The organism is Viridibacillus sp. FSL R5-0888 (genome assembly GCF_038009105.1).
Lineage (GTDB): Bacteria > Bacillota > Bacilli > Bacillales_A > Planococcaceae > Viridibacillus > Viridibacillus arenosi.
The window spans coordinates 980,418-1,441,790 of sequence record NZ_JBBPAU010000001.1 but is presented as its reverse complement, the minus strand read 5'-3'; the positions used below and the strand labels follow the sequence as shown (position 1 = coordinate 1,441,790).

At 36.2% G+C, this 461,373-nt stretch carries 453 protein-coding genes, 1 tRNA gene, 1 other RNA gene, 1 pseudogene, 4 riboswitches and 6 other annotated features (2 of these 466 running past the window's edge); of the genes and pseudogenes, 63 read left to right on the top strand and 393 right to left on the bottom strand.

Features of this window, described 5'->3' with window-relative positions; all coding sequences use genetic code 11:
- A protein-coding gene (locus tag MKY02_RS07130) for a sigma 54-interacting transcriptional regulator (RefSeq protein ID WP_340710864.1) crosses the window boundary here: on the bottom strand, positions 1 to 456 show its beginning. Its footprint begins 1,593 nt before the window's first position; only the first 456 of its 2,049 coding nucleotides appear in the window; its start codon is at positions 454 to 456; its stop codon lies off the left edge, out of view.
- 136 nt (positions 457 to 592) lie between these two features.
- On the opposite strand from MKY02_RS07130, the gene MKY02_RS07125 reads away from it, so the two are divergent.
- The gene (locus MKY02_RS07125; protein WP_038184901.1) at positions 593 to 844 is read left to right on the top strand and encodes a DUF2627 domain-containing protein; all 252 of its coding nucleotides are present in this window, start codon (positions 593 to 595) and stop codon (positions 842 to 844) included.
- Here the strand turns inward: MKY02_RS07125 and MKY02_RS07120 are convergent.
- The 14 genes from MKY02_RS07120 to MKY02_RS07055 all read right to left on the bottom strand — a co-directional run bounded on the left by MKY02_RS07120 (position 841) and on the right by MKY02_RS07055 (position 16,867).
- Complete coding sequence (locus MKY02_RS07120) at positions 841 to 1,572, bottom strand: glycerophosphodiester phosphodiesterase (protein ID WP_038184904.1); 732 nt, start codon at positions 1,570 to 1,572, stop codon at positions 841 to 843. The genes MKY02_RS07125 and MKY02_RS07120 overlap by 4 nt on opposite strands.
- On the bottom strand, positions 1,565 to 3,139 hold the full coding sequence (locus tag MKY02_RS07115; RefSeq protein WP_038184906.1) for a DUF342 domain-containing protein: 1,575 nt from the start codon (positions 3,137 to 3,139) through the stop codon (positions 1,565 to 1,567). The genes MKY02_RS07120 and MKY02_RS07115 overlap by 8 nt, the downstream gene beginning before the upstream one ends.
- 1,272 nt (positions 3,140 to 4,411) lie before the next feature.
- A complete protein-coding gene (gene spo0A / locus MKY02_RS07110) occupies positions 4,412 to 5,203 on the bottom strand; it encodes a sporulation transcription factor Spo0A (RefSeq protein WP_038184908.1) in 792 nt (263 codons plus the stop codon).
- Between the two features lie 355 nt (positions 5,204 to 5,558).
- The gene (locus MKY02_RS07105) at positions 5,559 to 6,515 is read right to left on the bottom strand and encodes a SpoIVB peptidase S55 domain-containing protein (RefSeq protein WP_038184923.1); all 957 of its coding nucleotides are present in this window, start codon (positions 6,513 to 6,515) and stop codon (positions 5,559 to 5,561) included.
- A 178-nt stretch (positions 6,516 to 6,693) separates the two neighbouring features.
- Positions 6,694 to 8,394: a DNA repair protein RecN gene (recN, locus tag MKY02_RS07100; RefSeq protein ID WP_038184927.1), complete on the bottom strand. Its 1,701-nt coding sequence runs from the start codon at positions 8,392 to 8,394 to the stop codon at positions 6,694 to 6,696.
- A gap of 16 nt (positions 8,395 to 8,410) precedes the next feature.
- Positions 8,411 to 8,860 carry a transcriptional regulator AhrC/ArgR gene (gene ahrC, locus MKY02_RS07095; protein WP_038184930.1) on the bottom strand — a complete coding sequence of 150 codons (450 nt, stop codon included), beginning with the start codon at positions 8,858 to 8,860 and terminating at the stop codon, positions 8,411 to 8,413.
- A 102-nt stretch (positions 8,861 to 8,962) separates the two neighbouring features.
- Positions 8,963 to 9,784, bottom strand: a complete 822-nt coding sequence (locus tag MKY02_RS07090; RefSeq protein WP_076034692.1) for a TlyA family RNA methyltransferase — start codon at positions 9,782 to 9,784, stop codon at positions 8,963 to 8,965.
- A complete protein-coding gene (gene dxs / locus MKY02_RS07085) occupies positions 9,784 to 11,691 on the bottom strand; it encodes a 1-deoxy-D-xylulose-5-phosphate synthase (protein WP_038184937.1) in 1,908 nt (635 codons plus the stop codon). The genes MKY02_RS07090 and dxs overlap by 1 nt, the downstream gene beginning before the upstream one ends.
- A gap of 91 nt (positions 11,692 to 11,782) precedes the next feature.
- Complete coding sequence (locus MKY02_RS07080; protein WP_340708836.1) at positions 11,783 to 12,667, bottom strand: polyprenyl synthetase family protein; 885 nt, start codon at positions 12,665 to 12,667, stop codon at positions 11,783 to 11,785.
- Complete coding sequence (locus MKY02_RS07075; protein ID WP_038184943.1) at positions 12,664 to 12,906, bottom strand: exodeoxyribonuclease VII small subunit; 243 nt, start codon at positions 12,904 to 12,906, stop codon at positions 12,664 to 12,666. The genes MKY02_RS07080 and MKY02_RS07075 overlap by 4 nt, the downstream gene beginning before the upstream one ends.
- On the bottom strand, positions 12,906 to 14,264 hold the full coding sequence (gene xseA / locus MKY02_RS07070) for an exodeoxyribonuclease VII large subunit (RefSeq protein WP_076065744.1): 1,359 nt from the start codon (positions 14,262 to 14,264) through the stop codon (positions 12,906 to 12,908). The genes MKY02_RS07075 and xseA overlap by 1 nt, the downstream gene beginning before the upstream one ends.
- Positions 14,265 to 14,353: 89 nt before the next feature.
- Positions 14,354 to 15,235, bottom strand: coding sequence for a bifunctional methylenetetrahydrofolate dehydrogenase/methenyltetrahydrofolate cyclohydrolase FolD (folD, locus tag MKY02_RS07065; RefSeq protein WP_340708834.1), 882 nt, complete (start codon positions 15,233 to 15,235; stop codon positions 14,354 to 14,356).
- Between the two features lie 35 nt (positions 15,236 to 15,270).
- On the bottom strand, positions 15,271 to 15,648 hold the full coding sequence (nusB, locus tag MKY02_RS07060; RefSeq protein WP_038184952.1) for a transcription antitermination factor NusB: 378 nt from the start codon (positions 15,646 to 15,648) through the stop codon (positions 15,271 to 15,273).
- Between the two features lie 280 nt (positions 15,649 to 15,928).
- Complete coding sequence (locus tag MKY02_RS07055; protein WP_038184957.1) at positions 15,929 to 16,867, bottom strand: Gfo/Idh/MocA family protein; 939 nt, start codon at positions 16,865 to 16,867, stop codon at positions 15,929 to 15,931.
- 261 nt (positions 16,868 to 17,128) lie between these two features.
- On the opposite strand from MKY02_RS07055, the gene MKY02_RS07050 reads away from it, so the two are divergent.
- On the top strand, positions 17,129 to 17,398 hold the full coding sequence (locus MKY02_RS07050) for an alpha/beta-type small acid-soluble spore protein (RefSeq protein WP_038184960.1): 270 nt from the start codon (positions 17,129 to 17,131) through the stop codon (positions 17,396 to 17,398).
- 560 nt (positions 17,399 to 17,958) lie between these two features.
- Complete coding sequence (locus MKY02_RS07045; RefSeq protein WP_038184963.1) at positions 17,959 to 18,153, top strand: hypothetical protein; 195 nt, start codon at positions 17,959 to 17,961, stop codon at positions 18,151 to 18,153.
- Between the two features lie 274 nt (positions 18,154 to 18,427).
- Here MKY02_RS07045 and MKY02_RS07040 read toward each other — a convergent pair whose 3' ends face one another.
- The 7 genes from MKY02_RS07040 to MKY02_RS07010 form a co-directional block, all read right to left on the bottom strand.
- On the bottom strand, positions 18,428 to 18,985 hold the full coding sequence (locus tag MKY02_RS07040) for a helicase (RefSeq protein ID WP_340710861.1): 558 nt from the start codon (positions 18,983 to 18,985) through the stop codon (positions 18,428 to 18,430).
- A gap of 287 nt (positions 18,986 to 19,272) precedes the next feature.
- A complete protein-coding gene (locus tag MKY02_RS07035; protein WP_340710859.1) occupies positions 19,273 to 19,980 on the bottom strand; it encodes a DNA alkylation repair protein in 708 nt (235 codons plus the stop codon).
- A gap of 590 nt (positions 19,981 to 20,570) precedes the next feature.
- Positions 20,571 to 21,038: an NUDIX domain-containing protein gene (locus MKY02_RS07030; protein WP_038184974.1), complete on the bottom strand. Its 468-nt coding sequence runs from the start codon at positions 21,036 to 21,038 to the stop codon at positions 20,571 to 20,573.
- A gap of 268 nt (positions 21,039 to 21,306) precedes the next feature.
- The gene (locus tag MKY02_RS07025) at positions 21,307 to 21,798 is read right to left on the bottom strand and encodes a DUF2716 domain-containing protein (protein ID WP_038184976.1); all 492 of its coding nucleotides are present in this window, start codon (positions 21,796 to 21,798) and stop codon (positions 21,307 to 21,309) included.
- Between the two features lie 154 nt (positions 21,799 to 21,952).
- The gene (locus tag MKY02_RS07020; protein WP_038184979.1) at positions 21,953 to 22,336 is read right to left on the bottom strand and encodes a VOC family protein; all 384 of its coding nucleotides are present in this window, start codon (positions 22,334 to 22,336) and stop codon (positions 21,953 to 21,955) included.
- Positions 22,337 to 23,288: 952 nt separating this feature from the next.
- On the bottom strand, positions 23,289 to 24,278 hold the full coding sequence (locus tag MKY02_RS07015) for a DUF4179 domain-containing protein (RefSeq protein ID WP_340710855.1): 990 nt from the start codon (positions 24,276 to 24,278) through the stop codon (positions 23,289 to 23,291).
- Positions 24,275 to 24,814 carry a sigma-70 family RNA polymerase sigma factor gene (locus MKY02_RS07010; RefSeq protein WP_340710853.1) on the bottom strand — a complete coding sequence of 180 codons (540 nt, stop codon included), beginning with the start codon at positions 24,812 to 24,814 and terminating at the stop codon, positions 24,275 to 24,277. Before MKY02_RS07010 ends, MKY02_RS07015 begins: the two co-directional genes overlap by 4 nt.
- A gap of 681 nt (positions 24,815 to 25,495) precedes the next feature.
- Between MKY02_RS07010 and MKY02_RS07005 the strand changes: the two genes are divergently transcribed.
- The gene (locus MKY02_RS07005) at positions 25,496 to 25,942 is read left to right on the top strand and encodes a helix-turn-helix domain-containing protein (protein ID WP_340710851.1); all 447 of its coding nucleotides are present in this window, start codon (positions 25,496 to 25,498) and stop codon (positions 25,940 to 25,942) included.
- Between the two features lie 192 nt (positions 25,943 to 26,134).
- Here the strand turns inward: MKY02_RS07005 and MKY02_RS07000 are convergent, their stop codons facing one another.
- From MKY02_RS07000 to MKY02_RS06920, 17 genes and pseudogenes are all read right to left on the bottom strand, one after another.
- Positions 26,135 to 26,338, bottom strand: a complete 204-nt coding sequence (locus MKY02_RS07000) for a hypothetical protein (protein WP_038183349.1) — start codon at positions 26,336 to 26,338, stop codon at positions 26,135 to 26,137.
- A gap of 72 nt (positions 26,339 to 26,410) precedes the next feature.
- Positions 26,411 to 26,590: a hypothetical protein gene (locus tag MKY02_RS06995; protein ID WP_038183346.1), complete on the bottom strand. Its 180-nt coding sequence runs from the start codon at positions 26,588 to 26,590 to the stop codon at positions 26,411 to 26,413.
- 308 nt (positions 26,591 to 26,898) lie between these two features.
- A complete protein-coding gene (locus MKY02_RS06990; protein WP_038185063.1) occupies positions 26,899 to 27,399 on the bottom strand; it encodes an NUDIX hydrolase in 501 nt (166 codons plus the stop codon).
- A gap of 162 nt (positions 27,400 to 27,561) precedes the next feature.
- On the bottom strand, positions 27,562 to 27,900 hold the full coding sequence (locus tag MKY02_RS06985; RefSeq protein ID WP_076034697.1) for a hypothetical protein: 339 nt from the start codon (positions 27,898 to 27,900) through the stop codon (positions 27,562 to 27,564).
- A 170-nt stretch (positions 27,901 to 28,070) separates the two neighbouring features.
- Positions 28,071 to 28,610, bottom strand: coding sequence for a hypothetical protein (locus MKY02_RS06980; protein ID WP_053418064.1), 540 nt, complete (start codon positions 28,608 to 28,610; stop codon positions 28,071 to 28,073).
- A gap of 149 nt (positions 28,611 to 28,759) precedes the next feature.
- A complete protein-coding gene (locus MKY02_RS06975; protein ID WP_340710848.1) occupies positions 28,760 to 29,275 on the bottom strand; it encodes a GNAT family N-acetyltransferase in 516 nt (171 codons plus the stop codon).
- Positions 29,262 to 29,849 carry a hypothetical protein gene (locus MKY02_RS06970; RefSeq protein ID WP_038179205.1) on the bottom strand — a complete coding sequence of 196 codons (588 nt, stop codon included), beginning with the start codon at positions 29,847 to 29,849 and terminating at the stop codon, positions 29,262 to 29,264. The genes MKY02_RS06975 and MKY02_RS06970 overlap by 14 nt, the downstream gene beginning before the upstream one ends.
- A 420-nt stretch (positions 29,850 to 30,269) precedes the next feature.
- Positions 30,270 to 30,926, bottom strand: a complete 657-nt coding sequence (locus MKY02_RS06965; protein ID WP_340710846.1) for an MBL fold metallo-hydrolase — start codon at positions 30,924 to 30,926, stop codon at positions 30,270 to 30,272.
- Between the two features lie 673 nt (positions 30,927 to 31,599).
- On the bottom strand, positions 31,600 to 31,812 hold the full coding sequence (locus MKY02_RS06960) for a hypothetical protein (RefSeq protein ID WP_038186626.1): 213 nt from the start codon (positions 31,810 to 31,812) through the stop codon (positions 31,600 to 31,602).
- 42 nt (positions 31,813 to 31,854) lie between these two features.
- A complete protein-coding gene (locus MKY02_RS06955; RefSeq protein WP_038186627.1) occupies positions 31,855 to 32,058 on the bottom strand; it encodes a helix-turn-helix transcriptional regulator in 204 nt (67 codons plus the stop codon).
- Positions 32,059 to 32,070: 12 nt separating this feature from the next.
- On the bottom strand, positions 32,071 to 32,469 hold the full coding sequence (locus tag MKY02_RS06950) for a hypothetical protein (protein ID WP_340710844.1): 399 nt from the start codon (positions 32,467 to 32,469) through the stop codon (positions 32,071 to 32,073).
- A gap of 397 nt (positions 32,470 to 32,866) precedes the next feature.
- Positions 32,867 to 33,721 (bottom strand): alpha/beta fold hydrolase, encoded by an 855-nt coding sequence (locus MKY02_RS06945; protein ID WP_340708831.1) that lies wholly within the window; start codon positions 33,719 to 33,721, stop codon positions 32,867 to 32,869.
- A gap of 365 nt (positions 33,722 to 34,086) precedes the next feature.
- On the bottom strand, positions 34,087 to 35,109 hold the full coding sequence (locus MKY02_RS06940) for a sensor histidine kinase (protein ID WP_340710841.1): 1,023 nt from the start codon (positions 35,107 to 35,109) through the stop codon (positions 34,087 to 34,089).
- The gene (locus MKY02_RS06935) at positions 35,106 to 35,783 is read right to left on the bottom strand and encodes a response regulator transcription factor (protein ID WP_340710840.1); all 678 of its coding nucleotides are present in this window, start codon (positions 35,781 to 35,783) and stop codon (positions 35,106 to 35,108) included. Before MKY02_RS06935 ends, MKY02_RS06940 begins: the two co-directional genes overlap by 4 nt.
- Before the next feature lie 10 nt (positions 35,784 to 35,793).
- Positions 35,794 to 37,860, bottom strand: a complete 2,067-nt coding sequence (locus MKY02_RS06930; RefSeq protein ID WP_340710838.1) for an ABC transporter permease — start codon at positions 37,858 to 37,860, stop codon at positions 35,794 to 35,796.
- Entirely contained in the window at positions 37,850 to 38,632 is a 783-nt protein-coding gene (locus MKY02_RS06925) for an ABC transporter ATP-binding protein (protein ID WP_038186643.1), read from the bottom strand. The genes MKY02_RS06930 and MKY02_RS06925 overlap by 11 nt, the downstream gene beginning before the upstream one ends.
- 156 nt (positions 38,633 to 38,788) lie before the next feature.
- Positions 38,789 to 38,887 (bottom strand): annotated as a pseudogene (locus MKY02_RS06920) (HD domain-containing protein); the annotation flags it as partial.
- A gap of 357 nt (positions 38,888 to 39,244) precedes the next feature.
- On the opposite strand from MKY02_RS06920, the gene MKY02_RS06915 reads away from it, so the two are divergent.
- Positions 39,245 to 39,424, top strand: coding sequence for a small acid-soluble spore protein H (locus MKY02_RS06915; RefSeq protein ID WP_038185119.1), 180 nt, complete (start codon positions 39,245 to 39,247; stop codon positions 39,422 to 39,424).
- 186 nt (positions 39,425 to 39,610) lie between these two features.
- Here the strand turns inward: MKY02_RS06915 and MKY02_RS06910 are convergent, their stop codons facing one another.
- Positions 39,611 to 39,925: a hypothetical protein gene (locus MKY02_RS06910; RefSeq protein ID WP_038186647.1), complete on the bottom strand. Its 315-nt coding sequence runs from the start codon at positions 39,923 to 39,925 to the stop codon at positions 39,611 to 39,613.
- A gap of 270 nt (positions 39,926 to 40,195) precedes the next feature.
- Positions 40,196 to 40,471 carry a hypothetical protein gene (locus MKY02_RS06905; RefSeq protein WP_051448755.1) on the bottom strand — a complete coding sequence of 92 codons (276 nt, stop codon included), beginning with the start codon at positions 40,469 to 40,471 and terminating at the stop codon, positions 40,196 to 40,198.
- A 359-nt stretch (positions 40,472 to 40,830) separates the two neighbouring features.
- Here MKY02_RS06905 and MKY02_RS06900 point away from each other — a divergent pair, with 359 nt between their 5' ends.
- Entirely contained in the window at positions 40,831 to 42,393 is a 1,563-nt protein-coding gene (locus tag MKY02_RS06900) for an alkaline phosphatase family protein (protein WP_038186649.1), read from the top strand.
- Between the two features lie 609 nt (positions 42,394 to 43,002).
- On the top strand, positions 43,003 to 43,311 hold the full coding sequence (locus MKY02_RS06895; protein WP_143691000.1) for a hypothetical protein: 309 nt from the start codon (positions 43,003 to 43,005) through the stop codon (positions 43,309 to 43,311).
- 101 nt (positions 43,312 to 43,412) lie between these two features.
- Here MKY02_RS06895 and MKY02_RS06890 read toward each other — a convergent pair whose 3' ends face one another.
- From MKY02_RS06890 to MKY02_RS06870, 5 genes are all read right to left on the bottom strand, one after another.
- Positions 43,413 to 44,108: an ABC transporter ATP-binding protein gene (locus MKY02_RS06890; protein WP_083669533.1), complete on the bottom strand. Its 696-nt coding sequence runs from the start codon at positions 44,106 to 44,108 to the stop codon at positions 43,413 to 43,415.
- Positions 44,105 to 44,920 (bottom strand): ABC transporter permease, encoded by an 816-nt coding sequence (locus tag MKY02_RS06885; RefSeq protein WP_235175752.1) that lies wholly within the window; start codon positions 44,918 to 44,920, stop codon positions 44,105 to 44,107. Before MKY02_RS06885 ends, MKY02_RS06890 begins: the two co-directional genes overlap by 4 nt.
- The gene (locus tag MKY02_RS06880) at positions 44,917 to 45,372 is read right to left on the bottom strand and encodes a nitrous oxide reductase accessory protein NosL (RefSeq protein WP_038186652.1); all 456 of its coding nucleotides are present in this window, start codon (positions 45,370 to 45,372) and stop codon (positions 44,917 to 44,919) included. The genes MKY02_RS06885 and MKY02_RS06880 overlap by 4 nt, the downstream gene beginning before the upstream one ends.
- Positions 45,369 to 46,658, bottom strand: a complete 1,290-nt coding sequence (locus tag MKY02_RS06875) for a right-handed parallel beta-helix repeat-containing protein (RefSeq protein WP_076064868.1) — start codon at positions 46,656 to 46,658, stop codon at positions 45,369 to 45,371. The genes MKY02_RS06880 and MKY02_RS06875 overlap by 4 nt, the downstream gene beginning before the upstream one ends.
- Positions 46,659 to 46,719: 61 nt before the next feature.
- Positions 46,720 to 47,373: a nitrous oxide reductase accessory protein NosL gene (locus MKY02_RS06870; RefSeq protein ID WP_038186657.1), complete on the bottom strand. Its 654-nt coding sequence runs from the start codon at positions 47,371 to 47,373 to the stop codon at positions 46,720 to 46,722.
- Positions 47,374 to 47,918: 545 nt separating this feature from the next.
- Between MKY02_RS06870 and MKY02_RS06865 the strand changes: the two genes are divergently transcribed.
- Positions 47,919 to 48,662, top strand: a complete 744-nt coding sequence (locus tag MKY02_RS06865) for an alpha/beta fold hydrolase (RefSeq protein WP_246832401.1) — start codon at positions 47,919 to 47,921, stop codon at positions 48,660 to 48,662.
- A gap of 254 nt (positions 48,663 to 48,916) precedes the next feature.
- Here MKY02_RS06865 and MKY02_RS06860 read toward each other — a convergent pair whose 3' ends face one another.
- The 21 genes from MKY02_RS06860 to MKY02_RS06760 all read right to left on the bottom strand — a co-directional run bounded on the left by MKY02_RS06860 (position 48,917) and on the right by MKY02_RS06760 (position 71,296).
- Positions 48,917 to 49,264 (bottom strand): VOC family protein, encoded by a 348-nt coding sequence (locus tag MKY02_RS06860; protein WP_038186661.1) that lies wholly within the window; start codon positions 49,262 to 49,264, stop codon positions 48,917 to 48,919.
- 251 nt (positions 49,265 to 49,515) lie between these two features.
- Positions 49,516 to 50,547 (bottom strand): alpha/beta fold hydrolase, encoded by a 1,032-nt coding sequence (locus MKY02_RS06855; RefSeq protein WP_340710831.1) that lies wholly within the window; start codon positions 50,545 to 50,547, stop codon positions 49,516 to 49,518.
- A 470-nt stretch (positions 50,548 to 51,017) separates the two neighbouring features.
- On the bottom strand, positions 51,018 to 51,692 hold the full coding sequence (locus MKY02_RS06850; protein WP_038186664.1) for a response regulator transcription factor: 675 nt from the start codon (positions 51,690 to 51,692) through the stop codon (positions 51,018 to 51,020).
- Positions 51,689 to 52,873 carry a sensor histidine kinase gene (locus MKY02_RS06845; protein WP_076064872.1) on the bottom strand — a complete coding sequence of 395 codons (1,185 nt, stop codon included), beginning with the start codon at positions 52,871 to 52,873 and terminating at the stop codon, positions 51,689 to 51,691. Before MKY02_RS06845 ends, MKY02_RS06850 begins: the two co-directional genes overlap by 4 nt.
- 278 nt (positions 52,874 to 53,151) lie before the next feature.
- Entirely contained in the window at positions 53,152 to 53,934 is a 783-nt protein-coding gene (locus MKY02_RS06840) for a GNAT family N-acetyltransferase (protein ID WP_210402654.1), read from the bottom strand.
- A 173-nt stretch (positions 53,935 to 54,107) separates the two neighbouring features.
- Positions 54,108 to 55,238: a DNA polymerase III subunit beta gene (dnaN, locus tag MKY02_RS06835; protein WP_038186668.1), complete on the bottom strand. Its 1,131-nt coding sequence runs from the start codon at positions 55,236 to 55,238 to the stop codon at positions 54,108 to 54,110.
- 358 nt (positions 55,239 to 55,596) lie between these two features.
- The gene (locus MKY02_RS06830; RefSeq protein WP_340710827.1) at positions 55,597 to 56,289 is read right to left on the bottom strand and encodes an AIM24 family protein; all 693 of its coding nucleotides are present in this window, start codon (positions 56,287 to 56,289) and stop codon (positions 55,597 to 55,599) included.
- Between the two features lie 470 nt (positions 56,290 to 56,759).
- Entirely contained in the window at positions 56,760 to 62,582 is a 5,823-nt protein-coding gene (locus MKY02_RS06825) for an NPCBM/NEW2 domain-containing protein (RefSeq protein WP_340710826.1), read from the bottom strand.
- Between the two features lie 147 nt (positions 62,583 to 62,729).
- A riboswitch (cyclic di-GMP riboswitch) is annotated at positions 62,730 to 62,814 on the bottom strand.
- A 555-nt stretch (positions 62,815 to 63,369) separates the two neighbouring features.
- On the bottom strand, positions 63,370 to 63,777 hold the full coding sequence (locus MKY02_RS06820; RefSeq protein ID WP_038186672.1) for an Asp23/Gls24 family envelope stress response protein: 408 nt from the start codon (positions 63,775 to 63,777) through the stop codon (positions 63,370 to 63,372).
- Between the two features lie 16 nt (positions 63,778 to 63,793).
- Positions 63,794 to 65,149: an acetyl-CoA carboxylase biotin carboxylase subunit gene (gene accC / locus MKY02_RS06815; RefSeq protein WP_038186680.1), complete on the bottom strand. Its 1,356-nt coding sequence runs from the start codon at positions 65,147 to 65,149 to the stop codon at positions 63,794 to 63,796.
- Between the two features lie 15 nt (positions 65,150 to 65,164).
- A complete protein-coding gene (gene accB / locus MKY02_RS06810) occupies positions 65,165 to 65,656 on the bottom strand; it encodes an acetyl-CoA carboxylase biotin carboxyl carrier protein (RefSeq protein ID WP_038186691.1) in 492 nt (163 codons plus the stop codon).
- Positions 65,657 to 65,775: 119 nt separating this feature from the next.
- On the bottom strand, positions 65,776 to 66,324 hold the full coding sequence (locus MKY02_RS06805; protein ID WP_038186693.1) for a SpoIIIAH-like family protein: 549 nt from the start codon (positions 66,322 to 66,324) through the stop codon (positions 65,776 to 65,778).
- Complete coding sequence (locus MKY02_RS06800) at positions 66,321 to 66,758, bottom strand: hypothetical protein (protein ID WP_038186695.1); 438 nt, start codon at positions 66,756 to 66,758, stop codon at positions 66,321 to 66,323. The genes MKY02_RS06805 and MKY02_RS06800 overlap by 4 nt, the downstream gene beginning before the upstream one ends.
- A 91-nt stretch (positions 66,759 to 66,849) precedes the next feature.
- Entirely contained in the window at positions 66,850 to 66,999 is a 150-nt protein-coding gene (locus tag MKY02_RS06795; RefSeq protein WP_155981195.1) for a hypothetical protein, read from the bottom strand.
- Positions 67,000 to 67,009: 10 nt separating this feature from the next.
- On the bottom strand, positions 67,010 to 67,918 hold the full coding sequence (locus tag MKY02_RS06790; RefSeq protein WP_051448759.1) for a stage III sporulation protein AE: 909 nt from the start codon (positions 67,916 to 67,918) through the stop codon (positions 67,010 to 67,012).
- Between the two features lie 87 nt (positions 67,919 to 68,005).
- The gene (locus MKY02_RS06785; protein WP_038186698.1) at positions 68,006 to 68,380 is read right to left on the bottom strand and encodes a hypothetical protein; all 375 of its coding nucleotides are present in this window, start codon (positions 68,378 to 68,380) and stop codon (positions 68,006 to 68,008) included.
- Positions 68,381 to 68,384: 4 nt separating this feature from the next.
- Positions 68,385 to 68,627, bottom strand: a complete 243-nt coding sequence (locus MKY02_RS06780) for a SpoIIIAC/SpoIIIAD family protein (RefSeq protein ID WP_051448760.1) — start codon at positions 68,625 to 68,627, stop codon at positions 68,385 to 68,387.
- Between the two features lie 104 nt (positions 68,628 to 68,731).
- A complete protein-coding gene (gene efp, locus MKY02_RS06775; protein ID WP_038186701.1) occupies positions 68,732 to 69,289 on the bottom strand; it encodes an elongation factor P in 558 nt (185 codons plus the stop codon).
- 21 nt (positions 69,290 to 69,310) lie between these two features.
- Positions 69,311 to 70,372 (bottom strand): M24 family metallopeptidase, encoded by a 1,062-nt coding sequence (locus MKY02_RS06770; protein ID WP_038186704.1) that lies wholly within the window; start codon positions 70,370 to 70,372, stop codon positions 69,311 to 69,313.
- Between the two features lie 18 nt (positions 70,373 to 70,390).
- Complete coding sequence (gene aroQ / locus MKY02_RS06765) at positions 70,391 to 70,819, bottom strand: type II 3-dehydroquinate dehydratase (RefSeq protein WP_340710825.1); 429 nt, start codon at positions 70,817 to 70,819, stop codon at positions 70,391 to 70,393.
- A gap of 27 nt (positions 70,820 to 70,846) precedes the next feature.
- Positions 70,847 to 71,296 carry a hypothetical protein gene (locus MKY02_RS06760; RefSeq protein WP_038186708.1) on the bottom strand — a complete coding sequence of 150 codons (450 nt, stop codon included), beginning with the start codon at positions 71,294 to 71,296 and terminating at the stop codon, positions 70,847 to 70,849.
- A gap of 181 nt (positions 71,297 to 71,477) precedes the next feature.
- Between MKY02_RS06760 and MKY02_RS06755 the strand changes: the two genes are divergently transcribed.
- A complete protein-coding gene (locus tag MKY02_RS06755) occupies positions 71,478 to 72,356 on the top strand; it encodes a DUF1385 domain-containing protein (RefSeq protein ID WP_051448794.1) in 879 nt (292 codons plus the stop codon).
- Between the two features lie 112 nt (positions 72,357 to 72,468).
- Complete coding sequence (locus tag MKY02_RS06750; RefSeq protein ID WP_076035199.1) at positions 72,469 to 72,864, top strand: DUF3139 domain-containing protein; 396 nt, start codon at positions 72,469 to 72,471, stop codon at positions 72,862 to 72,864.
- A 27-nt stretch (positions 72,865 to 72,891) separates the two neighbouring features.
- Here the strand turns inward: MKY02_RS06750 and MKY02_RS06745 are convergent, their stop codons facing one another.
- From MKY02_RS06745 to MKY02_RS06720, 6 genes are all read right to left on the bottom strand, one after another.
- The gene (locus MKY02_RS06745) at positions 72,892 to 73,242 is read right to left on the bottom strand and encodes a hypothetical protein (protein ID WP_038186717.1); all 351 of its coding nucleotides are present in this window, start codon (positions 73,240 to 73,242) and stop codon (positions 72,892 to 72,894) included.
- A 71-nt stretch (positions 73,243 to 73,313) separates the two neighbouring features.
- On the bottom strand, positions 73,314 to 73,883 hold the full coding sequence (locus MKY02_RS06740; protein WP_340710823.1) for an HAD-IA family hydrolase: 570 nt from the start codon (positions 73,881 to 73,883) through the stop codon (positions 73,314 to 73,316).
- Positions 73,884 to 74,213: 330 nt separating this feature from the next.
- The gene (locus MKY02_RS06735) at positions 74,214 to 74,939 is read right to left on the bottom strand and encodes a GNAT family N-acetyltransferase (RefSeq protein ID WP_340710822.1); all 726 of its coding nucleotides are present in this window, start codon (positions 74,937 to 74,939) and stop codon (positions 74,214 to 74,216) included.
- A gap of 274 nt (positions 74,940 to 75,213) precedes the next feature.
- A complete protein-coding gene (locus tag MKY02_RS06730; RefSeq protein WP_038188196.1) occupies positions 75,214 to 75,729 on the bottom strand; it encodes a DinB family protein in 516 nt (171 codons plus the stop codon).
- A gap of 383 nt (positions 75,730 to 76,112) precedes the next feature.
- Positions 76,113 to 78,686, bottom strand: a complete 2,574-nt coding sequence (locus MKY02_RS06725; RefSeq protein ID WP_445329605.1) for a vitamin B12-dependent ribonucleotide reductase — start codon at positions 78,684 to 78,686, stop codon at positions 76,113 to 76,115.
- 175 nt (positions 78,687 to 78,861) lie between these two features.
- Positions 78,862 to 79,695, bottom strand: a complete 834-nt coding sequence (locus tag MKY02_RS06720; RefSeq protein WP_038186729.1) for a lipoate--protein ligase family protein — start codon at positions 79,693 to 79,695, stop codon at positions 78,862 to 78,864.
- A gap of 104 nt (positions 79,696 to 79,799) precedes the next feature.
- On the opposite strand from MKY02_RS06720, the gene MKY02_RS06715 reads away from it, so the two are divergent.
- On the top strand, positions 79,800 to 80,180 hold the full coding sequence (locus MKY02_RS06715; protein WP_038186732.1) for a rhodanese-like domain-containing protein: 381 nt from the start codon (positions 79,800 to 79,802) through the stop codon (positions 80,178 to 80,180).
- 111 nt (positions 80,181 to 80,291) lie between these two features.
- Positions 80,292 to 81,557, top strand: coding sequence for an ATP-binding protein (locus tag MKY02_RS06710; RefSeq protein ID WP_038186735.1), 1,266 nt, complete (start codon positions 80,292 to 80,294; stop codon positions 81,555 to 81,557).
- Positions 81,558 to 81,656: 99 nt separating this feature from the next.
- On the opposite strand, the gene MKY02_RS06705 is transcribed toward MKY02_RS06710, so the two are convergent.
- From MKY02_RS06705 to comGA, 12 genes are all read right to left on the bottom strand, one after another.
- Positions 81,657 to 82,130 (bottom strand): ASCH domain-containing protein, encoded by a 474-nt coding sequence (locus MKY02_RS06705; RefSeq protein WP_081730116.1) that lies wholly within the window; start codon positions 82,128 to 82,130, stop codon positions 81,657 to 81,659.
- A gap of 163 nt (positions 82,131 to 82,293) precedes the next feature.
- Positions 82,294 to 82,578 (bottom strand): hypothetical protein, encoded by a 285-nt coding sequence (locus MKY02_RS06700; protein WP_038186737.1) that lies wholly within the window; start codon positions 82,576 to 82,578, stop codon positions 82,294 to 82,296.
- Between the two features lie 186 nt (positions 82,579 to 82,764).
- Positions 82,765 to 84,237, bottom strand: coding sequence for an aminomethyl-transferring glycine dehydrogenase subunit GcvPB (gene gcvPB, locus MKY02_RS06695; RefSeq protein WP_038186740.1), 1,473 nt, complete (start codon positions 84,235 to 84,237; stop codon positions 82,765 to 82,767).
- Positions 84,230 to 85,576 carry an aminomethyl-transferring glycine dehydrogenase subunit GcvPA gene (gene gcvPA / locus MKY02_RS06690; protein WP_038186743.1) on the bottom strand — a complete coding sequence of 449 codons (1,347 nt, stop codon included), beginning with the start codon at positions 85,574 to 85,576 and terminating at the stop codon, positions 84,230 to 84,232. The genes gcvPB and gcvPA overlap by 8 nt, the downstream gene beginning before the upstream one ends.
- Positions 85,577 to 85,602: 26 nt before the next feature.
- On the bottom strand, positions 85,603 to 86,706 hold the full coding sequence (gene gcvT, locus MKY02_RS06685) for a glycine cleavage system aminomethyltransferase GcvT (protein WP_076064878.1): 1,104 nt from the start codon (positions 86,704 to 86,706) through the stop codon (positions 85,603 to 85,605).
- 64 nt (positions 86,707 to 86,770) lie between these two features.
- Positions 86,771 to 86,848: riboswitch (glycine riboswitch) on the bottom strand.
- A 3-nt stretch (positions 86,849 to 86,851) separates the two neighbouring features.
- A riboswitch (glycine riboswitch) is annotated at positions 86,852 to 86,945 on the bottom strand.
- A 148-nt stretch (positions 86,946 to 87,093) separates the two neighbouring features.
- Complete coding sequence (locus MKY02_RS06680) at positions 87,094 to 87,606, bottom strand: shikimate kinase (protein ID WP_038186762.1); 513 nt, start codon at positions 87,604 to 87,606, stop codon at positions 87,094 to 87,096.
- 200 nt (positions 87,607 to 87,806) lie between these two features.
- Positions 87,807 to 88,265: a competence type IV pilus minor pilin ComGF gene (gene comGF / locus MKY02_RS06675; RefSeq protein WP_038186764.1), complete on the bottom strand. Its 459-nt coding sequence runs from the start codon at positions 88,263 to 88,265 to the stop codon at positions 87,807 to 87,809.
- Positions 88,250 to 88,552, bottom strand: coding sequence for a hypothetical protein (locus MKY02_RS06670; protein WP_340710817.1), 303 nt, complete (start codon positions 88,550 to 88,552; stop codon positions 88,250 to 88,252). Before MKY02_RS06670 ends, comGF begins: the two co-directional genes overlap by 16 nt.
- Entirely contained in the window at positions 88,542 to 89,012 is a 471-nt protein-coding gene (locus tag MKY02_RS06665) for a prepilin-type N-terminal cleavage/methylation domain-containing protein (RefSeq protein WP_038186769.1), read from the bottom strand. The genes MKY02_RS06670 and MKY02_RS06665 overlap by 11 nt, the downstream gene beginning before the upstream one ends.
- On the bottom strand, positions 89,005 to 89,316 hold the full coding sequence (gene comGC / locus MKY02_RS06660; protein ID WP_076035195.1) for a competence type IV pilus major pilin ComGC: 312 nt from the start codon (positions 89,314 to 89,316) through the stop codon (positions 89,005 to 89,007). Before comGC ends, MKY02_RS06665 begins: the two co-directional genes overlap by 8 nt.
- Before the next feature lie 15 nt (positions 89,317 to 89,331).
- On the bottom strand, positions 89,332 to 90,399 hold the full coding sequence (gene comGB, locus MKY02_RS06655) for a competence type IV pilus assembly protein ComGB (RefSeq protein ID WP_076064880.1): 1,068 nt from the start codon (positions 90,397 to 90,399) through the stop codon (positions 89,332 to 89,334).
- Positions 90,368 to 91,399: a competence type IV pilus ATPase ComGA gene (gene comGA, locus MKY02_RS06650; RefSeq protein WP_038186802.1), complete on the bottom strand. Its 1,032-nt coding sequence runs from the start codon at positions 91,397 to 91,399 to the stop codon at positions 90,368 to 90,370. Before comGA ends, comGB begins: the two co-directional genes overlap by 32 nt.
- Positions 91,400 to 91,704: 305 nt before the next feature.
- Here comGA and MKY02_RS06645 point away from each other — a divergent pair, with 305 nt between their 5' ends.
- The 3 genes from MKY02_RS06645 (at position 91,705) to MKY02_RS06635 (ending at position 93,874) form a co-directional block, all read left to right on the top strand.
- On the top strand, positions 91,705 to 92,400 hold the full coding sequence (locus MKY02_RS06645) for a helix-turn-helix transcriptional regulator (protein WP_038186805.1): 696 nt from the start codon (positions 91,705 to 91,707) through the stop codon (positions 92,398 to 92,400).
- Between the two features lie 114 nt (positions 92,401 to 92,514).
- Positions 92,515 to 92,757: a DUF2626 domain-containing protein gene (locus tag MKY02_RS06640; protein ID WP_038186806.1), complete on the top strand. Its 243-nt coding sequence runs from the start codon at positions 92,515 to 92,517 to the stop codon at positions 92,755 to 92,757.
- A gap of 769 nt (positions 92,758 to 93,526) precedes the next feature.
- Complete coding sequence (locus MKY02_RS06635; RefSeq protein ID WP_076035193.1) at positions 93,527 to 93,874, top strand: DUF6176 family protein; 348 nt, start codon at positions 93,527 to 93,529, stop codon at positions 93,872 to 93,874.
- 90 nt (positions 93,875 to 93,964) lie between these two features.
- Here the strand turns inward: MKY02_RS06635 and MKY02_RS06630 are convergent, their stop codons facing one another.
- Entirely contained in the window at positions 93,965 to 94,606 is a 642-nt protein-coding gene (locus MKY02_RS06630; RefSeq protein WP_076035192.1) for an MBL fold metallo-hydrolase, read from the bottom strand.
- Between the two features lie 177 nt (positions 94,607 to 94,783).
- On the opposite strand from MKY02_RS06630, the gene MKY02_RS06625 reads away from it, so the two are divergent.
- Complete coding sequence (locus MKY02_RS06625; protein ID WP_038186813.1) at positions 94,784 to 94,963, top strand: DUF2759 domain-containing protein; 180 nt, start codon at positions 94,784 to 94,786, stop codon at positions 94,961 to 94,963.
- Positions 94,964 to 95,018: 55 nt separating this feature from the next.
- Here MKY02_RS06625 and MKY02_RS06620 read toward each other — a convergent pair whose 3' ends face one another.
- From MKY02_RS06620 to rpmG, 5 genes are all read right to left on the bottom strand, one after another.
- Positions 95,019 to 96,113, bottom strand: coding sequence for a YqgU-like beta propeller domain-containing protein (locus tag MKY02_RS06620; protein WP_076035191.1), 1,095 nt, complete (start codon positions 96,111 to 96,113; stop codon positions 95,019 to 95,021).
- 129 nt (positions 96,114 to 96,242) lie between these two features.
- The gene (locus MKY02_RS06615; RefSeq protein WP_038186820.1) at positions 96,243 to 98,141 is read right to left on the bottom strand and encodes an LTA synthase family protein; all 1,899 of its coding nucleotides are present in this window, start codon (positions 98,139 to 98,141) and stop codon (positions 96,243 to 96,245) included.
- A gap of 229 nt (positions 98,142 to 98,370) precedes the next feature.
- The gene (locus MKY02_RS06610; protein ID WP_038186823.1) at positions 98,371 to 98,580 is read right to left on the bottom strand and encodes a YqgQ family protein; all 210 of its coding nucleotides are present in this window, start codon (positions 98,578 to 98,580) and stop codon (positions 98,371 to 98,373) included.
- Positions 98,564 to 99,169, bottom strand: a complete 606-nt coding sequence (locus tag MKY02_RS06605; protein WP_038186824.1) for a 5-formyltetrahydrofolate cyclo-ligase — start codon at positions 99,167 to 99,169, stop codon at positions 98,564 to 98,566. Before MKY02_RS06605 ends, MKY02_RS06610 begins: the two co-directional genes overlap by 17 nt.
- Positions 99,170 to 99,236: 67 nt before the next feature.
- The gene (rpmG, locus tag MKY02_RS06600; RefSeq protein ID WP_038186828.1) at positions 99,237 to 99,386 is read right to left on the bottom strand and encodes a 50S ribosomal protein L33; all 150 of its coding nucleotides are present in this window, start codon (positions 99,384 to 99,386) and stop codon (positions 99,237 to 99,239) included.
- A gap of 227 nt (positions 99,387 to 99,613) precedes the next feature.
- On the opposite strand from rpmG, the gene MKY02_RS06595 reads away from it, so the two are divergent.
- Positions 99,614 to 99,988 (top strand): hypothetical protein, encoded by a 375-nt coding sequence (locus MKY02_RS06595; protein WP_038186831.1) that lies wholly within the window; start codon positions 99,614 to 99,616, stop codon positions 99,986 to 99,988.
- Positions 99,985 to 100,464, top strand: coding sequence for an endolytic transglycosylase MltG (locus MKY02_RS06590; RefSeq protein ID WP_340710816.1), 480 nt, complete (start codon positions 99,985 to 99,987; stop codon positions 100,462 to 100,464). Before MKY02_RS06595 ends, MKY02_RS06590 begins: the two co-directional genes overlap by 4 nt.
- Before the next feature lie 191 nt (positions 100,465 to 100,655).
- Here the strand turns inward: MKY02_RS06590 and phoU are convergent, their stop codons facing one another.
- From phoU to MKY02_RS06545, 9 genes are all read right to left on the bottom strand, one after another.
- Positions 100,656 to 101,315, bottom strand: a complete 660-nt coding sequence (gene phoU / locus MKY02_RS06585; protein WP_038186833.1) for a phosphate signaling complex protein PhoU — start codon at positions 101,313 to 101,315, stop codon at positions 100,656 to 100,658.
- Between the two features lie 14 nt (positions 101,316 to 101,329).
- Positions 101,330 to 102,157 carry a phosphate ABC transporter ATP-binding protein PstB gene (gene pstB / locus MKY02_RS06580; protein ID WP_038186836.1) on the bottom strand — a complete coding sequence of 276 codons (828 nt, stop codon included), beginning with the start codon at positions 102,155 to 102,157 and terminating at the stop codon, positions 101,330 to 101,332.
- A gap of 19 nt (positions 102,158 to 102,176) precedes the next feature.
- A complete protein-coding gene (pstA, locus tag MKY02_RS06575; RefSeq protein ID WP_076035212.1) occupies positions 102,177 to 103,055 on the bottom strand; it encodes a phosphate ABC transporter permease PstA in 879 nt (292 codons plus the stop codon).
- A gap of 2 nt (positions 103,056 to 103,057) precedes the next feature.
- On the bottom strand, positions 103,058 to 104,005 hold the full coding sequence (gene pstC, locus MKY02_RS06570) for a phosphate ABC transporter permease subunit PstC (protein WP_038186840.1): 948 nt from the start codon (positions 104,003 to 104,005) through the stop codon (positions 103,058 to 103,060).
- A gap of 66 nt (positions 104,006 to 104,071) precedes the next feature.
- Positions 104,072 to 105,046 carry a PstS family phosphate ABC transporter substrate-binding protein gene (locus tag MKY02_RS06565; RefSeq protein ID WP_038186843.1) on the bottom strand — a complete coding sequence of 325 codons (975 nt, stop codon included), beginning with the start codon at positions 105,044 to 105,046 and terminating at the stop codon, positions 104,072 to 104,074.
- A 218-nt stretch (positions 105,047 to 105,264) separates the two neighbouring features.
- Positions 105,265 to 107,472, bottom strand: a complete 2,208-nt coding sequence (locus MKY02_RS06560) for a peptidoglycan D,D-transpeptidase FtsI family protein (RefSeq protein WP_038186846.1) — start codon at positions 107,470 to 107,472, stop codon at positions 105,265 to 105,267.
- Positions 107,473 to 107,728: 256 nt separating this feature from the next.
- On the bottom strand, positions 107,729 to 108,337 hold the full coding sequence (locus tag MKY02_RS06555) for a superoxide dismutase (protein ID WP_038186848.1): 609 nt from the start codon (positions 108,335 to 108,337) through the stop codon (positions 107,729 to 107,731).
- Between the two features lie 139 nt (positions 108,338 to 108,476).
- Positions 108,477 to 108,956: a DUF456 domain-containing protein gene (locus MKY02_RS06550; RefSeq protein WP_038186850.1), complete on the bottom strand. Its 480-nt coding sequence runs from the start codon at positions 108,954 to 108,956 to the stop codon at positions 108,477 to 108,479.
- 11 nt (positions 108,957 to 108,967) lie between these two features.
- Entirely contained in the window at positions 108,968 to 110,575 is a 1,608-nt protein-coding gene (locus tag MKY02_RS06545; RefSeq protein ID WP_179078250.1) for a Na/Pi cotransporter family protein, read from the bottom strand.
- Between the two features lie 218 nt (positions 110,576 to 110,793).
- Between MKY02_RS06545 and MKY02_RS06540 the strand changes: the two genes are divergently transcribed.
- The 4 genes from MKY02_RS06540 to MKY02_RS06525 all read left to right on the top strand — a co-directional run bounded on the left by MKY02_RS06540 (position 110,794) and on the right by MKY02_RS06525 (position 113,518).
- Entirely contained in the window at positions 110,794 to 111,309 is a 516-nt protein-coding gene (locus MKY02_RS06540; protein ID WP_340708819.1) for a DUF1189 family protein, read from the top strand.
- Between the two features lie 60 nt (positions 111,310 to 111,369).
- On the top strand, positions 111,370 to 111,714 hold the full coding sequence (locus MKY02_RS06535) for a hypothetical protein (protein WP_038186858.1): 345 nt from the start codon (positions 111,370 to 111,372) through the stop codon (positions 111,712 to 111,714).
- A gap of 97 nt (positions 111,715 to 111,811) precedes the next feature.
- Entirely contained in the window at positions 111,812 to 112,927 is a 1,116-nt protein-coding gene (gene ispG, locus MKY02_RS06530; protein ID WP_038186861.1) for a flavodoxin-dependent (E)-4-hydroxy-3-methylbut-2-enyl-diphosphate synthase, read from the top strand.
- A gap of 18 nt (positions 112,928 to 112,945) precedes the next feature.
- Positions 112,946 to 113,518, top strand: a complete 573-nt coding sequence (locus MKY02_RS06525) for a 5' nucleotidase, NT5C type (protein ID WP_038186864.1) — start codon at positions 112,946 to 112,948, stop codon at positions 113,516 to 113,518.
- A 51-nt stretch (positions 113,519 to 113,569) separates the two neighbouring features.
- Here the strand turns inward: MKY02_RS06525 and MKY02_RS06520 are convergent, their stop codons facing one another.
- Positions 113,570 to 114,049, bottom strand: coding sequence for a hypothetical protein (locus MKY02_RS06520; RefSeq protein ID WP_038186867.1), 480 nt, complete (start codon positions 114,047 to 114,049; stop codon positions 113,570 to 113,572).
- A 248-nt stretch (positions 114,050 to 114,297) separates the two neighbouring features.
- On the opposite strand from MKY02_RS06520, the gene MKY02_RS06515 reads away from it, so the two are divergent.
- Positions 114,298 to 115,494, top strand: a complete 1,197-nt coding sequence (locus tag MKY02_RS06515) for an FtsW/RodA/SpoVE family cell cycle protein (RefSeq protein ID WP_076035189.1) — start codon at positions 114,298 to 114,300, stop codon at positions 115,492 to 115,494.
- Positions 115,495 to 115,699: 205 nt separating this feature from the next.
- On the opposite strand, the gene MKY02_RS06510 is transcribed toward MKY02_RS06515, so the two are convergent.
- From MKY02_RS06510 to MKY02_RS06460, 11 genes are all read right to left on the bottom strand, one after another.
- Positions 115,700 to 116,779: a toxic anion resistance protein gene (locus MKY02_RS06510; RefSeq protein ID WP_038186874.1), complete on the bottom strand. Its 1,080-nt coding sequence runs from the start codon at positions 116,777 to 116,779 to the stop codon at positions 115,700 to 115,702.
- A 22-nt stretch (positions 116,780 to 116,801) separates the two neighbouring features.
- The gene (locus tag MKY02_RS06505; protein ID WP_340710814.1) at positions 116,802 to 118,424 is read right to left on the bottom strand and encodes a YceG family protein; all 1,623 of its coding nucleotides are present in this window, start codon (positions 118,422 to 118,424) and stop codon (positions 116,802 to 116,804) included.
- A gap of 55 nt (positions 118,425 to 118,479) precedes the next feature.
- The gene (locus MKY02_RS06500; protein ID WP_076064887.1) at positions 118,480 to 119,292 is read right to left on the bottom strand and encodes an HAD family hydrolase; all 813 of its coding nucleotides are present in this window, start codon (positions 119,290 to 119,292) and stop codon (positions 118,480 to 118,482) included.
- 10 nt (positions 119,293 to 119,302) lie between these two features.
- Positions 119,303 to 120,412 carry a cysteine protease StiP family protein gene (locus tag MKY02_RS06495; protein WP_076035187.1) on the bottom strand — a complete coding sequence of 370 codons (1,110 nt, stop codon included), beginning with the start codon at positions 120,410 to 120,412 and terminating at the stop codon, positions 119,303 to 119,305.
- The gene (locus MKY02_RS06490; protein WP_246832402.1) at positions 120,409 to 121,776 is read right to left on the bottom strand and encodes a phosphoribosyltransferase family protein; all 1,368 of its coding nucleotides are present in this window, start codon (positions 121,774 to 121,776) and stop codon (positions 120,409 to 120,411) included. The genes MKY02_RS06495 and MKY02_RS06490 overlap by 4 nt, the downstream gene beginning before the upstream one ends.
- Position 121,777: 1 nt before the next feature.
- On the bottom strand, positions 121,778 to 122,944 hold the full coding sequence (locus MKY02_RS06485; protein ID WP_076064889.1) for an HpcH/HpaI aldolase/citrate lyase family protein: 1,167 nt from the start codon (positions 122,942 to 122,944) through the stop codon (positions 121,778 to 121,780).
- 102 nt (positions 122,945 to 123,046) lie between these two features.
- On the bottom strand, positions 123,047 to 123,799 hold the full coding sequence (locus MKY02_RS06480) for a TerC family protein (RefSeq protein ID WP_038186886.1): 753 nt from the start codon (positions 123,797 to 123,799) through the stop codon (positions 123,047 to 123,049).
- 50 nt (positions 123,800 to 123,849) lie between these two features.
- A complete protein-coding gene (locus MKY02_RS06475) occupies positions 123,850 to 124,425 on the bottom strand; it encodes a TerD family protein (RefSeq protein ID WP_038186902.1) in 576 nt (191 codons plus the stop codon).
- A 35-nt stretch (positions 124,426 to 124,460) separates the two neighbouring features.
- Positions 124,461 to 125,045, bottom strand: coding sequence for a TerD family protein (locus tag MKY02_RS06470; protein WP_038186915.1), 585 nt, complete (start codon positions 125,043 to 125,045; stop codon positions 124,461 to 124,463).
- 32 nt (positions 125,046 to 125,077) lie between these two features.
- Positions 125,078 to 125,692 carry a TerD family protein gene (locus MKY02_RS06465; RefSeq protein WP_038186918.1) on the bottom strand — a complete coding sequence of 205 codons (615 nt, stop codon included), beginning with the start codon at positions 125,690 to 125,692 and terminating at the stop codon, positions 125,078 to 125,080.
- Positions 125,693 to 126,077: 385 nt separating this feature from the next.
- The gene (locus tag MKY02_RS06460; protein WP_143691223.1) at positions 126,078 to 127,313 is read right to left on the bottom strand and encodes a transglutaminase domain-containing protein; all 1,236 of its coding nucleotides are present in this window, start codon (positions 127,311 to 127,313) and stop codon (positions 126,078 to 126,080) included.
- 459 nt (positions 127,314 to 127,772) lie between these two features.
- On the opposite strand from MKY02_RS06460, the gene MKY02_RS06455 reads away from it, so the two are divergent.
- Positions 127,773 to 128,555, top strand: coding sequence for a TrmB family transcriptional regulator (locus tag MKY02_RS06455; protein ID WP_143690996.1), 783 nt, complete (start codon positions 127,773 to 127,775; stop codon positions 128,553 to 128,555).
- A 43-nt stretch (positions 128,556 to 128,598) separates the two neighbouring features.
- On the opposite strand, the gene MKY02_RS06450 is transcribed toward MKY02_RS06455, so the two are convergent.
- Complete coding sequence (locus MKY02_RS06450) at positions 128,599 to 129,369, bottom strand: sulfite exporter TauE/SafE family protein (protein ID WP_038186921.1); 771 nt, start codon at positions 129,367 to 129,369, stop codon at positions 128,599 to 128,601.
- Between the two features lie 145 nt (positions 129,370 to 129,514).
- Between MKY02_RS06450 and MKY02_RS21995 the strand changes: the two genes are divergently transcribed.
- Positions 129,515 to 129,748, top strand: coding sequence for a DUF5316 family protein (locus tag MKY02_RS21995; protein WP_445329604.1), 234 nt, complete (start codon positions 129,515 to 129,517; stop codon positions 129,746 to 129,748).
- Between the two features lie 35 nt (positions 129,749 to 129,783).
- Here the strand turns inward: MKY02_RS21995 and MKY02_RS06445 are convergent, their stop codons facing one another.
- The 3 genes from MKY02_RS06445 to MKY02_RS06435 all read right to left on the bottom strand — a co-directional run bounded on the left by MKY02_RS06445 (position 129,784) and on the right by MKY02_RS06435 (position 131,681).
- A complete protein-coding gene (locus MKY02_RS06445) occupies positions 129,784 to 130,686 on the bottom strand; it encodes a TetR/AcrR family transcriptional regulator (RefSeq protein WP_340710813.1) in 903 nt (300 codons plus the stop codon).
- A 205-nt stretch (positions 130,687 to 130,891) separates the two neighbouring features.
- A complete protein-coding gene (locus tag MKY02_RS06440) occupies positions 130,892 to 131,203 on the bottom strand; it encodes a hypothetical protein (protein ID WP_038186929.1) in 312 nt (103 codons plus the stop codon).
- A 106-nt stretch (positions 131,204 to 131,309) separates the two neighbouring features.
- On the bottom strand, positions 131,310 to 131,681 hold the full coding sequence (locus MKY02_RS06435) for a hypothetical protein (protein WP_038186932.1): 372 nt from the start codon (positions 131,679 to 131,681) through the stop codon (positions 131,310 to 131,312).
- A 158-nt stretch (positions 131,682 to 131,839) separates the two neighbouring features.
- Here MKY02_RS06435 and MKY02_RS06430 point away from each other — a divergent pair, with 158 nt between their 5' ends.
- Positions 131,840 to 132,100, top strand: coding sequence for an excalibur calcium-binding domain-containing protein (locus MKY02_RS06430; RefSeq protein WP_038186935.1), 261 nt, complete (start codon positions 131,840 to 131,842; stop codon positions 132,098 to 132,100).
- Positions 132,101 to 132,151: 51 nt separating this feature from the next.
- On the opposite strand, the gene MKY02_RS06425 is transcribed toward MKY02_RS06430, so the two are convergent.
- From MKY02_RS06425 to MKY02_RS06415, 3 genes are read right to left on the bottom strand one after another with little or no spacing between them, the layout of a single operon-like run.
- Positions 132,152 to 132,592 carry a Fur family transcriptional regulator gene (locus tag MKY02_RS06425; protein WP_076035183.1) on the bottom strand — a complete coding sequence of 147 codons (441 nt, stop codon included), beginning with the start codon at positions 132,590 to 132,592 and terminating at the stop codon, positions 132,152 to 132,154.
- A gap of 21 nt (positions 132,593 to 132,613) precedes the next feature.
- Entirely contained in the window at positions 132,614 to 133,456 is an 843-nt protein-coding gene (locus MKY02_RS06420; protein WP_038186941.1) for a metal ABC transporter permease, read from the bottom strand.
- Positions 133,453 to 134,226, bottom strand: a complete 774-nt coding sequence (locus MKY02_RS06415; protein ID WP_340710812.1) for a metal ABC transporter ATP-binding protein — start codon at positions 134,224 to 134,226, stop codon at positions 133,453 to 133,455. The genes MKY02_RS06420 and MKY02_RS06415 overlap by 4 nt, the downstream gene beginning before the upstream one ends.
- A 103-nt stretch (positions 134,227 to 134,329) precedes the next feature.
- Here MKY02_RS06415 and MKY02_RS06410 point away from each other — a divergent pair, with 103 nt between their 5' ends.
- Positions 134,330 to 134,569, top strand: coding sequence for a hypothetical protein (locus MKY02_RS06410; RefSeq protein WP_038186948.1), 240 nt, complete (start codon positions 134,330 to 134,332; stop codon positions 134,567 to 134,569).
- A gap of 76 nt (positions 134,570 to 134,645) precedes the next feature.
- Here MKY02_RS06410 and MKY02_RS06405 read toward each other — a convergent pair whose 3' ends face one another.
- Together MKY02_RS06405 and MKY02_RS06400 are read right to left on the bottom strand one after the other, a co-directional pair.
- Positions 134,646 to 135,536 carry a deoxyribonuclease IV gene (locus MKY02_RS06405; RefSeq protein WP_038186952.1) on the bottom strand — a complete coding sequence of 297 codons (891 nt, stop codon included), beginning with the start codon at positions 135,534 to 135,536 and terminating at the stop codon, positions 134,646 to 134,648.
- 18 nt (positions 135,537 to 135,554) lie between these two features.
- Complete coding sequence (locus tag MKY02_RS06400) at positions 135,555 to 136,853, bottom strand: DEAD/DEAH box helicase (protein WP_038186954.1); 1,299 nt, start codon at positions 136,851 to 136,853, stop codon at positions 135,555 to 135,557.
- A 175-nt stretch (positions 136,854 to 137,028) separates the two neighbouring features.
- On the opposite strand from MKY02_RS06400, the gene vrrA reads away from it, so the two are divergent.
- Together vrrA and MKY02_RS06390 are read left to right on the top strand one after the other, a co-directional pair.
- The gene (gene vrrA / locus MKY02_RS06395) at positions 137,029 to 137,694 is read left to right on the top strand and encodes a VrrA/YqfQ family protein (protein ID WP_051448766.1); all 666 of its coding nucleotides are present in this window, start codon (positions 137,029 to 137,031) and stop codon (positions 137,692 to 137,694) included.
- 78 nt (positions 137,695 to 137,772) lie between these two features.
- Positions 137,773 to 138,753, top strand: a complete 981-nt coding sequence (locus tag MKY02_RS06390) for a 4-hydroxy-3-methylbut-2-enyl diphosphate reductase (protein ID WP_038186957.1) — start codon at positions 137,773 to 137,775, stop codon at positions 138,751 to 138,753.
- Positions 138,754 to 139,297: 544 nt separating this feature from the next.
- On the opposite strand, the gene MKY02_RS06385 is transcribed toward MKY02_RS06390, so the two are convergent.
- The 9 genes from MKY02_RS06385 to MKY02_RS06345 all read right to left on the bottom strand — a co-directional run bounded on the left by MKY02_RS06385 (position 139,298) and on the right by MKY02_RS06345 (position 148,310).
- Positions 139,298 to 140,419: a Nif3-like dinuclear metal center hexameric protein gene (locus tag MKY02_RS06385; RefSeq protein ID WP_038186960.1), complete on the bottom strand. Its 1,122-nt coding sequence runs from the start codon at positions 140,417 to 140,419 to the stop codon at positions 139,298 to 139,300.
- Positions 140,416 to 141,114, bottom strand: coding sequence for a tRNA (adenine(22)-N(1))-methyltransferase (locus MKY02_RS06380; RefSeq protein WP_038186962.1), 699 nt, complete (start codon positions 141,112 to 141,114; stop codon positions 140,416 to 140,418). The genes MKY02_RS06385 and MKY02_RS06380 overlap by 4 nt, the downstream gene beginning before the upstream one ends.
- Before the next feature lie 108 nt (positions 141,115 to 141,222).
- Complete coding sequence (gene cccA / locus MKY02_RS06375; RefSeq protein ID WP_038186963.1) at positions 141,223 to 141,594, bottom strand: cytochrome c550; 372 nt, start codon at positions 141,592 to 141,594, stop codon at positions 141,223 to 141,225.
- 146 nt (positions 141,595 to 141,740) lie between these two features.
- Positions 141,741 to 142,880, bottom strand: coding sequence for an acyl-CoA dehydrogenase family protein (locus MKY02_RS06370; RefSeq protein WP_038186966.1), 1,140 nt, complete (start codon positions 142,878 to 142,880; stop codon positions 141,741 to 141,743).
- Positions 142,881 to 142,981: 101 nt separating this feature from the next.
- The gene (locus tag MKY02_RS06365) at positions 142,982 to 143,545 is read right to left on the bottom strand and encodes a hypothetical protein (protein ID WP_038186970.1); all 564 of its coding nucleotides are present in this window, start codon (positions 143,543 to 143,545) and stop codon (positions 142,982 to 142,984) included.
- A gap of 91 nt (positions 143,546 to 143,636) precedes the next feature.
- Entirely contained in the window at positions 143,637 to 144,770 is a 1,134-nt protein-coding gene (gene rpoD, locus MKY02_RS06360) for an RNA polymerase sigma factor RpoD (RefSeq protein WP_038186973.1), read from the bottom strand.
- Positions 144,771 to 144,802: 32 nt separating this feature from the next.
- Complete coding sequence (dnaG, locus tag MKY02_RS06355; RefSeq protein ID WP_340710811.1) at positions 144,803 to 146,617, bottom strand: DNA primase; 1,815 nt, start codon at positions 146,615 to 146,617, stop codon at positions 144,803 to 144,805.
- A gap of 225 nt (positions 146,618 to 146,842) precedes the next feature.
- Positions 146,843 to 147,658, bottom strand: coding sequence for a pyruvate, water dikinase regulatory protein (locus tag MKY02_RS06350; RefSeq protein WP_038186979.1), 816 nt, complete (start codon positions 147,656 to 147,658; stop codon positions 146,843 to 146,845).
- A 13-nt stretch (positions 147,659 to 147,671) separates the two neighbouring features.
- On the bottom strand, positions 147,672 to 148,310 hold the full coding sequence (locus tag MKY02_RS06345) for a helix-turn-helix transcriptional regulator (protein ID WP_038186982.1): 639 nt from the start codon (positions 148,308 to 148,310) through the stop codon (positions 147,672 to 147,674).
- A 326-nt stretch (positions 148,311 to 148,636) separates the two neighbouring features.
- On the opposite strand from MKY02_RS06345, the gene MKY02_RS06340 reads away from it, so the two are divergent.
- Positions 148,637 to 150,019, top strand: a complete 1,383-nt coding sequence (locus MKY02_RS06340) for a glycine--tRNA ligase (RefSeq protein ID WP_038186984.1) — start codon at positions 148,637 to 148,639, stop codon at positions 150,017 to 150,019.
- Between the two features lie 317 nt (positions 150,020 to 150,336).
- Here the strand turns inward: MKY02_RS06340 and MKY02_RS06335 are convergent, their stop codons facing one another.
- From MKY02_RS06335 to MKY02_RS06305, 7 genes are read right to left on the bottom strand one after another with little or no spacing between them, the layout of a single operon-like run.
- Entirely contained in the window at positions 150,337 to 151,641 is a 1,305-nt protein-coding gene (locus tag MKY02_RS06335; RefSeq protein WP_038186986.1) for an MFS transporter, read from the bottom strand.
- Between the two features lie 16 nt (positions 151,642 to 151,657).
- Entirely contained in the window at positions 151,658 to 152,842 is a 1,185-nt protein-coding gene (locus MKY02_RS06330) for an acetyl-CoA C-acetyltransferase (RefSeq protein ID WP_412104692.1), read from the bottom strand.
- Between the two features lie 28 nt (positions 152,843 to 152,870).
- Positions 152,871 to 153,614 (bottom strand): 3-hydroxybutyrate dehydrogenase, encoded by a 744-nt coding sequence (locus MKY02_RS06325; RefSeq protein WP_051448767.1) that lies wholly within the window; start codon positions 153,612 to 153,614, stop codon positions 152,871 to 152,873.
- Positions 153,614 to 154,576 carry a 3-hydroxyacyl-CoA dehydrogenase family protein gene (locus MKY02_RS06320; RefSeq protein WP_076034384.1) on the bottom strand — a complete coding sequence of 321 codons (963 nt, stop codon included), beginning with the start codon at positions 154,574 to 154,576 and terminating at the stop codon, positions 153,614 to 153,616. Before MKY02_RS06320 ends, MKY02_RS06325 begins: the two co-directional genes overlap by 1 nt.
- Before the next feature lie 17 nt (positions 154,577 to 154,593).
- Positions 154,594 to 155,901 (bottom strand): GntP family permease, encoded by a 1,308-nt coding sequence (locus MKY02_RS06315; RefSeq protein WP_038187007.1) that lies wholly within the window; start codon positions 155,899 to 155,901, stop codon positions 154,594 to 154,596.
- A gap of 11 nt (positions 155,902 to 155,912) precedes the next feature.
- A complete protein-coding gene (locus MKY02_RS06310) occupies positions 155,913 to 156,560 on the bottom strand; it encodes a CoA-transferase (protein WP_038187011.1) in 648 nt (215 codons plus the stop codon).
- Positions 156,547 to 157,233: a CoA transferase subunit A gene (locus MKY02_RS06305; protein ID WP_412104693.1), complete on the bottom strand. Its 687-nt coding sequence runs from the start codon at positions 157,231 to 157,233 to the stop codon at positions 156,547 to 156,549. Before MKY02_RS06305 ends, MKY02_RS06310 begins: the two co-directional genes overlap by 14 nt.
- Before the next feature lie 122 nt (positions 157,234 to 157,355).
- Between MKY02_RS06305 and MKY02_RS06300 the strand changes: the two genes are divergently transcribed.
- The gene (locus tag MKY02_RS06300) at positions 157,356 to 157,997 is read left to right on the top strand and encodes a TetR/AcrR family transcriptional regulator (protein WP_038187028.1); all 642 of its coding nucleotides are present in this window, start codon (positions 157,356 to 157,358) and stop codon (positions 157,995 to 157,997) included.
- Between the two features lie 144 nt (positions 157,998 to 158,141).
- Here MKY02_RS06300 and recO read toward each other — a convergent pair whose 3' ends face one another.
- The 39 genes from recO to gpr form a co-directional block, all read right to left on the bottom strand.
- Entirely contained in the window at positions 158,142 to 158,960 is an 819-nt protein-coding gene (recO, locus tag MKY02_RS06295; RefSeq protein WP_038187060.1) for a DNA repair protein RecO, read from the bottom strand.
- A gap of 19 nt (positions 158,961 to 158,979) precedes the next feature.
- Positions 158,980 to 159,891 (bottom strand): GTPase Era, encoded by a 912-nt coding sequence (gene era, locus MKY02_RS06290; RefSeq protein WP_038187062.1) that lies wholly within the window; start codon positions 159,889 to 159,891, stop codon positions 158,980 to 158,982.
- Positions 159,878 to 160,285, bottom strand: a complete 408-nt coding sequence (locus MKY02_RS06285; RefSeq protein WP_038187064.1) for a cytidine deaminase — start codon at positions 160,283 to 160,285, stop codon at positions 159,878 to 159,880. The genes era and MKY02_RS06285 overlap by 14 nt, the downstream gene beginning before the upstream one ends.
- 23 nt (positions 160,286 to 160,308) lie before the next feature.
- Positions 160,309 to 160,662, bottom strand: coding sequence for a diacylglycerol kinase family protein (locus tag MKY02_RS06280; RefSeq protein WP_038188237.1), 354 nt, complete (start codon positions 160,660 to 160,662; stop codon positions 160,309 to 160,311).
- Positions 160,649 to 161,137 carry an rRNA maturation RNase YbeY gene (gene ybeY, locus MKY02_RS06275; RefSeq protein WP_038187067.1) on the bottom strand — a complete coding sequence of 163 codons (489 nt, stop codon included), beginning with the start codon at positions 161,135 to 161,137 and terminating at the stop codon, positions 160,649 to 160,651. Before ybeY ends, MKY02_RS06280 begins: the two co-directional genes overlap by 14 nt.
- Positions 161,138 to 161,154: 17 nt before the next feature.
- A complete protein-coding gene (locus MKY02_RS06270; protein ID WP_038187069.1) occupies positions 161,155 to 163,284 on the bottom strand; it encodes an HD family phosphohydrolase in 2,130 nt (709 codons plus the stop codon).
- A gap of 191 nt (positions 163,285 to 163,475) precedes the next feature.
- On the bottom strand, positions 163,476 to 164,432 hold the full coding sequence (locus tag MKY02_RS06265; RefSeq protein WP_038187073.1) for a PhoH family protein: 957 nt from the start codon (positions 164,430 to 164,432) through the stop codon (positions 163,476 to 163,478).
- Between the two features lie 2 nt (positions 164,433 to 164,434).
- Complete coding sequence (locus MKY02_RS06260) at positions 164,435 to 165,559, bottom strand: sporulation protein YqfD (protein WP_038187076.1); 1,125 nt, start codon at positions 165,557 to 165,559, stop codon at positions 164,435 to 164,437.
- A 1-nt stretch (position 165,560) separates the two neighbouring features.
- Complete coding sequence (locus MKY02_RS06255; protein WP_038187079.1) at positions 165,561 to 165,803, bottom strand: hypothetical protein; 243 nt, start codon at positions 165,801 to 165,803, stop codon at positions 165,561 to 165,563.
- 50 nt (positions 165,804 to 165,853) lie between these two features.
- Positions 165,854 to 166,333: a hypothetical protein gene (locus tag MKY02_RS06250; RefSeq protein WP_038187082.1), complete on the bottom strand. Its 480-nt coding sequence runs from the start codon at positions 166,331 to 166,333 to the stop codon at positions 165,854 to 165,856.
- Between the two features lie 34 nt (positions 166,334 to 166,367).
- A complete protein-coding gene (gene floA, locus MKY02_RS06245; protein ID WP_038187085.1) occupies positions 166,368 to 167,372 on the bottom strand; it encodes a flotillin-like protein FloA in 1,005 nt (334 codons plus the stop codon).
- Positions 167,373 to 167,392: 20 nt separating this feature from the next.
- Positions 167,393 to 168,706 (bottom strand): NfeD family protein, encoded by a 1,314-nt coding sequence (locus tag MKY02_RS06240; RefSeq protein WP_076034382.1) that lies wholly within the window; start codon positions 168,704 to 168,706, stop codon positions 167,393 to 167,395.
- Between the two features lie 119 nt (positions 168,707 to 168,825).
- Positions 168,826 to 170,817, bottom strand: a complete 1,992-nt coding sequence (locus tag MKY02_RS06235) for an ABC1 kinase family protein (protein ID WP_076034381.1) — start codon at positions 170,815 to 170,817, stop codon at positions 168,826 to 168,828.
- A gap of 145 nt (positions 170,818 to 170,962) precedes the next feature.
- A complete protein-coding gene (locus MKY02_RS06230; protein WP_076034380.1) occupies positions 170,963 to 173,020 on the bottom strand; it encodes a bifunctional aldolase/short-chain dehydrogenase in 2,058 nt (685 codons plus the stop codon).
- The gene (locus tag MKY02_RS06225) at positions 172,989 to 174,671 is read right to left on the bottom strand and encodes a ribulokinase (RefSeq protein WP_076034379.1); all 1,683 of its coding nucleotides are present in this window, start codon (positions 174,669 to 174,671) and stop codon (positions 172,989 to 172,991) included. Before MKY02_RS06225 ends, MKY02_RS06230 begins: the two co-directional genes overlap by 32 nt.
- A gap of 14 nt (positions 174,672 to 174,685) precedes the next feature.
- Entirely contained in the window at positions 174,686 to 176,470 is a 1,785-nt protein-coding gene (locus MKY02_RS06220) for an L-fucose isomerase (RefSeq protein ID WP_445329603.1), read from the bottom strand.
- 12 nt (positions 176,471 to 176,482) lie between these two features.
- Positions 176,483 to 177,916, bottom strand: a complete 1,434-nt coding sequence (locus MKY02_RS06215; protein WP_038187105.1) for a rhamnulokinase — start codon at positions 177,914 to 177,916, stop codon at positions 176,483 to 176,485.
- A gap of 12 nt (positions 177,917 to 177,928) precedes the next feature.
- Complete coding sequence (locus tag MKY02_RS06210) at positions 177,929 to 178,573, bottom strand: class II aldolase/adducin family protein (protein ID WP_340710810.1); 645 nt, start codon at positions 178,571 to 178,573, stop codon at positions 177,929 to 177,931.
- Positions 178,570 to 179,544, bottom strand: coding sequence for a Gfo/Idh/MocA family protein (locus MKY02_RS06205; protein ID WP_340710808.1), 975 nt, complete (start codon positions 179,542 to 179,544; stop codon positions 178,570 to 178,572). The genes MKY02_RS06210 and MKY02_RS06205 overlap by 4 nt, the downstream gene beginning before the upstream one ends.
- Positions 179,545 to 179,658: 114 nt before the next feature.
- Positions 179,659 to 180,645: an ABC transporter substrate-binding protein gene (locus MKY02_RS06200; protein WP_038187120.1), complete on the bottom strand. Its 987-nt coding sequence runs from the start codon at positions 180,643 to 180,645 to the stop codon at positions 179,659 to 179,661.
- 55 nt (positions 180,646 to 180,700) lie between these two features.
- Entirely contained in the window at positions 180,701 to 181,699 is a 999-nt protein-coding gene (locus tag MKY02_RS06195; protein WP_076034374.1) for an ABC transporter permease, read from the bottom strand.
- Between the two features lie 11 nt (positions 181,700 to 181,710).
- The gene (locus MKY02_RS06190; RefSeq protein WP_076034373.1) at positions 181,711 to 183,210 is read right to left on the bottom strand and encodes a sugar ABC transporter ATP-binding protein; all 1,500 of its coding nucleotides are present in this window, start codon (positions 183,208 to 183,210) and stop codon (positions 181,711 to 181,713) included.
- A gap of 109 nt (positions 183,211 to 183,319) precedes the next feature.
- The gene (locus tag MKY02_RS06185; RefSeq protein WP_038187125.1) at positions 183,320 to 184,081 is read right to left on the bottom strand and encodes a DeoR/GlpR family DNA-binding transcription regulator; all 762 of its coding nucleotides are present in this window, start codon (positions 184,079 to 184,081) and stop codon (positions 183,320 to 183,322) included.
- A gap of 11 nt (positions 184,082 to 184,092) precedes the next feature.
- A complete protein-coding gene (locus MKY02_RS06180; protein ID WP_038187128.1) occupies positions 184,093 to 184,521 on the bottom strand; it encodes an RbsD/FucU family protein in 429 nt (142 codons plus the stop codon).
- 455 nt (positions 184,522 to 184,976) lie between these two features.
- Positions 184,977 to 185,150, bottom strand: a complete 174-nt coding sequence (gene rpsU, locus MKY02_RS06175; RefSeq protein WP_004227078.1) for a 30S ribosomal protein S21 — start codon at positions 185,148 to 185,150, stop codon at positions 184,977 to 184,979.
- 121 nt (positions 185,151 to 185,271) lie between these two features.
- Positions 185,272 to 185,940 (bottom strand): deoxyribose-phosphate aldolase, encoded by a 669-nt coding sequence (gene deoC, locus MKY02_RS06170; RefSeq protein WP_038187143.1) that lies wholly within the window; start codon positions 185,938 to 185,940, stop codon positions 185,272 to 185,274.
- 271 nt (positions 185,941 to 186,211) lie between these two features.
- Positions 186,212 to 187,015, bottom strand: coding sequence for an SDR family NAD(P)-dependent oxidoreductase (locus MKY02_RS06165; protein WP_076034372.1), 804 nt, complete (start codon positions 187,013 to 187,015; stop codon positions 186,212 to 186,214).
- A 230-nt stretch (positions 187,016 to 187,245) separates the two neighbouring features.
- Entirely contained in the window at positions 187,246 to 188,583 is a 1,338-nt protein-coding gene (gene mtaB / locus MKY02_RS06160) for a tRNA (N(6)-L-threonylcarbamoyladenosine(37)-C(2))-methylthiotransferase MtaB (protein WP_038187149.1), read from the bottom strand.
- Between the two features lie 15 nt (positions 188,584 to 188,598).
- Positions 188,599 to 189,336 carry a 16S rRNA (uracil(1498)-N(3))-methyltransferase gene (locus MKY02_RS06155; protein WP_076034371.1) on the bottom strand — a complete coding sequence of 246 codons (738 nt, stop codon included), beginning with the start codon at positions 189,334 to 189,336 and terminating at the stop codon, positions 188,599 to 188,601.
- 12 nt (positions 189,337 to 189,348) lie between these two features.
- Positions 189,349 to 190,293, bottom strand: a complete 945-nt coding sequence (gene prmA / locus MKY02_RS06150) for a 50S ribosomal protein L11 methyltransferase (protein WP_038187155.1) — start codon at positions 190,291 to 190,293, stop codon at positions 189,349 to 189,351.
- A gap of 15 nt (positions 190,294 to 190,308) precedes the next feature.
- The gene (gene dnaJ / locus MKY02_RS06145; protein WP_038187156.1) at positions 190,309 to 191,427 is read right to left on the bottom strand and encodes a molecular chaperone DnaJ; all 1,119 of its coding nucleotides are present in this window, start codon (positions 191,425 to 191,427) and stop codon (positions 190,309 to 190,311) included.
- Positions 191,428 to 191,602: 175 nt separating this feature from the next.
- Positions 191,603 to 193,435 carry a molecular chaperone DnaK gene (gene dnaK, locus MKY02_RS06140; protein WP_038187159.1) on the bottom strand — a complete coding sequence of 611 codons (1,833 nt, stop codon included), beginning with the start codon at positions 193,433 to 193,435 and terminating at the stop codon, positions 191,603 to 191,605.
- Positions 193,436 to 193,479: 44 nt separating this feature from the next.
- Entirely contained in the window at positions 193,480 to 194,070 is a 591-nt protein-coding gene (grpE, locus tag MKY02_RS06135) for a nucleotide exchange factor GrpE (protein WP_038187160.1), read from the bottom strand.
- Between the two features lie 26 nt (positions 194,071 to 194,096).
- Positions 194,097 to 195,122, bottom strand: coding sequence for a heat-inducible transcriptional repressor HrcA (gene hrcA, locus MKY02_RS06130; protein ID WP_038187163.1), 1,026 nt, complete (start codon positions 195,120 to 195,122; stop codon positions 194,097 to 194,099).
- 95 nt (positions 195,123 to 195,217) lie between these two features.
- Positions 195,218 to 196,354, bottom strand: a complete 1,137-nt coding sequence (hemW, locus tag MKY02_RS06125; protein ID WP_076034369.1) for a radical SAM family heme chaperone HemW — start codon at positions 196,352 to 196,354, stop codon at positions 195,218 to 195,220.
- Positions 196,355 to 196,521: 167 nt separating this feature from the next.
- Complete coding sequence (locus MKY02_RS06120) at positions 196,522 to 196,665, bottom strand: hypothetical protein (protein WP_168170701.1); 144 nt, start codon at positions 196,663 to 196,665, stop codon at positions 196,522 to 196,524.
- 350 nt (positions 196,666 to 197,015) lie between these two features.
- Positions 197,016 to 198,851 carry a translation elongation factor 4 gene (gene lepA / locus MKY02_RS06115; protein WP_038187170.1) on the bottom strand — a complete coding sequence of 612 codons (1,836 nt, stop codon included), beginning with the start codon at positions 198,849 to 198,851 and terminating at the stop codon, positions 197,016 to 197,018.
- Between the two features lie 62 nt (positions 198,852 to 198,913).
- Positions 198,914 to 199,738, bottom strand: a complete 825-nt coding sequence (gene spoIIP, locus MKY02_RS06110) for a stage II sporulation protein P (RefSeq protein ID WP_038187173.1) — start codon at positions 199,736 to 199,738, stop codon at positions 198,914 to 198,916.
- Between the two features lie 55 nt (positions 199,739 to 199,793).
- Complete coding sequence (gene gpr / locus MKY02_RS06105; RefSeq protein WP_038187175.1) at positions 199,794 to 200,810, bottom strand: GPR endopeptidase; 1,017 nt, start codon at positions 200,808 to 200,810, stop codon at positions 199,794 to 199,796.
- A 164-nt stretch (positions 200,811 to 200,974) separates the two neighbouring features.
- Here gpr and rpsT point away from each other — a divergent pair, with 164 nt between their 5' ends.
- Both rpsT and MKY02_RS06095 read left to right on the top strand, forming a co-directional pair.
- Entirely contained in the window at positions 200,975 to 201,223 is a 249-nt protein-coding gene (rpsT, locus tag MKY02_RS06100) for a 30S ribosomal protein S20 (protein ID WP_038187177.1), read from the top strand.
- A gap of 358 nt (positions 201,224 to 201,581) precedes the next feature.
- Positions 201,582 to 201,773 carry a hypothetical protein gene (locus MKY02_RS06095; RefSeq protein WP_038187180.1) on the top strand — a complete coding sequence of 64 codons (192 nt, stop codon included), beginning with the start codon at positions 201,582 to 201,584 and terminating at the stop codon, positions 201,771 to 201,773.
- Positions 201,774 to 202,239: 466 nt separating this feature from the next.
- Here the strand turns inward: MKY02_RS06095 and holA are convergent, their stop codons facing one another.
- Positions 202,240 to 203,250 (bottom strand): DNA polymerase III subunit delta, encoded by a 1,011-nt coding sequence (holA, locus tag MKY02_RS06090; protein ID WP_038187182.1) that lies wholly within the window; start codon positions 203,248 to 203,250, stop codon positions 202,240 to 202,242.
- Positions 203,251 to 203,413: 163 nt separating this feature from the next.
- On the opposite strand from holA, the gene MKY02_RS06085 reads away from it, so the two are divergent.
- Positions 203,414 to 203,548 carry a YqzM family protein gene (locus tag MKY02_RS06085; protein WP_038187184.1) on the top strand — a complete coding sequence of 45 codons (135 nt, stop codon included), beginning with the start codon at positions 203,414 to 203,416 and terminating at the stop codon, positions 203,546 to 203,548.
- A gap of 21 nt (positions 203,549 to 203,569) precedes the next feature.
- Here the strand turns inward: MKY02_RS06085 and MKY02_RS06080 are convergent, their stop codons facing one another.
- The 12 genes from MKY02_RS06080 to MKY02_RS06025 all read right to left on the bottom strand — a co-directional run bounded on the left by MKY02_RS06080 (position 203,570) and on the right by MKY02_RS06025 (position 213,150).
- Positions 203,570 to 205,750: a DNA internalization-related competence protein ComEC/Rec2 gene (locus tag MKY02_RS06080; protein WP_340710806.1), complete on the bottom strand. Its 2,181-nt coding sequence runs from the start codon at positions 205,748 to 205,750 to the stop codon at positions 203,570 to 203,572.
- 119 nt (positions 205,751 to 205,869) lie between these two features.
- Complete coding sequence (locus MKY02_RS06075) at positions 205,870 to 206,451, bottom strand: ComE operon protein 2 (protein WP_038187191.1); 582 nt, start codon at positions 206,449 to 206,451, stop codon at positions 205,870 to 205,872.
- Positions 206,452 to 206,522: 71 nt separating this feature from the next.
- Positions 206,523 to 207,056, bottom strand: a complete 534-nt coding sequence (locus MKY02_RS06070; RefSeq protein WP_246832116.1) for a helix-hairpin-helix domain-containing protein — start codon at positions 207,054 to 207,056, stop codon at positions 206,523 to 206,525.
- A gap of 232 nt (positions 207,057 to 207,288) precedes the next feature.
- A complete protein-coding gene (locus tag MKY02_RS06065) occupies positions 207,289 to 208,026 on the bottom strand; it encodes a class I SAM-dependent DNA methyltransferase (protein WP_340710805.1) in 738 nt (245 codons plus the stop codon).
- A complete protein-coding gene (rsfS, locus tag MKY02_RS06060; RefSeq protein ID WP_038187197.1) occupies positions 208,023 to 208,367 on the bottom strand; it encodes a ribosome silencing factor in 345 nt (114 codons plus the stop codon). Before rsfS ends, MKY02_RS06065 begins: the two co-directional genes overlap by 4 nt.
- Complete coding sequence (gene yqeK, locus MKY02_RS06055) at positions 208,364 to 208,942, bottom strand: bis(5'-nucleosyl)-tetraphosphatase (symmetrical) YqeK (protein ID WP_038187200.1); 579 nt, start codon at positions 208,940 to 208,942, stop codon at positions 208,364 to 208,366. The genes rsfS and yqeK overlap by 4 nt, the downstream gene beginning before the upstream one ends.
- On the bottom strand, positions 208,929 to 209,501 hold the full coding sequence (locus MKY02_RS06050; RefSeq protein ID WP_038187203.1) for a nicotinate-nucleotide adenylyltransferase: 573 nt from the start codon (positions 209,499 to 209,501) through the stop codon (positions 208,929 to 208,931). The genes yqeK and MKY02_RS06050 overlap by 14 nt, the downstream gene beginning before the upstream one ends.
- A gap of 12 nt (positions 209,502 to 209,513) precedes the next feature.
- Positions 209,514 to 209,813: a ribosome assembly RNA-binding protein YhbY gene (gene yhbY / locus MKY02_RS06045; RefSeq protein ID WP_038187215.1), complete on the bottom strand. Its 300-nt coding sequence runs from the start codon at positions 209,811 to 209,813 to the stop codon at positions 209,514 to 209,516.
- Positions 209,800 to 210,645 carry a shikimate dehydrogenase gene (aroE, locus tag MKY02_RS06040; RefSeq protein ID WP_340710804.1) on the bottom strand — a complete coding sequence of 282 codons (846 nt, stop codon included), beginning with the start codon at positions 210,643 to 210,645 and terminating at the stop codon, positions 209,800 to 209,802. The genes yhbY and aroE overlap by 14 nt, the downstream gene beginning before the upstream one ends.
- 12 nt (positions 210,646 to 210,657) lie before the next feature.
- Positions 210,658 to 211,761 (bottom strand): ribosome biogenesis GTPase YqeH, encoded by a 1,104-nt coding sequence (gene yqeH / locus MKY02_RS06035; RefSeq protein WP_038187220.1) that lies wholly within the window; start codon positions 211,759 to 211,761, stop codon positions 210,658 to 210,660.
- Between the two features lie 4 nt (positions 211,762 to 211,765).
- On the bottom strand, positions 211,766 to 212,281 hold the full coding sequence (locus MKY02_RS06030) for a YqeG family HAD IIIA-type phosphatase (RefSeq protein WP_038187223.1): 516 nt from the start codon (positions 212,279 to 212,281) through the stop codon (positions 211,766 to 211,768).
- A gap of 86 nt (positions 212,282 to 212,367) precedes the next feature.
- Positions 212,368 to 213,150, bottom strand: a complete 783-nt coding sequence (locus MKY02_RS06025; protein WP_340711680.1) for a phosphatidylserine decarboxylase — start codon at positions 213,148 to 213,150, stop codon at positions 212,368 to 212,370.
- Between the two features lie 91 nt (positions 213,151 to 213,241).
- On the opposite strand from MKY02_RS06025, the gene pssA reads away from it, so the two are divergent.
- Both pssA and sigK read left to right on the top strand, forming a co-directional pair.
- The gene (gene pssA / locus MKY02_RS06020) at positions 213,242 to 213,781 is read left to right on the top strand and encodes a CDP-diacylglycerol--serine O-phosphatidyltransferase (RefSeq protein WP_179078245.1); all 540 of its coding nucleotides are present in this window, start codon (positions 213,242 to 213,244) and stop codon (positions 213,779 to 213,781) included.
- Between the two features lie 108 nt (positions 213,782 to 213,889).
- Complete coding sequence (gene sigK / locus MKY02_RS06015; protein WP_038187226.1) at positions 213,890 to 214,594, top strand: RNA polymerase sporulation sigma factor SigK; 705 nt, start codon at positions 213,890 to 213,892, stop codon at positions 214,592 to 214,594.
- 239 nt (positions 214,595 to 214,833) lie between these two features.
- On the opposite strand, the gene mtnN is transcribed toward sigK, so the two are convergent.
- The 18 genes from mtnN to cymR all read right to left on the bottom strand — a co-directional run bounded on the left by mtnN (position 214,834) and on the right by cymR (position 232,348).
- The gene (mtnN, locus tag MKY02_RS06010) at positions 214,834 to 215,526 is read right to left on the bottom strand and encodes a 5'-methylthioadenosine/S-adenosylhomocysteine nucleosidase (protein WP_076034366.1); all 693 of its coding nucleotides are present in this window, start codon (positions 215,524 to 215,526) and stop codon (positions 214,834 to 214,836) included.
- 101 nt (positions 215,527 to 215,627) lie between these two features.
- Entirely contained in the window at positions 215,628 to 216,416 is a 789-nt protein-coding gene (locus MKY02_RS06005; RefSeq protein WP_076034365.1) for a YrrS family protein, read from the bottom strand.
- Between the two features lie 108 nt (positions 216,417 to 216,524).
- The gene (greA, locus tag MKY02_RS06000) at positions 216,525 to 217,001 is read right to left on the bottom strand and encodes a transcription elongation factor GreA (RefSeq protein WP_038187233.1); all 477 of its coding nucleotides are present in this window, start codon (positions 216,999 to 217,001) and stop codon (positions 216,525 to 216,527) included.
- Positions 217,002 to 217,111: 110 nt separating this feature from the next.
- Positions 217,112 to 217,750 (bottom strand): uridine kinase, encoded by a 639-nt coding sequence (udk, locus tag MKY02_RS05995; RefSeq protein WP_038187236.1) that lies wholly within the window; start codon positions 217,748 to 217,750, stop codon positions 217,112 to 217,114.
- On the bottom strand, positions 217,750 to 219,024 hold the full coding sequence (locus tag MKY02_RS05990) for a peptidase U32 family protein (protein ID WP_038187239.1): 1,275 nt from the start codon (positions 219,022 to 219,024) through the stop codon (positions 217,750 to 217,752). The genes udk and MKY02_RS05990 overlap by 1 nt, the downstream gene beginning before the upstream one ends.
- A 17-nt stretch (positions 219,025 to 219,041) precedes the next feature.
- A complete protein-coding gene (locus MKY02_RS05985) occupies positions 219,042 to 219,971 on the bottom strand; it encodes a peptidase U32 family protein (protein ID WP_038187242.1) in 930 nt (309 codons plus the stop codon).
- Between the two features lie 6 nt (positions 219,972 to 219,977).
- Complete coding sequence (locus MKY02_RS05980; RefSeq protein WP_038187244.1) at positions 219,978 to 220,610, bottom strand: O-methyltransferase; 633 nt, start codon at positions 220,608 to 220,610, stop codon at positions 219,978 to 219,980.
- A gap of 89 nt (positions 220,611 to 220,699) precedes the next feature.
- Positions 220,700 to 221,818 (bottom strand): endolytic transglycosylase MltG, encoded by a 1,119-nt coding sequence (gene mltG, locus MKY02_RS05975; protein ID WP_179078244.1) that lies wholly within the window; start codon positions 221,816 to 221,818, stop codon positions 220,700 to 220,702.
- 89 nt (positions 221,819 to 221,907) lie between these two features.
- A complete protein-coding gene (locus MKY02_RS05970) occupies positions 221,908 to 222,201 on the bottom strand; it encodes a DUF1292 domain-containing protein (RefSeq protein ID WP_038187247.1) in 294 nt (97 codons plus the stop codon).
- A 28-nt stretch (positions 222,202 to 222,229) separates the two neighbouring features.
- Entirely contained in the window at positions 222,230 to 222,526 is a 297-nt protein-coding gene (locus MKY02_RS05965) for a DUF1292 domain-containing protein (RefSeq protein ID WP_038187264.1), read from the bottom strand.
- 18 nt (positions 222,527 to 222,544) lie between these two features.
- Positions 222,545 to 222,958, bottom strand: coding sequence for a Holliday junction resolvase RuvX (ruvX, locus tag MKY02_RS05960; RefSeq protein WP_038187267.1), 414 nt, complete (start codon positions 222,956 to 222,958; stop codon positions 222,545 to 222,547).
- A 2-nt stretch (positions 222,959 to 222,960) separates the two neighbouring features.
- Positions 222,961 to 223,227 (bottom strand): IreB family regulatory phosphoprotein, encoded by a 267-nt coding sequence (locus MKY02_RS05955; RefSeq protein ID WP_038187270.1) that lies wholly within the window; start codon positions 223,225 to 223,227, stop codon positions 222,961 to 222,963.
- A gap of 79 nt (positions 223,228 to 223,306) precedes the next feature.
- On the bottom strand, positions 223,307 to 225,934 hold the full coding sequence (gene alaS, locus MKY02_RS05950) for an alanine--tRNA ligase (protein WP_076064904.1): 2,628 nt from the start codon (positions 225,932 to 225,934) through the stop codon (positions 223,307 to 223,309).
- A 44-nt stretch (positions 225,935 to 225,978) separates the two neighbouring features.
- Positions 225,979 to 226,193 (bottom strand) — a binding site (T-box leader).
- Between the two features lie 91 nt (positions 226,194 to 226,284).
- The gene (recD2, locus tag MKY02_RS05945) at positions 226,285 to 228,756 is read right to left on the bottom strand and encodes an SF1B family DNA helicase RecD2 (protein WP_340710803.1); all 2,472 of its coding nucleotides are present in this window, start codon (positions 228,754 to 228,756) and stop codon (positions 226,285 to 226,287) included.
- Between the two features lie 16 nt (positions 228,757 to 228,772).
- The gene (locus tag MKY02_RS05940; RefSeq protein WP_038187277.1) at positions 228,773 to 229,432 is read right to left on the bottom strand and encodes a tetratricopeptide repeat protein; all 660 of its coding nucleotides are present in this window, start codon (positions 229,430 to 229,432) and stop codon (positions 228,773 to 228,775) included.
- Between the two features lie 14 nt (positions 229,433 to 229,446).
- Positions 229,447 to 230,568 carry a tRNA 2-thiouridine(34) synthase MnmA gene (gene mnmA, locus MKY02_RS05935; protein WP_038187280.1) on the bottom strand — a complete coding sequence of 374 codons (1,122 nt, stop codon included), beginning with the start codon at positions 230,566 to 230,568 and terminating at the stop codon, positions 229,447 to 229,449.
- A gap of 19 nt (positions 230,569 to 230,587) precedes the next feature.
- A complete protein-coding gene (locus MKY02_RS05930; RefSeq protein ID WP_038187282.1) occupies positions 230,588 to 231,730 on the bottom strand; it encodes a cysteine desulfurase family protein in 1,143 nt (380 codons plus the stop codon).
- 198 nt (positions 231,731 to 231,928) lie between these two features.
- Complete coding sequence (cymR, locus tag MKY02_RS05925) at positions 231,929 to 232,348, bottom strand: cysteine metabolism transcriptional regulator CymR (protein ID WP_038187285.1); 420 nt, start codon at positions 232,346 to 232,348, stop codon at positions 231,929 to 231,931.
- A gap of 136 nt (positions 232,349 to 232,484) precedes the next feature.
- Here cymR and MKY02_RS05920 point away from each other — a divergent pair, with 136 nt between their 5' ends.
- Positions 232,485 to 233,765, top strand: a complete 1,281-nt coding sequence (locus tag MKY02_RS05920; protein ID WP_038187289.1) for a replication-associated recombination protein A — start codon at positions 232,485 to 232,487, stop codon at positions 233,763 to 233,765.
- A 236-nt stretch (positions 233,766 to 234,001) separates the two neighbouring features.
- Complete coding sequence (locus MKY02_RS05915) at positions 234,002 to 234,619, top strand: kinase (RefSeq protein ID WP_038187292.1); 618 nt, start codon at positions 234,002 to 234,004, stop codon at positions 234,617 to 234,619.
- A gap of 100 nt (positions 234,620 to 234,719) precedes the next feature.
- Here MKY02_RS05915 and MKY02_RS05910 read toward each other — a convergent pair whose 3' ends face one another.
- The 20 genes from MKY02_RS05910 to hisS form a co-directional block, all read right to left on the bottom strand.
- Positions 234,720 to 235,958 carry an ABC transporter permease gene (locus MKY02_RS05910; protein ID WP_076034362.1) on the bottom strand — a complete coding sequence of 413 codons (1,239 nt, stop codon included), beginning with the start codon at positions 235,956 to 235,958 and terminating at the stop codon, positions 234,720 to 234,722.
- On the bottom strand, positions 235,951 to 236,850 hold the full coding sequence (locus MKY02_RS05905) for an ABC transporter ATP-binding protein (protein WP_038187298.1): 900 nt from the start codon (positions 236,848 to 236,850) through the stop codon (positions 235,951 to 235,953). The genes MKY02_RS05910 and MKY02_RS05905 overlap by 8 nt, the downstream gene beginning before the upstream one ends.
- 60 nt (positions 236,851 to 236,910) lie before the next feature.
- The gene (locus tag MKY02_RS05900) at positions 236,911 to 237,441 is read right to left on the bottom strand and encodes a DUF2812 domain-containing protein (RefSeq protein WP_340710802.1); all 531 of its coding nucleotides are present in this window, start codon (positions 237,439 to 237,441) and stop codon (positions 236,911 to 236,913) included.
- On the bottom strand, positions 237,442 to 237,762 hold the full coding sequence (locus MKY02_RS05895) for a PadR family transcriptional regulator (protein WP_038187299.1): 321 nt from the start codon (positions 237,760 to 237,762) through the stop codon (positions 237,442 to 237,444).
- 339 nt (positions 237,763 to 238,101) lie between these two features.
- On the bottom strand, positions 238,102 to 238,863 hold the full coding sequence (locus tag MKY02_RS05890; RefSeq protein WP_038187302.1) for a tRNA threonylcarbamoyladenosine dehydratase: 762 nt from the start codon (positions 238,861 to 238,863) through the stop codon (positions 238,102 to 238,104).
- Positions 238,864 to 239,087: 224 nt separating this feature from the next.
- Positions 239,088 to 240,074 (bottom strand): N-acetylglucosamine kinase, encoded by a 987-nt coding sequence (locus tag MKY02_RS05885; protein ID WP_076064908.1) that lies wholly within the window; start codon positions 240,072 to 240,074, stop codon positions 239,088 to 239,090.
- Between the two features lie 87 nt (positions 240,075 to 240,161).
- Positions 240,162 to 241,259 carry a DUF871 domain-containing protein gene (locus MKY02_RS05880; protein WP_076034439.1) on the bottom strand — a complete coding sequence of 366 codons (1,098 nt, stop codon included), beginning with the start codon at positions 241,257 to 241,259 and terminating at the stop codon, positions 240,162 to 240,164.
- 24 nt (positions 241,260 to 241,283) lie between these two features.
- The gene (locus MKY02_RS05875) at positions 241,284 to 242,615 is read right to left on the bottom strand and encodes a PTS sugar transporter subunit IIC (RefSeq protein ID WP_076034359.1); all 1,332 of its coding nucleotides are present in this window, start codon (positions 242,613 to 242,615) and stop codon (positions 241,284 to 241,286) included.
- A gap of 58 nt (positions 242,616 to 242,673) precedes the next feature.
- The gene (locus MKY02_RS05870) at positions 242,674 to 242,994 is read right to left on the bottom strand and encodes a PTS lactose/cellobiose transporter subunit IIA (protein WP_038187314.1); all 321 of its coding nucleotides are present in this window, start codon (positions 242,992 to 242,994) and stop codon (positions 242,674 to 242,676) included.
- 18 nt (positions 242,995 to 243,012) lie between these two features.
- On the bottom strand, positions 243,013 to 243,324 hold the full coding sequence (locus tag MKY02_RS05865) for a PTS sugar transporter subunit IIB (RefSeq protein ID WP_038187317.1): 312 nt from the start codon (positions 243,322 to 243,324) through the stop codon (positions 243,013 to 243,015).
- Between the two features lie 219 nt (positions 243,325 to 243,543).
- The gene (locus MKY02_RS05860) at positions 243,544 to 244,716 is read right to left on the bottom strand and encodes a GNAT family N-acetyltransferase (protein ID WP_246832115.1); all 1,173 of its coding nucleotides are present in this window, start codon (positions 244,714 to 244,716) and stop codon (positions 243,544 to 243,546) included.
- A gap of 164 nt (positions 244,717 to 244,880) precedes the next feature.
- On the bottom strand, positions 244,881 to 246,599 hold the full coding sequence (gene ptsP, locus MKY02_RS05855) for a phosphoenolpyruvate--protein phosphotransferase (protein WP_340710800.1): 1,719 nt from the start codon (positions 246,597 to 246,599) through the stop codon (positions 244,881 to 244,883).
- Positions 246,593 to 246,862: a phosphocarrier protein HPr gene (locus MKY02_RS05850; protein ID WP_038187323.1), complete on the bottom strand. Its 270-nt coding sequence runs from the start codon at positions 246,860 to 246,862 to the stop codon at positions 246,593 to 246,595. The genes ptsP and MKY02_RS05850 overlap by 7 nt, the downstream gene beginning before the upstream one ends.
- Positions 246,863 to 246,885: 23 nt before the next feature.
- A complete protein-coding gene (locus tag MKY02_RS05845) occupies positions 246,886 to 247,605 on the bottom strand; it encodes a sugar isomerase domain-containing protein (protein WP_038187325.1) in 720 nt (239 codons plus the stop codon).
- Positions 247,606 to 247,609: 4 nt separating this feature from the next.
- Positions 247,610 to 248,332: a GntR family transcriptional regulator gene (locus MKY02_RS05840; RefSeq protein ID WP_038187327.1), complete on the bottom strand. Its 723-nt coding sequence runs from the start codon at positions 248,330 to 248,332 to the stop codon at positions 247,610 to 247,612.
- A 35-nt stretch (positions 248,333 to 248,367) separates the two neighbouring features.
- Positions 248,368 to 249,537 carry an N-acetylglucosamine-6-phosphate deacetylase gene (gene nagA / locus MKY02_RS05835; RefSeq protein WP_076034357.1) on the bottom strand — a complete coding sequence of 390 codons (1,170 nt, stop codon included), beginning with the start codon at positions 249,535 to 249,537 and terminating at the stop codon, positions 248,368 to 248,370.
- Between the two features lie 618 nt (positions 249,538 to 250,155).
- The gene (locus tag MKY02_RS05830) at positions 250,156 to 250,875 is read right to left on the bottom strand and encodes a glucosamine-6-phosphate deaminase (RefSeq protein WP_281489739.1); all 720 of its coding nucleotides are present in this window, start codon (positions 250,873 to 250,875) and stop codon (positions 250,156 to 250,158) included.
- A 295-nt stretch (positions 250,876 to 251,170) separates the two neighbouring features.
- Positions 251,171 to 251,352, bottom strand: a non-coding RNA gene (gene ssrS, locus MKY02_RS05825) — 6S RNA.
- 44 nt (positions 251,353 to 251,396) lie between these two features.
- Positions 251,397 to 253,175 carry an aspartate--tRNA ligase gene (gene aspS, locus MKY02_RS05820; RefSeq protein ID WP_038187331.1) on the bottom strand — a complete coding sequence of 593 codons (1,779 nt, stop codon included), beginning with the start codon at positions 253,173 to 253,175 and terminating at the stop codon, positions 251,397 to 251,399.
- A gap of 15 nt (positions 253,176 to 253,190) precedes the next feature.
- Positions 253,191 to 254,465 carry a histidine--tRNA ligase gene (hisS, locus tag MKY02_RS05815; protein WP_076064912.1) on the bottom strand — a complete coding sequence of 425 codons (1,275 nt, stop codon included), beginning with the start codon at positions 254,463 to 254,465 and terminating at the stop codon, positions 253,191 to 253,193.
- A gap of 107 nt (positions 254,466 to 254,572) precedes the next feature.
- Positions 254,573 to 254,809: a binding site (T-box leader), on the bottom strand.
- A gap of 118 nt (positions 254,810 to 254,927) precedes the next feature.
- On the opposite strand from hisS, the gene MKY02_RS05810 reads away from it, so the two are divergent.
- A complete protein-coding gene (locus MKY02_RS05810) occupies positions 254,928 to 256,637 on the top strand; it encodes an SH3 domain-containing protein (protein WP_340710797.1) in 1,710 nt (569 codons plus the stop codon).
- 229 nt (positions 256,638 to 256,866) lie between these two features.
- On the opposite strand, the gene dtd is transcribed toward MKY02_RS05810, so the two are convergent.
- From dtd to MKY02_RS05780, 6 genes are all read right to left on the bottom strand, one after another.
- The gene (dtd, locus tag MKY02_RS05805) at positions 256,867 to 257,307 is read right to left on the bottom strand and encodes a D-aminoacyl-tRNA deacylase (protein WP_340710796.1); all 441 of its coding nucleotides are present in this window, start codon (positions 257,305 to 257,307) and stop codon (positions 256,867 to 256,869) included.
- Positions 257,308 to 257,323: 16 nt separating this feature from the next.
- A complete protein-coding gene (locus tag MKY02_RS05800; protein WP_038187341.1) occupies positions 257,324 to 259,519 on the bottom strand; it encodes a RelA/SpoT family protein in 2,196 nt (731 codons plus the stop codon).
- Between the two features lie 164 nt (positions 259,520 to 259,683).
- A complete protein-coding gene (locus tag MKY02_RS05795) occupies positions 259,684 to 260,196 on the bottom strand; it encodes an adenine phosphoribosyltransferase (RefSeq protein WP_038187343.1) in 513 nt (170 codons plus the stop codon).
- Positions 260,196 to 262,541, bottom strand: coding sequence for a single-stranded-DNA-specific exonuclease RecJ (gene recJ, locus MKY02_RS05790; RefSeq protein ID WP_076064914.1), 2,346 nt, complete (start codon positions 262,539 to 262,541; stop codon positions 260,196 to 260,198). Before recJ ends, MKY02_RS05795 begins: the two co-directional genes overlap by 1 nt.
- Before the next feature lie 238 nt (positions 262,542 to 262,779).
- Entirely contained in the window at positions 262,780 to 265,050 is a 2,271-nt protein-coding gene (gene secDF, locus MKY02_RS05785) for a protein translocase subunit SecDF (protein WP_038187351.1), read from the bottom strand.
- 290 nt (positions 265,051 to 265,340) lie between these two features.
- A complete protein-coding gene (locus tag MKY02_RS05780; protein ID WP_038187354.1) occupies positions 265,341 to 265,658 on the bottom strand; it encodes a post-transcriptional regulator in 318 nt (105 codons plus the stop codon).
- A 94-nt stretch (positions 265,659 to 265,752) separates the two neighbouring features.
- Between MKY02_RS05780 and MKY02_RS05775 the strand changes: the two genes are divergently transcribed.
- Positions 265,753 to 267,270, top strand: coding sequence for a putative polysaccharide biosynthesis protein (locus MKY02_RS05775; protein ID WP_038187356.1), 1,518 nt, complete (start codon positions 265,753 to 265,755; stop codon positions 267,268 to 267,270).
- Here MKY02_RS05775 and MKY02_RS05770 read toward each other — a convergent pair.
- The 8 genes from MKY02_RS05770 to MKY02_RS05735 form a co-directional block, all read right to left on the bottom strand.
- Positions 267,265 to 267,906: a DUF421 domain-containing protein gene (locus MKY02_RS05770; RefSeq protein ID WP_038187359.1), complete on the bottom strand. Its 642-nt coding sequence runs from the start codon at positions 267,904 to 267,906 to the stop codon at positions 267,265 to 267,267. The genes MKY02_RS05775 and MKY02_RS05770 overlap by 6 nt on opposite strands.
- Before the next feature lie 236 nt (positions 267,907 to 268,142).
- Complete coding sequence (yajC, locus tag MKY02_RS05765) at positions 268,143 to 268,412, bottom strand: preprotein translocase subunit YajC (RefSeq protein ID WP_038187362.1); 270 nt, start codon at positions 268,410 to 268,412, stop codon at positions 268,143 to 268,145.
- A 44-nt stretch (positions 268,413 to 268,456) separates the two neighbouring features.
- On the bottom strand, positions 268,457 to 269,599 hold the full coding sequence (gene tgt, locus MKY02_RS05760; protein WP_038187365.1) for a tRNA guanosine(34) transglycosylase Tgt: 1,143 nt from the start codon (positions 269,597 to 269,599) through the stop codon (positions 268,457 to 268,459).
- 3 nt (positions 269,600 to 269,602) lie between these two features.
- Positions 269,603 to 270,655, bottom strand: coding sequence for a tRNA preQ1(34) S-adenosylmethionine ribosyltransferase-isomerase QueA (gene queA, locus MKY02_RS05755; RefSeq protein WP_038187368.1), 1,053 nt, complete (start codon positions 270,653 to 270,655; stop codon positions 269,603 to 269,605).
- Positions 270,656 to 270,673: 18 nt separating this feature from the next.
- Positions 270,674 to 271,678, bottom strand: coding sequence for a Holliday junction branch migration DNA helicase RuvB (gene ruvB, locus MKY02_RS05750; RefSeq protein WP_038187371.1), 1,005 nt, complete (start codon positions 271,676 to 271,678; stop codon positions 270,674 to 270,676).
- Positions 271,679 to 271,696: 18 nt separating this feature from the next.
- Positions 271,697 to 272,317 (bottom strand): Holliday junction branch migration protein RuvA, encoded by a 621-nt coding sequence (ruvA, locus tag MKY02_RS05745; RefSeq protein ID WP_038187374.1) that lies wholly within the window; start codon positions 272,315 to 272,317, stop codon positions 271,697 to 271,699.
- 163 nt (positions 272,318 to 272,480) lie between these two features.
- The gene (locus tag MKY02_RS05740; RefSeq protein ID WP_083669536.1) at positions 272,481 to 273,344 is read right to left on the bottom strand and encodes a phosphotransferase; all 864 of its coding nucleotides are present in this window, start codon (positions 273,342 to 273,344) and stop codon (positions 272,481 to 272,483) included.
- A gap of 1 nt (position 273,345) precedes the next feature.
- A complete protein-coding gene (locus MKY02_RS05735) occupies positions 273,346 to 274,698 on the bottom strand; it encodes a LysM peptidoglycan-binding domain-containing protein (protein ID WP_340710794.1) in 1,353 nt (450 codons plus the stop codon).
- A 137-nt stretch (positions 274,699 to 274,835) separates the two neighbouring features.
- Here MKY02_RS05735 and MKY02_RS05730 point away from each other — a divergent pair, with 137 nt between their 5' ends.
- Positions 274,836 to 275,369 carry a transcription repressor NadR gene (locus MKY02_RS05730; RefSeq protein ID WP_076064916.1) on the top strand — a complete coding sequence of 178 codons (534 nt, stop codon included), beginning with the start codon at positions 274,836 to 274,838 and terminating at the stop codon, positions 275,367 to 275,369.
- 55 nt (positions 275,370 to 275,424) lie between these two features.
- Here the strand turns inward: MKY02_RS05730 and pheA are convergent, their stop codons facing one another.
- From pheA to MKY02_RS05600, 26 genes are all read right to left on the bottom strand, one after another.
- Complete coding sequence (pheA, locus tag MKY02_RS05725; protein ID WP_038187381.1) at positions 275,425 to 276,300, bottom strand: prephenate dehydratase; 876 nt, start codon at positions 276,298 to 276,300, stop codon at positions 275,425 to 275,427.
- A 15-nt stretch (positions 276,301 to 276,315) separates the two neighbouring features.
- Positions 276,316 to 276,771 carry an ACT domain-containing protein gene (locus tag MKY02_RS05720; RefSeq protein WP_038187384.1) on the bottom strand — a complete coding sequence of 152 codons (456 nt, stop codon included), beginning with the start codon at positions 276,769 to 276,771 and terminating at the stop codon, positions 276,316 to 276,318.
- A gap of 19 nt (positions 276,772 to 276,790) precedes the next feature.
- Positions 276,791 to 278,080, bottom strand: a complete 1,290-nt coding sequence (gene obgE, locus MKY02_RS05715) for a GTPase ObgE (protein ID WP_038187386.1) — start codon at positions 278,078 to 278,080, stop codon at positions 276,791 to 276,793.
- Complete coding sequence (locus MKY02_RS05710) at positions 278,081 to 278,617, bottom strand: Spo0B domain-containing protein (RefSeq protein ID WP_038187388.1); 537 nt, start codon at positions 278,615 to 278,617, stop codon at positions 278,081 to 278,083.
- 349 nt (positions 278,618 to 278,966) lie between these two features.
- The gene (gene rpmA, locus MKY02_RS05705; protein WP_038188306.1) at positions 278,967 to 279,260 is read right to left on the bottom strand and encodes a 50S ribosomal protein L27; all 294 of its coding nucleotides are present in this window, start codon (positions 279,258 to 279,260) and stop codon (positions 278,967 to 278,969) included.
- A 15-nt stretch (positions 279,261 to 279,275) separates the two neighbouring features.
- Entirely contained in the window at positions 279,276 to 279,614 is a 339-nt protein-coding gene (locus MKY02_RS05700; protein ID WP_038187401.1) for a ribosomal-processing cysteine protease Prp, read from the bottom strand.
- A gap of 15 nt (positions 279,615 to 279,629) precedes the next feature.
- Complete coding sequence (gene rplU / locus MKY02_RS05695) at positions 279,630 to 279,938, bottom strand: 50S ribosomal protein L21 (protein WP_038187403.1); 309 nt, start codon at positions 279,936 to 279,938, stop codon at positions 279,630 to 279,632.
- Between the two features lie 13 nt (positions 279,939 to 279,951).
- Positions 279,952 to 280,028, bottom strand: a sequence feature (ribosomal protein L21 leader region).
- Positions 280,029 to 280,073: 45 nt separating this feature from the next.
- Entirely contained in the window at positions 280,074 to 280,706 is a 633-nt protein-coding gene (locus tag MKY02_RS05690) for a site-2 protease family protein (protein WP_051448773.1), read from the bottom strand.
- Positions 280,703 to 281,245 (bottom strand): peptidoglycan DD-metalloendopeptidase family protein, encoded by a 543-nt coding sequence (locus MKY02_RS05685; RefSeq protein ID WP_038187405.1) that lies wholly within the window; start codon positions 281,243 to 281,245, stop codon positions 280,703 to 280,705. Before MKY02_RS05685 ends, MKY02_RS05690 begins: the two co-directional genes overlap by 4 nt.
- A gap of 281 nt (positions 281,246 to 281,526) precedes the next feature.
- Positions 281,527 to 282,324, bottom strand: coding sequence for a septum site-determining protein MinD (minD, locus tag MKY02_RS05680; protein WP_038187406.1), 798 nt, complete (start codon positions 282,322 to 282,324; stop codon positions 281,527 to 281,529).
- A gap of 1 nt (position 282,325) precedes the next feature.
- Positions 282,326 to 282,997: a septum site-determining protein MinC gene (gene minC, locus MKY02_RS05675; RefSeq protein WP_038187409.1), complete on the bottom strand. Its 672-nt coding sequence runs from the start codon at positions 282,995 to 282,997 to the stop codon at positions 282,326 to 282,328.
- A gap of 20 nt (positions 282,998 to 283,017) precedes the next feature.
- Positions 283,018 to 283,545 carry a rod shape-determining protein MreD gene (gene mreD / locus MKY02_RS05670; protein WP_038188313.1) on the bottom strand — a complete coding sequence of 176 codons (528 nt, stop codon included), beginning with the start codon at positions 283,543 to 283,545 and terminating at the stop codon, positions 283,018 to 283,020.
- Entirely contained in the window at positions 283,545 to 284,462 is a 918-nt protein-coding gene (gene mreC, locus MKY02_RS05665; protein ID WP_038187412.1) for a rod shape-determining protein MreC, read from the bottom strand. The genes mreD and mreC overlap by 1 nt, the downstream gene beginning before the upstream one ends.
- 13 nt (positions 284,463 to 284,475) lie before the next feature.
- Positions 284,476 to 285,495, bottom strand: a complete 1,020-nt coding sequence (locus MKY02_RS05660) for a rod shape-determining protein (RefSeq protein WP_038187415.1) — start codon at positions 285,493 to 285,495, stop codon at positions 284,476 to 284,478.
- Positions 285,496 to 285,589: 94 nt separating this feature from the next.
- On the bottom strand, positions 285,590 to 286,288 hold the full coding sequence (gene radC / locus MKY02_RS05655) for a RadC family protein (RefSeq protein ID WP_076034349.1): 699 nt from the start codon (positions 286,286 to 286,288) through the stop codon (positions 285,590 to 285,592).
- On the bottom strand, positions 286,278 to 286,889 hold the full coding sequence (locus MKY02_RS05650; protein WP_051448774.1) for a Maf family protein: 612 nt from the start codon (positions 286,887 to 286,889) through the stop codon (positions 286,278 to 286,280). Before MKY02_RS05650 ends, radC begins: the two co-directional genes overlap by 11 nt.
- An 86-nt stretch (positions 286,890 to 286,975) precedes the next feature.
- Positions 286,976 to 287,602 (bottom strand): hypothetical protein, encoded by a 627-nt coding sequence (locus MKY02_RS05645; protein ID WP_051448775.1) that lies wholly within the window; start codon positions 287,600 to 287,602, stop codon positions 286,976 to 286,978.
- 83 nt (positions 287,603 to 287,685) lie between these two features.
- The gene (locus MKY02_RS05640) at positions 287,686 to 288,441 is read right to left on the bottom strand and encodes a prepilin peptidase (protein WP_340710788.1); all 756 of its coding nucleotides are present in this window, start codon (positions 288,439 to 288,441) and stop codon (positions 287,686 to 287,688) included.
- Between the two features lie 21 nt (positions 288,442 to 288,462).
- Positions 288,463 to 289,173, bottom strand: a complete 711-nt coding sequence (locus MKY02_RS05635; protein WP_076034348.1) for a hypothetical protein — start codon at positions 289,171 to 289,173, stop codon at positions 288,463 to 288,465.
- Positions 289,170 to 289,757, bottom strand: coding sequence for a PilN domain-containing protein (locus tag MKY02_RS05630; RefSeq protein ID WP_340710785.1), 588 nt, complete (start codon positions 289,755 to 289,757; stop codon positions 289,170 to 289,172). The genes MKY02_RS05635 and MKY02_RS05630 overlap by 4 nt, the downstream gene beginning before the upstream one ends.
- 3 nt (positions 289,758 to 289,760) lie before the next feature.
- Positions 289,761 to 290,735, bottom strand: coding sequence for a type IV pilus biogenesis protein PilM (pilM, locus tag MKY02_RS05625; RefSeq protein ID WP_340710783.1), 975 nt, complete (start codon positions 290,733 to 290,735; stop codon positions 289,761 to 289,763).
- A 128-nt stretch (positions 290,736 to 290,863) separates the two neighbouring features.
- The gene (locus MKY02_RS05620) at positions 290,864 to 291,289 is read right to left on the bottom strand and encodes a prepilin-type N-terminal cleavage/methylation domain-containing protein (RefSeq protein WP_143691510.1); all 426 of its coding nucleotides are present in this window, start codon (positions 291,287 to 291,289) and stop codon (positions 290,864 to 290,866) included.
- Positions 291,290 to 291,391: 102 nt separating this feature from the next.
- Complete coding sequence (locus MKY02_RS05615; protein ID WP_340710782.1) at positions 291,392 to 292,597, bottom strand: type II secretion system F family protein; 1,206 nt, start codon at positions 292,595 to 292,597, stop codon at positions 291,392 to 291,394.
- The gene (locus MKY02_RS05610) at positions 292,594 to 293,637 is read right to left on the bottom strand and encodes a type IV pilus twitching motility protein PilT (RefSeq protein WP_076064917.1); all 1,044 of its coding nucleotides are present in this window, start codon (positions 293,635 to 293,637) and stop codon (positions 292,594 to 292,596) included. The genes MKY02_RS05615 and MKY02_RS05610 overlap by 4 nt, the downstream gene beginning before the upstream one ends.
- Before the next feature lie 11 nt (positions 293,638 to 293,648).
- Positions 293,649 to 295,313: a GspE/PulE family protein gene (locus MKY02_RS05605; protein WP_038188330.1), complete on the bottom strand. Its 1,665-nt coding sequence runs from the start codon at positions 295,311 to 295,313 to the stop codon at positions 293,649 to 293,651.
- Positions 295,314 to 295,336: 23 nt separating this feature from the next.
- Positions 295,337 to 296,653, bottom strand: coding sequence for a VanW family protein (locus tag MKY02_RS05600; RefSeq protein WP_076034346.1), 1,317 nt, complete (start codon positions 296,651 to 296,653; stop codon positions 295,337 to 295,339).
- A 310-nt stretch (positions 296,654 to 296,963) separates the two neighbouring features.
- Here MKY02_RS05600 and MKY02_RS05595 point away from each other — a divergent pair, with 310 nt between their 5' ends.
- Genes MKY02_RS05595 through MKY02_RS05585 form a run of 3 tightly spaced genes read left to right on the top strand, consistent with a single transcriptional unit; the run spans position 296,964 to position 299,277 of the window.
- Entirely contained in the window at positions 296,964 to 297,389 is a 426-nt protein-coding gene (locus MKY02_RS05595) for a type IV pilus modification PilV family protein (protein WP_076064918.1), read from the top strand.
- A gap of 8 nt (positions 297,390 to 297,397) precedes the next feature.
- The gene (locus tag MKY02_RS05590) at positions 297,398 to 297,817 is read left to right on the top strand and encodes a type II secretion system protein (protein ID WP_162148718.1); all 420 of its coding nucleotides are present in this window, start codon (positions 297,398 to 297,400) and stop codon (positions 297,815 to 297,817) included.
- Positions 297,817 to 299,277: a DUF7305 domain-containing protein gene (locus MKY02_RS05585; RefSeq protein ID WP_038187452.1), complete on the top strand. Its 1,461-nt coding sequence runs from the start codon at positions 297,817 to 297,819 to the stop codon at positions 299,275 to 299,277. The genes MKY02_RS05590 and MKY02_RS05585 overlap by 1 nt, the downstream gene beginning before the upstream one ends.
- A gap of 287 nt (positions 299,278 to 299,564) precedes the next feature.
- Here the strand turns inward: MKY02_RS05585 and MKY02_RS05580 are convergent, their stop codons facing one another.
- The 5 genes from MKY02_RS05580 to MKY02_RS05560 all read right to left on the bottom strand — a co-directional run bounded on the left by MKY02_RS05580 (position 299,565) and on the right by MKY02_RS05560 (position 307,514).
- Positions 299,565 to 299,981: a hypothetical protein gene (locus MKY02_RS05580; protein ID WP_340710779.1), complete on the bottom strand. Its 417-nt coding sequence runs from the start codon at positions 299,979 to 299,981 to the stop codon at positions 299,565 to 299,567.
- Between the two features lie 274 nt (positions 299,982 to 300,255).
- Positions 300,256 to 301,965 (bottom strand): sensor domain-containing diguanylate cyclase, encoded by a 1,710-nt coding sequence (locus tag MKY02_RS05575; RefSeq protein WP_038187457.1) that lies wholly within the window; start codon positions 301,963 to 301,965, stop codon positions 300,256 to 300,258.
- A gap of 87 nt (positions 301,966 to 302,052) precedes the next feature.
- Positions 302,053 to 303,306 carry a bifunctional folylpolyglutamate synthase/dihydrofolate synthase gene (locus tag MKY02_RS05570; RefSeq protein ID WP_038187459.1) on the bottom strand — a complete coding sequence of 418 codons (1,254 nt, stop codon included), beginning with the start codon at positions 303,304 to 303,306 and terminating at the stop codon, positions 302,053 to 302,055.
- Between the two features lie 13 nt (positions 303,307 to 303,319).
- Positions 303,320 to 304,615, bottom strand: coding sequence for a bifunctional folylpolyglutamate synthase/dihydrofolate synthase (locus MKY02_RS05565; RefSeq protein WP_038187462.1), 1,296 nt, complete (start codon positions 304,613 to 304,615; stop codon positions 303,320 to 303,322).
- Between the two features lie 271 nt (positions 304,616 to 304,886).
- A complete protein-coding gene (locus MKY02_RS05560) occupies positions 304,887 to 307,514 on the bottom strand; it encodes a valine--tRNA ligase (RefSeq protein WP_340711679.1) in 2,628 nt (875 codons plus the stop codon).
- Between the two features lie 102 nt (positions 307,515 to 307,616).
- Positions 307,617 to 307,844: a binding site (T-box leader), on the bottom strand.
- Between the two features lie 70 nt (positions 307,845 to 307,914).
- Here MKY02_RS05560 and MKY02_RS05555 point away from each other — a divergent pair.
- On the top strand, positions 307,915 to 308,109 hold the full coding sequence (locus MKY02_RS05555) for a hypothetical protein (RefSeq protein ID WP_076034340.1): 195 nt from the start codon (positions 307,915 to 307,917) through the stop codon (positions 308,107 to 308,109).
- Here MKY02_RS05555 and MKY02_RS05550 read toward each other — a convergent pair.
- From MKY02_RS05550 to MKY02_RS05490, 13 genes are all read right to left on the bottom strand, one after another.
- Complete coding sequence (locus tag MKY02_RS05550) at positions 308,086 to 308,655, bottom strand: hypothetical protein (protein ID WP_051448777.1); 570 nt, start codon at positions 308,653 to 308,655, stop codon at positions 308,086 to 308,088. The genes MKY02_RS05555 and MKY02_RS05550 overlap by 24 nt on opposite strands.
- A gap of 234 nt (positions 308,656 to 308,889) precedes the next feature.
- A complete protein-coding gene (gene hemL, locus MKY02_RS05545; RefSeq protein WP_038187469.1) occupies positions 308,890 to 310,182 on the bottom strand; it encodes a glutamate-1-semialdehyde 2,1-aminomutase in 1,293 nt (430 codons plus the stop codon).
- A gap of 3 nt (positions 310,183 to 310,185) precedes the next feature.
- Entirely contained in the window at positions 310,186 to 311,169 is a 984-nt protein-coding gene (hemB, locus tag MKY02_RS05540; protein ID WP_038187470.1) for a porphobilinogen synthase, read from the bottom strand.
- Entirely contained in the window at positions 311,166 to 311,930 is a 765-nt protein-coding gene (locus tag MKY02_RS05535; protein WP_038187472.1) for a uroporphyrinogen-III synthase, read from the bottom strand. The genes hemB and MKY02_RS05535 overlap by 4 nt, the downstream gene beginning before the upstream one ends.
- Positions 311,920 to 312,852 carry a hydroxymethylbilane synthase gene (gene hemC, locus MKY02_RS05530; RefSeq protein ID WP_038187475.1) on the bottom strand — a complete coding sequence of 311 codons (933 nt, stop codon included), beginning with the start codon at positions 312,850 to 312,852 and terminating at the stop codon, positions 311,920 to 311,922. Before hemC ends, MKY02_RS05535 begins: the two co-directional genes overlap by 11 nt.
- An 18-nt stretch (positions 312,853 to 312,870) precedes the next feature.
- Positions 312,871 to 313,701, bottom strand: coding sequence for a cytochrome c biogenesis protein CcsA (gene ccsA, locus MKY02_RS05525; RefSeq protein WP_038187478.1), 831 nt, complete (start codon positions 313,699 to 313,701; stop codon positions 312,871 to 312,873).
- Between the two features lie 99 nt (positions 313,702 to 313,800).
- Complete coding sequence (hemA, locus tag MKY02_RS05520; protein ID WP_038187481.1) at positions 313,801 to 315,165, bottom strand: glutamyl-tRNA reductase; 1,365 nt, start codon at positions 315,163 to 315,165, stop codon at positions 313,801 to 313,803.
- Between the two features lie 266 nt (positions 315,166 to 315,431).
- The gene (gene yihA, locus MKY02_RS05515; RefSeq protein WP_038187485.1) at positions 315,432 to 316,013 is read right to left on the bottom strand and encodes a ribosome biogenesis GTP-binding protein YihA/YsxC; all 582 of its coding nucleotides are present in this window, start codon (positions 316,011 to 316,013) and stop codon (positions 315,432 to 315,434) included.
- Complete coding sequence (lon, locus tag MKY02_RS05510) at positions 316,010 to 318,337, bottom strand: endopeptidase La (protein ID WP_038187488.1); 2,328 nt, start codon at positions 318,335 to 318,337, stop codon at positions 316,010 to 316,012. The genes yihA and lon overlap by 4 nt, the downstream gene beginning before the upstream one ends.
- A 187-nt stretch (positions 318,338 to 318,524) precedes the next feature.
- Positions 318,525 to 319,793, bottom strand: coding sequence for an ATP-dependent protease ATP-binding subunit ClpX (clpX, locus tag MKY02_RS05505; protein ID WP_038187490.1), 1,269 nt, complete (start codon positions 319,791 to 319,793; stop codon positions 318,525 to 318,527).
- A 196-nt stretch (positions 319,794 to 319,989) separates the two neighbouring features.
- Positions 319,990 to 321,276, bottom strand: coding sequence for a trigger factor (gene tig, locus MKY02_RS05500; RefSeq protein WP_038187494.1), 1,287 nt, complete (start codon positions 321,274 to 321,276; stop codon positions 319,990 to 319,992).
- A 105-nt stretch (positions 321,277 to 321,381) separates the two neighbouring features.
- Positions 321,382 to 322,377: a tetratricopeptide repeat protein gene (locus MKY02_RS05495; RefSeq protein WP_038187496.1), complete on the bottom strand. Its 996-nt coding sequence runs from the start codon at positions 322,375 to 322,377 to the stop codon at positions 321,382 to 321,384.
- Between the two features lie 244 nt (positions 322,378 to 322,621).
- Positions 322,622 to 323,509, bottom strand: coding sequence for a LysR family transcriptional regulator (locus MKY02_RS05490; RefSeq protein WP_038187499.1), 888 nt, complete (start codon positions 323,507 to 323,509; stop codon positions 322,622 to 322,624).
- A 132-nt stretch (positions 323,510 to 323,641) separates the two neighbouring features.
- On the opposite strand from MKY02_RS05490, the gene hutG reads away from it, so the two are divergent.
- Positions 323,642 to 324,610: a formimidoylglutamase gene (gene hutG, locus MKY02_RS05485; protein ID WP_076064922.1), complete on the top strand. Its 969-nt coding sequence runs from the start codon at positions 323,642 to 323,644 to the stop codon at positions 324,608 to 324,610.
- Positions 324,604 to 325,785 carry a sodium/glutamate symporter gene (gene gltS, locus MKY02_RS05480; RefSeq protein ID WP_038187517.1) on the top strand — a complete coding sequence of 394 codons (1,182 nt, stop codon included), beginning with the start codon at positions 324,604 to 324,606 and terminating at the stop codon, positions 325,783 to 325,785. Before hutG ends, gltS begins: the two co-directional genes overlap by 7 nt.
- Before the next feature lie 224 nt (positions 325,786 to 326,009).
- Here the strand turns inward: gltS and MKY02_RS05475 are convergent, their stop codons facing one another.
- From MKY02_RS05475 to MKY02_RS05445, 7 genes are all read right to left on the bottom strand, one after another.
- A complete protein-coding gene (locus MKY02_RS05475; RefSeq protein WP_038187520.1) occupies positions 326,010 to 326,654 on the bottom strand; it encodes a cupin domain-containing protein in 645 nt (214 codons plus the stop codon).
- Between the two features lie 133 nt (positions 326,655 to 326,787).
- Entirely contained in the window at positions 326,788 to 328,803 is a 2,016-nt protein-coding gene (locus MKY02_RS05470) for a catalase (RefSeq protein ID WP_076064973.1), read from the bottom strand.
- A gap of 148 nt (positions 328,804 to 328,951) precedes the next feature.
- Positions 328,952 to 330,415, bottom strand: a complete 1,464-nt coding sequence (gene dacB, locus MKY02_RS05465) for a D-alanyl-D-alanine carboxypeptidase/D-alanyl-D-alanine endopeptidase (RefSeq protein ID WP_076034336.1) — start codon at positions 330,413 to 330,415, stop codon at positions 328,952 to 328,954.
- Positions 330,416 to 330,535: 120 nt separating this feature from the next.
- Entirely contained in the window at positions 330,536 to 330,856 is a 321-nt protein-coding gene (locus tag MKY02_RS05460) for a hypothetical protein (protein ID WP_038187526.1), read from the bottom strand.
- Between the two features lie 84 nt (positions 330,857 to 330,940).
- A complete protein-coding gene (locus MKY02_RS05455; RefSeq protein ID WP_038187529.1) occupies positions 330,941 to 331,303 on the bottom strand; it encodes a hypothetical protein in 363 nt (120 codons plus the stop codon).
- 73 nt (positions 331,304 to 331,376) lie between these two features.
- Complete coding sequence (locus tag MKY02_RS05450) at positions 331,377 to 332,066, bottom strand: N-acetylmuramoyl-L-alanine amidase (RefSeq protein WP_076034335.1); 690 nt, start codon at positions 332,064 to 332,066, stop codon at positions 331,377 to 331,379.
- Between the two features lie 996 nt (positions 332,067 to 333,062).
- Positions 333,063 to 333,686 carry a hypothetical protein gene (locus tag MKY02_RS05445; RefSeq protein ID WP_038187535.1) on the bottom strand — a complete coding sequence of 208 codons (624 nt, stop codon included), beginning with the start codon at positions 333,684 to 333,686 and terminating at the stop codon, positions 333,063 to 333,065.
- A gap of 279 nt (positions 333,687 to 333,965) precedes the next feature.
- Here MKY02_RS05445 and MKY02_RS05440 point away from each other — a divergent pair, with 279 nt between their 5' ends.
- From MKY02_RS05440 to MKY02_RS05430, 3 genes are all read left to right on the top strand, one after another.
- Positions 333,966 to 334,325, top strand: coding sequence for a helix-turn-helix domain-containing protein (locus tag MKY02_RS05440; RefSeq protein WP_051448778.1), 360 nt, complete (start codon positions 333,966 to 333,968; stop codon positions 334,323 to 334,325).
- Between the two features lie 9 nt (positions 334,326 to 334,334).
- On the top strand, positions 334,335 to 334,790 hold the full coding sequence (locus MKY02_RS05435) for an ImmA/IrrE family metallo-endopeptidase (protein WP_038187538.1): 456 nt from the start codon (positions 334,335 to 334,337) through the stop codon (positions 334,788 to 334,790).
- Between the two features lie 639 nt (positions 334,791 to 335,429).
- On the top strand, positions 335,430 to 335,642 hold the full coding sequence (locus MKY02_RS05430) for a hypothetical protein (protein ID WP_038187541.1): 213 nt from the start codon (positions 335,430 to 335,432) through the stop codon (positions 335,640 to 335,642).
- A gap of 177 nt (positions 335,643 to 335,819) precedes the next feature.
- Here the strand turns inward: MKY02_RS05430 and MKY02_RS05425 are convergent, their stop codons facing one another.
- The 5 genes from MKY02_RS05425 to MKY02_RS05405 form a co-directional block, all read right to left on the bottom strand.
- Positions 335,820 to 336,869: a DUF418 domain-containing protein gene (locus MKY02_RS05425; RefSeq protein ID WP_076064923.1), complete on the bottom strand. Its 1,050-nt coding sequence runs from the start codon at positions 336,867 to 336,869 to the stop codon at positions 335,820 to 335,822.
- A 260-nt stretch (positions 336,870 to 337,129) separates the two neighbouring features.
- Complete coding sequence (locus tag MKY02_RS05420) at positions 337,130 to 337,867, bottom strand: response regulator transcription factor (protein WP_340710772.1); 738 nt, start codon at positions 337,865 to 337,867, stop codon at positions 337,130 to 337,132.
- Positions 337,851 to 339,644 (bottom strand): sensor histidine kinase, encoded by a 1,794-nt coding sequence (locus tag MKY02_RS05415; protein WP_076064924.1) that lies wholly within the window; start codon positions 339,642 to 339,644, stop codon positions 337,851 to 337,853. Before MKY02_RS05415 ends, MKY02_RS05420 begins: the two co-directional genes overlap by 17 nt.
- On the bottom strand, positions 339,634 to 340,689 hold the full coding sequence (locus tag MKY02_RS05410) for an autoinducer 2 ABC transporter substrate-binding protein (protein ID WP_038187548.1): 1,056 nt from the start codon (positions 340,687 to 340,689) through the stop codon (positions 339,634 to 339,636). The genes MKY02_RS05415 and MKY02_RS05410 overlap by 11 nt, the downstream gene beginning before the upstream one ends.
- Positions 340,690 to 340,697: 8 nt before the next feature.
- Positions 340,698 to 341,579 (bottom strand): helix-turn-helix domain-containing protein, encoded by an 882-nt coding sequence (locus MKY02_RS05405; RefSeq protein WP_038187552.1) that lies wholly within the window; start codon positions 341,577 to 341,579, stop codon positions 340,698 to 340,700.
- 118 nt (positions 341,580 to 341,697) lie between these two features.
- Between MKY02_RS05405 and MKY02_RS05400 the strand changes: the two genes are divergently transcribed.
- Positions 341,698 to 343,188 carry an L-fucose/L-arabinose isomerase family protein gene (locus MKY02_RS05400; protein WP_038187555.1) on the top strand — a complete coding sequence of 497 codons (1,491 nt, stop codon included), beginning with the start codon at positions 341,698 to 341,700 and terminating at the stop codon, positions 343,186 to 343,188.
- A 128-nt stretch (positions 343,189 to 343,316) separates the two neighbouring features.
- On the opposite strand, the gene rhaA is transcribed toward MKY02_RS05400, so the two are convergent.
- From rhaA to MKY02_RS05350, 10 genes are all read right to left on the bottom strand, one after another.
- On the bottom strand, positions 343,317 to 344,594 hold the full coding sequence (rhaA, locus tag MKY02_RS05395) for an L-rhamnose isomerase (protein WP_038187559.1): 1,278 nt from the start codon (positions 344,592 to 344,594) through the stop codon (positions 343,317 to 343,319).
- 26 nt (positions 344,595 to 344,620) lie between these two features.
- Positions 344,621 to 344,935, bottom strand: a complete 315-nt coding sequence (rhaM, locus tag MKY02_RS05390; RefSeq protein ID WP_038187562.1) for an L-rhamnose mutarotase — start codon at positions 344,933 to 344,935, stop codon at positions 344,621 to 344,623.
- Positions 344,932 to 346,392, bottom strand: coding sequence for a rhamnulokinase (rhaB, locus tag MKY02_RS05385; RefSeq protein ID WP_076034329.1), 1,461 nt, complete (start codon positions 346,390 to 346,392; stop codon positions 344,932 to 344,934). Before rhaB ends, rhaM begins: the two co-directional genes overlap by 4 nt.
- A gap of 27 nt (positions 346,393 to 346,419) precedes the next feature.
- Positions 346,420 to 348,483: a bifunctional aldolase/short-chain dehydrogenase gene (locus tag MKY02_RS05380; protein WP_340710766.1), complete on the bottom strand. Its 2,064-nt coding sequence runs from the start codon at positions 348,481 to 348,483 to the stop codon at positions 346,420 to 346,422.
- 76 nt (positions 348,484 to 348,559) lie between these two features.
- Positions 348,560 to 349,615, bottom strand: coding sequence for a rhamnose ABC transporter substrate-binding protein (rhaS, locus tag MKY02_RS05375; RefSeq protein WP_340710764.1), 1,056 nt, complete (start codon positions 349,613 to 349,615; stop codon positions 348,560 to 348,562).
- Positions 349,616 to 349,661: 46 nt separating this feature from the next.
- Complete coding sequence (locus tag MKY02_RS05370) at positions 349,662 to 350,663, bottom strand: ABC transporter permease (protein WP_235175759.1); 1,002 nt, start codon at positions 350,661 to 350,663, stop codon at positions 349,662 to 349,664.
- A 3-nt stretch (positions 350,664 to 350,666) separates the two neighbouring features.
- Positions 350,667 to 351,701, bottom strand: coding sequence for an ABC transporter permease (locus MKY02_RS05365; protein WP_235175760.1), 1,035 nt, complete (start codon positions 351,699 to 351,701; stop codon positions 350,667 to 350,669).
- On the bottom strand, positions 351,686 to 353,212 hold the full coding sequence (locus MKY02_RS05360; RefSeq protein ID WP_038187572.1) for a sugar ABC transporter ATP-binding protein: 1,527 nt from the start codon (positions 353,210 to 353,212) through the stop codon (positions 351,686 to 351,688). Before MKY02_RS05360 ends, MKY02_RS05365 begins: the two co-directional genes overlap by 16 nt.
- A gap of 247 nt (positions 353,213 to 353,459) precedes the next feature.
- A complete protein-coding gene (gene pepF, locus MKY02_RS05355) occupies positions 353,460 to 355,256 on the bottom strand; it encodes an oligoendopeptidase F (protein WP_340710759.1) in 1,797 nt (598 codons plus the stop codon).
- Positions 355,257 to 355,442: 186 nt separating this feature from the next.
- Entirely contained in the window at positions 355,443 to 356,636 is a 1,194-nt protein-coding gene (locus tag MKY02_RS05350; protein ID WP_340708787.1) for a NupC/NupG family nucleoside CNT transporter, read from the bottom strand.
- Between the two features lie 1,057 nt (positions 356,637 to 357,693).
- Between MKY02_RS05350 and MKY02_RS05345 the strand changes: the two genes are divergently transcribed.
- Entirely contained in the window at positions 357,694 to 358,524 is an 831-nt protein-coding gene (locus MKY02_RS05345; protein ID WP_340708786.1) for a formate/nitrite transporter family protein, read from the top strand.
- Positions 358,525 to 358,719: 195 nt separating this feature from the next.
- Here MKY02_RS05345 and MKY02_RS05340 read toward each other — a convergent pair whose 3' ends face one another.
- From MKY02_RS05340 to MKY02_RS05265, 16 genes are all read right to left on the bottom strand, one after another.
- Complete coding sequence (locus MKY02_RS05340) at positions 358,720 to 358,923, bottom strand: cold-shock protein (RefSeq protein ID WP_038187584.1); 204 nt, start codon at positions 358,921 to 358,923, stop codon at positions 358,720 to 358,722.
- Between the two features lie 554 nt (positions 358,924 to 359,477).
- A complete protein-coding gene (locus MKY02_RS05335; RefSeq protein ID WP_038187588.1) occupies positions 359,478 to 359,855 on the bottom strand; it encodes an SET domain-containing protein in 378 nt (125 codons plus the stop codon).
- Positions 359,856 to 360,339: 484 nt separating this feature from the next.
- Complete coding sequence (locus tag MKY02_RS05330; RefSeq protein WP_340710757.1) at positions 360,340 to 361,755, bottom strand: metallophosphoesterase family protein; 1,416 nt, start codon at positions 361,753 to 361,755, stop codon at positions 360,340 to 360,342.
- A 193-nt stretch (positions 361,756 to 361,948) separates the two neighbouring features.
- Complete coding sequence (locus MKY02_RS05325; RefSeq protein ID WP_143690991.1) at positions 361,949 to 362,185, bottom strand: hypothetical protein; 237 nt, start codon at positions 362,183 to 362,185, stop codon at positions 361,949 to 361,951.
- A 115-nt stretch (positions 362,186 to 362,300) separates the two neighbouring features.
- The gene (locus MKY02_RS05320) at positions 362,301 to 362,570 is read right to left on the bottom strand and encodes a hypothetical protein (RefSeq protein WP_038187594.1); all 270 of its coding nucleotides are present in this window, start codon (positions 362,568 to 362,570) and stop codon (positions 362,301 to 362,303) included.
- 320 nt (positions 362,571 to 362,890) lie between these two features.
- Positions 362,891 to 362,964 (bottom strand) — tRNA-Arg (locus MKY02_RS05315).
- A gap of 71 nt (positions 362,965 to 363,035) precedes the next feature.
- A complete protein-coding gene (locus MKY02_RS05310) occupies positions 363,036 to 363,545 on the bottom strand; it encodes a metallophosphoesterase (RefSeq protein WP_038187597.1) in 510 nt (169 codons plus the stop codon).
- 6 nt (positions 363,546 to 363,551) lie between these two features.
- Positions 363,552 to 364,154: an XTP/dITP diphosphatase gene (locus tag MKY02_RS05305; protein ID WP_038187600.1), complete on the bottom strand. Its 603-nt coding sequence runs from the start codon at positions 364,152 to 364,154 to the stop codon at positions 363,552 to 363,554.
- The gene (gene rph, locus MKY02_RS05300) at positions 364,151 to 364,912 is read right to left on the bottom strand and encodes a ribonuclease PH (protein WP_038187601.1); all 762 of its coding nucleotides are present in this window, start codon (positions 364,910 to 364,912) and stop codon (positions 364,151 to 364,153) included. The genes MKY02_RS05305 and rph overlap by 4 nt, the downstream gene beginning before the upstream one ends.
- An 89-nt stretch (positions 364,913 to 365,001) precedes the next feature.
- The gene (gene racE / locus MKY02_RS05295) at positions 365,002 to 365,802 is read right to left on the bottom strand and encodes a glutamate racemase (RefSeq protein WP_038187605.1); all 801 of its coding nucleotides are present in this window, start codon (positions 365,800 to 365,802) and stop codon (positions 365,002 to 365,004) included.
- A gap of 10 nt (positions 365,803 to 365,812) precedes the next feature.
- Complete coding sequence (locus tag MKY02_RS05290) at positions 365,813 to 366,271, bottom strand: MarR family winged helix-turn-helix transcriptional regulator (RefSeq protein ID WP_076034324.1); 459 nt, start codon at positions 366,269 to 366,271, stop codon at positions 365,813 to 365,815.
- A 75-nt stretch (positions 366,272 to 366,346) separates the two neighbouring features.
- The gene (locus MKY02_RS05285; protein WP_038187611.1) at positions 366,347 to 366,568 is read right to left on the bottom strand and encodes a helix-turn-helix domain-containing protein; all 222 of its coding nucleotides are present in this window, start codon (positions 366,566 to 366,568) and stop codon (positions 366,347 to 366,349) included.
- 75 nt (positions 366,569 to 366,643) lie between these two features.
- The gene (locus tag MKY02_RS05280; RefSeq protein WP_076034323.1) at positions 366,644 to 367,087 is read right to left on the bottom strand and encodes an acyl-CoA thioesterase; all 444 of its coding nucleotides are present in this window, start codon (positions 367,085 to 367,087) and stop codon (positions 366,644 to 366,646) included.
- A 165-nt stretch (positions 367,088 to 367,252) separates the two neighbouring features.
- The gene (gene sdhB, locus MKY02_RS05275; protein ID WP_038187616.1) at positions 367,253 to 368,029 is read right to left on the bottom strand and encodes a succinate dehydrogenase iron-sulfur subunit; all 777 of its coding nucleotides are present in this window, start codon (positions 368,027 to 368,029) and stop codon (positions 367,253 to 367,255) included.
- Positions 368,030 to 368,031: 2 nt separating this feature from the next.
- Positions 368,032 to 369,789, bottom strand: a complete 1,758-nt coding sequence (gene sdhA, locus MKY02_RS05270) for a succinate dehydrogenase flavoprotein subunit (protein ID WP_038187619.1) — start codon at positions 369,787 to 369,789, stop codon at positions 368,032 to 368,034.
- Positions 369,790 to 369,851: 62 nt separating this feature from the next.
- Complete coding sequence (locus MKY02_RS05265) at positions 369,852 to 370,460, bottom strand: succinate dehydrogenase cytochrome b558 subunit (RefSeq protein WP_038187621.1); 609 nt, start codon at positions 370,458 to 370,460, stop codon at positions 369,852 to 369,854.
- A gap of 272 nt (positions 370,461 to 370,732) precedes the next feature.
- On the opposite strand from MKY02_RS05265, the gene MKY02_RS05260 reads away from it, so the two are divergent.
- Positions 370,733 to 371,146 (top strand): YslB family protein, encoded by a 414-nt coding sequence (locus tag MKY02_RS05260; RefSeq protein WP_076034322.1) that lies wholly within the window; start codon positions 370,733 to 370,735, stop codon positions 371,144 to 371,146.
- A gap of 60 nt (positions 371,147 to 371,206) precedes the next feature.
- Here the strand turns inward: MKY02_RS05260 and MKY02_RS05255 are convergent, their stop codons facing one another.
- The 14 genes from MKY02_RS05255 to zapA all read right to left on the bottom strand — a co-directional run bounded on the left by MKY02_RS05255 (position 371,207) and on the right by zapA (position 388,773).
- Positions 371,207 to 372,439 (bottom strand): aspartate kinase, encoded by a 1,233-nt coding sequence (locus MKY02_RS05255; RefSeq protein ID WP_076034321.1) that lies wholly within the window; start codon positions 372,437 to 372,439, stop codon positions 371,207 to 371,209.
- Between the two features lie 124 nt (positions 372,440 to 372,563).
- Positions 372,564 to 372,745: riboswitch (Lysine riboswitch) on the bottom strand.
- A gap of 59 nt (positions 372,746 to 372,804) precedes the next feature.
- The gene (gene uvrC, locus MKY02_RS05250) at positions 372,805 to 374,580 is read right to left on the bottom strand and encodes an excinuclease ABC subunit UvrC (protein ID WP_038187631.1); all 1,776 of its coding nucleotides are present in this window, start codon (positions 374,578 to 374,580) and stop codon (positions 372,805 to 372,807) included.
- Positions 374,581 to 374,803: 223 nt separating this feature from the next.
- A complete protein-coding gene (gene trxA, locus MKY02_RS05245; protein ID WP_038187634.1) occupies positions 374,804 to 375,118 on the bottom strand; it encodes a thioredoxin in 315 nt (104 codons plus the stop codon).
- 193 nt (positions 375,119 to 375,311) lie between these two features.
- Entirely contained in the window at positions 375,312 to 376,289 is a 978-nt protein-coding gene (locus MKY02_RS05240; protein WP_038187636.1) for an electron transfer flavoprotein subunit alpha/FixB family protein, read from the bottom strand.
- 32 nt (positions 376,290 to 376,321) lie between these two features.
- A complete protein-coding gene (locus MKY02_RS05235) occupies positions 376,322 to 377,095 on the bottom strand; it encodes an electron transfer flavoprotein subunit beta/FixA family protein (protein WP_038187638.1) in 774 nt (257 codons plus the stop codon).
- Between the two features lie 24 nt (positions 377,096 to 377,119).
- On the bottom strand, positions 377,120 to 377,893 hold the full coding sequence (locus tag MKY02_RS05230) for an enoyl-CoA hydratase (RefSeq protein ID WP_076034319.1): 774 nt from the start codon (positions 377,891 to 377,893) through the stop codon (positions 377,120 to 377,122).
- Between the two features lie 104 nt (positions 377,894 to 377,997).
- Positions 377,998 to 378,579, bottom strand: a complete 582-nt coding sequence (locus MKY02_RS05225; protein WP_038187642.1) for a TetR/AcrR family transcriptional regulator — start codon at positions 378,577 to 378,579, stop codon at positions 377,998 to 378,000.
- A gap of 103 nt (positions 378,580 to 378,682) precedes the next feature.
- Entirely contained in the window at positions 378,683 to 380,371 is a 1,689-nt protein-coding gene (locus MKY02_RS05220) for an AMP-binding protein (protein WP_076034318.1), read from the bottom strand.
- Positions 380,372 to 380,630: 259 nt separating this feature from the next.
- A complete protein-coding gene (locus tag MKY02_RS05215; RefSeq protein ID WP_340710752.1) occupies positions 380,631 to 382,913 on the bottom strand; it encodes an SH3 domain-containing protein in 2,283 nt (760 codons plus the stop codon).
- Positions 382,914 to 383,363: 450 nt separating this feature from the next.
- Positions 383,364 to 383,777: a DUF350 domain-containing protein gene (locus MKY02_RS05210; RefSeq protein ID WP_038187645.1), complete on the bottom strand. Its 414-nt coding sequence runs from the start codon at positions 383,775 to 383,777 to the stop codon at positions 383,364 to 383,366.
- 56 nt (positions 383,778 to 383,833) lie between these two features.
- Complete coding sequence (locus MKY02_RS05205; RefSeq protein ID WP_038187648.1) at positions 383,834 to 386,197, bottom strand: endonuclease MutS2; 2,364 nt, start codon at positions 386,195 to 386,197, stop codon at positions 383,834 to 383,836.
- A gap of 16 nt (positions 386,198 to 386,213) precedes the next feature.
- Entirely contained in the window at positions 386,214 to 387,920 is a 1,707-nt protein-coding gene (polX, locus tag MKY02_RS05200; protein WP_340710750.1) for a DNA polymerase/3'-5' exonuclease PolX, read from the bottom strand.
- Positions 387,921 to 387,967: 47 nt separating this feature from the next.
- The gene (locus MKY02_RS05195) at positions 387,968 to 388,507 is read right to left on the bottom strand and encodes a CvpA family protein (RefSeq protein ID WP_038187655.1); all 540 of its coding nucleotides are present in this window, start codon (positions 388,505 to 388,507) and stop codon (positions 387,968 to 387,970) included.
- A 5-nt stretch (positions 388,508 to 388,512) separates the two neighbouring features.
- Positions 388,513 to 388,773 carry a cell division protein ZapA gene (gene zapA / locus MKY02_RS05190; protein ID WP_038187658.1) on the bottom strand — a complete coding sequence of 87 codons (261 nt, stop codon included), beginning with the start codon at positions 388,771 to 388,773 and terminating at the stop codon, positions 388,513 to 388,515.
- 84 nt (positions 388,774 to 388,857) lie between these two features.
- On the opposite strand from zapA, the gene rnhC reads away from it, so the two are divergent.
- On the top strand, positions 388,858 to 389,793 hold the full coding sequence (gene rnhC, locus MKY02_RS05185; RefSeq protein WP_076034316.1) for a ribonuclease HIII: 936 nt from the start codon (positions 388,858 to 388,860) through the stop codon (positions 389,791 to 389,793).
- A 50-nt stretch (positions 389,794 to 389,843) separates the two neighbouring features.
- Here rnhC and MKY02_RS05180 read toward each other — a convergent pair whose 3' ends face one another.
- The 7 genes from MKY02_RS05180 to MKY02_RS05150 all read right to left on the bottom strand — a co-directional run bounded on the left by MKY02_RS05180 (position 389,844) and on the right by MKY02_RS05150 (position 397,458).
- Complete coding sequence (locus MKY02_RS05180) at positions 389,844 to 390,626, bottom strand: ABC transporter permease (protein ID WP_076034315.1); 783 nt, start codon at positions 390,624 to 390,626, stop codon at positions 389,844 to 389,846.
- A complete protein-coding gene (locus MKY02_RS05175) occupies positions 390,623 to 391,507 on the bottom strand; it encodes an ABC transporter ATP-binding protein (protein WP_038187665.1) in 885 nt (294 codons plus the stop codon). Before MKY02_RS05175 ends, MKY02_RS05180 begins: the two co-directional genes overlap by 4 nt.
- A complete protein-coding gene (locus MKY02_RS05170) occupies positions 391,504 to 391,692 on the bottom strand; it encodes a PLD nuclease N-terminal domain-containing protein (RefSeq protein ID WP_038187668.1) in 189 nt (62 codons plus the stop codon). Before MKY02_RS05170 ends, MKY02_RS05175 begins: the two co-directional genes overlap by 4 nt.
- 126 nt (positions 391,693 to 391,818) lie before the next feature.
- Positions 391,819 to 394,224: a phenylalanine--tRNA ligase subunit beta gene (gene pheT, locus MKY02_RS05165; RefSeq protein WP_038187672.1), complete on the bottom strand. Its 2,406-nt coding sequence runs from the start codon at positions 394,222 to 394,224 to the stop codon at positions 391,819 to 391,821.
- Positions 394,225 to 394,236: 12 nt separating this feature from the next.
- Complete coding sequence (gene pheS / locus MKY02_RS05160; protein WP_340711678.1) at positions 394,237 to 395,274, bottom strand: phenylalanine--tRNA ligase subunit alpha; 1,038 nt, start codon at positions 395,272 to 395,274, stop codon at positions 394,237 to 394,239.
- 119 nt (positions 395,275 to 395,393) lie between these two features.
- Positions 395,394 to 395,624, bottom strand: a binding site (T-box leader).
- Between the two features lie 62 nt (positions 395,625 to 395,686).
- Positions 395,687 to 396,457 carry a TrmH family RNA methyltransferase gene (locus MKY02_RS05155; RefSeq protein ID WP_038187674.1) on the bottom strand — a complete coding sequence of 257 codons (771 nt, stop codon included), beginning with the start codon at positions 396,455 to 396,457 and terminating at the stop codon, positions 395,687 to 395,689.
- Between the two features lie 23 nt (positions 396,458 to 396,480).
- Entirely contained in the window at positions 396,481 to 397,458 is a 978-nt protein-coding gene (locus MKY02_RS05150) for a zinc-binding dehydrogenase (RefSeq protein ID WP_038187679.1), read from the bottom strand.
- Between the two features lie 137 nt (positions 397,459 to 397,595).
- On the opposite strand from MKY02_RS05150, the gene sspI reads away from it, so the two are divergent.
- Positions 397,596 to 397,802, top strand: a complete 207-nt coding sequence (sspI, locus tag MKY02_RS05145) for a small acid-soluble spore protein SspI (protein WP_038187682.1) — start codon at positions 397,596 to 397,598, stop codon at positions 397,800 to 397,802.
- A gap of 224 nt (positions 397,803 to 398,026) precedes the next feature.
- Here the strand turns inward: sspI and MKY02_RS05140 are convergent, their stop codons facing one another.
- Positions 398,027 to 399,169 carry a C40 family peptidase gene (locus MKY02_RS05140; RefSeq protein ID WP_038187685.1) on the bottom strand — a complete coding sequence of 381 codons (1,143 nt, stop codon included), beginning with the start codon at positions 399,167 to 399,169 and terminating at the stop codon, positions 398,027 to 398,029.
- Between the two features lie 304 nt (positions 399,170 to 399,473).
- Between MKY02_RS05140 and MKY02_RS05135 the strand changes: the two genes are divergently transcribed.
- Both MKY02_RS05135 and MKY02_RS05130 read left to right on the top strand, forming a co-directional pair.
- Positions 399,474 to 400,859: an FAD-binding oxidoreductase gene (locus tag MKY02_RS05135; RefSeq protein WP_038187688.1), complete on the top strand. Its 1,386-nt coding sequence runs from the start codon at positions 399,474 to 399,476 to the stop codon at positions 400,857 to 400,859.
- 231 nt (positions 400,860 to 401,090) lie between these two features.
- Positions 401,091 to 402,065: a bile acid:sodium symporter family protein gene (locus MKY02_RS05130; protein WP_038187691.1), complete on the top strand. Its 975-nt coding sequence runs from the start codon at positions 401,091 to 401,093 to the stop codon at positions 402,063 to 402,065.
- Between the two features lie 132 nt (positions 402,066 to 402,197).
- Here the strand turns inward: MKY02_RS05130 and MKY02_RS05125 are convergent, their stop codons facing one another.
- The 7 genes from MKY02_RS05125 to MKY02_RS05095 form a co-directional block, all read right to left on the bottom strand.
- On the bottom strand, positions 402,198 to 404,504 hold the full coding sequence (locus tag MKY02_RS05125) for a glycoside hydrolase (RefSeq protein WP_340710747.1): 2,307 nt from the start codon (positions 404,502 to 404,504) through the stop codon (positions 402,198 to 402,200).
- Between the two features lie 37 nt (positions 404,505 to 404,541).
- Positions 404,542 to 405,786, bottom strand: coding sequence for a sensor histidine kinase (locus MKY02_RS05120; RefSeq protein ID WP_200866442.1), 1,245 nt, complete (start codon positions 405,784 to 405,786; stop codon positions 404,542 to 404,544).
- 118 nt (positions 405,787 to 405,904) lie between these two features.
- A complete protein-coding gene (locus MKY02_RS05115; protein WP_038187705.1) occupies positions 405,905 to 406,552 on the bottom strand; it encodes a response regulator transcription factor in 648 nt (215 codons plus the stop codon).
- A 102-nt stretch (positions 406,553 to 406,654) separates the two neighbouring features.
- On the bottom strand, positions 406,655 to 407,491 hold the full coding sequence (locus tag MKY02_RS05110; protein WP_038187706.1) for a metallophosphoesterase: 837 nt from the start codon (positions 407,489 to 407,491) through the stop codon (positions 406,655 to 406,657).
- Positions 407,492 to 407,794: 303 nt separating this feature from the next.
- On the bottom strand, positions 407,795 to 408,760 hold the full coding sequence (gene argF, locus MKY02_RS05105; protein WP_038187708.1) for an ornithine carbamoyltransferase: 966 nt from the start codon (positions 408,758 to 408,760) through the stop codon (positions 407,795 to 407,797).
- 138 nt (positions 408,761 to 408,898) lie between these two features.
- Entirely contained in the window at positions 408,899 to 409,987 is a 1,089-nt protein-coding gene (locus tag MKY02_RS05100) for a M42 family metallopeptidase (protein WP_340710744.1), read from the bottom strand.
- 71 nt (positions 409,988 to 410,058) lie between these two features.
- On the bottom strand, positions 410,059 to 410,544 hold the full coding sequence (locus MKY02_RS05095) for a dUTP diphosphatase (RefSeq protein ID WP_038187711.1): 486 nt from the start codon (positions 410,542 to 410,544) through the stop codon (positions 410,059 to 410,061).
- Positions 410,545 to 410,628: 84 nt separating this feature from the next.
- Between MKY02_RS05095 and MKY02_RS05090 the strand changes: the two genes are divergently transcribed.
- Entirely contained in the window at positions 410,629 to 411,006 is a 378-nt protein-coding gene (locus MKY02_RS05090; protein ID WP_038187713.1) for a hypothetical protein, read from the top strand.
- A gap of 299 nt (positions 411,007 to 411,305) precedes the next feature.
- On the opposite strand, the gene MKY02_RS05085 is transcribed toward MKY02_RS05090, so the two are convergent.
- The 4 genes from MKY02_RS05085 to hmpA form a co-directional block, all read right to left on the bottom strand.
- Positions 411,306 to 411,566 carry a DUF1294 domain-containing protein gene (locus MKY02_RS05085; RefSeq protein ID WP_038187719.1) on the bottom strand — a complete coding sequence of 87 codons (261 nt, stop codon included), beginning with the start codon at positions 411,564 to 411,566 and terminating at the stop codon, positions 411,306 to 411,308.
- Between the two features lie 109 nt (positions 411,567 to 411,675).
- Entirely contained in the window at positions 411,676 to 413,136 is a 1,461-nt protein-coding gene (locus MKY02_RS05080) for a DUF5776 domain-containing protein (RefSeq protein ID WP_340708771.1), read from the bottom strand.
- A 261-nt stretch (positions 413,137 to 413,397) separates the two neighbouring features.
- Entirely contained in the window at positions 413,398 to 414,849 is a 1,452-nt protein-coding gene (locus MKY02_RS05075; protein ID WP_340711677.1) for a DUF5776 domain-containing protein, read from the bottom strand.
- A 297-nt stretch (positions 414,850 to 415,146) separates the two neighbouring features.
- Positions 415,147 to 416,331, bottom strand: a complete 1,185-nt coding sequence (gene hmpA, locus MKY02_RS05070; protein WP_340710743.1) for an NO-inducible flavohemoprotein — start codon at positions 416,329 to 416,331, stop codon at positions 415,147 to 415,149.
- A 168-nt stretch (positions 416,332 to 416,499) separates the two neighbouring features.
- Between hmpA and MKY02_RS05065 the strand changes: the two genes are divergently transcribed.
- Positions 416,500 to 416,943: an RrF2 family transcriptional regulator gene (locus tag MKY02_RS05065; RefSeq protein WP_038187725.1), complete on the top strand. Its 444-nt coding sequence runs from the start codon at positions 416,500 to 416,502 to the stop codon at positions 416,941 to 416,943.
- A gap of 163 nt (positions 416,944 to 417,106) precedes the next feature.
- Here the strand turns inward: MKY02_RS05065 and rplT are convergent, their stop codons facing one another.
- The 18 genes from rplT to citZ form a co-directional block, all read right to left on the bottom strand.
- Positions 417,107 to 417,466, bottom strand: a complete 360-nt coding sequence (gene rplT, locus MKY02_RS05060; RefSeq protein ID WP_038187728.1) for a 50S ribosomal protein L20 — start codon at positions 417,464 to 417,466, stop codon at positions 417,107 to 417,109.
- Positions 417,467 to 417,520: 54 nt separating this feature from the next.
- Positions 417,521 to 417,721, bottom strand: a complete 201-nt coding sequence (rpmI, locus tag MKY02_RS05055) for a 50S ribosomal protein L35 (protein WP_038187730.1) — start codon at positions 417,719 to 417,721, stop codon at positions 417,521 to 417,523.
- Positions 417,722 to 417,758: 37 nt separating this feature from the next.
- Positions 417,759 to 418,265, bottom strand: a complete 507-nt coding sequence (infC, locus tag MKY02_RS05050; RefSeq protein ID WP_038187731.1) for a translation initiation factor IF-3 — start codon at positions 418,263 to 418,265, stop codon at positions 417,759 to 417,761.
- A 369-nt stretch (positions 418,266 to 418,634) separates the two neighbouring features.
- Positions 418,635 to 419,825 (bottom strand): iron-containing alcohol dehydrogenase, encoded by a 1,191-nt coding sequence (locus MKY02_RS05045; RefSeq protein ID WP_038187732.1) that lies wholly within the window; start codon positions 419,823 to 419,825, stop codon positions 418,635 to 418,637.
- A gap of 251 nt (positions 419,826 to 420,076) precedes the next feature.
- Positions 420,077 to 422,011 (bottom strand): threonine--tRNA ligase, encoded by a 1,935-nt coding sequence (gene thrS / locus MKY02_RS05040; protein WP_038187733.1) that lies wholly within the window; start codon positions 422,009 to 422,011, stop codon positions 420,077 to 420,079.
- A gap of 292 nt (positions 422,012 to 422,303) precedes the next feature.
- Positions 422,304 to 422,547 (bottom strand) — a binding site (T-box leader).
- A 75-nt stretch (positions 422,548 to 422,622) separates the two neighbouring features.
- The gene (dnaI, locus tag MKY02_RS05035) at positions 422,623 to 423,567 is read right to left on the bottom strand and encodes a primosomal protein DnaI (RefSeq protein ID WP_038187734.1); all 945 of its coding nucleotides are present in this window, start codon (positions 423,565 to 423,567) and stop codon (positions 422,623 to 422,625) included.
- Positions 423,554 to 424,981: a replication initiation and membrane attachment family protein gene (locus tag MKY02_RS05030; RefSeq protein ID WP_038187735.1), complete on the bottom strand. Its 1,428-nt coding sequence runs from the start codon at positions 424,979 to 424,981 to the stop codon at positions 423,554 to 423,556. Before MKY02_RS05030 ends, dnaI begins: the two co-directional genes overlap by 14 nt.
- Before the next feature lie 23 nt (positions 424,982 to 425,004).
- On the bottom strand, positions 425,005 to 425,472 hold the full coding sequence (gene nrdR / locus MKY02_RS05025; protein ID WP_038187738.1) for a transcriptional regulator NrdR: 468 nt from the start codon (positions 425,470 to 425,472) through the stop codon (positions 425,005 to 425,007).
- 243 nt (positions 425,473 to 425,715) lie between these two features.
- Positions 425,716 to 426,738: a glyceraldehyde-3-phosphate dehydrogenase gene (locus MKY02_RS05020; RefSeq protein WP_038187741.1), complete on the bottom strand. Its 1,023-nt coding sequence runs from the start codon at positions 426,736 to 426,738 to the stop codon at positions 425,716 to 425,718.
- Positions 426,739 to 426,871: 133 nt separating this feature from the next.
- The gene (gene coaE / locus MKY02_RS05015) at positions 426,872 to 427,468 is read right to left on the bottom strand and encodes a dephospho-CoA kinase (RefSeq protein ID WP_038187743.1); all 597 of its coding nucleotides are present in this window, start codon (positions 427,466 to 427,468) and stop codon (positions 426,872 to 426,874) included.
- 13 nt (positions 427,469 to 427,481) lie between these two features.
- A complete protein-coding gene (mutM, locus tag MKY02_RS05010; RefSeq protein WP_038187746.1) occupies positions 427,482 to 428,354 on the bottom strand; it encodes a bifunctional DNA-formamidopyrimidine glycosylase/DNA-(apurinic or apyrimidinic site) lyase in 873 nt (290 codons plus the stop codon).
- 12 nt (positions 428,355 to 428,366) lie between these two features.
- On the bottom strand, positions 428,367 to 430,994 hold the full coding sequence (polA, locus tag MKY02_RS05005) for a DNA polymerase I (protein WP_038187748.1): 2,628 nt from the start codon (positions 430,992 to 430,994) through the stop codon (positions 428,367 to 428,369).
- Positions 430,995 to 431,320: 326 nt separating this feature from the next.
- Positions 431,321 to 432,865 (bottom strand): two-component system histidine kinase PnpS, encoded by a 1,545-nt coding sequence (gene pnpS / locus MKY02_RS05000; protein ID WP_038188370.1) that lies wholly within the window; start codon positions 432,863 to 432,865, stop codon positions 431,321 to 431,323.
- Entirely contained in the window at positions 432,865 to 433,578 is a 714-nt protein-coding gene (locus MKY02_RS04995; RefSeq protein ID WP_038187751.1) for a response regulator transcription factor, read from the bottom strand. The genes pnpS and MKY02_RS04995 overlap by 1 nt, the downstream gene beginning before the upstream one ends.
- 49 nt (positions 433,579 to 433,627) lie before the next feature.
- The gene (locus MKY02_RS04990) at positions 433,628 to 434,104 is read right to left on the bottom strand and encodes a MaoC/PaaZ C-terminal domain-containing protein (RefSeq protein ID WP_038187755.1); all 477 of its coding nucleotides are present in this window, start codon (positions 434,102 to 434,104) and stop codon (positions 433,628 to 433,630) included.
- A gap of 151 nt (positions 434,105 to 434,255) precedes the next feature.
- Positions 434,256 to 435,194 (bottom strand): malate dehydrogenase, encoded by a 939-nt coding sequence (gene mdh, locus MKY02_RS04985; protein WP_038187758.1) that lies wholly within the window; start codon positions 435,192 to 435,194, stop codon positions 434,256 to 434,258.
- Positions 435,195 to 435,275: 81 nt separating this feature from the next.
- Positions 435,276 to 436,541, bottom strand: coding sequence for an NADP-dependent isocitrate dehydrogenase (gene icd / locus MKY02_RS04980; protein WP_038187765.1), 1,266 nt, complete (start codon positions 436,539 to 436,541; stop codon positions 435,276 to 435,278).
- A gap of 81 nt (positions 436,542 to 436,622) precedes the next feature.
- Positions 436,623 to 437,738 (bottom strand): citrate synthase, encoded by a 1,116-nt coding sequence (citZ, locus tag MKY02_RS04975; RefSeq protein WP_038187768.1) that lies wholly within the window; start codon positions 437,736 to 437,738, stop codon positions 436,623 to 436,625.
- 249 nt (positions 437,739 to 437,987) lie between these two features.
- On the opposite strand from citZ, the gene MKY02_RS04970 reads away from it, so the two are divergent.
- Positions 437,988 to 438,962, top strand: coding sequence for an AI-2E family transporter (locus tag MKY02_RS04970; RefSeq protein ID WP_051448783.1), 975 nt, complete (start codon positions 437,988 to 437,990; stop codon positions 438,960 to 438,962).
- On the opposite strand, the gene MKY02_RS04965 is transcribed toward MKY02_RS04970, so the two are convergent.
- From MKY02_RS04965 to MKY02_RS04930, 8 genes are all read right to left on the bottom strand, one after another.
- Positions 438,943 to 439,332 (bottom strand): FxsA family protein, encoded by a 390-nt coding sequence (locus tag MKY02_RS04965; RefSeq protein ID WP_445329602.1) that lies wholly within the window; start codon positions 439,330 to 439,332, stop codon positions 438,943 to 438,945. The two genes, MKY02_RS04970 and MKY02_RS04965, sit on opposite strands and share 20 nt — an antisense overlap.
- A 63-nt stretch (positions 439,333 to 439,395) precedes the next feature.
- Complete coding sequence (gene pyk / locus MKY02_RS04960; protein ID WP_038187774.1) at positions 439,396 to 441,156, bottom strand: pyruvate kinase; 1,761 nt, start codon at positions 441,154 to 441,156, stop codon at positions 439,396 to 439,398.
- A gap of 22 nt (positions 441,157 to 441,178) precedes the next feature.
- Positions 441,179 to 442,135: a 6-phosphofructokinase gene (gene pfkA, locus MKY02_RS04955; protein ID WP_038187784.1), complete on the bottom strand. Its 957-nt coding sequence runs from the start codon at positions 442,133 to 442,135 to the stop codon at positions 441,179 to 441,181.
- Between the two features lie 144 nt (positions 442,136 to 442,279).
- A complete protein-coding gene (gene accA / locus MKY02_RS04950; protein WP_038187785.1) occupies positions 442,280 to 443,233 on the bottom strand; it encodes an acetyl-CoA carboxylase carboxyl transferase subunit alpha in 954 nt (317 codons plus the stop codon).
- A gap of 2 nt (positions 443,234 to 443,235) precedes the next feature.
- Positions 443,236 to 444,099 carry an acetyl-CoA carboxylase, carboxyltransferase subunit beta gene (accD, locus tag MKY02_RS04945; RefSeq protein ID WP_038187786.1) on the bottom strand — a complete coding sequence of 288 codons (864 nt, stop codon included), beginning with the start codon at positions 444,097 to 444,099 and terminating at the stop codon, positions 443,236 to 443,238.
- Positions 444,096 to 444,749 (bottom strand): FadR/GntR family transcriptional regulator, encoded by a 654-nt coding sequence (locus MKY02_RS04940; protein ID WP_038187787.1) that lies wholly within the window; start codon positions 444,747 to 444,749, stop codon positions 444,096 to 444,098. The genes accD and MKY02_RS04940 overlap by 4 nt, the downstream gene beginning before the upstream one ends.
- 137 nt (positions 444,750 to 444,886) lie before the next feature.
- Positions 444,887 to 447,979: a DNA polymerase III subunit alpha gene (gene dnaE, locus MKY02_RS04935; RefSeq protein WP_340710736.1), complete on the bottom strand. Its 3,093-nt coding sequence runs from the start codon at positions 447,977 to 447,979 to the stop codon at positions 444,887 to 444,889.
- Between the two features lie 22 nt (positions 447,980 to 448,001).
- Entirely contained in the window at positions 448,002 to 448,943 is a 942-nt protein-coding gene (locus tag MKY02_RS04930; protein ID WP_340710734.1) for a DHH family phosphoesterase, read from the bottom strand.
- Positions 448,944 to 449,147: 204 nt separating this feature from the next.
- Here MKY02_RS04930 and MKY02_RS04925 point away from each other — a divergent pair, with 204 nt between their 5' ends.
- Positions 449,148 to 449,465, top strand: a complete 318-nt coding sequence (locus MKY02_RS04925; protein ID WP_038187789.1) for a YtpI family protein — start codon at positions 449,148 to 449,150, stop codon at positions 449,463 to 449,465.
- A gap of 43 nt (positions 449,466 to 449,508) precedes the next feature.
- Here MKY02_RS04925 and MKY02_RS04920 read toward each other — a convergent pair whose 3' ends face one another.
- Both MKY02_RS04920 and MKY02_RS04915 read right to left on the bottom strand, forming a co-directional pair.
- Positions 449,509 to 450,819 (bottom strand): DRTGG domain-containing protein, encoded by a 1,311-nt coding sequence (locus MKY02_RS04920; protein ID WP_038187790.1) that lies wholly within the window; start codon positions 450,817 to 450,819, stop codon positions 449,509 to 449,511.
- A gap of 104 nt (positions 450,820 to 450,923) precedes the next feature.
- Positions 450,924 to 451,604, bottom strand: a complete 681-nt coding sequence (locus tag MKY02_RS04915) for a metal-dependent hydrolase (RefSeq protein ID WP_038187791.1) — start codon at positions 451,602 to 451,604, stop codon at positions 450,924 to 450,926.
- 143 nt (positions 451,605 to 451,747) lie between these two features.
- Between MKY02_RS04915 and MKY02_RS04910 the strand changes: the two genes are divergently transcribed.
- Positions 451,748 to 452,836 carry a M24 family metallopeptidase gene (locus MKY02_RS04910; protein ID WP_038187794.1) on the top strand — a complete coding sequence of 363 codons (1,089 nt, stop codon included), beginning with the start codon at positions 451,748 to 451,750 and terminating at the stop codon, positions 452,834 to 452,836.
- Positions 452,837 to 452,921: 85 nt separating this feature from the next.
- Here MKY02_RS04910 and ald read toward each other — a convergent pair whose 3' ends face one another.
- Positions 452,922 to 454,037 carry an alanine dehydrogenase gene (ald, locus tag MKY02_RS04905; protein ID WP_076034308.1) on the bottom strand — a complete coding sequence of 372 codons (1,116 nt, stop codon included), beginning with the start codon at positions 454,035 to 454,037 and terminating at the stop codon, positions 452,922 to 452,924.
- Between the two features lie 295 nt (positions 454,038 to 454,332).
- Here ald and MKY02_RS04900 point away from each other — a divergent pair, with 295 nt between their 5' ends.
- The gene (locus tag MKY02_RS04900; protein ID WP_038187813.1) at positions 454,333 to 454,788 is read left to right on the top strand and encodes a universal stress protein; all 456 of its coding nucleotides are present in this window, start codon (positions 454,333 to 454,335) and stop codon (positions 454,786 to 454,788) included.
- 52 nt (positions 454,789 to 454,840) lie between these two features.
- On the opposite strand, the gene MKY02_RS04895 is transcribed toward MKY02_RS04900, so the two are convergent.
- The 8 genes from MKY02_RS04895 to thiI all read right to left on the bottom strand — a co-directional run.
- On the bottom strand, positions 454,841 to 455,776 hold the full coding sequence (locus tag MKY02_RS04895; RefSeq protein WP_038187824.1) for a class I SAM-dependent methyltransferase: 936 nt from the start codon (positions 455,774 to 455,776) through the stop codon (positions 454,841 to 454,843).
- A gap of 74 nt (positions 455,777 to 455,850) precedes the next feature.
- Entirely contained in the window at positions 455,851 to 456,357 is a 507-nt protein-coding gene (gene tpx / locus MKY02_RS04890) for a thiol peroxidase (protein WP_038187829.1), read from the bottom strand.
- 24 nt (positions 456,358 to 456,381) lie between these two features.
- On the bottom strand, positions 456,382 to 457,008 hold the full coding sequence (locus MKY02_RS04885; RefSeq protein WP_076034307.1) for an RDD family protein: 627 nt from the start codon (positions 457,006 to 457,008) through the stop codon (positions 456,382 to 456,384).
- 13 nt (positions 457,009 to 457,021) lie between these two features.
- On the bottom strand, positions 457,022 to 458,044 hold the full coding sequence (gene sppA, locus MKY02_RS04880; protein ID WP_038187834.1) for a signal peptide peptidase SppA: 1,023 nt from the start codon (positions 458,042 to 458,044) through the stop codon (positions 457,022 to 457,024).
- A 74-nt stretch (positions 458,045 to 458,118) separates the two neighbouring features.
- Complete coding sequence (rarD, locus tag MKY02_RS04875) at positions 458,119 to 459,015, bottom strand: EamA family transporter RarD (protein WP_340710732.1); 897 nt, start codon at positions 459,013 to 459,015, stop codon at positions 458,119 to 458,121.
- 142 nt (positions 459,016 to 459,157) lie between these two features.
- A complete protein-coding gene (gene mbcS, locus MKY02_RS04870; protein ID WP_076064937.1) occupies positions 459,158 to 460,735 on the bottom strand; it encodes an acyl-CoA synthetase MbcS in 1,578 nt (525 codons plus the stop codon).
- Positions 460,736 to 460,910: 175 nt separating this feature from the next.
- Entirely contained in the window at positions 460,911 to 461,111 is a 201-nt protein-coding gene (locus MKY02_RS04865; RefSeq protein ID WP_038187843.1) for an alpha/beta-type small acid-soluble spore protein, read from the bottom strand.
- A gap of 80 nt (positions 461,112 to 461,191) precedes the next feature.
- On the bottom strand, positions 461,192 to 461,373 hold the final stretch of the coding sequence (gene thiI, locus MKY02_RS04860; RefSeq protein WP_038187845.1) for a tRNA uracil 4-sulfurtransferase ThiI. 1,021 nt of this gene lie beyond the right edge of the window; 182 of the gene's 1,203 nt are visible here — the last part of the coding sequence; its start codon lies off the right edge, out of view; it ends in the stop codon at positions 461,192 to 461,194.

Genomic DNA, 461,373 nt, shown 5'->3' with positions numbered 1-461,373 from the left:
AACCTCTGTCATTCGCGCAGCACTTCTATTAAAGAAGATAACCTGACCTTGAGGGTCGATGCCAATCATGCCTTCTTCTATTGAATTGAAGATGATTTGCTGTTTATATGCTGCATGTTGTGTTTTATTTATGTAAAAATCTTTTTCATTCAACAATTGAACAATTAAGTAAGCAATTGCCCCTGGGATAAGTACTGTACGTTTCGGCAATGCCAATAGTAATTCTTCAAATACAGAAGACTCTCCTGTGACATCCACCACCATATCAATTTCATCAGTTAAAACAGCTCGCCAATCCTGTCCCGTAGCAATGCCAGCTGCCTTAGCTAATTCAAGCCCAGGTGCATCTTTACGTATATCTACAATTGCTACTGTACTCAGTTGCTCAGACTTGGTTAATAGTTGCAATATAGCTGTACCTCCAGCACCTGCACCTATAATTAGAATTCTTTGCAAGGAACTTCACTTCCCTTCACAATATTGTGCAATTTATTGCATATTTCAATGTAGGTTCATCATATCTGAACTTTCTTTCCTTGACAACGCTTCCCCAACAGGTAAAAATGAGTATAGATTAGAGGAGTGAAAGTATATGGCACGTTTTGCAGCGTTTATCGTATTACTTATACCTGGTTTAATGGCTGCAGGTGGAATAAAATTAATGCGCGACACATTATTTGCTAAGCTTGTGGATCCAATACCATTTCTTTGGTTACAATTCATTATCGGTATTGCCCTTTTCGTCATTGGATTTGGTTTTTTTGCAGGTTTTCTATTGCATCGAGATCGCAAAAAAGGGAAAGTTTCAGCTAAATTTGCAAATCAAAAGAACGCTGACCGTTAATGGTCAGCGTCCTTTTTTTGTATACGTCTAACTCTTCCAGGAAAATCTGTAATCCAGCCAACTACGGCTTTATGTGGATTTTTGAGATACTCTTCATCACCAGTAATGTTATAGAACCGACACTTCTTTTTAGCTATTACACATGCATCCAAATATTCAGATTTATAATACCATGTTTTGTTAGCATGAATAGCATCGATATATGGAAGGTTTTTTAACTGATGCCAATTGAGCTTTCTCGTGGCAATAAGTGCAGTTTCAATATGTTTGTTTATTTTCTTAGCTTGTTCCAACACTTCCAAGAAAAAAGATGAATAATGTACATTTGGTAAGTGGGCGCATTTATTTATAACAATTTCTAATACAAAAGGATTGTCAATAAAGGATTCCTTCAATTCGATATTCAATGCGATAGGATTTTTCTCTACCCAAGCTATTAGCTCATCCAGTGTCAGCATTTCTTGACCCGAGTATCTACGAGTAAATGGTCTACCTACGCGTAATCTTTTTATTTCTGCTAATGAAACATTTGTTACTAACCTGCGTCTTCCTGTAACGCGACGTAAATCTAAATCGTGTGTCACAACAGGAACATCATCCCTAGTAATTTGCAAATCTAACTCAATACCATCTGCATTTAGTTCAACGGCCTTTTTGAATGCATTGAGTGTATTTTCCATCTCACAAGCAGAGGCGCCTCGATGTGCAAAAACTAAGGGTCTAGGCATTGATTTCGCCTTGCTCCAATTTAAAATTACCACAAGTCTGCGTATTTAATGTCGTGGATTTTTTACCAAGTTGAATATATGTTCCTGGATAAGCTTCCTTCGTAATTTGAATCTTTTCCGTTCCCATACTTTTTAATGATTGCAAAATTGTTTGCACCTCTTTATCAATCTTAGTTAATTCATTTTCTTTTTCTAATAACGATACTTTTGAATCCTCAAATGCCTTTCGCTGAGCACCATTCATCTTATCGACGAAATCTAATAATGGCGTAATGCGAGCTTTAATATTTACAATATCAGCTTCTAAAGATTTCATCTCTTCGGCTTTTTCTTTCACTATTTGCATGCTCTCTTTTCGATCAGGCATTGTAATAACTAATTCCGTTTTGCGCTCTAAGCGATTTCCAGAAATCGCAGTAGTAATAGTACTTGTTGCTTCTGCACGTCCACCAATAATTTTCCCCTTGTACTCATTAACTAGTATACTACTCGCTTTTAAATTGGATCCAAGTGCGTATGACCCAATTTGAATGTCGCCTTTTGCAGTCAACGTACTTTCATTTGTATGTTTAACAAAGATATTCCCACCTGCGCGTACGACCGACTCACCGTTACCAAAGATACCCCCACGAATGTAAACATCACCATTTAGAGATTCGATTAATTTCGGACTCGTAACTCCTTCGGGACCATCAATCGAAATATCACCTGTTGCTACTACTGAATAGCCCGCAAGTACCGTACCTCTAATACTAATGGATCCATCGAAATTTAGATTTCCTGTTCCGACTCCAACATCATTTGGAACAGGTAGATGTTTTTGAACTGACAAGAATCCATCTGAATCATCCAAAACTCCACCCTCAGTTGCATAGATGGTTACTTTTCCGTCTTCATCAACTTTTTCATACACAGTTTTCTGATCATATTTTATTGGCGAGTCTTTACCAGGTAAAGCAGGAATACTTTCACCAAATACATTTTTCCCTGGCTCGCCTGAATCTGCTGGTATTTTCTCTCCCAACCATTCATGGGCTTCTATTTCAGTGATAAAATTCATATCAAAATAATCCGCTTTACCATCATCACGAATTAATGGTTTTCTCTCTGCCTGTTCTATATATGTAATTTTTGCGTTTTTCCCTGGTTTAGCTGGCGTTCCTATTGCAACTACAGTCGGTTTTCCTGTTAATACAGTATCTAGAGTCAAATCTACAAAACCATGCACTATTCCTATATTATTAGCAAATTCTTTGATTTGTTCCTGCATTTTAGTACCATCTGTAAACACAGTTTTCGGATCTTCGTGGACATACATGGTTGCTGTCATGCGATCACGAGAAGTCACAATTTCTATAGGTGGTAGCCAAATACCAATTTCCTCAAATTGCTCTGTCACTGTGGCAGTCACTTTTCTTAAAATAGCAAAGCTCGACAGTTTAATACGTGGATATTTTTTCAAAATACTGTCGAATTCCTTTAGCGGGAATCCTTCCCCTATGGTCTTTAAATATACTTTTTCATTTTCTTCTTTTAAAACAATATAATCATTTTCAAAAATCAGCACATTTTCTCCCCATCCTTCAAATCGATAATAAATGTCTATACTTATTATCGATTTCAAATTGTTTTTTTACAGAATAAAGCAAAAAAAACCGCTTTCAAAACTAAGCTTGATAGCATAATAATCATTTTATAGGTATACGTTCGTTAGAATCGTTTTAATATACTAGATAAATAGACCCTATCCTGGTTTTTATTATATCAGGAAAATAAATAGACTCTCTATACATTTATAATATATCCAAAAGAAAGTTGCGAAGGTAGACCAGTAGATAATTAGGGAAATAGATATACATAGTGTAATAGTACCATGTTTTTAGAATATTCGCTTATCATTTTACAAATTATTAATATATCTACAATTACTTTTCAATTCAATAGAAGTGACTACAATCGTAATGTCGCTTCAATTAATTGTTCCGATTATATATTGAGATTAGACTGTAAAGACTTAGCAGTTGTAACACCAGAATTAGTTCCAGCGTTGGAAGATTGCTATAACTTATACAAACAGTCAGAGTTTAAAAAGGTAGTTTTCGAAATTAATAACAGTGTAGTTGTTAAAAAGCAACTAAGTCGTAATACTTGTAAAGTCGGCCTTAACAAGGCTGAATTTGTCCAAGGTTAAATCGCAAGTCAGTATTAACTGAACATAGTGCTTTTCGCACTGAACAAATATTGTATTTCGCAATCGGTTACATGATTTTCGTCCTAATTCTTCTACCATTTACTCCAACTGCAAATCGCTCATTTATGCCCTCTATAAGCGCCTGCACTGAAATGAGTGAAAGTACTCCATTTAACCGGGAACTCACTTACATATACACTGTGAAGTCTTTTAAATCGTGTTCCTCTCATCTTTGTTAATTGCCATTCTTAGGATTTATTTTAAATTTGATTTTTTATTAAAATCAATGTATCCCAGCATCATAAAACAGCATTCGCCAACACTCACTCCTATATCAGAAATTAAACTGATTTCCATTTATCTTCGAGACGCATTAAATTTTGTCAGATTTAGTGATACGAATATATTTATTTTCAGTCATAATCAATTTGCAGCCGAAATAAGTCCACCTATAACTCAAATTGATCATACGAAAAAGACACCTCCAAGATAATTGTGTTCGAGCACAATAAACTTAGAGGTGTCTCTTTTCATTGAAAATTCCCATATTATATATTGTTCATAACCCCCTGATTATTGCTCACATTTCCTGTAAACATACTACTTAAAATATGAGCAATCTGTGGAGTTATCAATGTCCTAACCCTTTCAGCTAGCAACCGTTTCAATACGAATTTTATCGGCAATCATGGCGATGAATTCGCTATTTGTTGGTTTGCTCTTTAAGTGATGGACAGTATAACCGAACATTTTCGAAATAGATTCATAGTTTCCTCGGTTCCAAGCGACTTCAATGGCATGACGAATTGCACGTTCAACACGTGATGATGTTGTATCGAATTTTTTCGCTATATCTGGATATAAAATCTTAGTAATCGAACCAAGTAACTCGACATCCATATATACCATTTGAATAGCTTCTCTTAAGTATGCGTACCCTTTAATATGAGCTGGCACACCAATTTCTTTTATAATACCTGTAATCGTTGCATCAAGTTGACGTTGATCCATTTGTTGTGGCTGTGACCCTTGCAGAACGCTTACACGTTTTGTTTTTTCTGTTTTATGACCTGCACATTGTAAAACTTTTGAAACAAGGCGATCGAATTCAAAAGGTTTTAACATGAAATAAGATGCCCCTAAGTCCACTGCTTGTTTCATAACATCTTCTTGTCCAAATGCCGTTAACATTATCACTTGAACATCATTATAAATTTCGTTTTCATGCATAACTTCCAAAACCGCTAAACCATCCAGGTGAGGCATGATAATATCTAATAATAGAACATCTGGTACTTGTTCCTCTAACATTTTCAAACAAAGTTTGCCGTTAGGGGCAGTTCCGATTACTTCAATCTCTGGGCTATTTTGTAGATACATCTCTAATGTACGAACTAGTTCCCGATTATCATCTGCAATTGCAACTTTTACTTTTCGCATTATTATTTCCTCCTTTGTGCTTGCGCTTCCGTTAAACACGATCAAAACCGACAAGATGAATTAAAGTAAACTCGTTTTTGATACAAAGTGGATAATTCGACTTTTTTGCATGAATACCTTTTATTCTTAAAAAAATAAGTATGTAGACATAGAGATACTATGTATTTCGACAGTATTCATTCATTCTAAACAATTTGTCGATTATTTGTCACTTTTATTGTAACAAAAGTAACAGAGAAAAAGAATGCTTTTTATCACATATTCTTTTCAATCTGAAAATTCCTCAAGAAAATGCTGCACCAGCTTCCCCGGTGCAGCGTAATTTTAATGGATTTATAAAAGCAAATCCCTTTCTTTAAGATGGTTGCCTTTTCAACATCTCAGTTAGAGGAATCGCTGCTCCCTTTTCAGGACTTTCGATATACATATGTGTAACAGCTCCTACAAATCGTCCGTTTTGTATAATCGGACTTCCGCTCATACCTTGTAAAATGCCTCCGGTTTTCTTTTTCAACTGCGCATCTGTCACTTCAAATTGCATTGTCTTGTCATCAACTTTGGTAATTTTGACATCAAATGCCTCTACTTTTTTCCCTTCAATAGTCGTTAGCAATTGTGCTTTTCCGACTTTTATTTCAGAAGGTTGCATGATTTCCATAGGTTTAGGTAAACCTTGTTCTAAAGTATTCGACCATTTTCCAAATATACCGTACACATTATTTTCGGCTATACTTCCTAACTGTCCAGCATTATGTTCAATTGATGAAATTTTATAACCTGGTTCTCCAGGTACACTCTTTTTTATTTGTTCGATGGATGCATAGAAAATTGATCCGGACGAAAATTTAGGCGGTGCTGAAACAACCGAGTCGATAATTTGATGACCTAATGCTCCATATTCCTTTGTTTCTGGGTCAATAAAGGTTAATGTACCAATACCGTCAGTTTGATCTCTAAAGAAAGATAACATCGGTTCAAGCTCTTCCTTCATGATCTTAATGTGTTGTGTTTTTTGCTGACGCTTTAGCTTCACATCCATTAATTTACCTGAAGAACTGATAAATAGGGATTTAACTTCTTCAAGCGTTTTAACTTGTTGAGAATTAATTGCTTGAATAGTATCTCCAGCCTTCAACCAAGTACCGTTTTTCAGGAGCACATCATTTGTTAAATAGACATTTTGAAGCTGAAGTTCTACACCTATTGAATGTCCCATCGGAATTAAGCTTTTGGCAGAAACACCAAATGGTAGTAGCAAAATGGCAAATAATAATGCGACAAACTGCATGACATAACGCATTTGATTTTTCATTTTTCACCTCCTCATCGTCCTTTTACTATGGCTTTGTTTTAGCATGTTATGTACGGTAAATATTTGAGTTGAATTGGATGATTGGAGAAGGTGGAAGGTTTTACATTGAAGTTTTTTTCAAAACAATACATACGTAAAAAACTGCCCGTCCAATTGGTTGGGACAGACAGTTTTCTAATTATATGGTCATTGCTTTTTTGCGACCGTTAGCTATTTCTACCAATTCTTTTGCATGTTGGAATGTTAAGTCCGTCACTTCTGCGCCAGACATCATTCTGCTAATTTCATCGATTCGCGCATTATCGAAAATTTCAGTGAGTGACGTAACTGTTCGATGTGCTTCTTCTTGTTTCTTAATATAATAATGATGATCTGCCATTGCTGCAACTTGTGGTAAGTGTGAAATACAAAGCACTTGAGAATGCATCGAAATAGCTGAAATTTTTTCAGCAATTGCCTGAGCCACACGTCCACTGACACCTGTATCTACTTCATCAAAAATAATTGATGTAATACCATTTGTTGAAGAAAAGATGGTTTTTAATGCCAGCATCATACGAGATAATTCCCCGCCTGAAGCAATTTTCGTTAATGGTTTCGGTGGTTCACCAACATTGGTTGCAATATAGAATACAATGCGATCCAACCCATTATGATCAAATTGATCGGCAGCTATAGGTTCAAAATGCACACTAAAGTCTGCTTTTTCCATATATAACGCTCGAAGTTGTTGCATAATGGCATCGCTTAGCTTACGACCGGCTTTTTTTCGAACTGCAGTTAATTTCTCTGCTGTTTGTAGTAATTTTTCTTTCAGTACATTTAATTGTTGTTCGTTTTTTTGCATATTTTCGTCGCGATTGATTAGAGATTCCAGTTCTTCTCCAATTTTTTCACGATATGTTAGTATGTCCTCAAGTGTAGCACCATATTTACGCTTCATCGATTGGATTAGAGCTAAACGTTGCTCTACTTCATTCAAACGCTCTGGGTTAAATTCAAGGTCATCTAATATGTTTTTGATTTGAAATGCTGCTTCTTGTAAAGAATAAAAGGCAGCTGATACATTATCTGAATGCTCTCTAAAATCTTGATCTAATGTTGCAACTTCTTCTAAATCGGTCATAGCTTGACCAATCCAATCAAGTCCTCTAGATTCACCCAGAATGGCTTCGTGTGCCGTGTTGGATCGTTCATAGATCTTGTTGAAGTTCATCAACCTGCGACGTTCCTCAGCTAGTTCCTCTTCTTCTCCTGCTCGAAATTGGCAAGCGTCAATTTCTTTAATTTGAAATGAAAAAAGATCAATTTTTTGGGCTACTTGCTGTTCACCAAGAGAAATTGCAGCAAGTTCCTTTTTCAATTCACGATAAGCAGAGTATTCCTTACTATAACGTTCTTTCAATGGATCAATGTCTTCACCTGCAAACTGATCCAACAAGGAGATATGTCTCTTATCATCCATTAACTCTTGGCTCTCATGCTGGCCGTGAACATCGATTAATGTTGCACCTATTTCACGCAAAAGAGAAAGTGGAACAAGTTTCCCGTTAACACGACAAACGCTTTTTCCATTGTCATTTAAATCACGGCGTAAAATAACCATTCCCTCTTCAATTTCAATCCCAGCTTCTGCACATTTTTGATAAGCAGAGTGGTTTTCAGAAGAAATCGCAAAGAGTCCTTCAAGTTCGGCTTTTTTTGCACCGTGACGGATGAATTCCTGAGAACCTCGACCACCAGCTAATAGCTGTACCGCATCAATAATAATTGATTTCCCGGCACCTGTTTCACCTGTTAAAACCGTTAAACCTTCAACAAAACCTACTGTTAAGTCTTCAATAATTGCAAAATTTTTAATCGATAGTTCTCGTAACAAGACAACTCACCTCGGATTACAACATTTCAAGTAAGCGATTTTTCACTGATTCGCGTTGAGAATCTTCACGACATAAAATCATAATCGTGTCGTCTCCACAAATAGTACCTAATATTTCAGTCCAATCTAAATGGTCAAGTAATGATCCAATTGCATGTGCATTTCCCGGTAAAGTCTTCATCACTAAGAAGTGACTAGCACCATCAATGCTCACAAACGCATCTGCTAAAGCACGATGCAGTTTTTGAATTGGATTGAAGCGTTGATCTGCTGGCAAACTGTACTTATAACGACCATCTTGAAGAGGTACTTTGATTAAATGTAATTCTTTAATATCTCTAGAGATTGTCGCTTGCGTTACATGATATCCTGCTTCTTTTAGTAAATCGACCAAATCATCCTGTGTTTCAATATCATTATTAGCGATCATGTCGCGTATTCGAATATGGCGTTGGCTTTTATTCAATTTTTTTCACCTCTATGAATAATTATGCTCTTCTTTTTTATAACCGTAACATCGATTATGTAAAATCACAAGAAAAAAAACGACCCAAAAGAATGGGCCGCGTCATTTAAGTTGTTGATGTGCCTCACTCACCAAGGTATTGAAGTCTGTAAATGATTGCAGCTCTTCTCCTTGGTGTGGGTTGTACAGATGGAATAGAAACTCAATATTCCCTTCTCCGCCTGTAATTGGAGAATAGGAAGCATCTTTTACCACAAATCCAACTGATTCAGCGAATGTTGCAATAGATTCTAATACTTCTAAATGTATTTTCGGTTCACGAACGACACCTTTTTTCCCAACTTTGTCTTTCCCTGCTTCAAACTGAGGTTTCACTAGTGCAATAACATCTCCACCAGGTACTAACAACGTTTTTAATACAGGTAAAATCAGTTTTAGAGAAATGAAGGATACGTCAATTGTTGCAAATTCAGGTAAACCTTCTGCCAAGTCAGGTGCTGTGACATAACGGAAATTTGTACGTTCCATAACAGTTACACGTTCGTCTTGACGGATTTTCCATGCAAGCTGATTGTAGCCTACATCTAGTGCGTAGCAATGCTTCGCACCATTTTGTAGGGCACAGTCAGTAAATCCACCAGTAGATGAACCGATATCTAACATTAATTTATCTTGTACAGCAACATCAAAAATATCTAATGCTTTTTCTAGTTTTAAGCCTCCACGACTTACGTAGCGTAGCTGTGATCCTTTAATAGTAAGCTCAGAGTCCATCGGTATTTTCTCACCCGGTTTATCTAGGCGTACTTCATTTGAATACACTTGCCCTGCCATGATTGTACGTTTTGCCTTTTCGCGTGTTTCACACAGTCCTCTTTCAACAAGAAGAATATCGACACGCTCTTTTTGAATTTTTGTTGTCATTATGCTTTTAAACCTGCTTGCTCTTTATTGTCTTTATTTACTAATTCTTGAATACGTAATACAGTTTCTTCTGCAGTTAAGTTAATTTCTTGAAGTAACATATCAACACTACCATGTTCAATGAACATATCAGGTATACCGATTCGATCAATTTGAATTGTAGAATAATGATTGTCATTCGCAAATTCTAACACTGCGCTACCAAAGCCGCCTTGCAATACGCCTTCTTCAATTGTAAGGATTGGCTTTTTACTTTGCATTAAACGATGTAACATTGCCTCATCCATTGGTTTAATAAAGCGTGCATTGACGATTTCAACTTGTATGCCTTGATCTGCTAATACTTCAGCTGCTTCTTGTGCCATTGGAATAGTGGTACCGAATGTTAATATTGTTGCATCTTTACCTTCACGAAGTACTTCCCAACTACCGATTGGAAGAGCTTTAAGCTCAGTGTCCATAGGTACTCCTAAGCCATTACCTCGCGGGTAACGAAGAGCGATCGGGCCTTCATTATAGTCAATAGCTGTTTTCACCATGTGTTGGCCTTCATTTTCGTCTTTTGGCATCATAATTACTATATTCGGCATATGACGTAAAAAGGCAATATCAAAGACACCTTGATGCGTTTCGCCATCAGCACCTACTAAACCAGCACGGTCAATTCCGATAAACACATTCAAGTTTTGACGACAAATATCATGTAATACTTGGTCATAAGCACGTTGAAGGAATGTAGAGTATATCGCTAAAAACGGCTTCGTGCCATCTGCTGCCATACCTGCAGCCATAGTAGCTGCATGTTGCTCAGCGATACCAACATCAAACATACGATTAGGGAATTCACTAGCAAAACCTTCTAATTTTGAACCAACCGGCATGGCAGGTGTAATTGCTACGATTCGTTCATCGACACGAGCTAATTTACGAACAGTTTCAGCAATTAAGCTAGACCACCCTGGAGCAGTTGTTTTTGGTTTTACAAGATCGCCAGTTTCCATTTTATAAGGTCCGGTACCATGCCAAGTTCCAACTGTATCGTTTTCAGCTGGCAAGTAGCCTTTCCCTTTTTTCGTAATAACATGGATTAAAACAGGACCTTGCATTCTTTTTGCGTTTTGTAATGTTTCTTCTAATGTCTCAAAGTTATGACCGTCAATTGGACCAAGGTAAGTGAAACCTAGTTCCTCAAAGAATACACCTGACACGAGTAAATATTTCAAGCTATCTTTTACACGTTCTGCTGTGGAAGCTAATTTACCACCAACTGCAGGGATCTTTTTCAATAGCTGTTCTAATTCATCTTTTGCTTTGTTGTAATTATTTGCCGTACGTAAGCGACCTAAGACATTATGCAATGCACCTACATTTGGGGCAATTGACATTTCATTATCATTTAAAATAACGATCATGTTTGTTTTCTCATGACCAATATGATTTAGTGCCTCTAATGCCATACCGCCTGTTAAAGCACCGTCACCAATAATAGGTACAACAAAGTTTTTATCGCCTTTAATATCTCTTGCTGCTGCCATACCCATCGCTGCTGACAGCGAGGTTGAGCTATGTCCTGTTTCCCAAACATCATGTTCACTTTCAATGCGTTTTGGGAATCCACATAACCCTTTATATTGACGTAGCGTATCGAATTGATCTGCACGGCCTGTTAAAATCTTGTGGACATATGCTTGATGTCCTACATCCCAAATAAACTTATCTTGAGGACTATTAAACGCTCGATGCAAAGCAATAGTTAACTCAACTACACCAAGATTCGGTCCAATATGACCACCTGTTACAGATAGCTTTTGGATTAAAAACTTTCGAACATCTTCACTTAAATCTTGAAGTTGTTTCGTATTTAATTCTTTCAAAAAGGATGGACTAGATATTTTGTTTAAATCCATCGCCATCACACACCTTTTCATTAAAATATTCATCGTACAATGTTTCACCCATTATAACAGTGTTAATCAATTGTACAAACTAAAACGGCCATTACTTGTTACGATGAACAATATAATCAGCTAAGTCTTTTAGTAGACTGCTTTCTGAGGGCAGTTTTTCAAGCGCTTTTATCGCAAGGTAGTAATGATCTTGCAACTTTTCTTTAGCGCCTACTAATGTAAGGAGTGCGGGGTAAGTGCTCTTATCGCTGGCAACGTCTTTACCGGCTGTTTTCCCTAATTGTTCTGTTGTACCTTCAATGTCTAAAATATCGTCCTGAATTTGGAATGCAAGACCGATATGATGCGCATATTCCACTAAGATTGCACGTTCTGCTTCTGTGGCATTTGCAATAATGGCACCTGACTCAATACTAAAACGAAGAAGCGCTCCTGTTTTATTGACATGAACGTTTTCTAGTTCTGATAATGTTAACTGTTTTGTTTCGCCTTCGATATCTAGGATCTGTCCTCCAACCATACCTTCAGCTCCAGCCGCTTCACTTAATTTATCTACTAATAATAAACGTGATACCGGTGGAATTTGTTGCATGCGAGCAAGGATACCAAATGCAAGTGTATTAAGTGCATCTCCTGCAAGTGTGGCAAATGCATCTCCGTACACTTTATGATTAGTTAGTTTGCCTCTGCGGTAATCATCATTGTCCATGCTTGGTAGATCGTCATGAATCAATGAATAAGTATGAATCATTTCAATGACAGCAGCTACCGTAAATCCATCATCATTGCGAACATTGAAATGGTCCATAACTGCAAGCACAAATAGTGGTCTTACTCTTTTACCGCCTGCGTTTAATGAATACAACATAGATTCTTTTAATACTGCTGGGGCTTCAATATTCTCAACGAGTTCTTGCATACGTTTTTCGACTGTCGGAATATTGTTTGCCATAAATTCTTTTAGAAGCTCAGTCATTTACCTTGTCCCTCTTCCCCTGTTGGATTAAAAGGCTTTTCGTTGCCATTGTCATCCATAATCGAGATCAGTTGCTGCTCTGCATTTTGTAATTGATCGTGGCAAAACTGGGATAATTTCATCCCTTTTTTATATAAATCTATAGCATCTTCTAAAGGTACTTCCCCTTGTTCAAGTTGATGAACGATTTCTTCTAGTTCTTCAATTGATTTTGCAAAGGATTGTTTCTTTTCAGCCATTATTCTTCTCCCCTCGCTTTCATTGTTATGGACGTAATTTCAGCATTCGCCTGACCATCTGGAAAATGAATAGTCAAATTTTGTTTCTCTTCTACTTGTTGTATTGATTTTATTACTTTTCCTTCTTGATAAACGATGCTATATCCACGGCTCATGATTGTTAAAGGATTTAATGCTTCTAAAGTACGAATGATGGACCTGAATGCATCTTGGTGCTTATTGATTGATTGCACAACACTTTTATCAAGTTGCGTACTTAATCTCGCAACGTGTTGCTGTTTATATCTCACTTCTTGAAGAGGCGTATTCATTTGTACACGATTTGCTAATTGTTGCAATACCGCCTGCTTGTCTTTGATATAATTAGTCATTTGTGTTTGTAACTGTTCATCTGTACGACTTAACTTCTCGACAAATGGACGAAATAGACGGTCTGGATATGCAATCGGATAGGATTTCTGTAACCCCTCTAATTGACTTCTTTCATGTCGAATACGCGATTGTGTCAGTTGAAATATTTGCGACCTACGCGTCAATAAATGCTTCATTAAATCTTCGCTATTCGGTACAGCCTTTTTCGCAGCGGCTGTAGGAGTCGCTGCCCGCCAGTCCGAAACATGGTCTGCTATCGTAGTATCTGTCTCATGTCCGACACCACTAATAACAGGTATGTCACTTTCAAAAATAGCTCTGGCAACAATTTCTTCATTGAACGCCCAAAGGTCCTCAATGGAACCTCCACCACGTCCGACAATTAAAACATCAATTTCGTCCATACTGTTTGCTTGCTGTATTGCTTTTACAATACTAGGCGCTGCTTGTTCTCCTTGCACGAGTGCAGGGAAAATCAAAACATCTGCAAGAGCGTAATGCTGCGTAATAGTTGTACAGATATCTCTTATGGCTGCTCCAGTTGGTGCTGTAACAACACCAATTTTACGAGGGAATGTTGGTATCGCTTTTTTATATCTTTCATCAAACAATCCTTCTTTTAAAAGTTTTGCTTGTAATTGTTCAAAGGCGATATGTAAACTACCTACACCGTCCGGTTCCATTGCTACTGCATATAACTGATAACGTCCACTACCTTCATAGACGTTAATATCTCCACGAATAAAAACCTTCATGCCATTTTCAGGAACAAATTTCAGACGACTAGCACTCTTCGCAAACATGACTGCTGCAATTTGTGTTTTTTCATCTTTCAATGTGAAATAAATATGGCCAGAACCCGTATGTTTTTTGACATTTGAAAGCTCTCCTTTTACAAATACATCACGTAAATGAGGATCAGCATCAAACTTCTTTTTAATATATTTTGTTAATGCTTGGACAGATAAATAAGGTGTACTTGTCAAAAGCCTCAGACTCCTTATCCGAACGTTTTATAAGAAATTTAATTTCATAAAAAAAGCTGTCTTTCATCAGAAAAACAGCTTCTGCGTTACTATTTTACCTGTTTTGAGCTCATTTGTCTTGAGGAAACCTTCTTTTTCGCTGATTGCAATGTATTGAATAGCAACATTGTAATCGTCATTGGGCCAACACCTTTAGGTACAGGAGTGATTGCTGATACTTTATCAATAACTGAATCAAAATCAACATCGCCGCAAAGTTTATTGTTTTCGTCGCGGTTAATACCTACATCAATTATAACAGCGCCTTCTTTTACATGCTCAGCACCGATCATTTTCGCACGGCCTGTTGCTACTACTAAAATATCAGCTTGTGTTGTCATGGCAGCTAAATTAGGAGTTTTAGAGTGACAATAAGTCACTGTAGCGTCTTTTTGTAATAGTAGTTGTCCCATTGGAACACCTACAATATGGCTACGTCCAATGATGACAGCATGTTTACCTGCTACATCAATATTCGCATATTCTAATAACTTCATCACACCAAAAGGCGTACAAGGTAAATATGTTGGTTGACCTAGCATCATTTTTCCTACGCTTTCTGGATGGAAGCCATCTACATCCTTCTCAGGAGAGATAGCCGCGATGACGTTTTGTTCATCAATGTGTTTTGGAAGTGGTAATTGAACTAAAATGCCGTCAATTGCAGAATCAGCATTTAGTTTGTCAATTTCGCTTAATAATGTTTCTTCTGAAATATCTGCTGATAACTCGATAAGTTGTGAGTAAATACCCATTTGTTCGCATGATTTCTGTTTGTTAGAAACATATGTTTTAGAAGCAGGATTGTCCCCTACTAATATAACTGCTAGTCCTGGTGTAATACCGTGTTCTTGTAAATCATTCACTTCATGTTGAATAGATTGTCGAATCAAATCTCCGATTTCTTTACCATTAATTAGCTTACCTGACATTATTAGTAACACTCCCAAATTTAACTTAGAATTTATTATTTTGCGTATTTTGATAATACGCCGTTTACGAAGCGGCTAGATTTCTCATCACCATATGTTTTACTCAACTCAATTGCTTCGTTTAAAACAACATTCTTAGGTGTTTCTGGTGTATATAAAATTTCATAAACCGCTAAACGTAAAATTGTACGTTCAATTTTCGCTAAGCGAGGTAATGACCAATTTTCTAATTTCTCAACTAATGACTTATCGATTTCTTCCATGTGTAAAACAGTACCTTGTACTATTTGCTCGAAGAATGGTGAACTCTCCTCACCTACAATATGTTCAATTGCTTCTGTAACTGTTAATTCTGTATTTTCTAGTTGAAAAAGTACTTGTATCGCTTTTTCACGCGCTTCTCGTCGCTTCATTTATATAGTTCTCCTTTATACTACTACATTGGGGAGATTCTGACATATTCCCTAAGTAAAACGGGATAAAATGTACAAAATAAACCCGAAATGTAAAGTGTTTCATTAAATATGCATGTAGCATTATCTTATCACATTTTTCGATTCAATTCATCGATTCCTTTAACTTTTAAATAGTCAGAAAAAGCACCACCTCATATGAAGTGATGCTTTTCTTAGTATTGTTTCATAAAATCGTCAATAAAAATATTGAATATTTATTTACTTTTTAATCTCGTCCCTATTTTAACAACTGATCAATCCACTCTTGTACTTTCAAACCTTCTTCAAACGATACAATAAGAGACTCCCTACCAATGATCGAATTATGACACGCGTCCATTAGGCTTTCCGGCTGAGATTCTGGAACAATTACCACTTCTTCCTGATCCGTTTCACTAACCCATAGTTCTGACCAATTGCGGAGCGTTATCACTTTTTTTGTTCCAAAAACCTTATACTCTAGACGTTCTTCTTGCCCAATCCCGGACAAGCTATTCAATACAATTGGTATTCCACTATCTGTTTTAGCCAAAGCAGTCACACCTGTTTCGCATAAATCCTCATTTGCTGGATATGTCGTCTCGTGAGAAGTAATCGAAAAATCACCAAATAGATGATGCGTAAGTTGAAAATAATGTGGAAATATCTCTCTTATGAAACCTCCTTGTTCTCTAGAGGCAATCCACGGATTTTGTTGCCATTTCCTTGGCCAATGTGGGAAGTATGTATGTAATTCAATACGAACAATATCGCCAAGTGATGCTGTATTTATCGCTTCTTTAAGACTATGTATAGCCTGACTGTACATTAATGGGAAATGCATTGCTGTTTTGACATTTGCTTCTGCAGCTGCATTTACCATTCTCACGCTATCTTGTGCATCGTGAGCAAGAGGCTTTTCGGAAAGAATATTCAAACCACGTTTAGCTATTTGTTCTGCCAAAGGAGCATGACTTACTGGGGGCGTCCCGATATAAACCCAGTTTGGATCTAATTGTAAAAGCTCATCTAATGTTTCTGCAACTGGAAGCTGATATTTTGTTGAAACTTCTTCTAGTCTTGTTTTATTTTCATCGAATACAGACACGATTTCACAATTAGGATGCGCCAAAATTTGATTAATAATTCGCTCTCCTACAACTCCAGTACCAATTAATGCAAAAGTAGTTTTTGACATAACGCACTCTCCTTCTTAGGTATTTGTATATTTTTTTCTTCCTATTAAAGACATTATTTTCAAAGTAAAAACAATGTCTATGTAAATAGTTAATCATATTGATAGGATAATGCATAGTCATTGGAACAATTTGATAAAATTGGATAGTTAAAATGTAGCGCTCAAATCCCTTTTCATTCCCAACGTTTCTAAATCAACACAGAATTGCACGAGTAATGTTTCACTAACGGGAAAGACTACATTACAAAGGAGTGAAGAAAAGTGGCGAAAAAGAAAATATTAGTACCTGACGCTCGCGAAGAATTAGACAAATTAAAATCTCGAGTTATGAAAGACATGGGTTATGTTGTAGATAGCAACAATCCTAATAATGTAAAATACGAAATTGCAGATGAGTTAAATATTCCACTGAATAAGGGATATAACGGAAAACTTACTTCTGAAGAGGCCGGAAAAATAGGTGGACCGATTGGCGGCAATATGGTTAAAGAATTGGTAAGATTGGCACAAGAACAAATGCTTAAAAAATGAAGCTGATACAAGTATCAGCCACTAGTTAACCACTCAGACAAAAACTCTAAAATAAATAATCCAAAGAAAAATGAATTGTTTTTCTTTGGATCTTTTTCATTTGCTCTGTTTGATGTAAATAGCCGGTCTTCGCCGCTATGCAGTACTCTATCCTCATTTCTTCGTCATAGAAATGGGAATTGGCGAAATGACTTACCTTGTTATGGTCAAAATACTCTCCATCCAGGGTTTAGGATCTGAAAATTAGTTTCTTAAAAAAGAATAACATTAATTAAGATATAACTATGCGACTCTATTATTATATAATGGAGCACCAATTGAAGTCATACAAAGTTTAATGGGAAACGTAAAAAGGGAAACAACTTGAATCTATGGTCAATTAAGTGGGAGGCATAGAAAAGAAGTTTATCAGAAATTCGTTTAACCAATGTAAAGAGTAGTATCTTAAAACCGTTGACCTTTTTACTATTGCTCTCGTTAGTTTAAGGGCAATGTTTCACAAATAAGGGAAAATAGATTATACTGAACTGACTATCATATTTAAAAAGGAGGAATTTCCTATGACCGAGAATAATCAATCCGAAGCACCAAAAAAGAAAATCAGCCTAAAAGAGGCAGTGAAGCAGCAGCTTGAAAACAAAAAGAACCAGTCTTCTCCTAATAAGGGGACAAAGAATGCCGACCTATCAACAAAAAAAATGAAAAGTCAGCAAACGAAAAAGACTAGCAATACCCGTAGAAAAATGGGTGTCTAATGAGCTGACAAAATCGGGCATCTTTCGCCACGATATCAAAGTCAAGATAATCGATGGTCAGATTAGAGCTGTACATGAAATTCGCTCTATATAAAAGAAGTGAAAAAGCATTCAAGGAACCCTTCCCTGAATGCTTTTAAATTATTTTCTTTTTTCAATTCTTCTTTAATTAAACTGCTTCTTTAGTTGAATAAAAGTGGGTAATACTTTTTCTAACATAAGTCCATTAGTGGTTCGCCATGTTAGCTACCAATTTTTTCACCCTGATCATTCCTCATCTCTTTAAGGTCTTTTTTGTTTGACAAAAGATAAAATGATCATCATGATTCCAAATGTGCAGATGATCAGCACGGTATCCGCGAAGCCACAACACGCCGTTTATTCGTCTAAGATAAAAGCCTTTCGGAAAATCATCGTCTTCTTTTAGTATTTCCGATGCAATTGTGATGGAGCCGGAAGGAGCTTGATGTCGCTGTATAGGACTCCCCGAATAACCTTCAGGCTGATCCAGATACTCGAGTCTTAAGTGAGCTCCTAACTCAAGTGGACACAATTCCAAACCAAGATCGCTCGCTCTTTTAAAAATCTGAGTCGTACTAGCTCCATCAGGAAAGCCAAGGTTGCTAACAGTTAGTTCAACAGTCTGCAGGCTGTACTTTGTATCAGAGGTCGTAAATTTTTCATCAGCTATTAGCCTCTCTCCATACTCATTCATCAAAATAGAGTGTTGTTGCAATTTCTGGATAAGCTGCGATTTCGTAATTCCTCCAACCTCTACTGTTCTGGCGAGAACCGGGCAATCAGGGTATATTTTCTCGTTTTCGATACGCATTCATAGTCACTCCTAACTAATCGGATATTTAGGCTGAAAACCCGATAAGGAAATGCCAAAATAATGGCCATGCCTAAATCCAATAATATATATATCAAATGAACAATTGCCCTTTTCGCACTTTTAAATAATCTATTAAAATTATCCTAATTCCTTATTTTCAATTAAATAAACCTTGTTTTACTAAACTGCTATGTTACTTTAATTATTTCGACAAAAAAAACGTTAATCCTCCTTGGATTAACGCCCTTGAAAATTAAAGATTGTTCGTGATGCAAAATTATTGTTTAACATCTTACATATTTGCGTTTGAAACCAAGCCTTCCTCTACCTACTTCCTTTTGAATACTTTCGAAAGCGTGTAGGAAACTACTTTTTTTCTTGTCCCGTTTGACTTCTACTGGACCTACTGTCTTTGCAGTTTCGACTGCCATTTCATGGAGGGGCAAATATGAAACCCCTACGGTATATAGGAAATTATTCATAGCAGATTTCGTTCGTTCTGGTGAAACATGAATCGTATTTTTCACAATTTCAATCATATTGGCAATCTTACTTTCCGAAAATTCAACGTCTAAGCGATTCCCTAAAAGCCAACAGTAGCAACTCCAGCCCGCTGACATTCTAAGCTCTTCACCGCTTGCAATCCATTTATCAGCTACGACTTGTGCAATATCTGCTTCGGCTAAAGTTACTGCTACAACATAATCTGACAACATATAAAAATATGCCTCATCTATCCAACGGTCAAAATCTGACTCAGTCATTGCTTTAGGATCTGCAATAATGCCTGCAAAGTACATTGCGTCGTAGTTTCCTGTGGCATAAAGCTCTTCAGCTAAAGATTGATTTATTTTTATTTTCTTTGCAATTGGCTTCATTGCACCTGTAGCCACGCCAAATAGAGGTTCGTGCGCACCATTAGATATATACATTTTTTTTGTTCGTTCCTTGCTGAGGGCTTCAAGCTCCTGCATAACAGTTTGTAGATTCATCGTTTAGCACCTCCTTCTTTTTGGAGATTTACCCCCTTGATACTTAATCCCTTCGAATCCATTACATTTATCCTATAACAAAACTTACTATTTGTCATCAAAACCATCTCCTCAAAATGTAGGGAATGTATGTGGTAAGATAGTTGTTTTGGTAAGGTTAATACTGAAGATTCGCACCTATTTATAAAGAAAAGAGCCTTTATTTATTAGTCGATTCTATACAGTTTCTTATTCAAAACAGCTGTTAGTTTAAGTACATTAATTCAAAATCTATCTTGTTAGAATTCCATTCAATACTATGAGAAATACATCCCATACTTACTATTATTAATAGAATAAATAGTGTATTATGTAATGATTTTGGCATTCAAAACTCTTTCTACTCTATGACTGACTAAAGCCTGCATCGCGGAGCCTCGCTATTGGGCACCAATCTATCTTTTCCCGCAATGATAACACTTATGTTAGCTAATCCCTCATTTTAAATAGTGCTATAACTAACTATTATCAACATACTTAAACATAAGTTCCCCACATACCTTTCTCTAATAACCTTAATTTAGTTTCTTTCTTCTTAACTCACTCACTCTCTACCTCAAAACAATCCATGATTTTATCTCATCTAAATTATTCAGAAAAAACTCCTTCGTCTCTGCTAGCTTCAGAAGTTCATCCACTTCATCAATCTTTACAAACACAACTTCACTAATTTCCTCCGTTTTTGGTTGCAACTGAGCCCTATCACCTAAAAACTCCAAGATAAACATATATGTGACTTGCCGTTCAAAACCTAGCTTTTCTTTCATAGCAGCTGGAAATTCAAATTCAAGCGTGCCTAGTTCGTCTATAATCCGAAAATCGCTCGTCCCGGTTTCCTCATCGAGCTCCCTGAATAACGCTTCCTGAATATTCAGGTCATCTCTTTTTATGCCTCCCTTTGGAAAATCCCATTCAGGTTTGACTTCCATCGGTTTTTCCATGTCCATTACTTTTCTTTTTTTCACTAACAGGATGGTATCTTCCGATTTAATAATGCCTCCTACAGCATATCGAATCATAGCTTCACCATTTCTTTTTCATTATTTTGTTTGGTTAGAATTTCGTCGTCTTCTTCTGTCGTCGAACACATCATTAAGTGATAAACATTTTTATGACAATCCTGATCCCTTATCATTTAAATTCACTCTATCCTAATTAGATTTTGCTTAAAAACTTCATTACCCTTTTCAACTAACCTGCTCCTTTAGTTGAATAAAAAAATGAGCCGTCTGAAGGGCTCAATAAACTTCTACTATAGCACCTGTTAGCTCGATGAACAAAGTCTCGTTATCCCTGCCTTAATATTTTTTGAAACATTCTTGGTCGATGTTTTTCAAAACCCTTTATCAATTCTTTTCCAAAAACAGTTATAGTTCTTTCCCAAGGGTGTCCTAAATATCCCCATTCAAAATCTTTATGAATAAAGAAGTAATAATCGCCATTTGGGAAAATCGGTACTGTCCATTCATCGAATTCGTTTTTTTGAAATTCTAGATAGGGATTTATCCAATAACATTCATGCTGCCAATCTAGTGCATAAATAAATTCATCTACTGACGTACATTCTTGAAAAACAAGTAATGCTTTTTCTTCCAAGTCATCATAGGCATCCAAACCTTTATATTTGCCAAAGTATAGTGAGATATCGTAGGTAATAAAAGGGGTTGGTACTTTAAAAGATGGGAGATTGGTAGTACTTGGTTCAAACTTCAATTCGTCATATATTTTATTCCACACTTTTTCATCCTCTGCATTGGTTAGTTCAAGCCAGTTTTTCATTTGAATGACCACCTTCTTTTGTAGTGTCTATTATATCATTCCTGATTTAATTAACCTGCTACTATAGTTGAAGATTAACATAATCATACTAATGAGTTTCGTGAAGATATAAGCGTAAACCCTGCCCTAAAATTAGGACAGGCTTTACATATAGTTACTGCTGTATTATCTGAATAAGGTTGCCACATGTATCGTCGAAGACAGCTATTGTGACTTCGCCCATTTTTGTAGGCTCCATAGTAAACTTCACGCCGTTTTTCAATAATCGTTCATACTCTTTACGAATATCTGCAACGCCAAACATTGTTGCTGGGATACCTTGTGCAAATAAATTCTTTTGATATTCTTTGGCGGTCGGATTCTCATTAGGTTCTAGAACTATCTCTGTTCCGTCTTGGTCATCAGAAGAAACAAGCGTTATCCACCTAAATTTCCCTTGGGGAACGTCATGCTTTTTTACAAAACCCAAGGTTTCAGAATAAAACTTCAGTGCCTTGTCTTGATCTTTTACGAATAAACTGGTAACAATAATTTTCATACTGTTTTTCCTCCTTTGATATTTGCGGTGTAGGGCGGTGAACTACTAACAATCAGGCTATATACAAAACTACCCACACTTTCTTCAGAAGTCCTGTTCCTATAATACCCATTTTATTGAACAATTCAAAACACACTCTTGACTTCATCCACTTTCTATTCCTTATCTACGTAGAACAAAACCCGACTCCATTAGATAGAGTAGGGTTTATCGAGCTGGAATTATTTTTTAGTTAGACTTCAAATTGCACCTCTAAAAGTCCTGAGGCATTCTTTTTACTATTATCTAGCTAATTTTCATGGTCAATAACCGTATGGGATCCATGACTTTCTTGCTAATCAAAGAAATCATCAAACCCCGAATTATTAAAACCGCTAACGGCTAGTTTATACTCTTGATCACTATATTTTTTTCTCTTCTCACGAACAACAGAGCTGTTTCAAAAGCTCCCCTTAACAGAAGTTTACTTTTGTAACAGCTCCAGTTACTATATATTACTTATTAGTTTTTGTTTATTTTCCGATTTTAACTCACTTGCATTTGCTACGTTACCTGTAGTTGCAAGAAGTAAAATGGAAGCAACCGTTAAAAATAATTTCTTCATATTAACCCTCCTAAATTATTATTTTATTGCTTTGTACTAATTCTATATTTTTATTACTGTATTGGGGTTATCTTTCTTAAATCAAATATAGAGAGGGCGGTAACACTTCCTCTCTCTTTATTTTAGAATATTGATTAAAATGATGTTAATCTATAGGATTTATATAAAAGAGTTAGTTCATTTTAATGAGCCTTATTGAACTAAAGCACCCGTTAGTTTAAGTGTATTTCTTCACATTCTTTCAAAAAAAAAGTTACCTTTGATTACTTTTGCAACCTTCGCACTCTTTCTATTTTCCCCTTTCTATATCGTTTAGCTTTGTTCCTATGCAATTTTTAAAAATATAATTTACTCAAGTGGTAGTTGAATAATTGGTAGTTGAATAAGTTCCTTTGGTGCTAATGTTTTTTCATCAACGACTCGTATCGTTGGTGTAAAAATTAATGTTTGAATACCTGTATCAGGGACAAAAAAATCAATATAGCCATTTACTCGCTCAGGTTCACTTTTAAAGCTTGATGTTCCTACATTCTCATATACATTTCCTAGATTATCTTTTATTTCAATCATTAAAAACTCCGTATTCCAATCTAAGTTTCCCTCAAAATAAAGAGTCGTTGCAAATTTCCCACTTGTTATTTGGTTAAACACCAACTGATATTGTTCGTCACCAAATGGAATGTTTATCTTTTTTGAATTGGCTTGAGTTGGTGTAAGCTCTAATTGATAGTTCCAGTCCCCTTCAACAAGGGTTGTATATTCAATCCCTTTAAGTTCTTTTGGGCTCCATTGTACATTAATCGTCTCATCGATGACCTCGTCTGAAACTCTTGCTGTAAACATGCCAATCCAAGTATATTCATCTTTTTTATTTATTTGCTGACTTAGTGTGCTTAATGTATTCCCGTTTACTTCTAAGTGATCAATCCAAAATAATGGGTCTCCATTTATCGGTTTATCATGCTTCATTTCATAGCTTACCGATATGATACTGCCATCAAAAAAAGCCTCAGCTAATTCAATGGTAGAACCATTACTTTCATCAATTTGATTAATAATTGTTGCGTAGTCACTAAATACTTGTAATTGTGGATTGTCTTTTACTTGTATTAGTTGCTGAACGATCGGTAAGCGGTCAGCAACTGCGGGTAGCCAAATTGTACTACTAGTAACAATTAGTGTCGTCATTGCTATAGCACTTATCCATTTGAATTTTTTATTGGAATGCTTCTTTGAAGAACATAAAATACTTTTCGCTATGTTTTTCTTTTCCCAATCTGATAATTCAACAGGTTCAATCTTTTCAATATCTATTTTGATAAAATCCTTTTCATTCATTTAGATACCTCCCATCGCATCTCATCTGTTAACTTTAACTTGCCACGATATAAGCGGTTTTCAACGGCTGACTTAGATATAGCGAATATCTCTGCAATTTCTCCATTTGAATACCCCAAGTAATATTTCAATAAAAAGATTTCCTGATCGGTTTTATTTAAGCCTAAAATATTGATAAACAGTTGCTCTTTTAATGATTTCTGCTCTACGATTCTTTCAGGTAAACCCCTTGTACTCGAAATTGAAGGGAATAATTCGACAGTTTCAGGCTTATTTTGAAGACTACGGTATGTATCAATTGCTTTATACTTTGCGATAACACCAATCCATTTTTTGAAATCAGCCTCATTGCCAGTAAATTGATTGCTCTTTTGCCAAATGATAAGAAACACATCATTTATACATTCTTCAATAGCTGTATGGTTAGGCTGTAACACTTTTAAAACAATGGCTTTAACATAACCTCCATATGTGTGAACCACTTCTCTTAAAGCTAATTCATCCTTTTTTTGTAGCCTATCAATTAATGCAAACATGAAGTGATACCTCCTCCTTTCTTTCTACTTGTAATAACGAGTAAATGAAAGAATACTCTCATTTTATTTTTCAAAAAATAAATATCTTGGTTCCTCTTATAAATTTATAAGGAAAATAATAAAGTTTGCACGCGTATGTAATGTATGAAAAGCCCATCAATATATAAGACATGACTATTATATATTGATGAGTATTTAGGATTTTTCTAATTTGATCTTGATAATACTTTTTAAGCAACTTATTCAATTTTATTAATTTTTCAATTACTCATCGCCCTACTAACTTTACATTAACCCGCCACTTTAGTTGAAGAAGAAAAAAAGAGCTGGCTTAACAGCTCAATGCTCTTCTACTAAAGTCCCCGTTCAAACTCTAGATTTCCTTTCAGTTACAAAAAGAATGTTGCTCTTAGCGAAATAACAAAAAGAACTCTTATTATTAAGAAAACCCCAAAAAAGAAATTGACTTAACTGCCACTTTAACAACATAAAAAGACTTTCCTTCATTTAGGTAAAGATCACTAAATACTTCTTTTTTGTAATAATTAATAGGTGAATGAAGGTCTATAAACAAAAATAAACGCTGTTTCCAAGGGGAAACTAATAGTTTACACCTTTGCAACGATGCGGTTCTTTTGTTTTTTAATGCAAATAAATATACTGAGGATAGGAGTTGATCATATGTATTTTTCTTCAAAAATAAAAGAAGAACGTCAAAAGCATAATATGTCACAACAACAGCTTGGTGAAAAACTTAATATTAGTAGACAAGCTATTTCCAAATGGGAACGTGGAGAAAGTTACCCTAGTATTGAATTGTTAATTAAGATAAGTGACATATTTGATATTACTCTTGATGAATTAGTAAAGGAGGATAATTCTTTGAAAGAGAAACTCATAAAAGATAGCCAAAAATTAGTCTATCCAAGGTGGAAATTGTTTTTTGATATTCTTCTAATGATTGGATTTTTAATCATACTAGCTAAGATTATTATTGTAATAGGGAATAAGTTATTTGATTTAAATATTGTGTTCTTACAGGATTCTCTGTTATTTCAAATTGGACCGTTTTTTATGACTATCATTGGAGCGATTGGCAGCGAATCTCTAGCCAAAAAATACAAATAATCATTTTGGATTTATACACTAATTATATAGGAATGTCCCTCAAACTATCTGAAGGGACTTTTTTCAGTATATATCTTCTTCAACAAAACTGCTCCTTTAATTGAATAAGAAAAAAGAGCTGTCTGAACAGCTCAAAGATCTTTACTAAAGCTCCCCGTTACTTTAAGAACCATTCTTAACAAATGAATAATCTTAACAATCCCCTTTTTCGCTAATCCGTTTAATGAATAATAACACTACCAAAATTGCAATACAGCCCCACCAAATGCTTAATAATGATTCATTTAATGAACCTGGATGTTCACCCTCCAATTTATAAGAGGAAAATAAGCCTTGGGTTATAAGGATGAAACCGAAAAGTATCGTACTAAACAACCAATACCACCAACGTTTCATTGCTACACCTCCACTAAAATCCTTTTTACCAACTTCGTTAGTTGAATAGCGTAGAGAGTAAAAAACCAAGTATTAATGTTTATTTTGCTCATCTAACTTTTGTAAAATAGTGTCTAATTTTTGGTTAATTATCTGTTTTTCTTTAGTTGAATCTTTTAATCGTTTAAAAGCAATAAAAATTATAGCAATAACTAAAATAAGAAAGACAAAATATATTAAAGTCACTATAACATCGCCAATATTCACACTCACAAAAAAACCCCCTAAAATTCATTTAATCACTTTTCTATACTTTTATAACAACAAAAAGTTACGATCTTCTAAATAGGTTAGCGATCCTTATTCAAGTATACTGCCCCGTTAGTTCAATAAAGAAAAAAGAGCTGCATATGCAACTCGATGATCTTCAAGTAAAGCACCCGTTACTTTAAGTACTTTCTTTCACAATCCATTTCAAAAACAATTTTTTCAATATAACCACTCCAATATTATACAAAGGTCCCGTAAAGTTATTATCGGAAATTTAATGAATGCTTTTCCAGAATAAAATAGGCATCATACTAATCAATTTGTTGTTTTTCTGCGTAATACCATTTTAAATAATACATTATTCCAGACTTATCGACCCAGCTAAAATCTATTAGATCCTTCTCTAGTGAATGGTGTAGCTCATCTACTGGAATCCACTTTATATCCATAGTACCGTCGCCTTCTTTAACTAAATTACCAGAGGCTTGACATCGAAAATAAGCGCCTAATGAATCTACTGGACCATTTGTCGTTTGATATACAGCAAAAGGCTTCATAGCTTCAACATTTGAGTCCACATCATTAGTTTCAATTCTAGTTTCTTCCCCAAAAATCTTTGTTATATGAAGTCCTGTTTCTTCGTGCACTTCTCTTTTAAGTCCTTCCATAAATGACTCGAATTCCTCTAACCTTCCTCCAGGTAGCTCATAAGGTGTTTTATTCTCATTAGATTTAACCCTTTTTTGTATAACGATTTCAGTTCCATTTGGTCCATTTCTTTCAATTATTGCTCTAACATTTACATAGATCATACAAGTTCTCCCTCACTTTTCCTCTTCAACTAGATGGCCCGATTGTTGAATACAAGTTAAAACCTCTCTTGAACTAAACTGCCCCGTTAGTTCAATAAGAAAAAAGAGCTGCCTATGCAACTCAATGATCTTCAAGTAAAGCACCCGTTAGTTCAATAAGGGTTACTGTATTCTATTTGCATTTCTTTTTGCATATGTAGAAGGTGAAAACGAAACTTTAAATTTTCCTGCTAGTTCTTTTTGTACTTTTTCAGTTAATATCAAACCTTCTTTATTATGTATTTCTTCAAGTTCTACCCCGTTAGGGACTATTCCATCATTTTCCCAATCAATCCATTTTCCATACTGTAAAATCCACTCCTGTAATTCAGCCTTCAACTTGATTGAAATCGGAACGTCTTCTATATCAAAGTTACTAAAACATTTATTACACCATATAGCGTCTGCACCTATATCGGCTTCAACTTTTAAATATTTATTACAACTACATAAATCTACCATTTTATTTTTTCGTCTCCCTTTAGTAAAGTAACCTGCGGCGTTAGCTCGATAGGAAAAGCTGCTTTTTAATTCGGCATCTGGATCTTAAACTCTTGCACCCGTTAGTTGAATTAGAACAGCGACGCTTATTAAACAATCGCGCCCGATTGGATTGCGGTATTATAATATTGTTATCCCTTTGCCCTTTTCGGCCAAATAAAATTGCTTATGGCAATCAAAAAATCGATGCCTAACACAAGTGTCCATATTTTTAAAAATCCAGCCAACACTTCTGTTCGAGCTGAATCGTTAATTAAATAGATTAAGGTGAATAAAACCCCGGCACCTATTAGAAAAGCAAGCACATGTTGTCCCCAGCTTTTAAAATAGTGTTTCGCATAATCGATGCCAAATCTCTTAAATGGTTTCGCTCCTTGTTTCATCACATAATATTGAAAACGTATATCAGCCCATTCAATCATACTCCTACCGAATGCGATTGAGATTCCAATATATACAGCAGAAATTGCATGCACTTGGGTAGCAGTCGCACCACGATACAAGTCAATACCCGTGGCAACTAATAAAATTAAATCAATAACAGGTGTTAAAGCTAGGAAAAATAATCCTAATTTATTTCTTTTTAGAATATATCGTGTGAATAGACCTAAAGCGATAATAACCCAAAACCCTATTTCACAAGCAACGATCAGCCACGCAATTACATTCACCTCAAAACCCCCTTGTATAACGCACACAATTATCTGTTTACCTATAACAATTCAACAATACTCTTCAACTAACCTGCCCCGTTAGTTCAATAAGAAAAAGGCTCTACTCCTTACTGAAATAAAGCACCCGTTAGTTTAAGTGCATTTCTTCACAAACAAAAATATAACCTTATATAGTAGCACTCCGTTTGATAAAAAGGTTGAACGAAAAAAGGGTTAAACCAGTTTATACATAAGTATATCATCCACATATAAGTCATCACTAAACTTAACTTAACTTCTTTAATTTTACGTCCTTCTTCAACAAATCCCATACTTTTGTACAATTCGATAGCTCTTTGGTTTGTTGATAATACACCTAAACTAACTTTCTCTATTAATGTGTTATGTTCCGCCCAGTTTAAAAGTTCTTTTATTAGCAGTTTACCAATGCCCTGATTGCGATACTCTTTTTTGACCATTGCCGTAAAAGAACCAGTGTGAGAAAGCCTTTTAGTACTTTTTGAGCGAAAAACAATCGTCCCAACAATCTGCCCTCTGCTTTCCGCCACGATTAGCTTTTCTTTATTATTCTCTAAAATTTCCTCGATCCAGTTTCTTAGTTGCTCCGATGTTTGTTCATACTCTTCTATTACCGAAATCATATGCGAATTATCGTATTTCATTACTTTGCATTTGCACCAAGTCTTCTTTTTCCTCCCACAATAAAAAGGACATAAATATTGTATTTATCACTCCAATTAATACATAACACCATAATGGTAATTTAATAATTTCATACCAAGTTATATTTATTAGGTACATACCGATAACTATAAACAATGAATTAATAATAAAGGTAAATAAGACTTTTTTAGCTACAAACAAGGTGTTTAAATTCCAAATAGAAACAATTAAAGAAGCAATGCTCGCCATAGTCAAAGACATTATCGCAATTGAGCGTAAACTTTGTTGCTGATGAAAAACTTCAGGCGTAGAAAAGAAATTATTAAACATATTTGTAATAAAATAAAACCCAGATAAATAGATAGAACTAACTAAAAATGAGATAGGAATCCATTTCAAATATATAATACCCCATTTTTTACTTTTACTTGATTTCTTTCTTCTTTCTTGTATAGATTCAGCAAGAGGCATAATGACCATAATTAATCCAAGTAAATACAAATCAGCTTGAGGTAATTTTCCTTTATAGATGTCCAATAAGAAAAGGAAAGCCTCTTTCATTTCAATTAACATTAAATTATCAAACCTTTCATTATGTATTACCTGTTTATACGCAAATGACTTGAATTTGTTTCAAAAAAAATAATTATTTTCCATATAAATAAAGTCTCGTAATGATTCTTATCGAAAAAGGAGATGTTTAATTTGATTCTCATTGAACTTACCTGACCTTAAGTATCTCTCCTTTATACATTTCTATGATTTTAGTTAATTTAATAAAAAAAGAACCTGACTTTATTATAAAATTGGAAAACTGAATTTAGTAAAAGATTAAATGCCCCTTCTACTAAGGAGCATTTTGTTTCTAAAGACACCTTATTCCACTAAACTGCCTCTTTAGTTGAATAAAAAAAGAGCTGTCTAATGTCTAAACAGCTCAATAATCTTCAAGTAAAGTGCTCGATTGCTGAAGAAAGTTCTAGAATTTTAATATCAAATTACTTCTTGAATCTGGTCATGAATATTTCCCTTACTTAACCCTCCGTGGTAACAAACCACTGATTCAATGTCGAGGTCTAAGTATTTCTTCAAAGAGAGACGAGCTTCTTTTATATCCAGGACTGTCGGGGCATGAATCCCTTTAATTATTCCGTTTTCACTGTACATTGAATCCCCAGCATTCAGTGTTTTACTTTGTTCCAAATATAGGCTGATATGGCCAGGTGTATGCCCTGGAGTATGGATGATACGAATTCCACCACAATACGGCAATTCTTGACCGTCTTTCAAGGTATCGTCCACTTTGCCCTTAGGGGGGTTCTCTAGATGCCCGTCTTTTAAAAGAGATAAATCCCCTTGAATATAAGGCTTATCCAGATCGTGAGCATATACTTTAATATTACTTCCACACTCCTGTAATATCTCAGGAATACTACCTATATGATCTATATCCTGATGCGTCAATATTATGACTTTTAGTTTATCAAACGATATTCCCACCTTTTCCATTGCCACTCGTATATCTTCAATTTGTCCAGGAAATCCAGTGTCTATTAAAACAGCCATTTCTTGATTCCATAAAAGAGTTGGATGAATAATAATCCCATTAAATTCAAGATGAAGCATTTCTACTCCCTTAAAAATTTCCATAACTTCGATCTCCTTCATAATTAAATTTTATTTATGTAAAAAAATAGTTTTGGTTACACAAGAAATTTGAAAGAATAAAGCTAAATTTGTACGTATAATATTATTACGAAGTATCAATAATTATTCATTATCACAATAACCTACAAGTTAATTGAATAACACAAACATAATATTAACTTCGGCTTCCTTCTCAAAAGTTCCTGCTGATCTTCAAAAATATGGCCCGATTACTAAACAAAATTAAATAATCATTCTTTAGCTCTCTGTTATTTTTCTTCATGAAGAAAGTTCCATAAACTGATGCTAAAAACACCCTGTCGATTAATTAAAAGATCCTACTATTTGTTCTAAAACTCGTATATTTAAGCTAACCCGTTAGTTTAAGTACATTTTCCCACAAAACTTATTGTCAAATTAACATACATATCCAAATAAAAAAATCATCTCACCCCTAAGAAATCTATAGAGGAGCGATGATTTTAATCAAACTTTATTATAAATGAACAAACTTTTACTTCAAATGTTCGTTTCTATCTATTTTTCTACGTTTTGAAAATAAAAAAACATCTTAGATAAGATGTTTTTTCTAACTTGTTTGTTGCACTAAAGCACCCGTTTTTTAAGTGATTTCATTCATAATATTTCAGTGGAAAATTGAAATTCTTGTTTATTACTACTGCATAATAATTACGATAACTCCTACTATAATACACAGAATTCCACTTAAAAATTGTCCTAAACCCGAAGCTTGTCCCGTTAACAGTAAATTGAATAAGTTTTTGTTTCTTTGATTTTTTCCAAATAAGCCATCATCTGTTCTCATACGATAAATACCCCAAACCGTTAAAACTATCCCAAAAATAAATAATATAAATTGCATTTTCATTCCTCCGTTGTTTGTTTAATATGTGTATCTTAATGAAATGGATTATTTGTCATCCTCATCGAAAATAAAAGTTTCTTCAATTGATAAATTAAAAACAGAAGCTATTTTATACGCAAGTAGCACAGATGGATTATACTTTTGTTTTTCTAATGAGATGATTGTTCTAGAAGATACACTTACTTTATCAGCTAATTCTTGTTGCGTTATCTCATATTCTATTCTCAATTCTTTTACTCTATTTTCCATAGATCCTCCTGATTAAAGAAAATGATTGTAATATTTTCTAGACCCAAATTCAATAATTATTAAAGATATTAAGACAATAAATAATGCAGTATTTATCGGGATTACCACAAAATTAGTTAAAAACATAAGAATTAATATTTCGGATATCAGAATATACATGGAAAAGCGAGCAACTTTTCCATCAATTAATGCATCTCTTTCGTCATATTCCTTTGCTAATTCCTTTTCTAGTGATTTATTCTTTCGGGATGTAATGTAAGAAATTGTTGAGTACAACAAAAGTATTCCACCTAGGAATACTATGATATAGCCAAAATTAAATCCTACTGATGTATCGAGAATGATTTGAATGATTCCCACTATAATTACCAAGGTTGAGAATAAAAAACGCTGTATGAATAGATTTTTCAAAAATCCCTCTCCTAAACAACTTATTTTCCTACAGTGAAACTAACTTCACGTGAAACTAACTTCATGTGAAGTTAATTTCATATTATTCTATTACAAGACAAACGTCAAGTATTAAAAAAACAAAAAAAGATCGAATCCTTTAAGGAATCGACCTTTTACTTTAAATATTCGTTTCTATACATTTAAAAATAAAAAACATCTTAAATAAGGTGTTTTTCTAACTTGTTTGTTCAACTAAAGCAACCATTAGTTCAATAATGTAGTCAAATTTTCTATATATAATAAGCAAAATTTAACTTCTTATCATTCATTTCAAATTTATCGCCCTCAGTAGCTATTTTTTCAAATCTTGGCTGATTAGGGATCGATCTTGCGCTTGACATACAATAAGAGCACTTCAGTCCCTGCCCGCCTCGTAAAACTTCTGCGCCAGCATAGCCGGTCTTGTACGCGAATCCGTAAAGTGATCACCGTCGCCGACGATTAGACGGGACTGACCAAGACGTATTGACATATGAGGATGCCAGCCGAAGCCCTCTCCTTGAGGCAATGCGTTGTCTTGGTAGAAATAGAGATAGCTTTTGGGCGTAGACAGCGCGTAGAATGCTTTAAGATTCAGCTTCTCGAAAAGAGGCTTAGCCGGTTCCGGAGTGACGCTCGCATACATCTGTTTCGCTTCCTCTAAAGTGGCCGTATTGACGAAAAAATCTCGAAACAGTGGAAATGGAAGCATGATCGTATCGTCCATTGAGCCGGCCCTGAGTAGCTCGAAACTTTTCCTCATTTGAGCCGGGAACTCATCGACAACCGATTCGCCGTCTTTCAGTACGAACGCGTCCCAGAAGACAAGGCGCTTTATGCGATCCGGTATCTGTTCTGCAACCTTTTGGATGACAGTTCCGCCAAAGCTGTGCCCGACGAGAACAAAGTTGCATAGGTTCAGTTTCATTATAAAATCAACGACGGACTTAGTGATCATCGCATGCGTTACATCTTTGTTCGGATCAATGCCATGACCTGCGTACTCTGGTGTATAGACGGCATGCCCGTGACTGCGCAGCACCGCCGCTACGCCGTCCCAGAAGTGAGCGTCAGCCCAAGAACCATGCACAAGTACGAAGGTAAGCCGTTGTTGTGCGGGTAAACGATATCTTTCATCCGATACTAGGGCAGGAGAGTAATAACACCCGTGGGGCATAATCCTATAATCGTGGTATGGGAATTTATAAATTTCTTGGAGATAAGGAAACATGTACATGACTTCCTTTCAAATCAACATATATTTTCAGTTTATGCCTACTGCGATTAAGTGGTTCACACAATTAACCCGCCCAAACAAAGTCGCAAGAGAGAACGGCTGAGAAACTGAAATACCCGTACTGATTCCAAAAGATAAAAGTTATAATTATGATATGTATAAAAGGCAATTGTTTTAACCCCTGCCTCAACCCCAACATGGTACGTCGCACCGTAATTGATTTTCAACTAACCTCCTTGTTAGTTGAATAAGAAAAAAGAGCTGCCTGAACAGCTCTACGTTCTTCTACTAAAGCACCCGTTAGTTTAAGTGTAAGTTTTTACAATATCTAAAATAAAATGATTTAATGTCTATCAAACCTAAATTTCAGGAAATAGAAATTGAATGACAAAGCCATCCTCATATTTAGACTCAACATCAATTTCAATCTGCAATTCATCGCATAATTTCTTTACTAGATACAAACCTATCCCTGTAGACTGCTTTCTTTTAGTATTATCTCCTGTAAATCCTTTATCAAAAATGAAAGGAAGATCAGAATTAAGCACTCCAATACCATTATCACATATTCTTAGATAATACTGATTTTTCACGATATCAAAACCAGTTTTTAACCAGATAAAGCTTTCAATTTTTTCATTAGAGTATTTAACTGCATTCACAAGTATTTGCTTGAAAATAAACTGGAGTGCTCTTTCATCTGACACGATTGATACATCTTCTATCTGAGATATAACTTTCACATCTTTTTCATCCAGTAATGATTGTAGCTCCAACAGTACATCTTCAAAGTAGTGATTGATTGAGACTCTCTCTAGCTTATAATCAACATGCGCTGCATGTAATCTTGCATAAAATAGTATTTGTTCTACATTATCATTTATATTAATTTTTGCATGTTCAAGCCTTTGATATACTAATTCTGACATTTCTTCTTTGCGATTATGTAAAACAAAGTTTAATAAAGAAATCGGAGTCTTTATCTCATGTACCCAGCTTTCGATAAAATCTTCATAATCTAGTGACCGTAATTTAACCTCATCTATTTGGTCATTGAGCATCCGTAATTTATTGGCTAAATCATTGACCTTTTCCTTATGTATTTCGCCAATCGATTGTATCAATGCAGATTCTTGCTCCGGTGAAGGTTCTCTTAGAAATTTATAAAATACTTTGTATTGCTTCGTCTGTCCTTTCCAAACACGGAATATGGCCAACACAATACTCGCGATTGAAAAAACAATCATAATGCCCACTAAAAGCTTGAATGTTTCAGGATACGCTACCCACGCTAGAAAAATAAAAAAAGCATTATTTATACAAAGAAGTACTATCCAAGCACGTGATAGTTTGACCAGAGTTAGCCAATCCCTTAGTTTCATTTGTAAGCCCCCACTAATAATTGATAACCTACTCCTCTGACCGTTTTGATTCGATTTGACAAGCCAGCTTCATCAAGCGTCTTACGTAATCTGGTCATATTCACTTGCAATATGTTTTCATCTAAATATTCGCTACTTCCCCATAACTGATTAAATAACTGTTCTTTATTTACCACTGAAGGTGCGCATTTCACTAAGAGCTTCATAATCATTCCTTCATTCTCCGATAATGAAATCGAATTGTCGCCAACATACAACACATTTGTCTTCTCATCGAGTTGAAAATCACCAGCATCTAAAAGAATATGCATATTTGCATAGAGGTGCTGCAGTTTTTGAATTCTAGCAATTAGCCGTTTCGGATGGCATGGCTTTGTTAAATAATCATCTGCACCTAATTCCAATGCATGTAGCTCATCACGAAGTTGATTGCGTGAGGTTAGCACTAAAATGGGGCCTATTCCTCTAGCCTTTAATGCGCGGCAAATTTGGAATCCAGATAGATTTGGTAAATTTAAATCTAGTAGTATGAGCGCTGGAGAAGCTGAAATAATATCTTCCAAAGCCGTATCAAAAGAAGAGATACTCTCTACAGAGTATCCCTCTTTTTCTAAAATACTTTGTAACTCTTCACGTAGGAAAACGTCGTCCTCAACAATGACGATCTTTGCCATGATTTCACTCCTACTCAATCTCTTTTAATTTCTTTATTTCTTCATTACTCTTTCGTTGAATCATCCATATATAACAAAGTTCAAAAACGATAAACGCAATAAGAATAATGGCTATCACCATACTATTTTCTAAGCTCAGGGTCATTGAAGGAAAGGTAGTCAACAGGGACCAAATACCAAAAATGCTGCTGACTAATGCTACCGAAATAACTAAACCAAAATACAACCAAATTTGATTCCTTGCTGATGAACAAAGTGATTCAATATTTGCCCCTAGCATAGCTAATGTATAGTATCTATGTCTTGTACTCCGTTGTTGCATAAGAAAGTTTAAACCCAGTACCGTATTTGCAATAATAAGAAACATAACGCCTAGATAAAATGTTGTATAGCTTCCTGCAACTGTATAAAACAACTGTCTTCCCATGCTAGAAAGATAGCTTTCATAGTCTAAACCGTAAGTATTCATCAACTGATCTACTTCATAGGTCGCCTGCATTAACCCTTTTTCCTGAACAAATTCAGGTTTTAGCACCATATTCCATAGCCATGAATCTTGAGAACTTCTAACGAATCGATGATAAATATCATCAGGTACAATCAATGCATAGGAAAGCGTAATCGCTCTATCTGCAACGACATTGCTTGTGTATAATGTCGAGATTAATTCATATTGTCGATCACCTATACTAACTGTTGGATTATCCTGGAGTGCCCTTCTTAATATATCATAAGAGTGCGAGAATTCTTCATCAGAATACAGGGCAACTTCATCGTCTCCTAATATAATAGGAGCTTTGTTAATAGATGTTAGCATTGCATTATAACTAGAAAGTGCAATGAAATAAGGCTCATCTTGATAAGATAAATTACTTAATAAACGCTCTTTTTCTTCTGAACTTTTTTCTTTGGAGATGGTTTCTTCTAATCCAGACCAAGAAAAAGTATGTGCAGCTGTATTTGCAGACATTTCTGCATCTGTAGGATCAAAATTCCCTATTTTCATCTCGTAATAGCTGTTGACGTATGGCGTCACTTGATCAGATACGAGTGCAGCAACAATTTCTTCTTCTGATCCTTTAAACGTAAAGTCAGCAGTTCTACTAAATGTAGTACTATTATTTAAAGCAGTAGAAGTTCCAAAAGCAAAACAAACCATCGCCATTAAAATTAACAGTGATGATATGGCAAGGGAGCTCCATTGATGCAAAACATTCTCTTGAAGTTGTCTAGCTGTAAATACAAATAAACCGGTAGAAGAACTGCTTTTACGTTTTACCGATGCTCCAATTAAACTTCCCAAGCCACGAAACAGGATAAAAGTTCCACAGATTCCTATTAGTAGTATTAACGCAAATAGCCTATAATCCAGGCTACGCAAATATAATACGGCTAATCCATAAGCTACACATAAGAAAATGGTTCCAAGGAGTAATGCTGCTCCAGTCAGGAAGCTAACCTTACTCCACACAGGTGAAAGTACTCGTTGCGATTTTTCCTTTTGGTCATTCAGCAAATCTACTGGTTCCTTCCTGCTCATTGTTAAGCTAAGAACAAACACAGCCAATAATTGCACGACAATAAATCCAAATACCGTTAATCCTAGCCCCACCCAGGAAATGCGAAATTCGTGACCAATTATCCCCATGCCAATAAGCCTTGAAGTTGCCAGACTAATTAGCTCTGTTAAAAATAACGAAATGGGAACGCCAATGCATAGAGCAACTAAGCTATTCCACAATGTTTCTCCCATAATCATGGAGAACAGCTTACTTTGCCTCATTCCCATCATCAAATACATGCCAAATTCATGACTACGTTGTTGGAGTTGGTATCTATTTGCAAAATAAACTAAGAAAAATACGAAGAACAGTGAGACGCCATAGAGGATCGGAATCATTAACAATAGCCGATCTACCGCATCACTCTCAACGGTTTTCAAATATACAAGCACATCTTGCTCACCAAGTGACAGGATGACATAAAAAGCAACAATCGAAATAACGAGTGAGGCGAAGTAAACCCCATTTTCTTTTCGCGTTTTACGACTATTACGCTTGATAAAATCAAAGAACATTGCTACTACCTCCTCCTAGCTGCGCCAAAACAGTTAGGATACGCTCATAAAAAGCATTTTGGGTTTCTCCAGGCACTTTCTTTCGAAGCTCATGAAAAATCACCCCATCTTGGATAAATAAAATTCTAGAACAATAGCTTGCTGCATTTGCATCATGCGTAACCATCAAAATTGTGGACCCCTCTTCCTGATTGTTAGCATATAATTTATCCATTAAGGTTTTTGCATTTCTTGTATCCAAGGCTCCTGTTGGCTCGTCTGCTAATAAAATGCTCGGATTTGAAATCAAAGCCCTGGCTGCAGCAACTCTCTGCTTCTGACCTCCTGACAACTGAGACGGAAATTTATCCAATACAGGATCTATATCGAATTGTTTAGTTAATTTTTGAAGTTGCGCTTCTTGCTCTTTAGGATTTACACCATGTATGGACAACGGTAGAATGATATTTTCTCTAGCTGTTAAGTTATCAATCAATTCAAATTCTTGGAATAAGTATCCTATCTTACTTCCTCTATATTTTGCTAGTTTTGACCCTTTAAATGATGATATATTCTGACCCTCTAATAAGATTTGTCCAGCTGTTGGCTTTAGCATAGTGGCAATGGAATTAAGCAATGTTGTCTTGCCCGATCCACTGGTTCCCATGATTCCAAGAAACTCTCCTGGCAGAACATCAAAGGAAACCCCCTGCAACGCAACAGTTTCACTTTGTCCCTCACCAAATATCTTATGTACTTCTTTGACTTGAAGTAGTTTATCTGAAATATTCATATAATTCTCTCCCACGTAAATTTTCTATAGTAATACCATACAATAAAAAATTAGTAATTTACTCTTACATTTGTTGTAAGGTTTGAAATGAGAGGAATATCTCCTTTATTTTATGGAAACATCATGTAATAACCCTGCTATCTGCTCTTCTACTTAGCCACCAAGTATTCTTATTAACAACATAACACCTTTTGAGTGTTCAAAAGTGACATTCCATTTTTCATTTACCAAGTAACTTGCTCCACCTTGAAAAACGACCACCTATAATTTATTGGGTGGTCGTTGTATTTTTTTTATAAAGAGTGAACATTTTATGCTTATTGAACTAAACTGCCCAGTTAGTTCAATAAGAAAAAAGAGCTGCCTAAGTAGTTCAATGATCTTCAAGTAAAGCCCCCGTTAGCATAAGAACATTTATTTACAATTTTCGCTAACTTGCCCCGATAGTGGAAATAATTAAAAGCTGCCTAAAAAAACTGCCGATCTTCAAACGCACCTGTAAGTTCAGTAAAGGTGTTAGTGATTCTAGGAAGTATTTTATTTACAACAAGTATATTTAAGTAATTTGGAACAAATATTATACCTGTTGCAAACCCAAAGGAGGTGGATAAAATGAACGCACAACGAGCAGAAGAAATTGCTTCTTCACCAATTATGGCTAATGTAACCTATAATGAGGAAAGTATCTACATTGAGCACGTGGATAAACAAAATGGAACAGCTACAATCCATCCCCTTGATGAACCAAATAAAAAACAAAGTGTTTCTATAACCAGCTTAAAAGAACAGTAATTCCCTCGATTTAATAATAAACCTCCACTTTCGGGTGGTGGTTTATTGTTCGATTAAGTTCAAGTCCCATCTTATTAATTAATCAATCTATCCCCTTGTTGAACCATCCTGCCCCGTTAGTTGAATAAAAAAAGAGCTGACTGAACAGCTCATAGATCTTCTACTAAAGCCCCCTTTAGTAAAAAATCATTTGTTTATTAAAGTAAAATCTTCGCTATTTCCATTCCAAAGTACTTTTATTACTAACTCATCTTTTACAGTTGTAGATGGGCTATTCGAAACCGATAATTTTTTTTTATATATGCCTTCTTTATTTAAAAAAGCATCATTCTGACTAAAATCAAATTCTCCGTTATTTTTTGTTTCAACATCGTAACTAAAAGCTTCAATATCCTGAATGCTATGCCCTTTGTAGTTTATTTGAATGTGATATGTTTCGTCTCCGTCAGTCTGATTAACAGTTACTTTAGAGGACCAATTTTCACCCTCTCCAACAAACATTAAGTCACTCTCATTTACTTGGCATGCAAACAATAATAGGATTACCAAAAATATAGTTGCTAAAGTTAATTTTTTGACAGAAAACACACCTCTCAATCAATTAGTTTTATCACAATTTCCCTAATACCTTTATTCACTAAACTGCCCCTTTAGTTGAATAAGTAAAATACGAAAAAATCTCGAATACGTCTATTCTTTCGAGTTACGAAAAAAGAAGACTCACATTCTATAAATTATTTAATAGACTTCCTCTGAGTAAAATGACTATCTCTAAGTCCCAAAGTTACCAAACAACATCATACAGATAGCGAAAATAGTTATGACTAATAAAGCTAACATACCAAGAGAAGAAATAAGTAAAGTAATTATTTTCAAAAGTCCTTTTACACTAAATAAGGCAGTAAAAAATGAACCGATTAGTAGTAATAATAGTATCAATATGTCCCATGAATCAGGTAAGGGATTCAATACTTGCGGGATAATAAAACCTAAAATGATAAAAGTGATTAACAACACCAATGAAATCATACTCAAGTATCTTCTCATCGTATCAACCTCCCTTTCAAACAAACCTGCCATATTATTAAAACACCATTTATACAAATATCACCAAACCACTTTTAAGCTGTCATTAATTATCCTACAGAGTTATTTAACATAATCTAGTAAAAATATTATCTATGCTGTGGCAAACCAAATTATTAAAAGGAGCCCGACAAACTGTATAGGAGGTTCTCCTGAAAAAGAATATAAAGAAATTGGTAAGGTAACAAAACCTAACTTTTTGAGTAGAAACTTAACCTGTCACCATCTTAATAACACTAAATTTTAATTTTTTTAATTTGACGTATCTTCCTTCCAATATAAACCACACTAACTGTCCATTATAGAAAAAGGGTGAAAACATGGTAAATAAAATAGTGGTATCCGTTATCGTATTCATTTTCTTAATAGTTAGCCTTACATTTGCCTTTTCAATGTCTCCTACCAAAGATATTAAAAACACTGTTATCAATCAAAAGCAAAAACCAGTCATACTCATTACTGTAGACTCTCTTATGAGTCAGTCCATTCAAAAAGCTATTCAAGAAAGAAAAGCACCTGCCTTATCATTTTTAATAAAAAACGGACAATTCAACCCAGAAGTAATTAGCTCTTATCCTACAATGTCCGTTGCGATTGACAGCACTTTGTTGACTGGGACTTATGCTGATCAACATAAGATTCCAGGTCTCATTTGGTTTAAGAAAGATGAAAATCGCATTGTTAGTTATGGAAGTGGGATTAGTGAAATATGGAGCCTTGGAGTTAAAAATGTTGCCTTTGATGGTATTGTAAATTTAAACAAAGAGCATTTAAGCAAAAATGTTCAGACCATTCATGAAGAACTCTCAAAGGATAACATTCAATCTGCCTCTATCAACGGACTTTTATATCGTGGAACTTTTCACCATCAATTAAATGTCCCAAAACTAATATCAGCAGTGGGACTTCTACCAAATGAAATAGATATCAACGGACCATCACTACTTTCTTTGGGAACATTGTCTCAATATGATCCCAATAATGATCGTCAAAAGTTTGCGTGGAGAAGTATGGGCGTAAATAATCAATTTACCGTTAACGAGTTAAAATTTTTAATTAAACATAATAAAGTACCTGCATTTACTCTGGCCTATCTTCCAGATGCAGATAAAGATTTACACAAAAACGGGCCAGAGGATATAGAGCCAATTGAAAAAGCAGATCAATATCTTCAAGAGCTACTCAATTCCTATTCGACTTGGGAGGAAGCGATTAAACAGGCAATTTGGATTGTGCATGGAGATAGTGCCCAATCTAAGATTATTAAAGATAAGAACACTTCCCTAATTGATTTAAATGATGTTTTAAAAAGCTATACTTTTTGGGAACGTAAGAAGAAGAATGGCGAAATTGCAATCGCGATAAACGAGAGAATGGCGTACATTAACTTAATTAAAGAAAACATTGAAATTTCAAAAATAATAAAGACATTAAAAAAAGATAACCGAATTAGTATTATTGCATGGAAAGAGGGAGGAACAAACTATGTTACTTCTCCAGAATCCGATAAGATTTTTACATTTTCACCAAACGGTCACTATAAGGATCTGTATAACCAATCATGGAAGTTAGAAGGTGATCATTCTATTTTAAATTTGGAAATTGATAATCAAGGGCTTATCGAATATGGCGATTATCCAGATGCTCTCGCAAGACTTAATGGTGCTCTGCATTCACATGAAGGTCAATTTATTATTGTAGATGCCAAACCACACTTTGAATTCATAGAAAAACATAGTCACAACCATGCTGGTGGAGGAGCACATGGTTCTTTACACAAAGTCGATTCTCTTGTTCCGCTCATAATCGCTGGTACACAAGAAAAACCTGAATACAATAGACTTGTTGACATTAAAAAATGGATCATAAAATTAACAAAGTGACTCCCAATTACTGTTTTAGCCCATCTGGTAAGTTATAGAATAAATCTTCAAGTTGAGCTGCTTGTATTGCTTGAAATACTTATTTCGCATCATGAACCCGATTTAGTTAATAAAAGTCATGAATCAAAAAAGCGACTACCTATTTTTGTGCGAGTCCTATGAACTCATGTTTAAAATCAGATCAGATTAATCCTCTTCTACATTTAATGTTTTTCTTGGTTCAAAGACGTGTAAATAGGATTCCTAGTATAACTTCCATTTGTTATTGAACTAAACTGCCCCGTTAGTTGAATAGCAACAACATTTGAGAAAATAGCCTTTCTATTAGGGATGGCGTCAGATTTATGCGGATTTACAACGTTAAGCATAAAAAGCCCCTAAATCTCGCTTTGGAAAGGTTATAATGATAACTTTTGAAACTTTTTTAATTGAATTAACGTAAATATAGTAATTATTTATTGTAGGGAAGGGATTATTATTTTAATTTATTATTTGTTATTTGGTTTAGGTGGGCTTTTAGTTATAGGCACAGTGATTATTTTTATTCTAATGTGTATAGAGAGAGAAATTGAGTTTTGGCCGACTATTAAAATGCTGGGCGGTTTTCTAATGGGACTCCTACTTTTATGGATGACCATTCCAAGTCTAAAATCTGTAATAACGAAAGATTTTGATGTTGTTAATGGAAAATGCACGATAGAAATATCTTCATCTGGTCGTTCTTCTGATTCGACTTTTAATATGCTTAATACAGACGAACAATTTAGTTTCAATGAGATTCCTGAACTTGATGCTTATGGCAAGTCAATTCCTTATTACTGTGAGATTACGGTGACCAAAGACCATATGTGGGAAATGGATTATAAAATTTACGATTTAAAGACAGGAAAGCTTATGGATTCACACACAGGTGAGTAGCTTATTGAAAAAATAAGAAGAATAATTATACATACGCAGCTGAAAAAATGTTCACAAATCAAAGTTTGGAAATACACCAAAAAGCCACGAATGTTGTTAAATCAACGTTTCGTGGCTTTATCTAGCCCAATTCTCTGCATAAATAGCTCCTCTAAATGTTCACAAGATGTTTCTGACAGAACATCTTGAATAGCTCCATTCATAAGCACTCTTCCATTATGTAAGAGAAGTATATCATCAGCTAGCTCCTCTGCGAATGACAATAAATGCGTTGAAAAAAGTACCGTTTTACCTTGTTCTTTTTGTTCTTGTAAAATTTGTTTTAGCTCAGCAATCCACAGTATATCCAAACCATTTGTCGGTTCATCCATAATAAGTAACTGTTCTTTACCTAATAAGCTTTGTGCCAAATTTAAACGCTGGCGCATCCCTTTTGAAAATTGGCTCACTCTTTGCTTACGAAAATCCCACAGTCCTACTCGTTTCAACACTTTTTCACGCTCTTTTGCTGACTCCTTTTTCAAACTGCCTAGTAATTGTAAAATTTCCTCAGCAGTGAGTGCTGGGGGAAAATTCACATCATCTGGCATATAACGAATAGAAGGCACACTAGCCCAATGAAGTTCTCCGCCATTTGGCTGTTCTTCACCAATGAGTAATCGGATTAACGTACTTTTTCCTGCACCATTACCACCAGCTAACGCAATAATACGTCCTTCACTTAAGGTAAAAGACGCATCTAACAAGCCTTGATGCTCGGAATATTTTTTTACTAAAGACTTACCTTCTACAATCATACTTGGTCCCCCTTTCTACGTAATAAAAACCCAGCAAACAATAAAGGCAATACGATCCAACAAATCGTTACTAGGACATATACAACAAGACCTGCCAGCGAGCTATAAAATTCAGTGAATTCATAAAAAGAAGGACCAAGAACTGAATGTTGTCCAGAAAAGATGAAATAGCCAAAACGAATCCATTCGGCTGGATTTAAATGAATCATTACAATTGTTAACTTTTGTAAAGTATGACCAGCTACTACTGTACCCACTGCCATTAACGCATAAGACAACAGTAACAATGCAAATGCCCAAGCTAGAAGCGACAACGCTAACGCATGTAGACGACTTTTGGCCACAACCCCGCAAACAATCGCTAACGCTGAAAAAATTAGGATTGTTACACTGGATAAGCCAACGAAGACAAGTGGCAAATGAACTTGACCTGCTAAACTACTCATGCCTAATACAATGCTAAAAGCCAATAGTAAAATGAGCATGAAGGATAATAGTAGTGCCACATACTTCCCAAAAATATAATTCTTTATTGTCATTGGATATGTTTTTAATAATGAGAACCAGCCTGATTCCAAATCATTCGCTATCCCCATACTTCCAATTGTTAAGATGAACAGAGGCAATAGGAATAGGAGTAAATTTAAGAAGCTAGCTGTTTGTCTGGTGAAATTATTCATATCAGGTAAAGCAATTTGCTGTATTATCGATATCGCTGCGAAGACAAAAACAAATAATACAGCCACTAGTTGCATCCAACGACTTCGGAGCATTTGCTTCCATTCAAGACGTATGAAAAGTCCGTTAATCAATGATGGACACCCCATTTAAATGAATCTAAATCAGAGTAGCTCAGCAATTGCCCTTTGCCTACTTTATCGATATATTGTTGTGCTGAATCTTTAGATTCAAAGGCAATGACGCCATATGACATCGGTGTCCAAATATCTTTGTCATACACGTATGAAGCTGTTTTAACATCGACCCAATTCTTTTCGCCCTCATCTTTGATAAAGGCTTTACCAACATCGCCTTTGTTCAGATTCTTCATATATTCAATCAAACAACCTAGATCATCAAACATTTCATAGTCCCCATTCGATAAGGCAATTTGTCCGGCATATTCTTCATGCACAATACTCATATTGCACACCTTACAGACATCCGTTTCACTAACGATTCCACGCGGTTTAAAGTCTTTATTACTACAAGCTTGTAATAATAAGACTGCAGCTAATAAGACAACTAACCCTCTTTTCTTCATACACTTGCTTCCTTTCTCCATAACCATAATCCGAGCACTAGTCCTGTAAGACCGGTAACTACTTGCCACAGTTGTATATTCCCTTCAGTTGTCGCTTTTTGAGCACTATACATCATCGGTTCTTTATCTACTAATTGCTCAGTTTCTATTGCATTGGTTTGGCGATCCATTTTATTTAATAGCACTACACTTGGTGATTCGATGAAATATTGATAACTGGGCTTGCGCACCATCCATTGCCCAAAGCTTTGCAATGCCACATAAGGACTATCACCAATACCATTGTCGTCAAAATCTATGCCATCATAATCATCGTAGTAATTTTGAGAAATGCTACTACTGGTTCCATCGGACCGTAAATTAACAATATTACCCACAAAGTCATTTGCATATACGGTGTTCTCCTTGTTAGAACGAAGGAGTTCAATTGCGGTTTGATTCATCTGGAATGTATTATACTCCACCGTTGAAGTCACTAGTTTTTGTGTAGATAGGGCTGTTCTATTATTCTGGAAATGGTTATAAAGAACGTCGATATTTTTTGCTTCAAACAGCACCATTCCAGAACCATTCAAGCCATTTTGCTCTGTCACATAATTGTTTTGTAACTGCGCATCTTCCGTCATCATGAGCATAATACCCGTCACATTTTGATTGAAATCGTTCTGTTCGGCAAGTGCATCTTCAGTATACATAAAGTGGATGCCATAGCGACTATTTTTAATAGCGTTATCTGTCAGTTTGATTGCCTGAGCCTTTTCAATATAAAAACCATCCTGTACGTCTTGCACTTTGTTATTTGAAATAGTTAAATCGTTACTGTTAAACACATCCAGACCATTTCCTTTTTTCGAATAATGCCCATTAATTCCTTTAATTTTTAAATTATTTACTACCACGTGCTTAGAATTATAAATTTGTACACCGCTCCAAACATTTTGAAGCTGTACATTGTGTAAATTTACTTGCGAAGTATTTTTCACGACAATGCCTACATGGGCATCGGCAATATTAATATTTTCTAACGTTACATTTTGCACATTTTCAATCTTCATTAATGATTCTTTCCCATTGCCCTCTAGCATGGTATGTTTGGAACCCCTTAATGTAATTGGTTTTGTAATAGTAATCTGTCCTGTATAAACACCATCCTCAAGTACTAGCACGCTACCGGCTGGTGTCCCATCGATTTGTTCCTGTAAAGTTAGCTGATCTGCTTTAGCAGGCATTGCGAAAATGAGCCATAACAAAACAAAATAGTATAGTATTGTACACAGATGTTTCATCTTTCCACCTCCATTTAACAACAAAAAGGCTAGAGTCTCCTCCAGCCCTTTATGCATACGGTTAGTGACTATCCTCTGATTTCATGTCCATATCCATCGATTCACTATCTCCTGATTCTGAATCCATATCCATATTCTTCGATTTACTAGAATGACGATCTTTCATTTTCTTGTAACGATCATTTGAAACTTTATCAACATCTGATAGCGCTACTACTTTTGAGCTATCATTTCCTGCGATAAAGATATCCGCACTTTCTTGATCTTTGAAATAGGCGTAACCATAATTCATTGGTGTTTTAATGTCCGCTTTCACAATAACGGCATCCTCTAGTTTTAACCAATCTTTTGAATTATTATCACGTACAAACTTTTCTAACTCTAATCCATCTTTACGTTCTTGATTTAGCATACAACCCACATCATCAAAGAAAACACCTGATCCATCTTCTTTAATGCCTTGTGCTGAAAATGCTCCCATTTCATGATCTATTTCATAAACTTTCATATTGCAAAATTCACATACCGTATCTTTTGTTGGTTCATGCAAATGATCTTCTACTGCATTGGTAGTAGTTTCAGAATCCACAGTGCTTTGTTTTGTTGATATACTTTCTGATGTGGTACTTTTACCTGTAGTTTTATTGTCTTCTTGACCACATGCACCAAGTAGGGCTGCCGCAATGACAACTGTTAAGGCTAATTGTTTTTTCATATTTTATTCTCTCCCTCCAATTAGAGATAATTTTACAAGATAAATGTGAAATAAGATGAAAATAAATATGTATAATATGGGAATTTTTATTTTGGCAACATCAATAGTTTTTCAAATTCTTTTCAATAACTCTTTCGTTAGCGTCTTAACAACCCCCGATGTTTTATCACTCTTACATCCTATCTACGCTTAAATGTCCCCTGTTCCGGTTCCTATACAAAAAAGAACGTCATTCAATAGCCTTTTTTGTTAAACTAATCTGCCCCGTTAGTTGAATAAAAAAAGAGCTGTCTGAACAGCTCAAAGATCTTCTACTAAAGCCCCCGCTAGTTCAAGAAAGGAAAAAAGAATTGCCTATGCAACTTAATAATCTTTAACCACAGCACCCCTTGACATACTAAGAACTTTATTTTCAATCCACAGTTAGTGGGAGAAGGAATTATAGAAATCCAACGAGAATATGTTAATAAACCAATTATTAAAATAAAGTTAAAAGAATAATTTGATGAAGTGTGGTGTAATTATTGAAAATAGAGAAATATGAAATGAAAACATCAAAAGGGAAGTTACAATATAATATTAGTGGAAATGGTAAACCAAATATAGTTTTAATCAATGGTGGGGCAGGTCCTATTGAAGGTTGGATGAAAATACTAACAGAAATTTCAGAATATTTTACTGTATTTTCTTATAATCGGTTTGGAGTTGGTGGCAGTGATAAACCAAACGAATCACAAGATGGTACAACGATAGTAAAAACTCTTCATGAAGCACTTACTATAGCGGGGATTGAACCTCCATTATTATTAGTTGGACATTCATTAGGCGGATTATATGTAAATTTGTTTGCTCGACTTTATCCGAACGAGGTAGCTGGAGTAGTTTTTTTAGAATCTAGCCATCCTAAAGATTTAAGCCTAAATGAATACCAAGGTAATACAGTAAAAACTATAAACAAATTGTTCAAAATGTTTGATTCGTTGTCTTCACATAAACAATTTGATGAAGTTAATTATGTGAAAGATACTGTGAATCAAATACAACAAATAAAGATTTTTCCCGAAATACCTGTATTTATTGTCACAGGTGGAAAGGAAAATCGAATGATACCAGAGGAAGTTCGAACAAAACGAGTAGAGAATCAATTGGAATATCTTTCATTGTCTAAAAATAGCAAACATATTGTCGCTGAAAAAAGCGGACATTTTCCTCAATTAACAGAGCCTACAGTCGTCATAAATACTATCAAAGATTGTGCAAAACAGATTAATTCAAAGGATAATCAATAATTTTGATGATTAAAGATAATATCAGCTTGTATTACATGTAATTTAGTAAAAGTCTTTTATATTCCATTCCTTTCGTTCTTATCTTACAATTTTTGTTTAATACACTTTAAATGTTCAAATGCGACTTAAAAACTCCCCTTCTCTTCTTCAACTAACCAGCCCCTTTAGTTGAAGAAGAAAAAAGAGCTGTCTGAACAGCTCCAAGATCTTCTACTAAAGCACCCGTCAGTTTAATAGCAAATGATTACAACCCGCTATTTCTCCCAAAGCTCGATCAGTCGACCTTCAGGATCTTTAATCCAAATAAACTTTCCAAATTCACTAATCTCTTTTTTCTTTACAAGAGGTACACCAATATGTTCAAGATGCTTAATAGTCTCGTTTATATCATGTACTTGGAAATTTAACATCACTTGTTGTTCTGTCGGAAAATAACTGTCATTTTCGGTAAAGAAAGAAAAGATAGTCTCATTTCCTAATTGGGGTTTAATCACAGTCCCATTCCAATTTTCTATTTCAATCTTCAACACTTCACTGTACCATTTTTTTATAACCTCAAGGTCCTTAGTTCTCCAAAATATTCCTCCAAAACCTTTTATCATCGTATCTAACTCCTGTCTGTCTTTAAATTTTTTGTTTTTCGATTATTGTTAAGTTCCTTCTTCAACTAAACTGCTGCTTTAGTAAAAACACCCCTTATGTCTATAATTCTATTAAGTTGGCAATAATTCCTTTACTTTTAAATGTAAAAGTAAGCAACATCTTAAAGGCGTTGCTCTACTTGACTAAATCCCCCGTTAGCTTAAGTACAATTATTTACAATCTCTTCCGATTCAAGAAAAAACTATACTATTTATTTTAAAAATGTATCGCACATCCATTCATAAAATTCTTCCTTCTCCTCAAATTGTGGATAATGAGCCGATTGCTCAAAAGCAATAAATTCTTTTTTATTAGCTTCAATCATATCAAAATATTTTTTTGCTTGATTTGATGTAGTCATATAATCATGTTTACCCATGACAAAATAAAAAGGTAATTCAAGTTTCTTTACGATAGTTGGTAATGGATTTTTAAATATATCCTCTACCAAAACCTTTTGAGAATAGGACACCCCACAGTTATAACGGATTAGATCTAATAAGTTATACTCGCTACTGAGTAATATACCTAAGTTATCTCCATCGGGGTTATCAATGAGTCTTACACTTCCGTCATATTTCATAACAGAATTTCGTGGGGTAAACATGTCGCCCTTTTCAATTTTTTCAGTTAACCCTTGTAAATACAAAACATCATCCGTATTGCCAGCTTTTCGAGCCTGATTTATAACGTAGTTCAAACTTTCAATCTCGCTTTCTACTTGATTACTCATCTGTCCAATACCAATATACGCTTCATACTTATCAGGAGCTTTATGAGCAGCCTGCGTGCCAATATATGTACCATAAGAATGACCAATTAGTATTACCTTTTCTTTTCCGAGCCGTTCTGATATATAATCCGTCAAAGCCAATAAGTCCTCCACCAGTAAGTCTGAAGAAAGATTAGAATAGTCATCAAAAAAATGATAAGATTTTCCACTTGCTCGTTGATCGTAATTAACAACCGTAAATTTAGTTTCCAGTAAGTCTTGGTATTTTTCTGCATATGGTATTTCCGAACACCCAGGTCCTCCATGTACAAAAATAATAACAGGATTGTCCTTATCAGTGCCACGTATCATTATTTCATGATTACTTCCATTTATCTCTACTTGTTCTAATGCACTTATACTGTTATCACCTTTTATATGCGAAGTCCAAGTAGGGCAAAAAAGTGCAATGATTAGTCCTATTATAATAATGGCTCCGATATATTTTATTAGCTTCTTTATGGTTTTCATCTGTTCTTCCCTTTCTTCTCATTTTTTTGTAAGTTGAATTGTCGAATCTTTATTTACGTCTTCTCCAACTTCATCAAAAATACATACTGTATTGATTTGAGCATGCTTTTTGACCTCTATTATTAATTTCATTTCCAGACGTGTTGATTAACTGATTTTCACCATTACTATTAAAGTAGAAAGTTGATTTCCCTAACTAACATGCCTGTTTCATTTCATATTTCTACTCTACAGATGAAAGGTCATATACTGTAGTGTCAATAAGTCATTAATAAGTCATAACTATTTAAAAAAAATGACTAATTATGACGATTGGCTATAATCTAATAGGCGATACACGTAAGCTTTTTTGAATGGTGGACCTTATGAATTGCCCATGAAGTAAACAAATTCAAAATAACGTTTCAGTTCGTTGCGATTAAAAAAGAGTGAAGACAAAGTTAATTTAACTTTGTCTTCACTCTCTTACTTCAATATTTCTTATCTTCTATAAGACTCTCTTCTATTGCTTTCATAATAGCTGAGGATCTGTTTTTTACATTTAATTTCGAATAAATGTTAGAGACATAATTTTTCACAGTTCCGACTGAAAGAAACATCTTTTCTGAAATGTCTTTATTGGATAATCTTTGAGTTAAACATTTTAATACTTTTAATTCTTGATTATTTAATTCATATGGGTTTTTCATAGAGTTATGGTCAAGTTGTTTCGAGTGTTCGTTTTTAGTTGATTGTATCTGACCAAACACCTCTTTTGCTAATTGTTGAGGAATGAGGGAACCTCCGTGATACACCATTTTAATTCCCTGAACCAAAAATTCAGGATCAACAGCCTTTAATATGTAACCCTCTGCACCAGCATTTAAGGCATTCAAAACGTGTGTAACATCTTGAAAAGTAGTAAGTATAATAATTTTTATATTGGGCCATCGTTTTTTAATTTCTTCTGTCGCCTTTACACCATCCATCACCGGCATTTGAATATCCATTAGAAGAATATCAATATTTTCCCTTTCACATAAAGCAATGGCCTTCTCTCCATTTTCCGCAGTTCCAATAATCTCAATGTCAGAAATGCTTTCAATCACAATTTTTAAGCTCTTTCTTAAAATCTCTTGATCTTCGACGATTGCCGCTTTTATCATGATAATGACACTTCCTTTGCCGTAGGTATGTGACACGTTATCCTCATACCAGCATTCAATTTCGAATAAAATTCCACTGTACCTGCCAATGCCGATATTCGATCTTTCATTGAACGTAAGCCAAACCCTAAATGCAATTCACTAAAGCCCATTCCATTATCTTCAATGAGAACAATCAATTCTTTTTGATTAAACGAAATAGTTACATTAATAATGGTAGCCTGCCCATGTTTTTTCGCATTTGTAAGCCCTTCTTGTATACAACGAATAATGGCAAACTTTATCCTTTCGCCGACTTTGGTCGCTTCTCCTTCTACAATCAGTTTTATATCCGTTGATGTATGTTTCATAAAATCAACAATCAATTCTTGTACAGATTCAATAAGTGTTTGATGAGTCATGGGCGACATCTGGTGAATTGTCTTTCTCACATCATGCAATCCATCTCGTGCTAAATCCGAAATCTCTTTTATATTTTTTTCTGCTTCTATTTTATCTGCCCGATATAGAAAAGGAAGAGCATCTAAACTCGTTATGACTGATGTGAAAATATGGCCTACTGTATCATGCAAATCTTGTGAAACTCTATTTCGTTCTTCCTTAATCGTCAGTTCCTCAATCTTTTTTGAGTAATATTCCAAGTCCTCGTTTTTTTCCTCAATAGAAGCAATTAACGTTTTATTGGCGTTATTGACAATGGTCATCCTTCCTAAACATAACCCGATACCATAAAAAATAGTTGTATCAATGAAGCGAGCAAAGAAACCCTCATCAGCGAAGAGATCGCCGGCCAATGTGCCAGCAAAAAAAATAGAAATATATAAGAAAGGTCCTAACCAAATTAACGGCTTCACTTGACAAGCATAAGCTACAGTAAGCATAGGCAAGAATAGAAAACCGTAAGTCTCTGATATTTCATATTGGATCGATAGGTAAATAAACGCTGAACCCGTTAGCAATACCTCGGCAAATACATACTTTGGGAATTTTATAAGCCCAGGCCTATAAAATAGGTGAGGTATTATGTATAAACTAATAGCCCACAAAAGTAAAATCCACTTGTTCAAACCTGTCGTACCTATGAATATCACGTAGCCAATATTCGTAATCCATATTGTACGAATGAGAAATAGAACATAGTCCAACCAATGCCATTTCCTTTGATCCATTACTGCTCTCATACTTTTATATCCCCCAACTACGGCGTCTATTTCATCGTTCCTAAAACTACTTCGCCATTCTCTTTCGTATAATTGATTATGTTTAGTTTATCTTCAAGGGAGAAACTAGTATAGTTTTTCTTTAAAGCTTCCAGGCATGATAATCATATTTTTCCATCCAAAAAGTAATCTCTTCAGTACTTTTTTTGAGAAATTTAGTGCGCCGTTACTAGAATAAAAAAAGAGCTGCCTGAACAGTTCAATGCTCTTCTTCTAAAGTACCCCCGTTAGTTTAGGTATTAATCCTTCACGGTCTCATATTTCATAAGCGCTTTCAGCTGTTTCATTACCGAATGAACTGTTAATCTGTGAAATGAGATAAGTTTCCCCTCGAAAACGACTGAAAATATTCCATAAGGAGTTGGGGATAACTCCATCAGTTCTTCTCTACTTTTCAAATCAATGATTTTGACATCTATACCTAATTCATTTGCACCCATAATTATATTTTCAGTTGCGACTTCTACGTAAGGACATTGAAAGGAGCGTAGTATAGTAAGGTTTTCAAATTTATTAATTCTTTCATCCCAATTAGCAGGAAAGACTGGTAGTAAGCTGCTATTTTCAAACTGATAAACAAGTAATTCAAAATTATAAGGTGCTGTATCTACCAGTTTAAAATGATTCTTTAAAAAGATATCCTTACTTGGTGTCCAAGAAGTTTCAGGATTTGTAACCACTACTACACCTCGCTTAGAATGGCTTTTTGCATCTTGAAGACATTTATTAATCAGTTTAGTCCCGTATCCTTTTCCAGTTTGACTTACCCATAGACAATGGATTACCAAATAATTATTAGCGTGAACCACCCTAGAGGAAAACTCTGCGTCAGTATATTCAATAAAACCTACTTGTTTTTTATTTTCTAGTAATTGAATATACTTTAAACCTCTCTCAAAACTTTCGTTTAGCCACTTATTTTTGTTTATGTATCCAAGTGATTTTTTTTTACTTCTAAGACAATAACTCCCCATTCCTTCGAGAATTTCGGTATCTAGTTCAACCATTTGGAAATCTCCCAAAGAAATCCCTCCTTTTTTCTATATATATATCTATTTCTATTTGTTTTATTATTTCTCCATTGTTATTTCCTTCTTCCACTAACCTGCCCATTTAGTTGACAAAGAAAAGAGAGCCATTTAAACAACTCAAAGATCTTCTCCTGCCACGTTAGTGCAATAAGAACCTGGTCTATTTAATATGAACGTACTGGTGAAATAAGATGAAGATAAGAAGAATTGTCAATAGGTTCAATTAAGACTGGCCTCATTGAACCACCGAAACTTATTCTGATTTCTTCTTCTTTTATTACTTTTAAGGCGTCCATTAAAAAGCTTCCATCAATTGAAATACTTAAATTGGTCTCACCATTAATCATTTTAATATTTTGAGTTTCTTCTATTTTCCCTATTTCTGATGAGTTTGAGGAAATTCTTATTTTTGTATCATTTTTAATTTCTAAATGAACATTGTTATTTTTCCATTCGCTTGCAAAAAGACAAGCTCTATCAATACCCTTTAATAGCTGATTTGTGTTGAGAGTAATTATTGTCTTCGAATCATTTGGCAATAATCCTGAAATGTTAGGATAATTACCATCAATTAACCTTGAAAAAAGTGAGCTAGTATTTGATTTAAATACAATATAGCTATCTGTTACAAATATATGTATGACACCAGTTTCCTTATCAATCAACTTGATAAGCTCATTTAAGCTTGTACTTGGAACAATGAATGAACCACTTACATTTGATTCTACTGCAAGCTCTCTTAACGCTAAACGATGGGAATTTGTTGCAACACACGAAAGGTGGTTATCTTTGAATGACATATTTACGCCTGTCAAGACAGGTTTAGATTCACTCTTTGAGACTGCAAATACAGTTTGTTTAATAATATCTATTAATTCAACACTGGGGATTTTAATGAATTTAACTTCTTCAATTTGAGGAAGACTTGGGTATTCTTCAGCATTAAATCCGTATACTTTGGTCACAATTTCATCGGATTGAATGGTAACTAATTGTTTTTCGCTTACTTTTATATGTATTTTATCTGGTAGTTTCTTAACAATTTCACTTAAATGTTTTGCAGAAATAACAACACTACCCTCGTGATAAACTTCCAATACTTTTACACCATCAATCGTTAAAGGAATAACTTTTTCAATAACAATATCAGAATTGCTGCCGACAAGGATTATACAATTATTATTAGCAGTTATCTTAATACCTGACAAAATAGGAAAAGGTGTTTTTAATGAGACTGCTTTATTAACATCTGAAATTGCTTTGTTAAAACATTTATTATCTATTATAAATTCCATAATAAAATCCACCTCATTTTAATCGTTAGTGAACTATTTCGACAAAATACCTGAAATTCCCTTTTTATTATTCAACTATACTGCCTCGTTAATGTAGTACATTTCTTCACAATCTTTATAATAAATTTAACATACATTTCCAATGAAAAATCACCTCAACCTAAATCTGAAGAGGTGAGATGATTTTAAGCAAACTTTATTTTTTATAAAACTAAACTACACTTACTTTTATTAGCTTTATCTAGACATCGCTTTAGAGAATTAACCTTATTTCAATTCGATTCTTGATTCGGGAGTTTTGGAATCATTAATGCCTCTTTTGGTAGCTCAATGAAGGCTTTTATGTGCTTAAATACTATTAACTCTTTTCCTGCATATAAACTTCTTCATAAGGCTGAACAATGACAAAACCGTCTCCTTCAAACCTCATTTGGATCGATTCTCCACTACCTCTTCCAATGAAAGTTTTTAGTGAAACATCCGTTTGAAATTCTGGTTGAAGGTTCCCCGACCACGCTACAGTTGCATTTGGATCTGTAATAATTGGTTTCCCAGGTGTTACACGTAATGTGAGTGGTTCATAGTGGACTGTAATGGCAATCATACCAGTCCCTTCGCACCGAACATTAAACAAACCACCTGCCATCATACCTGCTACTTTTCTCATAAGCTTGATATTGTGATTGATAGAGTGTTCGAATGCAAGTAGATCATTTCCATTTACATAAATTGCTTCGTTCTGTAAATAAAGAATTATGATTTTTTTCCCACTGTCAGCAAGATATAACTTTCCTTGCCCATTTGCTTTCATGAGGGCAGCACCTTCACCAGTCAAAGCCTTTTTGAACATAGCCCCGATTCCATGTTCTAAAATACCTTCTCGCTCAAACTTTATCTTTCCATTGTAAGCGACCATTGAACCTGCCTTTGCCCAAACGAGTCCATCAAGATTTACCTCCAGCAAACGAGGCGTCTCTAATTCAAAAAATCCTTCTCCTTTGTCCTCTTGCTCCGTATTTTTAACAAATTCAGTAATCGAGTATTTATTCATGCCACACAACCTTTCATTTTTTTACATATACGTAAAAATGTACACCTAGGTTTCAACTAATCCACCATTTTTAAAACATAGATGCATATATATAATAGTTATTAAACAAGGCTACACCTTTCACCTATCTCACAAATCAAATGTAATAAAGTCCATATTAACTGGTTCAATACCCCCTGCTCGGTTTATCCCTCCTGTTAAGAAGGTATGTCCCCTACCCCCAAAAAAATGCCAAATACACAATATCTTCTTCTTGAAGTAACCCGCCCCGTTAGTAAATAGGTGCCACCACTAAACAGAGTTATTTAACATATCACAAATATAAAGAAAAAAAGCCGCACCAAAAGACGGTTTTCTCCGACTTTTAGAACAGCCCATTTTCATATTGTTAAATTACAAAATAATACAATAGACAAAATTAAATTTCCCTGTTATTATCCAATAATATTTCTACCATAAAAATTTTTAAACTAATTATTATCAATAACATAAATTAAATATATAGGGTTGTCTTCTACTTTATAGACTAATGTCATCATGTAGATTCCTTTATCCTCTTTTGAAATATCTATCATTAGCTTATCAGGATTTTGCTCCCACTCACTGATATCAATCTCTGTTTCTTTAAAGGTTTTAGTGTTTCTAACCCCAGCTAAATGCGGTTTGACTTTCTTTCCATCTATTCCTAAAACAAGATTCTCTACTTCAATTACTGACCCTTTTAATTCTCCTACTTCAACATATTGTGGATCAGCTATTAAATTTTCTAATTTAGTTAAACCTTTTAATGGAGAGAAATCTGTTATTTCATTTTCTGTAATATTTAGCGTTACTAAGTTTTTAGCATGTTCTAAACCTTCAAGAGATCTAGCTCTTCTTGATTCACTTGTTAAAGTTGTCAGTTTATACATATCACCAAGCGTAATATCTCCAGTTAATCCTAACGTTTTCTTGATAGAATTACTTAAATATTTATCTTTTATAGTAATCACTTGAGTTAAATCTATTTCAACTAAACCTTCTTTAGCAGCTTTTAATAAAGCTAACCCTTCATCTACTTCTTGTTGAGTCGATTTTTTATTAGCTAGAATCTCTTCTGCTTTAGTTAGCGTAGTTTTTAGAATTTCCATACTTTCAAAGGTATAATCATCTTTATCAATTCCTTTTGCCTCTTCAATTGCTTTTTCTAGATCTTTCGTGAATAGTCTTTCTGCATTTGCGAAATGTAATTTAGCATCTCCCCAAGTAGCATGGTCAGATCCATTACCATTTCCACCGTCTTTAACTACTAGTTTAAGTTCCTTCGCTCCGTTTATATCTACTTCTACAAATTTTTGTGGGTCTCTTGAATTCATTACGCCACTATCAAATTTCTTTTCACCATCTACATATACTTCAAAACTTACTGCTCCTACAGATCCAAACATTTGTCTATCGACTCCAACAAATGAACTGAAATATGCAGAGTCTTTGTCCGTTAAATCGTAGACGATTGTTGATGTCGCGTGAGTACCGATACCTCTTTCATATGATACTACTTCATCAGAATCATCTGTAAGTCTTAATGCGTTACCACTTATAGACTTATCCTTCGTAAGTGTTCCCCAACCTGTATTTGCTGACTTCCAATCGTAATCCGTTAAGTACTTATAATCATCCATATCCACCACTGCGATTGTTCTAGTTTTTGTCACTGTATTTCCATCGCTATCTGTAACTGTGTACGCAATTTTATACTTGCCGGCTCTATCAAAGTTTACTTGATCTGTTCCTGTAACTTTTACTTCAGATGTTAAGTCCCCGTCCTCTGCATCAATTGCTGAATAGCTTTCATTTAAATCGATTTTTTGTCCTACTTTAGTTGAAATGGATTTAGCTATTGTCATTTTTGGTGCATTATTTAAAGTTAAGAATTTTGCGTCACCGAAACTACCATGATCTGAAGAAATTCCATTACCTGCATCATTTAAAACTAGTTTTAATTCATTTACATCTTTTACAGGTATTCTTACTAGTTTTGCTTCTGTATTATATTTCATTAGCCCACTGTCATAAACTTCTTTTCCATCAGCTAGAACTTTAAACTTAATACTTGAATTATTTTGTTCTTGTATATTTCTATCCACACCTATAAATGTTTCAAAATATTCGTAGTTAGAATTAGCAAGGTTATAAACCACTTCAGCATTTGCATGTGTTCCAATACCTTTTTCAAATTCTTTGTTTTTACCATTCACTAGTAATTTAATATTGTTATTTGTGCTAGATTTATCTTTTCGAACTGTTCCATAATCAGTTCGTGCTGATTCCCAATCGATATCACTTAAGTAAGAAGCCGCACTATAAACAACTATTGTTCTAGTTTTAGAGATTGTATTCCCATCACTATCTGTTACCGAATATTCTACATTGTAAGTACCTGTTTTATTTGAGTTAAAGCCGTTTATTTTAACCTCAACTTGCTCTATTAAATCGCCATCTTCAGTATCAAATGCTTCTACATCTTTTAATACATTAAAGTCTTCGTTTAATTTAACTGTCACTATTTCTTTCGGTACAGCTAATGAAGGTTTACTAGAATTTTTCGTGAACTTAGCATCTGCCCATACTGTATGATCTGCTGTGTTACCGTTATTTTTGGCATCTGTTGTCACTAGTTTTATCTCTTTAGCACCAGTAACAGGAACCTTTACAAATTCATGTTCTGTGTTCGCATTGAATACGTCACTTTCGAATTTCTTTTCGCCATCAACCCATACTTCAAATGTTGCAGTTGAAGCTTTACCTTTCATAGCTTGATCAATTCCTATATAGCTTTCGAAGACGTCAAAGTCTTTGCCCTCAATGTCATAAACCACTTCAGAATTTGCGTGTGCGCCGATTCCCTTTGCATAGGTAGTATCTAAGCCTTGTCTAACTAATGTAATTGCTCCACCAGCAGGTGCTAAATCTTTCTTTAGTCCTCCCCATGCAATATTAGCTGATTTAGCATCCAAATCAGAGATAAATGTGAAATCACTTGCCACAGTAAATTTTGTTGTTTTTGTTTCTGTAGTCCCAGCATTCTTCACTTCATAAATAATTTCATATTTCCCTTTTTTTGTTACATCGACGTTACTCGATTTTACAACTACATCTTTCGTTATATCATCACCTTGATATGTAGCCGCTTTTACGTAATCCATTGGATCAAATTCTTGGCGTAATTTTAGGGTTACATGTTCCTCAGCTGACAGAGTTGGCTGATACGCCTTCACTTCTACTGGTTTTAAACTATTTAGTTTCTTATCATAGCCAATAATTTTGTAAGTATAGTTTTGATCCATGTCTAATTTTTGGTCTACAAATTGATCAGTACTAGTAAATCCAACTAATTCACCGTCTCTATAAATTTCAAAGCCTAAGAAATCGTCCTTATATTTCTTATCCATTTTGAAACTTAACGTCTTTGATTTAGCGGAAGCATTCGAAGCAATGCTAACTTTAACCGAAGCATTTTTGTCTTCTATTACTCTTCCTTCATAGCCTACTACAGAGTCATTTAAATACCACGATTTCTTTGGTTTCTTATACTTGGCAGTTTTCTCTCTTGTTTTTTCATTAACCACAAATCCATGTCTAGCAAAATGTTCACTTAAATCCAACTCCAATACTTCAGAAGAGAATTCAACCAAATATTGTTGTTTAGAGCTTTCTCCATCTGTAAGCTTTACATCTCTTTCTCTATAAAGTCTATTTAATTTCCCCCAATAGCCAGGGCTATACATCTCTAATTGCCAATACACACCTAACTTCTCGAAAACTCCTTGATCATTATAATCTTTTAAATTTTCTTTTATTACATTTTTATAAATGTTTGCTTCATATGGGATTCTATTATCTAACTTACCGTAATAGCCAGACATGTATTGTGGTAACATATTGTTCGTTGTTTCACCGTATAACCTAACACTTACATCCATTCTATGACCTATCTCATGTGTTAAGCCCCATGATGGGCCTCTTACTTCAAATGGAATTAAGTGATTAGCAACAACATCATCTAAAGTACCGATATGGTCGCCAGCTGCATACATATACGCATATGGTTGAGCAAGACGTACATTATCTCGAATATATTTAGGGTCATGACTTTCACTACTAGCATCCAGTCCATAATATTTAAATATTTCTTTCATATGTGTATTGTACGACTTGATTGTTTCAAGTGGGCTATAGCCATCTTCTATATACGTTTTGTACGCACCTGTTGCTGTACCCGTCCAGAAAATATGGTCACTCACGAATTCGAATACGTCTAGCATTTCTCTATCTTCAACATTTGGATGTTTTGCTTTATCTTCATCTAATTTTTTCTTGTAATCAATTAAGAATGATTTGAACTCTTTTACATTAGTATCTGCTGTTGCGAAAGGAATTTTTTTCACACCTTCAAATCGGATTGTCGGCGCTTTTTCTTGTTGTTCTTTCGTATATGGATTAATGATATAAATACTTCCACCAGGAGTGACAGCCTTGTTATACCAGCTATCTTTATTAACCTTTGGTACAGTGATTTCATTTTTACCAGGTACTAGGCTGACATCTTTTCTCCAACTAGACCAAGAACCTTCTTGCTGGGCAAAAGATAACTTAGGTAATGGTCCTGTTGCATCCGCATCAACATAAACAGTAATTTGATCTCCTGGTTGAGCAGCGAAGCCTGTAGGCTGCAGATTGTTACCAAAGCCAAACTTCAGGTTTTGATTTGCATGTTTCACCATATCTCCATGTTGTTCTGCTACAACTAGAGTTCCTTCGATTTGAACTCCATTCACAATAGATTTAGCTAAATCTAGTCGATCTTTTAGAATAGAATATAGTGGGTGTCCTTTCGCTTCCTTCTCCAGTGCGTTGATTTTATCTACACTATTGAATTCTGGCACTACCTTACTCATTGTTCCATCAGTGAAAATACTATTCACCTTATCTTCTATGACATCTTCAGTATAGAAAGCTAATTCCGATAAAGTTGCCCAATTTTGATTTGATTTCTTGAACTTAAATTTAATTCTTTTAAATTTAGTAGATTCGAATTTAGCTTCGACTAATCCTTCTACCATATTATGTTTACCTGTTGTAACTAGTTGATATGTATCTCCTTTAGACGTTTGAGAAGCATAAATTTCAAACTCTTCAGCGAATCCTTTGCGATCAGATTTTCTTGCTCCATACATGATTCTATTTAATTCCACTGATTTTTTAAATTCTACTTCTACTTCTACTTCATTTGTGAAGTCATTTGAATTACTTTTATTCGTTTCCCAGTAAGTATCTAGGTTGCCATCGACGGCATTCCCGATTACTTGACTAAGATACTGACCAGCATTATTTCGGATACTCTTAATATTTTCAATATCCATTCTAAACAACTTAGAATATTCCTCATTAGAATAATACTCAAAAGGTTTTGTTTTGGCTTTAGTTGCTTCTATGTTTGATTCATTTATTAATACTAATGCATCTTCTATATCTTCTATAAATTCATCATATAAAGGGTGTGATTGAACCTTTTTCTCTAATGCTTCTAACTTTTCTACTGTATTGAACTCATCAGATACTTTATTATGGTTTTCATCAGTAAATAGTTTTTTCATACTCTCTTTTACTTGGTCTTCTTTATAAAAACTAAATTCTGCTGCACTTGCCCAATCTTGATTGGCCTTTTTGAACACAAATTTGATTCTTTTGAATTCAGTTGGTTTAAATTGAATTTCAACAACATCACTGGTTGAACCTTTATATTCTCCAGGAGATACTAAAGTATAATCATCACCTTCATCCGAGATAGAGCTATAAATTTCAAACTCTTCCGCAAATCCTTTGCCTTTAGCACTGGTTTGTCTAGCAGCATAAACAATTCTATTTAATTCAGTCGATTCATTTAAATTGAATACTACCTCGTTAGTAAACTGCGCAGTATTCGCTCTTCCAGTCTCCCAATGTGTATTCATATCACCATCTATTGCTTTATTAATAGGAGAGCCTGAATAATTTCCCCCGTTGTTTGTTATCGATTTAATGTTTGTATTATTCATTTTGAAGACTTCATTATACTCACTTAAACTACTATTTCCGTATAAATCAAATTTACTAACTGTAGCATTTATTGCCTCATTGATCTTGCTTTCTAATGCCGTTTTATTAGCATTGGTATTCGGTGCTGCCAAAACATTCACAGCACTCCCCGAATAACTTGCTAACAACGCTGTTGATGTTGCAATAGCAATTAATTTAGACATTTTCTTTGACATATGCTTTCTCCTCCAGATGAATAAAACCCTAAGAAGTTCATTAAAAAAGCTACTCTATAAGAGAGTAGCTAACTTTTGATAACGTCTAAATAAAAATGATTAAGACATTTTTATTTAACCCAAAATAACAAAAAGTATAATGTACTCTTTGGCAACTGGCTGGCATAGTTTTTCAACCTTAGCCCCTCTAGCTTTGCGTCCCTAAATTTCTCTAGGTTTGCCTATTCAATTTTTATAAATCTAAAGTACCATGATATCTTACACTACATCATGAATCATATGAATTGTTTTACATCTAATAAGTTCCAATTTATTTCCCTCACTCTAGTTATTACAACCTAAAACTTATCTCCTATTTATTGGTTTTATAATAAAAATATCATTTTCATTATCGAAAAAGTCGCATTACTTAAACTTTACTTGAATTGTGTTTTTTCTTATATAGTAATAATGTATCGCATTAAATATTTTACCTTTAAATTTTTTACCTATATCACTATACATTCATTAAACTATAAGAAAAAACTCCTAAACTATTCATTATCCTCTAGTAGTTATGAGCATTAACTTTAAATCGTTTAAATTGCTAGCTATAGCAAAATTATTTTATTATTTGGATCATAGATTCATTAGTAATTGATTGTGGGATATCTTTAAACAAATAAAAACCTCTCATTTATTTATACCAAAGAGTTTTTAACGAAATTATTTGATTCTTTCTAATGACGAGTTTGATTTTCAACACAATAAAAAAACACCACTTCATTGGAAGTGGTGTTTTTTTACATTATTCAGTTTTTGCATCGTTCATTTGATCAAATTGGATGCCGGTAATATGTACATTTACCTCTTGCGTTGCAAGAGATGTCATATTAAAGATAGCTTCACGAATCTGGGTTTGAACTTGATGAGCTACTTTCGCAACAGATGCTCCATATTGCACGAAGCAATATACATCTACGATTAAGCCCGCTTCAGTCCATTCGGTTTTAATACCTTTCCCATGAACCTTTTTACCGAATTTTTCTACTACGCCTGTAGCGAAGTTTCCTCTTGTACCAGAAACGCCTTCCACTTCTGTAGTAGCAATTCCTGCAATAACTTCAATAACTTCAGGCGCTACTTCAATCTTACCTAGCTCTTCCTTACCAGCAGGAGTGCTTTGAGGTAAAGATTGTATCACTTTTTCAGCCATAGAATTCGCCCCTTTCTTATGAATTCATGACGTCATTTTCTTCAAGGAACTTCGTATTGAAATCACCTTTTTTGAATACCTCATGATCCATTAATTTAGCGTGGAAAGGAATTGTTGTTTGAATGCCTGGTCCTTCAACAATGAATTCACCTAATGCGCGTTTCATCTTAGCAATTGCTTCTTCACGTGTATCTGCATGTACAATCAATTTTGCAACCATTGAATCGTAGAACGGAGGAATACTATATCCTGGATACATAGCAGAGTCGATACGGACACCGTAACCACCCGGAGCTATATAATCTTCTACTTTACCCGGTGAAGGCATAAAGTTTTTAGATGGATTCTCAGCATTGATACGACATTCCATCGCCCAACCATTCACTTTCACATCTTCTTGTTTATACACTAATTTCTCGCCAGAAGCAATCTTAAGCTGTTGTTGAACAAGATCAATACCTGTAATCATTTCAGTTACTGGATGTTCTACTTGAATACGTGTATTCATTTCCATGAAGTAAAACTTGTCTTCATGGTAGTCAAAGATGAATTCTACCGTACCAGCACCGCGGTATCCACAAGCTAACGCAGCTTTAACTGCAGCCTCACCCATCTCAACGCGACGTTCCTCAGAAAGTGCAGGAGACGGAGCTTCTTCAACAAGTTTTTGCATACGACGTTGAACTGTACAATCACGTTCACCTAGGTGAATTGTATTGCCATAGTTGTCCGCTAGTATTTGTATTTCACAGTGACGGAAATCCTCGATGAATTTTTCTAAGTATACGCCAGGGTTACCGAATGCTGCAGCAGCTTCTTTTTGAGTGATTTGAACACCTTTAATCAATTCTTCCTCAGTGCGTGCTACACGGATCCCTTTACCACCACCACCGGCAGTTGCTTTAATGATTACTGGGTAACCAATACCTTTCGCAACTTCGGCTGCTTCAGCTGCATCTGCAACGATACCAACTGAACCTGGAACTGTAGGTACACCGGCTTTAATCATTGAGTCTTTTGCTATATCTTTAATACCCATCATTTTGATGGCATCTGAAGTTGGTCCAATGAAAGTAATACCAGCATCTTCACATGCTTCTGCAAAGCTAGCATTCTCTGCTAAGAAGCCATATCCTGGGTGAATTCCATCACAGCCAGTTTTTTGAGCAACACTTAGTATACTACTAATTTTCAAATAACTCTCACTAGAAAGTTTTGGTCCGATGCAATATGCTTCGTCAGCTAATTGAACGTGAAGTGCATCACGATCTGCTTCTGAGTACACAGCTACAGACTGAATATCTAATTCTTTACAAGCGCGAATAATACGTACCGCTATTTCTCCACGGTTTGCAATTAATACTTTTTTCATTTGGATAGGCCTCCCTTAGTTCTCTTTTACTAGGAACAGAGGTTGACCATATTCAACTAGATCGCCATCTTTAACAAGAATTTCAACGATTTCGCCACTAACTTCTGCTTCGATTTCATTAAATAATTTCATAGCTTCAACGATACATACTACTGCTTCTTCGCCTACTTTATCTCCAACTTTTACGAAAGCTGGTGATTCAGGGTTTGGAGCTTGATAGAAAGTTCCTACCATCGGTGAAGTGATTTTGTATAATGATGCATCCACTGCTGGTGCTGCTGGCGCTGCTTCAGCTACAACTGGTGCTGCAACTGGTGCTGCAGGAGCCGCAACTGGTGCTGGCGCTGCAACTGGAGCTACTTTAACTACTGGCGCTTCAGTTACAACTGCCACACCACCATGTTTTTTAAGTTTCACTTTTGTATCTGCTACCTCATAAACGAACTCGTCGATTGAAGATGAATCTACTAATTTAATAATTTCTCGAATTTCCTGAATTTTCAACATAAATTACTCCCCTTAATTTTGTGAAATATAATACACTACTTATTCTATCGTGTTTTGGGGTATTTTTAAATAGATAATTGAAAATAGGAATTATTCAAGACAATATCGTTATTTTTTCGTTAAAAAGACTCAGATTTAAAGTCGACTACTATTTTACCAGCTGTAGGTACCTCTTTTTTAACCGTGTATACGATTTCATCTGCTTTTGATTTTGATAATTCAGCAGATTGTACTGTAACACGAATTTGATCATTTTCAGCTCGTACAAATGCATCTGAATAACCTAAAGTTTTAATGAGCAATTCTAGCATCGCTTCATTAGATTCTTTCTTAACAATAACATCCATCTCGTTAAATGCTTCATTCTTTTCTTCAGCTGTATACTTATCTGAAGCTATTTTTTGCGTTAGAGTTGTTTTCAATTGACTACGTTCATTTATTAACTCCATACGCATTTCTTCAAATAAGTCACTTTGTGCTGTGACAGGTGTTTTATCATTGCCTGTTAGTTTAGCAATATCATCAACTGCTGTGCTATTTAATGTGCTATCTGAGAAGATTTTAAGACCATTAAATGGTTGTGCTGGATTCATAAGATAGTACACTGAAATAACTGCTGCTAAACTCAATAATGTTAAAAACCAAACTGCTCTCTTTTTTACTCTCATTTTATTTCCCCTCTCTTTTCCATAGGCATTACAACAATTCTGTGTGCAGGAATTTCCAGCACTTTTGTCAGCGTAGTTACTAATTCATTCTTTACCGCGATGTCATTCGCCCCTTCCGCAACAACTAATACTCCAGTTACTTGCCCACTTTCTTGTCCAGTTGTATTAGACCAGCTGAAATAATTCTCTAAGGATGAAGAATCTTTTTTTACATCTTGTGCCGTTTGTCCACCTGCATAAAAATAAAGCTCAACTTTCCCGACTTTGTCAATCCTAGATAAAATGACTGCTAGCTGTTCCGCTTCATTAGTAGATACATTCTCTCCTTTAGACGATGTTTTCATAGGATTTTCATTATTGTATGAAAACATGGCCACAATAATGATGACAATTGCCATCAATATTCCTACATAGTAAATTGACGTTTTTTTCATATTCTGCACCGCCCGAGCTAGTCATCCCCCTCTTCACATCTTTCCTGTTATCTACATCATTGTATGAAGCATAACTCTAATCTATGAGATACTAATGCCAAAAATTAAAAACAAACTTTAAAATCCATATTGCAACGATTATTTTCAATAGAATAACCCACTCTTCTGGGTCCTCCAATAGTAAACTTACAATTTTGCCAACGAATATAATGACGACTAAACCAAGTAAAAATGCTTCCACAACCCCAATCCTATCCTTCTTGTATTTGTAGTTTCAGAAGTATAACGGCTAATATCGCTGTGAAAAAGAAGGCAAATGCAATAATAAAAGATACTGCACACAAAACAAATAATGTTTTGCCTATATCATCTAAAAAACTCGCAATATCTTTATCAGAAAAAGGTTCCATCAATGCTGCCAAGAAACGAAAACTTAATCCTGTCATTAAAATTTTCAATGTCGGGATAATAGCAGCAGTAAATATACCTATCATTAAACCTGTACTCGTTACCGTTGCAGTAGTTGATGAATATTTTCTAAATGTACTTAAACTCTCAGTTATAAAAGAACCTATGAATGGAATGTTTTGTTGGATCATCTTTTTCAATGGTCCTAGTGCAGCTCCGGTAAAAGATACTGAAACTACACTATTCATAACTAGAAACATCGAATAGCACATGACTGTAGCAGAAACGACGCTTAATACAAGTACTCGTATAAAGTCAGCCATTCGAGCAAAAGATATTTCTGGCATGAAACGAGATAGAAAATCAAAAATCAAAGATGCCGTCAACAGAGGAATTAGCCATCTCCCCGTTAAAAATACAGCAAATTGAATGAGTAGTAATAACATAGGATGCCACGCCATTAATGACATAGCTCCTGCTGAGATGGCCATTGCAGACATTAATATTGGATAAAGGGCACTAAAGAATGCAATCATATTCTCAGATAATGCCTGCATCATAGTAAATGATTGATAAACTGGCTTTAATGTCGTAGTAAGTATAGCGATAAAAAAGAAAACCCTTGTCCACTCTTTAAATTGAGGCATTATAAAATTTAATAATAAAAAGAGTAGTGCATAAAAAAGTAATGAAACGAGTGTAAATAATGTGTCCTTGAAGGGGGCGACCAAAATCTCCTGTAACCAGTCCAATCTTGCCCTCCTATCTTTTTTTGACGTTTACCCAAAAATCTCTTCTATTAAATTGAGTTTGTCCATAAAAATGACAACCTTTATCTACTATGGTTCGATCAAACGTTGCCAAATTGAAAATAATTCAATTATCTCTTTTAGCCAAAGCGATAAAATAACAAGCTTTACCGCTGTATGTGATAAAAAGGCAAGTGCTTCATAATCCTGGTCATTTAAATGTTGTGACACGGCTGTTGAAACGAAATATATAAATGCACTGCCTAGGATAAGCGATAAATATGGGATCTCAATTGGAAATGCATGCAATAACCTTTGAAGAAACGGGATGAATAAACGCATTAATAAAAAGCTCATTAATAAGAAAAAAAACACCGTATAAAAGACACGATGCAAAGCAGGAATTGCCATTTGAATGAACATTAAAAGAATAAGCATAATCACAGCGTAAAATAATATCGTCATAAGCTCAGGTAGCCGTTAACCATTGGAAGAAGGTGAGAATTTCATCAAAGAACAAACGCAAAAAATGAAGTAGTTCCGCTGCGATATACATATAGGCTAGAAAATAAAGAAAAAAAGAAAATTCCTTTTTACCGGTTTGTTCAAAGAAGATATGTAAAAGCGCAATCACAAGTCCAATACCGGCGATGCGTAGAATGTCTTGAAGTTCCGTAGCTGCCCCTCCTCTTGTATAATCTAATCTATGCAAAGTTAGAAAGAGTTATGATTTCCAATCATACAAACATCGAATTAGACAAAAAAATCGACCCTTATAGCATAAGCTATAAGGGTCGATTTTAAAGAATGACTTAATTATCCACGAGATACGTAAGTGCCTTCTTCAGTGTTAATAACTAATTTGTCACCAACATTAACAAAGAATGGTACTTGTACAACTAATCCAGTTTGAACTGTTGCTGGTTTAGAGCCACCTGAAGCTGTATCACCTTTAATACCTGGTTCAGTCTCAATTACTTCTAGAAGAACTGTATTTGGAAGATCAACACCAAGGATTTCTCCTTCGTAAGACATGATTGAAACTTCCATGTTCTCTAATAAGAATTTCAATTCGTCTTTAAGTTGGTTTTCAGATAATTCAATTTGGTCATAAGTTTCAGTGTTCATGAACACATGATTATCACCTGAAGCATATAGATATTGCATTTTGTTATTGTCAATTTGAGCTTTCTCTACTTTTTCACCTGCACGGAAAGTTTTTTCCATTACTGAACCGTTACGTAGGTTACGAAGTTTTGATCGTACAAAAGCTGCACCTTTACCAGGTTTTACGTGTTGGAAATCTAGTACACGGAAAAGTCCACCGTCTACTACGATTGTTAGGCCTGTACGAAAATCGTTTACTGAAATCATGAATGTTCCTCCAATATTACTTTATAAAATGATTAGTTCTTTTGTGGAATGAGTTAGTTTTTCATTACCTGTCTCTGTGATTAATGTATCGTCCTCAATACGGACACCACCGATTCCTGGTAGATAAATACCAGGTTCACATGTCACGACCATACCTGGTTCTAATACAGTAGGTGAACGGAATGATAATCCAGGACCTTCATGTACTTCTAAACCAATTCCATGACCTGTTGAGTGGCCAAATGCCTCACCATATCCATGTGCTTTAATATAATCACGTGTTACTGCATCAGCTTCAATACCTGTCATACCTGGTTTAAACTGCTCTAATCCAAGTAATTCAGCATTTAATACAATGTTGTAAATTTCCTTCAATTGATCTGAAGGCTCTCCAACTGCAACTGTACGTGTTGTATCAGAGATATAGCCGTTATAGAGCGCACCAAAATCTAAGGTGACAAAATCACCAGTTTCTATTATTTTATCAGTTGCAACGCCATGTGGCAATGCCGAGCGTACACCTGATGCAACAATTGTATCAAAAGAAGATGAAGTTGCTCCTTGTTTGCGCATGAAGAATTCCAATTCATTTGATACTTCTAATTCTGTTTTGCCAGCTTTAATAAATGTTAGTATATGCTCGAATGCAGCATCTGCTATTTCACAAGCGACCTTTATTATATTAATCTCTTGTTCCGTCTTAATCAAGCGGATTTTTTCTACTAAACCTGAAACTCCGACTAAATCAGTTTTTAGATGTTTCGAATATATTTCAAATGTGCTATAACTAACATCTTCTTTCTCAAATGCTAATGTTTTGATACCCATCTCTTGTACTTGATTAGCTATTTCTTCAATGATTGTAGCTTGGTGTTGTACAATTCGATAATTTTGCACTTGCTTAGCAGCTTGTTCTGTATAACGGAAATCTGTAATAAAGACTGCATCATTTTGTGAAACAATTGCTACCCCAGAAGTTCCAGTAAAATCAGTCATGTAACGACGATTATAGTCATTTGTAATAAGCATTGCATCAAGCCCTTGTTCTTGTAATGCTGCTCTTAATTTTTTTAGTTTTTCCATAATAATCAATTCCCCCTGTTATTGTTCTAAAAACATGCGTAATGCAAGTTGGTACCCCTTAGTCCCTAATCCAGAAATTTGTCCCACACACTCTGGTGCTAAATATGAGTGGTGACGGAATTCTTCACGTTTATGTATATTCGAGATATGCACCTCGATAACAGGTACATTTACGGAAGCGATAGCATCACGTATCGCAACACTTGTATGTGTATATGCACCTGGATTAAAGACAATGCCAACAATTTCATTGTCTTCAGCGTCATGAATCCAGTCTATCAACTGGCCTTCGTGATTAGACTGCTTTAATTCAATTGTGGCACCAAACTCACCAGCTAGCTTTTGAAGGGCTTTATCTATATCTTGAAGAGTTTCCGAGCCATATATTCCTGGCTCTCTTTTACCTAATCGATTTAAATTAGGCCCATTTAAACATAAGTACTTCATATCTCTCCCCCTCCGATTTGAATGAATTTATTTTACCACATCAGTATTATAAGGCATTTTACTTCGGGTGTCTAAACTTTCTGCTTTTTTATGGAACATTGCAGTTTCTACTATAAAACGTAAATGCATGGCGATTAAAACGAAGATAGGGATCGATACTTTTTTTAACTCTACCGTACCGAACATCCACCACTGTAATCCAAATAGAAAAATAACACTCAATCCCATCGCCGCTATATCTGCACGAATAGCAATGCAGAGTTCACTTAAATAATAAATCACTATTGCTAAAACAAACAACATGACCGCTAATGTTGTCCATTTAAATAATGGCATATGTCCACTGAATAAATGCCATCTCTTAGACCACCCGATTGGACTCCAATGAATGATTGAAAATAATTGTAGTAATCGTAAACAAACCGTGAACGACACGGCACTTAAAATGGATGTCCAAAACAAGACATGTATTTTCAAAACACAACACTCCTTTTTTACAAGCATTGCCTCATTTTCAAAAGCTATTCTTTTCCTAGAGCTTTTTTATAATTTTTAGTACAATAAGAACAGTTGAATATACAAAAAGAGAGCGGTGTGGCAAGTGAAGGATCAACCTCAGACTCCAATTTATGGGGGGCAAGCATTGATTGAGGGCGTAATGATGGGCGGTAAAGAACATACTGTATCCGCTATTCGCCGTAATGATGACTCAATAGAGTATTTCTATGTTAAAAAAGAAAAAAAGCCAGCGCTTCAAAGGCTGAAAAAGATCCCTTTTATTAGAGGGATAGTTGCTATTATTGAATCAGCTGCAAACGGCTCCAAGCATTTACAATTTGCAGGTGATCGCTATGATGTCAATCCAGGTGAAGAAGTTGAAGAATCCACTGAAGAAGGTTCGAAGCTCCAAATGATTTTAGGAGTAGCTGCAATTGGCGTACTTTCATTCCTTTTCGGTAAATTTATTTTCACATTGATTCCTGTATTCTTGGCACAGCTTTTCCATACATGGCTTCCAGGAAAAACTGCACAAATTTTGTTAGAGAGTGGTTTCAAACTAATATTGCTACTCAGTTATATTTATTTTGTATCACTGACTCCACTTATTAAACGTGTTTTCCAGTACCACGGCTCTGAACATAAGGTTATAAATTGTTATGAAAACGGTCTACCTTTAACAGTAGAAAATGTACAAGCTCAATCACGTTTACACTACAGATGTGGTAGTAGTTTTATGTTATTTACAGTTATCGTAGGTATGTTCATCTACTTCTTAGTACCAACAGATCCGTTTTGGTTACGCATTGTGGATCGTATCTTATTAATCCCAGTTGTACTTGGAGTGGCTTTTGAAGTATTGCAATGGACTAATGCTTGTCGGAATGTACCAGTACTGCGCTATTTAGGTTATCCTGGTTTATGGCTTCAATTACTTACAACAAAAGAACCCAAAGACGACCAAGTAGAAGTCGCTATCGCTTCGTTTAATAAATTATTAGAAATCGAGAAAGACCCAAAAAATATATCAGTAAACTAATAGAAACGCAGAAGAACTCAGGAGCTCTTCTGCGTTTTTATTGTTGTTCCCAAAATGACAATTTACACAAATGGTTTTAATTGGTATATTTTAATAAAGGAGGTTCTTTCTATTGAAGAAGAGACTTTTTCTTATTTCTGCTTTTTTGTTACTTATTAGTAGTCTGTCTTTTTTATATTTTTATATTATTAAAAATGGCAATCCTTATACGATGCTTTTAGTTCAATATCATATGAAAAAACATATGGAAAGAAACGACATTACGACAGAAATGTTAATTCTCGATAAATCTGGTTACATAGAACCTAAACAAGTAGTACACAAAGATTATTATCGCGGCTTATTTCAATTACGATTTAAAGATGAACCGCAAATTACTTATTATTACGGACTACATAAAGAAAATAAAGCAATCATTCAATTTTGCGAAGAGAATCCGTTAGTTGTACGCACCTTTAAAAAGGCGAAACATAGTGAAGAAATTTGTGCAAATGCCTATAAAAACTAAAAAAATCTGTGCAGAAATTGCACAGATTTATTTGTTTTTATTAGCGCGAAGCTTTTGAATGCCTTTTGCTCCAAAGTAACCAATAATCCAAAATACAAGAAAATATAAGCCATATCCCCATGCAGAGCTGTTTAATACCGTAAACAGGATAATGATAAAAGCAATATAAGAAACTGCTAATGCAATCCATGGATTAATATTATTTAAAGCACATGAAATTCCCTGCACTAAAAAAGTTAATGGGAAAATAAGGACTAAGCTAAGTAGAAAATAGGATTTATTTGCTTCATCATTTCCAAAAGCCCCTGTCAATGTCATCGCGATAACACCTAACATCGCAAACGCCGGGAAGAAAATACCCGCAATTTTATTACTCACATGATCACTCCTAACAAATTGTCTTCATTTTATCATGAATGTTCACATAGGTGAGGAATAAAAAATTACGTTTATCTATTTAATTTTACTACTTTAAAAAAATCATCATAATCATTTATTTGAAAATCTGCCACTTCACAATTCCCCTGATACATACAACTCACCAGTCCAATTTTCTTTGCCGGGATTAAATCGAGTTCTCTATCTCCAATCGCGATATCTAAATCATATTTATCATGTAAATATTGATACGAAGTTGGGTCAGGCTTGCGTGGATAGCCATTTTCAACAGTCACAATTTCAACGAAGTATTTTTCAAAACCATAGTATTGGAGAATATCCAGAACAGGTTGTCTCTCCTTATGTGTCATAATGACATTTTTGTTTGCAAATCGCAAAATTTTCTCAACATCAGGAAACGGCTTTATACTAGTTGGTGGTAACTCTAGATTAAGCTTTTTAACTTCTTTTATTTGTTCATCTGTTAATTTAAAATGATTAAATGCATGTGTCGCTGAAATCTTCAATTCACGATAAATATCTTCTCGAGCAACTGTGCCATTTAGTACTTTATACAAATTTTCTGTGTATGCTGGATATGTATCAAATAAAGTACCGTCAAAATCCCATAAGATATTCACATAAACCCTCCTGATTTCTACAAATTTATTTAGTATGTCCTCGTAAAAGTTGTTGTAATTTCACATAATGTATCGCCTTTATTTTACCACGGAAATATTCATGTATAAATTTCTTCTAATACTATAGAAATAGTATTTACTTTCTTCTTTTTTCTAAACTTAATCTACCTAATTTTTATCCTCCAGGACCTTTCTAACTGCCCCTTTAGTTGAATAAGAAAAAGAGCTATCAGAACAGCTCAGAGATTTTCTTACAAAAGCGTTCGTTAGTTTAAGTGCATTTTTCCACAAATTTCATTTTAATTCTGCTCCATACTTATTACTACTTATCTATTCTTTAATAGAATGTTGTAATGAAATTACTGAATTTTTATTTTGAATGCAACCGTTTGAAACCATTATATTTCTCATTTGAGTATTATCAACTTGAGTCATCCCTAGATAAGACTTTGCCTTAAATTCATCTTTCAATCTGTGTAATCCTATTAAGTGTAAGTTTTTGCCCAGCCTTTTCCCTAGAAAATCAGGATGAATGCCTATCCAAAAAATGCGACCTTCTTTTTCTGTATTTGGCTCTATATGAGGAAAAACTACACCAACTGGTTCATTATTAACTAAATACACTGTATACATTTTCTCTACTTGTGATGGAAGCTCAATCCTCATTCCGGTTAAAAACTTCTCTGTATCAATATAATTTTTACCCATTACTTCAGATAAAAAAGAGATAGAGTTATTCTCAGAAATTGACCATACCTCATAATTTGGTATCGATACATCTAATGGTGTTGTAAAAGATCTCGTATACATAACCCTTTCACCAATAATTTCCATTTTAGTTCTAGTACAATTTAAGCTATCCAAAAAAGTTTTAGGACACTCAAACTTTACTTTTTTCAGTTTACTGCTTTTTAGTTGAGTTAAAAGCTCGTTTATAAGCGTATCTATTTCAGTAGCTTGATTATGTCTATTCTCTAAAATTTCTAAAATGATTACATTATCACCTTTTATGTAATGCACGCCAAATCTTTGTAATTTTTGAAGTAGTATATCCATATAATTTCACCCCTTTTATAAAAATTCTTTACTTTTTTTAAATTTCCTTCTTTCGTTAACCTGCCCCGTTAGTTGAATAAAAAAGAGCTGTATGGACAGCTCAATGATCTTCTACTAAAGCACCCTTTAGTTAAAGAAGAAACAAATCTCGAATTAAATACTTTTTAGAACTTTTGCTGGATTTCCCGCCACTATTGTATTAGCAGAAACATTTTCATACCAACAGAACCTGCAGTAACAATTGAATTATCACCCCCGTTTGTGAAAAGGTAGTCTAATTGTCGAATAGCCCCCTTCCTCTCAGGTTTGCGGAAACAGGCTCCTTTCCTATTTCACGTGCCCATATAGATAACTGGCCGATATGGTGGATTTCGTGAACAATGACATGACGTATGATCTCTCCGTGTGTACATTCAATGACTCTGCTCCTGATTGGTGTGTCTCTAGAGCTAATCGGTTCTTCATTGAAATCAGTTTCTGAAAGTTTCCGAGAATCCATTTCATTTGTCCAAGATGTCACAAATGGCTTCACTTTCTCATGGTATTGAGCTGAAAGATTTTTCACTTTTTGTAAGCTAGCATAATCCTCAAACAATGGCTCCTCAGGTACTGGTTCACCTCGCAAACCTAAGATCCACATATATTCCACATCTACAATGTGAAACAGGGTATGTAGGATACTGCCGAACCCACCGATCCGTTTCTTTAATAGTTCTTCATCAGGTATGCCTTCGCACCATGTAAACCAATCATTACGAACTTGCCAGTTATATTGAAACAGTTTCAAAATCACAACAACCTCCATCTTTTAAATATGCCCCCATATTAAGAGATGTTCAAAACAGAAAAAGTATTACCTCCTTGTTCAACTATTCTGCCCCGTTAGTTCAATAAGGAAAGCCGAAATAATTACATTTCGGTTCAACTTTTTTTTAAACAGTATAACTTTCTTCAAAACAGTATATCTTTCTTTAAAACGGTACGACTTTCTTTCAAGTTTACATTAGGTAGTTTATTGTCAAAGTATTACTAGAACTATTCATAAAACTAAACCTCATTCAAAAGGAAAGGACTCCCTCTTCATCTATTAATGAAAGGGGAGTCCTTAATGGTTGTTATGGTTTTATTTTAGATAACCATCTTTGCGCTCGTTAGTAGCTAGAAGTCAGTATATTAAAGACCACATTTAAGTTGTGCACCGCAATTTGTGCATGTGTTACAGCCACCTAGTTCTTCGACTGTTCCTTTGCGACATACTGGGCATGTGTTACCGACTTCAGAGCCGATTGTTACGTTTGTTGAGCGTAAGTCTTGAATAGTATCGATTAAAACAACTGGACGTTTTTCTGCTACTTGTTCTTCTTGTAGAGTGTCCTCGTCCATAACGTTTTCTTCTGCTTTTAGAGTTAATACTTGTGAATCACGGCTACCATCAACATAAACTGTACCGCCTTTAGCGCCACCATTGTATAAGCGTTCGTACACTTTTTGTACTTGATCTACAGTGTAACCACGTGGTGCATTTACTGTTTTAGAGATTGAGCTATCAATCCAGCGTTGGATAATACATTGTACATCTGCGTGTGCTTCTGGAGCTAATTCCATAGCAGTTACAAACCATTCAGGAAGATTTGCTTCATCTGCACCTGGGTTAGCAGCTAAATATTCTTGTACAATATCAGCTTTTACTTCAATGAATTTACCAAGACGACCACTACGGTAGTAAGTAAATGAGAAGTATGGTTCTAATCCAGTAGAAACCCCAACCATTGTTCCTGTTGAACCTGTAGGAGCTACAGTTAGTAGGTGCGAGTTACGAATACCGCCTTCAAGTACTGCTTCACGGATATGTTCAGGCATTTTTTGCATGAAGCCTGTTTCTGTAAAGCGTTTGCGAAGTGCTAATGTTTCAGATTCTGTTTCTCCTGTTAGGAATGGGAAACTACCTCGTTCTTTTGCAAGTTCAGTAGATGCTTCGTATGCTGTTGTCGCAATCGTCTTAAAGATTTCATCAACAAGGATGTTACCTTCTTCAGAGCCATATTCTTTTTCACAGTAGATAAGTAAATCAGCCATTCCCATAACACCTAGTCCAACACGGCGTTCGCCTAATGCTTGTACTTTGTTGTCTTCAAGGAAATAAGGAGTAGCATCGATTACGTTATCTTGCATACGTACTCCGACACGAACTGTTTCTTTCAACGCTTCAAAGTCCACTGTTTTCGTATCTTTTTGAGCAAATTGCGCTAAGTTTACAGCTGCTAAGTTACAAACTGAATACGGCGCAAGTGGTTGTTCTCCACATGGGTTTGTTGCTACAACTTTTTGACCGTATGCTTTTGCATTTGTCATATCGTTTGCGTTGTCGATGAAGAAAATACCTGGTTCTGCTGAGTAAGTTGCACAGATATTGATTAAGTTCCAAAGTTCACGTGCTTTTACTTTACGGTAAGTACGTACAGCATGGCCCATTTCAGCCCATTCACGAACATCGCCAACTTCATGCCATGTATCGTTATAGATTTTCATTTCTTCAGCATTATATGATTCGACAGCTGGGAATCGTAAATCAAATTCAGCATCAGCTTCTACAGCTTCCATGAATTCATTTGTGATTGTAACAGAAATATTCGCACCAGTTAGGAATTCAGCGTTATGCACGCTGTATGTTCCACCGTCACGTAATTTCGCCTCAGCATCACGAATAATGGCTTCATTAAAACCACCGACACCAGGGATAGTTTTATAATTAATAATACCTTGATACATCGCTTCTTCTTGTTGCGTTAAAGGTTTGAATTTTAGTTTTTCTTTTGCTAGACGTTGGATTGTTTCATCCGTTGTATTTTCGATTAAGAAACGTAAAATACGAGGGTTTTGCATTTTTGAAATAATAAATTCAATAATATCCGGATGCCAATCTGCCAACATAATCATTTGTGCACCACGACGTGATCCACCTTGTTCAACAAGATGAGTCAGCTTAGCAATATCATCTAACCATGAAACAGATCCTGATGATTTACCATTGACACCACGAGCAAGTGTGTTTCGTGGACGTAATGTAGAACCATTAGTACCTACACCACCACCGCGACTCATAATTTCCATTACTTGTTTACGGTGATCACTAATGCCTTCACGAGAGTCTGCAACAAATGGCATTACGTAACAGTTAAAGTAAGTAACATCTGTTCCTGCGCCTGCTCCGTAAATAACACGTCCCGCTGGAATAAAGTTTAACTTCACTAATTGTTCGTAGAATTTTTCATACCATTCTTGGCGTTTTTCTTCTGTTTTTTCAACGGCTGCTAGGCCAGTTGCATTACGTTTTGCAATTTGTTCGTAAAAGACTTCAAGAGGCTTCTCAATAACGTCTAAAGAACGTGTGACAATTCCTGTTTGTTGTTCAGAATCATCATCAATAGCACTTCTATAATCTGCTTCAATCAGCACTTCTGCTGTTTTCTTTTCTGCATTAATTGAAACGATATAACCAAGACCACGTGCTGGGAATTTAGGGTCAGCTTTGACCGTTAAAACAACAAAATCCCCTGCTTTTAGCGTTTTCTTTTCCGTATCTTTAAAAGAATAACGGTCGATCATGACTAAGCGAGACACACCTTTATGTGTTATATGCATGTCCTCTGTGATGGCATGAACTTGTGGAAATTGTTGAATATCATTATTTAATTGTTGTACATTAATCGTCTGATTATGATGCTGTGAAGCAAGTACCATTATCATTCGCCTCCCTATTTAGATCGCGCTCTAAACACTATATATAGTGTTTGTTCAAGACATTACGATACTATATATTGATAAGAAAAGCAAATAGGGTGATTTTGAGCAAAATGTTGATTTAACAACATTGGAAGCGATTTTTCGATTTTTGCAAAGCTAAAATAAGTCAAAAAGACTACTATTTTCTAAAATTCCATTCATCACTTTCATAACGAGTTTTTGCTAAATTATTAACAAAATCCATTTGTTCCTTCGTTAACGTGTACGGTACAAGTTCAATGTCTAACCCGTCCTCAAATCCTTTGCGGAAAGCAGATATACATGTCTCAACATCGACAGGTTTTTGTGCTAACTGATTAATAGCTACCGCTTTTTGTGGTAAATGTTTGCGCATACGCTCTCTTGAAGCTTCCGATGGAAATTTAAAAAGAGAAATCAATTTTTCATCATCGAGATCGATTAATATCGCTCCATGTTGTAAAATGACACCTTCTTGTCGCGTTTGTGCACTACCTGCTACCTTTTTACCTTCTACTACTAATTCATACCAACTTGGCGCATCAAAACAAACCGCGCTCTTCGGAGTTTTCAAATCTGCTCGTTTTTCTTCTGAATCAGGAACTGAAAAATAAGCATCTAACCCTAAGTTTCGGAAACCTAGTAATAAGCCTTCGCTTAATACTCTATAAGCTTCAGTCACCGTTTTAGGCATGTCTGGGTAGTCTTCATTAACAATGATGCTATATGTTAGTTCATGTTCATGTAAGACTGCACGACCGCCAGTAGGACGGCGTACAAATCCTAAATTTAATTTATGTAATTGTTCAAAATCAATATCTTTTTCAGCACGTTGAAAATATCCAATAGAAAGTGTTGCTGGATTCCATTCGTAAAATCGTATTACTGGTGGAATTAAACCTTTACTATGCCAATGTAGGAGCGCTTCATCTAATGCCATATTGAATGCAGGGCTACAAGGACCTGAATTAATAAAATACCATGTTGTTTTCATTTGGTCTCCTCCTTATAATCAACTTATCTATTTTAACAAACTCATTGGACTATCGCTACATGTTCTTTTATAATATTACTGTAGATAGAAAGGGGTAAGACGATTTGAGTTGGTTATATACATTAGCAATTGTTTTATTTGTGGTGATTGTATACGCTTTAGTAAACGCTCTTCGTTTCAAAAAAGCAGTTACAACTTTAACACAAGAAGAATTTATTGAAGGTTATCGTAAAGCACAATTAATAGATGTGCGTGAGCCAAAAGAATTTGACGGTGGTCATATTCTAGGCGCTCGTAACGTCCCAACCTCACAACTTCGTCAACGCTATAAAGAAATTCGCCCAGACAAACCTGTTTACTTGTACTGCCAAAATGCTGGACGTAGTGCACGTGCTGCTATGTTATTAAAGAAAAAAGGCTACGATCAAGTATACCAATTACAAGGTGGATACAAAAATTGGACAGGCAAAATCAAAGTGAAATAATTTGATTGCGTTGCAAATAAAAAAGAGTCATTTCTATTTATAACAGAAATGACTCTATTTTTTCTTAATTATATATTCTATAAATTAATAACGTCCATAAAGGAGGATATAATGCCAAAATTCTTATATACATTTCACGAAGATTTGCGACAAGACATCCCTAACTATGCAGATGTATCAGCGGTCTTTGAGCGCATCTCAAAAAAACTAAATGAAGTACACCCTGCTAATTTTCGTGGTGTGACTGTCGAACTAAATAATTCACAATTTCATCATCATTTACTAGAAATGATGGAAAAGGAATTAATCCGCTATGAAAATTTGAGTTATATATATGCCTCATTACCTAGCATTGTTTTAAATTCTGTCTCAGAAGATCAATTAGATAATCAGCTAAAATCAATTAAGACATTTAGTAATTCTTTAATCTACTTTCCTGATTATGAAGTAGCCATTACACAAATCCCTGTATTCCGCTCCGATTCAGAATGGCCAGAGTTTTTCTATTTTACAACAAGTGCGGAGAAAATGATGAATTTTATCGAAGCTGTTCAAGAACAGTTACGTCAAATGTTGATGGAAACTGTTACCTACTTAGTTGATGTTCATGATGGTATTAAACGACGGAGTTACGGCGAAGGTAAGCAAATTACACGAGAAGATGTTTTCTTAGAACCTTCACTTAAGCAAGAGATTTTCCGTTCGATTGATGAGTTTTTCAAGGAGGGTGGCAATTTCTTTAAACATTACGGCCTTCCTTATAAAAGAGGAATCTTATTATATGGCTCACCAGGAAACGGAAAGACTACGCTTGTAAAGTCCATTACAGGTTCTGTAACAGCTCCTGTTGTATATTGGCAAATTACTGAGCATACATCAAGCGAGTCCATTGAAGAGGTCTTCCGTATGGTAACAAGTTTAGCTCCAGCAATACTCGTTATTGAAGATATAGATTCTATGCCCGAATATACACGTTCATTATTTTTAAATACACTAGACGGCGCTCAATCACGTGAAGGTATTTTTTTAATTGGTACGACCAATTATCCTGACCGCATCGATCCAGCTTTAATCAACCGTGCAGGAAGGTTTGATCGAGCATACGAGATTATGAATCCTACAACTGAAATACGTGCTACATATTTACGCAAATTAGATATTCAGCATATATTCTCAGAAGACGAGCTAATAGATGCTGCTAAACTTTCAAAAGAACTTTCTATGTCACAACTTAATGAGTTATATATGTCAGTTGCTCTAAATTGGCATTATGATAAAAAACTCGATTACGAGAAATGTATTAAAGATTTACAAAAACAACGTAAAAAAGCCTTCCGAAATGAATGGGAAAGAAATGAAGTAAATATAGGGTTCTAAAAAAATACACTCCTAGAGATTGGTTGACTCAATCTCTGGGAGTGTATTTTTTTAAAATAACATTTAATATCTTCGCAAAATAGTTCTAATTTTTCTTATTTATACCTGATTTTGATAAACATCCATTACCTTAAAAGTTTGACAAACAAGCAATAGGTCAGAGTTAAAGGTAAGATCATACTGATTGAGCTCCCAAGTGAAAAATTTTACATGCTCCCGATACCAATAATCATAGGATAAATCTCCTTCACCTTCAGCCTTTGCAAAATCACTTGTTACTTCATTCATTTTCACCAATTCGATTTTTGTATATTTTATTATTGCTAGAGGTTCATTGTTACCATCTAATACAATATCGTACTGTCCAACTTTTTGAATTTTTTCTTTTTCAAGTTCATATACACAATGAGCAGCACATGTTGCTGTTTTGCTACCATTCACAACTAAACTCCCTAAATCATCCGCCATTTCTTTGGAACCATCTCCAAACATCCATGACTCTGGAGTCGTCATATCTAATTCATTTTCTTTAGCATATGTATGCCAATATTCATCTATTTTATTGATTGACATTAGGTGCTTCCCCCTTACAATCAAAATCCATAAGTATCTAATTCTTTTAATCTATTATTTCATGTCAAGTCCTCCTATATTAGTAATGAGATAATTATATTGCATTACTTAATATAAGAGGTTTCATATGCAGTAAACAGGTTTGAATTCTATACTTACTGTTTTAATCTATAACAGTTTTTTGCTTATTGATTTCTTGTAAAATTTGTAGATTTGTTAAACCATGTTTATGTAGCAAATCATAAATGATTTTCTTTTCGTATTCCATTAGCGCCTTTGTATGCGCATCTGGAGTGAAATAGATTAACGTACTTTGTTCTTTTTGTTGCTTTATGTACAATTCAGAAATTAATTCGTCAACCGTATATTCTTGATAATCCTCTTTTAAGGATTTTAGTAAGTCATTTTGATCATTAGTTGTATCATTGATACTTTTAAAGTAAGCCATGAAAACTCCCCTTTTTTCACACATTGATTCATACTGCATTTATGTTAGCATAGCAATTTTAAAGTCATCTGTCTATGTCCAAGCGATTTTTTCCATAACTAACATGATCTTTTCATTAAGCTATTTATATACAAATCATGAGAAAACCTCTAGCAAAGTGCTAGAGGTTTTCAATATACGAATATATTATACTTCTACTGTTTCTCTTTCGTATCGTAAAACTGGGTTACGTGCTGCTCTTGTTTCATCAAGACGGCCAATAACTGTTGTATGTGGTGCATTTTGTACTACTTCTGGTGTTTCTTCTACTTCTTTAGCAATTTGAATCATTGCGTCACAGAAAGCGTCTAATGTTTCTTTTGATTCTGTTTCAGTTGGTTCAATCATTAAACCTTCTTCCACATTTAATGGGAAGTAAGTTGTTGGTGGATGGTAGCCAAAGTCTAACAGTCGTTTTGCCATATCAAGTGTACGAGCGCCTAGTTTTTTCTGGCGGCTTCCACTTAATACAAATTCATGCTTGCAATGACGGTTGTAAGGTAGATCAAAGTATGGCTCTAATCTTCTCATCATATAGTTTGCATTAATTACTGCATTTTCAGTTACTGCTTTAAGACCATCTGGACCCATTGAACGGATATAAGTATATGCACGAACATTAATACCAAAGTTACCATAGAATGGCTTCACGCGACCAATTGATTGTGGACGGTCGTAATCGAAATGATAACCTTCTTCTGTTTTCACTAAAACAGGTTTTGGAAGGTACGGAATCAAGTCTGCCTTTACGCCAACTGGACCTGAACCAGGACCACCACCACCGTGAGGACCAGTGAAAGTTTTGTGTAAGTTTAAGTGAACGCAGTCAAAGCCCATATCACCAGGACGTGCTTTAGACATAACCGCATTTAAGTTTGCACCATCATAATATACTTTACCGCCAACCGAGTGAACGATTTCAGCGATATCTAGAATATGTTCTTCAAAAAGACCTAATGTATTTGGGTTAGTCAACATAAGCGCTGCTGTATCATCCCCAACTAGGCGGCGTAAATCCTCTAAATCTACAAGACCGTTTTCATCAGACTTCACAGTTACTGTATCAAAACCTGCAACTGTTGCTGATGCTGGGTTAGTACCGTGAGCAGAGTCTGGCACAAGTACTTTCGTACGTTGGAAGTCACCGTTTGCTTCGTGGAATGCACGAATCATCATTAATGCAGTCCATTCACCATGTGCACCAGCAGCTGGTTGAAGCGTTACTTCATCCATACCAGTAATCTCGATTAAATGCTCTTGTAAATCATACATTAACTCAAGTGCACCTTGAACAGTGGACTCATCTTGTAAAGGGTGAATATTAGCAAATCCTGCAAAACGTGCAACTGATTCATTAATTTTCGGGTTATATTTCATTGTACAAGAACCAAGTGGGTAGAAACCTGAATCTACACCGTGATTACGGCGAGAGAGCGCAGTATAATGACGCATAATATCAAGTTCTGATACTTCAGGTAGTCCCGCTTCTTCTGTACGAATAAATTCGTTTGGTAAGATAGCAGCTAAATCTACTGCTGGTACATCAAGCTCTGATAAACTATATCCTACGCGACCTTCTGTTGAAAGTTCAAAAATAAGTGGTTGATTGTCGTTATGCATGGAGAGCCCCCATTTCTTGCACAAGTGCATCGATTTCTTCTTTCGTACGTTGTTCAGTAACAGCAATTAGTGCATGGTTTTCAAGTGCTGCATCTACTTTACCTAAATCAAAGCCGCCAATAATGCCTTTTTCAAAAAGTTCCTTATTAATAGTAGAAACAGATGTATTACACTTCACAACGATCTCGTTGAAATGTGCGCCTTTATAAGCTACAGTGAAACCTGCTTTTTCAAAAGCTTCTTTAGCATAGTGTGTTTTTAAAATGTTTTGAGTAGCAATTTCTTGCACACCTTTTTTACCTAGAGCTGTCATTGCAACTGAAGCTGCAAGTGCATTTAAAGCTTGGTTTGAACAAATATTAGAAGTCGCTTTTTCACGACGAATATGTTGCTCACGTGCTTGTAAAGTTAATACATAACCGCGACGACCTTCGTCATCAATTGTTTCACCAATTAAACGACCAGGTACTTTTCGCATTAATTTTTTTGTAACAGCGAAGTAACCACAGTGTGGTCCGCCAAAGCTTTCTGGAATACCGAAAGGTTGAGCATCCCCGACAGTAATATCCGCACCCATTTTACCTGGAGGTGTTAGAATACCAAGTGCTAATGGGTTAGAAGATACGATACATAAGCCTTTTGCATCGTGGATTAAGTCTGCAATTGCTTGTACGTTCTCTACTTGACCGTAGAAGTTAGGATATTGAACCATCACGGCAGCTGTATCTGCATCGATTAATTCTTTTAACGCATCAAGATCAGTGACACCATCTTTTAAAGGAACATTTACTACTTCAATCGATTGACCAAGAGCATATGTTTTAACTACATCATGTGAAACTGGATGAACCGCACCAGAAACTAATAGCTTTTTACGACGAGTATGTGCTGCTGCAAGCATACCAGCTTCAGCAAGAGCTGTCCCACCATCATACATAGATGAGTTTGCTAAATCCATACCTGTTAGTTCTGCAATCATTGTTTGAAATTCGAAAATAGCTTGTAATTCACCTTGTGAAATTTCTGGTTGGTAAGGTGTGTAAGCCGTATAGAATTCTGAACGTGAAATAACGTGGTCAACAATGACTGGTTTATAGTGATCATAAACTCCAGCACCTAAGAATGATGCATATTCATCGCTATTTGCATTTTGTTTAGAAAGTTGTGCTAACTCTTTTAATAATGCTGATTCAGATTTTGCAGGTTTAATGTTGTAGTTTCCTTTAAAACGAACTTTTTCTGGGATGTCTGAGAATAATTCATCAACATTAGAGACGCCAATTACATTTAGCATTTCTTTTTGATCTTGCTCAGTCATAGGTAAGTACCGATGCTTCATTCGAAAAAACCCTCTCTTCATGAAAATTATTTTTGGCGTTTATAAAATGGTGTTGCAGTAGTAACCACTTTTAAGCGACGGTTACGGATTTCAATCTCAAGCTCTTGCCCAAGCTCCGCATACTCACTATCGATTAGTGCTAAACCGATATTACGTTTTGTTAATGGTGATTGTGTACCAGTTGTTACTTCACCAATTTGAGTATCACCTTTAAAGACTGGATAACCGTGACGTGGAATACCTTTATCAATCATTTCGATACCGATACTTTTACGTGGTACGCCATTTTCCTTTTGAGCTTGTAATGTCGATTTACCAACGAAATCTACTTCTTTATTTAATTTCACAACGAAATTAATGCCCGCTTCAAGTGGTGAAATATCTTTTGATAATTCTTGACCGTATAGCGGTAAACAAGATTCAAAGCGTAATGTATCACGTGAACCTAAACCACAAGGAACAACGCCATCAGCTTCTCCTGCTGTTAAGATTTTGCCCCATAAAGCAATGATTGCTTCAGGTGCTGCATAAATCTCAAAGCCGTCTTCACCTGTGTAACCAGTGCGTGATATAAGTGTGTCATAACCCGCAATCGTTACATTTTGTTCTAAACGGAATGGTCTAATGTCTTGTAACGGTGTTTCAGTTAATGTTTGTAATACTTTTTCTGCAAGTGGCCCTTGTAATGCTAATTGACCGTATTCATCTGATGCATTTGTTAACTTCACATCACCTGACACTAACGTTTTCATCCACTCAAAGTCTTTTTCAATATTCGACGCATTAACGATTAATAAATAACGATCTTCTGCTAATTTATAAGTGAGTAAGTCATCTACAACGCCACCATTTTCATAGCACATTGCAGTATACTGCGTTTGGTTAATGGCAATTTTCGATACATCATTAGTAACAAGCTTTTGCAAATAAGCTAAACTTTCTGAACCTTCAACGAAGATTTCACCCATATGAGATACATCAAATAGTCCAGCTTTTGTTCGAACTGCTTCATGCTCGGCTTTAATAGAAGAAAATTGAACAGGCAATTCCCAACCACCAAAATCAATTGTTTTCCCACCATACTTCGAATACTCTTCGAATAACGGCGTTCTTTTTAATTCATTAGCCACTAATCTTCCTCCTCATTTGTTCAGGACATAAAAAAATGGACAGAGAAATCCTATAATTAGGATTCTCTGTCCATGCACCTGAAAGTTTTACCATTACGGCTGTCCTCTTTGGTGGCTGTAATCCATACAGCTCTCTCCAGAGTTGCGTCCCGTACGAGTCTTTTTGCCTGAGAGATTCATAACTTTTGTTATTTGCTCCTTCGGCGACGTCTCCAGACGTTCTCTCCCCGTACAATCATCCGCCCAAGATGGAATCTTGGTAGTATTTCCATGTCATTGTTCTATAACAATACGTCTCGTCTATATCCTAACATTGAATAGGGGTATCATGCAATAACTTTTATAAAATACTTTATAGACGAACATTAACTAGAAAGATTACGTATTTCATTCGCCTTTCAGACGTTTTATTTGAAAAGCAGTATATTCAACAATCTGTTTTAGTGAACGGTTTTCTGTTCGAATTGTGATATGTGTAGCTTCTCTATAAAATTTTCGGCGTTTATAAAATAAATCTTCTAATTCTTGTTTTGTAGAACGTTGGACGATTGGACGGTTTTTATCTTTATGGATTCTCTTCCAAATATCTGGAAATGTCGCATCTAAAAAAAGGACTAGTCCAGTTTGACGCATTATTCTACGATTTTGAGGATTCATCGCTACACCACCACCTGTTGAAATGATGCAAAACTCATCTCGGAAATTCCGTAAAAAATCCGTCTCCAGTTGACGAAAGTGCTCTTCTCCATATTTTTCAAATATTTCAGGAATCGTCATTTTCTCTCTTCTTACAATTTCTTGGTCCATATCATAGTAGGGCATTTTCAGATAGTAGCTTAAACGTCTACCAATTGCGCTTTTACCACAACCCATAAACCCTACTAAATATACTTTTCTCATTTTTTCACCTTCTCATCAACGACGACTGTTACTCTGTGCTATTTTCAATTTCTTGTATTTTATTTATAGTAGCACGAACATACGCCGATTCCAATGAATTATACGTTCGAAAATGAGATTCATAAGACATCACAGTGCTCAAAAGGTAACTCGTACAAAAAAACAATAGAATCATCGCTATTGGAAGAAGCATTCCTTTTTCACTCTTTAACATACGAAATAACAAAGTCTTTCTCCTTCCTTAAGCCATTAGTAAACAATACTTTTGTTGTTAGAGTTGTACGATTTACATCAATAAAAAACTGTATTTCATAAACATTCATCAGCATAGGCTCACTTCCTTGCCCTTCCTTTTGCATACGTACTACAGCACTAGACCTATTAATAGCGAGACTTCGATTATCCTTTCCAATGTGTAAGTTTGCATTTGCACCTATGCCAATAGTTTTTATATCCAACAAATACGATTGCAAATCATACGTAAATAGCTCCCATTCAATTTCCTGACGTTGATGAAAAGATCTATTTGACTCTTCATACCAAGGATAGAAGATCATAAATAACTGCGAAAAAAGTATAAGGACCATCAGTTGCAAAAGGGCATCCGCTAATGTATAGCCAGAGCGATTTTCTATCAGACTTTTTATGGCCGAATACATTTTTGCTGTTGTCCTTTTAAGTTTTCATAAAATACGCATACTTCATTATTCGTGAAATACCATCGATAGTTAATATTTTCTACAGTTCGACTACCTTGGAGCTGCTCCTCCTGCTCGACACGTTGAGAAGCTTGGTAAGCTGTTTCAGCTGCGTACAGCGCCATTTTCTTATCACTTAAAGTAACTTTCATCATTTGCAATGCTGGTAAAAGAGTTCCGAATATCGTCAAAATAATAACTAGAGTTAGTAATGTTTCTGGTAATGAGTTCCCTTTGTCATTCCACAATTTTCATCCTCCCTTTAACGATATTAATAATAAGTGATTTATTCCCAGTTGGTGTTAAAAAAACCAATGTACCAAAACTTGAGAATGTACCTTGAGAATCAATTTTAATCTGACGTAATGGACTGTTGTAACTATAAGTAACTCCCTCTGGTAGTTCTCGTGTAAGATAATATCGTCTAGTATTAAGGGGGGAATTACCTCCCCCTTCTGAATCTACCAACGTATATGCCCTGTATTTCTTTCCATCATCTATAAATTCCAGATATGAAATAATCCCGCTACCAATCGACTCACTCTGCACCTGTTCAATATCAAGCATTAATTGATATAAAAACTGATTAGCCATTCGTTCATCCAACTTTGCTTTGCCTAGTACCAAGCTTAAAGAACAAATTATCATCGTAACAGTAAGTACTAGTAACAATTCGACGAACGTAAATCCAGCTTCTTTGTTATTCATCTATTGTAGAAACTTCTCCATCCGAGATTTGAATCTTTTTTCCGGTACACGCATTTGTATCTTGCTTTAAATACTTTGCGTCCTCCAACATTTCAATTGTTGTTGGATACTTTTTTTCGTCAATACGATAAGCTTCAACTTGTCCTTGTACCATACTGACATATGCTTTACATCCTTTATCATCCACTGTACTAAAGTGCTTTGTTACATTTGGTATTGCAATCAAAATCAACACTGTAATGATAAACAAAACAATGAGCATTTCAATTAAAGTAAAGCCCTTCTGTTGTTTTAATAATTGCATGTTGGTTCTCCTTTCTTAAACCATTTCTATCATTTCGTACATGGGTAATAAAATAGCTAAATAGGCTCCGAGTATGCAAACCGCGATAATACAAAAAAGTAATGGTTGAATTATAGCTAGCACTCTAGTCATATTCGCTTCTGTTTTATCTGTCAAAAAATCACTATAGATTTGAAGTTCTCTACCTAGATTTCCACCTTCCTCGCCATGTAGTATATGTGCATTAAATCCTTTCTGAAAAAACTTCATATGATTTACCGCAGTAGAAAGTGAATCACCAAAAATAACTCGATTACGTAATTCACCTGCTATTTTCGCCATAAATGGTTGTAACTCTTGTCGCTGTAAAATAATCAAACTTTCTTGCATTGAAAGACCACTTTCTAAAAGCCCACCTAACTCATAAGCAAATTGGCGTGTCAATTGAAGACGAAAAAATCGACAGAGAACTGGAATTTTCAAATACACTATCATTTGGTGAGCAATCTCTTTCTTGCTTATTATCCTCCAAGCCACAAAAGCAAATAAGATACTCCCACAGGCTGCAATGATCAAGGCATCTGGAATATGCAAGAAAAAAGAGGATAGTGTTAATTTAGATACACTTGCATCACCTTCTCTAGAAAGCATCATTGAAGACATATTGGGTAAAAAGTAGGTCCGAAATCCAAAAAAGAGCAGCACTAAAAAGACAAACAAAATCGCAGGATAGGCCATTAGCTTTTGTAGTCTTTTTTGCGTTTCTTCCTTCGTTATCATTTGACTTGCTATAGAATCAAGGGCTCTTACAACTCTTCCATGTTGCTCTGCCACATGAATAGTCATTAAATAGCTTTTTTGAAAGCCAAGCAATTGCAGAATTTCGCTCATATTAGATCCACTTCGAAATTTTTCTTCTACCAAAGATTCCACTTCTGATAATTCTTCAACATGATGGGGTAGTAACATTGATAATGAATCTCTAAATGTATAGCCTTCCTCTAGCAGTACACTCATCTTTTTCAAAAAGCTCGCCTTATCTCTCATCTTAGGTAAAGTTTTAATCTTTTTACTAAATCGGTGAAGGTTGAGCTTTAATTGCACCCAAACTCACCCCTTTTTCTATCTGTCCTTCTAATGAGAGGTCTAATGGCAGTATGAATTTTTCATCACTCTTCACGTGTTCTATAGCTTCTGCTAGATATCTATCTGCTAAAATCTCATAAATGGCCGATAATCTTTCTTCATCTTGATAATTTACTTTCTTTACTAATCGCTGTGCAACCACTCCAATTACTGTTTGCCTTAACTCTTCTAAGGAGACGCCCAAATCTAGTAAACGGAATAAACAGCCAATTGTATCCATTGAATGAATCGTAGTTAAAACGAGATGCCCTGTTAATGCAGCCTCTATTGCAATCTTAGCCGTTTCTTGATCACGAATTTCTCCAATCATAATAATATCCGGAGAATGTCTTAAAATAGCTTTTAATCCGGTTGCGTATGAAACACCGGCTCTTTCATTTACTTGAATTTGCAATAAATTCGATTGACTATTTTCCACTGGATCCTCTAAGGATATGACGTGCTTTTTTAGTTCATTAGAGCAATAATGTATAAGGGAGTATAATGATGTAGATTTGCCGCATCCAGTTGGACCGGTTAAAAATAAGATGCCTTGTCTCTTTTTCACTAATTGCAATAAATGCTTAGCTGATTCAGTGAATAAACATAGGGAAGAAATTGGCATAGCATGATCCTGCAACATTATACGAATGACCAAGCTTTCCTTTAAGAAAATCGAAGGTAAGGTGGATACGCGAAAAGCAATTGGCTGTTCATTTAAAACTTGCTGAAACGAACCACTTTGAGGTCTACGCTTATCACTAATATCTAAAGAGGAGAGAAATTTAAAGTAGGAAATCATACGATCACCCAACTCTAGGGGAAGTTGACCAGCAGACACGAGCTGCCCATATTTTCGAAAGTATAGTAAATAGTCGTTTTCACTAGGCATTAAATGTAAGTCAGATGCGCCAAAATGTATTGCCTTCAATAATAGATGCTCACTTTTTTGCTCCACAACTGTCTCAGTAAATGTCATATTGCCCCCTTTCTACCACGACGAATAACGACCGCTCCTTATCCGTTAGCGAAATTATACACTGCAAAAACAAGAAAATACATACAATAATGCAAATTAATGTTATATGCTTTAGAAAAGGAATATAATGTAATTTTAAAGCTTTTCTACTATGTAAAAATAGATTTTCAATGAAAAAAGACTAGTAATCTTTCACTTTTTTACATTATTCTACTTATTTTTTTTGAATATATCAGTTTTTATACTGATAGATATTTTATATTGTTTTATAATAAAGATAAATATACAGGAGGTGGAACCTTTTCATGTTACATCCATTAAAAATCACAAGTACTCTAGCAGATGAAACAAGATTTTCAATTTATCAATATATGTTACAAGAAAAAGATTCTTTCTCAGTCCAAAACATTGCCGATAAGTTTCAAATTCATCCAAACGTTGCACGTCTTCATTTAACTAAATTAAACGAAATTGATGTAATTACGTCTGAATATGAAAAAACAGGAAAAGGCGGCCGACCTGGAAGAAAATATAAAGCGGTTGCAAATGGCATTGCTCTAACATTCCCTCAACGAAATTATGAGGAATTATTAAGTTGGGTTCTAGAAATCATTATAGAACTTGGTGAAGATGCTAATACTATCGGTAAAAAGATTTGTTACAAAAAAGGTGTTGCACAAATTCAATCAATCTTATCTAAACGTCAAAAGGATAAAGCGCTCATTTCATTTGATGAACGTGTAGAAATCATTACAGAAGCAGCCTCATTAATTGGTTATGTTCCTGTAATTCTCGATAAGCCAGAAGGAAAAACAATCCGCTTTGCTGTTTATAATTGTCCTTTCCATAGTCAAATCGAGAAACACGCATCACTCGTTTGTGACTTGCATGAATCTTTCTTAAAAGGCCAATTTGAATACTTATTTGATGTACAAGAATTTGTTCAAATTGATAGCATGGTTGAAAGCTGTAAATACTGCACTTATCGAATTGATATTTAATTTTTTACACTGCTTTGTCACAAAGTTAACCTAAGTAGCGGTTTACATGTTGGTTTCAAATCATTTATAATGGATAAGAGATTATTGTGTCGTCGCAAAAGGAGGGAATCATATATGGATAATATGTATAAAGTAATGGGCTTCTGGACAGGGATTTTCGCAGTTATGTTTTATTTAGGTGATATGACAGAAGTTTCGCTATTATTCTTAGCTAATACAGGGTTTTTCCTTCTATTAGGATACTTAAACCTAACGGAACGTATGTATATGTACATCTTCGGTGCTTACTTAACAGTTTTCTTCGCAGGCTTCACGTACTATACTACATTCATTCACGTTGCAGGCGCAGGACATTAATAGTAAGTAAAAAAGACAGTCCAAAGCTGTCTTTTTTATTTTGTGTATTTTCCACTATTGACACCTTATTAATGATTGTTATAATTGTAATTGTAGCTTAACTTTAACCCTCTCCATTCTATATGGTGAGAAACATCCCCTAGATGAAGAAGATTAATATCTTCTATTTAAGAGGCCTCCATAGCCTCTTTTTTTGCGTATTAATTTGTTTGTTGCGCTAACTCGCTCCATTGTTATTTAGAAGAATTTTCACGTCTTTATATTCGATATTTCCCTCGATTAATAAAAATAGTCTCGAAATTACATCCTCAACTCGTTCTAGCGATAGTTCGTAAAAACCACGGCTTGTAATCCTTACTCGTAAATCAAATAGCCCTGCCTTCAATAACCTTTTTCTTTGACCCTACATGATCTTTATGCTACAAAATAATTTTTGCAGTATTCACCGCTTCATTCCAATCAGGATTAAAAAGTCATGTATCATTCACGCTATCACCCTCCTTACCTTTGTCTTCAAAACACTCTATATCTAAAAGTGTTTTCCAACTATCTATCCATTTCCAATAATTTAAATCCACATAAGCTATCGCTACAAAACCCTAAATAATAAATGGTTGTAATCCCCATTTCGTTTATCTATAATTAAACATATCTTACTTTTGTTTGAATATTTAAAATAAATATTATATTTACAATTTATTATATTCAAAAAACATCAGAATTCTCTCTTATCAACGAGGCGTCATATTACCGGCTGGAGGAATAGTAAATGCTAGAAATTGAATGCACGAGATTTCGAGTTCAACAAGGAAAATCAGAAAAAGTTACGGAATGGTTAAAGTTTTTAAATGATTACATGCAGGATGTTCTTGTTACATTAGAAGGAGAAAAGATGTACGTTGAAACAATCTTCCGTGAAGTTTGGAATAATGAGGAGTATTTGTATTGGTACTCTGTACAAGGAAAAGGTGGAAATGCTGTAGAGGACTCAACACATTGGATTGATAAAAAGCATTTAGACTATTGGGATGAATGCATTGATCCAACTTTTAAACCCGTTAATCTATCTACCGAAGTTGTAATGATTCCAGAAAATATAAAAAGAAACATGGTTTAAGTTAATATGTTCTGTTAAATTACATAAAAAAAACCGACTAGTAAGATTTCACTCACTTATCGGTTTTTTCTTCATTTTTATCCTTAAATCTTACAAAAATCCGTTCAAAAAAGGATTTTGCTCCATTTCCGTCCCAATAGTAGTTGCATCTCCATGACCTGGGTAAACAATTAGGTTCTCATCTAACGATAAGAGCTTATCATGGATAGATTTTAATAACAGTTTTTCATTGCCACCTACTAAATCTGTGCGGCCTACACTACCTTGAAATAGAGTATCACCAACCACAGCAAATCCTTCATCTTCGAATATAAATGAAATACTACCAGGAGAATGACCTGGAGTGTGTACAATTTCAAATTCGAAAGGTCCTATAGTCAATTCTTGTGGTTGATCAATCACATGATCTGCTGGTTGTGTTGTTATATTTGGTAATTCCGCATATTTACCTGAACCATTTTTCATTGGATCAATTAACCAATCCGTTTCCGCCTTATGTAAATAAACAGGTACTTTAAAAGCATCTCTCACTTCATCTACTGCTCCAATATGATCGAAATGAGCATGTGTTAACAAAATAGCTAACGGACGCAAATTTAAGGCTCTTAATTGCTGTATAAGTCTCTCTCCTTCACTACCTGGATCAATCACAAGACATTCTTTCTTTTTATTTGAAATAATATAGCAATTTGTTTGAACTGGTCCTAATGTATATGTTCGAATATTTAACATTCTTTTCACCTCCACTATATTATACAGATTCCGTCAAGAAATGATATATCTATGATAACATCCCTCGTTCAAATATCCGTCACTTTTTAATCTCGACAAACGTACTAATTAGCTTTACAATAGAAGAGGAATATCGTTTGCGGCATTCATTTTCGGATGTCGAAAGGAGTGTCTATATTGAACTTATTAATGGTTATTTTTGGCCTAGTCGCAATTCTAGGTCTAATTGGCACTGTACAGTCTCTCAAAGAAAAAAGCATTCTAGGAATGGCTTTTAACTTTGTTACATTTGCAGTGTTTGGATGGTTCGTATTTATGACTATCTTAAATCAAGGATTCCCACCATCTCTTCACTAATACAAAGTGGGACAATAAAAGCTGTGGTTTTTATACCACAGCTTTTTTTTGTCTTCTATTCAAGGGTTAACCATTTTTTCTTTTTGTAAGGTTCAAATGACATAACTTGCTCCAAATCATTGCCATATAAACAAAGTGAGCCTTTTGGAGAGCAAGTAATCATTGTATACTCATCTAGCGTTACTAACTCTTCTACTTTTTCATCTGAAATTTTCATCAATTTAAATTTACCTGAATAATCATCCAACAAACCACCTTCAGTTGGTACAATAGCGATCACTGATTGATCCTCTAACCAAACTAAATCCGGAACAAACCATTGAGAATAATTACTTAATGCAGGTGCTTGCCAAGTGATTTCCTTATTTTTGTTCTTTAATAAATAAGAAAACTGTTCTGTTTCGAAATCAATTTGAACTGTTAATCTAGCATCCTTCTCTGTATCCAAATATACAACCTTTTTTAAATCAGTTAGTTGTTCCTGACCAGTCTTCCAATTCAATTCTACTATTTTGCCACCATTAAGCTGACGAGCTGTCCAACGGTTATACAGTAAAATATCTTCGGATTGCCAAACTAAAAATGGATTACTAGGATTAATCTCATGCAATTTTTCTTGTTCACCATCAAAGACATAACATTGGTATGAAAAATCTCCTTGAAATGCTGTGAAGGCAACTAATTGAGGGTTTTTAGGATTCCACATAATTGATAATTCCGATGATAGAATATCGACACTATGAAGAATTTCCCCTTTTAGCGAAATAATCTTAACCGTTGCAGATGAGGAGTTTGCGGAAGATTGAACGATAATTTGCTTTTTAGAAGGATGGATCATCACTTGAATAATTTGGTCCTTTTCTGAAAAAATCGTCTCTTTTTCACCTGTAATTAAATTATAAGTTAATAGGTGGAAGCGGTCTGATTCATAAGCAACATACAAAATTGTTGTTTCAGATAGAAACCCAACAATACTATGTAAATCTTCTGTCTTCATAGAATAATCAAGAACTTCTGTTGCAACCCTTTTTTGTTCAACCGCTTCAGGGTTATTTGAATCCGCATCTAAATTTGGTTGTGAAGATTCTTTATTACACCCAACTAAGAAAATGGCACAAGTGAGGACTAGATACATCATAAATTTTTTCATATTGTGCCTCCTCTTCACCCACATCTATTATACGATTATAAACTAAAAAGGTTTCGTTATAAGTAGAAAATTATGGATTTTCATAAAAAAACCTACATGAATAGATTCATGTAGGTTTTCAAAAAGAATTTATTTAGTTTCTTCTGAATTTGATTTTACAGCTCCAGTTTTTTCATCATAAAAGCGGAGTAAATCACCGTTAATAATACGGTCAGAGTATTCTAGTTTTTTATTGGCTCTTTCAATAAACGGTTCACACTTCGCTTGATCCGTTTTCTCACCTGTTTCTTTATCGTAACAAACTTCACCAGCATAAACTAGTTTATCAGTTACAAAACGACCATCACGGAATGTAACGAAGTCTTCATGGTCTTTAGAGAATAAATCTGCACCTAATTGTAAGTCATTAGATGTATCAACACCTAATAAGTGCAATACTGTTGGGCGAATATCCATTTGACCCGATACTTCATGCATTTCTTTACCTACGCCTGAGTTAGGAATATGCACGAAGAACGGCACTTGTTGTAGCTGAGCTGTTTCAAGTGATGTGATTTCTTTACCCAAATATTGTTCCATTGCTTTGTTATGGTTTTCTGAAATACCATAGTGGTCACCATACATTACAATAATCGAATTATCATATAAACCTTTTTCTTTTAAATCAGCAAACAGTTTTTTAATTGCTTCGTCTGTATAACGGACAGTTTGGAAATAACGGTTCACTGTACCATCTTCAGATGTATAAGGTTCAATGAATTGATCCTCTTCATCAGAAGTGAATGGATAGTGGTTTGTTAAAGATAACATACGTGTGTAAAAAGGTTGTGGCATTGTTTTCATAATATCCACTGATTGTTCCATAAACGGAATATCTTTTAATCCCCAGTTAACTGAGTTTTCTTCATTTACATCAAATGAATCAATATCATAGAACTTCTTAATATCAAATGCATGATACATCATATCACGGTTCCAGAAACTCTTATTATTTGAGTGTAGTACTGAAGTATAGTAGCCTTCACCATTTAAACGTTCAGCCATCGAATTGTATGTGTTCCCACTGTTAGTGAAGAAGACAGCTCCTCGTCCTGTTCCGAATAATGAGTTTTCAACAATAAATTCAGCATCCGATGTTTTTCCAAGACCAGTTTGGTGATAGAAATTATCGAAGTAGAATGTATCTTTATCTTTTGTTAAAGAATTTAAGAATGGTGTGATTTCTTGACCATTCACTTCATTATTAATGACAAAGTCTTGAGTTGATTCAAGGGAGATAATAATAACGTTGCGGTCTTTAGCAACACCAAACATTTTATCATCAGCTTTAGCTGGATTAGATTTTACGTAGTTTGTAACCTCTGTTAACGCACTACCATCAGCTAATGCACGCTGAGCATGCGATTTTGATTGAATGTAAATATCATATAGATGGTAATTGTAAGTACCAATGTTCTTCACTAAAATTTCACGGTCAAAGCTACGAGTTAATAACTGTGGACGTTCTGTTTCAGCTAAACCAAGATTCAAGAATAACATTGCACATGATAACACAAAATACGTACGACGCATTTTCGGTTTAACTACGAAAATTTCTTTTGCAACAGGTAAAAACTTAACTGCTAGTATTAACAAAATAACGTCTGTAAAGTAGAAAACATCTGTAAAGTACATCGAAGATAATGCAGAGTTTCCAAGGTCACCGAAGTTACTTGTTTGGAACAACATCGGTAATGTTATAAAATCATCGAAGAAGCGATACACAGCAACGTTAGCATATAAAACAATTGCTAGAATACTACTTGTGATAATTATATAACGATTACGCGCTTTTGCAGTTTTAAAGAATAACGACAACCCAAAAATAAATAGCAAGAAGCTAAGTGGGTTGATAAACAGAATCAATTGTTGCATTGTATTTTCAATTTTCATATCAAAGGCTGTTTGATATGTTATATAAGTCTTGATCCAAGTGGCTATTATTGCTAAAGCCAAAATTGAATGTTTAGGTGCTTTTTTAAAATTCATTCCTAACATCCTCCTACTTTCCTTCGTTCTTTACAATTTTAGTTTCATATATGAAAGAAACAAAATATATCATAATCCTTTTTTTACAACAACGCAACAAAAATGTTACATCACATATTATATATTCAATCTTCCGTTTTTATTACAGACTCTTTATTAGACGGATGAGTCATGTAAAAGTTTCATTAATCTTTAAAAAAAGTAGTAGAAAATAAATTCTACCACTTCTTTACATTTGTTGTCTATTCCTTTTCTCTTTCGAAATTTCTTGGCGTAAGATCATCAAAGCCATTTGATAATCTTGTATGTCTATTAAATGTGAAGAGTAGAGTTCTCGGATCTCATCCTCCATCAGTTCTAAATCCGCAACTCGATCTTTTGTATAAATAAATGTACCAAAGCGTTTCAAAAATTGCATTACATCATATACTGTTTTCATCGACTGATTGTGACTCCTTTCGATTTTCAAGACAATTAATCACGCTTGTCTCTGTAATTATTTTATGAACCGGTAAATCATATTGATCTGTCGGTACTTTATGTATGAGCTGTACTCCAAAAGCTAAGGTGATTCGTTCTCCGTTGTAACTGGCTAAATACCGATCATAGTAGCCGCCCCCAAAGCCTACGCGAAAACCAAACTGATCAAATACAACACCTGGAACAATCAAACAATCGATTTCTTTCTTTGGCACTTCTTTTGTTAATGCAGGAATAGGTTCTTTCAGTTGCATATAGACCGTTTCTAATTGATCGAATGATGTAATTTCATAGAATATCATAGCACGTGTTTTAGGTTCGCATTTAGGAACAGCTACTCGTTTGCCTTGTGACCAGAGTTTTTCAATTAAAGTGATTGTATTCACTTCTGGAAAGGCTGATATGGTTAAACCAATTATATTCGCTTTTTTAATAGAAGATTCTCTTAATAGTTGTTCATGAATTTGCAATGAGTATGCATCATATTGCGCCTCTGACATTTGAGCAAGCTTTACTCTCATATCTTGACGTAGTGTTTTTTTATCCAAGGGGTTCACTCCTTTTAGTCCAAAGAACGGAAAAAGCCAAAACCACTCGTGGTTTTGGCAACAGTTATTACTTCGTTTCACGGTGAAGAGTGTTCTTCTTATCACGAGAGCAATATTTTTTCAATTCAAGACGTTCTGGATTGTTACGCTTGTTTTTCTTAGAAATGTAGTTACGTTCGCCACATTCAGTGCAAGCTAATGTAATATTAACGCGCATCTTTACCCCTCCCACTCTATATCAAGAATAAAATGTCTTTAGTGAGCATGATTTATACGACTAACTCATTATATCATAACTTCGAAAAAAATCTACTGTCATTTCTTCTGGAAATTTCGTCTAATACGTGGCTAAACGTGGGATACTGTTTGATGAGCAGGAGTATTATGTCCTACTTTATGATAAAATGGTATCACAACTATTTAAACCTATTGAGGTGAAAGAATTTGGAATTATCATCTATATTAATGATTGTTGGGATTATCGTAATAATTACTTCGTTTTTCATCAAAGATCATTCGACACAAATCGAGGGAGATGTTGAAGAACTTTCTCTTAATTTTTACCAAGAAACGCATCAACTAAAGCGTCGCTTAAAAGTAATTGAGGAAGAATTATTATTAGAGCCCAAATTGATAGGAAAACCTAAAAAAGCAGCCTCTCCTGTAACTGCATCCACTAAAGGTGTTCACCAAATTATTATCAGTCAAGTGCAAACGCTACATAAGCAGGGCTATACTATCCCTGAAATTAGTAAGCGATCTTCTCTATCAGTAGAGCAGGTGCAAGAAGTCCTTCAAAGTGGAGGCAGCCGCGTATGAGAAAATCATCCATCCGAGCATTTGGCATCGCTCTTTTTCTTGCGGGTGCTAGCTTCACATTCGTGGATTTCATAACAAGTGACGCTGACATTGAAGCAGCAAATTTTAATGTGCCTAAAGGTACAGTCCTTATCAAAAAGACTGAACTAGAAGCAATTAACGCGGAAGCAGCTGAAGCAAAAGAGCAGCTTGCTAAAATTCAAACAGACTACAGCGCATTAAAAAATAACACAGTATCGGTAAATTCCTCAGCTAGAAAAACTGTAAAGTCGTATACACTTGTTATTAAAAAGGGTATGGGTACTTCAGAAGTAAGTTTAGCTCTGGAGAAAGCCGGTATAATTAAAGATGCTGGTGACTTCGAGCTTTACGTCATCAAAAATGACAAAGCTTCTAGTCTTCAAATTGGCACATACGATTTAAATATCAAAATGACTACCGCTGAAATTGTTAAGAAAATTACGCGTAGTAAATAATTGAAATGCATTTAGAGCATTTAGTTCTGAAAAACTTAAACGTCCAATGAGTATTTAATATACTCATTGGACGTTTTTCAGTTAAACTCAGCTAAGTTGAAAGCACATCACTGTTATTAAATCTGTTCTCCAATTTGAACAACAAAAAGAAAGCTGGCTCATTAGTCAGCTTTCTTTCTTCTATAGAAAGGCTATTGATTCAACTCATAATGCTTACCCTTCACTAAGTAAAATAACAGCTCAGCCAAATTTGTGGCATGATCCGCCGAACGCTCTAAATACCGACAAACAAAAGATAATTGCGCCACTTGGCCAATATCTTTCATATTTTCTGTCGGTGTATTTAATATTTCAACAATTGCTTCTCCATATAAAGTATCAATTTGATCATCTAAGAGCGCAATTTCCTTCGCTTTATTCATATCTTCTTCGATAAATGCCTGTACCATATTTTTTAACATTGCGATTGCTTGATCTCGCATTTGTGCAATTTTCTCCGTAGGATAGACCACTTTCGTTTCACCAAGACGAATCGTCTCTTTGGCGATGTTTACAGCATAATCCCCAATTCTCTCCATATCTGAGGCAGCTTTAATCATGACGATTAAGCGACGTAAATCAGTCGCAACAGGTTGTTGTTTGGCGATCAATAAAATGACCTCATCATTTAAATGCTCTTCTAACCTGTTGATAAAACGATCTTGATCTATTAATAATAGTGCCGCATCAATATCTTGATCGAAAAGTGCCTCAACTGATTTCTCTAATGCCTGAATAGACATATGACATAAATCTAACATTAGCCCTTGCACTCGCTTTAAATCATTTTCAAATTTTTCACGAACCGTCATCTCTATATTCCTCCTTAACCGAATCGACCGGAAATATAATCTTCTGTTCTTTTATCCGTTGGTGTAGAGAAAATATGGTTCGTTGCCGCATACTCTATCACTTCTCCATTTAGGAAGAATGCCGTTTTATCAGAAATACGCGCTGCTTGTTGCATATTATGTGTCACAATAATAATTGAATAGTTTTCTTTTAATTCTTGGACTAACTCTTCAACTTTTAATGTAGAAATTGGATCTAATGCTGAAGTTGGCTCATCCATTAATATGACATCTGGTTCAATGGCAAGGCATCTAGCAATACAGATACGTTGTTGCTGTCCACCTGATAATCCATATGCATTTTGGTTTAGTCGATCTTTAACTTCATCCCATATCGCTGCTCCGCGTAAACTTTTTTCCACGATTTCATCGAGAATTTTCTTATTTTTAATACCATGTATACGCGGACCATAAGCGATGTTATCGTAAATAGATTTTGGGAATGGATTTGGTTTTTGAAATACCATACCTACTTTAGTGCGCAATTCTTCAACTTGGTATTTGTTATCTAGAATATTACGCTCACGGTATAAAATTTCACCTTCTGTACGAACAGATGGTATTAGCTCGACCATTCGATTTAATGTTTTGATATACGTCGATTTACCACAACCAGATGGACCAATAATTGCCGTTACTTCGTTTTCTTTCATTTCTAGATTTATATCTTTTAAGGCATGATGTTCCCCGTACCATAAATTCAAGTTTTTCGAATGATACACTGTTCGTTTGTCTTCATTTGAAATTACTTTTAAGTTTTGTCCCTTTGTTTCATATACTTCATTTACTGGAAGTTTAACCATCATTGAAGCCCCCTAGTTTTTAATAACGACGCTGAAATTTATTTCGAATTATGACGGCAATGGAGTTTAAGATAACTAAGAATGTCATCAAGACTAGAATTCCGGCCGCTGCAACATATTGAAATTCCTCTTGCGGGCGTTTTGCCCAGTCAAAGATTTGCATTGGTAAAGCTGTGAATTCGCTCAAAATGCCATCTGGTAAGAAATGTACAATCACCGGAATCCCTAATACAACAAGCGGTGCAGTCTCACCTATAGCTCGCGACAGCGCTAAAATACTTCCTGTTAAAATTCCTGGTACCGCTGATGGCAAGACAACTTTTAATATAGTTTGCCATTTTGTCGCACCCATACCGTATGATGCTTCCCTTAATTCCTTTGGTACAGAACGAATCGCTTCTTGTGCAGCCACTATAATAACGGGTAAGATCAGCAAACTCATTGTAAGTCCTGCTGCTAGTACACTTTTCCCTAATGCTAGCGAACGAACGAATATCGTTAAACCAAGTAATCCAAATACTATAGAAGGAACACCTGCTAAATTCGAGATATTCATGCGGATAAAAGCATTTATTTTATTTTGCTTCGCATACTCTTCTAAATAAATAGCCGTTCCTACCCCCAGAAATAGGGATACTGGTGCCACAACTAACATTAGAAAGACGGAACCAACGAGTGCAGCTTTAATCCCTGCTTTTTCTGGGAACCTAGAAGCAAAGTTTGATAAAAAGTCTACCGATAAATAACCCCAACCTTGATCAAACATGCGGTAAACTAATATACCAAGCATTGCTAAGGCAAAAAGTGTTGCTAATAGGAAGACTGTTTTCAACAGCTTATTTACAACTAGTCGTCCATTCATGCGCTTCACAACTTGCGTATGATCAACATATTTCACTATCAATATTCCTCCCTAAAGCGTTTTGAAATGAAATGTGCAAGTAAATTCATCAGCAATGTGAAGATGAATAGTGTAAATCCAACTGAGTAAATTGAGTAGTAAATGGTTGTTCCATAGCCTGCATCACCTGTTGAAACTTGAACAATATATGCCGTCATCGTTTGGATTGAATCCGTCACGCTAAAGTCAAATGTTGGTGTCGCTCCTCCAGCAAGAGATACGATCATGGTTTCACCAATTGCACGAGACACCGCAAGTACTACCGAAGCCAATATCCCTGATAAAGCTGCTGGTAACACAATTTTGATTGCTACTTCCAGTTTTGTTGAACCAAGTGCCAAAGCACCTTCTCGCATTGCATTTGGTACTGAAGTCATTGCATCCTCAGAAAGCGAGGCAATCATCGGTAATATCATGATCCCTACGACAATCCCCGGACTCAATGCATTAAAGATTTTCAACCCTGGAATCAATTCTTGTAACATCGGAGTGACAAAAGTCAGTGCAAAGAATCCATAAACAATTGTCGGAATACCTGCTAATACTTCTAGAACTGGTTTGATCAAACGTCGTGTACGATCACTTGCATATTCACTAAGGTAAATTGCTGCAGCAATACCGAGTGGAACTGCTACTAAAACTGCAATAACTGTTACCTTTAACGTTCCTAAGATTAGTGGTAAAATTCCGTACATTGGCTCCTTACTTGAGAATGGAAGCCATTCGGTACCAAATAAGAAATCAATGAAAGGTACTTCCTTAAAGAATTCAAATGTTTCAAAAATAAGTGTGAAAACTATTCCAAACGTTGTTAATACCGAGATTAAAGCAGTGGTAAACAATAAGATTGGCATTACTTTTTCTACTACCTTTTTAGATCCCTTACCACGTGATTGTGCAATTAAATCTTGAACAGACAGCTTATCCGTCGATTCTTTTACAGCCAAGTTGAAGTCCCCCTTCAGTAAAAAGGGAGCAGGTAGCGTTTTGCTACTCGCTCCCCTAGCCAGTGATTATTTCAAGCCTTCTAAAGCATCTAAGTCTTTTTTGTAATCTTCATCTGGTGTTCTAACATAGCCTACAGCTTCTGCCATATCGCCTGCATTTTCAAGAGCATATTTCATAAAGTTATAGAATGCTGCATTTTCTTTTACTTCGCTATTCTTCACGTAGATGAATAGTGGTCTAGAGAGCGGTGAATATTCACCTGATTTAATTGTTTCATTTGTTGGCTCAATTCCGCCGACTTTAACAATTTTAAGATTATCTTTATTTGCTACGTAGTATGCGTAACCGAAGTATCCGATAGCGTTTTTATCGCCTTCAACACCTTGTACTAGTACGTTATCATCTTCTGATAGAGTTGCTTTTTTCGCTAAATCTTTACCGTCTAAAATAACTTCATCGAAGTAGTCATATGTTCCTGAGTCAGTACCAGGAGAGTAATAGGTAATTTTTTCTTTTGGCCAAGATGGGTCGATATCAGACCATTTCTTTTCTTTACCATCTTCAGTCCAAATTTGTTTTAATTGATCTACTGTTAAATCTTCTATCCAATCATTCTCTTTATTTACTACGATAGATAAACCATCATACCCAATTTTCATTTCTGTATAGTCAATGCCTGCTTCTTTTAACTTAGCAGCCTCTTCTTCTTTAATTTCACGAGATGCGTTTGCAAATGCCGTCTCACCTGCTATGAATTTCTCAAATCCGCCACCAGTTCCAGAGACACCTACTGAAACTTGTACTTTAGGTTGAACAGCTGTATATTCCTCTACAATTGCTTCCATGATTGGTGCTACAGTTGAAGAACCATCTCCTGCGATTTTTCCTTCTAGTTGCTCACTTGCACCAGCATTTGTTTCTTGGCTAGATGCACCGCTGCTTGACGTTTTGCTACCTTCTTCTGTGTCACTGCCACATGCTCCTAACAAAAGTGCCGAGCCTACGATTGATGTCATCATGAAGTACTTCCAGTTTTTCATCTGTTTGTTCCCCCTAAGGTTTTTGTGTTTGTTTACTACACTGTTAACTATAAAGTAGACATGTTGAGGACATATAAATGTAATGTAAGGTTATATAAAGGTATTGTAAATGCTTTGTAAATCGCTGTCGTTTTCTGTAATAATGTATACAAAAAACGCCTCACATTGTATTTTGTACAATGTGAGGCGTTTAACTATTTTAATAGAAGAAAGTCATTTTATTGAGTACCCATTTTTTGCGCATCTTCTTCATCGATCTGCTCTTTTGTAATAGGCTTTTTAATTTTTTCTCCTACTTTTTGTTTTGCCTTTTTCGTATTTTTCTTTTGGATTTCAAAGTATTTGTCAACAGCCTGGCGAGCAATGATGTTATTGATAGCTGTATAGTTTGTACCTGTTGTAACCCACGGTACAACTACTGCATATGCAATTTCAGGATTATCATAAGGAGCAAAGCCAACATGAGTGATACTTAACGTTTGTGTTCCGTATGCACTTTTCTTTGGCCCATAATAGACAGCCTCTGCCGTACCTGTTTTACCTGCCGCATTAAACTTCGCATCCCGGAAGTAAGAAGCTCCTGTCCCTTGATTTCCAAAATAAACACGATGCATTCCGCTCTTAACATAATCTATTTCTGATTTAGTATTGTCAATCGTATTTAAAATTGTAGGTCCAAGTTCTGTTACGATTGGCCCTAATGTTTTACCATCAACAGATGGCTCTCGAATTTCTTTCGCCAAATGTGGTTGAATTCGTTTACCACCATTAGCAATAGTTGAGACATATTGAGCTAATTGAAGGGGAGTAAAAGTATCATACTGACCAATTACTAAGTCAAGTAATTTACCTGAAATTGTTTCATTTCCTTTAAATCCTTCAAATTCTCCAGGTAAATCTATACCTGTTTTTACTCCTAAGCCAAACTGTGCATATGAATTACGAATTTTTGTAAAATCCTCTAATGTCACTCGTAATCCCGCATTTGGCACATAGTTTACACCTGCAATTTTCATCGCTGTTTTAAACATATATACGTTGGAAGATCTCTCTAAAGCAGTTAAACCATCCATTGAAATTCTACCACCTGGATTAAAAATGGATTTTTTGGGTTCAGTACCTAAAATTTTGATTGGTTCGTCTATTAGAACTTCATTTGGAGTAATTGCATTTAACGAATAACCCGTTAAAAGTGTTGCTGGTTTAATAACAGAACCTGCTTCATAAGCAGATGTAAATGAACCAATAGCGTAGTCATTAATTGTCATTTTCCCATTATCATCTGTGTCGAGTTTTTTACCAACCATCGATAAAATTTCACCTGTGTTTGGATTCATCATAACAAGAAAAGCTCGATCTAGTAACGAAGAACCTGCTTGTGATTTAGCAAATAGCAATTGTTCTTCCACAATCTTATCAAGGCTTTCTTGTAATTCACTGTCAATCGTAAGAATTAATTCTTTTCCAGGAGAACCTTCAGATGTAGTTACTGTATCTACAACTTGCCCTTTGCCGTTTGTAGCATTTTTGACAACGGCTTTTTGGCCTTGTAATATCTCTTCATACTGTTGTTCAATATAACTTTTACCGACACGATCATTTCGAGAATAATCACGTGCCAAATAATAGTCCACCAAATTTTTTGGAATTCCTTCCCTTGGTGTTGTCGTTGAACCTAAAATACTTAATGCAGATTTTTTCACACGAGCCCAATCTGTAGTAGTATTTACACCAGGTAGCTCTGTTAAATTCTCTGATACGATTGCAAATTCTTTATTCGTTACATTATCACTTTTAATAATTTGTGGTGATAAATAATAACCTGCAGCCATTAATCGATAAATAGCTAACACTTGTAAATCTTTCTTTGTTAATTCTCTTAATTCATCATTAGTAATTCGGTCACGCACTAATTTATCTAGCTCTGCCTGCTTTTCTTTCTGTTCTAGTTCTGAATCATTGTTAATGTCTTTCTGTTCTTTTTCACTTACTTTTGCATAAGCCTTTTCTTTGTTGAGCGTTATCCAAAAGTCTCTTTTATCTCGATCCGTGATAGGTTTCGTATCCATTTTAATGAGTTTTGCGAGTTTATTTGCAGTTTCCAACATCTCTTTCGTTGTTGTCGATTGTAGTTTTGTATAAGTAATCGCATTCTTTGGTTCATTATCAACTAAAACTCGGCCCTGTCTATCATAAATACGGCCACGAGGAACGCTAGAATTTACCGTTACTTCGTCAGTTCGCGCTAATTCTCTCACATATTCTTCACCTTTAACGATTTGCATATACCCTAAACGCAAAATCAAAAGAGAAAACAAAAGGAAAATTGAAAAGAAAAGTATATTCATTCGAAACGAAAGATTTGCACGCTGTTTTGCTTTGACACTAGCTGCACGTTTCTTTTTAGATGGATTTTTTTTGCGCATGCAATGTCCCCCCTTCCGCTTTATTCACAATTAGTAGTATATCATTTTCAGCACAAAAACACACCGTAGTCATGTCGAAAAATAGTCTAATTGATTTCTATTTTATACGAAAATAATGAAGTGCTCTATTTTTGGAAAAAGAGAATAAAAGTACAAATTACAAACTTTACAGGTCAACTTATGTATTCTTTTACCATAAAAAAAGCACGTACCTTTTTGACGTCAAAGGTACGTGCTTTGTTGCATTTAAAATAGATTATTTTGCAGCTGCAAAACGTTCTGCAACTTTATCCCAGTTTACTACATTCCAGAAAGCGCCGATGTAGTCAGGACGACGGTTTTGGTAGTTTAAGTAGTAAGCATGCTCCCAAACATCTAGACCTAATAATGGAGTTTTACCTTCCATGATCGGTGAATCTTGGTTTGGAGTTGAAGAGATTTCTAATTCGCCGTTAGCAACTGATAACCAAGCCCAGCCTGAACCGAAGCGAGTTTTAGCAGCATTATCGAATTGTTCTTTGAAAGCGTCAAAGCTACCGAATTTAGCATCAATTGCAGCTGCTAATTCGCCAGTTGGAGCTCCACCTGCATTTGCAGCTAAAGATTCCCAGAATAATGAGTGGTTAGAGTGACCGCCACCGTGGTTGCGTACAGCAGTACGAATTTCTTCAGGAACAGCATCTAAATTAGCAATAATTTCTTCAACTGATTTCCCTTCGAATTCTGATTTGCCTTCTAGAGCAGCATTTATGCCTTGAACATAAGTATTGTGATGTTTAGTGTGGTGAATTTCCATTGTAGTTGCGTCGATATGTGGTTCTAGTGCATCATATGCATAAGGTAATTTTGGTAATTCAAAAGCCATGATTAATTTTCCTCCTCAGGATTAATAAGTATTAATTACATTCTTAGGTTATCAAAATAACAGCATTCATTCAAACATTATTAACTAAATCACTGGATTTCAGCCTTTTGACTGAAAATCTATTAATTTATCAAGCAATTTATATCACAATAACAAATATAACAATCATTATTATTTGGATAATTCCCTTCGTAATAATAGAAGTTAAGAACCCGACGAGTGAACCGATTCCAGTTCGAATCGCTTGTTTTACACTACTTCTATTAACTATTAACTCTGCTAGCACTGCTCCCAAAAAAGGTCCGAGCAGTATGCCAGCAATAGGAATGACAAATGGTCCGATTAATAAACCTATTGTACTTCCCCACATCCCTGCATTTGAACCACCAAATTTTTTCACGCCAAAAGCATTTGCTAATGTATCTGCTCCGAATAATAATGCAACAAATAAAATTTGAATTACCCAGAACCACCAAGGTAAATCTCCAAAGCTATAAAATGCTCCATATAGGATAAACCCTAGCAATATAAATAGTACTGACGGAATAATAGGATATACAAGCCCAACAAACGCAATAATAAAACTTAAAATTATTAGTATCCATGCGATTACATCCATAGAATCCCTCCTTAATGTTTTTGTAAAATAGCTTCTGCGATATTAACAGCGTGATCCCCTATACGTTCTAAGTTACTAACGATATCTGTAAAGACTATACCCGAATGTGCTGAACATTGGCCAAGATTTAATCGATGAATATGTTTTTTCCTAAAAGTTCGCTCCATTTGATCAATAAGCTCTTCCTTTTTTGTCACTTCAATTGCCATTCCATGGTCAGTTGTATCCAATGTCAGAATAGCCTTTTGAACTGTTTCAATTGTTAATGTAAACATTTCACTTAAATCGTTTATAGCAGGTTCACTCAACTGTACCCCATTCACGGCTTTGTAGTCTATTAACTCCACGATATTCTCAAAATGATCTCCAATTCTCTCAATATCGCGGACATTTTCTAGTAAAATATGGTGTCTAGTAGAATCTGTATCTGACAATGGTTGTACAGAAACTTTCACTAAATAATCAGTGATTTTCTGATCTAAGCTATTGATTGCTTCTTCATAATGTAAAACCTTTGTAGCATTCTTTTTATCATTTGTTTTCAAATATTCGAATGTCTCTTCTAACCCTCGAATACTATATTCACCCATGCGTAAAACTTCTTCTTTCGCTTGTCCAATAGCAATAGCAGGTGATGCTTCAATAAAATGCGGATCTAAACTTCTTGGTTTATATTCAATAGGAGAATCCTCACCAGGTATGAGCTTCGTCACAACATATGCCCACAAACCAATTAACGGTAATTGAATCATTGTATTCACTACATTAAATGAGCCGTGTGCAAATGCAATCTGCATTTTTGGTTCTAATCCTGCGACGCCTGCTAACCATTCTATATAAAGCGTAAATTGAGGTAAAATTAATAGGAAAATAATCGTTCCAACGACATTGAATAATACATGCATCGCTGCTGCTCGACGTGCGGCTACTGATGCACCAATAGATGCTAATACAGCCGTTATTGTCGTTCCGATATTATCACCAAACAAAATCGGTAACGCCCCGTGAAGCGGCATCAATCCTTCTCCGTACAACCCTTGCAAAATACCAACTGTGGCACTAGAGCTCTGAATGATTAATGTTACCAATGCACCTAAAATGACCCCTAGTAAAGAATGTTCGCTAATACGTAAAGCCATATCGATAAATGATGGTAGCTCTTGTAAAGGTTTCATCCCCTTACTCATAAGTTCCAAGCCAACAAATAATCCTCCCAGACCAAAGACAATTTGTCCGATATTTTGAATACTATTTTTCTTAAAGAAAAATAATAGAAATGCGCCAATAGCTAAGACTGGATATGCAAATTGACCAATATCAAAGCCAATGATAAATGCAGTAAATGTCGTTCCTATGTTGGCACCCATAATAACGCCTATTGCTTGACGTAGCGTCATAAAGCCTGCGCTAACAAGTCCAACTGTAATGACAGTTGTACCAGAGCTTGATTGAATAAGTACAGTTACTAATATGCCGACTAGTACGCCCATCATTGGATTTGTTGTATAGCGATCTAATATATCACGAAGGCGATCTCCTGTTAATTTTTGTAAGCCGTCACCCATATATTTAATAGAAAATAAAAATAGTCCTAATCCCCCAAAGAACTGGAAGAGCATATCTTGCCAATTCAGACTCAACTGCTGTCAACTCCCTGCATTACTATTAAGCTCAGCTTTATTATGAAGAAAATGTAATCAAATTGTAAGTTATTCTATAAAAAATTTACAATCGTTTAATATAGCCACTTTCAATAAAGTGTAATTGTTCACAATGCCGACAATTACTAAGTGTTACTAACTCATGGTAATATAACATAGAAGGAGCATATCATATTATGAAAATTAAACATTATCAATTATTTCTAGACAGTATATTACATCCCAAAAAACTAGCTGCATACCGAATGCTACCTATTGGTAAATTGATTCAATACGTCTTTATATTAATCACTTTTATCACTGTAATTTCTTTTATCCAGTTCCTAACGGGTGTGGGTTCAAGCGTTGACACATCGCAGCTTGAAGGTCTAAAAGAATACCTAGATGATATTAAATGGTTAATATATCCGTTTGCTTTCGTCTTCTTATTCACCATTACTACTTTTTTAACTTTTCTACGAATAAGTATTTATGGCTTTATAGGATTTATATTATTGAAAATGATGGGACATCGAGGTGAATATCGCCATATTTGGCGTACAACTGCACTCGCTACTACTCTTTCTACTATACTAACAAGTATACTATCTTTCACTTCTTTAAATGGCACATTTATGACCATCATCTCTATGGTGATTACCGTAGCCTATATCGCAAGTGCGATAACGAAATACCCAAAAATAAAAAAATAATAGAATTGATACGAATGAATCTCTCTCTTGTTCATATATTGAACGAAGGGGGAGATTTTTTTGAAGATATTCTTTTCTGCACTTGGTATTCTATTTATTGCTTTTATCCTGAAAATCGATCTTCTAGAGGGTACAATTCCACTAGCAGCTTTTTATAAAGAACCAGTTGTTGAAGAAACATGTGTTGATGTTCCAGATATTAAAACAATCACGGTTCGTACAATACCCGGTGATAACCTACAATCACTGTTTGCGCTTTATCCATCTGAAAGTTCGATGAGCTTCTCAGAACGCTTGGAACTTTTTTATGAACTAAATCCACATTTACTAAAACAATCCTTTAAGCCTGGTGAGTTGATTCAACTACCATTCAGCACAAAAAACGCTCATTCATGTACAAATTAAACAATTAATGTTTCTTCCTTGTCATTTTCTTTGGAACACTGCTAAAATAGTGTACAGTGAAGGCTTTATTTTTGAGCCTATGAAGGAGAGAGTTTTCATGAATGAAATCGTTCACCGTTCGAAAACGCGTAAAGTTCGCGTAGGTGACTTAACAATTGGCGGAAGCAATGAAGTAATTATACAAAGTATGACAACAACTAAAACACATGATGTAGAAGCAACTGTGGCAGAAATTCTTCGTTTAGAAGAAGCTGGATGTCAAATCGTTCGTGTCGCTTGCCCAGATGAACGAGCAGCTGATGCATTAGCTGAAATCAAGAAACGTATCCATATCCCATTAGTAGCGGATATTCACTTTGACTACAAATTAGCCTTAAAAGCAATCGACGCTGGTGTTGATAAAATTCGTATTAACCCGGGTAACATTGGACGTAAAGAAAAAGTAGAAGCTGTTGTAAATGCAGCTAAAGCAAAAGGCGTACCAATTCGTATCGGTGTAAACGCTGGTTCATTAGAGCGTAAAATCCTTGAAAAATATGGCTACCCTACTGCAGATGGTATGGTTGAAAGTGCCTTACACCATATTAAAATCTTAGAAGACTTAGATTTCCATGATATTATCGTTTCTATGAAAGCATCTGATGTAAACCTAGCAATTGAAGCATATGAAAAAGCATCCCGTGCATTTGACTATCCACTTCACTTAGGTATTACTGAATCAGGTACACTATTCTCTGGTACGATTAAATCAGCAGCTGGTTTAGGCGCAATATTAAGCATGGGTATCGGGAATACAATGCGTATTTCATTAAGCGCTGATCCTGTTGAAGAAATAAAAGTAGCACGTGAACTATTAAAAACATTCGGTTTAGCTTCTGACATTCCGACACTTATTTCATGCCCAACTTGTGGTCGTATTGAAATAGACTTAATTTCAATTGCTAACGAAGTAGAAGAATATCTTCAAACAATTAAAGCACCACTTAAAGTTTCTGTTCTAGGCTGCGCTGTAAATGGCCCTGGTGAAGCTCGTGAAGCCGATATCGGTATCGCTGGTGCTCGCGGAGAAGGTTTACTATTTATGAAAGGTAAAACTGTTCGTAAAGTACCTGAAGAAACGATGGTTGAAGAGCTGAAAATCGAAATCGATAAACTAGCTGAAGAATATTATAAAAAAAGAGATGCTGAAAAAGCTGAAAACGCAAAAGCATAGTATACAGGGGGCAATGAAATGAAGAAAAACTACCGTTTTGGTATCGATATTGACGGTACTGTTACGACTCCAGAATCACTTCTGCCTCATATCAACAAAGCCTTTAATGTCAATTTAGCCTTAACTGATATAACGCAATATGACTTAACGGCTGCGTTCCCTGTTGATAGTGTTGAGTTTTTCAAGTGGTTTAGAGAAAATGAGCCAGAAATTTATATGGCTTCACCTATTCAACAAGATGCACAAGCAATTTTATCTGCTTGGCAAAAAGATGTTGAGCTTTATTACATTACAGCCCGCGAGGACAATTCAACAGATGTCACTTACGAATGGTTTAAACAATTCAATGTACCATATGACAAAATTGATATCGTTGGACCTGTCAATAAAGCAATTAAAGCTCGTGAATACGATGTACATGCCTTTTTCGAGGACAAGCATGCAAATGCTGTTCAGCTTCACGAGGAATTAGACATCCCTGTGCTATTATTCGACGCTCCTTATAACCGCGAACCCATTCCAAATGGCGTGATTCGTGTAAGTAACTGGCAAGAAGCAAATCACTGGATCAAAAAAGAATTCGGTATTTAAAGACTAAAAGCTAGTACGTAAATTGCGTACTAGCTTTTTTGGTTCCTATTATTAAAAGTCAATAGCTAATAATTCTTTCACTTCTTTATAGAGTGCAGTGTTTTTCTTTGCAGACATATAAGTCATTTCTTTTTTAACAGGATCTTGGAAAAACACAGTTCCATCCTTTAATACATATAATTTATACGTTTTCCCACTCAAATCTGTTGATTTAGAAAGTGCAATAATATAGTTCCCCTGATTATGAAGTTCTTTTACATTTTCAGTATCCTCTTCTAATTTCGGCACAATTACTTCCATTAGATTTACTTTTTCTATAAATGATTGAATTATTTTCTTGTCCGTAATTATTTTTCTAGTGGAATCTGTACCAACTCCCTCATTATTTACACCTTGAACATATAGTGATTGATAATCTTCGGTATCTGGAATCTTTATTTTCTTATTCTCATTTGCCTTATCTTCTTTGCCACAAGCACTTACAACTACTAAAGTTATCAATAACAACAATACTATCTTCCATGTCTTCAAGTAGTTCCCCTCCTCTAGTTGCAACAATACTCCTACGATTCTATTTCCATTATTATACTACGGATTAGAAGTGCTGTCTTAAAGTCACAAAAGTTGTAACAAGATTGGCAAACGTTTCTCTATTAATGTTAAATGAGAAATGGTTTAATATATCAAAATCACTTACTACCTATAATTGTAATTTTTAGGAACTTTTTAACTTAGTAACCGTTCTAAATTCTACATAATAAGGAAAATAGGAGGGCGAAATGAAAAATCAAATGGATTGGCAATTAAATATATATTTATTAATACTAGCGTTTATTAGTTGCTTATTTATCTATTCAAGTAATACTAATTTCGGCCAATATAGTGGTTCGTTTATAGTGAAGCAAATTATTTTCTTTTGTATTGGCTTTGCAATCATGTACATAATTGCTAGTTTAGATTTCGAACAATTAAGGAAAATTTCTTGGTATTTTTATGCTCTGATTGTACTATTATTAATTGTGTTAATTTTTGCACCTGACAGTATAGCTGCACCTATTAATAAAGCAAAATCATGGTATCAAATAAAATTTATCGGTACTTTTCAACCTTCTGAGTTTTTAAAATTTGCATTTTTACTCGTCGTCGCTCAAATAATTGAAAAACATAACACAAAGGCATTTAAACAAACATACATAACTGACCTATGGCTGTTGGTCAAAATCTGCATTGTCGTCATACCACCCATGCTAATCGTTTATAAACAACCCGATACAGGCATGATTATGCTTTATATGGCTATGCTAATTCCAATGATTTATTTTTCGGGTATAAAAAAACAACTGTTAGTAGTCATTACACTGATTCCTACTATCATTATTAGTGCTCTAGTGATTATTTACTTTAAATTTAATAGCTTCTATACAGAACAAATCTTAGGTAACTTGTCACCTCACCAAGTTTCTCGGATTAACGGCTGGCTTCATCCATTTGAATATAGTGACTCTGCCTTTCAAACAAAACAGGGATTATTAGCGATCGGCTCTGGATTATTTGGCGGAAAAGGATACTTAGAGAATAACGTCTACGTACCTGAAAAACATACAGATTTTATATTCTCTACAATTGCTGAAGAAATGGGGTTTATCGGAGGATCCATTGTAATTGTATTGTTCTTTTTATTAATTTATCGCATGGTTTTTCATGCTTTACATGCTAAAAAGCAATATACCTTTCTACTAGCTTCCGGTATTATCGGCTTATTCACGTTTCAAGTATTTCAAAATATCGGCATGACGATTGGTTTGTTACCTGTGACAGGTGTAACACTACCTTTCCTTAGTTATGGTGGTAGTTCATTATTATCGAATATGATGCTTATTGGTCTAATTCATGTTATAAAAAAATCTTATAGCGGCTATTTGTTCCAAAATACAAATGAAGTGGAAGTGCAATTTGATGCAAAATACTCCAGATAAAAGGATACTTGTACTATTTAGTTTAGTAAGTTTCTTATTAATACTATTAATTAGTCGATTAGCATATATAATGATTTTCTAACATATAAAACAGCTATATTGAAAATTTTGACGAATATTGCACTGAATATTTCCCGGAAAATAAAAAAGCATTTCCTTTGAGATATTAGTCTCTTCGGAAATGCTTTTTATTATTTTTTTACGTTTAGCCATTAGATAGAACGCGCTTAGCATCTTCGCGAATAGCTTCTAGACGTTTTTTATCTTCTACACGCTGAACTGCTTGTTCTTGTTTAACTGCTTTGTATTCGTCAATACCTGTAACAATAGTATCCCACATGTTCTCAATCGTTTCCATTTTGATACTTGAGCTACCAGAACGACGAGCGATGTCTACACTTTGTTGCATAATGTCACTTGTTACATCTTGTAGCATTTGGTTTGCGCGATCTTCAAATGCATTTAAAGAGTCTGCATGTAACTTTTGACGACGTGCATTGACTGCATTTATAATACCCATTTTGAAAACTGGGATTGTTGTTACAAAAGCACTGTTAATCTTAGCAATTAGATCATTATTTCCGCGTTGCATTGTTTTGATTTGAGGTGCTGCGATAACCGCTACCATACGTGCTTTTTCAAGGTCATCTACTTTGCGTTCTAATAATTCCTGTACTGTTCTTAAGTTTTCAAGCTCAATACGCGCCATTTGGTTTCCACCACTTACACGTGCTTCACATTCAGGAATTAACGCCGTTTTTACTTCATCTAGCTTCATTTCAGCTGCCACAATATACTTCTCTAACTCGAAGTAATATTCTATATCTTCTTGATATAGTCCTTCCAAATCACGGTTATTACTTTTCAATTCCTCTTCAATAATCATAAACTGCGCATGGATTTTTTCAATTTCTTTACCAAGCGTATTGTACTTACTGAAAAGAGCTTCTACTTTTTGCTTAGCACGTTTGAAAATTTTATCTAACATGCCTGGCTCTTTTGTTAACTCATTTTTGTCGAATTTATTCATTAGCTTTTCTAACTGATTCAACAATTCACTCGATTGATCTAGTTTAGATACGGTCATTGTATCTAGAATTCGGTCAGAGAAACGTGACAGTTTGATTGCCGGTTCTTTACCTAATGATAATAAATCGATTTGATTTCTAATGTCTATCATCTTCACGATTTTTTGGACTTCAGGTTCTTGACGTAATTGCAATTTCATTTCATTTGCTGTTTGTTCGTTTAATCCATCTTTTTCAATGGCAACTAAATCAGACATTTTTTCTCTCCCTACTCATAAGCTATAAAAACTTATGGATGAATTTTTTTATTATTGAATTTGGTTTAGATTTTGGCTCTTGATATGGTTGGTCAAAAACCATATGTTCAAGTAAGTGAATGTCAAATACATCTTTTTCCATATACATTTCCATATCTAATTTACCAGTCGGATTATATAGTATGATATCTACACCAAATCGATTTAAAAAGACTAGTAATGCTGCATCTTCTCGAGATAGTTCCCCGTCCATTTGAGAGAGGTATAATACGAGTCGAGGAATTTCCTGTGAATAATCAAAGTTCTGGAGTAATCGTAACAGTTCAATCGGAATCATTGTAGCTGTTTTAAACATAAAGAGCTGTAAATCTATCTCTTTCTCATGCGCAAGAGGTAGAAGCGAAGGATTTTCACAGCAATCTTTGATAGTATGTGCAATTGCCACCTGAATGGATTCCTGCAATTGACCATATTGCCACCAATCACTCGCCATCATTTTCGCAGGCGACAATTCATTATTCTCCAAACAATGATTGTAATGGAATTGAAAATTAGCTTTACTGCTCTTCATATATGGGAATGCTTTAACAAATTGGCTATTCGGACCTTGTATAAGCTTGTGCATATTCTCCCAATATTCTTCACGATCCACTGAAATACCAGCAATTTTCGCAAAAATAACCGGAATATATATTTGCTCTCCTACAACTTTGAACTCTGGTCGCACCATCGCTTTTTCATTGCCATAAATAAAAATATCATCATATGTCGTACGCAATGTAATAGAACGTGGTAAATGTTCTTTGAACTGCCATGGTTTAAATACACCAGATTGTTGGTCATGCATTAACTTATCAAAATGTTTACTTGAGCGATAACCAACAGTTGCTTGTCGTTCACGTAATTTCTCTGGAAAAGGTTGCAATGTTGTTGTCGTCGCATAACGATAGACAACAGACAGCTTCTCATCAGGATCTAACGCAGAAAACTCATCTGTCCCAGTAGGAGAAAAAACTAAAACATCGCAACCCAGCTCCATTAATAATAATAAAAAGTAGCGCTGGCTAATAGTCGACTCCCCGTACCAAACCACTTTAGGAAATTCATCACCGATATCTAATGACTGTGACCATTTTGCCCAGTGGTTTTTAAGCCATTTAATCATATCGATTAAGAACCGTCTAAATTCATTTGATAGTAAACCCGCTGCTTGCTGTTCTTTGAATAATTCAATGATGTTAATCATGGTTAACTGTAAATGCTTATTGATGAATGCATTTGGATGTTGTGGGATTAATTGATGCCCATACATCAAGGCAACTAATCGATTAATAGACAATCCTTTAGGCGTTTCCTGATGTGTTTTTAAGATTGATTGCACAGCTTGAAAGTCCTTTGGATCAATATATTTATCTAATTTCTCGCTTAATACATGGACTGAGTCATTTTTCGCCATATCAAATAGAGCATTAAAATAATCATCTTCCTCTACAGGAACACCCAATACACGTACAGCAATTCGACTAAAACGAAACCTAGTATCATCCAATTCATAAAGTGCTCTATCTTTGCAAGGCGCCAAAAAATGCGCTTGCCAATCTGTTGTATCCTTATGTAATATAGGCTCAATTTGCATATTACGCATACAAACTCCTCCTTCCTTAAAGAGTGTGTTTGAACTTATAGCATTTCATTTTCTCTTATAGTGTAACACGATTTACATGCTCTAGAACATCATGTAATAGCTCTTTCGTGAATGCTGTTCCATTTTCGTTTGAATAGTGAGTTTGAGTTAGTTTTTTGGGCTCTTTATCCTTCATATCACCGTGAAGTGGTGTGTAAGATCTGTCTGCCATTGCTAGCATATTATAGTCCAATATAGAGTCGCCCGCTGCAAAATGAAAGTCAAAGCTATATTTATTCTTGATATACGTCACAGCTGCTTCTTTCGTTAGGACATTAGGTATCATATAGAGTTTTTTCTTTTGTAACAGTACATGCCATCCAAGTTCATGTAATTCCTCTTTTAGTTGTTGCAAAGCAACCGGTTGGACATTTTCTAGATGAACATGATTAACATAAAATAAATCATCAATATATAAAGATCGCTCCATCCAATTGGCATACTTTATATCATTCATAATTTGTAGCATTTGTTCATCTGGAACCGAAGAATCTTCAATGGATTTCCTTAACTGCTTTGCCCATACGAGATCAGGTTTACCGTTCTCTAATATAGTCCCCCCATTACTTGTAACCGCAACAAGCGGATGTAATTCTTGTATGAAATGAATCCGTTCATATTGGTGCCTTGCACGAGTAGTAACTGGAACAAATAATGTCTTTTCTCTTACTTCTTTTAGTAACTCCATCGTCTCGTCACACATCCAACTAGTCTCTACATCAGCTTTACGTTCTACTGCCGTTTTCGATTTGTTAGTAGGATAAAGTGACATCATATGATTTGAGTAAATGAGTGTACGGTCTAAGTCAGATGTAAATAGTATCTTCATATTAACTCCTCTATACCCTTTTAATGAGTCCACAACATGAATAGGACATATTAGGGTATTCTTCAATTGGAATGTTTTTGTCTTTTGCTAATAATAATACATGTTCTAAATCATCAATACATGTGGGGTTAATCAGAATTTTCCATGGTACACGACGTAGTAATACTCTAGTTGTTTCTCCAATTCCAGGCTTTATGAGATTGACATCAGGTATTTCCATTTCTTTTTGAATAGCTTCAACAGCTTTCATCCCAAGCCATGTAGGCGTTGTATCTTCCAACAGACGCTCTACCAGAATGCTTCGTACTTCATCAGCTATATGCTGAAAATATACCGATATTTCATCAACATATAAATTGGAAACATCATCGTCTTGCAACTCTTGGTAAAATTTAGCCCCATGAAAATCCTCTTTTTCCAAAAGATTGTCATTTGAAATAGTACGACTAACCAATCCTGAAACTGTAGAGTTTAAACAAGCAGATGGAATCAAAAAGTCCTCTCTTGTCCCGTATAATGAAGAACAATGACCTGGATCTGCCAGAACCGCTAAGTCACTTTCAATTAGAGTGCCATGCTTTTCGTTATAAATCATACATGATTGGTCTAACTCTTTTGTGATCGCCCCTTTTCCTGTCCAACCATCGATAAACTGAATATTAGCATCAGGATGCTTTTCTAAAATATAGCTGATGGCTGTCTCATCGAAACCTTTACCACGTATAATTGAAATCGAATAATGCGGGATATTCTCATGATAATGTTCTTGCAAATAACGCTTAATCAATACACCAATAGGAGTACCCGCTCTTGCTAAACTAACAAGGACTAAATTCTCAAGGCCTTTTTGCATATTTATTTGCTCTGCTACAACACCTACTGCAATAGCAATACGCTTTGCATATGCTGCTAACGTTTGATGAAATAATTTTAAGTACTCTTTAGAAGGCTGATATTCAATAGGCAACATTTCTGAATAGTGTGTCCCTGATTGAATTAATCGTTCACGCTCCTCATTACTCATTTCCAGTGATTGCTTACTTAAATCGCGTAATAAAAAGACACAGTCATCCGGTTGATAGCTACCTATTGGATCTGGTATATATTTTACGTTACTCATTCAGTATCCTCCCCATAGTTCAACACGAGGATATATATTTGGTCAATATTCACGGTTTCCAGTTGCTCTATTAGCTCTGATAAAGCAGCTTTATTTACTATTCTTTCTACTACAAGGAAAAGTTCAGTGTATGGATAGGTATCTAAATTATATAAGAAGTTTACAACCCCATTATTTTCTGGGCTATCAAATGCCCATTTTTGCGAAATTGTATAACCTTCATCTAAAGAAGGGTAAATTGGGCTACGTGTCGATGATTGGAAATAAACATCTGCCCCCATAAATGATGCTATTCGCATTGGGATATACATAAATTCTCCGGTTCCTACTACAAGAGCTGGACCTGTTGTACGTAATGTAGTGAGTTGTTTTGCCATTTGTAGTAATTGGCTATCAAGCTCATGGTGCATTTCAGCAGTTAAGCTAAAACGACCTGTACCTTGTAAATAAGACGCATTATTCACTTTTTGTCGCTCGTCCGTTGATGTATATGGGAGGATATTATTCGATTTAGTATCTAGTACTTGAATACGAGCTTTATTTTGTGTTGCATTTTCTAGCTTTTTATCCACTTGTTCTGGTGCTCCGTGTAACGTAAAGTGACCTTGCACAATGGATATAAACTGAATAGAAATGCCCCACTCATGCTCTAACTGATTAAAAATGTCCTGTTTTTCTTGTGGACGCCAATCTAAAATAGACATAATCGTGTAATGCTTAATATGTGGAAAGCGCTCATTTAATGTCTTAATAATATTAATCACTGTATTACCTGTCGTAATTTCATCATCCACTAAAACAATACGTTGTGCTTGCTCAAAAACCGCTTCGTTTGTGGAATAAACTCGGTGACTTGTTGCATGCGAGTGTTCCTCCTCAAAACAGATAATCGGCTCAAGTTCATTAATCAATTCTCTTGTCGTGTGAATATAAGTAGCATTTGAATTAAAGTTACGGAAAACGGCATGTCCTAAAGCCGTAGCAGTTTCAGCAAAACCGATGAAAAGTGTCTGATGTTGTAAGTTTACCGGCAGTTTTGTCACTTGCTCAAGCGTTTCTTGTACATCTACTTCACCTCGTAATGCACGAACTACTAGATTTTCTAACTCATGCATTTCACCATAAGTCTCTTTCATGTATCGCATACTTAGTAATGTACCTACTAATAACGGCATTTGAGGTTCAACTGCCAAATGCTTTCCGAGTACTTTACTGACAAAAAGAAAGCCTCTCTTTTTATTAATGCGTGTCGCCATTTGAAATAAATCCTCTACTTTAAATTGATAGGGATTATGATCTAATGTTACGGTAATTTCATAGTCACCTAAAATAGGTAATCGTTGCTCATATTGATCCTTTATCAATTCATTCACCATCCATACTTATTAGAAATGTTGCAAAATCAGCTGATTCATTTAAAACACCAAAGAATTTAGCTCTCATAAAAATTTCTTCTGCCCAAAAACTATGTGGTTTCATCTCATTCATCTTATTAGCATATTGACTCTTCAGTACTCCTTTAGAACCATCATTATGCTTCTTGATACTAAGTGCATCCAAATATTCTTCATGTGTCACAGCATAAAGAGCATGGACATATCGAATATGTGATGGGTGGATAATCGTCTTACCTACTATGCCATTTTGTTTATCTAACAATACCTCTTTTACTAAACCATCTATATATTTATCTAAAATTGCCTGACGCTCACTTACAGCATCGTTTTTGATAAAAGGCGTTTGCCTTAACGATGGTTTTAGGACACGCTCATGACTAAAGTATTCCCATACAGGCCCAGAAATTACATAAGGATCTGGTTGTCTCTTAAACACATTGACGATGTCAGCCATACAATCACGGATTATTGAAACATCATAAATCGTCGAATCTGCACTTCGACGAATACCATAAATACCACAGAAATCTGTTGCACCAATGCGTACATTTAAAACGAGCTCACGATACTGATCTAATAACTGTTTAATCGCTAGCAATTTTTCTACTCTTTGTTCCTTATAAATAATATCTGGTGTTTCTAATATCGGCATACCGTAAATTTTTAGATTATGTTGCTGCTTTGCTTCAGCTAATAAAGCAAAAAATTCTTGTCCTACTTCGACAGTAAACTTAGGGAAAACATAACCTGTTAATACCACTTGTTTATGACCCATTGCTTGCATTAAGCGGCGCAATTGCTTAGGATCTCTTACTCTTATAAAAACAAGAGGGATATTCTCTATTGTAGAAGTATCATGTAAATACTTTTCATAAAGTCTATCCAAAGCCAACACAACTAATTTTTCAGCATCTTCAACATCATGGTCACCAACAGCATCTTCTAAATCTATTACTAGAGAAGTTAAATCATTGTATTTACGATTTTGAATTACTTCATCTAGTTTCGGTAAAGTCCCGGGCATATATAAAGTTGCACCTAATGAATAGGCTAACTCTTGTGGATTGTCCCATTTCGTAAAATGTTCTGGTGCTCTATAGAAAATTGTATCTAACATATTTTCAAAATGTCTCATATTGTTCTCTCCAACGATTTAAAATGGCCTTACAAATTAATAGAAAAAGGCATTCTATGAGTCTAAAATTAGTCGACTAATAGAACGCCTTCATGCTTAGTGTTACATATTTTCAAGCTTTTTCTTATTTCTGAAATGTACAATGAATGTGCCTAAGAAAGCAACAATTAAGATAAGGAAGAAAGTTGTATTCTCCATGTGGAAACCAAATACTCCTGCAAACATTTTAATCGCAATAATAGCGATTAATACAAAGGCTGTCGTCTCCATCTCTGGAACTTTTTCAATTAATGTAAGGAATACACCAGCAATCGTTCTCATCATTATAATTCCAAGAATACCGCCTAGTAATAGGACCCATACTTGGTCAGAAATCGCAAAAGCAGCTAAAATTGAGTCGATAGAGAATGCAATATCCATTAACTCTACTGAAATGACTGTTGCCCAGAATAACCCAAACACACGTACAGTCCAGCTTTCCTTTTTAAACTCTTTTGCCTCGTCATCTTCTCCACCTTTATTTTTGAAGTGAGAATAGACGATCCACCCTAAATACAAGGCACCTAGAACTTTAACAAGTGAGAATTTAACAAGGTAAACACCAATTCCTATAAATAAAAATCGGAAAATATAAGCACCAAACATTCCATAAAGAAGTGCTTTTTTTCTTTGTTCTGGAGGCAAATGCTTTACTAGTACAGCTAATACAAGTGCATTATCTGCGGACAATAAACCCTCCATCACAACTAGAGAGCCGATTAAACCCCATGCTTCAGGGCTTTTTAATACTTCCCCCCACATTTCCCAGTTGAAGAATTGAGCGTATGTACCCAATATTTCGTTGATTATTTCCAAGTGACTTCCTCCGTTAAAAACATATTAAATTGTATGTCGATTAGCAGAACTTATTGTAGTCCATATGCGTTTACTAAAGCTCCTAAGCCACCTTGGTATCCTGAACCTACTGCTGCAAACTTCCAATCATTATTATGACGGTATAATTCACAGAATACTACTGCTGTTTCAATACTGAAGTCTTCACCTAAATCATATCGCAGTACTTCACTTTGCGAATCTTCATTTAATAAACGAACATAAGCATTTAATACTTGTCCAAAGTTTTGGCGACGAGTGTCTGCTTCATGAATTGTAACAGTTACTACGATTTTATCGATTTGAGGTGAGATTTTGCTTAAGTCTACTAGTATTTTCTCATCGTCACCATCACCTGCACCTGTACGATTATCTCCTGTATGTGTAACGGATTGATCTGCACTAACTAGGTTATTATAAAAGATAAAATCTTGTTCGTTACGGCATTTGCCAGATGCATCTAATAAAAACACAGATGCATCTAGGTCAAAATCTTGTCCGCCATCAAACTGTTTTACATCCCAGCCTAATCCGATTCCAATGTTTTTTAAACTAGGATCATTTTTTGTTAAATCAATTCGTTGTCCTTTACTTAGTTGAATAACCACACTAGACACCCTTTCTAAGTTTAATTAAAAGAAGATTAGTTCACATCTAAACCGTAATCATTGCAAAGTGCTGATAATCCGCCTTGGTATCCTGCACCAATCGCATTGAATTTCCACTCTGCGCCGTGACGATAAATTTCACCAACAACAACCGCTGTTTCTATACTGAAATCTTCGCCTAAATCATAACGTACGATTTCTTCTTTTGTATCAGCATTCACTACACGAATAAATGCATTTGATACCATACCAAAATTTTGACGACGCGCTTCAGCATCGTGAATTGTAACTGTAAACGCAACTCTTTCGATAGATGCTGGGATTTGATTTAATGCTACTTTCGACGTTTCATCATCGCCATCTCCAGCACCTGTTAAGTTATCGCCAGAATGCTCAACAGCACCGCCAGCACCTTTTGTATTATTATAGAAGACAAAATCTTCTGGAGCAGTCACTTTGCCATTAGCACCTAATAAAAACACTGAAGAGTCTAAGTCAAAGTCTCCACCACCATCATACTTGTTTGTATCCCATCCTAATCCAACGATTAGATTAGTTAAACCAGGGTTTGTTTTTGTTAAATCTACTTTTTGTCCTTTTTGTAATGAAATTGAAGCCATTTGAAATTCCTCCTAAGTTTTAATGTTTTATATTACTGAAATCTAGTACAAACTTCGCCTAATTTAGCATCAGTTGTACCATCACCAATAGCACCAAATTTCCACTCACCATTATGGCGATAAATTTCACCAGTTACTAACGTTGTTAAATCAGCATAGTTATCAGATAAATTATAACGAATCAATTCATTCCCAGTATTAGGTTCAAATACACGAATATATGCATTTTGTATCATACCGAAATGTTGCTTACGTTTTACACAATCGTAAATATTAACAACAAATACAAGTTTATCGTAATCTGCTGGCACAGATTTCAAATCGATTGTAATAACTTCATCATCACCGTCTCCATCACCTGTTAAATTATCTCCAGAGTGTTGAACAGATCCACATTTACTTTTTAACTTGCCGAAATAAACGACATCTTGACCATCTTTTAAATGACCATCTTTTAGCATTAATACTGAGGCGTCACAGTCAACATTACTACCGTTACCCCCGCCACCACCAAATAGTCCACCTAATAGACCGCCGCTTTTCCCTTGGCTAACTGGGTCCCAACCTAAACCAACCATTACGCGATTTAAATCCGCTTTACCCTTTGTTAAATCGACTCTTTGACCTTTTTGTAAATTAATGCCCATAGTCATTCACTCCTTATTTTTAAAAATCCTCACATATTTCAGCCTTAATTTGAAAAGAAAATCATCATAGAATATAAACCCCTTATTATTTGTTATTATATAACAAATATTAAGAATATTAGTAATATTTTCTTTGAATCAAATTAAATTGTATCCCCAGTAATAGATTTATTATTGGGCTATTGCTTCTGCCACAAATTCACCTTGTTATGTAAAGAATTACGCCTTATAGCAATTAGCTTATACGCTTAATACTATATACGATTATAACTTTAAATGGTTTCATTTTTTTTTTCAAATCATAGACAAATAAATAAGGAGATTTCTTAACCTGCTGTCGATTAAGAAATCTCCCTTTTTTTATTATTTCTCTTACTATTTCGTATTATTCGCGGAATTTCCCAGGAAATAGTTGAAAGAAAAAATGTTCAATATAAGAAAATAGATTGTCGTAATCCTTTTTTTGCTCTCCTTTTACAATTCCCTCTAAATTAAGTGTTTGCTCTTTCCCATCACCATTAAAATAGAGTATTCGATCAAGTACTTTTAAATCACTCGACTCTTGCTCATTTATCTTCATCTGGTTTGAACCATCCATATGAATTCTATTTAAATAACCATTTTTATCTTTGTTACTAAAATACAACCAATCTCCAGCTTTTACTAAGTACTTTGCGTTTGTATTTGTTACTTTCTTTTCAGTTCCTAACTTTGTATCTCTTTTATGAATACCCCTACTACCATCTGCTTTTGTATAGAAAACCTCGTCTCCAGACTTCACAAAATCTTCGGTATCTCTTATAAAGTTATATGTTGTATCAGAAGCCTTTTGATAATCTTTTGTCACCCATCTATGATCTTCTGCTAGTGCTGAATCAGATAACAAGAAATATTTGCTACTTACTTTACCTGCACGATCTGGTGTTGGGTCATTAAAAGTAGAATCGACATGATACCACTTGCCATCTACTTTCACTAGATTCCATGAATGCGCAACTTGATCAACATATCCTACAACATATCTCACATCAATCCCTGCTGCTTGATATAATTTATAAGCCGCTAATGTATAGCCTTGGCAAACTGCTATACCTTCTTTAAAAACTGCATAGGCTGAGTGGGCGCTTGATTTTGTATCCGACCCGTACTTTGTATTTAATACGATATAATTATTAATCGCTTTTACTTTGTCAAAATCACTCATCTTTTCAGATATCTCTTCATTTATGAAACGTTTTACTTGTGCATCTACATATTGCTCTTGACTCTTCGACGTATGATAAGAAAACGTATAATTTATAATAGCTGAACTTGAATTATATTGATAATGAATATTACTCTCTTTAAAACTACCTGCGAGATAATCATCATCTGCTAAGAGTTGCTCCACGACTCTATTTATTTGTTCCATTTTTGGCGTAATATTGCCCTTATAAGAGATGATTAACTTCCCTTCATAATTATGCATAGCTCTAGATACGGCCGTTTTAAGACCTTTAACAGAGGAAACAGTGACAGCATCTTTCGCAGCTGATACTTCCAAGACCCTATCACTACTACTTGTTAAGGCCAATATCAATATTAAACTGAAAATCGATAGGTACCAATTTACCTTTCTCAAGTCATCATCACATCCTCTACTTTATAAGTCTACAGTCAATGTACATTATCTTCAATTCTTATATCGGATAAATAAAAAGAAGGACATTACAGAAAGTCCCCATTCCCTATTATATTTTATCCATGTCGAAGTATTCCGGAAAAAGAATCAAAACAGGCTATTTTAATTCTTTATTCGTGATTTTTAATTTATGCTAAACCAACCTGCATTCATTTTGTTTTATATTTACTAATTACAATGACAGATTTACTTTTTTCTTGAATGGCAAGGTAATTAGCATTTAGACGACTTATTATTTTTCTTCGATGTTATCTATAGAAAGAGAGCTATCTAGTTGTGGACGATAGTTCAACTGTACATCCCCTCCATTGTAAAACCACCTATTCATGTTAGTGCAAGCAAGTCTACGGACTATTTGATATGATAGTAACAGAATGACAAATGTACTGAGGTGGTCTTGTGCAAGACATTATACAAAAAATGCAATCGCTTGGCTTTAATCAATATGAAGCCAAAGCATATTTGGCATTAGTGCGACTTGGCTCTGCCAGTGCTTATCAAGTAAGTAAGGACTCAGGCATACCACGTGCACGCATATATGAAATTTTAAACGGACTTGAAAAACAAGGGCTTGTCTTGAAAGAAGAAATAAATGAAGCTGCGCAATATTCTCCGCTCCCTGTTGATGTTTTTTTAGAATCGATGCAGTCGAATTGGCGCTCTAATTTTGAGTCCATTAGCAAGTCGTTAAAAGAACTTGAAAAAACAGAACTGACACCGGATAATCGTGTAGCAACATTAAAAGGTGCCGAACATATTCTTTCCTTCTGTCGTACTTTATTGAAAAAAGCGGAGAAAAAAGTGGTGATTTCATTTTGGGGAGATATGTATGACGAACTACTAGCTGATTTAAAAGTAACTTCAGAGTACTGTAGACTAAAAGGTATCGTCTTTGAAATTGAACAGCCATTACAAGGTTTAGATCATCACCGCACAACTTCATATACTGAAAATATCGGTCATCAAAAATGGTTTATCTTGTCCATTGATAGTAAAGAGTTGATTTACGGCCCCTCCATTTTAGAAAGAGAGACTGCTTTTTATACCGACGATCCAGTCCATATTTATTTGTTAGAAAACTATATATGGCATGATATTCTAGTCAATCGATTAGTCAAAAAACAAAACGATACAGTAGAAAAATGGATTGCAACTGAGAGAGATGATTTTTTTTCAATGTAAACAGAAAATGACCTTCGCTTTTTATTTTGCGAAGGTCATTTTTTTATAAGATATGTAAGTAATCTAGTACGTTTTTAAGGATTAGAATAACTGTAACAAAAATGAATAATACACGTACATAACTCGCACCCTTTTTAATAGCAAATTTCGAACCAACAATTGCTCCAACAATCATTGCAAGCCCCATTGGAATACCATAAGAAAAATTAACAGCTCCGAGAAATAAGAACATTATAAGTGCAGCAATATTACTAGCAAAATTCAAAAACTTCGCACTTCCCGCAGCTTGTAAAAAATCAAAACCAATCATTAAAAATGCAAAGATAAAAAACGAACCAGTCCCGGGTCCTAAAAAGCCATCGTAAAAACCGATTATTGTCATTACAGCTATAAATATTAGCGCCTTCTTCTTATCTAATTTCACATAAGTCGACTTTTGACCCCAGTTTTTTTTGAAGATGGTATATGTCGCTACTGCAATTAAAAGTATTAGCACAAGTGGCTTCAGTACTTCTGGCGATATAAAGTGTACAAACCATGCACCTAACATCGAACCAAAGAACACAAGTGGGAAGTATTTACCGACTATTTTAAAATCGATGTTTCCAGAACGAAAAAATGAAATAGTACTAGTAAGGGACCCCATAGACCCTGCTAGCTTATTCGTCGCAATCGCTGTAGACGGTGATAAGCCAGTAAACATTAAAGCAGGAATAGAAATCAAACCGCCCCCACCAACAACCGAATCAATAAATGCTGCTAAAAAACCAAATGCAACTAACAATAAAAGTGTATACAAGTCCAAATCCATCATGCAAACCATCTCCCTAACTTTCAACTACAAGATAAATAACGTTACTACTTTAATAGTAACTACACTTTATTGTATTGTAAATAGAGAAAAGATAATAATTCTAAAATATTTAAACAACTCTTCTATAAGTTTCATATACTAAGTTATGGAGAGAAATGATTTAATGATTAACATCTTTTTCACTATTAGTGTTATAGCGGTTCTCATTGCTGGCCTAGTTATAGGTGCATGGCAAACGGGCGAAAGAGACCGACGAACCGTTCAAAACATTACACCCGAAGATCGTGCTCTAAGGATGAAAATAAGTACATATAGTTTAGCTGTTGGCGTAATTTGTTTCATAATCGTTTGGATACTTTGGTATTTTGACATTAAATAAGGTAGTAAGAGCAGATGCTTTTACTACCTTATTTTTTATTCAATTGTTTTGTAATCCATTTTTGTTAATAGTGTATAGTAATTCTTAAAATGCGAAGACGAATTCAATTCAGTACAATTATTTAATGTAGAAAATGCGCTTTCAATTAGAAATGCTCTTGGTTCTTCCTTATTCAATAATTCTTGTTGGATAAAATAAAGAAGCTTTATATAAATATCCCTTCTGTGTACATCATGATCAAACACATTTTCAATTTCTCTTCTTAAAGTAAGCGTTGTAAACGACAATTCATTATCAAAGAAATCGTCGTTATTCGGCTGTGGGAAAAGTTTATTTACATGTTCAGAGGTGAAAATCCTAACCCCTTCTTTACTAACATCTTCTATAATATTTATTATACGATCTGTACAGTACTTGGCAATCTGCTGATCTGTAATGCTTTCATGTAGAACTTTGGTCGTTTGAAGAAAACTTTGTAAAATACCTATGAAAATAACGGCACAATCAAATGAATATGGTTGTTTATCATTTGGAAGTATATTTAGAAAACGACCATGTACCCACTGTAAAAACATAAATTTAAAATTCTTGATGAATTTAATTAAATCTTGATCACTAGAAACAATCACATCATCTAAAAGCTGTTGTAATTTATTTTTTCGATTTTCCCTAATCATTAAACTCACTTGTTCTATAAATACATTCACATCTGAGATATCTTTTCCTATCATTAATTTATCTCTTTCTTCTTTCAGCTCATCTAACATTAATTTAAACACAGATTTAAAAAGATCTGCCTTAGAAGGAAAGTAATTATAAAATGACCCTTTAGAAATACCACAGTGATTTAGAATATCTTGTATCGATGTAGAATGATAACCCTTTTCTATAAATAATTCATGAGTTTTTTCAATGACTTGCTTTTTTCGTTTGTTCATCTAAATACCCCTTTAAATACTAACTGTTTATACTCTCAATTACATCTTACCACAATGAATCTAGTGGGTATTTCCCTACTTTCTATCCGAATTATAGTGGTAGATAACTAGTATTTGGGATCATTGTTTAAAGTTCAAAAGAAAAAAAGTAATGAAATTATACGTTTCTTTACAAATCTCAACAGATTGTAGTAAAGTGCACACATTATTTTGTAGGTGAAAATGTAATTGTATAATTTTCGCCAAGTTCGACTCGTATCTTTTCTGTTAGTTTTAAACCTACTATATTATGTTGTGAAATTAATGTATTGGCGTTACTAAATCGCTTATCAGTCTCCCAATCAATCCAATCACCGTAATCTTCAGACCAGTTAGACAATTTATTTAGTAAATCTTTTGGTAAATTAAAATCATCAAGATCAAGATTAAAACGGCATTCTCCACACCAAATAGGATCAGCATAATCCGCTTCAACAATTAATATATTTGGAATATCTGACCCACAATTACAACTCATTGAACCTCTGCACCCTCATCCTTAAATTTATAAACCTTTTACTTTCTAATTTTCATTTGCCTCATTAACTAGTATGTACCTATAAAAAAATTTTCAACTATCCACTTTACTCTTTTGGAGTCCAAAGTAATACTTGATCCTGCTTGCTTTCTCCTTGCAAATAAACGGCTTTTACATTCGCTAAATTTGAATCTTTTATTTCAAAATCAAAACCACCCGCTTTACCACCTAACAGTACAGTTTTCATTCTTAAATAAAATTTATCTTCAATAATATCAAAAGTATAACCAGCATACTTTTGATTGCTACCTGTAAAGTCTCCTTTTATATGCAAAGTTTGTCCATCAAATACTTCCACTTCGTCAATTTGAATAGCTGATGTATCTGTTATTTTAGCAATGAGTGTATATATAGCAAAGCTGAAAATTGCTAAACCTAAAACAGACGTAACTAATACTAAAACCCTACTTTTTTTCATCTTCAATCACCCGTTCATTCAGTCATATATACCACTATAATACACTTCTACCCGTCTCACTATTTTTAAGTCTTAATAATTTTTTAGTTATTCTAAGAAAATATATGATAAGGTAAGTACTGTTATATTTACAACATTTACACTATGGAGGTACTGCAATGAAAAAAATCATTTTTGCAACATTCGCATCAACATTACTACTCGGGTTATCTGTTCCCCCGTTAGAAACAGACGCCGCTGCTAAAACATTTAAAAACTGTACTGAACTTAACAAAACATACAAGGGTGGCATCGCCAAAAATAGTAAAGTGAAAAATAAAGGCGGTAAAACTAAATATAAACCTAAAGTATCTGCTAAACTTTACGCAGCCAATAAATCCAAAGACCGCGATAAAGATGGCATTGCATGTGAAAGATAATTCCTCTTCATAACAAAACAAGCATCTTCCCTTTGTGAAAGATGCTTGTTTTTATTTACTTATACTTTGTAATTGCTCACATTTTTTGCAATCTGGACATTTGCCGTAGATTTCAAATTTGTGATCATCAATTTCGTATGATGGTAGTTGCTCTTGCAGGAGGTCCATTGGGCAGAGATGAATTTCTTTAATGTTGCCACACGCCATACAAATGAAATGGTGATGATGATGTTCCGTTTCACATTGCATGCGGAAATGGCGTTCGCTGGAAAGTTCAGTTTCTTCAAGAATTCCTAGCTGTACAAATGTAGCAAGATTACGATAGATTGTGTCGTAACTCATACCAGGATAATCTTTTTTCATAACAAGCAGTAGGTCACGTGCGGTTAAATATTTTTCAGTAGCCGCGAACATATCTAAAATTTGCTCTCGTTTGTCCGTTTTTTTATAGCCATTCTCTTTTAAAATTTCCCATGCTCTAGAAATATTCATACCCAAACTCCTCCTTGTAAATTAAGCACGCACGCTCATTGCAATCTTCTTACCCACAATAACGATTAATAAAATCAAAATAGAGATCATAACGATTGTTCCACCAGGTGCTAAGTCTAAGTAAAAGGCAGATACAAGACCTGCTATAACAGCCGTTTCACCAAAAACAATCGCATATAATATCGCTTGTTTAAAGCCTTTCGCAATACGAATACTTGCAGCCACTGGTAACGTCATTAATGATGAAACTAATAAAATCCCAACAATTCGCATACTAGCAGCAATAACTAGAGCTGTCACAATCATAAATAATAAGTGAATCCATTTTGCAGGCAAACCACTCGCTTTTGCATATTCGTCATCAAAAGATAAAACAAACAATTCTTTATAAAATAAATAAATAAACGCTATCACTAGTAAAGCTATTACTACGACAATAAATAAATCCTGTCTGCTTACAGCTGATACTGAGCCAAATAAATAACTAAATAAATCGGTACTAAATCCTTTTGCAAGTGAGATAAAAATTGCACTAATCCCTATACCACCTGACATAATAATTGGTATTGCTAACTCCTCGTAATGCTTATACAGGCGACGCAATCGTTCAATAAGTACAGAACCACTGACAGATGCCACAATCCCTAAATAAAGGGGATTAAGTAATGCTAGCCCTGTGAATGTTTGGCTTAGATAAAGGCTACCAGCTATCCCTGCAAGGGTTACATGGCTTAGTGCATCCGCAATTAACGATAATCTTCTAACGACGATGAAAACGCCAAGTAACGGAGCAATGATTCCTATAATAATGCCAGATAAGAATGCATTTTGTAAAAATTCATAATGTAATATAGATGAAATCATTGTGTCTTCTCCTCTTTGGTATGATGAATTTTACGGACTGCGTGACCATACCAAGCATTCAACTGATCGTCTGATAGAGAATCATAATCGTTCTTGAAGCCATGAAAATGGATTGTTTGATTTAAACAAGCAACATGACTTATGCGATTTGAAACCGTATCGACATCATGTGTTACTAAAATCATTGTCATTTTATGGTGCTCATTTAAATTTGCGAGCATATCATAAAATGACTGCACATTTTCGTGGTCAATCCCGACTGTCGGCTCATCTAAGATTAATAACTTCGGCTCTGCGACAAGCGCTCTCGCTATAAAGACACGCTGCTGTTGCCCGCCTGACAACTCACCGATATTTCGATTCGCAAAGCCATCCATCCCGACATCTTGTAATGCTTGCATCACTTTATCATTTTGATCAGCTAAGTGGCGCTTGAAAAGACCAATCTTCTTTGTTAAGCCACTTGCAACAACTTCCTTGACTGTAGCTGGGAAACCCGAGTTAAACGAGTTTGATTTTTGAGAAACATAACCAATCAACTCACGTTTTTTAAATGTGTTTGCCGGCTGTCCAAATAATTCAATTTGACCGGAAGTTGGTCTCATCAATCCTAAGATCAGTTTTAACATTGTTGATTTCCCCGAGCCATTTGGTCCGAGTAATGCGAGAAAATCGCCTTGCTCTACTTTTAAAGAAATATTTGATAACACTTGAGTATATTCATATTGGAATGAAACATTTTTAAGTTCAATTAAAGGCACTTGCGCCATATTCTTCGCTTCTTTCTAATTCAGAATCATTACGATTTACAAAGAATTAGTATAAGTGAAAGATAGAACTTTGTAAAGAATGAATACTTGAAGGGGTGGAAGTATGGATTATATGTCAATAATACAGGAATTCCAAGGCAAATCGGATGAGGAGCTCGCCCTCTATGCAAAAAATTACAAGATTCCATTATCGAAAAAAGAAATTCAAAAGTTGCGCCCACTATTATCGTCCTTTTCCATTCAATGGGTGCTAATGGGGATACCTGATCAAGTAATGAGGGATATTGAAAAAGCCATTGGCAAACAGAAAACAGCAGATTTATTAAAACAGTTTGGTCGCTAAATTTTTAACAACTTCAAGATAACTGCAAAAAAAAGGCTTCTCACCTTTTTAGGCGAGAAGTCTTAAGCATTCGAAATTATTCCCCTCTTAATGCATCGATTTTCTCAGGCATAAAAGTTTGGTTACGGAACATTTCTATTTCATATTTGTATGGTGCTTTTTTATTTTTTGCATCTGTACCAACAAATGGTGTTTCTAAAATTTTAGGTACATTCTGGAATGCTTCATGATGGACAATACGATTTAGTGCATCAAAGCCAATATGACCAAAGCCAATATTTTCGTGACGGTCCTTCGCTGCACCACAAACATTTTTACTATCATTGATATGAAGCACCTTGATACGATCGATACCAATCGTTTTATCAAAGTTTTCTAGAACTCCATCAAAATCATTGATGATATCATAGCCTGCATCATGTGTATGACAAGTGTCAAAGCATACAGATAGACGTTCGTTGTTTTTTACACCATCGAAAATCTGAGCAAGCTCTTCAAAAGTACGACCACATTCAGAACCTTTACCAGCCATCGTTTCAAGAGCGATTTGTACTGGATAATCTTGTGAAAGTACTTCATTAAGACCTTCAATGATTCTCGCTATACCAACTTCAGTTCCTGCACCAACATGAGCACCTGGGTGTAAAACAATTTGTTTTGCACCGATTGCTGCTGTTCTTTCAATCTCTTTTTGTAAGAAGTCGACACCAAGTGCAAATACTTCAGGTTTTGTTGTATTGGCAATATTAATAATATACGGTGCATGGACAACAATATTAGATAGACCATGCTCCTTCATATGCAATAATCCTGCGTCAATATTCAACTCTTCAATTGGTTTTCTGCGTGTGTTTTGAGGAGCACCTGTATAGATCATGAAAGTGGATGCCCCGTAGGATGCTGCTTCTTCACTTGAAGCTAGCAGCATTTTTTTGCCGCTCATAGATACGTGTGAGCCAATAAGCATGGTCTGAGGTCCTCCTAACTATTTCTGACGGTTTTTTAAACGACGTTCACGTTTTTTAACTTTATCCATTTCCCATTTCATATTACGTTTATAGCCAGGTTTAACCTTCTTAGGTTTACGGACAAGAGATTTCGCTTTTTTGTCAATTTCGTTTTCTTTTTTCTCACGGTTTTGACGTGCATTACGTTCTTTCATGTCGATTAGTTCACCGTTTTTAATGTCTTTTGGTTGGAATGGAATACCCATTTTCTCAACGCGTACGATTGCATCTTCTTCTGAAGGTTCGAATATTGTGATAGATGTCCCTTTGTTCCCAGCACGAGCTGTACGTCCTACACGGTGAATGAAGAATTCTAAATCCGAAGGTAATTCGTAGTTAATAACATGGCTGACTCCCGGAATATCGATTCCACGTGCAGCAAGGTCTGTTGCAACGATGTATTGGAATTCCAAGTCACGTACTTGTTTCATCACTTTTTTACGATCACGTGGAGATAGGTCACCGTGAATACGTCCTGCTTTGACGCCATTATTTGCTAAGAAATCAGCAACATAATTCGCTTGTGAACGCGTGTTAGTGAATATAATAGCTAAATAAGGGTTGATTGTTTTCATCACTTCAAGTAAACGACTGTTTTTTGATTTACTACGAGTTGATACTAAATAGAAATCTAAATTATCCGCTACTGGTCGTTTATCATCCATTTTAATATGGACCGGTGAAGACATATATTTTTTCAAGAATGGTTGTAATTTCTCAGGAACTGTTGCTGAGAATACGAACATTTCAAGTGTTTCGGGCATTTGAGAAGCAAATTTATCGATATCCTCGATGAAGCCCATGTCGAATGCAAGGTCTGCTTCATCTACCACAAGCATTGGCGCCGTATATAATAACAAAGCTTTTTCATCAACTAAATCACGGATTCGTCCTGGTGTACCGACAACAATTTGCGGTTGTGTTTTTAGTTTATCGATTGAGCGTTGTTTGTCTGTACCCCCGATGAACAATTTGGCTTGGATCGATGTTTCTTCGATTAGTTTTTGCAACTCTGCATAAATTTGTGTTGCAAGTTCACGAGTTGGTGCAGCAATTACCGCTTGCACTTCCTCTTTATCTGCACGGATTCGCTCTACGATTGGAATAAGGAAACTATGTGTTTTCCCCGTACCTGTATGCGCTTGACCGATAGCACTCTTTCCTTTTAACACCAAAGGAATTATTTCCTTTTGGATAGGCGTTGGTTCTGTGAAACCTAATTTCTTAATTGCATCTTGCAAAAAAGGTTGAAAATTGTAATCTGTATATTTGGACATAATTGTCCCTCCTAACTTACTTACCTTATTGTAACATGATTCGTACATTTAGTAGACCATTTGCATATGATATCTATTAATAGTACGTACGTCAATTCAAGGTGACCATTATTTTATAAAATAATGGTGGTTCTTGACAAAAATGTGCAAATTTCAAGGAGAAAGGAGATCATTAATGCGCTATTCATCATTTTATCCATTTGCGCAAGGTTTATCGCAATCTGGGGGTGCATTAGGTGGCGTAGCCCAGGGCGCTGCTAACATGTTTGGTGGGGGTGCTGCTGCAGCTGGGCCTAGCGCTGCTGGTATGTTCGGTAGGGCTGCGGCATCTGCTGGTCCTGGGGCTGCTGACATGTTCGGTAGAGCTGCGGCATCTGCTGGTCCTGGGGCTGCTGGCATGTTCGGTAGAGCTGCGGCATCTGCTGGACCTGGAGCTGCTGGTATGTTTGGTAGGGCCGCTGCTGCTGCTGGTCCTGGGGCTGCTGGTGTTGCAAACGCCGCTGGAGCTGTTGGCGGTTTGGCGAGGATGGATCAATATTTGGCAACTGCTGACAAATTTATGTCCACCGCACAACAATTCACTCCAATTTTCAAGCAAATGTCGCCAATGTTCCAAAACTTACCTGCACTTTATAGATTATACAAAGGTTTTAAATCAATCCCTTCATCTGATGGGGCCGGAGCTCGGGATAATACAGGAGGAGCTACCACTCGCCAGGAGTCACGCTCTTCTGATAGTGACTTAGATTTTGATAATGATACGCCAGAACCAAGAACATCAATCCCTACCACACCTAGACCTTCGACACCTCGAATATTCCAACCACCATTTATACAGTAAAATCGTAACCGATTCTTTGTATTAAGGTGGGCTGTCCGTTATAATGGTATTTAACGAGCAATGAAGGGAGTTCGGATCATGCAAGTAACTAAAATCACGCCACGAGGATATTGCTATGGTGTTGTTGATGCCATGGTCATCGCGCGCAACGCTGCATTAGACAAAACATTACCTAGACCTATCTATATTCTCGGAATGATCGTTCATAATAAACATGTAACGGACGCATTTGAACAAGATGGAATTATTACTCTTGATGGTGAAAACCGTAAAGATATTTTAGAAAAAGTCGATAAAGGAACAGTCATTTTCACAGCTCACGGCGTATCGCCCGAAATTCGTGAAATTGCACGTCAAAAAGGCTTAGTGTCAATTGATGCTACATGCCCTGACGTAACTGTAACCCATGACTTAATAGCCGAAAAATCACAAGAAGGCTATGACATTATTTATATTGGGAAAAAAGGACATCCAGAGCCAGAAGGTGCCATTGGTGTTGCTCCTGATCATGTACATTTAGTGCAATCTATTGAAGATATCGAACAATTACAATTAAATCGCGAAAAATTACTTGTAACGAACCAAACGACAATGAGTCAATGGGATGTTGCGCATTTAATGAAACGTTTGGAAGAAAAATTCCCAAATATCGAAGTGCACAAAGAAATTTGTCTAGCAACTCAAGTTCGCCAAGAAGCTGTCGCTAAGCAAGCTGGTGCAACAGATTTATTAATTGTTGTTGGAGATCCAAAAAGTAATAACTCTAACCGTCTAACTCAAGTTTCTGAAGAAATTGCGCATACAAGATCATATCGTATCGCAGATCTTTCTGAATTGAAATTAGAATGGTTAGAAGGTGTTAATACTGTTGGTGTCACAGCTGGTGCCTCTACACCAACACCAATTGTTAAAGAAGTAATCAAGTTTTTAGACCAATACGACCCTGCGGATCCAGAGACTCATAATATGGAACGCTCTGTCACAATTGATAAAATCTTACCTAAAATTAAAACGCCAAAGCCGGTTGTCAAAATCGATCCATACCCGGCTTCGAAATAAAATTGATAAGCCCCTGATGTTGAAAGATTGCATCAGGGGCTTTTTTTATTGGGTGCGTTGTAGTGTGAGAGTGTTACTCATGCGACTTTGGCGCTGCTTGCGTTGGCTTTGGCTCTACTCACGCGGGCTTTGGCGCTGCTCGCGTTGGCTTTGGCTCTACTCACGAAAGCTTTAGCCCTACTCACGCGGCTTTTGGCGCTACTCGCGGGCTTTGGCCCTACTCGCGTGGCTTTTGGCGCTACTCGAAAGCTTTAGCCCTACTCACGCGGTTTTTGGCGCTACTCGCGGGCTTTGGCCCTACTCACTTCGGCTTTGGCTCTACTCACGAGAGCTTTAGCCCTACTAACGCGATTTTTGGCGCTATTCGCGGGCTTTGGCCCTACTCACTTCGGCTTTGGCACTACTCACGGAATCTTTGGCCATACTCGTGTCCTCTTAGGCACTTCTAAGGCAAATTTCAACTCTACTCTCCCCTTTTAATCTCACAAAAAACCCCTGCCAAATTTACTTTTGGCAGGAGTTACAATTCATTTTGCAACTAAAATCAAACGAATTGGAATGGTTCTGTCGAGATTTTAGAAGGGATAAATTCACAGTTTAGTTTTTGTAGTTGGCATAGGTTTTGCATTTTATTGGCTACGCCTACCTTCATAACGCTTTCGACATGATGACCGGGATCTACTATTTGAAGCCCTATTGCTTCTGCATCTTGTGCGACGTGGAAGTACATGTCACCCGTTACATAAACATCTGCTCCAGCACGTTTAGCTGTATGGATGTATTTGTTACCATCTCCACCTAGTACGGCAATTTTCGAAACAGTTGAAGTAAGGTCTCCTACTACTCGAACAGCAGGAACTTGTAAGGATACTTTCACATGCTCAGCAAATTGTTTAAGTGACATCGATGATGGTAGTTTACCTATACGACCAAGTCCCATTTCTTTTGCTGCTGTCTCTAGTGGAATGATATCATACGCTGGTTCTTCATATGGATGGCTGTTGAGCATCGCACGTAGTACTTTGCTTTTGATAGACTTAGGCACAACGACTTCGACTTTCACTTCTTGTTCGACGTGTAGTTCGCCTACTTCACCCGTGAAAGGTGTTGCTCCTGCAAGTGCTCGGAAACGTCCTTCTCCTTGCATTGTGTAGCTACATGAGTCGTAGTTTCCAATTTGTCCTGCACCAGCTTTAGCAAGTGCTTCGCGTAGTTGGTCTGCTTGATCAACTGGCACAAAGACTGCTAGTTTAAACATTTCTTCACTATACGTTGGTACTAGTACCTCATAATTTTGTAAGCATAGCGCTTCAGCAAGTAAATCGTTTACACCGCCTTCAGCGACATCCAAATTCGTGTGGGCAGCATAAACTGCAATATCATTTTTGATTAATTTTTCGAAAAGCTTTCCTTGTGGTGTGTCTGTTCGGAGAGTTGAGAGCTTTCGGAAAATAGGTGGGTGATGGGCGATGATCAGTTCACAACCAGCTGCAATAGCTTCATCTACAACTACATCGTTGACATCAAGTGTCACTAATACTTTTGTGACAGGTTTGTTTAGGTTACCGACGTGAAGACCGATTGGATCATTGTCCATTGCAGCTAATTTTTTTGGAGACCAACTTTCGAACAGCTGAATGATTTCTTGTCCATTGGTTTTTTTCATCGCTTCAGTACCTCCCCAACTGCTTCAATCAAATTTGCTAGCTCATCTGATTTTGCTAATATTTCGGGTGTTTGCTCAGCTTTTTGTAAGGCTTCGCGTACGTGTCCCCATTGTTCAACTTCTCTTGTCCATTTACTATGGAATACATCAGAGTGTTGTTGTTTCAATACTGGACCTAATAACTTTTCAAGTTCACTTAAATTCATCTCTCCTCGTTCTAGTACAAGGATTTCATAAATTTTCTCATCCTCTAATAGGATAACCTCATCGATAATTTTCCAACTATTTTGTAATGCCCATTCACGGATGACTTTTGCATGTATATTTGGCTGTAGAATTAGGCGCTCGACACCTTCTAATGCTAAGGGATGCTTTTCTAAAATAGACGTGATTAGTGGTCCACCCATACCTGCAATTGTAATGGCAGTAACCTCGTCCCCTGGTTGGATAGCTGCAAGGCCGTCTGCAAGTCTTACAGTAATTTTATTTGTTAGTTGTTCTTTTTGGACTTCGTGGCATGCTGAATCATAAGGCCCCTTTACTACTTCGCCAGCAATAGCGCTCTTTGCGATATTGTTATGTACGAGATAGCAAGGTAAATAAGCATGATCACTCCCAATATCTGCGACAATAGCGTCTTGTGGAACGAATTTCGCAACGGTTTCTAGTCGTTTTGATAGTTTTTGTGCATTCATGGCAGAAGCCTCCTTTCATTTTGTATTGTATCGAAAATATACTTTTTTGCATAGAAAAACCCTTATCCTCTAAGGAGAATAAGGGCTCATGCATATATAGTGATTTAATTATTTCAAATCAGCGATATATTTAGCCATAGCGTCAAGGTTATCTGCTGGTACTAAACCACCAGGCATGCCGCCTTTACCATTTTGAAGAATATCTTTAGCCTCATCAGCTGATAAACCTGTACCGTGTAGGTTTGGTCCCATGCTGCCTTCTAGGTTTTCACCGTGGCAAGAGATACATTTACTAGCAGCGAATGCTTCAGGATCAAATTCACCTGCTGCTTCTTCACCTTTAGCAGATTCTTCAGTTTTAGTTTCATCGCCTTTTGCGATTTCTTCTTTTTTGTCTGCTCCATCAAGAGACATGAAGAAAATCAAACCGATACCAAAAGCCATAATTAGGATATACGGAATAATCGGATTCTTTTTCATCAATTAACCCTCCTCATAAGTTCAGTCTTATTTCTAAATAAATAGAATCAGTCAACACTTAATATTGTACTTCATTCTATTGAAAACGAAAAGACTTATTGGGGAGTTTTTCGGCGGAATGTGTCTAATTTGCCATATTCGTCACATTAACATCCAATTTGACGAGCAATTACCATTCTTTGTACTTCAGAGGTTCCTTCTCCAATTTCTAGCAATTTTGCATCCCTCATATAGCGCTCCACTTCATATTCTTTCATGTAACCGTAGCCGCCGTGAATTTGAATGGCTTGATCAGCAATTTCCATAGCAATTTCTGACGCATATAATTTTGCCATTGCTGCCTCTTTTGTAAAAGGCTTGCCTTCGTCTTTTAACCATGATGCTTTGTATACCATATTTCTTGCCAATTCTATTTTCATTGCCATATCTGCTAATTTAAATTGTGTTACTTGGAAAGATGATAATGTTTGGCCGAATTGCTTGCGTTCTTTTGAGTAACTGAGCGCTCGCTCGAAAGCAGCCTGTGCAATACCGACCGCCATAGCTGCAATACCAATTCGTCCACCATCTAGAGTGACAAGGAATTGACGGAAACCATTTCCCTTTTTACCAAGTAAATTCTCTTGTGGCACACGTACATTTTCAAGAATTAGTTCTGTTGTATTAGATGCATTTAAGCCCATTTTTTCGTAACGATCTAAAACGGTAAAACCTTCCGCATCTGTAGGAACAATTATGGCGCTAATTTCTTTTTTTCCATCTTTTATATCTGTAATAGCTGTTAATGCTAGATGTTTGGCATAGCTAGCATTGGTAATATACACTTTGCTACCATTAATAACGAAATCTTGCCCATCTTCTTTTGCTTGTGTTTCGGTACCCCCAGCATCAGATCCAGCGTTTGGTTCTGTTAATCCGAATGCCCCGAATGATTCACCAGTACAAATAGGTGTTAAATATTTTTCCTTTTGCTCTTTAGTACCAAATAAGTGCAGTGGAGCTCCCCCAAGTGAAATATGAGCGGAATATGTAATACCTGTAGAGGCACATGCTCGGCTCAATTCTTCAGTCACAATGGCAAAACTCGTTGTGTCTGCTCCTGCTCCGCCGTACTCTTCTTCAAACGGCAAGCCCATCATCCCCATGTCAGCAAGCTGTTTGAAAATCTCCTTTGGAAAAGCTTTCGTGCGATCGCGTTCAATTGCTCCTGGTGCTACTACTTCATCAGCAAACTCCTTCATTGTTTTGCGAATCATTTGCTGTTCTGATGTAAGATCAAAATTCATACAATCACTCCCCTTTGTGAATACGCTTACACATTAGATTATACAGAAACAAATTGTATATTCATAGAATAAAACGCATTTAACGAGAAAATATGAAAATATTAGAAGAAAAGTATGTATGTGAAAATAATTAATAATCCACCTGCTCCTGAAATCATAAAGTAGATTAGTTTCATCCATATACCCGAAACTAGCCATAAAAAACAATTCGCTATAATTACAATATGCATCGCTAGTGGACTATCAGGTAAATAGACTTCAATAACTCTGACTGAGATTCCGAGTAATAGAAGGGCAGCCGCAGTATATGCAAGTGTGGTTAAAATATCTTTTTGCGTTGCAAACTTAAAGACGTAGAATAGTAAACTAATGATTGTAATAGATACGATAATAATAGGAAAAACGACAAATTTCACGCTTATTAAAAATAAAAATACGAGTAGGGAGATTGTACTCACACCTAATAATGCCATTATCCATAGTTTTTTTGAGCGCTCTTTTGAAAGAATAGCATTTTTCGAGCTAATTTCGAGTTCGGTAGTAGCTAACTCCTCCCCTTCTGCATATAAAGTGGATAAAAAATCACAATAATGCGCTGGTAATAAGTTGTTTTCCTTCCAAAATAAGATTTCATTTAGGATTGTTTCTTTTCGTTGATTCTTCATCTAGTAGTCCCCCAACTAAAAAACCAATTTCATCCATAATTTTACCTTATTTATATAAAAAAGGCACCCCTGTAAAGGAGTGCCTTAAGGACTATTCTAAAAAGTCTTTTAAACGTTTGCTACGAGATGGATGGCGCAATTTTCTTAGTGCTTTCGCCTCGATTTGACGAATACGCTCACGTGTAACGCCAAATACTTTCCCTACTTCTTCCAGTGTACGCGTACGTCCGTCATCTAAACCAAAACGCAAACGTAACACATTTTCTTCACGATCAGTTAATGTATCAAGTACATCTTCTAATTGTTCTTTTAGTAGCTCATACGCTGCATGATCAGATGGTGATTGTGCTTCTGAGTCTTCGATAAAGTCTCCTAAGTGTGAATCATCTTCTTCACCAATTGGCGTTTCTAGAGAAACTGGCTCTTGTGCTATTTTTAAGATTTCACGAACTTTTTCAGGAGTTAAGTCCATTTCTTCTCCGATTTCTTCAGGAGATGGTTCACGACCTAAATCTTGTAAAAGTTGACGTTGTACACGGATTAGTTTATTAATTGTTTCAACCATGTGTACAGGAATACGGATTGTTCTCGCTTGGTCAGCAATCGCACGTGTAATGGCTTGGCGAATCCACCAAGTTGCATACGTACTAAATTTGAATCCTTTGCGATAGTCAAATTTTTCAACTGCTTTAATAAGCCCCATATTACCTTCTTGGATTAAATCAAGGAATAGCATACCACGACCAACATAACGTTTCGCGATACTTACTACAAGTCGTAAGTTGGCTTCTGCTAATCTCTTACGCGCTTCGTCATCACCTTGCTCGATGCGTTCAGCAAGTGCAATTTCTTCTTTTGCACTTAATAAATCTACGCGACCAATTTCTTTTAGGTACATTCTTACAGGGTCATTAATTTTAACACCTGGAGGTACGCTTAAATCATTTAAGTCAAACGTCTCTTCAGCTGCACTACCTTTTAATAGACGATCAAGATTTTCCTCATCACCGTCTTTTCCACCAAGCTCAATACCTTTCGATTCTAATTGCTCGATAAATTCTTCTACTTGGTCTGCTTCCATTTCGTAGGATTGTAGTTTATCTGCAATCTCTAGGTAAGTTAATTCACCATTCTTTTTACCTGAATCTACTAAAAGTTTTTTTGCTTCTTCTAGAGTGTGTTCATGTTCAACTACTGGTTTAATATTTTTAGACTTGTCTGCCATAGGTGTTTCCTCCTTCAACAACCGAATCCGCATCACATTGCCGATAACGATTTTCTTAAATCAATTACTTCTTGTGAAAGCTTTAATGCACTTCCGAAATCATGCATTTTCTCCGCTTCTTTTAATGCGTGATTCTTATCTTGAATTTGCTGCTCAATTTTATACTTTTGAACTTGTTTCAAGCAATCCGAGATCTCTTCTTCGAGATGCTCAGGATCACGATCTGCTAAAGCTGCTTCCATTGCAATTTTTCGTAATTCACTATCTTCTAGAACTTCAGCGAATCGCTGATAATCTGCTTTCTGGTGGTTTTCATAGAAACCTATGAGATGTACATAGACCGCTAAATAGTCATCTCTAACAAATGGTTCTTGCTCCGCTAAACGTACACGATCAACAACGTCAATGTTATGTAACATGTGTGCTAGAAGTAATCTTTCAGCACGATCTATCGCTGTGATCTTCTTTTTAGGGAGCCTCATTTGCGGCGCAGGAGACTGTTGTTGCTCTTGACTTTTTGAGTTTTGAGCAAGCTGTCCTTCCTTTTGGCGCAGTTGCATATTTAGCGTGTCTTCTGAAATACTTGTTTCTGTTGATATTTGCTTTATATATAATTCCTTCTCGATTGGTGATATTCCTCCAACTAAATAGTTCAAGGCTTCATCCACATACTGCAATATATCATTATTAAATTGGAAGTTTTTGTTTCTGCGTGCAAACATCAGCATAAATGCTATATAACTGTGTGGTTCTTCAATAATCTTAGCTTTAAAAGATTCTTCTCCAAACTGCTTTATATAGTCATCCGGATCAAGTCCTGTTGGGAGTACTGCAACATCTACTTTCATCTTTTCTGCGTGTAACATTTCCGCAGCTCGCTTTGCAGCCTCCCAGCCGGCTTTATCTCCGTCATAACAAACAATGATACGTTCAGCTAGACGTTTTATCTTGTTCAAATGTTGCATCGTAAGTGCTGTTCCCATTGTAGCAACAGAATTATGAACATTTGCCTTTTTACCTGACAGAACATCCATAAAACCTTCAAATAATACAATCTTTCTCTCTTTACGAATAACCGGTCGAGCTTGATCCAAATTATAGAGGACTTGCCCTTTATGGAAAATTGGTGATTCTGGACTATTCAAATACTTAGCGTCTTCTCCAGTATTGTCAATTATCCGACCTGAGAAAGCAATTATTCTCCCACCTTCATCTTTGATTGGAAACATTATTCTTTCCCGAAAGCGGTCAAACCATCCAGAGCCATCTTCCTTTTGAATAATGAGTCCACATTGTTCCATTTCTGCTAATTCGAAACCTTTTCGTTTTAACAGTTGAGTCAGTGAATCCCAATGGGGTAAGGACCAGCCAATGCCATAAGATTCGATAAGTTCCTTCGTAAATCCTCTTTGTTGCAAATATATAAGAGCTTTTTCTCCTTCCTCCGTATTAAGGAGGAGGTGCTGATAATACTCAGCCGCAAAAGCATGAGCTTCTTTCATCCGCCCTTCTTCTTTAGAAATAGGGTGCGTTTGTTCTTCAGAAGTTGATACCTCTACATGAACGCCCACACGATCACCTAACTTAGCAACCGCCTCTTGGAATGGAATATGATCGATATCCATCAAGAATGTAATAGCGTTCCCTCCAGCTCCGCAACCAAAGCAATGGAATATTTGTTTATCTGTAGATACAGAAAAAGAAGGTGTCGATTCACCATGAAACGGACATAAACCAAACCAGTTTCTGCCTCGCTTCGTCAATTGAACATAATCATTGATGACATCAACTATATCTGCCTGAGAACGAATTTGTTCAATAATTTCTTCAGGTATTCTTTGAGCCATTCCATCACCATCTTTACTTGCTAATAACTGAATTCGAGATAATCATTTAAAAGTCCTGCATATTTCGACATAAAAATTTATATTTTATTATGGAAAGGTAAAAATGCTTATATACATTTTTACCACAATTTTTTATTATAAAACATTTTGTCTGAAAAATCTATCACTTTTTTATAAAACACACAAAAAAACCTCCCCAGGAACGGGGCGGTTAGCATACTTATCTCATTGTTTTGATAATTGAATACGATGCAGTATATCATTTGCAGTTTCTTCCACTGCACGATTCGTCACATCAATGACATGACAACCGATGCGATCGACAACTTTTCGGAAATGTACAATTTCTTCATTGATTCGATCAAGTTTCGCGTAATTCGCACCGTCGTTTAATCCAAGTGCAATCAAACGCTCTTTTCTTATATTATTCAACTTTTCAGGTGAAATTACAAGCCCAAAGCATTTTTGAGAATCCACTAAAAATAATTCTTCTGGTGGTTCCACCTCGGGAACAAGTGGTACGTTTGCAACCTTATAACGCTTATGCGCTAAATATTGCGATAATGGTGTTTTTGAAGTACGTGAAACTCCTACTAACACTATATCTGCTAGTAATAAGCCTCTAGGGTCGCGACCATCATCGTATTTAACTGCAAATTCAATTGCTTCAATCTTTTTAAAATAATCATCATCTAATTTTCTTACTAACCCAGGCTCTTCTACAGGCTCTATTTTTAAAGTTTCTTCCAATTTCCCCATTAGTGGTCCCATCAAATCAATAGCTGGAACAATCATGTTATCACTTAAGTGTTGTATATAAGAACGCATTTCTTCTTTTACTAGTGTATAGACGATTATAGCACCTTGTTCAGTAGCTAAATGAACGATCTCATTTAACTGTTCCAAACTCTCCACATGAGGGAAACGCTTCAAAAATGTATCTTGCATTCCTGGTCTAAACTGACTGATTGCAGCTTTCGTGACAAGTTCTCCTGTCTCTCCAACTGAATCAGAAACGATAAATACGGCTAATTTATTCATTGAATGCATCACCTCACAAATCATGGTTATCCGCAAGCGATAAAAATGCCCGCGTAATATTTGTTTTTGTTAGCCGACCTATGACTTCGTAGCCATCAGGATGTTCAAGGACGACAGGTAGCGCATCAATTTGTCTTTCAATAAGCTTTTGGGCTGCTTGAATCAATCCGTCTGTCTTCATACAGAATGCAATATTAGGCATTCTAGTCATTATAATATGCACTGGGATGTGATTTAAGTCCTGATTTCCAATACTTGTGCGAAGCAAATCTTTCCTTGATAGGACACCTGTCAAGTATGCGTTTTTGTCTACAACAAAAAGAGTTCCAACGTCTTCTAGAAACATCTGACAGATGGCATCATATACTGATATATTCTCAGATACCACAACCGGAATTGATTGAAAATCTTTCACTTTCATATTCATCATGCTATCTATAACAGCTTGACCTGTCTTTTTACCAGAATAAAAATAACCCACACGTGGTCTAGCATCTAAATAACCTGCCATTGTAAGTATGGCTAGATCTGGTCTTAGTGTTGCTCTAGTCAGTGAAAGACGCTCAGCAATTTGTTCCCCCGTTATAGGGCCATTTCCTTTAACAATTTCTAAGATCTCTTCCTGACGTTTGTTGAGTTCTATTGGACTCACCGCCTCAAAAAGTGTTATACTCAATACTTAATAATTATATACTATTTCACTGTATATTGCTAAGAAAAGAAACGCGTGTTACAATGTGTTCAAATCATATAGGCGATGAACGGAAAATAAGTATCATTTCAAAACATAGCGAGTGGGGAAAGTGAAAGCCTACAGGAAATGAGAAACGGCAACCGGGAGCTATTTTTTTCAAAGAGGACTAAGTTTGTTCTTAGTCAATCGGGGTGGAACCGCGGGTCATTACGCACTCGTCCCCGGGCATTAGTGCCCGGAGACGGGTGCTTTCTTATTTTCAATTACTTTTTGGAGGGATTTTCATGGCAAAATCAATGGAAAATATCGTTAGCTTAGCAAAACATCGTGGATTCGTATTCCCAGGATCTGAAATCTACGGAGGTTTAGCAAACACTTGGGATTACGGCCCACTTGGTGTAGAACTAAAAAACAACGTAAAAAAAGCATGGTGGAAAAAGTTCGTTCAAGAATCACAATATAATGTTGGTCTTGATGCAGCTATTCTAATGAATCCAAAAACTTGGGTAGCATCTGGTCACGTCGGTAACTTCAATGACCCAATGGTTGACTGTAAAAAATGTAAATCACGCCATCGTGCAGATAAATTAATCGAAGATGCAGCATTAGCACAAGGTCAAGAAATTATCGTAGATGGTTTACCATTAGATAAAATGGCTGAAGTTATGAGTGAATATGACGTAAAATGCCCAGATTGCGGCGAACAAGATTTCACAGAAATCCGCCAATTCAACTTAATGTTCAAAACTTTCCAAGGCGTAACGGAATCTTCAACAAATGAAATTTTCCTACGTCCTGAAACAGCACAAGGTATTTTCGTGAATTTCAAAAACGTTCAACGTTCAATGCGTAAACGTACACCATTCGGTATCGCACAGGTTGGTAAATCTTTCCGTAACGAAATCACTCCAGGAAACTTCACTTTCCGTACACGTGAATTCGAACAAATGGAACTTGAATTCTTCTGTAAACCAGGTACTGAATTAGAGTGGCATGCTTACTGGAAAGACTTCTGTAAAAACTGGTTATTAAATTTAAGTATGTCTGAAAGCAGTATGCGCCTACGTGATCACGCGGACGATGAACTTTCTCACTACTCAAATGCTACAACAGATATCGAATTCCAATTCCCATTCGGTTGGGGCGAACTTTGGGGCGTAGCGTCTCGTACAGACTTCGATTTAAAACGTCATATGGAACATTCAGGTGAAGATTTCACTTATATCGATCCAGTTACAAATGAACGCTATGTACCATATTGCATCGAACCATCATTAGGAGCAGACCGTGTAACTCTAGCATTCTTATGTGATGCATATGACGAGGAAGAATTAGAGAACGACGACAAACGTACAGTTCTTCGCTTCCACCCTGCTTTAGCACCTTTCAAAGCAGCTGTATTACCACTTTCAAAAAAATTAGCAGAGCAAGCGAATGACGTTTGGGCTGATCTTCGTAAAGAATTCCCAGTGGATTATGACGAATCTCAATCAATCGGTAAACGCTACCGTCGCCAAGATGAAATTGGTACACCATTCTGTATCACATACGATTTTGACTCAGTAGAAGACGGCCAAGTAACAGTACGTCACCGCGACTCAATGGAACAAGTTCGTATGCCGATTGCAGATGTTAAAGCTTATATTGCTAAACATCTTGAGTTCTAACAGCTAAGCTAAACTGAACTTAATAAACAGTAACATTATCAAACCAAAAAGAGTCGTGATGGGATATTCTATCACGGCTCTTTTTATACCCCTTATAAATGTTCCTCGTCAGCAATTTAACATTGAATAATAAAATTTTCTACATAATAAAAAGCAAACCATATATACTTCTGTAATTTGTAGTTGAAATATTGTTTCTTCCATTAATAGAACCAAATTGATTAATCCCAAAATAGGGATAAAGTTATTAAATAGGGAGCAATTCAAACCCGCTCTACAGCCCTTATAGATTAATTTTAGTAGTCTTTTCTAATTCTCTAATCTATCTCTAATGCTCCAATTTCAACAACTGAATTATCTCTTACTTGTTTTAAAGAAAGTAAAGTTAATAAGCCTGCAAAAAGTAAAAATGCAATGAGAAGCATTCCTGAAGTTAACGTTAAAGATCCTAGAATCATTGGGCCAACGAAGCCACCTAAAGCCGCAAATGAGTTTACAAGTGCAATACCAACAGGTGCTGTTGATTCAGTGAAAAAGAATGTCATATAAGCAAAGAAACATCCAGTAAATCCATAAAGCCCAGCAGATGTAATAGTAAGCATAGCAACCATTGATAAAGGTGTTGTTACAAAACCACATCCTATGAATCCTAAAATTGCAATTATTAAACATACGATAAGATGTGATTTATAAGTATCAGTTCGATCCGTATTCCAACCTGTAAAAATAATTGCCGGAATTCCTACTAATGAAGGAATCATTGCAAGCCAACCGATTTGCATGTTAGATGTATCTACAACTGATAGGTTTTTTATTATTGTTGGAATCCAGAAAGACAAACCATAGATGCCTGTATAACCAGCAAAATAAAAAAATGCTAACTTCCAAACTTTAGAGTCCTTAAGCATCTCTTTCTTAGATACTTTGTTGACCTTTTCACTTGCTCTTCGTTCCTCTTTCAACTCACCCTCAAGCCAATCCTTCTCCTCGGTAGTTAACCACTTCGCCTCTTTAGGTCGATTTACTAAATAAAAGACAACTATCACACCTAAAATAATTGCTGGAATCCCCTCAAGAATAAACATCCAACGCCAACCTTGGAGATTAAACCAAACAACATTATCAATAATCCAAGCCGAAAGTGGCGCTCCTATTAAACCACCAATCGGTAATGCTAATAATAAGACAGCTGTTGCTTTACCGCGTTCTCTAGAGCGGAACCAATAAGTCAGGTATAAAATAATACCTGGGAAGAATCCAGCTTCTGCGACCCCCAATAGGAATCTTAAAATATATAAATGCGTAGCACTCTGAGCAAAACCAGTTAATATTACTAAAATCCCCCAGGAAATCATAATTCGAGCAATCCAAACTTTCGCACCAACTTTATGCATAATCATATTACTTGGAACTTCAAAGAAGAAATATCCTATAAAAAAGATACCTGACAGCAATCCGAATACTTCAGCACTTAAAGCTAAGTCAGCATTCATTTCTAAAGCTGCAAAACCTAAGTTAACTCTATCTAAATAAGCAATTGTGTATAAAATCAATATGAAAGGCAAAATTCGAGTCATCGTTTTTCTAAGAGTAGACTTTTCTATACGTGAAATAGCATTCATAAACTAACCCCCATAATTAATAGTTTGGATTTTCCAATATAATTGCAATGCCTTGCCCACCACCAATACATAAACTCGCAACACCATATCGAACATTTCTTTTATTCATTTCAACTGCTAACGAATAACTAATGCGCGCTCCACTAGCTCCAACTGGATGGCCTAGTGCTACAGCACCACCATTGACGTTCACCTTTTCTTCATCGATTTCAAGTTCTTTCACGACTGCTAAAGACTGCGCTGCAAATGCTTCATTCAATTCAAACAAGTCAATTTGATTAATTTCTAACTTTGCTTTTTGTAATGCTTTTCGAATCGCTGGTACTGGCCCAATTCCCATATATTTAGGATCTACACCAGCTATCCCCCAAGAAACAATTTTCGCTAATGGTTGTAATTTATTCTTTTCTAAGTAATCACTTGATACAACTAAAACTGAAGCAGCACCATCATTAATACCACTGGCATTTCCTGCTGTCACGGTTCCAGTTTCTTTGAAGGCTGGATTAAGTTTTCCTAATCTTTCAGCAGAAATGTCAGTACGAATATGCTCATCTTGATTAATAATAATTTCTTTGCCTTTTTTTCCTTTTAGCACAACTGGAACAATTTCTTCTGCAAAGCGGCCACTTTCACGAGCGATAGATGCCTTTTTGTGTGAGTTCATAGAGAAAGCATCTTGTTCTTCTCTAGTAATTCCATACTTATCCGCTAGATTTTCAGCCGTCATTCCCATGCCACAACCTGCATATTGATCATATAATGTCTCCCAAAGCATGTCGTCAATTTCAGGTGCTTTATTAGGAGAACCAAAACGAGTGCCCCGTAATACATGAGGTGCTAAACTCATATTTTCAGTCCCCCCTGCAATAGCTGCATCGGTTTCACCTAAAATAATATTTTTCGCAGCAGAAACTATTGCCTGTAGACCAGAACCACATAGACGATTAACTGTCAATGCTGTTGAATACTCTGTCATCCCGCTCTTTAACCCAATATGTCTTGCTAAATATGCGGAATTACTCGTTGTATGAATAATATTCCCAAAAATAATTTCGTCGATAGATTCTACCTCTACTCCACTACGTTTTATCGTTTCTTTAACTGTTGCTACCGCTAAGTCTATATCACTAGTATTTTTAAATGAGCCGCCAAATGTTCCAAATGCTGTTCTAGAACCGTTTAAAATATATGCTTCCATTTTCATCACTCCCCATAATGATTTAAATTTACATACCACCAGAAATATTTAAATTTTCCCCTGTAATACCTGAAGCTTCATTTGATGATAAGAAGTAAACACCATCGGCAATTTCTTCTGTGCTTATGAATCGTTTCATCGCTTGCTTTGGATACATAATTTCAGCTAATGCTTCAGCTTCAGTCATCCCTTTACCTTCTAAATCTTGTATTTGTTTTACTAGCAATGGCGTTTTTACTGGTCCAGGTAAAACAGCGTTGGCTGTAATACCAAATTCAGCACCTTCTAATGCAGTTACTCTTGTCAGACCAATTACACCGTGTTTTGCTGCAACATAAGCGACTTTTTCAGGTGTAGCCATTTCTCCATGTACAGAGGAAATATTCACTATACGTCCATACTGTTGCTCTTTCATATAAGGAATAGCATGCTTAGTCATAAGAAAAGACCCAGTAAGCATGACATTAATTAATAAATCCCACTGTTCTGTTGGGAAGTTTTCAATTTTTTCACGATATTGTAATCCTGCATTATTTACCAGAACATCTACATTCCCTCTAGAAGCGACTTGCTGTAATGCTTCACGAACTGAATCTTCATTTGTCACATCAAGTACTATCGCTTTCACTTGATTACTATATTGATTTTGTAATTCTAATACTCTATCTAAATGGAGATCTGCTGCAAATACAAAATCTCCTTGGTCAACAAATTTTTTCACCATCGCTTGTCCAAGTCCACCTGCAGCTCCAGTAATAATAATATTTCTCATTATTTTACCTCCAATGATTTAATACCCAAATGAGGGTTTGTATTTAACAAATGGCGTACTAAAGATTCATCGCGCTCTACTACATACCTATCGACACCTTTTCCAGGATACTCAAAGAAACCCTTTCCTGACTTCACACCAATATTCCCAGCTTGTACACGATCTTTAATGACACAAAAATCTCGTACAGAAGATTCGACTTTCGGTTGTAATTGATCTAACACTATATTCCAAATATCTAGTCCACCAAAATCGATAATTTTTAATAACCCACTTGATGAAAAACGGAAACCTGGACCAGCAAATAAGGCTGTCTCTAAATCCTCTTTACTAACTACTCCATCTTCTAATAATGCTAAAGCTTCTCTTGCTAATGCGACTTGAATACGGTTTGCCACTAAACCTGCAACTTCTCGTTTCACTTCAATCGTCACTTTATTTTGACTTTCTAAAAATGTTTTAACATCTGTATATACTTTTTCATCTGTTTCATTATTTTTTAACATCTCTACAAGTGGTACTATATGAGCGGGATTGAAGAAATGTGTTAACAACACTTTGCTTCTATGTTTTTCAACATGAACGACAATATCTGATAATCGTAAACTTGATGTATTAGATGCTAATATTGTATTTTCTGAGCAAATATTATCTAGTTCTTTAAAAATAGCTTGTTTTACTTCCAAATTCTCACTAGCCGTTTCGATGATTAAATGACAATCTTTTAAATCCATTAAGCTAGTAGTTAGTTGAACATTTTTATATACTTCTTCATTTGTCAATGTAATGTCGAAACCTTGTCTGCGAAAAATATCCAAATACGTGTCAAATTTATTCATAGTAACTTGCAATATCTCTTCAGACAAATCATTTAAAATAACTTTCGTACCATTGATAGCAAATTGAAAAGCAATACCAAATCCCATCGTTCCTGCACCTATTATCCCTACTGTTTTAATCATATGAAACACACTCCTTTTTAATAGAATAAGATTGCTACAATCAAAGCCGGAATACTTGCCAAAAGTGGCGCAATGACCGAAGTTGCAAATATATGCTTATATGCATCTTTATGGGTTAATTTAGAAACAACTAAAATTGTAATAACTGCACCATTATGTGGTAATGAATCTAAACCACCAGACGCTATCGCTGCAATTCGGTGTATTGCATCAGGGTTAACGCCCATATCTAGATAAACCTTTGATAGCGCTTCCATTGCTATCGCTAAACCACCAGAAGATGAACCTGTTATACCCGCTAATGCTGTAGTAGCTATGAATAATGAAATCAATGGACTACCCGGAATATTAGTCATGGCATCCGTGAAGAAAGCAAAGCCTGTTGTTGCAGCTATAACTGCACCATAACCGACATCTGCACTAGTGTTAATTATCGGTAGTACAGCTGATGTTGCCCCAAGATTTAGAGTATCTCGTTTCACTTCGATGTACTTCCAAAATAGAACAACAGAAGTTACTACAGCAATCATTAATGTATATACAATTTCAAGCTTTATAATATTTAATAAGAACAACAGAAGAATTGGAGGTAAAACACTTAGTATAATACTTGGTAATTTTTTATCGACATATATATCTACAATTTGTTCTTCGCTATGATCAGGGTTTTTCATATTCAAATATGTTTCTTGTCGTTTCTCAGATCTTTTTAAAACAAATTTCATGTACCATAGGTTAATGGCAATAACAAATACAGTTGCTACTAAACCTATAGCGGCCCCAGATGTAACTGTAGTACCTAAATATTTTGTAGGAATGATATTTTGAATAGACGGTGTTCCTGGCAACATTGTCATTGTAAAAGTGCCAATTCCAGTAAAGAATGCTGGTATAAATAGATGCCAAGGAATCTCAAGTTCTTTAAATAAAGGTTTAGCGATTGGTAACACAGCAAAAATGACAACAAATAAGCTAATTCCACCGTATGTTAAAAAAGCACAGATTAGCATAATTGAAACCAAAACTTTCATTTTGCTATTTTTACCTAAAATACGAAGTAAAGCCTCAGCAATTTTTCGTGCTGCTCCACTATCATCCATTAGCTTGCCAAACATAGCGGCGAACAAGAAAATAAGGTAATAGTTCTTAACATAATTAACAAAACCACCCATATATTCAGTTTGGTAGGTTTCCAAAATAGGCATTTGATTGCATACCATCACAAACAGACTTACCACTGGAGCTATAATAATGATACTAAAGCCTCGAAGTGCTAAAATAATTAATAATATCAGTGAAACAATAATAGTGATTAAACTCCACATGTAAACACCTCCTATTTAGCTATCTCGACTTCATATAATAATGGTAATCCAACCTTTTCAATTAACGCCTCAATAGTTAAGTCTCCGTATAAATCAACAACTTTTACACCTTCCGAAGTAAACATAAATGTTGCATACTCCGAAACAAACAAATCTACTTTTCTTTCACCGCTAGATTCATAAGTAAGTTGATCTACTAATTTTGAAGAGCCGTCTTTTGCAAATAAAGTTGATGCAACTATTACCTTCTTAGCACCTGCAACCAAATCCATAGCTCCTCCAACACCCAAAATTGGTTGGTTAGGAACTGCCCAGTTAGCAATTTCACCACTTTTATCTATTTGTAATATTCCTAATATTGCGACATTTAAATGCCCACCTCTAATCATTCCAAATGAATCTGCACTATCAAAAAATGAGGCGCCTTTCGTAATAGATACTGGTGTCTTACCGGCATCGATTAGATCAATATCTACGGCATTCTCTTCAGGAGGGGGTCCCATTCCAATAAGCCCATTTTCTGATTGTAGATATACTTTCTTTCCTTCTAAAAATGAGGAGACTAAAGTCGGAATACCTACTCCGAGGTTTACTACATCACCTGCTTCAAGCTCTTGAGCTATGCGTTTTGCAATAATTTCTCGTTTATTTAACTTCAACGTACTCACTCCCTTCTTTTATGTAAGTACTTTGAACAACATAATCAACATAGATATGTGGTGTAACGATATGCTCAGGGTCTAACTCACCTACTTCTACAATTTCATCTACCTCTGCAATGACAAAATCGGCTGCAGTTGCCATCACTGGATTAAAATTACGTGCAGTTGTATGATATACCAAATTTCCAAGTCTATCGGCTTTAGCTGCTTTTATGAGAGCTACATCCCCTCTAATGCCCTTTTCAAATACATAACGTTGCCCATCTATTTCACGAATTTCTTTATCTTTTGTTAGTGCTGTACCAACTGCTGTCTTTGTATAAAAACCACCAATTCCTGCACCACCACAACGAATTGCCTCTGCTAAGGTTCCCTGTGGTAAAAGTTCTATTTCTAGTTCTCCTTTAGACCAAGCCATCACAGCTTCTTTATTTATAGTAAAGAAAGAGCCAATCGCTTTTTTAATTTTTCCTTCCATAAAAACCTTATGAAGTCCCATACCACTATCCCCAAGATTATTACTAACTATTTCTAAGTTCTCAATGTCAGTATGCAATACTTGATCTAACACACTTAATGGTGTTCCAGAAATACCAAATCCACCTACAAGAATTCTCATATCGCTCTTTAAAATATGACGTATCTCCTCTAATGAAACTATTGTTCCCATCATTCACCCTCCTTTTATAGTAATAATTATATCTAGTTCAATTTATTGGAATAAAATACTAGACTGTGGTCTAATATTAATACACAGAATTTCTATAGTCAATCGCTAATGGGAGAGAAAAAATGAATAAAAAAGAGAATAAACAACTTAGAGGAGTAATAACAAGAGAAAAAATTTTAACCACTGCATTAGAATTATTTAAAAAAAGAGGATACAATAAAGTAACTGTTGATGAAATTATTCTAGCAAGCGAAACTTCAAAAGGTTCTTTTTATCAACATTTCCCTTCTAAAGCTTCTATTTTTTTATATCAATTTTCAAAAGCGGATGAATATTATACTGAAATATCAAAAAATATTCAAAATGATCTTTTAGAATTAACAAAAATTGAATATTTTTCTCTTGAGGTATTAGATTTTTTAGATAAAGACATGGGAAAAGAATTAATGAGAGTTATATACAGTTCAGCGATTGAATCAAATGAACATACTTTCTTCATTAATGCAAATCGACCGTTATTTAAAATAATAAGAACATATATTGAAAAAGCATTCTCCAACAATGAAATTAAGAATGGTTATTCTCTAGACGAAGTATATACTACTTTAATTCAAGGAATTATGGGAATTATCTATCATTGGGGTATAAATGATAATATCACTTCTTTAAAACAAGTCGGGCAACCATTGCTTTCTGCTATAATAATAGGTTTCAAAACACCTTCTAATATAATTACTTCTACAGAAGAAAAACCTTCTTACTAATCAGTCTCTCGATTGAGTCGAGTTTTCTTTTCAAAGTAAGACTTTAGCTTAGTTATCATATTACTAGTATGAATATTTTCATCTCGTAATAAAACAGGGAACAAAATTATTATTATTTAAGTAAAACAAAAACCCACAAACTGACTAATCTTCGTCAGCTTGTGGGTTTTCTGTTTCTTCGGTTGCTTCTTTTTTAGATTCGAAATTAGCTCCGAATAATTGAGGTGCTCTTTCAAGCTGCTCAATAAATGATTTTGACTTTAAACGCATGCCCGTTTGTTCTTCATAAATCGTTGTACTAATTTTTTTTATAAACTTTTTTGTTTCTTTCTTAAGCGTCAGCTTCCCTATTTTTTCAATAGGTACACTATAAAACATTCTGATAAGCTTTAACTGAGTTGGTGTTAGGCGTATTATATACGGATCTTGGTGGAAGCATCGATGACAAAGGAAGCCCCCTTGCGTAAAAGAAAAAGCAAATTCTCCATCAACAGCACTACAACTTGCACATTCATGCAATATTGGTTGTACACCAGTAAAAGGAAGCATTTTCCATTCAACAAACAATGCGATAGCTTCAGGGTCGTAACCTTCTTCAATGGCACGTAATGCTTGCACTAACACTTCAAAAGCATAAGGCTCCGCTTTTTCTGATTCAATTAAACGATCGACAAGTTCAACTGCATAACTTGCATAAGCGGTTGCTACAATATCTTCACGAATATGACGCATCGACTCAAGAGGTTCGCCTTGTTGCACAGTGCCCATACCACGTCCTTGTTGAATTAAAAAGGAACCATATGTGAATGGTTGCGTAACTGAAGCTAAACGACTAGATGGTTTTTTCGCACCGCGAGCCATCGCCGTTACCTTTCCAGCTTCTCGCGTCATAAACGTGACTATTTTATTGGTCTCGCCATATGGTTGTGTTTTTAAGACAATGCCTTCCCATTTATTCAGCAATTGTCTTCACATCCCTAACTTAATATTCGTCTTCTCTGAAACCAAAGTCACGTAATTGAGAAGATTTGTTACGCCAGTCTTTTTGTACTTTGACCCAAAGTTCTAAGTATACTTTACTGCCTAAAAGCATCTCAATGTCTTTACGTGCGCGGATTCCAACTTCTTTCAATAGGGCACCTCGTTTACCGATGACAATCCCTTTTTGTGAATCACGTTCTACAATAATTGTAGCCATTACACGAATCATATCTTTATCTTCATCTTTTGCAATTTTGTCCACTTGTACTGCAATTGAATGTGGAATCTCTTCACGTGTTAAGTGCAACACTTTTTCACGTACTAACTCTGAAATAATGAAGCGCTCAGGATGGTCTGTTACTTGGTCAGCTGGGTAATATTGAGGGCCTTCAGGTAAATAATTTTCGATAGTTTCAAGCAAACGATCAACATTATTACCATCAAGAGCAGAAATTGGAATAATCTCAGCAAAATCATATTCAGCTTTATAATCTTCAATTGTGTGCAATAAGTTATCAGGGTGCACTTGGTCAATTTTATTGATTACTAAGAAGACAGGTGTCTTATTGCCTTCAAGCATTTCTAAAATGAACTGATCCCCTTTGCCTAACTTTTGAGTTGCGTTAACCATGAACATAATGACATCAACTTCTCGCAAAGTGTTTTTAGACACTTTTAACATGAATTCTCCCAATTTATGTTTTGGTTTATGAATTCCTGGTGTATCGATGAAAACCATTTGGCTATTATCTTGTGTTAAAACACCTTGTACTTTGTTTCGTGTTGTTTGTGGTTTATCACTCATAATGGCGATTTTCTGACCGATAACACGGTTTAGAAACGTTGATTTACCTACGTTTGGTCTACCAATAATTGAAATAAAGCCTGATTTGAATTGATTATTTTCCTGCATTCCTTAAATCCTCCGGTGTAAAGGCACCTGGTAAAAGTTCACGAACTGTTGTCTCTTGAACATCGCCTTTTAAATTTGTTAAGTAAACTGGCATATCTGGTGCGCAAAATTCAGCAATAACTTGGCGACATGCTCCACATGGTGAGCATGGCCCTTCTGTATCTGCAACAACAGCTAGCGCAGTAAATTCTTTTTCGCCTTCTGAAACAGCCTTGAAAATGGCAGTACGCTCTGCACAGTTCGTCATACTGTAACTCGCATTTTCAATATTGCATCCACGGTAAACTTTACCGTCTTTTGTTAGTAGAGATGCACCGACTTTAAATTTTGAATAAGGGACATGGGCATTTTCGCGTCCTAGTTTTGACTCTTCCATTAATTGATGTTTGTCCATTAGAATCACCTCATGTAAATTAATTAATTCATCCACTTAGGCAAAAAGATGAGTATCCCGATTATAGCACTTGCACAAGCAAATACAAGTACGGCACCTGCAGCCAGATCTTTTGACTGTTTGGCAAGAGGGTGTATTTCTGTTGTAGTAAGATCCACTACTCTCTCAATTGCCGTATTAATCATTTCAAGGGTCAGCATAATAGCAATGACAATAATAATCACTAACCATTCCATTAGCGATAATCCAGTTAGCAAACCCGCGCTAATAACAACAACTGCCGCTAACAAATGGAAACGGAAGTTCTGTTCTCTAAATGCATATAATATCCCTTGAAACGCATATTGAAATGATTTTAAAAATTTACTGACGTTCATTAGCATCACGGCTTAGGCCGTATGATTCAAGAATTTCATCTTGTTTGCCGAACATTACTTTTTCATCTTCAGGCACTATATGGTCATAGCCAAGCAAATGTAAAAAGCCATGTACAGCTAAAAATCCTAATTCTCGTTCAAATGAATGTCCGTATTCATCCGCTTGTTCTTTTGTACGATCGATTGAAATAATAATATCACCTAAAATACGCGGCATACCTTCAGCAATAATTTCCACTTCGCCTTCTCCCATTTCTTCAAGGGCAAATGAAATGACATCTGTTGGCGCATCTTTTTGGCGATATTGTCGGTTAATTTCATGAATTGCTTCATTTGTTACAAACGTCACGGATAATTCTGTTTCATCTTCAATATTTTCAACTGTCGCAGCGTGTTGTAGTAATTTTTCTACTAGCTCGATATCAGAATCCTTTACTTTGGATGTTTCATCTAAAAAATCAATGTTTAAACTCATATAGTTGCCTCCTAGGCTTATTTTGGCTTCGGATATTCGATACGTGAATGGAAGATACCATTTAGCGTTTCACAAAAAACTGCTTCAATCTTTTTTAATTCCCGTACGGAAAGATCGCATTCATCAAATTGTCCATCCTGTAATTTATCTTGTGCAATGGCATGAACCAGCTTTTGAATTTTCTCAGCATTTGGTTCTTTCATCGAACGAACAGCAGCCTCTACGCTGTCCGCTACACTTATTATAGCAACTTCTTTCGTTTGTGGCTTCGGTCCAGGGTAACGATAATTAGATTCAATTACAGCCGGATTTTTTTCCTTCTCTTTATAATAAAAGAATTTCAAAAGACTTGTCCCATGATGTTGTCTTGCAATGTCTATAATTTCTTTTGGCATTTTATGAGCTTCTAACATCTTAGCTCCATCTTCAGCATGCGCGATAATAATATCTCGACTCGTTTCTGCTGGCAGGCTATCATGAGGATTGATCGCCCCTATTTGATTTTCAACGAAAAATCCCGGCCTTTTTGTCTTTCCAATATCATGATAATAGCAACCAACTCTTGCAAGCAAGCCATCTGCTCCAATAGCTTCACAGGCAGCATCAGCAAGGTTTGCAACCATCACACTGTGATGATAAGTACCAGGTGTTTCTACTAAAATCTTTTTTAATAATGGATGATTTGGGCTTGATAACTCTATTAATCTAAAGGATGACAGAATACCGAATGCCGATTCGATAAACGGTAATATCCCTAATGTAAGTGCACCTGACAATAAGGCAGAAACTATGGATGCGACTAAATAATACGCAAGTTCGGTCATACCATATGTAGATTGAGTCAATAGTAAATAAAATCCAATAAAAGTTGCATTAACTAAAGCAATACCCATACTTGTTTGTAAAATACGCGAACGTTTTTCAATCCCTTTATTGAAAAATAAACTACTTAACCCACCGAAAATAATATATAAAGATACTTCCATTTGAATTACAGTAGCGTAACCCTCTTGGAAAATGACGCCTGCTGCAACCCCTGTCATAATCGTAATGATGATTGCGATACGCTCATTAACTAGTAACCTAATAAGCATAGGTGCCATCGCTACAGGGTAAAGAAACCCTATCATTACTTCGAATTCGTTCTTGATGAGACTCAGCAATTCCATCACGACAATAGATAGCAAATATATTGTCACTGTAATGATTAAATCACGGACTTTTGTTTTTTCTTCGGTTTTCCAATTACGGAAAAGAGCAAAAAAGAATGCCATCTGTAAAGTGATCAATAAGAATAATCCTAATATCGGCTTACTTGATGTATGATCAGCAAGCATCCCTGCTAACTCTAATTCTCGGAAAACATCACGATCGATCACTTGTCCTTCTTGTACAATAATTTGACCTTGTAATATACGTGTTGGATCAACACTAGCCTTTGCTTGTTCAATTTGTTCCTTTGTTAAATCTGGATTTTCCTTTTCAGTTTCTGTTATAGAGAACCTTCCAATTGAAACGAGTGTTGCTCGAATTTCTTCTGGAAATTCAGGTTTTTCTCTAATTTCTTTATCAATTTTCGCCTTTATTTCTGCTACATGATCAGTTCGAATAGGTTCAGATAGCTGCTTCTTCACAAGTTCTGTTAACTCATCACGCGTTATTCGCAAAGAATCATTATCTTGTTCAAGTAATGCTGTCAATTCTTGATCAGTAAACCGAAGTCCTTGACCATCTGTTTTTAAAGCGTTTAATTTTTCTCGTAGTTCTGCTACACGATCTTGCATAACAGCTTCTTTTTCTTTTTTAGTTTTTCCTTCTTCAATTGAAGTCTTCACTTCTAAAACATAATCAAAAATGGACTTAATCATTGATGCACGATTTTTCGCAATCTCTTCAGAATATTGATAGACAGGCTTAACCGCACTAGCTGCTTGCTCTCTATCTTCCTCGGTTTTTACGGTGTCCTCCACTGTCTTCATCGAACGTATCGTATCCGGCGATAATTGAAAAAGTTTTAAGTCGAAATGTTCGCCCCTCACATTCCCGAGCATCAGTGAAAATTGCAAAATGCCCGTGACAGTTAATATGACGGCAAGTAATACCGGAAAACGAAAGTACTGCATTAGCTTTTTTAAAAAAGCATCCATACAGCCACCTCCTATCTATAGACTATCATATCAACAATTGACATTTTTTTCACAAAAAATATAACGGATTTCGCTATAAATAATAATAAATTTATAAATAATTAATAATACCAACACAAAATCGACACGAAAATATTTATACAAAAATAAAACGCAACACCCATAAAATGAGTATTGCGTCATTTAGTTCACTATTGCTCTTCTTCATAAGCTTGTATAATTTTTGCTACAAGTGGATGACGAACCACATCCGCTTGTTCAAGAATTTGAAAATGGATATCCTTCACATTCTGTAAAGTTTGTTCAGCATTTGTTAGCCCTGATATTGCACCTTTTGGTAGGTCAATTTGGGTTTTATCGCCTGTAATAACCATTTTCGATCCAAAGCCAAGACGTGTTAAGAACATCTTCATTTGTGCTTTTGTTGTATTTTGAGCTTCGTCTAAAATAACAAAGGCATCATCTAACGTACGTCCACGCATATAAGCTAGTGGCGCAATTTCAATCGTACCTCGGTCAATTAGTCGTGTCGTTTGTTCAGCGCCCAAAATATCATGAAGTGCATCATATAAAGGACGTAGATACGGGTCGACTTTTTCTTTTAAATCGCCCGGCAAGAAACCTAGACTTTCTCCAGCTTCTACTGCAGGACGTGTTAAAATAATTCGTTTCACATTGCCGTTCTTTAGTGCTTGTGTAGCCATTACTACAGCTAAGTACGTTTTCCCTGTTCCTGCAGGTCCGATACAAAATGTTAAATCACGGTGTCTAATTGCTTGAATGTATTCACGTTGACCAATCGTTTTGGCCCGAATCATCTTCCCTTTTGTATTACGGGCGATGACTTCATCATAAAGTTCTGCAAAATACTCAATTGTACCGTTTTTAGCCATTTCAACTGCTGTAGCAACGTCGCGTTGATTGATATTGATTCCCTTACGAATAACTTTTAATAATTGTTCTAATAATTTCGTTGCATCGTCTTTTTGGCTTTCATTACCGACAATATGAATTGTTTCGCCACGCGTAATGATTTGCACATTAAAAGCCGTTTCAATCAATTTCATATTTACATCTGATATACCTAAAAGCATTACCGCTTCGTTAGGATCTTGCACGTTTAATTGGGTTGGTTGTTGTTCTAGCATGCTCAATCTCCTTGATAAATCGCTTGTTTAACTGCAATGTTTTCATTTACCAAAAACAATACTTTCCCTTTTACTGTATCATTATCAATAGCAACCTGCAAAAGTTTTTCCCGTTTCATAACTGTTTTAGATGGCAATTCATTGACATATTTTTGATGAAGTAGTGGCAACAGTACCTTTTCAACCGATTTCTCATCTAATACAAGTTCTCTTGTTATACCTTGCTGTGTGACAGATAAGTCAACATACTTGGCTAACCATTTAGGTAATTTTACTGTTTGCCAGTCACCGTCCTTTTTTTTCTTGTCCTTTTTCCACTTCAACTCATAGTGTCGTTCACCTGGTACCTCATATTCAATCTTTTTTGGTAGCGAGAACGACGCCTCAATCCAGTAGTCCGCAAATACCTCTCCTTCAGCCCCGTAGACGATTTCTTTCTCACCTTGTTTTAATATACCGGTGACGAGCAAATCACCCTTATAAACGGCCTTATTCTCCTCTACAACGCGTTCACCTTTCGTTAAATTAAAATGCGTTATGACACCACTCTTTTTAGCTATTAAGTGGCTAGGTTGTTCTTTTTTTTCATTTTCAATATCTAGCTTAGGCGAAGGGATTGATGAAAAGGTGAGATGACTTCCTTGCTGATTAATATGCACCCAAGATAAATCTCGCTGATCTTGTAAAATTTGCTGTCTAATCACTGTTTCGTCAGGTAACTTACGCTTAAGAAATGGCGGTGAAATTTGCAATATATATAAACTCTTTTGCAGCTCTTCCTCCTGCTCTGGAGTGGATGCATCGATATCTACAGACCAAATAAATTGTGAGGCGCATAATGGGACGAGAAATAACAATAATAATCCTATATGCACGATCCACTCATTACGTAAAATAACTTCCTCGTCTAGCCAGTCTATTGTAATTCTCATATGATACTTGCGTCTGAGTTTACGAATCATTGGTAAATGCTTCCGAGTTGTTTGGAATGTAACATAATTTTTTGTCGTTTTCACTTTCTTTAGAGGAATGTTCGCCTTTGCTAATGCCCTTAAAAATCCAGGTAGGCGATCATTTTGCGTCACTTCTAACTCCAGTTTACGATTATTCCATCCATGCCTTTGCAAATTAACTCTCCTGCCATTTTTCAATTGTCATTTTTTCTAATTGATTCAATTTCAAAGCTACCAGCTCGTCCTTTAGCACTTGGATTTGCAGCTCTTTCGCTTCGATATGAATGATAAACTCTTCGTGCAAAAATTCCACTTGCTTCTCAGAAATCTTTTGAATTGTAATTTTCCCTCTTAACTGGATCGTTTGGAAGTTTTCAATTTCGATAAGAGGCAGTAGCTGAAATAGCCGTTTCGACATACAAAAACCCCCTTCTCTATAGCATATGCAAAGAGAGCGGGGGTCATGTATTAGCGTTTCGATTTTGGTGGACCTAATATTTCGGCCATTATAATTGATTGCGCTAATTGATTTTTTGTTTTTGGAAAATTAAACGTACTATTTTCAGTTTGTTTCACTTTTTTCTGAATTTCTGCTCCGCGAGACATAGCAGGACGGGTCGATCTTGAGTTTTCAAAACTACGTGTACCCTCTGAAACACTGCTTCTCTCTAATATAGGTGCAACTTTTTCTTCGATAATTTCTTTCGCTTTTTCAACTTCAGCTTTCGGTTGTTCACCAAATTTGTTTTCAAGATCACGGAAAACTTCTTTCGCGTAATCTTCTAAACTACGCGTTTGACCTGTTCTTTGTGGCATCGGTTTACGGTGTTCCGAATGCTGAGATCTTTGAACGGGTCCCTTATTTGGTGCTTGCTTATTCCCTGACTTTTTGTCCTTGAAAAAAGCACTTATGATAGCTGATATTATGAACAGGATGATTACTTCCAATGGAAGTGCCTCCCTCCTAATGGTTGACGATTACTTATTGATTGTCATTGGTGTTATCATGTGAGTCTTGATTAATTTTACTAATTGAATCACGCATGCTTGTATCAGCCTGCACGTTTTTGTAGTTCATATAATCCATAATACCAATATTACCGGTACGTAGTGCTTCCGCCATTGCTAAAGGAACTTCAGCTTCTGCTTCTACTACTTTCGCTTTCATTTCTTGCACTTTAGCAACCATTTCTTGTTCGTTGGCTACAGCCATTGCACGACGTTCTTCTGCTTTTGCTTGTGCGATATTTTTGTCAGCTTGCGCTTGCTCAATTTGAAGTTCTGCACCAATATTTTTGCCGACATCAACGTCTGCAATATCAATCGAAAGAATTTCAAACGCTGTACCAGAGTCTAATCCTTTTGATAATACTGTTTGAGAAATTGAATCTGGATTTTCTAATACTGTTGAATGGTTTTTAGAGCTACCAATTGTACTAACAATACCTTCACCTACACGGGCAACGATTGTTTCTTCACCAGCACCACCAACAAGACGTTCGATATTCGCACGCACTGTAATACGAGCTTTCGCTTTAACTTCAATACCATTCATTGCTACACCCGCGATAAATGGTGTTTCAATTACTTTCGGGTTAACCGACATTTGGACAGCTTCTAACACGTCACGACCTGCAAGATCGATTGCTGCACAGCGTTCAAAAGTTAACTCGATATTCGCACGATGTGCTGCGATTAACGCATTGACAACACGGTCCACGTTACCACCTGCAAGATAATGACTTTCTAATTGATTAATCGTTACTGGTAAACCAGCTTTATGTGCTTTAATTAATGGATTGACGATACGTGATGGAATAACTCGACGTAAACGCATACCAATTAAAGTGAAAATACTAACTCTTACCCCAGCCGCTAATGCCGAAATCCACAATGCTACAGGGACGAATGTAAATAGAACTGCCAATACTATAAATACGACTACAATAGCGATAATGGCTGTAATTGCACTACCTGTTAATGCCATGTAAAACTTCCTCCTTTAGTTTAGAGTACCTCTCTTACTACGATACGAGGCCCTTCAACTTTAATAATTATGACTGTTTTTCTTGCATCAATGTAACCGCCTTCAGAGACGACATCAATTCTTTCACCATCTAGCATAATCGCGCCAGCAGGTCTTAGAGGTGTTGAAGTTATAGCTTCTTTTCCAAGAAGCTCTAGACGATTTTTATTTGATACATAGCCACTCTCTGTATCTGTTGCGTCTTTTAACACCATTTTGTTAAGCATCGTCATTTTTTTACCGAAAAATTTCATTATGATCACCATTCCTATTACTGCTACTAACAGAGCCGTAAGAATTGAATAAGCCATGTAGGTCACATTAGCACCAGCTAATAATAGACTTAAAACTATTGCGCCAAAACCAATAATGCCACTAATACCACCTGGCAAGAAAAACTCCGCCACTATTAGTATAATCCCGACAATCAATAATATGATGGATTCATATCCGGCAAATCCAGCAACTAGATGGCCAAAGAAAAATAGAATGATGGATATAATACTCATAGTCCCTGCTACACCAAAGCCAGGTGAATATAACTCTATTACTAATCCTAAACTAGCAATTGATAAAAGTATAGGGACAATAATGGGATTAGTAATAAACCGTGCAATTTGCTCTGCCAAGGATTCATTTACATTTACAATCTCCGCACCATCTAAATCCGTTTTCTCAAGTAGTTCTTGAAACGAAGAAACAGTTCCTTCAGAATACCCAACTTTTAACGCTTCATTAGCAGTAAGTGTTAGTAAATTCCCTTCTGCCGCTCTAAACTCTGGTAAAGCATAGGATATATCGGCCATTGCTAGGGCATATTTAGGGTTGCGATTTGAGGTTTCTGCTGCTGCTTGCATTTGAGCTAGCCATGCACTATTTGCTTTTTGACCGGCCATATTACCATTAGAATCAATAACTGCCGCAGCCCCAATTGTTCCATTAGGCACCATATAAATTTCATCTGCATGCAATGCTATAAATGCACCTGCTGAATGAGCATCTTTATTTATAAATGCAATTGTTCTAACTGGTGTTTCATCCATGAGCTTTGCAATATCTCCTGCTGCATTGACAAATCCACCTGGTGTATGAATATCTAAAACAATTGCCTTGGCACCACTTTCTTCAGCTTCTTCAAAAGCTCTTTGTAAGAAAGCATACAAGCCTTTCTCAACTTCTTTTTCCACTGGCACATGATACACTTCTGTCTTAGCGAAAACAGAAGCTAATGGTAAAAGCAGCATGAATGACATGAGCATTAAAAATAACAAGCTAACCTTTTTAGATTGCTGCAACTTCACCCCACCTTTCTACTATGAAGTATGCCTAATTAATCTACGGTTGAACTACTAAAAGGTTTCAATTTTTTTTAATTTTATATCCACCATCTAATTGAAGGTGGATAACAAGATTCTTATAATGCGCGTTTTGAATTTCTAATTGCTTGAACAGACAATCTAACAAGTAACACCGCACTTAAAAATAAACCTAAAAATGACACCGTATTTAGATAAACGGCATAAGCAGTATTTATAAATTGTGAAATGGCTAAAAGAGCAACTGAGATAATCCCAAACGTAATACCGACCATTAATAAGATGAAAAGCGAGAACCATTGCGAGATGAACAAAGTATTCTCCTTTCCTGAGAACATATCTAGCTTGACCTTCATCTCACCTTTTTCTAACCTTGTTGTAATATGGTCAATTTTTTTAGGCATCTGTTTGAGCATTGGTAACATCATAATCAGTTCTTGTTGTAAATGGTCTTTTAACTCTGTAGGGCTTGAAATCGTCACAAAGGATCGTTTATTCTTTGCCGTAAAACGCTTTGCTTCTGAGAACAAATCAAAAGTAGGGTCTACTCCATTAAGCGTACCCTCTAAAGTGATTAACGCGCGTAATGCTACACCTACCATTGGATAAAGCTTCAACTCATAATGCTGAATAATGGTAAATAACGTTTGTACAAGTTCCTCAGTTGATACTTTATCTAAATATTGTAATTGAATCAGTAGCTGACTTAATGCTTGTAATAATCCCTCTTCATCCATTCCGTTCGTATCCACAAGTAAATTCTTCAAACCTTCTAACACAATTTCTGGATCATTGCGTTCTATACCAATAAATAGCGTCCTTAATCCTTTTTGTTGCACCGGTCCTAGTCTACCGACTGCTCCGAAATCTAAAAACGCTGCCTTACCATTATTCATGACATATAAATTTCCTGGATGAGGATCTGCATGAAATACTCCTGCTATAAGTAACTGTTCTAAAAAACTATCATAAATCGAACTTAGTAATTCCTGGCTTTTTTCGTTTGTTTTTTCAAAACCTTGTTGGTAGTTATATATACTCACGCCATGTATGTACTCCAAGACGAGTAAATACTCATTGCTATATTTTTTATAAACATATGGAATTTTAACTTTGTTTTTGCTTTTAGAAAGTGCATTTGAAACTTGTTCCATATTGCGAACTTCCATTTCGAAATTAATCTCTTCAAGTAAACTATTAGCAAAGCCAGTCGCAAGCTGATGGAAACCTAAATTTTCAGCCCAAGTTGACTCTTCAACTAGCCAACTTGAAAAGTGCAATAAAATATCTAAGTCTTTTTGCATAACCGAAGTTATATTAGGTCTTAGTAATTTTACAACAACCTCTTTGCCATTCTCTCTCAAGATAGCCTTATGTACTTGACCTATGGAACCTGAAGCAATAGGCTGCATATTAAAACTACGAAATACTTCCGACATCGGCTTTGATAAATCTTGTTCCAGTCTCTTTTCTACTTGCTCAGCTGTCATTGGTTTAACGTTTTGCTGTAACGTAGATAACTCTTCTATAAAAACTGCAGGAAAAATATCTTTGCGTGCTGATAACACCTGACCGAATTTAATAAAAATACCACCGCATTCTTCTAGCATATTACGCAGTGCTATAGATAAATAGCGATCATTTTCATACGTACGCTTATACTTCAGTGCCTTTCCAATACCGTGTTTAAAAGCGATTCGAAATACTTCCACTAATCTCTTTTGTCTATGAAATCGACTGCGAAATCTTGTGACGATATTTTTCTGCCCTGTTAATCTTTCACCCTTCGCTCCTAGTTGAATAGGGTCAAAAAGTTCTAATATTAAATAAAATAACATTGCGATTAATAACATACTGCCGATCCACACCAGTGTACTGACATTTGTTACTGCTTGCACCATGTCTTCGTTTTTATAATCGGTGTGACGTAAATATGAATACCAATAAACAAACGTTGTGAAAGTTAAACTAAATACTGCTGATAAAATGCGCTTCATAAAATTCAATTTCGTACCGATCAAGCGACCACTGACAAAATAGATAATTAAACCGACTATTAAGAGTTGTAATACAGTCCAAATATAATGCATAGCTTCACCTACATATCTTGTATGATGTCTATTATTAAATCACAAATCGCCTCACGATAGCTTGTAAAGCACATCAAAAAATACGTTTTTTAAAAAAATAAAAAGCTAGCACATTCTTTTTTTGAATGATCTAGCTTTAAATTTTTTATCTAGTGAATGCTGCAGCTACTCCCCCATCAACAGTTACCATACATCCTGTTGTTTTTGCTGCTTTCTTCGATGCGAAAAAGGCAATTGCTTCAGCAATATCTATTGGATAAATATTCTCTTTTAATACTGTGCGATCCTTATAATGATTTTCTAGCTCATCTGGATGAATGTTGTAAGCCGCTGCACGTTCCTCACGCCACTTCGACCCCCAAATTGCAGATCCTTGTAGTACAGCATCTGGTAACACTGAATTAGCACGAATACCAAAGTCGCCACCCTCTGCTGCTATACAACGAGCTAAATGTACTTCTAACGCTTTTACAGAACTATACGCTGAAACGTTTTTACCTGCATAAACTGAGTTTTTAGAGCCAATAAAAATCATACTGCCCCCTAGTAACTGCTTTTTCATAATTGTAAACGCCTCGCGGGAAACTAAGAAATATCCCGTTCCTAATACATTCATATTAAGGTTCCATTCTTGTAAAGTTGTTTCCTCTAATGGACTAGAAGTTGCTAATCCAGCATTATTCACAAGAATATCTACGCCTCCATACTTCAAAACAGTTTGTTCGAATGCTTCTTTGATTTGGGTTTCATCCGTAACATCCATCACTACCGAAAATGCACGTCCTTCACCGTATTTCTGATTCAACTCTGATGCTACTTTCTCAGCACCTTCTTTATTTAGATCAGCAATTACGATATGTGCACCTTGAGAGGCAAGTAATCGGCATGTAGCACTACCAATTCCCCCTGCGCCTCCTGTAATTAAGGCCACGTGTCTTGAAAACTCGGCTTCCGCTGGTGCTAAACTCAGTTTATAAAGTTCTAATGGCCAATACTCAACGGCAAATGACTCTTCATCCGATAGTGAAGTAAATCCACCTATAGCATCTGCCCCTTTCATCACTGAAATTGCACGATGATACAAGGCCTGACTTAACTCGGCAGCTTGTATATCTTTCCCTGTTGTAATCATCCCAAGCCCGCGAATCAAAATTACTCTTGGAGATGGATTAAACATTTTGTCATCAGCATTTGCAAAGCGGTTAAAATACTCTTTGTATTCAGATTGATAAGCAGCAATCTTTTCTTGAATTACCACCTCTAAAGTATCTTCGTTGCCATCCCATTCAATAAATAACGGTACACGCTTCGTATGTACTAAATGGTCTGGGCATGCTGCTCCTACATTAGACAATATCTCAATTTTCCGACTATTAACAAAGGTAAGGACCTCTTCAGACTGATCGATGCTTGTAATCACTTTTTCAAATTTCGAAGCTATTCCACGTATACCAGGTAAAACCTTGCTTAGTAACCGTTGTCTAGTTTCCGCTTCTATAGGCTCTATAAGTTGCCCTCCAAATGGCTCCTGAGTGGCAGCAATTGAGTCGATATAAGCTTCTGCTTTGTTAATCACATCAATTGTTCTTGTATAGCTTTCTTCCGCGGTATTTCCCCATACAACCAAACCATGCTTTTCCATTAAAACAAGTTCGGCATTTAGGTTGTTTTGCACGCCTTCAGCAATTATTTTAGACAACAAAAATCCTGGTCTTAAATAAGGAACCCAAACAAAGCTATCTCCAAATATCTTTTTAGCAATCTCTTTACCATTAGGGGCACAGCATATGCTAATGATTGCATCTGGATGTGTATGGTCAATGTGCTTATATGGTAAAAAGGCATGTAAAAGTGTTTCAATAGAAGGTCTTGGTTGCTTTTTAGACAGCATACAATGCTCTAAGTACGCGACCATTTCTTCATCTGTCATTGCCTCTCGTTCAATTAGTTGTTGCATATCCGAAAGTTTTAAAGCTGTGAAGTTTTGATCACCCATAGTTGCTAGGTCAGATCCACTCCCTTTTACCCACATGACTTCTACTTCCTCACCCTTAAAATCTTTTGCCGTTGTTTTAAAGGAAGTATTTCCTCCCCCCCAGTTACATACACGTCGATCGCTTCCTAATAAATTGGAGCGGTATGTTAATTCCTCAACCTCATTGACAGCAGGTCTATTTAATTGACTCCATAAATTTTGCACCATTATTCATTTCCCTCCCCGTCTTTAATGTGTGTAAAGTTAAAAGATCATCATTGCTGCTAAAATAATGGCTAAGGTTTCTATATATGCCATATAGTTTGTTGTAGATCTTTTCATGTTTTTTATTCGGTGAATATTGTATATAATCTTTAAAACCTATCTTTTGAATTGCACTATTTAGAGAATACTTTTCATCAGCTTTGTCATGGGCTGCTGCTGCACCTAAAATAGCCGCTCCTAGAGCCGGTATTTGGTGATGATCAACAACTAAGATTTCCTTTTGTAAGACATCTGCATATATTTGCATAAGGAATGGATTCTTTTTTGGAATCCCACCAGTTACGACTATTTGATGAATGTCTATATTTTTTTCTTCGAATAAATCGACAATCACTTTTGTACCAAAAGCTGTTGCTTCAAGTAAGGTACGATATTTCTCGTGAGCTTCTGTTTGCAATGTTTCACCCACGAATACACTCGAAAAATTTGAATTAACATACGGTGTGCGATTTCCATTATGCCAATCAAGTGCTACCATCCCTGTTTCACCTACATCTAGTGTTTCCGCCTTTTCGTTTAATAACTGAAAGACAGTTAAATTTCTCTCATTCGATTCCTGTATATAATTTGTCGGTACTTGGTTTTTTATAAAACTTGCAAAAATATCTCCAACTGCTACTTGCCCTGCCTCATATGCATATAAACCCGGGAGAATACCATCTTCCACGACTCCTGAGATACCTGGTATAGTAATCTCTTGTTCACTTAATAGTAAATGGCAGCTAGATGTACCCATAACGATTTGGAGAATTCCAGGTTTATAGATGCCAGCTCCAGGTACTGCCGCATGCGCATCAATAATACTTGCACCAACAGCTGTATTTTCTGATAAGCCAAGTAAATTAGCAAAATAAGGTGTTAACGTTCCTGCAGAACAGCCTACTGAGATAATTTCACCTTTTAGTTGGCGGGTGTAGACGTCTGCTAAGCTCGGATGGATAGAATGAAGTATCTCTTTATCTAAATACCCATCTTTTTTTTGCCAAGTTCCTTTATATCCTGCAGAACAAGTACTTCTAGATACTTTCCCCGTTAATAGCGAAACAATCCAATCACCAGCTTCTAAAAAATAATCCATATTCTCAAAAAGGGCAGGTGTATCATTTAAAATCTCTAACAATTTTGGAAGTAACCACTCAGAAGAAATGACTCCACCATATTTTCCGAGATAAGGATGGTCGGCCAGCTTCTCAGTTATAAACTGCGCCTCTTTCTCTGCACTATGACTCTTCCACAACTTTGCAAATGCATGAGGTTGATCTACATACATCTCCTTATTACATAATGGAGTTAACTGCTGATCCACTGGTAAACAAGTACAGCTTGTAAAAGCGACGCCCATTCCCTTAATATTGTTAGGATCCACTTTCGTTTCTTTTAGTAAGGTCTTTATAGTTGCATTTAACACTTCTACATAGTCATTAGGATTTTGTAGCACCATGTTAGCTTTAATGGGTTTGCCATTTAATGATTTCGTCAAAACCCCATTTGGATAAGTCATTTCAGCTACTTTAATGATGTCTCCATTTTCACTATCCACTAAGACGGCTCTACCAGATTCTGAGCCAAAATCTATACCAATTACATAGTTCATCTTCAGCTCCTCCTTTATTTATAAAGAGGTCCAAAATTTTGACATGCTCTAAAATCTGCTTGTTCGCTTTCCTGTGTACCAAACATATTCCAAGCACTCGGTCTAAACAATTTATCATTAGCTACATTGTGCATGTTGACTGGAATACGAAGCATCGATGCTAATGTGATAAATTCGGCACCTACATGGCCGTATGTTAAAACACAATGGTTTGCTCCCCAATTATTCATCACTGAATACACATCTGTGAACGCACCTTCACCCGTAATATTTGGTACAAACCATGTCGTTGGCCAAGTTGGATCTGTACGAAGATCCAATGTATCGTGCATATCTTCTTCAAGCTCGACAGTATGACCTTCCGCTAGTTGCAACACTGGACCAAGCCCTTTGACATAATTTAATCGTGCAATCGTTACAGGCATTTCACCCTTTGTTGTAAAATCGGTCGAGTAACCACCGCCACGGAAATATTCTGTTGAAGCTGGTCTCCACTTTGTATTTTTTATACATTGTTCGATTTCTTCATCCGTTACTTCCCAGAATGGTTTAATCGCAGGCTTACCATCTATTTGTTGATGGCCAGTTCCATCGAGTGCTGCTGAACCTGAGTTAATCAGATGAATAAAACCATTTGCCGCTTTTCCAACCGGCTCTTTACCTGTCACACGTTTAACTGCTGAAGGACTCCAATACGTCCGGACATCTGCAAATACTTGTGCCGTATTCGTCAATAAATGCCCCAAAGCCATCGTTACCCCATTCAAACTATCATTTTCAGTTGCAAGTAGATAGGGTGCCCGCTTACCATTCCAATCAAATGACGAATTTAAAATCGTTTCCATAAAATCACCGTTAGGGAAATGATCTGTCCATTGACGTTGCCCTTGGAAACCTGCTATTAATGCATTTCTACCTAAAGCTTCTTCTTCCCAACCTTTTGCAGCAATTTTGTCATTACCAACCATTAAATCTTTCGTGATTAATGTCATTTTTATCGACGTTTCTAAATCCTTTGCTAATTGTTCATCTGTACGCTTAAACTCTTCTTTATTATTATCTTGACCGAAAATGAATTTTTCCTTAACCCATTTAAAAGCTCTATTGTATTCTTCTTCGTCAAAAATATTTAAATCCAATCTTCTAACAAACTCACTCATATCAATGTATTCGTTGCGCATACCTAAATACTCTTGGAAGAAATCATCCTTTACAATACTTCCTGCAATCCCCATAGACACAGAACCCATTGCTAAATACGATTTTCCTTTTAAGGTTGCAACTACTATTGCAGCCTTTGTAAATTTCAATAATTTTTGTTGTACATCTTTAGGAATCTCTGAATCTCCTGCATCTTGCACGTCTTCACCATATATGCCATAAGCCGGTAGCCCTTTTTGATTGTATGCAGCTAAGACTGCAGCTAGATACACTGCTCCGGGTCTTTCAGTTCCATTAAAACCCCAAACAGCTTTTGGGAGATGTGGATCCATGTCCATTGTTTCACTACCATAACACCAACATGGCGTGACAGTAATCGATATACCGACACCTTCTTTTTTAAACTTTTCTGCTGCTCTCGCTGCCTCTGCTACGCCTCCTATACAACTATCTGCGATGACGCATTCTACTGGTTGCCCATTATAGTAAGATAAATTTTCACTTAGCAACTTTGCTACAGCTTTAGCCATACCCATTGTTGTTTCCTCAAGTGATTCCCTTACCCCTCTTCTTCGCCCATCAATTGCTGGCCGAATGCCAATCTTAGGTAAATCTCCAATATATCTGTTACTCATCATTTCTATTACCTCCTAAATGAAAGTTTTATATTGTTCTAGTATCTCCTGCCAGCGTGCTTGATCCTGTGGTATAAATTCATCCGGATGAAATGAGCGTGAGACAAGATTTCTTCCTTCTTCTATCGAATTTAATTCTCCTAAAGCTCTTAACTGTGATAGACCATTACCAATTGAACTCGCTTCAATGGGCCCTGCCAATACAACCTTCCCTGTTGCATTGGCAATCAATTGACATAGTGTTTCGTTTTGAGCTCCACCTCCGCCAATATAAATTTCCGATGTAGGTTGAGATGATAATTGCTCTATGTTTTTAATCACTTTCGCATAACTAATAGCTACACTTTCAGTAAAGCAACGTACATATTCTCCAATTGTACTAGGTGTCTCTTGGGCCGTTTTCGCACAATACGTTTCGATTGCTAAGGTCATCGATTTAGGATTAAAGAATAGAGGATCTTCTGGATCGATAATTGTTTTAAAAGCTGCTGCTTCCAAAAATCCTTGACGCTCAATGTCATATGATACTTTCATTCCTGATGCATTCCATTCCTCACGCAACTTTTGTAAAATCCAAAAACCCATTCCATTCTTTTGAAAACGAATTGCTCCTTCACTCGTACCCTCATTAGTAAAGCCTGCTTCAAATGCAGCTAAACTAACTATCGGTTTGTCGACTTCTTTGCCAACTAAGCACCAAGTACCAATACTCATGAAAACAGCATTTCTACGATTTATTGGCAATGCTGATAATGCACAAGCTGTATCATGACCTGGTACTAAAGCCATTTTTATTGACGGAAAATCTAGTACATTTCCTATCATTTGATGTGGCATTTCAATGGATGCTAAAGGTAGTTGTTGTTGAAAAACAAGTTGCATAAGTCCTTCATCCCATTGCTTGCTCTCATGATTCACTAACTGTGACGTAGAAGATATAGAATACTCGTTTAACGCTACATTCGATAATCCGTACAACAATAAATTAGGCATCATCAAGATAGACTTACAATGCTCTCTATAGTTAGGGGATTTTTCGTAAATAGCCATAAGTTGAAATAGGGTATTAATAGTGGAGATTTCATTTCCTGTTTTTTTAAATAACTCAAAAGGATCTATTAGTTGTTTCAACTTCTGAAGCTGTGGCTCAGAATGTGTATCTCTATATGAAAAGGGCAATGATAACAGTGCATACTCGTTATTTAGTAAGCCTATATCGACACCCCATGTATCGATACCAACTGAAGCAGCTGGAAAATCAACCTTTTGCAAACCCGTTTTTAATTCCTTTATAAGTGCAGGGTAATCCCAATAATAATGGCCTTGAACTATTTGTGGCTTATTGTTAAATCTGTGAATCTCCTTAATAGAAATCGTATTACCATCAAATTTTCCAGCTATTAATCTTCCACTTGAAGAGCCTAAGTCATATGCAAGAACTGTAGTCATAAACAATCACCTCTATTCTCGAAGTAATTTCGAGCGATATTTCTCTGAAGATAGATTTCTTAACTCCAAGCATTCTTCGTCCGTTAAAATTCTAGGGCCACCAAAAATTGTACTAATGGTAAATACTTTGGCCGATTCCTCTGTTAGTTGCATGAAAAAATACGCTTCCTTCATTGTTTTCCCGACAGTTAGTACACCATGATTCCTCATAATCATCACATCATGATCCAAAACAAGTTCAGATACTTTCTCAGCCAATTCATGAGTAGTTGGAATGACGTAATCGATATAACCAACCTTTTTCACCATAGCAGGGAAATCCGGAAAGAGTGGTGGAATGTTTTGTCCTGCTGAGGATACGCCTACCGAGTAAGTTGGATGTGCATGTAGAACAGCTTGAATCTCATGATTATCTCTAAAGCATGTTAAATGCATTAAAACTTCTGATGAAGGGCGCAAATCTCCCTCGATTTCACCGGACTCAATATGAACCTTAACCCATTCTTCATCTGCTATTTCTTTTAAGTCATAACCACTTGGAGAAATATACATATACTCCCCATCTCTCATACTTAAATTGCCACCCGCACCAACCACTAAACCACTTTGCACTAATTCTGTTGCGTACTTTTGTAGATCTTGAATTACACTAGTCATCCAATCACGCCCTCCCTTTTTAATGTTGTTTGGAATTCTTCTAGAATCGCTACTTGTTCTAGCATGGAATCGAAAGGATAGGGCTGAAACTCCCTTTGCTCAATGCTTTTTTGGAAATGTTCAATTTGATTTTTATAGGCATTCCCCTCAATATGTTGCGAGCTTAGTTGCCCATTTTGAATCAATTGAATAACTCCAAAATCCTGATTTAAATCTGTACGAAAGGCAAAGGGTAATCTGAGACTACCTTCTGTTCCAATTAGATCGACTGATTGTGAAAACTCACCTAAAAAACTGCAGTCGATTAGTCCAAGAATGCCATCTTCATATTGCACTTGAATTGTTAAATGGACATCCACATTACTTTTACGCCCTTGCAGTACATGGTATGTAACTACCTTTTTATCAAGTAAAAATTGTTGGACATTTATACAATAACAGCCGATATCATACAAAGCACCACCACCAAGATTGGGATTTACACGTATATCATCTGTCCAATTTTCTAATGTAAAATGAAATTGACTTCTAATAGTTAATACTTCGCCTATTGCGCCTTCTTCTAATAGCTTTTTAGTCTCTATAATTTGTGGATGAAAACGATACATAAAAGCTTCCATCACTTTTACTTTTTTCTCGATACTTTTTTGTTGAATTATTTGAAGTTCTTCTAGCGACAAGACTATTGGCTTTTCGCATAATACATGCTTGCCATGCTCAATTGCTTTCATAATCCATTCGAAATGAAAACTATTAGGTAATGCAATATAAACTGCATCAATTTCGTCCATATCAAGGAGCTGATTGTAATCATTCAGTGTATAGGGTATCTGAAATGCTTGTTGGATTTCAGTTAAATCTTGGCTACGGCTTGCGATTGCAAGAATATTTCCCCCTGCTTCTTGGATTGCTGGCATAACATAGTTTTTAGCAATAGTCGCTGCACTTAAAATGCCCCATTTAATCGTCAATTGTATGCCCCCTTTAGAAAAGGGCTGTTTTTACAGCCCTTATTAACCTTTAATAAATAGATTTTTCTTCAACTAATTTATAAGAAAAGTAGATTTATTTAGAAACACCAATAATTATTCGTAAATCGCTGCTTTAATTTCATCCGTGTCAATATTGTCTTTGTCGTACCAATAGAAACCAGTATCGATTGATTTTTCAACACTCTCGCCTTTGATTGAAGCAACTGCAGCTTTAACAGTTTCATAACCAATACCAACTGGATTTTGAGTTACAGCTCCTGCCATTAATCCACTCTTAATCGCATCAATTTGCTGTTTACCTGAGTCAAAACCAACAACGACAATTTTGCCTACTTTATTCATCTCTTGTACTGCGTTTACTACTCCAATTGCAGAACCTTCATTAGAGCCGAAAATGCCTTTTAAATCCGGATGTGCTTGCATAATAGCTTTTGCCAAGTCAGTTGATTTCAAATGATCACCATCACCATATTGAATATCAACTATTTTAATATCTGGATATTTACTTTCAATTTGCTCTTTAAAGCCATCTCTACGACCTTTACCAGTTAATGAAGTTTGATCTTGTACGATTAGGGCAATTTTCCCTTTGCCACCTATAAACTCGGCCATCTTATCAGCTGCTAATGCTGCAGCTGCTTTATTGTCCGTAGATGCAGTTGCAACAGGGATTTCACTTTCCACACCTGAGTCAAACGCAACAATCGGAATATTTTTTTCCTTAGCTTCATCTAATAACGGCACTGATGCTTTAGAATCCAATGCCGCAAAGCCTATAGCAGCTGGTTTTTTATCTAAAACTGCACGTAACATTTCAATTTGTTTATCAACTTGCGCTTCAGTTTCGGGACCTTCAAATGTAATTTTTACATCAAACTCATCAGCAGCCTTTTCAGCACCCTGTTTTACAGCTTGCCAAAATTGATGTTGGAAACCTTTTGATACAATCGCTACATAAGGTTTATCAGAGCTTACTGGTTCTTTTTCACCTTCACTTGTCGCTCCCTCTTTATCATTACATGCACCAAGTAACATCGATACTGCTAATAATCCACCTAGAAAAATCGATTTCTTTTTCATTTCTTTGCCCCCTTTGTTTAATTTATATCAAGTCTAGAACGACCTCATATCACACTTAGCTTTTACCCCTACGTAATATATCCATGTATACCGCTAAGATAATAACAAAACCAATCACTACTGTTTGCCATTCTTGTGGAATTGATAATACTCGTAATCCATTCGTCAAGACACTCATAATTAATGCACCGATAATAGTTCCGATAATAGTTCCTTTTCCTCCACTAAGCGAAGTACCACCAATTACAACAGCAGCAATTGCTTCTAATTCATACCCTTGACCTAATGCAGGTTGAGCAGAATTTAATCGTGATGCCATTAACACGCCTGCGATACCTGTAAAAGCACCCGCTAGTGTATAAATCGTCATTTTCCAGTAATCTACATTCACGCCAGAAAGCTTTGTTGCATCCTCATTACTACCAATGGCTAAATTAAAACGCCCCAATATAGTTTTAGATAAGATAATTGCTGCTATAATGCCAAGGACAAAGAATATTAATACAGCATTTGGAATATTGACGCCTGGAATAATTGAACCTAAAGCAATTTTTGTAAACATAGGCTTATCTGTAAAGTAGATTGGCGCAGCCTTTGATATAACTAACGCTAATCCTTTCGCTATCATCATCATCGCCAATGTTGCAACAAATGGTGGTATTTTTAATTTAGTAATGGCAATACCACACAACAAACCACAAAGTGCACCTGTTAAAATACCACCAATGACACCGACTACAATTGGCAGATCTGAATTGACGACAATTATACCCGTAATCACAGATGACAAGGTCATGACAGTTCCTACAGATAAGTCAATTCCTCCTGTAATAATGACAAAGGTTGCACCTAGTGCTAATATCCCTATAACTGCCGTAGATAACAATATTCCCACTATATTACTCCATTGCATGAAACTGGATGATGCAAACGAGAAAAAAATAACCAATACTACTAAACTACTAAAAGCTAGAACTTGTTGTAATGTATTGGATGGAATTCCCTTATTCTTTTTCTTAGTCACTGTTATTTGATCTAATGTATCCGCTTTCATATTATCCCTCCCTAACCTTCACGGTATGCTGTAGCTAACTCCATGATTTTCTCCTGGTTCGCTTCCTCTGAATTTAAAATCCCCGTAACTCGGCCTTCTGACATAACGACAATACGATGACTCATTCTTAATACTTCTGGCAATTCAGATGAAATCATAATAATGGACTTCCCTTTTTCCGCTAGCTCATCTAGTAATTTATAAATCTCACCTTTGGCTCCAACATCGATACCTCTTGTTGGTTCATCAAAAATTAAAATATCACAATCACGTAGTAGCCATTTTGCAATTACAACCTTTTGCTGATTCCCCCCAGATAAAAATTTTATCTGTTGATTAATTGAAGGCGTTTTCACTTTTAAGCGCTCGACATACTCCTCTGATACCTTTGCTATATTCTGATCATTAACAAACCCAAGTGTTTGATAATCATTTATCGTAGACATGACTATATTTGTCTTTACATCCATATCAACAACAAGACCTAAATGTTTCCGATCTTCAGATAAATAGCCAATACCTTGTTTAACAGCGCGACTAGGTGATGTTATTTGCACCTTTTTCCCATGTAAAATAATCTCCCCAGTCCTTATCTTATCAACTCCGAAAATAGCATTTGCCACTTCTGTTCTACCAGCACCCATTAAGCCTGCAAAGCCAAGAATTTCTCCTTTTTTGAGTTCAAAAGAAATATCCTTTAAATTTGTATTGGTACTAACATTCTTTAATTCTAGAACAGTATCTCTATTACTATCTGAAATAGTTGGTTTTGATTCAATATAAAGCTCTCTTCCTACCATCAATTGAATCACTTTACTCATTTCCGTTTCCTTCGTATTTAGCGTTGTGATATACTCTCCATCTCGCATTATCGTAATCCGATCTGAGATTCGTTTTAACTCATCCATCCTATGGGATATATAAATAATTCCAACACCACTGGCTTTTAAATTATCAATAATTTCAAACAGTACATCTATTTCCGCATCTGTTAATGCAGTAGTGGGCTCATCCATAATTAAAATTTTCGAATCGAATGATAGCGCTTTCGCAATTTCAACCATTTGCTGTTTTGCAACTGTTAAATCCTTTACTTTTGTTTTCCCATTTAAATCTATGGAGAGTCGTTTAAATAATTCCCTCGTCTTATTATGTAATTCATGATCCTTTATAAAGAAGTTTAACAACCCTCTTGGTTCTCTACCGATAAAAATATTTTCAGCGATAGATAAATCTTTCATTAAATTTAGTTCTTGATGAATGATCGAAATACCTAATTCTTGTGCTTGCTTAGTAGATGTAACATTAATCTTCTGACCTTCTAGAAAAACTTCACCATCATCTTTTTCATATATCCCCGTTAGAATCTTCATCAGCGTTGACTTTCCAGCACCATTTTCTCCGACTAAAGCCAATACTTCACCATGATGTAAATCAAGTGATACATTCGAAAGAGCTTTAACTCCTGGAAAGCTCTTTGAAATATTCTGCATCTCCAACAGCTTACTCATTCATTCACCTCTTTTATTTGTATTTGTATTTGTTTTTCTTTGTTTATGTTGATTATAAGAGACATTTTATTCGAAATCAACAAAAATAATGAATATTCAGAAAATATTTTTATCCAATTATTACTCTAGTACGTTCATCTACAATCGATTGCAAATAGTCTACATTTGCTTTTTGATCTACAATTAAGCAATCCAACACTGATTTATCTTCGATATAAGCAAATGATTTTTGATTAATCTTTGAAAAATCGAGTAATAAAATGACTTGCTCGGACATTTTAATCATCTCTCGTTTGACGTTAGCCTGTTGCTCATTCGAATCACTGATGCCCCAGTCCTTATGGAAACCTTTGCATGAGAAAAACACTTTATCTACATAGAAATGTTCAATTGAACGGATAGCTGTTGGTCCTACTAGTGATAAGGACGTTTTCGATAAAGTACCACCTGTCATGATGACTTGAATTTTGGATCTATTCGCCAATTCACTTGCAACTAATAATGAGTTTGTAAGTACCGTAAGTTCCATATTTGGAAGTAGCTTCGCTAAATATAGAGCTGTTGTACTTGCATCTAAAAAAATAATATCCTGTTCATCAATAAGAGACACTGCTACTTTGGCAACATCCATTTTCTCATTTCTATTCAATACTTGACGATCATTAAAAGGAATTTCATCATCATCTGAATCATCCATGGCTACAGCACCACCATGAGTCCGCTGAAGTTTATTTTTTGCTTCAAGCTTCTCTAAATCTCGGCGAATTGTTTCCTCTGTTACAGCAAATAGCTTACTCAATTCATTTACTCTTACGTTTTTCTTATCATTAATAATTTGAACAATTTTTTTATGTCTTTCAGGCACTAACATATTCAACACTCCTATCCTTCAACAATGACACCTTTTTTTAATATGATATTGGCATATAATGCTTTTTCACTTGTAGTCACAATTGCATACGCTGTTTTCGCACGTTCATAAAATGATTCCCTTGATAAATATTCTGCTTTAAAGACATTCTCACTTTTTGTTACAAGTTCTTCGTATTCCTTCCAAATTTGTGGACGTTCAACTTCTTCACCATGCATCATTAAGCAAATCGGATTTTCAACATAAGTGTCTAATGGCATTAAGAACAATATCCCTTCCAAAATGGATGGTATGTCATTTCCATCTAATCGCACTATTTTATCATTATGTGAGGCTGCTGGAAAATTTCCATCCGCTAGAACTATTTCATCACTATGCCCCATTTCCATCAAAACTTTTAATAGTTCAGGCGAAATACAGGATTTTATATATTTTAACATGTGGTTTCTCCTTTGTTTATGTCCTATTTTTTTGTTTTATTTGATAATACCAAATATTTTCAACAATTCAAACAAAAAATACAAAAATATGAAATTAATAAAAAAAGAGTCTTATAACATTTGTAATTTAGTTACAACTCTTTCAAGATCCTTTTATATATTTGCTTCATGTTATTTATTTGTTCCTATTATAATAATTTGAATCTCAATACTAGATATCTATTTTGACATGCATATCTCTTTTAGTTTCTTAAATAGCAGATTCCTCTAAACTAGCAATCAAAGTGTACAACCATTTTCACGATCATGTCTTTACTTTACTAACGATTACACTCTAAAAAAATGCACAAAAATAAACCGAGAAATCACAAGGATTTCTCGGTTTAGGTCATTTGCAATTTAAATCAATCATGATGTTGCGTGTTTTGAACGTAGGGATTGTCTAGGAAATTAAATTACCACTTACGTTTACGTGCAGCTTCTGATTTCTTTTTGCGTTTTACGCTAGGTTTTTCATAGAATTCGCGTTTTCTAACCTCTTGAATTGTACCACTTTTAGAAACAGTACGTTTGAAGCGGCGAAGAGCATCTTCAAGCGATTCGTTTTTTCTAACGACAGTTTTTGACATCTCTCTTTCCCTCCCTCCGAACACACATCAAATACGAACATTATCATAAGCAAATATGTTAATGCTGTGTACTAAAAAATTATACCTTATTGATACAAATTGGTCAATACTCATGCTCGAATTAATATTCAGAATCTGATTTTAATCCGTTCATAATTTTCACACCAGAGCTTGCACCGATTCTAGTAGCCCCAGCTTCAACCATAGCTTCTAGATCTTCCAGACTGCGAACACCACCTGAAGCCTTTACACCCATTTCTGGTCCAACAGTTTTGCGCATTAATGCTATATCAGCTGCAGTTGCTCCACCAGTTGAAAATCCAGTAGAAGTTTTCACAAAATCAGCGCCTGCTTCTTTAGATAGTTGGCAAGCAACTACTTTTTCTTCGTCCGTTAGCAAGCAAGTTTCGATGATAACTTTTACTAAAGTACCGTTAGCTGCATCAACAACAGCTTGAATATCAGATTTAACAACATCAAGTTGACCTGATTTAAGGGCACCTATATTAATCACCATATCGATTTCACTAGCACCATTTGCAATAGCATCTTTTGTTTCAAATGCTTTTGTAGCGCTTGTTTGAGCTCCTAATGGGAAACCGATAACAGTACAAACAACTGATTTAGCGCCTTCAAGATGTTTTGCTGCATCTGCTACCCATGTAGGATTGACACAAACCGAAGCAAAATCATATTTTTTAGCTTCTTGACAAAGTGTTGCAATTTGTTCTTTTGTCGCTTCAGGCTTTAATAGTGTATGGTCAATTAATAACGCGTAGTCTTTAGTCATGAATGAAAACTCCTTTTATTTAATAGATGTACGTACCTCTTTATTTTACCACGGATTATAGTTTTCTTTCCACTGTTATGTGAAACATTAGCCAACTGCTATAAATCAATTGATTTTGATACAAAAAAGTCATGCCATTATATTAAATGGCATGACTTTTTTAATCATTATATATATTATCTCCACAAGTACAGTTTTATACTATATCGTTTAAAATTTAGTACAAGGAAAGTAAGTAACCTTACTTATTTTAACATCCCCTATGTTAAAATTATTTTTGTGAAGCTGCCCAAGCATTTTGATCTTCGATTGTTGGGTTTGCAATATAATGCCCACCTTCAATTTGAAGTGTTTGACCAGTCATGAATTTTGATTCTTCAGAAGCTAAGTATACTACTGCATAACCGATATCGTCTGCTTCGCCGTGATATGGTAGTGCATGATATTTTGTATAGATATCTAACAATTCAGCAGGCATATTATTTTTTGCAGCTGGAGTTAAAATAAGACCTGGTGCAATTGCGTTACAACGAATTTTATCTTTACCATACTGAGTTGCAATATATTTAGTCATGTTCACAACGCCTGCTTTAGTAGCGCCATAAGCTGTACGGATTTGGTCACTAGCAAATGCAGCCATTGAAGCTGTGTTGATAATAGAACCTCCACCTGCTTTTTGCATATGAGGAATTGCATAACGGCTACCAAGTAATACTGATTTTAAGTTCACGTTAACTAAACGATCCCATTCATCTAGGTCAATATTAACAACATCTAAATCTTTATGAATATTTGTTAAACCAACGTTATTAAATAGTACTGTAATTGTACCGTATTGCTCAACAGTGAAATCCACTGCTTCTTCTACTGATTTTGCATTACCTGCATCCAGGAATACTGCTGAAGCTTCATATCCTTCTTTTACTAAAGCAGCTGCATGCTCTTTTGCACCTTCTATATTAAAGTCAGCAATAACTACTTTTGCGCCTTCTTTAGCCATTAATGTTGCTGCTGATAAACCAATTCCTGATGCTCCACCTGTGATAAGAGCTACTTTACCTTCTACACGTTTCATGAAAAATTCCTCCTGTAATAAGCGAAAATATAAGTATGTAATAACAAAAGCCTATCATACTCTTAATTTATCGTTATATTATAACCTAACACTATTTATTTTAACACTATAATATTCATAATTAAAACAATATGCGTTTATTATTTTTAGTTTTTCTCAAAAGTAAAACCCCGAAAACGAAATTACATTCCGTTTTTGGGGTTTATCAATTTTATAGTTATTTATCTAGTTTAGTTTGCTTGTACTTCTTCTAATACACGCACAAATTGACCTTCAGAAGACGGATAACCAGCTTTTGTTACTTTCACTTTTACTAGTTTACCGATCATGTCTTCATTGCCCTCAAAGATAACTTTTAAATAATTGTCTGAATAACCAGCGTAAAGCCCTGCATCTTTTCCCTCTTTAATGCGTTCTTCAGGAATGATTTCTAATACTTCATTTTCAAATTGAGAAGCATATTCTTTAGCTAGTTGATCGTTTAGTGTTAATAAGCGGTGTACACGTTCATTTTTCACTTCTTCGTCTACCTGATCTTCCATGCGGGCTGCTGGTGTTCCAGTACGTTTAGAGTATGGGAAAACATGCAGTTCAGCGAATTTGTGATTATTGATGAAGTTATATGTTTCCATAAATTCTTCTTCTGTCTCACCAGGAAAACCAACGATTACATCAGAAGTAACTGCTAAATGCGGTAACACTTCACGTAAACGGTCTAAACGCTCACCGAAGAATTCCATCGTGTATTTGCGTCGCATACGCTTAAGTACAGTGTCAGAGCCCGATTGAATAGGAATATGTAAATGATTTACGACGATATTAGAATCGCGTAAAACTTCTATCACTTCATCGGTTAACTGACTTGCTTCAATCGAACTAATACGTAAACGTTTTAAGCCTTTTACATTCTCTTCTAAGTCACGTAATAGTTGCGCTAGATTATAATCTTTTAAATCTTGTCCATAACCACCTGTGTGGATACCTGTTAAAACAATTTCTAAATAACCTGCATCTACAAGTTGTTGTGCTTGATGCACGACTTCTTGTGGATCACGAGATCGCATTAGACCACGCGCCCAAGGGATTATACAGAATGTACAGAAGTTATTACAACCTTCTTGGATTTTCAATGACGCACGAGTGCGGTCAGTGAAATAAGGAACGTCTAGCTCTTCATATACTCGGTTTTTCATAATGTTACGTACAGCATTGATAGGCTGACGTTCATTTTTGTATTGTTCAATATAGCCAATCATTTTCGTACGGTCTTGCGTCCCAACTACAATATCTACACCGGGAATAGCCATAATTTCTGCTGGAGAAGTTTGAGCATAACATCCTGTTACGCAAATAACGGCATCTGGGTTTTGTCTTATTGCACGACGAATAACTTGGCGACTTTTCTTATCTCCTGTATTCGTAACTGTACAAGTATTAATTACATAGACATCTGCCTGATGATCAAATTCTTTGCGTTCATAACCTTCATCTTTAAACAGTTGCCAAATTGCCTCTGTTTCATAGTGATTCACTTTACATCCTAATGTATGAAAAGCCACTGAAGACAAGGCTCGTCACCTCTTTCATTCAAATTCATAAGAAATTGCGGAAAGAACATACAGTGGTGCTGTTTCCGCACGTAAAATTCTTGGTCCTAGTGAAATACATTGACATCCTAATCCTTGTAAAGCGCTAGCCTCTTTTCGAGAAATACCGCCTTCAGGACCAAATATTACAAGGATTGACTTATTATCATATACCTTTTTTAATTGATCAGCAAACCGAGTTCGTTCTAGTTGCTTTGCATCCTCTTCATCGGCTAAAAAGACAACGTCAAATTCAGGTACTTTTTTTAGTAACTGCGTGAAGTTCACTGGCTCTTCAATTGTCGGGATATGCGTACGATGCGATTGCTCAGCTGCTTCCTTCGCAATTTTCTGTAAGCGCTCTTGCTTCTTTTTACCTTTTTTCCCATCCCATTTGACGATTGATCGTTCTGCTTCAAAAGGAAGTAAAGCATACATACCAAGCTCAGTTGCCTTTTGGACAATTAAATCTAGCTTATCGCCCTTTGGTAAACCACAAGCGATCGTCACTTGAATAGGTAGTTCTGGTGAAGGCAATACATTGTCGGTTTTTTCTACCTGAACACCATCTTCAGTAAAGTCCAAAATACGACTAATTGTTGCCTCACCATTATGAACTACAATGATTTCATCGCCTACACGCATGCGCATTACTTTTGTTATATGATGCGCATCTTCACCACTAATTATGGCTAATTGATTGTCAAAGGATTCATTTATAAAATATCGTTGCATAGTAACACTCCATCAATTTACTGATTTTCGTGATATAATTGCTACCCAATCTTCCATCATCATTACTTCTTCGATAATAAAGCCTGCTTTTTCAAGAGATGCTTTCACATCATCCTTCTTCGGTTCAATTATTCCTGAAGTAATAAATAGGCCGCCTGGTTTAACAATTGTATAGGCATCATCTGTGAAGGTCATAATTACTTCAGCTAAGATATTCGCAACTACAACGTCCGCAGGTTCTTTTACAGTATCTAATAGATTCCCTTGCATAACATCAATAGAGTCTTCAACCTTATTTAGCTGAACATTTTCAATTGCAGAGCGTACCGCTACTTCATCTAAATCAAGTGCATGAACATTCTTTGCTCCAAGCAAAGCTGCTCCGATAGCTAAAACACCAGAGCCAGTACCAACGTCTACTACTGAATCCGTATCTTTTATTGTTTTTTCTAATGCTTGTAAACATAATACAGTTGTAGGATGAGTTCCTGTACCAAAGGCCATACCAGGATCAAGTTCAATGATTAGCTCATCACTGTTTACAGGTTCATACTCTTCCCAAGTTGGTACAATTGTGAAACGGTTAGAAATTTTCACCGGATGATAATACTTTTTCCATGCAGTTGCCCAATCTTCCTCATTCACTTCATTGATTGTCACTTCGTTGTGACCAATATTAATGTCATAGTTTACCAGATTATTAATAGCAACTTTAATTTCTTCAACAGTTTCACCTAAAAAACTTGTTTCAGCTAAATAAGCTTTTACAATGACACCATCCTTAGGAAAATCTTTTGGATTTAAAGCGTAAATCTCACCAAATTGATCTGCACGTTCTTTACCATAATCCTCTGAATCCTCTATTACGACACCACTTGCTCCAGCTTCGTGTAGAATATTCGAAATCGCTTCAACCGCTTCACTCGTTGTATGGATGGATACCTCCGACCATTTCACTTGTAGCCAACTCCCTTATTCACCTTTAAATTTGTTTTTAATTTTATCAAACAATGTGCTACCTTGCTCTTCTGGAATATCTCCAGAAATACTAGCAAATTCGCGCAATAATTGTTTTTGTTTCTCAGTTAATTTCTTCGGTGTTACAACGCTTACGATTACATGTTGATCGCCAGTGCCATAACCATGAACGTTTTTGACACCTTTTCCTTTTAAGCGGAATCTGTCACCAGATTGTGTACCTGTAGGAATCTTCATCTTCACTTTACCATGAACTGTTGGTACTTCGATTTCATCACCAAGAGCCGCTTGAGCGAATGTAATTGGTAATTCTAAATAAATATCATCACCATCACGTTCAAATTTATCATGTGCACGAACATGGAATACGATGTATAAGTCACCTGCTGGACCACCGTTAGTACCCGCTTCACCTTGACCACTCACGCGCAATTGTTGACCATCATCAACACCTGCTGGAATCGTAACTTTGATTTTTTTACGTTTTTTAACTGTTCCTGCACCGTGACAAGTTGAACATTTATCTTTGATAATTTGGCCAGTACCTTTACAGTAACCACAAGTACGACGGTTTACCATTTGACCAAATGGTGTTGAAACTGTCTCATTTATTTGACCTTGGCCATTACAGTGAGAACATGTGTCTTTTGAAGTACCTGGTTTTGCACCAGATCCATGACAAGTATCACAAGTTTCATCACGAGGGATTTCGATTTCAGTTTCTTTACCAAATACTGCTTCTTCAAAACTAATTGTCATGCGATATTGCAGATCATCGCCTTTTGTTGGTGCATTCGGATCACGACGACGACTTCCGCCACCACCGCCAAAGAATGAACTAAAAATGTCTTCGAAACCGAAGCCATCTCCGCCACCGCCACCAAATCCTTGGTTTGGATCTTGATGTCCGAACTGGTCATAGCGTGCTTTTTTCTGGTCATCACTTAATACTTCATAAGCTTCAGCAATTTCTTTAAATTTTTCTTCTGCCCCAGCCTCTTTATTCAAGTCAGGGTGATATTGTTTAGATAATTTACGATAAGCTTTTTTAATTTCGTCTTTTGATGCTGATTTTTGAAGGCCTAAGACTTCATAATAATCTCGTTTATTCATTTTTCACACTCCGCTCCGTTTGCATAAAATATATTGTAACATGGAAAGAACAAATGGCAAAAAACATTGAAAAAAGCCAAAGCCCGAGGCGGTCTTTGGCTTCTTTCAAAACAACAATGCATACATTAATATACACTATTCAAGCGCCATTAAAGATGCGCTCTATTTTTTAGCATTATTTGTTATCGTCAACTTCAGTGAAGTCTGCATCAACTACACCGTCATCTTTCTTATCAGCTGTTGGGCCTTGTTCGCCTTGTGCAGCTTGTTGTTGTTGAGCTGCTTGCTCATACACTTTCATCACAAGTGGTTGAAGAATACCTTCTAATTTTTCTTTAGAAGTTTTGATGCCTTCGATTTCACCAAGTTCAATTGCTTTTGTTAGCTCTTCTTTAGCATCTTCTACTGATTTTTTCTCATCTTCAGTAATTTGTTCACCAAGGTCAGCGATTGTTTTATCTACTTGGAAAACAAGTTGATCTGCTTCATTGCGAAGTTCAGCTTCTTCTTTACGTTTTTTATCTTCTTCAGCATGTAATTCAGCTTCTTTTACCATACGTTCGATATCTTCATCAGATAATGAGCTATCAGATTGGATAGTAATTGTTTGTTCTTTTTGAGTTCCTAGGTCTTTAGCTTTAACGTTTACGATACCGTTTTTATCAATATCGAATGTTACTTCGATTTGAGGGATGCCACGTGGTGCAGCAGGGATATCAGAAAGTTGGAAGCGACCTAAAGTTTTGTTATCAGCAGCCATTGGACGTTCACCTTGTAATACGTGAATATCTACAGCAGGTTGGTTATCTGCAGCTGTTGAGAAAGTTTGTGATTTAGAAGTTGGGATTGTTGTATTACGATCGATTAATTTAGTGAACACGCCACCCATTGTTTCGATACCAAGTGATAATGGAGTTACGTCAAGAAGTACAACGTCTTTTACATCACCAGTTAATACGCCACCTTGTACTGCAGCACCCATAGCTACTACTTCATCTGGGTTTACACCTTTATGCGGCTCTTTACCTGTTTCTTTTTTCACTGCTTCTTGTACTGCAGGAATACGAGTTGAACCACCAACAAGGATTACTTGATCGATTTCTGAAGCAGATAATCCAGCATCTTTTAATGCTTGACGAGTTGGGATCATAGTACGTTCAACTAAGTCAGCAGTAATTTCATTGAATTTTGCACGAGATAAAGAAACTTCTAAGTGTAATGGACCAGCTTCACCAGCAGTGATGAATGGTAGTGAAATTTGAGTTGTTGTTACACCAGATAATTCTTTTTTCGCTTTTTCAGCAGCGTCTTTCAAACGTTGTAACGCCATTTTATCTTTAGCTAAATCAATACCGTTTTCTTTTTTGAATTCAGCAACTAAGAAATCGATGATTTTTTGGTCAAAGTCATCTCCACCAAGAGCATTATCACCAGCTGTTGCTTTTACTTCAAATACGCCATCACCTAATTCAAGGATTGATACGTCGAATGTACCACCACCAAGGTCAAATACTAAAACAGTTTGATCTACATCTGTTTTTTCTAAGCCGTAAGCAAGTGCTGCTGCTGTTGGTTCGTTGATAATACGTTCAACTTCAAGACCAGCAATTTTCCCAGCGTCTTTTGTAGCTTGACGTTGCGCATCGTTGAAGTAAGCAGGAACTGTAATAACAGCTTGTGTTACTTTTTCACCTAAATAGTCTTCAGCAAAGTCTTTTAAATGTTGTAAGATCATTGCTGAAACTTGTTGAGGAGTATATTCCGTACCTTCCACATCTACTTTGTAGTCAGTACCCATATGACGTTTAATAGACATGATTGTGTTTGGGTTTGTAATTGATTGGCGTTTTGCTACTTCACCAACTTGACGTTCGCCGTTTTTGAATGCTACAACTGATGGTGTAGTACGTGCGCCTTCTTTGTTAGCGATAACGATTGGTTCGCCACCTTCTAATACTGATACACATGAGTTTGTAGTACCTAAGTCAATACCGATAATTTTGCTCATTTCATAGTCCTCCTAGATTTGATTCATTTTTTCATTTTATTTTTTTATTCATTAACTTTAACCATTGCTGGTCGTAAGATACGGTCTTTCAACTTATACCCCTTTTGGAGCTCTTGTAAAACGATTCCTTGCTCTTTAGAATCATCTTGTTCTTGCATAACTGCGTGGTGAATGTTTGGATCAAACGCTTCGCCTTCAGATGCTACAGGTTCTAAGCCTTCTTTTGTTGTTGCTTCTATTAGTGAACGGTATACCATTTCAATCCCTTTTTTCATGGATTCGGCATCTTCCGTTGTTGCCTCAACTTGTAAAGCTCGTTCGAAATTGTCTAATACCGGAAGTAATTCCGTTAACAAATTTTGCGCACGATACTTTTCTTGTGCTACGCGCTCAGTTTGTGCGCGACGTTTTAAATTGTCAAAGTCAGCACGTAATCGAAGGAAACGACTTTCTGATTCGTCCAACTTTTGCTCTAGAGCTGTGATTTCCGCCTGATGTTGTTCCTCAACTGTTAGTTCAGGTATAACTTCTTCAGCTTCAGCGTCTAGTACGTTTTCTTCTTGTTCATTTAATTGTTCTTCTACAACTGTGTTTTCTTCTACTGCTTGCTTTTTAAATTCATTTGCTTTAGACACTTTTCATCCTCCTATAATGTCGCTCTCTACCTCGGTTTTTGTGTCAGTTGGCGCGTTAAATCGCCACTCATAAAGTCGAGTAATGCAACGACACGTCGATAATCCATCCTTGTTGGCCCGATAATAGCTATTGAACCACTTTGTCCCTCACCTACCGAGTAAGATGCTGTGATAACACTGCAATCTTCCATAGCTAAATGATTATTTTCAGAACCAATACGGATTTGAATCCCAGATTGGTTCAACGGGAAAATGGATTGGATTTGAGTAGTTTTTTCCATTAGTTCCATAAGCATTCGTACTTTGTTTATGTCATGAAACTCAGGTTGATTGAACATATTCGTTTTGCCACCATAGAAAATTTTACCTTCTGATTGATGTGCTGTCACGTCTATTAATGACGAAAGTAATCCGTCATACGTCCCAAGATGTTGTTTTATAACCGCTGCTGTTTCAAGTTCGAGCTTCATTTGTAATTGCTCTAACGGAACGCCAATCAGTCGTTCGTTTAAAATGTTGACAACCTTCTCAATATCCGACGGTGAAAAATCCGAAGGTAAAGAGAAAATACGGTTTTCAACATGTCCATTATCAGTAACGATAATAGCGACTGCTGAATCAGCTGTTAAAGGTACAATTGAAAATCGTTTAACTTTGTGCAACTGCACATCTGGTCCTAATAATATAGATGTGTACGACGTCAATTCAGATAAAATCGTAGCTGACTTCCGAATGACTTGTTCAGTTTCCATAATCCGATCTTGGAAAACAGATTGGATTTTGTGAATCTCATTTGTTGTAATTATTTGAGGTTTTAGCAAGTGATCCACATAAAATCTGTAACCTTTTTCAGACGGAACTCGTCCCGATGAAGTATGCGTTTTTTCTAGGTAACCTAGTTCTTCTAAATCCGCCATTTCATTACGAATGGTTGCCGGACTAAAAGTAATGCCTTCCTTCTTCGAGATTTGTCGAGAGCCAACTGGTTGAGCTGACATAATGAAGTCATCTACGATTACTTGCAATACTTGTAACTGCCGATTTGTTAGCATGATCATCACCTCTGTTAGCACTCACTCAAGAAGAGTGCTAATACTATAATTAACTTATCAAATCTATTATTTTATGTCAACGGAAACGCATGTGTTTATAATAAAAATTCTTCAAAAACTTCATTTCCAACAAAACGACCTTTTTTCGTTAACTTTACAGCTACTTCATCATTCGAAATAAGACCTGCTGAAACAAGCAATTGCAGTTTTTCACTATAAACGCTTTCAATCGTACAGCCAAACTTCTCTTCAAAATGAGATTTCGAAATTCCAGCTGTTTTACGTAAACCTAAAAACAGTTCTTCCTCAATTTTTTCGTTATGTGTCACTTCATGCGTTTTTAGTATGGGTTTTTCACCGGATTCTAATGTACTTATATATTTTTTTAATGGTGCATGATTTGAATAACGAATGCCATTGACATAACCATGAGCTCCTGCACCAAAACCAGCGTATTCATCATTGTCCCAATAAATACGATTATGGATAGAAGAATGTCCATCTTTGGCGAAATTACTTATTTCGTATTGATGCCAGCCGTGTGCTTCCATTTGTTGCATCAATTCTTCATACATATCTGCCTCTTTATCTTCACCTGGTAAACTCAATTTCCCTTTGTTCATCAAGTTATAAAAAATCGTTTTAGATTCTACAATAAGCGAATAGGCTGAGTAATGTGGGAGATTTAAGTCAAAAGCAATTTTTAGTGTTTCTTTCCATTCATCCATCGTTTGACCAGGTAGTCCGTACATTAAATCAATGCTGATGTTATTGAAACCTACTTTTTTTGCTGCCTTAATTGTTTCAAAAACATCATCATTGGAATGAGTACGCCCTAGTTTTTTCAATAACTCTGGTTGAAACGCTTGTACACCAAGACTTAGTCGATTTACACCACCGTTAAAAAGCACTTCTAATTTTTCTTTCGTTAATTCATCGGGATTTGCCTCCGATGTGAATTCTGTTACATGTTCCATTGGAATGTACATCTTGATCAATGTTAAAAGTCTTGAGAGTTGAACTGGTGATAAAGATGTTGGCGTTCCTCCACCTAAAAAAATTGTTTCTATATGACTGAAAGCTTTTTTGTCTTCAGACCATAATTTCATCTCCATACCTAATGCTTCTATATATTCATCCACCGGCTGGTTTTTGAAAAATACTTTATTAAAATCGCAATAATTGCAAATTTGATGGCAAAATGGAATGTGTATATAAACGCCTCTAGCCAATTTGATTCCTTCTTTCTTGTCGAAAACTGTCCGTTTTTTTGTAATTTAACTCATTAAACACGTAGCTTCATTCTATAGTATTTAAGTTAAAACGCAAAACAATGGAATTAATATCTCTTTTAAACATAAAAAAAGTTACAGCGATAATAATACCCACTGTAACTTCTCTACACTGCTTTTTTATATTTAATAAGCTCTTGCTGTATATTTGGTTCTACTTGTTTAAGTTCATTCAATTTATCTTGCATATGTGCCACTCGCGCCTCAAAAGCCAAAAGTTCAGCTTCTAACGTTGCCATTAAGCGATCCAAACGGTCGTTTCCATCACGATATTCGATTTGAACTCACTCCTTACATTTATTAATTCATAAATTCACTATATATATAGTGTTTACTAAGCTTATCAAATCTTTTGTATTTTGAATACCTCAAATATCACTTTTTAGCGAATAATGTCGAAATTTATCCAGATATTGTTTTACTTTCTTACTCTTATTATGTATTTACCCTTTTAAACCCACATTAAACCTAAAAATTGTTCTTTAAGAAAAAATATCTTAGTTTCAGTTTTAAATAAATAAAGCGGTTATGCAATATGGTGGATTAAACCTCCATGCTGCATAACCGCTTAATGTTCATTCATCATGCTGATAAATTAATATTATTTTTTAGGTGCGTCATCGTCCATTTTAAGTACAGCCATGAATGCTTCTTGAGGTACTTCAACTGAACCTACTTGTTTCATACGTTTTTTACCTTCTTTTTGTTTATCTAAAAGTTTACGTTTACGAGAAATATCGCCACCGTAACATTTAGCTAAAACGTTTTTACGCATCGCTTTAATAGTTGATCGCGCCACAATTTTTTGTCCTATTGCAGCTTGAATTGGCACTTCAAATTGTTGACGTGGAATAAGATTTTTTAACTTTTCAACGATGACCTTACCTCGTTCATATGCAAAATCGTTGTGTACAATAAAGCTAAGTGCATCGACTTGTTCACCATTTAAAAGGATATCCATTTTCATCAATTTAGATGGCTGATAGCCTATTAATTCGTAGTCGAAAGAAGCATAGCCTTTCGTACTTGATTTTAATTGATCAAAGAAATCATAAACGATTTCAGAAAGTGGAATCTCATAGTAAATGCTTACACGAGTTGAATCAATATAATCCATTGTCATAAAATTACCACGTTTGCGTTGGCAAATTTCCATAACAGCTCCAACATAATCGTTAGGTACCATAATTGTTGCTTTTACATATGGTTCTTCAATACGGTCGATTTTTTGTGGATCTGGCATCATTGACGGATTGTCCACTTGAACTTCAGAACCGTCTGTCATCTGCACATGGTAAATTACGCTAGGTGCAGTAGTGATCAGATCGATTTTGAATTCACGTTCAATACGCTCTTGAATGATTTCCATATGAAGTAAACCTAAGAAACCGCATCGGAATCCGAAGCCTAAAGCTTGTGAAGTTTCAGGTTCATATTGTAATGCTGAGTCGTTTAGCTCTAGCTTTTCTAATGCATCACGAAGATCATTGTACTTAGCAGTATCGATTGGGTATAAACCACAGTAAACCATAGGATTTAACTTACGATAACCAGCTAATGGTTCCGTTGCAGGATTGTTTGCTAAAGTAATTGTATCCCCTACGCGCGTATCCCCTACGTTTTTGATAGATGCAGTTAAGAAACCTACATCACCGACAGTTAGCTCTTTGCATAGTGTTGGCTTAGGTGTTGATACTCCAACTTCAACAACTTCAAATTCTTTTCCAGTTGCCATCATACGAATTTTATCGCCTGCTTTAACTGTTCCGTCTACAACTCGGATGTAAGTAATTACACCTCGATATGAATCATATAAAGAATCGAAAATCAAAGCTTTTAGAGGTGCATCAGGATCGCCTGTAGGTGCTGGTACTTTTTCAACAATTTGTTCTAAAATATCTTCAATACCGATACCTGCTTTAGCAGAAGCAAGTACTGCTTCAGATGCATCTAACCCGATGACATCTTCTACTTCTTGACGTACACGTTCTGGATCTGCCGAAGGTAAATCGATTTTATTAATAACAGGAAGAATTTCAAGATCATTGTCTAATGCTAAATATACGTTCGCAAGTGTCTGTGCTTCAATACCTTGAGCTGCATCGACAACTAAAATAGCACCTTCACAAGCTGCAAGACTACGAGATACTTCGTATGTGAAATCGACGTGTCCAGGGGTATCGATTAAATGGAATGTATAAATCTCTCCATCTCTAGCTTGATAATGTAATTGAACTGCATTTAATTTGATGGTAATGCCACGTTCTCTTTCTAAATCCATAGAATCTAGAAGCTGATTTTTCATCTCACGGGAAGTTAAACTTTTGGTAGTTTCCAATATACGGTCTGCTAATGTTGATTTCCCGTGGTCAATATGAGCAATAATGGAGAAATTTCTAATATTTTCTTGTCGTTTCAAACGTTCTTCTCTGTTCATGCGTGTCCACTCCTATATAAACTATTTTGAATTATAGCAGTGAACAGCTATTTTATGCAATATTATGATGAAGTTTGATTTGAAAATGCTTCCGAAATTGCTCTTGCTAAAATAGCAATAGTACGGTTTAATTCGTCTTCTGTATTATCTACTCCACCTAATTCAACGACTAGCAGGTTTTTCGAAAGATCTTGGTTATATATACCATTTACACCCGAACCTTCTTTTTTCATAACACCTCTAGAGATATTAGGAACTAGTTGATTTAATTGCGCAGATAATTGGTCCGCGTAGGCTTCATTAAATTTGTATTGTTTATTTTCAGCACCAAGAACAATAGCGATACGTGCGTACTTTTCGCCATCTAAGGTTGTGGTTGTAGCTTTTTTATTTGCTGAATCACGATGGATATCTAGCACCAAATCATATTCTTTTTTATCTAATTGTTTTTTCACATATGGCCTTACAGCATCATACGCTTTATATAATGATATATTTTTCTTCTGCATTTCTGTCATCGTATCAACTTCTAAAATATCAGTTGAGAGATCATTTTGTTTAAAATGAGCTTCAATGACTGAACCTAGTTGTAAAACATTAGTTGCGTTATGATAGGCTGTTATTTTCTGTTTTTGGCTTTTCAAAATAGGATAGTAAGCTTCATGGGAATGTGTGAAATATATTAGTGTTTTAAATGAAGCGTCCTTATTATTTATCAAAGCATTTTTTTCAGTGGCAGTATTGGCAGCATAGACTATTTTCGTATCTTGTTTTGATGATGTTGTTGTTGCCTCTTGTTGTGGCCAGATTGGTAACTTCACAGTAATAATTGGAAGCATAAAGAAAAAGCATAGAAGACCAATCCACATTTGCATTTTCCGTCGCATATAACATCCCCCTCCTCCTATCAATGTATGGAGGAGGGGAGCTAATTAGAACATTCTACGTACTTTCAATCCATTCCGTTAACGTATCAGAAATCAGATATGCATAGTTGTGTACCCACTCATCTATGTTTTTCGGTGTTACGAATAATCGGTCGTGCCCTACGAGAGACTCTTCAAATAGCTGTAGACGTTCTTCTTTCGGCCAAGTCGACCATTCACCAAAAATTGGTTTAATCACTTCTAAATCTACTTTTGACGTGTCTGATGGTCTCCATGGTGTTACGGACAAAGCGGAGGATGGACTATTTTTTTCCTGTATTTTGGCTGCAATAGATTGGAAAAGTGTATCGACAGCATCTGCGATAAGTACTGGCCCATCGACAACAGTCGGTAGGCCTATTGCAGTTACAGGACAACCAATTGTTTCTTTTGAAATTTCTTTACGCATATTACCTACACCAGATCCAGGATGAATTCCCGTATCTGTCATTTGAATGGTTTTACAAAGTCGGTTACTTGCTCTTGTTGCAAGTGCGTCTACAACAATAACTAGTTCAGGTTTTATTTGCTCAGCTAATGCTTTTATAAATGAACTCGTTTCATAGCCAGTCTGTCCTGTTACTCCGGGAGCATAAATAATACAACGCTCTTGAATGGATGTTGCACTATTTTGTAACTCATCAATAGCTAGCGGCCCTACTGCATCGGGTGTAATCGTCTTATTCCCTAGTCCGATGATAAGCACTTTGCCATCCTTGTTATCTTTAATAAAAGGATGAAGTGTTGTCAATTCCTCTGCTAAAACTTCTCCCAGTTGCTTGAACCCTTCCTCATCATCTGGTGTTAATGTCGGAACGGTAAAAGTAAAATAAGTCCCTTCTTTCTTTCCTATTTCTTCTGCGCCACTCGAATCAACATCTACACGTGTAATTTTAACGCGTCCGCGCTCTTCCTCTAATACCTTAATACCTGTAGATTCACGTAATGTTTCACGCTCTTCTGCGGTCTTATGATTAATAAATTCTTCCGTCTCATCTACTAAATCTGTTCGATACCATTTATTATTTTCCAAACTAATCACCTCACTTTTTATTTTGCTCTAACTGTCAAGTAAATATTCTTTGCATTTGATGCTTGATTTTTATACTATGATTTGCTAAAATGATGACTGTTGTATAGACACTTGAAACAGTTGAGAATTTACTCATCTCGATCCTTTTTAGGAGGTGAAAGTTAATGCCAAATATTAAATCTGCTATCAAACGCGTAAAAACTAACGCAAAAGTTAATGCACAAAATTCGCAAGTGAAATCTGCTATGCGTACTGCTGTGAAAAAAGCTGAAACTGCTTTAGTTGCTAAAGAAGATAACGCAAAAGAACTTTTAAGCGTAGCTGTTAAATCATTAGATAAAGCAGCATCTAAAGGCTTAATCCACAAAAACGCAGCTTCTCGTCAAAAAGCTCGTTTAATGAAAAAAGCTTAATCCATTATGGATTCAAAGGGACTAGAGATAATTCTCTAGTCTTTTTTTGTGTTTAAATTTTTATATTTTTCAAGAGTTACATTAAAGCATATTGTTATTAACGAAATACGAACAACTCCGTACAACTTGGCGACATAAAGTGATTTCGTATTAGTATACCGAAAGATCTTCAACACTATTTGTTGCTATTTGGATTCATGTAATCACCTTCGCATTATTTTATTCAAATAAACTCTAATTAACCATTTTCCATAAATCTTTCAATATAAGGAAATATTGTTATAATAAAAACTATAATTCATTACCAAAAGGTACTTCGTACGGTTTTAGGGACTTATTTGGAAAGAAGGTGTTGTGCATGGATATAACATTTATCTTCATTAGTTTTTACTTAACTCCAATTTTAAGCATTATTTTTTGTCTAAATCTCGTGGCAATCCTAAAAAAAATAAAGAGAGATGAAAAAACTGCTACGAATACATTTTGGCTTACAACATCATTTCTTTTGATTGTATGGAGTATTGCAGTAACAGCTATATTAGGTACATAAGGATTATTTAGCAAAAAAGTTCTTATAAAATTTAACGATTTATTCTTTTTATAGAAAATAGCAATTAAGACTTATAAACTCCTATCTGTAAGTGCTTCAGAAAATAGATAAACTTGAAGAAATTCACGTCATCAACGGTCCATTTTCCATTCTAATCAGATAAGACCGTTGATTTCCGCTACGGTGGACGCTTTCCGCGGGCTGGCGCCAAGTCGCTTCGTCGCTATGCTCCTGCAGGGTCTTGGACTGTCCGCTTTTCCCGCAGGAGTCACCACCTCCGCTCCAATCAACTACACATGTAATAAAAATAACTATATAGAAAATAATGGATGTAAAAAATCCAAAAAGAAAAAGAAGTTCTTAATTACCAAAATATATAAAAATAACAAAAGACATTCAGAATATGACTATTCTGAATGCCTTTTGACTACAAACTGATGCACTTACAACAAAGAGTGCTTTCCTCTTATATTGGTTTCATCATAAATAATTCTAAATAACGCTCTCTTCTACCGCTCATTGTTTTTAACTGATAATCAACTTCACTTAATCCAAATAATGCTTTTAGTAAACTATCCTCTGAAATTTTACGACGCTCTTCAACAATTCGTTTTACTCGATAAGGATTAACCTTTAGTTGTTTTGCAATTTGTTGCGAATGATATCCCTTTTTCAGTAAATAATAAACATTCGACATTAAACGAATCTGAGATGCAAGTAACGCTACTAGCGCAATGGGCTCTTGCTTTTGACGAATAAGATCATGGTAAATCGTTAAAGCGCTAGAAACATCTCTGTGTAAATATGCATTGAGCATCTTAAAAGCATCTTGCTCTAGCGTTTTCGCAACCATTTCTTCAACAAGAGCTTGCGTAATTGTATTTTCATCACCTAAATATAAGCTCAGCTTTTCTATCTCTGATTGTAAATGAAGCATGTCCATACCTACTAGCTCAATTAATTTACTAATGGCATTTTGTTCAATAGTTTTTTGTTGCTGGCTTACTTCATTTTGCACCCAAACCATTAAATCATTTTCTTTCGGTGTTTCAGCAAGCATATAAACAGCTCTATCTTTCATTAACTTTGTAACTTTTTTACGCTCATCAAGCTTTTCATAAGGGGCAATGAAAATTGTGATCGATGTATCTGACGGGTGATCTAACCATTTTTCTAAGCGTTTTAGATCATGGTCAATTTTCTCTTTACCCTTTTCCGTTGCTTTTAAGAACGATGCATTTTTTGCAATGATTAGTTTTTGGCTTGAGAAAAATGGGATCGTATCAGATTCATCAATCACATAATCAACTGGTTGTTCATCTAAATCAATAGTGATTGTTTCAATATCTCCATCTTCTTCAAGTCTCGTTTTAATACGCCTGATTGTTTCATCTATAAAATAAGACTCTGCGCCCGCAAGTAAATAGACTGGCTGTAAATCTCCCTTTTTTATACTTTTCCATAATGTTGAAAACATAGTCTCACCTCAAATTGACATTGATTATAGTATACCGTAATTTTCTCATTTTGTGAGTTTGAACAAATTGTGTCAATCTAGAGCAGGCATCTATTTTTACCTTTTCAATATAGCTTTTTTAATAGGCATACCGTATAATTAATGAGAATTAGGAGGGGTAGCAATGAATCCATTTGAAGAAAATGTACAATCAAAGCGTAACGACGCAATCGATTCAGGAGTAGGTTTTGGCGTATCATTCGTATTTTTCGCACTTATTTTCATCATTGCGACTGTCATCGATTACGCAGCTTTATAAGATACAGTTAAAAAGACATTGTCATTTTGATGATGTCTTTTTCTGTTTGTGCAGATTAATTGTCTTAAACACTTTAAACCCATTCTTTGTAACCGTTACTTCAATTGTTCCCACCTCAGCCGTATTTAAAGTTGGTAACTTCATCTCCTCAAACCTCGCAACAACATCCTTATTCGGATGACCGTATCGATTATTTAACCCACTAGAAAATATCGATAATCGAGGCTGTACTAAATTTAAGAAAGGTTTAGTTGAAGACGTTTTGCTGCCATGATGTCCCACCTTCAAAATGTCCATATCCGAAATAGCCTCAGTATAATTATCTACCAAGGTCAATTCCCCTGATTGTTCTAAATCACCTGTGAACAAAGCTTGAAAACCAGAATGTTGTAATATTAAAACTAGTGAGTCATCATTGCCTTCATAAATCAAATCAGTTGGAGATAAATAAGATAATGTAGTGTCCCCGTGTTTCCAACTCCTCCCTGCAATCTGTTCACGAATTGGGATTCTCTTCTTTTGTGCGAAGTCTACAACATCTTTCATAACTGACATTTGCCAAGAGTTTGGGGACACATGAATTTCCTTAACTCGAATTTCCTCCATAACCTCTTCGGCACCTTCAGCATGGTCTGCATCAGCATGTGTCAATATAAGCTTATCTACTGCTCCTATACCACTTCCTTTTAAATAAGGAACAACAATACCTCTGCCAACTTCATAAGGCTTTCTAGACTCTTTCCACGCCTCCTGATCGAACCTCAATACTCCTCCTGTGTCTATTACATAAATTCCCTTACGAAATGGTAATTCAATTATATTACAGTCTCCTTGTCCGACACTTAAAAATGTAATTTTCAAATTCTGATGCCAAGAAGGACTTTCATGAATAAAAAAAGCAGGAATTAAAAGTGTCAAGGTAATCAGGAACCAATGTTTCTTCTGTTCTACTTGCAGTAATACTACAATGACACTAACAAATGCTAGAAGTAGGAGCCACAATGAGGGTCTTCCAGGCGTCCACATTTGATACGGAATAGCCTGTAACGACATAATACATACGGACAATAACTCACGAACAGGTTCATAAATGAAAAAACAAAGCCACGCCAATGGATTCGCCACATATGTTAGCAGTAACAATAATAAATTTGCAGGCAACACGACAAATGAAAATAACGGAACAAAAAAGATATTTGCAATGAATGAAGACAAGCTGATTTCAAAGAAATGATACAAAAGTAAGGGATAGACGAGTAGCTGACAAACAAAAGTAATCGCAAATGATTGTTGCCAGGTATTTCTCGCTAATGAAAATATCTTCCCCGAAAACAATAACGACACAGTAGCCAAATAAGATAACTGAAAGCCAATTTGAAACACAACACTTGGCTGTAATAGCACAAACCCAATAAAACTCAACGCTAGCGCATCATCAATTGCTAAGCGATTCGAGACAATTCTACTTAGCATTACTAGTTCTACGACAGACACCGCTCGCCATACAGACGGTGCACCACCCGCTAAACAAGCATAAATAGGTAACGCAATGATAAGAACCCATGTCGCATGTTCTCTACGTATATGAAACCTCAGCAATAATTCATACACAAGCACCGAAACGAGCCCAACGTGCAAGCCTGAGATGGCAAAGAGGTGTGTTATACCAAGTTTCTGATATGCTCGCTCAACATCTGTCTCGACATTTTCACGTTCACCAATTATTAGAGACTGTGCTTCAGCTACTAAACTTTCTGGAAATGTATTTTCTATATGTTTTTTCACTTTGAACCTTTGTTCTGCAAAAAATGTAGAGAGTGATTTTTCTTTTTTCACAAATTGAAAACTTCTCACTTCAAAAATACCTTGCGCACCATTACTTTCAATATAGTTTGCCATAGAAAAAGCGTAACGATGTGCAGGCATCGAGGGTTGGACTAATTCGCCTGAAACTTGAAAAACTGAGCCACTTAATGATTGTCCTTCAAATTTCTTCTTTTGCTGTTCTGATTGGATAGTGAAAATAATATATACTCTTTGACCATTCGGCAATTTCGCAAAGCCTCTTAGCTTTTGTCCATTCACCTTATATTGATCAGTCCAAGTAATATTTGTAACGTGTGGAATAGGGGTAAGTCTTGTAGATAAAACATGTGAGAAATAACTATAAGAGGAGAGAGTAACAATAGCGATACATAACATTATGGCTACTTTTTCTTTTTTTAAATATAGCCAAATACTATAGGGGATTAGTATAAATAGTAACTTTGCCGATTCATGAGCAGCTATCGTTGCTAATAGAACCGGCAAAGCAAAATAGATTATTTTATGTCGGATATTTGTAAGCCAAATAGCTCTTTCACCTTCTCTTCAAAAGGGGCCAATTCCTCATTGGAAGCACCGCTGTCACGTAGCTTATTTAATAATTCGACGTACAGCGCCATTTTCTCATTGCTTAAGAAGTCAATCTTACGATCATCAAAAGGAACATGTACAACATTAACACCAGCTTGCTTAAACAATTCAATAGCATACTCGTTGTTTTTGTAATCCGTTGCGTAATATAAATTATGAATTCCTGATTGAATAATAGATTTTGTACAAGGTAAACAAGGAAAATGTGTCACATATAAATCTGCTCCATTTGTTGATGTGCCATATTTTGCACATTGCAATAATGCATTTGTCTCTGCATGTACTGTACGAACACAATGGTTGTCCACAACGTAACATCCTTTGTCGATACAATGATCATCTCCAGAAATCGAACCGTTATAGCCCCCTGCAATAATACGTTTATCACGCACGATTGTCGCACCAACAGCTAATCTTGTACATGTACTTCTTAATGCTAATAAATGGCTTTGTGCCATGAAAAATTGATCCCAAGTAATACGCTCCATATGAATGCCTCCTGAATAAATCGTTCTACTATAAATTTAGCCATAACCAACTAGAACCGTCAATGGATCATTTATTGAACGGTAATAAAGTCTCGTAAATTTTCGAACGTTTTATCGCCTATTCCCGTGACATTTTTTAAATCTTCTATCGTTTTGAAAGGACCGCTGTCATCACGATAACTTAAAATCGCTTTTGCTTTTGAAGGTCCGACACCATTTAAAGTCATTAGTGTTGCTTCATCAGCCGTATTTAAATTGACCTTATCTGACTGACTGCCAGTTTGACTACCACTACCTGTTTGAGTAGAAGGGGTGGGAGTCGATTGTTGATCACTAGCAATGGCTTGTATTTCCGAAGGTTCTTCACCTATTTTGGGTACATAAATAACCATTTCATCTTGCAACCTTTGAGCATGGTTGATACTTACTGAATTAGCATTTTTTGAATAGCCTCCAGCAAGTAAAATTGCGTCAATCACTCGACTGTCTGCAGATAATGAGTAAACACCAGGGTTTTTGACTGCACCTTTGACATCCACAATTATGGATGTATCCGCAATAATACCTTGTGACTCTTGTTGCTCTGTATTTAATGGTTCTTCCACTTTTGTTTTTTCTGGGATTGTTTCGAAAATGTCGGTTTGGGGAGTGTCCGACTGGTTTTGGGAGAAGTAGAAATAAAAAAAGCACGACAAAATCAAGATCCCTGGGAGGAGATACTTTTTGCCATACTGCTTCAAAAAAGAAGGAATTAGTCCGCACCATCCTTTCTTTTCAGAAGGCATAACATACGAAGCTAATTCCATATTATAGTATTTTTTAGTAATTGAAAAGAGATTATTTCACAGCGTGGAAGAATAATCGTTCAGATTCTGCTTCTGGTGCTTCTTCCGTAAAATCTGCTGTAATTGACACATTAGAAAATCCAGCGTCACTAAGCCATTTAACGTATTGCTCAACAGGAAATGTACGTTGGTAATGGTACTCTTCAAATCGTTCGAAAAGTTGCTCATTTGCTTGTACGTAAAACGTCATATCATGGTGCACTGAATGCGTAGCTTCCCCTGATTCTGTTTCCCAAATATAAGTAATTTCTCCGTCATCATACGTAAATGGACCATCTAAGAAAATGACATCCATTTTGAATAAAGAATGAACATCAAAGAATAAATGACCACCATCACAAAGTGACTCATAAATGCGTTCAAATGTAGCTACCACAGCCTCTTCATCTTTTAAATAGTTCAAGGAATCAATTGGAATCGTAACAACATTTAAATCAGAAAACCCATCTAGCTCGTCCATTGATTGACAAAACAATGGAATAGTTAGTTGTTCTTCCATAAAGCGTTCACTTGCAATCGCTAGCATTTCTTCCGATAAATCGACACCACTAACAGCATATCCTTGTCGTGCAAATTTTGCAGCCGTTACGCCCGTACCACAACCAACATCTAATAATTTTGGTGCAGTTGTGCTCGGTGCATGTTTCACTACCCAATCTACATACTGATCATACGGGATATCTGTCATTAATGTATCGTATACTTCGGCAAAACGCTGGTAACTACTCATAGCTCATCAACATCGACGAATGGAGCATCTCCCCATAAGCGTTCCAAGTTATAAAAAGTACGTTCATCACGGTGGAATACGTGTGCCACAACATCACCCATATCTACTAATACCCAACGAGCTGCGTCAAAACCTTCTATACGTTTTACTTCATAGCCTTCTTTATGTGCTACATCTACCATTTCACGTGCAATTGCTTGCACTTGACGATCAGAATTGGCATGACAAACGATAAAATGATCTGCTAATGGTGAAATTCCTTGCATATTCATTACGATGATATCCTCCGCACGTTTATCGTCTGCCGCTTTATATGCAAGCTGTAGTAAAGTTTTAGTCATTCTTTCACTTGTCCTCTCTTTAACATCAAATCGTTATAACATTTGAATGAATCCGGAAATACCGGTTGATTTTTATTTATTAAAAACATGATGGAATGACGTATACACGCAATCATCACTTCGTTTAAATCCTCATCTTTTGCAGCAGCACGTAAGTCTTCTACACCAGGATATCGACGATTTGGTTCTATCATATCTGCAATATAGACAATCTTCTCTAAATCGCTCATCCCTTTACGTCCTGTTGTATGGTAGCAGATAGCGTTTAGTATGTCTTGATCATCTATATTAAATTCTTTTTTCGCAACATAAGCTCCCATTGGTGCGTGCCAAAGTTCATGATGGTATTTCAATAGAGTCGGATCCATCTCTTTATCGATAATTTTCGATTTCATCCAATCTCGATCAGCATACTTGCATGAATCATGAAGAATTGCTGCAGTTTCTGCTTTTCTCGGATCGCTCCCAAAGCGTTCTGCCAATGTAATTGCCGTTTCAGTAACACCAATTGTATGGATATAACGTTTTTCGGGCATACGGTCTTTCATCGCTAATAATAATTCATCGCGTTCCATATAACCCTTCCTCTCGTATATACTGTTCAACTTCTGTTGGTACTAAAAAAGTAATTGTGCGATTTGTCTGCACCCGCTCACGAACTATAGTTGAAGATAACTCAATAAGTGGCGCATCTATTATTTGCACGGGGTATGTTGTTTCTGCTTTCGAATGAGGACGTTTAACACCAACGAACTTCACAAGCTCCAGTAGTTCATCAATTTTATACCAGTGATCAAGCATATCTATCATGTCGCCACCGATAATAAAATAAAATTCACAGTCTGGTTCACTTGCAGTGAGCTTCCTCATCGTTTCATACGTATATGAAATGCCACCACTCTCTATCTCAAAAGGCTCAAGTTTAAAGTGCTTATTCGAAGCAATAGAAAGCTCCGTCATTTTCAGACGGTCTTCAGCAGTGGCATCGTTAGTCGTTTGCTTATGAGGTGGTATGGCATTAGGCATGAACCTTACTTCATCCAGACCAAGTGCATCATATACTTCATTTGCCATTATTAAATGTCCAATATGAGGTGGATTAAACGTACCACCTAATAATCCAATTCGTCGCATAAAACCAAATCCTTATTTAGATTTTGGTAATTCAATACGTTTGTTATCACGAGATTCTTTATATAATACAACTGTTAATCCAATTAATTGCACAAGTTCTGCACGAGCACCTTTTGCTAATGCTTCTGCTACTTCATGTTTATCTTCTTCACAGTTATCTAAAATACGAATTTTCATTAATTCGCGTACTTCAATTGCTTCTTTAATATGTTTGATTAATGCGTCATTCACTCCGCCTTTACCTACTTGGAAAATTGGATTTAAGTGATGTGCTTCCGCACGTAAAAAACGTTTTTGTTTACCTGTTAACATTATTTCCTCCTAATTGTTCCGTTAACGACTCTTTCATAGAAGTCGTATTAGGGAACTGTCCTAACCAATAATTAAATGCTAAAGCACCTTGATGAACGAACATTCCTAATCCTGTCACCACGGTTGCCCCACGTTGTTCTGCCGCCTGTAAAAAAGGCGTCATTAAAGGATTATACACAATATCCGCAACAATTGCTTTAGTTGAGAGCTGATCTAGTTCAAATGGCAGTTGTAATGTACCATTTTTTAGACCAGCTGGTGTTGTTTGAATTAAAATATCATAATCACCTAAAGTTGCTTCTGCTTCCTTCAGTGAAATTGCATTTGCACTACTACCTAACTCCTTACAGATTAGTTCTGCATTCGCTACAGTGCGGTTGGCAATCGTAATCGTTTGATAACCAGTGTGTTTCAGCGCAAAGGCAATACCTCTCGCTGCTCCACCAGCTCCAATTAATAGCACACGGCCATCACGGTGGGCGTCTCCAATTGCCTCTTCTAATGAACGCACAAAGCCAAGACCATCTGTATTATAGCCTTTTAACTTGCCATCCGCTTGTCGAACAACCGTATTCACAGCACCCATTTTTTCCGCCATTGTATCAAGCTCATCTAGATATGGGATAATCGAAGTTTTATGTGGGATCGTCACATTCCAGCCACTTGCTCCAAGCATTTTCAAAGAACTTATAGCTTCTTCTAATTGCTCAGATAACACATGGATTGGTAAATAAGCTGCATCTAAATTTTCTGCTGAGAACCACTGATTGTGCATTGCTGGAGACATCGAATGCTCGATAGGGTCTCCAATAACTGCAAACCATTTTTTCATATCAAAATCCTCCTAAATAAGAGATGGACGAATTTGAACTTCCACACCTTTAGGAGCATATGCTGCAATGACAACATTTGCATTTTGAACGGTAATCCAACCTAAACCAGAAAAGACGATATCTGTTTTTGCTTCTTTAATAGAGAATTCATAACGCACTAATTCTGGCAATTGATCGATATACTTTTCAGAAGGTGGAGCTAATAACTCACCTCTATGGGTTTCATATAAGTCATCTGCTTTTTCTAATTTTGTACGATGAATCTGTAAATCATTTGCAATATGAACAGTGAATGCAGCACGAGCACCTTGTATAAAATCAAAGCGTGCTAATGCTCCAACAAATAGTGTTTGGCCTTCGTTCAATTGGAATACTTTTGGTTTTATTTCTTTTTTCGGCATAATATATTTAAGTTCAGACGGGTCTAAATAATGTGCCATTTGATGATGATTAATAATTCCTGGAGTATCAAAGATTGCTTTACCATCCTCTAAAGGAATTTCAATCATATCTAAAGTTGTCCCAGGGAAATAAGATGTTGTAATCACTTCTTTTTCACCTGTTGCTTGTTTAATAATACGGTTGATAAAAGTTGATTTACCAACATTCGTACACCCAACTACATATACGTCTTGTCCACGACGATATTCATCGATAGCAGCCATTGCTTCTTGCATGCCCATTCCTTTATGTGCACTAACAAGCATAACGTCAATTGGTTTTAAACCTAATTTCTTTGCCTCTTGCTTTAGCCAGTTAACAACTTTTTGTTTTTTCACTGACTTTGGTAGTAAATCTGCTTTGTTTGCAATTAATAATACAGGGTTATTGCCTACAAAACGGTGTAAGCCCGGTAACCAGCTTCCATTGAAATCAAAAATATCTACAATTTTAACGATTAAGCCATTTTGTTGACCTAAACCGTTTAAAATACGTAAGAAATCATCATCTGTTAATGCTACCGGTTGTAATTCATTATAATTTTTCAAACGGAAGCATCGTTGACAGATGATACTTTCCTTTTCAAGAGATGAAGCCGGTGCATAACCTGGCGCTTTTGAATCGTCTGTTTGAATAATTGTTCCACAGCCGATACAATTTGGCATTTCATTCATTTATTTATTCCTCCCAAGTTTTGACACCATGTTTTTTCAAATAATTAAAGACACGTCTTTCGACCATGCGATTAAAGCGTGTGACAAAGCCATCAGATAGTGCAACTGGCTTCACAAGAATAGTGTGTATGCGAAGACGATTTCCACCAAGGACATCCGTCAGCATTTGATCGCCTACCATGACAACTTCATGTCGCTGCATATTCAGTCTTTTTAAAGCTCGCTTAAATGCATTACCCATAGGCTTACGAGCATTGAAGATATATGGTAGCTCTAAAGGATCTGCAAATGCTTTTACACGAAGCTCTTTGTTATTTGAAACGATCATTACTTGAATACCCGCTTCACGAATAGTTTTCAACCATTCGATTAGCTTTTCAGTCGCATCTGGACGATCCCATTCGACAAGTGTATTATCCAAATCTGTAATAATTCCGCGAACACCAAGTTGCTTTAGTTTGTCAGGTGTAATTTGATAAATCGATGTGACAAATTCTTTTGGCATTAAAAAGTTATACAAATCATGTTCCCCTTATCTATCATAGTCAACGTTATTTAGTGTTTGCTCACTAAACTAGACGTATTCTCTTTAATTCACTTTATCGATTATAACATATGTGCGAACGCTTCTCCCACACGAATCCGTCCATCTTTCACAACATTTTCAAGGAATGCCGCACGATTCTTTTCAAAAATCATGACAACAGTCGAACCGAAAGTGAAATAACCAACTTCCTCGCCTTTTTCCCAAGTGTCAGACGTATTCGTCAATTGAATAGAATTTACGAACATTGCGCCAACTTTTATCACTTCGCAATGTACGCCACTACTCGTTTTTAGCTCTGTAACACTACGGTAATTGCCAGAAATCGGTTTATTACCATATGTAAGACCAGTGCCGTTAACTGGATATGACTTCGCACCAAGTGTATATTGGCGAACAACTTTCCCATCAATCGGACTATGAATACGGTGATAATCTCTAGGACTTAAGTAAAAGACAATGTATTGACCATTTTCAAATGTTTTCGCATGCTCTTCCTTACCTAAAAGATCAACTAAATCATAGGTTTTCCCTTTTACAAAAAACGATGTATTATTTTCTATCGTTCCAAACGATTCAATTTTTGCATCAACAGGACTTACATACATTTCTGGATTATGATCAATTGGTCTTGCTTCTGATACGAGCTTACGTGTGAAGAAATCATGTAAACTCGTAAAAGATTGCATGTTTTTTGAAACCTCGCCCGTTTCAATATCGTATATATCAATATAGGACGGTATTATCTTCTTACTTATAGCCGATGTGGTAAAGCGTTTTAAAAGCACCGAAGACCATTTACCATTCGTTAGTTCAATCGCTTTTTGATAAAGTTTTTCTTTCATCATGCATTGTCCTCCATTCCAAAAAAGATTTACGGAAACTTATAAAAGAAGTATAATGTTCTAATACTGAATAACAAAGGAGTGTTGTCCATTGTTTTTACTTCACATGGTGGATACCACAGTTAAAAAAATGAAATCACATTTAGCAAACTTAATCACTATTGGAAATCTATCTTTTGGTGGTGCGTCAATTATGGCTACCATCAATGAATCATACGAATACAGTGTGTTATTTATTTTTATAGCTGCCCTGCTAGATCGCTACGATGGAAAAGTAGCACGAAAATATAACCAGGAATCGGCATTAGGTAAACAACTTGACTCGATGAGTGATATTATATCATTCGGCGTTGCCCCTGCGTTATTAATGTACGAAGTGGTGTTAAGCCAATTTGGTACAGTAGGAATGGTAGTGACTGTCATGTACATGGCTTGCGGCGCATTTAGACTAGCCCGTTTTAACATTACAGAATCAAATGGCTTTTTCACTGGCCTGCCTATTACAGCTGCAGGTGCTATCTTAACTGCCTCATTCTTTTTTATATCTATACTTTCAACGGTATTTTACATGTTTTTGTTCCCGATTTTATCTATTTTAATGATTAGTACCTTTTCTTTGAAAAAAGTTTAATGAAATTGAAATGTCTAAAGCGTCCAATTAAATTGGGCGCTTTTTTACGTACTTAGACAACCACAAGCTGTCATATATTGATGAACGATGACAGAAAGGATGTCTGAAATGAGTACATTATTAACAGCCATCATCCAATTTTGGATGGAGATTCCCTCAATTGTCGGCTATTTGAAAGGTCAGGCGTTCCCTCAACCATTTTCAAAGGAAGAAGAGGCCCTTTGTTTGGAACGCTATTTAGCAGGCGATGAACAAGCGAAGCTCGAGCTTGTCGAAAGAAATATGCGTCTTGTCGCCCATGTCGTGAAAAAATTTCATCCGAAACACGAGCAACTTGATGATTACATTTCTATCGGTACTATTGGTTTAATGAAAGCTGTTAGTAGCTTTACACCGGATAAGAAAACACGCCTAGCTACTTATGCCGCACGCTGTATTGAAAATGAAATACTGATGTTCTTAAGAGCTCAGAAAAAAGTACAGAAGGATGTTTCTTTATATGAACCAATCGGTACAGATAAAGACGGGAATGCATTAGAAATTACAGACTTACTGCAAAGTGATGAACGACCAACTGATGTACAGATTGAGCAACAGGAGGAAGAACAGCATTTATATAGACATCTCGATAAATTGGATGAACGGGAACTTGAAATTATTCAAAATCGATATGGACTAGGTACCTTTGAACCTTTGACTCAAAAAGAAATCGCAAAAAAACTAAGTATTTCGAGAAGTTACGTTTCTCGTATTGAAAAACGAGCATTAATAAAACTCTATCAATATTTTAAACATGAAAAAAACTCCCTCTGAGAGGCATCTCAGAGAGAGCTTACTAGTTATTTAAGTTAGTCAGTTGTTTCAGCTGTAATAATTAAACTAGCAATTGCTGTAATCGCCATTGCTCCTGCCATTAAAAATACCATGCCAAGTCCCCCTAACATCCCTAGATTAATGTGTAGCATCCCTACAACTATTTTACCATTAGGATGTTATTTAGATCAGATGATATATGAACAACTTCTGTCAAATAATAGGCGTAATTGTGAACATTAAAGTTTTTCAATAACACGTAAAACGATTTCAGTTGAATGTTTTGCAGCCACTGGTAAGAATTCCTCAAAACTAATATTCGATTCTTTACCTGCAATATCAGATAACGCTCGAATAACGACGAATGGTGTACCGAATTGATGACATACTTGCGCTACTGCTGCCGCTTCCATTTCAGCAGCCTTCATTTGTGGGAAATGGCTTCTAACAAGCGCTACACGTTCAGGATCGTTCATAAATGAATCTCCTGTTGAAATAAGCCCAGTTGCAAATTGATGCTCTCCAAGCTCTGCTACGGCTTCCTCAGCTACTTTACGTAGCATCTCATCCGATTTAAAAGCAGCAGGCATTTGTGGTACTTGACCCATTTCATAACCGAAGATAGTAGCATCTACATCATGATGACGTACCTCATCAGAGATAACAACAGCTCCAACTTCTAAGTTCTCATCAAAGCCACCTGCTGAACCTGTGTTAATCACAACATCAGGTTTAAATTGGTGTAACAAAATTGTCGTAGACATCCCTGCATTGACTTTACCAATTCCACTTTTAAGTAAAATAACATCATGCCCTTTATATGTACCTGTTGTATATTCACTATTTGCGATTGTTGTTGAAGTTGTATTTTCAAGAGTTGCACGTAGAAGTTCTACTTCCTCTTCCATTGCACCAATAACTGCGATTTTCATATTTCTCCGCCTTTCTTTTTTCGACACTTCTTTAAACATAAAACAAAAGGCGTCCATCCGTCAAGAACGAGGATGACGCCTTTTCATTTTCTTAAAAGAGTTTATTGATTTGCACTTGGTAAAGTCTTTAGAACTTCCATTTTCGTTGGTTTCCATCCTTTGTTTTTTACCCATTTCATATACACACGGTACTTATCTTTTTTATCCTTTGAAGAAACAGTCCCTATTGCCGTATCTGGACTCCCACCATTTTTAATAAACCAAACAATCATATCATCTTCATTTAGACCAGTTGTTGAAGCCAGTGTTGTGACCTTCTCTTTCCAGTCTATTGAATTAGAATCGTAACTAGAATTATGCTGTGCACCTGATTCCTTTTGAGCTGTAGCAGTTGGTTTCCAGTTAGAGTCTTTGATGACTTCTTTGACAATAGGATCATCCGAATCTTCTTTTTTCGCTGTTGAGCTATTTGTTTTATCTTCTGATGAATTTGAGTTGTTATCTGTAGAAGTGCTACTATCAGTTTGTGTTTGATCTACTGAGTTATTACTCTCTGTATCTTCTTCCGTACTAGTAGTATCATCTACATTATTATTCTCTTCGTCATTGTCTTCCGTTTCAGTTGGTTCTTCCGGTTCTTCCGGTTCGTCTGACTCATCTTCCTCTTCTTCTGCAGGTTGTTTAATAACAGGTTTTTCTTGCTGTATTTTATCCGTCTCTTTTGCAGTGTCTTTGTCGTCGGATTTGTCACCTAGTATTATCATAGTCGCTACTACAAGTATAAGTAGTACAACGACTCCTATTAGTCCATTTAATAATTTATCCATTTTTTTCTTTTTATCTTGTGGTCGATTAGGTTGTGGGTTGTATCGACGTTTCGTCTCAGCCATTTTGATTCCCCCTATATAAAATCTCTATTATAGAGTAACACGAATTGTTTCATTGTCCCAAACAAAAAAAGCTTATCCATTTAGAATAAGCCTTTTTGCATAATCATTTTATTTGATTGTGATGATACGTACGTCCATGTCTCCACCAGGCGTAGTAACTTTTAACTCTTCTCCAACTTTACGGCCTAGAAGACCTTTAGCAATTGGTGAGTCATTTGAAATAAGACCTTCGATAGGATCTGCTTCTGCTGAACCTACGATTGTGTAAGTTTCTTCATCGCCATCTGGAAGTTCTAAAAATGTAACCGTTTTACCAATTGCAACAAAGTCATTACTTAATTGGTCTTCTGTGATGATAACAGCATTACGAATCATTGCTTCAAGAATCGTAATACGACCTTCAACAAATCCTTGTTCATCCTTCGCTGCATCATACTCAGAGTTTTCAGAAAGGTCACCGAAACTACGAGCTATTTTAATACGCTCTACTACTTCTTTACGTTTCGTTGAGATTAAGTACTCTAGTTCATCTTGTAATTTCTGTTTACCCGCTGTTGTCATTGGGTATTGTTTTTCATTTGACAAAGTATTTCACTCCTTAGATAATTCACTACTTAATAAAAATACTATGCCGCTTCTATGAAAAGAATGCGACATAGTTTTTATGAAAATATTGCCAATCCATAAATATCATATTACACAATAGTTTCAGATTCAAGAATTGTTTTAATTTTTGTAACCATTAAATCGATTGCCACTTCATTTTGACCACCCTCAGGGATGATAATATCAGCATATCGTTTTGTAGGTTCGATGAATTGATTGTGCATTGGACGAACAACAGATAAGTATTGGTCAACGACAGAATCGATTGAGCGGCCACGCTCATTTATATCACGAACTATTCGACGGATAATACGTAAGTCAGAATCAGTATCCACAAATAATTTAATATCCATTAAATCACGTAGACGTTCATCTTCTAAAACTAAAATTCCTTCTAAAATAATTACATCCTGTGGTTCGATGTGAATTGTTTCTTTTGCACGTGTATGTAGAGCATAGTCATACACTGGTTTTTCTATAGCTTGTCTATTTAAAAGACGTTTGACATCTTCAATTAATAAATCTGTGTCAAAGGCATTTGGATGATCATAGTTTGTAGATAAACGTTGCTCAAACTCTAAATGACTTTGATCTTTATAATAATAGTCTTGTTCAATAACAACAACTGAGTGTTCTTTAAATACATCATGGATAGCATGTGTAACACTCGTTTTACCTGAACCCGAACCACCGGCAATCCCAATTACAACAGGACGTTTTTTACTCATTATCGGGTCTCCTTACGCATCATATTATGTGGGAATAATTCTTGTTCACATTTAAAGCGAACAATTTGTAACGGATGACGTGCTGCGTCTAGTGCATTGCCGTCCTCATCCCAAACTTCATCTAGTGTTACTCGGAAATTTTCAATTTCAGGACCGAAAAATTCCACTTCTTCACCTGGTTTGAAGAAGTTACGTTGTTGCAATGTAACCATTTTTGTTTCTTTATCATAATCAAGCACCATACCGACGAAATCATATTTCGTTTGTTTACCATGCTCTCCAAACATTTGTTGCTCGTAACTTGGCTCTCCTTCAAAGAAAGATGAGGCCGTTTCACGATTTGCACATTTATCTAATTCTTCTAACCAAGCTTTATCGATTTTGAAGTTATCTGGGTCTGCACAGTATGCGTCCATAACTTTACGATATACGCTTACCACGGTTGCTACGTAATGAATGGATTTCATACGACCTTCTACTTTTAATGAATCGATACCAAGCTCAATAATTTTAGGAATAGATTCGATTAGTTTTAAGTCTTTTGGACTCATGGCAAATGCTTCATCGTCTTCAGTAAATAATGGTTTTTCAACGCCATCTTCTACTTCATATAAGTCATAATCCCAACGGCATGATTGACAACAACCACCGCGGTTAGAATCCCGTGCTGTCATATGGTTAGATAACACACAACGTCCACTATAGGCGATACACATCGCACCATGAACGAACGACTCGATTTCGATATCCACTTTTTCTTTCATAAGTTTGATTTCCTCAGCACTTGTTTCACGAGCCAATACAACTCGGTGTAAACCTTCTTCTTTCCAATACTGTACTGCCTTCCAGTTGGATAGAGATTGCTGTGTACTTAAATGAATTTCAATCTTTGGTGCCACTTCACGACATGTTTCAATAATGAGTGGATCTGCCACGATGATACCTGTAATACCTGCTGATTCCAGGTCACGTAAGTATTCTTCAAGACCGTCCATGTTTTCATTATGAGCAAAGATATTTGTTGTGACATAAATTTTAGCGCCATATTTCTTTGCAAATTCAACACCTTCACGCATTTCGTCAATGGAGAAGTTGCCTGCATTTGAACGTAAACCAAATTCGCGTCCGCCGATGAAAACAGCATCTGCACCGTAGTGTACAGCTATTTTTAATTTCTCTAAGCTACCTGCTGGTGCCAATAATTCAGGTTTTCGCACGATGACTCTTTTGCCATCAATGATTTCGCTGATGCGATCATTTTGTATTATTGTCAAAGTGAACCTCTCCTTTCTTAATAGACTGTTTCCTTAAAGTAGAATCCAGTATCTAATGGACGAATTGCTGGTTGAATTTCTTCAATTTTTGCTAATAAGTCATTTTTAATATCGAAATAACTGTCAGCTGATTCCGCATAAGCATCGATTGCTTTACGGTAACATTTTGTCACAGTAACAACATATTCAGGTGATTGTAGCACACCTTCAATTTTAAATGAATCAATTCCCGCTTCAAATAACTCATCTAATTCATCAATAATACATAAATCATTCGGACTGAAAATGTGCGTACCATTTAAATCTTCATAAATTGGATATTTGTTATTACGTTCGTCATCATGTAAAAACATATTACGATTTTCTTTACGGTTTTCAACTTCCATTGCTTTATCTTGATATAAGAAATAGTTACCCAGTAATGAACGTTTTGATTGGAACATACAAGTCATACCATGAACTTGTACTTCGATTTCAAATTTTGTGTTTTCTTTAATTTCAATTACTTCATCCATGCTTAACTCTCGAGCTAAAACTGTACGCGTTGCTCCACGTTTGCCCCAATAGTCAGCTTGGAACCAGTTTGTTGCAATAGTTTCCGGACTCCAATGTAGCGGAATCGTCACTTCTGCTTCACGTCGCGCAATAATCATAGCAGGATCGCCAAAAACGATTGCATCTACGCCAATTTCCGCTAATTTTCGCATATATGGTGCAAGTGCGTCTACTCTGTCATTATGGAAAATAGCATTCATCGCTACATATACTTTTTTTCCTGCTGCATGAATTTTCTCAGTTGCTGCAGCTACTTGTTCTATTGAAAATTCACCTGCTAAACGTAGACCGAATTGTTGTTCACCTATTAAAAAAGCATCCGCTCCAGCTTGGATGAGTGCTTCAACATGCTCAACAGATTGTGGTGTAACGAGTAATTCAGGTTTCTTCATGAATGGTCACCTCTTTATACATATCAATAAACCGTCCCCTACTGGGAAGAATGTGGATTTGTAATCAGGATGATTAATAATCCAGTCTGCAAAATGATGTAGGTTACGGATCATTGTTCTTTTTCGTCTTGGTACTTCTTTCATATCTAAATCTGATAGGCCATGCATGTACATATTATCGATATATAGTATACCGCCAGAACGAACTAGGGGACTATATTTGTCGAAAAAGCGTTGGTACTGACCTTTTGCCGCATCAATAAAAACAGCATCAAAAGTCGGATGATTACTTTCCACATCCACTTCTAACGCATCCCCTTCAAGTAACTCAATATTCTCTTTAGCAACCGATTGTGCGATAAATTGTTTTGCATGTTGAATGCGTAGGGCATCACGTTCAATCGTCACAACCTGGCATTGTGGTAATGTCTCTGCCATACGAATAGCGGAATAGCCAATGGCTGACCCTATTTCTAATATAGATGATGGCTGTTGTATACGCAGCATTTGAAGCAATATCTCGATTGCAGGTAATTGCATAATTGGTACATGGTTCTCTTCAGCGAAGCGTTCCATTTCCATTAGCAATTCTGATCTTGGTTGGATGAAGGTTTGAATATATGAATCCGAAATGTTCATACTTTCATAGCTCCTTAAGTATCAAAAATACACTTTATATTATCATGAAAATAGAAGAAAAGCGAGTAGTGCTTTTCTTCTACAGTTTGTTACTTAATATATTTGTCAACATTCTTTAGATGTTCTTCGTACTTTTCAGCGAAATGATTGATACCATTTTTATCCGCTAAGAAATACAAATATGGCGTTTCAGCAGGGCTAATTGCCGCATCTAATGATTCTTTACCTGCATTGGCTATCGGTCCTGGTGGTAATCCCTTCACTTTATAAGTGTTATAAGGATTATCTACCTCTAAGTCTTTATATAAGACACGATCCTTATGCTCACCTAATGCATACAAAACTGTCGGGTCTGTTTGTAAAGGCATACCCGCTTCAAGTCGGTTATTGAAAACACTTGCGATTGTTTCTCGGTCAGTTTTAGCAGTAGCTTCACGTTCAAGTAATGAAGCAAATGTTAAAAATTCATGAACAGACATACCTTTTTCTTTTAACTGTTCACTATATTGCGTTACAACCGTATTTGTTTGAGCAATCATTTGATCTACAATTTCTTCTAAAGTAGGTTCTTCTTCAAAGAATGCGTAGGTCGCTGGATATAAATATCCTTCTAACGCGTAACGAATCTTTTTGTTACTTACTTTTTTCGTAATCAGTTCTGGATACTTAGCTTTCATCTTCTTAACGAAAGATTTGCTTGTTACAAGCTTCATAAATTCATCTGATGAGTACTGTGTACTTTTAGCAACGCGATTACCAATTTGATCTATTGTCAAGCCTTCTGGAATGATAAGAGAGAAAGCTGGCTGACGATATACCTTACCTGTTTTCAAACTTTGAATAATTTCATCGATTGTCATTGATTTTGTTAATTTATACGACCCTGCTTGGAACTCTGATTCATTTTTAAACTTTGTGTAGTATTTAAAAACTTTAGCATCTTTAATGATGTTCTTTTTCTCAAGCGTGGTAGCGATAGAATCGAGATTAGAACCAATTGGCACTTCAACCTTCACTGTCTTGTTAGAATCAGGATCAACAGGTTTTAATGCACTAGATACATAAAAATACACGCTCGTACCAATTATGGCTGTAACAATAATAACGATTAAAGCAATAATGAAAACAATTTTCCGAACGGTTTTTACTTCTTTTTTATGTTCTTTCATTTTCTCTAACATTGCTTTTTTTTGAGATTCCTGGTCCACTAGCTGTCCTCCTATTACCTATCTAAACTATTATCATAAATAAAAAGCGGAATGAAAAAAACCATTCCGCTTTCATAAAGGCTTACAGATTACTCTTCACCGAATTCAGCGTCAAGCGTGTTCAATACTTCTTCAACCATATCCCACTCTTCATCTGTTTCAATTTCTTCAATCGATTCAAGTTCACCGTCTTCTGATAATATAGTTTTAGCAGCGAAAACTTCTACTTGTTCACCTTCTGCAACGCCCTCTTCATAATAAAGAACGTATGATTGTTCAGTAGCATCTACTGAAAATTCATAAAGCACGGCATATGTGTGTTCGTTGCCTTCTTCATCGATTAGATGGATATGTTTGTGATCGTGTTCTTGTTCATTTGACATGCTTTTCACCTCTTGTTTAAATTAAAAATTATTCAGCGTCGATATCTTCATCAAGCTCATTTACAACTTGCTCGATTAAATCCCATTCAGCTTCAGTTTCGATTGGTGCTAATTCACCGTCTTGACCATCTTCAGAAGGTGTGAATGCTGATGCAAAGATTTCTACTTCGCCTTCTTCATCTTCAGTACCAATTACGTAGTAAAGTACGTAAGATTTACCGAATTCTTCTGAGTCAAATGTATGAAGTACTTCACACAATTGTTCGTTGCCCTCTTCATCTACCACTGTGATATTGCGTTGTTCTTGTTCGTTTTCGTTTGTCATAATATATTCACCTCATAATTATTTTCGGTCTAAATACCCTTGAAGGATCATAACCGCAGCCATCTTATCAATAACTTTTTTTCGATCCTTGCGACGGACATCTGCTTCAATCAGCAAGCGCTCCGCAGCCATCGTTGTTAGACGCTCATCCCATAATGTTACCTTTAAAGAGAAGGTATCCTCTAACAGCTCTTTATAGCGTTGAGAAGCTTCTCCTCTAGGGCCGACAGTATTGTTCATATTTTTGGGGAATCCAACAACGAATTCCGTTACTCCATATGATTGGACAAGTTCACGAATTCGGTCAATACCAAATTCTTCGTTTTCTTCGTCGATTTTTACAGTTTCAATTCCTTGAGCAGTCCAACCTAGTGCATCACTAATTGCTACTCCAACTGTTTTAGAACCAACATCTAAACCCATTATTCTCATCATTATGCCTCGTTATTCTTTTTAATGTAGAACTTCACAAGTTCTTCTAGTATTTCGTCACGCTCAAGCTTGCGAATTTTGTTACGAGCCTCTTGATGACGAGGAATATATGCCGGATCACCTGACAGCAGGTAACCAACAATCTGATTAATCGGATTATACCCTTTTTCTTCTAGTGCCGCATGAACATGAAGCATAGTTTGCTTTACTTCTTGTTCCATAGATTCTTCGGGAAAATTAAATTTCATCGTTTGATCGAACGAACTCATGCTCAGCACCTCACTTTAAGTTTTTGAAAGTATAAAAAATCTTCTATTCATAGTAAGTATAACGTATTAGAGCTACCTTTTAAATAGATTTTACATAATCATAAACAGATTCAAGCGCTTCTGCAAGTTTAGAGCCATCTTTTGCCCCAGCCATCGCCATATCTGGGCGACCGCCACCTTTACCACCGCATTGTTCTGCTACTTGTTTAACGATATTTCCAGCGTGATAGTTCCCACCAGCTATGTCTTTTGTAACACCTGCAATAAGCATTACTTTATCGCCTTCAGTTGCACCTAAAACAATAACGCTGTTCGTCATTTTTTCTTTTAGATCATCCATTAGTTGTCGTAATTGATTGTTGTCTTTTGCTTCTACTTTAGTAGCAAGAACTGTGACTTCACCGATTTCTTTTGCAGCAGATAAAATGTTAGACGCTTGAGCGTTTGCAATTTTAGAAGATAGTGCTGCATTTTCGCGTTGTTGTTCTTTGTAATCATGTTGTAAACCTTCAACACGAGCAACTAGATCTTTTGGATTAGCTTTTAATAGTGCAGCTGCTTGCTCTAGAATATGTTGCTCTTCTTTTGCTGCAACGAAAGCTGCTTTACCTGTTACGGCTTCAAGACGACGAGTACCTGCTCCAATTCCGCTCTCAGAAACAATTTTAAAGAAACCAATTTGTGATGTACGGTCTACGTGAATACCACCGCAAAGTTCTAATGAATAGTCACCCACTTGTACAACACGAACTACATCACCATATTTTTCACCGAATAAAGCCATTGCACCCATTGCTTTTGCTTCATCGATTGCTTTGTTTTCAATAATAACAGCGATATCGTCCCAAATTTTTTCGTTCACAATTTGCTCAATTGTTTCTAACTCTTCTTTTGTTACTTGACCGAAGTGAGAGAAGTCAAAACGTAAACGATCTGGTCCTACATAAGAACCTGCTTGGTTTACATGATCACCTAATGTGTCTTTTAATGCACGTTGTAAAAGGTGAGTCGCTGTATGGTTTTTAATCGTTTGATTGCGCGCATCGCGATTCACAACTGCATGAACAGCATCTTCAATATGCATTTCTCCAGTTTCTACAATAACTGTATGCAAATTTTGACCGTTCGGTGATTTTTGTACATCTTTAATTGAAGCAGTGAATGAGTCATTTGAGATCGTACCAAGGTCAGCAATTTGACCACCTGACTCTGCATAAAATGGCGTTTCCGAAAGAATAACTAGAACTTCTTCACCTTCAGAAGCTTCTTTCACTTCTTGTCCATTTGCTACTATTGCAACTACTTTTGAATGAGTTGTTAATGTTTCATAACCAACAAATGTACTTTCTTGGTTTAAATTAGCTAATACCTCAGATTGAACATGCATTGAATCGACGTCTTGACGAGCTGCGCGAGCACGGTTACGTTGTGCTTCCATCTCTTTTTCAAAACCTTCGTGGTCTACAGTCATATTTACTTCTTCAGCATATTCTTCTGTTAATTCAACAGGGAAACCATAAGTATCATAAAGGCGGAAAGCGTCTTTACCTGGCACGATAGTTGAGTTTGCAGCTTTTTGTGTTTCAACTACTTCATTAAAAATAGCTAAACCACCGTCTAATGTTTCGTGGAAACGAACTTCCTCATTTTTAATAACACGTTGGATGAAATCTTGTTTTTCTTTTACTTCTGGATAGAAGTCCACCATAATTTCGCCCACAGTTGGTACTAAATCATACATGAATGGTTTTTCGATACCTAATTGTTTTGCGTAACGAACGGCACGGCGTAGTAAGCGACGTAATACATAACCACGTCCTTCGTTTGATGGAAGTGCTCCATCACCTATAGCAAATGCTACTGTACGAATATGATCAGCGATTACTTTAAACGCTTCATCTTTGTTTACATCAACATGATATTTTTCACCAGAAATACGTTCTGTATGCTCGATAATTGGTATAAATAAATCCGTATCAAAGTTTGTCGGTACATTTTGTACAACCGAAGCCATACGTTCTAGCCCCATACCAGTATCAATATTTTGTTTTGGTAGCGGTGTGTATGTGCCATCAGGATTATGGTTGAACTCTGAGAATACAAGATTCCAGATTTCTAAGTAACGTTCATTTTCTCCACCTGGATATAGTTCAGGGTCTGATTCGTCTGCACCGTATGATTCTCCACGGTCATAGAAAATTTCTGAGTTTGGACCACTTGGACCTTCACCGATATCCCAGAAGTTTCCTTCAAGACGAATTAAGCGCTCCTCAGGAATGCCGATTTCATCTTTCCAGATTGTATATGCTTCAGTATCTTCAGGGTGAATAGTAATTGAAAGTTTTTCAGGTTCAAAGCCCATCCATTTTGCATCAGTTAAGAACTCCCAAGCATAGTGGATAGCTTCTTTTTTGAAGTAATCACCGATAGAGAAGTTTCCTAACATTTCAAAGAATGTATGGTGACGTGCTGTTTTACCCACGTTTTCGATATCGTTTGTCCGGATAGACTTTTGTGCATTTACGATACGTGGATTGTCAGGAATAACACGTCCATCAAAGTATTTCTTTAATGTTGCTACTCCTGAGTTTATCCATAATAATGATGGGTCATTAATAGGCACAAGTGGTGCACTTGGCTCTTGTTTATGTCCTTTTTCTTCAAAGAACTCAATATATTTACGACGAATTTCTGCTGCTGTTTGCATTTGCTTATTCCTCCTTTAGACAATAAAAAACCTTCATCCACTATAAAAGGGACGAAGGTTGAAAATTCGCGGTACCACCCTAGTTACAATAGACCGGTCTTGCGTCTATTGTCTCTTCATTAAGCCTTAACGCGGCAAACGACAGGGATTAGCTGTACTCGGGATGAGCTTTCCAAAATGTTTTGTGAAGGTTCTTGCAGCCTAGGAACCTCTTTCTGTGCACATTACATAATGTACTTTTATCCTTCGTAGTTTTAAGCGATATATATATTGTTAGTTACAAATATTCGAAAACACGATTGTCTTCAAATATCGACTCAATCTTATTTTAAAAAAGGTCTTTGTATCTGTCAAATCTCTTCTTCAATAAAATCATAAGGACTAATTCCCTTCATGCCGATTAATGGGTGAATATCTAAATAATTTTCAGTATTCAGAGATTGAGATTCCATGGATAGTTGCTCTTCTTGTGGTATGAAAGTTGATGAATCAGTTGATTCTGACACTTGCGTCAATTCTGGCTCAACAGAATCTTTAACCGCTTCTAGTACTTCTTCTATTTGAAGGCGCTGTGCTAAAGTAGTGTTTCTTTGAAGATCATCTGTTCTTAGCATACCATATTTAAACACATCAATTTCACCACAAAGTATGAGGAAGTTTTTTGCCCTCGTAATTCCTGTATACAACAAGTTTTTACGCAACATTTTAGAATAACCACGTACTACTGGCATAATAACTGTTTGGAATTCACTGCCTTGTGATTTATGAATTGAACAACAGTAAGCAAGAGTGATCTGATTCAAATCACCGCGTTGATAAGTTACTTCAATGCCATCATATGAAGCTACAAGTAAGTCTTGTTTCTCAATTGTCTCATTCGCTTTGATAATGCTAATTACTTCCCCCATATCACCGTTAAAGACATTGCTATTAGGTTGATTGACAAGCTGTAAAATTTTATCTCCAATACGATACGTCACATCACCAAATGTTATTTCCTTACTCTTTTCAGTTTTCTTCGGATTAACAAGTTCTTGAATCATTTTATTAATAGCATCAATACCTGCAGGACCTCTATACATAGGTGCTAAAATTTGCACATCATGAATGGAGAAACCTTTTTTCACAGCACTTGATACAACTTGTTTGATGACATCAGCTACTTGGTCGGAGCTAGCTTGGATAAAAGACCGATCGGATGTTTTAGCAAGCATATTTTGCGGCATCTCGCCTTTTTTCATTTGATGGGCAAGTTCAATAATAGATGAGCCGTCCGCTTGTCTATAAACATCTGTTAACTCAACAGTTGGAATTGCTTTAGAAGCGAGTAAATCTTTTAGCACTTGTCCAGGACCTACAGGTGGTAATTGATCTTGGTCACCAACAAAAATAACTTGGCAATCATCGTTCAACGATTTCAACAACTGGTGAGCGAGCCAAGTATCAACCATCGACATTTCGTCAACTATGATGAGCCGCCCTCCAACTTCCTTCTCCGTTTCCTCTTCCTTTTCTTGCCCCGTGAAGCCAAGTAAACGGTGGATAGTCATCGCCGGTAATTCAGTTGATTCACTAAGACGTTTTGCAGCTCTTCCTGTTGGTGCCACTAACACGATTGGAAAAGGCTCGTCTTTTTCTACATAGTCTTTTGGATTCAAAGTTAAGCCATGAAGCTCTGCATAAACGTCTACAATTCCCCGAACTACCGTCGTTTTCCCTGTACCAGGTCCACCTGTTAATATCATAACCGCTGAGTTAATCGCCTTCTCAATGGCGTCCACTTGCGTTTCTGCGTATGAAACACCAAAACGTTCCTCAGCATCACCGATGAATTTTCGGATTTCAGATGTAGGGAACGCGGATTGTTCAGCATTTTTTTGAACTAACTCTGTAATTTTTGAAGCAATACCAATCTCAGAAAAATACAGAGATGGCATATAGAGTCGTGTTTCTTCACCACAAATTTTATTATCCTCACGAAGTTCGATACAGGCTTTTGAAATCGCCTCAAAAGGAATTTCATATGCCTGACTCATTTCAAGTAGGCTTTTCGCTTGTGGCAAAATATCCTTCGCTTCCATATATACATGTCCCTCTGACAAAGCACCAGCATTTAAAAGGTGTAACACTGCAGCTTTAATACGATCTGGATGATCCCCTGTAATATGTAGTTTAGCCCCTAATTCATCTGCACGTTGAAAACCTACACCTTCAACTTCTTCAATAAGTCTGTAAGGATTTTCTGTTAACAGTTGAATTGTTTCATTTTCATACATTTGGTATATACGCACTGCTAGTTGTGGGCCAAAGCCCCAGTCATTTAATTGGATCATAATACGATCCAACCCTAGATTTTGCTCTAGTACGGAGCGTAATGTCTCTTTTTTATCTTCTGTAAGTCTTGGAATTTCATCAAGCGCATCTGGATTATTGATAATAATTTTAATGGCGTCTTTTCCTAGCTTTTTAACGATTGTCTCAGCGGTTTTATGACCTATTCCTGGGAATAAATCACTCGATAAGTAATGTACGACACCTTGTTCAGTACCAGGAATCTCTTTAACAAAAGTATTAGCTTGAAATTGTATGCCGTATTTAGGATGCTGTTTCAATTGTCCAGTAAAACGATACAACGTTTCTTGAACGACAGACGGAAAAAAACCTGTCACGATAATTTCTTTTTCTTGATATGTTGTATTCGTTTCTTGAATTTTCAACTTAATGATGGAAAATAAATTCTGAGGATTATGGAAGATAGAGACGACAGGCCGACCGACTATAAATAGCTGTTCTTCTTGAAACAATGATACATTTTCAGTCAACGCTGTCCCCTCCTTTTTATTGGTGCTTCATAGCAATCATATCGTGAATATAACGCGCTTGTTCAAACTCAGGTTGTAATGTAAATGCTTGTTTCAAATGGTATAAGGCATCTTCAGTACGCTCAGTTGACACTGCAAATAGTACACCTAAGTTATAGTGAGCATCAGCATTATTCCAGTCTTGATCGATAACATATTGTAATTCTTTTTGTGCTACATCAAACATTTCTAATGAGCAAAGTAAGATCCCGTATGCTAGACGAACTTGTACGTCTTCAGGAGCCAACTCTGCTGCTCTTTGTAAATAAGGTAACGCTAATTTTGTTTCACCAGCGCGTTCAAAGCTTTTTCCAAGCATATAGAATGCATCTTCACCTTCAATACCTAGGCGAATGGCAATTTCATATAATTTAGCTGCTTCCATAAAACGCTCGCTATTGTAATATAAATTAGCTAACCCGTAATAAGCTGTTGCTGCTTTTTCATCTAACGTAATTGCTTTTTGAAAAAAACGCTCAGCTCTTTCAGTTTCATCCATAGAAGCAAGTAGGTTACCAAAATTGATGTAACCTACTGTGTTATTTGGTTCTTCTTCTATTGCTTGTGTAAAAGCTTTGACAGCGTCTTCGTAACGCTTTTCTTGAATAGCTTTTATACCTTGTTCGTTAAAATCCAATATTTCCACTCCTATTAACCTACATACGTTAATTTTTTACCGTCTTTAAAGACTTCATCAATCGTTGCGCCACCTAGACATTCATCACCATCATAAAATACGACAGATTGTCCTGGTGTGATAGCACGTATTGGTTCTTCAAAAGTAACACGCACTTTATCATCACCTAACATTTCAACCTCTACCGGTGTATCTTGTTGGCGATAACGGAATTTAGCTGTACAACTAAATTTCTCTTGTTTTGGCTTATTTGAAGTAAAACCTAATTTCACTGCTGTTAAGCTATGAGAATACAGTTTGTCATTATGGAAGTTTTGTCCAACTAGTAACACGTTTTTTTCTAAATCTTTACCAAGTACAAACCAAGGTTCACCGTCGCCACCAATACCTAAGCCGTGACGTTGTCCAATTGTATAGTACATTAAACCGTCGTGTTTACCCATAACCTTCCCATCCATTGTTTCCATATTGCCTGGTTGAGCTGGTAAGTATTGGCTTAAGAATTGTTTGAAATTACGTTCACCAATGAAGCAAATACCTGTTGAATCTTTTTTCGTAGCAGTTGCTAATCCTGCTTCAAGTGCGATTTCACGTACTTTTGGTTTCTCTAAATGACCAATTGGGAACATTACTTTTGAAAGTTGTTCCTGTGATAGTTGGTTCAAGAAATATGTTTGGTCTTTATTATTATCTTTTCCGCGTAACATGATTGTTTCACCGTCGCGCTCCGCTACTTGAGCATAATGACCTGTTGCTAGATAGTCAGCGCCCAGTTTTAATGCGTGTTCAAGGAATGCCTTGAATTTGATTTCTTTGTTACACATCACGTCTGGGTTTGGTGTGCGTCCTGCTTTATATTCATCTAAGAAGTACGTGAAAACTTTATCCCAATATTGCTTTTCAAAGTTTACAGCATAATAAGGGATTCCGATTTGGTTACATACTTTAATAACATCATCATAATCTTCCGTTGCAGTACAAACACCAAACTCGTCTGTATCGTCCCAGTTTTTCATGAAGATGCCAATTACATCATAGCCTTGTTTTTTCAATAAATACGCAGCAACTGAAGAATCGACTCCTCCAGACATGCCGACAACAACGCGTGTTTTTGAGGGGTCTTTTGTTGCGTTCATAACATTCACCTTTTTTCTTTTATTTCGCTAAGCGCTCAACAATTTCAACTGTTTTGTCAGCAGCTAATTGAACATCCTCTAAAGAGAGCCCAAGTCCGAAGCTAAAACGAATTGAATTGCGTAGTTCTGGTGCACCTTTTCCGTACATTGCAACCAACACATGCGATGGATCTATTAATCCAGCCGTACATGCAGAACCACTTGAAGCTGCGATACCTGCCATATCTAAATTTACTAGGAAGGATTCAACATCCATACCTGTAAAACTAATATTCAATACATGTGGTAAAGAGTTAATTGTATCACCATTAATATGATAAGAAATTTTATCTTTGTCTAATGTATTTAAAAATAATTCTTGGAAGCTAATAAATTCTTGCTGTTTCGCTTCAAAATTTGCTTGTGCAATTCTTACTGCTTCTGCAAACGCACCAATTGCAGGAATATTCTCAGTTCCTGCTCGACGTTTACGCTCTTGTTCTCCACCAAGCAAGGTAGATTGTAATGGTGTATTTTCACGGTGATATAGGAAACCTATCCCTTTTGGTCCATTCAATTTATGAGCAGAAACCGAAAGTAAATCTACTTGTAAATCTTCCACATCAAATTTCTCTATACCATAAGCTTGTACTGCATCAGTATGGAATGATGCTTTGTGGTTTTTTAATAGTGATCCGATTTCTTTAATCGGCTGAATAGATCCTACCTCATTATTACCATACATAATTGTTACTAAGATCGTTTCATCCGTTAATGCCTGTTGGACATCTTGGACAGAAACAACCCCCTGTGCATTGACAGGTAAATACGTTACTTTAAAACCTTCTTTTTCAAGACGCTCACACGTATGCAATACTGCATGATGTTCAATTTGAGACGTAATAATATGACGACCTTCATTACGGCGCGCATATGCCGTACCGAAAATAGCTAAATTATCTGCTTCAGAACCACCACTTGTCATAATGATTTCTTGATCTTTAGCACCAATTGATTGTGCAAGTAGCATTTTGGCTTCGTCCAAATATTTTCTTGCATGACGTCCAATACTATGAATACTAGATGCATTCCCGTATACAGAACCCATAAGCTCAGTCATTTTTGCAATAACTTCTGGATGCATAGGAGAAGTGGCTGCATGGTCTAGATAAATTTCTTTCATCGTAAAAAACTCCTATCAAATTCGCCTTGGGAGATTTATTTCTGACGCTTTGTTTTCGTCTTAGAAAATATTCCTCGAGATAAAGCGCGGACGCTTGCCCAAGGCTTTAACTTTATTCAACTGGGTTTTATATCCCAATTGAATTATATACATCGACTAAATTTATCTCATCACATAAAAACAATGAGATTAATTCATTTAAATATAAAACATATAGCCGTCATCAGAATCTTGTTCTTTATAAGCAGCTAAATCCTCTAATGAAGTTGTATCTAATACATTCTTCACTGCATCACGAATTCCCATCCATAGCTGTCGCTGAGGTGGAGCTTCGTTTTCTATTCCTTCAACTGGTTGAATCGGTCCTTCAAGCACTCGAATGACATCAGCTGCTGAAATTAAATGCGGTGGTTTTGATAACATATAGCCACCATAAGCCCCACGAACACTCTTTACTAAACCTGAGTTTCTTAGGGGGGAAACAAGCTGTTCCAAATAAGCTTCTGACAAATCATTATCTGCTGCAATTTGTCGCAAAGGAATTGGACCTTGCCCGTATTGTTTGGCTAATTCGATCATAATTGTTAGACCATAACGGCCTTTAGTTGAGATTTTCAAAGTATACACCTCTATATAGTAGCTTACATTTATACGTTAAAGTATAGCATATTTCCTTCCATTCTACTCGGGAATGCTTTATCATAAATGTTACAAGTAGAAAAACAGAACAAACGTACGAGAGGAGGCAATTATTTTGCCAAATGAACCACTCGCATTCCGCATGCGGCCACGTAACTTAGATGAAGTCGTCGGTCAACAATCCATTATAGGAAAAAATACTACATTATATAAAATGATTTCAAATGGGCATGTCCCTTCCATATTACTATACGGTGAACCCGGTATCGGGAAAACATCGATTGCCTATGCTATTGCAGGTACTTCTCATCTTCCATTCTTTGCACTCAATGCGACACGCGCAGGAAAGAAAGATGTTGAAGATGTAGTAGCAGAAGCACAGATAACAGGTAAAGTGTTGCTGTTTTTAGATGAAATACATCGTTTCAACAAATTACAACAAGACACATTATTACCCCATGTTGAAAATGGCTCTATTGTATTAATAGGTGCAACAACTGAAAATCCATATCATGATGTGAACCCCGCCATTCGCTCACGCTGCGGCGAGATTAAGCAGCTTAAAAGATTAACATATGAAGATATTGACGCACTTGTATTACGCGCTCTAGAAGATAAAGAACGTGGACTTGGTCGTTATACAATAAGATTAAGCGATTCACAACGTGATAAAATAGTGGTTGCAGCACACGGAGATGCGCGAAAAGCATTAACATTGTTAGAGTCCATTTATTACGCTTCTGATGAAGTGAATAATGAAACGATTGTACAGGATGATACGGTCAAAAATCTAGCAGAACGTATCGGAGTTTTTGGAGACAAAAAAGGTTCACATTTTTATAATCTATTATCTGCATTACAAAAATCAGTAAGAGGTAGTGATACGAACGCTGCACTCTACTATTTAGCCCATTGTTTAGAAAATGGGGACTTAGTCGCCGTTGCTCGTAGATTGCTCGTTATGGGCTATGAAGATATTGGTCTTGCAAACCCTGAAATAGGTGGACATGTTCTAGCTGCAGTACAAGCAGCAGAGCGCCTTGGCTTACCTGAAGCACGTATCCCATTAGCACAAGCCGTAATTGAGATGTGCTTAGCATCCAAATCAAATTCTGCGATATCAGCAATTGACGCTGCCATCGCTGATATTCGAGCAGGAAAAACAGGAGATATTCCTATGCATTTACGGGATTCTCATTATGCTGGTGCAAAAACATTGGGCGTAGAAGGATATCAATATCCACATAACACACCTATCGGCACTTTTGGTGGATGGGTCGACCAAGAATATTTACCAGAAGAACTTGTCGGCATTGAGTACTATAAACCCGTTATTGCTGGGGAAGAAAAGCGCATGGCTGGAATTTATGATAAACTGAAATCTTTTAAAAAATAGCGCAAAGGGTTACCTACTTGTCTAGTACTTGTAAGGTAACCCTTTTGTTGTTAAATTCAGTTTTTCTAAATTAATGATCACTTTTTCACGCACAATTATTAAGGAAGTTTTGTCGATGCATGCAAGGAAATCGTTTTATTAATAGAAATAATTAACATAAAATTGAAGGAGCTTTTCTTATTCAACTAGAGAACACTTCTATTTAATAAATACTCAGATTAGGGAGAATGGAATATATGACCATTAAAGAATTAGCAAAAAAAATATTACTTCAATTTGCTACACGTACATATAAAAACCGTCCTTTTATAGTCGCAATTGACGGGTTAAGTGGAGCAGGTAAATCCACATTAGTAAAAAAAATTGAACAGGAATTGAGTAACAATAACAGCTCAGTAGTCATTTTACATATTGATGATCATATTGAGAAAAAGCATAAGAGGTATGAAACAGGACGTGAGGAATGGTATGAATATTACTACTTACAATGGGACATTAAGATGTTAACTACAAGTTTATTCGAAGGATTAAGGAACAATAAAAAGAACATCACTTTACCATTCTATGATAAATCTTCCGATACCATCTCAGCTAAACAAATTACTGTTGCAGTTGATAGTATCATTCTTATAGAAGGTATATTTCTTCAAAGAAAAGAATGGCGAGAGTTTTATGACTATACTATATTTTTAGATTGTCCTCGTGAATTAAGGTATGAAAGAGTTTTAAATCGGGATTCTTATATTGGGGATAAACAAGCAATACTTTTAAAATATAAAAGGAGATACTGGTTAGGAGAAGAACATTACTTGAACACAGAAAATCCAATTAAAAATGCAGATATAGTTATATAAACAAAGGAACCCCCTTACTTTAGTAATTAAAGCTTAAGGGGGCTACTCCTATAAATTATTTTTATCCACCTACAAAATTTCTAAACTTATTAGCAGCTTATTATGTCGTAACTTTTAATACTGTTTTAATTTTTTGGATAATACCACCCGTGCTATAAGTTAATACGCTACGTTTGTAGAATGATAGACTTAGCATGAATAACAAAACTACAGTCACAATAAGTATACCTAGTGAAATAATCGGTTCTGAAGCTGCAATATCGGTTGCACCAATTCGAAGCGGCATTACCATTCCTGAAGTAAACGGAATATAAGAACACACTTTTACTAATATTGTATCTGGACTATACATTCCTGATAATAGGACGTAAAATCCACCAACACCAACCATCATTGCAGGCATCATCGCTTGACCTGACTCTTCTACTTTTGACACAAGTGATCCAAGTAACGCACCCATAATTAGGAATAATAATATGGTTAATATTAAAAACGCCAGTACATATGCGACATATCCAGCTGACAGACTATTGATTACTTCAATTACTGTATCCCATTTTTCACCGCCATCTACTAATATAAATAGTAACGACTGTACTACAAATAATATAACAATTTGCGTTACCGCAAGTAAAAATGTTCCTGTTAATTTCGCCAGGAAATGTGTCACTGGTTTAATACTCGCAAGAAGTACTTCTAGAACACGTGACCCTTTCTCAGAAGCTACATCCGTCGTAATCATCGATAAGAACGACATTACAAACCCGTAGATGATGAATCCAACTATCATTGATGCGCCTATACCCGCGGACTTCTCATCTTCACTTTTACCACCAGCAGCTTCTTCATTCAAGTTTTTCGTTGTAATCATTGTCTCAGATTGTAAAATCTTATCTGCTTGCTCTGCAGTTAAATTGAGCTGTTGCACTTCATAAAGCTTCCCTGCATATTGGATACTAGACGATAAACTTTGCTGATCATTAAACTTAAGCGGATTAAATGTTGCGATTTCAGCTACTAATGATCCTGCCTTATCTTGAATGAAAATCGCAGCATCTAAATCTCCGTCTTTCACCTTTTTCTCAACTTTGCTTTCATCCTCTTTTGGGAATGAAAATTCAACATCTGCACTGGAAGTAAAAAGTGCTTTGAAATCTGCATCCGTATCGTTTAAAACTGCAACTTTTAAAGGCTCTTCCGAAAACAGTGCCTCTTTAATATCTGACCAGAACATCACACAACTAATGACGACAAGATATAACAGAATAGAGAAAATAAATGACTTTGCTTTAATCTTTTGCGTATAAAGTTGCTTTACTAATATCCAAAACTTAGACATTGCCGCCACCTACCTTATCTTTGAAAATTTCATCCAATGATAAATAATCCAGGCTGAATTTTTCGATGTAACTACCATTTGACACGATATCGAAGATTCCTTTTGCATATGATTCATCCTCTAATGTAAGCGTGTATTGTTCTTTGCCAATAGATACATCTTTCACTCCTGGTAAAGCCGTAAGTTCCTCTACTGCCATATGTGTTCTCACTGTTAACTTCGTTTTACCATATTGTTTCTTCAAATCTAACAAACTACCAGAAAACAATGATACTCCTCGTTTTAACAAACACAGATGATCACATAACTCTTCGACGTTTTCCATCTGATGACTTGAAAATAGAATCGTCGTACCATTTTCCTTCAAAAATAAGATCGCTTCTTTTAATAAATCTTTGTTCACAGGGTCTAATCCACTGAACGGTTCGTCTAAAATCAAAAACTCCGGCTTATGTATGAAACTTGCGATAAGCTGAACTTTCTGTTGATTTCCTTTTGATAGCGTCTCTGCTTTAGCCTTACGTTTTTCCTCTAGCTCAAAACGTTCAATCCAATAGTTCACATCTTCTTTTAACTCTTTTTTCTTACGTCCTCTTAGTTCGCCAAAGAAATATAACTGATCCTCCACTGTCATCGTTGGGAAAATACCGCGCTCTTCTGGTAAATAACCAAGTAAATCACGGTCTATTGCGTGTATTGACTCACCATTCCATGAAATTGTCCCAGCTGTTGTTTCCTGCAAATCTAAAATCATACGGAAAGTAGTCGTTTTCCCTGCACCATTTTGGCCAATCAGACCGAAAATCTCACCTTTTTCAATTGTAAAAGAAAGATTATCCACCGCCACAAAATTCTGATATCTCTTCGTTACTTCTTTAATTACTAATGCCATTGAAAGTCTCCTTTTCTAAATGCATTTACATTTTACTAGCAATCTAGTTTTACATTTTTTTCAAATATGAAACAATATCTGAGATTTTTTTAGTTTCCTGATTTTATTAAATGTATATAGAATAAAAGTAAATAAGGTAACTGCCATACCCAGATTAATACCAATAATAAAATTTGTAACATCCGATTCTTTACTCAAGAAAAGATTGGTGAAAAATATGAGTACATTAAATACGATAATAGCACTTGGAATTGCGATAATTCGATTATAATGAGCCATTTTAGATGCCGTATCAGTATAAAGTTCAAAAGGTTCTTCACTCGCATCTTTTCTTAAATAGACCCATCCAAAGTAAGTATCTACATGTTCTATACCACTATCTTGTAAAAACTCGATATACTCTTTATTATCTCGATGATTTGTTTTGTCTTTAAGTTTTTCTAGCCTATAGTTATAATTTACGGTTGCATCCTCTTCAAACGTATATCGAAAATAATTCACTTTTTTTAGTTGTAGACCTTTTTTAGATTGTGAGTTTAACCATTGTTCTTCCTTTTCAAAGTCCCAAAAACAATTATATGCGCCCTTCACCTATTCAATCCCTCCTTTTATCATCAATTCTCCATTCATTATTAATTCTTTCATCCTAATTATTTCAGCTTCCACTTCACTTTTTCCTTGAGCAGTAATCATATATTGTTTCTTTCTGGTTGACTCTTCAGCCTCAACAGTTTCAATCCAACCTCTCTCAACCAAGGACTTAAGAGCTCCGTATAAAGTGCCTGGTCCAAGCTGTACACGCCCCTTGCTCAATGATTCTACCAATTGCATAATGCCATATCCATGCCTTGGTTCATATAACGCCAGCAAAATATAATACACACCTTCTGTTAAAGGTCCATGTTGTTGCATATAAAATCACCTCTTTACATCAACAGCAATTATATCGCTAGCCGATACATAAATTATATCAGCAGTCGATATACTTTTCAATTGAATTTTAAACATTTTTATCCATTTATTAATTTTCATCCCTTTTAACAAAAAAAGCAAAAGCTCATAAGCTTTTGCATTTTAATCTCTCCATATTCACATGAAGTTTTTTAATTTCAATTTAGAACCTATATCAACCTTTAAACCATAGCTAACTTTATCATTTTCATTACCGAAATTAGTTTCTAAACATTTATCATTACAACTCGGGCAATTAGACAATAGTTTTTTCGCTATTATTTCATTTGACGAGCTAAATTAATCTCTTACCGTTTTAATCTCAATATCACTCAAAATATCTCGTACTACCCAACTAGCCGCGATTAATCCCACTGAAGATGGTACGAACGCATTTGATGATGGTGGCAATTGCGCTTTACGAATTTCTGCTTCTGGTTTACCAACTGTTTGTACAACATCTGGGCGCACGACAATCGGGCTCTCATCAGAGAAGATTACAGGAATCCCTTTTTTAATACCTTCTTTACGTAATTTCACACGAATTACTTTCGCTAATGGATCAGTATGTGTTTTGGAAATATCAGCAATTTGGAAACGTGTTGGATCCATTTTATTTGCTGCACCCATACTTGCAATTATTTTAACACCACGTTTTAAGCACTCTTTCATAATATGAATTTTATAAATCACTGTATCTGACGCATCAATCACATAATCTGGTTCATAACTGAAGAACTTTTCATACGTTTCTTCTGTGTAGAACATATGCAAATCTATGACTTCACAATCAGGGTTAATATCAGCAATTCGCTCCTTCATAACGGCTGATTTAGAGCGACCAATTGTCGACATATAAGCAACTAGTTGACGGTTAATGTTCGTAATATCTACATCGTCTTTATCTACTAAGATGATGCGACCAACACCACTTCTTGCACAAGCTTCAGCAGCAAATGATCCAACACCGCCAATACCTAAAATCGCTACAGTAGTATTTTTTAGTTTATCTATTCCATCTGTTCCAATGGCTAATTCATTACGTGAAAATTGATGTAACATATACCTTTCACTCCGTTTAATTTATATTTTGTAAGTAATCCTATCCTATTAGTAAGAAAATAGGTATCGTGAAAAATATATACAAAAACCTAAGCGATTGCAAGGGTTGACGTATGGAAAGTTCATAGTAAATTTGAAATTCGATAAATTCAAAAACAAATAACAAACAAATCCCGTAAATTCGCTGCTAGAGAAAAATAGCCAATTTACGGGATAAATAATACTTAAACTTCACTACCAGATTTCAACATTTGTTCATTAAATATCTCGACAAAACGTGGGTCTATGTATTGTCCACATTTTTTCAAGCCACCTACAACTGCTCCACCAATTGGTGGCATAAGCGAAGGGTAAAACTGAATTTCTATAACTTCTTTTTGTGCCAATTTTTGAAGAAGCGGAATGAAAAGTTCTATATTCGAGAACACACCACCTGCCAACACAACAGGAATTTTTTCTTTAGACCAAACCATTTGATCTAAACATGCTTTAATGGATTGGAAGTATTTCTCGCATGCCTTTTGAATAATAATGCGAGCTACTATATCTCCTTTAAGTGCTTCTTCGCTTACATACTTACTAAGTGGAGAAATAACGGTTCTTGGATGCCTTTCTCCGTAGACTTGGTCAATTATTTGAGGAACCGCGTCTACTTGAAAGTGCTGACACAACCTAGCTGTTAGATTGGTTTGATATCCCCTGCCATCATAAGCTTTAAATACAGCTTTTAAAGCCTGTACCCCTAAATCATAGCCACTTCCTTCATCATCAAACAAATACCCCCACCCAGATGTACGTATAATGTGGTGTTGTTCATCTAACCCTAATGTAATGGCTCCAGTTCCTGCAATTTGCACAATTCCTTCAGAACCTAAAGTGCCAGCATATAATGCATTAGTTGCATCATTTGCTATTTCAATCGTCGCCTCTTTTGGTAAGTGACTATGTAAAACATCTATTAGTATTGAATCATATTGTTTTTCTTTCACCCCAGCCATACCTGCAAAGCAACTTGCAATTTGCGCAAAAGCTATTGGATTTTGTGATTTTAATATTATTAATACTTGATCGATTACCTGTTCAAACTCTTTTTGACTCATTGTCGTTGGATTACTTTTACCGACTGTCACCATTGCATGTATATGTCCGCTTTCGTCACTAATAACAGCACATGTTTTGGTGCCGCCGCCATCAATCGCTAATACAAACATCTTTATCCCCCTAGCTACTTACTTCATCAAAGATAAGTAAAAAGGATTGAGAACTATAGAACATAGCACTCAACCCTTTTACTCATTCTAACTTTTTTTCTCTACCATATTAAATCCAAATGATTCCCATGGTTGTATTTTCTCAAGCAAATAAATTTCTTCCTGTACTACTTTGGCTACAATATTCGTACTTCCTGAATTCGGTATATCCTTTAGCACTAACTGTAACTCACCTTTGTAACGGATATCCTCATCATTATCTATCGTGATATCTCCTGTTTGAATATCAAATACATCATGCGGTTTGAATTGCTCCGCTTTATATTTAACTCGAGATTGTGTACTGCGAATCACATATTCAGAGACATCACCACGGTTAAAGTGAGGTTCTTCAAAGATGATTTTATTTTCCACCTCTGAATTTTCCGATGATGGTACAATATCAAGTTCTAATTTTTGACGATTCAGTTTTCCTAATGCTTGTAGTTCTTCTTCAGTTGCATACATATTCCCAATGATCAAATCATCAATTAAGCCAGTATGCCAAAGATCTTTTGCTTGAACTGTGATAGGTAAACCGCGATGCTCTTCTAATGTAGGTAAGCCGTACGGTGTTTCCTCCCAAGGTCCATACTGCGCATAATTCGAAGAAATCATCGCCGCAGTACGAATATGATTATCTTTGAATAACTTTGAAGATTTAACAAAATGTTCTCTCGAAAGGCCTGTATACTTTCTTGGATAGAAATTATGGCAGCCAATAATATTTTCACGATTTGGTTGATAAGACAAAATATTTTCTACATATTTTGTACCGTTACTAATATTAAGCTCGACTTTTAAGTTAGAAGCGTCCAATGACATGAACGCTTCCTCCTGTCCTGAAAATCCCATATCTAAGCGTAAAGCGGCTAAGTGATATTGCTCTTTCAAGAATGCGATATCTCTATAAGTTAAGCCTAATTCCTCAAAAACTTGCGGAGCGATGTCAGCGGAAATATCAAAGCCAAGCTGTTGCGCAAATTGATTGATTTGTTGTAACTTTTCTTTTTCCTCATTATTTTTCATAGACATTAGACAAGTGAATATCCGACTAAAACCGTGATCATGAGCTAGCTGGATATAGTTTTGCATTTCCTCTAGTGTGCTATGTTGAGGATAAATTGAAATTCCTAATCTTCTCATTTGAATACCTCCGCTTACCATCTATTAAACTTCTACTTTTTCTGCTACTTCTTTTTTCATTACTACTGATTGATTTTTTTTCGTTTCTTGTGTGGCTTCTGTTTTATCTAATTTAGCAGCTTTTGATGACATCATTACAAATGGTAGATAAATACATACTGAGATTGTTATTAATACTACACTCAGTAATCCACCAGTCCATGATTGTGTTGCTAACCAACCATTAATAATTGGTGGTGTTGTCCAAGGTGTTGCAATTGTCGCAGCTGGTACGAAGCCCCATTTTGTTGCGAAATAGGCAATTGTTACATTGACCATTGGAGTAAGAATAAATGGAATAACTAAAATTGGATTTAAAATAATAGGTAGACCGAACATTAAAGGCTCATTAATATTAAATAATGCTGGTGCTGCACCTATCCTACCTACCGTACTATATTGCTTATTCTTTCTAGCAAAAAGAATTATTGCGATTACTAAAGCAATTGTTGTTCCTGATCCACCCATATTAACGAAAGCATCAAAGAATGGCTTGTTAATAATATATGGTGCAGCTTCACCCGCATTTATTGCTTTAAGGTTTTCAGCAATAGCTGGAAGATTAATAGTTTGCATGAATGGGTCGATAATGTTCGCCCCGTGAATACCGAATGACCATAAGAATACAGGTACGAAAGCTAATAGCAAACCTGCAGCCCATGTATTTGTTAGACCCATAAATGGTTCTTGAATCGTTGTATAGAATGAAGATATAATATCTGGAATATCAAAGCTTGTTGAAATAACTGTTCTTACCAACGCAAATGTTGCAATTGTAATAATAGCAGGTAATAAAGCTGCAAAAGATTTTGAAACTGCAGGTGGAACACCATCTGGCATTTTAATCAATAAACGTTTGTTACCTGATAACCTTGAAAATAGTTCTGAAGATAACAGAGAAACTATTAATGCGACGAATATCCCCCCGGTCCCGGTGGTTAATCCACTTAGGCCGCCTTCACCGAATGTTCCGAAAGTCATATAACAAGATAAACTGATTACCCCTGCAGTCAATCCATCTTTACCATAGCTCTTAGCTAAGTGATATGAAACTGTAAAGGCAAGAAGCAAGGACATAATAGCAAATGTAGCATTCCACATATTGCCGCCCCATTGCGTCCATGTTCCATGATCCCAAATAGAGTCCATTAGTTTTTGATATGCTTTAATTGGTAAACCATTGAATAATACCGCTAATGAACCGATAATTGTCAGTGGCATGATTGTAATAAAGCCGTCACGGATTGCAACTAAATGTCGCTGATTCCCAACCCTTGCTGCTACTGGAACGAACTTCTCCTCTAAAAAACGAAACATCCCTCTCCACACTCCCTTGTGTTATAGATTATTTATATGGTAAACATCAAAACTGATGTTAAGCCCCTTGTAGACGGTCATATAAATCAATAATTTCAATTGCTAAATCTTTAAAAGTAATAGCGTTCATCAAGTGATCCTGTGCATGGACTAACATGATAGAAACCTCTACTTTTTCTCCTCTAGCTTCTTGTGTTAATAACGCTGTTTGAGAGTGATGTGCTTCTATTAAAGATTTATTAGCTAATGTAATTTTCTCTTTAGCAGCGCTTACATTTCCTTGTTTAGCCAGTTGAATCGCTTCCATACAATCACTTTTTACGTTACCGCTGTGTAAAATCAGCCCCATAATTGACTGTAATAAATCTGTTTCTTGCATGACCGTAAACCTCCTTGATTATCCAATTAAATTAAGTGCATGTTGCAACACTTTTTCGCCGTCCATCATGCCATAATCACTCATATTAATTACTTCGATTGGGAAGTTTTTAGCTTTATATTTCGCTTCAAATGGTCCCTTTAAATAGCGTACTTGAGGTCCCAATAATAAGACATCGATATTTTTATTTGCTAATGTAGAATCAACTTCACTTTCTGAAATTGCGAAAATATCAGCAGCTAAATTTTGTCCCTCAGCAGCTTTTTGCATTTTAGTTACTAGTAAACTAGTACTCATACCTGCCACACAAACGAGCATAATATTCTTCATGAAGAGCACCCCTTTTTTGTAATTTAACTCCTAAATTGAGAATAGCAGAAATTGGTCTATACCACAATACCTTAAACGCGCTTTATTTTCCTTTTATTCGCATTTTATTATTGGCATATTCATAAATAGCTTGAATTCACTGATTTTTCTAATAACTGGTATAGTCCAAAGTTTTTTTCAAAATTTTTTTGATAAACTTTATATTCGTTTAAAAACACATTAAAAATATTCATAAAATGCCGGTTTTTCTGTTCTTAACGCTTTGTTCCAAAGCATTAAGGCTGAATCATCAAGTTGATGATCAGCGTATAGCATTGATTCTGCTATGCTTAAATATCCAACTATTAGAGCTGAAAAAATATTAATCGACAAAGATAGAATTTGGCCATTAGGTATGCTATCCATTTCAATTACTTCTGTTTGACCTTCTCGATTGATACAGTAAAGCTTCTCATTCCACTGGGCAAACGGGTCCTGAATACGTAAATACAACTTTTCCGTTAACTCTGCCCAATTGTATTCTTTTAAAAATGCTTCAACATCAACAATTCTCACCATACAATCTTGAACAAGCTCTTTCTTAAATTGTGGTTGGTTAAAGTGGAATCCGAAATGACTTGTTCCTGCTGTATTACCAGTAATGTGATAAACACTTGCACTATGAGACGAAATATAGCGCCACATTGCCTTCTCAGCAAAATGATCCTTTACAACAAAGTCTTTAATAATAAAAGTGAGATTTTGAATTTGATAGCGTACGAAACCTTGGATTTCATCGTCTTTATAATAAGCTGCAAAATGACTGTCGGGCTCTCTACGCTGAATTCTTTTCCACCAAGCTGTATCACGCTTCATAAAGCCATTCATTATCCCTGCATTGTCATTATAAAAAGTACATACCTCATCAAAAAGCTGTTCATCAAGCCATTCAAAACTAAATCTTTTTACAACATCTAACTGATTACCGAAATTAGGGAAGGCTTCAGTAGGTATTGAATAATTCAGCTTATCAAAAAATAATTCCCAACCGAAATAACGATAAAAGGAGACAGAAAATGGTGCTAATACAGAGATACATTGACCATTTTCTCGCATTTCTTCCAAAGCACGAATCATCAATTTTTTCATAATTCCTCTATTTCGATACTCAGGATAAGTGCATACAAATCCAATACCGCCCATTTTGTATGTGGTTTGGTGGATTGTCATGTTTAGGGGTAGCACAAGCAATTGACCAACTAATTTTCTTCCATCATATGCTCCAATTGTTGTACTATATTCTACCCAATATTGAAAATCATCTCTTTTTTCACCAATATATTTATTCGAAAAACTATAATCTCGTAAACGATGAACTTGTTCACTGTCTTCTAGTGGTACTAATTGAATCATCAGCTTCTCCCCCTTAAGAGCACAACTATGTTAAATCTTTTAATTTTAAGAATAAATATTATTTATTTTACATTTTTTGTATAAAAAATGCCGACAATTCCAATCTTTAGGGGTTGCCGACATTCTATTGGCGACTAAGAAATTGCTTTCTTGTAATAGCCAGATTAATTGTTCGTGTTTAATAGTTTTGTCATATATTGTTCTACTTCCAAGGAAGTTGAAAGTGATAGTATCTTATCTAAATGTTGCGTTAATTCTAATTTTGAAAGGTCTGAAATTTGCGCACGTGCGCGCAAAATAGAAGAGGCACTCATTGAAAATTCATCTAAACCTAAAGCGAGTAAAATAGGTATAGCTATTTCATCTCCGGCCATTTCTCCACACATACCTACCCATTTACCATTCGCATGGCCAGCATCAATGACCATTTTCACAAGACGTAAAATGGCAGGATGGAATGGTTGGTATAAATAGGCAACTTTTTCATTCATACGATCTGCTGCTAAAGTATATTGGATTAAATCATTTGTACCAATAGAAAGGAAATCTGCCTCTTTAGCAAATAAATCTGCAATAAGCGCAGCTGAAGGGATTTCTACCATCATGCCAATCTCAATTTCTCTTGAAACTTCAATTCCTTCTCTTAACAACTTCTCTTTTTCTTCTTCCAATAAAGCTTTTGCTTTACGGAATTCATCAAGTGTTGCAATCATAGGGAACATAATCTTCAAATTACCGTAGACACTTGCACGGAGAAGTGCACGTAACTGTGTACGGAAAATATCTTGTTGTTCCAAACAAAGTCTTATAGCTCTATGCCCTAAGAAGGGATTCATTTCTGGCTCCAATTTCAAATACGGTAATTCTTTATCTCCACCTATATCCAACGTTCTAACAACAGTTGGTTTTTGGCCCATTTTTTCAAGTACTGTTTTATAAGCAATATATTGCTCTTCTTCTGACGGCAATTCTTGACGATCCATATATAAAAACTCTGTACGGAATAAGCCAATGCCGTCACCGCCGTTAGCTAAAATATTGTCTACATCCTCTGGCTTACCAATATTGCCCGCTAATTCTACATGAAATCCATCAGCACTTATACTTTCCGCGGTTACAAATTGCTGGAACATTGCACTCTCTGCTGCTTGCTCTTCTTGAGCTAATAAATACTCAGCAATTATTTCTTCATTAGCATCTAATAAAACTGTTCCCTTTGTACCATCTAATATGATCTTAGCTCCGTGGGGTATATCTGTAGTTGCTATTTTTGTCCCTACAACAGCGGGTATTTCCATAGTTCTTGCTAAAATAGCCGAGTGAGATGTACGTCCCCCGATATTTGTCACAAAGCCTTTCACATGAGTTTTATCAAGCTGTGCAGTCATCGATGGTGTCAAATCATCAGCAACAATAATAACATCCTTTGATAAACGACTATAATCAGGTAATTCAATGTCCAATAAGTTCGCTAATAATCGCTTTGCTACATCACGAATATCAGCTGCACGTTCTTGCATGTATTCATTGTCCATAGATTCAAATAACTCGATAAACATAGTTGTTGTTTCTTGCAAAGCAAATTCAGCATTTACACCTTCACTTAGCTGAACATCAATTGCATTTAACATCTCAGGGTCTTGCAGCACTAATAAATGCGCAGAGAAAATTTCTGCTTTATCGTGCCCAAATTTTTTTTCCGCTGCTTCACGAATTGCTTCAAGTTCAATTTTCGTTTTAGAAACAATTTCTTTAAAGCGTAATTTTTCCGCTTCTATATCAGTAATAGTCAATTTGTCAAAGGTTAGATCCGGTTCTACTAAGCAGTACGCATTCGCAATAGCAATTCCGTTTGAGACAGCAATACCTTTAATCTCTAACATTCTTGTCCTAGGCCTTCTGAAATCATTAATTCTGAAACTTTTGCGATTGCTGCTTCTGCATCTGAACCTTCTGCTTTAATAGTAACAACTTCACCGGTTGGAACACCTAATGACATAACACCCAAAATAGATTTTAAATTGACTGTTTTTCCTTTGTACTCAAGTTGTATATCTGATGCGAAAGGTGTTACACCTGCAACCAATACCGTTGATGGACGTGCATGTAATCCTACTGAACTAGTAATTTTATAAGTTTTTTCCATATTAATCTCCCCCATACTAATATTTATTCGAAGTTTATTCTTCTACTATACTTCGCTATCATACAATCATTTTTTTCTTTACTACCGTCTAGATTTGCACTTTCAAATACTGGCGGCTCGACTCCTTCACTAGCTAAAATTTCAATCACTTGAGATAGTGTAGTATTCAAGATAGCAGAACCGATAGTCGTAGATGCGGGACCATACTGCACGCTATTTTTCCACAATAACCCATCACCTATTGGGATATGCGTATCTAATACGAAGTCTGCCATTTCTTCTAGGCGTTTTCCTGTACTATGTTTTGAAACTTGCTCTTTATAATGAAGTGACTGTAATGAAATAACACGCACCCCAGCTTCTTTTGCTAGTAATGCAACATCAATAGGTACAACATTTCTTCCTGATGTGGAAACAATTATTAATACATCATGTGGATTGAATTCAAATTGATGACGATGTTGCGAAACGAAATTTGGATCCTTCTCATTTGCAGAAGAGGTCAGTGCACCTTTATGTAACATCAATGGCTCAATGAATATGGGACGTACTGGTACTAATCCACCAGCACGATAAAAAGCTTCTTGTGCTAGAATATGGGAATGACCACAACCGAATAGTTGTAATATACCTCCGTTTTGGATACGCTCAGCTATCAATTCGGCTGCTTTTGTCATATTTGATTGTTCTTCTTCTACTATTACATTTAATAATTGTTGAACCTCTTGAAAATATTGATGCATGTTATCACCTCTGTATTTCACTAATAAATTTATAGCGATCTGCACGATATGTACTACGCACTAATTCAAACGGTATTCCAGTACTTAAATAACTTTTTCGTTCAATAATTAATACAGCTGATGGTTGCTCAATATTCAATAGCTTACTATCTTCTTTTGTTACTAGTGCCGCTTCCATTAACTGCGAAGCATGACCAATCTTTTGATGATGTCTTTCTTCTATTAGAGAGTATAACGAACCCAAAACCATACTTTTATCTAAGTCAGGAATGATTTCTACTGGTATATACGTTCGTTCAATAGCCATTGGTAGCTGATCTGCGTTACGAATTCGGACAACTGAAAATACTTCATCTCCCGTTTTCATTTGCAATGCCTTTGCAATATCAATTGGAGGTATAATTTTCTCAAAGCGAATAAGTTTATTACTTGGCTCATAGCCTCTTGAACGCATATCTTCTGTAAAACTTGTCAATCCGCTTAATGGTTGCTCTAATTTTGGATTCGCTACGTATGTACCGCGTCCTTTTTCTCTATAAAGCAAGCCACTATTTACTAAATTTGTGATGGCATGCCTTACGGTCATACGGCTTACACCTAACTGTTCAGAAAACTCTCTTTCAGAAGGAATATTCTCACCTATCTTATATTCCTCTTCGAAAATTTTACCTTTTAAAAATTCTTCAATTTGTATATACATTGGAACTGGTGAATTTTTATCTAACAAGCATTTCCCCACCTTTCATGTAGCCCCTACCAAAACTACAGCTTGTTATTTTTTTCATATACAACTTTACCGCGACAGATAGTCTTTTGTACATTTAATTCTTCATCTAAAATAACTAGATCTGCATCCATCCCTTTACCGATATACCCTTTGGATGGTAATTCAAGCTGATTAGCAGCATTGTTGGAAGACATAGCTACTAATTCCTGCAATGTACATTTCGTGACAGCATGTATATTTTTTACAGCTTGTTCCATTGTTAGTACACTTCCAGCTAACGTACCATCGGATAAATGTGCACCAGTTTCAGTTACATGTACCGCTTGGCCGCCTAAATCATAAACACCATAATCCAGACCTTTCGCCCTCATGGCATCAGTTATCAAAATAACTCGAGATGCTCCCTTTAATCGATAAGCGAATATAACAGATTTAGGGTGACTATGGATGAAATCTGCTATAATTTCTACCTTCAAATCATCTTCTAGTAATACATCTCCAACAACACCTGGTTCTCGATGATGAAAAGGACGCATTTGGTTATATAAGTGAGTTGCTTGTTTTGCGCCGATTCCAACGGCATGCTCTATTTCATCAGATATAGCATCTGAATGACCTAATGATACAACGATTCTTTCTTTACTAATTTTCTCGATAAATTCAAAACCATTATTTACTTCGGGAGCTACTGTAATTTGTTTTATGCGACCTTCACTAAGTTCTTGCCAGTGATGAAACTGCTGAATAGACGGTTCAATAATATATTGTATCGGTTGTGCCCCGGCTCTTTCCTTTGATATATATGGACCTTCAACATGTATCCCTAACATTTCCGCCTCATTTAAAGTCCCTTTAAAAGTTGCAGCATTTTTTAAAGTTGCTTCAATCGCATCTACTGACTGCGTCATAGTCGTTGCAAGAAAACTTGTCGTCCCCTCTTTAGGTAACGAACGAGCTATGCCTCGCAATGCTTCTTCTGTTGCGTCCATGGCGTCAAAACCAGCTGATCCGTGTATATGCATATCAATATATCCGGGGAAAACAATCCATCCTTTAGAGGTCCCATCAATAGTATGCTGTGCTTGAATACTTAATCCCTTACCTACTTTCGTAATTTTACCTTCTTCCAGGTAAATATCACCTACAAATGCATCTTGGTCATAGTTAACGATCGTTACATTTGAAATTAGAATTGTTTCACTCATGTACAATATCTCCTAATTAAAACCAGAAAAAATCATCCCTTCTTTCTGATTTTCAGTATCCTACCTTACCTCAGCTAGCTATTAATTAATCGAAGTATTTCAATGCATATTTTATGCATTTTTTGTTCTTTGATAATAACCATCTCGATCTGAAAGAGCTTCCTATAGCGGAAACCGATCATTACAAAAGAATATATTGAATTGAGAACTTCGAAGACTTATCCATTTTTATGCAGGAACTCTAATTTAAAACCTTCCCTATATATCTCCCAAATTACTATATGGTATAGTTGTCTATACCAATTATAAAACGTTTCCATATAAATGAAAAGCAAAAGTTCTTAATTCCTTTAATTTATTGAATAAATAGAATAGTAAATCTTTTAAAGGTATAACAAGTTGTTTAATAGCTTCTTTTCTTAATTCAAACTCTTAAATAATAAGTTGAATCATACAGCATTTCATCAAAAATGATTCTCTTATATTTAAAATATATTCTCTTTCAGGAACAATTACTACTCTTACCTACACTTTTTTCATATTCGTTTTACAAAAAACTTTCAAGAGCCCATAGGAAACAACGCCCATTCACTTGAAAGCTTCATTTAAACATTCTATTTAGATTACTAAATCAGTTAACACAGTAACATTCGGATGTTTTTTCAAGATTGTTACTGGTATTTCTTCAGTCACTTCACCTTTTAACAACGCTTCTAAAGCAGTACGTTTCTTCTCGCCAACCGCAATTAATAAAATTTGTTCTGCACGCATGATTGAAGAAATACCCATTGTAATTGCCTTAGTAGGTACTTCATCTAGAGAATTAAAAAATCTTGCATTTGCTATTCTAGTCGATTCTTCAAGTTCAACAACATGTGTTTCACTATCAAACGCTGTGCCAGGTTCATTAAAACCTATATGCCCATTTTCTCCAATTCCAAGTAATTGGAAATCTAACTTCATTTTTTGTAAAAGCGCTTCATAACGAGCAGCTTCTTCATGTGGATCTTGTGCCTCTCCATTAGGTAAATTAGATTTTTTAAATGGCTTTTCATTGAAGAGCTGTTGTTTCATAAACGATATATAACTTTCAGGATGCGCTTTCGGAAGTCCGACATACTCGTCTAAGTTAACACTTTCACACTGAGTAAAATCAAGTTCACTATTACGAATCCGCTCATAAAGAGGAAGCATAGTTCCACCTGTAGCCAAACCAAAGTTTTTGGAACCGTTATGTACCGCCTCTTTTAGAACGTTAAATGCTCGATCATATAATGTATCTAAATCAATAATCGTTTCAACCTTTAATGCTGTTTTTATGTGATTACTCATCTCCATTAATACACCTTCTCATTTCAATTTATTTACTTACACTTTAAACCATTATTTCTATGGAAGCCAACAAAAAAATAAAAAAATGTTTATTTTCCCAATATTATACCAATAGTAATGAAAAAATGATCGATTTCACACTTTAATATCCTTAGTCGAAAAAATAATTCAAACGAATTAATATAATTATATAAATTTTACAATAAAATCAATTTTATAGTATTTAAATCGAAAATTAATGTTTGAAAGTAAAATAAAACCCCTCTCAATTTTCTTTGAGAGGGGGGTGATTTAATAGTTAACGAATCCCGATTGTGCCGTCTAAAAATCTAATCGTTTTGAACCCGCAATAAGCAGGTGGGTGTTCTCTTCGAAATTTTAAACGTCCCATGACAGGCATGTTCGCCATTTCAAAATGTGAACTCCCAACGATAAAATGTTCGGTCAAAACTGATAAGCTTATAACGAACACATCAGGATTCGCTTTAAATACATATTACCATATTAATTCTGACAATTCAAAAGATTTACTTCTCGTCAGCCAATGTTTTTGTGCGGATATTTAACTCATCTAATTGCGCTAATGATACTGTACTTGGCGCATTTGTTAAAACACAACTTGCACTTGCAGTTTTAGGGAATGCAATTGTATCACGTAAGTTGTCACGACCAGCCAGTAACATAATGAAACGGTCGAGACCGAATGCTAAACCACCGTGTGGAGGAGTTCCATACTCAAACGCATTCATTAAGAAACCAAATTGTTCTTTTGCTTCTTCATCAGTGAAACCAAGTGTTTTGAACATTTTTTCTTGTAAATCTTTTTCGTGAATACGTAATGATCCGCCACCAAGTTCGTAGCCATTTAATACGATGTCATACGCTTGTGCTTTAACTGCACCCGGTTCAGTAACCATTTTTTCAAGATCTTCATCAAATGGACGAGTGAATGGGTGATGTGCTGCATAGTAACGGTCATCATCTTCGCTGTATTCAAGTAATGGCCACTCTGTAATCCATAGGAATGCAAAACGAGATTCATCAATTAATCCAAGGTCTTTTCCAAGTTTTTTACGTAAAGCACCTAGTGAATCAGCAACAACTGATTTTTTATCAGCTACGAATACTAATGTATCACCTGGTTCAGCTTGCATACGTTCAACAAGTTTTTCACCAAATTCATCATCAAAGAACTTACCGATTGGACCAGTTAATCCTTCTTCAGTTACTTTAATCCACGCAAGACCTTTCGCACCGTAACGACCAACAAATTTTGTTAGTTCATCAAGATCTTTACGAGAGTATTTGTCGTTTGCACCTTTGATATTAAGACCTTTTACTTGGCCTCCGTTTTCAACAGTACTTGCAAATACTTTAAAGTTACAACCTGCAACAACATCGCTTAATTCAATAAGTTCTAAGTCAAAGCGAACATCAGGCTTATCAGAACCGTAACGAGACATTGCATCTTTATAAGTCATACGTTGGAATGGAGCTGGAATATCAATTCCTTTAACTTCTTTCATAACTTTTTGAATTAATTTTTCGTTTAATTCGATGATTTCATCTTGTGACATGAAACTCATTTCCATATCAATTTGAGTGAATTCAGGTTGACGATCAGCACGTAAATCTTCATCACGGAAGCAGCGTGCGATTTGGAAGTAGCGCTCAAATCCACCAACCATTAATAATTGTTTAAATAATTGTGGTGATTGTGGTAAAGCGTAAAATTCACCTTCATGTACACGTGAAGGAACTAAATAGTCACGTGCGCCTTCTGGAGTTGACTTTGTTAAGATTGGTGTTTCAACTTCTAGGAAGCCTTCATCTTGTAAAAAATTACGAATTACTTTTGTCACGTCAGAGCGAAGTTTGAATGTATCGAACATTACTGGACGACGTAAGTCTAAGTAGCGGTATTTTAAACGAAGATCTTCGTTTACTTCAGTGCGATCCTCAATTGCAAACGGTGGTGTTTTAGCTTTGTTAATGATTGTTATTTGATCAATTAAAACTTCAACCATACCAGTTTCCATGTTTGGATTGATCATTTCCGGATCACGTAATGCTACAGCACCTTCTACTTCTACAACGAATTCGCTACGAAGAGAATCCGCAATATCTAGTGCTTCTTGAGAATTTTCTGGGTTGAAAACGATTTGTACAAGTCCTGTACGATCACGTAGGTCAACGAAAATTAGTCCGCCGAAATCGCGACGACGTTGTACCCATCCTTTTAATACAACGCGTTCGCCTTCATGAGCGCCACGTAAAATACCACATTCATGCGTTCTTTTTGCCATGATTATTTCCTCCAATTATTGTACCTTATGTTTTGTTAAATAGTTCACTAAGTCATGGAATGGTACTTTTTCTTGGCTACCCAATTCCATGTTTTTCACATTAGCAGCTTGTTCTTCTAATTCTGACTCACCCAGTACGATGACCCACTTAGCACCTAAACGATCTGCTGATTTCATCTGCGCTTTCACTTTACGACTCGCATAATCAAGCTCAGTTGAAATACCTTTTGCTCTAAATGAACTTGCTAATTCTACTGCTTTCAACTTCGCTTGATCGTCCATTGCAACAATATACATATCAAGTGCATTGTCTGTATCAAGTGAACGTCCTTCTGCTTCAAGCGCAAGTAATAGACGTTCGATACTCATTGCAAATCCAATACCAGGTGATTCTGGACCACCGATTTGTTCAACTAAACCGTTATAGCGACCACCACCACATAAAGTAGTAATTGCACCTAGGTCCGTTGCTGTACTCATAATTTCAAAAGTCGTGTGGTTATAATAATCCAAGCCACGTACTAAGTTTGGATCTACTTCATAGGTAATGCCTAACACATCTAAGTATTTTTTAACTGCTTCAAAATATGCTGCAGATTCCTCATTTAAGTAATCTGTTAGTGCTGGCGCAGTAGCCATTAAAGGATTTTCGCGATCTACTTTACAATCTAAAATACGTAATGGATTTTTTTCTAGACGATTTTGACAATCTGAACAGAAATCATCGATATGTGGTTCGAAATGTTTTATTAATGCATCACGGTGAGCTGCACGAACATCTGCATCACCTAAAGAGTTAATCACTAATTTTAAGTTTTTCAATCCAGCTGTTTCATACACATCCATTGCAAGTGCAATTACTTCTGCATCAATCGCAGGATCTTTACTACCAATTGCTTCTACTCCGAATTGGACAAATTGGCGGTAACGCCCAGCTTGTTGGCGTTCATAGCGGAACATAGGACCAATGTAAGATAATTTTACTGGTTGATCAGGTTGACCGAACATTTTGTGTTCAACGTAAGAACGTACAACAGCCGCTGTACCTTCTGGACGAAGTGTTAAAGAACGATCTCCTCTATCTTTGAATGTGTACATTTCTTTTTGCACGATATCAGTCGTATCACCAACACTACGTTGGAATAATTCCGTCTGCTCGAAAATTGGAGTGCGAATTTCTTGATATCTATATACTTGGCAAAGCTGACGAATGATTTCCTCAACCTTTTGCCATTTTTCAGACTGTCCAGGTAATATATCTTGAGTGCCTCTAGGTACTTTATAATTCATCACATTTACTCCTTTCAAAAATTCAGATTAACTGTGGACAAACGCTGTCCTTTATCTCACGATTTTCTATGATGAAACTAAAAAAGCTCTCGCCCCTTGCAATAAATGCAAGGGACGAGAGCTGTATAAGCTTCCGCGGTTCCACCCTAGTTGATCTAGTATAACTAAATCCTCTCATGTCGGATAACGGCCGATTCCGTTTTCTCCTAATAAGCCAATGCCTTTCGAAGAAAAACCTCTCGAGTGTTATTCACTATACTGTACTGTAGAAAAGATTTCAGCCTCGTCTTTTCCTCTCTTATCAGCCTTAAAAATATAGTTACTTGCTCGGTCATAGGTGATCATAAATAAATTCAGATTACTAAATATCTTACCCACTACAAACAAATATGTCAACTATTTTGAAAAACTATAGATTTTTCATGTCATTTCCTTTTACAATAGATAAAAAGGAGGATTAGCATGAAAACAAAATTAGTTAAAATGTTTAGTATTTTTTTGCTTTGCACCACGCTTATATGCTCATATTTTTACCAACCTATACATACGGAGGCATCTTCTTCAATATCATATAAAGTAACGGCTAGTCAACTTACTTTACGTGAAGGTCCTAGTACAAGTACAAAAAAAATTACGTTAATTCCAAAGAGCACAAAATTAACAAAAATCTCATCTAAAGGCTCTTGGATTAAAGTAAAATACAGCGGGAAGACAGGTTGGGTTTCTTCACAATATTTATCTAAAGTAACTACAAAAGTTAATACTGCTGCTACTTCGAAAACAGTAACGACAAATGTTAGTAATCTTAATATTCGCTCCGGTGCTGCAGTTAGCTATAAAAGTCTTGGTAAATTAGCAAAAGGCACAAAAGGCACAGTTTTAGATGAAAAAAGTGGTTGGGTGAAGATTAAAACAACCAAATATACAGGCTGGGTTTCTAAAAGTTATGTAACGTTTAAATCAACTACTTCTTCCAATACAGCTAGTAATGTTGGGAAATATTACTACATTACAATTGCTAGTTTAAATGTACGAGAAAAAGCCTCTTCATCAACTAGCACTGCTATTATTGGCACAGTAAAAAAAGGTAATGAATTTAAAATTTTAAAGGAATCTGGTACATGGGTACAAATTCAATATACGACTACTAAAAAAGGTTGGGTTTCTGCCAAGTCAGTATATGGGAAAATTAGTTCAAAAAAACATACTTCACAAACATCAAACCCAAACAAACCAGATGAAGAAGATGAAGATACAGAAGTTGAACCGACACCGGACCCTTCAGAGCCCGAAAATCCAACACCTGAGGAACCAACTGATACGCCTGAAGATAATGTCGTTTATACTAAACCTTCAAAAACAGAATATATCGTTATACAATCTGGTTACTTGAATATCCGTTCAAAACCAAATACAAAAGGAAATATATTGTCTGAAGCCTCTGCTGGAGATTACTATACGGTGCTGCAATATGCAACTTATCCATCAAATGAATGGGTTGAAGTAATGTATGCTACTGGAAAAACAGGTTGGGTTTCAAATAATACGTCTAATAGTTATATAACATTAACAAATCCAGCTACTAATCCTCCTGCTGAATCAAATAAAACGATTGTATTAGATGCTGGGCACGGCGGTTCAGACCCTGGTTCAGGTGGCGGAGGCTACAATGAAGCCGCACTCACATACGCTTTTACTTTAAAGACAAAGAGCCATCTTGAGAGTATGGGCTATACCGTATATACAACACGTGGTCAATATTCCGCTTGCTCTTCATCTACTAATAAAACAGTAGATTTACAATGTCGAGTAAATGTTGCGAAAACGAAAAAAGCAGATATTTTTGTTAGTATCCATATGAACTCTGCAACTTCTACTGCAAAAGGAACTGAAACATATTACGCTGCTTCAGGTAATCCATATCCAACAAGAAGCAGACAATTAGCAAGTGCTGTTCATAACGCTTATCAACCTACAATGGGTAGTACCAATAGGGGCGTTAAAACGAATGTCTTTTATGTAAATAGAATGGCGACTGTTCCTTCTATTCTTTTAGAAGTCGGCTTTATTTCAAATGTTGAGGATCGTAGTAAACTTATCAATGCTACTCACCAAAATAATGTCAGCAGGAGCATTGCACAAGGTATCCACAATTACTTCCAAATGCAATAACTATTAACCATTAACAGCCTTATTAGTTTTTTGCAAGAAAACTAGAGTAAGGCTGTTTTTTGAATCAAAATCTAACTAATCCATTCAATTGAAAAAAACCTCGGATGCTTCCATACAAAATTGTATGAGAGAATCCGAGGTTTTATTACTTTCACAATAAGAAAATATGTGATGTGTATTCTTTCATCCCCATATTCTAAGTGAATAATTTCTTATATTATGACCATTATTATTTTGATTCAATGATTATCGTAACTGGTCCATCGTTTGTTAATTGGACATCCATCATAGCACCAAAAACCCCTGTTTCAACATGTAAACCTAAGTTACGAAGTGTTTCATTGAAATACTCCCACAAAGGCTCTGCTTCCTCAGGTCGTGCAGCTTCAATAAAGCTAGGACGATTTCCTTTGCGTATATCGGCATACAAAGTAAATTGCGATACAGATAAAATAGCTCCACTGTGATCTAAAATTGAATGATTCATTTTGCCATCAGTATCTTCCCATAGACGCATTTTCGCAATTTTATTTGCGATATAGTCAGCATCGGCTTTTGTATCACCATGTGTAAGTCCAACTAACAATACATATCCTTGCTCAATGGCACCTGTAACTTGTCCATCTACAGTGACAGTTGCTTTTTTACTACGTTGCAGTATTACCTTCAAAATGAAAACTCCTATCTTAGTTTGTCACACGTTGTACAGAATAAATATCAGGAATTTGTTTAATACGATCTACAACTTTATATAAATGAGCAATATCACGAATACGAATTGTTAAGTTAATAGTTGCTAGTTTATCTCTATCAGCTCTACCACTCACAGCGCTTATATTCGTTTTAGCTTCATTCACAACTTGCATCACTTCATTCAATAAGCCTGGACGATCATAGCCTGATACTTCGATATCAACAGAATACTCTTTCTTCTCATCAGCAAAAGCAGAGTCCCATTCAACATCGATTAAGCGCTCTTGTTCTTCGTTCGATTGCACATTTGGACAATCTGCACGGTGAACAGAAACACCTCGACCTTTTGTGATAAAACCAACAATATCATCACCTGGCACTGGGCTACAGCAACGTGAAAGACGAATTAGTAGATTCTCTAACCCTTTTACAACGACGCCTGACTCCGTAGATTTTCTCTTTTCAGGTGAATTCATTTCCTTGTTAATTTTAACTAACGCTTCTTCATGATCGCGCTGTTTACGAATTTTTTCCGCAAGACGATTTACAACTTGTTGTGCCGTCATACCATTAAAGCCTACTGCTGCAACTAAATCGTCTTCGCTGGCAAAATTCATCTTTTCACAAACGCGTTTAAAGTTTTCAGTAGTTAAGACTTCCTTAGGATCAAAGTTTTGCTCTTTAATTTCCTTTTCAATTAATTCGCGACCTTTTACAACATTATCTTCACGCAATTGCTTTTTAAAGAACTGTTTGATTTTATGCTTAGCTTGTGAAGATTGTGCAATTTTCAGCCAATCACGGCTTGGACCAAATGATTGCTTTGATGTCATGATTTCAATAATATCGCCAGTTTTTAAAGGTGTATCGAGCGGCACCATTTTTCCATTTACTTTTGATCCGATAGTTTTATTACCTATTTCAGAGTGTACGCGATACGCAAAGTCAATCGGTACAGATCCTGCAGGTAATTCCATGACGTCACCTTTTGGAGAAAAAACATAGACCATATCAGAAAATAAATCAAATTTTAATGATTCCATAAATTCTTCTGCATCAGAAGATTCGTTTTGGAACTCTAAAATTTCTCGGAACCATGTTAGTTTGCTATCGATATTCGAATTACTCATATCGATATTCTTACCTTCTTTATAAGCCCAGTGTGCAGCAACCCCGTATTCTGCAATATTATGCATGTCCATCGTACGAATTTGCACCTCTAATGGGTCACCGTAAGGTCCAATTACTGTCGTATGCAACGATTGATATAAGTTTTGTTTTGGCATTGCGATATAGTCTTTAAACCGACCAGGCATCGGCTTCCAAAGAGTATGCACTATACCTAAAACAGCATAACAGTCTTTTATACTATCGACGATCACACGGACAGCAAGCAAATCATAAATTTCACTAAATTGCTTATTTTGCATAACCATTTTACGGTAAATGCTATATATATGTTTTGGTCGTCCTGATAGATCAGCCTTAATTTCAATATCATCTAGCTGTGTATGGATTTCCCCCATAACAGATGATAAATAAGCTTCACGTTCTACACGCTTTTTCTTCATCAAGTTAACGATACGGTAATATTGCTGTGGGTTTAAATAACGAAGTGCAGTATCTTCTAACTCCCATTTAATAGCTGATATCCCTAAGCGATGAGCTAATGGAGCGAAAATTTCAAGCGTTTCTTTTGCAATACGTCGCTGCTTTTCAACAGGTAAATGCTTTAATGTACGCATATTATGTAAGCGATCCGCTAATTTAATTAAAATTACACGGATATCTTGCGCCATTGCGACAAACATTTTGCGATGATTTTCAGCTTGCTGTTCTGCTTTCGATTTATATTTAATCTTACCTAGCTTTGTAACACCATCCACAAGCATAGCAACATCTTCACTGAACGCTTCTACAAGATCTTCACGTGTTACGGGCGTATCTTCTACAACGTCATGTAGAAAGCCTGCTGATACTGTTTCTGGATCCATTTGAAGTTCAGCTAAAATACCTGCTACTTGAATGGGATGTAAAATATAAGGCTCCCCCGAGCTTCGAAACTGTTCTTTATGCGCTTCTCTCGCAACCTCATATGCTTTTTGTACAAAAGCAACATGTTCGGTATTCATATAAGAAGAAAGAGTTGCAAAAACGTCTTCTACTGTCATCACTTGATCCTTCGCCATGTTAGCCACCCTATTCCATAATTTTTCCGATTAGATTTAACTTTTATTGTATAAAAAAAACAGCCTTGTTGTAAAGGCTATTTGCGTCAAAAGCGGTTGGCAATCATAATAACTCCATTTATATGATAAAAAACCTCTTTGTTAAAAACAAAGAGGTCAATTTATTAGTATTGCATTAATGTAAATATATCATGCCCTTTAATCTTATCACGGCCGTTAAGCTCTTCTAATTCGATTAAGAATGCACAACCTACTACTTCTCCGCCTAATTCTTCAATAAGTTGGATAGCTGCTTCTACAGTTCCACCAGTTGCAAGTAAATCATCCACGATCAATACTTTTTGACCAGGTTTAACAGCATCTTTGTGCATTGTTAATGTGTCTTTACCATATTCCAAACCGTAATCAGCACTAATTACTTCACGAGGTAATTTACCTGGTTTGCGAACAGGTGCAAAACCGATTTCTAAAGCATAAGCAACAGGGCATCCAGTAATGAACCCACGTGCTTCGGGACCAACGATTAATTCAGCGCCTACTTTTTTTGCATACTCCACGATTTGATCTGTTGCATATTTATATGCTTTTCCATTATCCATAATTGTCGTAATATCTTTGAAAGAAATGCCCTCTTTCGGCCAGTTTTCAACGATAGTTACATATTGTTTTAAATCCATTACTGTTCCTCCTCAGAAACTGTTTGAGCGGATAATCTCGCATCAAACCACTGTCTTAAATCTTTATATGGTGCATACAACAAAGTCTGTTCCAAATCCATTTGTTGTGCGCGTGTTTTATAAACATTTGCACTTGATAATTGTTTTTTAGGAGCACCTTCTACAATTTTTGCAAGTCCGTTTTCTATTGTAACAAATCCAAGTTCAAAAAACACCTGGGTCATGAAAATTAACATATCACGACTCCATCCTTTATGCTTTGCTAAATCATTCAAATGCTGTCTCAGATGGAATTCACGTCGTTTATTTAAAAACGTATAGTACCAACCAAATTGTTCACGCGTTGGCATACCATCAAAATAATGCGAATCTGGAATATAAAAATGAGCATATATTCGAGTCGGTTTCACTTTCGTTAAAAGGTCCTCTAACATTTGAACATCTTGCGGCATATCTAATAAGACGACATACGGGCTAACCTGTTCTAGTGAAAGTTTTTCATTGTATGGCATTATTTTTTTCGGAATTAAAGATTCATAGTACTGCATTGTATCAGGCTTAAACGCTATAAATGTAGATTCCTCTACAGGTATCGTTTGCAACCATCTAGCAACTTGTCGTATTCCTCTTAAGTCGAATAGCTGCCATTCATCCGTACGTACATCTGAAATCATAAACTGTGGCTTCTTTCTTCCATTCCATTCATTAATTTGTAAATCACCTGCAAAAGAAACATTTATACCATATGTTAGCTCATCAGCAAGGTATCCTTTATGGAATCCAACTGCATCGATGGTAGTATCGGGTTGGCCAATTTCCATCTTCAAATGATCTTCATTGGCACCTATTTTTCGCATCGATTGAATGTGTTCATTTTCAATACCATAAATGGGTTTTGGAAAACTCATTCCAAACGGGGCTAATTCTCTTACTTCTGCAATTGAATCGGTATCTATCTCATCTATTTTCAGAGGAATATCTACTTGAAGAATTGGAATTAGGTCTTCTTCTGTCAAGCACTCTCTAGCTTGTATATCTAATCGTTCTCGCAATTCATCTACATCTTCCATTGCTAATGTCATACCGGCTGCCATTGGATGCCCACCGAATGCTGGTAAGATGTCACGGTTTTTTGCAAGCTCTTGATACATATTAAAGCCTTCTATACTACGTGCTGAGCCTTTTGCTATCCCTTTTTCAATATCAATGCACAATATTATTGTCGGCTTATAATATTTTTCTACAAGTCTTGAAGCTACAATTCCAACTACTCCTGGATTCCAGCCTTCTTCGGCTATAACAAGTACTTGTGAATTACGGATTTCATCTATATTTTCAACCATAGCAACTGCTTGCTCAGTAATATCTGAAACAATTCCTTGGCGCTCTTTGTTTTTATCATTTAAAAGGCTCGCCATTGTCGCTGCACTTGCCTCGTCTTCTTCAAGTAAGAAATCCACACCAGGATTGGCATCACCAAGGCGTCCTAATGCATTTAATCTTGGTCCAAACCCAAAACCAATAGTCTCTTCTGTAATGTCATTTTGCTTTGTTCCCGCTACTGTACATAATGCCTTTATCGAAGGTCTTGGTGATTTCTGCAAGGCTTGAATACCTTGCTTTACTAAATAACGGTTTTCATCTAATAAAGGCACTAAATCAGCTATTGTTCCAATGGCTACAAATTCCAGCAGATGTTTTGGAAATTCACCGTACAAAGCATGTGCCACTTTAAATGCTACACCAACACCTGCAAGCTCGCCAAAAGGATACTCCCCTTCTGGATGTCTCGGGTGAATGATGACATCGGCTGAGGGCAATTCCTCTCCAATTTCATGGTGATCTGTCACAATGACATCCATACCAAGCTCTTTTGCCACTTGTACTTCATGATTACCTGAAATACCATTATCAACTGTGATAATTAACTTAAAACCTTGCTCATGAGCTTCGCGGAATAATCGTTCACTAGGTCCATACCCATCAGTAAATCGATTAGGAATTTTGTGCTCTACTTTTGCACCTAAGTCTCTCAAAACGGTCATCATAACAGCTGTACTCGTTATGCCATCAGCGTCGTAATCGCCGTAAACAAGTATTTTCTCATCGTTATTGATTGCTTTATGAATTCGATCGACCGCTAGTTGCATCCCATGCATTAGGAATGGATCGTTTAAAGATTGATGGTCAATATTTAAAAAAGCACGTGCAGATTCGACTGTATCAAAACCACGTGCCACTAATATTTTGGCTGAAATTGCAGGTATACCTAGTTCATTTTGAAATGTTTTTACAAGCATTTCATCTGGTCTTTCGATTCGCCATCTTTTTGTTGTCATTACCATTTACGTCACTTCCTCACGCGTTTCATTATACCTAATTTAACTTACGAAAAAAACCTTTAGACAAAGAAGCTGTTAGGTTAGTCGATGAAATAATTAAGCCTACATGTCCAAACATATTAAATCATTTACTTTCGATATTGATAAAACAAGCTTTAACTATAGCTATAAATCCAAAAAAACTACTCTACACTTTTAAAGTGCAGAGTAGTTTAAGTGAGCTGAACATTTTCGTATTCAATTATACGACTGGTTCGTCAGTGCCCCATTGTTTTTTCTTTTTACCAACGTCTAAATTACCTTGCTTTTTCATTTGGCGTTTTTTCAACGAGAACCAAACTTGAGCTGCGATAAAGATTGACGAATACATACCTGTAATTAACCCGATTAGTAATGCAATCGAGAAGTTTTGGATTGAAGGTGCACCTAAGAACAATAATGCAACTACCACAATAATTACTGTTAATACTGTATTTACAGATCGTCCTAAAGTTTGACGAAGCGATTTATTAACAATGTTGGCAAGGTCTTCAGAATCTTTAATTTTACCAACACGATGTAAGTTTTCACGAATACGGTCAAACGTTACAATTGTATCGTTTATTGAATAACCAACAATCGTTAATACAGCCGCAATAAATGTAATATCTACTTCGAGACGGAAGAAACTAAATAACGCGACCATAAAGAATACGTCATGCAGTAATGATACAATCGCACCTACACCCATACGCCATTCGAAACGGAAGGCAACATATATGATGATTCCAAGAGCTGCAATTGATAATGCTTTGATTGCACTTTTTACTAACTCTTGTCCAACTGTTGGAGATACTGTGCTAATACTTGGTTCGTGACCAAATTCTTTTTTAAATTCAGCTTTAACTGTTTTAATTTCTTCTTTTGAGAAGTCTTCTTTATATCGAATAACACCAATGTCTTTGTTTTCACCAGAAATTACAATATCCTCTGATTCAAATCCAGCTTTTTTGATGAAATCAGAAACTTCTTCTTTCGTTAACTGTTGCTCAGCTTTAACTTCCACACGAGTACCACTTGAGAAATCAATTCCTAAGTTCAGCTTGAAGATTCCTAAAATGGTAAACCCTACAATAATAAAGATTAACGAAGCTGCGTAATATTTTTTACGATTATGAACAAAATCTAATTTATCAAAGCGTGTTGTTAAATCTAATGTATCTACGCCTTCTTCAATTTTGTGTACTTTCTTTTTACTTACGCCAAACCAACCTGTTTTCCCATCGAAGTATCCGCTGTTTACTAGTAAGCCTAGTAAAATACGAGTTCCCCAAACAGCTGTGATAAAGCTGACTAAAATACTAATCATTAATGTTGTTGCGAAACCTTTAACAGAGCTTGTCCCGAAGATAAATAATACAGCTGCCGCAAGAAGCGTTGTAATATTGGCATCGAAAATAGCTGAGAATGAAGATTTCGAACCTGAGTTAAACGCTGCCTTAATGGACTTACCAACTCGTAATTCCTCACGAATACGCTCGTACATTAAGATATTGGCATCTACGGCCATACCTACCCCCAGTACAATTGCTGCGATACCTGGTAGCGTAAGAACTGCATTAATCCAGTCAAAGATAACAAGTACTAAAAATGTGAAAACAACTAATGTTAAATTCGCTACCAATCCTGGTAGACGATAATATACAAGCATAAAGATAAAGATTAACCCAATACCAACTAGACTTGCAAAAACCGTACTTTTCAGCGCTTGGTCACCGAATTGTGCTCCTACTGAAGTTGAATATTTCTCAACTAATTTAACAGGTAATGCACCAGCATTTAAAATACCAGATAAATCTTTTGTTTCCTGAACAGTAAATGCGCCTGAAATTTGAACGTCTGATGAATTGATGACTTGCGATACTCCTGGGGCAGAAACAAATTTAGGTTTTGCCTTTTTAACTTCTTCTGCGTAGGAGTCTTTACCTTCTTCAAAGTCTAACCAAATGACTAATAAGTTATTTGGTTCTCCCATAGCTGCAATTTTCCCTGTTACTTCAGCAAATTTTGCTGGATCTTTTAATTTCAAAGTAACAATAGGACGATTCTTATCGTCAAAGGAACCAGATGCACCGCCTTGTTTCAAATCATTTCCGTCTAACAAGATGTTATCGTTAACATCACGGAATGTTAAATTAGCCTCAGTTGAAAGTAATTCACGAGCAGATTCTTGATCGTCCACACCTGCTAACTGAACACGAATGCGGTCCTTACCTTCAATTTGAATGCTCGGTTCACTAACACCCAGTGCGTTTACACGTCGTGATAGTGCTTGTGCTGTATCCTTTACATCATTTTCTGTAATTTCCGGACCACCACTTAACGGCTCAACTTGATAAAGAACTTCAAAACCACCTTGTAAATCAAGGCCTAGTTTAATATTGTTCAAGACTCCTTGAACAGTCGTACTCATCGTTGCACCTAAAACAACTACTAGTAGTAAAAAAGCAACGATACGGCTTCTTAATTTCATTCAAACTTCCTCCTCAAACAAATACAGCGGTATGACTTATAAAACATTTTACTTAATAATCTATATTATGACACGAATTTATTCATAAAGCTTGTAAAAACTTCGAGACTAAATGCTCATACCTTATGAAAACTGATATAAAAAGTATCGTAAAATGCTTTTTAGTAAAAAAATTTGTTTCATTCGTACAACATCAAATTTTAAAACTTAACAGGTCTATTATGAAACAGGTAGACTCCACTGTCAAATTGACCCTTTTATTATTTATTTAAAACTTTTCTTACTTTTATTTAAGGTTCTTCACTACCATTCCCATGTAATAGCAGTTGTAATTCGTCTTGATTTAATTCTGAGAACCAATTAGATGTCTTTGATTCTTCGATTTGAGTATAGGTCATATATTGTGCAGTACTTAAAGAAAATAAATCCTCAACCATTTCATAAGGACGCAATGTCTGAATATTGCGCTTGCGCCATTTCTTTTTTACACATACATCCCATATATCCTCCACTGTTACCGTTTTAAAACCTTGCATGATAAATTCATTTCTTTTACTAATTAAAGCTGGTAAAAACTTTTGAAATAAAGCCTCGTACTCGATTGCCATCATTTCACTTCCTTTATGGTAGTTTTATCCGCTTCTGTTCTTGCATAGGATAATTGTATACGAATTTTCTTGAATTGAGAAGGAAGGGATAGTATTGACTTCTTTTTTTCATGGCACTTTTTTATTAATGGGTGCTGTGTTCTTATCTAAGCTCTTGGGTTTCTTGTATCGAATGCAATTTATGAGGGTTGCGGGCGAAGAGGCAGTCGGCACATATATGGCTGCATATCCGGCTTTTATTTTCTTCCTATCCCTAGTCCAACTCGGCATTCCAATTGCTGTAGCGAAAATCATCGCTGAACTGCACGCGAAAAAAAAGAAAGAACAATTAAGTGCTGTAATGAGAACAGCTACTTTATTGACCTTTCTTGCAGGTATTATCTTATTTCCTTTGATAATGCTTTTCATTCCGTATTTGTCCAACAATTTACTTCATGACGGACAGACCATGCTTATTTTATATGTTGGCTTGGCAACGGTTCCAGTTGCCGCAGCATCCGCACTGCTCAAATCTTTCTTTCAAGGACTAGCACGCATTGCTGAAACGGCTTGGTCTCAAACAATGGAACAGGTTATCCGTATTATTCTTATTACTTTTTTATTACCTTATGGTGTAAATGTAGAAGAGCCAGCACTAACTGCAGGGTTTGCTATGGTCATTACAGCAATTGCTGAAGCCGTCGCTTTCCTCTATCTGTATTGGCATTATCGAAAAGTAAAGCGTTCTGATGTTCTACAGCCATCAAAAGAGTATTATCCACCAAATCCAATATTAAAAGTAGCTCTTCCTTCAACTGGTAGTAAAATTTTTGGTACATTTACATGGTTTTTAGAGCCCATTATCTTTTTAAAGGCGCTAACCTTAGCCGGAATGACAACCGTCGTTGCAACAAAATTATATGGGGTCATTTCTGGTGTACTTGTTCCATTATTATTATTCCCAGCTTTTGTACCATTTGCTCTATCAGTTGTGCTCATTCCTGCTGTAAGTGATGCTGTTGCTCGTGGCAATCACCGGTTATTAAAAGATCGTGTCCAAATTTCACTTCGATTATCGACGCTTGTAGGCTGTTTTGCGGCTACATATTTTTTCATTCACGGTGATGAACTTGCGATGAAACTTTTTCACCTACAAGAAAATCGTGGCTATGTGAAATTATTATCTCCTGTCTTTTTCTTTTATTATATTCAAAGTCCACTAAATTCAATTTTACAAGCAGTAGATGAGGCGAATGCAGCTATGATGAATGCTGTGTATGGCGGTATTGGTAAATTGTTTATTATGTTCGTCCTTGCTTCTCAATCAGGTTTACAGGAAAAAGGTGCGGTCATTGCGATTGGTTTCGGCGTTCTCGTCACATCCTTTTTACATATCGCAACTATTCGTCAGAAGAAATATTTGCATACCGGCTTCCGATTATTTGTCGTCCCATATGGCATATTCATTTTCGTAGTAGTATTTCGTACCATTCTAATGCCTACTGCAGGTCTTTCTGTTATCTGGAATAGTGCTATAACCTTAGGTATACTTTCTGTACTTTTAATGCTTTTCAATCAAATTAGATGGCGTGACTTTATGTATTTAACAAGAACAATTAGGAAACGGCTATGATGCCGCTTCCTTTTTTTGTATGTGCAATTCATTCTCCTCAAAACAGCAATAAAATATTTCCGTAATGTCAGTAATACCTTGCTCTAATAGTTTTTCCCTTAACCATTCTTCCGTTCTTTGTGTTAACTGGAGATTGCGATTTTGTACTTCCCCATCAACAATATATGGTAGAACAGGGGTGTCCTCATTTTTTACGAAAACAGAAAGATTACCAGATGGCTCTAAAAATGCGTAAGCAACTTGCTGAACAGATCCTACCTGCTGTTCTCTTAACTGTTGGAATAAATCATTTAGATTATATCGCAACCTCCTCATTTCCTTTTCCATAATAACGCCATCTCGAATAATCGTAACCGGGCCACCATCAATTAAATCACGAATCTTTTTATTTTTTAAAGTTATAAATGACAAAACAACTTGGATAACGAGCAGCATAATCATCGGCAGAACAGATTCAAATAACTTACGTTGCGGATCATCAATAGCAAATGCTGCAACTTCAGCGATGAGTACGAATATGACGAGATCAATCATGCTTAGCTCGCCAACCTCTCGTTTCCCCATGAGGCGAAAAATAATCAAAATAACAAAATATAAAAAGACGGTACGAAATCCGATAATCAATAAATCGTTCATACACGACTCCTTTTTTAATATAGAATGTGTAAGATTGAACGATTTATACAAAAAACATTAGTATCTAAAATGTTACTTTTTAAACTATCGTCTAGTTAATTTAAAAAAATTAATTGTTCTATACTATCTTTAAAATCTCTTATTACAAATTTCAGTTACATACTTATTTAAATATTGTGTATAAAAAAAGACTACTCCACAACATAAGTGTGGAATAGTCCTTTTGAACGCATTTATTAGTTAGTTGCATCTTCAACGATGCGACCTACAGCCGCGCGCTCGAAACGAAGTTTTGTGCCATCAGCAACTTTGATGACAACTGTTGTATCGTCAACTGCGTCAACTTCACCGTGCAATCCACCGATTGTCACGATTTGATTGCCACGTGATAAACTATTTTGCATTTGAGATGTTTTCTTACGTTGTTTTTGTGCTGGACGGATTAATAGTAAATACATCACACCAAACATAAGAATAATCGGGCCAATACCTGTTAAAAATTCCATTGAATAAAATCCCCCTTTCTATTTCTTTCAATAGTATACAAGAATCAGAAATTTTTTGCATTTGGTTTGTTGAAACCATATGCTTCAAAAAACTCTTCTCGGAAATCACCAAGTCGATCTTCACGGATCGCTTGTCTTACGTTTCTCATTAAATCTTGCAAGAAATATAAATTATGATAAGAAGTTAATCGGATTCCAAATGTTTCTTCCGCTTTCAACAAGTGACGAATATACGCACGTGAATAATTGCGACAAGTGTAGCAATCACAGTTCGGATCAAGTGGACCAAAGTCTCTTGCGAATTTCGCATTTTTGATCACTAATCGACCTTCGCTTGTCATGCATGTACCATTACGAGCAATACGTGTTGGTAATACGCAGTCAAACATGTCAATTCCGCGAATTGCACCATCGATTAATGAGTCAGGAGAACCTACTCCCATTAAATAACGAGGTTTTTCTGCCGGTAATAACGGTGTTGTATATTCAAGCATACGGTTCATGATATCTTTTGGTTCCCCTACTGATAGACCACCGATAGCGTAGCCCGGGAAATCCATAGATACAAGATCCTTTGCAGATTGCTTACGTAGCTCTTCAAATTCTCCACCCTGGACGATACCAAATAGACCTTGGTCTTGTGGACGGGCATGAGCTTCTAAACAACGCTCTGCCCAGCGAGAAGTACGTTCCACACTAGCTTTCATATATTCAAAAGTAGCTGGGAACGGAGGACATTCATCAAATGCCATCATAATATCTGCGCCCAGTGCATTTTGAATTTCCATCGCTTTTTCAGGGCTTAAGAATAGTTTATCACCATTTAAGTGATTACGGAAATGAACGCCTTCTTCTTCAATTTTACGAATATGGCTTAAGCTAAATACTTGGAAGCCACCCGAATCTGTCAAAATTGGACGATCCCAGTTCATAAATTTATGGAGACCTCCTGCTTCACGAACAATTTCGTGACCTGGACGAAGCCATAGATGGTACGTATTGCTTAAAATAATTCCTGCTCCCATATCTTTTACTTCTTCTGGAGACATTGTTTTAACAGAAGCTTGAGTACCTACCGGCATAAATGCTGGTGTCTCGAATGAACCGTGCGGAGTATGCACGATACCAAGGCGTGCGCCTGTTTGCTTATCTGTTTTAATTAGCTCATATCTGATTGCTTGAGACATTGATTAATTTCCTTTCTTTGCTTTTGGACGGATAAACATCGCATCGCCAAAGCTAAAAAAGCGATAGCGTTCTTGTACTGCGATATTGTAAGCATTTAATATTATTTCACGGGTTGTTAATGCACTTACTAACATAACTAGCGTTGATTTTGGTAAATGGAAGTTTGTGATTAAACCATCAATTGATTTGTATTCAAAACCTGGGTAGATGAAAATCGAAGTCCAACCACTATCAGCTACAATGTTACCATCATGGCGTTCTGCTATTGTTTCAAGTGTACGAGTAGATGTTGTACCTACTGCAATTACACGACCACCATTTCTTTTTGTATCATTGATAATAGTTGCTGTTTCTTCTGTTAGATTATAAAATTCAGAGTGCATTGCATGTGTTTCTATTGTCTCAACATTAACAGGACGGAATGTTCCTAATCCAACATGCAATGTTAAGAAAGCAACTTTAACACCTTTTGCACGAATTTCATCTAATAAGTCTGTTGTGAAGTGTAAACCTGCTGTAGGAGCCGCTGCTGAACCACGTTCTTTCGCAAAAACCGTTTGATAACGATCTTGATCATCTAATTTTTCACGAATATATGGTGGTAGAGGCATTTCTCCAAGTTGGTCTAAGATTTCATAGAAGATTCCTTCGTAGTTGAATTTAAATAGTCTTCCACCATGATCTAACTCACCTGTACACGTCGCTTTTAGCAGGCCTTCACCGAAAGTAATTTCAGTTCCTACTTTCACACGTTTTGCAGGTTTCACTAGCGTTTCCCATTCATCTTCATTTGACGTTTGTTTTAATAGTAATATTTCAACATGCGCGCCTGTTTCTTCTTTCACACCCATTAAACGTGCAGGTAATACACGTGTATCATTTAAGACAAGGCAATCACCTTCGTGTAGTTCTTCGATAATATCACGGAAAGTATGATGTGTCACTTCACCTGAATCACGATCTACTACCATTAAACGGCTTGAGGTGCGGTCTTCTAGTGGTGTTTGTGCGATTAACTCTTCTGGTAATTCAAAATCAAAGTCTTCTAATTTCATTGTTAACTTCCTTTTGTTTTATGTTTGTGATGGCAATGGATAGCCAAAATGCTCATAAGCTAATGTAGTCGCTAAGCGTCCTCTTGGTGTTCGCTGGATGAAACCAATCTGCATTAAATAGGGCTCATAGACATCTTCAATTGTCATTGATTCTTCCCCAATACTTGCTGCAATCGTATCTAAACCAACAGGACCGCCTCGGAAACGTTCAATCATCGTAGAAATTAATTTGTGATCGATATGATCTAAACCTAACGGATCGACTTGTAACAACTCTAGTGCAGCTTGTGCCATTTCTAGTGTAATATCCCCGTCTCCAATAACTTGAGCATAGTCTCTAACTCTTTTTAGTAATCGGTTTGCGACACGGGGTGTCCCACGGGACCGGCGAGCAATTTCTCTTGCTGCTATTTTATCAATGTTCACATCAAATAGCACAGCACTTCTACAAACAATTTCTGTTAATGAAAGCTCGTCATAATATTCCAATCTTAACAACACGCCGAAGCGATCTCGAAGGGGAGCTGATAATGCGCCTGCCCTTGTAGTTGCTCCTACTAATGTAAAAGGAGGTAAGTCAAGTCGAACAGAGCGCGCTGCAGGACCTTTCCCTACGACAATATCTAAACAAAAGTCTTCCATTGCGGGGTACAATACTTCCTCAATCGCTCGGGGTAGACGATGAATTTCATCGATAAATAGGACATCCCCTGGCTCAAGAGAACTGACGATTGCAGCTAAATCTCCTGGACGCTCAATTGCTGGTCCGCTCGTCATGCGAATTTGGACATTCATCTCATTAGCAATAACAGCCGCTAAAGTCGTTTTACCGAGCCCTGGAGGTCCGTATAAAAGCACATGATCAAGACTTTCTTCCCTCATTCTCGCTGCTTCGATAAATATCTTCAAATTGTCTTTTACTTTTTGCTGACCTATATACTGAACCAAATTTTGAGGTCTTAATGACTGTTCAAATTGTTCATCAAAATTGGATACTTCACTCGATACAACACGCTCGTCCATAACTATTCCTCCTTTCTTTTATTTTTGTTTTAATAATAGTTGTAAGGCTTTCTTCATATAGGCGTCAGTTGATGAAAGTTGATTATCTTCATCAAGTTGCGGTCGAATTTTCGTTAACTCACGCTCCGAATATCCCAATGCCGTTAACGCTAGTAAAGCTTCCTCTAATTCATGTTTATTCGGATTCACTCCGAATAGCGGCAATTCATCTTCTCCACTTGGTAACTCAACATTTTCAAGTAAAGCATCTAGTTTTCCTTTTAAATCTAGAATCATTTGGCGAGCAGTTTTCTTTCCGACACCCGGGAACTTTACAAGGAAAACTTCATCTTCTTGCTCAATTGCTTGAATAACTTGAGATGGGTTGCCACTTGCTAAAATGGCCATTGCTCCTTTAGGTCCAATACCTGATACTTGTATCAGTTTGCGGAATAGTTCACGTTGCTCTAACGATTTAAAAGCAAATAGTAGATGTGCATCTTCTCTTACGTGATGATGCGTATAGACTTGCAGTGATTCCTCTTGAACATGAAACGCAAACGGATTTGGCGTATATAATTGCCAGCCAATCCCTTGCTGCTCCATGACAATATATTCTGGAGTAACTCTTGTTACTTGTCCAATTATGTAGTCATACATGGCAATTCCCCTTATATTCAACGCTATGATTATAGCATATTATTTGTTACATTAGGATGTCGGACCTTTGTCCAAATGGCAGTAGAAAAAGATAGATCGCCTAAACGACCTATCTGAAGCTTTATTTGTCATTTTCTTTTCTCAAAAAAGACAAACACCTATTCTATTCCAGACTTCCACTATCATACCATAATTTTGGCCAAGATGAGAGCGCCACATTCGTAAATGCCACAAGTTCTTCGATGAAAGCCGCTTTGCGCTGTGTAGCAATGACATCAACATATAACCATTCTCTTAACAGCTCATTAGGATAACGAATCGCCAGTAATTGTTCTTTCGGAAATCCCTGCAAAAGTGGCTGCTCCTCTAAAAGTTTAGGCAAATTATAATCTACATGAGGAAGTACACGATGCATCCACATGATGATTTCATCTTCAGCATGACCAACTGCTGCTAAATCAAAATCAATCAAATACACCTTGCCTTTCTCCGTCATTAGAAAATTATGATGCACAACATCTCCATGCAAAATTGTTGTTTTTTTATTTTTTACTAGTTGCATACTTTTTAAAGCTTGTTCCGCATAAATAATAAGCTGATCTACAGCTGGGACGCCCAAAAACTGGGCTATTTGTTCTTTTTTAGCCTTGAATTTTGATAAACGATCCTGCCATTTTAACTGTAAATCATATTGTGGCAAAAATACCCCAAACTCAGGCCAATTAATGTCACTATTTGTTGCATGTAATTTATATAATAATTCTAACGTCTTAGTACGTTCTTCCATACGATTAAATTTTACCGCTCGCACATTAGATGCCCACGGTTGCACAATAGCAGTAGGATCATCACTTGCAATAACCGGTAATATATTCGGAAATTTAGCCTTTTTTAATTGTTGATGAACAATACGAACCTTGTCAGCCGTCCCTTTATTCGTGTAGCGTTTAATCGAATAATTATGCCCATTAATAGTCCATTGCCAAACGTTTGGCTTAACCCTCCTGAAAATACCGCTTTGATTCACATCAATTATAGTCTACAGAGGTTCTCGGCTGCGGGTACGGTTGTGGTTGTGGTTGCTGACAACCGCACGGAGAAGTATTCCAATTTGGCATTGGCATTGGCATTGGCGTTGGCATCGGCATCGGCATTGGCGTTGGATAGAATTGCATTGGCATACTTGGCATCATCATGTCAGGTTGCTGCCATTGTTGTCCCTGAACCGGCCACTGCGGTTGCATTGATTGTTGCCACTGTGGCTGCATTGGTTGCTGCCATTCTGGTTGCATTGGTTGTTGCCATTGCGGCTGCATTGGTTGTAGCGGACCATGATGATGTCCCATAAATGGAGACTCATCAAATCCACAATCTCTAGTTGATTCAGGCATTTGCCAACCTGATGGGGGACTTGGTGGCATTCCGGATGGTGGACTTGGCTGCATTCCCATCGGTGGACTTGGCTGCATTCCCATCGGTGGACTTGGCTGCATTCCCATCGGTGGGCTTGGTTGCATTCCCATCGGTGGGCTTGGTTGCATTCCCATTGGTGGCCAAGGCTGTTGATTTTGCCAATTTGGTACTTGCGGCATTGGCATTGGCATTGGCATCGGCATTTGTTCTGCACCACCCCACTGCGGCATTCCTGACGGCGGACACGATGGCATCCCCATCTGTGGCCATGACGGCATTTCCGGTGGACATGGTGGCATCCCCATCTGTGGCCATGACGGCATTTCCGGTGGACATGGCTGCATTCCCATTGGCGGAATTGGTGGTGGTGGACTTGGTGGCATCTCCCCTGATGGGCTTGTTTGTATAGGTTTTGTTGGTTTAGTTTCTACTAACGGTTGAATAATTATTTCCTCCTCATGTTGTTCAACAAACTCTATACGTGTTTTGACTGGACGTTGTTGCACATGTGGATGCATATGTGGAATTGGTGCCGGCTCTACAATAGGTGCTTCTTTTACTGGGACATGTTTCGGCGCTTCTTTTACTGGTACATGTTTTGGTGCTTCTTTTACAGGATAATGTTTTGGTGCTTCCTTCACCGGTTGGTGTTTTGGTGCTTCTTTCACCGGGTGATGTTTCGGTGCCTCTTTCACTGGATGGTGTATCGGTGCCTCTTTCACCGGATGGTGTATCGGTGCTTCTTTTACTGGCTGATGTATTGGTGCTTCTTTCACTGGGTGCTCCTTATGTGAGTGATTCGGCGCTTCCTTCTTTGGTACAGCAGGCAAGAAAATTTCCATACCCGGTACGATATAATCCGGATTCGCCAAATGAGCATTTAAGCGTTTCAAATCTTCAAAAGAAATGCCATACTGTCTTGCGATTTTCCATAAAGTATCGCCTTTTTGGACCGTATGAGTGCGCATTTTTTTCCTCCTTCCGTCTTTCTATCATATGAAAAGCTTTCACAATTGGTCACCCGATTTTATATTTCAGTGAGTGCCTTTCATGTTACACTATGAGTTGAGAAGGGCAATTTATGCTTGTATTCGAGGTGATTTAGATGAAAAAATTATTAGGAGAAGAACGTAGAGATATTCTTTTAGACATGTTAAAGCAAGAGGGACAACCAATTACCGGTACTGAACTTGCTAAACGCACCAGCGTTTCGAGACAAGTAATTGTCAGTGATATGGCCTTATTAAAAGCACGTAACATACCGATTATGGCGACAAGCCAAGGGTATATACTATTTACTTCTAATGAAGATACAAACTGCAGTGAACGTCAGATTGCATGTCGTCATACATCTGCCGATACAGAAGAAGAATTAAATATATTTGTCGATGCGGGAGTCACAGTGAAAAACGTTACTGTAGAACATGCCGTATATGGAGAGATTACCGCTTCCATTATGGTCTCTAGTCGTCATGACGTTCAACAATTTATGCAAAAGCTTGCCGATACAAATTCGAATCTTCTATTGGAATTAACAGAAGGAATTCATATCCATCTTATTTCTGCTTCCTCTGAAGAAAAAATAGATTTTGCTATACAGCAATTACAATCGAAAGGCTTTTTAATTACGACAAATTAAATACCAGCATACAAAAAAACTCTTAGCAAAGATGCTAAGAGTTTTTTCTCGTATATCAGTCATGGCTATTTTGGTATGTATAATAAGTGCCGAGTGATTTCACTGAGCATCCTAATGCAGATAGCTCATCCATCGCACCTCTCATCATTGGTGCATTTTCATCTTCTAACACGTCAACGATAAAGAAATAGTCACCCAGTCCTGTTTTTAACGGCCTTGACTCGATTTTACTTAAGTTGATTTGACGCCATGCAAATACGGATAGTACTTGATGTAATGCTCCTGAACGGTCATTAGGTAATGTAATCATTACCGTTGTTTTTATCTGTTCATCACGATGATCTCTTTCAATCCGTTGATTGGTTCTAGATAAAACAAAAAAGCGTGTATGATTAAAATGGAAATCATGAATATTATCTTGAACAATTTTTAAGCCATAAGTTTCTGCTGCCGAACTGTTACCAATTGCAGCAATACATTGATCGGGGTTTTCAGCTATATACTGTGCTGCCGCTGCCGTCGATGTCGTTGGATTTAACTGAATTCCTCTAAATCTGTAGTACAAATATTTATGACATTGAGCAAGTGCATGAGGGTGTGAATATATACCCTCAATACCTTCCCAATGATCAGCAAATTTTGGATTTACCATTAAATGTTGTGCAATTGGAGATAAAACTTCTCCAACTACATATAAATCCGCTTCATGATATAAATAGTCAATCGTTAACGGTACAGATCCCTCAAGCGCATTTTCTACAGGTACTACTGCTAAATCCACTTGATTGGATGCGACCGCTTCAATGCACTCTGGAATTGTTTTGTAAGGAATAAGCCATTCGTTTGGAAATAACTCTTGCGTAGCTAAATACGTAAACGTGCCTGTTGGGCCTAAATAAGCCACTCTATTTTCCCACTCTTTTGATGTCAATTCAAAAAAGCCCCCTTATAATGCTCCTGAACTAATTACCTCTGCTGACTCTACAAAATCTAATTTTTTTAGTTGCTGTATTAAATCATCTAACTCTATATCCATCGCTGTCACATCTAACGATAATGTCACGTTCGCTCTTCCTTGAATCGGAATCGTTTGGTGAATAGTTAAGATATTACAATGTGTTTCTGTAACAGTCGATAATAGACGTGCTAATGTCCCTTTACGGTCTTCTAGCTGTAAAAAAACAGTTAAAATACGTTCTTGAACGATAGAGTGGAAGGGGAAAACAGCATCTCGATATTTATAAAATGCACTACGAGATAAATCTACTTGCTTAACAGCATCCCATATTGATGAAACGGCACCTGTCTGTAATAAATACTTTGCATCAAGTGTCTTTTGCATGGCATCTGTCAGAACATCTTCGCGTACTAAATAATAGCGTTGATCTGCTACATTTTTCATCTCTTTTCCCCCTAAATTCTTACTCTATAAATTCAAATTCGAATTCAAGTAATCGAACAATATCGCCATTTTCAGCGCCACGTTCTCTTAATGCTTCGTCAACGCCCATTCCGCGTAATTGACGAGCAAAGCGTCGAATTGAATCTTCACGACTAAAGTCAGTCATTTTGAATAATCTTTCGATAGAAGAGCCGCTTAATACGTAAGAACCATCATCATCACGTGAAACTTCGAAGTCCGGACCTTGTGATTCATGTTTGTATAAAACAGTCGCATCCGTTTCTTCTTCTTCCACATCGTTCAATGCAAATTCAGGTGTTACTTCTAATAAGTCTGCTACAGCGAATAGTAATTCTTTCAATCCTTTACGTGAAACAGCAGAAATCGCGAAAATTCTCGCATCTTCTCCAACTTTTTCACGGAAAGCTTGTAAGTTTTCTTCCGCATCAGGCATGTCCATTTTATTGGCAACAATAATTTGTGGACGCTCTGTTAAACGTAGATTATATTGTTCTAATTCTTTGTTAATCGTTAAGTAGTCGTCGTAAGGATCGCGACCTTCCATACCAGACATATCAATCACATGCACGATTACGCGCGTACGTTCAATATGACGTAGGAATTGATGTCCTAATCCTACACCTTGATGAGCTCCTTCGATTAATCCTGGTAAATCTGCCATAGCGAAACTACGGCCGTCCTCTGTTTCAACCATACCTAAGTTCGGCACAATTGTTGTGAAATGATATGCACCAATTTTCGGTTTTGCTGCAGTAACAACTGACAGTAATGTTGATTTACCTACACTTGGGAAACCGACTAAACCTACATCTGCTAATACCTTTAACTCTAATATAACATTAAGTTCTTGTCCTGGCTCGCCTTTTTCAGAAAGTTCTGGCGCTGGATTTGAAGGTGTAGCAAAACGAGAGTTTCCTCGTCCTCCACGTCCACCACGAGCAATAACTGCCGTTTGACCATGCTCTACTAAATCAGCAATTACTCTACCATCTTCTTCAGAAGTTACGATTGTACCAGGTGGCACTTTTACATAATAATCTTCCGCATTTTTACCGTGTTGGTTTTTACTCATACCATGATTACCGCGTTCTGCTTTAAAATGACGTTTATAGCGGAAATCCATTAATGTACGTAGTCCTTCTTCAACGATAAAGATTAAGTCTCCACCGTTACCACCATCGCCACCTGCTGGGCCACCATTTGGTATAAATTTTTCGCGACGGAAAGCCACCATACCATCTCCGCCGTCTCCACCTTTAACAAACACTTTAACGTGATCTACAAACATTTAAATACCCTCCTTGCTTGCTTCTATGCAATAACACCAATCTTCATTTGTATAATGATTATTTTTAATCATTATGGATTGATGATCTAATTTTTCTTTGAATGGCTCCATATCCCATAAGCCTTTTAAATGAAATGAAATTTCTAATTGTTCTTGCGTTGAGTTGATATGAAGTGATAGATTTTGCTCTATATATGGGTTTAATGAAGAGTATACATAGGAGACAGTCCGCTCTAAATGTTCTTTGATCGGTCCATCTAATGCTATATCCACCTCAGAATCAACGTTACTTTGAATAGTTACTTGATAGGACGGATAACGCCATTTCAATGTGTGTAACCATTCAATCGTTTTTGGTAATCCTAATTGATTAATATTGAAAAAGATACGACATTGTTCGGCCACTCCAGAAATTACTTCCTTCGAATCCTCTACACGACCCATATCCAAATTAATCTTTATTAGTTGAAGCTGATTTAAAAAATCATGGTGTGCAAAGCGTAGCACTTCATTTACGGTGAGAGGCTTTTCAGTCATTGTACACACTCCTCCAATAAGATGTTCAGTCTTCAGTATACCAATTTTTCATCGGTTTTTCTCGCATTAGAAAAACAAGGCTTCCGCTAACTTGAGCGAAAGCCGATTTAGAACAGGAACTGGTTACTAAAAACATACTTTTTACCAGTGAATAATAAAAGCGCAATCGTGCCCGTTCACCTCCGAGAAGCGTTGGAACGCCCGAAAACGAAATTGTCTTTCCTACTTTCATTAGAGGAATTGAAACGACCTCGAGGGTGGCGCGAATGCCTGGACATGATTAAAAGATATATACTTGCTTATTCATTTAAAAAAGGACTGCAATAAATGCAGTCCTTAGCTTTTGAAATTAAGCTTCTTGAGCGACAGGGTATACACTTACTTTTTTCTTGTCGCGACCGTAGCGTTCAAATTTAACTACGCCGTCAACTTTTGCGAAAAGTGTATCGTCTCCACCGCGGCCAACGTTTTCACCTGGATAAATTTTAGTACCGCGTTGACGGTAAAGAATTGATCCACCAGAAACGAATTGACCATCGGCACGTTTAGCTCCAAGGCGTTTTGACTCAGAGTCACGACCGTTCTTAGTAGAACCTACCCCTTTTTTCGAAGCGAAAAACTGAAGATCTAAAGTTAATAACATCATCTGTTCCACCTCCTACATTTGGGAATATGATATCTGAATATATTGTCCGTAACTTTGCACAATTGTATACAACTGTGCAACCATTGTTTGAACAACTAATTGTAAGCGACTGTCTAATTCTTCATCTAGATTGGCTGGCAATGTGACGTGGAGATATCCACCTTCACCCTCTTGCTGAATTGTAGGTTCCACATTTAATAGTTGGTACATGGCATTAACAGTGCCGAAAGCAATTGCTGATGCGCCTGCACACACTAAATCTTTCCCTGATTCATCAAAATCTGCGTGACCTTTCATTTCAAATGAAGATACATGTCTTTTTTCATCGTGATTAATTGTTACTTGGATCATTTAATCACCTCACTATTAAGCGTTGATAGCTTCAACTACTAATTTAGTATAAGGTTGACGGTGACCTTGTTTACGACGGTAGTTTTTCTTAGCTTTAAGTTTGAAAACAACGATTTTCTTTTGACGACCGTGTTTTTCAACTTTAGCTGTTACAGTAGCGCCTTCCACGAATGGAGCACCAACTTTAACTGCTTCGCCACCTACGAATAAAACTTTGTCAAAAGTAACCACTTCACCATCTTCTGCGTTTAATTTCTCAACGTAGATTTCTTGGCCAGCTTCAACTTTGATTTGTTTACCACCAGTTTCGATAATTGCGTACATATCTGCACCTCCTCTTATAACTCAGACTCGCCCTCAATCAGGTGATCCCGAAAGATACTTAAAACCTTTTCAGCGCGGTTGTAGTAGCACGGGTGCTACAAACAATAACATTAAAATACTACCACATAGAAACTATTACGTCAATATATTCAACGCATACTTTTCAAATGCTTTAGTATATTTCCGATATCGCCATTCTTTTATATTTTGAAATAAAATAAAAAGAAATAAAAAGAGCAAAAATACCGATTTTGGTAATAATAATATACAGCACAGTAAAACCGCTAAACACGTAATAATCGAATACTTTAAAAAAAACTCATGTATTTCATATAGAGGTCGTTTTCCACTTAATAAGATTTCGATTATACGACCACCATCCAACGGCCAAATAGGCAATAGATTAATAAATAAAATAAAGAACTGTATGTATACCAGCGGTTCTTGAATCGCCCCTGGCATGAACAGAGCTAAAATCAAGAGAAAAGAAGTAGCTATCGGCCCTGCAGCCGCAACAACCAACCTATACTTTTTACGAATCAGCTGTGTTTTTGCAAGTCTAATTTCCCCTCCATAAGGCATGATCGTGCAGCCTTCAATTTTAAGCTTATATTTGTTAGCTGCTATTAAATGTCCGCATTCATGCCAAAGCAATGAACCGAGAATCATGGCATAATGTGCTACATTGCCTGATAACAATAATATAATGATTATCGGTATCATTGTAGGATGTATCCGAAATTTCAATACGCTTAATTTCTCTCTCACTTCAACCACTCTTTTATCGCGGTTGAATCAAGCATAGTTCCTTTTTTCTCAACTTGTAAATAAAGACGCCCTGATGTTAAATTCGAAATTGTTTCTCCCTCCTTAACTGAGGTATACGGTAATATTGTCAATTCGTCTAAAAAGCCATACGTAACATTTTCTCCATTCTCATAAATAACTGTCATCGTTTTCCCAAGTGATTGCGTATGGCCAGTGAAAATGACAAGTCCATCTTGTTTGGCACGTATACTTATATTCTCTTTATAAGACAGTAAAGTACCGTTCGAGAACGGCTGTAAAGTGGAAAATGTAGCGAGCTCTCCCTCATATAAAGGAGCTGTAACAGTTATTGAATCAACTTCTTTAGCATCTGGATTAAGCAAACCCTTTGTCCAATTTCGTAGCACTACAAAATCTTCACCAGTACTTGTAATTTGCTTAATATTCGTCTGCATCGTGCCGTTTTTTTCAAGTGTTGAAATCATGACAACACAAAGTGTAATGAGGAATGCCAAAATCCACTTCAATTTATTCTTCAAACTCTTCACCTCATAGTATTCTTTATTGCAATATATGAGTAGAGAAGGTACTTCATTCATTTACATGTAATATATTAACTTTAATTAGAGAGAGAAATAAATTAAATTAATAGTACTTTTTTGTACTATCTCTGAAATTCAAGTTCTATTTCCACCTTACATATTCCCTACCAAACAAAAAGACTACTCATCACATTTTATGTGTTGAGTAGTCTAACTAATCGAGAACATTATTTACCAGGCTTCAAGGCTTGTCTATTATGGACGAGCATCTTCAGAACTTACTTAGAAAATAGTGATTTGAGTTTAGCGAAAACGCCTTTACTCTCACCTTCTAAAGTCATAAGTGGAACTGATTCACCTAGGATTCTTCGCACGATATTGCGATATGCTAAAGCCGCTTGCGTAGTTGGCTCCATCACAATCGGCTCACCTTTATTAGATGAGCTAATCACATTTTCATCATCCGGGATAATTCCTACCAAATCAATTGATAAGTGTGTAGTAATCTCGTTCACATCTAATGTATCGCCTCGATTCATTAAATGTGGACGAATCCGATTAATAATTAATTTAGGCGGTTCTATTTCTTCTTGTTCTAACAGACCAATAATGCGATCTGCATCACGTACCGCTGAAATCTCAGGTGTTGTTACAACTATTGCTTTGTCTGCACCCGCAACAGCGTTTTTATAACCTTGTTCAATTCCAGCTGGACAGTCAATTAACACAAAATCATAATCTCTTTTTAATTCACCAATTAACTGCTTCATTTGTTGTGGTGTTACTGCTGTCTTGTCTGTCGTTTGAGCAGCTGGTAATAAAAACAATAATTCATCAAAGCGTTTATCTTTAACAAGCGCTTGGTGAATTTTACATCGTCCTTCAATAGCATCTACTAAATCATAAATAATGCGGTTTTCTAATCCAAGGATAACATCAAGGTTGCGTAAACCGATGTCTGTATCAACTAAGCATACTTTTTTTCCTTGAAGGGCCAATGCAGTTCCTAGATTTGCAGTAGTCGTTGTTTTACCAACGCCTCCCTTACCAGAAGTTATTACAATTGCTTCTCCCACATTAGCTTCCTCCTTTAAACGTTGACAGATTTGGTCTAAATAAACGCAAATCTTGCAAGCGGTCAATCGTAATATGACCATTTGAATGTATGTACGCACATTCCATTTCAGGTGTTTCGGACAAAACGGCTAATTCATTTGTCATAAGTTCCATCAAGTCAGCAATCAGTAGATGGGTTGCTTCAAGCCAAGACGCTGCTATAACTGCTTCGCGGTTGCCTTTTGAACCAGCATGAGCAATTCCTTTCAAACGCCCTAAGACGAAAATACTACCGCCTGCTTCAACTCTAGCGTTAGGATTAACATCTCCAACAACTACTAAGTCACCTTCTGCACGAATCGTTTGTCCCGATCGTACGATACCAACATAAGTAGCTGATCTGCTTTCTACCACTCTACGATTACTTTCCTCTACAGAAATTACATCGCTCTTAATCTTTGAAACTTTTAAATGCTCGGATTTCTGAACAATATGCAATATTTCTTTTAATTGTTCTTCATCACAATAACGATTTCCTAATTGAATCTGTACTTCAGCTTGACCTTCCATACCTTCTTCGGACACCTTACGCTTAAGTTCATCGATTAACTCTGAGTAAGCGCATTGATCGTCTAGTCGAAGCACAAGTCCATCCTTCGTACCTTTAATATAGACTAGCTGCTTTGTCGACAAATGCGTCACCTCACGATTTTTTATAAAATGGATTGATTTGCTTTTTGCAATACGCGCGCTTGTATTAAATATCTAAACGTCCAACCAAGCATAATTAGGAAAATCGAGTTCGCTATCATTGTTGGTATTAAACGCTGATTTAAAAATTCTGAAAATGGAATAGTCGTAAATGAAATTAATAAGAAAAATTGATGTAAGATAATCTCTAATAACGCGACTAATAGTAGCGATAATGTTGTTGTTACAAACAAATGCTGATGGATATATTTTACTGTAGAACCTGCTATAAAACAAATAAATGGGTACAAAAATGAATATAATCCAATAATATCAATGTAGAAGATATCATACAAGAGGCCAAAAATTAATCCATATAGCATAGCTCGTTTTCGATTGTAGTATATCGAAAGAAATATCAAATATAATATCAAAAATCTTGGTACTAAATAAGCTAATTCACCATTCCATTTAATCGGTGAGAATAGGGCGAATTCAGTTTCCAAAAAGAACAAAACAACAGCGACTAGAGGAATTAGAAAACGTACCATCATTCTCCATCCCCAGTCGTGTTAGTAGTAGTTTTATTTGTTTCGTCATTGTTTGTACTATTACCATCAGAACCATCAATATTAATAGAATCTCTTTTCGCAATAATGACATGATCAAGCATAGAAAAGTTAGCAGCTGGTTTCACATAAGCAAGTTTTGTTAAACCATAATCATCTGTAGTAACTTTTGTTACTTCCCCAATTAAAATACCTTTCGGGAAAATACCACCTAAACCAGATGTCATAACTTTATCGCCCTTTTTCACTTTCAAACTAGAGTCAATACGTTTTAGTATTAATTCGTTACGTTTCTCATCAAAACCTTCTATTAGACCAAATACTTGTTTTTTATTTGCAACAACCGCTGATACACGATAGTTCGGATTATTGGTAGTCAATAACTCTACTTCTGATGTATACGGTGTCGTTTGCACGATTTTACCAATTAAGCCTTCAGATGTTCTAACTGCCATGTTGACTTTAATCCCATCCATCGTACCTTGGTCCAAAATTAACTTTTCTTCCCATTGATCTGGATTTCGTGCAATAACAGTTGCTTGAATCGGATTAAATTTCTTTAAATCCTCTTTTTTGTCAATTATAGCTCTTAGCTTGTCGTTTTCAATCTTCAAATCATTGACTTCGCCCTGCAGTACTGCAAATTCTTCCAAACGCGATTTTAATCTTTTATTTTCATCATACGTGTTTAATAATGCATCGACATTATTAAAGATTCCTGTTATGTAGTGAGCCGGTTTGGTCACTAGAGATTGTCCAAAACCGACTGTATCTTTAATAATTTGTTCAGGAAGCGAGGCGTTTTGACGATCGCGTAAGGAGAAGCTAATCAATGCCACTAGGAAAATTACGCCGACAAGCAGCAAAATTAATCGCTTATTCGAGAAAAACTGTGGCATTGCCTAAACCTCCTTAACCTTTCGTTTGTTGACGACGTACTAAATCAATATGATCTAACGCCATACCAGTACCAATCGCAACACAATCTAGCGGGTTTTCAGCAATAAATACCGGCATATTTGTTTCGCTACTGATAACTTTATCTAAGCTTTTCAGTAGAGCTCCACCACCAGTTAATACAATACCGCGTTCCATAACATCAGCAGAAAGCTCTGGAGGAGTTTGCTCTAATGTTTTCTTCACGCCGTCGATAATAGCAGAGATAGATTCACGTAATGCTTCAGCAATTTCGATAGAAGAAATTTCAATTGTTTTTGGTAAACCAGTTACTAAATCACGACCACGAATTTCCATGCGCTCTTCTGGACCTTCAGTGCTTGCAGAACCAATTTCCATTTTAATAGATTCAGAAGTACGTTCACCAATTGTTAAATTATATGATTTACGAATATAAGCTGTAATGGCTTGATCCATTGCGTCACCCGCAACACGTACAGATTCACTTGTCACAATACCACCTAATGAGATAACAGCAACCTCAGTAGTACCACCACCGATATCAACAACCATACTACCTGTTGGTTCCCATACTGGTAAGTTAGCACCAATCGCCGCTGCAAATGGTTCTTCAATTGTGAAAGCATCTTTCGCGCCTGCTTGACGAGATGCATCTATAACAGCACGTTGTTCAACAGATGTAATACCATAAGGTACACAAATCATCACATTCGGCTTTTTCCAGTTACCACCAGAAGATTTCATAGCCTCACGTAAATAATATTGAATCATAGTAGTAGTAATATCAAAATCAGCAATTACGCCATCTTTCATTGGGCGGATTGCTACGATTGAACCTGGAGTACGTCCGATCATATTTTTTGCATCGTTACCTACTGCTACGATTTCACCTGTTTTTGTATTTTTCGCAACTACAGAAGGCTCTCTGAGTACGATTCCTTTTCCTTTAATAAATACCAATGTATTTGCTGTGCCGAGGTCAATCCCGACATCTTTCCCACCTAATCCAAACACTATTATGTTCTTCCTTTCTCTATAGCCATAACTTTCTTAGCTGTCATAAAATCATAAGTTTTATTATAACGGAAAGGAATGAAAAATTACAGTGTTACATGTACCCTTTCTCCTTTAAACTTATAAATTGGTGGTCCCCAATTATGACATGGTCTAAAAGCTCTATACCTATTATATAGCCGGCTTCCTGGATTCGTTTTGTAACTTCAATATCTTCTGGTGAAGGAGCGGGGTTGCCTGAGGGATGATTATGCGCACAAACAAGCGAAGCAGCAGAGCGTTTAACAGCTTCACGAAAAATTTCACGTGGGTGAACGATACTAGCATTTAAACTACCAATGAAGATCGTTTGCTTATGAATAATTTGATTTTTAACATTCAAAAACAACACTACGAAATGCTCTTGTAGTAAAGCAGTCATATCAGCCATTAAGTATGTAGCTGCATCTTGAGGAGATCGAATAGTATAGCGATCTTCTATTCGCTGTTGCGAAATTCTTCTGCCGAGCTCAATGGCAGCTAGCAGTTGAATCGCTTTTGCCTCCCCGATTCCTTTTACAGTCATGATTTCCTCAATGGCTGCATGCTTTAATTCGTGAAGCTGTTCGAAAGAAGTTAAAACTCGATTTGCAATATGTAAAACAGATTCTTCCTTCGTTCCTGTCCGTAATAATATTGCGATAAGCTCCTGGTTCGATAAACTCTCTGCTCCTTGTCGCTTTAATCGTTCCCTTGGGCGGTCATCTTGGTGCACATCACGGATCATCATTGGTTTAATAGTGTCAGTAGACATCGACTATCTCCCCTTCCTTTACATCGAGAATCTTTTTGTTAATTAGATGCTCTTGCAAAGAGTCAATTGGTAATCCCGCGACATTATCAAAATCACCCTCGATAGATTCCGATAAATTTGCCCCTAATCCTTGTATATTATAACCAATATCATGTTCAAAAGGTTCCCCTGTTTCAACATAATGTTCAATTATTTTTTGAGATAATTTTTTCATCGTTACTTTGGACTCAACTACAACCATTGTTAGCTGTCCAAGATATCTAACTGCGATCGCAGTCGTTACAATATGTTGACGATTTGATAGTTTAGCTAAATAACGATATGCAGCTTGTCTAGTTGTAGGGGGGCTCATAATTTCACCATTGATGCTAACGGTTCTTTTCGTAGAAATATATGCCTTATTATGCTCTACCATAAATTGACGCCACAAAGTCACAAAAGAACAGTACACAGTAAAATCCAAAGGTGATGTAGTTGAAGGATAATCAATGGCTACATGATGATACTCAACCTCATAAGGTATTTTAATGCGAGCAAAAATATCCTCAGCATTGCCTTTCGGGCTCACTAAAACAATAGTCGTTACTGGATTTAAAGTCATTTCAATTCCCTCCTTTTTTGACATCATAATTGAAATGACATTTTTTTCAAAAGTGTTAAAATCGAGATTTGATGGGTTTTAACACCTTAAAATCCAATTTTGAGACATTTGTTTTGAGCTGTATAATGGCTAATTAGCTGCAATCTGATTACTAGAATATCGTCCGAAACCTTTGACACTGCTTCAATGTTAGAAGCCCATTTAGAAGGTGGATCAATCTTTTTCTTACCGCCTTCAAAAGTAAACTTTGACACTTTTGATGCACTCAGTACTTTGGGCATTTCGACAAGTGCCGGACTTTCACATTTAGCACCGCTAAAGCTAATCTTTTTTACGAAAGAATCTTTATCTACTCTTTCTTTAATTTCTTTTTCCTTCGTTCCAACTGCAGACCATACAAAATATTGACCGCCAAATGAAACGATCGCACTAGTATATAGTTTCGGATTAGTACCTAAAAATTCTGTCGCGGATTGCTCACTTGAAAAAACACCATACTGTTGTGCATAAAAGGTATATGCTTTGTCATCAGCCTTAGCAGTTGTTGTCGTTTTAGATGCAGTTTTCTTATCATTAGTAACTTGCTTTTCTGCCTGTCCATCAAAAAAATGCAATGCAATGAAAAATAGAAATACTCCTGCCACACCAATAATCACACCATGCACCATAGACAAGAGCAGCATTTTTTTATTATTTCTAGATTCAAATTTCATGTCATCACCCCTCTATTAACCGTAGCATGATGACCATAAAAAAAGACAAGACTCTTGTCGTCTTGTCCATAAAATTTATCTTGTTAAAATAACAAATTCATATACCATTCGAGAATTTGTTCGCCATAAAAATAAGTAATGATACTTGCCAATGCAATCGATGGACCAAAAGGAATCGGAGTTTTACGCCCTTGCTTTCGGTAGTTTAATAGTACAACGCCTACTATTAAACCAATAACCGACGCCAAAAATAACGCAAGTAATGTCGAATAAATACCAAGTACTAGTCCAATGATGAAGAATAATTTAATATCCCCGCCCCCTATCCCACCTTTCGACAGGATCGCAACGAGTAATAATATTAAAAATCCACCAAATGCTCCAACAATACTGTCCCACCATGGGTTCGACTGGATGAAAAAACGTCCAACCACTAAGAGCACTCCAAAAACCAATAAAATCTTATTAGGAATCAACATATACGCAATATCTGAAACTGTAATAATGATTAATAAGGAAATAAATAATAGTGCAATAATCAATTCAGGATTTAATCCCAATTCCAAATACGCCAATGTAAAAAGAAAAGCTGTCACAAATTCCGTTAACGGATATACCCAATGAATTTTCGTTTCACAGTTTCTACATTTACCCTTCAAAAACAAAAAAGATAACACAGGTACTAAGTCCCTAGTTGTTAACCGCCTTTGACAATTTGTACAATGTGAAGGCGGGCTAACAATAGACTCTCCCTTAGGTACTCTTAACCCAACTACATTAAAAAACGAACCAAAAACTAGACCAAATATAAAAAAGAATAGTGCATAAACAATTATCATTTATATCCCTCTTATTATAGTTTATTCTTCTACTGAACCCTCGTAGTAGAATACTGTGAGTTGAACGGTAGCTTCAAGCGCTTCATCTGCCCCTGAACTTTGTACATCTGTATTTGGTATTTCGTACTCAACAGAGTCAATACGCATAATACGAGGCAATACTTCAACTTCCTTTAAAAAAGCTCTTATTTCTTTTTTATCCTTTGCATTAATTGATAGCGTCATTGATATTAGCTTTAATTTTTCTGGTAGACTACTAGATGCAATCGGCGAAACAGGAGTAACCGACGTTTCGCTCTCATCATTACCATTCACATTATCACTACTTGCTTGATTTTGTGGCTCCTTATTTGTTGAGGTTTCTTCCATTTGGATTGTCTCTTTAACTGTCTCATCATAATTATTAAATGTAATATCAATTACATTCGTTTCACTTACTAATTCCACTTGTTCAATAGCATTAATCACATTACTTAAATCACGATCTAACGGTACTTTCGTTTTTAATTCACTCATACTTTTCTCATTAGCTTTTTGTTCTTCCTTCATTATATCAAGCTGTTCATCTAGTGTGGCTGCCTCTTTCTTCATATCCGCGATTTGATATTTCAATGAATTACTTTCCTCCATTTTTGGATATACCGCGTAATAAAAGATAGCGCCTAAGATTGTGATAACAAGTATTCCGATAAGAATATATGCTGATTTCTCATTACTCCCTAAAGAATTCATGGACGTTCTACCTCCGCAAGTAAATCTGAATTACTAATAGCCAATTTAAACTCTGCTGTATAGCGGGGTACTAAATCCTCATCTGAATCGGCGTCATTATACTCGTTTTTTTCTGGTTTGAAAGAAGTTACTTTTTCAATTTGGACATCTGTATATAAATGATCCATTAATAATTTTTGAACATACAGAGATACGTCGTTAAGCGTTTCAAAGTCGATTGTCACCGCAATACCTTCAGCACCGTATTTAATATCCGTAAGCTTTTCGTACGATTCAAGATGCCCTTCTAAACTATCAATAATCGGTGTAACCGGGTATGAAACCGATTCAACAAATTGTACAGATTGTGCAAGTGTACCTTGTGATTGCTTCTGAATATTCGCGATTTGGTCTTTATAACGATCAATTTCTGTTGATAAACCTTGTTGCTCTGAGGACAAAGATTCAACCTCACTTTTTAACGAGAAATATTTCACCCCAATAGCAATAAATAACAAGCAAATGACAGCTACAAATAACCAAAAAAGTAGACTATTTGTCTTTTTTCTTTCTATCTTAGGTAAGAGATTAATATCTGGAATCATACCCTACTCTACCTCCTTTAAGGCTAGTCCAATTAAACTTGATTGTGATGCCTTAAAGTTAGGAAACTTACTAGTAATCACTGAATCTGTTAAAGTATGTACCGGCAAAGTTAATTGACTTTCTAGCATGTCAATGATGTATGGCAGCTCAGGAGAATCTCCTATAACAACAATATTCCCTACGCTCTTTTCACCTTTATTTAAAGAATAGTGATAAAAGTTTAAAATACGATCAATTTCAGATAACGGCTCCATTAATGCTGTTTTATAATTCATCACATCATCACTGTAAGCATAATCAAAAGCATCTTCCGTGTGTTTCGGGTACCATTTACTACGCTCTGTATTAATCGTTTGATAGCGTAAAAATTCGACTTCCCCTTGCGAATAAATTGTTATTGAGAGCTCATTAATAGACCAATCTGTAATTAGCGTAATGCTGTTATGTATATTCGGCATAACCATTTCAAGCAAACGTAGATTAGAAATCGCTTTAATATCCGCTACAACAGGTGATAAGCCAGCATCAGCTAATAGCCCCGTCAACTTCTGAATCTCATCTGCACTCGTAGCAAATAAAGTCGCCTTTCCATCCCCAGCCTGTGCATCATAAATATCAATAAGTGCATCTTCAAATGGTAGATGAATTGAACGACCTAGCTCCATCTCTACATACTCTTTAATCGCTTCTTCTCCCTTTAATTCCTGTGGATGCTCAATTGCCTTCATCATGACTGTACTATCAGGCACAAAAAAGCGTACATTCTGACCTTTAAGTCCATATTTTTTTACTTGCTCCTTTAGTAGCTCAAAAAAAGAAAGCTCATCTTCAATGACACCATCCACCACAATACCTTCATCTAAAGGAATACCTTCTATTGTAGCCTGCTCTAAATCATTTGAACTGACTGCTAACATATGCATTGCATAATCATTATATATAAATGACAGTTGTCGCTTTTTCTTCTTAAATATCATCAGAGTACCTCCCACATCGAAAAGCTTTAATACTTCGGTGGAGAAAGCCGGGAATGCATTAGAAATGCTATGGCTTTCTTCAACGAAAGATTAAAGGGAATACAGCAGTGGAGGCTGCTGTATATCAGTTATTTATTTCCCATATTTTCAATTAATTTGTCGCTCGTTATTACATTTCCTGTAGCAACACCATCTTTATATTTATTATTATTTATTTTTTCTAAAGCAGTATACGTAATAGAGTAACCATTTGTAGTTTTATCAACTTTATCTGCTGCAACAAGAGGATATTTTAACTCATCTACAAAACCTTCTAATTCAACGTTACTACATGAATTATCAGCTCCACACGCCCCATCAGCCATTGCTAATTTTGCCCCAGCTAAAATTGTGGAAGCATCCGCTAAAATTGCCTTGTCTTTTTGATTATTAATTATATTACCAATGGCAGGAATTGCGATAGCAGCGATAATCGCGATAATAACGATTACCGCTAATAGTTCGATTAAAGTCATACCTCTTTCATTTTTTATCATTTTTTTGATCTTATTCATGATAAAACCTCCTTTTTTCGTATATGTAAGTTGATCCTTAGATGTTAGTTGTACTTGCTCGGTTGTCATTTTTCCTTTCACCTCCTTCCAATTAAAAATTCACTAGATTTGTTCATATAAATTAAACATCGGTAGCATAATGGCTGCTACTATAAATCCAACAATAGCTGCTAATAGCAAAATCATTAATGGTTCAATTAAGGATTTCAGCGAATCGACTGTACGATCGACGTCATCCTCGTAAAACTCCGCTATTTTTTCTAGCATATAATCTAAAGAACCCGTTTGCTCTCCGATAGCAACCATTTGCGTTACAAGTGGTGGGAATACCCAGCTTTTCTCTAACGGCTGGGATAGTGGACTCCCTTTTTCTAATGAACTTTTAGATTCACTAATCACTTCTTCTATTACAGGGTTACCGATAATTTTCTCAACAATAGCTAAAGCACTTAATATGGGGACTGAACTACTAAATAAGGTTGATAACGTTCTAGTCATACGAGCAATAGCCGATTTTTGCAGTACTTTTCCGAAAATCGGCATTTTCAGTAGGATATAGTGCGTCATAAAATTAAATTTTTCATTCTTCTTAAATAGAAAAGCAAATCCTCCGATTGCAACTATAGCTACGAGTAAAAATAGCCACCAGAATTTTTTCAAAGCATCGCTAAATGCCAGGACAACCAATGTAATGGCTGGTAGTTCAGCACCAAAACTAGCAAAGGACGCTGTAAATCTTGGGACAAGCCATAGCAGCATAAAAACGGCCACAAAAACGATTAATATAACTAACACAATCGGGTAAGTCATAGCCGATTGAATCTTCTTCTGTAATTTAAACGATTTCTCATAGCTAAAAGCCATTCTATCTAATGTGTCATCTAAATTACCTGTTGCTTCCCCAGCTTTCATCATATTGATAAAGAGCGTCGGAAAAATCTTAGGATATTTTGCTGCTGAGGCAGAAAAAGCAATACCGGAGCGTATATCCTCTTCCACACTAACTAAAACTTTTTTTAGCGCCTTACTAGACGTTTGCGCACTAAGAATCCGTGTTGCTTCTACGATCGATATACCTGCTCGAATCAGCGTTGCAAATTGGCGACAATAAATAACAAAGTCCTCATTTTTCACTCCACTACCAAGCGATAAATCTTTGTGCAAAATACTTTTGGATTCTTCAATTTGTCTAGGATTAATGCCTTGATCTCGCAATTTTTTAACGGCTAATTGCTTGGTGCCAGCTTCAATAGTTCCCTTCTCCGTAGATCCCTTTGATGACCGACCACTATAGCGATAAACTGTCATCCAAATTCACCTGCATTCAAATACGTTTTGGCAATTTCAAAATCTATTATTTTCTTCGCTAAAAGATGTTGAATAGAACTATCAATCGTATGCATGCCAACTGCTCGATTTGTTTGCATGATATTCGGAATTTGATGTACTTTATCATTTCTTATTAAATTAGAAACAGATGGAGTATGTACTAAAATTTCTGTTGCTGCTACTCTACCTGGCTTGTCTATTCGTTTAAACAGTCGCTGTGAAATAATTCCTTGTAACACATTCGCTAGCTGAATACGAATTTGACTTTGCTGATGAGGTGGGAATACGTCGATAATACGGTCAATTGTCGTTGGAGCACTACTTGTATGTAATGTCGCCATGACTAAATGTCCTGTTTCAGCAGCTGTAATTGCTGTTGAAATCGTCTCATGATCACGCATTTCTCCTACTAGAATAATATCTGGATCTTGACGAAGAGCTGAACGTAAACCGTTTGCAAAGCTATTCGTATCTGTTCCTACTTCTCGTTGGTTTACAATCGACATTTTATGTTTATGCAAATATTCAATAGGATCTTCTAGCGTAATAATATGTTTCGCATTATTGGTGTTAATATAGTCAATCATTGCGGCTAAAGTTGTAGATTTACCTGAGCCTGTTGGTCCTGTTACAAGAATGAGCCCCTGGGGTTTACTACATAAATTTTTCAATACTTCCGGCATGCCTAATTGATCGATTGTTGGAATTTCAGATGTAATTTTACGTGCTGCTAATGTACAGCTATTGCGCTGATGATAGGCGTTCATACGGAACCGACATCTTCCAGGGAGTGAGTAGTTGAAATCAACTTCACCTTTTATTTCATATTCCTCCTGACGATGCGGAGGCAGAATTTCTTTTATCATCAGCTCTAAATCATCAGGTGTCAGATTCTCTTCTCCATACGGTTGCAATTGTCCGTTAATCCGATAATGCGGAGGTACACCTACAGTTACATGTAAATCCGAAGCGTCACTGTCGTCCGCATAAATTAGTAATTCTATAATAGATTTTGCCATTTCCTCACATCCTAGTTATCAGTCGCTACACGTAATATTTCTTCTGTCGTTGTAATACCCTCCGCTACCTTTAACAGTCCATCTTCTAATAATGTTCGATAGCCTTTGTTATACATTTGCTTTTTAATCGTTGCAATTCCTGCTTTATTTAGTATCAATTCTTTTATATAATCATCGACTACGAGTATTTCATGAATTGCAAGTCGCCCTCTATATCCCGTCTTATTGCATGACGGGCATCCTTTACCACGCTTTACTTTTTCAACGTGGACATTATGTTTCACAAAAATCTCCTGTTCCTGTATAGATAAGTCATGATACTCACCACAATCACGGCAGACTCGTCTAACAAGACGCTGCGCCACTACTCCGACAACTGATGATGAAATTAAAAACGGCTCAATTCCCATATCAATCAATCTAGAAATAGATTCAACCGCACTATTCGTATGTAATGTACTTAATACTAGGTGCCCAGTTAGAGATGCACGAGTCGCAATTTGCGCTGTTTCTAAATCTCGGATTTCACCTATCATGACGATGTCTGGATCTTGACGTAAAATAGATCTTAAACCAGTAGCAAACGTCAATCCTATTTCTTCACGAACTTGAATTTGATTTACACCATCCATTTGATATTCAACTGGATCCTCAACTGTCACGATATTGACATCTTCACCATTTAGATGATGTAATGTCGCAGATAATGTAGAAGATTTACCGGAACCCGTTGGACCTGTAATAAGTACGATTCCATTCGGTTTAGAAATTATTTTTTTAAAATGCACTAAGTTATTATCTGAAAACCCAAGCTTTCGAATATCTCCGTGTGAATTATTCAAATCCAAAACACGCATAACAACTTTTTCACCATAAATTGTAGGTAACGTAGATAATCGAATATCAATCGGGTGAAGATTAATATTTGCCTTTATTCGCCCATCCTGTGGTAAACGATTTTCTGTAATATTCAAATTCCCCATTATCTTAATACGAGCGATGATCATATTTTGCATATGTTTCGGAAGGGAACGCTCTGTTTTTAATACACCATCTATACGTAATCGAATACGTAGTTCAGTTTCATGTGGGTCAAAGTGAATATCACTCGCTCTTTGAACAACAGCATTCGAGATAATTTGGTTAACTAACTTAACAATAGGAGAATCATCATCAAAAATTTCTACTTCTTCATCCTTTTCTAGTGGGATAAAATCATTCAACGCCGCATCCATTGTCTCCTGTAAATCATAGTATTTAGAAATAGAACGGTATAAATCATCCTTCGTTGCAATACTCGTTTCTATTTGGCAGCCCGTCACCATACGAACTTCTTCTATGGCGAAATAATCCATAGGATCAGCCATAGCAATGAGTAATTTATTCTTTTCACGCGTCAAAGGCATTAATAACGAACGTTTAGCTAATTCTTTTGGTACTAGTTGAATGAGTTCCGGTTCAATTGCATATTGACTGATACTAATATGAGGTACGCCTAATTGGAATTCTAGTACTTCAATTAATAATTGCTCTGTTAGTAAATTTTCTCTGATTAGAAAATCTCCAAGTCTTTCATTTATATTTCTACTCTTTAGAGCATAATCTAACTGCTCCTGAGTAATTGCGTTAGCTTCAACTAATAAATCCCCGAGTCTTTTTCTTTTTACCTTACTCATTTCTCCTTCACCTCTTTGCAACCTTATTTAGAATCACCAGGTGTTACAATATCCCCTGTTTCGGTATAGTAGCTTCCTTCGGGAACAGGACCACCATTTTTACTTTTAGTTGCCTTTTTTCGTTTAGTAGTTGTTGGTTTGCAAACATCTGAGGTATCATCCTCATTACATTCTTCTGAAACTTCTTCTCCACTTGCAGAATTCAAATCAACCGGTGTTTGTTTTGATGAAAGCTCAATAATTTCATTTTGTGGAGCATAGTAATTCTGACTTATTAATTCTGTCTTTTCATTTCCATCATCATTAGTGACTGTACGATAAATTACTAGTTGTAGACCTGATTCTGATTGTTGAGCTATCTCTCTTTCTCCTTCTTCTAAATAAGAAGAATATCGATAAATAGTTCGAGGCTTAACATTTTTTTTATCCTCTTCAAAGACTGACACTTTTGGATTGCCTCGTAGAGAATATAGTTCAATTTTTAATTCACCTGAATTTACTGTAGCAACAATTTTTGCTGGTACTTTACTATGGGATACAAATCGCAAATCTTTTTTAAATATTGGATTAACAACAGCTTCATACCCTGGATTCACATAGGTTGGAATTTCATTAGCTTGATGTCTTTCCAAAATTTCAAAGCTACTTTGTACTACTGCACTATATAAAGCCGATGCTACAATCGTCATTACACTTTCATTGTTAGAAGCATTGGCTATTAGTTCATTAAATGAAACTTCATTTTCCGGCTCAATTATAAAACCATTTAATTGAGCAACAATTTTCGAAATTTCTGCGGTTTGGCTTTCACTCAAAGCTATCGTTTCAAATGAAATTCGTTCAGCTTGATCGATTGATATATCTTTAACTGCAACCTTAATCGGAGAACTCTTCAGATAAGATGCCGCTTCAAGAATTTGAGTAATTAAATTTTCATCTTTTAAATTTGTTTGGTTTTCAATTTTCTCTTTTAAAGTAGGATTTGCTTCTACAATCAAAGACTCATGTACAATACGTTTCTTTTCCCAAAACGCATACCAAGGTTTCTCAATACTAAGTTCATATTGTCTAATAGAGGCATTTATATCGAATTTGAAATCTTCCCCGGTCAATAAAATCTCTTTTTCCCCAACCATTATCAATATTTCGCTACTTTGCCATGTATCAACGGCTGCATTTAACTGTTTTTTCATCTCTTCCTTAGACAAATTCTCTATAGATACATTACCTATAGTAGAACCTTTTGGAGCAGCTAATGCTTTATCCCCGTTATATTCAAATGAAACAAGAAAACCGAATACTAGCAGTGTAATTATTGTAAATTTCGTAAATAACCTCATATTCTAATTCTCCTATTATATTTTTTTGTATATTCGTATATCCTCATCTATAAACTAGATTATAAATAAAAATTATCCTAAAAGATACGACTTTTATCACAATTTAAAATGTTTTTTGTGAATAATTAATGAAAACATATGCTATATATCACAGAAGAAGGTATGATATAAGTGTATAGTTTAATATATAAAACAGGTTATTTGAACCACTTGCATTTTCATATAATTTCTCTTTTAATATTTTATTTTATCTATCACCTCATATTGTTGAAAAATATATTCCATCAATCTTACGAAAGAGGTTTTAAAAATGAAGAAATTCTATAAGATGTTTCATTCAAATGAAAAAGGATTCACACTTATTGAAGTTTTGGCATCTTTCGTTATATTAGTAATTCTACTAACAACATTTTTTACCTTCTTTATCCAAACAGCAAAAACAGGAAAGAGCTCAGAAAATATAGTAGATGCGACTTATATCGCACAGTCAGAAATGGAAAAGGCCTATGCAGTGAGTAAAAAGGAGAGCAATCAAGAAAAAGCCTTAAAAAGTTTAGGCTATACGCTTGAAGCTAATGGGGTTGAATTCATTAAAACAGAAGCTAAAAATACTATTAAATTAAAGCTTAAAAAAAACACAAATGCACCTAATTTAACGAACATAGTTATTACTGTCTATGAGAACAAAGAGGTTACTCCGAAAGCACAAATGGAAAATGTATTCGTATGGAAGTGAGGCAAACAATGAAGAATATAGCAAACAACGAAAAGGGAATTACATTAGTAGAGACACTCGCAGTTATCGTTATATCCGCTTTAGTTGCTACTTTAATATTCAACGTTCAATTGTCTAGTTCTAAACAATACGACAAACAATTAAATAAAAATCAGCAGCTTCATGAGGTTTCATATGTCTTAAAAGTCATTACAAAAGAAATGAGAAAAACAACTGATATTGTCTCTATTAAAGATGGGATAAAAGTAAAAAATGAAGAATATAGATTCGATAAAAGTACAAATGGCATCACGAAAAACAGTGTACCATTCGCTACTAATATTGAAGAATTCTTGGTTGAATACAAAGAAAATTCATGGAATATAAAAATAACAAATCTTGATGGCAAAACTGTTGAAACAAACATAGTCGTTAGGAGTGGAAACTAATGAGAAAATTATATAAACATAACCACACTTTAAAAAATGAAAATGGCTATACACTAATTATCGTCCTTATGGTACTGGTTGTTATGTCGATACTTGGTGTTTCATTGATGAGCGTTACTGCAACAACAATGAAGCAATCTTCAGGTGAACGTACAGATCAATCGGTATACTATATTGCAGAAGCAGGTATTGTACAAAAAAGAGAAGAACTTAATAACAAGGTAAACGATGCTTTCATTTCCACTAAAAATCACTATGAAACTTTAACTACTAAAGAAAAATTAAAGTTTAATTTCACAGACTATTTTTACACTCAAGCTGAGCAAAATATTGCAAGCTCAACAGTCAATCAGTTTAGTAATTATGAAGAACATTTTGGCAAAAAACCGAAATCAACAATAATATTAACAAAAGATAAAGATGACTCTAACAAATACTATATAAAATCAACAGGTGAAATTGGAGGCAAAAAAAGAACAGTAACACAAGAATATATTGTATATTTAGTTGTTGAAACGACTCCAACACCCGAGACATATACACCTAAATATGCAGTCCATGTTAAAAATACTATCTCATTATCAGGAAGCGCTAATATTTATGGGGCAGATATTGCAACCGAATCATCTAATCCCGGGAGTATAGATATTCCTGCGTATTATGGACATAAACCTAAAGCAGATCTTAGCACTCCTATTGATATCGAGTTACCTTCTTTCCCAGAGGATGATTTTAAAAATTTAGAGCAATTGAAATACCCTAATAATGAGCTAGTCAAAAAAAATGACTCCGAAAAGACAAATGTCATACAAAATGGCGATTTATTAATTAATCACTACCTTACTAACAAATACACACTTAATATGACAAATAATATGAAATTTAAAAATATCATACTATCTAGTAACTATTCATTAACGATCAATGTTGGTAATACAGACAAGTCCCTCTTAGTAGACCACTTAAATATTGATAATGGACATATAAACATAATAGGTTCTGGAAAATTAACTATTTATGTGAAAGATAAAATAACTACAAACTCTTCAAGTACAGTAAACAACAATGGGAGTATATCCAAACTAAAAGTGTATTACAAAGGAAATAATGCAATAAACATGGCTGGTGATCAAAGGATCTTTGGATCACTATATGCAAAAAACGCCAATATTAAATTTGGAGGTAGCGGAGGATTCCAAGGGGATATTTATTCTGGAGGAAGTAAAGTTGAATTAGATGGAGCTTCTTCAGCCATTACTAAAGTATTTTTCGCACCAAACGCAGATGTTACTTTATCAGGTAGTGGAAATATTACAGGAGCAGTTATTGCAAAATCTTTTACTGCTTCAGGTGGATCATATGTTCAATATGCTTCCTCTAACCCTATACCTATTGAAACAGTTCCGTCTTATGATGACCCTAAACAATTATCATCTCAAGGAGCTTTAATAGAAGAGTAATATAATAGTAATATAATAGTATTAATTCTTTTAATAAATAACTAAAAAAATTAAGGATATTGTTAAACACAAAAAGGCGTTTCAAAGTTGAAGAATTAACTTTGAAACGCCTTTTTAATTATTCTTTCGCACATTTTCTACAGAAAAATTTATTGGTCTCTTGAACTAAAAACTCATTTGGAATCCATTTAAGGAATCTTCTATAACCTAAATGTTCCTCGTCTCAACTAAAAAAGAATACTAACCACATAGAAAAAGTATTCTACAACCAACTTCAGTAATTAAAATTAATAAGACTTATCCCTACAATAAAAAGTCGTGAGCTTTAATGTCGTTTGAATGGTTTCTTTCAAACCATTTAAAACTTGATCTCCGTTTGGAACTGAAAAGTTTACTTTGTCTATACGGACGATACGATTTAATCTTTCTACTTCTTTTATAAAATCATAGACATCGTCATAATTTGGAGAGATTAGCATTGCATCAAATGTTATACATTCGGGCTTAAGTGAGGACTTTACAGATGCATTTGAACACACGGGAGTTGCATACTGAATTTCTTCTACTTGTTGATTTACTGATGAATGATTAAAGGACAGGTTTTCATCAGTAATTATTGATTCACTACTATGATTCGTTATTCCATCTACTAATTCTTTTCCTGACAAATTATTTAATGAAATGTCTACATCATTTTTAATCACAATATGATCAATCTTCGTGATAGTTAGCTGTTCAATATTCTGGAGTGCACGAAGAACCTTATCTAACTGTCTACTTCCAGGATCTTTGTTTAAAAATTCAAATTGATTGATTTTAGTACATCCTCTCTTTTATATTTCAAGTTTTCATTGCTTATTTTTAAATAGTGTAGAAATGCAGGCATTCATAAGTAAAAAATATTTAACTGATATGTATTCTGCTAATCATTATATGTTGCAATAGCTAAGAGAATTCTAGGAATCTCTTAGCTATTAATTAGGTTTTTAGATACTCCGCTACTCGATTACGCCCTTTTTGTTTAGCTCCTACATACAAAGCCCTATCAGCGTTTCGTATTAATGCCATTGGTTTATCACAATCTTCAGGAGCAGTTGAGACACCAACACTTGTCGTGATTGTGACATGTTCTTTTATATGGCTCAAACTCAAATCGGATCCAATTTCAAATAACTTATGTTGCACATTCATACGAATATCTTCAGCTAAGTGCAGTGCCTCACTTTTAGACATATTGGGAAGTAAAATAACGAATTCCTCACCACCAAATCTAGCTAATAGTCCTTTACTTCCCACTTCTCCCTCTAAAGTACGAGCGAAGTCACATAAAATGCTATTGCCACTTTGATGACCATACGTATCATTAATAAGTTTGAAATGATCAATATCAAGCATTATTAACGAAAGTTGACGTATTTCTCCGTCCATTAATTGTTGCATTTTAACTGTAAGTTGTTCTTCGAAATATCTGTAATTATATAACCCAGTTAAACCACAGCGCTCACTTTTGTTTATTGTCGCCTCAATGTAACGCGACCGCTCCACTGAAACAGCAAAATAAGAACATAGTATATCTAATATACGAATTTTATATTCTTCAAAGAACTTTTTCTTATTAGAAGCTAATAAGAAAACTCCTACCATTTTTTGATTTCTCGAGATTGGCATCATTACTATACTTTGTGTAGCAAAAGGTAAAAAACCTATCCCCATTCCTATCCATTCGGTCTGTTGATTGTAGACAATTGTTTGTTCAGTATTCATTATTTCTTTGATAGGTGTTTTTAAAATATTTTCATGAGAGATATTAACTGCTGTACATACTCCATTTTCATGTGATCTAAGGAATTGTAGCTGACCATTCACTATATCGATAATGTAAGCATGATCTACAGGCATGATTTCAATTGTTTTACCCATAAATAAATCCACAACTTCATCACTCGTTAAGCGATCCCCTAACTGATGGCCAAAATGGGCAGCCAACGATAAGTATTCATTTACTCTTTCTGATGTACTATACATTCTTAAAATCTGAGTCACTATCAAGAATGGCAATCCAAGTAAAACAAATGATATAGGACCCACATATTCCGACAGTAGATATAGTGTTAACCCCATAGGAAAAGTAAATAGCATACTATTATAGTCCCAATAATCATCTTTTGTTAGAAATGGAGCTCTTTTCTTCATAACGATTAAGCTCAATTTCAGTAATACATGATTCACAAATGTATTCATAAATAAGTAAAACATTCCGAATAAGACAATATGAGGAATGTTAAGCGAACCAAATTCTCCACCAATTAAGATAAAAAGTAAACCACTGATGAAAGAGACGAGGAAAAACATTATCGAATTCCAAGGTATACGATATAGACTTAACTTAAGTAACTTTGCACGATATAAAAAGGGAATCAGTGCAATTTGGAATACAATTAATTCTATAAATAAACCATATTTCAAAAAGACCGCTAAGTTTACCCATTGCATAAAAAATAAAGGGACCCCGTTTATAACAAAAGGGAAAATGGCTGTAATGATCGCCAATACTATGAAACCTATTAACTCAGACCAATTAATATAAGTTGGTGGAGGAAAATAGTGGTATACCAAATTTAAACCAATTGGTACAGTTGCCAACCATACTATAAATACGGCCCATCTGAACTTTAGTGACAAATTCACTTCTCACACCTCTCATCGTGAGTATTTATGCCTACTTTTAAGCAATTATAGCAAATCGTTTTACCAAAGTCATCCATTTAAAGAAATTCAATTAAATGTTTCATGCAATATTTTTCGCCATTTTGCTAACAAATATAAGGAACCAGTCATGATAATTACTTCATTCAACAGCAACTTTTGTTGAACAGTAGTCAAAATGTCATATGTTGTCGATTTATTTTCCGCATAACTCATTTTCATAATCTCATCAGCAGCCATCGCACGATCATTCGCTATATTTACAAAAGTAAAGGTAGTACCTACTTTTTCTAATTCTGCTAAAACTCCACGTATATCCTTATCCCCAAGCATGCCCACGATAAAGTGAATGGGTTCATTAGGAAATCGCTCTTGAATCGCATCGACCAAACTTTTAGCACTCGCTGGATTATGTGCCCCGTCAATATAGAGATTCGGTGCAAGTTGTTCAAAGCGACATGCTAACTGAGCACTTTGAATCCCATTTCGAAATGCCTCGACATTTGTTTTTACTCCATTTACTTGTGCAACGATATTAAATGCTGTAATTGCTAGAGCCATATTACTACGCTGATGCAGCCCTGGCATTGTACGTGTTAAGTTCGTGATTCGTACATCATTAGCCATGTATATTTCCGTCGAGTTTTCCTCTGTAACGGTGAAATTTTCATTGTAGACAAGTAATGGTGAGCGAAGTTTTTCCGCTTCTTGTGTAAATATAGCCATCGCTTCAGTTGGTAACACACCTGTCACCACAGGCCTTTGTTTTTTAATAATACCTGCTTTATGCATAGCAATACTTTCTATAGTCGAGCCTAAAAAATTTGTATGCTCTATAGCAATACTAGGTACAACTGACACGATTGGCGTCACAACATTAGTACTATCAAAGCGTCCCCCCATACCACATTCGATAATAGTAATATCAGGTGCTAAGCGCTCGAAAGCTAAAAAGGCTGCTACTGTTAACAGTTCGAAATCTGTTAGCTTTCCATCTAATCCCGCATCCGCCATGATACTAAATACTACATCCATTTCTTCTGGTTTAATGGGTTGTTCATTTAGCTGAATTTGATCGTGTACATCTTCAATACACGGAGACATAAATGTAGCGGTTGACAGTCCATGAGCCTTACTTATATGTTCTATAAAAGTAATTGTTGAGCCTTTGCCATTTGTACCTGCTACATGGACTGCGGATAATTTTTCTTGTGGGTTCCCTACTAATTGCAATGCTTCAGTAATAGCTGTTAACCCTGGCTTTATAGAGGCATCACTACGGACACCCCACTTTTCTTTATAATGATCTAATTTAGGAATCATGTCGGCACCCCGTTTACTGCTTCACTTTATTGTTTAAAAATGCACGTACTTCAGAAATAAAATAAAGAGATCCTGTTATGACCAATACATGCTCGTCCTCTTTTTCCTCAACTGCTCGTTTCACTACACATTCCCAATCTGCATCAAAATAAGTATGGTGGTGCTGTGATAATGCTGCTAATTCTGCAGCTGGTGCGGCATTAGGCATACTTATTTGCGTAAATGTCATAGATGCTGCCACTTCCGCCATCATCTTAATACTTTTTAGATGATCTTTGTCCTGTAGCGCGGCGTAGATAAAATCGTATTCCCTCGTCGGATATTTCGCTTTTAATGTTGCAATTAGTGCTTCTGTTCCTTCAGGATTATGCGCTCCATCAATTACGATAAGATGACCATACTCTTCAAAACGTCCCGCCCATTTAGCTTCTTTTAAAGCTTTTCGAATAGCTTCTTCTGTAATATCAAAGTATCCAGCATCTTTTAACAATAATGCCGTTGTAATAGCTAATGAAGCATTGTTAATTTGATGAGGACCTGCCATAAGTAATTCAACATCATTTATGGCATAATCACCTTTAGAGTAATTAAACATCTGTGTATGTTCCTTTTGAGTGACTTTTGTTGCCGTAAAATCCTCGTTAAAAATAGCTATAGGTGCATGCTTCTCTTCTGCTATTTTCCGAAGAACTTCTATTGCATCTTCATTCTCTACCGTTGTCACTACAGGTCTATTTTCTTTAATAATGCCACCCTTTTGATAAGCAATTTCATCATAAGTATCACCTAAAATCGCTGTATGTTCTAAAGAAATCGTTGTAATTATTGAAATGACGGGATCAATCACATTAGTTGAATCTAATTTGCCACCAATACCTGTTTCAATTAGAGCAACATCTACTTTCTCATCTGCAAAATAGAGGAAAGCAACAATTGTCATAATTTCAAAAAAACTTGGGTATACTCCGTCCTTTTCATCTATTGCAGCAAACACCTTATTGACGTATAACAGGAATTGCTCATCCGTAATTTGCTTGTCACTAATTGTAATACGCTCATTTATGCGCTCTAAGTGTGGAGAAACAAAGCAGCCTACTTTTTCTACTTGACTGTATTTTAATATTTCCTTTAATGCATTTAAAGTAGAGCCTTTGCCGTTTGAACCTGCTAAATGGATTGTTTTAAAAGTATGTTGGGGGTCGCCAAACTCATGTAATAATGAAGTAACGACTTCTAATGGAATCGAAGTACTACTACCTTTTTTTAATGAGGTTAAAAACTCGACGCACTGTTCTATATTTGTAAACACTATTCAACACTCCTGGTATGTATATTGTGCTTGTTATTTAATCAATTACCTTCTTATTATAAGCCATTATAAAGAACAATAACTACATTACATTTTAGTTATAATTACCACTTGACTTTTCCTTGCAGGATTAATTTCAATAGAACTAAAATATCTTTCAACTTATATCTGTTGAGAATTAAATTACAATAATTTCTCATATTTTACCGAAAATTGTTCGTTTTAATATCAAAAAAATCGCTCAAGTAAAATACTTGAGCGATTTTTTTGATTACATATTTTTCAATTCGTTAATACGTTTCTCCACTGTAGCATATTTTTCAATATAGTCCGCTTCTTTTGCACGTTCAGCAGCTACAACATCATCTGGAGCTTTAGATACGAAACGTTCATTGTTCAGTTTACCTTGAACACGTTTCACTTCTTTATCCCATTTCTCAAGTTCATGCGATAAGCGCTCAATTTCAGCCGCTACATCGATTAATCCTTCAAGTGGTAAGAATAGTTCTGCACCAGATACAACAGCTGACATGCATTGTCCAGGAGCTTCAATGCCTTCGCCAAGTGTTAACGGCTCTGGGTTACAGAATTTTTCTAGATACGCTTTGTTATCTTCTAGTACTGCAAGCGTTTCAGCATCTTTAGCTGAAACATATAAAGGTACTTTTTTGCTCATTGGTGTTTGTACTTCAGCACGAATGTTACGAACAGCACGGATAATGTCCATTAGTAATTTCATGTTATTCGATTGTGCTTGTGAAGTTAATGTTTCATCAACTGTCGGCCAAGCAGCTACTGTAATTGATTCGCCTTCATGCGGAAGGTTTTGCCAAATTTCTTCTGTGATAAATGGCATAAATGGATGTAACAGGCGCATTGTATTATCTAAAACATATGCTAGTACGGAGCGCGTTGTTTTCTTCGCTGCTTCATCTTCACCGTATAATGGCAATTTCGCCATTTCGATGTACCAATCACAGAAATCATCCCAGATGAAGTTGTATAATTGACGACCTACTTCACCAAATTCAAATTTCTCGGCTAAAGTTGTCACTTGTTCGATTGTTTCGTTCAGACGAGTTAGAATCCATTGGTCTGCTACTGATTTTTTACCAGTTAAATCGATTTCATCGTAAGTCATGCCTTCCATGTTCATCAAAGCAAAGCGTGAAGCATTCCAAATTTTGTTTGAGAAGTTCCAAACAGCTTCTACTTTTTCATTTGAATAACGTAAATCTTGACCTGGAGAAGAACCAGTTGCTAAGAAATAACGTAATGAGTCAGCACCGTATTTTTCGATAACATCCATTGGATCAACGCCGTTACCAAGTGATTTAGACATTTTGCGTCCTTGTTCATCACGAACTAAACCATGAATTAATACATCCTCGAATGGACGTGTTCCAGTAAATTCAATGCCTTGGAAAATCATACGAGAAACCCAGAAGAATATAATATCATAACCCGTTACTAATGTACTTGTTGGGTAATAACGTTTAAATTCTTCGTTGGCTTCATCTGGCCAGCCCATCGTTGAAAACGGCCATAATGCAGATGAGAACCAAGTATCTAATACATCAGTATCTTGATTCCAGTTTTCAGCATCAGCTGGAGCATCCGTACCTACGTAAATTTCACCAGTTTCTTTATGGTACCAAGCTGGAATTCGGTGACCCCACCAAAGTTGACGTGAAATACACCAATCACGGATATTCTCCATCCAACGGGAATACGTATTTTCAAAACGCGAAGGTACAAAGTTCACTTTGCCTTCTTCATCTTTTTGAAGCTCTAATGATGCATCTGCAAGTGGTTGCATTTTAACGAACCATTGTGTTGAAAGATACGGCTCAACAACAGCACCAGAACGTTCAGAGTGTCCTACTGAGTGCATATGATCCTCAATTTTGAAGCAAACACCCATGTCTTGTAAATCTTTCACGATTGCTTTACGGCATTCAAAGCGATCCATACCTTTGTATTTACCAGCATTATCATTCATTGAACCATCTTCATTCATTACAAGAATACGTGGTAAGTCATGGCGGTTACCTACTTCAAAGTCATTCGGGTCATGAGCTGGTGTAATTTTCACAACACCCGTACCAAATTCCATTTCAACGTACTCATCTGCTATGATTGGAATTTCGCGACCTACAATTGGTAATGTCACTGTTTTGCCGATTAGATGTTGGTAACGTTCATCTTTAGGGTGAACAGCGATTGCAGTATCACCTAGCATTGTTTCAGGGCGAGTTGTAGCAATTTCAATTGTTCCAGTTCCTTCAGTTAATGGATATTTGAAGTGATAAAAAGCACCTGGTATATCTTTGTAAATAACTTCGATATCAGATAACGCTGTTTTTGTCGCAGGATCCCAGTTGATGATATATTCGCCACGGTAGATTAAATCTTTTTCATAAAGTTTTACGAATACTTCTTTTACTGCATCAGAAAGTCCTGAATCTAATGTGAAACGTTCACGAGAATAATCTAGCGCTAGACCCATTTTTGCCCATTGCTGACGAATATGACCTGCATACTCTTCTTTCCATTCCCATGTTTTTTCTACGAACTTTTCGCGACCTAAGTCATAACGAGTAATGCCTTCTTCACGAAGTTTCGCTTCTACCTTTGCTTGTGTTGCGATACCCGCATGGTCCATACCCGGTAACCAAAGTGCATCGTATCCTTGCATACGTTTCATACGAATTAGAATATCTTGTAATGTTGTATCCCAAGCATGCCCTAAGTGTAGTTTACCTGTTACGTTTGGTGGTGGAATTACAATTGAATATGGCTCTTTACCACTTTCAGGTTGTGCTTTAAAAAATTCGCCTTTTAGCCACCATTCATAACGCCCTTGTTCGATTGACTGTGGATCATATTTCGTTGGCATTGATGTCGTTTGTTGTTCTGTCAATTTGACGACCTCCTTTTAATTTTTTGTTAACAACGAAGTAACTTGTAGTTTTTTGCAAATAAAAAACTCCTATCGCCTAAAAAGGACGAAGGAGTTGAATTCGCGGTACCACCTTTATTTCAACACAAAAAACGTGCTGACACTTCATTGTATAACGGCTTCTAACCGGCTTCTGCTAAGCTTTATCAGGTTCACAGAAACTGCTCCAGGGCGACCTTCAAATGTGTGTAAGCGGAAACTCGCACCTAACGTTTCCTCTCTTTGGCAAACACAATGCATTCTACTCTTCCCTATCTATGCATCTATATTAAGATGACCTTATTGTATCGAAAAAAAGATGCATTTTCAAGTTTTTTAGAAAGGAGGACTACATTTCATGTCACGTCGAAAATATAACCCTTATTTTCTACCACCTTGGCTACGGAAAACAAGGTTTTACTGTAGAAGTATTATCATTCCTCTTTGTTGCTTCCAAGGTATTCGTGTAATCATCATCCCGACAACAGGAGACATTATATTACTTTTGGTATTAGCCTTATTGTGGTACTTACTGTTTACGGATTTCCTTTAAATTATACGTTTTAATCGTATATGCTTCTTCTAAATCCCATAAGAGCGCATCAGATTCTGGTATTTCTTGAGCACTTGCCTCAGCAGTAGTGGTAGAAGAACTTTCTACTACTTCTGCTTCTACTTGTGCAGTAGCAGCTTGCGGCTCCTCATAATTACATGTCGCTTGCCAGCTAAAATGACAGCTACCATCATCTTGGAATGTTGTCGTAATATAGTCTACTTTTATTTCTACAGGGACGTCTTTATTCACTCGATCTCGCGGCAAATTTACATGTAACGGCACAGCATATTCAAAATAACCCGATTCTCCTTGCATGTCTAAATCCTCTATTGTTGTCCAAGTTGAAGTCCCATGATGTGGTGTTTCTCCTTCTGCAAATGCTACATTGGCAGAAATATGATAAATACCTGTTAAGAATACTGATTCACCTGACTCTTCTTGTGTCCAACGAGGTGTAATTTTCACATTCGACGTATCTTGCGGTTTACCAAAACTTTCAGGGAAGTTAAATCCTTCTGCGATTTCCCAGGAAATATGTTGCATAGCTTGACCTCCTTCATATATCTAATAGATTATATGCTTGATAGTATCGTGAATATGCATTATGTTATGTCCTTAGAGCAAACGGTTTTAGTTATTCGTTTGTTGTTCGGATCCATTAAAGTCATTGATGCTCTATGATAAAGATTATTTATATTAGGTACATTATCAATGTATTTACATGCATAAAAAAAGGCCTTCTCTAAATGGAGAAAGCCTTTTTCTTTTACTATTATATTAGCGTGCAAGTTGTTTAAATACTTTTTGGAAAGCTTGAACTGTCTTTGCAATATGTTCTTCAGTGTGCTCTGTAGAAACAAATACACCTTCAAATTGTGACGGCGGCAAGAAGATTCCTTCATTCGCCATTAAACCGTAGTATTCAGCAAACAATTGTAAATCAGAAGTTTTCGCCGTTTCAAAGTTAATGACATTCTCATTAGTTAAGAAATAACCAATCATTGAACCTGCACGATTTACTGTGTGCGGGATATTGTAAGTTTCTGCAGCTTCGCGGAAACCTGCTTCTAATTGATCCCCTAATTTTGTGAAATAATCATATGTTTCAGGTTTTAAATGACTTATTGTTGCTAAACCAGCAGACATTGCAAGTGGGTTACCTGATAATGTACCCGCTTGATAGATTGGACCTGCCGGAGCAATTTTCTCCATAATTTCACGCTTACCACCGAATGCACCTACAGGTAGTCCACCACCGATTACTTTACCAAGACAAGTTAAATCTGGTGTTACACCAAAGTGACCTTGAGCACTATGATACCCTACACGGAAACCAGTCATTACTTCATCAAAGATTAATAGTGAGCCAGCGTTTGTTGTTAGTTCACGTAATCCCTCAAGGAATCCTGGTAACGGAGGAACGACACCCATATTACCGCAAACTGGCTCAACGATTACTGCAGCAATTTCTTCGCCGAATTTTTCGAAGACAAGTTTAGCAGATTCTAAATCATTATAAGGAACAGTTAATGTGTTTTGAGCAATTCCCAATGGTACACCTGGGCTGTCTGGTAAACCAAGTGTTGCGACACCCGAACCAGCTTTAATCAGTAAGCTATCACCATGTCCGTGATAGCTACCTTCGAACTTCAAAATTTTATCTCTTCCTGTAAAGCCACGTGCTGCACGGATTGCACTCATTGTTGCTTCCGTACCTGAAGATACCATACGAATCATTTCGATTGAAGGAATACGATCTATTACTACTTTTGCTAGTTCATTTTCTACTAGTGAAGAAGCACCGAAGCTCGTTCCTGTTTCAGCTACTTTTTGAATAGCAGCTACAACATCAGGATGCGTGTGACCAATAATTAGTGGACCCCATGATAATACATAGTCAATATAATCATTACCATCGATATCCGTAATGATTGCTCCTTTACCACTAGCCATGAAAATGGGATCCATATCCACTGCTTTAAATGCACGAACTGGACTATTTACGCCACCTGGCATTAAGTTTACTGCTTCTTGAAAAGCTTGTTTTGATTTTTCATATGAACGTGTCATGAATTATTTTCCCTCCATCCAACGAACTGCATCTTTTGCATGATAAGTAATGATTAAGTCTGCTCCTGCGCGTTTCATACCTAGCAGTGTTTCTAGGACCGTTTGTTTTTCGTCAATCCAGCCATTAATAGATGCCGCTTTTACCATCGCATATTCGCCACTTACATTGTAAGCAACAATCGGTAAATCATAGTTATTACGTACATCACGTACAATATCTAAGTAAGCTAATGCTGGTTTAACGATTAAGAAATCTGCTCCTTCTTCTACGTCTGAAGTAGCTTCACGCATTGCTTCCATACGATTTGCAGGATCCATTTGATATGTTTTACGATCACCAAATTTAGGTGCGCCATCAGCCGCATCTCGGAATGGCCCATAGTATGCTGAGGCATATTTTACTGCATAAGACATGATTGGAACATCTTCAAATCCAGCATCATCTAAGCCTTTACGAATCGCTGCTACAAAACCGTCCATCATATTAGATGGTGCAATAATGTCTGCTCCTGCTTCTGCTTGAGAAACTGCCGTTTTTGCTAATAAATCTAGTGAAGGATCATTTAAAATTTGTTCTTTGTCATTAACGACGCCACAGTGACCATGAGAAGTAAATTCACATAGGCATGTGTCTGCAATAACAACGATTTCTGGGTAATTTTTTTTCACAAAACGAGTTGCTTCTTGAACAATACCGTGATTGTGGAAAGCTTGAGTACCTACTTCGTCTTTTTCGGCAGGTAAGCCAAAAAGAATAACCGAAGGAATACCTAGTGATACTACTTCATCCATTTCCTCACCTAAACGATCAATTGAAAATTGGAAAACGCCTGGCATAGAAGATACTTCATTTTTAATATTTTCGCCATCCATGACGAAAATGGGATAGATGAAATCTTCTTTATGCAAATATGTTTCTTTTACCATTGAACGCATAGTAGCAGATTGACGTAAACGTCTGTGTCTTTTAAATGTTAAATCTTTCATTTTAGATGTTCCTTTCTATTAGCTAACTCTTGAATCAAAGCTTTCATTGTATAGGTCGGTGGCATTATATCAACTTTAGCTCCCGCCTTAATTAGCGCTCGCTCCGTGATATGTCCAATGGATAGAACCATAAATGAATGCCAACCGATTACCTTTGCTACATGCTCAGAAAAAACCTCTACTGCAGATGGACTTGCAAAGGCAATACTTACATTTGTCGATTCTTTTAAAAGTGTTAGCAGTTCTGTAGTATGTTCTGTCGTTTGAACGGTTTCATAGACAGTCCATTCATCGACATGACAAGATAAACCTTTTACTATAGTATCCTTTGCCATCGAACCCTTAAAAAATTGACAGGATACATTGTCTCCTGCAATTGTAGGAAACTCTTGTACAAATACATCTGCACTAAAAGTTGATGGCATAAATTTAATCTCAAAACCTATTTCTTCAAGAGCTTCGGCTGTTTTTGTACCAACAGCAGCCACTTTACATGACCACTCAGATGCCTGGAAATGAAAACGCTGTATTTTACTTATAAAAGCAAGGACCGCATTTTGACTTGTGAAAATAAGCCAATCATACTGCTTACTTTTTTCAAGTCGTTGTCGGTCCATGTCACTTTTAATCTCATTAACAGTAATAAGCGGTAGGTGTATAGCCTGACCGCCTAATTGTTCAATTTGCTTTTTCACAGCTGCTGTAACATGTGTGCCTGTTAATACGATTTTGTCTCCATTAAGAGATAAATCATTCAGCATCTTGCTCAGCCTTTACTTTTTGAATTAAATCAAAGGCTCCTTGCTCTGTTAAAATACGAGCAACTTCTTCACCAGCTGCTTTAGCATCTTCCATTGTCACTGTTTCTTTATAAATAACAGACGCATCTGGGGCTGCTACTAAACCTGTTAGTTCAATTTGTTTTCCATCATATTTTGCGTAACCTGCGATTGGTACTTGGCAACCGCCATCCATTGCTGCAAGATATGCGCGCTCTGCATGTGCTTCTTCCCAAGTTGCTTTGTCTGTTAATTTAGCAAGCTCGGCTAATAATTCAGCATCATCACTACGACACTCAATACCAAGAGAACCTTGCCCAACAGCAGGGATACACATTTCAGCAGATAAGTATTCTGTTACGACATCTTGACTCCAGCCTAGTCGTTTAAGACCTGCTGCTGCTAAAATAATCGCATCATATTCGCCCGTTTCAAGTTTCGCTAAACGCGTATCTACGTTTCCACGAATCCATTTGATTTCGATATCTGGACGTTGGACTAATAATTGTGCACTGCGGCGTAAGCTACTTGTTCCAACAACAGCACCTTTTGGTAGATCAGCAAATTTCACATGACCTTTTGAAATGAAAGCATCACGTGCATCTTCACGTGGAGGGATACAGCCGATTACAAGACCTTCGGGCAGAACTGCAGGCATGTCCTTCATACTATGGACAGCAAAATCAATTCCTTTATCAAAGAGTTCTTGTTCGATTTCTTTTACAAAAAGTCCTTTACCGCCGACTTTAGAAAGTTGGACATCTAAAATTTGGTCACCTTTAGTCACGATTTCTTTGACTTCAAATTCAAACGGAGCACCCGCCTGTTTCATTTGATTGATAAACCAATTAGTTTGCGTTAAAGCCAGTTTACTTCTTCTTGAACCTACTACTATTTTTCTCACAATAATCCAACCTTTCTATTAATACCAGAGATGAAAATCAGATAACTTACTTCCTAAAAAGAAGTTAATGATTACAAATAGAAATGCATACACATGAGCCCACGCATAACTTGTCGAATGTAATCTCCTTTTTCGATTTCCATAAATGATGAAACAATATATTAACAACGAAACAAATGAACCAACAATTTTCACATCAAATACAGATATGTTATCTAATGTTAAATATGCCCATTGTAGTCCTAAAATTAAACTTATTAATAATAACGGTATACCCGTTAATAATGAAGCCGTCATTCCTTGCTCAGTTTGCTGTAATGATGGAAGTCTCGTCCATTGCTTAGTCCATTTCTTTTTCTTTAATACATTATATAAAATCAAATATAATGTCGAAAAAACAAACGATAGTGAGAATGCCACGTACGAAAGTATTGCAAACGTAATATGGATAAATAAAAGCTCAGAGCTTAGTGCCTCACCTACTGGCGACTGTGTAATTTGCGATGGTGCAAATGTATGTATCGTCATGAAGATGAATCCAATTACGTTGATGAAGAATACTGGTAAATCTACTCGATATACGCAATGTAAAAGAATCGAAATGGTTATTAATAACCAAGCGTATAGATAGATTCCTTCAAACAACGATAGTATAGGGAAACGATGTGTCTCCACTATATACATTACTAAAAAAACTGATTGTAAAATCCATACGATGGAAAGTAGCCAAAATGCAACACGGTGAGCTTTTGCATCCTTATTTAAATAATCTATAAAATAGAATACAAGACTGATTGCATATAAGACGACCATCGCTTCATGTAGTCTTGTCATCGTCAAATCAGCCATAACTTACTCCTTTATTTTTAACTTTATCTCGAAAAAAAGACGATTTCGCATCTATTAGTTTACCATACAGATACGAAAACGCCTCCTAAACAAATTTCATTAATATGATAATCCAGGACTAGAAGATTGTGCTTCTTCTGCTATTTTTTGCATTCGATTTTTTTCTTCTAATTGGTGTTTTTTCACTTCATCTTGCACATCATTCTCAATTCCGAAAATTTGTTGGAAAAGCTGTAATTGTTCATTTGCTTTTGCTGAACTAGCCATTTCCTTAGCTTGCAAAATTGGTTCTTTTAATAATTGATTGATAATTGATTTCGTATGTTTACTTAACACTTTTTTCTCACGTTCTGTTAAATCAGGCATTTTGTTTTCAATACTTTGCATTGTTTCCTCTTGAATTGTTGCTGCTTTTTTACGAAGCGCAGCAATTACAGGTACAACACCAAGTGTTGATAACCAGTCTTGGAATTCATGAATTTCAGTGTCAATCATTGACGAAATTTGCTTAGCAGCACGTTCACGCTCAGCTAGGTTCGCCTCAACTATGCCTTGTAAATCATCAATATCATATAGGAAAACATTTGGTAAATCGCCAATACGCGGATCTAAGTCACGAGGTACAGCGATATCTACCATAAATAATGGTTTTCCTTTTCTTAAACGTTCTACAAATTGCATTAATTCAAAATCAATAACATAGTCTGTCGCACCAGTTGAACTGATTAAAATATCAGCTTCAAGAAGTGTGCATTGTAGCTCTTGCATTGATTTTGCTGTTCCTTCAAATTTAGAGGCAAGTAATTCCGCCTTCTCAAATGTACGGTTAATCACCGTTACTTTACCAACACCACTACCATACAAATTTTGAGTAGCTAACTCACCCATTTTACCTGCGCCTAAAATAGCAACATGTTTTTGTTGTAATGAGCCGAAGATTTTCTTAGCAAGTTCTACTGCCGCATAAGAAACAGACACTGCATTTTCGCCGATAGCTGTTTCACCATGCGCGCGTTTTGCAAATGTAATAGCTTGCTTAAATAGTTTATTGTAAACAGTACCAGTTGCACCGATTTCTTGCCCATTCAAGAAGCTTGTACGCACTTGTCCAAGGATTTGCGTTTCTCCAAGTACCATTGAATCTATCCCTGCAGTTACGCGGAACAAATGCTCCATCGACTGTTCATCTTCACGAATATATAAATGAGCAGAAAAAGTTTCAACAGGAACTTTAAACCAATCTGCCAGGAATTGTTTTATATAGTGTCGTCCGGTATGCAATTGATCGACAACAGCATACACTTCTGTTCGGTTACATGTAGATACAATTACGTTCTCTAATATGCTTTTTTCACTTTGAAGAGCTCTCATAGCATTCGGTATTTCACTCTCAATAAATGAGAATTTTTCACGAATCTCTACTGGAGCTGTCTTATAATTCAAGCCTACTACGATGGTATGCATGAAATCATACACCTCTCACGTTCATCTAATTCACGATTTCTATTATAGCATAAATGTCCGTCACAGCTAGTTTTAATTGTGAACGGTATATGAATGATAATAGCACGCGTCTTATTTAGAATAATTATAATGTAAGTGTATCAAAAAATTTGTCGAACAACAACCTTATTGCTTTATATATTATTTTCCCCAAACGAGCACATAACTATTCACTACATAACAAAAGAGCGCAAGCAACTATCACTCGCGCTCTTCCTATTAAACTGTTACATTCTTTTTTCGATTTCTGCCCAAGCTTGGTCCATACCCATGCTTTTTTCAGAAGAAAATAAGATAAGCGGATCATTTGGATCCATGTCCAATACATCTTTCACGACTTTTTTATGCTTTTCCCATTTACCTTTTACAATTTTATCCGCTTTCGTTGCAACGACGATACATGGGATATTGTAATGCTTCAAGAAATCATACATCATACAGTCATCAACTGTTGGTTTATGACGAATATCCACAATTAACACAACCGCTTTTAATAGAGATCTGCTTGTGAAATATTGTTCGATCATTCGTCCCCAAGCTTCACGCTCAGATTTTGAAACTTTCGCATAACCATAACCTGGAACATCCACAAAGAACAATTGCTCTTCAATTTTATAAAAATTTAGTGTTTGAGTTTTTCCTGGTTTAGATGAAATACGCGCCATACTTTTACGTCCAATCATTCGATTGATAAAAGATGACTTACCTACATTTGAACGTCCTGCCAAAGCGAACTCTGGCAGACCATCCTCTGGATATTGTGCTGGTCGTACTGCACTAATGACCATCTCTACATTATTAACTTTCATATTTCTCCTCCGTCTAACGCTATTTCCAGTACTTCATCTGCGTTTGACACTATCTTAAATGAAAGCTGTTCACGAACACTATCTGGTATATCATCAATATCGCGTTCATTGTCTTTCGGTAAAATAATTGTCGTTAAGCCTGCACGATGCGCCCCTAACGTTTTTTCTTTCAAACCACCAATTGGTAATACTCGTCCACGCAACGTCACTTCACCGGTCATCCCAATTTCTCGTCGGATTGGACGTTTCGTTATTGCAGAAGTTATAGCTGTAACCATTGTAATCCCCGCTGATGGACCATCTTTTGGTACGGCTCCTTCTGGTACATGAATGTGAATATCATGTTTGTCAAAAAATTCCGGGTCAATATTAAGGTCCTCTGATTTTGAACGGACATAAGATAAAGCCGTTTGAGCAGATTCCTTCATCACGTCTCCAAGTTTACCAGTTAACTGCAATTTGCCTTTACCAGGTGTTAATGACACTTCAATCTGTAAAGTATCACCACCAACTGTTGTATACGCTAACCCAGTGGCCACACCTATTTGATTTTCTGTTTCAGCTTGGCCGTAATGGAAACGATGTTTCCCAAGAATATCTTCAAGATTCTTAGCCGCCATTACCACACGTTTTTTATCACCCGCAACAATTTGCATTGCTGCTTTACGGCATAATGTTGCAATTTGACGTTCTAATCCTCGAACACCTGCTTCGCGAGTATAATATCGAATTAGATCAATAATAGCATCATCGCGAATTTGCAATTGTGTCTTTGACATACCATGCTCTTTCAGTTGTTTCGGAATAAGATGTTTTTTCGAAATTTCATGCTTTTCTTGCTCTGTATAACCTGCGATAGTTATAATCTCCATACGATCAAGCAATGGACCAGGAATCGTACTTAAATCATTTGCTGTCGCAACAAATAATACATTTGATAAATCATAAGTTTCTTCAATGTAATGATCACTAAATGAATTGTTTTGTTCTGGGTCTAATACTTCAAGCATAGCGGCTGAAGGATCTCCTCGGAAATCATTCGACATCTTATCGATTTCATCAAGTAAAAATACAGGGTTTACTGTACCGGCCTTTTTCATACCTTGTATGATACGTCCTGGCATCGCACCCACGTAAGTTCTTCTGTGCCCACGAATTTCAGACTCATCACGTACACCACCAAGTGAAATACGGACAAATTTACGATTTAAAGCTTCTGCAATCGATTTTGCCAAAGAAGTTTTACCTACTCCAGGAGGTCCCGCCAAACATAAAATAGGACCACGTAAAGATTGTTTTAATTGTCGAACTGATAAATACTCAAGAATACGTTCTTTGACTTTATCAAGTCCTTCATGATCACGATTTAAAACTTTTTCTGCCATTTTAATATCATGTCTATCTTCGGTTTTTTCCTTCCATGGTAAAGCAACAAGCCAATCAATATAACTACGGATAACGCCACTTTCAGCTGCTGCTGCAGGCAATTTTTCGTATCTATCCAATTCTTTATACGCAGCTTTTAATGTAGATTCAGGCATTCCTGATTCTTGAATTTTCTTTTTCAATTCAGATACTTCACCTGTTTTGCCTTCACGATCACCAAGTTCCGTTTGAATAGCCTTCATTTGTTCACGTAAATAGAATTCCTTTTGCGCTTTTTCCATTGCACGTTTTACTTTAGAGCCAATCTTTTTCTCAAGATTCAATACTTCTTGCTCATCATGTAAACGTTGGATTAATATTTCCAAACGCTCCTTTACGTCGATGATTTTAAGAATCTCTTGTTTGCCATTAATTTTCAACGGCAAATAAGAAGCAACCATATCTGCAAAGCGTCCTGGTTCTTCAATATCAGCAACAGTATCATATGTTTCTGTTGTTACTTTACTCGAAGCTTTCGAGTACTTTTCAAAATAAGTTAAAAGAGTACGCATTAAGGCTTCTGTTTCAGCATCTACAGTTTTTGAATCTTCAAAGTTTTCAATTTCTACAACTGCAAATTCTTCTCCATCACGATAATCAACGACTTTCGCACGATTTAGACCTTCAACTAGAACACGAATTGTTCCATTGGGTAACTTTAGCATTTGTTTTACATATGCGACTGTCCCGACTGTATATAAATCATCCAGCGTAGGATTTTCAATGCTCATCTCTTTTTGAGTGACTAAGAAAATAAGATTATCTTCCAGCATTGCATGTTCAAGAGCTGCAACAGAGCGCTCTCGACCTACATCGATATGTAATACCATCGTGGGATAAACTAGTAAACCTCTTAAGGGTAATAATGGGATATTTTTTGTTCTTTTTACTTCAGTCATGCGGGTGATCACCTCCATTAGATTTTGTCCGATTTACCCGCAAATCAAACATTATTAATTACAGAAATGATTACCATTTCAATTTCACTCTTCATAAGTGTTTATCGACTGAAATTAATTTTAAAAAAAGCCAGCTTTCGAGTAGTGCTGATTGGCACTTTTTCGAAGCCAGCTTTTCAATCAGTTATTAAGCAGATGTTTTTTCGCTGTCTGATTTTAACTCAGTTCCATCTTCAAGTAAAAGTTTTGGACGAGCTTTTTCTGTAATCGTTTCTTTCGTAATGATACATTTTGCAATATCATCGCGAGAAGGTAGTTCAAACATAACATCTAACATAATGTTTTCAATAATTGAGCGTAAACCACGAGCACCTGTTTTGCGTTCGATTGCTTCTTTAGCAATTTCCAATAATGCATCTTGATTGAATTCAAGTTCAACGTCATCAAGAGCTAGCATTTTTTGATATTGCTTAGAAAGCGCGTTTTTAGGCTCAGTTAAAATTTGAACAAGTGTTTCCGCATCTAGTTGTTCAAGACTTGCTAAAACCGGAAGACGACCAATAAATTCAGGAATTAATCCGAATTTTAATAGATCTTCTGGGATTAAATATTTCATCAAGTTATTATCTTCAAGTTCGTCTTTCTTACCATTCGAACCGAAGCCAATTACTTTTTGACCTAAACGACGCTTAATAATAGATTCAATTCCGTCGAATGCTCCACCAACGATGAATAGAATATTAGTTGTATCGATTTGGATAAATTCTTGATGTGGGTGTTTACGTCCACCTTGAGGAGGAACGCTAGCAACTGTGCCTTCTAAAATTTTCAGAAGCGCTTGTTGTACACCTTCACCAGATACATCACGTGTAATCGATGGATTTTCTGATTTACGGGCTACTTTATCGATTTCATCAATATAAATAATCCCTTTTTCAGCACGTTCGATATCGTAATCAGCAGATTGAATCAGTTTAAGTAGAATATTCTCTACATCCTCACCAACATAACCAGCTTCTGTTAAGGATGTAGCATCTGCAATAGCAAACGGTACATCAATAATACGCGCTAATGTTTGGGCTAGTAATGTTTTACCACTACCAGTTGGGCCGATTAACACGATATTAGATTTTGAAAGTTCTACATCGTCAATTACACTGTTTGAGTTTACACGTTTATAGTGATTATACACTGCAACAGATAGGGCTTTTTTCGCACGCTCTTGACCGATGACATAATCATCCAAAATTGCAAGTATCTCTTTCGGTTTCGGAATATCTTTTAATTCTACTTCTTCTTCTGTACCTAGTTCTTCAACTACGATTTCAGAACACAACTCGATACATTCATCACAAATATATACACCTGGTCCTGCAACCAGTTTACGAACTTGTTCTTGTGGTTTGCCACAGAATGAGCATTTTAAGTTGCCTTTTTCGTCATTAAATTTGAACAATTATTTCACCCCTATTCAAGCAATAATGTTACAAGATTACGTTAACATTATCAAATATAATGATTTTGTATAGCTTGTAACACTTTGCTTTATAATTCTCTCTATGTATTACAAAGTGCTAATTATGTATGTGATAAAACAAGGTACGCTAAAAACCACGTACCTTGTCCTATCAATTCATGATGCTATTTAAATATTACTCAGTAATTTTTGCGTTTTCAGCTAGGAACTCAACTGTTTTTTGGATTTTGATATCGTGTTCTAAAACATGAGTACCACCTAAAGCAGTTTTAATTTGTTCTGCATCCATACCGAATTGTGCAGACATTTTTTCTAATTCAGCAGTTAAATCTTCTTCAGTTACTTCGATTTTCTCTGCTTCAGCAATTGCTTCTAAAACTAATGATACACGAACGCGGCTTTCAGCGTCAGTTTTCATTTGTCCACGAAGAGCTGCTTCGTCTTGTCCTGAGAATTGGTAGTAAAGATCAAGATTCATACCTTGCATTTGAAGGCGTTGAGTGAATTCTTGCATCATACGATCAATTTCAGTGTTAATCATAGCTTCTGGAATATCCATAGAAGCGTTAGTTGCTGCTTTTTCTACTAATTCATCACGTAAAGCTGTTTCAGAAGCAGTTGCTTTTTCAGCTGCAGTTTTTTCTTTTAGTTTAGTACGTAGAGCATCTAAACCTTCAACTTCGCTATCGATTTCTTTTGCAAGATCATCGTTTAGCTCAGGAAGTTCTTTACCTTTAACTTCATTAATAGTTACTTTGAAAGTAGCTTTTTTACCAGCTAATTCAGCTGCATGGTATTCTTCTGGGAAAGTTACTTCAACTTCTTTAGCTTCGCCAGTTTTTGCACCTACTAATTGTTCTTCGAATCCTGGGATGAATGAACCAGAACCGATTTCAAGTGAGTAGTTGTCGCCTTTTCCGCCTTCGAATGCTTCGCCATCAACGAAACCTTCGAAATCGATAACAGCAGTATCGCCAGTTACGATTGCTTGATCTTCTTTAACAACTAGCTCAGCTAGACGTTCTTGTTGTTCTTTTAATTGAGCTTCAATTTCTTCATCAGTTACAGCAGTGTCTTGTTTAGTCACTTCTAAACCTTTGTAGTCACCAAGAGTTACTTCTGGGCGAACAGTTACTTTCGCTGTGAACGTGAACGCTTCGTTTTTATTAATAGCTTCGAAGTCGATTTCTGGTTGATCAACTGGTTCTACTCCAGCTTCATCAAGAGCTAATGGATAGTTACCATTTACTAAGATTTCTAATGCATCTTGGTATAATGATTCAACACCAAAACGTTGTTCGAACATTTGACGAGGCATTTTACCTTTACGGAAGCCCGGTACGTTAATTTGTTTTACTACTTTTTTGAAAGCTTGATCTAAAGCTTCGTTTACTTTTTCAGCAGATACTTCTACTGTTAATAATCCAGTATTACCTTCTTGTTTTTCCCATTTCACTGACATTTATTCTACCTCCAAAAATAATTTCAAATGTTAGACAATTCATTCGTTTTTACGATTTTGACAACCATTTTAGTATATCATAGATAGCTATACTTTCAACTTATTTCATACGTCAGGCAGTTCAGAAAGTTGCTCAAGCTTGTGGAAAAAGTCCATCAAGTCGTAATCAGTTTCCTTTACTTCTCCGAACATTGCATGTACAAAGTCAACGTAGCCATCCGCTATTTCCCGTGCTTCATAATCGAACCATTCAAATGGATAAGTTACGACAATATGTCGTTGTATCAAATATTGTACCATATCTAATGCCGATGGTTCTTGCTGTAGCTCATCTTCAACAATTGCCAAGACCGCTTCTGTAACAGGTAAGGCAGATGGTTCTGCTAACTCGACAGGATTAACCGTACACAGAACATTGAATTTTGTAACCTTCACCGTTGTATCAACTTGTTGATTTACTAGCAATAACAATGCCTCACTTTGAAGTAAGGGGTGGATTCGGTCATCTTCGATAATGGCTACAATTTCCTCTTTTATATGACGAATATTAACATGTCGAATACTCTGCAATAATTGAAACTGTTTCATATAAGATAAAGAGAAAAAATGATCTGGTTGTAACGCTGTACTATCAATCTCCTGATCGACTACCGGCTCATCTGCCTGAATAAGATTCTCTGCTATACGAGCATTAAGTTCTTGCAAGCGAATAAACTTAGGAATTGATTCCTCTGGAATGACTTGTTCTTCAAGTAATGATCTGATTAATTCCTCTACCTGATTGAACTCTTTCAATTCCATGCAGACAGTGAGATATAACTCCATCGCTTCTATGTATTTATGAGGACCTATCGCGAGTAATTTCTCACATGCCTCTTTCGCTTTTTCAAAATTTCGTATTTCATATAAGGAGAAAGCATATACACTAAGCGTACTTTCATCGCCTTCAGTATACTGCAATGCTTCACTAAGAGCTTGCACAGCTAAGTCATATTGATAATGCTCTGCATAGTGATGCCCATCAGCTATTAGTTTATTAATAGCTCCAGGAAACACAATGACATTATCTTGTTTTAGAATATTGTGTCGTTTTTTTCGCATGTGTGCTCACTCTCCCACTCTATTTTATCATATTTTGCATATACACAAAAACATTTTACACACCCATATTCCCTCTTAGATAGTGGAAGTTCAAAGCAACAAGTTCAATAAAAAGGATTTTACTTCCAATGTTTATATAGGTAGAAACTCTATATCTCACATAGTAACAAAGGCGACTTTCTCCCATTATAACCGTCTTCTATCGTATATAATCGAAGTCACCTTCCAAAATATACTACACAGGTTAATTGGCTGGAAAATGCTGCTCAACTGACTGTAAAAAGTGTTGTATCGCTACTGGAAGATGACGATTTTTCATATATGCTAGATAGACTGTTCTTTCAAGGGAAGGATGATCAATCGGTCTTTGGACAACTGTTTTGTCGATTGGCTCCATAACATAATTTTCAGGGACAATTGTAACCCCTAAATTATTTCTCACTAAAGAAACTGCTGTTTCAAAACGCTCTATCTCAAATTGAATGTTTAAGTTTAATTGCCCAACTTTAAAGGCATTTATAATATCTATTCGTGTTTGAAAACCTTCTGTACTAATAATGAATGATTCCTGCTCTAAATCAGCTAAGCTCAAACTAGCTTTTTTTGTTAGTGGATGTCCTTGAGGCAACACAGCTACTAATCGTTCCTTATAAAGTGGAATCGATTCTATATCCTCCTCATAAATCAATTGATTCGTAATGATTGCATGTGATTTATATGTTTGAAGAGAGTGTTTAACATGCTCTACGCTTAGTACATCAAAAAGCTTAAATACCATAGCCGGGTAACTTTGTTTATAGGTATAGATCAAATTAGGTAGCCAAGTCTTAAGTGATTCAATTATACCAAGTACAATTTCACCTTTTCCTCCAACTATTACTTCCTTCATTTCTTTATTCATAATATCCATTTGAGATAACATGATAGTTGCTCTCGTATATAGCAATTCACCTGCATCCGTTAATACAAATTTTCGAGTACTTCTTTCAAGTAAAGGTGCTCCAACTTCATGTTCTAGCTTCTTTACTGCATTGCTTAAGGAAGGTTGCGATATATGTAGTTTTTCAGCTGCTTTAGAGTAACTTTTATTATTCACAATTGTGATGAAATAATATAATCTTTTTAAATCCATAATTATTATCTCTCTCCACTTATAGTTTTTAACTATTATTTTATAATAATTATATATTAGAAATTATAATTAATGAAATATATAATGAATTTACAATCAATTTTAATTATTCTAAACGTTGAGGTGAAATATATGTATACAATGATTACTAAAGAACAATGGCAAGGTCGTATAGACCATCCGACAAATCGAGTGAGTTTTCGATACCATCAAGCAGTCGAACCAATTAATATTCAAGAAATCAAGGAAAGTACAACTTCCACTTCAACCATTATTGGCTTTGAATGTGAAGAAGGCGTTAGAAGAAATCAAGGACGTCTTGGCGCAGCTGCTGCTCCTAATGCTATAAGATCCTCATTATCAAGTTTGCCTTGGATACTGCCTTCTGAAAGTAAATTACAGGACGCTGGAAATATAGCATGTAAAGGTTCGCATCTTGAAGAAGCTCAAATTGAACTAGGTAAAGCTGTTACTAAAATTTTAAATTCTAAATCTAAGTGTATCGTGCTCGGAGGAGGTCACGAAACTCTATATGGCCATTACTTAGGAATTAGAGAAGCGATTGGACCGGATAAAAAACTCGGCATAATCAATATTGATGCGCATTTTGACTTGCGCTCATATGAAATTGAGCCATCATCTGGTACGATGTTCCGTCAAATTTTAGAAAAAGATATGAATGCTAGCTATTTTGTACTTGGTATTCAACGTTATGGCAATACAATGGAATTATTCGAAAAAGCAGATGAACTTGGTGTTCACTACATCTATGAAGATGAGCTAATTACTGATTCATCTCAACTTTATAAAAGCGAGTTACAAGAATTTATCGATAACCATGACGCAGTGTTGCTAACACTTTGTACAGATGTATTGAACGCTGCATTTGCACCTGGTGTTAGTGCACCTTCTCCGTTTGGCTTATCTCCACAAATTGTACGTTCTATTATTCAATTTGTGACAAGTGATGACAAAACGGTGTCATTTGATATTTGTGAAGTGAATCCATCGTTAGACGAAGGGGGAAGAACGACAAAATTAGGGGCATATTTCGTCAACGAAGCAATAGTTTCTTTTATAAAGGGGTATGGTAGATGTTAGAAATCAATCAAATAACAACCGTCTTTTTAGCGGTTGCTCTATTAACTTTAGGTAGCTTTATCATTAAAAAAATAGGGGTTTTACAGCGTTTTTGTATTCCAGCACCGGTTGTTGGGGGCTTAATATTCGCAGCACTTGCGACTATTTTACAAGCAACGGGCACTTTAGAAATTTCATTAGATACCTCTTTACAAAGTTTGTTTATGATTACTTTTTTCACGACTGTTGGTTTAGGGGCAAGTTTTAAATTAGTAAAGCTTGGCGGGAAATTACTAATCATTTATTGGCTAGCTTGTGGCTTTTTAGCACTTATGCAAAATGTAATCGGTGTCTCACTTGCATCATTATTTGGCATCGACCCTCTAATTGGCATGATGGCTGGAGCTGTATCAATGGAAGGTGGACATGGTTCTGCCGCTGCGTTCGGACAAACATTAGAGGATCTCGGAATTTCCTCAGCGATGACAATTGGCGCTGCGGCTGCAACATGTGGTCTTGTAGCAGGCGGTCTTATTGGTGGTCCGATTGTTAAATATTTAATCACTAAACACGACTTGAAACCTGCAGAAGAAGAGGAAGTTGCTAGCCACGAGGATGATGACTATCCAATTACTTCTGAATCTTTTCTATTCCAAGTGTTTATCATTACATTCTGTATGGCGGTTGGTACATATTTAGGCACATTATTCTCAGAAGCTACAGGATTTGTTCTTCCAGGATATGTAGGTGCTATGTTTACTGCTGTCATTGTACGAAATGTTTTAGATAAAATTAAACCACATTCAGTTCATATGAAGAGTGTTAACTTAATTGGTGACGTGACATTAGGTATCTTCCTATCAATGGCATTAATGAGTATTAAACTTTGGGAAATCGCAGATTTAGCATTACCATTATTTGCTATCGTATTTGTTCAAGTATTATTTATCGTCGTATTTAGTATCTTCGTGTTATTCCGTATCCTTGGAAAAAACTACGACGCTGCTGTAATGGTTGCTGGTTTTGCTGGACACGGATTAGGTGCAACACCAAATGCAATGGCTAACATGTCAGCTGTTGTAAACCGTTTCGGACCATCTCGTAAAGCATTTTTAATCGTACCAATCGTTGGCGCATTTTTAATTGATGTTTTTGCAATACCAATCATTATCACTACCATTAATCTATTCAAATAATAATAGGACCGTTATCCATTTGGATGACGGTCTTTTTGACTTTTTCTTGTATGACCCAGTTTTTCGTTAGGCTCATCGATTCATTAAGAAGAGATTCTAAAAAAGACACAAAGGAACCTTATTTATCGACCTAGTTAACTTTACTTTTTTTCGATGTTGTCCTTTATTCATCATATTCATCAAAAAACTTCTAGCCCTATATACGAACAACATGCAAAGTATGATCAATGCCCTCCTCCATAATAATAAGGATTCTGTACAGCGTTATAATATGGATGATAGTTTGTCATAGGTATGCTAGGTTGTTCTATGTTGGTGTTCTTTGGCTGTTTCAAACAATTGTCAGTTGGTCCAATGAGTATTGTTTCATTATTTAAAGGTGCAAGCGTTTTTTTCAATTGGTTAGGATCTAAACAATAAGCATAAGCAAGTACTTCAGTAGGTGTTTTTGTAAGGAGATCCGACCCTAATATAGATTCTGGATACGGGGCATCAAAAATAGCAAGTAAATGCGTTTTTTCTTTTGTCGCTATTTCCCAATGCCACCAACCTTGAGGTATGTTCGCAACTTGCCCAGGGGTAATCGGTATATGTGACACTTTATTAGTAAATGGGTTAATCAAAGAAACGACTGCAGATCCTGAAATACAATATACTAACTCCGAAGCATTTTGATGATAATGCGGTTCAATAATACGATCTTTACTTAAAAATATATCAAAAAGCGATACATTCCCTAGCGTATTTAAATTATTTCTACCTAGACTATTAATAAAATTTTCATTATTACGCGTAAATAATCTGTTTTTATTTAAATCAAAAAAGAATTCTACATTCGGTTGTGTAAAATCCATGTAAGAAATAGACATTGATTAAAAACCTCTTTTCATTAAATGATTCGTCTCATCGTATTTTATGCAAATAACAAAAATGCGTGACAAATGCCTATACAAAAAAGAACCCTTTAAATTGAGGGTTCCCTGGAATCTTTCCCTATTCATTTCATACACGTTGCCAGAAACGTTGAATGGTCATTGCATCTATAAATTCCTTCGAAAAAGTTTGCGGATTTTGATCTACTAATACACCTGGCTTCCCTAAAATTCCAATCGACTCTAAAATTGGCGCAGCCGCTTCAGAAGCACCAATTGGTTTGAAATGATTATACGTATCTATTAAAAAGGACTTTGTTTTCCATAGGAAATTTTCATTTGCATTTGGACTTACACCTACATAAAGCCCGTCATAAAGTAAAGGTGAACCCGTTAGAAAACTTTGGTCTACTTTTAATTCTATGCCGTCAGTACCTTTCACTACACCTAATTCATCATGAACAATGACAGGTTGGAGTCCGACTTTTTTCCACTGTTCTAATAAATAATTAGTTTCCCTACCATTAAAACCACTTTCTAAAATAACACCCACTTTTAGCGTTTTTGGTGAATGTTTAGTATTAAATAGACTTAAAGCTGGAGATGACTTTTTCACCTGAGATTCTGGCACTTTCGGAACCTCAACACCTAATGCAGTAGCAACTACTGTTGCTAATTCTGTACTAATATGACCTAGCATATTCACTACTTGTTGCCTTACGGAAATACTTTGCACCTTTCCTAATTCAAAGCTAAAAGCTTGCATAATATGGTCTTTTTCTACTGGTGACATGCTATTCCAAAACAAGCGCGCTTGCGAAAAGTGATCTTCAAAACTTTCTGCTGTTTCTCTTACTTTTCTCCCATCTACCAAAGAAGGATATGTGACAAAGCCCCCTTTTGAACCTGGCACTGTGTATGGTGTATTATCTGCTAATGAGTTTTTATGGTAAGCAATTCGATCTTTGTCGATGATGTAGCGAGAAGCTCCATCACGTTGATTATTATGAAAAGGACAAACAGGGCGATTAATCGGCAATTCTTGATGATTCGTACCTACGCGATACAACTGAGTATCCGAATAAGAAAATAGTCGGCCTTGTAGAAGTGGATCATTCGTAAAATCAATACCTCGAACAATATTTCCAGGATGCAATGCGACTTGCTCAGTTTCAGCAAATACATTATCAACATTTCGATTTAAGGTAATTTTCCCAATCATTCTAACTGGTATATCTTCTTCAGGCCATAATTTAGTAGAGTCTAATATATCAAAGTCAAATTTAAATTCATCTGCCTCTTCTAGCACTTGAATACCAAGTTCATATTCTGCATAATTTCCATTTTCTATATTTTCCCATAGATCTCTTCTATGGTAATCTGCATCAGCCCCACCTAACTTCTGCGCCTCATCCCAAATGAGTGACCGTAAGCCTAGTACGGGCTTTATATGAAATTTCACAAAACGGGATTTGCCATGCTTATTGACGAATCGAAATGTATGAACTCCAAAGCCTTGCATCATTCGGAAACTTCTTGGAATGGTTCTATCACTCATAATCCACATTGCCATATGAGCTGACTCCTGATTATTTGCTATGAAATCCCAGAATGTATCATGCGCTGTTTGCCCTTGAGGAATCTCATTATTAGGCTCCGGTTTAACTGCGTGGATTAAATCCGGGAACTTAATACTATCCTGAATGAAAAACACAGGAATATTGTTGCCGACTAAATCAAAATTACCTTCTTCAGTATAAAATTTCGTAGCAAAACCACGGACATCTCGATTCGTTTCATTTACACCTTTAGAACCTGCCACTTGTGAAAAACGTATAAATAATGGCGTTTTGACAGCAGTATCATTAAGGAATTTAGCCATTGTTAATTCTTCAAGTGACTCATACAATTCAAATTCACCATACGCCCCATATCCACGTGCATGCACAACTCTTTCAGGAATTCGCTCTCGATCAAAATGCGCCATTTTTTCACGGAAAAGAAAATCTTCAATTAGCGTTGGACCTCGGTCCCCTGCTTTTAACGAATCTTCATCATTGGAGATTTTCACACCTTCATTTGACGTCATGATTTTCCCTTCGTTTTGACGTACAAACTGCTGGAGTTGCTGTTCTTTCTTATCCATCTTATCGTTATTATTATTTTTCAAAAAACCACCTCATCTATACTCTATGCAGGTGTTTTTTTCATTAGTAGTAAAACTAGAGAAAAATAAATACATACGTAAGCACCTTCTAAAGGATAAAAAACGCTTTAGAAGGTGCTAAATTTTATTATAATTCTTTCGCCATAGTAGTTACTATTTTATCAATGACCGGAATGGTGTCTTCCTTATTTTGTACAAGAACACTAAAAATGTACCACTTGCCGCTATCTGCTTGCACATATCCACTTAAAGTATTGACCCCATTTAGAGAACCTGTTTTGGCAATAACCTTACCTGCCGTTAATGGGTCTTTAAAACGATTACGCAACGAACCTCCTATCATTCGTTCAGCATTTGCAGCTACAGGTAAACTAGAATAATAAGTTTTGTACCAATTTTTCTCTTTTTGAACTTTGTAAAGCATATCCGTTAATGCATTGCTAGATACACTATTCTTATGGGACATACCTGAACCGTCTTCAAAGTTCCATGTTTTCATATCAAGTTTTAATGATTTGCCGTAAGATCTTACAACTTTTAAACCCGCTTTAGTGCTTCCATCATGCTTCTCAACTCGCCCCATTGTTTTAACTAAAATATCGGCGATTCCATTATTACTAAGTTTCATATATGGAATCATAATATCTTTTAATGGCATTGACCTTTTTTCAACTAGCAAAGTAGCTTTTTTAGGCGTCTTCATCACTTTAAGCGTATGACCACTTATAAATTGGATGCCCGCTTCTTCTAAAACTGATTGAAACAAAGATAATGTGTGTATGGTCGGATTTTTTACTGTAATCCACTCTCGCCCCGTTTTACCTATTGGCAAATTTCCACTAATGACAATTTGATTGGATTTGTATAGTCTCGTAATATCTAATGTGTACGCATCAGTTTCTTTGACTGTCTTTGCTTTATTAATTATTTCCATTTCACCAATATAAGGTGTGACTTTAATAGTAGGTGGAGTATCAACTGACTCTGTCGACACATCTACGATAACAGTCCCCGTATCATAGTCAGTATTGGGCGAAGTTGTTAATGCAGTAATCGGAGCAGCGTAATAATACGGTTCATCATCCCATACAATACCTGGCGTTAATAATTCACTATCAAACCAAGTATCATCACCGATCAAATGACCATCCACTGTATGAACACCTTTAGCTTTCAATTCCCCTGCAAACTGCTCCAAATCTTCTTTCATTAAAGTCGGATCCCCTTCTCCTCTTATGTACAGATCCCCCTCTAAAAGACCATTTGTAATCTTACCGTTCGTAAACAATTGTGTTTTAAACTGATAATTATTACCAAGTGTTTCTAAAGCAGCTGCTGAGGTCAGCAACTTCATATTCGATGCTGGTTTGATCACTTGACCACCATGGTATGAATAGATCAGATGCCCAGAATTTTTTTGCCGAACGGAAATACTCACTTCTGCTCCGTCAAGCTGTTCCCTTACAATCTTTTCAATATCTTCTCTTAATGGATTTAAGTCCTGAGTACCAGCATCAATCGTCTGGCCAAATAATAAAAAACTAACCATTAGCATAAATACTTTCACAAATAAAGAAAGCCTACTTTGCATACTTATCCCCCTTTTCTCTTATGTTAAAGTTTTGTAAATATCGTATTAGTCCACTAGTATATGCTGTATTTTCCCTGTCAATTCTCATTTTTCGCCATTGTTACATTCTGTTTACTTTAGTTATAAATTGCGTTCACTCCTTTTCAAACCTTGCCACTCAATCAAATTAGGATTTTCATCTAATATAGAAGTGTATTGCCTAATATCACCATACTTAGCCCCGGGATCCAAAGCTTTATACCGTTCAAGTTTTTGCAAACGCTCTTGCTCATTTGCCCAACCTAAATGCTTTAAACGCAACTCACTAGCACTATTCGGCAAATTATGTATATTTAACAGATAACGACCACAATGCTGGGGTTTATGAATTATTCTTAGGTAGTAAACAAAAATACTCACAGCTAACGCAGTGAGTATCATAAAATTCTTCATTATGTTCATTATTCGTTTTATTCCCTCCATCACGGCCAAAATGATTAGCACTATAATCTGTTTTTCTATTAATTCTTAAATCATCACTACTTCTCATTTAGACATCCACTCAAGTAGGGATTGAATGCATAAATATAATAATCCTCCTGTACCGAGTAACTTCATAGCCAATTCTGTTCGTCTTTCTAAATTACTCTTAGCTAGATCATAATTTCGACTTTTATCATTTTCAACTGCTATGTCACGAGATTTAATAAGTTCCCACTGATTTTGAATAGTATTTTGAAATAACAGACGTGTATCTCGATTTTCTTGTAGTATCGTATTTTCTAATTTCAGATAAGATTGCTCCACTGCACGCAATCGTTTTTCTTTGTCTAAGTCATTCACTTCTAACTGTTTTATACGCCCCTCATGATTATCTAAAAGATGATCGACCTCTACTATTTTCTCCAATGTTTAGTCTCCACCTTTCCCGAGTAGGTAAAAAGCACACCCTATTGGATGCGCTTTTTATGATATTTTTTTGCTATTTCACTCTCAATACTTGTCCTAAATAAATTGTATAATTACTATCAAGATTATTCCACGTCTTAATTTGAGTAACTGTGCTACCGTATTTTACACTCAATGAATAAACCGTATCACCCGAAATAACTGTATGATAAATCGCAGAGTCCTTCTTAGGTAGATTAAAGCACTTAACTAATCCATTCACATGTCCACGCGCTACATTTGTAAGCCACGTTTCATTTTTCATCTTTGTAGCATCACTTACACTATCAATAAACCCATTTTCAGTTAAAAGTGCAGGCATGTTCGATTCGCGTAAAACATGTAGATTGGATTGTTTTTTACCACGATCCGTTAACTGATTCACGTTCATAATCTCTGTGTGAATATTAGTTTGATAAGTTGTAGAGGGTACCCCAACCCCTGGATATACAAAACTTTCAAAACCAGTTCCCCCACCAGCGTTAATGTGGACTGATAAGAAAAAATCTGCACCCCATGCATTTGCCGCATTCGTACGATCCGTTAAACTTGGAAACGAGTCACCTGTACGAGACATTAAAATTGTTACATTATTATATTCTGCCGTAAGAATGTCTCTAATCTTTGCGCCAATTTTTAAAGTAATATCCTTTTCCTGAATTCCATTTCCAATAGCCCCTGGATCGCTCCCACCATGTCCTGGATCAATAAAGATTTTTACCATTCTAACATCCCCTTTGTTTGTTATTAGTAAGTACTTACAACTCAATAATATACGAACAAATGTTCTAAATCAAATACTTATTTAAACTTTTGTAAAAATTGGTTAATAATACCTAATATCCAAGTATTCATTACATGATTTATTACCTTCCGTTATTTCTCAATTTAAAGTTCCTCATTTTCATAAACAATCCATGGACGAGTTTCATGACTTGTTTAAAAAACATAAAATAGCCAAGGGGAGGCATGACAATGAAAGAAAATAATCCTAATCTAATCGCAAACAACACTTCGAAAAAGGTTTTGAATCACCAGAAAATCATCCCGCCAAACTTCATGTAATCGGTGCTTCTATTACAACACTAGGTGAGGCAATATTAACTATTGCGGCATTGGCAGAGTTACAAGAATTAGAAGAAGAACAAAGATTGAGTAACATACAGTCACATTTGCTTAAAGAACAATCAAGACAGTTAGAACAGATGCAAAAGCAAATTGATCTTTTAACATATCAAATGTCAAAAATGGACCGTAGAAAAAAGTGAAACAATTAATTCATTCTACATTCATGACACGCTGAATCTTTTTTCAATAGAGGTAAGGGTCTTGCTAGTAGAAATCAATTAGATCCTTCCTCAATAATTCTTGATAATTGCTTGATTCAAATAAAAATCATTACAAGTTTTTACTCATGCATCGTGTACTTCCAAGTAATAGGCATAATTTTATTCTCTTTCATAAAGACAAGCCTCTCTGTTCCTGTCTCTTATTTGCTATGTAGAACCACCCTTAAAATCATCAATAAAAAAAGAGAAGAAATATTTCTTCTCTTTTTTTTCACGTAGAAAAACGTTTCGCAAATAAAAAACCTTGATTTTTTAGTTGAATTTTTCGTTTTCATTTACAAGTTCATTCATCTGTTTAATTTCATATCTATTTATCTAATAAATGTTGTACGCAAATAATAAAATTTCACCTTTCTGATTTGAAATATCATTTAAGTCTGTTTTTCTTGCAAGCAAAAAAATTCGACCTCATTCATCACAGCGCTTAGTTTCGTATATTGTCCATCGTAATTTTCATGTGTGTAGCTCGTAAAAATAGACAGAAAAGCATCTTCTGTTAGATGTATACTTACAGTTTCAAATCCAAAGTAATAATTGATTATTTGTTGTTGATGGATTACTCTATCCACTTGAAGTTGTTGTACTCTTTTTGCAATCGTCTTCAGGTTATTTATGCTTAACGATTCTTGTTCATTTTGAGCAGTTTCAGAAGCATTGTATGGAGCACGGTCATAAACACCACATACTTCAAATACATCTGGAATCGGATCTATCTCCCAACCAAGGACATCTCTTTCATTACCCTCCTCATCAAAATACACGCCCCCATCTTCATATCCACCTTGCTTGAACACTTTATACAATTTCCCGTTGATTGTATTTTCTTTCATTTCATATGAGCGGTGTAGGTTATGGAAACGAACATAGTCGCCAACTTTAGCTTTACGAGATACTTTGCATAATAGCTTCCCTTTGTGATGAATTATTTCATCCTCTTTTTCATGCATCTCTTTTTCTTTAATGTCCATATTTGCTAAACGATTAAATTGTTTCATACTACTACCTCCCAAATGTATTTTGTTATAAGTGTTTTGAAAAGTTGCCGATTACAAAATGCATAGCTTCATCTATTATTCCAATAAGGTTTGGTTAGTATGCTTCCACCATTTCATTATTTCTATTAGTTGTATATTATCCGAATTTTTTCGGATTGTAAAACGATTAATTTCAATTTCTTCATAATATTTCCGAATATTCCCGGATTTTTAATTGCACATAATGGAGTAATCGATTATGATTAATTTAACTATTTTAGGTGATTGGAGGAAATGAGCATGATAGATAGGGATTTACCTCTCAAAAAGGAGATTGCCAAAAATATTAAAGAGTTACTAAAAAAAAACGATTTAAATCAAATCAAACTTAGTGAGTTAACTGGTATATCAAAAAGTACTCTATCTGATTATTTAAATTGTAAAACGCTCATTAATATTAGCAATGTAGAGAAAATGGCTGCTGCCTTAAACGTTGAAAAATCAAGGATTGATCCTTCATTTGAAACTCAAAAAGAATTATCCATTAAAGAAAAAACGATTGAAACCATTGCAGCACATATAGATGATGATGTAACAGAGGAAGAAATGGAGGTTATTAAAAACTACATAGACTTTATAAAATCGCAACGTAAAAAGTGAGGTGAATTTATGTTATACGAAGCTCTTATGTCTCAATATAAGCACTTAACATTTAAAGAATCCTTGTTAATGCCAAAAGGGTTATCTGGACTTTATGTAGACCATCAAATCATTGTGAATAAACGATTAAGCCTTTACGAAAAACATTGTGTTTTAGCAGAAGAGATTGGGCATTATGAAACAACTTACGGAGACATTACGAATTTAGAAAGTGTCCGCAATCAAAAATTAGAACTTACAGCTAGAAGATGGGGTTATGAAAAGATTGTTTCCTTGGACAAACTAATTGAATGCTATGTTGCTGATCAAAGAACTGAAGAAGACATTTGCACGTACCTAGAAATAACCCCACAATACTTATATTGCGCTATAGAAAGGTATCGACAGCGCTATGGCTTATCGACCATCTATAATGGCTATCGTATATTTTTTGATCCTCTGAATATTGAAAGGGATTTTTTTTAACCACAAAAAGAACATATGTTTCTATTTCTGACAACTGAACAAGAATTGTTTTAAAGATGATGAATATTTAGGCTGGATTATTTATGTTAGACCATTCAATTGAATGGTCTTTTTATTTGCCTTACATCATAGATTCCATTTCACTTTGCATTAAAAAAGGCATTTTCTTCTATTTATTTGTTCTAGAATTTTTCATAGCAAGAGGTGTATTTACTTTTATTGCAATTACAAAATGTGTCTAAACAAAGCATAGATGGACAGGATTTAGTTAAACAAGGCTGTTATTATTCGTATAAGGAGTGAGAGATATTGAACATTAAAGTCGGCAATTAATAGTATAGAATAGCAAGCAGTCGTTTTGGGATTTCATCTTGAACTACCTTTTATTGTTTTAAACGTTATGTATGTTAATGAGTAGTTTAGAGGATAAAAATAACTTTTAGAATCGGAATAGTTAGCTAATACAAACTGCTGAATAATTGATCTTACAAGCAAATATGGCAACGACAAATCAGGGATTTTCCAAAAAAAATTCTTAGGCAATATAGTATAAAACCTAGTAATGTACGGAAAAGCTTTGCTCAACTGAACTCTTAAAATCGCCTGGTAAATCAGGTTTGTCGGAAGGGAGTAATAGCCGTGAAATACAAAATTGTTAAAAATAACGAAAATATAAAGGGTATTGTTGACCGTGATGATGAAGTTAATGGAAATGGAATAGACGGTTTACTTATAAAATTAAACAATGAAGAAAAAACTAGTCTTACTGAATGTGTAGTCAATAAAGATATACAAACTGAAGAAAAAATGGATTATTGGAAAGGACGAGAGTATATAAGAACCTTATACTAAGGATAATCCTTCAAAATAAACATATATACGATATTCTGTTAGTGGACTATTAAAATTGCTTAACATCATTGAATCAGTCAAAGTTATGTAACAATAAAAAAATGCCACTTCATTTTGAGTGGCTTTTTTTATTGTAGCAAAATCTATTAAAATACTAATTTATAATGTATGTCTAAATTAAACTTTGTTATTGTATTTCTTCTTTCCATAAGTCATATAACGCCATACTTTCTCTAATGGTCCAATAGGAAAGAACTTAAACCAGATATTACTAAAAATAATTTGGATAACAAAAATCAGGATTGCGATATATACAACATCCTTTGGAGATACAACATCAAGGCCAATTAGTGAAATAATCATCGTTCCTATAATGCTTTGTGCAATGTAATTTGTAAATGCCATTTGTCCCACACGCGCAATAGGTTTCATTAATTTCTCTATACGCTTATTTTCTAACAATAAAAATAATGTTGATAAGTAAAACATTGTTGTTGGAATTACTCCTAATTCAACAACTAGTTTTTCATTATTATAATCGCTTAGATGAGCGTACCAAATGCATAAAGAGGAAACAATGAACAATACAAAAGTTACAATTTGAATCCATTTAATCTGTTTTGACAATTCTTTTATTTGTAATAACCACCCTGCTTTAGCGGTTAAAAAGCCAGCTAAAAACATTATAAAGATTAGTATAATATCATTAGAAAAGAAATCAAGGATAGATGAGACTATTATAATAGTAGGCAAAAAAAACTTAACTATTAAAGAAACTACATAAATAGTTACAAAACTAACTAACCATTTCTTTACTGTAGTAATTTCCGCACCGTAAAATGGGATTAAAAACAATCCTACAATTGCGTATATTGGTAAAATTGTTCCCCAAAAAATAAATACATGGACGATTCCAAGAAGTAAGAGTACTAGTAATCGTCGTACCATACGTAATTTAGGTTTATCTCCACGACGTTCCGCTCTTGAAGCGAAAATATATAAGCCTATTCCAAATAAGAAAGAAAAAATAGAAAAGAATTTTTTTTCAACTATGATTGTTATCAATAGGCTAATAATTCCATTAAACCCACTGTAATCTGGTAAGGGGTCACCTTCTATAATAACTTTAAATGCTCCAACGTTTATAAGAAGTATGCCAAAAAGAGCAAGCCCACGTATAATGTCTAATGAAATAATTCTTTCCTTTTGTGATATGGATGGATTCATATATATCTCCTTTGAGTTCTTTATTTTGAATAATAGTCAGTATAACTTGCTAATCTTACGTGATATTAATGCCAACCTTACAAAAACCTTAAAACAATAGGTGAATGATTTTTACTCAATTTAAAATCAATCAGAACATATCTAATTAAAAGCCTAATACTGCAAAAAAAAAAAACGCCCAAAACCCTTAATGTAAAAGGGCTTCAGGCATCTCTTTTCCTATTTGACATCAATTAACAATACTACACCTCATATTCCGCCTATTCTCCATGACGAATTTGCGAGGGTAACATGCCGTAATGCTTTTTAAATAATTTACTAAAGTATTTTGTATCTGTGTAGCCTGTCGCAAGTGATATTTCATATATTTTCATATTCGTTGTTTTGAGCAGGGTGATCGCCTTTTCCATTCGTTTTTTAGTGATGTAATCCAAGACGGTTTCGCCAGTTTTTCGTTTGAAGTATTCACTAAAATAGGTGGCGTTCATAAAAACCTTACCTGCTATTTTCTCAATCGTTAACGTTTCATGTAAATGCTCATGAATCCACTGGGTCGCGATTTCAATCGACACATTCTTCGATTCAGGCTCCGCTAGCACTTCATTCTTGTGGAATTTAGCTTTAATTTTATCGAGACACACTTGCATTTCCAGCCTATCAATGGGTTTTAATAAATAGTCGAGGGCCCCTTCACGCATTGCTTTTTGAATAAATTCAAAATCATCGTAACCGCTAATTATCACTGCATAATAAGCTTTTGAGGTCCTTTCATTTAAACGAGTTAACAATTCCAAACCACTCATCAAGGGCATTTTCACATCGGTAAACAGCACATCAAATGGAAGGTCATGTGTTATAACATCATCGAGACAACTTTGGCCCGTTACATATGAGCCAACAATTTCCCATTCTTCACCGTTACTTGTAATTAGTTTTTCAATGCCCCTTCTTAGACGACTTTCATCGTCAACAACGATGACTTTAATTTTCTCTGTCATGATTGTAAACACTTCCTCTATCTAGAATAGGTATATGCATGAAAATTTTGGTGCCGATGCCCTCTTCACTTTGAATACGTAGATGATACTCATTACCAAAATGGAGTACAAGTCTACCGTTTACATTGGATAAGCCAAAGCTATCATCCTTTTTAAATATCTGATTGTCAGTTAACTGCTGTTTGATTAAAGTTAATTTTTCAGTACTAATTCCTTTACCATTGTCTTGAATGACAAGCTGCATCACGTTTTCTTCTTCTGTAACCGTGACATTGATTTCTAACGTCTGCCCAGGTATGTACGCATGCTCAAATGCATTTTCAATCAGTGGCTGGAGGATAAATTTTGGTGTCATTTTGTCGTGCAATGTATGTGCAGCTACGACCGAATATGCTAACGTTTCTTCAAAGCGTGCTTTCTGAATCACTAGGTAATCTTGAATATGTTGAAGCTCTAAATATAAGGGAACGAATTGGTCTTTATTGCCCAATGAATAGTGCAGCATGCGACCTAAATTTGTGACCATCTCTACCACGTTCGTTTTTTCATCCTCTTCCACCATAATGGCGATATTTTCTAACGTATTGTACATAAAATGCGGATTGATCTGCGACTGAAGTGCATATAGCTCTGCTTCCTTTTGCTTCAGTTCAATTTCATACTTTTCATTTATTAATTCCTCAATTTCTCTTAGCATTTTCGTGAATGCTTTTGAAAGCATACCTACTTCATCATTCGACTCATTCGTGAGCTGGATATCAAAATCTCCTTTTTCCGCTCGCTTCATCTCACCCGCTAAACGTTGAATTGGTTTTGCTACGCCCCACGCAAGAATGATCGAACTGCCTATTGCCAAAACTACAATAATGAAGAATGATATGATTGTTATATTGCGTACAAAATCAGACTCTTCAGTTAAGTGACTCACGGGAATAGCATGCATAAAGGTCCACCGGTTTTTAACACTATTGGCGCTACTATATAATGTTTGATCTGATTGAAAACTACCATTAGCTATTGGATAATCTACCTTATCTTTATCAAGGGTACCGATTAGAGACGGTATGGAATGATAAATAATATAACCTCGATCATCTATCATCCACATTTTCGCATCATCTTGCTCATCGACAGTACGTATTGTTTGCTCGATAAAGGCTAAATCAAGTGCCACAAATACGGTGCCTAAATTGTGCCTGTTTTCATAGTCAATAATTTGTTTTACTAGTAGCACAAATGGTTTGCCCTCTTTGAAGAAAAGAGAGGTCTCATGCGGAAAAAACACCCTTTCCTCCTCTTTTAATTTAAAGGAATTTCCGTATAATCCGATAGACTGACTTGTTGAGAATCCAGAATCATATGAAAGTCGTGAATTTTGAAACAGACGATCCTTTGAAGAAACAAACACACTAATAATATGCTCCCTACTACCTTGCATAAAGGAACTTGCCAAATAATTTTCAACTACATGTTCATCCTGTTTCATATTTGATACATTTTGAAAAGTGGACTTTCTCAAAATATTCATTACTTCTTTGTTGTTATTTATTTGATTCATTTCATCAAAATACTGTTCAATTTGTCGCTCCATATTATTATTAGCTTGGTTTAATAACCTCGGAATATATGTACCTACTTGTCTCTCTACTGATAAAACGTATTGACTATAAGCCACGTACCCTAATAAAGCAGTTGGAATAATAGTAATAATAATATAGGTCAATAATAGCTTTGTTTTTAACGTATAGTTTTTAAATCGCCTTCGCTTAAAAGTCATATTGATTTACATTCTCCTTTGTGAAATCGATGGCTTCTCCCATAACAACACGTTGCTCATTATTATAGAAACGCACAATGCCCACACCTGGAATGACTTCATAATCTTGAATATGTTCTCCTGCAAGTATCTTCTCAGTTAAAATGATCGTTAAATAGCCCAACTTTTTCGGACTCCATAAAGTAACTGTCTGTGCTGATCCATCCAGTAAATAATCCCTCATTAAATTTGGTGTCGATAGACCAACTACTGCAACCTGTCCAACCTTATTTTGTTCTTTCACAGCCTGTGCTGCAGCAGGAGGTCCAACAGAAGAATTGCCGATAATCCCCTGTAAATTTGGGTACTTTTTTAATAATGTCTTTGCTGCTTCATACGCAATTTCTGGATCATCATTAGTTGCAACGACCTCTACCAACTTCATATTCGGATAATATTGTTGCCATTGTGCTTGAATCCATTTGACCCAAGAGTTATGGTTAATTGCTGAAAATGAGCCTGTCATTATCGCAAACTCTCCTTCTTCTCCTGTATGAAGTGCTAGCTGGTCCATTAAATGACGTCCAAGAATTTCAGAGTCAACCATATCCACAAATAGATCTCGGGCTTCTGGTTGGCTATCAGCATCCCATGTCACAATCTTGATGCCTCGCTTTTTAGCCTCCTTCAATACTGAAGATAGACTTTTACTATCAATCACTGAGACTGCAATAGCATCCACTTTCTTATCCATCATTTTCTCCACAATATCACGTTGTAGTTCCGCTTCCGCTTTTAATGGCCCCTCATATACTATCTCTATTTCCAATTGTTCAGCTGCTTCTTTAACGCCTTCATAAACAGATTCAAAATATGGTATATTACCTACTTTCGGTATGTAAGCAATGCGATAATGTTTTTTAGTCTTGGGCTTTTTTTCAGTTTGTTCCTGTTTAACCTTGTCGGCTTCATATAATACATGGTATTTTTCTGGACTTGTACATCCAATAACCAAAGAAATGATAGCGATTACATAAAGAATCATTAAGAACCAACTTTTATTCATATAATCACCTACTCTTCAATTAAATTAAGAGACCAAATCTTCCGATAATTCAACGGAGTAATACCCTCTCGTTTTTTAAATAACTCTATAAAATGACTAACATCCTCTATACCTACATCTCGAGAAATTTGAGATATGGCGTCATTGCCAATTCTTAATTTATATTTTGCGGCATTCATTCGTTGGACGATTAAAAACTCATTTGGGGATAGACCTGTATATTTTTTAAACTGTTTAGCCATTTGATACTTGTTTACAGCTACACGCTTTGCCAGTTGGTCAAGTGTCCATTTTCGTTCAAAATCTGTCGTTAAAACCTCCTGTAGTTCAATTACATATGTTGGCATCACTTCCGTATTCTCTGGCTGATGCAGTGAAAGTTTCAATTGCTCACCCAAAATGTGCTGAATTCGTTGTGATATTTCGACTTCATAATAAAACTGATGTTGGTTTAGTAGTGGCCTTATTGACCACATTATTTGTTCAAAGAAATCTAGTGACTTAACCTTTACAACTAGTCCCTCAGCCTCTTTTAGTAGATTGAAATAAGAAGAAACAGCTGATCCATTTACATGCATCCAAAGGAAATTCCATGTCCCTTTTTCTGCTGTCCAATATCTTTGATACTCTCGACAATGTATTAAAAACAAGCTTCCTTTATGTAATGTATACGTTTTGTCCTTGTACTGCAGGAATCCCTCCCCTTCTAACGTCAATACAATTAAATATAAATCAAGCCCACTTCTCTCTGTGAAATAAGGTGCATATGTTTTAAAATAGCCAAACTCATGTAGCGTGTTTAAATGCTCTTTCGCTTTAATAGAAGGACTATCAGTAATCCAAATGGAGTCCTCAGACCAATTGTCTCTATATTGCTGCCACAATTTCATGCTGCTCCCCCGCTAGTCAAGATAATCATATAAAAAGACAATATACTCTAATGCTTTTAGTTATAGATATTAGTATTATTTTCAATAATCATACAGTTTTTACAAGGAGGAAACAAATATGAAACGTGTTCAATATAAGAAACCACGAATCGGCCTATATTCTACTGGATTGGAGGCTTATTGGGCTCAATTCCCTGGCTTACGCGAACGTTTACTCACTTATAATCGCTTTATCGAAAGCAATTTAGCCAAATCTTGTGATGTATCGAATTTTGGTCTAGTTGATACTGTTCAAAAAGCCCGTAAAGCAGGTGATTGGTTTAATGGACAACAAGTAGATATTATTTTTGTCCACGCTGCAACGTATGCAACAAGCGCTACAGTATTACCTGTTCACCAGCATTGCTCAGCAAAAGTGATATTATTGAATTTACAACCAAGTCCACAGCTTAATTATGATGAAACGAATACAGCTGAGTGGCTAGCAAACTGCGGCGCATGTCCTGTACCTGAATTCGCTAATGCTCTCCATCGATCGAATATTTCATATGATGTGATTAATGGTTTACTAGGACTTTCGGAAACACCAGTCGGCACAAGATCTAACGAAAATACCTCACACATGCCCGAAGCACAAAAAGCATGGAAAACTATTAATGAATGGGTACAAGCAGCAAGGATTAAGCATAATTTACAGCAGGCTACTTTTGGTTTTTTAGGTAACACTTATAGTGGTATGCTTGACCTTTATAGTGATTTCACGATGCTCCAAGCACAAACAGGAATTCATATAGAAGTACTGGAAATGTGCGATTTACAGGCTTTACAAGAATATGTGACAACTTCAGATGTTGCTGAAATCGAGCAAATCACACAAGAAATGTTTAACATTGCTGAAGATTCTCCCTCTGAAAAACTCGCTAAAAAGCCAAGCAAAGAACAACTTACACAAGCCTATAAGGTAGCTGCCACACAGCAAAAATTAGTGAAAGAGCATGGATTAGATGCTCTTGCTTACTATTATCACGGGTCTCCAGGAAATGCCTATGAACAGCTGCAAAGCGACTTTATTTTAGGACACTCTCTATTAACAGCTAACGGTATTTCTTGTGCGGGTGAAGGTGATTTAAAAACTGCTGTTGCAATGAAAGTATGCGATACAATTGGTGTCGGCGGTAGTTTTTGTGAAATTGTCGTAACTGATTACAAAGAAGGCACAATCCTGTTTGGACATGATGGACCTTTCCACATCGACATAGCTGAAGGAAAACCTGCGCTTCGTGGAATGGGCGTCTATCACGGTAAGCAAGGGAGTGGCATTTCTGTAGAGGCTAAAGTAAAAACAGGGCCAATTACTTTACTCTATCTAACGCAAACTGTAGAGGGCCGCTTAAAATGGATCATTAGTGAAGCAGAATCTACAGATGGCCGAATTATGACAATAGGAAACACGCAAACGCCGGTTAAATTTTCTCTACATCCGGATGAATATTTTGATACGCTCTTTAAAGAAGCACCAACACATCATTGTGCAATGGCAATAGGGCATAATGCTAGTGTATTCACGAAAATGGCAAAACTTATGGGCACTGAATATAAAGTCGTATAGTAAAGAAATGAAGCTGCCTCACCAGTCGGTTTTCACCCTATGAGACAGCTTTCAATTTGTTATGAACAGCAGAAAAAGCAACTAGTCAGGAGCAACTAGTTGCCTTACATTCATAAAACATGTACTACTCAATCTACTGATAAAACCTCTTGAGTACGTTTGAATAATTCCTCACGCTCATATTTTTCAACTTCTGCTAGCCATTTTTCACCAACTGGCACATTCATCTTCGCACAATATTGATCCCATACGGCACCAAATGGATATGTTTTAAATTCTTCTAATAATGCTAATCGAGCAGTATAATTCCCCTCATCTTGATAACGTTTCAATAAATCATGCGGCATTAATAGTGCATATAGCAGCGCCTTTATCATATTTCGCGTACCAATTGTCCAAGCAGCTACTCGGTTAATACTCGCATCAAAGAAATCTAATCCAATAGCAACCTTATCAAGTGCATCATTACGTACAATTTCAATTGCGATTTCTTTTAGTTCATCATCTAAAATAACGACGTGATCACTATCCCAGCGAACAGGTCTTGATACATGTAAAGCTAATTTGTCTGAAAAAAGGAGCATGGATGAAATTTTATTGGATACTGTTTCAGTTGGATGATAATGCCCAGTATCCATCAGGTAAGTCTTTTTATTTGTTAATGCATAGCCCATGTAAAATTCATGCGACCCAACTACATAAGATTCCGATCCAATACCAAATACTTTACTTTCCACTGCATCAATTAAATATTTTCCGCTTATTTCCTCCGCATAAATAGCATCTAGTGAATCCTTTAGGCGTTTTCTTGGCGTCAGCCGGTCTGCTGGGATATCTTTGTAACCATCAGGAATCCATATATTCATCAAGGAAGGCGTTCCTAATGCTTTACCGAAATACTCCGCTATCTTTCGGCACTTCACACAATGTTCAATCCAGAATTCACGAACTGTTGCATCTGGGCTTGCTAATGTTAAGCCATCTTCCGCTTTCGGATGTGAGAATAGCGTAGGATTAAAATCTAAACCAATTTGCTGCGTTTTTGCCCACTCGACCCAGTTTTTAAAATGCACCGGTTCTAGTTCATCACGGTCGACTACCTGGCCATTCGTTTCTGCATAAAGAGCATGTAAATTCACGCGATGACGACCTGGAATTAAAGACATCGCGAGTTCTAAATCCGCACGTAACTCCTCTGGCGTACGTGCCTTTCCAGGATAATTCCCTGTTACATCAATACCACCTGATAATTCACTTTTATTCACTTCAAAGCCACCGATATCATCGCCTTGCCAGCAATGAATCGAGACAGGAATTGTTTTTAAAATTTCTAGTGCAGCATCCGTATCAACATCCCATTTACCATAAGCTTCTTTTGCTAAAGCATAACTCTGTTCAACTGTCATTAAAATACCTCCCTATGAAAATGGCTTTATGCTAAGTAAAAAACTGACTTCAACTCTACCGCTACTGGACTGAGGTCTTCATTTGTTTCCATTAATGGCTCCATATACGTCCACCATTTTTGGCAAATCGCAGTGTCAGCCATAGTAGCCCACTTCTCTTCACTCTCAATTTCAACATAAGCAAATAATTGCCCCGTTTCTTCATCTAAAAAAATGGAATAATTATGTGCACCATGCTCTTTCAATTCTACCTTCATGTCATCCCACAGCTCGTCATGTCTCTTTTTATATTCCCCATAGCAATCTTTATAGAGAAACATTTTCGACGCCTTACGAATCATACACGCCATCTCTCCTTTGTAGTTACTGCAGTAAAGTTATTGATAATTTCTTTTGCATCTACTACATGTGGCTCAAACTTTTGAATTGTAAAAGATGATTGGACAAGCTCTCGCCCCTCTGCTATGGATTTTAATGTCCCTTGTGCAATCATTTGAACTAGTAAATTGCCAATAGCTGTCGCTTCTGATGGGCCTGTATAAATAGTTACACCACTTAAGTTAGCGGTCAATTGATTAAGTAAATCATTTTTGGAGCCACCCCCAACAATATGTAGCTTGTCGATTGGTTCATGCGTAATTGCCTCTAAACGCTCCATTTCAATAGCATAAATAATTGATAAATTAGAAAATACACATGCTGTTAGTTCACCAATCGTATGTGGAATTGGTTGCTCCGTTTCCTGGCAATACTGCTTAATTTCTTCAATCATATTAAGCGGGTTTAAAAAACGCTCTTCATTAAAATTAATATATTGTAAATACGGAGAAACTGTTGCCGCTTCTTTAATAACATGTTCAACAGAGTATTGGCCCGGGTAATGCCGAATGATTTCCTGTAAAATCCACATTCCCATGATATTTTTCAAAAAACGATACGTATTTGAAACGCCCCATTCATTCGTATAGTTATCTTGATAAGCTTGTAGATTTATAATTGGTTCCTTTTTTTCAACACCTAATAATGACCAAGTACCACTACTTAAGTAAGCCCACTGTCCATCTCCCCCTGGTGTCCCTGCAATGGCCGAAGCCGTATCATGGGAAGCCACAGCAACAAACTCGCACTCCGGTAGATCATACGTAGGAAATTGATCTCGTTTTAATTCCCCAATTACTTGCCCCGGCTCAATAAAAGGTGCAAATTGTGATTTCTCTAATCCTATAATCTTTAATAAATTTTCATCAAAATTACGATTCTCTGGATTAAGTAGCTGCATGGTTGATGCATTCGTCATCTCAAGAACCGCTACACCTGTCAGCCTATACGCTAAATAATCTGGTATTAATAGAACATATTTTGTTTGTTGCAGTAATTTCTGATCCTCTTCATATAGTTGGTAAAGCGTATTAAAGTGCTGTAACTGAATACCCGTTTTCAAATATATATCCTCTAGTGGTAAATGTGACTCTATTTTCCCCATCGTATTGGTTGTGCGGCGATCTCTATAACAATATGCCTCCTGCAAGCGTTCACCGTCCTCGCTTACTAGCACATAATCCACAGCCCATGTATCTATCCCCACTGTCACATTATGAAAGCCACGCTTTTTCACCTTCTCAAGACCAACTAAGATTTCCTTAAGTAAATGGTCCATATTCCATAAAGAGCGACCATCTACTTCTGTAAAACCATTCGAAAAGCGATGCATTTCTTCTATTTGTAATTGATCATTTTGTAAAGTCCCCATAACAAAACGCCCACTTGAAGCACCAATATCAATCGCAATATGTGTCATGACCTTCACTCCCATCTCCCAAAGGTGTTATCGCGTAAAGGCTGCTGGTACTCCACCATCGACTGTCATCATACAACCAGTTGTTTTTTCAGATTTCGAAGAAGCAAAATACGCTATGGCCTCAGCAATATCAGAAGGATATATATTTACTAATAATGTATTGCGTTTTTTATAATGTTCTTCTAATTGATCTGGTTCAATGCCGTAAGCTGCCGCACGCTCTTCACGCCATCTAGAACCCCAAATCGCAGAACCTTGTAGTACGGCATCAGGTAATACGGAGTTAACTCGAATCCCATATTCGCCACCTTCAGCTGCAATACATCTCGCTAAATGCGTTTCTAGTGCTTTTATCGCACTATAAGCGGCAGCGTTTTTGCCTGCATAGATGGAGTTTTTAGATCCGACAAATACCATGCTACCGCCAGTTTCCTGTGTCTTCATTTGCTTAAAGGCTTCTCTTGCCACTAAGAAATAGCCAGTGCCTAGAACATCCATATTTAAATTCCATTCTTGCAAAGTCGTTTCATCAAATGGGCTGGAAGTTGCTAAGCCAGCATTATTCACAATAATATCTACACCACCATATGCAAGTGCCGCTTCCTGAAATGCTATTTGTACGTGATCCTCTTTCGTGACATTCATTTGAATAGCGATGGCACGTTGTTCTTTCGATATTTCATTTAGTTCAGTTGCTAACTTTTCAGCACCTTCTAAATTCAAATCTGCTAATACGACATGCGCGCCCTCCTCTGCGAGTTTACGTGCAGTCGCACTACCAATACCGCCCGCTCCTCCGGTAATGAAGGCTACTTTACGAGAAAAATCTTTTTCTTTTGGAGCTAATGATAATTTATATAATTCCAGTGGCCAATATTCAACGTTATAAGACTCATTTTCACTAAGTGACACAAAGTTACCGAGTGTTGTAGCGCCTTTCATCACCGATACAGCACGGTGATATAACGCTCCACTAACTTTGGCATTGTTCTTATTTTTACCTGTATTGACCATACCTACACCAGGAATTAAAATCACACGAGGTGCTGGCTCAAACATAATGTCTCCGTCTTTTTTATGTCGATTAAAATAATCTTCATAATCCTCTTTATATTGTGTAATGCCCTCTTTTATAAGTGTTTTCAACGACTCGGTATCACCACTTGCAGGATCCCATTCTATAAATAATGGCCTCATCTTTGTATGCACAAGGTGGTCAGGACATGCAGCTCCAATTTTAGATAGCTTGCTCGCGTCATGACTATTAACAAATTCTAAAATATCCGCTGCATCATCAAAATCTAATATCATACTGCGTTCCGTACTAACTGCACCTCGTATAACTGGCATAATTGAGGCGGCTATTTCTTTTCGCTTATTTTCTTGCTGATAACCCACCTTGGCTCCGCCAAATGGTGCGCGTGTTTGAAGTCTATGAATATAGTTTTCTGCTTCGTTGATAATTTTAATGGTTTGTTCATATGTCTCCTCAGAAGTATCTCCCCAAGTAACAAGGCCGTGTTTTTCCATCAATACAAGTTCTGCATTTGGATTTTGTACTACACCTTCTGCAATCATTTTCGATAAAGTGAATCCTGGTCGTACATACGGAACCCAAACATAGCGATCACCAAAAATTTCATCGGCTATTTTCTTTCCATTATCAGCACAGCAAAGACTAATAATTGCATCAGGATGCGTATGATCCACGTGTTTAAATGGCAAGAAAGCATGTAAGAGTGTTTCAATCGACATCCTCGGATGCTTAGCATCTAGCATACAATGCGTTAAATATTCCACCATTTCCTCATCTGACATTTCATCGCGTTCAATAAGTGGTCTGATGTCGTCGAGACGAAGTCCTGTGAAGTTGCCGGCACCCATTGTAGCGAGATCCGAGCCACTACCTTTTACCCACATCACTTCTATATCACGTCCACGAAAATCTTTTTCGATCGTTTTCATCGAGGTATTTCCGCCACCCCAGTTACAAACAGATCGATCACTTCCAATTAGATTGGAGCGATACACCAACTCTTCTAATCCTTGCTTCTTCTCTGCTTTTTCTTGCACCCATGTATTTTGTATCATGTCATTACCTCCTGCTATGTTTTTTTAATGAAGAAAAATATCCTCAGTCTACATCAGGACTGAGGACAATTTCTGATTAGTAAACTTCTTTCCACTCTGCAATATTGCTCTTCTCAAATTTGAATGGTTCACCTAACATAATTTGTGTACCATCGCCGTCCTCAACAACTTCTTTTGCACCTGTACGGCCTGCTTCAAATTTATCTCCAACTTCCCCTTCAATATCCCCTTTAATTAGAGCTGAAGCTGTATAACCTGCCGCATAGCCTACATCAATTGGATTCCACAGATACATCCATGGACAAACGCCACTTTCAATATAGCTTGCCATCTCACTTGGAAGACCTAAGCCAGTTAACATCACTTTTTCTTTTAAGCCTTTATCCGTTAAAACTTTACCTGCTGCCGCAATACCAACAGTAGTTGGCGCAATAATTCCTTTCAGCTTTGGATAGGTTTTTAACAACGCTTCTGTTTCTGAAACACTCTTATCTCGTAAGTCGTCACCATATGCTACTTTTACTAACTCAATATCTTTGTACTCATCTTTTTCAAGCTCTTTTTGCATGTATTCAATCCATAAATTTTGGTTTGTTGCTTGAGAGGTTGCACTTAAAATTGCAATTTGACCTTTGCCACCAATCATTTCTGAAATTGCTTCAATTTGTACACGGCCAATTGCTTCTGGATCCGCTTGATTGACGTGTGTAATACGACTCTTAGCATTAACTGCTGAGTCAACTGAAATAACTTTAATTCCTGCATCCATTGCTTTTGTTAAAGCTGGTTGCAATGCATCTGGGTCATTCCCTGTAATCGTAATTGAATCTACTTTTTGTGTAATAAGTTGCTCAATAATTTGAATTTGCGCTTCTGCAGTAGGCTGATCTGGTGCACGTAAAATAGCCTCACCATTTAACTCCTTTATCGCCTCCTCAAAACCGTCCATCATTTTCTCACCGTAAGGATTTCCTGTATTTTTAAAAATAAATGCGTATTTCTTTTGACCACCGTCGTCTTCCTTATCCTTGCTTGGCTTTTGACTATCTCCTGAACTACTACCTTGGCTACAAGCAGCTAAAACACCAAGTAGCAGTACTGATGTCACGATTAACATGAACAACTTCTTCATAAGAACACCCCTTTAAATTTTTATATTTGATAAAACATGATTTCCTCTATCTACGCATTTCTTTGACCTTTGGCACTATAACTGCGAATAGTAATAAGGCTCCAATAATAATCATTAAAGTTTGAGATGGGATATTGATCAAACCTAGCCCATATTGCAAATAACCAATGATAAAGATGGCAATAACTGTCCCGATTAATCTCCCTTTTCCTCCAGCAGTACTAATACCACCAAGTGCGGCCATCGCTATGACATCGAGCTCATAGCCATTTGCAATATTTGGCCGAGTACTGCCCATTCGAGATGCTAAAAAAACTGCTGTAAGTGCTGCCATCACCCCCGCTAATGTATAAACAATTAACTTTGTACGATTGACATTTACACCTGAAAACTTGCTAGCGACATCATTATGGCCAATCGCAAATACTCTTCGACCAAAAGAAGTTTTATGGAGTAATAATCCGAACATGACAGCAATAATTACAAAAACAATTAAGATAAATGGAATCCCGAATATATAACCCCATCCAAAGAAGCCAAACCATTCAGGAAAATTCCCAGATGCCTGATCCTCCAAAATGATATAGGCAATTCCTCGATATAAAATCATCGTCGCCAGCGTAACAATAACTGCTGACAATTCAGGAAACTTCGTTATTAATAGCCCATTTAACAATCCACATAGGGCACCAACCAAAAGACAAATGATAACTGCTACTTCCATTGGCATGCCTAGTACATTATAAGCAGTTGCCATTACGACCGAAGAAAGAGCCACAGACGATCCTACCGAAATATCAATCTCTCTCATAATCATAATGAAGGCCATCGGAAACACGATGAAGGATTTATCTAAAAAGATCATCGTCGCATCTCTTAAACTCGTTACATTTAGAAAGTAGGGTGATAACAATGTATTCAGTACCATTACTCCAATTAAAATTAATACAAGTAACCATTCCCACTGTAGAAAAAATTGCTTCGTCGAAAAGGGCTTATGTGCCTCAAGTTTTCTATGAACATAGGTTTCTTCCATTTTAGACGCCATAAATCACACCCTCCTCTTCAACAAATTATTCCGCTCTACACCGCGTTTCACCATGACATTAAGCAAAACAGCTGCTAAAATAATCGAACCTTCTATTCCCTTTTGCCAAAATGGAGATACATTCAAAAGTGGCAATGCATTATTTAAAATTCCGATTAAAAATGCTCCTAAAATGACGCCACTTAATTTCCCTGCTCCACCAGCAATACTGACACCACCTAAAATACAAGCCGCTATCACACTAAGTTCATAGCCAGTAGCTGTATCACCCTGTGCTGAAGCAAATTTCGATACCCAAAGGACACCACTTAAACCTGATAATCCGCCCATTAATGTATAAACAATAATGAAGACTTTCTTCTCGCTAATCCCAGTTACCTTAGCAGATTCAGGATTACTACCAACCGCATAAATTTGTCTACCTGTACGAGTGTGTCCTATAAAATAAATCGCAAAAGCATAGACAATTAATGCAATAATGATTAACGTATTAACACCTAACAACTTACTCGTAGCAATACCAACAAAACTTTCTGACATTTGATAAGAGCTAATCCACTTACCATCGCTGACCATATACGTTAGCCCGCGGAATATGTTCATCATCGCCAAAGTCGCAATAATCGGTAACACGCCTAAATAGGACACTAATCCACCTATTACAAGCCCACAGACAATGCCGATACCGATCCCCATTAAAATAGCTATAACTGGAGATGTACCTGGATGATTACTCACAAACTGTGCCACAATCATGCCTGACAAAGCCAAGGTGGCCCCTATGGAAAGATCAATTCCTCTTGTCACAAGAACTAGCATCATTCCAACAGCAAGAATTGATAATATCGCTGTATTCGTTGCCATATCACTAATATTCTCTAAAGTTAAAAAACTACTATTTCGAAGCTGCACAGCAATTACTAAAATAACAATGAAAACAAGAAGTCCAATTTCTCGAAATTGCCCTATCTTTGCTAGCTTCGATTCCTTTTTCTCAATATTAGTTGGCAATGTCTCATCCATCATACTGGTAGACAAATTGTTTCCCCTCCTTGTGGCATCTCACCCATTGCCGCAGCAAGAATTGATTCTTGTGATATTTCATGAAGGTCCATTATCTTCACCATACGTCCTTCTCTCATTACGGCTACACGATCACTTAGACCAATTACCTCAGGCATTTCGGAAGAAACTAATATCACGCCATAACCTTGATGTGCCAGCTCATTAATAATTTCGTATATAGCTGATTTCGCACCAATATCTACGCCCTTAGTCGGCTCATCTAAAATGATGATATCTAAATCTGTCATCAATAATTTCGCTACCGAAACCTTCTGCTGATTTCCACCAGATAATGAGCTGACAAGATCAAATACACTTTGTGCTTTCACATTTAATTTTTCTGCTAGCTCTTTTGCTTTAAGTGATTCACTTTTTTCATGAAGCCAGCCACTTTTAGTAAAGCTCTCCAATGTTGGTAGTGTAATATTTCTACCAATTCCCCAAGGAAGAATGAGACCTTGCTTCTGACGGTCCTCTGGCAGGTAACCAACGCCTTGTTTCATCGCATCTTTTGGATTTTTAAACTTTATTTCCTTGCCATGCAGATAAATGAAACCGCTATCATATTTTTCTATACCAAATAATGTTTCGCACAATTCTGTTCTACCTGCACCAACTAAGCCTGTCATACCAAGTATTTCACCTTTCCTTAACGTAAAGGAAACGTCTGCAAAATAGCCAATCTTCCCTAAACTTTCTACACGAAAGATTTCTTTACCGATGTCATGTGTTTTATGTGGGAATACTTGATTGATCTCGCGCCCAACCATAGCGACGATTAAGTTGTCATTTGAAATATCATTTACTGCCCATGTCCCTATATAATTTGCATCTCGTAATACTGTTACCTGTGATGCCAATCGATACATATCTTCAAAACGATGAGAAATGAAAATGATAGCTGTTCCTTGATCTCTCAAATCTTCAGCAATACGGTACAACTCTTCACTTTCTCGTGCCGTCAAGGCCGCTGTCGGTTCATCCATAATGATTATTCTTGCATTTGTCGATATTGCCTTCGCAATCTCGACAATTTGCTGTTGCGCTACACTAAGTGTCCCCATATCTTGCTTCGGATTTATAGAGGAGCCTAAAGACTGTAATATTCTTTTAGCTTCTTCGTGCATTTCTTTCCAAAGTAGACGCTTTGTAGTTGGACTTACTTTCTCATGTCCCATGAAGATATTTTCTGTAACATTCAAATCTGGATAATTTGTTACGTGCTGATAAATGGCGGCAATCCCTGCTGCCTTTGCCTCATTAGGATTTGAAAAAGAAACTGCCTTTCCATCTAAGATCATTTCACCCTCATCTGGTTTATGTACACCTGTGATTACTTTGATGAAGGTCGATTTCCCTGCACCATTCTCTCCCATCAGCGCATGAATTTGCCCTTTTTCCAACACAAATGAGACATTATTTAGCGCAGTGACACCAGGGAATTTTTTTGTAATCCCTCTCAATTCCAATACTGTTTCTCCCATAAATTTCACCACCGCCTTCCATTTATTTAATTTTATATTTTCTGAATATTCATTGTAAGGAGTTATCTTTTGGAAAAAGGGGGGTAATCTTCGGATTGTGACGCGGACATGTTATTAAGTTCTGGAATAGAAATTTACGCTATCTTCAACTGCGTATAAAATAATAAACAAAAAGAACAGTTACAAGTTAATGTAACTGCTCTCTAATTAAAGACTGTCGATTTCATTTATGGCTATCTATTTTCTATTATTGTTGAAACAATCCACCGAATTCTTCCACAAGCTCACTGAATATCTTTAATGCATTTTCAATTGGTTCTGGTTTCGTAAGATCCACGCCTGTTTTCTTCAATAATTCTAGTGGATACTCGGAGCTACCGCTTTTTAGGAAGTTTAAGTAGTTTTCAAGTGCTCCCTCTTCACCAGATAAAATTCGATCTGCAATATCGATTGCAGAAGCATAGCCAGTCGCATATTTGTACACATAGAAAGGACGATAGAAATGAGGAATACGTGACCAGCCATACTTCACCTCTTCATCAAAAACAAGATCCTCGCCATTATATTCACGGAAAATCTTTTCATAAACGGTATTAAAAGTTTCTGCATTTAATGGCTCATCATTTTCCGCTTTTTCATGCGTTATTTTTTCGAACTCGCCAAACATGACTTGTGTAAAAAACGTACCTTTAAAGGAATCAATGAAGTGGTTCAAAAGATACTTCTTCTTATTTTCATCTGTAGTTGTTTTTAATAAGTAGCGAATCAACAGAATTTCATTAACAGTTGAAGCAACCTCTGCTACGAAGATAGAATATCCCGCACTGATTTGAGGCTGATATTTTGAACTATAATAAGAATGCATCGCATGCCCTGATTCATGGGCAAGTGTGAATAAGCTGTTTAAGTCATCTCGATGATTGAGAAGAACAAATGGGTGTACACTGTATAAACCCATATTATAAGCTCCCGAACGTTTTCCAGGTGTTTCCCTTACATCGTAATAGCGATTTTTCTTGAAATCAGCTAGAGTAGATACATAATCATCACCAAGCGGCTTAAGTGCTTCAAGCATGATTGAAAATGCTTCATCATAGGAAATTTCCTCTTTCGCCTCTTGGACTAGCGGCACGCTTAAATCATAAGCACGCAGCTCATCAACACCTAAGATTTGTTTACGTAGTTTTACATAGTCATACATCGGCTGAATGTTTGCTTTTGTAGCTGCAATTAGATTCTCATAAACTTCAATCGGTACTTCGTCTGAAAACAACGACTTCTCAAGTGCTGATGGATAATTCCTTGTTTTGGCAAGTGTCACATTGTTTTTAATAGCTGATGACAATGTACTGGCAATCGTATTTTGCATTTGCACATATGGCTGATAATACGATTTATATGCTTCTTTTCGTTTATCGCGATTTGAGTCTTCCATCAATTTGCTGTACATGCCACGGGTAAGTTCAATACTTTTACCCTCATCATTTGTAACGGTACCAAACTTGATGTCGGCATTATTAATCATCCCAAACGTCTTTTGTGGGGAAGAAAGCGCTTCTCCAAGCTGAGATAAAATCGCTTCTTGATCTTTATTCAGTACATGTGCCTTATATCGATATGACTCTAATAAATCATCTTCGAAATAGCGAAGCCCTTCAATCTCTTGTATGTAGGATTTCAGTTTGTCTTCCTCAAGACTTAATAAAAACGGCATGAAAAATGAAGTCGCACTACTTATTTTTTGTCCTAATTGACTAGAGCGATCTACCAAAGCTTGTGAAGTTGGTACTCTTGTATCCAGGTCTGATTGAAGCATTGCATATGCATACAGCTTTCTATACTTGGAGCCGACCATCTCACTTAAAGTTAAATAATCGTAAAGTGACTGTGCATTATTGATGTTGCCATCGAATTGCTTTAATTTTTCCGTATCCTTCAAAACTGATTGAAAATCTTGCTCCCATTCCTCCATATTAGGGTAAATATGTTGGAGATCCCATGTTTCTTCAATCTTCACGTCTGCTCTTGATTGATATTGTGTCATTTTCAGTCCCCCTTTTTGAGTATTATCTCCATTATATATAAAACACACCAGTTGGTATAACTTGGAGACTTTCATTATTAATTCAAAACAAAAAAGTCCAACCAGAAAACTCTGGATGGACTTTTAATATGTGCGAACCTGTCATTAAAATAGATGCAAATTCGCAACAGTAATTATCAAAGCTAATTACATAAATAAACCAACTAATGTAGCTGATAGGATAGATGCAAGCGTTGATCCGAAGAGTAATTTCAAACCAAATGATGCAACTTCTGATCCTCGTTTATCATTTAGGGCTTTAACGGCACCTGTAATAATTCCGATTGAACTGAAGTTTGCGAAACTTATTAAGAATACAGAAACTATCGCTTCTGTTTTAGCTGAAAGACCTGCAGCAATGTCTTGGAAACTTAGAATCGCTACGAACTCGTTTGTTACAAGTTTTGTCGCCATAATACCACCTGCTGCAACAGCTTCAGACCAAGGAACACCCATGATGAAAGCAATTGGAGCAAACACATACCCAAGGATTTCTTGGAATGAAATTTGGAATACTATTTCAAATAGATTATTAATCATTGCCATTAAAGCAATAAATCCAATCAACATAGCGCCTACAATAACCGCTACTTTAAAACCATCCATGATGGCTTCACTAATCATTTGGAAGAAAGATTCTTTTTCTTTATGATGAGCTTCATCGTTGATTACTGTATAATCTTCTTCTGGTTTTAACTCATATGGATTCAATAAATTTGCTACAATCAATGCTGAGAAAATATTGATGATAATCCCTACAACAACGTATTTAGGTTCTAACATTGTCATGTATGCGCCAATTACGGAAACGCTTACAGCACTCATCGCAGAAGTACACAACGTATATAAACGTCGTTTAGAAATCTTATTTAGTTGCTCTTTTGTAGTTAAAAATACCTCTGATTGTCCAAACAAAGCAGATGATACAGCTACATAGTTTTCTAATTTACCCATACCATTTAGTTTACTCATACCCATACCTACATATTTAATAAAGAACGGGAGTACCTTAATGAAATTTAATATTCCAATAAGGACAGAGATGAAAACAATTGGTAGCAGTACGTTTAAGAAAAATACAGCTCCTGGCTCATTTTCCATTCCGCCAAATACAAAGTTTACACCTTCAACACCATAGCCCATTAATGTATCAAATAGTTTTGATATAGCACTAATGATGCTCAAACCAATAGTTGTGTTAAGAATAAAGAAACTTAGCACTAACTGCGCTATTAACATCATAGCAATTGGACGTATCCGTATATTTTTACGGTTATAACTGAATATATAACCCAATACAAATACGAACAGCAAACCTGTAACTAAAAAAACAAAGTTCATATTTATCCTCCTACATATTTGAAATTTTTTTAGTTAAAATAAGAACTAAATCTAAATGAAATAAATCAATTTAAGTCATTCTTTTCAAATTTTCCACTACGAATACTATCAAAATAAATCTGATATGTAAAGTATCTCCTTCAGCATTATAACATTATACTTAGAAAATAAATATTCACCAAATTTAAATTTATTTTTGGAATATTTGCTTTATATATACCTAATATTGTAATTCCCCATTGATTTTATGTTAATTATTAACGTTTAAAGTAAAGTTTAAATTATTTTAATATAATATTTAAACGTATCATCATTCTTTTCTTACTAGAAATTGGTTGCAAAATATATGAGGTAAATAATACCACACTTCTTCCTCATCATAATTTTCCTGCATAAAAAATGAAAATTTATATCCTTAAAACCTGTATATTAACTTCCAGAAAAATTAATTATAAGTATTGGCATTTTTCAATTGGTATTATTTTAACGACTATTAAAAACTTCATAAATTAAATTCAACTGCTTCATAATAAAATCACTCATTTATTCATAATATTTTTTAAATTCGAAGTGTTTTTTGAGAGCTAACTCTTCATTAGATAGACTTACTATCTATCATGCATAGTCGCAATATAATAGTGATATAACATAGCTATACATAACAAAAAAATATCAATTTCCAAAAATATCTTATTGATTTTAGCAGTTTTAATATATTAAAATATACGCCTGGAGATTCACCAGCGCATCCCATTTATATGGTTATATTACATTTGATCTTGCCGAATCGTTTAGGAACGAATACCAACAGAGAAAACGGCTTATCATAATTGAAAAGCTGTTTCATGTTGTAGAGAAAAGGGTTTCGGCATGTCATCATTCCGAAACCCTTTTCTTTTTTGTTGTAGTTTTTTATGGCTTTTGCCGAATCCAATCGGCCCTTTTCTTCAAATTCATGAATACAAATGGAAGTTTCTACTTTTGTAATCTTAGCTTAACGATATTATATCAATGTGTTACATGTTGAGATCAGTAACACAAGCTAATAGGAGGAATTATGGAAAATACAGCTCTACGTAATGTTGAGAAATTGGCACTCAAAAAACAAAAAGTATTTGATCAAAGCATTATAAAATATCTGTTACGGGCCATGCTTGCAAGTGCATTTATCGGATTCGGTGTAATCGTCGCATTTAAAACAGGGAACTTATTCTATGCTGAACATTCTCCGGTAGCTTATCCAATTACTGCTTTAACATTCGGTATAGCAATTGTTCTAATTGCTTATGCTGGTGGTGATTTATTTACGGGAAATACATTTTATTTTACTTACACTGCTCTTCGTGGCAATATGTCATGGAAGAGAGTCATTCAAATGTGGATTTCTTCATATAGCGGCAATATAATTGGTGCTTTTTTTTTCGCTGGTTTAATCTCCTTAACAGGTTTATTCGCTTCACATGAAGTGAATGGATTCTTAATGAGTGTAGTTGAAGGAAAAATGAATACACCAGCGTCAGAACTTTTCTTCCGTGCTATTCTTTGTAACTGGCTTGTTTGTTTAGCTTTCTACGTACCGATGGCATTAAAAGGCGATGGTCCTAAGCTATTTACAATGATCTTTTTAGTATTCGGCTTCTTCATTTCGGGATATGAACATTCTATCGCGAATATGAGTACATTCTCGATAGCTCTAGTATTAGATCATCCTGATGCAATTTCAATTGGCAAAGCTCTTCATAACCTCATTCCTGTAACACTAGGGAATATGGTAGGTGGAACAGCCTTCATGGCTCTATTGTATTATTACTTGGGAGGACCTAATTCGGACGATGAAGATGAATTCCAAGAAGATGATGAGGATTACTCTTATATGAACAAAAAATAAATAAATAAATAAATAAATAAATAAATATAATTATAATAAAATTAAAAGCAACTATATCTATATGATCACACCTACTGCTATATCGTAGAAGGGCCTATCAATAGCAGTATCTACATTACATTATTATAAACTTCACACATAAAAAAGAGGCTTCCTAATGAAAGGAAGCCTCTTTTTTTGTTTACATCATTAAAATTAAAGTTTTACGATGTTTGTAGCTTGTGGTCCACGTTGGCCATCTTCTACTGAAAATTCAACTTTTTGACCTTCGTCAAGTGATTTGAAACCTTCACCTTGGATAGCTGAGAAGTGAGCGAATACGTCGTTTCCGCCTTCTACTTCGATGAAACCAAAACCTTTTTCTGCATTAAACCATTTTACTGTACCTTGTTGTGTCATTTAAATGACCTCCATTAATTGTATTAAATAATATCATATTTCTTGAAAAAGAAAAAATTCACATATTACAAAAAGTATCAAACAAAACACGATTACTCTTTGTAATATGTGAATTAGTTTTATTCTTGCAATCGATCTTATTACATTTATTATATAATAAAAATTCCTATTTGTCTAGTGCAAAAGAAAACTTATCAATTATCAACAGTATGTTCTTAGTTAATAAGTTAATTTCTGAAGATAATCTCGCATCAAGTCGCCCCTTGATAACAGCATGTTTTACCTCCTCTTTCCCTGTCATAAACTACTCAATTTTCCAAACAATACAGAAAAAACAGTTTCTATATAAAAACAAGTAAATAATGAGCGTTTGTAAAGATATGTACTTAAGTTAACTGGCAGTTAGTTTGAAGATATTCATTAAAGTGGTTCATTTTGTTCCTAAAAACACAATAACCATCTATCAGTTACTTTGATAGATGGTTATTAAAGATGTTTTAAAAAATTAGTTTTCTTCAAATCTAAATTCCCTAAGAAATCGTCAATACATCCTTTTATTCCTCATTAAACCACAGCTGATCTTTGTCATCAACGTCGCCATTATAATTAATAAGAATTTCATCTCCTGCTTTTATGTCTGTATAAGCAAAGAAATCAAATGTGTGATTTTTAAAATTAATCTCATACATCGCATTAGGTTCATAAGAATGATTAAATAACATTCCATAACCAAGAAGGATAGCTGATTGGCCAATTCCATACTCAAAAGCGTAATCAGCGAGTATAGTTTGCTCAATGTATTGATGTTGTTCGTTTGGATAAGAAATTACAGGTGCCTCATGTAATAGCTCTCCTTTTTGGATATCGCATGTAGCAAATACCCCTCTATTGAATTCTCCGTCACTTAATGGAGATGTTTTTACTTCTATCATGTTTTCGCCTACTCACTTTTAAATTATTCTTTCTAACTGTAACATTAATTTGAACATTGAGCTCTTTTTATTTATCTTTAAACGACTTTATTACAAATTAAACATATTTTTCGTCACCGAAAGATTGAAAATATGTGTTTTTTAGAGCAACAAGGATTAACTAAACACATAAACAAAATCGTCTTAAGTAAATTTTCACTGCTTGGAAATCGTGACCTTACGTTCTACTGAGACCGGTTGATGGCTCATTATTGTTAGTTCTTCTTGTCCTAAAAGGGGGTAGCTTTCAAACATACTGATGGTGAACAATGAAAAAGGGAGACCTTGGAGATCTCCCTAATTTTGTATAAGTTGGACTTCACTAAATCCTCCACGGTTGTATATGGTTGATAATTATTCGCGTATTAGTAAAGGTCGCATAAGTATATTTAACTCAATATTCCCCCTCACCAAAACCATTTTTTCATTGTTTCCTAAATCGCTATTATTTCTTAATAATACCAAATTGATCAATAATATAAGGTTTAGCGTTATTCTTATTTTGATCGATTTCATAACTTACGGCAGTCAGCTTATTTTTATCAATAGTGACACCGACGAAGTTTTGAATTTGGCTGCGGGCTGGACGATCATTGTTGTCTGGATCTGGGCCGTAGATTGCTGCATGATTCTCATCTGCTACTTCAAACAGTTTATAAAATGCATTTCCAAGCACTGGATCTTGATTTTTGTAATATACTTTTGGTCCAGCAGTTGCAGGAATTAAATAAATTGAACCATCTGGATTTACAGCATACTCAATTTTCTGTCCCTTTTTAGTTTCACTAATTTTTTGGATTTTTGAAACTGTCCCTTTACTATTGATCGGTTTTGTTCGTGCATAAATATGATCATGGCCTTGAAGAACAAAGTCGATATCAAGTTTAGCCATAAGTGGTGCAATCTGATTTCTTACACCATTTGGACCCATAATATCATCATCAGTTGCATGGTTGGAAGTTGTGTACGGCCCTTTGTGAATATTAACAATAATCCATTTAGCACCTTTTGCTTTTGCTGCTTTCACATCTTTTTTCAACCATTCCACTTGTTTTTCTGAAAAGTTTGCGTATTTTGCAGAGTTTTCATTGCTATTCAGTACAACAAAGTGAGCGTTACTATAATCATATGAATAATAAGCACCTGTTTTAGTTGCTGATTTTTTAGGTGTATCAAGATTAAAGTGGTCAATAAAAGCATAATTTTCATCTTCATGATTTCCTACTGATGGAACCAATGTCGTATTTAACAGGCTTTTCTGTGAGTGTCCTAATAGCCAATCCCACTGTTCCTCTTTTACGCCGTCGTCAAGTAAGTCTCCATTGTGAACAATGAACTCTGCATTTGGAACCTTATCCATGGCTTTTGAAATTGTTTCTGCAGAAAGAATGGCTTCCTGTTCTGTTTTGGCCTGCGTATCAGCTAAGTCAATAAACGTAAATGCACCCTTACTTGGCGCTGTTTCGAATGTTCCCACTTCACTCCAACTATTCTTAGAAGCATCTCCGACACGGAAATAGTATTCGGTATCAGCCTTAAGACCAGTCGCTTTTGCTTTATGTACATATTCTTTCTTAGAATTAGTAGAGATATTCTTTGTTCCTTTAAATGTCATAGCTTTTTTAAAGTTTGACTTCTTCCCTGTTTTTTTAACTACTTGCAAATCACTATTTTTTGAAGCTAGGGATGTATACCAAGTAAATCCTTTCGAACTTTTAGAATCACCATTAAATGAGACAGTTACCTTACTAACAGTAGTGGAATTTGATTCTTCTGCAGCAGAATACAGATTACCGCCAACTCCACCCACAATAGATAATGCTAGGGCAGTTGATATTACTTGCTTTGTGATTTTATGCAATGAATTTCATCCTCCAGTATATTAAACTATTACCACCCTTTCAGATAGCTATTTGAGTATAGCATCGTAATTTATTGATATTGTTAACAAAATATTATTATATTGTAAATATTCATATTTTTTAGACTCCATAAATCATCCTTTTCTAAAAAATAAAACTCATACGAAGGAAACCTTAGTATGAGTTTTACTCTTATTTTTGTTTTTGCATACGTTCGTATGTTCCTTGAGCAATCTCAAGATACGATTGTAAGCCCATCTTATCAAGCGTTTTCTTATAGTCATCCCACTTGCCAAAGTCTTGTTTCCCTGTAATGAAAGCAGCAGTCATTTCATCAACATATGTTTGAACATCTGTCATAATTGCACTTACCTTGTCGTTTTCGTCCAGTGTATAGTTGAGCCCTGGAATAATGTCTTCATCTTTCATAAAATTTCGGATGAGGGAAGAAGTTAGAAAAAGAGGCGAAGGATTACTGTATTACTGGTAATCCCTCACCTCTTTCTTAATCATTTATAGGTAGTAAATATGAACATACAGCCGATCATTTTTGACCATTAACTATATTAAGGCACCAAGAGAAATTATCCCAAGCAGAATACCAACCGTTGAAAAGTTCGGACGAATCATCCCAACGGACATCGAATTTCTTCTGCCCGTCTACATCTACTAAATACAAAGAGAGGGTCTCATCAACCTTAGAGACAGCTAACTTCATACCGTTTTGAAGTTCTTCTTCACTAAATGGAACGTCTGAAACCGGACGTAGCTGCGCCTGTTCAAATACTTGTTTGTTACTGATTATGTAATTCATAATAAACCTCCAATAAAACTTTCAATTAATTTTAAGTTCCTACTTTATCTGCAAATTATAGGACTATAAAAGTATACCCTATATTCAGCAATGAAAATAATAAAAAATGAGCTTGGCTCTTTTCAATTGAATCTAACCTTAAGACGTGTCTAACGACTTTATATAAACTTCTAACCTATTCAAATCGAAAGATAATCTAGTTCATATACATAAAATATTGTGGGAACAAAAAAGGGATTCAGATTCAATGACCGAAGCCCTGACCTGATCCCTAATGTTTATATACACTGTTATACGAACGTACAGAGTGTATATTATTACGTCCCAGGAGGGATTCGAACCCCCGACCGACGCCTTAGAAGGGCGCTGCTCTATCCAGCTGAGCTACTGAGACAAATGTGCAATCCCGCGTTCCAACGGGAAAGACAATACTTAGTATATATCAGATATTTGAAAGTGTCAACATTATTTTTTTAATATAGAAAAATTCTCTTGTGTAATGATTTCATTTGATTCTGTTTTGAATGTGACTTGCCACTGTGTACCGTCAAAATCGATGATTGCATAGCTCTTTTCTTTACGCCCTCTAGGCATGCGAAGGCTTCCTGGGTTAACAAACAACTTATCGTCTATTAACTCTGCTCCTAGCACGTGTGAGTGGCCAAATAACACGAGGTTAGCGCCTACTTCTGCCGCACGATATGAAAGTGGTAATAGAGTCAGTTTGACGTTGTATAAATGGCCGTGTGTCATATATATTTTTTGCCCATCTATTTCTTCAATAACGTCTTCAGGAAATTGTTTATCGTAATCGCAATTCCCTCTTACTTTGTACATATTACGTAATTCATCAGCATTAAAAGATAGTTCGCTATCGCCGCAATGGAACACGGCATCGATATCCTGAACATTCGAAACGACTTGTTCTATAACGGCAGCGTCACTGTGGGTGTCACTCATTACTAGAATTCTCATCATTTATCACTCCACTTCTGATACCCAAGTTGGCAATTGATCCGCTAATAGGCGAATGGCATTACCTCGGTGGGAAATGGCTCCTTTTTCAGCAGGTGTTAGCTCTGCCATAGCTTTGTTAAGTTGTGGAGCAAAGAAGATTGGGTCATAACCGAAACCATTTGTACCGCGTTTTTCTGTTAAAATCAAGCCTTCACAAGTACCAAAAACAGTTGTTGTTTCTTGATTTGGTCCTGCAATAGCTAGTGCACAACAAAAACGTGCTGTACGATCTTCTTCTTTTACGCCTTCAAGGTTTTTCAATGCTTTTTGCATATTTGCCTCATCATCATGATCGCCTGCATAACGCGCTGAGTAAACACCTGGTTCACCGTTTAATGCATCAATTTGGAGGCCACTATCATCAGCAATGACAATTTTGCCAAGCAAGTTAGCTACTGTTTCTGCTTTTAGTATGGCATTCTCTTCGAAAGTCGTTCCTGTTTCTTCGATTTCTAAATCAGGTGCTACATCAAATAATGTTACGACTTCAAAGCCTAAAGGACCGAAAATTGCTTCAAAATCCTTCGCTTTTCCTTTATTTTTCGTTGCGATTACGACTTGTTTCATTTTACCGCCTCCATATTACGTTCAATGCGTAGTGCTACTTCACCTAACACTTCTTTTTGAGCATTGATTAATTGTTGGACACCTAATTCGCCTAATTCTAAAAGCTCATTTAATTGTTCACGAGAGAATGTAGATTCTTCACCAGTACCTTGTAGCTCAACAAATTGTCCTTTACCTGTTTGAACAATATTCATATCCACCTCTGCCGCCGAGTCTTCAAGATAGTTTAAATCTAAAATAGCGCCCTCTTCAGCTGCGATACCTACACTTGTTGCTGCTAGGAAGTCTTTTAATGGGTAGTGTGTGATTTTGCCAGCGTCTTGTAATTTCGCCACCGCATCTGCCATTGCTACAAATGCACCTGTAATAGAAGCTGTACGCGTGCCTCCATCTGCTTGAATGACATCACAGTCGATCCAAATTGTTCTTTCTCCAAGTTTTTCTAAATCCACAACTGCGCGTAAAGCTCGTCCAATTAAACGTTGGATTTCCATTGTACGACCGCCGATTTTACCTGCTGATGCTTCGCGGCGTGTTCGTGATTCAGTTGCTCTTGGTAACATTGAATACTCTGCTGTTACCCAACCTTTTCCTTCTCCTCGCATAAATGGTGGTACTTTTTCTTCAATCGTTGCATTACAAATGACTTTCGTATTCCCTACTGTTATTAAAACAGAGCCTTCCGGGTGCATTAGATAGTCCTTGTCCATTTGAATCGGTCTTAGCTCGTCTTTTTTACGTCCATCATTTCTTGTCATGATGTACCTCCAATTATGTTGTTTTTATTCATAGTAAAACCCCGAAATGTCCATCATTTCGGGCTTTTACTATACTATTATTTACGCTATTACTTTGTTAAAGTAATTCTTTTCACTTGTATCTTCTGAAGTGGTAACCATTTGCTCGCAATTAATCGGAACATTGGCACCGAGCCCGTCGTAAAGAAACGGTGCTCTGGTGCTAATTGTTCCATTCTTGCGATATGATGATAACTCAGTAGATCTTGGACGTCCTTGGCTGTTTCTTCTGCTGAAGACACAACATGAACGTGTTCACCTACTGTCTGTTCAATATTCCGCTGAATAAGTGGATAATGTGTACAGCCTAAAATAACCGTATCAAAACTTGTTTGATGTAATGGTTGTAAACTTTCTTTAACTAACTGGTCTGCAAATTCCCCTTCGTACTCGCCACTCTCCACTAAAGGAACAAATGACGGGCAAGCTAGTGATGTTACTCTACTAGATGAAGAAAGTGAATAGAGCGCCTCATCATATGCACCACTCTTCACTGTACCCTCTGTTCCAAGGACTACAATGTCATGGCTTTTCGTCGCTTTAATCGCTGCTCTAGCACCTGCGTTAATAACACCGATAACTGGGAACGGACATTTCTTTTGCAAACTTTCTAAAGCAACTGCAGTTGCAGTGTTGCAAGCAATGACAAGCATTTTGATATTCATTTTCGACAATGCGTCCGCCATTTGCCATGTAAAGGTTCTCACTTGTTCTTGTGAACGTGGTCCATACGGACATCTTGCAGTATCACCAATATAATATATGGATTCGTTCGGTAGTAATCGTAGCATTTCTTTTACAACGGTTAGTCCACCAACACCTGAATCAATCACTCCGATGGGAGCATTCACGTTAACCGCCTCAATCCTGGTTCATTTCGTTATATAGTTTGTGTAGTAGTCTTGATAATTCTAGTACTTCTGTTTCGCTAAAATCTGTTACGATATCGTTTAAATATTTTTGTCGTTTTACAATCACTTCTTCAATTATACGTTCGCCTTCTTCTAATAGATGGATTCGAACAACTCGACGATCCTCATTGTCACGTATACGTTTAACAAGCGCATTTTTTTCCATGCGATCGACTAAATCAGTCGTTGTGCTAAACGCTAAATACATTTTATTTGATAAATCTCCAATTGTCATGTCACCAATCTCATGAAGCCATTGTAACGCAATGAATTGCGGAGGTGTAATTGTATAATTACTTAATATTTCTCGACCCTTCTGCTTAATTAATGCCGAAATATGTCGAAGTTCTTTTTCCAAAAATGCTACTTGTTCAGCATCATGTGTGGACTTTTGATCTTGATTTGTCATGTGAACCTTCACTCCTCAAAAGGATTACTTATCCCTTTATTGTGAAGTGTTTTGACGAAAATGGCAAGAGCACAATCATCCTAAAGACAATTCTCCTAGACGAAGAAGCTCTATCATCGCTTGTGCACGGCCTGACACACCGAGTTTCTGGATAGTATTGGAAATATGATTGCGCACAGTTTTTTCACTTATGTGAAGTTGTGTGGCTATTTCCTTTGTCGAAAAGTCTTTTACAAGTAATTGAAAAATTTCACGTTCACGCTTTGTTAACAATGAACGATGATGTGAATGACTCATCACACGCGGCCCTCCAATCCCCTCTTCCATGTAGGTTATGTCGGAAGTAGCAAAGCGGTGACGGCTATTCAAATTTTATGCTTGAACACTTTGTAATTGTGATTCATTCCATCTTATAGACTTCCCTGTTTGACGGTTCATTTGCACAATTGTTCCGCGTCCTGTAAAACACATCTCTTCCTTATTATTGATCGCTAAATAATGTAGATCTAATGATGAGTTGCCGATATTCTCTATTTTCACAAAAATATTCAACTGCTCCTCGAAGTACACTTGCTTCACATAATCACATTGAATATCTGCCACAACTGGAATAGCTTCTTCGTCCCCTTGCATCCATTTCTCCATAAAACCAAGATGCTTCAAAAATTCGATTCGTGCATATTCAAAATATGTGATTGGTACAGTATTATTCATATGCCCAAACATATCAGTCTCTGAAAACCTCACTTGCACAGGTACTGAAAATGAAAACCCTTTTTTCCATTCTTCCATATTACTAATGTATGACGATTGCATGGTATTTCCCCCTCTGAAAAAATGAACAGTTATTCATTTAATTATAACAGAAAATTCCAAAGATTAACACGGTCAAATCTTCTGTATATGACGCAAAAAAACAGCTCCACACATAAGTGTGAAGCTGCTTTAAAAGTTTCTAATCTGTTACTTTTCAATAATAGATTAGTCAACCATATGGTCAGAACCAAAGAAGTTTTTGAACATTTGTACTGTAGTAGCACGGTTCAAAGATGCGATAGAAGTAGTCAAAGGAATACCTTTTGGACATGCAACTACACAGTTTTGAGAGTTACCACAGTTAGCAAGACCGCCTTCGCCCATGATTGCAGCTAGACGTTCGTCTTTGTTCATTGCACCTGTTGGGTGAGCATTAAATAAACGTACTTGTGAAAGTGGAGCTGGTCCCATGAAATCAGAATGAGTATTCACGTTAGGACATGCTTCAAGACAAACACCACAAGTCATACATTTAGATAATTCATAAGCCCATTCACGTTTGCGTTCTGGCATACGTGGGCCTTCACCAAGATCATAAGAACCATCAATTGGAACCCATGCTTTCACTTTTTTAAGTGAATCGAACATGCGGCTACGGTCTATTTGTAGGTCACGAACGACAGGGAAAGTGCTCATTGGTTGTAATTTAATAGGTTGTTCTAGTTGGTCAACTAACGCTGAACATGATTGACGAGGACGACCGTTTATAACCATTGAACATGCTCCACAAACTTCTTCAAGGCAGTTCATGTCCCATGAAACTGGAGATGTATTTTTACCATCTGCAGTTACTGGATTACGTTGAATTTCCATTAATATAGAAATTACGTTCATACCATGACGGTAAGGTACGTTGAATTTTTCCCAATATGGTTGTGAATCCGTTGTATCTTGACGTTCAATTTCTACAGTAATATATTTCGTTTCAACTGCTTGTCCCATGATTATTTATCCCCTTTCTTTGCAGAATAGTCACGTTTACGTGGTGGAATTAACGAAACATCAACTTCTTCGTAGCTTAGTTTAGGCTCAGTAGAAGGAGTGAATTCCGCGATAGTCGTTTTCAAGAAGTTTTCATCATCACGTTCTGGGAAGTCTGGTTTATAGTGTGCTCCACGACTTTCATCACGATTTAACGCACCTAAAGTAATAACACGAGCAAGAGCCATCATGTTTTTCAACTGACGAGTGAATTGTACACCTTGGTTACTCCATTTAGCAGTATCGTTAATGTTGATGTTGTTATAACGTTCTTGTAATTCCATGATTTTATTATCTGTTGCTCTTAATTTATCGTTGAAACGTACAACAGTAGCATTAGCTGTCATCCATTCACCAAGTTCTTTGTGAAGTAGGTATGCATTTTCGTTACCGTCTAATTTCAATGTATCATCCCATTTTTGCTGTTCTTCAGCAACTGCGGAATCGTAAATTGAAGAAGGAAGATCTTCTACATGTTTTTCTAGACCTTTAATGTAGTTAACAGCGTTTGGTCCTGCAATACTACCACCATAGATAGCTGATAGTAATGAGTTAGCTCCTAGACGGTTACCACCGTGTTGAGAGTAATCACATTCACCTGCAGCAAATACGCCTGGAATTGTTGTATGTTGATCGTAATCTACCCATAGACCACCCATAGAATAGTGAACTGCTGGGAAAATCTTCATAGGTACTTTATGTGGATCGTCACCTACGAATTTTTGGTAGATTTCAATGATACCACCAAGCTTAATGTCAAGTTCATGTGGATCTTTATGAGAAAGATCTAGATAAACAACGTTTTCACCGTTTACACCAAGTTTTTGGTTAATACAAACGTCAAAGATTTCACGTGTTGCAATATCACGTGGCACTAAGTTACCGTATGCAGGGTATTTTTCTTCTAAGAAGTACCAAGGTTTACCGTCTTTGTAAGTCCAAATACGACCACCTTCACCACGAGCAGATTCTGACATTAGACGAAGTTTATCGTCACCAGGAATTGCTGTAGGGTGAATTTGGATGAACTCCCCGTTCGCGTATTTAGCACCTTGTTGGTAAACAATAGATGCTGCTGAACCAGTGTTAATCATTGAGTTTGTTGATTTACCGAAGATAATACCAGGACCACCACTTGCCATGATCACTGCGTCAGAACGGAATGCTTTGATTTCGTGAGTTGTAAGGTTTTGTGCTTTAATCCCTTTACAAACGCCTTCGTCATCAAGAACTAGTCCTAAGAATTCCCAACCTTCGTATTTTGTAACTAAGCCTTCTACTTCCCATTTACGAACTTGTTCGTCTAGAGCGTATAGAAGTTGTTGTCCTGTTGTCGCACCAGCAAATGCTGTACGGTGCATTAAAGTACCACCGAAACGACGGAAATCTAATAAACCTTCTGGTGTACGGTTGAACATAACACCCATACGGTCAAATAAATGGATGATTCCTGGTGCAGCATCAGCCATTGCTTTTACTGGTGGTTGGTTCGCTAAGAAGTCCCCGCCGTAAACTGTATCATCAAAGTGGACCCATGGAGAATCCCCTTCACCTTTTGTATTAACAGCACCGTTGATTCCGCCCTGTGCACATACAGAGTGTGAGCGTTTTACTGGTACTAATGAGAATAATTCAACTTCTGTGCCCATTTCGGCTGCTTTCATAGTAGCCATTAAACCAGCAAGACCGCCGCCAACGACTATCAATTTGCTTTTAGCCATGATATTTCTCACTCCTCTTTCAATTAGTAATCAAGCGCTTTCATGAGTTTAAGTGCACTGCCTTATACGAATGCAAGTAAAGCCGATACGCCGACTACAGATAACACTAAGAAAATTAAAACAGTAACATATGTTGCGATTTTTTGTGATTTTGGAGATTGAGTAATTCCCCAGCTTACTAGGAATGCCCAAACACCGTTTGCTAAGTGGAAAGTTGCTGAAATAATACCAGCGATATAGAATGCTACCATCCAAGGATTAGATAGTACATCTGCCATCATGTCGTAATCAACTTCAGTTCCAAGTGCTTTTTGGATACGAGTTTGGAAAATATGCCAAGCGATAAATACAACTAGGAATACTCCTGTGAAACGTTGTAATACGAACATCCAGTTACGGAAAGTGCTAAAACGTTTAGTGTTTGGTTGTGCAGTGAAGGCTATGTACACACCATAAAAAGCATGGAACATTAATGGAATGTAAATTACAATCCATTCTAGAGCCCATAAGAATGGGAGACTCCCCATAAATTCACTTGCTGTGTTAAATGATTCTGCACCTTTTGTTGCTGTAAAGTTAATAAACAAGTGTTGCGTCAAGAACAGTCCAACTGGAATAATTCCAAGAAGTGAATGTAGTCGACGCCAATAAAACTCTCGATCTTTCGACAAAACTGTTACCCCCCTTAATACTGAAAATAGACAGACGAACAACTACCAACGCTTTCCAACGTGGTATCCATTGACTGCATATTTCATCATGGTACAATATTATGACAAGTTCATTGTACTCTCATCATGGCAGAGCGTCAAGGTAACTAGCACTATTTCTAGGTACCATTAAATCACGTTTTTTTCTCGTAAATACATAAATATTCTACCAGAAAACGCTATTCTCTAACTCTGACAAAAATTAGACAAAATTAAATGAAAGAAGGCAAATCATGTCATCTACAAACACTCAACACTTCCCATTATTTGGTTACGAACTAATCAGAGATCACGTTCTCTCGTCTGTTCTCGGAAAAAACGAAGAAGATATCCTATATTGGTGCGGTAAAGAGTTAGCCCGCAAGTTTCCTTTATACAGTATGGAAGAAGCTGTTTCATTTTTCCAAGAAGCAGGATGGGGAGAGCTTTCTATAGAAAAACAATCTAAAGATGAAACGTTTTATACTCTCACTGGAGATCCTGAGGCTATGCAATTTGAAAAACGCTGCTTCCGTCTTGAAAGTGGCTTCCTAGCAGCTCAACAAGAGAAAATCAGTGGTTTCTTAACAGAATGCTACGACGAAAAGAAAGCAAAGCGTGGGCTTGTACGATTCCATGTCAAATGGGATTTAAAAGACCAACTATAGAAAGAAGCTGACTAAATATCTGTTCAAGATGGCTAGTCAGCTTCTTTTTATTTTATTTAATTAAACTTGAATTGCTAGACTAGCTGCCAATTCAAATTCATCATGTAATGCGTTTGCAGTTAGCAACATCGACTCTTGTGGAATGACAACAGAAATTTTAATTTCAGAAGTACTTACCATTTTTAATGTAATGTTTTCTTTATGTAAGCGATCGAACATTTTTGCGGCTACGCCAGGATTAGATACCATACCAGAACCTACAATCGATACTTTAGCTACGTCCTCTTCATAATTCACATGACAATAACCAATTTTAGATTTATTAACTTCTAAGACTCGAGCAGTATCTGCTAAATTTTCTTTTGTAATAGTAAATGATACTGAAGGCTCTACCCCTTCGAGAATAGTTTGAACGATAATATCAACGTTAATATGATTATCAGCTAAAACTGTGAAAATATTGACTAAAGAACCTTTATAATTCCCCTCGTAACCTACCGTTACTCGAACAATATCTGACATAAATGCTACTCCACGTACAACTAAATCTTTTTCCACTTCTACTTCCTCCTTCATAATTGTTCCTTCATCTTCTACATAACTAGAGCGAACTGCTAATGGGATATTGTAGTTTTTTGCAAACTCTACGGCACGTGGATGTAAGACACCTGCCCCTAAATTTGCTAATTCTAACATTTCATCATATGACAGTTCTTGTAGTTTGCGAGCTTTAGGAACATAACGTGGATCTGAAGTGTACACACCATCAACATCTGTATAAATATCACAGCGCTCAGCACCTAATGCTGCAGCTAAAGCAACTGCTGTCGTATCTGATCCTCCGCGACCTAGGGTTGTAATATTGTTATTACTATCGATTCCTTGGAAGCCTGCAACTACTGCAACATGGCCTTTATCCAACGTTCTTCGCACCTTTCCAGACTGAATTTCAACAATGCGAGAATCACTCGGAATTGCCTCCGTTAAAATTCCAGCTTGCCAACCAGTGAAGGACTGCGCTGATAACCCTAAACTTTGTAATGCAATCGATAATAATGAGATAGTCACCTGCTCACCTGTTGTTAAGAGCGTATCCATTTCTCGTTTCGATGGATTTGGCATAATTTCATGTGCCATTTCTACAAGCTTATCCGTCGTTTTGCCCATCGCTGAAACAACAACGACAATATCATAACCCTTTTCTTTCTCTTTCTGAATGCGCTTTGCCACATGCAATACGCGTTCAATCGTTGCAACTGATGTACCACCAAATTTAAAAACTAAACAACTCACCCATAACCTCTCCCTTATTTGTTATGACGACCGTATTCACAATGACATCTTATGAAAAAAGCAGCCTTTCACACGTTTAAGTGTGAAAAGCCGCCTCGTAGCATGCACGTTCAAAAGAACATTCATGTGAGATAGCCCTCCAGAACCGAAACGGATCTGACAATTCTACACTTGTTAAATGCAGAACCAGTAATAAATTGGAAATAGTCAATTTATCACTTCGGCGGCCTCCCCTTTCGTCAGCAGTCATAGGATCTACTCATCCTCTTGCTGATTACTCTTGAAATCCGCGCCTCTATCATCACTAAATAGTGATTATTTATAATAGTAATGTTACCTTAACACAATTTTCAGATTACTACAATTTATTTTTCAGAAAAATAAGTAAATATGGTTTGAGCTAGTTTTTTTGGTACATTCGCAGCTACTAATTCTTCATAGGATGCCTCACGAATTTTTTTAACAGATCCAAATTGTTTGAGAAGCTGTTGCTTTCTTTTTGGTCCAATTCCTTCAATTTCATCGAGAACAGATGTAATGGCATTCTTTTCATGTAATTGGCGATGGAAGGTAATAGCAAAACGGTGAACTTCATCTTGAATTCTTTGTAAAAGATAAAACGCTTCACTCGTTCTCTTCAACGGAATAATTTCTGGCGGCGAGCCATACAGCAATTGAGAAGTTTGGTGTTTATCATCTTTTGCCAAACCTGCAATAGGAATATCTAAACCAAGCTCATCTTCTAAGATTTCTCTTGCTACTTCCATTTGTCCTTTCCCACCATCAATAACGATTAAATCGGGTAAAGGTAAGCCATCTCTTAATACACGAGTATATCTTCGGCGAATGACTTCTCGCATTGCACCGTAATCGTCGTGCTTTGCTGCAACTTGAATTTTATATTTTCGATAATCCTTTTTGCTAGGCTTACCGTCAATAAAAACTACCATCGCTGAGACGGCGTCCGCTCCAAAAATATGGGAATTATCAAATGATTCTATGCGAAGCGGTATCGCAATATTCATCGCATTTCCCAATTCTTCGCAGGCACCTATTGTTCTTTTTTCTTGACGCTCAAGTAACTGGAACTTCTCAGAGATAGCAATTTGAGCATTTTTACTCGCTAAATCAACAAGCTCTTTTTTCTTTCCCCTTTGAGGTATCGTCACTTTTAAATCAAGTACTGTAGCTAGAAGGTCTCCTTCAATATTGGAAGGTATAAAGATTTCCTTTGGCTTGATATGTTCTGCCTGTTCATAAAAGCGCCCCACAAATGTTAAAAATTCTTCCTCAGGATCTCGATAAATAGGGAATAACGAAACATCTCTTTCAATCAACTTTCCTTGTCTTACAAAGAATACTTGGATACACATCCAACCTTTATCAACCGCATAACCAAAAACGTCACGATTCGTTAAATCCGTAAGCGTAATCTTCTGGCGTTCCATGACAGTTTCAATATGTGAAATTTGATCTCGATATTCTTTTGCTCGTTCGAAATCTAATTTTTCAGCTGCATCGAGCATTTTTGCATTTAAATCTTCTTTGACTTCTCCGTACCCACCATTTAGGAAACTCGTAATACCTTGAATGATCTCTTGATATTGCTCTTTCTCAACTTCTTTTACACAAGGAGCTAGACATTGTCCTAAATGATAGTATAAGCAAACTCGATTCGGTAAATTTGTGCATTTCCTTAGTGGATATAAGCGATCAAGTAATTTTTTCGTTTCATTTGCAGCAAAGCTATTCGGATAAGGCCCAAAATATTTACCATTATCCTTTTTTATTTTGCGGACAATAAGCAGTCGCGGGTGCTTCTCATTCGTTATTTTAATATATGGGTACGTCTTGTCATCCTTCAGCATAATGTTGTATTTCGGATCATGAGTTTTAATGAGGTTTAACTCTAAGATAAATGCCTCTATATCCGAAGATGTCACGATGTACTCGAAGTCTTCTATTTCACTAACAAGTCTTTGCGTTTTACCATCGTGGCTGCCTGTGAAATAAGAACGTACGCGATTTTTTAATACTTTAGCTTTGCCGACATAAATAATTGTTCCTTGACGATCCTTCATCAAATAACATCCAGGTTGGTCAGGTAGAATGGCCAATTTTTGTTTTATTAATTCGTTCATCTTATCACCTTCTTAAAAAAGTGCGGGCACCTTGTTCAGTTCCGGCAATCATAGGCGAATTGACCTAAAGGTTATTCTATAACCTCCACGTCAATTGAGCTTTTGACCTCGAGGTCTAGGCGCTGTATTTATATTCTTTACATAATAGTTTTAATCTCTATTAATTCTAAAAAAAACCGGGAACCATTGTAGGAACCCGGTTTAATATTCATTTTTTCAAAGATTAAGCGTGTTTTTGAATGAATTCAGCTAATGCTTCTTTCGGTTGGAAACCAACAGTTTTATCAACTGGCTCTCCGTCTTTGAATAATAATAGAGTTGGAATTGACATAATGCCGAATTTGCTTGCTGTTTCTTGGTTTTGGTCTACATCAACTTTAACAATTTTAGCTGCACCGTTTAATTCAGAATCTAGTTCTTCTAAAACAGGAGCGATCATTTTACAAGGTCCGCACCAAGTTGCCCAAAAATCAACTAGTACTAAACCTTCTGCGATATCATGTGAAAAGCTTGCATCTGTTGCGTGTACGATTGCCATATTAAATATCCTCCTTCAACTTACGTATAACGGTAGTATAGCATGGATGAAAAGCACGAGCGACTGTTATGCTTATAACAGCATTATTTTGCAATAACGATAGTAAAAAACGTCTATCACACGTTAGTATGTATGCTTGGATGAAGAAAACCCTGTAAATAGTATGACCTTTTACAGGGTTTAGAAGCAGCTATTATGCGTTTACTAATAATTTTTTGAACTCTTCAGTAAGCATTGGGATAACTTCAAAAAGATCTCCGACGATACCGTAGTCAGCTACTTTAAAGATATTCGCTTCTGGATCTTTATTGATCGCAACGATTACTTTTGAGTTAGACATACCAGCTAAATGTTGGATTGCACCTGAAATACCAGCAGCGATATAAAGATCAGGCGTAACAACTTTACCAGTTTGACCGATTTGCAATGAATAATCGCAATAATCAGCGTCACATGCTCCACGTGAAGCACCTACAGCGCCACCTAGTACGTTAGCAAGCTCTTTTAATGGAGCAAAACCTTCTTCACTTTTCACGCCACGACCACCGGCTACTACTACTTTCGCTTCTGACAAATCAACGCCTTCTGTTGATTTGCGAACAACTTCTTTAATAATAGTACGTAGATTCGTAATATCTACAGAAATTGATGACACATCACCTGAGCGAGATTCATCTTTTGCTAGAGGTGCAATGTTATTTGGACGGATTGTCACAAACACAAGTCCCTCTTTCACTTGTACTTTTTCAAATGCTTTACCAGAATAGATTGGACGGATGAAAACTACTGAATCATCTTCCCCTTCGATATCTGTAACATCTGATACTAAACCGCTTTGTAATTTACTAGCTAGTTTAGGTGAAAGGTCTTTACCTAGAGCAGTATGACCGAAAACGATTGCTTCTGGTTGCTCTTGCTCAGTAACAGCCATAAATGCTTGGCTAAAGCCATCAGAAGTATACTGTTTTAAATGTGGGTGTTCAACAGTCACTACACGGTCTGCACCGTTTTGAATAAGTTCCTCGGCAAGATTCGCTACAGCGTCTCCGATTAGAACGCCTACAACTTCTCCGCTACCAGACACTTTTTTTGCAGCTGCAATAGCTTCGAATGATACATTTCTTAAGCTTCCTTCGCGTACTTCACCTAATACTAATACTTTTTTAGACATGTTATGTCCCTCCCATACAATTTAAAATCAGCTTAAACGACTTTTGCTTCAGAATGTAATAGACTTACAAGCTCTTTCACTTGTTCTGATAAATCGCCTTCTAATACACGTCCAGCTACTTTTTGAGCTGGTAAGTAAATTTCAACTGTTGTAGTCTTTGCTTGAACATCATCTTCATCAATATCTAAATCATCTAATTCTAGCTCTTCAAGAGGCTTTTTCTTCGCTTTCATAATACCAGGTAATGATGGGTAACGAGGCTCGTTTAAACCTTGTTGCGCTGTCACTAAAAGTGGTAATTGTGCTTCAAGAACTTCTGAATCCCCTTCTACGTCACGAATAATTTTCGCAGTTTTACCATCGATATCAAGTTTAGTAATCGTTGTTACATAGTTAATACCTAGTAATTCCGCAACACGTGGACCTACTTGACCTGAGCCACCATCGATAGCAACGTTACCACCTAAAATTAGATCTGCTTCTTTATCTTTTAAGTATTCAGCTAAAATATATGCTGCTGAGAATTGATCAAGCTCATCTAAATCATCTTCAGTGTTGATTAAGACAGCTTTATCAGCTCCCATTGCTAAAGCTGTACGGAGTTGTTTTTCTGCATCTTCTCCGCCGAGAGTAACAACTGTTACTTCGCCGCCTTGTGCATCACGAACTTGAATAGCTTCTTCGATTGCGTATTCATCGTATGGGTTGATGATGAATTCAGCTCCATCTTCTTGGATTGCCCCACCAGTTACAACAATCTTTTCTTCTGTGTCAAAAGTACGTTTTACTAATACAAAAATGTTCATTCAACAAACCTCCTAATACTATTTTTATTTTCCTGTGAAAGTTGGTTCACGTTTTTCGATGAATGCTTGGATACCTTCTTTGGCATCATCAGACATGAAAACGGTACCAAAAGCTTTTGCCTCAGCTTCAATGCCTTCGTAGAATGAAGTATGTTTAGCATATTGCAGCATATCGATTGCGGCTTTTAAAGCAACCGAACTTTTTTTTGCAATACGTTTCGCTGTTGCAATCGTTTGAGGTAGTAATTCCTCATCAGAAAAGGCAGCGTTTGCTAAGCCCCACTTGACAGCCTCCGTACCGGAAATTGGATCACTAGTAAACATCATTTCTGCCGCTTTTGCTACCCCAACATAGCGAGGCAAACGCTGTGTACCGCCAAAACCAGGAATTAACCCTAATTGTAATTCAGGTAATCCTAATTTCGCATTTTCAGTCACATAGCGGAAATGACAACTCATCGCTAGCTCAAGTCCCCCACCTAAAGCTGCGCCGTGAATTCCAGCAATAACTGGCTTAGAGAATTTCTCTAAACGCTCAAAGACATCTTGTCCATTAGCAGACAATTTTACAAATTCAGCACCCGATGTAACATCTGTAAATTCTTTAATATCTGCTCCTGCTGAGAAGAATCTTCCCTCTCCATGCAATACAATGACTCGAACTGAATCATCGTGCTCTACAGCAGTTAAAAGTTCATTTACTTCTAAAATTAGTCCCCGCGATAAAGCATTAGCGGGTGGGCGCTGAATCGTTGCAATTGCAACTCCATCTTCAACTGTCCAACGTAAAAATTCCATACTCCCATTTCCCCCTTTGCATTTGGCTATGTAAGTAGTTTCCTAGTTGAATCGAAGCAATGGTTTGGCTACTACCAATTCAACCAATTGATTTTTACAATTGCCTATGCCTTTATTCCATTGAGTATTAAATGTTGTACTTTCGGTGCTAGCGCAGTTAAATCATATTTATGATCATTCATGACCCATGATGTTGTTACCTCATCAATCGTTCCAAAAATGAGCTGACGAGCAAGTCGCAGATCCATCTCTGGATTGAATTCTTTCGTCTCCATACCTTCTACTAATATTTCATCAAGTAATATTAAATACTCTCTTAATATCGTATTGATTTTGAGACGAACATCTTTATTAGACTGACGAAGCTCTAATTGTGTAACTGTAGCCAAATGATGATCTCCTGCTAGTACCTGGAAATGTTTCTCAATCATCGCATTTAACTTTTCAGACGATGACTTTCCATCTCTAATTATACACTGTAAATTTTCTACAAACACAGACATTTTTTCCTTAAAAACCGAAATTAATATGTCTTCTTTGTTTTTAAAGTATAAATAGATTGTTCCATCGGCGACGCCTGCCTGTTTAGCAATTTTGGAAACTTGTGCATGGTGATAACCATTTTCCGCAATTACAATAACGGCCGCATCGATAATTTGTCTATACTTCGGTTTATCTTTCTTCAATACGATCACCACCATATAAAAAATGAAAATATGAATGACTATTCATTCATATTTTCATCTTATAATTTCATTTTACACTTGTCAAGCGGACTTGTCATTATTTTCACATAATTTTCTGAGTTCTTTCTTTATCTTCATCTTGTAGAGTACGTCGTAGTATTTTACCTACAGCTGTTTTTGGTAGTTCATCGCGGAATTCATAAATACGCGGAACTTTAAATGCCGCTAAGTTTTCTCTGCAATACGTATTGAATTCCTCTTCTGTCGCTTTCATACCTTCTTTTAACACGATAAAAGCTTTTACTGTTTCACCGCGATATGGATCTGGTACACCAAGAGCTACACATTCCTGAACGGCTTCATGCTCATATAAAACTTCCTCAATTTCTCTAGGATAAATATTGAATCCACCAGCAATGATAATATCCTTTTTCCTATCAACAACATAAAAGTAGCCTTTGTCATCCATATAACCTAGATCTCCAGTCAAAAGCCAACCATCGCGCATCGCCATTTCTGTGTCTTCAGGGCGATTCCAGTATCCTTTCATCACTTGAGGACCTTTCACAGCAATCTCACCGATTTCACCAATTGGTAGTGGCTCTGTTGAATCTACTTGGAGAATAGCCGCGTCTGTGTTCGGCCAAGGAACGCCGACAGAACCTTTCACACGCTCATTATGCCAAATAAAATTGCAGTGTGTTACAGGTGATGTTTCTGTTAAACCGTATCCTTCTACAAGCTTGCCGCCCGTAATTTTCTCGAATTTCTCTTGTACTTCAATTGGCAATGGTGCTGAACCACTCATACAAGCCTTGATAGAAGATAAGTTATATTTCGCTATATCTGGATGATTTAATAAACCTATATAGAGGGTAGGCGCCCCTGGGAATAGCGTTGTTTTTTGTTTTTGAATCGTTTTTAACGTTGTTTCAACATCAAATTTCGGTAAGAGTACCATTTTATCTCCTCGCATAACAGACAATAACAATACCGTTGTCATCCCGTAAACATGGAAAAATGGCAGCACACCCATAATTACCTCTTCACCTGGTATACACTCAGACATCCATACACTACACATTTGTACGTTCGCTATTAGGTTTTTATGCGTTAACATAACTCCTTTAGGATAGCCGGTTGTACCGCCTGTATATTGCAATAATGCGATGTCCTCTTCAATGTTAAAATTTAAAACGATTGATTCAATTGTGCTTACCCTTATAATTTCTGTAAATAAATGATTGCTACCACTATGCTCAACTGTAACCTTAAAGCCATATTGTTTTTTCTGAATAAATGGATAAATTAAATTTTTGGGGAAAGGTAAGTAATCCTTAATCGCTGTAATAATGACATGTTCTAGATGAGTATCCTTCATGACCTTAGCAATACGGGGATATAAAATATCCAAAGATAAAATCACCTTTGCGCCCGAATCTTTCATCTGATACTCAATTTCTCTTTCTGTATAAAGCGGGTTTGTTTGAACGACAATTCCTCCGGCATATAGCACCCCAAAATAACCTATAACGCCTTGAGGACAATTTGGAAGCATAATGGCTACGCGATCACCTTTCTCAATACCAATGGAAACTAAATAATTGGCGAACTTTAATGAGCTCTCATACAACTCTTTGTACGTAATATCCTTCCCCATAAAATGAATTGCAACTTTGGAAGGTGTCTTGCTGCTCGCTCTTGTCAAATACTGTTGCAAAGGAATTGTTTCATATTCCAAAGACGTAGGAATATTATCCGGATAATTTGACAGCCAAACCTGTTCAGTCATGCTCCATTCCCCCTTTGTTATAAAATTATAAGAATACTCTTATAATTCAGTATAAAATAAAAGTGGTAACGCTTTCAAATTTAATATCAATTTATTGGAAATAATCTTTTTCCCTTCCATTAGGAGCAATAAAAACATTCCCCATTATAATTTACTTAAATGCGCTAAACATACAACAACAATAAAGATCACCCCACCTAGACAAAAAAATGACTTCAATTTATATCGAAGTCAAATTTTTGTATTTTAATATATATACTTATTTATTTAATTCACGAACTAAATAGGTACCTGATGCATAGCCTTGTTTTCCATTTGGTAATTTTACTTTATACCAAGTTCCACTCATAATCGGCTTATTATTTGTATCTATTTCCAGTTCAACAAATTGATAGTTTGCTAATTCGCCTACTTTAGAACTGGACGCGTTTCCTTCTGAGCGTACATTTAGTGCTATTCCATTAGCTGAAGAAGTATTAACACGAGCTAAGTTCTGCACAGTAAAATGTTTATTGTAAGCACTGAAACTTACAACATTTGTATAATACTTTTCCCCTTTATAGGATACTGTTAGCCAGTAATCATTGTGCTTTTCTAGCAAATTAAAAGACTCACCTTTTGAAATAGTTGCTGCAACACTATTTGTACTTCCTTTTTCACTGTAAACATTCAAATTACTATTCGCAATCGCTAACGTTCCAGTCGGGAACACGTCTTTAAGCTCAGGATACTTTGGAGCAGAAGGAACGACTATATTAGGTTTTTTTGAAACTGCTTCTTCTTTATCATATGCCAAAATCCCGTTCATATGATTGGCGATTGCATTTCCCCAATTAGTATCACTTGCATAATAAAAATTCATCCCCTTACTTAAGGAATCAATGCGAGCTCCATTAACGTTTTTAACGGAGTATCCTAAATAAGCCCCACTATTGTATTTCCAATTGGAAGGATTTAAATAAGTAGCCTTCATTGATTGCGCAATAAACTCCAAATTGTTGTCGATGGAATCAAATTTTACAGAACCTATGAACGGGGTAATATCATATGCTCCAAAGCCGAACAAGTTATTTCTTCCAAGTGAAATGTCGGAAACTCCAAATCCACTCTCATGAATTGCATGTGCTGCAAAATATAGAGCGTTTACGCCATACTTATTGGCAGCATTAATAATTGCTTGTCCTTGTCCCGTTAAAACGCTTGTTTTTCCGACAGTCTTACTAGCAATATACGTATTGATTTGATCTGCTTTCACAGAAGACGTAGTACGAAGATCCATAAACAAATAGCGATTTGGATTGGATTCTAAACTAGCGATTCTGGACTTCGTTGTTTCATCTATTAAAGAAGTGCCAGATACAAAACCTGTAAAACCTTCATAACTCACTTGATACCATCCATTATTTGCTTTATAAGTTGTCGTCAGCTTTGTCTTCGCAGGAATCACTTGTAACAAATCTGATGATGTAGAATTTGTTTTGAGTAATTTTAAATCTTCAATATTATAAATAGTCATCTGACTAATTGTTGAACCACTTGGTAATGTAGAGGTATCGTCATCTGTATCATCCGGTTCCGTATCGACAATTGGTGTATCGACACTAAATTTAGTACTGTCTATATACCCTGTGTTACCTTCGTAGGTTACTTTATACCAATTGCCAACTCGATCGGTCGAAGTCACTTTTGCACCTTTTGGAATGCTAGTTAGTATAGTATGCGAAACTCCCGCTTCAGCAAATAAAGATGTTGTCGAATTAGCTTTATAATCCGTACTTGTCATTTGCGTTGGTGTTACTTTACTAACTACAGTAGATTGCACAAAATAATACTTACCCTTGTAGGATATTCGATACCAAGTTTCTCCTTTACTATTCACAACTGATTGCGTAGAAGTGAAGATATTATTTGTTGGGATAGTGTAAACTTGTGCTTTCTTGGTGCTAGGTGTTATACGCAATGAAGCCGTTTTTTTTATTAGGAAATAAGTAGTTGTAGTCTCTTTATAAGCATCATACTCTTTCACATACGAACTACTTACCCAACCAGTTTTGCCTCCGTATGTTACTTTATACCTTGCTCCAGATTTCGCGGTAGCTTTCACCGTCTTGCCTTTTGGAATCGACAATAGTATTTTCCCTTTTGTAGAGCTACTAGACCGTAAATTCACCTTTTCTTTTGTTTGATAATTTGTTGCAGCGAAAGTTGAGGTCGTCGTCGTTTTAGTTGTGATTTTAATATAACTTGTATTAACATAACCAATTTCCCTACCATATTTCACTTTATACCAACTGCCGGTTTTAGAAATATATGTTACAGATTTTCCCTTTGGTATTGTTATTAGAATTTTCCCTTTTGTTGAGGCTTTAGATCGTAAGTTCACATTGGAAGTTACTTTATATGTTTTTATGGTAGCTGCCTCAACTTTTTTGGGTGATATTGGTGTTTCGAATGGACTCACACTTGAAGCTAAAAGAATTCCCATAGATACGAATGCACAATTTGTTAGATATATAGAAGTTTTTTTATTATACAAACTCATTTTGACCCCTCCTGTATGTTTGAGAAATTAATTCTAGGAAAGAAATATTCCCATACATTTTTTTCTAAACTATTAATATTATATCTCTCTTACCATGAAAATAGTATCGAATATATACACTATTTAACATTTTTATAATCATCTTCTTTTATCGGTAACTCTTTAATTTTAGTTAGAAGCTCAATAGTATTTCATTCCCAGATAAATCTTTATTTAAATTTAACTTTCTCGACAATCACTGGAAGTCGTTTATAAAATTCACTTTCATTTATCTATAACAAAGTAATATCATTAGCTAGTCCTTCAGCACCTTTTGATCAAACACATAAAAAAAAGAAGCCCTATAAAGGACTTCAAAATTAGTTCATTATTAAAAAGATGATTCCTACTAAAATAAACGCAATACATACGCCAATTAGTACTTTCGATAAAGTTTCCATATACTCTCCCCTAAGAAATACTTGCACCGATAACAAATGACAGACCTACTGAAATCGTAAACGAAATAAAACCAACTGATCGATTATCTTTTTCAATTTCTTCATCTACCTTAAATGTCGGTGTCATAAATTCAAATAAAACATATGCAAATATTAGTAAGATAAATCCAAACAGTCCCCAACCCATCATTTCTACGAGCGAGTTATGCCTCTCAATGGAGTAACGGAAAATATTACACACCCCTAATATTTTCCCACCTGTTGCAAGTGCAACTGCTACATTACCTTTTTTTATTTCTACCCAATTTTTGTATTTTGTTACGATTTCAAATATCACCATTGATAGGATTAAGCAAAGGACAACAACACTGAAATTACCAGCAGCCTCGACAACAGGATATTGCCAAAATCCATTTAATAACATAAATATCCCCTTTTCAATGTCAAATTTTTTCTCTATCTTTGATTACTTTAAAAGGTTTATTTTAGCTCGGCTACTGTCACACCATAGCCGCCTTCTCCTGCTTCGCCAAAACGATAGGATTTTACACGTGGATGTCTCTTTAGTAAAGCTTGAATTCCTTGGCGCAAAGCCCCAGTTCCTTTACCATGAATAATTGAGACGCGTTGATAATTAGACAGTAATGCATCATCAATATATTTTTCCGTACGTACAATCGCATCTTCATAACGTTCTCCACGTAGGTCTAATTCTAGCTTAACATTAGAATCTCGATTTCGAACACTTGAAACATTTACAGTTTGCTTGTCTTTTTCAGGTTTCACGTACTCTAAATCTGATTCATCAAGCTTCATCTTCAATATTCCAATTTGCACAATCCATTCAGAATTTGATACTTTTTCAAGTAACACACCCTTTTGACCGTAACTTAGTACTTTTACTTCGTCACCCTTAGATAGCTCTTGAGCGCGCGCTTTTAATTGCTGTTGCTTTTTCAGTACTTTATTTTCCGGCGCAGCTTTTTCTAAACGTTTACGTGCATCAATGATTTCATGCTCTTTAACAATCTTGTTAGCATTTAAGCGCATTTTATGAAGTTCTGAAATAACCTCTTCAGCTTCTTTTTTCGCTTCATCCACGATTTTACGTGCTTTGTCTTTTGCTTTTTGTTCTAATGCTTCTTTTTTCGCTTCATAAGCTTTTAATTTTTCATCTAATTCTGATTGAAGTGCTTCTGCTTCTTTGCGTAATACAAGTGTTCTTTCAGCATCTTCTTCTGATTGGCGTCGACTTTCTTCTAGAGAGGCAATCATAGATTCGACTTCATGACGATCAGTACCTGTGAATGTCTTAGCACGATCAATAATAGAATCTGGTAGTCCAAGACGAGTCGAAATTTCAAAGGCATTACTACGTCCTGGAACTCCAATTAATAGACGATAAGTCGGACTCAACGTCTCCACATCAAATTCCACGCTTGCATTGACAACACCTGGACGATTGTAGCCATATGCTTTTAACTCAGGATAATGAGTTGTTGCCATTACTCGTGCTCCGCGACCATGTACTTCATCTAAAATTGAGATGGCAAGTGCTGCACCCTCTTGTGGATCAGTTCCTGCACCTAGCTCATCAAAAAGAATGAGTGAACGATCATCGAATTGATTTAAAATATCAACAATATTCACCATATGTGATGAAAATGTACTCAAGCTTTGCTCAATTGATTGTTCGTCTCCAATATCAGCAAATAATTGATCAAATACCGCGAGATGAGAACCATCAAGAGCTGGCACTGGAATACCCGACTGCGCCATCAACGTACATAGCCCAACTGTTTTTAACGTAACCGTTTTACCACCTGTGTTAGGCCCAGTAATTACGATTGAAGTGAAGTCTTTACCAAATTCAATATCGTTTGCTACTGCTTCTTCTATTGGTAGTAAAGGATGACGTGCTTTACCTAATTTTATATATCCATCGTTATTCATAATTGGCTTCGAACATTTATTGGCTTGTCCGTATTTTGCTTTTGCTAAAATAACGTCAATTTCGCCAAGTAATTGCACAGTGATAAAGATGTCATGTGCTACCTCTTGTACTTTTAGAGATAACATTAATAAAATGCGGGCAATTTCAACTTGTTCTTTTGATTTTAATTGATGGATTTCATTATTCGCTTGTACGACAGCATCCGGTTCAATATATAGTGTTTGACCAGATGAAGATTGATCATGTACAACACCACCATAATGACTACGATATTCAGATTTTACAGGAATAACAAATCGATCATTACGAATTGTAACAATCGCATCAGATAGCATTTTTGTTGCATTAGTGCCACGTGTTAAGCTCGCTAATTTTTCACGAACACGACCTTCTTGTGCTCGCAATTGCTGACGAATTGAACGAAGCTCAGAGCTAGCAGAGTCTAGAATAGCACCGTTCTCATCGATACAAGCATTAATCTCATGCTGTAAACCTGTCAATGTTGGCATGCTTTCTTTTTTCTGAATGAAGTATGGAATTTGTATATCCTCTTCCACTTCAATTCCTTCTATAAACTGACGAAGTATACGACTAGCACGTATTGTGCTCGAAATCTCCATCAATTCAACTGGACTAAGTACACCACCAATTTGCGCGCGTCTAGCATGCGGGCGGACATCGAAAATACCGCCCATTGGCACGTTACCTTTTACGCGTAGAATTGATAAACCTTCATCCATTTCATCTAATAGTTGTAATACTTTCTCTATATCAGTTTCAGGGACAAGTTCATCGATCACAGTTTTCCCTAAAGAGCATGTACAATATGAAGCTACTTGAGCACGTACTTTATCAAATTCTAGTGTTTTCAATGCGCGTTCTGCTATCATTCAAAACACCTCCCCTTCATTTCTTCTGTATAAAGTGGACAAAATCTTCTAATGTCCACGTATTCACGATATTATTTTTCTTTAACCATGCTTTTTGTGCGTATTTCGTTCCAACTTCCATAAAACGAAGTTGGTCAATGGCATGTGCATCTGTATTTATAGCAATTGGCACACCCGCAGCGGCTGCCATTTCTAAATGTTCTTCACATAAATCAAGACGATATGGATTTGCATTTAACTCTAAAATTTTACCATATTCTTTAGCCCATTCAATCAATTGAGAGATATCTGGGTTATAGCCTTCACGATCACCTATTATACGACCAGTAGGATGGGCAATCATATGAACATATGGGTTTTTTAGAGCATTATGTAGCCTGTCCATAATTTTCTCTTGCGGCTGTGAAAAGCTGGAGTGGATCGACGCAATGACAAAGTCTAATTCCTTTAATACATCATCTTCAAAATCAAGCGACCCATCTGGTAAGATATCCATCTCAGTTCCTGCAAGCAAACGGAAGTCTGGATGCTTTTCATTGAATGCCCAAATCTCTTTGCGCTGTTCGATTAATCGTTCAGGTGTTAAACCATTTGCAACTTTTAAATATTGTGAGTGATCCGTAATAACCGCATATTCATAACCTCTAGCAATGAGTGCTTCACCCATTTCATGTACTGCATAAGCACCATCAGACCATGTTGTATGCATATGCAAATCAGAACGAATACCTTCTAATTGAACAAGTTCCTTAATCTCATCCAAACGGTCAAATTCTTTATTACCTACTCGTATACTAGGTGGGATAAACGGTAAGTCAAAATGAGCAAAAAATTCAGCTTCTGAAGCAAATGTTGTTACAGTTCCATCCGCTTGCTCTACACCATATTCACTTATTTTCTTACCAAGGTCTTTTGCCAATTGACGCATTCTTACATTATGTTCTTTTGACCCAGTAAAGTGATGAAGTGCCGTTGCATATTCATCTTGTGTCACTAGACGGAAGTCAACGCTAACGGGCTCTTCGGCGTCCAAAGTTACTGAAATTTTAGTATCCCCTGCTGCAATGATTTCTGAAATGACAAGTGCCCCTAAAAGTTGTTCTTTCACCGCTTCTCGGTTTGCCGTTGCAATAATGAAATCAACGTCCTTACTCGATTCCTTTACACGTCTAAAGCTACCTGCGACCGAAAACTGTTGCACTTCAGAAATCCCGCTTAAAATAGCTTCAATTTCTTGGACAACTTTATCTAATTGCCAAATTGGTAGTCGCTCAGAACGTGTGCCAAATGCCTCTAGTTCTTTTAATATCTTTTCTTCAGTTTTTTTGCCAAAGCCGGCGAGAGCGGAAACTTTACCTTCTTCACAAGCTGCCTTTAGCGTATCTGCTGAATCCACGCCTAACTCTTGATATAACTTAGCAATTTTCTTCCCGCCAAGGCCAGGCAATTTTAATAATGGTGGTAACCCTTTAGGTACTTCCTCTTCAAGTTCTTTTAAAACAGAAGATTCGCCCGTTGCCAGTAAATCTTCTATAACTGCTGCAGTACCCTTACCAATGCCCTTTATCGCAGTAATATCTTCAATTTCGCTCAGGCTTCTTGTATCTGCTTCTAGTGCTGCCGCAGCTTTTCTAAATGCTGAAATTTTAAATGGGTTAACACCTTGTAATTCTAAATACAAGGCTATTTTTTCAAATGTACGAATGATAGTTTTTTTATTCAAAAAATGACCTCCTTATTCGTAAAAAAACTGCTCTCAGTTGAGAACAGTTATTTCATGTAGACAAACCACATATTTTTGAACATGTTCGAAATAATTGGTGTATATTCGAGCATTAATTTTGTGAGGATTGAATTATCAACATACTTCTGGATACCATCTAATGGTAACAACGCTAAAATATAAAGTAAAATAAACACTAATATATAAGCTTCTATAAATCCTAGTATTCCGCCAAAAAAGCGATTAAACGGACCTATAATAGGCACATATTTTAAGAAATCAAAAATTGACGCCACAATTTGCATTGCAAATTTGACGACAAAGAAAATAAGTGCAAAGGCAAGTAGCTGATAAAATGTTTGACTAAGATCTAATTGTTCCATCGCATAAGTTAACGTCGTATTCCCGTCAACTGCTGGATATGGAATCCAAAGCACAAATTTCTCAGCTAAAGGTTTATAATAAACATAAGCGACAATCATCGCGATTAAAAATCCAATGATATGTATCAACTGGACTACTAAACCTCTTCTTCCGCCAGTGATAATGCCGGCAATTAATAAAATAATTATAAGTATATCGATCATTTACTTCAATCCTTTAGTTTTTTCAGTTCTTCTTCTAATAATACAAGTTGCTCTTTTAATTTCAAACTATCATTTACTGAATTTACAGCTGTAAGGACGGCCAGTTTTGTACTGTCAAGGCTCGGGTTTGCCTGTTTAATCTCTCTCATAGTATTGTCAACTGTAGACGCGACTAAACGCATATGTGTTGTTGACTCTGTACCAAGCATAGTATATGTTTGACCATATATATCAACTGAAATTCGATTTTTTTGTTGCTCTGACACAGCTGCCCCTCCTTAAAATCCTATTTCTAATCATACCATGAAACTGTTTATCATGTGAATAACGAGAGTAGAAAGGACTATAAAATGTCTAATATTGTAATTGTTTTAACAACCGAAAAGCAAGGAGAACTTGCTTCTTATTATGCCTCATCTAGAGTAGAACGCAATGCGCCAGGAGTCATATTTGCTGCGAAGTTAAGCGATACTTCTATCACTTCATATAAATCTGGCAAAGTGATGTTTCAAGGTAACGGAGCCGAACGGGAGTCTAGTCGATGGGGGAAACCTAATGATCCTACGACTAAAAAGACGTCATCAAAGGGTGATAAGTTGCCTTCCAATTTTGAACAACTCTCCGTAATGGGTTCTGATGAAACAGGAACAGGCGATTACTTCGGCCCAGTAACGGTAGCAGCCGTATATGTATCTGCTAATAAAATTGCACTCGTTCGTGAGCTCGGTGTTAAAGACTCTAAAATGCTAACGGATGATTTTATGAGACAAATCGCGCCTGATTTAATGCGAGCACTACCTCATAGCATTCTAACGGTACGAAACGACAAATATAACACTATTCAAGCTAGAGGCTGGTCTCAAGGGAAAATCAAAGCAATGATGCACAACCAGGCACTTCATAACGTGCTCGGCAAAATTGCACCAGAAAAACCAGCACATATTTTGATTGACCAATTTGCGGAACGTGGCATTTACTATAACCACCTAAAAAATGAAAAAATCATCGTTAAAGAGAATGTACTATTTGCTACAAAAGCAGAACAATTACATGTTTCAGTAGCCGCTGCCTCTATTCTAGCACGATACGCCTTCTTAAAAGAAATGGACCGCCTCGCCGATTTAGTTGGATTTGATCTGCAAAAGGGAGCTAGTAATAAGGTAGATGAAATGGCCGCGCGTATTTTATTATCAAAAGGCGAAGCGACATTAAAATCTATGACGAAATGGCATTTTGCAAATACTCAAAAAGCCCACTCTATAGCGACTAAAAAACGATCTAAATAAAAACAAGCTATTCCTCTCTCTTTACATGAAGAGAAGGAATAGCTTGTTTTTTATATTTTTATATTCTCCATATTCTTTCTTGCACCAAATACTCCGACTAACATTAACACTATTATGGCAACAACCGTCACGACGACCGATAACCAAAAATCACTACTATCTGGTTTTGACCCAAGCCACGTTACTGCGTATGTGCCCAATTTCCAAGGAGACACTGTCCAGAACTGTCCGATAATGCTATCGATTAGCTGTAGAAAATACGTCAGAAGAATTGCTAGAGTACCCGCAACACCCGTAGAGAATAATGCACTCGCTGTGACTGTCACCGTCACGACGAACAATACCCATAGACTATAAGTGCCAATGAGGGCTGCTATCCGCCAAACTTCTACCTCATTATATAAAATCACCGTATAGTAATAGCTTGCTAATAAGCCTATTATTGTACTAAAGAGCGCAACAATTGTTGCTCCAGACCACTTACTGAAGTAATAAGAAGCAAAAGAAATTGGTCGTACATACAATAGTGCGGCTGTACGATTTTTTCTTTCCTTACTAATAATCCCCATAAAGCTTAAAACAATAATAAGTGAAACAATGAGATGGAACTGTCCGACTGTAGAAGCTATTACTTCAACCGATGTCATATCTGCTATACCCATATCAAATCCCTCAGGCATATTGCCGACAGCCTTCATAATATCTTCCATATAATATAGTGTTACCGGCTGCATAACACCATATAATACAAATACAAGAGGAATCCATAATATCTTCAAGCTACGTACATGATCACGCCATTCTTTTTGTAAAAGTACACGCCATTGTATCATAGTTTTGCCACCTTCATGAAGATTTCCTCCAAGCTAGCAGATTGCTGCTCAACTTTCCGGATTTCAAAGGTCTCCTTCGCTAACTCCTGAATAACTTGTTGCATATCATCTGTCTGTAAAATCACAATGTTACCTTGTTGCTCAGCACTTAATGTACTATTCACTACAAATTGAGCAGCCTCTTCTACTACTTTAAATTCCACTACAATTTGACGATGTTCGTATTTTGCTTTGACATCTTGTAATGAACCTTGCTCAACTAATTTACCAGCTTTCAAGAATAATAGCTGATCCGTCATTTGCTCAGCATCATTCAAAATATGTGTTGAATACAAAATCGTCATTTCTTGTTGTAACGACTTCATCAAATTCATCATATCTAAGCGACCTGCTGGATCAAGAGCTGATACTGGCTCATCCAATAAGAGGAGTTTGGGTTTATGTATAATGGCTTGTGCTAGACCCAATCTTTGTTTCATACCACCAGAGAACGTACCAATCTTTTTATTTACTGCATCTTTTAAGCCAACGAATTGAAGCATTTTCTCTGACTCTTCCTTCGCAGTTTGAGCAGTCAATCCACTTAATCTCGCTGCCATTATTAAAAATTCACTCGCTGTTAGCCAAGTATTAAACTGTGGATATTGTGGTAAAAACCCAATCGCATCTCTCGGGTCCCCTGCTATTCCGTCGAATTGAATTTGCCCATTTGTTGGTTTCAATAGCCCAGCAAGCATCGATAATATAGTTGTTTTACCTGCTCCATTTGGTCCAATTAAAGCCGTTGCTGTTCCTTGTATTAACTCAAAAGATATATTTTTAATCACTTCATGCTGTCCATAATTCTTTTGCAACGCTGAAACTTTTAATAACTGGCTCATACTTGTTTTCTCCCGAAGATAAAGTAAATAATAGGTCCTAAAATGTTCGCAAAAACAATCACAATAGCCCACAGCCATTTCGGCCCATTTGTTTGCGGAATTTTCACTAGATCAATTAAAGCAACAATCATTAAAATAAACTGAATGATTATTATCGGTAATAGCATCAATAATAATGAACTCATCTTGTTCACCTCTTCTTTGTTATACAATAAATATAACAGATAATCTTTTCCATGAAAAGGATATTAAAAAAATACCTGACCAAGACATAATGTCTGATCAGGTATTTAGTTTAAAAATCTATTTAATTAACGAATTTGTGCATTTGCTTCTGCTAATGCTTTTAACACTTCGTCATGTGCTGCTACTACTTCTTCATCTGTTAAAGTACGCTCAGGTTCGAAGTATTGTAGTGAGAAGGCTACTGATTTTTTACCTTCTTCCATTTTGTCTCCTTCATATAAATCGAAGACACGAACATCTTTCAATAAAGTACCACCTGCTTGACGGATAATTACTTCAAGATCCGCTGCCGCTACGCTTCTATCAACAACTAAAGCGATATCACGCGACATCGAAGGGAAACGTGGAACTGGAACGTAAACTAGTGCTTCAGTAGACGCTTCTAAAATAGCTGCTAAGTTCATTTCCATTACGTATGTTTCTTTTAAGCCATTTGCTTTTTGTTCTGTTGGGTGCAATTGCGCGATTAAACCAATACGGTTGCCATTTAATAATACGTTAGCCGTACGTCCTGGGTGTAAACCATCTAAAGTAGCGCGTTCAAATGTTACTGCATCTGCTAAACCTAGGCGATCAAATAGACCCTCAACGATTCCTTTTAATACAAAGAAATCAACCTGTTTATGTTCACCTTGCCAAGCGTGATCTAACCATTTACCCGTGATAACTGCAGCTACATGTTCTTCTTCATGTGGAAGACTTTCTTCAGTTAAACCTAAGAATACAGAATCTACTTCATAAAGTGCTACTAAGTCTGCTTGACGTGCGACATTATAAGACGCTGCTTCCACTAAATGTGGGATTAAGCTTTGACGTAATGTGCTACGTTCTTCACTCATTGGCATTAACAGTTTTGTAACAGGCGCCGTTTCTAATGCAAATTTTTGTGAAAGTGCATCAGATGTTAATGAGTAAGTAATCGCTTGGTGAAGACCTGCACCTTCTAAATATGCACGTACGATACGACGTTTTGCTTGATAAGGTGTTAAACCACCAGGTGTTGTTTCACTTACAGGAAGTGTTGTTGGAATTTCATCGTAGCCATAAATTCGTGCAATTTCTTCGACGATATCTTCCTCAATTTTAATATCTTGACGACGAGTTGGTGCATCTACATAGAGCATGCCATTCGCAGTTTCAACATCAAATTTTAAACGTTTTAAAATTGACACCATATCATCTAAAGAAATCTTCATACCAAGACGAGCATTGATAAAGTCAGGAGAAACGATTACTTTTGCAGGAGTTTTATCTAATTCATCAAACATTACTGAGCCAGCTAATACTTCCCCACCAGCTAGTTCTGCTAATAATTTAGCTGCACGTTCAGCTGCTGGAATAACACGGTTTGGATCAAGACCTTTTTCAAAACGGGCACTTGCATCACTACGTAAACCTAAGTCTTTTGATGTATAGCGTACTGATAAACCTTCAAAGTATGCTGATTCAATGACAACAGTCGTTGTCCCTTCATGCACTTCTGAGTTTAATCCGCCCATAACACCAGCTACAGCTACTGGTTCTTTAGCATTAGTAATAACAAGATTACTCGCATTTAATGTACGTTCTTTATCATCAAGAGTCGTTATTTTTTCGCCTTCATTAGCTAAACGAACTACAATTTCCCCTGTTCCTAAACGGTCATAGTCAAATGCGTGAAGCGGTTGACCATATTCCATTAAGATGTAGTTAGTAACATCGACAACATTGTTATGCGGACGTACGCCAGCCGCCATTAAACGCTGTTGCAACCATAATGGAGACTCAGCTACTTTAACGTTTTTCACAACTTTTGCTACGTACATAGGGTTTTCTACCGGTGCATCTACACGAAGTTTTAAATAATCAGAAGCTTTTTCAGTTGATTCTGTATAATCTAGTTCCGGTAATTTAACATCCTCAGAAAGGATTGCTCCTACTTCATAAGCTACACCTAACATACTCATAGCATCTGAACGGTTTGGTGTTAAACCAAGTTCAAGCACTGTATCATATAGGCCAAGTACTTCAAGTGGATCTGCCCCTACTGGCGTTTCCGCAGGTAATACGAAAATACCTTCACTGTAAGCTTTCGGTACTAATTTACCTTCGATACCAAGCTCTTGTAGTGAACAAATCATGCCGTTAGATACTTCACCACGAAGTTTGGCTTTTTTGATTTTGCCACCCGGTAAATGGGCACCTGGACGAGCAACGATCACTTTTTGACCAACTGCTACGTTTGGAGCTCCACATACGATTTGTGATAATTCTTCTTCACCAAAATCTACTTGGCAAATATTTAATTTATCCGCTTCTGGGTGTTTTACTTTTTCTTTCACTTCGCCAACCATTAGCTTTTTCATACCTTCAGCTAGGTTTGCAACGCCGTCCACTTCAATCCCAGAACGTGTAATTTTTTCTGCTAAAACTGCTGGCTCTAGGCCTTGTAAATCAACATATTGTTCTAACCATTTTAACGATACTAGCATGTTTACCCCTCCTTACTCTTCTGTGCGGTGGAATTGTGATAAGAATCGGATGTCATTCGTATAGAAATGACGGATATCGTCCACCCCATATTTCAACATTGCAATACGTTCTTGCCCCATACCAAATGCGAAGCCTGAAACTTTTTTAGGATCATAACCAGCCATCTCAAGAACGTTTGGATGTACCATACCGGCACCTAGAATTTCAATCCAACCAGTTTGTTTACATAAACTACAGCCAGATCCACCACATTTGAAACAAGAGATATCCATTTCTACTGAAGGCTCAGTGAATGGGAAGAAACTTGGGCGTAAACGAATTTCACGTTCTTGGCCAAACATTTTTTTCGCGAAAAGATCCAAAGTACCTTTTAAATCGCTCATTGTAATGTTCTCGCTTATTACAAGTCCTTCAATTTGATTGAATTGATGCGAATGTGTAGCATCATCATTGTCACGGCGGAATACTTTACCTGGACAGATAATTTTCACAGAAGCACCTTGTTTTTCTTCCATAGTACGAGCTTGTACAGGAGAAGTTTGTGTACGAAGTAAAATCTCTTCAGAAATATAGAATGTATCTTGCATATCACGAGCAGGGTGACCTTTTGGCAGGTTTAATGCTTCGAAGTTATAATAGTCTTTTTCAACTTCTGGTCCTTCCGCAATTTCATATCCCATGCTGATGAATAAGTCTTCTATTTCTTCAACAACCTTTGTTAACGGATGTTTACTACCAACTTTTATAGGACGACCTGGTAAAGTCACGTCAATTGATTCTTTTTCAAGTTGTTCCTGAACCGCTTTTTCCTCTAGTAATTGCGCACGTACTTCAAGCACCTCAGTCACTTCTTGACGTACAACGTTTACTAGAGCACCCATTTTAGGACGTTCCTCTGCAGGCAGTTTACCCATCCCTTTTAATAAATCCGTGATTGGACCTTTTTTACCTAAATAAGCAACACGCACATCATTCAACTCTTTAGAGTTCGATGCCGCTGCAATTTTCGCTAAAGCTTCTTCCTTTAGCTGATTTAATTGTTCTTCCATTGCCATTTAAATTCCTCCTTCCAATATCGAATAGTAAAAAACAAATTGTTTTTACTAAACATGCAAACCTTCTTTTCATGTAGAATGTAAAAAATCTGCACAAAAAAACTCGCCCCCTAAAAAGGGACGAGGACATAGTTCGCGGTACCACCCTAGTTATTGTACTTAAGTACAATCACTTCATTGACATAACGGCTCTAAACCGGCCTACCTTTACAGCAATTGCTGGTCCCGGTGGCTGCTAACGGAGTGAACTTCCATGTAACACAACTTTATGCACGCTTGCAGTCTTTGGCGAGCACTCCCTAAAAAGTGTAGAAACATATACTTTTTCCGATCAAAGCATTTAATTTTTATAAATTATTGTATGCAATAATAAACATTATACGCAACTAAATTGTTTTCTTCAAGGTCACTTTGCTGAAACTGCGAAGTTATATAACAAAATACCAGAAGCTACTGCTACATTTAAAGATTCAGCTTGCCCTAAAATTGGAATGATTACATTGGCATCTGTTTTTGCAAGTAAGTCTGGGTGAATACCATTGCCTTCATTGCCCATAATAAGTGCAAATTTATCGCCTTTTTTCACTTCAGAATATACTACTGCATTATCTAAAGCTGTCCCGATAACAGGGATTAATCTGTCTTGTAAACTGTCAATCCAGTCTCCAAGATCCCCTTTCACCACAGGAATATGGAAATGCGATCCTTGAGCAGAGCGGACTGTTTTTGGATTGAAAGCATCCGCTGAGCCTTTACCAAGAATAACCGCATCAATACCTGCTGCATCTGCCGTACGAATCATTGTACCCACATTACCTGGATCTTGAACTGCATCAATTAATAATAATTTTGTCCAGCCTACTTGTTCTTCCTCTGTTACTTCACGTTGTTTACATTGTGCGAAGATACCCTGAGGATGTTCTGTTTCAGACAATTCTTTTGCAATTGCTTGTGTTACTTCTACAACAAAAATGTCATCAATATTCCATGTATGTGGAATGTCCACACCTTCACGGACGATAATTGTTAATACCTCACCATTGTTTTTAATTGCTTCTTCAACTAAATGGAATCCTTCAACGATAAATTCGCCAGAGCGTTCACGTTCTTTTCTAGTTGTCACCAGTTTTTTCCAATACTTCACTAGTGAATTTTGTGGTGATTCTATTCTTTTCATAAAATGTATACCGCCTTTAATTTTTAAATCGTTATAGTTATTTTGCCAAACTGATGATTTTCTTTTAAATATTCAAGCGCTTGTTCCGCTTCATCTAATGAGAAAGTTCGGTCCATCACTGGATGCGTGTTAAATTTCGCTAAATGCTCAAGGCATGCACGGAATTCCTCGCGACTTCCCATTGTAGTCCCATACAATGTATATTGTCCATAGAAAAATTTTCGTAAGTCAAAATCGACAACGTCTTCTGTTGTTGCACCGAACAATACTATTTTACCACCCTTTTTTAAAACATCCAAAGAGCGATTAAAAGTGGCACGTCCAACACTTTCAATAACAACATCGATTTGTTCCTCTTTTAATAATTCTACCCAGTCAGCGTGCGTATCAATCGCAATGTCAGCACCAATTTTAAGTGCTGCATTTCGTTTTTCTTCACTACGAGAAGAGACTATGACTCTAGCTCCAACATTTTTAGCCATTTGGATTAAAAACGTCGCAACACCGCTACCTGCTCCTGGGATAAATATTGTTTGCCCCGCTTCTATTTGCCCTTTTGTAAATAAGGCACGATAACCTGTTAATGGTGAAATACCAATAACAGAAGCCTCTTCAAATGAAAGATGTGCTGGCTTTCGCTCTAGTTGTTCCACTGAAATAGCAATTTTCTCCGCGAATGTTCCGTTGTCAGGAAAACTTAAGATATCAAAATCAGCAGGGGGTACATCAGAATTTTCATACCAACGCAATGAAGGATTAATAATGACTTCATCTCCTACTTGCCAATCTGTCACACCCTCACCTATTGCTTCAATAACACCGGCTGCATCAGAACCTAAAATAAGCGCCTCGCTATCATTTCCTAAACGTCCTGGTGTATACAAATCTCGACGATTTAATCCTGAAGCTTTAATCGCAACTACTGCTTCTAAAGCGCCAGCTTGTGGGTTAGGTAATTCAGTTACTTTAAAAGATCCTTTTTCAAAAACAAATGCTCTCATGATAAAACAACCCCTTAGTTATGTAATATTTTTTCATAAAATTCACAATAGTAAATAATATCAACCATTCTAATTTTAACAAATGAATGTATAACTATCGAGCCTAACGGCAAAAATGATAATAGGAGGGATGAAGTATGAATTTTCAAATACGACAAGCCGTTAAAGCTAATGTTCAAGGTCAAAGCGCCGACGAACTGGAGAATGTTGTTGAAGATGCGATTAAACGCGGTGAGGAGCATTTACTCCCTGGACTTGGCGTCTTTCTAGAAGCATGGTGGAATAATGCAGATCAACAAAAAAGACAAAATTTTATGCAAGATTTATCCAAAGCAATGGCCTAATAAAAAAACTGTCCAAACGATGTCAACTTCGCTTGGGCAGTTTTTCATTTAGAGACAATGATATTCCCACCTAGTTAATACTCATTTTCACCCTTAACTTATATCTTAGCGAATGAAATTTCAACAAATTTCACCTTTTCAATATATAAAAAGCTGAACTAATAAAATTGCTTAGTTCAGCTTGTTACACATTATTCATAACTATTTTTCTTATTAATTTTTAATTATCTTACGCGTGCTGCACTCGAGAAACTAGATGGATTGTAAGATGCGATTTTCACGACATCACCAGTTTGAGGTGCATGTAACCATTGGCCATTACCGATATACATACCAACGTGGTACGCAGGGCTACCAAAGAACACTAAATCGCCAGCTTGGACATCATTAGGTGAAATACGAGTACCTGCATTTTGTTGTTGACTAGACGTTCTCGGAAGACTAATGCCTTCAGAACGGTAAACATATTGCATTAAACCTGAACAATCAAAGCCTGATGGTGAAGTACCACCCCATACATATGGTACGCCAAGGAAATTCTTCGCATAACCAATTAGACCAGATGCATCTCCGCCTGAAGGTTTTTGATTTGTTAGGTTTAGGGCATCATTTTTGTTTGATGTTTTTGTGATATTCACTACTGGTGGTAAGCTCACTGTTTTTTCATCGTCATTAGAAGCTGTTTTTACTGCTTCTCTTACTGCTTTCTCTGCACGTTTTTGAGCAGCCTTTTCAGCTTTTTTAGCGGCCTTTTCTTCTTTAATTGTTTTTTTCGTTGCTTTTAGTTTAGATACAACTTTCTTTTTATCTTTTTTGATTTGCTTCATTTCTTTAGCTAAATCTTTCTTATCTTTTTTCAATTCTTTATTAATTTTATCAAGAGATGTTTTTGAAGTGATTAGCTTATCTTCTTTTTCATTTAGCTCTGTCATTAATGATTGATCACTATTTAAAATTTGAGTTACGGCTGTTGTACGGTCGATGAAATCAGACATACCTTCAGATGATAGTAAGACATCTGCATATAACATCCATTCACTCTTGCTTTCACCTTGGATATCTCTTAATCGCTCTTCATATAATGTTTTACGGAATTCATATTCTGTTTGCGTTTGTTTAATGTCTTTTTTTGTTTGAGTAATTTTTTCGTTCGAGTTTTTAATTTTCTTATTTAGTCGATCAACCTTATCCATTGCCTCAATAATACTGTTATCAATCTTTTGGATTTTTTGTTCAAGCTTTAAGGCTTTTTGTTCAGCTTTTGTTTGAGCTGAGCCATTTGAAGGACTAGCGTAAGAAGGGGATACTTGTAATAGAGCAGCCGCTAAAACGGTTATTGCTAAAACATTTTTGAATATCTTCTTCATTAATTATCATCTACTTTTCTATGTAATATTATGGGTGTTTTGCTATGTTTTTTTACTTGACTATTTTCCAGTCTATACTTCTGCTATATGAAAAACAATATTTCGACATGTACTGTAACATAAATGTAATCTTTAGTGTATGGAATTTAGCTATTCCTAACTAACATTCTATAAAAACAGCTCTATCCATATTTTGTCTTGCGTAATATCGTGGCCATATTATAATAAATTCTATTACATCGTTAATTATCCGAAAATAATCATATTTCGGATTCTTCAAAAATTTAAAGTGAGGCGAATTGAAATGACAGTAGCAGTTGATAACATTGTAGAAGCGTTAAAACAATTCCTAGACGGAGATCAAGTTTCTGTTAACGAGACAGTGAGAGAGCTACACGGTCAAGACGAATCATATCATGTGGCTTCCCTTCCAGACATCGTTGTTTTCCCTAAAACGAAGGAACAAGTAAGTGAAATTATGAAACTGGCAAACGAGCTAGTAGTTCCTGTAGTACCTTTTGGGAGAGGTTCTAGTTTAGAAGGTCATGTTATTCCTTATCAAAATGGTATTACGATTGACTTTTCTTTAATGGATAAAATTTTAGAAATTCGTCAAGATGATTTACTTGTAAAAGTACAACCTGGTGTCACAAGAATGCAGTTAAATAAAGAACTTAAAAAACACGGTCTCTTTTTCTCAGTAGATCCTGGTGCAGATGCTACTTTAGGCGGGATGGCTGCGACAAACGCGAGCGGCACAACGGCTGTACGATATGGCGTCATGCGCGACCAAGTACGTGACTTAGAAGTTGTTTTAGCAGACGGCAGAATTATTCACACTGGTAATTTAGCTGCAAAATCATCATCTGGCTATCATTTAAATGGTTTATTTGTAGGCTCTGAAGGTACCCTTGGTTGCTTCACAGAACTTACATTAAAGGTTTATGGTATTCCTGAATTTGAAACGGCTGCTCGTGCTGTCTTCCCGACAGTTGAAGATGCAATTGCTGCTGTTACTTCTATTTTACAAGTCGGCGTTCCGATTGCACGAGTTGAATTAGTCGACGAAGAGTCTATTCGCCAAGTAAATCATTACAGCGACACTGATTATCCTGAAAAACCAACTCTATTTATCGAATTTCACGGTAATGAAGCAGGTTTAGCACAAGATGTGATATTTACACGTGAAATTATGGAGGATCATGGTTGTGTAGAAGTACAGTTCGAATCTGATAATACTGCTCGTACAAAACTTTGGGATGCTCGTCATAACTTAGCTTACGCTTATACACACGGTCATCCTGGTAAAAAACAAATGGTAACAGATGTTTGCGTAGCCATCTCAGACTTAGCTGATGCTGTTCATTTTGCACGTGAACAACTAAATGCAGCTAATCTTCCAGGTGGAGTATTAGGTCATGTCGGTGATGGTAATTTCCACGCGATAGTTATGATTGATATGAAAGATGCAGAGGAAGTTAAGAGAGCCGATGCTTTTAATGAAGCTATCGTACAATTTGCATTAGATCGAAACGGTACTTGTACTGGAGAACACGGCGTTGGAATCGGGAAACAAAAATACCAAGCTAAAGAGCATGGCGAATCATATAATGTCATGAAAGCTATTAAAATCTCACTTGATCCAAACAATATTTTGAATCCAGGTAAAATCGTTCGTATCGAAGAATAAGATATATAATGTGATACCCCGCTACTATTTAATATTAGGAGCGGGGTTTTTACTAGTTTTTTTAAAATTCTCTTGTAATCTGCTTAATCACCATTATAATAAATGTATTATTATAAATTTTCAGAATAATATATTTATTTGAATTTATTATGATGTAATACTTACTTTTGTATTTTATGTCTATCCTCTTTTAAAAATTTATTAGAGAGATAAAGAAAGGATGTTGCACAAATGAAAATACTTGAAACGTTTAGCACATTTATCGGAAAATACTTTGCTCTGTGGGTAATGCTGATTGCCGTAATAGCTTATTTAGCACCTACACCTTTTTTAGGATTCGGCCAATATATTACGATATTACTTGGAGTCGTTATGTTTGGAATGGGACTTACACTTAAGGCTAATGATTTTAAACTCGTTTTGACAAAACCATTACCCGTACTCATCGGAATCGTAGCACAGTTTACGATTATGCCACTTACAGCACTTGCGATCGCTTACATTTTGCAATTACCTTCAGAACTAGCTGCGGGTCTTGTATTACTAGGTTCTGTTCCAGGTGGTACTGCTTCTAATGTTATGGTGTATTTAGCAAAAGGTAACGTGCCTTTATCGATTACAATGACTTCTGTCTCTACATTACTTGCACCTATTTTGACACCATTATTATTATTGTTATTAGCTGGTCAATGGATGCCTGTAGATGCAAAATCTATGTTTATGTCTATTATCCAAGTTATTATCGTTCCGATCGCACTTGGTATACTTGTTCGCAAATTCTTGCCAACTATCGTTGATAAAAGTATTTCAATTGTGCCTTTAATTTCCGTTTTCGCTATCATTATTATAGTATCTGCAGTAGTTTCAGGTAACCAAGATAAAATCGCTTCTGCTGGTTTACTAGTATTCTTTGCTGTATTTTTACACAACGGAGCAGGTTTATTATTAGGTTACTATGCAGGGAAATTATGTGGCCTTTCTTTACAAGACCAACGTGCCATTTCTATTGAAGTTGGTATGCAAAACTCTGGATTAGGTGTAGCACTTGCTGCAGCACACTTTGGTCCACTAGCTGCCTTACCAAGTACATTCGGTGCTGTATGGCATAATATCTCCGGACCAATTCTTGCAACATATTGGTCAAAACGCCCTGTAGATCAAGTTGAGGTTGAGAAGGCTACTTCCACGGTTACACAAAAAGCATAAAATGAGATAAGAATTCTTGTCCGAATTCAAAATTATCCCCACCTGTTCATCTTTCAGGTGGGGATTAAATATGTTTTGGCAAGAATAGTCTTCACCTTAAATTGATTGGTTACAATACACTTTATTTTACACTTACTTCTCTGGTGTATAAATTGTTTTACTATTTCCATCAATGATTAACACTGATTTCCCAGGTACTTTCTCACCTTGAACAGCAAATTCACTTTCAGAGAAATTTGCTACCACGCTTAATGATTTACCATATTCAGTCATTTGGACTAATCTGTCATCTGATAGAATTTTATAATCTGTCATTTCTTCCTTTATTGCCTTTTTGCTGAAACTTGACCACACTTTAGAATGGTTTATTATTGTATCTTTGTACTTTTTCCACTCGTATTTATCAATGTGATAAAGAGGAGGTACATTGTAAAGTACTTCATACAACATTCTATTTTCAATTTCATCTGCTATTTTTAGTGTTCCCCATCCCCACCAATAAGTCGTGATTACAGAGTTATTGTAAACTAATTTATATAACGGTATGGTATAGTTTGAATCCAAAAATAGTTTCTTATATTTATCCTTCACTGGTATTTGTTTAGAAAATAGCTCAGGGACTCCGCCAGTACTTGAATAGTATCTTCCTACATAATAATTACTCTCTTTATTTTTGCCCATATCCTCATCCATCCAGGAAAATGAGGGAGTTTCTATTCCATGTGCAAAAGCAATCGTTTTGTTAGCAAAATCATTACCGCCCTCAGTTCCGACTACCATTCCCCATTCTTTTTGTAGATACTCCATTCTCTTAATTCGAGCTTGGACATCCTCCGCTTCAGTAGTAGTATGTTCTGGTGAGTAGTCATCAAAGATTTCTCCAGTGCCATCTGTATCTAAAAACCATGAGTTAAATGGTAAACCAGTATTTAAAATTGACGTTACTCTTTCTTTCACACTCGGCATTGCTAATGTCGGATTCAACTTTCTACCTACGCCTTGAAATCCTTCAATTTTTCTTCCATCTTTATTCGTTACCGTTGCTTCTTCAAACAATGAAGTATCCTTAAACTTAGCCGTTTCCCACTGCTCTTTACCTGGTTCATGGATTGAATGATACGAATCGTAAGTGCCGATTAAATATCCCTGATTCTCTGCTTCTATTACTAACTCTGCTTTAATAAACCCTTCTTGCCAGTCATCTAAACCTATCCATAAATTCGCTAACCCTGAATGCTTCATATCTTTTATGACATCTATAGTATTTGCATCTGCCCACTTTTCTATTGGGTCCACTACGTTACCAAGCTCGCTTTTTAATAATCTCTTATTAAGTTCAATTAATTCTACTGGATTTAATTTGTCTATTTTCTTATTTATTAGCTTTTGAATTTCTTTATCCTCTTTAGTAAATACTTCCGTATTATAGAATTCTTTTAGTTGCATGACAGCACTTAGGCTTTTTACTATTCTATTTTTAGTATATTTGTCTACGTAATCGTAATTATTTAAATCCTCATATGCGGCTGCAAGCTCTGCCCCATCTTCAACTTTAGTAGCTAATAACTCCTGAATCCATAATTTCAACTTATCGGGGAAACTACTTTTCAATTTTGCCCATTGTATATTTTCTTCTGAAATTACAGTTCTGTCCCAAAAATAAATATGAGGGGCACCATAAAGTTTTTCAATATTATTATTTTCTTCAGCCTTTTCCTTTAAAGATTTAAAGTCACCTTGCTCAATTAAATAATTTTTATAAGTTTTGGCAACATGTACTGGATTTTTTTTCGTTAAATAAATTCTAAAACCATATTCCTTCTGTTGATTGATAGATGGAAACTCATGATTAAAAGTAAACTCTATGTTTTTTATTGTATCAAAAGCAATTTCATTATTGTAGGGGTTTTTAATAATATATACTAACGAATATTCATCTTTATCAACTGCAAAAAACTGCATGGAGAAAGATTCAATCACTTTCATTTTTTCTTCATTTAGATAGTATTTCCAAACTGAATCATCGCTTGGAATGTACTTTCCTTGATTTAATGGGAGTAAGTATCCATTACCTTTCACTTTTGGCCAAGAAAACATATTTTCTTCATCTTTATTGGATTTGACAGTAATATCAACATACTTATCTTTCTTTTCGATATCTATATCTAGATTCTGCTCTGCATAGGTCCAGCTAATGTTATCCCCATCGTCTTTTAAATTTGAAACTTTCATTTTCTCCAATGGTTCTGAAGCCTTCTCCGTAGTTCCATTGGATTCCACCTCAAACGTAAAGGTTTCAGGATCTACACTAAAGTTAAAATCTAAATTATCTTTTTGCGTGTAGACCTCTTTGCTTGGCCTTTTTTCGTTGCCAACACATCCTGTAAGAACACTAGTAGCAAGGACTACAATTAACACGATAGATATTATTTTTTTCATGTATCGCACCTCCTAGTCTTAGACTAACCTAGGCTTGTTACACGAATGTGACAAAAAACTCTAACTTACTATTTTTCAATTCAAATCCATAATCCAAATTGTGATTATCTAAAATTGTCTTGATGATAGGTAAGCCCAACCCTGTTCCTGAAAGCTCCTTACTTCTTGATTTTTCAAGTACATAAAAGGGTCTCCAAATATTTTCTAAATCATTTTCATTCATTTCCCCTATTCCATTAGCAATCGTAAGCTTCACTGCATTGTTGTTTTTCGTTAAATGAATTTCAATATTCTTATCATAGGAATATTTAATAGCATTGGTAATTAAATTATCGAGTACAATATCAATTCCTTCTTTTTCAGCTTGAATCAAATATTCTTTGCTCTCATCAATACTTAAGGATAAATTAATATCGTATTCCTGTAGGATTAGCTTGTACTTCTTTGTCATTTCAATAATTATTTTTCCAATATCAAAAATAGATTTGTTTAATGAACCATTCTCTAACGCTGTCCAAAATAATAGCTTCTCTATTAGTGCATTCATTTTTTCAATCTGTTCTTCAATGGTGTCTCTGTAAGTACCGTCATCCAGACCGTCCGAAATTCCTTGTTCATATATTTTCACTAATGATAGTGGCGTTTTCAACTCATGGGATATATCTGACATTAGTTCTTTCAAACGCTTATTTTGACTATTAATTTCCTCATGGGCTTTTTCTAATTTCCCACTCATAATGTTTATACTTTTTGCTAGTTCTCCTACTTCATCATTTGTCATTATCTCTTCTTTCCTAAAATTTAAATTGGCAATATCTTGAGATAAATTTTTCAAAGATTCTAATGGTCTTGTGATTTTTTTGGATATCATCACTACTAAAAAGACAATAAAAATGACAGAAATGGACATCAAAACAATATTAAATCTATTTATTATAGAAATAGTATCTTCCATATGTGGCAACGGCAATCCAATAGCGATTATATAATTATCTATTTTCATAAATTTAGTCAAAACTTTATATTTACTTACCCCTTGGTCGTATATCTTATTAACGCTTTTTTCCTGCAACTTATCCAACGTTTGTTCAGTAAGCCAAAATTTATTTAGCTTTATTTTTTTCTTTTCAAACTCCAGAATCATTCTTTCATTAATTTGATCCAAACTTCCACTTGCTTCTGAATAGACAATAGTTATAGCGTATTTCTCTTCTATCTCATTCAAATCAATTAAAATGGTCTTATTAGACACCTTGAGTATATCGCTTGCCGCCTTATCCAAAATCTTTCTTTGCTCATGAATGTAATATCTGTCTACCAAAAATATATTCGCAAGTATTGAGAATATAAAGATGCAAATTACAACGGATGATATACCAATGGAAAACTTGTTCCTAATTTTAATCTTCCTTCACCTCCAGGCAGTATCCAATGCCTCTATAGGTTTTAATCAGGTCATCCCCAATTTTAGTTCTTAATCTTCTGATATGAGTATCTACAGTTCTATGATCTCCCTCATAATCCAAGCCCCAAACTAAATCAATCAACTTATCCCTCGATAAAATCACACCTCTATTTTTTATAAAGATAAGCAATAAATCATATTCTATTTTTGTTAGTTGGATAGGTTCTTTTTGTTTATATGCTTTCTTTTCGTTCTCTTTGATCAGAATATCTTTCACTTTTATTTCTTCACTCATATTTAATAGCTTTTTTATTCTTAATATTAATATTCGTGGATCAAATGGTTTCTTTATGTATTCATCTGCTCCACCATGGAAAGCGTGTAATTCGTCTTCATTTTGACCTTTTGCTGTTAGTATTAGAACTTTTGTTTGACTGTTTTCCTTTATATATTTACATGCCTCTATTCCATCAATTTTAGGCATCATCCAATCTAAAATTGCCAATTCAATCTTAGTTGTTTCAAAAATCTCCAATGCTTCCTGTCCATCCCTTGCCTCTAGAATATTGAAGCCTTCATCTTTTAAATAGGCTGAAAGTATTTTAACCATATGCTGTTCATCATCGGCAATTAGAATATTCATTTTCTGCTCTCCTTTCCGATTACAAATATAAAGGGAAGCGCCAAATAATGCACAATCCAGGGGACGGGGACATTATTTGACGCTTTACATTTTATATTCATTTCATAGAGTTATGTTAAACACCGATATTTCTGCAGGATTCCAAAACCGAACTGGAATCCTCGTCGTTCCGATTCCACTATTTACATATAGATACTTATGAATGCCAAGCTCGTATAACCCTTTAGTGTATTTCTCTGCAAGAGGGGGCGTATATATAGGACCAATCAATGGCACATCAACTTGTCCTCCATGACTATGTCCTGCAAGTGCTACATCAATATTGTCATACCCTACGTCTTCTATAAGGTCAGGCTGATGTAGTATAAGGAGATTCATTCCCTGATTACTAGTACCTGAATACGCTTTTGGAATATCAGGATTTCCAAGCATTGCTTCATCCAACCCTATAATATTTACTATCTTTCCATTTTCAAGCTCTATTGTACTACTTTCATTTGTTAGTAGCTTAAATCCAGAGGTATTCATTATATCTTCATAAAACCTGACTCCACCGCCTCCACGGTCATGGTTTCCCCATACTGCATAATTTCCATATTTACTACTTAGTTTACCCAAAATCGCACTTATTTTTGACCTGTCTTCAAATTGAGATGGTACATCCATTAAATCTCCAGTAAAAGCTATTACATCAGGTTGAAGTCCGTTAATTTTCACTACAAGCTTCTCAAGCTGCTCTAGCGAATAATTCGGACCTAAATGTACATCCGAAAATTGCACTACCCTTAGCGAACTTTCTCCTCCTGACGTAAGTTCAAGTTCATACTCCTTTGTAACAAGGCGTTTCGGTTCTATTTTAAATGAATATATAACCATTCCCGCCACAACTATACTTAATATAATTAGCCATTTTATGATATTAATAATTATCCTTTTCACTTTTACACTACCATTCTAACTTGGAATTATTAGCTTCTAATCATGGTCTATTCAGAGTTAACAGTTTTGAATGCTATCCGCAATTTAATTCTATTTTCTATACCCCGAAAAGCTATCTTGGACTAGACTAAGCCAAGTCTGTTACGTGAATGTTACAGAATACTGTATTTTATTAATACAATCCCTTAACCCATCCTGAAACAAAAAAAGATAGGTAAGGCAAATACTCTTTGCCTTACCTATCCTTAATTTTTGATAACAAAATTGCGTTCGTAAACTATTGTTATATTTCGAAATGAATAATTATCCTAAAACCGAAGCCAATACAGCTTTTTGAGCGTGAAGACGGTTTTCAGCTTGTTCGAAGATAAATGAGTTTGGTCCATCAATAACAGATGTAGCTACTTCTTCTTCACGATGTGCTGGCAAGCAGTGTAAGAACATATAATCTGCTTTCGCGTTCGCTACTAATGCATCGTTAATTTGGTAGTCTTTAAAGTCTGCTAATCGTTTTGCAGCTTCCTCTTCTTGCCCCATTGAAGTCCATACATCTGTATAAATGACATCAGCATCTTTTGCTGCTTCTGCTGGGTCATATGTGAATGAAACCGTACTGCCATTTGTAGCTGCAATTTCAGCTGCTTTTTTCATGACCGCTTCGCTTGGTTCATACGCTTTAGGTGTCGCTACGACAACATCCATTCCTACATGTGCTGCTGCTACTACTAATGAGTGCGCTACATTGTTTCCATCACCAATATATGCTAGCTTTAAGCCCTTCACATGACCTTTTTCTTCAGCAATTGTTTCAAGATCAGCAAGCGCTTGGCATGGGTGAGCAAGGTCTGTCAAACCGTTAATAACAGGAATTGATGCGTGTTCAGCCAGTTCTTTTACCATTTCATGTGAATTTGCACGGATCATAATACCATCTAAATAACCGGATAGTACATGCCCTGTATCATAAACAGATTCCCCACGACCGATTTGTAAATCGCGAGCATGCATGAACATACCTTTCCCACCTAGTTGATTCATACCAACTTCAAACGAAATACGCGTGCGTGTAGAATGCTTTTCGAAAATCATTCCCAACGTTTTTCCTTCTAATAACGGAGGACATTTACCTTCTTTAGTTATTGTTTTCAATTGAATGGATAAGTCCAGTAAGCCTTGTACTTCCTCACTTGTATAATCTATAAGTGAAATTAAATCTTTACCTTTTAAGCTTTCTACTAATTTTAACTGCACTAATTCTAAAAGTTTCATATATGATCCGCTCCCTTTTGTTTTTATTGTTAATGACCATTATACATATGCATAAATATTAAATCAAATGCATTTTTATGTTTTTTCAAAAAAATTAAACTCCTTTACTCATGTGAGCAAAGGAGTTTAATATAAGTCTTATTCAAAGATAATTTTATTCACTGTATCACGGTCTAGTTTCTTAATCACTTCAATGATTAATTTGACCGTGTTTTCAAAGTCGTCACGATGTAAAATACCTGCATGTGAATGAATATAGCGCGTTGCAATACCGATAGATAAAGATGGTACACCGTTTGCAGTTATGTGTATTGCACCTGCGTCTGTACCTCCTCCTGGAATGGCTTCATATTGGAACGGGATGCCATTTTCATTTGCAGTATCCACCACAAGATCACGTATACCTTTATGTGCAATCATCGAAGCATCATAAATAATAATTTGTGGGCCAGCACCGATCTTACTTGTCGATTCTTTTGATGTAATTCCTGGTGTGTCACCAGCAATACCTACATCAACTGCAAAACCGATGTCAGGTTGAATTTTATGCGTCGCTACTTTAGCTCCACGTAAACCAACCTCTTCTTGGACAACACCACATCCGTAAACGATGTTAGGATGTTTTTCGTCTTTTAGCCCTTTTAATACTTCAATTGCTATCGCACAGCCGATGCGATTATCCCATGCTTTAGCAAGTAAATGTTTTTCGTTTTTCATCACTGTAAATTCAAAATAAGGTACGACCATATCGCCAGGTAAGATACCCCATCCTTCTGCTTCATCTTTAGAAGTAGCGCCGACGTCGATGAACATATCTGTAATTTGGAAAGGTTTGTTGCGTACTTCTGCTGGTAAAATATGCGGTGGTTTAGAACCAATTACACCAATAATCGTTTCACCTTTACGCGTAATAACTTGCACCCGTTGTGCTAACATTACTTGTGACCACCAGCCACCGATTGTTTGGAATTTTAAGAAGCCTTTATCGTCAATTTGAGTGACCATGAAGCCAACCTCATCTAAATGGCCAGCTATCATAACTTTAGGGCCGTTTGCATCGCCCACTCTTTCAGCGATTACTCCACCTAAATTATCACTATCCATTCTGTCTGCGAAAGGTGCGATGTACTTTTTCATTACCTCGCGCGCTTCACGTTCGTTACCTGAAGCAGCACGTGCGTCAGTTAGTTCTTTTAACATTGTTAAAGTCTCATCCAATTGTTGCATTATTTCGACCTCCTAAATATTCGAATCTTTAACTATTATAATGCAATAATAGGCAATTTTCAAAAAATATTTTAGTATCCGTTACGTTGACGCTCATAATTTTTTTCGTTTTTTGATACATACGCTCGCACGATATCTTCGGCTGTAAAATCTAGTGCATTCGCCAGTGCACCGTACAATATCCATGCTTCTTCATACTGCGCTCTCTCTGGCTTAAGGATGAAGTTTAAAACCGCACCTTCTGTCTGGATGAAGAGATCCGTCAAATCTCCATCGCGGTTAGATATTGGCCACTCTTTTAAATCATCGAAACCTTTCATAATACCTAATGACAATAAAAAGTGAATAGAATCCACGAACTCTTCTAAAATTACCGAACGCTCAGATGGTCCTTTTGTGCTCCAAAATTTAAAGCAACGCGTTTCATTTGCTAGTTCACCTAACTCAACAAGTAATGCTAGTCCTTTTTCACGGAATACATCCTTTGTAATTTGTTGTGTTTCTTCAATAAATGCATCAAGTTGTTGCTGCATTGTAAAAAGTTTTTGTAAATTCATTATAATTCTCCTAACATTTTTGAAACTTTTCAATCTCTTCTATCGTATAGGAAAGGATAATGTTTGTACAAGGGGGAACTGTAGATGCTTGTTCTCATTCGTGTTTTATTAGTCGTACTCATTTTATATGTCATGTATAAAGTCATTCGCTACTTTTTTAATCCAAGGCGAAAATTCAATGATGCGGTACAACGTAGAAGTTATTACTTCTATGATGATTCCAAAAATGCACGAAAGAACTTTTTTATATCTTATAAAGGCGCTATGTTTGAAGGTGAAAAATATCTAGGATCAGCTAACGACATATTAGAAGTCGTATCCATTTTCATTGATACGAAAAATGAAATGGAACTTCAAGGTTTAAAGAAAGAAGATATTCTATTTTTAGAAAGCGAAATCCGTCGTCACTATCCAAACGCAACAATTAGCTGGAAAAACCCAATCGAACAATTGATGAAGTAAAAAAGTACCGTCTTTTTAAGACGGTACTTTTCAGTATGTAGACAAAAGGTATTCAGAATGCTCATTTTTTCTAATCATCATTTTCCTAACTTCAAAAGATTTTTTTATATTACATGTGTAGTTGATTGGAGCGTAGCTACGAAGCGACTAAGCGCCCGTCCATGGAAAGCGTCCACCGTAGTGGAAATCAACAGTCTTATTTATTTTTCAAAAGAAAAAAAAAACGTAGATAAACTCGAATTTCTTCGAGTTTGTCTACAGTCGGAAATGTACCTTCTTTTTATGACGATACTTTTTCATTAATAAATAGCTAACGAAATGACAGCATAAATTACCGCGATTGCTGGTAATCCAAAGACAAAGGAGGTATGTTGCGTTTTATGACGAAAAATACGCATACCTATATACGAACCTATTCCTCCTCCAAAAAGCGCAACAAGCCATAATGTCCTTTCTCTAATACGCCATTCATGGTTAATAGCCTTTCGCTTATCATAACCCATTAAAATAAAGCCGATCGCAGACATTAATAATATCCAATAAAGTATAATTGCACTCATCTTATTCTCCTTCCAAAGAGATATTTTATTATAAAAAACACACAGTCCAATTGCTGTGTGTTTTTACTTATTATTACAATTATATATACTTATACGAATACTATACTATTTATTTTGCTTTTACATAAGTTTTCTTCGCTGTAATATAATAACCATTCGTTAATTTTAATCGTGGTGTACCATTTGTTCCATATGCAATACTACTTACTTTGACAGTAGATCCTACTGCAATTGCTTTCCCTCTATTAGCAGTAGTGAAAGAAGTACCTTTATATTGGTAGACTTTCTTAGCAATTTTCACTTGGCCAGGGTTAATCGTCCAGTAATCATAATAGTTAGTAGGTAATTTCAATACATAATCTTTATTCGCAGTGATATATGAACCCGATGTCGTTTTTAATCTCGGTGTACCATTCTTCGTATATTCAATATCTTTAATAGTTAAGATAGTATTTTTTTTGACACCTGATATTTTATTACTAGTTGTAAGATTTACACTCTTATATGCATTTAACCCTTTTTTCACGACAATATTTTTTGGCACCGTTGTGTAGTATTGATCAATTTTACTTGTTACTTTTTGAACAAATTTTTTATTTGCCGAAATATATTGACCATTTGTTAATTTTAATCGTGGAGTTCCATTTGCAGTATTCACGATTCCTGAAACTGACACTATAGAATTCTTTTTCAATGCCGCTCCTTTATTTCCAGTGGAAAAACTTGGCGAACTGTATTGATAAACTGTTTTCTTAACAACTACTTTTTTGGGGTTAGTTGTATAATAATCATCATTCCCCGCTGTTTCAGCATCAGCTTCTTCAGTAAAGAAATGCAGTGGCGTATTTGGGTTTAAACGATTTAGATCTACATAGGTTGAAATACCAGGTACGATTCCCTTATCTGTATATTGCCATAAATTATAATTATAAGCTGGGGCAGTATTCGTATTGTTGTAACGTGGAATCCACACAAAATCAAATTTCGATGTATCAATATTTAAATCTTCATATAAATGGTGCGCAATGTATACACCTATCTTTTTATCTGTTTTAGTACGCAGTTGCTTCACGTATGCATTGATAATTGTACGCATACTTTCGCCTGATTTACTCGTATTTTCTTCAACATCTAATACATAAAATTTAGCATCTTTACTAGCGCGGTTGTAAAAAGAATTTGCCTCTTCTTTCGCATCCGCAGTAGATTCTGCTAGGCTATATGAATATACTCCAAAAGGTACGCCGTATTTGAGAGCACCAGCTTCATATTCCTTATGTTTAATATCCTCTAAGATTGAACCGTATTGTGTGCGAATAATAACAAGATCTAAATTCTTACTTGCTGTTGCCCAATCAATAGTCCCTTGCCATTTAGAAATATCTGCAATAACCGGCTCTGCAGAGCGTAAGCTCATAGTGGAATTGGCTTTCAATTCAGGTTCGGTTTCCCACTTTGTTTTGCTATCTGGATTAGCAGGTCTCAATTCATCTGCCGAAGCAAATTGCACGGCAAAAAAACTCACAGCGACTAAACATAATAGTGCTGTCATGTAACGCAGTCTTTTCATATTTATGTATCTCCTTATGTATTTTATTGCTATTTCAATATGTTTGAAACAATCTAGTAATAGCCTACATAAGCATAACAAAGTCTATATAACAAATTGAACACAACTTCAAATCATTTCCTTTACGAACTTTAAATTCCTCTAACAGTTATATATCACAGCAGTTGCAAAATGTTATATTCCACAAATCAAAAATGAAAATAAAAGAAAAACAATGAATGGGAGCTAGACTTCCCATCCATTGTTTTCTCCTATCTACTATTACTGCACGTATTTTTTATTAGCAGTTATATAGTAGCCATTTGATAATTTTAATCTTGGTGTACCACCATTTGTATAGACAATAGCAGATACTTTTAATGATTTCCCTTTTGCTATTGCTATATCTCTATTTGCAGTAGTTAAGGAAGTACTTTTATATTGATAAATTTTCTTTACTGTTTTTACTTTACTAGGTTTAACAGTAATATAATTCGAAATTTTCGCTGTCGTTTTTAATACATACTTTTTATTTGCAGTTATATAGGTTCCCGAAGTGGTCTTCAAACGTGGTGCACCACCCGTTGTATAATCAATATCCGCAATACTAACAATCTTATCTTTATTTATCTTAGATACTTCTTTAGCAGCTGTAAAACTTGTACTGCTATAAGTTCTTACTGCTTTCTTTAGAACGACATTCTTTGGAACAGCCGTATAATAATCGTCAATATTTGAAATTAATTTTGTGACATAGCTTTTACTAGCTGTAATATACATCCCATTAGCTAACATCAATCTTGGAATTCCTTTACTAGAGTAATCCATACCTTTTACTTCAACAATTGTATTTTTGCTTAATGAACCTGTTTTTCGTGAAGTAGTGAAATTTTTATTATTGTATTGGTTCACTTTTTTTCTTATAGCAACTTTTTTAGGGTTCTTAGTATAGTAATTTGATAGATCAATAGGTTTATTATTTTCGCTACTATCTTTTGTAAAGAAATCTAATGACACATTTGGATTTAATCTATTTAAATCTACATTTGTATTAATTCCAGCCACTTTTCCTTGGTCCGTATATTGCCATAAGTGATACTCATAATCCGGTGGTGTATTGGTATTGCTGTATCTAGGTATCCACACAAAATCAAATTTTGATGTATCAATATTTAATTGATTGTATAAATGATGAGCAATGTAGACGCCTATTTTCTTATCTGTTTTCTTACGTAATTCTGCTACATAAGCATTGATGATATCACGTACACTTTCTCCATCAGTTGCTGTTTCTTCAATATCAATTACATAAAATTTTGCGTTTTTATTGGCACGATCATAAAAAGTATTTGCTTCAATTCTCGCTGCTGCAGTAGATCTAGCTACACTATATGAATATACACCGAATGGCACACCGTATTGCAATGCTCCTGCTTCATATATTTTATGATATGTATCTTCCAAACCACTACCATATTGAGTACGAATAATCGCTAAATCTAGCACTTTACTAGCTGTTGCCCAATCAATTGAATATTGCCATTTCGAAATATCAGCAATTACCGGCTCAGCGGACTGTATCCTAGCATTCATTTTATATGGTGCTTTTTCTTCTTTATCCCATTCAGTTGTACTATCTGGGTTAGCTGGCTCTAAATTTTCCTCTGCAAATGTTGTTATACTAATAGAACAAATTACTGTCATGCAAACAAGTGCAAGTAAAAACTGTTTCATTTTCAATGTTTAAATCCCCTTATCCCTTCTTCTAAAGTCATCCTACTATGTTTCTAGACTTTGAACTCTATGAGTTTAACAAATTCAAACGTTTTCTAACATCCACTATTAAGACGAATTTTATTTCTTTCACTAGTTCAATACAATCTGAATTATTATTCTAAAAAAACTTTAGGCCTATAAATCACAATTATTTTTCCGTAAAAGTATAATTCATATGACTTTTTTAATATTTTGTTGTTTTTTCACAATAAAACGCCACTAGAAGTTTTTACACTACTAATGGCGTTTGACGTTCTATGCTTTTATTTCTAATTGCATTGCTGGTCCGAAAAATTCAAAATGTACTTGTGGTTCTGTGAAGCCTAATGCATATAAGTCATTAATAACTGCTTCCATAAAGTTAACTGGACCACATACATAAACGTTACTACCTTCAACTACTTGTTGTTGTATAAATTCACGATTGATAATACCATTAGGCTCATCAGAATTTAACTTGAAATATTTAGCATTTGGCATTTTCGCTAATACAGCATCAATTTCTTGTCCAAATGCATGGTAATTTTCTGAGCGAGCACAATGGATGAATGCTGTCTGACGATCAGCATTTATAGTCGCAAGCGTTTCAAACATACTCATTAATGGTGTGATACCAACACCACCACTAATGAATGCTACTGGTGCTGTTGAAGTCGTATCTAGTTGGAAATCACCAGCTGGAGCACTTACTTGCAATGTATCGCCTTCTTTTAACTGGTCATGTAAATAAACAGATACGATTCCATTTGGATGTCCTTCATCTTCACGTTTAACTGAAATTCGGTATGCATCGTCACCAGGTGCTTGTGATAAGCTATATTGACGGTTATGCAAGTATTTTTCTCCTGGGATTTCAATTTGCACAGTAATATATTGACCTGGTTTGTATACAGGTAGTTTCTTTCCATCCGCAGGTTTTAAGTAAATTGAAACGATTTTCTCGTTTTCTTGTATTTTATTCGCTACCACGAATTCTTTAAAGTAGCGCCAGCCACCTTCTTGAGCTTCCGCTTCTTTGTACATTGCTTCTTCTGTTTGGATAAATGCATCAGCAATTACGCCGTATGCTTCTCCCCACGCTTGGATAATTTCATCTGTTGCCGCATCACCAAGAACTTCTTTAATAGCTTTTAATAAAAACTCTCCGACAATTGGATAATGCTCTGCTTTTATGCCTAAGCTACGGTGTTTATGAGCAATTTGTTTTACTACGGGTAAAATGGCTTCTAGGTTTTCAATATGCACTGCTGCTGCATAAACAGTGTTTGCTAAAGCAGTTTGTTGACGCCCTTTCGCTTGATTTGCATGATTAAATATATTCAATAGTTCAGGATGTGCTTCAAATAGATTACGGTAAAACACTGTTGTAATGGCCTTACCATGGACTTCCAATACTGGTGCTGTTGATTTCACAATTTCCATTGTTGACTTAGATAACATATCAAACACTCCTTTTCTTAACTGTCTATAATTTACGCCTATTTCTACTTTAAAGCAATATCTAAAATACATCTTTAACATAAAAGACACATTTAAAATACATCTTTTAAATTTTTAGACACAATTCAATGCCGTGTTATAATGTAAACAGAAATGGTGGTGAATCAAATGCGTTTAACTTTGTATACAGATTATTCTCTACGGGTCTTATTGTATCTTGGCGCGAAAAATATTGAAGATCTCTCTACAATTAAAGAAATCTCAGATGCTTATGGTATTTCTAAAAACCATTTGATGAAAGTTACGCACGAACTCGGGAAATTAGGTTACATTGAAACTGTTCGAGGTAGAGGTGGGGGTATCAGATTAGCTTTAAAACCAAAAGATATTGTCATAGGAAAATTAGTCCGGCAAACCGAGGAGGACTTCTACCTTGTAGATTGTTTTAATCCAGAATCTGTGGGCTGTATTATTTCACCTGTCTGCAGTTTAAAGGGTGCCCTGAATAAAGCATTACATGCATATATTGCTGTTCTGGATACCTATACATTAGATGATTTTCTTCACTCCAAAGAGGAATTGGCTGCATTGTTATTTCCTAACCAAAAATAAAAAGAGATAATCTCTTAATCAAAGGTGATTAAAGATTATCTCTTTTTTATTTGCAAAAAATACATATAAATAAGCATACTGTACTTATGCTTATTTTTATCCAACAAAAAACTCATGAATCTAAGATTCATGAGTTTCTTACAATCATGCTAGTAAGCATGAATTATTTTGCGATTGCTTGTTTAGCAGCATCTGCTAATTGAGCGAATGCTTGTGCATCAGTTACTGCTAAATCAGCTAACATTTTACGGTTAACTTCGATTTCAGCAAGTTTTAAACCGTGCATTAAACGGCTGTATGAAAGACCGTTTACACGAGCTGCTGCATTGATACGTGTGATCCATAATTTACGGAAATCACGTTTCTTTTGACGACGGTCACGATATGCATATTGACCTGATTTCATTACTGCTTGGTTAGCTACTTTATAAAGAGTATGTTTAGAACCGTAGTACCCTTTAGCTAATTTTAAAACTTTTTTACGACGCTTGCGCGTTACTGTACCGCCTTTTACGCGTGGCATAGTGATTACCTCCTGCTATTCATATAGTATGAATTTGTATGTTTTCGAATCGAATTATTTCATGTAAGCAAGTAGAGACTTGATACGTTTGTAGTCTCCTGAAGAAACTAATTGACCTTTACGTAGGTGACGTTTCGCTTTAGTTGATTTGTTCGCGAATAAGTGGCTACCAAATGCGCGGTCACGTTTTAATTTACCAGTACCCGTTCTTTTAAAACGTTTCGCAGCACCACGGTGAGTTTTCATTTTTGGCATGTCGAATTCCTCCTAAACTGTTCGTGTAACTATAAAATTACTCTTTTTCGTTCTTTGGTTGTAAAACTAAGAACATGCTACGGCCTTCCATCTTCGGTTTAGATTCAACCGTAGATACTTCGGCACAAGCTGCAGCAAAGCGGTCTAATACACGTTGGCCAATTTCTTTGTGCGTAATTGCACGACCTTTAAAGCGAATAGATGCTTTAACTTTGTCTCCTTTTTCAAGGAACTTAATGCCGTTACGTAATTTCGTTTGGAAATCGTGTTCATCGATAGATGGGCTCAAGCGAACCTCTTTCATTACGATAACTTTTTGATTTTTACGTACTTCACGGTCTTTCTTTTGTTGCTCGAATTTAAATTTACCATGGTCCATAATACGAGCGACTGGCGGTTTGGCCTGAGGAGCCACAAGGACAAGATCCAGATTGGCGCGTTCGGCAATCTCCAAAGCTTCGTTACGTGTCTTAACTCCTAGCTGATCACCGTTATGGTCGATAACACGAAGTTCACGTGCGCGAATACCTTCGTTTACATACATGTCTTTGCTAATAACAATCCACCTCCAAATAGTGTCGCGAATACATGGTTTGGGCTAGTTGCCCGATGATCGGTACGAATATTTCGATGTCCACAAAAAAACGAGCGGACATAGTCGAAATGTCCGCCCGCCGATATATGTACACGCCTTAATGCGTGATCCGTTCTATCATGTAACCTGTAAACATCAACTGATGAGTCAAACAGGTGAGAAGCGGGCAGCCTCTTCTTCAACCACAAACTTTGTATTCATTAACCTTTATAAATTTATCATACCTATTCTATGTTGTCAATGATTTCACTCGACATTTTTTCAAAAGAAAAAGTATCTACGCTTAATATGAGCGTAGATACTTTCGTTTAGTTTTTATTATACATTCACTAAAGTTTTTTCTTTTACTGGGAATTTGCATGCATTACGAATAATCTCTTGGACTTGGTCTAATGTTGGTTTACGTGGATTCGATGCAGCGCAAACATCTAACATTGCATTTTTTGCTAATGTTTCGATGTCTTCATCTTTCGCACCAAGTTCCGCAAAACCAGCTGGAATCCCTAAGTCTTTTGATAAACGTTCAATCGCAGCAATAGCAAGATCGGCTGCATCACGTTGGCTTAAGCCTTCTACATTTTCACCTAAGTGTTTAGCAATTTCCGCAAAACGATCTACTTTTGCCACTAGGTTGAAACGACATACATGCGGTAATAAAATCGCATTACATACACCATGTGGTAGGTCATAAAAACCTCCGAATTGGTGTGCAATCGCATGGACATAACCAAGTAAACCATTGTTAAATGCCATACCTGCTAAAAATTGTGCATAAACCATTTGTTCACGAGCTTCCATGTCTTCACCATTTGCTACAGCACGTGGTAAATATTCTACTACTAACTGCATCGTCTTCACTGCACACGCATCGGTAATTGGTGTAGCTGCAGTAGAAACAAAGGATTCAATCGCATGAGTCAGTGCATCCAGACCAGTAGCCGCAGTTAATTGTGGCGGCATACCAACCATTAACTCAGGATCATTAATCGATGCAAGTGCAGTAACATGCTTATCGACAATCGCCATTTTTACTTTTCTTGTTGTATCAGTAATAATGGTGAACTTTGTCATTTCGCTCGCCGTTCCAGCAGTTGTATTAACAGCAATAAATGTTGGTAAAGGATTACTTGATAAATTGACACCTTCATAATCCGAAATTTTACCACCATTCGTTGCTACAATGCCAATGCCTTTAGCCGCATCATGTGCACTACCGCCACCTAATGACACAATCGCATCACAGCGTTCGTTTTGGTATACTTCCAATCCTTCTGCTACATTAATATCCGTTGGGTTTGGTACGACTTTAGGGAAAATTGCTACATCCACACCAGCATCTCGAATAATTGTTGCTAGTGTTTCGGATAAACCTAATTTGTGCAATCCCTCATCTGTAACAAGAAGTGCTTTTTTTACGTTGTAGCCCTTTAAACGACTACCTACTTCTTGAATTGTCCCAGCTCCAAATAAATTAATAGACGGCATATTAAATTCGCTTTGTACACCCATGGATAAATTCCTCCTTAGACTCAAATGGTTTGTAATTACATGCAATAACTACTTTTCTAGTATCATCTATACATCAAGTATTCTCAACTTCTAATTTTGACATATTTTGTAATTAAATAAGGAAATAAGGTAACTTAAAGCAAATGTTTTATCAAAAAATAGCAAGATGATATTTTTTTAGGATTAGGAGTATACGAAAAAGGTGACTGAGACATTAATGTCTCAGTCACCTTTCTATTATTAGAAATTACTTATTCAAAAGAAACGTCAGCTTTTAAATTCACTAAGAAATCTTCAATCGCAATGCTTTCAGAATCTTGAGAGCCATAGCGACGTACGTTTACACTACCTGCTTCTAATTCTTTATCACCTAATACAAGCATGTAAGGAATTTTCTTCATTTGTGCTTCACGGATTTTGTAGCCAAGTTTTTCTTCACGATCATCCATTTCAACACGGAAGCCTGCTGCTTGAAGTTTTTCTTCTACTTGTTTTGCATAGTCGAAGTGAACTTCGTTTGATACAGGGATGATTTCTACTTGCACTGGCGCTAACCAAGTTGGGAATGCACCTTTGTATTCTTCTATCAAGAAAGCTACAAAACGTTCCATTGTTGATACAACACCACGGTGGATAACAACAGGACGATGTGGTTTACCATCTTCACCAACATAGCTTAGATCAAAGCGTTCTGGTAATAAGAAGTCAAGTTGAACTGTTGATAAAGTTTCTTCTTTACCAATTGCAGTTTTTACTTGAACGTCAAGTTTTGGACCATAGAATGCTGCTTCGCCTTCAGCTTCGAAGTAATCTAAGCCTAGTTCATCCATTGCTTCTTTTAGCATACCTTGCGCTTTTTCCCACATTGCATCATCATCGAAGTATTTTTCAGTATCAGCTGGGTCACGGTAAGACAGACGGAATGAGTAATCATTTAAATCAAAGTCTTTATAAACTCCAAGCACTAATTCTACTACACGTTTAAATTCTTCTTTAATTTGGTCTGGACGAACGAAAATATGCGCATCATTTAGAGTCATACCACGTACACGTTGAAGTCCTGATACAGCACCTGACATTTCGTAACGGTGCATTGTACCAAGTTCAGCAATACGTAATGGCAGGTTACGATATGAGTGCATTGACGATTTGTAAACCATCATATGGTGTGGACAGTTCATCGGGCGTAATACAAATGTTTCGTTATCCACTTCCATTGGTGGGAACATATCATCTTGATAGTGTGCCCAGTGTCCTGAAGTTTCATATAACTCTTTTGAACCCAATACAGGAGTATAAACATGTTTATAACCAAGAGACAATTCTTTGTCTACGATATAACGTTCAATTGTACGACGAATTGTCGCACCATTTGGTAACCATAACGGTAGACCTTGACCTACTTTTTGAGAAGTAGTGAATAATTCAAGTTCTTTACCAATTTTACGGTGATCACGTTCTTTTGCTTCTTCTAGCATTTGAAGATGTGCTTTTAGATCGTCTTTTGTAAAGAATGCTGTTCCGTAAATACGTTGTAGCATTTTGTTATCTGAATTACCTCTCCAGTATGCACCAGCGATTGATAACAATTTAAATTCTTTAATCTTACCTGTAGATGGAACGTGTACACCACGGCAAAGGTCGAAGAAATCGCCTTGTTCGTAGATTGATACTTGCTCATCTGCAGGAATAGCTTCGATAAGTTCTAATTTATATTCATCATCAATTGCAGTGAAGCGTTCGATTGCTTCAGCACGTGATATGTCTTGGCGAGTGATGACGATATTTTCAGAAATGATTTTTTTCATTTCTTTTTCGATTTTCAGAAGATCATCAGCAGTGATTGGTTCTGGTGAGTCGATATCGTAGTAGAAACCACCTTCAATTACTGGACCTACTCCAAGTTTTACACCAGGGAACATACGTTTAACAGCTTGCGCTAAAAGGTGAGCTGTAGAATGACGCATTACTTCTAATGCTTCAGAATCAGAAGGTGTTACGATTGCAATGTCACCGTCTTCTTCTAAAGGTGTTGTTAAATCTACTAATTGTCCGTTGAATTTACCAACGATTGCTTTTTTACGAAGTCCCGGGCTAATTGATTGTGCAATTTCTTCAGTTGTTGTACCTTTTGAAAATTCCTTTACTGCGCCATCTGGGAATTTTAAATTAATCATGTCTGCCATTTTGTAATCTCCTTTTAGTTTTATTTATTTTAGCCTTACGAGAGGTTTAGGGCCGCACGATGCGGGTCACGCTGTCGTTGCCACAGGACGTGGCGTTTTTAGACTTTTTTCCTTTAAGTGGGTCGCTTCAGCATTTAGATAAATTTCTAGCTTCAGCGGCCAGACTCTCGAGGTCACTTCCACTTTCTCGGACAAAAGCTAAAAAACGCTTTTGTTTCGAAAGTTTCAGTGCTTGTCGAGTCTGAACGGGCCGCTTTAGCATTTAGATAAAAACGCAAAAAAGCCCCATCCCAAAAGGGACGAGGCTGTATTCTCGTGGTTCCACCCTTCTTCCTTCTACTGCCAACACTTAAAAAGAGTGCAGGTATAGACGAAGCTCTCGATCGGCTAACGGGCCGTTACCGTCGACAATTACTAGTACATTCACTGTCGCTGCTCCAAGGGGGTAAATAATTTGCCGTACTAAGAAGCTTCCAGCCTAGGCTTCTCTCTCTAAAAGTCGTACAAAAAATTGTTGTCCTTTTCAAAGCATTTTTTATATTATGACTGAAAGTATACGCTCGATTAAGTTTAAAATCAAGTAGGAAAAAAAGTCAATCAAAAAAATGCAACTATTTCTGATCTCTTCGGTTTTGCCCACTCATTCGGATTGGTGTCGTCACAGCTTTAATACGCTCCATAATTCGTGAAGCTTTTAACATATCACGATCACCTTTTTGGTTATAAGCTAAATGGTCTTCTAATTCATCATATCCAAGATTCGAAGTGATGAATGTCGGCAATTGTTCCGCCATTCGGTAATGAAAAATCGTTCCCAAAATTTCGTCACGTGTCCAACTCGACAACGTTTCAGCGCCTAAGTCATCTAGCATTAAAACAGGCGCCTTTTTCACAAAATCTATTTTCTCTTGTAAAGATTGATCTTGGATTGAACCTTTCATTTCACGTAAAAACTCGGGTACAAATACTACAACCGATTTGATTTGTAAAGTCGCCAATTCATTGGCAATAGCCCCTAATACAAAAGATTTACCGACACCAAATTCACCATATAAATAAAAGCCTTTGTGAGGAAGTTCACCCGTTTCTTTAAATTCACGAACGAAATCCGCTGCGCGATTAGCGATATTCACACGTGAATGATCATCAATCATTAAATCTTTGATCGTCGCTCTTAACACGTCTTTTGGCATATGCATACTCGAAATCATAGAGGCAGCTTGACGACGCTCATCCTCCATGCGTTTTTGTTGACACGGTGTATATTCGACTTCTATTGAATCGCGGATAATTGATAATATTGGCACAAAGCCCTTTAATGCATTTTGACATTTTGCAACGGATACACATTCGTCACAATCATGTTTCTGTCCTGTATATTCATATAATTTACCTAGACCACGGTCTACCATATCTTTGTTTACTTCTTGATCGTTGTCAGCTAGAAATTGCTGGACACCTTTATTTTCAAGAATTTCTCGCTTCATTTGCTCGTATCGTTCTTGAAAAGTTTGTGAATCCATCACTTTTCTAAGTTGATTATTAATCGGTTCCATGTGAATCCACCTGCCCTTCCTCTATTCCTAGTTTCTCTAGAATTTTACGTCTTTCCTCTTCAAAATCGGTATCACTCTTAGCTGCTTCTTTTGAAGTTTCTTTTATAGTATCTTCTTTCTGAGGTTTCTTTTCTTTATTTTTCTTAAACCAGTCAGGGACTTTTTCTTCTCGACCACCGGTGTAACGTTTTTTCGTTGCAGGTTTTTGCTCAGCTGTTTTCCATTCCATATACTGCTTATGCTCTTTGCGCGCTAAGTCCATTGCTTCTTTCGTCGTTTTCACACCTTTTCGAATCCAATGTGAGGCAATCTTTTCGACATAGTTTTTAGTTAACTTCATGTCTGTACGTAAAAGAACATACTGAAGTAAGGCATTTACAACACCAATTGGCATTTGATATTGTAGGACAAGATTTTGAGCAAGCTGAATGTCAGCAGGGATTGGTTCTTTCCCATCAGCGATATCACGCAAGACATCAATTGGAGCAGTTGTTTCTAGGTAATGAATCAATAACTCTTCCTTCGTCTGCAAAGCTTGCTCTTTTGTAGTCTTTTTCTCTGCCTCATTAACTGCCGATTGGAAAGCTTGTTGCATAGCAGGTGGTTCTGTTGAAACAGTCAATTTGTAATAATCAGCTGCCGATTTCTTTAACCTTGACTCGGATAACATCATATGATCATCTAGAGCGAGCATAACAACTTTTTGCATATCTAATGGTGTTAAATGATATAAAAAAGCTAACTTTGCAATTGTTGCATTCGCTTCAGCAGTAAGTGCTGAAGATGGTACAAGTTGTTCTGACAATCCAGCTCTAAGTAAAGAAAAATCGAAGTCCTCGTAGTTAAATGGTAGTTCTTTAGGTTTCTCTCTTTCCTCAACTGTCTGCTCATTCGCAAAGGATGGTAAATGATGCTGCACAGGACGATAGACATCTGTAAATGTTCTTGACACTTCCTGATAGCCATCATTTGATGGACCCTTCTGAACGAAACGTTGGCGCAACTGTCTATAGGCTTGTTCACCAATTTTGCTAAATAAAAACATGGATAGTAAGGGATCATTAAAAAAAGCTGATGCTTCTAAAGGAGGCATCACGTCGTACATAAATGAGCGTACATCCTCAGAATCTTTACGCCAAGTGCGCATTAAACCAATAGCTTCTAATGCGATGCGCGACTCGAAAATCTTTGCAATCGGCATATCAAGTGAGTTCATCAAATGGTAATGTGATAATTCAGCTTCAGTCGTACTTTCTCCTTCAGCCCAAAGCATAAAGTATAAGCTAATGGGCTCCGCACCTATTAACGGCTGATAAAGCAGAGTAATAAGTTGGCGATCGTAGCTAGATACGGGAAATGGCATTCGAATGGACAATCGATCAACGGGCTGTAGTTCTTTATATAAATGCACCACGATCACCGTCCTTCATATCGCATTTATTTGTCATCGGATTGTCTTTCTATTAATTCCTTTAATTCTTCAATAAAGACATTAATATCTTTAAATTGACGATATACAGAAGCAAATCTTACATAAGATACTTCGTCAATTTTCGCAAGACGATCCATAATCATTTCCCCGACATCTTCTGTCTTCACTTCTGAGTTACCAATTCTACGTAGATCTTGTTCAATAGCAAATACTAATTCCTCTAATTGATTAAGTGCTACTGGACGCTTTTCGCACGCTCGGATAAGACCTCGCAAAACTTTTTCACGGCTAAATTCCTCACGTGAGCCGTCTTTCTTCACGACGATCAACGGCATTTCTTCTACTTTTTCAAACGTAGTAAAACGATATGCACATGATTCACATTCTCGGCGTCTACGGATTGCTTTATTGTCATCTACTGGTCTTGAATCAATAACCTTTGTTCCATTAAACTGACATGCTGGACATTTCATATTTTTTCTCTCCTGATTGCAAAACATTTTAGTTTATCTATTATATCAAATAATGCCTTAAAAAATCGAAAAAATGCAGTGGAAATTCTCAGATGTATGATAAAGATACTGTTTTTGGCCAATATAAGGGCGTTACTAACAGAAAAAACAGACATATATTCACAATTAATTGCAGTTTTTTCTACTCTTAAACAAAAAAACCCTTTCTAGTACACTACTAGAAAGGGGAATATTATATTAAAATTAAGCGTTTACAGAAGCCTTAAGAGCAGATGCAACTTTTTTCGTTAAATCTACAACACGAGTTGAATATCCCCACTCGTTATCGTACCAAGCAAGTACCTTCACTTTACGACTACCAATTACCATTGTAGTTAGGCCATCGATTGTAGCTGATGCTGGGTTTGTATTAAAATCCACTGATACCAATGGTTCCATTGTGAAGTCTAAGATTCCTTTTAGAGAACCCGCTGATGCTGCTTTGAACGCTTCATTCACTTCTTCAACCGTAACATCTTTGTTTAAATCTACTACTAAATCTACTAACGAAACGTTTGGTGTTGGAACACGAAGTGCCATACCATGTAACTTGCCTTCTAGTTCTGGTAATACTAGAGTTAGAGCTTTGGCAGCTCCTGTTGAAGTAGGAATAATTGAAGCCGCACATGCACGAGCACGACGTAAGTCTTTATGTGGATTATCAATATTTTTTTGATCATTTGTATATGAATGAACAGTTGTCATTAAGCCATTTTCAATACCAAAAGTATCATTTAATACTTTTGCAACTGGTGCAAGACAGTTTGTAGTACAACTTGCATTTGATATTACATCATGTTTTGAAAGGTCTAATTTTTCATCATTAACACCCATTACAATTGTTACATCTTCATTTTTCCCAGGTGCTGTTAAAATAACTTTATTAGCTCCTGCTTCTAGATGCAATGCTGCTTTTTCACGAGCATTGAATTTACCTGTTGCTTCGATAACGATATCAATATTCATTTCTTTCCAAGGTAAGTTCAAAGGATCACGTTCACTAATAAGTTCAACACGTTTGCCGTTTATGATTAGGGCTTTTTCTTCAAATTGAACATCCCCATCAAATTTCCCGTGATTTGTGTCATACTTAATCAAATGTGCTAACGTTTCAGCTGGGTAACTAGCATTAATTGCAACAATATTTAAATCATCTTGAAGTATCGCTTGACGGAACACCATGCGACCAATACGGCCAAATCCGTTAATAGCAATAGAAACTGTCATGAATAATATCCTCCTGTAATTGCGTTATACTTATTTTATTAATTCGAAAATTAGTATAACACATTTTAAGGAAAGTAAAACCTATTATGATGAACATTTAAAAGTTAGTGAATTCTGATTTTTCTAAAATACCCTATTTGAGTACATTCCACTTACCTAATATTTTATACAATTGCTCCCTCGTTGATTCAAGCGAGTTATTGTTATATATAACTGCATCAGCGCCTTTTTCTTTTTCAGATAACGGTAGTTGAGAACTAATTCTCGCCATAGCTTCTTTTTCAGATAAATTATTACGTTCCATTAAACGTTTTAATTGTGTTTCTTCTGTGACAGTTACAACTAAAATCTTCTCTACGAAATGTTGAAGGCGACTTTCAAATAATAATGGAATATCCATCACTATATCTTTTGAACCGTTTTCTAATAACTCATCACGTTGACGAAGCATTTCTTGGCGAATAGCCGGATGTATAATATCATTTAACGTTTTACGTGCTGCAGGTTCATGGAAGATAATACTCCCTAGTTTAGGACGATCTAGAGTACCATCATCCAGCAACACTTCTTCGCCAAATGCTTCTACTATTTGTTTTAGCGTTTCTGTTCCAGGTTCAACTACTACTCGGGCTACTAAATCAGCATCAATAATTGGTAAATGTAACTCTTTTAGCATTTCTGCCACTGTACTTTTACCACTCGCAATACTTCCAGTTAATCCAATAATCATCTATATCACACCTTTAATGTTGGCAATTTGGGCAATAAACTGAGTTTCTGCCACTAATTATCTTTTGTTTAGTATCTCCATTACAAGTCGGACAAGTCTTTTTCCCATACATTTTCAAACGATGTTGCATACTGCCTGCTTCACCATTAATATTTCTGTAATCTGAAATGGTCGAGCCGCCAACATCAATACTTTCTTGCAAAACATGAACAATTGTCTCAAAAAGTTCGATTTTACGTTGTTGACTAATTCGTGACAATTTACGAGCTGGATGAATATTCATCTTAAACAGCACTTCTGTCGCATATATATTCCCGCAACCTGCAATCACATGCCCATCCATAATTACTTCTTTAACTGCCTTATTTGCATACTTCGGCAGATTTGCTCTCTCAAGAAAATGAGGTAGTGCTTCATCTGAAAAAGGTTCAGGTGCCATTTCAAGTAGTGGCGGATGCTCTGCTAGCTCATGCAAAAAGCGCATTTCACCAAAACGACGAATATCCGAATAAACAAGCCAATTGTCATCATCGAATTGGATTAAGACATGCGCATGCTTTAGAAATTTCTCTTCTGTAATATCACTAAGTTGCGATACATGGAACCATGCGCCCGTCATCCCTAAATGGTTGACGAGCAAATATGGATTCCCTTCTTTCTCCAGATGAAAAAAAATATATTTTGAGCGACGTTCAATGCTTTTAATAGTCATTCCTTCAATTGCTTGTTGGAAAGAATCAGGATCAACTGCTTTTATAATACACTCTTTACCTTGCTCTTTCGCTTGTTTAATAATCTTTGAAATCGTCACATGATGAATCGTTTTACCGGTAACGACCGGTTGTAATGAACGCACAACACCTTCTACTTCTGGTAATTCTGGCATGCGATCACTCCTTTATTTTGTATCATACCAAGTTGGGCCAAATGCAAAATCGGCTCTCAATGGTACATTTAGTTCAAATGCTTTCCCCATCACTTCTGGAACTAGTTTTTCAAGAATAGCAATTTCCTCTTTTGGTGCTTCGAAAATTAACTCATCATGTACTTGCAGAAGCATTTTCGTTTGTAAATTTTGTTCTTTTAATGCTGCTGCCATATCTATCATTGCTTTTTTTATAATATCGGCAGCACTACCTTGAATTGGGGTATTCATAGCAGTACGTTCAGCAAAGCTACGCAAATTGAAGTTTGAACTTTTCAGGTCTGGCAAATAGCGACGTCGATTTAACATAGTCGTCACATAGCCCTGTTGCTTCGCTTCTTCCACGATATTTTTCATATAGTCCTGTACACCTGGAAAGCTAGCGAAATAACGTTCAATGAAATCTGCCGCCTCTTTACGTGTAATATCTAAGTTTTGAGATAGACCGTAATCACTAATTCCATAAACAATTCCAAAGTTAACTGCTTTTGCTGCACGACGCATATCCGATGTTACTTCCTCTTCTGCTACGTGGAATACATTCATTGCTGTATTCGTATGAATATCTAAACCATTTTGGAATGCATTGATTAAGTTTTCGTCACCACACATATGAGCTAATACACGTAACTCAATTTGCGAATAATCTGCTGCAAAAAGAAGCCATTCTGGATTTGAAGGAACAAATGCTTGGCGAATTTTACGGCCCTCTTCAAGTCTTACAGGAATGTTTTGCAAATTCGGATCTGTAGAACTTAAGCGCCCTGTTGATGTTAACGCTTGCTGGAATCTTGTATGAATTTTTTGATCTTCTTCGTGGATTTCTTTTAATAATCCTTCTATATAGGTTGATTGTAACTTCCCAAGCTGACGGTACTGTAAAATATGACGAATAATTTCGTGTTCTGGCTCTAATTTTTCTAATACATCCGCTGCAGTTGAATAGCCTGTTTTTGTTTTCTTAATAACAGGTAAGCCCAATTTTTCGAACAGAATAACCCCCAGTTGTTTCGGTGAATTTATATTGAAGGCTTGGCCAGCAATTGAATAAATATCTTCTTCAATTGTTTTTAGTTTCGTTGTTAGATCATGCCCCATTTCAACAAGTCGTTCACGATCAACTGTGATACCTTCGCTTTCCATTTCACTTAATATCGCAGCAAGTGGTAACTCTAACTGTTTATACAGCTCAAATTGTTCATTTTCTCGAAGAAGTTGTTCTAATTTTGGCTGCAAGCTGAATACCGCATTGGCTTTACGACAAGCATGCTCCGCCACAGCTTCTATTGCCGGAGTCGCTTTCTTAGCACCTTTACCATATACATTGTCATTTGATAGAACATCAGTATAACCAAATTCTTTTGAAATCGTTGCAACATCATCGGAAGGAATAGCGGGATTTACAATATATGCAGCTAAGAGCATATCGAATTCCACCCCTGCTAATTTAATACCATCACGTAATAATGCGGCTTGTGCGGCTTTTGAATCAACCATAAACTTCTGCTTTGAAGCATCTTCTAACCATTCTTTTAATGATATTGAAGCCATTGCTTTGTCGTAAGGAATATAATAAGCTTGCTTGTCATCAACTAATGCAATACCAAATCTGTCGCAAGTATGATAGTGCTCATCAGCAAGTTCAATATGTACAGCCATCGCATCTTGTAACTGCTCTGCTGATACATCTTCTAATATAGAAAAAGTTAGTTCCTTTGTTGTTGTTGCTTCTGATTGAAATTCACTTTTTTCGATTAATGATTTAAAAGATAAATCTTGCCATAAAGAAAACAACTCATCTACATTTGGACCATCATACACTAATTCATCCAGTGTAATAGTAATAGGTGATTGACGATCAATCGTCGCTAACTGTTTACTCATTTTCGCTTGCTCTTCATTGGTCGTAAGTTTTTCTTTTAACTTTGCACCACTCACTTGTTCTACATTTTCATATAGTTCTTCGATTGTTGGATATTGTTTTAATAATTTGATAGCTGTTTTTTCACCGACACCAGGTACTCCTGGTATATTATCTGATGCATCACCCATTAGACCTTTCATATCAATAATTTGCTCTGGCGTTAAGCCATACTTTTCTTGAATATGATCCGGTGTATATTTTTCAATATCCGTCATGCCTTTACGTGTAATATAGACAGTTGTATTATCTGATGCAAGCTGCGTTAAGTCTTTATCTCCACTAACAACGATTACTTGTAGCTTTTGTTCTTCAGCTTGTTTACTCAAAGTACCGATAATATCATCCGCTTCGTACATTTCCAGTTCATATTGCTTAATACAATACGCATCTAATAATTTTCGCAAATACGGGAATTGCTCCGATAATTCAGGTGGTGTTTTCTGACGGCCACCTTTATATTCCCCGTAAGTAGAATGACGGAATGTTGTCTTACCAGCATCAAATGCCACAAGCATTTTCGTTGGTTTTTCCTCTTCTAATATTTTCTGTAACATCGTAGTAAAGCCATAAACGGCATTTGTATGAATACCGCTATCATTTGTTAATAGTGGTAAAGCAAAAAATGCTCGATATGCTAAGCTATTGCCATCTAAAAGTAGTAGCTTTTCCTTTGTCATAAATACTCTCTCCTCTTACTTTTTCTCTATTTTGAGCTATTTGCTTTATATGTTATTATGCACGGAATTTCTTTTTTCCTAAACGTCAAAAAGCCGTCTCTCCCTTCTATCTTACCACGCGTGTAAGTAGAAAGGAAAATGACGACTGATGCAAATACGAAAAAATGTTCGTATTTTATAATTACTGTATTCAGCTCTTTAAATCCTAAAAAAAGAATCTAGGAAAACCTAGATTCTCACTTCCATAAACACTGGTTGAAGGGGGCTTCGAATATTATATTAACAAAGGATTATGAAGAGTATATATATAAATTGTAAATGTTGTGTTAATTTGGTTGTTTTGTCGGCAAAATAACACGCATTGTCGTTCCTTTACCAACTTCACTCTCCACTTGAATTTTACCATGGTGCGCCTCTATTAAATGCTTCACAATTGCAAGACCAAGACCTGTTCCACCAGAATTGCGACTACGTGCTCGATCAACACGGTAGAAACGTTCAAAAATTCTTGGAATTTCAGGTTTTTCAATTCCAATTCCCTCATCGATTATTTCAATGACGCCACTTTTGTTTTGTTCATATAATTTTACTTTGATTTTCGTATTCTCTGGTGAGTAAGTAGTCGCATTTGTCATTAAATTCATCACAACCTGGATTAGCCGGTTTGCATCACCTTCAACTACAACATCCTGCTCAATTTCCGCTTCGAAAGATATGTTTTTTTCCTCAAGACGTGGCACTGTCATTTCAGACGCCCTTACAATTACATCCTTTAAACTTGTACGTTCAATATTAACTGTAAAACCGTGCTTTTCAATTTTCGATAACTCTAGCAAATCTAAAATAAGCATCTGTAGGCGATTACTCTCTTTATTAATAATTTCTAAAAAGGATAATAATGTACCTTGTTCTTTGTAAGCACCGTCTAATAATGTTTCAGAAAAGCCTTTTATCGATGTAATAGGAGTACGTAATTCATGCGATACATTTGCTACAAAGTCCTTACGTATTTGCTCTAGCTTTTTCAATTCTGAAATATCGTGCATGATAATTACAATCCCTAGCCAGTGACCGTGCTCTCCTATTACAGGGGCTCCATATACTTCCATATGGTGGAATTCTTGTTGAATCTCTATTTGCATTTGTTTACGGTATGTTATTTCTGTCATAAAGACGTGGTCAACAAATTGTTCTAGCTCATTTGGTAATCCTAACTCACGGAAAACCTGTTTATAGACTGTACTATAGGGCACATCGAATAATTCTAAAAACGCTTTATTCACAATAGATACATGCCCTTCTTTCCCAATCATTATAAGTGCACTACCCATATTTTCTATCAGCGTCTTTAGACGCTCTTGCTCCATCTCGCGAATCATCATAATATCTTGCAAGTTTCGGGCAAGGACATTAACCGCATTACTTAGTTGTATTGTTGGTGATTCTACATTTTCAAATGCCCTTGCACGATAATTTCCTTTTGCTAACTCTAACGCTGTATTTGTTACATTATCTATAGGCTGAGCCAAATTCTTTATCAAGCGCGAAGTAACAACCATAAGTAGTATGAAGGTTATAATCAAAGTGATAATAAGCATAATCCATAGGCGAATCCTTATATCCGAAAATTCATTTCCGCCAAAATCAAGCGGTAGGGCATTTATTATAGCCTGTTCTTGATCTGCAGTTAAATCAATTCTTTGCTTTTCTATTGCACGTAAAATATTGTCATGTGATCGGATAGAATTAGAGCGTATAGAATCCTCTACATATACAGGAAAAAGCTGGCCTAGTATAAAACCAAGACCAGCTAGAGCTGTACCATACAGAAATCCAAAAGCAATGAGCAACCTAGCTTTAAGAGATTTCATCATAGCTTCGGCTCCTCAAATTTATAGCCTAAACCTCTTATTGTTTTAATGAATTTTGGTTTGCGACTATTTTCTTCAATTTGTTCACGTAAGTGGCTAATGTGCACATCAACAATCCGCGTATCTCCTGCAAAATCATAATTCCATACAGCACTTAATAACTGATCGCGTGTTAACACACGATTTTTATTTTCTAATAAATAGACAAGTAGTTCAAATTCTTTTGGAGTGAATTCTAACACTTCCTCTCCTAAAAAAGCTTCAAACCGATCAGGGAGTACTTGCAGTTGTCCAAATGAATATGTTTGTTCAATATGCTCTTCTTCTTCCTTCACTACTTCTGTCACTTTAGAACGGCGTAATACCGCTTTAACCCTTGCCATTACTTCACGTGGACTGAATGGCTTTGTCATATAATCATCTGCTCCAAGCTCAAGACCAAGTACTTTATCAAACTCATCGTCTTTTGCTGTTAACATAATAATTGGTGTATTAATTTTTTTAATACGTAGCTCTTTGCAAACTTCCATGCCGTCCATTTTAGGTAACATTAAGTCTAACAATAGTAAATCCGGCTTTTCCAAAATTGCTTTGTGTAAGCCGTCTTTCCCATCATTTGCAATTACAACTTCATATCCTGCCTGTTGGAGATTGTATTGTAATAATGTTGCTATTGAAATTTCATCTTCTACTACAAGTATTTTATATGTCATGTTTTTTCCCCCGCAATTGATTTGAAACCCCCATTTCAAACCTTCGCTACTAGATTTCTTCTTTCTTATTTGCAGAATCATCTTGTTCACGATTCGGCGGATTTACTGTCACTCTACCTTGCATCACTATCAGGTCTTCATCATTACGTCCTTCAATATTCACAGTTACTTCGTTAAGCTTTACATTCACTTCGGTTACTTCAAGTAAAATATGAATCGTATCATAATGATATACCGGTTGCGGATATTCAAATTGTTGCGAAGTAATATAAGAACCAGGACCTGGAATATATTTTGAAATAGCTGATGTTACCACACCATTCAACATGATTGTAGGTACTACAGGTTTTTGAAAACTAGTCTGTGAGGTAAAGTCATGTTGTATGTATAGAGGATTACTGTCATTGGTTAAGCCGAGATATAATAGTAAGTCTTTATCTTCGATTTTCTCCGTTAGCTGTAATGATTCGCCAACAGACAACTCTTCAATTTTTTTACCTAACTTTCCCTTCTTGCCAAGTAACACAATATTCCCCCTTAAATAATTTGTTATTTCAATAGTATCAATAATCAGTAAAAAAAGACAGTGTGATTGCATACATATATCATATTATCTGAACTTTTTTATACCAGAAAAAAAACGAGTAGGTAACAACCTGCTCGTTAATAAAAGTATGTTAAGCAAGAACTTTCATAACGTTTTTAACTGCTTCTGCAGAGTTATCTAAAGCTGCTTTTTCTTCAGTTGTTAAGTCCAATTCAATAATTCTCTCGATACCGTTAGCACCAAGAATAGTTGGTACACCAAGGTAGATATCATTGTAACCATATTCGCCTTCTAAGTAAGCGATTGATGGTAATACACGACGTTGGTCTTTAATTATTGCTTCAGCCATTTCAATTAAAGCTGCAGCTGGAGCATAGTAAGCAGAACCATTACCAAGAAGGTTTACGATTTCAGCACCACCGTTACGAGTACGATCAACGATCTCTTCTAAACGCTCAGGAGCGATTAGTTTTTCTAGTGGAATACCACCTGCAAATGAGTAGCGAGTAAGTGGAACCATAGTGTCACCATGACCACCAAGTACAACACCAGTAATATCTTTTACTGAGATGTTTAGCTCTTCAGCGATGAATGAACGGAAACGAGCTGAATCAAGAACACCCGATTGACCGATTACGCGGTTTTTAGGGAACCCAGATTCTTTGTAAACTGTGTAAGTCATTGCATCAACTGGATTTGTTAAAACGATAATTGTTGCTTTTGGAGAGTATTTTACAATTTCTTTTGTTACTGCTTTCATAACGCCTTGATTGATTAGAACTAAATCATCACGACTCATTCCTGGCTTACGAGCAACACCAGCAGTAATGATTACTACGTCAGAATCAGCAGTATCAGCATAATCAGAAGTACCCTTTACACGTGCGTCAAAACCTTGTACCGGAGAAGCTTCGAACATGTCTAGAGCTTTACCTTTTGTTGGGTTTTCAGCTTGTGGAATATCTACTAATACAACATCACCAAGTTCTTTTTGTGCAGCTAAGAAAGCAGATGTAGCGCCAGTGAAGCCCCCGCCAATTACAGAAATTTTACTACGTTTCAAAGTCATTCGAATACACTCCTTTGATAATAAATATAAAGAGGGAAAAGGGAAAAAATTCCCAATCCCCTCATTCATCGAATCTAATTATTACAGGTTTTTAATTAATTCGTCAGCAAATGCAGAACATTTTACTTCTGTAGCGCCGTCCATTAGACGAGCAAAGTCGTAAGTTACAACTTTAGAAGCAATTGTTTTTTCTACTGAAGCAGTTACTAAATCTGCAGCTTCTTTCCAGCCTAGGTGTTCAAGCATAAGAACGCCAGAAAGTAATACTGAAGATGGATTTACTTTATCTTGTCCAGCATATTTTGGTGCTGTTCCGTGAGTAGCTTCAAAGATCGCATGTCCACTAACATAGTTAATGTTAGCTCCTGGAGCGATACCGATACCACCAACTTGAGCAGCTAATGCGTCAGAGATGTAGTCACCGTTTAAGTTCATAGTTGCTACAACATCAAACTCTTTTGGACGAGTTAAGATTTGTTGTAAGAAGATATCAGCAATCGAATCTTTTACTAAGATTTTACCAGCAGCAAGTGCTTCTGCTTGTGCTTTATCAGCAGCTTCAGCGCCTTCAGCTTCTTTGATTGCATCATATTGATTCCAAGTGAATGTTTGGTCAGCAAATTCAGTTTCAGCTAATTCGTAACCCCAAGTTTTGAATCCACCTTCAGTGAACTTCATGATGTTACCTTTGTGTACTAAAGTTAAAGATTCGCGTTTTTCAGTAATAGCATAGTTAATAGCTGCGCGAACTAAACGTTGTGTACCTTCTTTAGATATTGGTTTAATACCGATACCTGAAGTTTCTGGGAAACGGATTTTGTTAACACCCATTTCAGTTTGAAGGAAGTTGATAAGTTTTTTAACTTCATCTGAACCTTCAGCATATTCAATACCAGCATAGATATCTTCTGTATTTTCACGGAAAATAACCATATCAGTGTCTTCAGGACGTTTAACTGGAGAAGGAACACCTTCGAAGTAACGTACAGGACGTAAACAAACATAAAGGTCAAGTTGTTGACGTAATGCTACGTTTAGAGAACGGATACCGCCACCGATTGGTGTAGTAAGAGGTCCTTTAATTGCGATTAAGTATTCATTGATAGCGTCAAGAGTTGCTTGTGGTAACCATTCGCCAGTTTGGTCGAATGCTTTTTGTCCAGCAAGTACTTCTTTCCACTCGATAGATTTTTCGCCATTGTAAGCTTGTTTTACTGCTGCATCGATTACGCGTGATGCTGCTGCCCAAATATCTGGACCGATTCCGTCACCTTCGATGAATGGGATGATTGGATTGTTTGGTACTTTAAGTACGCCATTTTCAACTACGATTTTACCGTTAGACATGAACTTATTGCCTCCTAATATTCATAATCAAAGGGCAGGTGCCAAAACCTAGCACCGCCCTTGACTTTTTTATTATACCAATTATCTTTCGTTTACAGGTACATATTTTTGCATTCCTGGTCCAACATACTCTGCACGTGGACGAATTAAACGATTGTTAGCATATTGTTCGAAGATATGAGCTACCCATCCAGATACGCGTGAAACTGCGAAGATTGGAGTGAATAAATCGTGATCGATACCTAATGAATGGTATACAGATGCTGAATAGAAATCTACGTTTGGTGGTAGATTTTTTTGTCCAGTCACCATTTCGTGGATTTTCACTGACATTTCATAATATTCAGGCTGTCCAGTTAATTTAGTTAACTTTTCAGACATAACTTTTAAGTGTGGAGCACGTGGGTCACCTTTGCGGTATACGCGGTGTCCGAAGCCCATGATTTTAACTTTGTTAGCTAATTTATCGTTGATATAATCTTCAACTTTATCAACTGAACCAATTTCAGAAAGCATTTTCATTACTTGTTCGTTAGCGCCACCATGTAAAGGACCTTTAAGTGCGCCAATTGCAGCTGTAACACCTGAATATACATCAGATAATGTTGCTACACATACACGAGCAGTAAATGTAGATGCGTTTAATTCGTGGTCAGCATGTAATACTAATGCTTTGTTGAATGCTTCAACAGCGATAGCTTCTGGTTCTTTACCAGATAACATATAAAGGAAGTTTGCAGCGTAGCTTAGCTCTTTTTTAGGTGCTACTGGTTCTAAACCTGCGCGAATACGAGAGAACGCAGTTACAACAGTAGAAATTCTAGCTTGCAACTTGATTGCTTTACGATAGTTTGCTTCGTCAGACATATCCTCAGCATCTTCATCATATAAAGCTAGTAAAGAAACTGCTGTGCGTAATGCAGCCATTGGGTGAACAGATTTGATGTCATAAGTTTTAAAGTGATCCAATACCGCTTGTGGCACTTCCATATTGTCAGCTAATTGTTGTTTCAATTCAGCTAATTCGTCTGCTTTAGGAAGACGTGTGTGCCATAGTAAGTAAACTACCTCTTCAAAAGATGCATTGTCTGCTAAGTCATCAATATTGTAGCCAACATATGTAAGAGTATCATCAATTATAGAACTGATTTTAGTCTCTGCTGCTACGACACCTTCTAATCCGCGTGTTGCTGTCATAATATATCGCTCCTTCTCCAAATGTATTAGATAGCATTCACAAAATTACATAAATGCAACCTACGTTTTTTCGATATGAACCTATAAGTAAATCGCTTACATTGCTATTATAATAAATTTTGACGGCTTTGTGAATGAAAAGGCCGTATTTCGTTTAAAAAACAAAATTTAGACAGAAATATCGCATTTTGTAGAAAAAAATTAACATTAACTAGGATGAAAAAATCACATTTTTTAAAGGATGATGTTTTGTTACAAGAAAAAATCAAAAAATCTACCATGTACCGAATCCAATTATTCGTACTAATTGCTCTACTATTAGTGTTGTGTTGGTTAGTTTTACCTGTAGCTCTTGCGATTTTAACTGCTTATTTCGCATATCCATTACTAAAGTATTTGATCACAATATTAAAACTGCCTAAATGGCTTGCAGCATTAACTACTGAAGTTATTATTTTATCCACTTTTATCGCAACTATACTATTTTTAACTTCTGTTTTAATCGAAACTTTACCAGAGATTAAACGCATAATTACCCAAGTTGAGTTTTTCTCTAATATGCAATCAATGCTACTTCTGAATCTGCAAGAGAAATTTGTTTCCCTAGTAGATATGGCTATGGAATCGCTCGTAAATATTGTGCAATCCACCTTCCATAATCTAATTAATTTTACTTTTTATCTAGTAGCCTTATATTTTGCTTTATATGAAACAAGCAGGAATAGACTATGGTTCTTTATCTATTTACCTGCTCGATTTAGAAAGCCTATTCAACGAGTTTATGAAGAAGCTTCTCAATTGTTCGGCTATTTCCTGTCAGTAGAATTACGTTTGTTACTCATGACATTTGCTCTTTTATCCGTTGGTTTAATGATACTTGGTTTTTCATTTCCTGTTGGAAAAGCATTACTCATCTCTGTGGCAGATAGTCTCCCCTTTTTAGGAATTGGTATCTTCCTTATTCCAATGAGCATATATTTTTTTATAACTGGTAATCAATTACTTTGCATATATCTATTGATTCTCTATGCGGTAATTCAGCTTTCAAGACAATTCGCTGAATCGTATATGTGGGCGTCAACTTTACATATCCGATCCGTTCACGCTTTTATGATAAGTGCCATTAGTTTATTGCTTTTTGGCATTGCAGGTATTTTAATTAGTCCATTCTTATTATTACTAGCTGTTAAATTAAGAAACCATCCTATTTTTGTATCAAAATAACTTGGCCGTTTTTCATCTTTTTACGTAGCCAATAATAAAGAAGTGGTTTAAAGAGATTTCTTGTGGGGCCAAAGACTAAAAGAAGACCAATAATATCAGATACAAAGCCTGGTAAGACTAAGAACATTCCCCCAATAAATATAAGTAAGCCATTAATCATGGCATTACCTGGTGGTTGTCCATTTTGTATCGCTTGTTGAATATCCTTAAAAGCTTTAACTCCTTGCGTTTTAGCTAAATAGATTCCTAAAATACCAGTGACAATAATTAAGACTAGTGTATACATGGCACCAATTAGTTTTCCGGATATTAATACAACCGCGATTTCAATTATAGGAATCAGTAAAAGAAATAGTAGAATTTTACGCAATTTATTCACCTCTTTTTAAAAAACAACCTCAGCTCAAATGCGCTGAGGTTGTTTGTTTATTTATTACAAAATGCTTGAACGTCCGTAGTAGATAACTCCAGATACTGCATCGATTGATAACTCTTGTCCATCGCTAATCATTGTTGTAGCGTCTTTCACACCCACAATAACAGGAATACCTAGACTTAAGCCAACAACTGCAGCATGACTTGTTAGTCCACCTTCTTCAGTAATTAACCCTGCGCATTTAGAGATCGCTGGCATCATATCACGATCAGAACCAATCGTTACAATAATTTTACCTTCAGTATCTTGCGCTAGTGCTTGCTCAGCATTTCTGACAACTAAGGCTTTACCAATAGCAGCAGATTTACCAATGCCTTGACCTTTAGTAAGCATATCGCCAATTACATGCACTTTCATCAAGTTTGTAGTACCCGCTTCACCTACTGGTACACCAGCTGTAATTACAACTAAATCACCGTGGTGAACGTATCCTTTGTTCAAACTTTCTTGGACAGTTAGCTCTAAAATTTCATCCGTAGAACTTACTTTTGGTCCAACGATAGGGAATACACCCCATACAAGCGCTAGTTTACGACATGTTTGTTCTGATGATGTAACTGAAATAATCGGTACACCTGGACGATATTTGGCAATCATACGTGCTGTATGGCCACTCTCAGTTGGTGCTAAAATAGCTGAAACTTGTAAATTGAGAGAAGTGTATGCAACTGCTTGGCTAATTGCCTCAGTCATGCTAGCACCTTTCTCACGGCTACGTTTACTAACGATCGCACGGTGATCCAATGAATCCTCTATGCGATTAGCAATTTTATACATCGTTTTTACAGATTCTACCGGATAAAGTCCAGCTGCTGTTTCACCAGAAAGCATGATTGCATCTGTACCATCTAAAATAGCATTCGCTACGTCACTTGCTTCAGCTCGAGTAGGGCGAGGATTACGCTGCATTGAATCCAGCATTTGCGTTGCTGTAATAACCGGTTTTCCTACTGTGTTACATTTTTGGATTAGATTTTTTTGAACAATAGGTACTTCTTCTGCTGGAATTTCAACTCCAAGGTCACCACGAGCAACCATTAAACCGTCGGAAACTTGAATGATTTCATCGATATTATCGACACCTTCTTGATTCTCGATTTTCGGAATAATTTGGATATGTCCACCATTATTATTTTCTAACAATTCACGTATTTCCAATACATCTGATGAACGACGCACAAATGAAGCAGCGATAAAGTCTACACCTTGTTCGATACCAAATAGAATATCTTGTGCATCCTTTTCTGTAATACCTGGTAATTGTACTGAAACGCCCGGTACATTCACGCCTTTTTTGTTTTTAAGTTGGCCTGCGTTTTCAACTACAGTATGAATTATTCCAGCCTCAGTATCTTTACCAGTAACACGTAATTCAATTAGGCCATCATCTAATAAAATGATTGAACCTTCTTCAACATCATCGATAAGTTTTTCGTACGTAATAGAGAAAATTTCTTTATTGCCAAGTACTTCTGTCATTGAAATATCAATTGTTTGACCTGTTACTAATTCTACAGCGTCATTTTCCATTGAATGCGTACGAATTTCAGGACCTTTTGTATCAAGCAAAATAGCCACAACCTGTCCAGTCTTTTTCGCTGCTTCACGAATGCTCTCGATTCTTGCTGCGTGTTCTTCATGACTACCATGCGAAAAATTCAAACGAGCTACGTTCATACCTGCTTCGATTAATTGCACTAAAATTTCTTGCGATTCACTAGCGGGACCAATAGTACATACAATTTTTGTTTTTCTCATTTTCTCGACCACTCCAATTTAATTAAATCGATAATTCTTTTGATAAAGTGTACATTGACAAGTCTGTATTACGTTCTTTCTTAAATGCCTCTGCTAAGTCATAGTCTACCACCACATGGTTTCTCATGCCAACTGCAAGACCGCCACGGTGCTCAATTAATAATTCTACCGCTCTCGCAGCAAAAGTACTTGCTAGTACACGGTCGCGTGCTGTCGGCGATCCGCCACGTTGGATATGACCTAAAACTGAAACTCTTGTTTCAATATTTTTTTCCGAAAGTTTTTTTGCCAAATCACTCGCAGACATAACACCTTCAGCAACAATAATAATACTGTGCTTTTTCCCTCTGTCATAACCTTGTTCTAAACGAGTGACAAGTTCGTCTAAATCATGTTGTACTTCAGGAATCAAAATCGTTTCAGCACCACCAGCTAGACCAGCCCATAAAGCTAAATCACCTGCATCACGACCCATTACTTCAATGATAAATGTTCGTTCATGAGATGTTGCTGTATCACGAATTTTATCAATACAATCAATTACAGTATTCAAAGCTGTATCAAAACCTATTGTATAATCTGTTCCTGGAATATCATTATCAATTGTTCCCGGCACGCCTACACAAGGGAAACCACGCTTCGTTAACTCCAAAGCCCCTCGATAAGAACCGTCCCCGCCGATAACAACTAACCCTTCGATACCATGCTTTTTCAACTGTTCAATTGCTTTAAGTTGTCCTTCTTCTGTTTTGAATTCTAGACAACGTGCAGAATGTAATTTCGTACCTCCACGTTGAATAATATCCCCTACAGAACCGCGATCTAAACTTTCAATTTGTCCTTCTATCAGCCCTTGATAGCCATAGTAAATACCTGCAACTTCTAAATCATGATATAAAGCTTTCCTGACAACTGCGCGGACAGCTGCATTCATGCCTGGTGCATCTCCACCACTTGTTAAAACACCAATTTTTTTCATATGATTCATTCCTCCTACAAGCGTCACTATTAAGACATTAACACGAAATAGTATTCTGTGTCAGTATTGCGTCGAAAGAAATAGGCTGTTTCGTGTATCGAATATATCGATACAGATTCAGCCCACCCCAAAATTTAATTGTTACTATTCAGCGTAAACCCCAATAGTTCTGAATTTATTATAACGATTTTGTATCAATTCATCAGCTGTTAAATTTTTCATCTGTTCTAATGAATCCCTTAGAACTGTCTTCATATTGAGAGCTTGTTGTGCTACATCATTATGCGCCCCACCTAACACCTCAGGGATAATTTCATCTATAATTGCCATTTCCTTTAAGTTCGGTGCAGTAATACGCATAGCTTCTGCAGCTTTTTGTGCTAAAGTCGCATCCTTCCACAAAATTGAAGCAGCTCCTTCTGGTGAAATAACAGACAAAGTTGCATTTTCCAACATGTGGATTTGGTTAGCTACACAAAGAGCAAGTGCACCACCACTACCACCTTCACCTATAACTATACTGATGACTGGAACTTTTAGCCCCGCCATTTCGAATAGATTGCGTGCTATAGCTTCACTTTGTCCACGTTGTTCTGCGGCTTTACCAGGATACGCACCTTTTGTATCAATCATACATATAATTGGTCTTGAAAATTTCTCAGCTTGCTTCATTAGGCGTAGTGCCTTTCTATAGCCTTCCGGATGTGGCATACCGAAGTTACGTCGAATATTCTCTTTTGTATCCTTCCCTCTTTGATGGCCAATAATTGTAATTGGTCGGCCTTCAAAAGAGGCAATACCTCCGATAATCGCCTCATCATCACCAAAGTTTCGATCACCATGAAACTCGATAAAATCATCAAAAATAGCATTTATATAATCTTTTGTAGTTGGGCGTTCAGGATGTCTAGCAATTTGCACTCGGTCCCAAGGTTGGATATTATCATAAATTTCTTTAGCTAATTTACTAAAACGGTCCTCAAGCTGACTAATTTCTTTCGACATATCAACATCTGCATTAGCAGTGAATTCTTTTAATTCATTAATTTTTTCACGAAGCTGCATAAGTGGTGCTTCGAACGGTAAGTATTTCACCATTATTATTGCGCCTCCTTTACGTGAAGCTTAACGATTGTTGAAACTGTTTTGCGCATATCTTTACGATTTACCACCGCATCTAACTGACCGTGTGCCAATAGAAATTCTGCAGTTTGGAAATCCTCTGGTAACTTTTCGCGAACTGTCTGTTCAATAACACGACGTCCCGCAAAGCCAATCAACGCTTTTGGCTCAGCTAAATTGATATCTCCAAGAGATGCAAAACTTGCAGAAACTCCACCAGTTGTTGGGTGTGTCATGATTGAAATAAATAAATTGCCTTCCGCACTATGACGTTGTAAGGCAACACTCGTTTTCGCCATTTGCATAAGAGATAACACGCCTTCTTGCATACGAGCGCCACCGCTCGCTGTGAAAATGATAAATGGTGCACTTAATTCAGTGGCCTTTTCAATTGCACGGGTGATCTTCTCACCAACTACAGAACCCATTGAACCCATACGGAAATGCGAATCCATAATCGCTACTACGATCTGTTCGCCATCTAACTCACCAACACCCGTTAATACTGCTTCATTTAATCCTGTTTTCTTTATATCTGATTGAATCTTTTCTATATAGCTAGGAAACTCTAATGGATTAATAGAATGTAAGTGATCATCCAATGATTTAAATGTGCCTTCATCGAAGAAAATATCAACACGCTCATATGCTGTCATTTTGTAGTGATGGTCGCACTTTGAACAAACTTTTAACCCTTTCACTAAATCTTTTGTTAACTCTACATGACGACAGTCAGGACATTTTGTCATGATTCCTTCTGGCACATCATTTTCTTCACGTTTTATAGAAATACGTGCTTTATTTTTAATTTTATTGGTTTTAAATAAATCTTTTATACTCATAAAATATCTCTCCCCTTATGTAGCAATTCGGTCCATTTTTCAAACCAGCTTATTGCTTCAGCAGTATTTCCTATCATTAATTCACTTATAAAGGTTTGTAACATAGGCTGTTCATGCTCGGTAGAAAGTCCACTATACATCTCTTTTCCATATTGCTTTAACAGAATCCACATTTTCAGTACAAGGCGATTTTCTGATGCGATAACGATTTCCCTCATAACATCTTCGCGCGCAATTACACCTTCAGTTTCAAGATTACGCCACAAACTTTCCCATACTGGTAACTTTCGTAATGTTTCATTTGAAGACACGATACGAATTGCATCACGTTCAAGAATTTTTCGTGTTTCGTTCACATTTTCTAGATCTGTTCCTTCTTGCAAAATGAAGGTAGACAATACTTCTACTAGTTTATGATTTCGAAAATCGGTTAAGAATGTTCCTTCGCCTCTACGCGTTTCAATGAGTCCAAGTAGCTCTAAACTGCGTAGTGCTTCTCTTACAGATGACCTTCCAACATTCAAACGCTCAGCTAGTACACGCTCTGATGGAATTTTACCACCTGCCGGAATATTTTCATCACGTATTAAAGCTCGTAGTTCACTGACAATTTGTAAAAACATTTTAGAAGTTGGTTTTTCTGCACTCATCGAATTTCTCCTTGGACAATATAAGTTGTAAAAAAAGTGGTCTGACCACTTTTGATAATAGCATACATAAAATCTTTCGAAGAGTAAAGTAAAAATAAAAAAACTGTGCGAAAATCACACAGTTTTAGTCGTTTAATCTATTTTTCAGTTAGTTCCGTTATTAATTTTTTTACAATCATCTGCGCCTTACCGTTGCGTGGCTCAACAAAACCTTCTGCCAAAACGATTTGCTCCTCTTGTAACCATTCTTGAATATGGATATATTCACGAGGAAAGATCGTTATTGAAAGCATACCAGATTCATCTTCTAGGTCGATAAACGCCATTTGTTCGCCTTTTTTCGTGCGAATTTGCTTAATCCCAGAAACGATTCCGAGCATTTTCACATATTTTCGACCTTGTATTTCTAAAATATTTGCAGCAGACATTGAATCTATTTGCAACTCTTTCTTTAATTTCAAAATTGGATGCTCTGACATATAAAATCCAAGCACCTCTTTTTCATATTGCAACAATAACTTTTCTGGCATCAAGCTTGCGTCTGCATATTTGGGTTTACCGAATAAAAAATCGCCATCGCTTAATAGACTCTCTTCATCATTTGGTCGATATAAATTCGCATGTTTGACCACCGCTTCAATAGAAGCTAACAGTTGTCCACGATTTCTACCAAAGTCATCCAGCGCTCCGGCTTTTATTAATGGTTCCAATGCTTTTCTAGTGAAATGAACACCTGTCATATCAAGCGCAAAATCAAATAAATCAGCCCAGTTGGAATGACCGTTTTTACGTAGGCTTAAAAGTTTTGTTAAAAATGATTGTGGGACACCTTTTATTGCAGAAAGCGCAAAACGAATAGCACCATTTTCCACTCGAAATGTACGGCCGCTATGATGAACAGATGGTGGCAATACAGTTATTCCTTTTTGTTTTACCTCTTGCAATAAGCGCATAAGACGATCTTGATTTCCTATAGTACTTGTCAAAAGTGCAGCGTAAAAATACGTAGGAAAATTCGCTTTTAGATACGCCATATGATAAGTAATGACACTATATGCAACTGCATGACTTTTTGGGAAACCGTAATTTGCAAAACGAACAATTAAATCGTAAACTTCCACAGCTACTTGCTCAGTAAACCCTTTTGCTACAGAGTTTTTCACGAAATGTTGTTGTTCAGCATCTAATATTTCCTTCTTCTTTTTACTAACTGCTCGACGTAAAATATCTGCTTCTCCCATCGTAAATCCTGCCATCACTGAAGCAATTTGCATGATTTGTTCCTGATACACAATGACACCATACGTCTCTCTTAAAATAGGTTCAAGTACTGGATGTGGCATGATTACAGCTTCGCCACCGTGCTTCCTTTTACTATAAACAGGAATAAAATCCATTGGACCTGGACGATACAGCGCAATGATTGCCACGATATCTTGAAAAGCAGTTGGCGTTATGTCACGTAATGCTTGGCGCATACCATCTGACTCTAATTGGAAAACACCTGTTGTATCGCCTTGTTGCAACAACTTGAAGGTCGAGGGGTCATGTAATGGAATTTTTTCAAAGTCAAGAAACTTCCGTGTATCGTAGTAAATCATTGAACGAATACGCTCTAAAATGGTCAAATTACGTAAACCTAGGAAATCCATTTTTAATAAGCCGATGGATTCTACTTCTTGCATCGGCCACTGCGTTATATAGAGCCCATCGTTACCTGGCTCAATAGGAACAATACTTACTAAAGGCTCTGGAGAAAGTACAACACCCGCGGCATGAGTCGACGCATTACGTGGCAATCCCTCTAGATTTAAAGCAACTTCAATCCATTTTTGACGTATATCTGAAGCTGCAATCCAATCACGTAATGATATAGATTCCGCTAAAGCTTCTCTCAAGGTAATACCTACCTTATTAGGAATAAGTGAGGAAATTTTTGACAACTCTTCACTGGTGAAGCCAAATACGCGTGCAACATCTCTTGCAACTGCTTTAGCAGATAACGTACCGAATGTAATGATTTGTGATGTATATGTTTTCCCATATTTATCAGCAACATATTGAATCACTTCTTGCCGACGATGATCTGCGAAATCAACGTCAATATCTGGCATGGTAATTCGCTCTGGATTTAAGAAACGTTCGAATAATAAACCATACTGTAGTGGATCAACATCTGTAATACGTAAAGTATAGGCAACAAGTGAACTCGCTGACGAACCACGACCTGGTCCCGTTAAAATTTGCTTACTTTTCGCGTATTGAATATAGTCTGAAACGATTAAAAAGTAATCTGCATAGCCCATTTCTTGAATGATTCCTAATTCATAATGCAGTCTCTCTATATAATCTGCACTGGCATTTGGTACCCGTTCTTGTAGTCCTCTCAAGCTATTCGCTTCAAGTAATGAAAAAGCTGTCTCATTATTTGGCGTTGGAAACTTAGGCATCAAAAATTTGTCGAATGCTAGATCAACCTGACAACTAAGTAACATTTCCTCAGACGACAAAAGCCACTCAGGATAATCTGCAAACCAATCCTGCCATTGCCTGTTAAAAGGTACAAACTGTTGGCGCTCGCGTGCAGTTAATTGATCGCTAATGTTCATCTTCATCCCTTGTTCAATAGCTTTAGCTACTTCAAAAGAAAAAGCATGTTCCTCACGCATAAATGTACATAGATGAGTCGCACAAATAGGTAATTCTTGTTCGTGGCAATAGCTAATAATATCCTGTTCTATATCAGACTTCAAACCACCAGGTCTGTCGATCCCAACATATAATCTACCTTTACCAAAAATACCTTGTAGTGCTTGTACATCTTCAAACGAACCTTCAGCTATCCAGTCTGGTGAAGTCATAGGTACCATCAGTATGCAACCCTCTTGATACCCCTCAAGCCAGCGTAATGGTAATACTTCTCCTTCCCGAATAGACATAGCGGAAGTTACTTTCAGCAAATGTTGATAACCTTGCTGAGTAGCCGCATACAAAACGACAGATCGTACTTGATGTTCTCTAAATTGCACACGAACGGTTAAACCAATAACTGGATGAATCTCGGCTTTTTTTAATGCACGCCAAAAAGGCAACAAGCCGTACAATTTAGAATTGACGATTGCTGCTGCCTTCGCATGTTCTTGCTGTAAGAAAGAAATGAGCTCCTCAATGCGAATCGTACTTTTTAACATATCCGCAGCCGTCACAATTTGTGGATATACATTTTGCAACTTCATCTCTTCCTTTCGATAGTTAGTATTTTGCACAAAGTTCTTTTAATTTCGAGATAACCTCTTCTGATTCTTCCCATTTATAAATAGTAGCGCCAGATGCCATTGGATGGCCTCCACCATTATATTGTTTTGCAAGAGTATTAATAATTGGTCCTTTTGAACGTAAGCGAACACGAATTTGATCTGCCTCTTCAACAAAAATCACCCAAGACTTAATCCCTTTAACATTACCTAATGATCCTACTAAAAGAGAAGTATCGGAAGCAGTCACGCCAAATTGCTCTAAAACTTCAATTGTTAATTTAATATAAGCTGCACCATTATCATCCATCACAAAATTTTGGAACATATAACCTTGCATATGCAGCAATTCTCGGCTCAATTCATACATACCATCAAATAATTCTGTACGATCAAAATTATATTTGATTAGTTCCCCAACAGTATTAAATGTCGTTTCTGTTGTACTCGGATAGATAAAACGTCCAGTATCACCAACGATTCCCGCAAATAAGAATCGAGCTGCTTTACTATCCATTTTCCAATCCGCTACTTTTCTACCCTCTGTGAATAGATCATAGATCATCTCACTGCAAGAGCTTGCATTTGTGTTGACCCACAGCATATCTCCATATGCATCATCATTTGGATGATGGTCTATTTTAATTAAAAACTTCCCTTGTTTGTAACGTTGATCATCGACACGCTCAGTATTAGCTGTGTCAGTAACAATGACAAGAGCATTTTCAAACTCTTTATCAGCAACAACCTGAGGCTCTCCAAGAAATGAAAGTGATTCTTCATGTTCACCCGTTGTATATACTGTTTTTTCCGGATAAGTCGCTTGTAAAATAGCTTGCAGACCCATTTGTGAGCCGTACGCGTCTGGATCTGGTCTAACGTGACGATGAATAATAATTGTGTCATATTGTTTAATTGTGTCAATAATTTGTCGTTTCATTTTGATTCTCCTTTAAATGATTGTGAACCCTCTAAATCCCAGCTATACAAAGGTTTGCTTAATAGATTTTATCAAAGGATATATACTGAAAAATTTAATCTCTCATAGTCTCTCTATATAACAAGTTTCCTTTGTTTTTCTACTCGCTTTTTCCTGTATTTATCGTTAAACTAGAGTCAGCTTTGCTTTTATAGGAGGAACACCATGTCTAATATTTTGAATGTTGTTCTAGCAATTTTAATTGCTATTACAGTTGTTTTTTATTTTTACCTTAAAACAAAACAATTCCGTTCTGATTTACCTATTCGCAAAAAATGGTATTCGAGTCGTGCGGGTGTAGCTTTAGGTGGCTTATTAGTTATTTTTGGTATCAACCAAATTATTATTTACCACACTACTTTAACGTATATTGTATGTGCAGTTTTAGTTATTTTCGGCCTATTTACTGCGTTTAATTATAATAAACGAGTTCGCCACTATGGACAATTTGTTGAAGAAGAATACCGTTTGAATAAAAAGTGATGCACAGTACTGTGCATCACTTTTTTTGTCGAATTCAATACGTTTAGCGCTCTAATAATTGGAAGGTCATCATCGCTTTACCAACTAAGATAGCTTCACTATAAACTTCGAAATCCATTTTTACAAATTTACGACTCATATCCAAAATGCGTGGTTTTACGACTAATGATGTCTCCATTTGAACCGGTTTCATATGATAAATTGTCATATTCTCTACGACACTTTCACCGCGCTTAAATTTTTTAAGCGCACTAGAACCTGCTTCTACTAGTAAAGTAGTAAATGCACCGTACGAAATGGCACCAAATTGGTTTGTCATTTGAGGTGTTACGGTAAACTCTACTGTAGTTTCCTCAGTGTCTCGCGCCATCTTGATTTCATTTTTTACTAGGTCATCTATTGTTTCACCATGTTGAGGCTGCCTTTGCGCCATTTGTAACGCCTTTAAAACATCCTGACGGCTAATCACACCTTGTAACAATCCTTGATCATTGACTACCGGTAGTAAATCAATGCCTTCCCAGATCATTCGATGCCCTGCCGTTGCAACACTAGTTTTCATCGACACTGTAATAGGATTACGTGTCATTAGTCGATCAATAGGGTCATCATCTTGTTTACCAATTACATCACGTGAGGTCACGATACCAACAATTTTATGATGCTTATCCACTACCGGAAATCCTCCATGAGTCGTTGAAGCATTTAATAAATGATACTCGCGAACCGTATCCGTCGATTTTAAGAAAGCAGTATCTTTCATTGAGACGAAAATATCTTCAATTAATAAAATCTCTTTCTTAATCAATTGGTCATAAATAGCACGGTTAATCATTGTTGCTACAGTAAACGTATCGTAACTAGTCGAAATAATTGGTAATTCTAACTCGTCAGCAAGTCTTTTTGTTTCTTCCGCCGTATCAAAGCCGCCTGTTATCAAAACAGCCGCACCTTCTTTTAGGGCGTTTTCATGCGTACGACCACGGTTCCCAACAATTAAAAGACTACCTGCATCGGTATAACGCATCATATCCTCAAGCTTCATCGCACCGATGACAAATTTCGTCAGTGTTTTATGCAAACCATCTTTACCGCCTAGAACTTGTCCATCCACTATATTAACGATTTCAGCAAAAGTAAGTCTTTCAATATTCTCTTTTTTCTTCTTCTCTATTCGAATCGTTCCAACACGCTCAATCGTGCTAACGAGTCTTCTCGTTTCTGCTTCTTTAATTGCACGATAAGCAGTTCCTTCACTCACGGAAATATCCTTTGCGATTTGTCGCACAGAAATTTTATCCCCTACAGGAAGTGATTCTATATATTGAAGAATCTTCTCATGTTTTGTAGCCATAAAATCACCTATTTTCCAACATCATTGTTGCTTAAGTGTACCACATTCTGGTCATATTCATTAGTTGAAAAACCAATAAAGACATATTCTTTCAGGTTTTTTAATCAAATCTCCAGTTCTTCTCCTGGATTCAATACTTTCACTTCAGTTATCGACACCATTTCAGCAAAGTTATTTGGATCCTGTTCGATAACCGGGAATGTATTATAATGCACGGGAACGACAACTTTCGGTTTCAAAAATGAGACCGCATATGCTGCATCTTCAGGTCCCATTGTAAAATTATCTCCAATTGGCAAAAATGCTAGGTCAATTGGATGGCGCTCCCCTATTAATTTCATATCGCTAAATAACGCTGTATCTCCTGCATGATAAACTGTCTTACCCTCTGCAAAAAATAAAATACCAGATGGCATACCTGTATAAATAATTTCACGATTCTCTGTCGTATAGGAAGAGCCGTGGAATGCTTGTGTCAATTTAACTTTTCCAAAATCAAATACATGAGAGCCCCCTATATGTAGTGGATGCGTTCTAACGCCTTGCCAGGACAAATAACTCGCTAGTTCATCAGGTGCGACTACTAAAGCATCAACTGCTTTTGCAATCTCCACCGTATCCCCGACATGGTCATTATGTCCATGCGTCAGTAAAATCACATCCGGCTTTTGGTCTTCCACTTTTAAATCTGTTAATTTGTTACCTTTAATAAAAGGATCGATTAAAATCGTATAACCATTCACCTGAATCTTCACAATTGAATGCCCGTGATATGAAACTTTCATAATTAAATCCTCCTAATATTTCGACTTACAAAAAATATTCGTTATCAATACGTTTTCTCCTTCTTTTTTGGTATTCTAATAATATAGTACCTTAGGCGCTCGTTTAGCCATGGTCTATTAAATCAATCCAAGGGGGATTAATAATGGGTAAAATACAAACTATTTCAAACTATTTAAAAGAACAAAGTATTGACGCTGCATTTGTAACAACACCTGATAATGTGTTTTATGTATCTGGATTTAAAAGTAATCCACACGAAAGACTACTTGGAGTAATGATTTTCCAAGATGCTGAACCATTTTTAATTTGCCCTAAAATGGAAGTACCTGATGCTAAAGCTGCAGGCTGGTCTCATGAAGTAGTTGGTCATGAAGACACTGATAATGCATGGGCACTATTACATCAAGCAGCAGAAGCACGTGGACTTTCATTACAAAATATTGCAATCGAAAAATCACATTTAACTGTTGAACGTTTAGAAGCTCTTAATGACTTTTTCCCTGCCACAAAATTTGTTGGTTTTGATGACCAACTAAACAACATGCGTTTAGTGAAATCAGAAGAAGAGCTTGAAAACTTACGACAAGCAGCTGCTCTTGCAGATTATGCTATTGAAGTAGGTTGTAGTGAAATTGCTGAAGGTAAAACTGAACTTGAAATATTATCTGCCATTGAACTAGCTATGAAGAAAAAAGGCGTGTATATGTCATTCGACACAATGGTTTTAAGTGGTAAGAAAACTGCTTCTCCACATGGTAATCCTGGTGAACGTAAAATTGAAAAAGGCGATTTCATCTTATTTGATCTAGGTGTTGTCTATAATGGCTATTGCTCTGATATTACACGTACAGTGTCATTTGGTGAGCCAACATCCGCTCAAAAAGAAATTTATGAAGCTGTTCGCAACGCCAACGAATCTGCTATTGAAGCTGTTAAACCTGGCGTTCGTGCGATGGATTTAGATAAGATTTCTCGTGACGTGATTACTGATGCTGGCTACGGCGAATATTTCACACACCGTCTAGGTCACGGTTTGGGCATTTCTGTACATGAATTCCCATCTGTTCACGGTGCAAACGAAATGGCTCTTCAAGAAGGAATGGTATTTACAATCGAACCTGGTATTTACAAAGGGGATGTTACTGGTGTTCGTATCGAAGACGACGTATATGTAACAAAAGATGGCGTGGAAGTTCTAACGAAATATCCAAAAGAACTAATCATTCTTTAGTAACAAAAAGGACTACTCATCTATTGAGTAGTCCTTTTTCATATAAAAGCCACTTAGTAAAATTACTAAGTGACTCTTGCTTTCATTATCTTAATAATGTATTTGCATCTACATAAGGATGGTTTAATGCTTCTGCAACAGCTGCAAAAGTGACATGACCATCTAGCGTATTTAATCCTTTTTTCAATGCTTCATTGTCTAAGCAAGCTTGTTGATAGCCTTTGTTTGCAATTTGCAAAGCGTAAGGAACAGTATTGTTTGTAAGAGCCATTGTTGAAGTACGTGGCACAGCTCCTGGCATATTTGCTACTGCATAATGCACTACTCCATGTTTCACATAAGTAGGATTATCATGGGTAGTAATACGATCAGAAGTTTCGAAAATACCACCTTGGTCAATTGCAATATCAACTACTACAGAACCAGGTGACATTGACTTGATCATTTCTTCTGTTACAAGCTTAGGCGCTTTTGCACCTGGAATAAGCACTGCTCCAATTACTAAATCTGAATTTTTTACAGACTCAGCAATATTGAATGGATTTGAAATAAGAGTTTGAACATCACGACCAAATTGGTCATCTAATACGCGTAAACGTTCTGGGCTTAGGTCGATTATTGTTACGTCAGCACCCATACCAATTGCAATTTGCGCTGCGTTTGCACCAGCCATTCCTCCACCAATAATAGTGACTTTACCACGTGTTACTCCTGGTACACCACCAAGAAGAATACCTTTACCGCCTTCCATTTTCTCAAGATACTGAGCACCAATTTGAGTTGCCATGCGTCCTGCAACTTCACTCATCGGTGTTAATAAAGGCAATGATCTATTTGGAAGTTGCACTGTTTCGTAAGCAATCCCTACAACTTTTTTATCAAGCAATGCTTGTGTTAATTCTGGCTCTGGTGCTAAGTGTAAATAAGTAAACAGAATAAGTCCTTCATGGAAATAACCATATTCAGATGCAACTGGTTCCTTTACCTTCATCACCATTTCTTGAGACCAAGCTTCTTCAGCTGTCCCTACAATATGTGCCCCAGCAGCTAAATAATCTTCATCTCCAAAACCAGATCCTAGACCGGCTCCCTTTTCGATGAATACTTCATGTCCGAAAACTGTTAAGTTGACCACCCCAGCAGGTGTCATAGCAACACGGTTTTCATTGTTTTTAATCTCTTTTGGAATACCAATCTTCATAATCCATCCTCCTAATTGTGAAAAGATATTAACTCTTGTTGTATTAATAAAATGAACAAGTAACTCTACTTAAAAACAAGTTCATTCTAACAGATTTTAACACTCATTTGTGTATTAATTTAGAAAATTATATTTTTTAATAATTCTATCAATATAAGTCTTTTGTAAAATTCAATATTCATACCCAATTGTTCACACTTTTTTTGGAAAGCCTTCACAATAACTTCAATATTATGGTGTTTATTTGTTTCTATTGGGTGGTATAATAATATTAAATATAAAGGAGGAATTACATATGACATTATCTTATAACAATATCATCGTGGCTGTAGACGGTTCTGCAGAAGCAAAATGGGCGTTCAAAAAAGCTGTTGGAATTGCTAAACGTAACAACGCAACGTTAAATTTAGTAAACGTAATCGACACTCGTTCTTTTGCTGCTGTTGAAGCATATGACCGTTCAATTGCTGAACGCGCTCAAACTTTTGCTCAAGAATTGCTTGCTGGCTATAAAAAAGATGCTGAAACAGCTGGTGTAGAAAATGTTAAAGTTTTAATCGAATACGGTTCCCCAAAAACAATTATTACAAAAGAAATCTCTAAAAAATACGAAGTAGATTTAATCATTTGTGGTGCAACAGGTTTAAATGCTGTTGAACGCTTCCTAATCGGTAGTGTTTCTGAAAACATCGTTCGCTCTGCTAAATGTGATGTACTTGTAGTACGTACACCAGAACCTGACGCTGAATAGTTATTAAATAAAAAGAGGCTCCTAATAATAATTAGGGCCTCTTTTTTACGTATTATTTCTGCTCTTTTTTCCAAATTTGTACTTTTGTAAAGAACATTTCTAACGCTTGCTTATTCGTCATACTAGGCACTTTAGCAAGTAGTACTTCTTTCACAGGCTTTCCATCAGTACTTTTCTTTTGTAAGATAAATAAACTCTTCGAATGTGCTTTATTTGAAAAAAGTGAACTCGGTAATTGAATTACTGCTTGAATCCACACTGTTTTTTGTAAATATTTATACAAACCTTGTGCTTGTTCTGATTCAAAAATATTCTCTGGTACTAAGAAGAATAAATATCCGCCATCCTTCGAATATTTTAACGACTGCTCGATAAATAAGTGATGCGCATATGTCATACCTTCAGTAGACTTCAATTCAAATTCTTTTGCTACTTCTTCATTTGGATAATACCCTACTGGTAAATCACAGACTACTGCATCAACCGGATCTATCATTAAATTTTGCAATGCGTCTTGACGGAAAAGTGAAACTGGCTGCTCTGTTAAATCAGCTGCCGCGGCCGCTAATTGAATTAGTAGCTCGTCAATATCTACTCCAACTCCATCTGCACGGTCTTGTAATAAATTCATCACGGTTAATAGCAAATTCCCCGTACCAACTGCTGGATCAAGAAGTTTGATTTTAGCACCATCATTCTCTTCACTATCCATAAATTGTTCCACGAAATAACCAACTAATAACCCCAATGCATCTGGAGTCATTTGGTGATTAGGTTGTGCGTTTTCACGCATCCCTTTTAAAATAGCCAGTTGAATCGCCTTACGAATATCTTCTTTTGAAGCCACTTTTCCAGCCGGTACATTATCGCCATCTAACCATGCATTCAATACTTCTAAAACACTATCTAAATAGGTTAATTCTTGTTCTTTCTCTATCTTCTGAGCATTGTCATTAATAAAAGAAAAGAGTTTTTCAATTGTTTCCATATATACTCCTTCAAACGTGAAACCCACTCATAAAAGACAGAGTGGGTTTCATGTTGTTTTAATTATTAGAATCCTTATTTCACTAGTTCTTTAACAGCTGCTAATGCACCTTCATAATCTGGGTGGTTTGTACCTTCTGATACATACTCTGCATAAACAACTTTTCCATCTTGGTCTACAACGAAAACAGAACGCGCTAATAAACGAAGTTCTTTCATATGTACACCATAAGCATCACCGAATGACATATTACGGTGATCCGATAGTGTATAAACATTTTCGATTCCGTTCGCACCGCACCAGCGTTTTTGAGCGAATGGTAAGTCACATGAAATTGTTAAAATGGCTACGTCTTCGCCTAACTCAGAAGCAGCTTCATTGAAACGACGTGTTTGTGCATCACAAACACCTGTGTCAATTGAAGGTACTACGCTTATTAAACGAATTTTACCTTCATAATCTTGTAATGTTTTTTCAGAAAGATCTGGAGCTACCACTGTAAAAGCAGGTGCTTGATCACCTGCTTTTACTTCGTTACCTACTAATGTTACAGGGTTATTTTTAAATGTTACTTGTACCATTTCAACGCCTCCTTGTATTTAATCTTACTCGAAGCTTTTAGGCTCTTGCAACTGAGAAACCTCAGAATCGACTGCTTCTTTATTAATTGATAGATTTTCCTCTTCTTTTGATTCAGCAACAGTAGTTTTTTTATGTTCCACTCGTACCATCTTATCATGTTTTTCATAAGTATTTTCATGAACTACAATTGTATCTGCAATATAATCATGTAATCCTTTTTTATTTGGTGTAAAAGCTACCATCCAGTAGATGACTGGTAAAGTAGCAGAAAAGAATCGCCCAATCCATTCTCGGAAAATAACCGTACCCCACTTTAACTTTTCTTCCTTTACATGGACCACTTTCAGTCCAAAGACCATTTTCCCTACTGTTTGATTCCAAAATTTCGTCATAATAACAAAATATAAATAGAAAATAACACTAGAAACAATTGCTACAGGTGCATACCATGGCGCATTATCAGTATCGATTCCAAGTATAGTCACAATCGGATTCACTGTTAAGCCAGAAATTGCACTAATGATAGCTAAATCTAATAAATAAGCCCAAAACCTCACCCAGAAGCCTGCTGGTTTTAACTGATATTGCTCTATTTTTCTAACCTGTACCGGCTCTTGACTAATCGTGTGTACCTCAACAAATTCCGTCAATTTTCATCGCCCCTTACTCATCACCGTACATATACATCATACGTGGTGCAGAATTGTAGTTAGAAAGAATTTTACTAATTGCTTGTGTTTCAGCAGAGGCGCCAAATAGATTGTTCATTTTCACAGAGAATAGTGAAGTCCAATCTTCTGAAGTAGCATATTCAAAAACTTCAGCACCTTCTAGTTTATGATCCTTTTTCATCGCTTCAATCGTATCTTCTGCATAACCAAATTCATCAGCTAAGCCAGCTTTAATAGCCTGTGTACCATTTAATACTCGACCATCAGCAACTTTCTTAACATCTTTTTCACTCATGCCACGGCCATCTTCAATAACATCAACAAAACGTTCATAAGAATCATTAATCATTTCCTGTAACATATCGCGCTCATCAGACGTCATTTCACGTGTAGAGCTCATTATATCTTTGTACTTACCTGTTTTGATTGTTTGAAATTCAATTCCATATTTTTCTGCTAATTTACCGTAATTCAAGCCTTGCATGATTACACCAATTGATCCAGTCATCGTCTCTTCATCTAAAAAGATTTTATCAGCTGGTGCTGAAATATAATAACCACCTGAAGCAGCCATTGATCCCATAGATACATACAATGGAATTTCACGATTCTGTTGAAGTTCTTTTATCTTGTCATAAATCTGTTTCGATTCAATAACAGTACCACCTGGTGAGTTTACTTTTAATACTACACCTTTAACAGATTTATCATCTATAATCGACTCTAATTGATTCATAAAGAACTGATGATTATAGCTTGCAGCTCCGCCTAGTAAAGAACCAGAACCTCCGTTGTCTTGAATTGTACCGTTTACGGATAAAACAGCAATTCTTTTATTTAAGTCACCTGATTCGATTGGCATTTCACTGTATGTAGTACCATTAGACATATTAAGCACGTTATCGAATTTTGATGTAAAATCCGTCGTAGCAACTTTTAATACAGTATTTACACCAATCGAAGTAACGAATAATAATGCAGCTGCTCCTAAAGCGATCCATCTTTTTGTATTCATCTTCTCTTTTCCTCCTTTTGCCTTCTATTAACTTACGAACCAAACTTCTAAATGTTTCGATTTTTTTCAAATTACTAATTTTTAGATTTTCTTACTTCTATAATTTTAGTAATTGAAAATAATATTAATGCTACCCAAATGAATGAAAATGATAATAAATCTATTCCACTAAATGATTCCCCATAAACAATTACACCTAAAAATAACATTATAGTTGGTGATACATATTGGATAAATCCAACTAAATATAATGGAATCTTCTGCGCTCCAGTAGCAAATAATATTAATGGCACCGCAGTTACAATACCCGTTCCAATAATAAGTACATCCGTTTTCAAATCAGTATGTAAAAATGAAATATTTCCGTGGAAATAAACATAAACATAATATGCCACGGCGACAGGTAATATAAAGAATGTCTCTAAAACTAATCCCCTTGTGGCATCAACTAACACTTTCTTTTTCAGTAAACCATACACACCAAATGTCAATGCTAAACCGAATGACAGCCAAGGAATCTGACCATATGAAATAACTAATATTAAAACGCCAATTGCGGCAATTATGAAAGACAATACTTGTGCTTTAGATAGTTTTTCTTTTAAAAAGAATATCCCTAATAAGACAGATACTAATGGATTCATATAGTAACCTAAGCTTGACTCCACGATATGATTATTATTAACAGCCCATATGTATAAAAACCAATTTAGTGAAATTAAATAAGCTGCAGTAACGAGTAACCAAAATGATTTTGGTTGTTGCCATAACTGTTTAAAATCCAATAATAACGTTTTTCCTTGCTTCATGATGACCACAAATAATAACGTTAAAATAAATGACCAAATTACTCGTCCTGCTAAAACCTCTTCGCTTGCAACATGTTGTAACCCTTTCCAATAAAGTGGAAAGATCCCCCATATTATATAAGCTCCTAAGGCAGAAAGTATACCTTTCTTTTCTTCATGCATAGTAACACCTCTTTCTATATTAAGTTTATAGATTACCGCTATAATTATATGACTTTAGTGTGCGAAAGTAAACGTAACATAAAAAAGAAGGCCTATCCCTCTGCGATATTGCAGTGACTATAGACCTTCTAATTCGCAACCATTATGCTTTATTTAATTCTAGATTTCTTAATTCAACACGACGGATTTTACCCGAAGTTGTCTTAGGTAATTCATCTATAAACTCAATCGCTCTCGGATATTTATAAGGAGCTGTTAGCTGTTTCACATGGTCTTGTAACTCTTGAATAAGAGTAGTTGAACCTTTATCTTCTTTATTTTTTAAAACGACAAATGCTTTTACGATATTACCGCGAATCTCATCTGGACTTGCAATCACCGCGCACTCTTGTACTGCAGGGTGTTTAACTAAAGCATCCTCTACTTCAAATGGTCCAATTGTATATCCTGAACTAATAATAATATCGTCAGAACGCCCTTCAAACCAGAAATATCCATCTTCATCCTTTTTAGCTTGATCTCCTGTAATGTAATAATCACCACGGAATTGCATGCTAGTTCTTTCCGGATCTTTTAAATACTCTTTAAAAAGGGCAGGCGTTGATACATGAACAGCGATATCGCCAACTTCGCCAGCCTCGCATGGTTTACCATATTCATCAACAACATCAACGATATTGCCTGGTGTTGGTTTCCCCATTGAACCTGATCTTGCTTCCATTCCCTTCATCGTACCGACTAATAATGTATTTTCTGTTTGCCCATAGCCATCTCTCACTTCTAAGTCAAAAAGTCTGGCAAACACATCGATTACCTCGCGATTTAACGGTTCTCCTGCAGAAACGGCACTGTGTAATGCAGTTAGATTATATTCTCCTAAACCGTCCACTTTCGCCATAATACGATATTCCGTTGGTGTACAGCATAATGCATTTACTTTATATTTTTCTAATAGTTGCAGGTATTTTGTTGCTTCAAATTTGCCATTATAAACAAAACCAGTAGCTCCACTTCCTAATACCGATAGAAACGGGCTCCAAATCCATTTTTGCCAACCAGGACTTGCAGTTGCCCATACTAGATCACCATCTTCAATACCAAGCCAATGAGCTGCCGCTGTTTTTAAATGTGCGTAAGCCCAACCGTGCGTATGGACAACACCTTTAGGATTCCCTGTAGTACCACTTGTATATGATAAAAACGCCATATCTGTATTTTTTGTCGGTGCCATTTCAAATTGTTCAGATGTTGTTTCTGCTTCTTGAATAAGTTCAATCCATGGTTTATGTGCTTGACCAATAACAAAAAGTTTTAAGCCTTCTAAATGTTTTACTTCATCAAATTGTTCAATATATGGCTCATAAGAAACAATGGCTTTGGCTTCACTATGTACAAGGCGATAATCGATATCCTTAGCACGTAACATTTCAGAACTAGGAATGACAACTAATCCTGCTTTTAGTGCAGCTACATAAGTAACATATGCTTCGATTAAACGAGGCACCATAATAAGGATTACATCACCTTTTTTTAAGCCATGGTTAGTAAATACATTCGCCACTTTATTTGCCTTTTTTATTAAACCAGCATAAGTGATTTCATCTGTATTACCGTTTTCGTTTTCATAAACAATGGCTTTCCTTGCCTCATCATGTATATACTTTTCAAATTCCACAACTAAATTATAGTCTTCTGGCGCAAGTAAATCTTCGCGTTTCATGAAAAACTCCCCCTTAAGATGCTCATATTAAGAACATTTATATTATACAGAAAATTCAAAATTTGTACAACTCACATACACCATCAAGTCTTAGTACTAGGTAACAAAAATAACATAAAAAGAAGCCGATGACAAATCTGCCACCGGCTTCTCCTTTGGTTACATAATCATTTGATTATTTGTTGTAACCTTTTAATTGTTGCTCTGCCATTTGCACTAATCGCTTAGTGATTTCTCCGCCAACGGAACCGTTAGCACGCGATGATGCGTCTGGACCAAGTTGCACTCCGAATTCTTGTGCGATTTCGTATTTCATTTGGTCGATCGCTTGTTTAGCACCTGCTACTTCAAGTGGATTTGAATTTGAATTTGCCATGTGTATCACCTCCTTGTGAATATAGAATGCGCTGAAGGAGGGATTTCATACGGGCAAATTACAGGAAATTCTTTCTTCTATTAGAGTAAATCTGCAAATTCATCTTGCTTCTGCTTCGGAAACGTATGAATTTCGCGGTTTTTCACCGCTTTTTGAATCATTTCATCGAAGTCAGTAAAGCTTTCGTAATATACAACTTTCTCTAATTTCGGTTTTGTTTTTGGACTTGCTGGTGTAAATACCGTACAGCAGTCCTCATATG

Excerpts from the sequence above, each read along its gene's own strand:
- MKY02_RS06085 (WP_038187184.1), top strand. The coding sequence starts at position 203,414 with ATGAATCCATTTGAAGAAAATGTACAATCAAAGCGTAACGACGCAATC.
- MKY02_RS05495 (WP_038187496.1), bottom strand. The coding sequence starts at position 322,377 with ATGCGAAAAAAACGACACAATATTCTAAAACAAGATAATGTCATTGTG.
- MKY02_RS06945 (WP_340708831.1), bottom strand. The coding sequence starts at position 33,721 with ATGTTTCCTTATCTCCAAGAAATTTATAAATTCCCATACCACGATTAT.
- MKY02_RS06485 (WP_076064889.1), bottom strand. The coding sequence starts at position 122,944 with ATGAGACATTTTGAAAATATGTTAGATACAATTTTCTATAGAGCACCA.
- MKY02_RS05980 (WP_038187244.1), bottom strand. The coding sequence starts at position 220,610 with ATGAACATTTCGGATTCATATATTCAAACCTTCATCCAACCAAGATCA.
- MKY02_RS06525 (WP_038186864.1), top strand. The coding sequence starts at position 112,946 with ATGAAGAAAAACTACCGTTTTGGTATCGATATTGACGGTACTGTTACG.
- MKY02_RS06590 (WP_340710816.1), top strand. The coding sequence starts at position 99,985 with ATGAGAAAATCATCCATCCGAGCATTTGGCATCGCTCTTTTTCTTGCG.
- MKY02_RS05460 (WP_038187526.1), bottom strand. The coding sequence starts at position 330,856 with ATGAACATAATGAAGAATTTTATGATACTCACTGCGTTAGCTGTGAGT.
- sppA (WP_038187834.1), bottom strand. The coding sequence starts at position 458,044 with ATGAATACAAAAAGATGGATCGCTTTAGGAGCAGCTGCATTATTATTC.
- tig (WP_038187494.1), bottom strand. The coding sequence starts at position 321,276 with ATGTCAGTGAAATGGGAAAAACAAGAAGGTAATACTGGATTATTAACA.
- MKY02_RS05895 (WP_038187299.1), bottom strand. The coding sequence starts at position 237,762 with ATGCAACAACATGGACCTTTAACAGAAGGTGTGTATTATATTTTGCTG.
- MKY02_RS05085 (WP_038187719.1), bottom strand. The coding sequence starts at position 411,566 with ATGAGTGCAATTATACTTTATTGGATATTATTAATGTCTGCGATCGGC.
- MKY02_RS05490 (WP_038187499.1), bottom strand. The coding sequence starts at position 323,509 with ATGGATTTAAAAAGATTATATTATTTCATCACAATTGTGAATAATAAA.
- MKY02_RS05155 (WP_038187674.1), bottom strand. The coding sequence starts at position 396,457 with ATGAAAAGAATAGAATCACCACAAAATTCACTAGTGAAGTATTGGAAA.
- MKY02_RS05285 (WP_038187611.1), bottom strand. The coding sequence starts at position 366,568 with ATGAGTCATTCACATCATCGTTCATTGTTAACAAAGCGTGAACGTGAA.
- MKY02_RS06190 (WP_076034373.1), bottom strand. The coding sequence starts at position 183,210 with ATGAGTAAGCTGTTGGAGATGCAGAATATTTCAAAGAGCTTTCCAGGA.
- MKY02_RS06095 (WP_038187180.1), top strand. The coding sequence starts at position 201,582 with ATGGATATAACATTTATCTTCATTAGTTTTTACTTAACTCCAATTTTA.
- MKY02_RS06855 (WP_340710831.1), bottom strand. The coding sequence starts at position 50,547 with ATGAAAACCATAAAGAAGCTAATAAAATATATCGGAGCCATTATTATA.
- MKY02_RS05345 (WP_340708786.1), top strand. The coding sequence starts at position 357,694 with ATGGAAAATACAGCTCTACGTAATGTTGAGAAATTGGCACTCAAAAAA.
- MKY02_RS05650 (WP_051448774.1), bottom strand. The coding sequence starts at position 286,889 with ATGACTTTAAATCCAGTAACGACTATTGTTTTAGTGAGCCCGAAAGGC.
- MKY02_RS05450 (WP_076034335.1), bottom strand. The coding sequence starts at position 332,066 with ATGGTAAAAATCTTTATTGATCCAGGACATGGTGGGAGCGATCCAGGG.
- MKY02_RS05555 (WP_076034340.1), top strand. The coding sequence starts at position 307,915 with ATGTCACGTCGAAAATATAACCCTTATTTTCTACCACCTTGGCTACGG.
- MKY02_RS06050 (WP_038187203.1), bottom strand. The coding sequence starts at position 209,501 with ATGCGACGAATTGGATTATTAGGTGGTACGTTTAATCCACCTCATATT.
- nrdR (WP_038187738.1), bottom strand. The coding sequence starts at position 425,472 with ATGAAATGTCCAGCATGTCAGTTTAATGGAACAAAGGTTATTGATTCA.
- nagA (WP_076034357.1), bottom strand. The coding sequence starts at position 249,537 with ATGAGTGAAACAATTCTAATTTCAAATGTAACGATCGTTAACTATGAC.
- MKY02_RS05175 (WP_038187665.1), bottom strand. The coding sequence starts at position 391,507 with ATGAGCCAGTTATTAAAAGTTTCAGCGTTGCAAAAGAATTATGGACAG.
- pstB (WP_038186836.1), bottom strand. The coding sequence starts at position 102,157 with ATGGTTAAACTTCCAGTAAATGAAGTATATGAAACAAAGGGACAAAAC.
- MKY02_RS06315 (WP_038187007.1), bottom strand. The coding sequence starts at position 155,901 with ATGTGGAGTTTAATCACTATTATTGTTTCACTGATATTATTAATTATT.
- dacB (WP_076034336.1), bottom strand. The coding sequence starts at position 330,415 with ATGCAAAGTAGGCTTTCTTTATTTGTGAAAGTATTTATGCTAATGGTT.
- MKY02_RS05475 (WP_038187520.1), bottom strand. The coding sequence starts at position 326,654 with ATGTCTATTTCTTACATGGATTTTACACAACCGAATGTAGAATTCTTT.
- MKY02_RS05780 (WP_038187354.1), bottom strand. The coding sequence starts at position 265,658 with ATGGCAATCGAGTACGAGGCTTTATTTCAAAAGTTTTTACCAGCTTTA.
- MKY02_RS06465 (WP_038186918.1), bottom strand. The coding sequence starts at position 125,692 with ATGGGCATTAATTTACAAAAAGGTCAAAGAGTCGATTTAACAAAGGGT.
- MKY02_RS05845 (WP_038187325.1), bottom strand. The coding sequence starts at position 247,605 with ATGCATCAATATTTTCAAGAGGTTCAACAATTATTAAATGTAATAGTA.
- MKY02_RS05635 (WP_076034348.1), bottom strand. The coding sequence starts at position 289,173 with ATGAATTCTTTAGGGAGTAATGAGAAATCAGCATATATTCTTATCGGA.
- MKY02_RS05130 (WP_038187691.1), top strand. The coding sequence starts at position 401,091 with ATGAAAATACTTGAAACGTTTAGCACATTTATCGGAAAATACTTTGCT.
- udk (WP_038187236.1), bottom strand. The coding sequence starts at position 217,750 with ATGAGTAAAAAACGTCCTGTTGTAATTGGGATTGCCGGTGGTTCGGGT.
- MKY02_RS06900 (WP_038186649.1), top strand. The coding sequence starts at position 40,831 with ATGGTAAATAAAATAGTGGTATCCGTTATCGTATTCATTTTCTTAATA.
- MKY02_RS05850 (WP_038187323.1), bottom strand. The coding sequence starts at position 246,862 with ATGGAAAAAACTTATAAAATTACTAGTTCAGTAGGATTACATGCACGT.
- MKY02_RS06320 (WP_076034384.1), bottom strand. The coding sequence starts at position 154,576 with ATGATTAAAACAGTAGGGATAATAGGTGCAGGAACGATGGGATTTGGT.
- MKY02_RS21995 (WP_445329604.1), top strand. The coding sequence starts at position 129,515 with ATGGAGAGAAATGATTTAATGATTAACATCTTTTTCACTATTAGTGTT.
- MKY02_RS05870 (WP_038187314.1), bottom strand. The coding sequence starts at position 242,994 with ATGCAAGAAACAGATTTATTACAGTCAATTATGGGGCTGATTTTACAC.
- MKY02_RS06880 (WP_038186652.1), bottom strand. The coding sequence starts at position 45,372 with ATGAAGAAAAGAGGGTTAGTTGTCTTATTAGCTGCAGTCTTATTATTA.
- MKY02_RS06965 (WP_340710846.1), bottom strand. The coding sequence starts at position 30,926 with ATGGAAATTTTTAAGGGAGTAGAAATGCTTCATCTTGAATTTAATGGG.
- MKY02_RS06225 (WP_076034379.1), bottom strand. The coding sequence starts at position 174,671 with ATGAACTATGTAATTGGTATAGATTTTGGCTCAGAATCTGGTAGAGCC.
- MKY02_RS06385 (WP_038186960.1), bottom strand. The coding sequence starts at position 140,419 with ATGAAAAAAACCAATGGACAAGAAATCATTCAGCTGTTCGAAAGTTGG.
- ispG (WP_038186861.1), top strand. The coding sequence starts at position 111,812 with ATGAATGAAATCGTTCACCGTTCGAAAACGCGTAAAGTTCGCGTAGGT.
- mtnN (WP_076034366.1), bottom strand. The coding sequence starts at position 215,526 with ATGAAAATCGCAGTTATTGGTGCAATGGAAGAGGAAGTAGAACTTCTA.
- folD (WP_340708834.1), bottom strand. The coding sequence starts at position 15,235 with ATGTCAGGTAAGCTAATTAATGGTAAAGAAATCGGAGATTTGATTCGA.
- MKY02_RS06185 (WP_038187125.1), bottom strand. The coding sequence starts at position 184,081 with ATGTTAGTGCCTGAAAGACATAAAAAAATTGTTCAAATTATTAATGAT.
- MKY02_RS04920 (WP_038187790.1), bottom strand. The coding sequence starts at position 450,819 with ATGGCTACAAAACATGAGAAGATTCTTCAATATATAGAATCACTTCCT.
- yhbY (WP_038187215.1), bottom strand. The coding sequence starts at position 209,813 with ATGTTAACAGGTAAACAAAAACGTTTTTTACGTGCGGAAGCACATCAC.
- MKY02_RS05570 (WP_038187459.1), bottom strand. The coding sequence starts at position 303,306 with ATGATTCCTAAATTAGATCATTATAAAGAAAAGTGGGGTGTCCGTAGT.
- MKY02_RS07030 (WP_038184974.1), bottom strand. The coding sequence starts at position 21,038 with ATGATTCGATATGCTGTAGGAGGCATTATTAAATCGGAAGATACCATC.
- MKY02_RS06165 (WP_076034372.1), bottom strand. The coding sequence starts at position 187,015 with ATGAAACGTGTAGAAGGTAAAGTAGCTCTTATCACAGGTGGAGCATCA.
- MKY02_RS04915 (WP_038187791.1), bottom strand. The coding sequence starts at position 451,604 with ATGAAAGTTTCATATCACGGGCATTCAATTGTGAAGATTCAGGTGAAT.
- pilM (WP_340710783.1), bottom strand. The coding sequence starts at position 290,735 with ATGATATTTAAGAAGAAAAAGCGACAACTGTCATTTATATATAATGAT.
- rpmI (WP_038187730.1), bottom strand. The coding sequence starts at position 417,721 with ATGCCAAAAATGAAAACTCACCGTGGTGCTGCGAAACGTTTTAAAAGA.
- MKY02_RS05080 (WP_340708771.1), bottom strand. The coding sequence starts at position 413,136 with ATGAAAAGACTGCGTTACATGACAGCACTATTATGTTTAGTCGCTGTG.
- ccsA (WP_038187478.1), bottom strand. The coding sequence starts at position 313,701 with ATGGCTGATTTGACGATGACAAGACTACATGAAGCGATGGTCGTCTTA.
- queA (WP_038187368.1), bottom strand. The coding sequence starts at position 270,655 with ATGAAATTAGAAGACTTTGATTTTGAATTACCAGAAGAGTTAATCGCA.
- thrS (WP_038187733.1), bottom strand. The coding sequence starts at position 422,011 with ATGGCAGACATGATTAATTTAAAATTCCCAGATGGCGCAGTAAAGGAA.
- rhaA (WP_038187559.1), bottom strand. The coding sequence starts at position 344,594 with ATGACAGTTGAACAGAGTTATGCTTTAGCAAAAGAAGCTTATGGTAAA.
- MKY02_RS06330 (WP_412104692.1), bottom strand. The coding sequence starts at position 152,842 with ATGGAAGCATATATTTTAAACGGTTCTAGAACAGCATTTGGAACATTT.
- rplT (WP_038187728.1), bottom strand. The coding sequence starts at position 417,466 with ATGCCACGCGTAAAAGGCGGTACAGTAACGCGCAAGCGTCGTAAAAAA.
- MKY02_RS05830 (WP_281489739.1), bottom strand. The coding sequence starts at position 250,875 with ATGGAGATGAGTAATCACATAAAAACAGCATTAAAGGTTGAAACGATT.
- MKY02_RS06610 (WP_038186823.1), bottom strand. The coding sequence starts at position 98,580 with ATGAAAACAGTATATGATGTAATGCAATTTTTGAAACGCTTTGGTACA.
- MKY02_RS05965 (WP_038187264.1), bottom strand. The coding sequence starts at position 222,526 with ATGACAAACGAAAACGAACAAGAACAACGCAATATCACAGTGGTAGAT.
- MKY02_RS06390 (WP_038186957.1), top strand. The coding sequence starts at position 137,773 with ATGCAAGTAACTAAAATCACGCCACGAGGATATTGCTATGGTGTTGTT.
- MKY02_RS06365 (WP_038186970.1), bottom strand. The coding sequence starts at position 143,545 with ATGAAGAATCAACGAAAAGAAACAATCCTAAATGAAATCTTATTTTGG.
- mreD (WP_038188313.1), bottom strand. The coding sequence starts at position 283,545 with ATGGTACGTTTTCTAATTCCTCTAGTCGCTGTTGTTTTGTTCTTTTTG.
- MKY02_RS06680 (WP_038186762.1), bottom strand. The coding sequence starts at position 87,606 with ATGAGAAAAGTATATTTAGTAGGGTTTATGGGTTGTGGTAAAAGCGCA.
- MKY02_RS05210 (WP_038187645.1), bottom strand. The coding sequence starts at position 383,777 with ATGTTATTAAATGGATTTTGGCAATATCCTGTTGTCGAGGCTGCTGGT.
- MKY02_RS05700 (WP_038187401.1), bottom strand. The coding sequence starts at position 279,614 with ATGATCCAAGTAACAATTAATCACGATGAAAAAAGACATGTATCTTCA.
- MKY02_RS05370 (WP_235175759.1), bottom strand. The coding sequence starts at position 350,663 with ATGGCGTCTAAAATGGAAGAAACCTATGTTCATAGAAAACTTGAGGCA.
- mdh (WP_038187758.1), bottom strand. The coding sequence starts at position 435,194 with ATGACTTTGAAACGTAGTAAAATTTCTGTAATTGGCGGGGGCTTCACT.
- accA (WP_038187785.1), bottom strand. The coding sequence starts at position 443,233 with ATGGTGAAATACTTACCGTTCGAAGCACCACTTATGCAGCTTCGTGAA.
- MKY02_RS06370 (WP_038186966.1), bottom strand. The coding sequence starts at position 142,880 with ATGAATTTTGATCTTACATCAGAACAGCAAATGATTCGCAAAACAATG.
- hemB (WP_038187470.1), bottom strand. The coding sequence starts at position 311,169 with ATGAAAGATTTAACATTTAAAAGACACAGACGTTTACGTCAATCTGCT.
- MKY02_RS07010 (WP_340710853.1), bottom strand. The coding sequence starts at position 24,814 with ATGTTTGCATTAATTGATAGGCTACAAAAAAAGGATGAATTAGCTTTA.
- MKY02_RS06710 (WP_038186735.1), top strand. The coding sequence starts at position 80,292 with ATGCCAAAATTCTTATATACATTTCACGAAGATTTGCGACAAGACATC.
- MKY02_RS06770 (WP_038186704.1), bottom strand. The coding sequence starts at position 70,372 with ATGGAAAAACTAAAAAAATTAAGAGCAGCATTACAAGAACAAGGGCTT.
- MKY02_RS06255 (WP_038187079.1), bottom strand. The coding sequence starts at position 165,803 with ATGTCGAAACGGCTATTTCAGCTACTGCCTCTTATCGAAATTGAAAAC.
- MKY02_RS05180 (WP_076034315.1), bottom strand. The coding sequence starts at position 390,626 with ATGATACAATGGCGTGTACTTTTACAAAAAGAATGGCGTGATCATGTA.
- MKY02_RS05320 (WP_038187594.1), bottom strand. The coding sequence starts at position 362,570 with ATGAATTACATAATCAGTAACAAACAAGTATTTGAACAGGCGCAGCTA.
- MKY02_RS05880 (WP_076034439.1), bottom strand. The coding sequence starts at position 241,259 with ATGAGAAGATTAGGAATTTCAATTTATCCTCAACATAGCACACTAGAG.
- MKY02_RS05360 (WP_038187572.1), bottom strand. The coding sequence starts at position 353,212 with ATGGGAGAAACAGTATTGGAATTGAGAGGGATTACAAAAAAATTCCCT.
- yihA (WP_038187485.1), bottom strand. The coding sequence starts at position 316,013 with ATGAAAGTTAATAATGTAGAGATGGTCATTAGTGCAGTACGACCAGCA.
- rnhC (WP_076034316.1), top strand. The coding sequence starts at position 388,858 with ATGTCTAATATTGTAATTGTTTTAACAACCGAAAAGCAAGGAGAACTT.
- MKY02_RS07125 (WP_038184901.1), top strand. The coding sequence starts at position 593 with ATGGCACGTTTTGCAGCGTTTATCGTATTACTTATACCTGGTTTAATG.
- lon (WP_038187488.1), bottom strand. The coding sequence starts at position 318,337 with ATGACTGAAGTAAAAAGAACAAAAAATATCCCATTATTACCCTTAAGA.
- MKY02_RS06325 (WP_051448767.1), bottom strand. The coding sequence starts at position 153,614 with ATGAGAAATATTATTATTACTGGAGCTGCAGGTGGACTTGGACAAGCG.
- MKY02_RS06420 (WP_038186941.1), bottom strand. The coding sequence starts at position 133,456 with ATGATTTCATCTATATTACATTATGAATTTTTACAAAATGCATTCTTA.
- MKY02_RS06975 (WP_340710848.1), bottom strand. The coding sequence starts at position 29,275 with ATGAAATACGATAATTCGCATATGATTTCGGTAATAGAAGAGTATGAA.
- MKY02_RS06405 (WP_038186952.1), bottom strand. The coding sequence starts at position 135,536 with ATGCTTATTGGCTCACACGTATCTATGAGCGGCAAAAAAATGCTGCTA.
- MKY02_RS06300 (WP_038187028.1), top strand. The coding sequence starts at position 157,356 with ATGAATAAAAAAGAGAATAAACAACTTAGAGGAGTAATAACAAGAGAA.
- hemA (WP_038187481.1), bottom strand. The coding sequence starts at position 315,165 with ATGCATACCATCGTAGTAGGCTTGAATTATAAGACAGCTCCAGTAGAG.
- MKY02_RS06415 (WP_340710812.1), bottom strand. The coding sequence starts at position 134,226 with ATGGCGCAAGTGCCTTTAATTGAACTTAAAAATGTTTCATTCCAATAT.
- MKY02_RS06550 (WP_038186850.1), bottom strand. The coding sequence starts at position 108,956 with ATGGATGTAATCGCATGGATACTAATAATTTTAAGTTTTATTATTGCG.
- MKY02_RS07005 (WP_340710851.1), top strand. The coding sequence starts at position 25,496 with ATGTATTTTTCTTCAAAAATAAAAGAAGAACGTCAAAAGCATAATATG.
- ruvX (WP_038187267.1), bottom strand. The coding sequence starts at position 222,958 with ATGAGAATAATGGGTTTAGATGTTGGTTCTAAAACAGTTGGAGTAGCA.
- MKY02_RS06155 (WP_076034371.1), bottom strand. The coding sequence starts at position 189,336 with ATGCAACGATATTTTATAAATGAATCCTTTGACAATCAATTAGCCATA.
- MKY02_RS06895 (WP_143691000.1), top strand. The coding sequence starts at position 43,003 with ATGGGACTCCTACTTTTATGGATGACCATTCCAAGTCTAAAATCTGTA.
- floA (WP_038187085.1), bottom strand. The coding sequence starts at position 167,372 with ATGGCATTAACAGGTAGTGCAATTACAGCCATTATCGCTATTGTAGTC.
- MKY02_RS06820 (WP_038186672.1), bottom strand. The coding sequence starts at position 63,777 with ATGGCTGAAAAAGTGATACAATCTTTACCTCAAAGCACTCCTGCTGGT.
- yqeH (WP_038187220.1), bottom strand. The coding sequence starts at position 211,761 with ATGAATGAAATGCCAAATTGTATCGGCTGTGGAACAATTATTCAAACA.
- MKY02_RS06065 (WP_340710805.1), bottom strand. The coding sequence starts at position 208,026 with ATGAGTAGTTACCAGCGTTTTGCCGAAGTATACGATACATTAATGACA.
- MKY02_RS06430 (WP_038186935.1), top strand. The coding sequence starts at position 131,840 with ATGAAAAAAATCATTTTTGCAACATTCGCATCAACATTACTACTCGGG.
- argF (WP_038187708.1), bottom strand. The coding sequence starts at position 408,760 with ATGAAACTTTTAGAATTAGTGCAGTTAAAATTAGTAGAAAGCTTAAAA.
- sdhA (WP_038187619.1), bottom strand. The coding sequence starts at position 369,789 with ATGGCTAAAAGCAAATTGATAGTCGTTGGCGGCGGTCTTGCTGGTTTA.
- MKY02_RS05560 (WP_340711679.1), bottom strand. The coding sequence starts at position 307,514 with ATGCCAACGAAATATGATCCACAGTCAATCGAACAAGGGCGTTATGAA.
- MKY02_RS06915 (WP_038185119.1), top strand. The coding sequence starts at position 39,245 with ATGAACGCACAACGAGCAGAAGAAATTGCTTCTTCACCAATTATGGCT.
- MKY02_RS05910 (WP_076034362.1), bottom strand. The coding sequence starts at position 235,958 with ATGTCTAAGTTTTGGATATTAGTAAAGCAACTTTATACGCAAAAGATT.
- MKY02_RS05770 (WP_038187359.1), bottom strand. The coding sequence starts at position 267,906 with ATGAACGATTTATTGATTATCGGATTTCGTACCGTCTTTTTATATTTT.
- MKY02_RS05340 (WP_038187584.1), bottom strand. The coding sequence starts at position 358,923 with ATGACACAACAAGGTACAGTAAAATGGTTTAATGCAGAAAAAGGTTTT.
- MKY02_RS05290 (WP_076034324.1), bottom strand. The coding sequence starts at position 366,271 with ATGACAAATCAAGATCAAAAGTCCACACATGATGCTGAACAAGTAGCA.
- MKY02_RS04910 (WP_038187794.1), top strand. The coding sequence starts at position 451,748 with ATGGGTAAAATACAAACTATTTCAAACTATTTAAAAGAACAAAGTATT.
- MKY02_RS04940 (WP_038187787.1), bottom strand. The coding sequence starts at position 444,749 with ATGAGTGCAGAAAAACCAACTTCTAAAATGTTTTTACAAATTGTCAGT.
- dnaN (WP_038186668.1), bottom strand. The coding sequence starts at position 55,238 with ATGGAATTTATAATAGATAATAAATGTTTTAACAAAGCAATTTCAGAT.
- MKY02_RS07055 (WP_038184957.1), bottom strand. The coding sequence starts at position 16,867 with ATGTCAAAAACTACTTTTGCATTAATTGGTACTGGAGTTGTAGGAGAG.
- rhaB (WP_076034329.1), bottom strand. The coding sequence starts at position 346,392 with ATGACACATATTGCGATTGATATTGGTGCTTCAAGTGGGCGTTTTGTT.
- MKY02_RS06825 (WP_340710826.1), bottom strand. The coding sequence starts at position 62,582 with ATGTCAAAGAAAATGTCTAAATTAATTGCTATTGCAACATCAACAGCG.
- sdhB (WP_038187616.1), bottom strand. The coding sequence starts at position 368,029 with ATGGGACAAGCAGTTGAAACGAAATATATTACTGTAGAAATTGAACGT.
- MKY02_RS05260 (WP_076034322.1), top strand. The coding sequence starts at position 370,733 with ATGTCATCTACAAACACTCAACACTTCCCATTATTTGGTTACGAACTA.
- ptsP (WP_340710800.1), bottom strand. The coding sequence starts at position 246,599 with ATGTTAGAGATTAAAGGTATTGCTGTCTCAAACGGAATTGCTATTGCG.
- lepA (WP_038187170.1), bottom strand. The coding sequence starts at position 198,851 with ATGAACAGAGAAGAACGTTTGAAACGACAAGAAAATATTAGAAATTTC.
- MKY02_RS05640 (WP_340710788.1), bottom strand. The coding sequence starts at position 288,441 with ATGATAATTGTTTATGCACTATTCTTTTTTATATTTGGTCTAGTTTTT.
- mutM (WP_038187746.1), bottom strand. The coding sequence starts at position 428,354 with ATGCCAGAATTACCAGAAGTAGAAGGTGTTGTGCGTTCATTACAACCG.
- MKY02_RS05020 (WP_038187741.1), bottom strand. The coding sequence starts at position 426,738 with ATGACAGTTTCTATTGCTATTAACGGATTTGGCCGTATTGGTCGCATG.
- radC (WP_076034349.1), bottom strand. The coding sequence starts at position 286,288 with ATGTCTACTGACACTATTAAACCAATGATGATCCGTGATGTGCACCAA.
- MKY02_RS05875 (WP_076034359.1), bottom strand. The coding sequence starts at position 242,615 with ATGTTTCGTTTTTTAGAGGAGAAGTTCGTTCCAGTAGCAGCAAGGGTT.
- MKY02_RS06850 (WP_038186664.1), bottom strand. The coding sequence starts at position 51,692 with ATGATAAAAGCGGCAATCGTCGAAGATCAAGAGATTTTAAGAAAGAGC.
- MKY02_RS05645 (WP_051448775.1), bottom strand. The coding sequence starts at position 287,602 with ATGAAATTTGAATCTAGAAATAATAAAAAAATGCTGCTCTTGTCTATG.
- MKY02_RS04900 (WP_038187813.1), top strand. The coding sequence starts at position 454,333 with ATGACATTATCTTATAACAATATCATCGTGGCTGTAGACGGTTCTGCA.
- MKY02_RS06335 (WP_038186986.1), bottom strand. The coding sequence starts at position 151,641 with ATGAATGCTATTTCACGTATAGAAAAGTCTACTCTTAGAAAAACGATG.
- MKY02_RS05220 (WP_076034318.1), bottom strand. The coding sequence starts at position 380,371 with ATGACTGAACAGGTTTGGCTGTCAAATTATCCGGATAATATTCCTACG.
- MKY02_RS05885 (WP_076064908.1), bottom strand. The coding sequence starts at position 240,074 with ATGTTTGTATTAGCGATTGATGGCGGCGGCACCAAAACATGTGCTGTT.
- MKY02_RS06340 (WP_038186984.1), top strand. The coding sequence starts at position 148,637 with ATGGCAAAATCAATGGAAAATATCGTTAGCTTAGCAAAACATCGTGGA.
- MKY02_RS06005 (WP_076034365.1), bottom strand. The coding sequence starts at position 216,416 with ATGGCTGAGACGAAACGTCGATACAACCCACAACCTAATCGACCACAA.
- recJ (WP_076064914.1), bottom strand. The coding sequence starts at position 262,541 with ATGGTAATGACAACAAAAAGATGGCGAATCGAAAGACCAGATGAAATG.
- accB (WP_038186691.1), bottom strand. The coding sequence starts at position 65,656 with ATGTTGAAAATTCAGGAAATTCGAGAAATTATTAAATTAGTAGATTCA.
- hemL (WP_038187469.1), bottom strand. The coding sequence starts at position 310,182 with ATGACACGTTCATATGAAAAATCAAAACAAGCTTTTCAAGAAGCAGTA.
- phoU (WP_038186833.1), bottom strand. The coding sequence starts at position 101,315 with ATGACGGTTCGTGAAAAATTTGAAAATGATTTAAAGCGAGTGCAAGGG.
- secDF (WP_038187351.1), bottom strand. The coding sequence starts at position 265,050 with ATGAAATTAAGAAGCCGTATCGTTGCTTTTTTACTACTAGTAGTTGTT.
- MKY02_RS05810 (WP_340710797.1), top strand. The coding sequence starts at position 254,928 with ATGAAAACAAAATTAGTTAAAATGTTTAGTATTTTTTTGCTTTGCACC.
- MKY02_RS05470 (WP_076064973.1), bottom strand. The coding sequence starts at position 328,803 with ATGGATAAGAAAGAACAGCAACTCCAGCAGTTTGTACGTCAAAACGAA.
- MKY02_RS06470 (WP_038186915.1), bottom strand. The coding sequence starts at position 125,045 with ATGGCTTCAATTTCATTACAAAAAGGACAAAAAGTAGATTTAACAAAA.
- MKY02_RS05615 (WP_340710782.1), bottom strand. The coding sequence starts at position 292,597 with ATGACAGTTTATCGCTATAGTGGTCGGTCATCAAAGGGATCTACGGAG.
- MKY02_RS06200 (WP_038187120.1), bottom strand. The coding sequence starts at position 180,645 with ATGAAAAAGAAATCGATTTTTCTAGGTGGATTATTAGCAGTATCGATG.
- spoIIP (WP_038187173.1), bottom strand. The coding sequence starts at position 199,738 with ATGCGACGGAAAATGCAAATGTGGATTGGTCTTCTATGCTTTTTCTTT.
- holA (WP_038187182.1), bottom strand. The coding sequence starts at position 203,250 with ATGTTTTCAACATTATGGAAAAGTATAAAAAAGGGAGATTTACAGCCA.
- comGA (WP_038186802.1), bottom strand. The coding sequence starts at position 91,399 with ATGACATTTACTGAGACAGTTGTGGAGCAAAAAAGTGAGCATCTATTA.
- MKY02_RS05915 (WP_038187292.1), top strand. The coding sequence starts at position 234,002 with ATGACCATTAAAGAATTAGCAAAAAAAATATTACTTCAATTTGCTACA.
- rhaM (WP_038187562.1), bottom strand. The coding sequence starts at position 344,935 with ATGATTCGTAAGGCGTCGAAAATGTTTCTCTATAAAGATTGCTATGGG.
- pnpS (WP_038188370.1), bottom strand. The coding sequence starts at position 432,865 with ATGAAATCTCTTAAAGCTAGGTTGCTCATTGCTTTTGGATTTCTGTAT.
- MKY02_RS06735 (WP_340710822.1), bottom strand. The coding sequence starts at position 74,939 with ATGGATATACTACTTCAAAAATTACAAAGATTTGGCGTGCATTACATA.
- MKY02_RS06410 (WP_038186948.1), top strand. The coding sequence starts at position 134,330 with ATGGATTATATGTCAATAATACAGGAATTCCAAGGCAAATCGGATGAG.
- MKY02_RS05325 (WP_143690991.1), bottom strand. The coding sequence starts at position 362,185 with ATGAAAGATGAAGACATTATTCCAGGGCTCAACTATACACTGGACGAA.
- pyk (WP_038187774.1), bottom strand. The coding sequence starts at position 441,156 with ATGAGAAAAACAAAAATTGTATGTACTATTGGTCCCGCTAGTGAATCG.
- MKY02_RS06635 (WP_076035193.1), top strand. The coding sequence starts at position 93,527 with ATGCTAGAAATTGAATGCACGAGATTTCGAGTTCAACAAGGAAAATCA.
- MKY02_RS05090 (WP_038187713.1), top strand. The coding sequence starts at position 410,629 with ATGCTTGTTCTCATTCGTGTTTTATTAGTCGTACTCATTTTATATGTC.
- MKY02_RS05150 (WP_038187679.1), bottom strand. The coding sequence starts at position 397,458 with ATGAGAGCATTTGTTTTTGAAAAAGGATCTTTTAAAGTAACTGAATTA.
- MKY02_RS04865 (WP_038187843.1), bottom strand. The coding sequence starts at position 461,111 with ATGGCAAATTCAAATTCAAATCCACTTGAAGTAGCAGGTGCTAAACAA.
- MKY02_RS05795 (WP_038187343.1), bottom strand. The coding sequence starts at position 260,196 with ATGGATTTAAAACAATATGTAACTATCGTTGAAAACTGGCCGAAAGAG.
- ybeY (WP_038187067.1), bottom strand. The coding sequence starts at position 161,137 with ATGAGTTTAAACATTGATTTTTTAGATGAAACATCCAAAGTAAAGGAT.
- MKY02_RS05410 (WP_038187548.1), bottom strand. The coding sequence starts at position 340,689 with ATGAATAAAAGTTGGTTCTTAATGATTCTTTATGTAATCGCTATCATT.
- yajC (WP_038187362.1), bottom strand. The coding sequence starts at position 268,412 with ATGGAATTTTTAACAGGTATTGGCCCGATTATTCTTATGTTTGGTGTG.
- MKY02_RS05710 (WP_038187388.1), bottom strand. The coding sequence starts at position 278,617 with ATGACTGAAAAGCCTCTCACCGTAAATGAAGTGCTACGCTTTGCACAC.
- gcvPA (WP_038186743.1), bottom strand. The coding sequence starts at position 85,576 with ATGAAGCATCGGTACTTACCTATGACTGAGCAAGATCAAAAAGAAATG.
- coaE (WP_038187743.1), bottom strand. The coding sequence starts at position 427,468 with ATGATTATTGGATTAACTGGAAGTATTGCGAGTGGTAAAAGTACAGTG.
- rhaS (WP_340710764.1), bottom strand. The coding sequence starts at position 349,615 with ATGAAGAAGTTGTTCATGTTAATCGTGACATCAGTACTGCTACTTGGT.
- MKY02_RS06445 (WP_340710813.1), bottom strand. The coding sequence starts at position 130,686 with ATGAACAAACGAAAAAAGCAAGTCATTGAAAAAACTCATGAATTATTT.
- icd (WP_038187765.1), bottom strand. The coding sequence starts at position 436,541 with ATGTCTAACGGTAAAATCGTAGTTGAAAATGGCGTACTTAAAGTACCA.
- MKY02_RS05195 (WP_038187655.1), bottom strand. The coding sequence starts at position 388,507 with ATGATCGATATACTTATAATTATTTTATTAATTGCCGGCATTATCACT.
- gcvPB (WP_038186740.1), bottom strand. The coding sequence starts at position 84,237 with ATGCATAACGACAATCAACCACTTATTTTTGAACTTTCAACAGAAGGT.
- dnaG (WP_340710811.1), bottom strand. The coding sequence starts at position 146,617 with ATGGCTCAAAGAATACCTGAAGAAATTATTGAACAAATTCGTTCTCAG.
- MKY02_RS06630 (WP_076035192.1), bottom strand. The coding sequence starts at position 94,606 with ATGTTAAATATTCGAACATATACATTAGGACCAGTTCAAACAAATTGC.
- MKY02_RS06910 (WP_038186647.1), bottom strand. The coding sequence starts at position 39,925 with ATGTTTGTTGGAGAGGGTGAAAATTGGTCCTCTAAAGTAACTGTTAAT.
- rpsT (WP_038187177.1), top strand. The coding sequence starts at position 200,975 with ATGCCAAATATTAAATCTGCTATCAAACGCGTAAAAACTAACGCAAAA.
- pepF (WP_340710759.1), bottom strand. The coding sequence starts at position 355,256 with ATGACACAATATCAATCAAGAGCAGACGTGAAGATTGAAGAAACATGG.
- MKY02_RS05235 (WP_038187638.1), bottom strand. The coding sequence starts at position 377,095 with ATGAACATTTTTGTATTAGTAAAACGTACTTTTGACACAGAAGAAAAG.
- MKY02_RS06510 (WP_038186874.1), bottom strand. The coding sequence starts at position 116,779 with ATGTCTGATTTAGTTGCCATTGAAAAAGATGGATTAAACGAACAAACA.
- MKY02_RS06450 (WP_038186921.1), bottom strand. The coding sequence starts at position 129,369 with ATGATGGATTTGGACTTGTATACACTTTTATTGTTAGTTGCATTTGGT.
- MKY02_RS07040 (WP_340710861.1), bottom strand. The coding sequence starts at position 18,985 with ATGCGTATCGAAAACGAGAAAATATACCCTGATTGCCCGGTTCTCGCC.
- MKY02_RS05205 (WP_038187648.1), bottom strand. The coding sequence starts at position 386,197 with ATGATAGCAGAACGCGCATTGAAAACACTAGAATTTGATAAAGTACGT.
- MKY02_RS06025 (WP_340711680.1), bottom strand. The coding sequence starts at position 213,150 with ATGAAAGAAAAACTTTATCAAAAAGCGATTGAACTAACGAATGGTAAA.
- aroQ (WP_340710825.1), bottom strand. The coding sequence starts at position 70,819 with ATGAAGTACTTATGTTTAAATGGGCCTAATTTAAATCGATTAGGTAAA.
- spo0A (WP_038184908.1), bottom strand. The coding sequence starts at position 5,203 with ATGCGAAAAGTAAAAGTTGCAATTGCAGATGATAATCGGGAACTAGTT.
- MKY02_RS07020 (WP_038184979.1), bottom strand. The coding sequence starts at position 22,336 with ATGAAAATTATTGTTACCAGTTTATTCGTAAAAGATCAAGACAAGGCA.
- MKY02_RS07080 (WP_340708836.1), bottom strand. The coding sequence starts at position 12,667 with ATGACTGAGCTTCTAAAAGAATTTATGGCAAACAATATTCCGACAGTC.
- rpoD (WP_038186973.1), bottom strand. The coding sequence starts at position 144,770 with ATGGCAGACAAGTCTAAAAATATTAAACCAGTAGTTGAACATGAACAC.
- MKY02_RS06755 (WP_051448794.1), top strand. The coding sequence starts at position 71,478 with ATGATGGGCGGTAAAGAACATACTGTATCCGCTATTCGCCGTAATGAT.
- sspI (WP_038187682.1), top strand. The coding sequence starts at position 397,596 with ATGAATTTTCAAATACGACAAGCCGTTAAAGCTAATGTTCAAGGTCAA.
- MKY02_RS06960 (WP_038186626.1), bottom strand. The coding sequence starts at position 31,812 with ATGAAAATGCAATTTATATTATTTATTTTTGGGATAGTTTTAACGGTT.
- MKY02_RS05720 (WP_038187384.1), bottom strand. The coding sequence starts at position 276,771 with ATGAAAAATGTAGCAGATCAACGCTATTATTTAGTACGCGAAGATGTT.
- rph (WP_038187601.1), bottom strand. The coding sequence starts at position 364,912 with ATGACAAGAAATGATGGACGTAAAAAAGACGAGCTAAGACCGATTCAA.
- MKY02_RS06700 (WP_038186737.1), bottom strand. The coding sequence starts at position 82,578 with ATGGCTTACTTTAAAAGTATCAATGATACAACTAATGATCAAAATGAC.
- MKY02_RS06195 (WP_076034374.1), bottom strand. The coding sequence starts at position 181,699 with ATGAAAGCGGATACATTAGATCAAATAACAGTGACTAAGAAAAAGAAT.
- MKY02_RS06935 (WP_340710840.1), bottom strand. The coding sequence starts at position 35,783 with ATGGCAAAGATCGTCATTGTTGAGGACGACGTTTTCCTACGTGAAGAG.
- MKY02_RS06615 (WP_038186820.1), bottom strand. The coding sequence starts at position 98,141 with ATGAATTTTAAAAAAGCACCTAAACATTCAATTTTGGCTTTAGCAATA.
- dnaI (WP_038187734.1), bottom strand. The coding sequence starts at position 423,567 with ATGGAACCGATTAATAATCAACTTAGAAAAGTGATGGATTCACAAACT.
- MKY02_RS05380 (WP_340710766.1), bottom strand. The coding sequence starts at position 348,483 with ATGATACAAAATACATGGGTGCAAGAAAAAGCAGAGAAGAAGCAAGGA.
- deoC (WP_038187143.1), bottom strand. The coding sequence starts at position 185,940 with ATGACTAAAGACTACGCGTTATTAATTGACCATACACTATTAAAGCCT.
- MKY02_RS06870 (WP_038186657.1), bottom strand. The coding sequence starts at position 47,373 with ATGAAAAAACAATTAGCCTTAACAGTTGTCATTGCGGCAGCCCTACTT.
- MKY02_RS06285 (WP_038187064.1), bottom strand. The coding sequence starts at position 160,285 with ATGGACAAACATCAATTAATGGAAGAGTCAAAACTAGGACGCGAAAAT.
- MKY02_RS07105 (WP_038184923.1), bottom strand. The coding sequence starts at position 6,515 with ATGAAAAATCAAATGCGTTATGTCATGCAGTTTGTCGCATTATTATTT.
- MKY02_RS06620 (WP_076035191.1), bottom strand. The coding sequence starts at position 96,113 with ATGAAAAAATTTATGATGTATCTAGTCCTCACTTGTGCCATTTTCTTA.
- MKY02_RS04930 (WP_340710734.1), bottom strand. The coding sequence starts at position 448,943 with ATGAAACGACAAATTATTGACACAATTAAACAATATGACACAATTATT.
- MKY02_RS06555 (WP_038186848.1), bottom strand. The coding sequence starts at position 108,337 with ATGGCTTTTGAATTACCAAAATTACCTTATGCATATGATGCACTAGAA.
- pfkA (WP_038187784.1), bottom strand. The coding sequence starts at position 442,135 with ATGAAAAAAATTGGTGTTTTAACAAGTGGTGGAGATGCACCAGGCATG.
- MKY02_RS06725 (WP_445329605.1), bottom strand. The coding sequence starts at position 78,686 with ATGATAATGGTACTTGCTTCACAGCATCATAATCAGACGATTAATGTA.
- MKY02_RS06905 (WP_051448755.1), bottom strand. The coding sequence starts at position 40,471 with ATGAGAAGATACTTGAGTATGATTTCATTGGTGTTGTTAATCACTTTT.
- MKY02_RS05350 (WP_340708787.1), bottom strand. The coding sequence starts at position 356,636 with ATGAACTTTGTTTTTTTAGTTACAGGTTTGCTGTTCGTATTTGTATTG.
- MKY02_RS06280 (WP_038188237.1), bottom strand. The coding sequence starts at position 160,662 with ATGAACGTCAGTAAATTTTTAAAATCATTTCAATATGCGTTTCAAGGG.
- MKY02_RS06400 (WP_038186954.1), bottom strand. The coding sequence starts at position 136,853 with ATGTCCAAATATACAGATTACAATTTTCAACCTTTTTTGCAAGATGCA.
- MKY02_RS05065 (WP_038187725.1), top strand. The coding sequence starts at position 416,500 with ATGCGTTTAACTTTGTATACAGATTATTCTCTACGGGTCTTATTGTAT.
- MKY02_RS05930 (WP_038187282.1), bottom strand. The coding sequence starts at position 231,730 with ATGAAAGAAATTTATCTAGACCATGCAGCCACTTCTCCTATGCATCCA.
- MKY02_RS05735 (WP_340710794.1), bottom strand. The coding sequence starts at position 274,698 with ATGCGCACTCATACGGTCCAAAAAGGCGATACTTTATGGAAAATCGCA.
- tgt (WP_038187365.1), bottom strand. The coding sequence starts at position 269,599 with ATGTCTCAAGCAATCAGATATGAGCTAATTAAAACAGATAAGCAAACA.
- MKY02_RS05955 (WP_038187270.1), bottom strand. The coding sequence starts at position 223,227 with ATGAGTTCGTTCGATCAAACGATGAAATTTAATTTTCCCGAAGAATCT.
- MKY02_RS05100 (WP_340710744.1), bottom strand. The coding sequence starts at position 409,987 with ATGCAACAATTGGATGAGACTTTAACAATGTTAAAAGAACTAACTGAC.
- MKY02_RS05125 (WP_340710747.1), bottom strand. The coding sequence starts at position 404,504 with ATGAAAAAAATAATATCTATCGTGTTAATTGTAGTCCTTGCTACTAGT.
- MKY02_RS04895 (WP_038187824.1), bottom strand. The coding sequence starts at position 455,776 with ATGGAAACAATTGAAAAACTCTTTTCTTTTATTAATGACAATGCTCAG.
- MKY02_RS06565 (WP_038186843.1), bottom strand. The coding sequence starts at position 105,046 with ATGAAAAACTGGAAGTACTTCATGATGACATCAATCGTAGGCTCGGCA.
- comGC (WP_076035195.1), bottom strand. The coding sequence starts at position 89,316 with ATGCAATTATTAAAACAACAGAAGGGCTTTACTTTAATTGAAATGCTC.
- rplU (WP_038187403.1), bottom strand. The coding sequence starts at position 279,938 with ATGTACGCAATTATCGAAACTGGTGGTAAACAAATCAAAGTTGAAGCT.
- MKY02_RS05280 (WP_076034323.1), bottom strand. The coding sequence starts at position 367,087 with ATGCAATCGTCATACATTAGTAATATGGAAGAATGGAAAAAAGGGTTT.
- MKY02_RS05310 (WP_038187597.1), bottom strand. The coding sequence starts at position 363,545 with ATGAGAATTCTAGTAATGAGTGACACCCACAGTGACGCTGCCGTTATA.
- MKY02_RS05435 (WP_038187538.1), top strand. The coding sequence starts at position 334,335 with ATGTTATACGAAGCTCTTATGTCTCAATATAAGCACTTAACATTTAAA.
- MKY02_RS06800 (WP_038186695.1), bottom strand. The coding sequence starts at position 66,758 with ATGAAAAAAACGTCAATTTACTATGTAGGAATATTGATGGCAATTGTC.
- MKY02_RS06865 (WP_246832401.1), top strand. The coding sequence starts at position 47,919 with ATGAAAACATCAAAAGGGAAGTTACAATATAATATTAGTGGAAATGGT.
- MKY02_RS06985 (WP_076034697.1), bottom strand. The coding sequence starts at position 27,900 with ATGGTAGATTTATGTAGTTGTAATAAATATTTAAAAGTTGAAGCCGAT.
- ruvB (WP_038187371.1), bottom strand. The coding sequence starts at position 271,678 with ATGGACGAGCGTGTTGTATCGAGTGAAGTATCCAATTTTGATGAACAA.
- dxs (WP_038184937.1), bottom strand. The coding sequence starts at position 11,691 with ATGGATTTAAACAAAATATCTAGTCCATCCTTTTTGAAAGAATTAAAT.
- rarD (WP_340710732.1), bottom strand. The coding sequence starts at position 459,015 with ATGCATGAAGAAAAGAAAGGTATACTTTCTGCCTTAGGAGCTTATATA.
- MKY02_RS05415 (WP_076064924.1), bottom strand. The coding sequence starts at position 339,644 with ATGACTTTTAAGCGAAGGCGATTTAAAAACTATACGTTAAAAACAAAG.
- MKY02_RS06545 (WP_179078250.1), bottom strand. The coding sequence starts at position 110,575 with ATGCTCTTCCAGTTCTTTGGGGGATTAGGACTATTTTTATTTTCTATT.
- MKY02_RS06495 (WP_076035187.1), bottom strand. The coding sequence starts at position 120,412 with ATGAGTAACGTAAAATATATACCAGATCCAATAGGTAGCTATCAACCG.
- MKY02_RS06080 (WP_340710806.1), bottom strand. The coding sequence starts at position 205,750 with ATGTTATGTATCGCTATTGTTACTCTCTCCTCTTATAGTTATTTCTCA.
- MKY02_RS07035 (WP_340710859.1), bottom strand. The coding sequence starts at position 19,980 with ATGAATCTACAAACTGTTATGCAGGAGCTTGAAGCCCTCAGCAAGGAA.
- hisS (WP_076064912.1), bottom strand. The coding sequence starts at position 254,465 with ATGAATTATAAAGTACCTAGAGGCACTCAAGATATATTACCTGGACAG.
- MKY02_RS06435 (WP_038186932.1), bottom strand. The coding sequence starts at position 131,681 with ATGAAAAAAAGTAGGGTTTTAGTATTAGTTACGTCTGTTTTAGGTTTA.
- MKY02_RS05115 (WP_038187705.1), bottom strand. The coding sequence starts at position 406,552 with ATGAATATTCTAATTGCCGATGATGAACAGCATATGGTTAAAATACTT.
- sigK (WP_038187226.1), top strand. The coding sequence starts at position 213,890 with ATGAGTACATTATTAACAGCCATCATCCAATTTTGGATGGAGATTCCC.
- MKY02_RS06440 (WP_038186929.1), bottom strand. The coding sequence starts at position 131,203 with ATGAGTTGTAATTGTGGGTCAGATATTCCAAATATATTAATTGTTGAA.
- MKY02_RS07090 (WP_076034692.1), bottom strand. The coding sequence starts at position 9,784 with ATGACAACAAAAATTCAAAAAGAGCGTGTCGATATTCTTCTTGTTGAA.
- yqeK (WP_038187200.1), bottom strand. The coding sequence starts at position 208,942 with ATGGAACGCGATGAATTATTATTAGCGATGAAAGACCGTATGCCCGAA.
- MKY02_RS06705 (WP_081730116.1), bottom strand. The coding sequence starts at position 82,130 with ATGTCAATCAATAAAATAGATGAATATTGGCATACATATGCTAAAGAA.
- MKY02_RS05905 (WP_038187298.1), bottom strand. The coding sequence starts at position 236,850 with ATGGCATTAGTAATTAAAGAAGTAACGAAGAGATATCAGAATTTTGTG.
- MKY02_RS06270 (WP_038187069.1), bottom strand. The coding sequence starts at position 163,284 with ATGGATGCTTTTTTAAAAAAGCTAATGCAGTACTTTCGTTTTCCGGTA.
- MKY02_RS05730 (WP_076064916.1), top strand. The coding sequence starts at position 274,836 with ATGAAAAAATTATTAGGAGAAGAACGTAGAGATATTCTTTTAGACATG.
- MKY02_RS05075 (WP_340711677.1), bottom strand. The coding sequence starts at position 414,849 with ATGAAACAGTTTTTACTTGCACTTGTTTGCATGACAGTAATTTGTTCT.
- MKY02_RS05240 (WP_038187636.1), bottom strand. The coding sequence starts at position 376,289 with ATGTCTAAAAAAGTATTAGTATTAGGTGAAGTACGCGAAGGAAGCTTA.
- MKY02_RS06235 (WP_076034381.1), bottom strand. The coding sequence starts at position 170,817 with ATGCATTATATTTGGACTGTATTACAACTCTTAATAGTCGGTTTAATT.
- MKY02_RS05135 (WP_038187688.1), top strand. The coding sequence starts at position 399,474 with ATGACAGTAGCAGTTGATAACATTGTAGAAGCGTTAAAACAATTCCTA.
- efp (WP_038186701.1), bottom strand. The coding sequence starts at position 69,289 with ATGATTTCAGTAAACGATTTTCGTACAGGCCTAACAATCGTAGTAGAC.
- citZ (WP_038187768.1), bottom strand. The coding sequence starts at position 437,738 with ATGACAGCAACACGCGGATTAGAAGGTGTCGTAGCAGCAGAGACTAAA.
- MKY02_RS05095 (WP_038187711.1), bottom strand. The coding sequence starts at position 410,544 with ATGAATTTACAAAAACTTTTTACAATGCAGCAACAACTTGATGCATTT.
- MKY02_RS06665 (WP_038186769.1), bottom strand. The coding sequence starts at position 89,012 with ATGAATAACAAAGAAGCTGGATTTACGTTCGTCGAATTGTTACTAGTA.
- MKY02_RS05420 (WP_340710772.1), bottom strand. The coding sequence starts at position 337,867 with ATGACAGAGAAAATTAAAGTCATCGTTGTTGACGATGAAAGTCGTCTA.
- mbcS (WP_076064937.1), bottom strand. The coding sequence starts at position 460,735 with ATGAAACGCGAAGATTTACTTGCGCCAGAAGACTATAATTTAGTTGTG.
- MKY02_RS05610 (WP_076064917.1), bottom strand. The coding sequence starts at position 293,637 with ATGGCAAAATCTATTATAGAATTACTAATTTATGCGGACGACAGTGAC.
- pheS (WP_340711678.1), bottom strand. The coding sequence starts at position 395,274 with ATGGAAGAACAATTAAATCAGCTAAAGGAAGAAGCTTTAGCGAAAATT.
- MKY02_RS06515 (WP_076035189.1), top strand. The coding sequence starts at position 114,298 with ATGAAAAATCAAATGGATTGGCAATTAAATATATATTTATTAATACTA.
- MKY02_RS06505 (WP_340710814.1), bottom strand. The coding sequence starts at position 118,424 with ATGCGTAATATGCAAATTGAGCCTATATTACATAAGGATACAACAGAT.
- MKY02_RS07045 (WP_038184963.1), top strand. The coding sequence starts at position 17,959 with ATGACCGAGAATAATCAATCCGAAGCACCAAAAAAGAAAATCAGCCTA.
- MKY02_RS07015 (WP_340710855.1), bottom strand. The coding sequence starts at position 24,278 with ATGAATGAAAAGGATTTTATCAAAATAGATATTGAAAAGATTGAACCT.
- vrrA (WP_051448766.1), top strand. The coding sequence starts at position 137,029 with ATGCGCTATTCATCATTTTATCCATTTGCGCAAGGTTTATCGCAATCT.
- MKY02_RS06075 (WP_038187191.1), bottom strand. The coding sequence starts at position 206,451 with ATGGAGCGTATTACTTGGGATCAATTTTTCATGGCACAAAGCCATTTA.
- polA (WP_038187748.1), bottom strand. The coding sequence starts at position 430,994 with ATGACAAAGGAAAAGCTACTACTTTTAGATGGCAATAGCTTAGCATAT.
- era (WP_038187062.1), bottom strand. The coding sequence starts at position 159,891 with ATGCAGGAAAATAATCAATTCAAATCAGGCTTTATTTCAATTATTGGT.
- pheT (WP_038187672.1), bottom strand. The coding sequence starts at position 394,224 with ATGCTAGTATCGTTAAAATGGTTAGAACAATATGTTGATTTACAAGGC.
- aspS (WP_038187331.1), bottom strand. The coding sequence starts at position 253,175 with ATGGCAAAAAGAACGCATGAATGTGGTATTTTACGTGGCGCTCATGAA.
- MKY02_RS05400 (WP_038187555.1), top strand. The coding sequence starts at position 341,698 with ATGAAACGTGTTCAATATAAGAAACCACGAATCGGCCTATATTCTACT.
- MKY02_RS06500 (WP_076064887.1), bottom strand. The coding sequence starts at position 119,292 with ATGAAGATACTATTTACATCTGACTTAGACCGTACACTCATTTACTCA.
- MKY02_RS05865 (WP_038187317.1), bottom strand. The coding sequence starts at position 243,324 with ATGAAGAATATTATGCTCGTTTGTGTGGCAGGTATGAGTACTAGTTTA.
- uvrC (WP_038187631.1), bottom strand. The coding sequence starts at position 374,580 with ATGAACGAATTAATAAAACAAAAATTGGCCATTCTACCTGACCAACCT.
- MKY02_RS05405 (WP_038187552.1), bottom strand. The coding sequence starts at position 341,579 with ATGAAATTGTGGCAGCAATATAGAGACAATTGGTCTGAGGACTCCATT.
- MKY02_RS05425 (WP_076064923.1), bottom strand. The coding sequence starts at position 336,869 with ATGAATCCATCCATATCACAAAAGGAAAGAATTATTTCATTAGACATT.
- rpmA (WP_038188306.1), bottom strand. The coding sequence starts at position 279,260 with ATGTTATTAACTTTAGATCTTCAGTTTTTCGCTTCGAAAAAAGGGGTA.
- MKY02_RS06215 (WP_038187105.1), bottom strand. The coding sequence starts at position 177,916 with ATGACTACAGTTCTTGCATATGACTTAGGCTCTTCAAGTGGAAGATTA.
- MKY02_RS06180 (WP_038187128.1), bottom strand. The coding sequence starts at position 184,521 with ATGTTAAAATATATAAAATCCTGTATTTCGCCTGAACTATTAAAAGTT.
- dnaJ (WP_038187156.1), bottom strand. The coding sequence starts at position 191,427 with ATGAATAAACGAGATTATTATGAAGTCTTAGGCCTTCAAAAATCAGCA.
- MKY02_RS06350 (WP_038186979.1), bottom strand. The coding sequence starts at position 147,658 with ATGAATAAATTAGCCGTATTTATCGTTTCTGATTCAGTTGGAGAGACA.
- MKY02_RS05230 (WP_076034319.1), bottom strand. The coding sequence starts at position 377,893 with ATGGAATTTTTACGTTGGACAGTTGAAGATGGAGTTGCAATTGCAACG.
- MKY02_RS06540 (WP_340708819.1), top strand. The coding sequence starts at position 110,794 with ATGAAAATTAAACATTATCAATTATTTCTAGACAGTATATTACATCCC.
- MKY02_RS06210 (WP_340710810.1), bottom strand. The coding sequence starts at position 178,573 with ATGACTAGTGTAATTCAAGATCTACAAAAGTACGCAACAGAATTAGTG.
- MKY02_RS05170 (WP_038187668.1), bottom strand. The coding sequence starts at position 391,692 with ATGAGTTCATTATTATTGATGCTATTACCGATAATAATCATTCAGTTT.
- comGF (WP_038186764.1), bottom strand. The coding sequence starts at position 88,265 with ATGTATTCGGCCATAAAAAGTCTGATAGAAAATCGCTCTGGCTATACA.
- MKY02_RS04995 (WP_038187751.1), bottom strand. The coding sequence starts at position 433,578 with ATGACATATAAAATACTTGTAGTAGAAGATGAAATTTCAATAGCAACA.
- MKY02_RS05305 (WP_038187600.1), bottom strand. The coding sequence starts at position 364,154 with ATGAAACAAGTCGTAATCGCAACGAAAAATAAAGGAAAAGCGAAGGAT.
- hmpA (WP_340710743.1), bottom strand. The coding sequence starts at position 416,331 with ATGTTATCTAAGTCAACAATGGAAATTGTGAAATCAACAGCACCAGTA.
- MKY02_RS06845 (WP_076064872.1), bottom strand. The coding sequence starts at position 52,873 with ATGAGAGCAGTAATGGATCAAAGGAAATGGCATTGGTTGGACTATGTT.
- trxA (WP_038187634.1), bottom strand. The coding sequence starts at position 375,118 with ATGGCAATCGTACACGCAACAGATGCAAGCTTTTCACATGATATCGCA.
- MKY02_RS05440 (WP_051448778.1), top strand. The coding sequence starts at position 333,966 with ATGATAGATAGGGATTTACCTCTCAAAAAGGAGATTGCCAAAAATATT.
- MKY02_RS06305 (WP_412104693.1), bottom strand. The coding sequence starts at position 157,233 with ATGGGAACAATAGTTTCATTAGAGGAGATACGTCATATTTTAAAGAGC.
- MKY02_RS06640 (WP_038186806.1), top strand. The coding sequence starts at position 92,515 with ATGGATAATATGTATAAAGTAATGGGCTTCTGGACAGGGATTTTCGCA.
- MKY02_RS06990 (WP_038185063.1), bottom strand. The coding sequence starts at position 27,399 with ATGATCTATGTAAATGTTAGAGCAATAATTGAAAGAAATGGACCAAAT.
- dnaK (WP_038187159.1), bottom strand. The coding sequence starts at position 193,435 with ATGAGCAAAATTATCGGTATTGACTTAGGTACTACAAACTCATGTGTA.
- MKY02_RS05595 (WP_076064918.1), top strand. The coding sequence starts at position 296,964 with ATGAAGAAATTCTATAAGATGTTTCATTCAAATGAAAAAGGATTCACA.
- MKY02_RS06230 (WP_076034380.1), bottom strand. The coding sequence starts at position 173,020 with ATGGTGCAAAATTTATGGAGTCAATTAAATAGACCTGCTGTCAATGAG.
- alaS (WP_076064904.1), bottom strand. The coding sequence starts at position 225,934 with ATGCAAACAGCAGCAGAAATTCGTCGTAAATATATTGAGTTCTTTGAA.
- accC (WP_038186680.1), bottom strand. The coding sequence starts at position 65,149 with ATGAAAAAAGTATTAATTGCAAACCGTGGAGAAATAGCGGTACGTATT.
- MKY02_RS06380 (WP_038186962.1), bottom strand. The coding sequence starts at position 141,114 with ATGAATGCACAAAAACTATCAAAACGACTAGAAACCGTTGCGAAATTC.
- rpmG (WP_038186828.1), bottom strand. The coding sequence starts at position 99,386 with ATGCGCGTTAATATTACATTAGCTTGCACTGAATGTGGCGAACGTAAC.
- infC (WP_038187731.1), bottom strand. The coding sequence starts at position 418,265 with ATGTATGTAAACGAAGGTATTCGCGCACGTGAACTTCGTGTTATCGAC.
- MKY02_RS05600 (WP_076034346.1), bottom strand. The coding sequence starts at position 296,653 with ATGAGGTTATTTACGAAATTTACAATAATTACACTGCTAGTATTCGGT.
- MKY02_RS06940 (WP_340710841.1), bottom strand. The coding sequence starts at position 35,109 with ATGAAACTAAGGGATTGGCTAACTCTGGTCAAACTATCACGTGCTTGG.
- MKY02_RS05590 (WP_162148718.1), top strand. The coding sequence starts at position 297,398 with ATGAAGAATATAGCAAACAACGAAAAGGGAATTACATTAGTAGAGACA.
- MKY02_RS06925 (WP_038186643.1), bottom strand. The coding sequence starts at position 38,632 with ATGAATATTTCAGATAAACTACTTCAAGTCAAAGAAGTACATAAGATA.
- nusB (WP_038184952.1), bottom strand. The coding sequence starts at position 15,648 with ATGAAGCGACGAGAAGCGCGTGAAAAAGCGATACAAGTACTTTTTCAA.
- MKY02_RS06220 (WP_445329603.1), bottom strand. The coding sequence starts at position 176,470 with ATGATGAGTAACAGATATATTGGAGATTTACCTAAGATTGGCATTCGG.
- MKY02_RS05140 (WP_038187685.1), bottom strand. The coding sequence starts at position 399,169 with ATGAAGAAGATATTCAAAAATGTTTTAGCAATAACCGTTTTAGCGGCT.
- hrcA (WP_038187163.1), bottom strand. The coding sequence starts at position 195,122 with ATGCTAACAAATCGGCAGTTACAAGTATTGCAAGTAATCGTAGATGAC.
- aroE (WP_340710804.1), bottom strand. The coding sequence starts at position 210,645 with ATGAAAAAATGGTTTGCAGTTATTGGAGACCCTATCGAGCATTCGATG.
- MKY02_RS05335 (WP_038187588.1), bottom strand. The coding sequence starts at position 359,855 with ATGATAGAAGTAAAAACATCTCCATTAAGTGACGGAGAATTCAATAGA.
- MKY02_RS05535 (WP_038187472.1), bottom strand. The coding sequence starts at position 311,930 with ATGCTGAATGATTTATCTCTTAATGGAGACAAAATCGTATTAACAGGC.
- MKY02_RS05970 (WP_038187247.1), bottom strand. The coding sequence starts at position 222,201 with ATGTCAAATGAACAAGAACACGATCACAAACATATCCATCTAATCGAT.
- MKY02_RS06890 (WP_083669533.1), bottom strand. The coding sequence starts at position 44,108 with ATGATTGTAGAAGGTAAGTCTTTAGTAAAAAAATATTCCGAGCATCAA.
- MKY02_RS06785 (WP_038186698.1), bottom strand. The coding sequence starts at position 68,380 with ATGACGATATTATTTTACGCTGTGATTATGCTTATTCTTTTAATGTTC.
- MKY02_RS06805 (WP_038186693.1), bottom strand. The coding sequence starts at position 66,324 with ATGAGAGTAAAAAAGAGAGCAGTTTGGTTTTTAACATTATTGAGTTTA.
- tpx (WP_038187829.1), bottom strand. The coding sequence starts at position 456,357 with ATGGTACAAGTAACATTTAAAAATAACCCTGTAACATTAGTAGGTAAC.
- MKY02_RS06830 (WP_340710827.1), bottom strand. The coding sequence starts at position 56,289 with ATGAATAAATACTCGATTACTGAATTTGTTAAAAATACGGAGCAAGAG.
- MKY02_RS05605 (WP_038188330.1), bottom strand. The coding sequence starts at position 295,313 with ATGAGTAAGGTAAAAAGAAAAAGACTCGGGGATTTATTAGTTGAAGCT.
- MKY02_RS06560 (WP_038186846.1), bottom strand. The coding sequence starts at position 107,472 with ATGCGCAAAAAAAATCCATCTAAAAAGAAACGTGCAGCTAGTGTCAAA.
- rpsU (WP_004227078.1), bottom strand. The coding sequence starts at position 185,150 with ATGTCAAAAACTGTCGTTAGAAAAAACGAATCGCTTGAAGATGCTCTT.
- MKY02_RS07025 (WP_038184976.1), bottom strand. The coding sequence starts at position 21,798 with ATGAAAAACTGGCTTGAACTAACCAATGCAGAGGATGAAAAAGTGTGG.
- MKY02_RS06645 (WP_038186805.1), top strand. The coding sequence starts at position 91,705 with ATGTTACATCCATTAAAAATCACAAGTACTCTAGCAGATGAAACAAGA.
- mreC (WP_038187412.1), bottom strand. The coding sequence starts at position 284,462 with ATGCCACAGTTTTTCTCGAATAAGCGATTAATTTTGCTGCTTGTCGGC.
- MKY02_RS05890 (WP_038187302.1), bottom strand. The coding sequence starts at position 238,863 with ATGTTACATCAATTTTCACGTAATGAATTAGCCATTGGAACAGATGGA.
- MKY02_RS06970 (WP_038179205.1), bottom strand. The coding sequence starts at position 29,849 with ATGTTAATTGAAATGAAAGAGGCTTTCCTTTTCTTATTGGACATCTAT.
- MKY02_RS06875 (WP_076064868.1), bottom strand. The coding sequence starts at position 46,658 with ATGAAACATCTGTGTACAATACTATACTATTTTGTTTTGTTATGGCTC.
- cccA (WP_038186963.1), bottom strand. The coding sequence starts at position 141,594 with ATGAAAAAGAATCCGATTATTCCGTATATCCTAATTATGGCTTTTGGT.
- MKY02_RS06720 (WP_038186729.1), bottom strand. The coding sequence starts at position 79,695 with ATGAAAACAACATGGTATTTTATTAATTCAGGTCCTTGTAGCCCTGCA.
- MKY02_RS06955 (WP_038186627.1), bottom strand. The coding sequence starts at position 32,058 with ATGGAAAATAGAGTAAAAGAATTGAGAATAGAATATGAGATAACGCAA.
- MKY02_RS05550 (WP_051448777.1), bottom strand. The coding sequence starts at position 308,655 with ATGCAACATATTTCCTGGGAAATCGCAGAAGGATTTAACTTCCCTGAA.
- MKY02_RS07120 (WP_038184904.1), bottom strand. The coding sequence starts at position 1,572 with ATGCCTAGACCCTTAGTTTTTGCACATCGAGGCGCCTCTGCTTGTGAG.
- obgE (WP_038187386.1), bottom strand. The coding sequence starts at position 278,080 with ATGTTTGTAGATCACGTTAAAGTGTTTGTTAAAGGTGGAGACGGCGGA.
- MKY02_RS07075 (WP_038184943.1), bottom strand. The coding sequence starts at position 12,906 with ATGGCTGAAAAGAAACAATCCTTTGCAAAATCAATTGAAGAACTAGAA.
- MKY02_RS06265 (WP_038187073.1), bottom strand. The coding sequence starts at position 164,432 with ATGCTAGAACAACAACCAACCCAATTAAACGTGCAAGATCCTAACGAA.
- MKY02_RS05585 (WP_038187452.1), top strand. The coding sequence starts at position 297,817 with ATGAGAAAATTATATAAACATAACCACACTTTAAAAAATGAAAATGGC.
- MKY02_RS04925 (WP_038187789.1), top strand. The coding sequence starts at position 449,148 with ATGTCTAATATTTTGAATGTTGTTCTAGCAATTTTAATTGCTATTACA.
- MKY02_RS05445 (WP_038187535.1), bottom strand. The coding sequence starts at position 333,686 with ATGAAACAATTTAATCGTTTAGCAAATATGGACATTAAAGAAAAAGAG.
- MKY02_RS06930 (WP_340710838.1), bottom strand. The coding sequence starts at position 37,860 with ATGTTCTTTGATTTTATCAAGCGTAATAGTCGTAAAACGCGAAAAGAA.
- MKY02_RS05800 (WP_038187341.1), bottom strand. The coding sequence starts at position 259,519 with ATGGCGAAGGATCAAGTGATGACAGTAGAAGACGTTTTTGCAACTCTT.
- MKY02_RS05860 (WP_246832115.1), bottom strand. The coding sequence starts at position 244,716 with ATGATTCAATTAGTACCACTAGAAGACAGTGAACAAGTTCATCGTTTA.
- mnmA (WP_038187280.1), bottom strand. The coding sequence starts at position 230,568 with ATGAACGCAACAAAAGACCCCTCAAAAACACGCGTTGTTGTCGGCATG.
- MKY02_RS06425 (WP_076035183.1), bottom strand. The coding sequence starts at position 132,592 with ATGAATATTTCTAGAGCATGGGAAATTTTAAAAGAGAATGGCTATAAA.
- MKY02_RS05630 (WP_340710785.1), bottom strand. The coding sequence starts at position 289,757 with ATGATTCCAGATATTAATCTCTTACCTAAGATAGAAAGAAAAAAGACA.
- MKY02_RS06860 (WP_038186661.1), bottom strand. The coding sequence starts at position 49,264 with ATGATAAAAGGTTTTGGAGGAATATTTTGGAGAACTAAGGACCTTGAG.
- MKY02_RS07000 (WP_038183349.1), bottom strand. The coding sequence starts at position 26,338 with ATGAAACGTTGGTGGTATTGGTTGTTTAGTACGATACTTTTCGGTTTC.
- hutG (WP_076064922.1), top strand. The coding sequence starts at position 323,642 with ATGTATACAATGATTACTAAAGAACAATGGCAAGGTCGTATAGACCAT.
- accD (WP_038187786.1), bottom strand. The coding sequence starts at position 444,099 with ATGAGTATAAAAGATTTATTTAAAACCAATAAAATTAAAAATAAAGCA.
- MKY02_RS05045 (WP_038187732.1), bottom strand. The coding sequence starts at position 419,825 with ATGGGTGTACAAAGCGAATTTAATATGCCGTCTATTAATTTATTTGGA.
- MKY02_RS05620 (WP_143691510.1), bottom strand. The coding sequence starts at position 291,289 with ATGAATAAGATCAAAAAAATGATAAAAAATGAAAGAGGTATGACTTTA.
- MKY02_RS05985 (WP_038187242.1), bottom strand. The coding sequence starts at position 219,971 with ATGAAGAAACCTGAATTACTCGTTACACCACAATCTGTTGAGCATGTT.
- ruvA (WP_038187374.1), bottom strand. The coding sequence starts at position 272,317 with ATGTATGACTACATAATTGGACAAGTAACAAGAGTTACTCCAGAATAT.
- rsfS (WP_038187197.1), bottom strand. The coding sequence starts at position 208,367 with ATGACTAAAACTTTACTACAGCTTGCATATAAAGCGGCAGACGATAAA.
- ald (WP_076034308.1), bottom strand. The coding sequence starts at position 454,037 with ATGAAGATTGGTATTCCAAAAGAGATTAAAAACAATGAAAACCGTGTT.
- MKY02_RS05215 (WP_340710752.1), bottom strand. The coding sequence starts at position 382,913 with ATGAGTTTGTATAATAAAAAAACTTCTATATATCTAACAAATTGTGCA.
- gltS (WP_038187517.1), top strand. The coding sequence starts at position 324,604 with ATGTTAGAAATCAATCAAATAACAACCGTCTTTTTAGCGGTTGCTCTA.